The sequence below is a fragment of the Mesorhizobium sp. M0808 genome (genome assembly GCF_040320025.1).
Lineage (GTDB): Bacteria > Pseudomonadota > Alphaproteobacteria > Rhizobiales > Rhizobiaceae > Mesorhizobium.
On the sequence record NZ_JAMYOX010000002.1, the window covers coordinates 1 to 455,179 of the forward strand.

At 63.3% G+C, this 455,179-nt stretch carries 412 protein-coding genes, 2 tRNA genes, 1 other RNA gene and 10 pseudogenes (1 of these 425 cut by a window edge); 237 read left to right on the forward strand and 188 right to left on the reverse strand.

The features are described 5' to 3' along the window. Positions 1–261: 261 nt before the first annotated feature. The 6 genes from NKI25_RS03060 to NKI25_RS03085 form a co-directional block, all read right to left on the reverse strand. Entirely contained in the window at positions 262–1,056 is a 795-nt protein-coding gene (locus NKI25_RS03060) for an SDR family oxidoreductase (protein ID WP_352998154.1), read from the reverse strand. Positions 1,057–1,079: 23 nt separating this feature from the next. Continuing rightward, complete coding sequence (gene iolG, locus NKI25_RS03065; RefSeq protein WP_023677518.1) at positions 1,080–2,081, reverse strand: inositol 2-dehydrogenase; 1,002 nt, start codon at positions 2,079–2,081, stop codon at positions 1,080–1,082. Between the two features lie 68 nt (positions 2,082–2,149). Next, positions 2,150–2,917 carry an ATP-binding cassette domain-containing protein gene (locus tag NKI25_RS03070; protein WP_023677519.1) on the reverse strand — a complete coding sequence of 256 codons (768 nt, stop codon included), beginning with the start codon at positions 2,915–2,917 and terminating at the stop codon, positions 2,150–2,152. A 2-nt stretch (positions 2,918–2,919) separates the two neighbouring features. After that, a complete protein-coding gene (locus NKI25_RS03075; RefSeq protein ID WP_292655972.1) occupies positions 2,920–3,996 on the reverse strand; it encodes an ABC transporter permease in 1,077 nt (358 codons plus the stop codon). Positions 3,997–4,110: 114 nt separating this feature from the next. Beyond that, positions 4,111–5,052, reverse strand: a complete 942-nt coding sequence (locus tag NKI25_RS03080; protein ID WP_352451673.1) for a sugar ABC transporter substrate-binding protein — start codon at positions 5,050–5,052, stop codon at positions 4,111–4,113. A 310-nt stretch (positions 5,053–5,362) separates the two neighbouring features. Next, positions 5,363–6,394, reverse strand: a complete 1,032-nt coding sequence (locus tag NKI25_RS03085; protein ID WP_023677522.1) for a LacI family DNA-binding transcriptional regulator — start codon at positions 6,392–6,394, stop codon at positions 5,363–5,365. Between the two features lie 116 nt (positions 6,395–6,510). On the opposite strand from NKI25_RS03085, the gene NKI25_RS03090 reads away from it, so the two are divergent. The 3 genes from NKI25_RS03090 to NKI25_RS03100 are packed head-to-tail and all read left to right on the forward strand — an operon-like array spanning position 6,511 to position 9,247. Next, positions 6,511–7,659 (forward strand): fatty acid desaturase family protein, encoded by a 1,149-nt coding sequence (locus tag NKI25_RS03090; RefSeq protein ID WP_023677523.1) that lies wholly within the window; start codon positions 6,511–6,513, stop codon positions 7,657–7,659. A gap of 41 nt (positions 7,660–7,700) precedes the next feature. Continuing rightward, positions 7,701–8,015 (forward strand): MocE family 2Fe-2S type ferredoxin, encoded by a 315-nt coding sequence (locus tag NKI25_RS03095; RefSeq protein ID WP_352998156.1) that lies wholly within the window; start codon positions 7,701–7,703, stop codon positions 8,013–8,015. A 2-nt stretch (positions 8,016–8,017) separates the two neighbouring features. Continuing rightward, the gene (locus NKI25_RS03100) at positions 8,018–9,247 is read left to right on the forward strand and encodes an NAD(P)/FAD-dependent oxidoreductase (protein WP_023677525.1); all 1,230 of its coding nucleotides are present in this window, start codon (positions 8,018–8,020) and stop codon (positions 9,245–9,247) included. Positions 9,248–9,281: 34 nt separating this feature from the next. Here the strand turns inward: NKI25_RS03100 and NKI25_RS03105 are convergent, their stop codons facing one another. From NKI25_RS03105 to hslV, 5 genes are all read right to left on the reverse strand, one after another. Further along, positions 9,282–10,241 (reverse strand): DUF1402 family protein, encoded by a 960-nt coding sequence (locus tag NKI25_RS03105; RefSeq protein ID WP_023677526.1) that lies wholly within the window; start codon positions 10,239–10,241, stop codon positions 9,282–9,284. Between the two features lie 182 nt (positions 10,242–10,423). Beyond that, on the reverse strand, positions 10,424–11,737 hold the full coding sequence (gene hslU, locus NKI25_RS03110) for an ATP-dependent protease ATPase subunit HslU (protein WP_352454824.1): 1,314 nt from the start codon (positions 11,735–11,737) through the stop codon (positions 10,424–10,426). Positions 11,738–11,741: 4 nt separating this feature from the next. After that, complete coding sequence (locus NKI25_RS03115; RefSeq protein ID WP_352998158.1) at positions 11,742–12,338, reverse strand: DUF2585 domain-containing protein; 597 nt, start codon at positions 12,336–12,338, stop codon at positions 11,742–11,744. A gap of 4 nt (positions 12,339–12,342) precedes the next feature. Beyond that, the gene (locus NKI25_RS03120; protein ID WP_352736755.1) at positions 12,343–12,885 is read right to left on the reverse strand and encodes a GNAT family N-acetyltransferase; all 543 of its coding nucleotides are present in this window, start codon (positions 12,883–12,885) and stop codon (positions 12,343–12,345) included. Beyond that, a complete protein-coding gene (gene hslV, locus NKI25_RS03125; protein ID WP_023677530.1) occupies positions 12,875–13,426 on the reverse strand; it encodes an ATP-dependent protease subunit HslV in 552 nt (183 codons plus the stop codon). Before hslV ends, NKI25_RS03120 begins: the two co-directional genes overlap by 11 nt. A 226-nt stretch (positions 13,427–13,652) precedes the next feature. Between hslV and hisB the strand changes: the two genes are divergently transcribed. The 14 genes from hisB (at position 13,653) to NKI25_RS03195 (ending at position 24,922) form a co-directional block, all read left to right on the forward strand. Further along, positions 13,653–14,252, forward strand: a complete 600-nt coding sequence (gene hisB, locus NKI25_RS03130; RefSeq protein WP_352590768.1) for an imidazoleglycerol-phosphate dehydratase HisB — start codon at positions 13,653–13,655, stop codon at positions 14,250–14,252. A gap of 4 nt (positions 14,253–14,256) precedes the next feature. Next, positions 14,257–14,730 carry a DUF2628 domain-containing protein gene (locus NKI25_RS03135; protein ID WP_023677532.1) on the forward strand — a complete coding sequence of 158 codons (474 nt, stop codon included), beginning with the start codon at positions 14,257–14,259 and terminating at the stop codon, positions 14,728–14,730. Position 14,731: 1 nt separating this feature from the next. Further along, positions 14,732–15,382: an imidazole glycerol phosphate synthase subunit HisH gene (hisH, locus tag NKI25_RS03140; protein WP_352998160.1), complete on the forward strand. Its 651-nt coding sequence runs from the start codon at positions 14,732–14,734 to the stop codon at positions 15,380–15,382. A 3-nt stretch (positions 15,383–15,385) separates the two neighbouring features. Then, positions 15,386–15,676, forward strand: a complete 291-nt coding sequence (locus NKI25_RS03145) for a DUF1330 domain-containing protein (RefSeq protein WP_023677534.1) — start codon at positions 15,386–15,388, stop codon at positions 15,674–15,676. 2 nt (positions 15,677–15,678) lie between these two features. Beyond that, positions 15,679–16,422, forward strand: coding sequence for a 1-(5-phosphoribosyl)-5-[(5-phosphoribosylamino)methylideneamino]imidazole-4-carboxamide isomerase (hisA, locus tag NKI25_RS03150; protein ID WP_352998162.1), 744 nt, complete (start codon positions 15,679–15,681; stop codon positions 16,420–16,422). A gap of 3 nt (positions 16,423–16,425) precedes the next feature. After that, positions 16,426–17,262 (forward strand): arginase family protein, encoded by an 837-nt coding sequence (locus NKI25_RS03155; RefSeq protein ID WP_352634852.1) that lies wholly within the window; start codon positions 16,426–16,428, stop codon positions 17,260–17,262. Further along, complete coding sequence (gene hisF, locus NKI25_RS03160; RefSeq protein WP_352998228.1) at positions 17,259–18,053, forward strand: imidazole glycerol phosphate synthase subunit HisF; 795 nt, start codon at positions 17,259–17,261, stop codon at positions 18,051–18,053. Before NKI25_RS03155 ends, hisF begins: the two co-directional genes overlap by 4 nt. A gap of 36 nt (positions 18,054–18,089) precedes the next feature. Beyond that, entirely contained in the window at positions 18,090–18,416 is a 327-nt protein-coding gene (locus NKI25_RS03165) for a phosphoribosyl-ATP diphosphatase (protein WP_352645299.1), read from the forward strand. Positions 18,417–18,434: 18 nt separating this feature from the next. Further along, a complete protein-coding gene (gene coaA / locus NKI25_RS03170) occupies positions 18,435–19,394 on the forward strand; it encodes a type I pantothenate kinase (RefSeq protein ID WP_352451662.1) in 960 nt (319 codons plus the stop codon). 77 nt (positions 19,395–19,471) lie between these two features. Next, positions 19,472–20,479 (forward strand): glycosyltransferase family 2 protein, encoded by a 1,008-nt coding sequence (locus tag NKI25_RS03175; protein WP_352998164.1) that lies wholly within the window; start codon positions 19,472–19,474, stop codon positions 20,477–20,479. Continuing rightward, positions 20,479–21,249: a class I SAM-dependent methyltransferase gene (locus tag NKI25_RS03180; RefSeq protein WP_352576335.1), complete on the forward strand. Its 771-nt coding sequence runs from the start codon at positions 20,479–20,481 to the stop codon at positions 21,247–21,249. The genes NKI25_RS03175 and NKI25_RS03180 overlap by 1 nt, the downstream gene beginning before the upstream one ends. Before the next feature lie 7 nt (positions 21,250–21,256). Continuing rightward, positions 21,257–21,652, forward strand: coding sequence for a GtrA family protein (locus NKI25_RS03185; protein ID WP_023677541.1), 396 nt, complete (start codon positions 21,257–21,259; stop codon positions 21,650–21,652). After that, complete coding sequence (locus tag NKI25_RS03190) at positions 21,642–23,216, forward strand: hypothetical protein (protein ID WP_352998166.1); 1,575 nt, start codon at positions 21,642–21,644, stop codon at positions 23,214–23,216. Before NKI25_RS03185 ends, NKI25_RS03190 begins: the two co-directional genes overlap by 11 nt. 119 nt (positions 23,217–23,335) lie before the next feature. Then, entirely contained in the window at positions 23,336–24,922 is a 1,587-nt protein-coding gene (locus tag NKI25_RS03195; protein ID WP_352998170.1) for a hypothetical protein, read from the forward strand. On the opposite strand, the gene NKI25_RS03200 is transcribed toward NKI25_RS03195, so the two are convergent. The 3 genes from NKI25_RS03200 to NKI25_RS03210 all read right to left on the reverse strand — a co-directional run bounded on the left by NKI25_RS03200 (position 24,885) and on the right by NKI25_RS03210 (position 27,761). Next, a complete protein-coding gene (locus NKI25_RS03200; protein WP_352454809.1) occupies positions 24,885–25,502 on the reverse strand; it encodes an alpha-ketoglutarate-dependent dioxygenase AlkB family protein in 618 nt (205 codons plus the stop codon). The two genes, NKI25_RS03195 and NKI25_RS03200, sit on opposite strands and share 38 nt — an antisense overlap. A gap of 131 nt (positions 25,503–25,633) precedes the next feature. Continuing rightward, positions 25,634–26,071 (reverse strand): alternative ribosome rescue aminoacyl-tRNA hydrolase ArfB, encoded by a 438-nt coding sequence (gene arfB, locus NKI25_RS03205; RefSeq protein WP_023677545.1) that lies wholly within the window; start codon positions 26,069–26,071, stop codon positions 25,634–25,636. Between the two features lie 79 nt (positions 26,072–26,150). Further along, positions 26,151–27,761 carry a phosphoenolpyruvate carboxykinase gene (locus NKI25_RS03210; protein ID WP_352998172.1) on the reverse strand — a complete coding sequence of 537 codons (1,611 nt, stop codon included), beginning with the start codon at positions 27,759–27,761 and terminating at the stop codon, positions 26,151–26,153. A gap of 342 nt (positions 27,762–28,103) precedes the next feature. Between NKI25_RS03210 and NKI25_RS03215 the strand changes: the two genes are divergently transcribed. From NKI25_RS03215 to NKI25_RS03275, 13 genes are all read left to right on the forward strand, one after another. Then, on the forward strand, positions 28,104–28,805 hold the full coding sequence (locus tag NKI25_RS03215; protein ID WP_023677547.1) for a response regulator transcription factor: 702 nt from the start codon (positions 28,104–28,106) through the stop codon (positions 28,803–28,805). Positions 28,806–28,827: 22 nt separating this feature from the next. After that, a complete protein-coding gene (locus NKI25_RS03220) occupies positions 28,828–30,612 on the forward strand; it encodes a sensor histidine kinase (protein ID WP_023677548.1) in 1,785 nt (594 codons plus the stop codon). 31 nt (positions 30,613–30,643) lie between these two features. Beyond that, positions 30,644–31,090: an HPr kinase/phosphorylase gene (locus NKI25_RS03225; RefSeq protein WP_352998174.1), complete on the forward strand. Its 447-nt coding sequence runs from the start codon at positions 30,644–30,646 to the stop codon at positions 31,088–31,090. A gap of 164 nt (positions 31,091–31,254) precedes the next feature. Further along, positions 31,255–31,656, forward strand: a complete 402-nt coding sequence (locus NKI25_RS03230; RefSeq protein ID WP_023677550.1) for a PTS sugar transporter subunit IIA — start codon at positions 31,255–31,257, stop codon at positions 31,654–31,656. Continuing rightward, a complete protein-coding gene (locus NKI25_RS03235) occupies positions 31,653–31,949 on the forward strand; it encodes an HPr family phosphocarrier protein (protein ID WP_023677551.1) in 297 nt (98 codons plus the stop codon). The genes NKI25_RS03230 and NKI25_RS03235 overlap by 4 nt, the downstream gene beginning before the upstream one ends. Positions 31,950–32,105: 156 nt before the next feature. After that, a complete protein-coding gene (gene ahcY, locus NKI25_RS03240; protein ID WP_023677552.1) occupies positions 32,106–33,506 on the forward strand; it encodes an adenosylhomocysteinase in 1,401 nt (466 codons plus the stop codon). 188 nt (positions 33,507–33,694) lie between these two features. Beyond that, positions 33,695–36,256: a sensor histidine kinase gene (locus tag NKI25_RS03245; RefSeq protein ID WP_352634861.1), complete on the forward strand. Its 2,562-nt coding sequence runs from the start codon at positions 33,695–33,697 to the stop codon at positions 36,254–36,256. Between the two features lie 8 nt (positions 36,257–36,264). Further along, positions 36,265–37,776, forward strand: a complete 1,512-nt coding sequence (gene tsaE, locus NKI25_RS03250; RefSeq protein ID WP_352576322.1) for a tRNA (adenosine(37)-N6)-threonylcarbamoyltransferase complex ATPase subunit type 1 TsaE — start codon at positions 36,265–36,267, stop codon at positions 37,774–37,776. 56 nt (positions 37,777–37,832) lie between these two features. After that, positions 37,833–38,576 (forward strand): nucleotidyltransferase family protein, encoded by a 744-nt coding sequence (locus tag NKI25_RS03255; RefSeq protein WP_352998229.1) that lies wholly within the window; start codon positions 37,833–37,835, stop codon positions 38,574–38,576. Next, a complete protein-coding gene (gene addB / locus NKI25_RS03260) occupies positions 38,573–41,710 on the forward strand; it encodes a double-strand break repair protein AddB (RefSeq protein ID WP_352998175.1) in 3,138 nt (1,045 codons plus the stop codon). The genes NKI25_RS03255 and addB overlap by 4 nt, the downstream gene beginning before the upstream one ends. Further along, positions 41,707–45,219: a double-strand break repair helicase AddA gene (gene addA / locus NKI25_RS03265; RefSeq protein ID WP_352998176.1), complete on the forward strand. Its 3,513-nt coding sequence runs from the start codon at positions 41,707–41,709 to the stop codon at positions 45,217–45,219. Before addB ends, addA begins: the two co-directional genes overlap by 4 nt. Positions 45,220–45,292: 73 nt before the next feature. Further along, entirely contained in the window at positions 45,293–45,616 is a 324-nt protein-coding gene (trxA, locus tag NKI25_RS03270) for a thioredoxin (protein WP_023677558.1), read from the forward strand. Positions 45,617–45,748: 132 nt separating this feature from the next. Then, complete coding sequence (locus tag NKI25_RS03275) at positions 45,749–46,030, forward strand: cupin domain-containing protein (protein ID WP_023718287.1); 282 nt, start codon at positions 45,749–45,751, stop codon at positions 46,028–46,030. Positions 46,031–46,078: 48 nt separating this feature from the next. Here NKI25_RS03275 and NKI25_RS03280 read toward each other — a convergent pair whose 3' ends face one another. From NKI25_RS03280 to NKI25_RS03305, 6 genes are all read right to left on the reverse strand, one after another. Next, positions 46,079–46,498 carry a VOC family protein gene (locus NKI25_RS03280; RefSeq protein ID WP_352634865.1) on the reverse strand — a complete coding sequence of 140 codons (420 nt, stop codon included), beginning with the start codon at positions 46,496–46,498 and terminating at the stop codon, positions 46,079–46,081. Between the two features lie 61 nt (positions 46,499–46,559). After that, positions 46,560–47,885, reverse strand: coding sequence for a bifunctional folylpolyglutamate synthase/dihydrofolate synthase (locus NKI25_RS03285; RefSeq protein WP_352472565.1), 1,326 nt, complete (start codon positions 47,883–47,885; stop codon positions 46,560–46,562). Positions 47,886–47,947: 62 nt separating this feature from the next. Beyond that, positions 47,948–48,874, reverse strand: coding sequence for an acetyl-CoA carboxylase, carboxyltransferase subunit beta (accD, locus tag NKI25_RS03290; protein ID WP_352998177.1), 927 nt, complete (start codon positions 48,872–48,874; stop codon positions 47,948–47,950). A gap of 37 nt (positions 48,875–48,911) precedes the next feature. After that, positions 48,912–49,751 (reverse strand): tryptophan synthase subunit alpha, encoded by an 840-nt coding sequence (trpA, locus tag NKI25_RS03295; protein WP_023677563.1) that lies wholly within the window; start codon positions 49,749–49,751, stop codon positions 48,912–48,914. A gap of 2 nt (positions 49,752–49,753) precedes the next feature. Further along, positions 49,754–51,004: a tryptophan synthase subunit beta gene (trpB, locus tag NKI25_RS03300; protein WP_352576311.1), complete on the reverse strand. Its 1,251-nt coding sequence runs from the start codon at positions 51,002–51,004 to the stop codon at positions 49,754–49,756. Positions 51,005–51,037: 33 nt separating this feature from the next. After that, entirely contained in the window at positions 51,038–51,697 is a 660-nt protein-coding gene (locus tag NKI25_RS03305; protein WP_023677565.1) for a phosphoribosylanthranilate isomerase, read from the reverse strand. Between the two features lie 167 nt (positions 51,698–51,864). Between NKI25_RS03305 and NKI25_RS03310 the strand changes: the two genes are divergently transcribed. Next, positions 51,865–52,083 carry a hypothetical protein gene (locus NKI25_RS03310; protein ID WP_023677566.1) on the forward strand — a complete coding sequence of 73 codons (219 nt, stop codon included), beginning with the start codon at positions 51,865–51,867 and terminating at the stop codon, positions 52,081–52,083. A 31-nt stretch (positions 52,084–52,114) separates the two neighbouring features. Here NKI25_RS03310 and NKI25_RS03315 read toward each other — a convergent pair whose 3' ends face one another. The 3 genes from NKI25_RS03315 to NKI25_RS03325 form a co-directional block, all read right to left on the reverse strand. Continuing rightward, complete coding sequence (locus NKI25_RS03315; RefSeq protein WP_031211993.1) at positions 52,115–52,582, reverse strand: hypothetical protein; 468 nt, start codon at positions 52,580–52,582, stop codon at positions 52,115–52,117. A 3-nt stretch (positions 52,583–52,585) separates the two neighbouring features. Next, positions 52,586–53,344: a M48 family metallopeptidase gene (locus tag NKI25_RS03320; protein ID WP_023677568.1), complete on the reverse strand. Its 759-nt coding sequence runs from the start codon at positions 53,342–53,344 to the stop codon at positions 52,586–52,588. Positions 53,345–53,444: 100 nt separating this feature from the next. Continuing rightward, positions 53,445–53,933: a DUF2852 domain-containing protein gene (locus NKI25_RS03325; RefSeq protein ID WP_023677569.1), complete on the reverse strand. Its 489-nt coding sequence runs from the start codon at positions 53,931–53,933 to the stop codon at positions 53,445–53,447. On the opposite strand from NKI25_RS03325, the gene NKI25_RS03330 reads away from it, so the two are divergent. After that, entirely contained in the window at positions 53,863–54,063 is a 201-nt protein-coding gene (locus tag NKI25_RS03330; RefSeq protein ID WP_198023569.1) for a hypothetical protein, read from the forward strand. The genes NKI25_RS03325 and NKI25_RS03330 overlap by 71 nt on opposite strands. A gap of 128 nt (positions 54,064–54,191) precedes the next feature. Here the strand turns inward: NKI25_RS03330 and NKI25_RS03335 are convergent, their stop codons facing one another. Continuing rightward, positions 54,192–54,656, reverse strand: coding sequence for an Lrp/AsnC ligand binding domain-containing protein (locus NKI25_RS03335; protein ID WP_023677570.1), 465 nt, complete (start codon positions 54,654–54,656; stop codon positions 54,192–54,194). A gap of 170 nt (positions 54,657–54,826) precedes the next feature. Between NKI25_RS03335 and NKI25_RS03340 the strand changes: the two genes are divergently transcribed. Further along, the gene (locus tag NKI25_RS03340; protein WP_352998178.1) at positions 54,827–55,840 is read left to right on the forward strand and encodes a 1-aminocyclopropane-1-carboxylate deaminase; all 1,014 of its coding nucleotides are present in this window, start codon (positions 54,827–54,829) and stop codon (positions 55,838–55,840) included. Positions 55,841–55,842: 2 nt separating this feature from the next. Here the strand turns inward: NKI25_RS03340 and NKI25_RS03345 are convergent, their stop codons facing one another. Beyond that, positions 55,843–56,610, reverse strand: coding sequence for an alpha/beta hydrolase (locus NKI25_RS03345; RefSeq protein ID WP_352844977.1), 768 nt, complete (start codon positions 56,608–56,610; stop codon positions 55,843–55,845). Positions 56,611–56,825: 215 nt separating this feature from the next. On the opposite strand from NKI25_RS03345, the gene infC reads away from it, so the two are divergent. The 9 genes from infC (at position 56,826) to NKI25_RS03390 (ending at position 64,562) form a co-directional block, all read left to right on the forward strand. Continuing rightward, positions 56,826–57,362: a translation initiation factor IF-3 gene (gene infC, locus NKI25_RS03350; RefSeq protein WP_023677573.1), complete on the forward strand. Its 537-nt coding sequence runs from the start codon at positions 56,826–56,828 to the stop codon at positions 57,360–57,362. Positions 57,363–57,564: 202 nt separating this feature from the next. Continuing rightward, positions 57,565–58,206, forward strand: a complete 642-nt coding sequence (locus NKI25_RS03355) for a methyltransferase family protein (RefSeq protein WP_352697215.1) — start codon at positions 57,565–57,567, stop codon at positions 58,204–58,206. Positions 58,207–58,397: 191 nt separating this feature from the next. Further along, a complete protein-coding gene (gene rpmI / locus NKI25_RS03360; RefSeq protein WP_006201248.1) occupies positions 58,398–58,601 on the forward strand; it encodes a 50S ribosomal protein L35 in 204 nt (67 codons plus the stop codon). A gap of 147 nt (positions 58,602–58,748) precedes the next feature. After that, positions 58,749–59,150, forward strand: coding sequence for a 50S ribosomal protein L20 (gene rplT / locus NKI25_RS03365; protein WP_006201247.1), 402 nt, complete (start codon positions 58,749–58,751; stop codon positions 59,148–59,150). 96 nt (positions 59,151–59,246) lie between these two features. Then, complete coding sequence (gene pheS, locus NKI25_RS03370; RefSeq protein WP_352663440.1) at positions 59,247–60,332, forward strand: phenylalanine--tRNA ligase subunit alpha; 1,086 nt, start codon at positions 59,247–59,249, stop codon at positions 60,330–60,332. A gap of 106 nt (positions 60,333–60,438) precedes the next feature. Beyond that, a complete protein-coding gene (pheT, locus tag NKI25_RS03375) occupies positions 60,439–62,847 on the forward strand; it encodes a phenylalanine--tRNA ligase subunit beta (RefSeq protein ID WP_023677576.1) in 2,409 nt (802 codons plus the stop codon). A gap of 10 nt (positions 62,848–62,857) precedes the next feature. After that, complete coding sequence (locus NKI25_RS03380; RefSeq protein ID WP_352998179.1) at positions 62,858–63,451, forward strand: prolyl hydroxylase family protein; 594 nt, start codon at positions 62,858–62,860, stop codon at positions 63,449–63,451. A gap of 28 nt (positions 63,452–63,479) precedes the next feature. Then, positions 63,480–63,851, forward strand: a complete 372-nt coding sequence (locus NKI25_RS03385) for a hypothetical protein (RefSeq protein WP_352590815.1) — start codon at positions 63,480–63,482, stop codon at positions 63,849–63,851. A 108-nt stretch (positions 63,852–63,959) separates the two neighbouring features. Beyond that, entirely contained in the window at positions 63,960–64,562 is a 603-nt protein-coding gene (locus NKI25_RS03390; protein WP_023677579.1) for a nucleotidyltransferase family protein, read from the forward strand. A 270-nt stretch (positions 64,563–64,832) separates the two neighbouring features. Here NKI25_RS03390 and NKI25_RS03395 read toward each other — a convergent pair whose 3' ends face one another. Next, positions 64,833–65,828, reverse strand: coding sequence for an aldo/keto reductase (locus NKI25_RS03395; protein ID WP_023677580.1), 996 nt, complete (start codon positions 65,826–65,828; stop codon positions 64,833–64,835). Positions 65,829–65,933: 105 nt separating this feature from the next. Between NKI25_RS03395 and NKI25_RS03400 the strand changes: the two genes are divergently transcribed. From NKI25_RS03400 to NKI25_RS03420, 5 genes are all read left to right on the forward strand, one after another. Further along, positions 65,934–66,824 (forward strand): LysR family transcriptional regulator, encoded by an 891-nt coding sequence (locus NKI25_RS03400; protein ID WP_023677581.1) that lies wholly within the window; start codon positions 65,934–65,936, stop codon positions 66,822–66,824. A 60-nt stretch (positions 66,825–66,884) separates the two neighbouring features. Beyond that, positions 66,885–67,463: a cytochrome b gene (locus tag NKI25_RS03405; RefSeq protein WP_352619378.1), complete on the forward strand. Its 579-nt coding sequence runs from the start codon at positions 66,885–66,887 to the stop codon at positions 67,461–67,463. 68 nt (positions 67,464–67,531) lie between these two features. Continuing rightward, positions 67,532–68,107: a YceI family protein gene (locus NKI25_RS03410; RefSeq protein ID WP_023677583.1), complete on the forward strand. Its 576-nt coding sequence runs from the start codon at positions 67,532–67,534 to the stop codon at positions 68,105–68,107. A 139-nt stretch (positions 68,108–68,246) separates the two neighbouring features. Then, positions 68,247–69,233, forward strand: coding sequence for a Gfo/Idh/MocA family protein (locus NKI25_RS03415; protein ID WP_352590821.1), 987 nt, complete (start codon positions 68,247–68,249; stop codon positions 69,231–69,233). Positions 69,234–69,291: 58 nt separating this feature from the next. Then, entirely contained in the window at positions 69,292–70,950 is a 1,659-nt protein-coding gene (locus tag NKI25_RS03420; protein WP_352998180.1) for an FAD-binding dehydrogenase, read from the forward strand. Positions 70,951–71,114: 164 nt separating this feature from the next. Here the strand turns inward: NKI25_RS03420 and NKI25_RS03425 are convergent, their stop codons facing one another. Further along, positions 71,115–71,861, reverse strand: a complete 747-nt coding sequence (locus NKI25_RS03425; protein ID WP_023677587.1) for a GntR family transcriptional regulator — start codon at positions 71,859–71,861, stop codon at positions 71,115–71,117. Positions 71,862–71,960: 99 nt separating this feature from the next. Between NKI25_RS03425 and NKI25_RS03430 the strand changes: the two genes are divergently transcribed. The 3 genes from NKI25_RS03430 (at position 71,961) to NKI25_RS03440 (ending at position 73,821) form a co-directional block, all read left to right on the forward strand. Beyond that, positions 71,961–72,515, forward strand: coding sequence for an autotransporter (locus tag NKI25_RS03430; RefSeq protein WP_352701696.1), 555 nt, complete (start codon positions 71,961–71,963; stop codon positions 72,513–72,515). A 159-nt stretch (positions 72,516–72,674) separates the two neighbouring features. Then, on the forward strand, positions 72,675–73,460 hold the full coding sequence (locus NKI25_RS03435) for a DUF899 domain-containing protein (protein ID WP_023677589.1): 786 nt from the start codon (positions 72,675–72,677) through the stop codon (positions 73,458–73,460). A gap of 94 nt (positions 73,461–73,554) precedes the next feature. Further along, positions 73,555–73,821 carry a hypothetical protein gene (locus tag NKI25_RS03440; RefSeq protein ID WP_023677590.1) on the forward strand — a complete coding sequence of 89 codons (267 nt, stop codon included), beginning with the start codon at positions 73,555–73,557 and terminating at the stop codon, positions 73,819–73,821. Positions 73,822–73,867: 46 nt separating this feature from the next. Here the strand turns inward: NKI25_RS03440 and NKI25_RS03445 are convergent, their stop codons facing one another. The 7 genes from NKI25_RS03445 to bcoG all read right to left on the reverse strand — a co-directional run bounded on the left by NKI25_RS03445 (position 73,868) and on the right by bcoG (position 81,887). Then, positions 73,868–74,806 (reverse strand): alpha/beta hydrolase, encoded by a 939-nt coding sequence (locus NKI25_RS03445; protein WP_352590827.1) that lies wholly within the window; start codon positions 74,804–74,806, stop codon positions 73,868–73,870. Positions 74,807–75,021: 215 nt separating this feature from the next. Next, on the reverse strand, positions 75,022–75,804 hold the full coding sequence (locus NKI25_RS03450; RefSeq protein WP_352451620.1) for a carnitinyl-CoA dehydratase: 783 nt from the start codon (positions 75,802–75,804) through the stop codon (positions 75,022–75,024). Further along, positions 75,797–77,875, reverse strand: a complete 2,079-nt coding sequence (locus NKI25_RS03455) for an acetate--CoA ligase family protein (protein ID WP_352620661.1) — start codon at positions 77,873–77,875, stop codon at positions 75,797–75,799. The genes NKI25_RS03450 and NKI25_RS03455 overlap by 8 nt, the downstream gene beginning before the upstream one ends. A gap of 201 nt (positions 77,876–78,076) precedes the next feature. Further along, positions 78,077–79,240: an acyl-CoA dehydrogenase family protein gene (locus tag NKI25_RS03460; RefSeq protein ID WP_352701691.1), complete on the reverse strand. Its 1,164-nt coding sequence runs from the start codon at positions 79,238–79,240 to the stop codon at positions 78,077–78,079. A 4-nt stretch (positions 79,241–79,244) separates the two neighbouring features. Then, entirely contained in the window at positions 79,245–80,318 is a 1,074-nt protein-coding gene (locus NKI25_RS03465; RefSeq protein ID WP_352620665.1) for a carnitine 3-dehydrogenase, read from the reverse strand. Beyond that, positions 80,315–80,944: an HD domain-containing protein gene (locus tag NKI25_RS03470; protein ID WP_352998181.1), complete on the reverse strand. Its 630-nt coding sequence runs from the start codon at positions 80,942–80,944 to the stop codon at positions 80,315–80,317. The genes NKI25_RS03465 and NKI25_RS03470 overlap by 4 nt, the downstream gene beginning before the upstream one ends. Before the next feature lie 31 nt (positions 80,945–80,975). Next, positions 80,976–81,887, reverse strand: a complete 912-nt coding sequence (gene bcoG, locus NKI25_RS03475) for a 3-dehydrocarnitine:acetyl-CoA trimethylamine transferase BcoG (protein ID WP_352998182.1) — start codon at positions 81,885–81,887, stop codon at positions 80,976–80,978. Between the two features lie 76 nt (positions 81,888–81,963). Between bcoG and NKI25_RS03480 the strand changes: the two genes are divergently transcribed. Beyond that, complete coding sequence (locus NKI25_RS03480; protein ID WP_352451614.1) at positions 81,964–82,944, forward strand: GlxA family transcriptional regulator; 981 nt, start codon at positions 81,964–81,966, stop codon at positions 82,942–82,944. Between the two features lie 61 nt (positions 82,945–83,005). Here NKI25_RS03480 and NKI25_RS03485 read toward each other — a convergent pair whose 3' ends face one another. Both NKI25_RS03485 and NKI25_RS03490 read right to left on the reverse strand, forming a co-directional pair. Continuing rightward, entirely contained in the window at positions 83,006–83,215 is a 210-nt protein-coding gene (locus NKI25_RS03485; protein ID WP_023680243.1) for a hypothetical protein, read from the reverse strand. A 166-nt stretch (positions 83,216–83,381) separates the two neighbouring features. Further along, positions 83,382–84,038, reverse strand: coding sequence for an O-methyltransferase (locus tag NKI25_RS03490; RefSeq protein WP_352998183.1), 657 nt, complete (start codon positions 84,036–84,038; stop codon positions 83,382–83,384). A 93-nt stretch (positions 84,039–84,131) separates the two neighbouring features. On the opposite strand from NKI25_RS03490, the gene NKI25_RS03495 reads away from it, so the two are divergent. Further along, positions 84,132–84,764 (forward strand): TetR/AcrR family transcriptional regulator, encoded by a 633-nt coding sequence (locus NKI25_RS03495; RefSeq protein ID WP_352795601.1) that lies wholly within the window; start codon positions 84,132–84,134, stop codon positions 84,762–84,764. Between the two features lie 131 nt (positions 84,765–84,895). On the opposite strand, the gene xylA is transcribed toward NKI25_RS03495, so the two are convergent. Beyond that, on the reverse strand, positions 84,896–86,221 hold the full coding sequence (xylA, locus tag NKI25_RS03500; protein ID WP_352795602.1) for a xylose isomerase: 1,326 nt from the start codon (positions 86,219–86,221) through the stop codon (positions 84,896–84,898). Positions 86,222–86,331: 110 nt separating this feature from the next. Between xylA and NKI25_RS03505 the strand changes: the two genes are divergently transcribed. Next, positions 86,332–86,694 carry a nuclear transport factor 2 family protein gene (locus NKI25_RS03505; RefSeq protein WP_352998184.1) on the forward strand — a complete coding sequence of 121 codons (363 nt, stop codon included), beginning with the start codon at positions 86,332–86,334 and terminating at the stop codon, positions 86,692–86,694. A 38-nt stretch (positions 86,695–86,732) separates the two neighbouring features. Here the strand turns inward: NKI25_RS03505 and xylB are convergent, their stop codons facing one another. The 3 genes from xylB to NKI25_RS03520 form a co-directional block, all read right to left on the reverse strand. Then, positions 86,733–88,187 carry a xylulokinase gene (xylB, locus tag NKI25_RS03510; protein WP_352998230.1) on the reverse strand — a complete coding sequence of 485 codons (1,455 nt, stop codon included), beginning with the start codon at positions 88,185–88,187 and terminating at the stop codon, positions 86,733–86,735. Between the two features lie 191 nt (positions 88,188–88,378). Continuing rightward, complete coding sequence (locus tag NKI25_RS03515) at positions 88,379–89,704, reverse strand: tetratricopeptide repeat protein (RefSeq protein WP_352998185.1); 1,326 nt, start codon at positions 89,702–89,704, stop codon at positions 88,379–88,381. A gap of 9 nt (positions 89,705–89,713) precedes the next feature. Then, on the reverse strand, positions 89,714–90,337 hold the full coding sequence (locus NKI25_RS03520) for a LysE family translocator (RefSeq protein ID WP_352568431.1): 624 nt from the start codon (positions 90,335–90,337) through the stop codon (positions 89,714–89,716). Between the two features lie 188 nt (positions 90,338–90,525). Between NKI25_RS03520 and NKI25_RS03525 the strand changes: the two genes are divergently transcribed. The 10 genes from NKI25_RS03525 to NKI25_RS03570 all read left to right on the forward strand — a co-directional run bounded on the left by NKI25_RS03525 (position 90,526) and on the right by NKI25_RS03570 (position 98,432). Further along, the gene (locus NKI25_RS03525; RefSeq protein WP_352568429.1) at positions 90,526–91,290 is read left to right on the forward strand and encodes a L,D-transpeptidase; all 765 of its coding nucleotides are present in this window, start codon (positions 90,526–90,528) and stop codon (positions 91,288–91,290) included. A gap of 217 nt (positions 91,291–91,507) precedes the next feature. Further along, entirely contained in the window at positions 91,508–91,828 is a 321-nt protein-coding gene (locus NKI25_RS03530; protein ID WP_023680233.1) for a putative quinol monooxygenase, read from the forward strand. A 79-nt stretch (positions 91,829–91,907) separates the two neighbouring features. Then, positions 91,908–93,074, forward strand: coding sequence for a diphosphate--fructose-6-phosphate 1-phosphotransferase (locus NKI25_RS03535; protein ID WP_023680232.1), 1,167 nt, complete (start codon positions 91,908–91,910; stop codon positions 93,072–93,074). A 16-nt stretch (positions 93,075–93,090) separates the two neighbouring features. After that, the gene (locus NKI25_RS03540; RefSeq protein ID WP_352590860.1) at positions 93,091–93,816 is read left to right on the forward strand and encodes an MBL fold metallo-hydrolase; all 726 of its coding nucleotides are present in this window, start codon (positions 93,091–93,093) and stop codon (positions 93,814–93,816) included. Between the two features lie 357 nt (positions 93,817–94,173). Beyond that, the gene (locus NKI25_RS03545) at positions 94,174–95,712 is read left to right on the forward strand and encodes a DegQ family serine endoprotease (RefSeq protein ID WP_352998186.1); all 1,539 of its coding nucleotides are present in this window, start codon (positions 94,174–94,176) and stop codon (positions 95,710–95,712) included. A gap of 133 nt (positions 95,713–95,845) precedes the next feature. After that, positions 95,846–96,457, forward strand: coding sequence for a molybdopterin-dependent oxidoreductase (locus NKI25_RS03550; protein WP_023680229.1), 612 nt, complete (start codon positions 95,846–95,848; stop codon positions 96,455–96,457). Then, entirely contained in the window at positions 96,454–97,200 is a 747-nt protein-coding gene (locus tag NKI25_RS03555; protein ID WP_023680228.1) for an FAD-binding oxidoreductase, read from the forward strand. The genes NKI25_RS03550 and NKI25_RS03555 overlap by 4 nt, the downstream gene beginning before the upstream one ends. 442 nt (positions 97,201–97,642) lie before the next feature. After that, a complete protein-coding gene (locus tag NKI25_RS03560; RefSeq protein WP_023680227.1) occupies positions 97,643–97,846 on the forward strand; it encodes a DUF680 domain-containing protein in 204 nt (67 codons plus the stop codon). A 71-nt stretch (positions 97,847–97,917) separates the two neighbouring features. After that, a complete protein-coding gene (locus NKI25_RS03565) occupies positions 97,918–98,124 on the forward strand; it encodes a DUF680 domain-containing protein (RefSeq protein WP_352998187.1) in 207 nt (68 codons plus the stop codon). Positions 98,125–98,192: 68 nt separating this feature from the next. Further along, positions 98,193–98,432 carry a DUF680 domain-containing protein gene (locus NKI25_RS03570; RefSeq protein ID WP_023680225.1) on the forward strand — a complete coding sequence of 80 codons (240 nt, stop codon included), beginning with the start codon at positions 98,193–98,195 and terminating at the stop codon, positions 98,430–98,432. A 180-nt stretch (positions 98,433–98,612) separates the two neighbouring features. Here the strand turns inward: NKI25_RS03570 and NKI25_RS03575 are convergent, their stop codons facing one another. The 5 genes from NKI25_RS03575 to NKI25_RS03595 all read right to left on the reverse strand — a co-directional run bounded on the left by NKI25_RS03575 (position 98,613) and on the right by NKI25_RS03595 (position 105,174). Continuing rightward, a complete protein-coding gene (locus tag NKI25_RS03575; RefSeq protein ID WP_352998188.1) occupies positions 98,613–99,725 on the reverse strand; it encodes an ABC transporter ATP-binding protein in 1,113 nt (370 codons plus the stop codon). A gap of 27 nt (positions 99,726–99,752) precedes the next feature. Beyond that, positions 99,753–101,417: a beta-galactosidase BglA gene (gene bglA / locus NKI25_RS03580; protein WP_352697178.1), complete on the reverse strand. Its 1,665-nt coding sequence runs from the start codon at positions 101,415–101,417 to the stop codon at positions 99,753–99,755. A 4-nt stretch (positions 101,418–101,421) separates the two neighbouring features. Beyond that, positions 101,422–102,576, reverse strand: a complete 1,155-nt coding sequence (locus NKI25_RS03585; RefSeq protein WP_352701678.1) for a carbohydrate ABC transporter permease — start codon at positions 102,574–102,576, stop codon at positions 101,422–101,424. 1 nt (position 102,577) lies between these two features. After that, positions 102,578–103,591 carry a carbohydrate ABC transporter permease gene (locus NKI25_RS03590; protein WP_023680221.1) on the reverse strand — a complete coding sequence of 338 codons (1,014 nt, stop codon included), beginning with the start codon at positions 103,589–103,591 and terminating at the stop codon, positions 102,578–102,580. Positions 103,592–103,818: 227 nt separating this feature from the next. After that, entirely contained in the window at positions 103,819–105,174 is a 1,356-nt protein-coding gene (locus tag NKI25_RS03595) for an ABC transporter substrate-binding protein (protein WP_352452249.1), read from the reverse strand. Between the two features lie 362 nt (positions 105,175–105,536). Between NKI25_RS03595 and NKI25_RS03600 the strand changes: the two genes are divergently transcribed. Further along, positions 105,537–106,559: a substrate-binding domain-containing protein gene (locus tag NKI25_RS03600; RefSeq protein WP_352998189.1), complete on the forward strand. Its 1,023-nt coding sequence runs from the start codon at positions 105,537–105,539 to the stop codon at positions 106,557–106,559. 72 nt (positions 106,560–106,631) lie between these two features. On the opposite strand, the gene NKI25_RS03605 is transcribed toward NKI25_RS03600, so the two are convergent. Next, entirely contained in the window at positions 106,632–107,540 is a 909-nt protein-coding gene (locus NKI25_RS03605; RefSeq protein ID WP_352590895.1) for a LysR family transcriptional regulator, read from the reverse strand. Between the two features lie 81 nt (positions 107,541–107,621). Between NKI25_RS03605 and NKI25_RS03610 the strand changes: the two are divergent. Next, positions 107,622–108,109: pseudogene (locus NKI25_RS03610) on the forward strand (DUF8737 domain-containing protein). A 5-nt stretch (positions 108,110–108,114) separates the two neighbouring features. Here NKI25_RS03610 and NKI25_RS03615 read toward each other — a convergent pair. From NKI25_RS03615 to puuE, 13 genes and pseudogenes are all read right to left on the reverse strand, one after another. After that, positions 108,115–109,553, reverse strand: a pseudogene (locus NKI25_RS03615) (S8 family serine peptidase). Further along, positions 109,543–110,211 carry an anti-sigma factor gene (locus NKI25_RS03620; RefSeq protein ID WP_352998190.1) on the reverse strand — a complete coding sequence of 223 codons (669 nt, stop codon included), beginning with the start codon at positions 110,209–110,211 and terminating at the stop codon, positions 109,543–109,545. Before NKI25_RS03620 ends, NKI25_RS03615 begins: the two are co-directional and overlap by 11 nt. Continuing rightward, positions 110,208–110,771 (reverse strand): sigma-70 family RNA polymerase sigma factor, encoded by a 564-nt coding sequence (locus NKI25_RS03625; protein ID WP_352452243.1) that lies wholly within the window; start codon positions 110,769–110,771, stop codon positions 110,208–110,210. The genes NKI25_RS03620 and NKI25_RS03625 overlap by 4 nt, the downstream gene beginning before the upstream one ends. A 131-nt stretch (positions 110,772–110,902) precedes the next feature. Beyond that, a complete protein-coding gene (locus tag NKI25_RS03630; RefSeq protein WP_352634912.1) occupies positions 110,903–111,742 on the reverse strand; it encodes an alkaline phosphatase family protein in 840 nt (279 codons plus the stop codon). Positions 111,743–111,835: 93 nt separating this feature from the next. Beyond that, a complete protein-coding gene (locus NKI25_RS03635) occupies positions 111,836–113,521 on the reverse strand; it encodes an ABC transporter ATP-binding protein (protein WP_352998191.1) in 1,686 nt (561 codons plus the stop codon). Further along, entirely contained in the window at positions 113,521–114,345 is an 825-nt protein-coding gene (locus NKI25_RS03640; protein ID WP_352590907.1) for an ABC transporter permease, read from the reverse strand. The genes NKI25_RS03635 and NKI25_RS03640 overlap by 1 nt, the downstream gene beginning before the upstream one ends. Before the next feature lie 10 nt (positions 114,346–114,355). Then, positions 114,356–115,315, reverse strand: a complete 960-nt coding sequence (locus NKI25_RS03645) for an ABC transporter permease (protein ID WP_352590910.1) — start codon at positions 115,313–115,315, stop codon at positions 114,356–114,358. Between the two features lie 16 nt (positions 115,316–115,331). Beyond that, positions 115,332–116,921: an ABC transporter substrate-binding protein gene (locus NKI25_RS03650; protein ID WP_352590913.1), complete on the reverse strand. Its 1,590-nt coding sequence runs from the start codon at positions 116,919–116,921 to the stop codon at positions 115,332–115,334. Between the two features lie 154 nt (positions 116,922–117,075). Continuing rightward, positions 117,076–119,058 carry a CocE/NonD family hydrolase gene (locus tag NKI25_RS03655; protein WP_352998192.1) on the reverse strand — a complete coding sequence of 661 codons (1,983 nt, stop codon included), beginning with the start codon at positions 119,056–119,058 and terminating at the stop codon, positions 117,076–117,078. 85 nt (positions 119,059–119,143) lie between these two features. Then, positions 119,144–119,737: a nucleoside deaminase gene (locus tag NKI25_RS03660; protein WP_352454754.1), complete on the reverse strand. Its 594-nt coding sequence runs from the start codon at positions 119,735–119,737 to the stop codon at positions 119,144–119,146. Beyond that, complete coding sequence (locus tag NKI25_RS03665) at positions 119,737–120,240, reverse strand: ureidoglycolate lyase (RefSeq protein WP_023676220.1); 504 nt, start codon at positions 120,238–120,240, stop codon at positions 119,737–119,739. The genes NKI25_RS03660 and NKI25_RS03665 overlap by 1 nt, the downstream gene beginning before the upstream one ends. After that, complete coding sequence (locus NKI25_RS03670; RefSeq protein ID WP_502897028.1) at positions 120,237–121,085, reverse strand: bifunctional allantoicase/(S)-ureidoglycine aminohydrolase; 849 nt, start codon at positions 121,083–121,085, stop codon at positions 120,237–120,239. Before NKI25_RS03670 ends, NKI25_RS03665 begins: the two co-directional genes overlap by 4 nt. A gap of 63 nt (positions 121,086–121,148) precedes the next feature. Next, complete coding sequence (gene puuE / locus NKI25_RS03675) at positions 121,149–122,582, reverse strand: allantoinase PuuE (RefSeq protein ID WP_352783854.1); 1,434 nt, start codon at positions 122,580–122,582, stop codon at positions 121,149–121,151. Positions 122,583–122,754: 172 nt separating this feature from the next. Between puuE and uraH the strand changes: the two genes are divergently transcribed. From uraH to NKI25_RS03700, 5 genes are all read left to right on the forward strand, one after another. Further along, positions 122,755–123,129 carry a hydroxyisourate hydrolase gene (gene uraH / locus NKI25_RS03680; protein WP_352620696.1) on the forward strand — a complete coding sequence of 125 codons (375 nt, stop codon included), beginning with the start codon at positions 122,755–122,757 and terminating at the stop codon, positions 123,127–123,129. Between the two features lies 1 nt (position 123,130). Further along, positions 123,131–124,612, forward strand: coding sequence for a xanthine dehydrogenase small subunit (gene xdhA / locus NKI25_RS03685; protein WP_352634922.1), 1,482 nt, complete (start codon positions 123,131–123,133; stop codon positions 124,610–124,612). Further along, complete coding sequence (gene xdhB / locus NKI25_RS03690) at positions 124,612–126,963, forward strand: xanthine dehydrogenase molybdopterin binding subunit (RefSeq protein ID WP_352783860.1); 2,352 nt, start codon at positions 124,612–124,614, stop codon at positions 126,961–126,963. The genes xdhA and xdhB overlap by 1 nt, the downstream gene beginning before the upstream one ends. Positions 126,964–127,025: 62 nt before the next feature. Then, complete coding sequence (gene xdhC / locus NKI25_RS03695; RefSeq protein ID WP_352784155.1) at positions 127,026–128,030, forward strand: xanthine dehydrogenase accessory protein XdhC; 1,005 nt, start codon at positions 127,026–127,028, stop codon at positions 128,028–128,030. Between the two features lie 66 nt (positions 128,031–128,096). Then, the gene (locus NKI25_RS03700; protein ID WP_352634926.1) at positions 128,097–128,594 is read left to right on the forward strand and encodes a hypothetical protein; all 498 of its coding nucleotides are present in this window, start codon (positions 128,097–128,099) and stop codon (positions 128,592–128,594) included. Positions 128,595–128,637: 43 nt separating this feature from the next. Here the strand turns inward: NKI25_RS03700 and dps are convergent, their stop codons facing one another. The 4 genes from dps to NKI25_RS03720 form a co-directional block, all read right to left on the reverse strand. After that, positions 128,638–129,126, reverse strand: coding sequence for a DNA starvation/stationary phase protection protein Dps (gene dps, locus NKI25_RS03705; protein WP_023676226.1), 489 nt, complete (start codon positions 129,124–129,126; stop codon positions 128,638–128,640). Positions 129,127–129,272: 146 nt separating this feature from the next. Further along, on the reverse strand, positions 129,273–130,526 hold the full coding sequence (locus NKI25_RS03710; RefSeq protein ID WP_352998193.1) for an LLM class flavin-dependent oxidoreductase: 1,254 nt from the start codon (positions 130,524–130,526) through the stop codon (positions 129,273–129,275). After that, positions 130,523–131,536: an LLM class flavin-dependent oxidoreductase gene (locus tag NKI25_RS03715; protein WP_352998194.1), complete on the reverse strand. Its 1,014-nt coding sequence runs from the start codon at positions 131,534–131,536 to the stop codon at positions 130,523–130,525. The genes NKI25_RS03710 and NKI25_RS03715 overlap by 4 nt, the downstream gene beginning before the upstream one ends. 75 nt (positions 131,537–131,611) lie before the next feature. Beyond that, positions 131,612–132,532, reverse strand: coding sequence for a LysR family transcriptional regulator (locus NKI25_RS03720; RefSeq protein WP_352590951.1), 921 nt, complete (start codon positions 132,530–132,532; stop codon positions 131,612–131,614). Between the two features lie 141 nt (positions 132,533–132,673). On the opposite strand from NKI25_RS03720, the gene NKI25_RS03725 reads away from it, so the two are divergent. The 4 genes from NKI25_RS03725 (at position 132,674) to NKI25_RS03740 (ending at position 137,223) form a co-directional block, all read left to right on the forward strand. Next, a complete protein-coding gene (locus NKI25_RS03725; RefSeq protein WP_352590954.1) occupies positions 132,674–133,891 on the forward strand; it encodes a urate hydroxylase PuuD in 1,218 nt (405 codons plus the stop codon). Then, the gene (gene guaD / locus NKI25_RS03730) at positions 133,888–135,201 is read left to right on the forward strand and encodes a guanine deaminase (protein ID WP_352590957.1); all 1,314 of its coding nucleotides are present in this window, start codon (positions 133,888–133,890) and stop codon (positions 135,199–135,201) included. The genes NKI25_RS03725 and guaD overlap by 4 nt, the downstream gene beginning before the upstream one ends. 74 nt (positions 135,202–135,275) lie before the next feature. Further along, positions 135,276–135,782 carry a heme-degrading domain-containing protein gene (locus NKI25_RS03735; protein WP_352590960.1) on the forward strand — a complete coding sequence of 169 codons (507 nt, stop codon included), beginning with the start codon at positions 135,276–135,278 and terminating at the stop codon, positions 135,780–135,782. 175 nt (positions 135,783–135,957) lie between these two features. Next, positions 135,958–137,223: a glycerate kinase type-2 family protein gene (locus NKI25_RS03740; protein ID WP_352590963.1), complete on the forward strand. Its 1,266-nt coding sequence runs from the start codon at positions 135,958–135,960 to the stop codon at positions 137,221–137,223. A gap of 1 nt (position 137,224) precedes the next feature. Here the strand turns inward: NKI25_RS03740 and NKI25_RS03745 are convergent, their stop codons facing one another. From NKI25_RS03745 to NKI25_RS03755, 3 genes are all read right to left on the reverse strand, one after another. After that, complete coding sequence (locus tag NKI25_RS03745; protein WP_352470171.1) at positions 137,225–137,947, reverse strand: UdgX family uracil-DNA binding protein; 723 nt, start codon at positions 137,945–137,947, stop codon at positions 137,225–137,227. 86 nt (positions 137,948–138,033) lie between these two features. Continuing rightward, positions 138,034–139,455 (reverse strand): glutamine synthetase family protein, encoded by a 1,422-nt coding sequence (locus NKI25_RS03750; RefSeq protein ID WP_352590966.1) that lies wholly within the window; start codon positions 139,453–139,455, stop codon positions 138,034–138,036. A gap of 14 nt (positions 139,456–139,469) precedes the next feature. Further along, the gene (locus NKI25_RS03755) at positions 139,470–140,852 is read right to left on the reverse strand and encodes an aspartate aminotransferase family protein (RefSeq protein WP_352998195.1); all 1,383 of its coding nucleotides are present in this window, start codon (positions 140,850–140,852) and stop codon (positions 139,470–139,472) included. 157 nt (positions 140,853–141,009) lie between these two features. Here NKI25_RS03755 and NKI25_RS03760 point away from each other — a divergent pair, with 157 nt between their 5' ends. Next, positions 141,010–141,465, forward strand: coding sequence for a hypothetical protein (locus NKI25_RS03760; protein WP_348625924.1), 456 nt, complete (start codon positions 141,010–141,012; stop codon positions 141,463–141,465). 8 nt (positions 141,466–141,473) lie between these two features. On the opposite strand, the gene NKI25_RS03765 is transcribed toward NKI25_RS03760, so the two are convergent. Together NKI25_RS03765 and NKI25_RS03770 are read right to left on the reverse strand one after the other, a co-directional pair. Beyond that, complete coding sequence (locus NKI25_RS03765) at positions 141,474–142,448, reverse strand: WD40 repeat domain-containing protein (RefSeq protein ID WP_352590972.1); 975 nt, start codon at positions 142,446–142,448, stop codon at positions 141,474–141,476. A 248-nt stretch (positions 142,449–142,696) separates the two neighbouring features. Further along, positions 142,697–143,764, reverse strand: a complete 1,068-nt coding sequence (locus NKI25_RS03770) for a CobW family GTP-binding protein (protein ID WP_352998196.1) — start codon at positions 143,762–143,764, stop codon at positions 142,697–142,699. Positions 143,765–143,961: 197 nt separating this feature from the next. On the opposite strand from NKI25_RS03770, the gene NKI25_RS03775 reads away from it, so the two are divergent. Together NKI25_RS03775 and NKI25_RS03780 are read left to right on the forward strand one after the other, a co-directional pair. Then, positions 143,962–144,684, forward strand: a complete 723-nt coding sequence (locus NKI25_RS03775) for an intradiol ring-cleavage dioxygenase (protein WP_352620710.1) — start codon at positions 143,962–143,964, stop codon at positions 144,682–144,684. Between the two features lie 203 nt (positions 144,685–144,887). Further along, entirely contained in the window at positions 144,888–145,370 is a 483-nt protein-coding gene (locus tag NKI25_RS03780) for a MarR family winged helix-turn-helix transcriptional regulator (protein WP_254816029.1), read from the forward strand. Between the two features lies 1 nt (position 145,371). Here the strand turns inward: NKI25_RS03780 and NKI25_RS03785 are convergent, their stop codons facing one another. Further along, a complete protein-coding gene (locus NKI25_RS03785; protein WP_352691501.1) occupies positions 145,372–146,244 on the reverse strand; it encodes an AraC family transcriptional regulator in 873 nt (290 codons plus the stop codon). A gap of 51 nt (positions 146,245–146,295) precedes the next feature. Between NKI25_RS03785 and NKI25_RS03790 the strand changes: the two are divergent. The 5 genes and pseudogenes from NKI25_RS03790 to NKI25_RS03810 all read left to right on the forward strand — a co-directional run bounded on the left by NKI25_RS03790 (position 146,296) and on the right by NKI25_RS03810 (position 150,404). Beyond that, positions 146,296–146,704, forward strand: a pseudogene (locus NKI25_RS03790) (DUF2000 family protein). A 197-nt stretch (positions 146,705–146,901) separates the two neighbouring features. Further along, the gene (locus NKI25_RS03795) at positions 146,902–147,786 is read left to right on the forward strand and encodes a DMT family transporter (RefSeq protein ID WP_352590984.1); all 885 of its coding nucleotides are present in this window, start codon (positions 146,902–146,904) and stop codon (positions 147,784–147,786) included. A gap of 68 nt (positions 147,787–147,854) precedes the next feature. Next, a complete protein-coding gene (locus NKI25_RS03800; RefSeq protein WP_023676245.1) occupies positions 147,855–148,877 on the forward strand; it encodes a LacI family DNA-binding transcriptional regulator in 1,023 nt (340 codons plus the stop codon). After that, positions 148,874–149,854: a 2-hydroxyacid dehydrogenase gene (locus NKI25_RS03805; RefSeq protein WP_023676246.1), complete on the forward strand. Its 981-nt coding sequence runs from the start codon at positions 148,874–148,876 to the stop codon at positions 149,852–149,854. The genes NKI25_RS03800 and NKI25_RS03805 overlap by 4 nt, the downstream gene beginning before the upstream one ends. Positions 149,855–150,008: 154 nt before the next feature. Further along, positions 150,009–150,404 carry a hypothetical protein gene (locus NKI25_RS03810; RefSeq protein ID WP_352454732.1) on the forward strand — a complete coding sequence of 132 codons (396 nt, stop codon included), beginning with the start codon at positions 150,009–150,011 and terminating at the stop codon, positions 150,402–150,404. A gap of 14 nt (positions 150,405–150,418) precedes the next feature. Here the strand turns inward: NKI25_RS03810 and NKI25_RS03815 are convergent, their stop codons facing one another. After that, a complete protein-coding gene (locus NKI25_RS03815; protein ID WP_352469877.1) occupies positions 150,419–151,192 on the reverse strand; it encodes a gamma-glutamyl-gamma-aminobutyrate hydrolase family protein in 774 nt (257 codons plus the stop codon). A 284-nt stretch (positions 151,193–151,476) separates the two neighbouring features. Between NKI25_RS03815 and NKI25_RS03820 the strand changes: the two genes are divergently transcribed. Next, the gene (locus NKI25_RS03820) at positions 151,477–152,586 is read left to right on the forward strand and encodes a TRAP transporter substrate-binding protein (RefSeq protein ID WP_352492671.1); all 1,110 of its coding nucleotides are present in this window, start codon (positions 151,477–151,479) and stop codon (positions 152,584–152,586) included. 387 nt (positions 152,587–152,973) lie between these two features. Here NKI25_RS03820 and NKI25_RS03825 read toward each other — a convergent pair whose 3' ends face one another. From NKI25_RS03825 to NKI25_RS03840, 4 genes are all read right to left on the reverse strand, one after another. Next, entirely contained in the window at positions 152,974–153,999 is a 1,026-nt protein-coding gene (locus NKI25_RS03825) for a zinc-dependent alcohol dehydrogenase family protein (protein ID WP_352590988.1), read from the reverse strand. Positions 154,000–154,015: 16 nt separating this feature from the next. Next, positions 154,016–155,794: a TRAP transporter large permease gene (locus NKI25_RS03830; protein WP_352591048.1), complete on the reverse strand. Its 1,779-nt coding sequence runs from the start codon at positions 155,792–155,794 to the stop codon at positions 154,016–154,018. Beyond that, positions 155,794–156,378 (reverse strand): TRAP transporter small permease subunit, encoded by a 585-nt coding sequence (locus NKI25_RS03835; RefSeq protein WP_352452211.1) that lies wholly within the window; start codon positions 156,376–156,378, stop codon positions 155,794–155,796. Before NKI25_RS03835 ends, NKI25_RS03830 begins: the two co-directional genes overlap by 1 nt. Positions 156,379–156,582: 204 nt before the next feature. After that, positions 156,583–157,488 carry a branched-chain amino acid ABC transporter permease gene (locus tag NKI25_RS03840; protein ID WP_023676253.1) on the reverse strand — a complete coding sequence of 302 codons (906 nt, stop codon included), beginning with the start codon at positions 157,486–157,488 and terminating at the stop codon, positions 156,583–156,585. A 140-nt stretch (positions 157,489–157,628) separates the two neighbouring features. On the opposite strand from NKI25_RS03840, the gene NKI25_RS03845 reads away from it, so the two are divergent. From NKI25_RS03845 to NKI25_RS03895, 11 genes are all read left to right on the forward strand, one after another. Then, positions 157,629–158,237 carry a CGNR zinc finger domain-containing protein gene (locus tag NKI25_RS03845; protein WP_352839925.1) on the forward strand — a complete coding sequence of 203 codons (609 nt, stop codon included), beginning with the start codon at positions 157,629–157,631 and terminating at the stop codon, positions 158,235–158,237. Further along, positions 158,230–158,760 carry a hypothetical protein gene (locus NKI25_RS03850; RefSeq protein ID WP_352452209.1) on the forward strand — a complete coding sequence of 177 codons (531 nt, stop codon included), beginning with the start codon at positions 158,230–158,232 and terminating at the stop codon, positions 158,758–158,760. The genes NKI25_RS03845 and NKI25_RS03850 overlap by 8 nt, the downstream gene beginning before the upstream one ends. A 225-nt stretch (positions 158,761–158,985) precedes the next feature. Then, positions 158,986–162,465 carry an indolepyruvate ferredoxin oxidoreductase family protein gene (locus NKI25_RS03855; RefSeq protein ID WP_352590995.1) on the forward strand — a complete coding sequence of 1,160 codons (3,480 nt, stop codon included), beginning with the start codon at positions 158,986–158,988 and terminating at the stop codon, positions 162,463–162,465. Between the two features lie 152 nt (positions 162,466–162,617). After that, the gene (locus NKI25_RS03860) at positions 162,618–164,939 is read left to right on the forward strand and encodes a putative bifunctional diguanylate cyclase/phosphodiesterase (protein WP_352452207.1); all 2,322 of its coding nucleotides are present in this window, start codon (positions 162,618–162,620) and stop codon (positions 164,937–164,939) included. Positions 164,940–165,089: 150 nt separating this feature from the next. Further along, complete coding sequence (locus NKI25_RS03865) at positions 165,090–165,872, forward strand: N-acyl amino acid synthase FeeM domain-containing protein (protein WP_023676258.1); 783 nt, start codon at positions 165,090–165,092, stop codon at positions 165,870–165,872. Between the two features lie 119 nt (positions 165,873–165,991). Next, positions 165,992–166,141 (forward strand): DUF3096 domain-containing protein, encoded by a 150-nt coding sequence (locus NKI25_RS03870; RefSeq protein WP_013528205.1) that lies wholly within the window; start codon positions 165,992–165,994, stop codon positions 166,139–166,141. 173 nt (positions 166,142–166,314) lie between these two features. After that, entirely contained in the window at positions 166,315–166,539 is a 225-nt protein-coding gene (locus tag NKI25_RS03875; protein WP_023676259.1) for an aa3-type cytochrome c oxidase subunit IV, read from the forward strand. A gap of 81 nt (positions 166,540–166,620) precedes the next feature. Then, positions 166,621–167,892, forward strand: a complete 1,272-nt coding sequence (locus NKI25_RS03880) for a Re/Si-specific NAD(P)(+) transhydrogenase subunit alpha (RefSeq protein WP_352998197.1) — start codon at positions 166,621–166,623, stop codon at positions 167,890–167,892. Then, a complete protein-coding gene (locus NKI25_RS03885; protein ID WP_036238371.1) occupies positions 167,892–168,314 on the forward strand; it encodes an NAD(P) transhydrogenase subunit alpha part 2 in 423 nt (140 codons plus the stop codon). The genes NKI25_RS03880 and NKI25_RS03885 overlap by 1 nt, the downstream gene beginning before the upstream one ends. Positions 168,315–168,320: 6 nt before the next feature. Then, a complete protein-coding gene (locus NKI25_RS03890; protein WP_352828006.1) occupies positions 168,321–169,718 on the forward strand; it encodes an NAD(P)(+) transhydrogenase (Re/Si-specific) subunit beta in 1,398 nt (465 codons plus the stop codon). A gap of 92 nt (positions 169,719–169,810) precedes the next feature. Beyond that, positions 169,811–171,331 (forward strand): hypothetical protein, encoded by a 1,521-nt coding sequence (locus tag NKI25_RS03895; protein WP_352998198.1) that lies wholly within the window; start codon positions 169,811–169,813, stop codon positions 171,329–171,331. Between the two features lie 98 nt (positions 171,332–171,429). On the opposite strand, the gene NKI25_RS03900 is transcribed toward NKI25_RS03895, so the two are convergent. The 5 genes from NKI25_RS03900 to NKI25_RS03920 form a co-directional block, all read right to left on the reverse strand. After that, positions 171,430–172,347: a hypothetical protein gene (locus tag NKI25_RS03900; protein ID WP_352701644.1), complete on the reverse strand. Its 918-nt coding sequence runs from the start codon at positions 172,345–172,347 to the stop codon at positions 171,430–171,432. Between the two features lie 247 nt (positions 172,348–172,594). Then, positions 172,595–175,066, reverse strand: coding sequence for a DNA topoisomerase (ATP-hydrolyzing) subunit B (gyrB, locus tag NKI25_RS03905; protein WP_352578576.1), 2,472 nt, complete (start codon positions 175,064–175,066; stop codon positions 172,595–172,597). Between the two features lie 146 nt (positions 175,067–175,212). After that, positions 175,213–177,174, reverse strand: coding sequence for a tetratricopeptide repeat protein (locus tag NKI25_RS03910; RefSeq protein WP_352998199.1), 1,962 nt, complete (start codon positions 177,172–177,174; stop codon positions 175,213–175,215). Further along, positions 177,168–177,878: a caspase family protein gene (locus NKI25_RS03915; RefSeq protein ID WP_352998200.1), complete on the reverse strand. Its 711-nt coding sequence runs from the start codon at positions 177,876–177,878 to the stop codon at positions 177,168–177,170. The genes NKI25_RS03910 and NKI25_RS03915 overlap by 7 nt, the downstream gene beginning before the upstream one ends. Before the next feature lie 58 nt (positions 177,879–177,936). Next, positions 177,937–178,506, reverse strand: coding sequence for an NADPH-dependent FMN reductase (locus NKI25_RS03920; protein ID WP_352454723.1), 570 nt, complete (start codon positions 178,504–178,506; stop codon positions 177,937–177,939). 183 nt (positions 178,507–178,689) lie between these two features. Between NKI25_RS03920 and NKI25_RS03925 the strand changes: the two genes are divergently transcribed. Further along, positions 178,690–180,063, forward strand: coding sequence for a cytochrome P450 (locus tag NKI25_RS03925; protein ID WP_352454722.1), 1,374 nt, complete (start codon positions 178,690–178,692; stop codon positions 180,061–180,063). A 21-nt stretch (positions 180,064–180,084) separates the two neighbouring features. Here NKI25_RS03925 and NKI25_RS03930 read toward each other — a convergent pair whose 3' ends face one another. Further along, positions 180,085–181,059: a complex I NDUFA9 subunit family protein gene (locus NKI25_RS03930; RefSeq protein WP_352701641.1), complete on the reverse strand. Its 975-nt coding sequence runs from the start codon at positions 181,057–181,059 to the stop codon at positions 180,085–180,087. Between the two features lie 243 nt (positions 181,060–181,302). Here NKI25_RS03930 and NKI25_RS03935 point away from each other — a divergent pair, with 243 nt between their 5' ends. Continuing rightward, entirely contained in the window at positions 181,303–181,575 is a 273-nt protein-coding gene (locus NKI25_RS03935; RefSeq protein WP_352578579.1) for a hypothetical protein, read from the forward strand. Between the two features lie 57 nt (positions 181,576–181,632). On the opposite strand, the gene NKI25_RS03940 is transcribed toward NKI25_RS03935, so the two are convergent. The 5 genes and pseudogenes from NKI25_RS03940 to NKI25_RS03960 form a co-directional block, all read right to left on the reverse strand. Then, positions 181,633–182,634, reverse strand: coding sequence for an Ldh family oxidoreductase (locus tag NKI25_RS03940; RefSeq protein WP_352540382.1), 1,002 nt, complete (start codon positions 182,632–182,634; stop codon positions 181,633–181,635). A gap of 92 nt (positions 182,635–182,726) precedes the next feature. Next, positions 182,727–183,533: an ABC transporter permease gene (locus NKI25_RS03945; protein WP_352702253.1), complete on the reverse strand. Its 807-nt coding sequence runs from the start codon at positions 183,531–183,533 to the stop codon at positions 182,727–182,729. Between the two features lie 14 nt (positions 183,534–183,547). Then, a complete protein-coding gene (locus NKI25_RS03950) occupies positions 183,548–184,213 on the reverse strand; it encodes an ABC transporter permease (RefSeq protein WP_352702250.1) in 666 nt (221 codons plus the stop codon). A 212-nt stretch (positions 184,214–184,425) separates the two neighbouring features. After that, positions 184,426–185,219, reverse strand: a pseudogene (locus NKI25_RS03955) (transporter substrate-binding domain-containing protein). Positions 185,220–185,270: 51 nt separating this feature from the next. Beyond that, positions 185,271–186,080, reverse strand: coding sequence for an ABC transporter ATP-binding protein (locus NKI25_RS03960; protein WP_023676274.1), 810 nt, complete (start codon positions 186,078–186,080; stop codon positions 185,271–185,273). A gap of 217 nt (positions 186,081–186,297) precedes the next feature. Between NKI25_RS03960 and NKI25_RS03965 the strand changes: the two genes are divergently transcribed. The 3 genes from NKI25_RS03965 to NKI25_RS03975 are packed head-to-tail and all read left to right on the forward strand — an operon-like array spanning position 186,298 to position 189,488. After that, positions 186,298–187,146: a dimethylarginine dimethylaminohydrolase family protein gene (locus NKI25_RS03965; RefSeq protein WP_352591054.1), complete on the forward strand. Its 849-nt coding sequence runs from the start codon at positions 186,298–186,300 to the stop codon at positions 187,144–187,146. After that, positions 187,143–188,723 carry a 5-guanidino-2-oxopentanoate decarboxylase gene (locus tag NKI25_RS03970; RefSeq protein WP_352783893.1) on the forward strand — a complete coding sequence of 527 codons (1,581 nt, stop codon included), beginning with the start codon at positions 187,143–187,145 and terminating at the stop codon, positions 188,721–188,723. Before NKI25_RS03965 ends, NKI25_RS03970 begins: the two co-directional genes overlap by 4 nt. A 57-nt stretch (positions 188,724–188,780) precedes the next feature. Further along, complete coding sequence (locus tag NKI25_RS03975; protein WP_023676277.1) at positions 188,781–189,488, forward strand: SDR family NAD(P)-dependent oxidoreductase; 708 nt, start codon at positions 188,781–188,783, stop codon at positions 189,486–189,488. Positions 189,489–189,595: 107 nt separating this feature from the next. Here NKI25_RS03975 and rpsA read toward each other — a convergent pair whose 3' ends face one another. From rpsA to aroA, 4 genes and pseudogenes are all read right to left on the reverse strand, one after another. After that, complete coding sequence (rpsA, locus tag NKI25_RS03980) at positions 189,596–191,293, reverse strand: 30S ribosomal protein S1 (RefSeq protein WP_023676278.1); 1,698 nt, start codon at positions 191,291–191,293, stop codon at positions 189,596–189,598. 205 nt (positions 191,294–191,498) lie between these two features. Continuing rightward, entirely contained in the window at positions 191,499–192,149 is a 651-nt protein-coding gene (cmk, locus tag NKI25_RS03985; protein WP_352635059.1) for a (d)CMP kinase, read from the reverse strand. A 30-nt stretch (positions 192,150–192,179) separates the two neighbouring features. Beyond that, a pseudogene (locus NKI25_RS03990) lies at positions 192,180–192,458 on the reverse strand (DUF6881 domain-containing protein); the annotation flags it as partial. Next, positions 192,455–193,813: a 3-phosphoshikimate 1-carboxyvinyltransferase gene (gene aroA, locus NKI25_RS03995; protein WP_352783896.1), complete on the reverse strand. Its 1,359-nt coding sequence runs from the start codon at positions 193,811–193,813 to the stop codon at positions 192,455–192,457. The gene aroA and the pseudogene NKI25_RS03990, both read right to left, overlap by 4 nt. 194 nt (positions 193,814–194,007) lie before the next feature. Here aroA and NKI25_RS04000 point away from each other — a divergent pair, with 194 nt between their 5' ends. Together NKI25_RS04000 and NKI25_RS04005 are read left to right on the forward strand one after the other, a co-directional pair. After that, on the forward strand, positions 194,008–194,397 hold the full coding sequence (locus NKI25_RS04000; RefSeq protein WP_023676282.1) for a TIGR02300 family protein: 390 nt from the start codon (positions 194,008–194,010) through the stop codon (positions 194,395–194,397). A gap of 163 nt (positions 194,398–194,560) precedes the next feature. Next, positions 194,561–194,636, forward strand: a tRNA-Ala gene (locus tag NKI25_RS04005). 228 nt (positions 194,637–194,864) lie between these two features. Here the strand turns inward: NKI25_RS04005 and NKI25_RS04010 are convergent. Then, entirely contained in the window at positions 194,865–195,167 is a 303-nt protein-coding gene (locus NKI25_RS04010) for a hypothetical protein (RefSeq protein ID WP_352745867.1), read from the reverse strand. Between the two features lie 63 nt (positions 195,168–195,230). On the opposite strand from NKI25_RS04010, the gene NKI25_RS04015 reads away from it, so the two are divergent. The 7 genes and pseudogenes from NKI25_RS04015 to NKI25_RS04045 all read left to right on the forward strand — a co-directional run. Beyond that, entirely contained in the window at positions 195,231–195,449 is a 219-nt protein-coding gene (locus tag NKI25_RS04015; protein WP_352998201.1) for a hypothetical protein, read from the forward strand. A gap of 2 nt (positions 195,450–195,451) precedes the next feature. Continuing rightward, positions 195,452–201,163, forward strand: a complete 5,712-nt coding sequence (locus NKI25_RS04020; protein ID WP_352998231.1) for a HAMP domain-containing protein — start codon at positions 195,452–195,454, stop codon at positions 201,161–201,163. Positions 201,164–201,215: 52 nt separating this feature from the next. Continuing rightward, positions 201,216–203,282: a PAS domain-containing hybrid sensor histidine kinase/response regulator gene (locus NKI25_RS04025; protein WP_245274681.1), complete on the forward strand. Its 2,067-nt coding sequence runs from the start codon at positions 201,216–201,218 to the stop codon at positions 203,280–203,282. A 150-nt stretch (positions 203,283–203,432) separates the two neighbouring features. Continuing rightward, the gene (locus NKI25_RS04030; protein WP_352998202.1) at positions 203,433–204,932 is read left to right on the forward strand and encodes a helicase HerA domain-containing protein; all 1,500 of its coding nucleotides are present in this window, start codon (positions 203,433–203,435) and stop codon (positions 204,930–204,932) included. 145 nt (positions 204,933–205,077) lie between these two features. Further along, on the forward strand, positions 205,078–205,806 hold the full coding sequence (locus NKI25_RS04035; protein ID WP_352998203.1) for a hypothetical protein: 729 nt from the start codon (positions 205,078–205,080) through the stop codon (positions 205,804–205,806). Positions 205,807–205,997: 191 nt separating this feature from the next. Beyond that, positions 205,998–206,417 carry a hypothetical protein gene (locus NKI25_RS04040; RefSeq protein ID WP_352998204.1) on the forward strand — a complete coding sequence of 140 codons (420 nt, stop codon included), beginning with the start codon at positions 205,998–206,000 and terminating at the stop codon, positions 206,415–206,417. A gap of 25 nt (positions 206,418–206,442) precedes the next feature. Beyond that, positions 206,443–207,339, forward strand: a pseudogene (locus NKI25_RS04045) (ATP-binding protein); the annotation flags it as partial. Between the two features lie 232 nt (positions 207,340–207,571). Here the strand turns inward: NKI25_RS04045 and NKI25_RS04050 are convergent. The 3 genes and pseudogenes from NKI25_RS04050 to NKI25_RS04060 all read right to left on the reverse strand — a co-directional run. Continuing rightward, positions 207,572–210,076, reverse strand: a complete 2,505-nt coding sequence (locus tag NKI25_RS04050; RefSeq protein ID WP_352454712.1) for an adenylate/guanylate cyclase domain-containing protein — start codon at positions 210,074–210,076, stop codon at positions 207,572–207,574. Between the two features lie 42 nt (positions 210,077–210,118). Continuing rightward, entirely contained in the window at positions 210,119–211,213 is a 1,095-nt protein-coding gene (locus NKI25_RS04055) for a branched-chain amino acid ABC transporter substrate-binding protein (RefSeq protein WP_352697121.1), read from the reverse strand. A 294-nt stretch (positions 211,214–211,507) separates the two neighbouring features. Then, positions 211,508–211,813, reverse strand: a pseudogene (locus NKI25_RS04060) (ABC transporter permease); the annotation flags it as partial. A gap of 117 nt (positions 211,814–211,930) precedes the next feature. On the opposite strand from NKI25_RS04060, the gene NKI25_RS04065 reads away from it, so the two are divergent. Then, the gene (locus NKI25_RS04065) at positions 211,931–212,530 is read left to right on the forward strand and encodes an ANTAR domain-containing response regulator (protein WP_023676288.1); all 600 of its coding nucleotides are present in this window, start codon (positions 211,931–211,933) and stop codon (positions 212,528–212,530) included. A gap of 2 nt (positions 212,531–212,532) precedes the next feature. Then, positions 212,533–213,771, forward strand: coding sequence for a CmpA/NrtA family ABC transporter substrate-binding protein (locus NKI25_RS04070; RefSeq protein ID WP_352591068.1), 1,239 nt, complete (start codon positions 212,533–212,535; stop codon positions 213,769–213,771). 243 nt (positions 213,772–214,014) lie between these two features. On the opposite strand, the gene NKI25_RS04075 is transcribed toward NKI25_RS04070, so the two are convergent. After that, entirely contained in the window at positions 214,015–214,143 is a 129-nt protein-coding gene (locus NKI25_RS04075; RefSeq protein WP_352448433.1) for a hypothetical protein, read from the reverse strand. Here NKI25_RS04075 and NKI25_RS04080 point away from each other — a divergent pair. The 9 genes from NKI25_RS04080 (at position 214,130) to NKI25_RS04120 (ending at position 225,599) form a co-directional block, all read left to right on the forward strand. Continuing rightward, on the forward strand, positions 214,130–215,446 hold the full coding sequence (locus tag NKI25_RS04080; RefSeq protein WP_352591070.1) for a CmpA/NrtA family ABC transporter substrate-binding protein: 1,317 nt from the start codon (positions 214,130–214,132) through the stop codon (positions 215,444–215,446). The genes NKI25_RS04075 and NKI25_RS04080 overlap by 14 nt on opposite strands. 84 nt (positions 215,447–215,530) lie before the next feature. Then, on the forward strand, positions 215,531–216,427 hold the full coding sequence (gene ntrB / locus NKI25_RS04085) for a nitrate ABC transporter permease (protein WP_352591073.1): 897 nt from the start codon (positions 215,531–215,533) through the stop codon (positions 216,425–216,427). A gap of 11 nt (positions 216,428–216,438) precedes the next feature. Beyond that, positions 216,439–217,236, forward strand: a complete 798-nt coding sequence (locus NKI25_RS04090; RefSeq protein WP_352591076.1) for an ABC transporter ATP-binding protein — start codon at positions 216,439–216,441, stop codon at positions 217,234–217,236. 252 nt (positions 217,237–217,488) lie between these two features. After that, positions 217,489–217,827, forward strand: coding sequence for a hypothetical protein (locus tag NKI25_RS04095; RefSeq protein WP_352568359.1), 339 nt, complete (start codon positions 217,489–217,491; stop codon positions 217,825–217,827). Between the two features lie 58 nt (positions 217,828–217,885). Then, entirely contained in the window at positions 217,886–219,187 is a 1,302-nt protein-coding gene (locus tag NKI25_RS04100) for an MFS transporter (RefSeq protein ID WP_352634970.1), read from the forward strand. Between the two features lie 19 nt (positions 219,188–219,206). After that, a complete protein-coding gene (gene nirB, locus NKI25_RS04105) occupies positions 219,207–221,657 on the forward strand; it encodes a nitrite reductase large subunit NirB (protein ID WP_352998205.1) in 2,451 nt (816 codons plus the stop codon). Between the two features lie 65 nt (positions 221,658–221,722). Then, on the forward strand, positions 221,723–222,052 hold the full coding sequence (gene nirD, locus NKI25_RS04110; protein WP_023676297.1) for a nitrite reductase small subunit NirD: 330 nt from the start codon (positions 221,723–221,725) through the stop codon (positions 222,050–222,052). A 3-nt stretch (positions 222,053–222,055) separates the two neighbouring features. Beyond that, entirely contained in the window at positions 222,056–225,010 is a 2,955-nt protein-coding gene (locus tag NKI25_RS04115; RefSeq protein ID WP_352634972.1) for a nitrate reductase, read from the forward strand. 103 nt (positions 225,011–225,113) lie between these two features. Continuing rightward, positions 225,114–225,599 (forward strand): hypothetical protein, encoded by a 486-nt coding sequence (locus NKI25_RS04120; protein WP_023676299.1) that lies wholly within the window; start codon positions 225,114–225,116, stop codon positions 225,597–225,599. Between the two features lie 25 nt (positions 225,600–225,624). Here NKI25_RS04120 and NKI25_RS04125 read toward each other — a convergent pair whose 3' ends face one another. Then, positions 225,625–226,656, reverse strand: coding sequence for a hydroxyacid dehydrogenase (locus NKI25_RS04125; protein WP_352623309.1), 1,032 nt, complete (start codon positions 226,654–226,656; stop codon positions 225,625–225,627). A 177-nt stretch (positions 226,657–226,833) separates the two neighbouring features. On the opposite strand from NKI25_RS04125, the gene NKI25_RS04130 reads away from it, so the two are divergent. Then, positions 226,834–228,270, forward strand: coding sequence for an aldehyde dehydrogenase family protein (locus NKI25_RS04130; RefSeq protein WP_031211677.1), 1,437 nt, complete (start codon positions 226,834–226,836; stop codon positions 228,268–228,270). A gap of 37 nt (positions 228,271–228,307) precedes the next feature. Further along, positions 228,308–228,889, forward strand: coding sequence for a DUF1349 domain-containing protein (locus tag NKI25_RS04135; protein ID WP_023676303.1), 582 nt, complete (start codon positions 228,308–228,310; stop codon positions 228,887–228,889). 41 nt (positions 228,890–228,930) lie between these two features. On the opposite strand, the gene NKI25_RS04140 is transcribed toward NKI25_RS04135, so the two are convergent. Then, positions 228,931–229,683 carry an SDR family NAD(P)-dependent oxidoreductase gene (locus tag NKI25_RS04140; RefSeq protein WP_023676304.1) on the reverse strand — a complete coding sequence of 251 codons (753 nt, stop codon included), beginning with the start codon at positions 229,681–229,683 and terminating at the stop codon, positions 228,931–228,933. 328 nt (positions 229,684–230,011) lie between these two features. On the opposite strand from NKI25_RS04140, the gene NKI25_RS04145 reads away from it, so the two are divergent. Next, positions 230,012–231,283, forward strand: a complete 1,272-nt coding sequence (locus NKI25_RS04145; protein ID WP_023676305.1) for an O-antigen ligase family protein — start codon at positions 230,012–230,014, stop codon at positions 231,281–231,283. Between the two features lie 127 nt (positions 231,284–231,410). Here the strand turns inward: NKI25_RS04145 and NKI25_RS04150 are convergent, their stop codons facing one another. Beyond that, a complete protein-coding gene (locus NKI25_RS04150) occupies positions 231,411–232,622 on the reverse strand; it encodes a polysaccharide biosynthesis/export family protein (RefSeq protein ID WP_084641075.1) in 1,212 nt (403 codons plus the stop codon). 207 nt (positions 232,623–232,829) lie between these two features. Further along, positions 232,830–233,507, reverse strand: coding sequence for a sugar transferase (locus tag NKI25_RS04155; protein WP_023676307.1), 678 nt, complete (start codon positions 233,505–233,507; stop codon positions 232,830–232,832). Positions 233,508–234,056: 549 nt separating this feature from the next. On the opposite strand from NKI25_RS04155, the gene NKI25_RS04160 reads away from it, so the two are divergent. The 8 genes from NKI25_RS04160 (at position 234,057) to NKI25_RS04195 (ending at position 242,880) form a co-directional block, all read left to right on the forward strand. Then, positions 234,057–234,386: an exopolysaccharide production repressor protein gene (locus NKI25_RS04160; RefSeq protein WP_245274682.1), complete on the forward strand. Its 330-nt coding sequence runs from the start codon at positions 234,057–234,059 to the stop codon at positions 234,384–234,386. Positions 234,387–234,842: 456 nt separating this feature from the next. Continuing rightward, the gene (locus tag NKI25_RS04165) at positions 234,843–235,865 is read left to right on the forward strand and encodes a glycosyltransferase family 2 protein (RefSeq protein ID WP_023676309.1); all 1,023 of its coding nucleotides are present in this window, start codon (positions 234,843–234,845) and stop codon (positions 235,863–235,865) included. Positions 235,866–236,134: 269 nt separating this feature from the next. Continuing rightward, a complete protein-coding gene (locus NKI25_RS04170; protein WP_352591091.1) occupies positions 236,135–236,536 on the forward strand; it encodes a hypothetical protein in 402 nt (133 codons plus the stop codon). A gap of 132 nt (positions 236,537–236,668) precedes the next feature. After that, a complete protein-coding gene (gene exoK, locus NKI25_RS04175) occupies positions 236,669–237,535 on the forward strand; it encodes an endo-1,3-1,4-beta-glycanase ExoK (protein ID WP_023676311.1) in 867 nt (288 codons plus the stop codon). Positions 237,536–237,620: 85 nt separating this feature from the next. Next, the gene (locus NKI25_RS04180; RefSeq protein ID WP_352998206.1) at positions 237,621–238,952 is read left to right on the forward strand and encodes a UDP-glucose dehydrogenase family protein; all 1,332 of its coding nucleotides are present in this window, start codon (positions 237,621–237,623) and stop codon (positions 238,950–238,952) included. A 31-nt stretch (positions 238,953–238,983) separates the two neighbouring features. Continuing rightward, positions 238,984–240,063, forward strand: a complete 1,080-nt coding sequence (locus tag NKI25_RS04185; RefSeq protein ID WP_023676313.1) for a glycosyltransferase — start codon at positions 238,984–238,986, stop codon at positions 240,061–240,063. Between the two features lie 70 nt (positions 240,064–240,133). Continuing rightward, positions 240,134–241,420, forward strand: a complete 1,287-nt coding sequence (locus NKI25_RS04190) for a glycosyltransferase (RefSeq protein WP_352591094.1) — start codon at positions 240,134–240,136, stop codon at positions 241,418–241,420. Further along, positions 241,417–242,880, forward strand: coding sequence for a lipopolysaccharide biosynthesis protein (locus NKI25_RS04195; protein WP_352998207.1), 1,464 nt, complete (start codon positions 241,417–241,419; stop codon positions 242,878–242,880). The genes NKI25_RS04190 and NKI25_RS04195 overlap by 4 nt, the downstream gene beginning before the upstream one ends. A gap of 222 nt (positions 242,881–243,102) precedes the next feature. On the opposite strand, the pseudogene NKI25_RS04200 reads toward NKI25_RS04195, so the two are convergent. Further along, positions 243,103–244,155: pseudogene (locus tag NKI25_RS04200) on the reverse strand (polysaccharide pyruvyl transferase family protein); the annotation flags it as partial. Between the two features lie 302 nt (positions 244,156–244,457). On the opposite strand from NKI25_RS04200, the gene NKI25_RS04205 reads away from it, so the two are divergent. From NKI25_RS04205 to NKI25_RS04230, 6 genes are all read left to right on the forward strand, one after another. Next, complete coding sequence (locus NKI25_RS04205; RefSeq protein ID WP_352591097.1) at positions 244,458–245,630, forward strand: glycosyltransferase family protein; 1,173 nt, start codon at positions 244,458–244,460, stop codon at positions 245,628–245,630. 11 nt (positions 245,631–245,641) lie between these two features. Next, positions 245,642–246,634 (forward strand): glycosyltransferase family 2 protein, encoded by a 993-nt coding sequence (locus NKI25_RS04210; protein WP_352591100.1) that lies wholly within the window; start codon positions 245,642–245,644, stop codon positions 246,632–246,634. Beyond that, on the forward strand, positions 246,634–247,584 hold the full coding sequence (locus NKI25_RS04215; protein WP_352577813.1) for a glycosyltransferase family 2 protein: 951 nt from the start codon (positions 246,634–246,636) through the stop codon (positions 247,582–247,584). The genes NKI25_RS04210 and NKI25_RS04215 overlap by 1 nt, the downstream gene beginning before the upstream one ends. Then, on the forward strand, positions 247,574–248,524 hold the full coding sequence (locus NKI25_RS04220; protein ID WP_352591104.1) for a glycosyltransferase family 2 protein: 951 nt from the start codon (positions 247,574–247,576) through the stop codon (positions 248,522–248,524). Before NKI25_RS04215 ends, NKI25_RS04220 begins: the two co-directional genes overlap by 11 nt. A gap of 75 nt (positions 248,525–248,599) precedes the next feature. Further along, on the forward strand, positions 248,600–249,496 hold the full coding sequence (locus NKI25_RS04225) for a UTP--glucose-1-phosphate uridylyltransferase (RefSeq protein WP_023676320.1): 897 nt from the start codon (positions 248,600–248,602) through the stop codon (positions 249,494–249,496). A 149-nt stretch (positions 249,497–249,645) separates the two neighbouring features. Continuing rightward, the gene (locus NKI25_RS04230) at positions 249,646–252,066 is read left to right on the forward strand and encodes a polysaccharide biosynthesis tyrosine autokinase (RefSeq protein ID WP_352591107.1); all 2,421 of its coding nucleotides are present in this window, start codon (positions 249,646–249,648) and stop codon (positions 252,064–252,066) included. Between the two features lie 15 nt (positions 252,067–252,081). On the opposite strand, the gene NKI25_RS04235 is transcribed toward NKI25_RS04230, so the two are convergent. Together NKI25_RS04235 and NKI25_RS04240 are read right to left on the reverse strand one after the other, a co-directional pair. After that, a complete protein-coding gene (locus NKI25_RS04235) occupies positions 252,082–252,783 on the reverse strand; it encodes a metallophosphoesterase family protein (protein ID WP_352591110.1) in 702 nt (233 codons plus the stop codon). 193 nt (positions 252,784–252,976) lie between these two features. After that, positions 252,977–254,884 carry a propionyl-CoA synthetase gene (locus NKI25_RS04240; protein ID WP_352591113.1) on the reverse strand — a complete coding sequence of 636 codons (1,908 nt, stop codon included), beginning with the start codon at positions 254,882–254,884 and terminating at the stop codon, positions 252,977–252,979. Positions 254,885–255,054: 170 nt separating this feature from the next. On the opposite strand from NKI25_RS04240, the gene NKI25_RS04245 reads away from it, so the two are divergent. Next, complete coding sequence (locus NKI25_RS04245; RefSeq protein WP_023676324.1) at positions 255,055–255,846, forward strand: DUF2259 domain-containing protein; 792 nt, start codon at positions 255,055–255,057, stop codon at positions 255,844–255,846. Positions 255,847–256,130: 284 nt separating this feature from the next. Here NKI25_RS04245 and dhaK read toward each other — a convergent pair whose 3' ends face one another. The 14 genes from dhaK to NKI25_RS04315 all read right to left on the reverse strand — a co-directional run bounded on the left by dhaK (position 256,131) and on the right by NKI25_RS04315 (position 268,838). Next, positions 256,131–257,117, reverse strand: a complete 987-nt coding sequence (gene dhaK, locus NKI25_RS04250) for a dihydroxyacetone kinase subunit DhaK (protein WP_023676326.1) — start codon at positions 257,115–257,117, stop codon at positions 256,131–256,133. Positions 257,118–257,143: 26 nt separating this feature from the next. After that, on the reverse strand, positions 257,144–257,566 hold the full coding sequence (locus NKI25_RS04255) for a hypothetical protein (protein WP_023676327.1): 423 nt from the start codon (positions 257,564–257,566) through the stop codon (positions 257,144–257,146). An 8-nt stretch (positions 257,567–257,574) separates the two neighbouring features. Continuing rightward, positions 257,575–259,191, reverse strand: a complete 1,617-nt coding sequence (gene ptsP / locus NKI25_RS04260) for a phosphoenolpyruvate--protein phosphotransferase (protein WP_352591116.1) — start codon at positions 259,189–259,191, stop codon at positions 257,575–257,577. Next, positions 259,175–259,477: an HPr family phosphocarrier protein gene (locus tag NKI25_RS04265; RefSeq protein WP_023676329.1), complete on the reverse strand. Its 303-nt coding sequence runs from the start codon at positions 259,475–259,477 to the stop codon at positions 259,175–259,177. The genes ptsP and NKI25_RS04265 overlap by 17 nt, the downstream gene beginning before the upstream one ends. 22 nt (positions 259,478–259,499) lie before the next feature. Continuing rightward, entirely contained in the window at positions 259,500–259,889 is a 390-nt protein-coding gene (dhaM, locus tag NKI25_RS04270) for a dihydroxyacetone kinase phosphoryl donor subunit DhaM (RefSeq protein WP_352448466.1), read from the reverse strand. Continuing rightward, a complete protein-coding gene (gene dhaL, locus NKI25_RS04275; protein ID WP_023676330.1) occupies positions 259,886–260,488 on the reverse strand; it encodes a dihydroxyacetone kinase subunit DhaL in 603 nt (200 codons plus the stop codon). Before dhaL ends, dhaM begins: the two co-directional genes overlap by 4 nt. An 81-nt stretch (positions 260,489–260,569) precedes the next feature. After that, a complete protein-coding gene (locus tag NKI25_RS04280; protein ID WP_352591120.1) occupies positions 260,570–262,213 on the reverse strand; it encodes a dihydroxyacetone kinase subunit DhaK in 1,644 nt (547 codons plus the stop codon). A gap of 67 nt (positions 262,214–262,280) precedes the next feature. Beyond that, positions 262,281–263,294, reverse strand: a complete 1,014-nt coding sequence (locus NKI25_RS04285; RefSeq protein ID WP_352591123.1) for an ABC transporter ATP-binding protein — start codon at positions 263,292–263,294, stop codon at positions 262,281–262,283. After that, complete coding sequence (locus NKI25_RS04290) at positions 263,287–264,399, reverse strand: ABC transporter ATP-binding protein (RefSeq protein ID WP_352591126.1); 1,113 nt, start codon at positions 264,397–264,399, stop codon at positions 263,287–263,289. The genes NKI25_RS04285 and NKI25_RS04290 overlap by 8 nt, the downstream gene beginning before the upstream one ends. A 3-nt stretch (positions 264,400–264,402) precedes the next feature. Then, positions 264,403–264,603, reverse strand: coding sequence for a hypothetical protein (locus tag NKI25_RS04295; protein ID WP_023676334.1), 201 nt, complete (start codon positions 264,601–264,603; stop codon positions 264,403–264,405). After that, positions 264,600–265,550: a carbohydrate ABC transporter permease gene (locus tag NKI25_RS04300; protein ID WP_023676335.1), complete on the reverse strand. Its 951-nt coding sequence runs from the start codon at positions 265,548–265,550 to the stop codon at positions 264,600–264,602. Before NKI25_RS04300 ends, NKI25_RS04295 begins: the two co-directional genes overlap by 4 nt. Continuing rightward, the gene (locus tag NKI25_RS04305; RefSeq protein WP_031211681.1) at positions 265,547–266,494 is read right to left on the reverse strand and encodes a carbohydrate ABC transporter permease; all 948 of its coding nucleotides are present in this window, start codon (positions 266,492–266,494) and stop codon (positions 265,547–265,549) included. The genes NKI25_RS04300 and NKI25_RS04305 overlap by 4 nt, the downstream gene beginning before the upstream one ends. Before the next feature lie 110 nt (positions 266,495–266,604). Continuing rightward, positions 266,605–267,936, reverse strand: coding sequence for an ABC transporter substrate-binding protein (locus NKI25_RS04310; protein ID WP_352454682.1), 1,332 nt, complete (start codon positions 267,934–267,936; stop codon positions 266,605–266,607). Positions 267,937–268,148: 212 nt separating this feature from the next. Further along, on the reverse strand, positions 268,149–268,838 hold the full coding sequence (locus NKI25_RS04315; protein ID WP_352591132.1) for a PIG-L deacetylase family protein: 690 nt from the start codon (positions 268,836–268,838) through the stop codon (positions 268,149–268,151). A 27-nt stretch (positions 268,839–268,865) separates the two neighbouring features. Here NKI25_RS04315 and NKI25_RS04320 point away from each other — a divergent pair. From NKI25_RS04320 to nhaA, 5 genes and pseudogenes are all read left to right on the forward strand, one after another. Further along, positions 268,866–269,748: pseudogene (locus NKI25_RS04320) on the forward strand (DMT family transporter). 75 nt (positions 269,749–269,823) lie between these two features. Continuing rightward, the gene (hrpB, locus tag NKI25_RS04325; RefSeq protein ID WP_352998208.1) at positions 269,824–272,442 is read left to right on the forward strand and encodes an ATP-dependent helicase HrpB; all 2,619 of its coding nucleotides are present in this window, start codon (positions 269,824–269,826) and stop codon (positions 272,440–272,442) included. Positions 272,443–272,531: 89 nt separating this feature from the next. Then, positions 272,532–273,857: an ActS/PrrB/RegB family redox-sensitive histidine kinase gene (locus NKI25_RS04330; protein ID WP_352448476.1), complete on the forward strand. Its 1,326-nt coding sequence runs from the start codon at positions 272,532–272,534 to the stop codon at positions 273,855–273,857. A 63-nt stretch (positions 273,858–273,920) separates the two neighbouring features. Continuing rightward, on the forward strand, positions 273,921–274,484 hold the full coding sequence (locus NKI25_RS04335) for an ActR/PrrA/RegA family redox response regulator transcription factor (RefSeq protein ID WP_023676342.1): 564 nt from the start codon (positions 273,921–273,923) through the stop codon (positions 274,482–274,484). A 91-nt stretch (positions 274,485–274,575) separates the two neighbouring features. Then, positions 274,576–275,769, forward strand: coding sequence for a Na+/H+ antiporter NhaA (nhaA, locus tag NKI25_RS04340; RefSeq protein WP_352634996.1), 1,194 nt, complete (start codon positions 274,576–274,578; stop codon positions 275,767–275,769). A 17-nt stretch (positions 275,770–275,786) separates the two neighbouring features. Here nhaA and NKI25_RS04345 read toward each other — a convergent pair whose 3' ends face one another. The 7 genes from NKI25_RS04345 to NKI25_RS04375 all read right to left on the reverse strand — a co-directional run bounded on the left by NKI25_RS04345 (position 275,787) and on the right by NKI25_RS04375 (position 283,330). Next, complete coding sequence (locus NKI25_RS04345) at positions 275,787–277,214, reverse strand: gamma-aminobutyraldehyde dehydrogenase (protein WP_352634998.1); 1,428 nt, start codon at positions 277,212–277,214, stop codon at positions 275,787–275,789. A 25-nt stretch (positions 277,215–277,239) separates the two neighbouring features. Next, on the reverse strand, positions 277,240–278,055 hold the full coding sequence (locus tag NKI25_RS04350) for an ABC transporter permease (protein WP_352464332.1): 816 nt from the start codon (positions 278,053–278,055) through the stop codon (positions 277,240–277,242). Then, on the reverse strand, positions 278,045–278,995 hold the full coding sequence (locus NKI25_RS04355) for an ABC transporter permease (RefSeq protein ID WP_352635000.1): 951 nt from the start codon (positions 278,993–278,995) through the stop codon (positions 278,045–278,047). Before NKI25_RS04355 ends, NKI25_RS04350 begins: the two co-directional genes overlap by 11 nt. Before the next feature lie 14 nt (positions 278,996–279,009). Beyond that, positions 279,010–280,005 (reverse strand): ABC transporter ATP-binding protein, encoded by a 996-nt coding sequence (locus NKI25_RS04360; RefSeq protein WP_352591146.1) that lies wholly within the window; start codon positions 280,003–280,005, stop codon positions 279,010–279,012. A gap of 189 nt (positions 280,006–280,194) precedes the next feature. Next, positions 280,195–281,349: an ABC transporter substrate-binding protein gene (locus NKI25_RS04365; protein ID WP_352998209.1), complete on the reverse strand. Its 1,155-nt coding sequence runs from the start codon at positions 281,347–281,349 to the stop codon at positions 280,195–280,197. Positions 281,350–281,548: 199 nt separating this feature from the next. After that, positions 281,549–282,475, reverse strand: a complete 927-nt coding sequence (locus tag NKI25_RS04370; RefSeq protein WP_352614453.1) for a LysR family transcriptional regulator — start codon at positions 282,473–282,475, stop codon at positions 281,549–281,551. Positions 282,476–282,553: 78 nt separating this feature from the next. Further along, a complete protein-coding gene (locus tag NKI25_RS04375) occupies positions 282,554–283,330 on the reverse strand; it encodes a DeoR/GlpR family DNA-binding transcription regulator (protein WP_352448483.1) in 777 nt (258 codons plus the stop codon). Between the two features lie 435 nt (positions 283,331–283,765). Between NKI25_RS04375 and NKI25_RS04380 the strand changes: the two genes are divergently transcribed. Further along, positions 283,766–284,650, forward strand: a complete 885-nt coding sequence (locus NKI25_RS04380) for a phosphotransferase (protein ID WP_352591294.1) — start codon at positions 283,766–283,768, stop codon at positions 284,648–284,650. Then, a complete protein-coding gene (locus tag NKI25_RS04385; protein ID WP_352998210.1) occupies positions 284,647–287,100 on the forward strand; it encodes a GcvT family protein in 2,454 nt (817 codons plus the stop codon). The genes NKI25_RS04380 and NKI25_RS04385 overlap by 4 nt, the downstream gene beginning before the upstream one ends. 18 nt (positions 287,101–287,118) lie before the next feature. Here the strand turns inward: NKI25_RS04385 and NKI25_RS04390 are convergent, their stop codons facing one another. Continuing rightward, positions 287,119–287,751, reverse strand: coding sequence for a class I SAM-dependent DNA methyltransferase (locus NKI25_RS04390; protein ID WP_352454671.1), 633 nt, complete (start codon positions 287,749–287,751; stop codon positions 287,119–287,121). 103 nt (positions 287,752–287,854) lie between these two features. On the opposite strand from NKI25_RS04390, the gene NKI25_RS04395 reads away from it, so the two are divergent. Next, positions 287,855–288,757, forward strand: a complete 903-nt coding sequence (locus NKI25_RS04395) for a phosphotransferase (protein ID WP_352998211.1) — start codon at positions 287,855–287,857, stop codon at positions 288,755–288,757. Here NKI25_RS04395 and NKI25_RS04400 read toward each other — a convergent pair. The 3 genes from NKI25_RS04400 to ilvD form a co-directional block, all read right to left on the reverse strand. Further along, the gene (locus NKI25_RS04400; RefSeq protein WP_352782155.1) at positions 288,754–289,674 is read right to left on the reverse strand and encodes a DMT family transporter; all 921 of its coding nucleotides are present in this window, start codon (positions 289,672–289,674) and stop codon (positions 288,754–288,756) included. The two genes, NKI25_RS04395 and NKI25_RS04400, sit on opposite strands and share 4 nt — an antisense overlap. A 115-nt stretch (positions 289,675–289,789) precedes the next feature. Further along, positions 289,790–291,064 carry an amidohydrolase family protein gene (locus NKI25_RS04405; RefSeq protein WP_352469954.1) on the reverse strand — a complete coding sequence of 425 codons (1,275 nt, stop codon included), beginning with the start codon at positions 291,062–291,064 and terminating at the stop codon, positions 289,790–289,792. Between the two features lie 231 nt (positions 291,065–291,295). After that, positions 291,296–293,140 carry a dihydroxy-acid dehydratase gene (gene ilvD, locus NKI25_RS04410; protein WP_352703269.1) on the reverse strand — a complete coding sequence of 615 codons (1,845 nt, stop codon included), beginning with the start codon at positions 293,138–293,140 and terminating at the stop codon, positions 291,296–291,298. A gap of 288 nt (positions 293,141–293,428) precedes the next feature. On the opposite strand from ilvD, the gene NKI25_RS04415 reads away from it, so the two are divergent. Then, a complete protein-coding gene (locus tag NKI25_RS04415) occupies positions 293,429–293,902 on the forward strand; it encodes a VOC family protein (protein WP_352826815.1) in 474 nt (157 codons plus the stop codon). Between the two features lie 52 nt (positions 293,903–293,954). On the opposite strand, the gene NKI25_RS04420 is transcribed toward NKI25_RS04415, so the two are convergent. The 4 genes from NKI25_RS04420 to NKI25_RS04435 form a co-directional block, all read right to left on the reverse strand. Beyond that, positions 293,955–295,553 (reverse strand): peptide chain release factor 3, encoded by a 1,599-nt coding sequence (locus NKI25_RS04420; protein WP_502897323.1) that lies wholly within the window; start codon positions 295,551–295,553, stop codon positions 293,955–293,957. Positions 295,554–295,636: 83 nt separating this feature from the next. Further along, positions 295,637–295,999, reverse strand: coding sequence for a hypothetical protein (locus tag NKI25_RS04425; protein WP_352635014.1), 363 nt, complete (start codon positions 295,997–295,999; stop codon positions 295,637–295,639). Positions 296,000–296,265: 266 nt separating this feature from the next. Further along, positions 296,266–297,192 carry a haloalkane dehalogenase gene (locus tag NKI25_RS04430; RefSeq protein WP_352826816.1) on the reverse strand — a complete coding sequence of 309 codons (927 nt, stop codon included), beginning with the start codon at positions 297,190–297,192 and terminating at the stop codon, positions 296,266–296,268. Between the two features lie 4 nt (positions 297,193–297,196). Continuing rightward, positions 297,197–297,787: a TetR family transcriptional regulator C-terminal domain-containing protein gene (locus tag NKI25_RS04435; protein ID WP_352591167.1), complete on the reverse strand. Its 591-nt coding sequence runs from the start codon at positions 297,785–297,787 to the stop codon at positions 297,197–297,199. Between the two features lie 117 nt (positions 297,788–297,904). Between NKI25_RS04435 and NKI25_RS04440 the strand changes: the two genes are divergently transcribed. Continuing rightward, entirely contained in the window at positions 297,905–298,981 is a 1,077-nt protein-coding gene (locus tag NKI25_RS04440; RefSeq protein WP_352826817.1) for an NAD(P)/FAD-dependent oxidoreductase, read from the forward strand. On the opposite strand, the gene NKI25_RS04445 is transcribed toward NKI25_RS04440, so the two are convergent. Together NKI25_RS04445 and NKI25_RS04450 are read right to left on the reverse strand one after the other, a co-directional pair. Continuing rightward, complete coding sequence (locus NKI25_RS04445) at positions 298,975–300,345, reverse strand: amidase (protein WP_352826819.1); 1,371 nt, start codon at positions 300,343–300,345, stop codon at positions 298,975–298,977. The two genes, NKI25_RS04440 and NKI25_RS04445, sit on opposite strands and share 7 nt — an antisense overlap. Positions 300,346–300,516: 171 nt before the next feature. Further along, on the reverse strand, positions 300,517–300,732 hold the full coding sequence (locus NKI25_RS04450; protein WP_352469961.1) for a DUF6356 family protein: 216 nt from the start codon (positions 300,730–300,732) through the stop codon (positions 300,517–300,519). 115 nt (positions 300,733–300,847) lie between these two features. Between NKI25_RS04450 and NKI25_RS04455 the strand changes: the two genes are divergently transcribed. The 3 genes from NKI25_RS04455 to NKI25_RS04465 all read left to right on the forward strand — a co-directional run bounded on the left by NKI25_RS04455 (position 300,848) and on the right by NKI25_RS04465 (position 302,544). Continuing rightward, entirely contained in the window at positions 300,848–301,318 is a 471-nt protein-coding gene (locus NKI25_RS04455; RefSeq protein WP_023676368.1) for an Lrp/AsnC family transcriptional regulator, read from the forward strand. Between the two features lie 84 nt (positions 301,319–301,402). Further along, complete coding sequence (gene dut, locus NKI25_RS04460; RefSeq protein ID WP_023717930.1) at positions 301,403–301,888, forward strand: dUTP diphosphatase; 486 nt, start codon at positions 301,403–301,405, stop codon at positions 301,886–301,888. Continuing rightward, positions 301,888–302,544: an HAD family hydrolase gene (locus NKI25_RS04465; protein ID WP_352570216.1), complete on the forward strand. Its 657-nt coding sequence runs from the start codon at positions 301,888–301,890 to the stop codon at positions 302,542–302,544. Before dut ends, NKI25_RS04465 begins: the two co-directional genes overlap by 1 nt. A gap of 33 nt (positions 302,545–302,577) precedes the next feature. On the opposite strand, the gene NKI25_RS04470 is transcribed toward NKI25_RS04465, so the two are convergent. Next, positions 302,578–303,162 carry a TetR/AcrR family transcriptional regulator gene (locus NKI25_RS04470; RefSeq protein ID WP_352698242.1) on the reverse strand — a complete coding sequence of 195 codons (585 nt, stop codon included), beginning with the start codon at positions 303,160–303,162 and terminating at the stop codon, positions 302,578–302,580. Positions 303,163–303,244: 82 nt separating this feature from the next. On the opposite strand from NKI25_RS04470, the gene NKI25_RS04475 reads away from it, so the two are divergent. The 4 genes from NKI25_RS04475 to NKI25_RS04490 all read left to right on the forward strand — a co-directional run bounded on the left by NKI25_RS04475 (position 303,245) and on the right by NKI25_RS04490 (position 306,484). Next, positions 303,245–303,655, forward strand: coding sequence for an SRPBCC family protein (locus NKI25_RS04475; RefSeq protein WP_352570218.1), 411 nt, complete (start codon positions 303,245–303,247; stop codon positions 303,653–303,655). Between the two features lie 77 nt (positions 303,656–303,732). Further along, on the forward strand, positions 303,733–304,590 hold the full coding sequence (locus tag NKI25_RS04480) for a hypothetical protein (protein WP_352698240.1): 858 nt from the start codon (positions 303,733–303,735) through the stop codon (positions 304,588–304,590). 77 nt (positions 304,591–304,667) lie between these two features. Beyond that, complete coding sequence (locus NKI25_RS04485) at positions 304,668–305,471, forward strand: isocitrate lyase/PEP mutase family protein (RefSeq protein WP_023676373.1); 804 nt, start codon at positions 304,668–304,670, stop codon at positions 305,469–305,471. A gap of 14 nt (positions 305,472–305,485) precedes the next feature. Continuing rightward, the gene (locus NKI25_RS04490; protein ID WP_352698239.1) at positions 305,486–306,484 is read left to right on the forward strand and encodes a proline racemase family protein; all 999 of its coding nucleotides are present in this window, start codon (positions 305,486–305,488) and stop codon (positions 306,482–306,484) included. On the opposite strand, the gene NKI25_RS04495 is transcribed toward NKI25_RS04490, so the two are convergent. Continuing rightward, the gene (locus tag NKI25_RS04495; protein WP_352826823.1) at positions 306,415–307,176 is read right to left on the reverse strand and encodes a sulfate transporter family protein; all 762 of its coding nucleotides are present in this window, start codon (positions 307,174–307,176) and stop codon (positions 306,415–306,417) included. The two genes, NKI25_RS04490 and NKI25_RS04495, sit on opposite strands and share 70 nt — an antisense overlap. Positions 307,177–307,391: 215 nt before the next feature. Here NKI25_RS04495 and NKI25_RS04500 point away from each other — a divergent pair, with 215 nt between their 5' ends. Then, the gene (locus NKI25_RS04500) at positions 307,392–308,384 is read left to right on the forward strand and encodes an adenosine kinase (protein ID WP_352826824.1); all 993 of its coding nucleotides are present in this window, start codon (positions 307,392–307,394) and stop codon (positions 308,382–308,384) included. 183 nt (positions 308,385–308,567) lie between these two features. On the opposite strand, the gene NKI25_RS04505 is transcribed toward NKI25_RS04500, so the two are convergent. Then, positions 308,568–310,847, reverse strand: a complete 2,280-nt coding sequence (locus NKI25_RS04505) for an NADP-dependent malic enzyme (RefSeq protein ID WP_352826825.1) — start codon at positions 310,845–310,847, stop codon at positions 308,568–308,570. 203 nt (positions 310,848–311,050) lie between these two features. Here NKI25_RS04505 and mutS point away from each other — a divergent pair, with 203 nt between their 5' ends. Beyond that, a complete protein-coding gene (mutS, locus tag NKI25_RS04510; protein WP_352826944.1) occupies positions 311,051–313,741 on the forward strand; it encodes a DNA mismatch repair protein MutS in 2,691 nt (896 codons plus the stop codon). Between the two features lie 96 nt (positions 313,742–313,837). Here mutS and NKI25_RS04515 read toward each other — a convergent pair whose 3' ends face one another. From NKI25_RS04515 to NKI25_RS04525, 3 genes are all read right to left on the reverse strand, one after another. Next, the gene (locus NKI25_RS04515; protein ID WP_352698234.1) at positions 313,838–314,683 is read right to left on the reverse strand and encodes an aldo/keto reductase; all 846 of its coding nucleotides are present in this window, start codon (positions 314,681–314,683) and stop codon (positions 313,838–313,840) included. 109 nt (positions 314,684–314,792) lie between these two features. Then, positions 314,793–315,179, reverse strand: coding sequence for a CopM family metallochaperone (gene copM / locus NKI25_RS04520; RefSeq protein WP_352826827.1), 387 nt, complete (start codon positions 315,177–315,179; stop codon positions 314,793–314,795). A gap of 44 nt (positions 315,180–315,223) precedes the next feature. Then, on the reverse strand, positions 315,224–317,728 hold the full coding sequence (locus tag NKI25_RS04525; RefSeq protein ID WP_352998212.1) for a heavy metal translocating P-type ATPase: 2,505 nt from the start codon (positions 317,726–317,728) through the stop codon (positions 315,224–315,226). A 227-nt stretch (positions 317,729–317,955) separates the two neighbouring features. Between NKI25_RS04525 and NKI25_RS04530 the strand changes: the two genes are divergently transcribed. After that, positions 317,956–320,754, forward strand: coding sequence for a [protein-PII] uridylyltransferase (locus NKI25_RS04530; RefSeq protein ID WP_352591208.1), 2,799 nt, complete (start codon positions 317,956–317,958; stop codon positions 320,752–320,754). A 46-nt stretch (positions 320,755–320,800) separates the two neighbouring features. Beyond that, entirely contained in the window at positions 320,801–322,399 is a 1,599-nt protein-coding gene (murJ, locus tag NKI25_RS04535; protein ID WP_352755992.1) for a murein biosynthesis integral membrane protein MurJ, read from the forward strand. On the opposite strand, the gene NKI25_RS04540 is transcribed toward murJ, so the two are convergent. Together NKI25_RS04540 and NKI25_RS04545 are read right to left on the reverse strand one after the other, a co-directional pair. Then, on the reverse strand, positions 322,374–322,778 hold the full coding sequence (locus NKI25_RS04540) for a type II toxin-antitoxin system VapC family toxin (protein WP_352614480.1): 405 nt from the start codon (positions 322,776–322,778) through the stop codon (positions 322,374–322,376). The two genes, murJ and NKI25_RS04540, sit on opposite strands and share 26 nt — an antisense overlap. Then, the gene (locus tag NKI25_RS04545) at positions 322,778–323,023 is read right to left on the reverse strand and encodes a type II toxin-antitoxin system VapB family antitoxin (protein WP_023676383.1); all 246 of its coding nucleotides are present in this window, start codon (positions 323,021–323,023) and stop codon (positions 322,778–322,780) included. Before NKI25_RS04545 ends, NKI25_RS04540 begins: the two co-directional genes overlap by 1 nt. Positions 323,024–323,389: 366 nt before the next feature. Here NKI25_RS04545 and trpS point away from each other — a divergent pair, with 366 nt between their 5' ends. From trpS to NKI25_RS04560, 3 genes are all read left to right on the forward strand, one after another. Next, on the forward strand, positions 323,390–324,472 hold the full coding sequence (gene trpS, locus NKI25_RS04550) for a tryptophan--tRNA ligase (RefSeq protein ID WP_352690993.1): 1,083 nt from the start codon (positions 323,390–323,392) through the stop codon (positions 324,470–324,472). A gap of 96 nt (positions 324,473–324,568) precedes the next feature. After that, positions 324,569–325,060, forward strand: a complete 492-nt coding sequence (locus tag NKI25_RS04555) for a universal stress protein (RefSeq protein WP_023717912.1) — start codon at positions 324,569–324,571, stop codon at positions 325,058–325,060. 138 nt (positions 325,061–325,198) lie between these two features. Continuing rightward, entirely contained in the window at positions 325,199–325,768 is a 570-nt protein-coding gene (locus NKI25_RS04560) for a NifU family protein (RefSeq protein WP_023676386.1), read from the forward strand. Positions 325,769–325,878: 110 nt separating this feature from the next. Here the strand turns inward: NKI25_RS04560 and NKI25_RS04565 are convergent, their stop codons facing one another. From NKI25_RS04565 to NKI25_RS04580, 4 genes are all read right to left on the reverse strand, one after another. Then, complete coding sequence (locus NKI25_RS04565; RefSeq protein WP_352591300.1) at positions 325,879–326,496, reverse strand: L,D-transpeptidase; 618 nt, start codon at positions 326,494–326,496, stop codon at positions 325,879–325,881. A gap of 338 nt (positions 326,497–326,834) precedes the next feature. Beyond that, positions 326,835–326,960, reverse strand: a complete 126-nt coding sequence (locus tag NKI25_RS04570; protein WP_023676388.1) for a hypothetical protein — start codon at positions 326,958–326,960, stop codon at positions 326,835–326,837. Beyond that, complete coding sequence (locus tag NKI25_RS04575; protein WP_023676389.1) at positions 326,961–327,089, reverse strand: hypothetical protein; 129 nt, start codon at positions 327,087–327,089, stop codon at positions 326,961–326,963. It abuts the gene before it with no gap. Positions 327,090–327,248: 159 nt separating this feature from the next. After that, positions 327,249–327,575, reverse strand: coding sequence for a GYD domain-containing protein (locus NKI25_RS04580; RefSeq protein ID WP_352476054.1), 327 nt, complete (start codon positions 327,573–327,575; stop codon positions 327,249–327,251). 149 nt (positions 327,576–327,724) lie between these two features. Here NKI25_RS04580 and NKI25_RS04585 point away from each other — a divergent pair, with 149 nt between their 5' ends. Continuing rightward, positions 327,725–328,024 (forward strand): DUF1330 domain-containing protein, encoded by a 300-nt coding sequence (locus NKI25_RS04585; protein WP_352570234.1) that lies wholly within the window; start codon positions 327,725–327,727, stop codon positions 328,022–328,024. 740 nt (positions 328,025–328,764) lie between these two features. After that, on the forward strand, positions 328,765–329,265 hold the full coding sequence (locus NKI25_RS04590) for an MmcB family DNA repair protein (protein ID WP_023676393.1): 501 nt from the start codon (positions 328,765–328,767) through the stop codon (positions 329,263–329,265). Positions 329,266–329,366: 101 nt separating this feature from the next. Here the strand turns inward: NKI25_RS04590 and NKI25_RS04595 are convergent, their stop codons facing one another. From NKI25_RS04595 to NKI25_RS04640, 10 genes are all read right to left on the reverse strand, one after another. After that, entirely contained in the window at positions 329,367–329,555 is a 189-nt protein-coding gene (locus tag NKI25_RS04595) for a hypothetical protein (RefSeq protein ID WP_352570235.1), read from the reverse strand. 135 nt (positions 329,556–329,690) lie between these two features. Next, on the reverse strand, positions 329,691–330,053 hold the full coding sequence (locus NKI25_RS04600; protein ID WP_023676394.1) for a nuclear transport factor 2 family protein: 363 nt from the start codon (positions 330,051–330,053) through the stop codon (positions 329,691–329,693). Positions 330,054–330,138: 85 nt separating this feature from the next. Beyond that, a complete protein-coding gene (locus tag NKI25_RS04605) occupies positions 330,139–330,612 on the reverse strand; it encodes a carboxymuconolactone decarboxylase family protein (RefSeq protein ID WP_352448517.1) in 474 nt (157 codons plus the stop codon). A 111-nt stretch (positions 330,613–330,723) separates the two neighbouring features. After that, positions 330,724–332,277 carry an alpha/beta fold hydrolase gene (locus NKI25_RS04610; protein ID WP_352635844.1) on the reverse strand — a complete coding sequence of 518 codons (1,554 nt, stop codon included), beginning with the start codon at positions 332,275–332,277 and terminating at the stop codon, positions 330,724–330,726. Positions 332,278–332,383: 106 nt separating this feature from the next. Beyond that, a complete protein-coding gene (locus NKI25_RS04615; RefSeq protein WP_352570237.1) occupies positions 332,384–332,692 on the reverse strand; it encodes a formate dehydrogenase subunit delta in 309 nt (102 codons plus the stop codon). Next, positions 332,682–333,509 (reverse strand): formate dehydrogenase accessory sulfurtransferase FdhD, encoded by an 828-nt coding sequence (fdhD, locus tag NKI25_RS04620; RefSeq protein WP_502897325.1) that lies wholly within the window; start codon positions 333,507–333,509, stop codon positions 332,682–332,684. Before fdhD ends, NKI25_RS04615 begins: the two co-directional genes overlap by 11 nt. Positions 333,510–333,711: 202 nt before the next feature. Continuing rightward, complete coding sequence (gene fdhF / locus NKI25_RS04625) at positions 333,712–336,624, reverse strand: formate dehydrogenase subunit alpha (protein WP_352998213.1); 2,913 nt, start codon at positions 336,622–336,624, stop codon at positions 333,712–333,714. A 12-nt stretch (positions 336,625–336,636) separates the two neighbouring features. Next, positions 336,637–338,193: a formate dehydrogenase beta subunit gene (locus tag NKI25_RS04630; protein WP_023676804.1), complete on the reverse strand. Its 1,557-nt coding sequence runs from the start codon at positions 338,191–338,193 to the stop codon at positions 336,637–336,639. Further along, complete coding sequence (locus tag NKI25_RS04635; RefSeq protein WP_023676805.1) at positions 338,190–338,669, reverse strand: formate dehydrogenase subunit gamma; 480 nt, start codon at positions 338,667–338,669, stop codon at positions 338,190–338,192. Before NKI25_RS04635 ends, NKI25_RS04630 begins: the two co-directional genes overlap by 4 nt. 133 nt (positions 338,670–338,802) lie before the next feature. Continuing rightward, positions 338,803–339,702, reverse strand: a complete 900-nt coding sequence (locus NKI25_RS04640) for a LysR family transcriptional regulator (RefSeq protein ID WP_023717897.1) — start codon at positions 339,700–339,702, stop codon at positions 338,803–338,805. Between the two features lie 193 nt (positions 339,703–339,895). On the opposite strand from NKI25_RS04640, the gene NKI25_RS04645 reads away from it, so the two are divergent. Continuing rightward, entirely contained in the window at positions 339,896–340,537 is a 642-nt protein-coding gene (locus NKI25_RS04645; RefSeq protein ID WP_023676807.1) for a DUF47 domain-containing protein, read from the forward strand. Further along, positions 340,537–341,541: an inorganic phosphate transporter gene (locus NKI25_RS04650; protein ID WP_352826829.1), complete on the forward strand. Its 1,005-nt coding sequence runs from the start codon at positions 340,537–340,539 to the stop codon at positions 341,539–341,541. Before NKI25_RS04645 ends, NKI25_RS04650 begins: the two co-directional genes overlap by 1 nt. 38 nt (positions 341,542–341,579) lie before the next feature. Here NKI25_RS04650 and NKI25_RS04655 read toward each other — a convergent pair whose 3' ends face one another. Then, positions 341,580–341,957, reverse strand: a complete 378-nt coding sequence (locus NKI25_RS04655) for a VOC family protein (protein ID WP_352826831.1) — start codon at positions 341,955–341,957, stop codon at positions 341,580–341,582. A gap of 194 nt (positions 341,958–342,151) precedes the next feature. Here NKI25_RS04655 and NKI25_RS04660 point away from each other — a divergent pair, with 194 nt between their 5' ends. From NKI25_RS04660 to chrA, 4 genes are all read left to right on the forward strand, one after another. Next, positions 342,152–343,336 (forward strand): Mrp/NBP35 family ATP-binding protein, encoded by a 1,185-nt coding sequence (locus NKI25_RS04660; RefSeq protein ID WP_352826832.1) that lies wholly within the window; start codon positions 342,152–342,154, stop codon positions 343,334–343,336. A gap of 239 nt (positions 343,337–343,575) precedes the next feature. Next, positions 343,576–345,381 (forward strand): IlvD/Edd family dehydratase, encoded by a 1,806-nt coding sequence (locus tag NKI25_RS04665; RefSeq protein ID WP_352577478.1) that lies wholly within the window; start codon positions 343,576–343,578, stop codon positions 345,379–345,381. A 318-nt stretch (positions 345,382–345,699) separates the two neighbouring features. Continuing rightward, positions 345,700–346,539 carry a chromate resistance protein ChrB domain-containing protein gene (locus tag NKI25_RS04670; RefSeq protein WP_352826833.1) on the forward strand — a complete coding sequence of 280 codons (840 nt, stop codon included), beginning with the start codon at positions 345,700–345,702 and terminating at the stop codon, positions 346,537–346,539. Then, complete coding sequence (gene chrA, locus NKI25_RS04675) at positions 346,536–347,924, forward strand: chromate efflux transporter (RefSeq protein WP_352998214.1); 1,389 nt, start codon at positions 346,536–346,538, stop codon at positions 347,922–347,924. The genes NKI25_RS04670 and chrA overlap by 4 nt, the downstream gene beginning before the upstream one ends. Positions 347,925–347,927: 3 nt before the next feature. On the opposite strand, the gene NKI25_RS04680 is transcribed toward chrA, so the two are convergent. Beyond that, a complete protein-coding gene (locus tag NKI25_RS04680) occupies positions 347,928–349,517 on the reverse strand; it encodes a trimethylamine methyltransferase family protein (protein WP_352826836.1) in 1,590 nt (529 codons plus the stop codon). Between the two features lie 194 nt (positions 349,518–349,711). After that, positions 349,712–351,205 carry a MocR-like pyridoxine biosynthesis transcription factor PdxR gene (pdxR, locus tag NKI25_RS04685; RefSeq protein WP_023676815.1) on the reverse strand — a complete coding sequence of 498 codons (1,494 nt, stop codon included), beginning with the start codon at positions 351,203–351,205 and terminating at the stop codon, positions 349,712–349,714. 255 nt (positions 351,206–351,460) lie between these two features. On the opposite strand from pdxR, the gene pgi reads away from it, so the two are divergent. After that, positions 351,461–353,104: a glucose-6-phosphate isomerase gene (gene pgi / locus NKI25_RS04690; RefSeq protein ID WP_352826837.1), complete on the forward strand. Its 1,644-nt coding sequence runs from the start codon at positions 351,461–351,463 to the stop codon at positions 353,102–353,104. 5 nt (positions 353,105–353,109) lie between these two features. Further along, positions 353,110–353,832, forward strand: coding sequence for an HAD family hydrolase (locus tag NKI25_RS04695; protein WP_352591240.1), 723 nt, complete (start codon positions 353,110–353,112; stop codon positions 353,830–353,832). On the opposite strand, the gene NKI25_RS04700 is transcribed toward NKI25_RS04695, so the two are convergent. After that, positions 353,816–354,472: a class I SAM-dependent methyltransferase gene (locus NKI25_RS04700; protein ID WP_352826839.1), complete on the reverse strand. Its 657-nt coding sequence runs from the start codon at positions 354,470–354,472 to the stop codon at positions 353,816–353,818. The two genes, NKI25_RS04695 and NKI25_RS04700, sit on opposite strands and share 17 nt — an antisense overlap. An 85-nt stretch (positions 354,473–354,557) precedes the next feature. Next, entirely contained in the window at positions 354,558–356,303 is a 1,746-nt protein-coding gene (locus NKI25_RS04705) for a long-chain fatty acid--CoA ligase (RefSeq protein WP_352826840.1), read from the reverse strand. A 46-nt stretch (positions 356,304–356,349) separates the two neighbouring features. Between NKI25_RS04705 and NKI25_RS04710 the strand changes: the two genes are divergently transcribed. The 6 genes from NKI25_RS04710 to NKI25_RS04735 all read left to right on the forward strand — a co-directional run bounded on the left by NKI25_RS04710 (position 356,350) and on the right by NKI25_RS04735 (position 362,281). Beyond that, positions 356,350–356,757, forward strand: a complete 408-nt coding sequence (locus NKI25_RS04710) for a hypothetical protein (protein WP_352826841.1) — start codon at positions 356,350–356,352, stop codon at positions 356,755–356,757. Between the two features lie 239 nt (positions 356,758–356,996). Then, a complete protein-coding gene (locus NKI25_RS04715) occupies positions 356,997–358,589 on the forward strand; it encodes an ABC transporter substrate-binding protein (RefSeq protein WP_352826843.1) in 1,593 nt (530 codons plus the stop codon). A gap of 58 nt (positions 358,590–358,647) precedes the next feature. After that, positions 358,648–359,655 carry an ABC transporter permease subunit gene (locus tag NKI25_RS04720; RefSeq protein WP_023676822.1) on the forward strand — a complete coding sequence of 336 codons (1,008 nt, stop codon included), beginning with the start codon at positions 358,648–358,650 and terminating at the stop codon, positions 359,653–359,655. Between the two features lies 1 nt (position 359,656). Beyond that, entirely contained in the window at positions 359,657–360,574 is a 918-nt protein-coding gene (locus NKI25_RS04725) for an ABC transporter permease subunit (RefSeq protein ID WP_023676823.1), read from the forward strand. A gap of 4 nt (positions 360,575–360,578) precedes the next feature. Beyond that, a complete protein-coding gene (locus NKI25_RS04730) occupies positions 360,579–361,454 on the forward strand; it encodes an ABC transporter ATP-binding protein (RefSeq protein WP_023676824.1) in 876 nt (291 codons plus the stop codon). Next, positions 361,451–362,281: a dipeptide ABC transporter ATP-binding protein gene (locus NKI25_RS04735; protein ID WP_023676825.1), complete on the forward strand. Its 831-nt coding sequence runs from the start codon at positions 361,451–361,453 to the stop codon at positions 362,279–362,281. Before NKI25_RS04730 ends, NKI25_RS04735 begins: the two co-directional genes overlap by 4 nt. Before the next feature lie 22 nt (positions 362,282–362,303). On the opposite strand, the gene NKI25_RS04740 is transcribed toward NKI25_RS04735, so the two are convergent. Continuing rightward, positions 362,304–363,224, reverse strand: a complete 921-nt coding sequence (locus NKI25_RS04740) for a LysR family transcriptional regulator (protein ID WP_352570260.1) — start codon at positions 363,222–363,224, stop codon at positions 362,304–362,306. A 93-nt stretch (positions 363,225–363,317) separates the two neighbouring features. Here NKI25_RS04740 and NKI25_RS04745 point away from each other — a divergent pair, with 93 nt between their 5' ends. Then, positions 363,318–364,190 (forward strand): NAD(P)H-dependent oxidoreductase, encoded by an 873-nt coding sequence (locus tag NKI25_RS04745; protein WP_352570262.1) that lies wholly within the window; start codon positions 363,318–363,320, stop codon positions 364,188–364,190. Here NKI25_RS04745 and NKI25_RS04750 read toward each other — a convergent pair. From NKI25_RS04750 to NKI25_RS04825, 16 genes are all read right to left on the reverse strand, one after another. Further along, positions 364,121–365,413 carry a cysteine desulfurase-like protein gene (locus NKI25_RS04750; protein WP_352998215.1) on the reverse strand — a complete coding sequence of 431 codons (1,293 nt, stop codon included), beginning with the start codon at positions 365,411–365,413 and terminating at the stop codon, positions 364,121–364,123. The genes NKI25_RS04745 and NKI25_RS04750 overlap by 70 nt on opposite strands. A 30-nt stretch (positions 365,414–365,443) precedes the next feature. Next, positions 365,444–366,118 (reverse strand): amino acid ABC transporter permease, encoded by a 675-nt coding sequence (locus NKI25_RS04755; protein WP_292656040.1) that lies wholly within the window; start codon positions 366,116–366,118, stop codon positions 365,444–365,446. Positions 366,119–366,227: 109 nt separating this feature from the next. Further along, positions 366,228–367,019: an ABC transporter substrate-binding protein gene (locus NKI25_RS04760; protein ID WP_352998216.1), complete on the reverse strand. Its 792-nt coding sequence runs from the start codon at positions 367,017–367,019 to the stop codon at positions 366,228–366,230. Between the two features lie 178 nt (positions 367,020–367,197). Continuing rightward, positions 367,198–367,593: a RidA family protein gene (locus NKI25_RS04765; protein ID WP_023676831.1), complete on the reverse strand. Its 396-nt coding sequence runs from the start codon at positions 367,591–367,593 to the stop codon at positions 367,198–367,200. A gap of 72 nt (positions 367,594–367,665) precedes the next feature. Continuing rightward, a complete protein-coding gene (locus NKI25_RS04770; protein WP_352570266.1) occupies positions 367,666–368,814 on the reverse strand; it encodes an acyl-CoA dehydrogenase family protein in 1,149 nt (382 codons plus the stop codon). Between the two features lie 224 nt (positions 368,815–369,038). Further along, positions 369,039–369,851 (reverse strand): enoyl-CoA hydratase family protein, encoded by an 813-nt coding sequence (locus NKI25_RS04775; RefSeq protein WP_023676833.1) that lies wholly within the window; start codon positions 369,849–369,851, stop codon positions 369,039–369,041. Next, positions 369,848–370,318 carry a MarR family winged helix-turn-helix transcriptional regulator gene (locus tag NKI25_RS04780; protein ID WP_023676834.1) on the reverse strand — a complete coding sequence of 157 codons (471 nt, stop codon included), beginning with the start codon at positions 370,316–370,318 and terminating at the stop codon, positions 369,848–369,850. Before NKI25_RS04780 ends, NKI25_RS04775 begins: the two co-directional genes overlap by 4 nt. After that, a complete protein-coding gene (locus NKI25_RS04785; RefSeq protein WP_023676835.1) occupies positions 370,312–371,085 on the reverse strand; it encodes an SDR family NAD(P)-dependent oxidoreductase in 774 nt (257 codons plus the stop codon). Before NKI25_RS04785 ends, NKI25_RS04780 begins: the two co-directional genes overlap by 7 nt. Then, complete coding sequence (locus NKI25_RS04790; protein WP_352570269.1) at positions 371,082–373,376, reverse strand: bifunctional salicylyl-CoA 5-hydroxylase/oxidoreductase; 2,295 nt, start codon at positions 373,374–373,376, stop codon at positions 371,082–371,084. The genes NKI25_RS04785 and NKI25_RS04790 overlap by 4 nt, the downstream gene beginning before the upstream one ends. A gap of 143 nt (positions 373,377–373,519) precedes the next feature. Then, positions 373,520–374,119, reverse strand: a complete 600-nt coding sequence (locus tag NKI25_RS04795; RefSeq protein WP_352826849.1) for a VOC family protein — start codon at positions 374,117–374,119, stop codon at positions 373,520–373,522. Between the two features lie 80 nt (positions 374,120–374,199). Next, positions 374,200–375,030, reverse strand: coding sequence for an ATP-binding cassette domain-containing protein (locus NKI25_RS04800; RefSeq protein WP_352998217.1), 831 nt, complete (start codon positions 375,028–375,030; stop codon positions 374,200–374,202). Next, complete coding sequence (locus tag NKI25_RS04805; RefSeq protein ID WP_352756006.1) at positions 375,023–375,913, reverse strand: ABC transporter ATP-binding protein; 891 nt, start codon at positions 375,911–375,913, stop codon at positions 375,023–375,025. The genes NKI25_RS04800 and NKI25_RS04805 overlap by 8 nt, the downstream gene beginning before the upstream one ends. Continuing rightward, positions 375,910–376,758: an ABC transporter permease gene (locus NKI25_RS04810; protein WP_352756007.1), complete on the reverse strand. Its 849-nt coding sequence runs from the start codon at positions 376,756–376,758 to the stop codon at positions 375,910–375,912. The genes NKI25_RS04805 and NKI25_RS04810 overlap by 4 nt, the downstream gene beginning before the upstream one ends. Beyond that, complete coding sequence (locus NKI25_RS04815) at positions 376,751–377,758, reverse strand: ABC transporter permease (RefSeq protein WP_352756008.1); 1,008 nt, start codon at positions 377,756–377,758, stop codon at positions 376,751–376,753. Before NKI25_RS04815 ends, NKI25_RS04810 begins: the two co-directional genes overlap by 8 nt. Positions 377,759–377,822: 64 nt before the next feature. Beyond that, complete coding sequence (locus NKI25_RS04820) at positions 377,823–379,349, reverse strand: ABC transporter substrate-binding protein (RefSeq protein ID WP_023676842.1); 1,527 nt, start codon at positions 379,347–379,349, stop codon at positions 377,823–377,825. Between the two features lie 107 nt (positions 379,350–379,456). Then, complete coding sequence (locus NKI25_RS04825; RefSeq protein ID WP_023676843.1) at positions 379,457–381,031, reverse strand: phytoene desaturase family protein; 1,575 nt, start codon at positions 381,029–381,031, stop codon at positions 379,457–379,459. A 117-nt stretch (positions 381,032–381,148) separates the two neighbouring features. On the opposite strand from NKI25_RS04825, the gene NKI25_RS04830 reads away from it, so the two are divergent. The 5 genes from NKI25_RS04830 to NKI25_RS04850 all read left to right on the forward strand — a co-directional run bounded on the left by NKI25_RS04830 (position 381,149) and on the right by NKI25_RS04850 (position 387,924). Beyond that, positions 381,149–381,940: a cyclase family protein gene (locus tag NKI25_RS04830; RefSeq protein WP_023676844.1), complete on the forward strand. Its 792-nt coding sequence runs from the start codon at positions 381,149–381,151 to the stop codon at positions 381,938–381,940. A 149-nt stretch (positions 381,941–382,089) separates the two neighbouring features. Further along, the gene (locus NKI25_RS04835) at positions 382,090–383,661 is read left to right on the forward strand and encodes a phytoene desaturase family protein (RefSeq protein ID WP_352570279.1); all 1,572 of its coding nucleotides are present in this window, start codon (positions 382,090–382,092) and stop codon (positions 383,659–383,661) included. Further along, positions 383,661–384,140 carry a MarR family winged helix-turn-helix transcriptional regulator gene (locus NKI25_RS04840; RefSeq protein ID WP_352455076.1) on the forward strand — a complete coding sequence of 160 codons (480 nt, stop codon included), beginning with the start codon at positions 383,661–383,663 and terminating at the stop codon, positions 384,138–384,140. Before NKI25_RS04835 ends, NKI25_RS04840 begins: the two co-directional genes overlap by 1 nt. Positions 384,141–384,182: 42 nt before the next feature. Continuing rightward, entirely contained in the window at positions 384,183–386,336 is a 2,154-nt protein-coding gene (locus NKI25_RS04845; protein WP_352570280.1) for a thiamine pyrophosphate-dependent enzyme, read from the forward strand. Continuing rightward, positions 386,329–387,924 (forward strand): indolepyruvate oxidoreductase subunit beta family protein, encoded by a 1,596-nt coding sequence (locus tag NKI25_RS04850; protein WP_352845130.1) that lies wholly within the window; start codon positions 386,329–386,331, stop codon positions 387,922–387,924. The genes NKI25_RS04845 and NKI25_RS04850 overlap by 8 nt, the downstream gene beginning before the upstream one ends. A 36-nt stretch (positions 387,925–387,960) precedes the next feature. Here the strand turns inward: NKI25_RS04850 and NKI25_RS04855 are convergent. Further along, positions 387,961–388,036: transfer RNA gene (locus NKI25_RS04855), tRNA-Thr, on the reverse strand. 344 nt (positions 388,037–388,380) lie between these two features. On the opposite strand from NKI25_RS04855, the gene NKI25_RS04860 reads away from it, so the two are divergent. Continuing rightward, on the forward strand, positions 388,381–389,520 hold the full coding sequence (locus NKI25_RS04860; RefSeq protein WP_352826856.1) for a hypothetical protein: 1,140 nt from the start codon (positions 388,381–388,383) through the stop codon (positions 389,518–389,520). Between the two features lie 102 nt (positions 389,521–389,622). Here the strand turns inward: NKI25_RS04860 and NKI25_RS04865 are convergent, their stop codons facing one another. Both NKI25_RS04865 and NKI25_RS04870 read right to left on the reverse strand, forming a co-directional pair. Continuing rightward, positions 389,623–391,224 carry a cisplatin damage response ATP-dependent DNA ligase gene (locus tag NKI25_RS04865; RefSeq protein WP_352591291.1) on the reverse strand — a complete coding sequence of 534 codons (1,602 nt, stop codon included), beginning with the start codon at positions 391,222–391,224 and terminating at the stop codon, positions 389,623–389,625. A gap of 238 nt (positions 391,225–391,462) precedes the next feature. Then, a complete protein-coding gene (locus tag NKI25_RS04870; RefSeq protein WP_352826857.1) occupies positions 391,463–392,473 on the reverse strand; it encodes a ligase-associated DNA damage response exonuclease in 1,011 nt (336 codons plus the stop codon). Positions 392,474–392,580: 107 nt separating this feature from the next. On the opposite strand from NKI25_RS04870, the gene NKI25_RS04875 reads away from it, so the two are divergent. Together NKI25_RS04875 and NKI25_RS04880 are read left to right on the forward strand one after the other, a co-directional pair. Continuing rightward, positions 392,581–393,525: a class I SAM-dependent methyltransferase gene (locus NKI25_RS04875; protein ID WP_352455081.1), complete on the forward strand. Its 945-nt coding sequence runs from the start codon at positions 392,581–392,583 to the stop codon at positions 393,523–393,525. A 55-nt stretch (positions 393,526–393,580) separates the two neighbouring features. After that, positions 393,581–393,937: a hypothetical protein gene (locus NKI25_RS04880; RefSeq protein WP_352455082.1), complete on the forward strand. Its 357-nt coding sequence runs from the start codon at positions 393,581–393,583 to the stop codon at positions 393,935–393,937. A gap of 7 nt (positions 393,938–393,944) precedes the next feature. Here the strand turns inward: NKI25_RS04880 and NKI25_RS04885 are convergent, their stop codons facing one another. Beyond that, the gene (locus NKI25_RS04885; protein WP_352455083.1) at positions 393,945–394,808 is read right to left on the reverse strand and encodes a prephenate dehydratase; all 864 of its coding nucleotides are present in this window, start codon (positions 394,806–394,808) and stop codon (positions 393,945–393,947) included. Positions 394,809–394,841: 33 nt separating this feature from the next. Then, a complete protein-coding gene (locus NKI25_RS04890; RefSeq protein ID WP_352455084.1) occupies positions 394,842–395,570 on the reverse strand; it encodes a 3-deoxy-manno-octulosonate cytidylyltransferase in 729 nt (242 codons plus the stop codon). Positions 395,571–395,762: 192 nt separating this feature from the next. Between NKI25_RS04890 and NKI25_RS04895 the strand changes: the two genes are divergently transcribed. The 9 genes from NKI25_RS04895 (at position 395,763) to NKI25_RS04935 (ending at position 406,230) form a co-directional block, all read left to right on the forward strand. Further along, positions 395,763–396,422 (forward strand): c-type cytochrome, encoded by a 660-nt coding sequence (locus NKI25_RS04895; protein ID WP_352455085.1) that lies wholly within the window; start codon positions 395,763–395,765, stop codon positions 396,420–396,422. A 173-nt stretch (positions 396,423–396,595) separates the two neighbouring features. After that, a complete protein-coding gene (locus NKI25_RS04900) occupies positions 396,596–398,479 on the forward strand; it encodes an extracellular solute-binding protein (protein WP_352826873.1) in 1,884 nt (627 codons plus the stop codon). Next, the gene (locus tag NKI25_RS04905; RefSeq protein WP_352826874.1) at positions 398,479–400,347 is read left to right on the forward strand and encodes an extracellular solute-binding protein; all 1,869 of its coding nucleotides are present in this window, start codon (positions 398,479–398,481) and stop codon (positions 400,345–400,347) included. The genes NKI25_RS04900 and NKI25_RS04905 overlap by 1 nt, the downstream gene beginning before the upstream one ends. A 30-nt stretch (positions 400,348–400,377) precedes the next feature. Next, on the forward strand, positions 400,378–401,472 hold the full coding sequence (locus tag NKI25_RS04910) for a microcin C ABC transporter permease YejB (RefSeq protein WP_352635800.1): 1,095 nt from the start codon (positions 400,378–400,380) through the stop codon (positions 401,470–401,472). Then, a complete protein-coding gene (locus NKI25_RS04915) occupies positions 401,472–402,611 on the forward strand; it encodes an ABC transporter permease (RefSeq protein WP_352826875.1) in 1,140 nt (379 codons plus the stop codon). The genes NKI25_RS04910 and NKI25_RS04915 overlap by 1 nt, the downstream gene beginning before the upstream one ends. A 224-nt stretch (positions 402,612–402,835) precedes the next feature. Further along, positions 402,836–403,069: a hypothetical protein gene (locus tag NKI25_RS04920; protein WP_031211801.1), complete on the forward strand. Its 234-nt coding sequence runs from the start codon at positions 402,836–402,838 to the stop codon at positions 403,067–403,069. After that, positions 403,069–403,569, forward strand: coding sequence for a type II toxin-antitoxin system VapC family toxin (locus tag NKI25_RS04925; RefSeq protein WP_352826876.1), 501 nt, complete (start codon positions 403,069–403,071; stop codon positions 403,567–403,569). The genes NKI25_RS04920 and NKI25_RS04925 overlap by 1 nt, the downstream gene beginning before the upstream one ends. Continuing rightward, entirely contained in the window at positions 403,566–405,194 is a 1,629-nt protein-coding gene (locus tag NKI25_RS04930; RefSeq protein WP_352826877.1) for an ABC transporter ATP-binding protein, read from the forward strand. The genes NKI25_RS04925 and NKI25_RS04930 overlap by 4 nt, the downstream gene beginning before the upstream one ends. A gap of 94 nt (positions 405,195–405,288) precedes the next feature. After that, complete coding sequence (locus NKI25_RS04935; RefSeq protein ID WP_352455091.1) at positions 405,289–406,230, forward strand: 2-hydroxyacid dehydrogenase; 942 nt, start codon at positions 405,289–405,291, stop codon at positions 406,228–406,230. 25 nt (positions 406,231–406,255) lie between these two features. On the opposite strand, the gene NKI25_RS04940 is transcribed toward NKI25_RS04935, so the two are convergent. From NKI25_RS04940 to NKI25_RS04950, 3 genes are read right to left on the reverse strand one after another with little or no spacing between them, the layout of a single operon-like run. Continuing rightward, a complete protein-coding gene (locus tag NKI25_RS04940; protein ID WP_352826878.1) occupies positions 406,256–406,558 on the reverse strand; it encodes a Dabb family protein in 303 nt (100 codons plus the stop codon). 25 nt (positions 406,559–406,583) lie between these two features. After that, positions 406,584–407,525: an NAD(+) diphosphatase gene (nudC, locus tag NKI25_RS04945; RefSeq protein WP_352826880.1), complete on the reverse strand. Its 942-nt coding sequence runs from the start codon at positions 407,523–407,525 to the stop codon at positions 406,584–406,586. A gap of 38 nt (positions 407,526–407,563) precedes the next feature. Further along, the gene (locus tag NKI25_RS04950; protein WP_023676868.1) at positions 407,564–407,983 is read right to left on the reverse strand and encodes an HIT family protein; all 420 of its coding nucleotides are present in this window, start codon (positions 407,981–407,983) and stop codon (positions 407,564–407,566) included. Between the two features lie 359 nt (positions 407,984–408,342). On the opposite strand from NKI25_RS04950, the gene ffs reads away from it, so the two are divergent. The 13 genes and pseudogenes from ffs (at position 408,343) to NKI25_RS05015 (ending at position 421,520) form a co-directional block, all read left to right on the forward strand. Further along, positions 408,343–408,439, forward strand: an RNA gene (gene ffs / locus NKI25_RS04955) — signal recognition particle sRNA small type. A 104-nt stretch (positions 408,440–408,543) separates the two neighbouring features. Then, a complete protein-coding gene (locus NKI25_RS04960; RefSeq protein ID WP_352845137.1) occupies positions 408,544–410,364 on the forward strand; it encodes a DNA polymerase III subunit gamma/tau in 1,821 nt (606 codons plus the stop codon). A 32-nt stretch (positions 410,365–410,396) separates the two neighbouring features. Beyond that, the gene (locus NKI25_RS04965) at positions 410,397–410,720 is read left to right on the forward strand and encodes a YbaB/EbfC family nucleoid-associated protein (RefSeq protein WP_023676870.1); all 324 of its coding nucleotides are present in this window, start codon (positions 410,397–410,399) and stop codon (positions 410,718–410,720) included. Between the two features lie 288 nt (positions 410,721–411,008). Next, a complete protein-coding gene (locus NKI25_RS04970; protein ID WP_352826882.1) occupies positions 411,009–411,947 on the forward strand; it encodes a cell wall hydrolase in 939 nt (312 codons plus the stop codon). Positions 411,948–412,068: 121 nt separating this feature from the next. Then, a complete protein-coding gene (gene recR / locus NKI25_RS04975) occupies positions 412,069–412,674 on the forward strand; it encodes a recombination mediator RecR (protein ID WP_352448580.1) in 606 nt (201 codons plus the stop codon). A 178-nt stretch (positions 412,675–412,852) separates the two neighbouring features. Next, positions 412,853–414,129, forward strand: a pseudogene (locus tag NKI25_RS04980) (lytic murein transglycosylase). A gap of 201 nt (positions 414,130–414,330) precedes the next feature. After that, the gene (locus tag NKI25_RS04985; protein ID WP_352826884.1) at positions 414,331–415,974 is read left to right on the forward strand and encodes an ABC transporter substrate-binding protein; all 1,644 of its coding nucleotides are present in this window, start codon (positions 414,331–414,333) and stop codon (positions 415,972–415,974) included. Between the two features lie 31 nt (positions 415,975–416,005). Next, a complete protein-coding gene (locus NKI25_RS04990; RefSeq protein ID WP_023676874.1) occupies positions 416,006–417,073 on the forward strand; it encodes an ABC transporter permease in 1,068 nt (355 codons plus the stop codon). A gap of 13 nt (positions 417,074–417,086) precedes the next feature. Further along, positions 417,087–418,007 (forward strand): nickel transporter permease, encoded by a 921-nt coding sequence (nikC, locus tag NKI25_RS04995; protein ID WP_352448584.1) that lies wholly within the window; start codon positions 417,087–417,089, stop codon positions 418,005–418,007. 10 nt (positions 418,008–418,017) lie between these two features. Continuing rightward, entirely contained in the window at positions 418,018–418,851 is an 834-nt protein-coding gene (locus NKI25_RS05000; RefSeq protein ID WP_352698168.1) for an ABC transporter ATP-binding protein, read from the forward strand. Further along, a complete protein-coding gene (locus NKI25_RS05005; protein WP_352589019.1) occupies positions 418,848–419,597 on the forward strand; it encodes an ABC transporter ATP-binding protein in 750 nt (249 codons plus the stop codon). Before NKI25_RS05000 ends, NKI25_RS05005 begins: the two co-directional genes overlap by 4 nt. Positions 419,598–419,641: 44 nt before the next feature. Continuing rightward, the gene (locus NKI25_RS05010) at positions 419,642–419,956 is read left to right on the forward strand and encodes a hypothetical protein (RefSeq protein WP_352448586.1); all 315 of its coding nucleotides are present in this window, start codon (positions 419,642–419,644) and stop codon (positions 419,954–419,956) included. Positions 419,957–420,242: 286 nt separating this feature from the next. Further along, complete coding sequence (locus NKI25_RS05015; RefSeq protein WP_352998218.1) at positions 420,243–421,520, forward strand: 4-aminobutyrate--2-oxoglutarate transaminase; 1,278 nt, start codon at positions 420,243–420,245, stop codon at positions 421,518–421,520. 9 nt (positions 421,521–421,529) lie between these two features. On the opposite strand, the gene NKI25_RS05020 is transcribed toward NKI25_RS05015, so the two are convergent. Beyond that, positions 421,530–422,783, reverse strand: a complete 1,254-nt coding sequence (locus tag NKI25_RS05020; RefSeq protein ID WP_352589025.1) for an NAD(P)/FAD-dependent oxidoreductase — start codon at positions 422,781–422,783, stop codon at positions 421,530–421,532. Between the two features lie 424 nt (positions 422,784–423,207). Between NKI25_RS05020 and NKI25_RS05025 the strand changes: the two genes are divergently transcribed. From NKI25_RS05025 to trmB, 18 genes are all read left to right on the forward strand, one after another. Further along, on the forward strand, positions 423,208–424,497 hold the full coding sequence (locus NKI25_RS05025; RefSeq protein WP_352589317.1) for an imelysin family protein: 1,290 nt from the start codon (positions 423,208–423,210) through the stop codon (positions 424,495–424,497). 56 nt (positions 424,498–424,553) lie between these two features. Then, entirely contained in the window at positions 424,554–424,865 is a 312-nt protein-coding gene (locus tag NKI25_RS05030) for a (2Fe-2S)-binding protein (RefSeq protein WP_352570320.1), read from the forward strand. After that, positions 424,831–425,316 (forward strand): bacterioferritin, encoded by a 486-nt coding sequence (gene bfr / locus NKI25_RS05035; RefSeq protein ID WP_023676883.1) that lies wholly within the window; start codon positions 424,831–424,833, stop codon positions 425,314–425,316. Before NKI25_RS05030 ends, bfr begins: the two co-directional genes overlap by 35 nt. Positions 425,317–425,328: 12 nt before the next feature. Further along, entirely contained in the window at positions 425,329–426,936 is a 1,608-nt protein-coding gene (locus tag NKI25_RS05040) for a di-heme oxidoreductase family protein (RefSeq protein ID WP_352998219.1), read from the forward strand. Beyond that, entirely contained in the window at positions 426,936–428,009 is a 1,074-nt protein-coding gene (locus NKI25_RS05045; protein WP_352589031.1) for an imelysin family protein, read from the forward strand. Before NKI25_RS05040 ends, NKI25_RS05045 begins: the two co-directional genes overlap by 1 nt. A 2-nt stretch (positions 428,010–428,011) precedes the next feature. Continuing rightward, entirely contained in the window at positions 428,012–429,118 is a 1,107-nt protein-coding gene (locus NKI25_RS05050; RefSeq protein WP_352570326.1) for a DUF1513 domain-containing protein, read from the forward strand. Between the two features lie 159 nt (positions 429,119–429,277). Further along, on the forward strand, positions 429,278–430,030 hold the full coding sequence (gene tsaB / locus NKI25_RS05055; RefSeq protein WP_352570328.1) for a tRNA (adenosine(37)-N6)-threonylcarbamoyltransferase complex dimerization subunit type 1 TsaB: 753 nt from the start codon (positions 429,278–429,280) through the stop codon (positions 430,028–430,030). Further along, a complete protein-coding gene (rimI, locus tag NKI25_RS05060) occupies positions 430,030–430,524 on the forward strand; it encodes a ribosomal protein S18-alanine N-acetyltransferase (protein WP_023676888.1) in 495 nt (164 codons plus the stop codon). Before tsaB ends, rimI begins: the two co-directional genes overlap by 1 nt. 21 nt (positions 430,525–430,545) lie before the next feature. Further along, entirely contained in the window at positions 430,546–431,346 is an 801-nt protein-coding gene (gene olsA, locus NKI25_RS05065) for a lyso-ornithine lipid O-acyltransferase (RefSeq protein ID WP_352570330.1), read from the forward strand. A gap of 63 nt (positions 431,347–431,409) precedes the next feature. Next, positions 431,410–432,819 (forward strand): tRNA (N6-isopentenyl adenosine(37)-C2)-methylthiotransferase MiaB, encoded by a 1,410-nt coding sequence (gene miaB / locus NKI25_RS05070; protein ID WP_352570332.1) that lies wholly within the window; start codon positions 431,410–431,412, stop codon positions 432,817–432,819. A gap of 26 nt (positions 432,820–432,845) precedes the next feature. After that, positions 432,846–433,895: a PhoH family protein gene (locus tag NKI25_RS05075; protein WP_023676891.1), complete on the forward strand. Its 1,050-nt coding sequence runs from the start codon at positions 432,846–432,848 to the stop codon at positions 433,893–433,895. Between the two features lie 17 nt (positions 433,896–433,912). Continuing rightward, positions 433,913–434,410 (forward strand): rRNA maturation RNase YbeY, encoded by a 498-nt coding sequence (ybeY, locus tag NKI25_RS05080; protein ID WP_352589041.1) that lies wholly within the window; start codon positions 433,913–433,915, stop codon positions 434,408–434,410. Positions 434,411–434,438: 28 nt separating this feature from the next. Beyond that, on the forward strand, positions 434,439–435,512 hold the full coding sequence (locus NKI25_RS05085; protein WP_352448597.1) for a hemolysin family protein: 1,074 nt from the start codon (positions 434,439–434,441) through the stop codon (positions 435,510–435,512). A gap of 88 nt (positions 435,513–435,600) precedes the next feature. Continuing rightward, entirely contained in the window at positions 435,601–435,831 is a 231-nt protein-coding gene (locus tag NKI25_RS05090) for a VOC family protein (protein ID WP_352589044.1), read from the forward strand. A 134-nt stretch (positions 435,832–435,965) separates the two neighbouring features. After that, positions 435,966–437,552 (forward strand): apolipoprotein N-acyltransferase, encoded by a 1,587-nt coding sequence (gene lnt / locus NKI25_RS05095; RefSeq protein WP_352589047.1) that lies wholly within the window; start codon positions 435,966–435,968, stop codon positions 437,550–437,552. Between the two features lie 137 nt (positions 437,553–437,689). Further along, entirely contained in the window at positions 437,690–438,109 is a 420-nt protein-coding gene (locus tag NKI25_RS05100; protein ID WP_352589050.1) for a helix-turn-helix domain-containing protein, read from the forward strand. Positions 438,110–438,438: 329 nt separating this feature from the next. Next, the gene (gene metK, locus NKI25_RS05105) at positions 438,439–439,728 is read left to right on the forward strand and encodes a methionine adenosyltransferase (protein WP_023676896.1); all 1,290 of its coding nucleotides are present in this window, start codon (positions 438,439–438,441) and stop codon (positions 439,726–439,728) included. 11 nt (positions 439,729–439,739) lie between these two features. Continuing rightward, the gene (gene trmB / locus NKI25_RS05110) at positions 439,740–440,441 is read left to right on the forward strand and encodes a tRNA (guanine(46)-N(7))-methyltransferase TrmB (protein WP_352589053.1); all 702 of its coding nucleotides are present in this window, start codon (positions 439,740–439,742) and stop codon (positions 440,439–440,441) included. A gap of 60 nt (positions 440,442–440,501) precedes the next feature. Here trmB and NKI25_RS05115 read toward each other — a convergent pair whose 3' ends face one another. Then, on the reverse strand, positions 440,502–440,666 hold the full coding sequence (locus tag NKI25_RS05115; RefSeq protein ID WP_352448601.1) for a hypothetical protein: 165 nt from the start codon (positions 440,664–440,666) through the stop codon (positions 440,502–440,504). Between the two features lie 281 nt (positions 440,667–440,947). On the opposite strand from NKI25_RS05115, the gene rimP reads away from it, so the two are divergent. The 11 genes from rimP to NKI25_RS05170 all read left to right on the forward strand — a co-directional run bounded on the left by rimP (position 440,948) and on the right by NKI25_RS05170 (position 453,903). Continuing rightward, on the forward strand, positions 440,948–441,580 hold the full coding sequence (gene rimP, locus NKI25_RS05120) for a ribosome maturation factor RimP (RefSeq protein ID WP_352589057.1): 633 nt from the start codon (positions 440,948–440,950) through the stop codon (positions 441,578–441,580). A 47-nt stretch (positions 441,581–441,627) separates the two neighbouring features. Next, positions 441,628–443,223 carry a transcription termination factor NusA gene (gene nusA / locus NKI25_RS05125; protein WP_352589060.1) on the forward strand — a complete coding sequence of 532 codons (1,596 nt, stop codon included), beginning with the start codon at positions 441,628–441,630 and terminating at the stop codon, positions 443,221–443,223. Between the two features lie 38 nt (positions 443,224–443,261). Then, complete coding sequence (locus NKI25_RS05130; RefSeq protein ID WP_352589063.1) at positions 443,262–443,912, forward strand: RNA-binding protein; 651 nt, start codon at positions 443,262–443,264, stop codon at positions 443,910–443,912. After that, positions 443,909–446,476 carry a translation initiation factor IF-2 gene (gene infB, locus NKI25_RS05135; protein ID WP_352998220.1) on the forward strand — a complete coding sequence of 856 codons (2,568 nt, stop codon included), beginning with the start codon at positions 443,909–443,911 and terminating at the stop codon, positions 446,474–446,476. Before NKI25_RS05130 ends, infB begins: the two co-directional genes overlap by 4 nt. A gap of 16 nt (positions 446,477–446,492) precedes the next feature. Next, the gene (locus NKI25_RS05140; RefSeq protein WP_352826891.1) at positions 446,493–447,065 is read left to right on the forward strand and encodes a hypothetical protein; all 573 of its coding nucleotides are present in this window, start codon (positions 446,493–446,495) and stop codon (positions 447,063–447,065) included. A gap of 104 nt (positions 447,066–447,169) precedes the next feature. Next, positions 447,170–447,595, forward strand: a complete 426-nt coding sequence (gene rbfA / locus NKI25_RS05145) for a 30S ribosome-binding factor RbfA (RefSeq protein ID WP_352826893.1) — start codon at positions 447,170–447,172, stop codon at positions 447,593–447,595. After that, a complete protein-coding gene (truB, locus tag NKI25_RS05150) occupies positions 447,595–448,554 on the forward strand; it encodes a tRNA pseudouridine(55) synthase TruB (protein ID WP_352589075.1) in 960 nt (319 codons plus the stop codon). Before rbfA ends, truB begins: the two co-directional genes overlap by 1 nt. 133 nt (positions 448,555–448,687) lie before the next feature. After that, positions 448,688–449,782: a magnesium/cobalt transporter CorA gene (corA, locus tag NKI25_RS05155; RefSeq protein WP_023676906.1), complete on the forward strand. Its 1,095-nt coding sequence runs from the start codon at positions 448,688–448,690 to the stop codon at positions 449,780–449,782. A gap of 140 nt (positions 449,783–449,922) precedes the next feature. Continuing rightward, positions 449,923–450,234, forward strand: coding sequence for a 30S ribosomal protein S15 (rpsO, locus tag NKI25_RS05160; protein ID WP_280940423.1), 312 nt, complete (start codon positions 449,923–449,925; stop codon positions 450,232–450,234). Between the two features lie 418 nt (positions 450,235–450,652). Further along, positions 450,653–452,800, forward strand: a complete 2,148-nt coding sequence (gene pnp / locus NKI25_RS05165) for a polyribonucleotide nucleotidyltransferase (protein ID WP_352826894.1) — start codon at positions 450,653–450,655, stop codon at positions 452,798–452,800. 89 nt (positions 452,801–452,889) lie between these two features. Further along, the gene (locus NKI25_RS05170; protein ID WP_352589081.1) at positions 452,890–453,903 is read left to right on the forward strand and encodes a class I SAM-dependent methyltransferase; all 1,014 of its coding nucleotides are present in this window, start codon (positions 452,890–452,892) and stop codon (positions 453,901–453,903) included. 36 nt (positions 453,904–453,939) lie between these two features. Here the strand turns inward: NKI25_RS05170 and fabI are convergent, their stop codons facing one another. Both fabI and fabB read right to left on the reverse strand, forming a co-directional pair. Then, positions 453,940–454,752 carry an enoyl-ACP reductase FabI gene (fabI, locus tag NKI25_RS05175; protein ID WP_023676910.1) on the reverse strand — a complete coding sequence of 271 codons (813 nt, stop codon included), beginning with the start codon at positions 454,750–454,752 and terminating at the stop codon, positions 453,940–453,942. A gap of 13 nt (positions 454,753–454,765) precedes the next feature. Further along, positions 454,766–455,179 carry the end of a beta-ketoacyl-ACP synthase I gene (gene fabB, locus NKI25_RS05180; protein WP_352826895.1) on the reverse strand. Its footprint extends 807 nt past the window's final position, so the window shows 414 of its 1,221 coding nt (coding positions 808–1,221); the start codon falls outside the window, past its right edge; its stop codon occupies positions 454,766–454,768.

Sequence of the window (455,179 nt, forward strand, 5' to 3'; positions counted from 1 at the left end):
CAATACGGATAAGGTGTTCCACGGACGGCTCCCTTGTTTGAGATCTCAACGAACTCATTCTGGCACATCCGATGCCGTCGGGCGCCGTCCACCCCATCATGCCGTTGCCTTGGCCGAGGAGTGCTGCGGAACTAAATTCTGCATTGTAGCGACGCCTAGATGTCACGGCATGGATCCTCGGGTCTGCGTCGTGTCGCTGCGCTCCTTGCTCCGCCCGTGGATGACGAAGTGATGGGCGGCGTTCCGCTAGACTTGCCGGCGTTATTCCGGTGACGCCCCGGCGATGCTCTGGTCGTAATCGACCAGCGACCCGGTCATGACGCCGGACTGCGGGCTGATCATATAGCTGATCAACCGGGCAAGCTGCGCCGGCTTCACCAATTGGCCCATCGGCTGCGCGGCTTCGGCCTTCTCCAACCAGTCCTCCGGCGCGTCGTGCCATTTCTTCTGCACGATCGCCTCGCCCTCGGTGTCCATCCAGCCGGGCAGCACCGCATTGCAGCGGATGCGATTGCCGCGATAGGCATTGGCGACATTCTTGGTGAGTGTCGCCAGCGCTCCCTTGCTCGACGAATAGGGCGCCAGGAACGACTGGCCGCAATGCGCCGACATCGACAGCACGTTGACGATCGAGCCCGGTACCTGGCGCGCCAGCAAATGCGCCACCACGCCCTGCATCAGGAAAAACGGGCCGCGCACATTGGTCTGGAATATCTGGTCGAACAGATCCTCGGAGGTCTCGACCAGCGAGCCGCGAGCCGAGGTGGCAGCGGCGTTGACCAGCGCGTTGACGGTACTAAAATGGCCAATCGCCGTTTCGACCGCACGCTTGCAGTCGGCCACTTTTGAGACGTCGGCGCTGATGAAGATGGCATCGACGCCTGCCCCCTTGAGGATGGCGACAGCCTTGTCGCCCTTCTCCTGCGAGCGGCCGATCAGCGCCAGCGCCCGGCAGCCCTCATCGGCCAGCGCTTCGGCGACGGCAAAGCCGATGCCTTGTGCGCCGCCGGTGACGATGGCGCGTGTTTCGGAATTGCGACCGGCTGAACCGTTCATCGCCTTGCTCCTGTGCTTGATAGTCAGATTGTTTTGTCGAGGCGGATGGTCTTGCCTTCCTTGGCCGATTTCAGCGCCGCATCCGCCAGCCTGAGCGCCACCAGCCCGTCCTTGCCGCTCGGCGTCGCCTTCTTGCCTGACGTCGCTGCCGCAATGAAGGCAGCGATCTCGTTAGCATAGGCGTCGAGATAACGGGTCATGAAGAAATCGTGCAGCGGCGGCCGCGTATAGCCTTTCTCATTGGCCAGTTCGATCGACACCGGCCGCTGGTTCTCGGCCGCAATCATGCCTTTCGAGCCATGCACCTCGATGCGCTGGTCGTAGCCGTAGGTGGCGCGGCGTGAGTTGGAGATAACGCATTGCTTGCCGGAGGCAGTTTCGAGGATGACGCTGACGCTGTCGAAGTCGCCGGCCTCGCCGATCTTCTTGTCGACCAGCACCGAAGCATGCGCGCTGACCGCCACCGGCTCCTCGCCGAGCAGGAAGCGCGCCATGTCGAAATCATGAATGGTCATGTCGCGGAAGATGCCGCCCGAGCGGCCGATATAGTCGAGCGGCGGCGGGCCGGGATCGCGCGAGGTGATTGTCACCATTTCGACAGTGCCGATGGCGCCGTCGTCGATCGCCTTGCGCACGGCGGCAAAATGCGGATCGAAGCGGCGGTTGAAGCCGACCATCAGGGTGGCGCCGGCCTTGTCGACGACGGCCAGGCAACGTTCCACCCGGGCGGCGTCGAGGTCGATCGGCTTTTCGCAGAAAATCGCTTTACCCGCTTTGGCGAAGCGTTCGATCAGATCGGCATGGGTATCGGTCGGCGTGCAGATGACGACCGCATCGATATCGCCGGCCTTCTCGATGGCATCGATGCTGCGCACTTCGGCGCCATAGGCAGAGGCCAGATCGGTCGCCGCCTTCTCGAAGGCGTCGGCAACTGCGACCAGCCTGGCCTCAGGATTGGAACCGACGGCGCGAGCATGGACCTTGCCGATACGGCCGGCACCGAGAAGAGCAAAGCGAAGAGGCATGAAGAGTTTTCCTTTGAGAATGGTTCGGAAGGGAGGGCGTGTTAGCGCCTGTGGCTCGGCGTTGGCCGTTACGCCGCAAGTTCCGCCTGCCCGGTCTTGGCGCCGGTGATGTAGGAGACGATATCGTTGCCGTCGGTGTCCTGCTTGCGCAAATTGGCGACGATGCGGCCGCGCCGGAAAACGACGATGCGGTCGACCAGGTCGAACACCTGGCGCATGTTGTGAGAGATCAGGATCAGCGGTTCGCCATTCTCCTTCAGCGTGCGGATGATGTTTTCGACCTGCATCGTCTCCTGCACGCCGAGTGCCGCCGTCGGCTCATCCATGATGATGAGCTTGGAAGCAAAGGTCGCGGTTCTGGCAATTGCTACGCACTGGCGCTGGCCGCCCGACATATGACGGATGGTGTTGGAAAGATTGGGGATCTTGACCGCTGTCCGGACCAAGGCTGCCTCGGTCGCCTTGCGCATGAACTTGCGATCGAGGATCGAGAAGGGCCCGAGATTGAAAAGCACCCGCTCGCGGCCGAGGAACAGGTTCGACGGCACGTCGAGGTCGTCGGCGAGCGCCAGGTTCTGGAACACCGTCTCGATGCCCGCCTCGCGGGCTTCGATGGGGCCGGCAAAATTCACTTCCTTGCCGTCGAACCACATCCTGCCGCTGGTGCGCTGCTCGACGCCGGTGATCTGGCGTACGAAGGTCGATTTGCCGGCGCCATTGTCGCCCATGATGGCGACATGCTCGCCCTTGCGCAGCTCGAAGTCGGCACCCTCCAGCGCATGGACGCCGCCATAATACTTGGTCAGGTTTTCGGTTTTCAGGACGATGTCCGACATGATCAAGCCCTCATTGCCCGCAGGCGTTGGCGCCACTGGTCGAGAACGACTGCGCCGACGATGATCACGCCTTTGACCATCTCCTGATAATAGGCGTCGAGGCGCAGAAAGGTGAAGCCGGAGATGATGACGCCGAAGATCAGCGAGCCGATCACTGTCCCGATAATCGAACCGCGGCCGCCCGACAGCGAGACGCCGCCGATAACCGCCATGGCGATCGCGTCGAGCTCGTACATTACACCCATGCCGGCCTGGGCGGTGAGATTCTTGGAGCTCAGCACCACGGCGGCGAGCGCGGCGAGGACGCCGGCAATGACGTAGACGAGGATCTTGTGGTTGGCGATGTTGATGCCGGACATGCGCGCGGCGTCCTCATTGGAGCCGATTGCATAGCAGTGCTTGCCATATTTGGTGTAACTCAGGATCAGCTGGAACAGCACTGCGAGCGATATGAAAATGATGACCGGCATCAGCCCCTTGCCGATGGCGGCGAAACTCTCGGTCGGAAACGAGATCGGCTGCCCCTTTGACCACCATTTGGCGATGCCGCGCGCGGTGACCATCATGCCGAGCGTGGCGATGAACGGCGGGATGCGCGTGTAGGCGATCAAAGCGCCGTTGACCAGGCCGGCAAGCAGGCCGCAGCCGATCGCGACCAGCACGGGCACGATCACCGGCAGGTCGGTCCAGCCCTGGGCGATGAACATCGCCTTCGGGTTCGGGTTGCCATTGACGGTCGCCACCTGGGCGAAGCTCATGGCTATCATCGCCGTGGCGCCGACGATCGAACCTGAGGACAGGTCGATGCCGCCGGTAATGATCACCTGCGTCACGCCGATGGCAATGATGCCGACTATCGACACCTGCAGGATGATGATCTGCAGGCGCGCTTCGTTGAAGATCGCATCGATATTGTCGCGGGTGTTGAACAGGAAGCTGTCGCCCAGGAAAACCCGGCCGATCAGCTCGAAAGCGCCGACCAGGATGACGAGCGCCAGGAAGACGTTGAATTCGGCCGGCCATGCGCGCCGTTTCGCATCATAGCTGAGCCCGCCGACGCCGTGAGATGTCTGTGCCAATCGTGCTTCCTCCGTCAGCCACGGTCTCCACTCGGCGCTGTTCAGGCCGAGAGGGAAAAAGCGGAGCGGCGCTGTCTTACTTTGGCGCGCCGCTCCGTATCGGACAGGTCCGCCTCAGTTCTTCTTCAGGAACTTGTCGATATTTGCCGGCGTGACCAGCTGGAACGGGATGTAGACCTTGTGCTCGACCTTCTCGCCCTTCGCCAGCTTGAGCGCTGCGTCAAGCGCGCCGGCACCCTGGCCGGCCGCGTCCTGGAACACCGTCGCATCGAGGTCGCCCGCCTGCATCGCGGCAAGCGCATCCTGGGTAGCGTCGACCCCGCCGACGACAACCGACTTCATGTCGATGTTGGCGGCCTTCATCGCCTGGATGGCGCCGATGGCGCTTTCGTCATTATTGGCGATGACGCCGTCGAACGGCTTGCCGGTCGACAGCCAGTTGGTCATCAGGTTCTGCGCTTCTTCGCGCTTCCAGTTCGACGTCTGCTTGTCGATGATCTTGATGAAGCTGCACTCCGGCGTGGCGATCACGTCGTCAATGTCCTTGGTGCGCTGCACCGCTGCCTGATTCGACAGCTCGCCCATGATCACATAGACGTTGGCTTCAGTCTTGCCGGCCTCCTTGAACAGGCGGCAGACCTCCTTGGTCTCGAGCGTGCCGGAATCGGCTTCGTTCGAGGCGACGAAGGCCTGGTTTTCGGGCAGCGTGTCGACGTTGACCGGCTCGCGATTGACATAGACCAGTGGAATCTTGGCAGCGGCGGCTGCGTCCGACATCGCCTGAGTCGCCGAGGTGTCGACCGGGTTGACGATGATGGCGTCGACGCCTGAGGCGGCGAAGTTCTTGATCTGGTCGAGTTGCTTGGCGACGTCGTTCTGCGCATCCTCCACCTGCAGCTCGACGCCGTCCATGCCCTTGGCCTGTTCAATCATGCCGTTGCGCAGCACGGTGAGAAAATTGTCGTCGAACAACGCCATCGACACGCCGATCTTGGCAGCAAAGGCGGACGAACTCATCAGCGCCGCGAACGCGACGCCCAAAAGCAGTTTTTTCATTTTATTTCTCCTCCACATTGGTGTCCGGCTGCACCGATCTACCCGGAATTCCCCGATCTCGCAGGGAATTCTCTCCCGATTGCCATTTTTAGTTCCGGAGGCATTTGCCTGAAACAGATCTTCCGGAACGAAAGAACCAAAATTCTCAGTTGGTGAAATATTTATTCCATTTCGCTTGGGCGTCAAGCGAGATTTCGCCATGAGGAATGGATTTTCGGCATTTCGAGCGCTTTTAGACGGACGCTAACGCAAGCCAGGCCTGAAAGCGTTCTGATAGATTACATCATGTCTGCCGCCGATGACCGCGACGTCAGATGTTTTCCGGCAGATAAATGTCGAAGGGCAGAAAGGTCTGGCCCGGCGCATTCGCAGCGCCGGTCTCGATGGCATGCGCCATCAGCCCGACAAGCTCGCGGCAAAGCGCCGCCAGTGGCGTCGAGATCACCATGGTCAGGAAATTATCTGCCAGCGCCGCGCGGGAGTCGGGCGTGATCTCGTTGCAGACGACCGCCGGCATCTCAGCCGGCTTTGCCTCCCTCAGCGCCGAGATCGCGCCTTCCATGCCGCCACCGGCGACATAGCAACCGGCGAGATCAGGGTGGCGGGCCAGAAGCTCGATCATTGCATCATGCGTGATCTGGTTCGCTTCCAGATTGACCAACGTCTCGAGGAGAGTGAATTCCGGCGCCTGCTCGCGAAAGAAGGAGCGAAAACCGATCTCGCGAAGCTCATGGCCATGGAAGCGATGGCTGCCGACGAAGAGGGCAACCTTGCCAGGTCTCTTCGCGGCCTTCGAGATCATCCAGGCAGCGGTGCGGCCGACCTTGCGATTGTCCAGGCCAACATAGCCCTCGCGAATACCGGACGCAAAGTCGGAAAGCAGGGAGAACACCGGTACGCCATTGGCTTTGAGAGCCTCGACGGCGACCGTCAGCGTCGGGTGATCAGGCCCGACCAGGGCGACGGCCCTGGATTTGGCGGCCAGCTTGCGCATCCGCTCGACGATCTCGTCCGGCGCCAGCGAAGCGGCGAAGTCGATGGTGGCCACGCCGCGAAAGCGCGGCGACTGCGATACCGCCAGTTCAAGCTCGCGGGCAAATTCACTGTAGAAGACGTCCTCCCGTCTCAACAGCAGGAACCCGAGCCGGTATTCGGGCAATTCATGGCGCATCCGCTGCTTGATCAATCCGGCTGCGTGATAGCCGATGCTGGTCGCGGCCTCATAGACGCGGCGCGCGGTTTCTTCGCGCACCGGCAAGCGGTTGTTCAGCACCCGGTCGACGGTGGCAACGCTGACCCCCGAAATGCGCGCCAGGTCGGTGATCGTCGGCCGTTTCGCCATCGCTGCCTCATTCCACTGTTTGGCCCTTTTACACCATTCTGATGGAAAATGATAGAAACTATCTTTGTGATATTGAGCCTATCAGGGCTCGGCGTTATTTTGAACGCTGACCGAATATGATCGAGGCCTCCGCCATGGTGGATATTGGACTCCGAACCGGGAATACGAGCTCCGCAGCGGCGTCCCGACGCGACTACAGCCTGATCGGCCGCGACGCGAAGCTTGCCGTCGAGAGCGGGCTGGCGGCGGCCGAGTGGTATCACACCGACGTGCCGCGCAAGGAGATGAAGGAGCTGATGCAGCGCTCCGACGGCCCGGCGATCCGCGATACCATCATCTGGCTCGGCACCATGATCCTCAGCGGCGCCGGCGCCGCCTGGTTCTGGGGCAGCTGGTGGTGCGTGCCGTTCTTCTTCGTCTATGGCGTCCTCTACGGTTCCTCCACCGATTCACGCTGGCACGAATGCGGCCACGGCACCGCCTTCAGGACGCAGTGGATGAACGATGTGGTCTATCAGATCGCCTGCTTCATGATCATGCGCAATCCCGTGACCTGGCGCTGGAGCCATACGCGCCACCATACCGATACCATCATGGTCGGCCGCGATCCGGAGATATCGGTGATGCGTCCGCCCGATCTGCTGCGCGTGGTGCTCAACTTCGTCGGCATTCTCGACGCCTGGCACGCGATGAGCGACATGCTGCGCAATGCAGCCGGTATCGTCAGTCCGGCCGAAAGAACCTTCATTCCCGACCAGGAGCAGCCGAAGGCAATTCGCATTGCCCGCATCTGGACGACAATCTATGCCGCGACCATTGCGCTGGCGCTCTATACCGGCTCGTTCCTGCCGCTGATGCTTGTCGGGCTGCCCAGGCTTTACGGCGCGTGGCACCATGTCATGGTCGGCCTGCTGCAGCATGGCGGCCTGGCTGAAAACGTCACCGATCACCGGCTCAACAGCCGCACCGTTTACATGAACCCGATAAGCCGCTTCATCTACTGGAACATGAACTACCATGTCGAGCATCACATGTTTCCCATGGTGCCCTATCACGCGCTGCCCAGGCTGCACGAACTGATCAAGCACGATCTGCCGGCGCCGACATCGTCCATCCTGGCGGGCTACCGCGAGATGATACCGGCTTTCCTGCGCCAGCTGCGCAATGAGGATTATTTCATCAAGCGCGAACTGCCGCCGACGGCGAGGCCCTATCGCGAGGACTTCCACAACGACAACGCTACCGCTGCGGTGGCTGCCGAATGACAAGCCCATGCCGAGGGTGCCAAGTATTGGGGGAGCCGTAGATGAGCGACTGGGTCGAGGCCTGTGACGCCGAGGACATCGACGAAGAGGACGTGATGCGCTTCGACCATGGCGGCCGCACCTTTGCCATCTATCGCAGCCCCGACGACGAGTATTTCGCCACCGACGGGCTTTGCACGCATGAGAAGGTGCATCTGGCCGACGGGCTGGTCATGGACGACATCATCGAGTGCCCGAAGCACAATGGCCGCTTCAACTACAAGACAGGGACTGCCAGGGGCGCGCCGGTCTGCGTCGATCTAAGAACTTATCCGGTCAAAGTCGACGCCGGCAAAGTCCTTGTCCGGATTGGTTGATGATGACGAAGGGAATGGTCATCATTGGCGCCGGCGAATGCGGCGGGCGCGCCGCCCTTGCGCTGCGCGAGCTCGGCTATGATGGCCCGGTGACGCTGGTCGGCGACGAGCCGCATCTTCCCTATGAGCGGCCGCCGCTGTCGAAAGACGCGATGGTCGCCGACGCGCCCCTGCTCAAGGCGATCGCCAGTGAGGCGGTCCTGGCCGAAAGATCGATCAGGCATATCCATTCGGTCCAGGCGGTGGCGATCGTCCGAGAGGCGCATGTCGTGCGCCTCTCGGACGGTTCCGTCCTGGCCTACGACAAGCTCCTGCTGGCGACCGGTTCGGTGCCGCGCAAGCTGCCGATGCCGGGCCTTGGCGGGCGCTGCGTCTACCTCCGGACCTTCAACGACGCGCTGGCCATTCGCGCCCATCTCAGCGCCGGAAATCGCATCGCCATCATTGGCGGCGGCTTCATCGGGCTTGAGCTTGCCGCGGCGGCACGCAGACTGGGTGCGGCGGTCACAGTTATCGAGGCGCAGCCGCGCATCTTGATGCGCGGCGTGCCGGCCGAGATCGCTGAGGTCATCCATCAGGCGCATGAAGCCGAAGGCGTGAAAATCCTGTGCGGCGAGGGCATCGCCGCCATTGCCGATGATGGCGCCGAAGTGCGCATCGCGCTCGCCGGTGGACACGACATTGTCGCCGATCTTGCCGTGATCGGCATCGGCGCCGTGCCGGTGACCGGACTTGCCGCGGAGGCGGGGCTGACCGTCGACAATGGTATCGCCGTCGACGCCGAGCTTCGCACCAGCGACCGGGATATCTTTGCCGCCGGCGATTGCTGTTCGTTTCCGCTCGCCGTCTATGGCGGCCGGCGCGTGCGGCTGGAAGCCTGGCGCAATGCACAGGAGCAGGGCGCGCTTGCCGCCAGGAATATGCTTGGCGCCGGCGAGTCCCATGCGGCGGTGCCGTGGTTCTGGTCGGATCAGTACGGCCTGACCTTGCAGATCGCCGGCCTGTCGGACGAAGGCCGCAGCATCGTGCGCCGCGACCTCGGCGACGGCGCCTTCATCCTGTTCCACCTCGCCGAGGACGGCAGGCTGGTTGCGGCAAGCGGCATCGGCCCCGGCAACGCGGTCGCCCGCGACATAAGGCTGGCCGAGATGCTGATTGCGAAGCAGGCAAGGCCGGCGCCGGAAGCGCTAGGCTCGCAGACCATCAAGTTAAAGTCGCTGCTGGCGGCTTGATCCGCCGCGTGGATAATTGGCCGAGCGCGTTCGGCTAGAACAGCGCCTTCAGCTCCGGCAGCTTGTCGTTGACCAGCCAGCCATAGTAATTTTCCTCGGGCAGTTTTTCCGGCTCGCCCGCAGCGCGGCGCTTGTCGTTCTCGGCCTTCAGCGCATAGGCGCGCTGTTCGGGGTTGCCGACATTGTAGAGCGTCGACGTGATGCCGGGATTGCCTGAGATGTCGAAGCCGGCAATGCTTCTATAGGCGTCGATCGATTTCCGGATTGTTGCTGCGACATAAGGCAGTGTCAGGTCAGGATCCATGATGGTCTTGTAGACCGCGTTGGGATCGCCGACGTCGAGTTCCGGCAGGCCGGAAACCTTGTGCACGAGGTCGCTCATTTGCAGCGCCGTCAGCGGATTGAGCTGGCCAAGGCCAAAAGTCTGGCCGGCATAATAAGGCTGGAAGAAAGTGGCGCCTAAGCGGTCGTTGGGAAAGCTCTCGCCGTCGACGGTCTTGCCGCGGAACGACCGGTTCCACACCTGTTCGCGGCACTCCCACAGATCGTAGCTGTCGGACTTCCCTGCGCATTTCGCAAATTGCGGCCGCTGCACGAAATCGGAGATGTCCTCGCCATCATAGGCAAAGGAGAGCTTGCTCGACAGATACGAAATCGCCTTGACGTAGTAGGTCTGCAGCCGGTCGTAGGCATCGACATTGTAGGTGTGCTCGCCGACGATGGCGCCGACGATATGCATTGGGTCGATGCCATAGGCCGCGGCTGCCTGCTTGATCTTGCCGCGCAGCTCGGCATCGTTCTGGAGCAGCGCAAAGACTTTGCGGTATTTCGCCTGGAAGGTAGTGTTGGTCGCCTGGGTGCGCCGGCTCGAAGCGCCCGGTATGTCGGGCTGCTCGGTGTTGCGGTTGCCCGGCGGCACCATCGTTGCCGCTTGCGCGGCGAACATGGCTGCCGCCAGCGTCAGCCCCAAAATGACGAGGATCAGTTTTTTCATGCGCCGCCGCCCAAATAGTCGCCGGCAAACTAGGTAATGCTCCACCGGGAGTCGAGAGACGCCTGCACCCGACGGGACGAAAGCTTGCCGGATGCTTCCATTTGGCCACACATCGGGAATGCTGGGCCAAATTGGGGAGGCCGGGAGCAATTCCCCGACCCTCTGCGAGAATGAAGCGTCTCCTACAGGATGAAACGCGACAAGTCCGTGTTTCTGGAGAGGTCGCCGACATGCTTCTCGACATAGGCGGCATCGATGGTCACCGAGGTGCCGTTGCGGTCCGGCGCGTCATAGGAGATATCGTCCAGCACCCGTTCCATCACCGTCTGCAGCCGCCTGGCGCCAATATTCTCGACGCTGGCGTTGAGGTCCACGGCGATGCCGGCCAACGAATCGATGGCGTCGTCGGTGAAGACCAGATCGACGCCTTCGGTCTTCATCAGCGCGATATACTGCTTGATCAGGCTGGCTTCGGTCTCGGTGAGGATGCGGACGAAATCGCCCTTCTCCAGCGCCCGCAGCTCGACGCGGATCGGCAGGCGGCCCTGCAATTCCGGCAGCAGATCGGAGGGCTTAGCGACGTGGAACGCACCCGAGGCGATGAACAGGATGTGGTCGGTCTTCACCGGTCCGTATTTGGTCGCAACCGTGGTGCCTTCGACCAGCGGCAGCAGGTCGCGCTGCACACCTTCACGCGAAACACCGGCACCGATGCCGCCTTCGCGCGAGGCGATCTTGTCGATCTCGTCAAGGAAGACAATGCCGTCATTCTCGGTCGATTCGAGTGCCCTGCGCACCACTTCGTCCTGATCGAGCAGCTTGTCGGACTCGTCGCTGATCAACAGCCCGTAGGACTCCTTGACGGTCGTCTTGCGCAACTTGGTCTTCTTGCCGCCCATCGCTTTCGACAGCATATCGTTGATGTTGAGCACGCCGATATTGGCGCCCGGCATGCCGGGGATCTCGAAGCCGGGCATGCCGCCATTGCCGGTATCGGCCACTTCGATCTCAATCTCCTTGTCGTCGAGCTCGCCGTCGCGCAGCTTCTTGCGGAAACTGTCACGGGTGGCCGGGCTCGCCGTCTTGCCGACGAGCGCTTCGAGCACCCGTTCCTCGGCGTTGATGTGGGCACGCGCCTTGACGTCCTCGCGCATCTTCTCGCGAACCAGCCCGATGGCGATCTCGACCAGGTCGCGGATGATCTGCTCGACATCGCGGCCGACATAACCGACCTCGGTGAACTTGGTGGCTTCGACCTTGACGAAAGGCGCACCGGCAAGGCGTGCCAGGCGGCGCGAAATCTCGGTCTTGCCGACGCCGGTCGGGCCGATCATCAGGATATTCTTCGGCATCACCTCTTCGCGCATCTGGCCCTCGAGCTGCTGGCGGCGCCAGCGGTTGCGCAAGGCAATCGCCACGGCACGCTTGGCGTCTTTCTGGCCGATGATGAAGCGGTCGAGTTCCGAAACGATTTCGCGAGGAGAGAAGGTGCTCATGTCACTAAATTCCACTTTGCCACTGCCGAATGGACTCGAACGGATGCAGCAGCATGATCACGTTGAGTGTCAGATTGTCCCGGATGAGATAGCCGACACCGAATTCGAAGATGAGGGCGAGGGTTACGACCACCCATATAGGAAGCCTTCGCGCCATGACAAACCCCAGCACCATGGCCAGCGTGTCCGACACCGAATTGATGATGCTGTCGCCATAATAGTCGAGCGAGATCGTGCCGGCGCGATAGCGATCGATGATGAAAGGGCTGTTCTCGAGCAGCTCCCAGCCGCCCTCTATAACCACCGCAAAGGCCAGCCTGAGCCCGATCGGCGAGCGCGGGAAAAGGAACCACGCCAGCGCATAGAACAGGAAACCGTGAATGATGTGCGAGAAGCTGTACCAGTCGGAAATATGCTGGGAATTCTCCGAGCTTTGCACCATGCCGTGCCACAGCTTGACATAGCCGCAGGTACAGATCGGCGTCCGCCCCATGCCGTAAAGGACCCCGGCCTGGAAGATGACCAGGCCGAGAACCAGCAGAAGCCCCATTCGCCAACTGTCGTAGTAGGCCGAGACGGTTTTGTCGCTGGATACGCTCATGCTGCTATTGCCCCTCTTCTGCGTCACCCTGTCCGGCATCACCCTCTGGAGCATCAATCGCCATCAGCACGGCATCGCCATATTCCGACTTCCTGCGATCGATAGCCGTGAAACCGGCCTTTTCATAGGCACGGATAGCCCGTGCATTGGCGGGGTCCGGGTCGATGATGACGCGCGGCGTACCTTCCTCGAAAAGCTGCTCGACGAACTGCCGGACGATCGCCGAGCCGTGGCCGACCCCGACAAGCTCCGGCACACCGATCGACAGATCGATGCCGAGCGTGCCGAACGGCTGGTCGCTATAGGGATGGCCGTCCTCCAGATGCGGATCGTAGCTCTGCAAATAGCCGATGGGCTTTCCGTCGAGCTCGATAATCAGCGGCTCGACCGAAATGCTGTCGATATGCTCGCGGATCTCCGCAATCTCGGTCTCTGGGTCGTTCCACCATTCGGCGACATGCGGCTCGGCAAGCCAGCCGGCGATCATCGGCAGGTCCCTCTGGGTCACCGGCCGAAAACCATAGCGGAGGCTCCGCTCAGGCGGCATCGAGGGTTTCGACGACGAAGTTGTTGTTGGTGTAGACGCAAATGTCTGACGCGATCTGCATCGCCTTGCGGGCGATCTCCTCTGCGCCCTTGTCGCTGTCCACCAGCGCGCGTGCCGCTGCCAGCGCGTAATTGCCGCCCGAGCCGATGGCCATGACGCCAAATTCGGGCTCCAGCACGTCGCCGGTGCCGGTCAGTGCCAGCGACACCGACTTGTCGGCCACCAGCATCATCGCTTCCAGCCGCCGCAAATAGCGGTCGGTGCGCCAGTCCTTGGCAAGCTCGACGCAGGCGCGTGTCAGCTGGTCGGGATATTGTTCGAGCTTGGCTTCGAGCCGCTCGAGCAGCGTGAAGGCATCGGCGGTGGCGCCGGCGAAACCGGCGATGACGTTGCCGCCCTTGCCGATGCGGCGCACCTTCTTGGCGTTGCCTTTCATGATCGTCTGGCCGAGGCTGACCTGGCCGTCGCCGGCGATCACCACCTTGCCGCCCTTGCGCACGGTCAGGATGGTCGTGGCATGCATGGTCAGTTCATTCGACATTTTCTGCTCCGATAAGCACCGATCCCATCGAGGCGATCGGCGCGTTACGAGTGACTTGATCGGCCATATGTATGCATAGGCCGGACGATTGCAAACCGGCCATCCGCCGGGCCGGACTGTGCTCCGCAGCGGTAACTGGCAATCGCCGGATCATGCTGCTAGAAGGCTTTCGTTTTCAGGCATGTGAACGCCTGAATCGTGCAAAATCTGAGACAAGGATGAGGTCATGGCGCCCCGTTCCGCCGAGATAAGCCGCAAGACCAGGGAAACCGACATCGCCGTGTCGGTTCAGGTCGACGGCTCGGGCAAATCCGACATTTCGACGGGCGTCGGCTTCTTCGACCATATGCTGGACCAGTTGTCGCGCCATTCGCTGATCGACATGACCGTGAAGGCCAAGGGCGACCTGCACATAGACGACCACCACACGGTCGAGGATACGGGCATTGCGCTCGGCCAGGCGCTGGCCAAGGCATTGGGCGAGCGGCGCGGCATCATGCGCTACGCCTCGATCGATCTCGCCATGGACGAGACACTGACGCGGGCGGCAATCGATGTCTCCGGCCGGCCTTTTCTGGTCTGGAATGTTTCATTCTCGTCGCCGAAGATCGGTACGTTCGACACCGAGCTGGTGCGCGAATTCTTCCACGCGCTGGCGCAGAATGCCGGCATCACGCTGCATGTCACCAATCATTACGGCGCCAACAACCACCACGTCGCCGAGACCTGCTTCAAGGCCGTGGCGCGTGCGCTGCGTTCGGCGCTTGAGCGCGACCCGCGCCAGCCGGACGCGGTTCCCTCCACCAAGGGATCCCTGAAAGGATAGCGTCATGGCCATCTATGTCGTGATGGAGCCGCCAGGCCGCAGCGAAAGCGTGGACACTACCTTTATCCGTGACGGCTTTGCCTGGCTCGGCTTCCTGGTGCCGCCGCTGTGGCTGGCCTGGCACCGGCTGTGGGTCGAGGCGGCATTGGCGTTTGTCGCCATGGGCCTGCTCTCGATGTTGGGCGAAAGGCTGGACCTGGAAACAGCCGGCTCGCTTTTATCCCTGCTTGTCATGCTCTTTGTCGGACTGGAAGGGCAGGGCTTGCGGATCGCAGCCCTGCGCCGTCGCGGCTGGCATGAATGGGGCGTGGTCGAGGCCGACAGGCTCGACGACGCAGACGTCCGCTATGCATTGGAAGCCGATGCTCAGTCGGATGAACAACCGACGGTGCAACGCATCGTCCCAGACGCGGCACATGCCCGGTCGGCGCAGATGGGCCTGGCGCTGGGGCTGAACCATATTCCGGGAAAGCCCTGAGATGAGGGTGGCGATCATCGATTACGGGTCGGGCAATCTGCGCTCGGCCACCAAGGCCTTCGAGCGTGCCGCGCATGAAGCCGGCATTGCCGCCGCGATCGAACTCACCGCCGATGCCGAGCGGGTCAGGACCGCCGACCGCATCGTCCTGCCCGGCGTCGGTGCCTATGCCGATTGCGCCGCTGGACTGCGTGCGGTCGCCGGCATGTGGGAAGCGGTCGAGGAGGTGGCGATCGCCAAGGCTAGGCCGTTCCTCGGCATCTGCGTCGGCATGCAGCTGATGTCGGAGCGAGGCCTGGAAAAGACCGTCACAAAGGGCTTTGGCTGGGTCGCCGGCGACGTCAAGGAGATCACGCCGGCCGATCCGACACTGAAGATCCCTCAGATCGGCTGGAACACGATTGACCTGAAGCGCAAGCATCCGCTGTTTTCCGGCATTGCGACGGGTGACAAGGGACTGCACGCCTATTTCGTCCACTCCTACCATCTCGATGCACGGAAGGAGGATGAGGTGCTGGCGGTTGCCGACTATGGCGGCCCGGTAACGGCCGCTGTCGCCCGCGACAACCTAGCCGGAACGCAGTTCCACCCCGAGAAGAGCCAGGCGCTGGGCCTGGCGCTGATCACCAATTTCCTAGGCTGGAGGCCCTGAACCATGAGCAAGAAGGGCTATTGGATGGCAATGGTCGATGTCCACGATCCCGAGATCTACAAGCAGTACATCGAGGCCAATGCCGCGGCTTTCGCGAAATACGGCGCGAAGTTCCCGGTGCGCGCCGGGCGGTACACCAGCCCGGAAGGACCGGCAGGCAATCGCCACGTGTTGGTGGAATTCGAATCCTATGAAAAGGCGCTGGAATGCTACGGCTCGCCTGAATACCAGGAGGCCTTGAAGTACAGGCTCGCCGGCTCGACCGGCCACTTTGTCATCGTCGAAGGCGCCTGAAGGTGTTTCTGTTTCCGGCGATAGACCTCAAGGACGGCAAATGCGTGCGCCTCAGGCATGGCGACATGGCGACCGCCACCATCTACAATGACGATCCCGCCGCTCAGGCGCGCGCCTTCGCAGAGCAGGGCTTCGAATGGTTGCACGTCGTCGACCTCAACGGCGCCTTCAAGGGCCAGAGCGTCAACAGCGCCGCGGTCGGCGCCATCCTGAAGGCGACGAGCAATCCGGTGCAGCTCGGCGGCGGCATCCGCACCCTGGCGCAGATCGAGGACTGGCTCGACCGTGGGCTGGCCCGCGTCATTCTTGGCACCGTGGCGGTGCGCGATCCGGATCTGGTCAGGCAGGCCTGCAAGGCATTCCCGGGCAAGATCGCCGTCGGCATCGACGCCAAGGGCGGCAAGGTCGCGATCGAAGGCTGGGCTGAAGCCTCGAGCCTCGGCGTCATTGAACTGGCGAGGAAATTCGAGGGTGCCGGCGTCGCCGCCATCATCTACACCGATATCGACCGCGACGGTGTGCTGACCGGCATCAACTGGGACGCCACCATCGATCTCGCCGACGCGGTGTCGATCCCGGTTATCGCCTCGGGCGGGCTCGCCTCGATCGCCGACATCGTGCGCATGACCCTGCCCGATGCCCGCAAGCTCGAAGGCGCGATCTCCGGACGCGCCCTCTACGACGGCCGCATCGACCCGGCCGAGGCATTGGCGATCCTGCGTGGCAAACCGATGGCAGGGGTGTGAAACGTGAAGGTCTCGATTATCGTTGCTCCCTACGACAGCGGGCACTATCACGAAGGGTGCGGCCAGGGGCCGGACGCCATCATCGGCGGTGGGCTGGTCGAAGCCCTGACCGTGGCTGGCCATGACGTCGCCGTCGAAGATATCGGCAAGGTCGGAGACGAGCAGGGGCGCGAAATTGCAACCGGCTTCGCCGTCTGCAACGCCGTCGCGACCAGGGTTAACCTCGCCCGCGATGGAGGACGCTTCCCCATTATCCTTGCTGGAAATTGCCTGACCGCCGCCGGTGCGGTCGCCGGTGAAGTTGCGGATTCGATCATCTGGATCGACCAGCATGGCGATCTCAACACCCCGGAGACGTCCTCCTACGGCTTTCTCGACGGCATGGCGCTGGCGGCGACGCTCGGGCTCTGCTGGCATCCGATGGCGGCAGCAATTCCGGCGTTCCGGCCGATAGACCCGGCGCGCTGCATGCTGGTCGATGCCCGCGACCTCGATCCCGACGAAAAGCGACTGCTGGAAACTTTGCCGATCGTGCGCACCGAATGTGCCGGTGCACTCGATATGATCGGAAAGCTCACGGCGACAGGGACTGTGCGGGCGCATCTGCATCTCGACCTGGATGTCCTCGATCCGGATGTGTTGCAGGTGAACCGCTACGCGCACCCGGGCGGCCCGAGTCCGGAACAGCTACGGCAGCTTGCCTGCGGACTGGCCAGGTCAATCCCAATCGTCGGCGTGACGCTCTCGGCCTACGACCCGGCCTTTGATTCCCAGTCCGAAGTTCCGCCCGTCGTCGGCCAGCTGCTTGTCGACTTTCTTGCGGCGATCGAGAGGATCTGATGCTGAAAGCCCGCGTCATCCCCTGTCTCGACGTCAAGAACGGCCGTGTCGTCAAGGGCGTCAATTTCGTCGACCTGGTCGATGCCGGCGATCCCGTCGAAGCGGCAAAAGCCTATGACGCGGCCGGCGCCGACGAGCTCTGCTTTCTCGACATCACCGCCACGTCGGAAAACCGCGAGACCATTTTCGATGTCATCGCCCGCACCGCCGAACAATGTTTCATGCCGCTGACCGTTGGCGGTGGCGTCCGTCAGGTCGCCGACATCAGGAAGCTGCTACTGGCCGGCGCCGACAAGGTGTCGATCAACACGGCGGCGGTGAAGACCCCAAATTTTGTCGCCGAGGCTGCCGACAAATTCGGCAACCAGTGCATCGTCGTCGCCATCGATGCCAAGAAAGTGTCCGCTGCGAGCGAGGCTGATCGCTGGGAGATATTCACCCATGGCGGCCGCGAGAAGACCGGCATCGACGCCGTCGAGTTCGCTCGGCGAGTGGTCGATCTCGGCGCCGGCGAGATCCTGCTAACATCGATGGACCGCGACGGCACCAAGGCCGGCTACGACATAGCCCTTACCCGCGCGGTCGCCGATGCCGTACGCGTGCCGGTCATCGCTTCCGGTGGCGTCGGCACGCTCGACCACCTTGTCGAAGGCATTCGCGACGGCCATGCCGGCGCGGTGCTGGCGGCGTCGATCTTCCATTTCGGCACCTACAGCATCGCCGAAGCCAAGCTGCACATGGCTCAGGCCGGACTGCCGATGCGGCTGGACTCGCCGGGTAATCGGTCCTAGAGCCTTTCCGGCTAAGAAGAGGCTGTAAACGCCGTCATGACCGAGTTCTCGCTCTCCGAACTGGAGAAGATTATTGGCGAACGCGCACGTTCCGGCGATCCGGATTCGTGGACGGCCAAGCTCTTTCAGCGCGGCATGAGCAAGGCAGCGCAGAAACTCGGCGAAGAGGCGGTGGAAACGGTGATCGCAGCCGTCAGCGCCGACCGGGACGCGCTTGTTTCGGAAAGCGCCGATCTCATCTATCATTGGCTTGTCGTTCTCGGCATAGCGGACATTCCGCTGAGCGATGTGCTCAACGAGCTTGAACGCCGCACCGGTCGTTCGGGCATCGCCGAAAAGGCGTCTCGGCTGGACCGGGGCTGATCGCTGCGGAGGAACTCGATGGACCAGCTCGCTCCTACCGAGAAGTATTCACCCTATCGTTTCTTCTCGGCCGAGCAATGGTCGCGGTTCCGCGCCGATACGCCGATGACGCTCACCGAGGACGAGGTCCGTCGTCTGCGGTCGCTGAACGATCCGGTCGATCTCCACGAGGTCGAGCGCATCTATCTTTCGATGTCGCGGCTGTTGTCGGCTCATGTCGAAGCCAGTCAACTCCTGTTCAGGCAGCGCCAGGCCTTCTTCAACGCGCTGGACGCGGCCAAGACACCGTTCATCATCGGCATTGCCGGTTCCGTCGCGGTCGGCAAATCGACCACGGCGCGCGTGCTAAAGGAGCTGCTGGCGCGCTGGCCGTCGAGTCCCAAGGTCGACCTGGTCACCACCGACGGCTTCCTGCTGCCGAACGAAGTCCTGCGCCGCAACAACCTGATGGAGCGCAAGGGCTTTCCCGACAGCTACGACGTCGGCGCCCTTCTGCGCTTCCTGTCCGGCATCAAATCGGCGCAGCGCAACGTCCGCGCGCCGGTCTATTCGCACCTGACCTATGACGTTATCCCGGGCGAGTTCCAGACCATCGACCGGCCCGACATCCTGATCTTCGAAGGCATCAATGTCCTGCAGCCAGGCAAGCTGCCCAAGGACGGCAAGATCGTGCCTTTCCTGTCGGATTTCTTTGACTTCGCCATCTATATCGATGCCGAGGAGGCGCTGATCCATCACTGGTATATCGCCCGCTTCATGCGGCTGCGCGAAACCGCCTTCCGCGACCCGGCCTCCTTCTTTCACCGCTATTCGCAACTTTCCGAGGATGCGGCCCGCGCCATCGCCGAGGGCCTGTGGACCAACATCAACCTGAAGAATCTGCGCGAGAATATATTGCCGACCCGCGCCCGAGCCGATCTCATCCTGCGCAAGGGCGCCAACCATCTGGTCGAGGAAGTGGCGCTCAGGAAACTGTGAAATCCCGGGACATTCCTTAAAGTCATCTTAACCCAGTCTTTCTATTGTCGGGCCTGATCTGCGGGCTCGGCAAACAAATGAATGCGCCATTCCTAAACATCGATCAGCCGGCAGCTGACCGCATCGCACGTCCGGGCAGCGGCGGCGCAACGATTGCCCTGATCGTGCCTGTCCACAATGAGGAAGGCGCAATTGCTCCATTCCTGAAGGCGGTATGCGAAAGCACCGCGCCGCTGAAGGACAAAGGCGTTGCCCTCGAGTTCATCTTCGTCAACGACGGCAGCAGCGATACGACGCTCGAAAAGCTGATCGAAGCCCAACAAACCGATCCACGCATCCACGTAATCGACCTTTCACGCAATTTCGGCAAGGAAGCCGCGATGACCGCGGGGCTCGACAGCTGCGATGCCGATGCAGCGATTCCGATGGATGTCGATATGCAGGATCCGCCGCATGTCATTCCGCTGCTTGTGGAAAAGTGGCGCGAGGGTTTTGAGGTTGTTCTGGCCAAGCGAGCCAATCGGTCGAGCGACAGCTTTCTCAAGCAGCGCTCCGCCTCGATGTTCTACCGCGTTCACAACTGGATCGCGCAGCAGAAGATCCCGCACGATGTCGGCGACTTCCGTTTGATCGACCGCCAGGTCATCCAGGCGCTGCGGTCTTTGCCCGAACGCCGTCGTTTCATGAAGGGCCTGTTCGCCTGGGTCGGGTTCCGCACCGCAAGCGTCGAATATGTCCGCGATCAGCGCATCGCCGGCCAGTCGAAATTCTCCGGCTGGAAGCTGTGGAACTTCGCGCTCGAAGGCATCACCAGCTTCTCCACCGCTCCGCTTGAAATCTGGACCTATATCGGCGCGACGATTTCCGCGCTGTCGTTCCTCTACGGCCTGCTGATCGTCGCCAAGACAATGATCTTTGGCGTTGATGTGCCCGGCTACGCCTCCCTGCTGGTCAGTGTTCTTTTCCTTGGCGGCATCCAGTTACTCGGCATCGGCATCATCGGACAATACCTCGGCAGGGTCTACGCCGAGATCAAGCAGCGTCCGATCTACATCGTGCGCCGCAAATATGAGGGAATGAGCTGATGGAGATCGACGCCTACCGACAGATGGCCGCCACCGAAGACGAGCATTGGTGGTTCTGCGGGCGTCGCGCCATCGCCGAGGCGGTCATTCGCAGCATCGGCCTGCCTGAAAACGCGCGCATCGTCGAGATCGGCGCCGGCACCGGCGGCAACATCCGGATGCTGGAGCAGTTCGGCGCAGTGACGGCAGTCGAGATGAGCGATCTCGCGCGCAGGATTGCCTGGGAAAAGACCGGCCGCGACTTCCTCGCCGGACATCTGCCGGACAACATTCCTGTCGCGCCGCAAAGCTGCGACCTCGTCTGCCTGTTCGACGTCCTGGAGCATGTCGCCGAAGACGAGGCGTCGCTTGCCGCGATCCGCCAAGTGCTGAAACCGGGCGGCAGCGTCGTCCTCACTGTGCCCGCACACCAATGGTTGTGGAGCACGCATGATGTGGGGCTGCATCATATGCGGCGCTATTCACGCAATCTGCTGCGTGAACGAATCGAAAGGGCTGGTTTCGCGATCGACCGGCTGAGCTACACAAATGCCGCGCTCTTCCCGGTAGCGGCGCTGGCACGACTGGTGGACAGGTTGCGCAAGTCGGCCTTGCCAGCCGGCCATGCCACGCCGCCAAAACCACTGAATGCGGCGATGAAGGCAGTGTTTTCGGCGGAAGGCCGCATCATACCAAATGCAAGCTTGCCCTTCGGGGTTTCGCTGCTGGCGGTATTCCGCAAGGACAGCGCCGTCGAAACCGCTCGCCTCGACGAGAAATTGGCAGCTTGACCGCGTCATGGGCACCGGCTCGTATCGTCGACTATCGCGCTTTGCGCTGATTGGCATCGCGTCGACGCTGATCTACGCCGTTTGCGCTTTTCTGCTGTCGCGTGGACAGGCAACGGCGGCCCTGCCGGCGGCGCTCACATCGTTTGCGGCCTACGCCGTCGCCGCGCTGTTCTCCTACACCGGGCATAAATATTTCACGTTCACCTCGGGCGGCAGCCACGCGATGGAATTGCCCCGCTTCCTCCTGCTCACCGCTTCCGGCCTCGCCGTCGCGATCGCCCTGCCGGGGCTTTTGACCCAGATGCTCGGCGTCCCTGCCGCAATCCCGATCCTGCTCACCTGCATTGCCGTGCCGGTCATCAACTATGTCGTCCTCGGGCGGTGGGTGTTTCGTGGTCTCTAGCGCGCGATCCCTCAGTGAACTGCTGCCCGGCGCCAACCTCTTCTCGCCCTTTGTGGGCGTAGCGGGTGCACCGTTGCTGCTGGCCAGTCTGGTCGTCACATACGCCGTCTGGCTATCGACCGTTGCAATTCCGACCAATGTTGACGTGTCGTGGCTTCTGGTCGTCTGCGACCGCCTGCTTGGCGGAGAGCGGCTCAACACCGACATCGTGGAGACCAACCCCCCTTTCTCGATCTGGCTCTACATGCCGTTCATGCTCCTGGAAAAGCTCACTGGCATGCGTGCGGAATTCTGGCTGACGCTTGGCGTCGTTTGCCTGAGCCTGGCCAGTCTTTCCGTTTCCGTCCACATTCTCTCGCGCGATGAACCGGTCTACCGGCAGCCCCATGCGCTGTGGGCGGCAGCGGCGGCCCTGTTTTTGATCCTGTGTTTCATGCCGGATCAATTCGGCCAACGCGAGCACTTCGCATTGATTACCATTCTGCCTTGGGTGGCGTTGCAATGCACACGTCAGCGGAACCTGGATTTCAGCGCGGGCTCGCGCCTGGAGCACATGGTCGCGGGCTTCGGCGCGGCGGTCGTGGTCATGGTCAAGCCGCCCTATTTTGTGCTGGCCTTCATGTTGCCGTCGCTCTGTCTTGCGCTTGAAAGGCGGTCGCTGAAACCGCTCTTCGTCGCAGAGAACCTGGTGGGCGCTGCGATCGTGGCCGCCTATATCGCGTCCATCGCGCTCTTCGACCGCGCTTACGTCAGCGACGTCCTGCCCTTGGTCAGGGAGGTCTATCTTCCGTTGAGGGCCTCTGCCGCCGATATGCTGGCAAACTGGCCGAAAGTGGTGCTGCTTCTGGCCGCCGCCACCGTGCTTGCGGCCGGCGGCCTGAGAAAGACGAACTGGGACGTCAGGATTCCGCTCCTGACCGCCCTGGGGTTCATTCCGGCCTTCATCGTCATGGGCAAGGGTTGGCCCAATCACGCGCTGCCGATGGTCGTTGTTGCGACACTTGCATTTGGCATCCAGCTTGTGCGGTTCGGCACATTCGGCAGTGCAGGCTTCGTTCGCAAGGCCGCCCTGATCTTCGGCTGCGTGCTGGTGCTGCAAATAGCGGTCCGGGCACAGTACGCGGCGCTGACGACGGATAACGGCCCGATCGCCCGGTCTGTCGCCGCGATCCGCGCAACGGTCGAAACCCCGACCATCATGTCGATTGCCGACCAGATGCAGGTTGCCCATCCCCTCGCCAGGCTGGTCGGCGGCAGGTTCATATCACGCCATCCGAGCGCCTGGGCGGTCTCCAACGCGGACACGCTCGCCCGCGTCACCGGCGATCTCGAACGGAGACCGGAACTTGAAAGCATCCGCGATCGGGTGATCGGCGAAAACGCCGCCGAGATATCAGCGAAGAAGCCCGATATCGTGCTGTCAGGCTCGCCCGCGTGGACTGCCCTGATGCTGCAGGACAAGCGGATCCAGGTCGCCTTGGCCGACTATCGTCTGCTGCACGCCGAGCCGGAAATCACTGTCTATCTGCGTTACACGGCGCCTGCGCCGCTCCACACCGATTGAGCAGGAGCCCCCCGGAAACCCATGACACGGCTGGATCCAATCGCTCCGCTGGACGACATATGGCTCGATCTCGAGAGCCTCGGTGCAACAGCATGAGCGTCTCGAACGACATTGGCGGCTTGAGCCGCTGGCGCGACCGGGATATTGCGGCGTCGCTGCTTCCTAGCCGCAATGTCCTGGCCATTGCCGCAGTCACCGTCTTCTCGATCTTCTGGCAGCGACGTTGGGGGACTGTTCCCGACACTAGCTGGCTGATCACGGTCTGCGAGCGTATGCTGTCCGGTGAGCGGCTTTACTCGCAAATCTACGAGACCAATCCCCCATTCAGCGTCTGGCTCTATCTGCCGCCAGTGGCTGCGGCCAGATTGCTGGGTACCGCCCCGGAAATCCTGGTTGAGGCCTGGACATACCTTGCCGTGTTTATCGGACTTTCGCTCTCGGGCGTGATCGTCAAGCGTGCGGGTTTCACCGAAACTGCATCATTGTTTGCACTGGGGCCAGCGTTTTGCGCAATGTTGGTGGTCTTCCCCGGAAATGCTTTCAGTGAGCGGGAGCATATCGGCATGGCACTTTTCATGCCGCTGCTTGCGCTTCATGCCTGGCGCGCGCGCAGAGATGCAGCTGCCCAACCAGACCCCGGGCTCGCCGTACTCGCCGGCCTGTCGGGCAGCATTCTGCTGCTGGTCAAGCCCTACTATGCGATCATGGTGTTGGCGCCGGCGCTGGTCGTTGCAGTGCGCCGGCGCAGTCTGAAATCGATCTTCGCCCTGGAACACTGGGTCATTGGCGGCATCTGCGTTGTCTATCTCAGCACGGTCACGCTGATCCATCCGGAATTCGTGCGCGACATCTATCCCCTCTTGGCGGACGTTTATGCAAAGATCGGCATCTTTTGGCCGATTGTGATCGGCTACGGTTTCTCGTGGTGTTTCCTTGTCTTCCTGATCTGGTGGCTGTGGCCTGCCAGGCGGTTTCCAGAGCTGGCGGCGGTTGCGTTGGCGGCATCGATCGCTGGCATGTTTCCCCTGTTCTACCAAGCCAAAGGCTGGTCTTATCATGCCTATCCCGCGATCTTTTGCGCTGTGGCAGCCATTTTCTGCCTGCTAGCACTGCCCAGGATCGTGCAGCAGCCGTCGAAGCTGTTGACGTTCGTGACGGCTCCTTCGCGAGCTTGGGCATTGGCGGCGGTGGCAATCGCTTTCTTGCCGTACTGGAGCACCCAGAAACCAGGGCCGGCGCTGGTTGCCGCAATTCGCGCCGCCACCGATCGGCCGACCGTAGCGTTGGTCAGTTCGGATATTTCCTCGGGACATCCGTTGAACCGTATGATCGATGGGCAGTTCGTTTCGACCCACGTCAGCGATTGGCTTGGAGCGTTCGCACTTTCCCTGTCCCGGCAGGCAGCTCTCTCGGGTGACACCGCCGAAGCCATGCGTTACCAAGCCATCATGGCGCGCTACGTCGAAAGCAAACGCGAAGAGTTCGTGCGTCTGCGCCCGGATATCGTCGTCTTCAAGAAAAACAACACGATGTGGACAAGCCAACTGATGGGGCATTTTGGCTTTGACGCCATCCTGGCGCACTACCGCATTCTTATCGAGGACGAGACCGAGCGCATCTATCTGCGCGACGATTATGTCCGCCCGGGCCCCCGGCCACCCGAACAGCCTATTTCGGCATCGTCACCCGTCGCAGCGTCAGATTGATGCGGCCGCCACTCCTGAGCAATGCCGAGGTCGACGGGTAGATACGGTCGACGCCGTGAAAGCAGAGCCGCCCTTCGCCGCCAAGCACGACGACGTCGCCGCTCCTCAGCCTGAACGATTTGGTGGCGCCGTCGCGCGTCGTCTGGCCGACCCGGAACAGGCAATCGTCGCCGAGCGACACCGAGACGACAGGCGCGGAGAAATCGCTCTCGTCGCGGTCCTGGTGAAGACCCATCTTGGCATCCTGCGAATAGAAATTGACCAGGCAGGCTTCCGGCGGGTGCGCATAGGCAGATACATCCCGCCACAGTTCGAGCAGCATCTCCGGGATCGGCGGCCAAGGCCTTCCGGTCACCGGGTGGGTCGGCTGGTAGCGATAGCCGTGCTCCTTGTCGGTGACCCAGCCCAGCGGACCGCAATTGGTCATGCGCACGCTCATCTCCTTGCCGGTACGCGGCATCGCCGGCACGAACAGCGGCGCGTTCTGCACGACCTGCCTGATATCTTCCACCAGCACTTCCTGCATGGCGCGCGACAGGTAGCCGGGCATATGGCGGACGCCTTTGGGCAGTACGAGCATCGCGTCGCTTAATCCGTTGGTCTGGAGAAATCAGAATGCCACCGTCAAATGAAAACGGCGACCCGAAAGCCGCCTCCGACGGTGGCTGCGCGCTTTAACCGGCGATCTGAGATCCGAAGCCGCTTCGGCTGTCACTCATCCCCGACCCGGCCGCGCAGTTTCTTGATCGAGCCGCGCCCGGCCTTGCTCTTGAGCCGTCTTTCGACCGCGCCTTTAGACGGCCTGGTCTTCTTGCGCGGCGGTGGTGGTGGTTCGGCGGCCTTGGCGACCAGTGCCGTCAGCCGCGCCCGGGCGTCCGCCCGGTTCTGCTCCTGGGTGCGGAAGCGTCCGGCTTCGATGACGATGACGCCGTCCTTGGTGGCGCGCTGGCCGGCAAGCTTGATGGTCCGTTCGCGCACCCGCTCCGACAGGCCAGCCGCATTGGCGGCATCGAAGCGCAATTGCACTGCCGTCGCCACCTTGTTGACGTTCTGGCCGCCCGGGCCGGACGAACGGATGAAGTCCTCGTGCAAGTCGCCCGGATTAATCACCGCATCGTCGGTAATGATGATCTTGTCGTCGGCGTTCATGCCGCACTCATGGCGCGGCAGGCGAAAAAAGAAAAGGCCCGATCGAAGCCGGGCCTTGAAGCATCACCAGGGGCGACGGCTATTCAGCCGCTACCTGCATGCGTGGTGCGGCGCCGAGCACGGTGGCGTCGACATGGGCTTCGAACTTTTCGAAATTGTCGACGAACATGCCGACCAGCCTTGCCGCCTGCCGGTCGTAGGCGGGCTTGTCGATCCAGGTCGATCTAGGGTCGAGAATGGCGCGGTCGACGCCGGCAACCGTCACCGGTACGTCGAAACCGAAATTGGCGTCGGTGCGGAAGTCGGCCGCTTTCAGCGAGCCGTCGAGCGCCGCCGCAAGCAGCGCCCGCGTTGCTTTGATCGGCATTCGCTTGCCGGTGCCGTAGGCGCCGCCGGTCCAGCCGGTGTTGACCAGCCAGCAATCGACGCCGTGGCGGGCGATGAGCTCGCGCAGCAGATTGCCGTATTCCGACGGATGCCGCGGCATGAACGGTGCGCCGAAGCATGTCGAAAATGTCGCTTCGGGTTCCGTAACGCCCTTCTCGGTCCCCGCCACCTTGGCGGTGTAGCCGGAGAGGAAATGGTACATGGCCTGCGCCGGGGTCAGCCGCGCGATCGGCGGCATCACACCGAATGCGTCGGCGGTCAGCATGATGATGTTCTTCGGGTGGCTGGCGCGCCCCGTCTTGCTGGCGTTAGGGATGAAGTGGAGCGGGTAGGCGCAGCGTGTGTTTTCGGTCAGCCCGCCGTCGTCGAAATCCGGCACGCGGCCTGCGTCGAGCGCCACATTCTCCAGCACCGTGCCGAAGCGCTGGGTGGTGGCGAAGATCTCCGGCTCGGCTTCGGCCGAAAGCTTGATCGTCTTGGCATAGCAGCCGCCCTCGAAATTGAAGATGCCGTGCGGTCCCCAGCCATGCTCGTCGTCGCCGACCAGCGTGCGCGACGGGTCGGCCGACAACGTCGTCTTGCCGGTCCCGGAAAGGCCGAAGAAAACGGCCGCGTCGCCGACGGGCCCTTCATTGGCCGAGCAGTGCATCGGCATCACACCTTTTGCCGGCAGCAGGTAGTTGAGCACGGTGAACACCGACTTCTTCATCTCGCCGGCATACGAGGTACCGCCGATCAACACGATCATGTGCGAAAGATCGACGGCAATCACCGTTTCGCCGCGCGTGCCGTGGCGGGCGGGATCGGCGCGGAACGACGGCAGGTCGATGATCGTCAAATCGGGCATGAAATGCTCGAGTTCGGCGGCGGCCGGTCGGATGAGCAGATTGCGGATGAACAAGGAGTGCCAGGCAAGCTCCGTGATCACCCTGGTCGGCAGCTTCAGCTCCTCGTCGGCGCCGCCGACCAGGTCCTGCACATAAAGGTCCTTTCCAGCCGCGTGGGCGCGAAAATCGGCAAGCAGCGTATCGAACTGGATCGGCGAAATCGCTTTGTTGTTGTCCCACCATACATGCGGCGCGGTGCTTTCGTCGCGCAGCACGAATTTGTCCCCGGGCGAGCGGCCGGTGTGCTGCCCGGTCTCGGCGGCAAGCGCGCCATGCGCGGTGAGTCGGGCCTCGCCACGGCGGATTGCCTCCTCGTAGAGCGCGGCCGCGCCGAAATTATAGCGCACCACGCCCGTGGTTCTTAGGCCGATCCGATCGATTGCACATGCAAGATTGCGTTTGCCGGCTTCCGACATGGGTGTCCCTTCTTCGATTTACCGCGTCTTTACCGGCGAATTCCGGAACCCCCATTGCAGGAGCTAAAAACGTCAAAACCAGAAAAGGCGAATGATATCAAATCATTAATCGATTTAAATATTTTGAAAGTTGTTTAAATCGTTTATATGTGCAAAAACACTGATGGTTGCCCAAAGGATTGGCGATGTTCATTCGTCCAATCCATATCGAGGTACAATTGTGGCCGTCGACATGCCGCGCGTGACAGCGGATACAGCCTATGCCACATTTTGTACCTAATTTGTCCTGCAAAAGCCCCTTCTCGACGAAAGAAGGGACAGCTCATGAGGGAGCCGCTTGAAATGGCAACAATCGCGCTTGTCGACGACGATCGCAACATTCTGACTTCGGTTTCGATCGCCCTCGAATCCGAGGGTTATCGGGTCGAAACCTACACGGATGGGGCATCGGCGCTGGAGGGACTGGCGGCGCGCCCGCCGAACCTCGCCATCCTCGACATCAAGATGCCGCGCATGGACGGCATGGAGTTGCTGCGCCGGATGCGTCAGAAATCCGACCTGCCGGTGATCTTCCTGACCTCCAAGGACGACGAGATCGATGAACTGTTCGGCCTCAAGATGGGCGCCGACGACTTCATCCGCAAACCCTTCTCGCAGCGTCTTCTGGTGGAGCGCGTCCGCGCCGTGCTGCGCCGCGCCAGCACCCGCGAGGCGGCGGCCAAGGCGCCCAACCAGCAGGCCCGGTCGCTTGAGCGCGGCCAGCTTGTCATGGACCAGGAGCGCCACACCTGCACCTGGAAGGGCGAGCCGGTGACGCTGACCGTCACCGAGTTCCTCATCCTGCATTCGCTGGCCCAGCGTCCGGGCGTTGTAAAAAGCCGTGATGCGCTGATGGATTCGGCTTATGATGAGCAGGTTTATGTCGATGACCGCACCATCGACAGTCACATCAAGCGGCTACGCAAAAAGTTCAAGGCCGTCGATGATGACTTCGAAATGATCGAAACCCTTTACGGAGTCGGATATCGGTTCCGCGAAGCTTGAGTCGAGCGGGAGCTGCTATTCGATGGCAGTGCAAGTAGAGCGAGTGAGACGGTCGGGCGCCGCCAGGCGCCCGCCGCGGATTCTGCCCGCCTTCGTGTCGAAAATTACGGTGCCGATGCGCCGGTTTCTCGGCCATCACATCTTTTCCAGCCTGACGCGGCGTATCCTCTTTCTCAACCTTGCCGGCCTTGCCGTCCTGGTCACCGGCATTCTCTATCTCAATACCTTTCGCGACGGGCTGATCGACGCCCGTGTCGAGAGCCTGATGACTCAAGGCGAGATCATCGCCGGCGCGATCGCCGCCTCGGCGACGGTCGAGACCGATTCGATCAGCATCGATCCGGAGAAGCTGCTCGAGTTGCAGGCCGGCGAAAGCCTCGGCCCGGGCTCCGATCAGCTCGATAACCTCGATTTCCCGATCAATCCGGAGCGCGTGGCGCCGGTGCTCAGGCGGTTGATCTCGCCGACGCGGACCCGCGCCCGCATTTACGACCGCGACGCCAACCTGCTGCTCGATTCCCGCCATCTCTATTCGCGCGGCCAGATCCTTCGCTACGACCTGCCGCCGGTCGAAGAGGAACAGCCGGACCTTCTGGAGCGCATCCAGAAATTCGTCTTCGATTTCTTCCGCAACAAGCAGCTGCCCGTCTATCGCGAGCAGCCGGGTGGCAACGGCGCCGCGTTTCCGGAAGTGGTCAAGGCGCTTACCGGCAGCCCGTCGACGATCGTGCGGATCTCGGAGCAAGGCGAGCAGATCGTTTCTGTGGCGGTGCCGATCCAGCGCTTCCGTGCCGTTCTCGGCGTGCTGATGCTGTCGACCGAAGGCGGCGACATCGACAAGATCGTCGCGGCCGAGCGGAAGGCCATCCTGCGCGTGTTCGGCATTGCCGCCCTGGTTACCGCCATCCTGTCGATGCTGCTGGCCTCCACCATCGCCAATCCGCTGCGCCGGCTTTCCGCGGCAGCCGTCAGGGTTCGCCGCGGTGTCAAGAACCGCGAGGAAATCCCCGACTTCTCCGATCGGCAGGACGAGATCGGCAATCTGTCGATCGCCGTGCGCGACATGACCAATGCGCTGTACGCCCGCATCGAGGCGATCGAAAGTTTTGCCGCGGATGTCTCGCACGAGTTGAAGAACCCGCTTACCTCGCTGCGCAGCGCGGTGGAGACATTGCCGCTGGCCAGGAACGACAATTCGCGCAGCCGGCTGATGGATATCATTCAGCACGATGTGAGGCGGCTTGACCGTCTCATCACCGATATTTCCGATGCCTCCCGTCTCGATGCCGAGCTGGCGCGGGAAGATGCGGGAACCGTCGACCTCAAGAAGTTCATCACCGATCTGGTCGCCGTCTCGCGCGAGGCCACGCGCAACAAGAAGGCGGTCGAGATCGAATTCAAGGTCGCCAAACTGCCACAGGGCGTGAAAGGCTACTTCGTCGTCGGTCATGATCTGAGGATCGGCCAGGTGATCACCAACCTGATCGAGAATGCCCGCTCGTTCGTTCCCGAGGAACGTGGCCACATCACCATATCGCTGGCGCGCGCCGGCAAGTTCAACATCGTCACCATCGACGACAATGGACCCGGTATCCGGGCCGATAACATCGATCGCATTTTCGAGCGGTTCTATACCGATCGGCCGGCCGGCGAGGCGTTCGGTCAGAACTCGGGCCTTGGCCTGTCGATATCCAGGCAGATCGTTGAAGCCCATGGCGGCACGCTGAGCGCCGAGAACATCCCGGGCACCAAGCCTGGCGAGATCAAGGGCGCGCGCTTCGTGGTGACGCTGCCGGCGGAAGGCTGACGGATGAATTCCAATCACGCCTGGTCCTATTGTGCAGCCTGAAAATATTCACGGCACCGCGATCCTGATAGGTGATCGCGGCATTCTCATCACCGGACCGTCCGGCTTGGGCAAGACGACGCTGGCGCTCGCCTTGATCGATCATTGCAGCCAGCGTGGGCTGTTTTCCCGGCTGATCGGCGATGACCAGCTCTATGCTGCAGATTGCGACGGGCGGCTGGTCTGCCGCGCACCAGCCAGCATAGCCGGCCTCGTCGAGGTGCCGGGATTCGGCCCCAAACCGATACAGTTCGAGCCAAGCTGTGTGATCGACCTCATTATCCGGCTGGTGCCAGCCGGCAAAATGGCCCGCTTCCAGGAAGACTGCAGCGAACTCGTTGTCGGCGTACCAGTGCCGCGCATCGATCTTGCCGAGCGCAATGTAGCGGCGGCCTTGCCGGCATTGATGTGGCGCCTGTCGATTGCGCCTTTCCTGTGATCCGATTTCGATTTTTTGCTGCAATGCGTCAAATTGGCTTGGGCCGGCGCAATTTTGGGCTTGTCAACGGGCCTTGCGTCGACAAGATAGCGCTCCCGCCACCTGGAACGGTCGGCGAGCATAAAATGCGCCTGTGAAGCGGCGATGACGGGAGCCACCAAAGAATGATCGGACTCGTGCTTGTAACGCACGGTCAACTGGCCGCCGAGTTCCGCAATGCCGTGGAACATGTCGTTGGGCCACAAGACAATTTCGAGACCGTGGCGATCGGTGCCGACGACGATATGGAACAGCGCCGCCGCGACATTATCGAGGCAGTCGGCCGCGTCGATACGGGATCAGGCGTCATCGTTTTGACCGACATGTTCGGCGGCACGCCCTCTAACCTCGCCATTTCCGTGATGGAATCCGGGCGTATCGAGGTCATTGCCGGCATGAACCTGCCGATGCTGATCAAGCTGTCCAGCGTTCGCAAGGGCGACAACATGACGGCCGCGCTGGATGAGGCGCAGGCTGCCGGCCGTAAATACATCAATGTCGCCAGTCAACTCCTGAGCAGCAAATGAGCGCGCTGTTGCCGGAAAAGGACAAGATCGTTCGCGACTTTCCGATCGTCAACCAGCGCGGCCTGCACGCACGCGCCTCGGCCAAGTTCGTTCAAATCGCCAGCGGCTTCAACGCCACGGTCCAGGTCGAGAAGGACGGCGTCAAGGTCGGCGGCACCTCGATCATGGGCCTGATGATGCTGGCGGCGAGCCCCGGTTATTCGATCCGCGTCACCGCCACCGGCCCGGAGGCCGAAGAGGTCATCGATGCGCTGGAGCAACTGGTTGCTTCCCGTTTTGGCGAGGAATGCTGACGTGCTGATCGCTTCTGAAGACATGCACGGATAAAGATTTCTTTATATCCCATTGTCGTCCGACTCCCGATCTGCTAGTCAGGCCGGCACCTCGCGCCCTCCGACACGCTTTCGGGGCGGGCGCGTCCCGCAATCAATTCGCATCGGAGCACTGCCATGACGGGTAGCAAGGACTATGTGGTCGCAGACATCGCGCTTGCCGGCTGGGGCCGCAAGGAGATCGAGATCGCCGAAACCGAAATGCCGGGCCTGATGGCCTGCCGCGAAGAATTCGGCGACAAGAAGCCGCTCAAGGGCGCGCGCATCACCGGCTCGCTGCACATGACCATCCAGACGGCGGTGCTGATCGAAACGCTTAAGGCGCTCGGCGCCGATATCCGCTGGGCTTCCTGCAATATCTTCTCGACCCAGGACCACGCTGCCGCGGCCATTGCCGAGGCCGGAATTCCGGTGTTTGCCGTCAAGGGCGAGACGCTTGAGGATTATTGGGTCTACACCGACAAGATATTCCAGTGGGCCGATGGCGGCACCTCCAACATGATCCTCGACGACGGTGGCGATGCCACCATGTACATCCTGATCGGCGCCCGCGCCGAGGCCGGCGAGGATGTGCTGTCCAATCCGGGCAGCGAAGAGGAAGAGATCCTGTTTGCCCAGATCAAGAAGCGCATGCAGGCATCGCCCGGCTTCTTCACCAAGCAGAAGGAAGCGATCCGCGGCGTCACCGAAGAGACGACGACCGGCGTCAACCGGCTCTATCAATTGCAGAAAAAAGGCCTGCTGCCGTTCCCGGCGATCAACGTCAATGATTCCGTCACCAAGTCGAAATTCGACAACAAATATGGCTGCAAGGAATCGCTTGTCGACGGCATTCGCCGCGGCACCGACACGATGATGGCCGGCAAGGTCGCGGTTGTCTGCGGCTATGGCGACGTCGGCAAGGGCTCGTCGGCTTCGCTCAAGGGCGCCGGCGCCCGCGTCAAGGTCACCGAGGTCGATCCGATCTGCGCGCTGCAGGCGGCGATGGACGGTTTCGAGGTGGTCACGCTCGAAGACGCAGCGCCGACGGCCGACATCGTTATCACCACCACCGGCAACAAGGACGTTGTTACCCTCGACCACATGCGCCTGATGAAGGACATGGTGATCGTCGGCAACATCGGTCACTTCGACAACGAGATCCAGGTGGCCTCGCTGCGCAACCTGAAATGGACCAACATCAAGCCTCAGGTGGATATGATCACCTTTCCGGACGGCAAGCGGATGATCCTTTTGTCGGAAGGCCGCCTGCTCAACCTCGGCAACGCTACCGGCCACCCGAGCTTCGTCATGTCGGCGTCCTTCACCAACCAAGTGTTGGCCCAGATCGAGCTGTACACCAAGCCCGGCCAGTACGAGAACCAGGTCTATGTCCTGCCGAAGCATCTCGACGAAAAGGTCGCGCGCCTGCATCTCGACAAGCTCGGTGCCCGCCTGACCGAATTGTCAGGCGAACAGGCCGCCTATATCGGCGTCACTCCGCAGGGACCGTTCAAGCCGGAACACTACCGCTATTAACCACGGCGAAACTTGCCACTAGATATTGAAGCCGGGCGATTGACTTTTCGCCCGGCTTTATTTTTGCGCTGATTGATTCTTCACGCCGATTCGCGCAAGCGCTATGGTGCTGATTCGCGGTCCGGGGACGAGGCCCGGGCGCACGCATCAGGGCGGTCTTGCATTCAGGCGGCGAAGAGGACCAAGACATGCCGGGGGATAACCCGCCTTGCGCGGGACAGGCCGTTTCCGGCGGCCATAACGATTCGATCACGGGCTCCGCTGCCAGAGGCGGCAGCCTTCTATGGCGCGCCGGCAGCCGTGTCGGGGTGCTGCTTGCTTCTTCCGCGCTGGTTAGTCCGCTGCTTGGCTTTACTGCACATGCCCAAACCCGCGTGGCGCAAAAGGCCGGGCTGTCGGTCAGCACGGTCGAGGTCATGCAACTCGCCATGTTCGTCGGCGTCATGGGGGCGGCATTGCTGTCGGCCATCTTTCTGATCCGCGAACGGGCGCGCACCGCGGCGGAAAATGCCGAGCTCAGGACCCGTATCGCCGACGTCAATGCCGCGCTGCAGCGCTCGGAGGCGCTGCTCCATTCCCGCGATCAGCGCGTGGTGGTATGGGCGGCCGAGAACAAGAAGCCCGAGCTTGTCGGGACATTGCCGATCGAGAGCGGCGCGCCGGAGGACCGGGCGGCCTTCCTGGCTTTCGGCCGCTGGCTGATGCCGCGTTCGGCGGCCGCACTCGAACATGCCGTCGCGGCACTGCGGGACAAGGCAAAGCCGTTCGATCTGGTCATCGAATCGCAGGCCGGCCAGCCGCTCGAGGTTCACGGCCGCAAGAGTGCGGCGCATGGGCTGGTTCGCTTCGTCTCGCTTTCGGAGACACAGCGAAGCCAGGCCAGGCTGAAGATCGAGAACCAGCGCTTAGCCGCCGACCATGAGACGCTGATCGGTCTTCTGGATGCGCTCAAGATGCCGTCATGGCTGCGTACTGTCGACGGGCGGCTGAAATGGGTCAACCGCGCCTACGCCGAAGCGGTCGAGGCCGAGAATGCCGAAGCGGCGGTCCGCGATGGCAAGGAATTCCTCGGCGGCCAGGCGCGCGACACGATCGCTGCGCAGCACAAGTCGCGCGCGGTCTTTGAACAGACGCTCTCCACGGTCATCGAAGGCGACCGCCGTATGTTTGCCGTGACCGATTTTGCCGGGGCGGATGGTTCGGCTGGTCTTGCCTGCGACATCAGCGCTATCGAGGCCATTCGCGCCGAATATGAGCGGACCATGCAGAGCCACGCCGACACGCTCGATCAGCTCAACACCGCCGTGGCGATTTTCGACACCGACGAGAAATTGCGGTTTTTCAATCAGGCGTTCCAGAAACTATGGGGCCTCGACAGCGGCTTCCTGCACAGCGCGCCGGACAACGCCTTGCTGCTCGACCGCCTGCGCAGCGAAGGCAAGATCGCCGAGCAGCCCGAATGGCGGCGCTGGAAAGAGAGCCTGCTCGGCGCTTACCGCGCGGTTGAATCGCAGGAGCATTGGTGGCATCTGCCGGACGGCAAGACCATTCGCGTCGTCGCCAATCCGCAGCCCAAGGGCGGCGTCACCTGGGTGTTCGAGAACCTGACCGAGAAGATGGACCTTGAAAGCCGCTACCAGACCGCCGTCCGGGTCCAGGGCGAGACGCTCGACAACCTCGCCGAAGGCGTCGCTGTGTTCGGCCCCGACGGCAGGCTGAGACTGTCGAACCCGGCGTTCGCGGCATTGTGGGGGCTGGATGCCGATGCCTCAAAACCCAACGTCCATGTCTCGACGATCCGCGACCTTTGCGACCGCCGTGCCGTCGACAGTCCGTGGGGCGGGTTCGTTGCCGCCATCACCGGCTTCGACGACGAGCGCCGCGACCGCCACGGCCAAACCGAATTGAACAACGGCACCGTTTTGCGCTACGCCGTCATCCCTTTGCCCAACGGCCAGGTGATGATGACCTTCGTCGACGTTACCGACAGCGTCAATGTCGAGCGGGCGCTGAAGGACAAGAATGAGGCGCTGCAAAAGTCCGACCAGATCAAGAACGAATTCGTGCAGCACGTCTCCTATGAGCTGCGCTCGCCACTCACCAACATCATCGGCTTTACCGAGCTTCTTTCACTGCCGTCGACTGGTCCGCTGAACCAGAAGCAACGCGAATATATCGGGCATGTCGGCTCGTCCTCCTCGGTCCTGCTCACCATCGTCAACGACATCCTCGACCTGGCGACGGTGGATGCCGGCATCATGGAACTCGACATTTCCGAAGTTCACATCGATCGAACCATTACGGCTGCCGCCGAACTGGTCGCCGACCGGCTGGAGGAACATGCGATCAAGCTTAGGATCGACGCGGCGGCCGCGCCGAAAACCTTCCACGGCGACGAGATCCGCGTCCGCCAGATCCTCTACAATCTGCTCAGCAATGCCGCCAATTACGCGCCGGAGGCGAGCACCATAACGCTCGCCTGCCGCCAACTTGCCGACGGCGTGGAATTTTCCGTTCACGATGACGGCCCCGGCATGCCGCCGGACCTGCTTGACTCAGTGTTCCGGCGCTTCGAGCCGCGCACCAATGGCGGCCGCCGCCGTGGCGCCGGGCTCGGCCTGTCGATCGTCAAGAGCTTTGTCGAACTGCATGGCGGCAGCGTCCGCATCGAGACCGGCAGGGATAAGGGCACCACGGTTGTTTGCACCTTTCCCGACACGCCGTCCGGCATCCGCGCGGCGGCCGAGTAGCGCGTTCGATGGCGGTATTGGTGCTGGAGCATTTTCTCGCCGACGAGGCTGCGACGGCAAGGTTCGGCGAGGATCTCGCCATGTCGCTGCGCATTGGCGACGTGCTCGCCCTCAAGGGCGATCTCGGCGCCGGCAAATCGACCTTGGCACGGGCGCTGATCAGGGCACTGGCCGACGATGCCGGACTCGACGTGCCGAGCCCGACCTTCACGCTGGTCCAGAGCTACGACACGCGTGTGCCGGTTCATCATTTCGATCTCTACCGCTTGGGCACGGCATCCGAGCTGGATGAGCTGGGCTTCGACGAGGCGCTGACGCAAGGCGCCGCGCTGGTCGAATGGCCGGAGCGGGCAGAGGCATATCTGCCGAAAACCTCGGTGCTGGTCGAACTTCTCCAGCAGGGCGACGGCCGATTGGCGAGACTATCGGGAGAGGGCGCCGCCTTCGAGCGCGCGGCGCGATCGCTGGCAATGCGCGATTTTCTCGGGCAGGCCGGTTGGGGCGAAGCGCAGCGACGATATTTCATCGGTGATGCCTCGGCTCGCTCCTACGAGATCGTCACGCTCGCCAGATTTCCGCCGCGGGTGCTGATGAACTCGCCAAGGCTGGTGCTCGGACCGCCAGTCCGCGACGGCAAACCCTATGCCGAGATCGCTCACACCGCGCAATCCGTTTCGGCGTTCGTCGCCATCGACCGGGCCTTGCGGGCCGGCGGCGTCAGCGTCCCGGAAATCTATGCCCAGGATCTCGACCAGGGTTTTCTCCTGCTGGAGCATCTCGGTTCCCAAGGGTTTCTCGACAAGCGCGGCCAGCCGGTGGCCGAGCGCTACGCTGCGGCGGCCGGACTGCTTGCCATGATGCACGGCAAAACATGGCCGACCCGCATGCAGGCCGGCCCCGGCGTCTTCCATGAGGTGCCGCCTTTCGACCGCGACGCCATGATGATCGAGGCCGAATTGTTGGTCGACTGGTATGTCCCGGCGATATCAGGCGCTCCGCCTAGAGAGGCGCTGCGCGCCGGTTACCGCAGCGAATGGAGTGCGGTGCTCGATCGGCTGGAGGGACGCGAATACACGCTGATGCTGCGCGATTTCCATTCACCCAACCTGATCTGGCGCGCTGACCGTTCCGGTCACGATCGCCTCGGCGTCGTCGATGTCCAGGACGCGCTGATCGGGCCGTCCGCCTACGACGTCGCCTCGCTAGCCATGGACGCGCGCGTCACTATCTCACCCGAAATCGAAAAGCACACGCTCGCCGCCTACATCGCCGCGCGACGCGCTGCCGGTGCCTTCGATGAGAACGAATTCCGCGAAACCTATGCAATCATGGCCGCACAGCGCAATTCCAAGATCCTCGGCATCTTCGTGCGGCTCGAAAAACGCGACGGCAAGCCTTATTATCTGAAGCATCTGCCGCGCATCCGCGACTATCTTCGCCGGGCACTGGCGCATCCGGCGCTGGCCGGGCTGCAGGATTTCTACATCGCCCACGACTTGCTGGAGGAACGCTCGATTTGACGGCTAAGGATTTGGGCCTGAAGGCGTCGGATGAGCAGTCGATGCCGACGACCGCCATGGTGCTCGCCGCCGGGCTCGGCAAGCGCATGCGGCCGATCACCGACACCATGCCGAAGCCGCTGGTCAAGGTCGCCGGCAAGACATTGCTCGACTGGGGGCTGGACTGCCTAGCCGAAGCCGGCGTCGCCACGGCCGTCGTCAACGTCCATTACCTCCCGCAACAGATCGTGGACCATGTAGCCCGCCGCAGTGCGCCGAGAATCGTCATCTCGGATGAGAGCAGGGGCTTGCTTGACTCCGCCGGTGGTATCGTCAAGGCATTGCCCAGGTTAGGGGCGCCCTTCTATGTGCTCAACGCCGACACCTTCTGGATCGACAGCGGCGTCTCCAATCTCAGGCGACTTGCCCTTGCATGGGAGGGCGTGACAATGGACATTCTGCTGATGCTTGCGGATCTCCAGTCGGCAACCGGACATAGCGGCGGCACCGACTTCCTGATGGCGCCGGGCGGCGCCTTGCGGCGTGCGAACAACGATCCCGCCGGTCTGATCTATGCCGGCGCCGCAATCGCCCATCCGCGCCTTTTCAAGGACGCTCCGACCGGGCCGCACTCGCTCAATGCCTATTTCGATGCGGCCATCGCTACTGGGCGCCTGTTCGGCATGAAAATGCAGGGTCACTGGATTACTGTCGGCACGCCCGATGCCATTCCGCTTGCGGAAGCGGCCGTCGCCGCCGCGCTTGCCGGCACGCCCAATGCTGTTGCTGAGGCACCCGGCGCTTTTACCGAGGCGAAATGAGCGGCTCCCGCCGCGTTTTCTCGATCCCGCCCGGAGCGCCGTTCCTGCCGACGCTGGCCGAGGCGCTGCTTGCGGGGCGCTTGGTTCCCGGCTTCGCCTATGACGGCGATCCGCTGGCGCTGGCCGATCTCACCATCTATGTGCCGACGCGCCGTGCGGCGCGGGCGCTTCGCGGCGTCTTCGTCGATGCTCTCTCGCGCTCGGGAAGCCGCTCGGCGATCCTGCCGGTCATCCGCCCGCTTGGTGAGTTCGATGAAGATGAAGCCGCCTTCGAGGCAGGAGCTTCGGTCGCCATCGACCTTGCGCCGCCGATCGCCGCGGTCGAGCGTCTTCTGCTGCTTGCGCCGCTGGTGCGGGCGTGGAAACGCCGCCTGCCGGCACATGTCGCGGCATTGTTCGACGAGGAGATCGTCATACCGGCCTCCGCCGCCGACGCCATCTGGCTGGCGCGCGACCTTGCACGCCTGATGGATGAGATCGACACCGAAGGCACGGATTGGGCAAGGCTCGCCGACCTTGTAACCGGCAATCTTGCAGGCTGGTGGCAGGTGACACTCGACTTCCTGACCATCGTGACGGAGAACTGGCCGAACCTGCTCGAGGAACGCCATCGTTCCAATCCGGCCGCGCATCGTAATGCCCTGATAAGGCTGGAGGCGGCGCGGCTGAAGCGTAATCCGCCAGCCGGACCGGTGATCGCCGCCGGTTCCACCGGCTCCATTCCCGCCACGGCCGAGCTGCTTGCCGTGATCGCCGGTCTGCCCAATGGCGCCGTCGTGCTGCCCGGGCTCGACCGGGCGTTGGACGAGCCGTCCTTTGCCGCGATCACCACACCGGGCGCGCGCCCAGCCGTGCTTGGCCACCCGCAATACGGCCTGGCAAAGTTGATCGGCAAGATCGGCGTGCCGCGCGCCGATGTCGAGGAGATTGCTGTTGCGCCGCGACCGCTTGCGCTGCGCGCCGCACTTGTCGGCGAAGCGCTGCGCCCGGCGGAGACCACCGAGCTCTGGGCCGAGACGCGCGCCCGCTTTAGGGCCGGCGATATTGCCGAGGCCTTCGCCGATGTGACGCTTCTCGAAGCCGCCAGCGAACGCGACGAAGCCGTGGCGATCGCTGTCGCGCTCAAACAGGCCGTCGAACGGCCCGGCCAGCGCGCCGCACTCGTCACCGGCGACCGCGCTCTGGCGCGGCGCGTCTCAGTCGAGCTGCTGCGCTTCGGCGTTGCCGCCGACGATTCCGGCGGCACGCCGCTGATCAACACACCAGCCGCCAGCCTGCTCAGGCTGGCGCTTCAGGCAGCCTTCCGCCCGGGCGACCCCGTCGCCCTGCTGTCGCTGCTCAAGCATCCCCTGCTTGGCCTCGGCCTGGAGAGGGCAAGCGTGCGCTATGCGGCCGAAATCGTCGAACTCGTGGGGCTGCGCGGCGGCACAGGGCGTCCGGACGTGGCGTCGCTGCCGCAGCTCTTCGACACCCGGCTCCTCGAATTCGACGGCGGCGGCAATCGCCGCCCACCCTTCTGGTGGCCGCGGCTTTCGGTCAGGCGCATCGAACAGGCGCGCGACCTGCTGATCCGGCTAACGGCCGCGCTGGCGCCGCTGGTTGCTTTTCGCGGCGACGAGAATGCCGATCTTGCCACCCTTGTGCGCGCCAGCGTCGTTGCGCTCGAAAGTCTCGGCCGCGCCGCTGACGGCAGCCTGAGCGAACTCTATGCGGGCGATGCCGGCGAAAAGCTCGCCGAGCTCTTGCGCGGGCTGGTCGCGGCCTCGGTGTCGTTCTCCTTCGCCGCTGACGAATGGCCTGACGTGATGGAGGCGCTGATCGCGCCCGAGACGGTCAAGCCGGCGCAGGGCACCGACAGGAACATCGCCATCTGGGGTGCGCTGGAAGCGCGGCTTCAGGATGTCGACACGCTGGTCGTCGGCGGGCTCAACGAAGGCGTGTGGCCGCGCAAGCCGGAGAGCGACCGCTTCATGTCGCGGCTGATGAAGACCGGCATCGATCTTGAACCGCCCGAGCGGCGCATCGGCCTTGCCGCCCATGATTTCCAGATGGCCATGGGCGCCAAAAAAGTGGTGCTGGCTCGCTCCGGCCGCTCCGGCGACGCACCGTCGGTACCTTCGCGCTGGCTGCAGCGCATCCTTACATTCGTCGGCGAGGACCACGCTGCTGCACTTCGCCGGCGCGGCGACGAACTGCTTGCCTGGGCGCGTGCGCTCGATGCCGGCGAAAAGCAGGACTTTGCGCCGAGGCCGCAGCCGAAGCCGCCGCTCGCCGCGCGGCCGCACCACTTCTCGGTCACCGAGATCGAAACGCTACGCCGCGATCCCTATGCGGTCTATGCCAGAAGGATACTCGGCCTGATGCCGCTCGATCCGGTCATTCGCGATCCGGGCGCCGCCGAGCGTGGCACGCTGTTTCACGCCATTCTGCACCTCTTCTCGGCGAGGGTGGCCGACCCGCGCGCGCCGGAGGCGCTGGACGGGCTCATCGCCGCAGGCCGCTCCTGCTTTGCCGAGGCGGCCCTGCCGGCCGATGTCGAGGCGGTGTGGTGGCCGCGTTTTGAAAAGCTTGCCGCCGGCATCATCGAATGGGAGCGCGGCCGGGCCGCCGCCGTGGCACGGCGGCACGCCGAGGAACGCGCCGAAAAGACCGGTGTCGGCCGATCCGGCGTGACCCTGTCCGGCTACGCTGATCGAATCGATCTGCTGGCTGGCGGCATGGCCGACATCCTCGACTACAAGACCGGCTCCTCGCCATCCAAAGCGCAGGCGCACACGCTGCTCGCGCCGCAACTGGCGCTGGAGGGCGCGCTGCTGCGTCGCGGCGCCTTCAAGGAGCTTGGCGCCTGTGAGCCGTCGCAACTGGCTTTCGTGCGGCTGAGGCCGAATGGCGAGGTGTTCGAAGAATCGATCCTCGAATACAACCGCAAGCCGCGAACCGCCGCCGATCTCACCGAAGAGGCGTGGGCGCGGCTGGAAAAACTGCTGATCCACTACGCCGACCCGGCGACCGGCTATCTGTCGCGGGCGCTGCCGTTCCGCGAGGGTGAGACCGACGGCGACTACGACCATCTCGCCCGCGTGCTCGAATGGTCGGCCGGCGGCGATGCCGACGACGAGGGAGGGGAGGCATGAAAAAGGCCTATCCCATTCCAAGCGACACTGTCGCCAGTCAGGCAAGCGCCTCCGATCCGCGCAATTCCGCATGGGTGTCGGCCAATGCCGGATCCGGCAAGACCCATGTACTCGCCCAGCGCGTTATCCGGCTGTTGCTGCGCGGCACCGATCCGTCCAAGATCCTGTGCCTGACCTATACGCGTGCCGCCGCCGCCAACATGTCGAACCGGGTGTTTTCGACCCTGTCGCAATGGACGGCCCTGGGCGATGCCGAGCTCTCGACACGGATAGAGGCGCTGGACGGCCGCCAGCCCGACCGCGAAACCATGCGCCGGGCGCGGCGGTTGTTTGCCGAGGCTCTGGAAACACCGGGCGGGCTGAAGATCCAGACCATCCACGCCTTCTGCGAATCGGTGCTGCATCAGTTCCCGCTGGAAGCCAATATCCCTGCGCATTTCGAAATGCTCGATCCGCAAATGGAGGCATCGCTGTTTGCCGCCGCCCGCCGCGACATGATTTCGGGCGGCGTTGCAGGCGATGCGGCATTGTCCGACGCCTTCGCCACCGTGCTGGAGCGCGGCGGCGAGCATGGGCTCGACGCACTGCTGGCCGAGATCGTGCGCAAGCGCGATGGTTTGCGTGCGTTCATCACCGCGGCCGGCGGCGATGGTTTTCAGGCGCTGTTCGACGAGTTCCATTTCCGCGCCGGCCAGACGGCCGAAGGTATAGCCGCCTCGGTCTGGCCGCTGCCCGGCTTCCTGCCGGATTATCTCGTGACCTTTTCACGGGCGGCCGAGGCCGCCGATGCGCGCATCGTGCTGAACAATCTGCTGCCATACGCCCGCCTTGCCTTTGCCGAGGAGGATCCGGTACGTCGCCTGAATTTGCTCTCCAAGGCTTTCCTGAGGGCCGACGGCGAGCCTTACGATCCGGCAAAGACATTTAAAAGGGCATTGCTTGACCGGCTGCCCGATCTTGCCGAACGTTATCTGGCGGCGGTCGACGCCATTCTCGAAATCTCCGACCGGCTGGCCTTGTTCAGGATGCTGGAAGGCACGCGTGCGGCGCTGACCATCGCCGACTGGCTGATCGCCCGTTACGAGCAATTGAAGCGCGCCCGCGGCTTCCTCGACTTCAACGACCTGATCACCCGTACGGTCAACCTTTTGGCACGGCCCGATGCCGGCCCTTGGGTGCAGTACAAGCTCGACCAGGGCATCGACCACATCCTGCTCGACGAGGCGCAGGACACCAGTCCCGACCAGTGGGAGGTGGTCAAGCGGCTGGCAGAGGAGTTCTTTGCCGGGCTCGGCGCACGCGACGCGGTCCACCGCACCATCTTTGCTGTCGGCGACGAAAAGCAGTCGATCTATTCCTTCCAGGGAGCCGCCCCGGATTCCTTTGCCGACAGCCGGCTTTTGTTTGCCGGCAAAGTTAGATCCACCGCCGCCGCCTTCGCCGATCTCAAGCTGACCTGGTCGTTCCGCTCGACCGAAGATGTTCTTGCCGCCGTCGACCGGGTCTTTGCCGACCCGAACGTGCGGCGCGGCATCAGCCACGATCCTGATCCGCTCGACCACAAGGCGATCCGCACCGATGCGCCGGGTCATGTCGAGGTCTGGCCGTCGATCGGCGCCAACGTCGTCGACGAACCAGACGATTGGACGCAAGCGGTCGACCATGCCCACGCGCCGGCAGTCCGCGTCGCTGAAAACGTCGCCGCAACGATTGCCGGCTGGATCGGCAACGGTGAGGTCATCGAAGGCCGCGGCAAGAAACTCCGCCCCGGCGACGTGCTGGTGCTGGTGCGCAAGCGCGATCGCTTCGTCCATGCGCTGACGCGGGCGCTGAAGCGCCGCGACATTCCGGTGGCCGGCGCCGACCGGCTCAGCCTGCCCGGCCACGTCGCGGTGAAAGACCTGATCGCACTTGGCCATTTTCTCATCCAGCCCGAGGACGATCTGTCGCTGGCCGCCGTGCTGCGCAGCCCGATCTTCGATGTTTCGGAAGAGCAGCTTTTCGCGCTTGCTGCCCAGAGGCCGTCGGGCGTCTCGCTGATCGCCTCGCTGCGCCGGCATGTCGGCGAAAGCGAGGCGTTGGCCGCCGTCGTCAGCCGGCTCGACACATGGTCGAACGAGGCCGCATTCAAGCCGGTGTTCGAATTCTATGCCGCAGCTCTCGCCCGCGACGGCCTGCGCAAGAAGATGATCGCGCGGCTCGGTCCGGAGGCCGGCGATATCCTCGACGAATTCCTGAATTTCTGCCTGGCCGAGGAGCGAACCGGCCTGCCAGGGCTGGAATCCTTCCTGTCGACGCTGGAAAACGCCGGCCCCGAGATCAAGCGCGAAATGGACCAGACCCGCGACGAGGTTCGCGTCATGACCGTGCACGCCGCCAAAGGCCTGGAAGCGCCGGTGGTATTCCTTGTCGATGGCGGCTCCGCGCCGTTCAGCGACCAGCATCTGCCGAGATTGATGCCGTTCGAAGGCTCGGGCGACTGCTGGGAGGGCAAGGGCTATCTCTGGCGTTCGGCCAGCGATGTCGCCAATGGGTTTTCACGCGCCGCATCGGCCCGCGCCCGCGAGCTCGCCGACGACGAATACCGCCGGCTGCTCTATGTCGGCATGACCCGCGCCGAGGATCGGCTGATCGTCTGCGGCTACCATGGCAAGCGGGCGCCGAATACCGGCACCTGGCATTCGATCGTCAGCCGCGCACTGGTCGGTGCCGCGGAGAGCGAAGAACGCCGGCATCCCGCCACTGGCGAGACCGTGCATCGTTTCCAGGTGACGAAACTGCCGCCCATGCCACTGGCGGCAGTGAATGAGGCACGACAGGCGGAACGCTTTGCACCACTGCTTGAAACCCTGTTCCGGCCTCTGCCGCCCTTCGAGGAATTGCCGCGGCCGCTCTCGCCGTCCGGCGCCTCGGTGCTGATCGAGGAGGCGCGGCAAGCGGTGGCCGACACGCGTTCGCCGGTACTGGATGCCGACGCCGAGCCCGGCTTTGCCGTCATGCGCGGGCTGGCGCTGCACAAATTGCTGCAGATGCTGCCCGGCATCGCCGAGGGAAAACGCCGGGATGCCGCCGAACGCTATCTGGCAAGAGCCGGCGCGGAATGGCTCGACGACGAGCACGACAAGGCCTTGGCTGGCGTTTTCAGAATTCTTGCCGACAGCCGCTTCGCGCCGCTGTTTGCGCCAAACTCGCGCGCCGAAGTCGCCATCATGGGCAGCCTGGAGGTAAGGGGCAAACTGCGCTCGATTTCCGGCAAGATCGACCGGCTGGCAGCAACGCCGGACAAGGTTTCGATCGTCGACTACAAGACCAATCGGCCAGCGCCAGCTACGCTCGCCGAAGTGCCGCAAGCCTATGTTCTGCAGCTCGCACTTTATCGCGCGCTGCTTCAGCCGCTCTATCCGGGACGCGAGGTCTCGGCGGCGCTGCTGTTCACCGAGGCACCGCGGCTGATCGAGCTGCCGGCGGCGGCCTTGGACGATGCGCTTGCTAGACTCACGGGAGCGTGACACAACACTTGCTTGAAGACGGACGCGACCACCACCACATTTGGTGCGACGAACAAATCGAAAGGATCTCAGCATGGCCACCGTCAAGGTCGACAAGAGCAATTTCCAGGCCGACGTGCTCAACGCCAAGGAGCCGGTCGTGGTCGATTTCTGGGCGGAATGGTGCGGCCCGTGCAAGATGATCGCCCCGGCGCTCGAGGACATCGCCATCGAACTCGGCAGTAAGATAAAGATCGCCAAGCTCAACATCGACGAGAATCCTGAGCTGGCCGCGCAGTTCGGCGTACGCTCGATCCCGACGCTGATGATCTTCAAGGGCGGCGAAGTCGCCGACATGAAGGTCGGTGCTGCGCCGAAAACGGCATTGTCGCACTGGATCAACGGCAGCCTCGCCTGATCCGATCAAAATTTTGCAGAAAAGCCCGGCCTCGCGCCGGGCCTTCTTTTGCTGGCGTCATTGGTGGGCCGCTCTGGCACTCGCGGCTTGCCGCCCGGTATTCTTCTCTTCTGAATTCAAAGGAGAAGCGATATGACCGGATCCGCCAAGGCCACCGTCTTCATCGACAATGAGCGCGTCATCGTCACCGAATACCGCTTCGCCCCGGGAGACAACACCGGCTGGCATCGCCATGGCCACGACTATGTGATCGTGCCGTTGACCGACGGCAAGGTGAAGCTCCTGACCAAGGACGGCGAATCCTTTGCCGAGATGAAGAAGGGCGCGCCGTATTTCCGCAACGAGGGCGTCGAACATGATGTCATCAGCGCAAACGATGGCGAATTCGCCTTCATCGAGGTCGAGCTGAAGTAGTCCACCAACCATCGGCTGCGCCGCTACAATTGTCCCGGCGAGGCGCGATCACCAATCCGCGATACGATCGCCACCGACGAATTGTGCGCTTTTCTCAGTATATTCGAACAGTTCGATCTTCACGCCGTTGGGCTCGCGGATCCAAGCCTGGTAGGTGTCATCGCACGCGCGTTTCTTTGAAGTGACATCAACCCCCTTTGACCTCAGATGGGCGATCGCGGCGTCGATGTTTTCCACTTCGAGGCAGAAGTGGTTGATCTGGTTCAAGTCGCCATAGCTGGCGCCGTCTTTCTGGAACACCTCGACATGGCTACGGCTGCCGCAATTGAGGTAGAAGCCGAAAATCTTCCCGTCGCGCAGGAAATTGAACTGGGTGTCCATGCCGAGGACGTCCCGATAGAAGCTTCGCGTCATCTCCAGGTCATTCGCGAAAATGCAAACGTGAGCGAGCTGCTTTACCTTGATCATGATTGGCTCCTCGCGGTGGTCTGATAAGTGTGGCGTCACCGTGGCCCGGCTGAAGCACGCCTCAAACCGGCGGCGTGCCGTTTTCGGCCAATACCGCGCCGGCCAGGTAAAGTGACCCGCCAATCAGGATGCGCGGCGGCGGTCCGTCCCATGTGTCGCGCAGCAGCATCAGTGCGTTTGCAACGGAACTAACCGGTTCGGCCGACAAGCCTGCCTCAATGGCGCGGGTCGCCAGCTCGTCGTTCGGCACGCCGGCGTCGCTCAGGCTCACCGGCACGGTGTAGACGTGCCGCACCAGCCCTTTGAAGGCGCGGAAATAGCCGCTTTGGTCCTTGGTGTTGATCATGCCCGAGATCAGGAACAGCGGCCGCGGGTTCTTTTCCTCCTGCTCGGCCAGGGCCTCAGCGACGACCACGCCGGCGCCGGGATTATGGCCGCCGTCGAGCCAGATGTCGGCGCCCTTCGGCGCCAGTTCGCTCAGCCGGCCTTGTGGCAGCTTTTGCATGCGGCCCGGCCAGGCGACATTCGCCATCGCCTTCTCGGCAGCGCGGTGGCTGATCTCGAAGCCCGCTGCCTTGACCGCCGCGATCGCCGCCGCCGCATTGGCGAATTGATGGCGCCCCGGCAGGCGCGGCGGCGGCAGGTCCATCAATCCGTCTTCGTCCTGATAGACCATGCGGCCGTTTTCCTCATAGGCAAGGAAATCCTGGCCATAGACGAAGGCGGGGCAGTCGAGCCGCTCGGCGGTTTCGATGAGCACCTGCTGGGCCGTCTCGCTTTCCTGCGCGCCGATGACGACCGGGCATCCGCGCTTGATGATGCCGGCCTTTTCGGCGGCGATCAGCTCGACGCGGTCGCCGAGATAGGCTTCATGGTCGAGCGACACCGGCATGATCACCGACACGGCCGGCTCGGCGATGACATTGGTGGCGTCGAAGCGGCCGCCAAGGCCAACCTCGAGGATGACGGCATCGGCCGGATGTTCGGAAAACAGCAGGAAGGTGACGGCGGTGAGGATTTCGAAGACGGTGATCTTCTGGCCTTGATTGGCTTTGGCGACGCGGGCGATGGCTTCGGCGAAGACCTTGTCGTCCACCAGCCTGCCGCCGCCATCCGCGGCCAGCCGGTAGCGCTCGTGCCAGTTCACCAGATGTGGCGAGGTGTGGACGTGGACGCGGTAGCCGGCGGCTTCGAGCAGCGCCCGTGAAAAAGCAGCGCAGGAGCCCTTGCCGTTGGTGCCGGCGATGTGGATGACCGGCGGCAGCTGGTCTTGCGGATTGCCGAGGCGCTCGAGCAGCCGCGAAATGCGGTCGAGCGAAAGGTCGAAGCCCTTCGGGTGAAGCGCCATCAGGCTTTCGATTTCGCGGTCGGCGGCAAGCGTGGTCATGAAGGAATCCTACGCGCGCGCACAACGGCACACAACAGCCGCTCGCGCCGCGTGATGTCGCGTCAGGCTTGCGGCCGGGCTTCGGCCGGTATCGCCACCGGCGGCAGGATTTCCGGCTCCTGCGGTTTTTGCTCTTCCGGCAGCTTGAGCAGCATTCTCAGCAGCCGCGCAACCGTCTGGCGCATCTCCAGCCGCGACACCACCATGTCGACCATGCCGTGTTCCATCAGATATTCGGCGCGCTGGAAGCCGTCGGGCAGCTTTTCCCGGATGGTCTGCTCGATGACGCGCGGGCCGGCAAAGCCGATCAGGGCGCCGGGCTCGGCAATATGCACGTCGCCCAGCATGGCATAGGAGGCGGTGACGCCGCCGGTCGTCGGGTTGGTCAGGACGACGATATAGGGAAGGCCAGCCTCCTTCAGCCTGTCGACGCCAATCGTGGTCCGCGGCAGCTGCATGAGCGACAGGATGCCTTCCTGCATGCGGGCGCCGCCGGAGGCCGCAAACAGGATCAGCGGCCGCTTGCGCTGCAAGGCGACCTCGAAACCATGCACGATGGCGTCGCCGGCCGCCATGCCGAGCGAGCCGCCCATGAAGGCAAAATCCTGCACCGTCACCACCACCGGCAGGCCCTCGACCGTGCCCAGCGCATTGATGATGGCATCTTCCATGCCGGTCTTGGCCTTGGCATCCTTCAGCCGGTCAATGTAGCGCTTTTCGTCGCGGAACTTGAGTGGATCCTGAACGACCTTGGGGTTTTCCAGCGTCTCGTATTTGCCGTCGTCGAGGAAGAATTTCAGCCGTTCCTTTGCCGATATCTTCATATGATGGCCGGAGGACGGAATGACGAACTGGTTCTGCTCCAGATCCTTATGGAACACCATTTCACCGGTCTCGGGATCCTTGATCCACAGGTTTTCCGGCATGTCGGTGCGGCGGCCGAGCATCGAATTGATCTTCGGACGGACGTAATTGGTGATCCAGTTCATCGCTTCGGCTCCTGTCCCTTAAGAAGACGTAGGAAGATTATTCGGCGGCAGCAAGGCGAGCCGCGCGAACCCCTTGCGAAAGCCCGCTGACCAGCGTGGCGACGGCCTCGGCCGGATCGGCGGTCTTTTCGCCCTTCGGCCCGAGCACGTTGGCGACGGCATTGACAATCGCGGTGCCGACAACGACGCCGTCGGCCGACGCGCCGATGGTGCGCGCCTGCTCGGCGGTCTTGACGCCGAAGCCGACGCAAACCGGCAGGTCGGTATGGCTCTTGATGCGCTTGACCGCTGCCGCCACCTTGCCGGTGTCGGCCAACGCCGAACCGGTAATGCCGGTCATCGAGACGTAGTAGACGAAACCCGACGTGTTCTGCAGCACCTTGGGCAGGCGCTTGTCGTCGGTGGTCGGCGTCGCCAGCCGGATGAAATTGATGCCGGCCTTGAGTGCCGGGATGCAAAGCTCCTCGTCCATCTCAGGCGGCAGGTCGACGACGATCAGCCCGTCTATACCGCTGGCCAGCGCATCGCTCAGGAAGCGCTCGACGCCGTAGATGTAGATCGGATTGTAATAGCCCATCAAGACGATCGGGGTTTCACTGTCGCCGGCGCGGAATTCCGAGGCCATCTTCAGCGTTTTGACCAGTGTCTGGCCGCCCTTCAGCGCCCGCAGGCCGGCCGCCTGGATCGCCGGGCCGTCGGCCATTGGATCGGAAAACGGCATGCCGAGCTCGATGATGTCGCTGCCGGCGCCGGGCAGCGCCTTCATGATCGACAGGGAGGTGTCGTAGTCCGGGTCGCCGCCCATGAAATAGGTGACGAGTGCCGGTCGACCTTCGGCCTTCAGCTTTGCCATGCGGCGGTCGATGCGAGTGGCCATGATCAGATCTCCATGCCCAGCATATTGGCCACTGTGTGCACGTCCTTGTCGCCACGGCCGGACAGGTTGACGATGACGATCTGGTCCTTGTCCATATCAGGCACGATCTTCACCGCCTGCGCGATGGCATGGGCCGATTCCAGCGCCGGAATGATGCCCTCGACGCGTGTCGTCAGCTGGAACGCCTCCAGCGCCTCGTCGTCGAGGATCGGCACATAGTCGACGCGGCCGGAATCGCGCAGCCATGAGTGCTCCGGCCCGACGCCGGGATAGTCGAGGCCGGCCGAGATCGAGTGGCCGTCCATGATCTGGCCGTCGGCGTTCTGCAGGAGGTAGGTGCGGTTGCCATGCAGCACGCCGGGCGCGCCGGCACTCATCGAGGCGCAATGCTCGATGCCGTCGAGCCCGCGGCCGCCGGCTTCGACGCCGATGATGCGCACCTGCCTGTCATCCAGGAAGGGATGGAACAGGCCGATGGCGTTCGAGCCGCCGCCGACACAAGCGATGATGGTGTCCGGCAGCCGGCCTTCCTGCTCGAGGATCTGGGCACGCGCCTCGGTGCCGATCACCGACTGGAAGTCGCGCACCAGCTCCGGATAGGGGTGCGGGCCGGCGGCGGTGCCGATCAGGTAATAGGTATCCTCGACATTGGTCACCCAATCGCGCAGCGCCTCGTTCATGGCGTCCTTCAGCGTGCCGTGGCCGGCGGTCACCGGCCGCACCTCGGCGCCCAGAAGCTTCATGCGAAAGACGTTGGGGCTTTGCCGGGCGACATCGGTTGCACCCATATAGACGATACAAGGAAGCCCGAAGCGCGCCGCCACTGTAGCGGACGCGACGCCATGCTGGCCGGCGCCGGTCTCGGCGATGATCCGCGTCTTGCCCATGCGCTTGGCGAGCAGGATCTGGCCGAGGCAGTTGTTGATCTTGTGCGAGCCAGTGTGGTTCAGGTCCTCGCGCTTGAAATAGACTTTTGCGCCGCCCCCGAGGCCCTTAGCCGCGGAAACCCCGCGAAGATGCCGGGTAAGGCCTTCGGCGAAATAGAGCTTCGAAGGCCGCCCGGCGTAATGCGTCGAGAGATCGGTCAGCTCGGCCTTGAAATCCGGGTCGTTCTTGACCTCGTTCCAGTGCCGCTCCAGCTCGAGGATCAGCGGCATCAGCGTTTCGGCAACGAAACGACCGCCAAAAATGCCGAACATGCCCTGCTCGTCGGGGCCGGTGCGGAAGGAATTCGGTATCGCCGGCTTATCCATCGCCGATCTCCTGGTCTGCGGTTTGAAGCGTGGTCAGGCGGCGCGGTTGTCGCGTGCTGCCCCGACGGCCCGGAAAAATTGTTCGATCAGCGCCGGTTCCTTGACGCCCGGCGCGCTTTCCACGCCCGAAGAAATATCTATTCCGGGCGGGTTCACGAGCCGAACGGCGTCGCCGATATTTCCAGCATTGAGCCCACCGGAAAGCATGTAATCGACGCCGGCGTCAAGGCCGGCAAGAATGCGCCAGTCGAAGGCAAGACCGTTGCCGCCCGGCAATTCCGAATTCCTAGGCGGCTTGGCATCGAACAGAAAGCGGTCGGCAATGCCGACGAAGGGTTTTACCTGCTCGAGATCGGCAGCCTCGCTGACCGGCAGCGCCTTCATCACCGGCAAGCCGTAGCGCGCCTTCACCTCGGCCACCCGCTCAGGGGTTTCGGCGCCGTGAAGCTGCAGCATGTCGGGCTGCATTTTTTCGACGATCTCATCCAGAAACGCGTCGCCGGCGTCGACCGTCACCGCAACCGCCTTGGCCCTGCCGCGCGCCGCTTCGCGCAGGCGGCCAGCTTCCGCCGGCTCGACATAGCGCGGGCTTTTGGCAAAGAAAATGAAGCCGACATGGCTGGCGCCGCCGGCCAATGCCGCGGCCAGTGCCTTGTCGGTCTTCAACCCGCATATCTTGATGTCGAGCGCCATGGCGCGGGATTGGCACGAAACGGCCAAAGAGTCGAGAAAAAGCATCCTGTTTGCCGCCAGCGCGGAACGCGCTACCTTGCTAATGTAAGAGCGCAACGCGCTACCTTGCTAATCTAAGAACGCAACGCGCTGCCTTGCTCAGGCACAAAGGCGGGAGAACAAAGATCATGCCGGAAAAGACCGTCGCGGAACTCAGGCAAAAGCTGGCGCAGGCCCATGAGGTCATCGCTCATTTGATGGACAAGGCCGCCTTCAACGGCGCCGAGGCGCACCGGGCGCTGGCTTATTTCAGCAACGATGGCTTCGAGAAGGATTTCCTGCCCTGGCCGCGCCACGCCGACGAGGGGCTGCGGCCGGAGGAGTTGAACGCGGCCAATGACGATTGAGCAATTAAGCCCTGATCAAAAGCGCACTCTGTCAATGGAGTGTTCCTCCTCTCAACGCGCAACTTAGGTTGTTCATGGCCTCCAACGGAAAGTCATGTTTGCGCCAGTTTTCCTTGTAACCTTTGAGGCCATGTGTGTTCAAAACCTCACGCGCGGCACTGAGAACTGCTTCTGCGAACTCTCGCAACCCGCATGTGGCTTCAAGTTTCACCTCGCCGAAGTCGTCTGGCTCGTCAGACCAGATTTCTGAAAATTCCAGTATCTGCACTCTGACAAAAGCGCCTTCTGGCACCAGGACGAAGCGATACTCACCGGGCTCATCACAGAAGCGTGCGACCGAATACCTGGTGCCTTTCAGCGCGTTCAGCGTGGCGCCAAGCAACTCGTTGAGGGCATCGCCCAGATAAGACGCCGCCACGGTCGCCTGAAGGTCCCCAACCGTGACATCGCACATCGCCCAGCCCGCTCCAATCAGCCGGTATTCCATCCGCGCAGGCATCAATCACTCGAACGCGATCGCCTGCAGCGCGCCGCCATTGCGCTTGAGCCAGTCCTTGCAACGCTCGGTGTCCGGGCAAAGCTGCTCGCATAATTTCCAGAATTTCGGGCCGTGGTTCATCTCCTTGAGGTGCGCCACCTCATGCGCGACGAGGTAGTTTATCACCGGCCGCGGCGCCATCATGATGCGCCAGGAAAACGACAGATTGCCGTCCGACGTGCAGGACCCCCAGCGGCTCGACGTATCCTTGAAGCGGATCGCCTTGGCCCGCTTGCCAATCGCCGCGCTGTGCTTCGTCACCAGCGCCTCGATCTCGCGCTTGGCTTCGCGCTTCAGGAAATCGGCGATGCGGCGCGGCAGATGCACGCGTTCGCCATGCACGATCATCAGCGGTCCGCGCTCGTCGCGCGACAGCGTGACGGTTCCGCGTTTCGACGGTTCATGGACGATGCGATGCGGCACACCGCGCACCGGTACCTTGATGCCGGGCCGCACCTGTGGCCGGTTGGGTACCTTGGCCAGCCTTTGCTCCAGCCAGTCCTGATGGCGGTCGAGGAATTTTTCCACCTCGCCGCGGCGCAGCCCCGGCGGCACGGTGATGCGCAGGCCGCGGCCGCCGGAGTCGATGCGCAGCGTCAGGCGGCGGGCGCGGTCGTTCTCGACGATCTTGAGCGGCAGCGTGCGGCCGGCAACGCAATGCTCGCGCTCCACGACGGGCGTGGGCTTGGGTTTCGCCGGGGTGCGGAAGAAGCCGAATGACATGCCGGGACGATACGCGATTCGAGGGAAACGAATAGAACAAAAAAGAAACGGCGCCGCTGACGCGGCGCCGTTTTTGAATTATTTATCGGGGCAAGGACCTTTACTCGTCGAGCAGGCCTGGCGTGGAATTACCGCCGCGTTTGTTGTTCGTCGTCGAGCCGGTTGACCCACCGGTCGTGGGCGACGTCGACTTGTTGCGGTTGGCCATGAAGCGGTCGAACTCTTCCTGGTCCTTGGCGCGGCGCAATTCGCGGGCATATTCGTCGAACTCGCTCAGCATCTCGTCGAGCTTGCGGCGTTCCTCGGCAAGCCGCTCGAGTTCCTTTTCGCGCCAGTCGTCGAAAGCGACGTTGCCGGTGCGGGCGGAGCCATGGCCCCAGCGCGCGGCCTTGTCGGACCCGCGGCGGCAGCCGGCGAAGATGCCGTCTGTGGCGCGATTGACGTCACGCTTGAAGCCCTCGAGCCGGTCGCCCCAGATGATGTAGGCGAGCATGGCGAAGCCGAGCGGCCAGAACACCATGAACCCGATCACCATCAACGCGATGGTCGCCGGCGTCCAGGCCGGACGGATCAATGCAGATGTGTTCATTTCTCCCAATCCTTCAGTTGGAGACAGCCAAATCCGGCTGCGTGAAATCGAAATGGGATGGAGAAAACGGCGATTCAAGACAGCGACCGCCAAAACCGGACAAGCGGCTGAAATGATTATCGCTTTTTGAGCATTTCGAGGAAAAGAGCAGTCAGGCCCCATAAGGGGGCAATGCCGCCGACGGTTCTGTAGTGAAAATCCAGCGCCGATCGCGTCTGCTGGCTGAGTGCAATGGTTTGACGCTTCGAAGCCGTCCGTTCAAAAATCCAGAGGCGCATTGTCGACGACCTCTTTCATCACGAAGAAGGTTCTGGTCTGGCGAACGCCAGGCAGTGCGATCAATTGGTCCCCGTGGATTCGGTTGAAATCCGCCATGTCACCAACCCTGATCTTCAGAAAATAATCGAAGTCGCCTGCCACCAGATGGCAGTCGAGGATGAATTTCAGCTTGGCGACGGCCTTTTCGAATTCCGCGAAACTCTCCGGGGTCGAACGGTCGAGTACGACGCCAACCATCACCAACGCGCCTCTGTCGACCTTCTGCGGGGTCACCATCGACCTGACATGGCTGATGTAGCCTTCATCGAACAGGCGTTGCGTCCGGCGGTGGCACGTCGCCGGGCTAACAGCGACCGACTGCGCCAGCTCCGCATTGGTCAGTCGCCCATTGCCCTGGAGCAGGCGCAACATTTTCAGGTCGATCCGGTCGAGCGCTGCGCGCATGAAAGATTCTTCCGTTATTCGGATTAAGAATCGAATATATATGACATTTCAATGCCATGAAGCGATATTTTGGATATTCTGGGCTCGATCTTTGAGAGCACATTTCAAGGCAGAGCTGATAGTGTTCATCGCACCACACCGCAATGAATGGAACAAGCGAGGGCACTCTCATGCTCGAGAAATTCGAACGTTATCCGCTCACATTCGGGCCGACCCATATCGAGAAACTGGAGCGGCTTGGTGGTCATCTCGGCGGGAAGGTCGATCTCTATGCCAAGCGGGAGGATTGCAATTCCGGCCTTGCCTTCGGCGGCAATAAACTGCGCAAGCTCGAATATATCGTCCCGGACGCGATCGCCTCAAACGCCGACACACTGGTGTCGATCGGCGGCGTCCAATCCAACCATACGCGCATGGTGGCGGCCGTCGCGGCGAAGATCGGCATGAAGTGCCGCCTCGTGCAGGAAAGCTGGGTGCCCCACGAGGACGCCGTCTACGATCGCGTCGGCAATATCCTTTTGAGCCGGATCATGGGCGCTGATGTCCAGATGGTCGATGAGGGTTTCGACATCGGGATTAGGGAAAGCTGGGAACAGGCAATCGCGGATGTGAAGGCCAAGGGTGGCAAACCCTATCCAATTCCGGCCGGGGCTTCGGTACACAAATATGGCGGCCTGGGCTATGTCGGCTTTGCCGAGGAGGTCCGCGCGCAGGAGAAGGATCTCGGCTTTGCCTTCGACTACATCGTCGTTTGTACCGTCACCGGTTCGACTCACGCCGGCATGCTGGTCGGCTTCGCCAAGGACGGCCGCGAGCGCAAGGTGATCGGCATCGACGCATCCTGCACCCCGGCGCAGACCAAGGCGCAAGTGCTCAAGATCGCGCAGAGCACCGCGACGCTGGTCGAACTCGGCAAGGAGCTCGATGAGAACGATGTCGTCCTGATCGAAGATTATGCCTATCCGGTCTACGGCGTCCCCTCGCAGGAGACGAAGGAAGCAATCCGTCTCTGCGCGCGTCTTGAAGGCATGATCACGGATCCGGTCTATGAGGGAAAATCCATGCAGGGCATGATCGATCTCGTGAGCAAGGGTTATTTTCCCAAGGGATCGAAAGTGCTCTACGCCCACCTTGGCGGCGCTCCGGCCATCAACGGATATGCTTATGCGTTCCGCAACGGCTGAATCTATCCCGCCTGCCGCACCATGGCGTCCACCGCCCGCACCAGCATGTCGAGATCCTGCGGCCGCGACAGGCGGTGGTCGCCGTCGGGAATGAGCGACAGCGTGACGTCGTCGGCCGGCAGCAGGCTGACCAGCTTCAACGCATGGCTCGACGGCACGTCGGGATCGGCAAGGCCTTGCAGGATGTGGACCGGACAGTGCGTGTCGATCGGCCCGGCCATCACCCGGTTGTTGCGGCCGTCCTCGATCAGCGCGCGCGTGTAGATGTAAGGCTCGGCTGAATAGTCCGACGGCTCCTCGAAAAAGCCCTTTTTCCTGAGGTCGCGCTTTTGCGCTCCGGTCAGCACCGGCTCGATCAGTTCAGCGGTGAAATCGGGCGCCGGGGCCAGCAGCACAAGACCTGCGATGCTGTTTTCGCCCGCCTTGCGCAATTCCTGCACCATGCGCAGCGCGATCCAGGCGCCCATCGAGGAGCCGACCAGGATCTGCCTGCCCTGGGTGAAGCGGCGGAAAACCGCCAGGCTCTCGCCCAGCCATTTCGAGATGGTGCCGTCGGCAAAGGCGCCACCCGATTCGCCGTGGCCGGAATAATCGTGGCGCAGAAAGGCGCGACCTTCTTTGCGCGCCCATTCCGACAGCGTTTCGGCCTTGGTGCCCAGCATGTCGGATTTGTAGCCGCCGAGCCAGACGATGCCGGGCTCGGCACCTGCCGCATGCCTGACGGCGATGCTCGTCCCGTCGACGTCCAGGAAGATCGGGGTGGTGGTCATGGTGTATTCCCTCACGCCGGTCTTTTGGCACAAGCGGGGGTTCAACGAAAAGTGCTCCGCCACTTTCTTCGCTTGGTGCAGAGGAGCATTCCATCGAGCAGGTGATTTCCTGAGAATGCTGTGCTATTGACTCCGACCGCGCGCTCACCACATTGCGCGTTCGCAATTCTGAACTGAAGAACCCCTTAACGAAACGGCTCAAGGAGACCACGACCATTCGCAGACCTTTCAAAGCAGCGGCGCCCACCAAGGAAGGCCCGCGCTCCAACCGTGACATCCGGGTTCCCCGGGTCCAGCTAATCGACGCCGAAGGCCAGAACCGCGGCGATGTCTCCATCAACGATGCATTGCTGCTCGCCGAAGAGGCGGGGCTCGATCTGGTCGAGATATCGCCCAATGCAGTGCCGCCCGTCGTAAAGATCCTCGATCTCGGCAAGCTGAAATACGCCAACCAGAAGAAGGCGGCCGAGGCGCGCAAGAACCAGAAGGTCATCGAGATCAAGGAGATCAAGATGCGCCCGAACATCGACAGCCACGACTATGAGACCAAGATGAAGGCCGTCCGGCGCTTTTTCGAGGAAGGCGACAAGGTCAAGCTGACATTGCGCTTCCGCGGTCGCGAGATGGCGCATATGGAACTCGGCATGCAGCTTCTGAACAAGGTTCGCGAGGAAGTGGCGCCCATCGCCAAGGTCGAAGCCGAACCGAAGCTCGAAGGCCGCCAGATGATGATGGTGCTGGCGCCCCGCTAAAGCGCGTTGCGCTTTAGTTCTGTTTTGTGCATGTCGTTGTCGCAAAACCGCTGCGCACTTTTGGGCGACGTGCATAAAATCCGCCTGAATCATGTTGCAAGGCGTCCCGGCGATCGGCGGGGCGCCTGTTTTCTTGGCCAGACGCTGCGATCGCCGGCGAGAGCAAAGACGCTCTGGTTCCCTCGACGATCGGATTCCCGACATGGTCAATGAAGTCAAGCATTCGGAAGCCAGATATGGACTGGGCAGCTATCAGCACACGCGCAGGATGGTACTTGCCGTTCTGATCGTGGTGATGTTTGCGGCGCTGCTGTTCGGCCAGTCGGTTTTCCCGCCCGATACGCCAGTGCATGAAACGATCGAAATGGTCGGCGTCGTGCTGATCTTTCTCGGCGTCGTCGGACGCTTGTGGTCGACGCTCTACATCGGTGGACGCAAATCCTCAGAAGTGGTGACCGGCGGACCGTATTCGATTACGCGCAACCCACTCTACCTTTTCTCCACTTTAGCTGCCGCCGGTGTCGGCGCACAGATCGGCTCCATCTCCGCCACGATCGGCTTTGGAGCGCTCTGCGCGGGTGCCTTTTACATCGTTATCCTGCGCGAGGAGAAATTCCTCAAGCAGGTTCTCGGCGCGCCATACCAGGCCTACCTGGCGAAAGTGCCGCGCTTCTTCCCGAAACTATCGCTGTATCAGGAAGGCGACACCGGCAGCTTCAAGCCGCGCCTGCTGCGAACCACGCTGCTGGACGGTCTGGTCTTCCTGGTTGCCTTGCCGGCTTTCGAACTGATCGACGGCGCCCAGCAGTCCGGCATATTGCCGGTGCTGTTCCGTTTCCCCTGAGTGCAGTGTTGCTGAGTACAGTGTTGCTGGGCACGGGGTGTTGCGCGCCAGCCCGCTTTGACGTATAGGACCGCCGTTCCCAAAAAACCGCCCGGCAGGGCATGCCGTGGCGGTTTCATTTGCTTTTCGGGCTTTGGTCGGCCTGAAGCGAACAAAAAGCGCATTGGTGCGCATATAAACGGAGTAGCAAAATGCCCAAGATGAAGACCAAATCGGCCGCCAAGAAGCGGTTCAAGATCACAGGTACGGGTAAAGTTCTGTCGGCTGCGGCCGGCAAGCGTCACGGCATGATCAAGCGTTCCAACAAGTTCATTCGAAATGCCCGCGGCACGATGGTTCTGGCTGAACCGGATGGCAAGAAGGTCATCAAGAATTTTCTGCCGAACGGCCTCTAGGGCATGATGCCAAAAAGTTGCAGACTTTTTGGAAACATCATGCGCCAAAATAAGAGCATTCGGTCTGGGCACGCATTTGTTTTACGCAATTCCGAACGGAAAACCGCCAGGCACTTTTCCTGGAATTGCTTTTAAGGAGATCATGACATGGCACGCGTAAAGAGAGGCGTCACCTCGCACGCCAAGCACAAGAAGGTCCTGAAAGCCGCCAAGGGTTTTTACGGCCGTCGCAAGAACACCATCCGCATCGCCAAGCAGGCGGTGGAAAAGTCGCTGCAGTACGCCTATCGCGACCGCAAGAACCGCAAGCGCTCGTTCCGCGCGCTGTGGATCCAGCGCATCAATGCGGCGACGCATGAGCATGGCCTGACCTACGGCCGTTTCATCGACGGTCTCAACAAGGCCGGCATCGAGATCGATCGCAAGATCCTGTCGGACATGGCCATCCACGAGCCGCAGGCCTTCGCCGCACTCGTGGCCAAGGCCAAGGTCGCGCTCGAATACCTGAAGAATACCACGCCGAATGCTTTTGAAAGCGCTGTCGCTTAAGACCAGCGCTTCCCAAGCTATTCGACACTTGATTTGGGAAACCCGCGCTGGCAGGGCTGGCGCGGGTTTTTCTTTGCTTCCAATCGGATCTGGAACATGAGTGACATGGAAACTCTCGAAAATTCCCTGATGGCCGAGATCGCCTCGGCCGCCGACGAGCAGGCGATCGAGGCGGTGCGTGTCTCTGCCCTTGGCAAGAAGGGCTCGGTTTCCGAGATGCTGAAGACACTCGGCTCGATGAGCGCCGAGGAGCGACAGGTCAAAGGCCCGGCAATCAACGGCCTCAAGAACCGCGTCACCGAGGCACTTTCGGCGCGCCGCGCCGAGCTGAAAGATGTGGCGATCACGGCACGGCTTGCCGCCGAGAAGGTCGACGTCAGCTTGCCGGTCAGGCAATCGCCGGCCGAGCGCGGCCGCATCCATCCGATCAGCCAGGTTATCGACGAGATCGCGGCGATTTTCGGCGATCTCGGCTTTGCCATCGCCGAAGGTCCGGACATCGAGACCGACTATTACAATTTCACCTCGCTGAACTTCCCGGAAGGCCACCCGGCGCGCGAGATGCACGACACCTTCTTCTTCCAGCCGGACGCGCAGGGCGAGCGCAAGCTTTTGCGCACCCACACCTCGCCGGTGCAGATCCGCACCATGGAGATGCAGAAGCCGCCGATCCGCATCGTCATTCCCGGCAAGACCTACCGGCAGGATTCCGATGCCACCCACTCGCCGATGTTCCATCAGGTCGAGGGGCTGGTGATCGACAAATCGGCCAACGTCGCCAACATGAAATGGGTGCTGGAGGAGTTCTGCAAGGCCTTCTTCGAAGTGCCGAGCGTCAAGATGCGCTTCCGGCCGTCCTTCTTCCCGTTCACCGAGCCCAGCCTCGAGGTCGACATCCAGTGCGACCGTTCGCGGCCCGGCGAGGTGCGCTTCGGCGAGGGCTCGGACTGGATGGAGATCCTCGGCTGCGGCATGGTCCACCCCAATGTGCTCCGTTACGGCGGGCTCGATCCCGACGAATACCAGGGCTTCGCCTGGGGCATGGGCATCGACCGCATCGCCATGTTGAAATACGGCATGCCGGATCTGCGCGCCTTCTTCGACGCCGATGTGCGCTGGCTGTCGCATTACGGTTTTAGGCCGCTTGACATGCCGACGCTGTTCGGGGGCTTGAGCGCGTGACGACCGGGCCGCAGCAAATCCGCGGGCAGCTCGCCTTCCTGCACATGTCCGACGCGCGGCCGCATAGCTTCAAGTGCAGCGTGCCCAGACCAGACGGAACACAGTCATGAAACTCACCCTCTCCTGGCTCAAGGATCATCTCGAGACCGACGCCTCGCTGGCGGAAATCGTCGAGCGTCTCACCTCGATCGGCCTCGAGGTCGAGCATGTCGACGACCGGGCGAGCCTGGCCCCCTTCGTCATTGCCAAGGTGCTGACGGCGGTCCAGCATCCCGACGCCGACCGGCTTCGCGTGCTGACCGTCGACACCGGCGACGGCAAGCCGCCGGTGCAGGTCGTGTGTGGAGCGCCGAACGCCCGCGCGGGCCTGATCGGCGCCTTTGCAGCACCGGGCACTTATATTCCCGGCATCGACGTGACGCTGACCGTCGGCAAGATCCGCGGCGTTGAAAGCCACGGCATGATGTGCTCCGAGCGCGAGCTCGAATTGTCCGAGGAGCATGACGGCATCATCGACCTTCCGGCCGATGCGCCGGTCGGCACCAGCTTCGCCGCCTATGCCCATCTCGATGATCCGCTGATCGAGATCAATCTGACGCCGAACCGGCCGGATGCGACCAGTGTCCATGGCATCGCCCGCGATCTGGCGGCGAGCGGGCTCGGCACGCTGAAGAGCGCGCCGATAGAGCCGATCCCCGGCAAGGGCGAGACGCCGGTCAAGGTGACGATCGAAGCGCCGGAGCTCTGTCCCGGCTTTGCGCTGCGCCTGGTGCGCGGCGTCAAGAACGGACCGTCGCCGAAATGGCTGCAGCAAAGGCTTCTCGCCATCGGCTTGAGGCCGATCAGCGCGCTCGTCGATATCACCAATTACGTCACCTTCGACCGCGGCCGGCCGCTGCATGTCTTCGACGCTGCGAAGGTCACCGGCAATCTCGCCGTGCGCCGGGCGCGTGATGGCGAAAAGGTGCTGTCGCTCGACGGCCGCGAATACACGCTGACGCCGGAGATGTGCGTCATCGCCGACCAGGACGGCATCGAATCGATTGCCGGCATCATGGGCGGCGAGCATTCCGGCTGCGACGAGAACACCACCGACGTGCTGATCGAGTCGGCGCTTTGGGACCCGATCACCACCGCCCGCACCGGCCGCACGCTCGGCATCATCACCGACGCGCGCTATCGGTTTGAGCGCGGCGTCGACCCGGAAATGATGGTTCCCGGCTTGGAGCTGGCGACGAAGCTGGTGCTCGATTTCTGCGGCGGTACGCCGGCGCAAACCGAAGTCGTCGGCTATGCCGGCCATCAGCCGAAGATCGTCTCGTTCCCATTGTCGGAAGTGAAGCGGCTGACCGGCATCGAAGTGCCGCGCGCGACGAGCCTCGACATTCTAGCCCGCCTCGGCTTCAAGCCGGAGGGCACGGGCGATGTCGTCAATGTGGCGGTCCCGTCCTGGCGGCCGGATGTCGACGGCAAGGCCGACCTGGTCGAGGAGGTCATGCGCATCCACGGCGTCGACAATATCGCGCCGCAGCCGCTTGGTTCGCACGATGCGGTCAACGCCAGGATCCTGACTGTGCTGCAGATCCGCACCCGCGCCGCCAAGCGGGCGCTTGCCGTGCGCGGCATGATGGAGGCCGTCACCTGGTCGTTCGTTCCGGCAAAACACGCCGAATTGTTCGGCGGCGGCCAGCAGGCGCTGAAGCTTGCCAACCCGATCGCCGCCGATATGTCGGACATGCGGCCGTCGCTGCTGCCGGGGCTGATTGCGGCAGCACAGCGCAATGCCGACAGGGGCATCGGCGATGTCGCGCTGTTCGAAGTGTCGGGCACTTACGAGGGCGACGGCGCCGACCAGCAGCGGCGTGTTGCCGCCGGCGTGCGGCGCGGCACCGCCAGGCTCGAGGGCTCCGGCCGCCATTGGGCCGGCAATGCCGGCGCCGTCGGCGTCTTCGATGCCAAGGCCGATGCGATCGCAGCACTCGAAGCCTGCGGCGCGCCGGTCGAGCGGCTGCAGATCGAGGCTGGCGGCCCGGCCTGGTATCATCCCGGCCGCTCCGGCACGATCAAGCTTGGGCCGAAGGTAATCCTTGGCACGTTTGGCGAGTTCCACCCGAAGACGCTGGAGGGGCTGGACGTCTCCGGCCCGCTCTGCGGCTTCGAAGTGTTCATCGATACCGTGCCTGAGCCGAAGGCCAAGCCGACGCGAACAAAGCCGAGGCTGGATCTGTCCGCCTTCCAGGCGGTCAAGCGCGATTTCGCCTTCGTCGTCGACAAGGCGGTCGAAGCCGGCACACTCGTTCGCGCCGCCCTTGCCGCCGACCGAAAGCTGATTTCCGGCGTCTCGGTGTTCGATGTTTTCGAGGGTGCAGCGCTCGGCGCGGCGAAGAAATCGATCGCTATCGAAGTGTCGATCCAGCCGGTCGAAAAGACGCTGACCGACGACGATTTCGAGGCGCTGGCCAAGCGCATCGTCGAGAATGTCGGCAAGCAGACCGGCGGCGTGCTCAGAACCTAGAACGGATGCGATGATGGTTCACACCAGCAAACTCTCCATCACCTGGCTGGCAACTCACATCGGGACGATCGACGGCTTCTTGGATGACCAGGAATGCGCCGATCTGATCGCTGACAGTGAACGGCACGGTTTCGAGGCGGCCAAGGTGAACAGCTCCGGCGGCGCCACCGTCCTGAAGGAGCTTCGCAATAACGACCGGGTTGTCTTCGATGACGAGGACCTTGCGGATTTGCTCTTCGCACGGGCGCGGCCTCTGCTCTATCGTGGTCTCGGCGACTGGCGCTTGACCGGGCTGAATGAGCGTTTCCGTTTCTATCGCTATGGGCCGGGCCAGAAGTTCGATTGGCACCATGACGGCTATTTCGAGCGCCACGCCTTGGAGCGCAGTCAGTTCACGTTCATGATTTATCTACCAGATGGATTTGAAGGGGGAGGAACCTCGTTTCGCGGCGAGGTGCCGGGCTATGCCGGTAGCAGTCTTCTGGTGAAGCCGAAGAAAGGAATGGCACTGGCGTTCTACCATCCGATCGAGCATCGCGGCGACGAGGTGCTGTCGGGGCGCAAGTACGTCATCCGAACGGACGTGATGTACAAGCGCCAATGAAACGCTGTCCGTTCTGCCGCTGAGCTAAATGCACCTGACCCCGCTGGAAGTGTTTTTCGTCAAGGAGTTCTGCCGTTCCGCCGGCGTTTCTCCTGACATGATGCGTGCGCTGAAAGTCAAAGACCGCAGCCGCGATCCTGTAGGGTTCATGACCACAATCGTTGCCTCATCGGTTCCCCCGGAATTGCGCTTTGAGAGTCGAGTGTTCAGTTCGCTTCGGGTAGCGTGCGTTGGACCTGACCAGCTTCTTTGCGGCATGGTGCTGTTCTTCGATGAGATTGAAGGAAAGCTAGATGCGATCGAAGGCTTTGTGTACGGCGAAGAATGGCCGTCAATCGAGGAGCCAGTCTTCTGGTCCGAGACCGACCGAACAATGAGCCTTGGGCGAGAGGGAAACTAGCCTGCAGAAATGGGCGTCACGACGCCCTTTCCGATAATTGCACAACGGATGGCGCGCTGAGGATCTAGAGGGGTTGCCGGCAGGTGACGAATCGCCCTCCAAAGGGCGATGGACCATCTGCGCTATTCAGGGCTGCCCTTCGAGGAACAGCGTGCAGTCTTTCTCGATATCGTCTCAGCCGATCCGCTGGTCGGTGAGACGCTGTCGCGGGTACGGGTGCTAGGCCTGCCGGACTGGCTGGTCGTCTCAGGCGCGCTTTACAACAGCGTCTGGAATCATCTGACCGGAAAGCCCTCGGGGTACGGCATCCGGGATGTCGACCTGTTCTATTTCGATGAGAGCGATCTGTCCTATGAAGCCGAGGACACGGTCATCCGCCGGGCGGCGAAGCAGTTCGAAGGACTGACGCTGCCGGTCGAAGTGCGCAACCAGGCGCGGGTGCATCTGTGGTTTGAGGCGCGCTTTGGCGGTTCCTATCCCAGACTGTCGTCGTCCGCCGAGGCGCTGTCCTATTTCGCTTCGAAAACCCATGCGGTCGGCGTTAGATTCGGCATCGATGGGCAACTCGCGCTCGTGGCGCCGTTCGGGCTCGACGACATCTTCTCGTTTCGCGTTACCCCGAACCGTGCACTGGATAATCGGCAGACGCACGAGATGAAGGGCGCGCGTGCCAGGGAGAACTGGCCGGAGATCAGTGTCGTGCCTTGGTAGGAAATGTCGGCGCGAGGCACCCCCCCTCTGCCCTGCCGGGCATCTCCCCCTCAAGGGGGGAGATCGGATGTCGCCTCGGCTTTCGCCAATCACCGGCGCCGGAAGGGCGGGGAGGGCGCGGGAACTGCCAATCTCCCCCCTTGAGGGGGAGATGTCCGGCAGGACAGAGGGGGTGCCTCGCGCCGAGGTCTCACAACGCTTTGCATCGCACCGTATTAGTCAAAAAGGGGTGCCGAAACGCCCCGTTTCGATTGCGCCGTCGATTGCCGTTCACCCGTTGACCAGCGCCAGCAGCTCCTCGGTATAGCGCTTGCCGACCACCTTTTCCGGCGACAGGGCGTCGCCGATGGATGCCACCTCGGCCTGGCTCAGTACGATATCGGCTGCCGCCGTATTCTGTTCGAGATGTCGGATCTTGCGGGCACCAGGGATCGGGACAATGAAGTCGCCCTGATGCAGCACCCAGGCGAGCGCCAGCTGCGCCGGCGTCACGCCCTTCCCGGCGGCCATCTTTTCCAGCACGGCGACGACCGCCGCATTGGCCGCCATGGCGTCGGCCTGGAAGCGCGGCAACCCGCGGCGCCAGTCGTCGGCGCCGAGAACATCGGGCTTGGCGATCGTGCCGGTGAGCAGGCCGCGGCCGAGCGGGCTATACGGGACAAAGCCGATGCCGAGCTCGCGGCAGACGGCAAACACTTCCCCCTCCGGATCGCGGCTCCACAGTGAATACTCGCTCTGCACGGCGGCGATCGGGTGCACGGCATGCGCCCGGCGGATGGTCGCCGCACTCGCCTCCGACAGGCCGAGCGCCCGCACCTTGCCCTCGCGCACCAGCTCGGCCATGGCGCCGACCGTATCCTCGATCGGCACGTTGGGGTCGACGCGGTGCTGGTAATAGAGATCGATCACCTCCGTATCCAACCGCTTCAATGACGCTTCGGCCACCGCCTTGACATGCTCCGGGCGGCTATCGACACCGGCCATGCGCTCCATGCCGCTGCCTTCTTCGAGGATCTTGAAGCCGAATTTGGTTGCGATCGTCACCTTGTCACGCACCGGCTTCAGCGCCTTGCCGACCAGGATTTCGTTCTCGTAAGGGCCATAGACCTCGGCCGTGTCGAAGAAATTGACCCCGATCTCGACGGCATGGCGCAGCGTGGCAATCGCCTCCGCCTCCGGCTGGCCACCATAGGCAAAGCTCATCCCCATGCAGCCGAGGCCGACCGGGTAGACGTCAAGTTCATTGCCAAGCTTGCGGGTTTGCATCACGTGTCTCCTTGTTGTGATGGTTGTGATGCCGCAGAGATAGCGTCTTGCCCTGCGTTCGATAATCGGCTCTCATTTGCACGGGCTGTTCCAAGAAATAGATCAATGAAGCGAACCCATCTTTCACAGCTCGCGGTACTGGCAACGGTCGCCCAATGCGGCAGTTTTCGCGGCGCCGCCAAGGAGCTGGCGATCGCGCCATCGGCGGTCAGCTATGCGGTGTCCAGCCTGGAAGCGTGTCTTGGCGTTCGCCTGCTGGCGCGCAGCACGCGCAGCGTCGCTCCGACCGAGGAGGGCGCGCAACTGCTCGAGCGCCTCAGGCCGGCGCTGTCGGAAATCGACCTGGCGCTGGAATCGGCGATCGAGGCGCGCGACCGGCCGGCCGGCAATCTCCGGCTGACCGTGCCGCGCACCGCGGCCCACCTGGCGCTGACGCCGAGGCTCAGCGCCTTTGCGGCTGCCTATCCCGACATCGTGCTGGAGATCGTCATCGAGGACCGCTTCACCGACGTCGTCGAGGGCGGCTTCGATGCCGGTGTGCGACTGGGCGAGAGCCTGCAGCGCGACATGATCGCGGTGCGCATCGGACCAGACCTTCGCGGCGCCGTGGTCGGCGCGCCAGCCTACTTCGAGACCGTGCCCAAGCCGCAGCATCCGCGCGATCTCGCCGCTTACCGCTGCATCCGCTTCCGCTTCTCCAGCGGCATTCTCTACCGCTGGGAATTCGAGCAAAACGGCGAGGAGATCGAGATAGCGGTGCAAGGGCCGCTGATCCTCGACGAGGACCATCTGATTGCCAATGCCGCGGTTGACGGCGCCGGGCTCGCCTTCGTGTTCGAGGACTATGTCCGCGCCGCGCTCGCCGCCGGCAAGCTCGTTCGCGTGCTGGAGGACTGGTGCCCGCGCTTCGACGGCTTCTTCGTCTATTACCCCAGCCGCCGCCAGATGCGGCCGGCGCTCAGGGCCTTTGTCGATTTTTTCAAGGTCGGCGAGTAAGCCAACCCTCCCCACAAGGGAGAGGTGGAAGAAAGCCGACCTGGCATTCGTTCACCGACCATGTCAGCACTGCCCAAAAACCAGACGGCCGGCTACGGCTGGACGGCGATCATCCTTCACTGGCTGATCGCGGCGCTCTTTATCGGCCAGTTCGTGCTCGGCTTCGTCATGGTGCGGCTGTCCAGCCAGCGCACCGCCTTCGAGCTGATCCAGCTGCATAAATCCTTCGGCTTCCTGCTGCTTGGACTGGTCATCCTGCGCATCGCCTGGCGCCTAGGCAGACCGGCCCCATCGCTGCCGCGCTCGGTCGGGCCTTTCGAGCGCCGTGCGGCGCCGCTGGTCCATCTCGCGCTTTATGCGTTTCAGCTCGCTCTGCCGTTGTCCGGCTGGGCGCTGGTCTCGGTCTCGGTGCTGGAGATCCCGAGCGTGCCGTTCAATCTGTTCGTCATGCCCAATCTGCCGCTCGGTGAATCGGACACGGCAGAAAGCTTCTGGGCAGCGACGCACTGGTATCTCGCCTATGCCGGCATCGGACTTGTCGCTTTGCATCTCGCCGCAGCGCTGCGCCATCATTTCTGGCTGAGGGATACCGTGCTGACGCGCATGATCACGGCTTCGTCACATCACGACAGGGAATAGAGCGGACGGCTCATTCGTTGATGGGGCGAGGACGCAAGAAAGCGTTGCCTGCCAAGAGGACCATTTCCATGTACGCGCGCATCTTCGGATTTGCGGCCGCCGCCGCTTGTATTGCCATGCCTGTTTTCGCCGCCGTTGCCCTCGGCGACGCGGCCGGCAGCTACATCATCCGCCCGGGGAGTTCCAGCATCCACTTCTCCATCGGCAAGCTCGGCGGCGGCGGGCTCGACGGTGCCTTCGCCCGCTTCAAGGGCAGTATCCTCATCGACAACAGCGATGTCGGCCGGTCCCAGGTCAATTTCACCATCTTCCCCGAAAGCGTCGGCACCGGCCAAAGCCGCATCGATGCCTTTCTTCGCTCGGACGCGGTCTTCGACGCCGCCGACAATCCGGAGATCCAGTTCCGTTCGACCAGCGTCAAACGCACCGGCGACACGTCAGCCCTGGTTACCGGCAGGCTGACGGCGCGCGGCAAGACCTTTCAGGAAAAGTTCACAGCCGATCTCGGTGGCCTCAAGGCGGGCACGATAAAATTCCACGTCACCGGCAAGGTGCTGCGGTCGCGCTACGGCATGGATGTCGGCACGCCGATTTATTCCAACGTCGTCGACTTCGACATGACGCTGACGGGTAGAAGGGGATAGCCTTTGCAGGTTCCGCCAGGGCAGCGCGGGCATCCGGACAAGCCGCAGATGATCGCCCTGTTCGCCGCCATGCTCCCGCATTGGCTTTTCTCCTGAATTAGGGCAAACCTCCAGGCCTGCAATCGAGAGGAGAAATTTGATGTTCCGATGGGGTGTTTTGTCGACGGCCAAGATCGGCCGCGAGCAGCTTTTGCCGGCAATCGTCGAGGCGGAGAACGGCGTGCTGTCCGCGATTGCCAGCCGCGATCTGTCGAAAGCGCGGGCGCTGGGCGAACGCTTCGGTGCGCGCCACGCGTTCGGCTCCTATGAGGAGCTGCTCGCCTCCAGCGACATCGACGGCGTCTACATTCCGCTGCCGACCTCGCAGCATGTCGAATGGACGGCCAAGGCGATCGAGGCCGGCAAGCATGTCCTGGTCGAAAAACCGCTGGCGCTCGATGCCAAGGACATTCCGCCGCTGATCAAGCTGCGCGATGCCAGGAAGGTGCTGGTCTGCGAAGCCTTCATGGTCGTCTACCATCCGCAGTGGATCAAGGTGCGCGAGCTGATCGCCAACGGCGCCATCGGCCGGCTGCGCCATGTCCAGGGCGCGTTCTCCTATTACAATGTCGACCCCAACAACATGCGCAACAAGCTCGATCTCGGCGGCGGCGCGCTGCCCGACATCGGCGTCTATCCGACGGTATCGACGCGCTTTTCGACCGGCAAGGAGCCTCTGCGCGTCCAGGCGACGATCGAGCGCGACAAGACATTCGGCACCGACATCTATTCCTCGATCCGCGCCGATTTCGGCGACTTCGAGCTGTCGTTTTACCTGTCGACGCAGATGGCGGCACGCCAGGTGATGGTCTTGCACGGCGAGAAGGGCTTCATCGAGGTGTTCTCACCGTTCAACGCCGGGCTCTACGACCATCACCGCGTCGAGCTGCACAACCAGAACCACAGCGAGGCGCAGGTGTTCCGCTTTCCCGGCACGCAGCAATACCGGCTGGAAGTCGAGGCCTTTGCGCGGGCGGCCCAGGGCGGCAAGGACCGCGTCTTCACTCTGGAAGAATCGGTGCTCAACCAGAAGGTCATCGATGCCATCTTCCGCGCCGGCGAGAAGGAAGGCTGGGAAACAGTCTAGGCCGGCCATGATCCCAAAAAGTGGGGACCGGTTTTTGGACAAGATCATGGCCAAATAGATGTCCGACGATGCGGATGTGATCATTGTCGGCGCCGGCCTTACCGGCCTTGTCGCTGCGGCCGAACTGACTGCGGCCGGCAAGAAGACCATCATCGTCGAGCAGGAGCCGGAACAGTCGCTTGGCGGCCAGGCATTCTGGTCGCTCGGCGGCATCTTCCTTGTCGATTCGCCCGAACAACGGCGCATGCGCATCCGCGATTCGTATGAGCTGGCGCTCGAGGACTGGCTGGGCACCGCAGCCTTCGACCGCACGGAAGATCTCTGGCCGCGCCGCTGGGCCGAGGCCTATCTCGGCTTCGCCGCCGGCGAGAAGCGCTCCTGGCTCATGCAGCGCGGCCTGAAATTCTTTCCGGTGGTCGGCTGGGCCGAGCGCGGCGGCGGCAATGCCGTCGGCCACGGCAATTCGGTGCCGCGCTTCCACATCACCTGGGGCACCGGCCCTGGCGTGCTCGAACCGTTCGCGCAGCGCGTACGCGAGGCCGAGAAGCGCGGGCTGATCCGCTTCAAATTCCGTCACCGGGTCAACGAATTGACGCGGACGGGCGGCGTCGTCGACGGCGTGCGCGGCGACCTATTGGCGGCGAGCGATGCCGAGCGCGGCCGCAAGAGCTCGCGCGAGATCACCGGCGATTTCGAGCTGAAGGCGCAGGCCGTCATCGTCGCCTCCGGCGGCATCGGCGCCAATCACCAGCTGGTCCGGGAGAATTGGCCGAAGCGGATGGGCGCGCCGCCGAAACGCATGATCACTGGCGTTCCCGATCATGTCGACGGCCGCATGCTGGCGATCGCCGAAGCCGCCGGCGGCCGGCTGATCAACCGCGACCGCATGTGGCACTATGTCGAGGGCGTCAGGAACTGGGCACCGATCTGGACCGATCATGCGATCCGCATCCTGCCCGGCCCGTCATCGCTGTGGCTCGATGCGCGCGGCAAGCGCCTGCCGGTCCCGCTCTATCCCGGCTTCGACACGTTGGCCACGCTCAGCCACATCATGAGCACCGGCTTCGATCATTCCTGGTTCATCCTGACCAAAAAGATCATCCAGAAGGAGTTCGCGCTGTCGGGCTCCGAGCAGAACCCCGATCTGACGGGGAAGAGCTGGCGCCAGGTGCTCGGCCGCGCCACCAGCGGCGTGCCCGCGCCGGTCAAGGCGTTCATGGAGAAGGGCGAGGATTTCATCGTCGAGCCTGATTTGCCGGCGCTGGTCGCCCGCATGAACGCAGTGGCCGGCGGCGAGCCGCTGCTCGAACTGGCGCAGGTTGAGCGCGAAATCCGCGCCCGCGACCGGCAGCTCGACAATCCGTTCTCCAAGGACATGCAGATTACTGCGTTGCGCGGCGCGCGAGCCTATTTCGGCGACCGGCTGATCCGCACGGCTAGGCCGCACAAGCTGCTCGATCCCGCCAATGGCCCGCTGATTGCCGTCAGGCTCAGCATCTTGACCCGCAAGACGCTCGGTGGGCTGGAGACTGACCTCGACAGCCGCGTGCTGGGCGCCGGCGGCCAACCAGTCGAGGGGCTGTACGCGGCGGGCGAGGCCGCCGGTTTCGGCGGCGGCGGCATGCACGGCTATGCGGCGCTCGAAGGCACGTTTCTCGGCGGCTGCATCTTTTCCGGCCGCAGTGCCGGACGGGCGGCGGCACGCGCGGTGGGGTGAAACAAGGCCCGCCGGCGGCCGTTGCGCCAAGGTGGCGATTGCACCGAATGGCCAACTTCCCTTAGAGCATTTTGCAGCCAAAATGGAATCATTTGGCGTCCGCATAAATGCGGCAAAACAGATGGTTAGAGCGGGTTACCGGTTCCAGGAGAACCGGAACCGCTCTAGGCGAAGGGCTGCAAATTGACGTCTTGAAGCTTGGAACCGGCAAGCAAAGCCTCGAGCACCTGCTTCTTGAGAGACAGGCACTGCGAACGGGCAAGTTTGACGATGGCGGAAACCTCGCCTGCCTCGCAGGCAAGGACCAGCTCCTTTTGCTGGGCGATGATCAACTGGGTGAAGTCGCGGGACTTGAAGCCGAGGTGGAGAACCCGCGCCGACTGGTCGAGTATCTGGTCCAGGAGATGCGCCAGTCGTAAATTTCCCGAGAGCTCCGCAAGGGCCAGACGAAAGGCACGGTCGGCCGCAAGAAAGGCAACGTGGCTGCGTAGCGTCTCCGGCTTCAGCACTTTTTGCGCTGCCAGCCTGACATCCTCGAGCCCGCGCTCGGTCATGTTCGATGCCGCCACCCTGAACACTTCCGGCTCGATCAAGCTGCGGACATCGAAGATCTCGTTGACATCCCGCAGGCTGAGCGTAGCAACGACGTAGCCGCGGCGCGGCTCGCTCCTGACCAGTCCTTCCTGCATCAGTCGGGCCAGCGCCGCGCGGATGGTCGCCTTTTTGATCTGGTATCGATCACCGATCTGTTTCTCCGTCAGCGCTTCGCCGGGGCGCAACACGCAGGCAATGATGTCGTTCCTCAGCTGCTCATATGCCTGTTCCCTGCGAAGGACGTCGGCGGCTGACAGTGCTGTCGCCTCGACCGTGGCCGGCCTTGCCGGTTCGGCGGTCAACTTCGTCGTTTTCATATTCTGTCCGTCTGGCTGTCCGGTTGACGCTGGCATCAGCATTCGCTAGCGTGAGCATCTCAGATTGATAATCTGAGCATCTCAGGGAGGATAACTGATATGCCTTTACCCGCCAACTCGCCTCTCTACGCCGCTGCCGATGATATCGTCAATGCCGCGAAGGGGCCAGGTCCCCTCGAAGCGGTAAGGACGGTCCTGGGCGACTACACCAACCGCTTTCACGCATCGGGAACACTCGCTCACGAAGAAGACGACGACGAGGTGCTTCTGCATGCGAGTCCGAACCTGACGATCTATCACATCACTCTGTCGCCCGGCCTGCAGTACCCGCCTCACAACCACCTGATGGATGCCTTGATCGGCATCTACAAGGGCAGCGAGACGAACTTCATCTATCCCGTTGCCGGCAGCGAACTCGATGTTCCCGAAAGGCAGGACATCGCAGCGCCTGCCGTGGTGCACATGGCGTCAAATACCGTGCATGCGGTTGCGAATACGGGCGGTGCGCGATCGGGTGCGCTGCATGTCTACCTCGGCGATCTCACACGAACCCACCGGCAGCTGTGGAGTCCGGACAGCAACCACGCCGAGCCGTTTGACAATGACCGCTATCTGGCCGGCGCTCGGCCCATTCAGCAGTCCGGGCACGAATGAGCGCAGGGGCGTCGCGGGCGGCGAAATTGGCCGTGATCAGCGGACCCGTCGGAATCGCGTCACACTTGTCACTCTCGCCAATCCGCTATCGCCCCTATCCTGGCTCACGACCCAACACGTCGCGCCGGTGCGGCGACAAACCAGCAAGGGAGATGCACAATGACGGCACATCAGAATGGCACAGGCGAGCAGACGACGCGGCTCGCGATGAAGACACCACCGGTCGTTTCGCCTGACGCGTGGGAGGCCGCGCGCCAGCAGTTGCTCGTGAAGGAGAAGACTGTGACCCGGGCTCGCGACGCACTGGCCGCCGAGCGCCGGCGGATGCCGTGGATGGCGGTGGAGAAGACCTATACGTTCGAGGGCCCCGACGGAAAGGTGAGCCTGCTCGACCTGTTCGAGGGCCGCCGTCAGCTGATCGTCTACCGCGCCTTCTTCGAGCCCGGCGTATTCGGCTGGCCCGACCACGCTTGCCGCGGCTGCTCGCTGGGGGCGGACCAGGTCGGCAATCTTGCCCATCTGAACGCCCGCGACACCACGCTTGCCTACGCCTCGCGCGCACCGCAGGCCGACATTGCGCGGCTGAAGGCGCGGATGGACTGGAAGATGCCCTGGTACACCATCACCGACAGCTTCGATGCCGATTTCGGCGTTGACGAATGGCACGGCCACAACGTGTTCATCCGCGACGGTGATCGCGTGTTCCGTACCTACTTCATTAACAACCGCGGCGACGAGGCGATGGGGACCGTATGGAGCTATCTCGACCTGTCGCCGCTCGGCCGCCAGGAGGTTTGGGAGGATTCGCCCGAGGGCTATCCGCAGACGCCGACGTACAAGTGGTGGAACTGGCACGACAATTACGGCGCCGAAGCCGTTCCCGACAAAAAGTGGGTCGAGGTGTCGGACGCCGGAGAGGCCGCGTTCCGGAACCGCACTGAATAGAACGTCTTTGGCGTCGCGCAAATGCGGCCAGGACAATTGGAGGAGCGGGATGCACGGTTCGACCGCATCCCGCTCGCTATGCAGGACAACGGACATGAGCGAGATTCATGCAGGCGGATCCACCGGCGATGCGAGCCCGGCCGGCCATAGTGCAGCCGATTGGCTGTCCTTTGCGGCCGCGCCGACCTTCGCAACCATGGCGCTGCTGACGCTTCTCGGCGGCGCGCCGGACATGATGTGCTCGACCGGGCAAGAGGCGTCACCGCTGGGCGGCATGGTCCCGATGTACCTGCTGATGAGCGGCTTTCATTTAGGACCTTGGCTGAAGCAGGTTTCCGGCCGGCGACGCCGCCGCAAATAGAGCTGTACCGGCCGACAAAGGCCCGTTCTGGTCGGGAAGACATCCCTCACCAGATCCACTCGCCCCTTCCCAAAACCGCTACCGCATCGACAATCCGGGTAAAGCTCGAGCGGGCGCGGCCGGCCGTGTGCCTGGCGCGCAAATAGCCATGCACCAGCCCCGGCTCCTCGAGCCACCAGGCCCGCCCGCCCGCGGCAACGATGCGGTCGCGATAGGCTTCGCCGTCCGACGACAGCGGGTCGCATTCAGCGGTGATCACGACGGTGGGCGGAAGATTGGCGAACTCGGCGTCGGCGAGCGGCCACAGAGTGAGATCGCCGGTGCGATCGTCGCCACCGGTCCTGATGTCCCTGTAGAAAACGAGGTCGCGCGCGGTAAGCATCGGCGCCTCCGCGTGGGTGACGTAGGAACCGGCGGAGCTGTCGCCGCCAAGGCCGGGATAGACCAGAATCTGGCCGATCGGCTTGCGCGCATGGCCGCGCGTTGCGTGACTGACAGCGGCGGCGAGATTGCCGCCGGCACTGTCGCCGCAGAGCAGGACAGGACGCTCGTAAGTCGCCGCCGCCCATTCGAAGGCGCTGATGGCGTCGTCGAAGGCGGCCGGATGAAGGTGCTCAGGCGCCAGCCGGTAGTCGACCGAAACCACTTCATAGCCGGTGCGGCCGCAAAGCTCGGCGCAGAGGTCGTCGTGGCTGTCGAGCCCGCCGAGGATAAAACCGCCGCCATGGAAATAAAGCACCATCGCCGAAGCTTCCGGCGCCGGGGCGCGGTAGACGCGGATCGGAATGTGCCAGGGTGTGGCAATGGCGGTGGTTTCCGCCGTGACGCCTTGGGGATAGCCGGCAAAGAACTCGCGGCACATCCGGTTGTAGATCTCGCGCTGCTCGGCGATGGTGTAGTCGATCGTATCGGGCGGATAATAAGAATTGGTCCGCTCGATGAAGGCCCAGGTCTCGGCGTCGATGAGGGTTTTGTAGTCGGTCATGGGCGCTGAATGGATCGCAATGAATCCGCCTGAACACCCTCCTCTGGCCTGCCGGCCATCTTCCCCTCAAGTGGGGAGATCGGCAGCTTCGGCGAAACCGCCTTTTCTCCGGCGTCGACAATTGGCGAAAGCGATGATGACATCCAATCTCCCCCCTTGAGGGGGAGATGTCCGGCAGGACAGAGGGGGTGAGCGCCATCATTCCTGCAATACCACTACTTCCCCTTCCACACCGGATCGCGCTTCTCGGCAAAGGCGCGAAAGCCCTCGAGATTGTCCTCCGAGCCGTAGAGTGCGTCAACCGTCGACAGTTGCCGGCGCGTCACCCGGTTCATCGCGTCCTGGAAAGTCAGCGATTCTGCGACCCGGGCCGTCTCCTTGATCGCGGCGAAGACCAGCGGCGGGCCGCTGGCGAGCAGCCGCGCGATCTCCCAGACGCGGTCCTCCAGTCTTTCCTTGGGCAGCACCTCGTTGACCAGGCCCCATCGATGCGCCTCGGCGACATCCATCCAGCGGCCGGTGAGCAGAAGGTCCATGGCGACATGGTAGGGGATGCGCTTCGGCAGCTTGATCGTCGCCGCATCGGCAAGCGTGCCGGCGCGGATTTCGGGCAGCGCGAAGGAGGAGTGATCCGATGCATAGATGAGGTCGCAGGATAGCGCCAGTTCGAAGCCGCCGCCGACCGCCATGCCGTTGACGCAGGCGATCACCGGCTTGTTGAGATCGCGCAGTTCCTGCAGCCCGCCGAAGCCGCCGACGCCGTAGTCGCCGTCGACCGCGTCGCCGCCGGCCGCGGCCTTCAGGTCCCAGCCGGCGCAGAAGAACTTGTCACCGGCGGTCTTGACGATGGCGACGCGCAAGTCGGGATCGTCGCGAAACGCCTTGAAAGTCTCGCCCATCAGCCGCGACGTCTTCAGGTCGATGGCATTGGCCTTGGGCCGGTCGAGCGTGACTTCGAGGACAGCGCCTTCGCGGCGGGTCGAAATGATTTCAGACATTCTTCTTGTCTCCAAGCACCAGCAGCGCATCGGCGATCCAGGCGCCCTTGCCTTCGGTGCAGACGATCAGCGGATTGATGTCGAGTTCCTCGATCTCGCCGGCGTTTTGCTGCACGAAAGCGGCAATGCCCGATATCGCATCGATTGCCGCTGCGACATCGGCCTTCGGCCGACCGCGATAGCCGTCGAGCAGCGGGAACAGTTTCAGCCCGCGCAAAGCGGCCTCGATATCGTCGCGGGTCGCCGGCAGCATCAGCGTGACGCTGTCGCGCAACAGCTCGACCAGCACGCCGCCGGTGCCGAGCGTCATCACCGCGCCGAACATCGGGTCGCGGGTGAAGCCGACGAGCAGCTCGGCGACGCCGTCGCGCACCATGCGCTCGACATAAAGGCCCGTGCCGAGCGGGCCGAGATCGTGGGCGGCGGTGCTGACGGATTCGGCATCCCTCAAATTGAGCCGGACCGCGTCGAGCTCGGACTTGTGGATGACACCAAGGGCCTTCAGCGCCACCGGGAAGCCGAGCGCCATCGAGGAGATGACAGCTTCGACCGCGTTGCCGGCGCGCTCGCCCTTCGGCACGGGGAGCCCGGCCTCGATGAGCCGCGCCTTCGCCTCGGCCTCGTCCGGCGTGACATGGTCGCCGACCGGCGCGCCGGACGCCGAAGTGTCGATCGGCTGCGCCTGCGGCTCGCGCCAGGCCCAGCCGATGAAGGCCGCCGCCTGGGCGGCGTCCATGGCTTCGGAGATGCCGAACAGCGGCACCATGCCCCGCGCCATCAGGCCGGCAGTGTATTCCTCGGGCAGGTTCTCCGGCAGCGAGGAGACGATCGCGCCTTGCGCGCTGTTGGTCTTCAGCGCCACTTCGAAGGCGCGCAGCGTCGCCCACCAGTCGGTGTCCGAGCAGCGGTCGGGGCGCGGGAAATCGAGCACCAGCATGTTGAGGTCGAAGCCGCCCGACACCATCGCGGTGAAGGTGGCGGTCATCGCCGGCTCGTTGTTCCAGATGAAGGTGTGGTAGTCGAGCGGGTTGGCCACCGCGACCAGCGGCCCGAGCGTCGATTTGACATGCGCGCGGTGCTCGGGGGTGAGTGGCGGAAACGTCACCCAGCGGCCTTCGGCGCTGTCGGCCATCACCGACGCCTCGCCGCCCGAACAGCTCATCGACGACAGCCGGTAGCCGGGCAGGGGGCCGGTGACGTGCAGCAGCTTGAGCGCCTCGATGAAGGCCGGGATCGAATCGATGCGGGCGATGCCGAGCCGCTTCAGGAAGGCGCCGGACGCTGCGTCCGAGCCGGCCAGCGACGCGGTATGGGAAACGGTCGCCTGCCGCGCCTGCTCGGAGCGGCCGACCTTCATGGCGATGACAGGCTTTTTCAGCTCGCGCGCCCGTGCCGCCAGCCTTTCGAAGCCGGCTACCGAATCGAAAGCCTCGATATGCAAGCCGAGCGCGGTGACACGGTCGTCCTCGATCAGGCCGAGCGCCATTTCGGAAAGCCCGGTCTGCGCCTGGTTGCCGGCGGTCATCAGAAAGGCGATCGGCAGGCCGCGCTTCTGCATCGTCATATTGATGGCGATGTTCGACGACTGGGTGATGATGGCAACGCCGCGACCGCCTTCTGGCAGCCTGATGCCGCCATGCTGGTCGGGCCACAAAAGCGCGCCGTCGGCATAGTTGATGAGCCCGTAGCAGTTCGGCCCGATGATTGGCATTTGGCCCGCCGCCGCGACCAGCTCGGCCTGCAGCCGCTCGCCGTCCTCGTCATAGGCCTCGGTTTCGAGGAAGCCGGCGGCGAAGCAGACCGCACCGCCGGCGCCGCGCTCGGCCAGTGCCTTGACCACTTCGATGGTCAAGTGCCGGTTGACGCCGACGAAAGCGGCATCCGGCGCACCGGGCAATTCGGCCACCGAGCGATAGGCCTTGCGGCCGGCGACCTCGGCCTTGCTCGGATGCACCGGCCAGATCTCGCCGGCAAAGCCCATCTTGATCGATTGCGCGACGACGGCGGCAGCCTGCGCGCCACCGAAGACCGCGATTGTCCGCGGGCGCAAAAGGCGCTCAAGTTTGTGCATGAACACCCTCCTCTGCCCTGCCCTCTTTGCCAAAACTTGGCATCTCCCCCTCAAGGGGGGAGATTGGCAGTTGGGCCGCCGGCCCCAGGCATGCAACGGCAATAACTGGCGAAATCAGGAATGGCGGCCGATCTCCCCCCTTGAGGGGGAGATGTCCGATAGGACAGAGGGGGGCGCGAAGGAATGCAAACATTGCGCTGTTCAGCCCCCGAACGGGCGCAGCAGCGCCCGCGAGATGATGTGGCGCTGGATTTCCGAGGTGCCTTCCCAGATGCGCTCGACGCGGGCGTCGCGCCAGATGCGCTCGAGCGGCAAATCGTCCATCAGCCCCATGCCGCCATGGATCTGGATCGCCTCGTCGGCGACAAAGGCGAGCATCTCGGTGGCCTTCAGTTTGGCCATGGCCATGTCCTGGTCGGTGACGGTACCCTGATCGTACTTCCAGCCGGCTTCGAACACCATCAGGTCGGCGGCCTTCAGCTCGGTCGCCATGTCGGCGAGCTTGAACGACACGCCCTGGAACTTGCCGATCGGCTGGCCGAACTGCTGGCGCTGCGCGGCGTATTCGACGGCGTGGCCAAGCGCCCGCTCGGCGCGGCCGAGGCAGGTGGCGCCGACCTGCAGGCGCGTTGCGCCAAGCCACGAATTGGCGACGTCGAAGCCTTTGTGGACCTCGCCCAGAACCTGACTGGCCGGCAACCGGCAATCGTCGAATTCGAGGATGGCATTGGTGTAGCCGCGATGCGAGACGTTGCGGTAGCCGTCGCGCACCGTAAAACCCTTGGTGCCCTTATCGACAAAGAAGGCGGTGATCTTCTTGCGTTTTCCACGCGAAGACCCTTCCTCACCCGAGGCCATGAAGACGATGGCGAAATCGGCGAGGTCCGCATGGCTGATGAAATGCTTGGTGCCGTTCAGCACCCAGTCGTCGCCGTCTTGCACGGCGGTTGCCTTCATGCCGCGCAGATCGGAGCCGGCGCCCGGCTCGGTCATTGCCAGGCAATCCCATTTCTCGCCGCGAATGCAGGGAAACAGATATTTTTCGCGCTGCTCCGGCGTGCCGGCGAGAAGGATGTTCGAAGGCCGCGCCACGCAGGTCCAATGCAGCGCGTAATTGGCGCGGCCGAGTTCCTTTTCATAGAGCAGCCAGGTCACCGTATCGAGCCCGGCGCCGCCGACATCGGCCGGCATGTTGGCGGCATAGAGGCCGGCTTCGATCGCCTTGGCCTTGATCTCCTCGATCAGCTCGCGGCGCAGCACGCCGGTACGCTCCACTTCGCGCTCATGTGGGTAAAGCTCGTTCTCGACGAAGGCCCGCGTCGTCTCGACGATGAGCTTCTGCTCCTCCGAAAGACCAAAATCCATGGTCTCAGCCTTTCTTCCTTTTCTTCGGCTTTTCAGCCTTTGCCTTTTCGGCCGCCTTGGAGGCGGTGGGCTTCTTGGCCGCGAGCTTGGCCAGCTGCCTGGTGTAGTCCTTATGCAGGGCGCCGGCACCCCAGCCTTTGCCTTTGTTCTGCTTCGACAGTGCCTCCATGATGGCGACCAGATTGTCGTCGCGGATCTTTTCGAGCTCGCGGATCGACAGACCGTGCGCCTGGTCGTCCGACTGCGTGGCGATCAGCTCGACCAGCTCATCGTTGAACTCCGGCACGTCCATCAGCTTGGTCCACGGCCATTTCAGGCACGGGCCGAACTGCGCCATGAAGTGGCGCATGCCGGCCTCGCCGCCGGCGACGCGATAGACCTGGAACATGCCCATCTGCGCCCAGCGCAGGCCGAAGCCGTAGCGCATGATGTCGTCGAGCTCCTCGACCGTGCAGATGCCGTCCTTGACCAGCCACAGCGCCTCGCGCCAGGCCGCTTCGAGCAGCCGGTCGCCGACGAACGCTTCGATCTCCTTGCGGATCACCACCGGCTTCATGCCGATCGAGGCATACATCTCCTTGGCGACTTCGATCGCCTCGGGAAAGGTCTGTTCGCCGCCGACGATTTCGACCAGCGGCAGCAGATAGACGGGGTTGAACGGATGGCCGACGACCAGCCGCTCCGGGTGCTTCTTCATCGCCACCTGCATGTCGGTCGGTTTGATGCCGGAGGTGGAGGATCCGACAATGGCGTTGGCCGGCGCATAAAGGTCGATCTCGGCCAGCACGCGGTGCTTCAGGTCGAGCCGCTCCGGCACGCTTTCCTGGATGAAGTCGGCGTCGGCCACCGCCTCGGCGATCGTCTTGGCGAAGGTAAGCTTGCCCTCCTTCGGCAGGCCGCCGGGCAGCATCTGCTTGTAGGCGCGTCGCGCTCCCTTCATCACCTCGCCGACCTTGCGTGACGCCTCGGGATCGGGATCGAAGATCGACACGTCGATGCCGTTGAGCAGCAGCCGCGCGACCCAGCCGGCGCCGATGACGCCGCCGCCGATGGCGGCCGCCTTGTTGATGATGCTCATGCGGAAGCTCCGGTTCTTGTGCGGGCTGTTGCGGGGTCGGTGAGGGCGACGCGCTCGCCGGCACGGATCACGGACGCGTCATAGGCCTTGCGCGCGAACACTTCGAGCACGAAGGGCCGGAAGAAATCGATCGGCAATGTCTCGTAGTCGGGATCGAAGCTCGACTGATCCCAGCGTTCGCAAAACTCATCGCAATCGTCGAAGTAGATGTGCCCGGCGAAACGGTCGCGGGCGTGCGGATTGCCGCCGAGGTGGTGGGCGTAATAGAGGCGCTGGAAATCGCCGTCCTTCTCCACCACCCAGGTGCATTGCTCGCGAACGAAGGGTTTCAGGATCGACGCCGCATACTCGTCGTGGTTATAGGGCGCGTAGATGTCGCCGATATCGTGCAGCAAGGCGCAGGCAATCCAGTCGGTGTCGGCGCCGTCGCGCCAGGCCCGTGTTGCCGCTTGCAGCGAATGGCCGAGCCGGGTGATCTTGTAGCCCGAGGGGCCCGCATCAAGCTGGACGAGCGCGTCGAGCAGCCGCTCGCCGGTCTTTGCCGCATAGTCGATCTCGTGCTCGGTGAGGAAGGCATAGTCCTCGCGGTCGCCGTCCTTCATGGCGGTGAATTTCACGGTCTTCATCGGCGGCTCCTCCCAACCGGCTACCGGCTTTTCAAAGCGGTGCGCGCTTCGTCAGGTTCAGCTTCTTGCGGACTTCGTCCGGGCCGATGACCCTGGCGCCCATATTCGACACGATGCTGACCGCCCGCTCGACCAGCTGCGCATTGGTCGCCAGCACGCCCTTGTCGAGCCAGAGATTATCCTCCAGTCCGACGCGGACATTGCCGCCGGCCAGCACCGCGGCCGCGACATAGGCCATCTGGTTGCGGCCAATGGCAAAGGCCGACCAGTTCCAGGTCGACGGTACATTGTTGACCATGGCCATGAAGGTGTTGAGGTCGTCCGGCGCGCCCCACGGCACGCCCATGCACAATTGCACCAGCGCGTCCGGCTTCAGCACTTCTTCCTCGACCAATTGCTTGGCGAACCACAGATGCCCGGTGTCGAAGGCCTCGATCTCCGGCTTGACACCGAGCGCCGTCATCATGCCGCCTATGGCACGCAGCATGCCGGGCGTATTGGTCATGACATAATCGGCCTCGGCGAAATTCATGGTGCCGCAATCGAGCGTGCAGATTTCCGGCAGGCACTGGCGCACATGTTCCATGCGGTTGCTCGCGCCGCCCATGTCCGTGCCTTTTTCGTTCAGCGGCAGCGGCTTCTCCGGCGGGCCGAATACCATGTCACCCCCCATGCCGGCGGTCAGGTTCAGCACCACGTCGACGTCTGCCGCGCGGATGCGCTCGGTTACTTCGCGATAGAGATGCACGTCGCGCCTAGGCTTGCCGGTCTCGGGATCGCGCACATGGCAGTGCACGATTGCAGCACCTGCCTTTGCCGCCTCGATGGCCGAATCGGCGATCTCTCTGGGCGAGCGCGGCACATGCGGGCTGCGGTCCTGCGAACCGCCGGACCCGGTCACGGCACAGGTAATGAAAACCTCACGGTTCATCGCTAACGGCATCGGACTCTCTCCCAATAGAACGTAGGGCAAGAATGCCTGACTTGCCGGAAACTGTTTTGCGTTTTACGAAGATCGTGTGACCAAAAACGAAAAACCGACGATCTTTCGGGCCGAGCGTTTGCCGCTCAAGGTGACGCTGCTGGTATTCTCCGGCTCGTCGATCATGTGCGTCGCGTCGGCCGTCGATCCGTTGCGCGCCGCCAACCGCATTGCCGGTGAGACGCTGTTCGATTTCAGGCTGGTCTCGGTGACAGGCGAGGCGCCGGTCACCACATGCGGCCTGCCGGTGGCGGTCAGCGGCCGCTTCGATGCGGCTGACACAACCGATATGCTGGTCGTCGTCGCCGGCTTCGGCACGCAGAACTACGCCACATCGGCCCTGCTGTCCGGACTGCGCCGGGCGGCGCGCGCGGCACGCGCCTGCGGCGGCGTCGAGGCCGGCACCTGGCTGGTTGCCCGAGCGGGTCTGCTGGAGGGGCGCAGCGCCACCACCCACTGGGAGGACATGGAGGATTTCTCGTCGGCCTTTCCCGGCGTCGACGTGCGCCCCGACCGCTACGTCATCGATGGCCCGGTGTTCACCACCGGCGGCGCCTCGCCGACCTTCGACCTGATGCTGCATCTGATCCGCACGCGGCTCGGCATGGCCGTGGCGCTAGATGTCGCGAGCGTCTTCATCTACGACCAGGCGCGCGCCGCGACGGACGCGCAACCGCTGGTCTCGCTCGGCCGTCTCGACGGCTACGATCCCAGGCTGGCGCAAGCCATTCGGCTGATGGAAGCGCATGTCGACCAGCCGCTGACTATCGCCGCCGTGGCAAAGCGCGCCGGGGTGACGGCACGGACGCTGGAAAGCATCTTTCGCAAGTCGATCGGCGAAACGCCCGGCGCTTATTACCTCAGGCTGCGCCTCGGCGCCGCGCGCCGGCTGGTGGTCGACACGCGCATCGCCATGGCGGACATTGCCGGGCGAACGGGGTTTTCGTCCGCCGCGGCATTTTCCAGAGCGTTTTCAAGAGCGTTCGGCGAAGCGCCGGTCAGGCTGCGTCGGGGATAATGCATGTCGCCCAAAAGTGCGGAGCGGTTTTGGGATAACGACATGCATAGACAAAGGTAGATCAGGCAGCGTCCTGGCGGTCGCTGCTGCCGTCGATCTGCGAGCGCATCTGTCTCGCAAGATGGGTCTCGAAGCGGCTGGCGACCGCGCGATCCCATTCGTTTGCACTCAGCGCACCTTGTTTCGGGTGCGGCAGCGCCATCAGCCGGTCGATGATCGATCCAGCCTCGCCAGATGAGAGCAGGGCGTCGATTTCGCGTTCGTGCTGCATATCGTTTCGCCTCCTTCTTTCTGAATCCCGCCACGAACCACACTATAGGAGGTTCGTGACGGCTGTTTGAAGGCAAGAGCGAGGCGATTGATGGGCGATGCCGGGCAAAGTTTTGTCCGCCGCCGCCCATCTTGGGCACGATCGTCCCGGCAGGTCAGGCGCTGCTTCAGCCAAGCCGCATCGACAGTTCAACATCCTCGCCGAACGGCGTGGACATGTAGCCACTCCCGGTCGAGCGCACCCGCTCGAGGTATTCGGGGCAAAGATCGGCGTTGTCGGCAATGACGAAGGCGCCCGGCCTGAGGCGGCTTTCAACCAGACTCAAGATCTCGGGATAGAGCGCTTTGGCGCCGTCGAGCAGAAGCAGGTCGACGCTTTCGGGAAGATCGACGCTTAATGTTTGCAGCGCGTCTCCCTGTCGGATTTCCACCATGTTGATGAGACCGCCTGCTGTCAGATTACGCCTCGCGCGCGCGACCTTGGATGGCTCGAACTCGCTGGTGATCAGGCGGCCGCCGCCATTGTCCCGCAAGGCTGCGGCAAGGTGCAGGGTCGAGATGCCGAACGAGGTTCCAAATTCAACGATCGTCTGTGCGCCGCTGCCTCGTGCCAGCATGTAGAGCAGCGTGCCGGTCTCTCGCGAAACGGGAAGCCAGAGATCCCTTAGCCGCCCATAGAAATCGAGGTATTCGGTCTTGCTTCGAACGAGGCGCATCCGCTCCTCGGCGGAGAGTTCCGCCACTGCAGGGCTCGTTGCGGCAGCGGCTTCCTCGAACAGGCGGTCCAGCAGGGGCGCGAGCGGCGTTGTCGTCAGTGTGGTCATATCGGTCTCCAGTCGGAATGGAATGCGTTCTTGTGCGGCATTCAAAATACGACCAATCATTCGCGTTCACTAATCGCATTGGCGCGCCCCTCAATGAGCGATCACCGAAGCTCCCGGATTTCCTCGCGAAAACAGCCCAAGCAAGCCCGCTCGGCGGAGCTCGTCGCTGCGATTTTGCAGGCTGCTGTTCAGGTTTTGGCGAGGGAAGGCGCGCAGCGCTTCACCACGGCACGGGTGGCCGAGAAGGCCGGCGTCAGCGTCGGATCGCTGTATCAGTATTTTCCGAACAAGGCGGCGATCCTGTTCCGGCTCCAGAGCGACGAATGGCGGCAGACGACCGATTTGCTGCGCGACATCCTCGAGGACGTCAGGAAACCGCCACTTGAACGGCTGCGCGACCTGGTCCACGCCTTCCTCCGCTCGGAGTGTGACGAGGCCGCGGTGCGTGTGGCGCTCGACGACGCCGCACCGCTTTACCGCGACGCGCCCGAGGCGCACACGGCAAGGGCGTCCGGAGACCGCACCATCCAGCTCTTCATGCAGGAGGCGTTGCCAAACGCCGCGCAAGTGACTCGCGAATTGGCCGGCGACCTGGTCATGACGACGCTTAGCACGGTGGGGAAGCAGTTCTCGGAGACGCCTCGAACGCCCAAGGAGATTGAAGTCTACGCCAACGCCATGGCCGACATGTTTTGCGCCTACCTGAGAGGCCTCGATCACGGCTAAGACGCGCCAGACCCAGTCAGCGAACAGGCCACGCGAGTTTCACACGGGGCAAACCTTGTTGGTTTCAGCCCCGCGGAAAGCCGCCTTTATCGGCGGCCGTTCGAACAATGCGGCCGCGAACCGGGTACGCCTCAGACGTACCGGTTGACGATGTTCTCGAGTAGCTCCTGGCGGCCGGATCTGGGCTGCGGCTCGATCTTCTCCTTGACGACGCGCTCAGCGACCTCCTCCAGCGTACGCTTGCCGGCAAGCATCGCCTTGGCCTCGGCCGAATCCCAGCCGGCATAGCGCTCGGCGAGCGGGGCGGACAGCGCCTTGTCCTCGACCATGCGCGCTGCCGCCTTGAGGCCGCGGGCGCAACAATCCATGCCGCCGATATGGCCGATCAGCAGATCCTGCGGATCGAGCGACTGGCGCCTGAGCTTGGCGTCGAAATTGGTGCCGCCGGTCTTGAAGCCGCCGGCCTGCAGCACCTGGTAGTAGGCCAGAGCCATCTCCGGCACATTATTGGGGAACTGGTCGGTGTCCCAGCCCGACTGGTAGTCGTTGCGGTTCATGTCGATCGAACCGAAAATGCCGAGCGCGTTGGCCAGCGCCAGTTCATGCTCGAACGAATGGCCGGCCAGGATGGCGTGGCCCTGCTCGATGTTGAGCTTGACCTCGTTCTCCAGTCCGAAACGCTTGAGGAAGCCATAGACGGTGGCGACGTCGTAATCATACTGGTGCTTGGTCGGCTCCTGCGGCTTCGGCTCGATCAGGATGGTGCCTTCGAAGCCGATCCTGTGCTTGTAATCGACGACCAGGTTGAGGAAACGGCCGGCCTGTTCCTGTTCGCGGGCAAGGTCGGTGTTGAGCAGCGTCTCATAGCCCTCGCGGCCGCCCCACAGCACGTAGTTCTCGCCGTTCAGCCGCTTGGTGACGTCGATGCAGTGTTTCACCGTCGCCGCCGAATAGGCAAAGACGTCCGGATCGGGATTGGTGGCGGCGCCTGACATGAAGCGGCGGTTGGAGAACAGGTTGGCCGTGCCCCACAACAGCTTGACGCCGGTCTGCTTCATCTTTCCCGAGAAGTAATCGGCGATCTCGTCGAGCCGCGCCGCACTTTCGGAAAAGTCCCGGCCCTCCGGCCGCACGTCGGCATCGTGGAAGCAGAAATAAGGCGCACCCAGCAGCGAAAACATCTCGAAGGCGACGTCGGCCTTGAGTTTGGCCAGCTCCATCGTGTCGGTACCGCCGGCCTTGGGGAACCATGGCCGGTCGAACGTCTGACCGCCGAACGGATCGCCGCCCGGCCAGGCGAAGGAATGCCAATAAGCGACGGCAAAGCGCAGATGGTCTTCGAGCCGCTTGCCGGCGACGATCTCGTCGGGATTGTAGAACCGGTAGGCCAGCGGATTGGTCGAATCCGGTCCCTCGTATTTGATCTGTTGGATGTCGCCGAAAAAACCGCTGCTCATGTTCTTTTCCTCTCGCATGGTTCGGCCTGATTACCTCAGGCGTAATTGGTTTCGCGCTGACGCTGGTCGAAAAGGCTCATGTCAAAGCCACCCAACGAAGGAGACAGACCATGACCGACCTCAACACCATTGCCGAAAACTACATCGCCGCCTGGAACGAGAGCGACGCCGCGCGCAGGAAAGCCTTGCTCGAGGCAACCTTCACCGAGGACGTCGGCTATTGCGATCCGATCATGCAGGGCGACGGCCATGACGGCATCGCGGCGCTGATCGACGGCGTGCAGCAGCGCTTTGCCGGCTTCAGGTTCTCGCTGAAAGGCAAGCCGGACGGCTTCGCCGATACCATCCGATTCTCCTGGAACCTCGGGCCGGACGGCACCGAATCCGTCATCGAAGGCACCGATATCGGCGTCATCGAAAATGGCCGGCTGAAAAGCGTCACCGGCTTTCTCGACAAAGTGCCGGCACAGTGAGGCCTTCTCGGCAGGCCACGGCGAGGGCGGGAAACCGCTCACGCCGTGGCGCTCCTGATCGCCGGGTAAAGCTGGCGGTAGCGCTGATAGGCATCTGCATAGGCACCGCTTAGTGCGGCGACCGGTTCCACCGTGGCGTCCGTCGCCGGCGCCGTGCACACGGCGCGCGGATCGGCGCCGGTCGCCGCGACCAGGCCAAGCCGGGCGGCTCCGAAGGCGGCGCCGAAATCGCCGTCGGCTGGGATATCGACTGGCAGGCCAAGCGCTGTGGCGATGGCCTTCAGCCAGTAGCGCGAACGCGAGCCGCCGCCGATCGCCGTCACCCGGGTCAGCGTCGTGCCGGCTTTGGCCAGGGCTTCGAGGCTTTCGCGGAAAGCGAAAGCGACGCCTTCGAGCACGGCCTGGGTCAGTGCCGCGCGGCCGGATTCGTGGGCAAGCCCGGTAAACGCGCCACGAATGGCGGAATCGTTGTGAGGCGTCCGCTCGCCCGAGAGATAGGGCAGGAAGGAGACGCCGGTCGGCGCCTGCAGCGCATCGCCGAGTTCGGCGGTCAACTCGCCGGCGCTTTTTCCAGCGATCCCCGACAGCCAGTTGAGCGAATCGGTTGCCGATAGGATGACGCCCATCTGGTGCCAGGTGCCGGGCAGTGCGTGGCAGAAGGTATGCACGGCGCTTTCCGGATTGGGCAGATAGGACGCGTTGGCGGCGAAAAGCACGCCGGACGTGCCGAGCGAGACGAAAGCCTCGCCGGCACCGACCGTGCCCATGCCGCAGGCCGAAGCCGCATTGTCGCCGGCACCGCCGGCGATCGGGATGCCCGCCTGCATGCCCCATTTCGCGGCCAGTTCGGCGCGCAAGGCACCGGCCTTGGCCGTGCCTTCGACCAACGACGGCATCTGCCTTTCGTCGAGCGATGTGGCGGCGAGCAGCTCGGCGGACCAGGCTCGTCTGCCGACATCGAGCCACGACGTGCCAGCCGAATCCGACATTTCCGAAATATGCTCGCCGGCGAGCCAGAGCCGCAAAAAGTCCTTCGGCAGCAGGACCCTTGCCACCTTGGCGAAAACAGCCGGTTCGTTGTTCTTGACCCAGGCTAGCTTTGGCGCGGTGAAACCGGGAAAGACGATGTTGCCGGTCAGCTTGCGAAAGCGCGGGTCGGCGTCGAGTGCAGCCGCCTCGGCGTGGCTTCGCGTGTCGTTCCACAGGATGCAGGGGCGCAGCACCTGGTCGGCGGCATCGAGCAGAGTGGCGCCATGCATATGGCCGGAAAGGCCGATGCCTTTGACCGCCGCGAGTTCCTTCGCATGCATTGACCGCAGCTCGCCGACCGCCGCTTCGCAGGCGCGGATCCAGTCGGCCGGGTTCTGCTCGGACCAGCCGGGATGCGGGCGCGACACGTCGAGCGGCGCATGGCCGGAACCGACGATGCTCTGCCTTGCATCGATCAGCAGCGCCTTGACGCCCGACGTGCCGAGATCGAGGCCGAGATACATGTTTCCTCCCATGTCCGTCATGCCTGGCGGCGACGGTCTTTCTTGCTTCCCCGCCCAGTCCTGTGACACGGGCGGCGAAGATATCCCGGCAATCGTGCCGCCGGAAACGCACCCCGGTCAACACGCGAAGATTTTTTCGACGCTCGAAAAAATCTGGTCGGGGCAGTTTTTAAGGCAAGATGTGGCCTTGGTCAATTCGCCGCGAGAGCGGTTGCACGCCGTGAAAACAGTGCCGACAACGGGCTGTCCGGCCGTGCCAGCGCGCGTTCCGCCGCAAGCGCCCTCGCCAGCGCGCCATCACCGGAACGCAATGCCGCTTCGATCAGCGTCAGGTCGATGACGTCGCGTTGGGCGTGGCTGCCGCCGAAGCGATGGGCGATTGCCCGGATCGGCCGGATCAGGCGTATCGTCCCGGCATAATTGCCCTCGCCGAATGCCTTGATGGCGAGCGTCAGGGGATGGCCGACATCCCTGGTGAAAGCAGCGTTGTCGTCCTTGCCGCGCATCGCCTCGCGCTGCGCCTCGAGCAAGCCGCGGGCCGGCGCTTCGAGGCCGGCGCCGACAAACGCCATCATCGCGTGGGCGTCATTGAAGGCATAATGGCCGGCGCTCGCCTTGGGCAACCAGTTGGCGGCGAGTGCCGTCCAGCGCTCGCCGACATCGACGCCGCCGAGATGCAGCCGCCACAGGATCGCCGAGGCATCGACCATGTTGAGCGCCAGCGTCGAGCGCTCGCCATAGATCGGCCCGTCGTAGAGCGCCAGCACCTCGTCGGTCTCGCCGAGATCATAATGGAACAGCGCCAGATGCCACCAATTATGCACCTGCAGGAAGCTTTCCCGCGTCCACGCTTCGGGATTGGCGCGCATCCACAGAATGCCGTCCTTCTGCCGGCTCTGCATCTCCATGACATGGGCCACCGCATGCTGGGCCCAGCCGTCGCGCGGCTCGAGATCCACCGCCGTGCGGCCAAGTTTTTCGGCGCGCGCGTAGTCGCCCATTTCTTCCAGCCCGAAGGCTTGCATGCCGAGTATGGCATGGTAGCCCGGCATGCCGCTCTGCCAGGACGGCAGCGCGCGGCCGATGCGGTCGCGCAGCATGCGCGCATTGCCGGTGAAGAAGTCGATCTGGTGGCCGGTCTGCAGCGCCAGCGCATCGAGCGGAAACTCGATGGCGATATCCTCCAGCACGCGGGCGGCCTCGTGCCAGCGTCCTTCCGCAAGATGGCCAAGGGCGGCGACATGCGCCTGCTCGCGCGTTGTCGCGGCAAGTGGCAGCGCCGCCTCGTGACATGCCTTGGCCACCGCCGTCGCTTCGCGCTCTGTGGCAAGGCCAAAGAGATAACCCTTGAACACATGCGCCATGACGAAGCCGGGATCTTCGGCGATTGCCCGGTCAACGGAACCGACAGGATCGCCGATGAAGCACTGCAATTCGCGAACAGCCCGGCTGTAGGACGAGAGCCCGGCCTCCGTCGCGCCAGACAGCGTCAGGCCAAATGCGTCGCTCACCGCCATGGTCTGTTCTCAGTTGCCCGAGCGCATCGCCACTGTCGCGATGCCGGCGCCGACCAGCAGCGTGCCGCCGGTGCGGTTGAAGATGCGGATCGCCTTTGGGTTGCGCACCACGTTGCGCGCCCTTGCGGCGATCAGCGCATAACCGAAGGCATTGGCGAAGGCGAGCGCCAGGAAGGTCGTCTCGAAGATCAGCATCTGTGTCCAGAAATCCGCATGCCGGTCGAGGAACTGCGGCAGGAAGGCGACAAAAAAGGTGATGCTTTTCGGATTGAGCGCGGTAACCAGCCAGGCATGCGCCATCATTTTCGCCGACGACACCGCATCGGTGCGCGGTTCGGCCCGGAGCGCGCCGCCGGCGCGAAACAGCTTGATGCCGAGATAGATCAGATAGCCGGCGCCGATCACCTTCAGCACGGTGAATACGGTGGCGGACGCCGCCAGCAGCGCGCCGATGCCCAGCATCGACAATGTCATCGCGGTGAAGTCGCCGAGCGCCACGCCGACTGCCATCGGCAGCGCGGTGCGCCAGCCCTGGCCGAGCGCATAGGACACCACCAGCAGGATGGTCGGACCTGGAATGACCAGAAGGACTGCCGAGGCGGCGGCAAAGGCGGCCCAGTTTTCGAAGGACATTTTCTTCTCCTTGAGCTCAAAGAAGAGGATAAATCCTTGGTCCCGCGCAGATGTAAAGAGGCAAAAATCGAAAAAGCCCCTCGTTAACGCCAGGCGGCCGGCCTTCACGCTTTTTCAACCATGATTGGTGAAAATGCCTGCTATCCGGCCGGATCGTGTTTCCCGCCGACAGCGTAGGGTTTGGGTAAATGCGTGAGTTGCCGCAAGGTCTGTCGCTGCCGCACAACGGCGACGCAATCGAAACCGAAATACAGCTTTCCCGCCGCACGGTGCTGTCCGGCGCCGGTGCGCTGGCGCTGCTCGGCGTCGCCGGCTGCAGCCAGACGCTGGATCTGCCGTCGCTGCAGCTCGACGACGTCACCACCGGCTCGATCCGGCCCATCCGTCCGAGTATCAGCGTCGACAAGAACATCACCAGCCCCGACGTGATGTACGCTTCGCTCACCGACGGTGGCTTCAATGTGCCGGAAGTGCCCTATCTCAAGGTCAAGCCGGAGTTCCGCCGCCAGATCGTCGTCGATCCGACCGGCGAGCAACCCGGCACCATCGTCGTTCACTCGCAGGAACGGCTGCTCTATCTGGTGCAGTCCGGCGGCGATGCGATCCGTTACGGCGTCGGCATCGGCAAGGACGGGTTCCGCTGGTCCGGCCGCGCCAACATCCAGTACGGCAAGGAATGGCCGGTCTGGACCCCACCGCCCGAGATGATCGCCCGCAGGCCGGAACTGGTGAAATGGCAAAGCGGACAGCCGGGCGGCCTCGACAATCCGCTCGGCGCGCGTGCCCTCTACATCTATCAGAACGGCAGCGACACCGGCTATCGCATCCACGGCTCGCCCGAATGGTGGAGCATCGGCCAGGCGATGTCGTCGGGCTGCGTGCGCCTGATCAACCAGGACATCATCGACCTCTACAGCCGCGTCTCCAAGAAGAATCCGGTCGTCGTCGTCTGACCGGCGGCCAAGGCTCGAGCGATTACTCTGCCGGCTAGCGCTGCACACCCATGTACTACATTTTGTGCGAATTCATGCGACGCTTCGCCTTGCCCAGCCATGTCCACTCGTGTGACTGACAAGTTTTGGGAGATCGCGACATCGTTGCACTGATCGAGGCGAGCGAAGCGGAGAAGCCGACCATGCGTGGTCCCTGCAAGAAGCAAGAAAGCAATTGATGCCGATTGTCAGGATAGCCGAACTGGAAATCGATCCTAAGCAGATCGGCAGCTACAGGGCCCTGCTTGCCGAAGAGATTGAGGCTTCTGTACGCGTCGAGCCGGGCGTGCTTTTCCTTCATGCGGTGGCAGTAAAAGGCACGCCTGAAAAGGTGCGCGTGATCGAATGCTACGCCGATCAGGCGGCCTATGAGGCCCACCTGACCACGTCGCACTTTCTCAAATACAAGGCGCAGACGGCGAGTATGGTCAGGTCACTTCGGCTCATCGAAACGGATCCTATCGCGCTGCAGGCGAAGAGTGGCCCGATTTCAAACTGACCCACTGCCTCTGCCGTTGCGCGATGCCGCAAGACAGGCGAATGTGCCTGCGATTTTCACCGCCCGGGAGACGTGAACAATGGCCGGAACTTTTGTCATCGCGCAAGGCGGCGGCCCGACCGCCGTCATCAACCAGACCGTGGTGGGCGCCACGCTCGAAATCCGCAAGCGGCATCCCGGCGCCAAGGTGCTTGGTTCCATCCACGGCGTGCGCGGAATTCGTGACGGCAATTACGTCGATCTTTCCGCCATCCCCGAGGACCGCCTGCGGCTGATCGCGGCGACACCGAGCGCCGCGCTTGGTTCGACGCGCGACAAGCCGGATGCCGCCTATTGCGACCTCATCCTCAACGGCTTGAAGAACGCCGGCGCCGATGCCTTCATCTATATCGGCGGCAACGACACCTCGGGCACGCAGCAGATCCTCACCGACGCCGCCGGCGGCAAGATCGCCTTCGTCCACGCGCCGAAAACCATCGACAACGATCTCGAGGAGAACGATCACACGCCCGGCTTCATGTCGGCGGCCGAGTTCGTCGCTGGAGCATTCCTTTCGGTCGATCTCGATTTCCGCGCTCTGCCGGGCATCTATGTCGGCATCGTCATGGGGCGGCATGCCGGTTTCCTGACGGCCGCGTCCGCGGCCTGGCAGCTCGATCAGGACAGCGGCCCGCATCTCGTCTACGTGCCGGAGCGGCCGTTCTCCGCGGCGGGCTTCATCGACGACGTTCGTGCAACGCTCGACCGCCACAAGCGCTGCATCGTTGCCGTCTCCGAAGGCGTCAGCACCGCCGACGGCAAAGCGCTGGTCGAAAGCCTGGTGCCGCCGGAAAGGCTGGAGCGCGACCAGCACGGCAACGTCAAGCTGTCGGGCAGCGACCTGCCGGCAGCCTTGGAGCGCGCGCTCGCCGAAGGATTGCCGGGCAAGCGGGCGCGCGTCGATGCGCTCGGCTATATGCCGCGCGGCTATGTCGGCGCCATCAGCGCGGTGGACGCGCAGGAGGCCTTCGATGCCGGTGCCTTCGCGGTCACGGTGGCCGACGAGGGGGGCGGTTCGGTGGCGCTGCAATATGACGGCAAGAAAACCGTGCTGAAGAAGGTGCCGCTGAAGAACGTCGCCGGCAAGACGCGCCATATGCCGGATGATTTCATGCTGCCGGATGTCAACCGGCTGTCCGATGCGGGGATGGCCTATCTGAAGCGGCTGGTCCCGCAAAAGTACAAGGTCGGCAAGCCGTTCGTCTGATGCCGGCCTTGATCTGATGGACAGCTGGTTCAGCAAAACCATCGTCGACGCCAAGACGACGATGCTGACCGAGCCCTTCGTGCACGAATTCGTGCGCGCCAACATCTGGCATCTGCGCGGCCGCGATGTCGACCTGCTGGTCGACACCGGCATGGGGATCTGCCCGCTGGCGCCGCAGATCGACACGCCGTCCGGCAAGCCGCTGCTCGTCGTCGCCACGCATATCCATCTCGATCATGTCGGCTCGCTGCACGAGTTTCCGTTGCGGGCAGGGCCGCGCCACAGCGCCGCACAGTTCGACAGCATGGATGAAGCGGTGACCTACGCCTACATGTTCCATGATCTGGAAGGCGCCGTCTCCAGGCTGCCGGCAAAGGGCTGGAAGGCGGCCGATTACAGGATTCAGCCGGCGCCTCTGGCCCGGACCCTGGACGAGGGCGATAGGATCGACCTCGGCGACCGCCAATTCCGCGTCCTGCATCTGCCCGGCCACTCTCCGGATTCGATCGCGCTGTTCGACGAGGCTGACGGCCTGTTCTTCGCCGGCGACGCCATCTACGACGCCATGCTGATCGACGACCTGCCGGATTCGGATCGTGCCGCCTATCGCCGCACGATGCAGCGCCTGCTCGAGCTGCCGATCCGCATCGGCCATGGCGGTCATGGACCGAGCTTCGACGGCAGGCGGATGCGCGAGATCGCCACCACCTATCTCAGCCGGACCGACCGGAAAGGCGAATAGGAGGCCTCGGCTGAGGCGGCGCAAATCTGAAGCGATTTGTCTTGCGCAGCTATTTTGTTCTTGCTTTGTGCCGGCAGCTATGCTAGTAATCTGGGTATGGTGCTGATTCGCCCCAATGACCCGCCGCAAGGCGGGTTTTTGTTTTCGGGTTTCGGCGCCAGCCCGGCAAGGCGGCTGCCAGCCGGAAATTAAATCTTCGTAATATTATCTGGAAACCACGATCGGCGCCCTAGATGCGGGGCTGTCGATCCGGTCGGCCGCCGTGCCAGGCGAGACAGGCAAGGCCGACACGCCGATAGAGCATTCCGGTGACGGAACGCTGCGGCGCCCGATCAATCTCTCGCCCGGACAACGGCCATGTCACCAATCCAGACCCTTCGCAGACATCGCGTCGCCGCTCTGCTGGGCGCCGCGCTGATCGTCAGCCCCTTCGCCCTGCCCCTCGCTCCCAGGCTGAATGATGTCCTGGCGGCAACAGTGACCCCACCTGTCACCGGAATGACGGCGCCCAGCGGTTCGTTCGCTCCGGTCGTGGCGGCCGACAAACCGGCAGTGGTGACCATCGCGACGGTCATGAAAGTACAACAGCCGGACACCATGAGCGACGCCTCTCCCTTTGGCGGAACCTCGCCTTTCGACGACTATTTCCGCCATTTCTTCGATGACCAGGGACAGCCCGCCCCCAAGACACCGCCGGAACAGGCGCCGCGCACCGAGGCCCTCGGCTCAGGCTTCATCGTCGGCGCCGACGGCACCATCGTCACCAACAATCACGTCGTCGACGGCGCCCAGTCGATCAAGGTGACGCTCGACGACGGCACCGAGCTTCCCGCCAAATTGATCGGTCATGACGCCAAGAACGATCTTGCCGTGCTCATGGTCAAAGCCGGCAAGCCCTTGCCGATCATCAAATGGGGCGATTCCGACAAGCTCATGCCGGGCGACCAGGTGCTCGCGTTCGGCAATCCTTTCGGCCTTGGCACCACGGTCACGGCCGGCATCGTCTCGGCGCGCGGCCGCGACCTGCATAGCGGGCCGTTTGACGACTTCATCCAGATCGACGCACCGATCAACCGGGGCAATTCCGGCGGCCCGCTAACGGATGTGAACGGCAATGTCGTCGGCATCAACACGGCGATCTTTTCGCCGAATGGCGGCAGCGTCGGCGTCGGCTTCGCCATCCCCTCGGACCAGGCGCAAAAGGTCGTCGCCAAGCTGATGAAGGGCGGCTCCATCCAGTACGGTTATCTCGGCGTCCAGATCCAGCCGGTGACGCCTGACATGGCGAGCGCCATCGGCCTCGATCACGCAGCCGGCGTGCTGGTCGCGCAGGTCAGCGACGGATCGCCGGCCGCCAAGGCCGGCATCGAGACCGGCGACGTCATTACCAGTTTCGCCGGCCGCGACATAAAGGATCCAAGGGATCTGTCGCGCACCGTCGCCGACGTTGCGCCCGGCACGAGGGAAACCCTCAATGTCTGGCGCCAGGGGCAAAGCCTGCAGATCTCCGTCGAGGTCGGGCGCAACGAAGACGACATGGCAACGGGATTGGTGACCAGCGATCGGCGTCAGCCGTCGACGGAGCAGGGCCTTCGCGCACCGGCGCTCGATCTCGGCCTGATGGACGTCACCCCGGATGTGCGCCAGGCAATGAACCTGGCAGGCAACCAGCACGGCGCGCTGGTCGAGCGCGTCGACCCGAACAAGGCGGCATCGGCTTCCGGCATCCAGCCCGGCGACATCATCGTCGCCGTCGACCAGCATCCGGTGAGGAACGCCAGGCAGGCTAACCAGGCGATTGTGCAGGCTGCCAAATCTGGCAAGAAATCGGTGCTGCTGCTTGTCGAGCGTGGCGACGCCCAGATGTTCGTCGCCGTCCCCTTCGCCAGTGGCTGAAGCGGGCGCCGCGCTGCCAAGATCGATGTAGAGCATTGCCGCCAGGCCGGAGCCAAGATTTCGGTTGCCCGCGCACGCGTCTTCGAGAAAACTGACAAAGGTCGATTGGACCTTGCGCAAACGGATATTCTCGATGGTTACCCGAGGCTTCTCTTCCGGACGAAAGCCGCCGACGGATACGGATGCACGTATCCCGCCGGGGCAATATCTCGAGCAAGGTTTCCCGGTCCTGTCGGCCGGCCCGACGCCGCATGTCCGCACCGAGGATTGGTCGTTTACGCTTAAGCACGGGCCGCGGCCGATCAAGAAGTGGAACTGGGCCGAGTTCAACGCGCTGCCCTTGACCAAGATGACGCGCGACATCCATTGCGTCACCGCATGGACCAAGTTCGACACCGCGTGGCAGGGCGTGCTGGTCGACGACATCCTTGCCGACGCCGGCATCGAGCCGCCCACCGCCTTCACGCTGGCGCTGGGTTTCGACGGCTATTCCACCAATGTGCCAACGAAGGATCTCACCGGCGGCAAGGCGATGGTGGCACTGCTTTACGAGGGCAAGCCGATCACCCCCGATCATGGCGGCCCGGCCCGGCTGCTCGTTCCGCACCTCTATTTCTGGAAATCGGCCAAATGGCTGAACGGGTTGCAGTTCACCGAGCGTGACGAGCCGGGTTTCTGGGAATTGCGAGGTTATCATATCTACGGCGATCCGTGGCGCGAGCAGCGCTACACGAACGATCCATGAGCGACGCACCGGCGGCGCAGTCGCCCTGGCAGACGGTCACCATCACCCGCATCCAAAAGCGCACGCCGCGCGTCACCAGCTTTTTCCTGCAGCCGTCGCGGCCCTTCGTCTACCATGCCGGACAGCATGTCGATGTCAGGTTGACAGCGCCGGACGGCTATCAGGCGCGCCGCTCCTACTCCATCGCCTCGGCGCCGGAGACCGGCGAGACCATCGAACTGGCGATTGAAAAACTCGAGGACGGCGAGGTCTCGCCGTTCTTTCACGAGATCGCGGCGGTGGGCGACGAGGTCGAATTGCGCGGGCCGCTCGGCGGCCATTTCGTCTGGTCCGACGGCGATGGCGGACCGCTCCTGCTCGTCGGCGGCGGGTCGGGCGTGGTGCCGCTGATGTCGATGGTCCGTCACCGGGCGATGCGGGGATCGCTGGTCGCCGCCACCTTGGTGTTTTCGGCGCGGGTCTGGGACGAGGTGATCTTTCGCGACGAGTTGATCGACCTCGCCGAGCGCCGGGATGGCTTCGACCTGGTGCTGACGCTGACGCGCGAGCCGGCCCGCCGTCCGGCAGATCATGCGCGGCGGGTCGACGCCGCGATGATGGTGCAAGCCATGACGAGGCTGCCCGCGCCGCCGAAGCTCGCCTTTGTCTGCGGCTCGAACGCATTCGTGACGGCCGCCGCCGAGGCACTGATCGATGCCGGGGTGCCTGCGGCACTCATCCGCACCGAACGCTACGGGGTCTGACCGGTTCTGCTTGCCCGGTTGCTGCCTTTGTTGGGCGGCATAAAGCAGGCCAAAAGCAGCCGCAACGCCGACGCCGCGTTTGGCCGAAATGGTTAACGATTCGACAAAGAGCCTCGGCTGCGACTTTTGTCGGTTTAAAAAATCGAACCGAACGGTTCGTTTCTGTTGACAATGCGTGCAGGACGCTGTGAACGCTGCCTCCCCAAGTCACCTTGCAGCCAGACCGATACTATGGGCTATCTACTTGATATTTAGCAATAAAATTGTGGCGAAGGGAATCTCTGGCACAATTTCAAGGTGTAGATTCTTGGTCCACACCAAACAACTTCGTGATTGGAAACTGGCCATCGCCTTTCCCACATCGGGGCTGTCCGAACGACGCGAATTCCTCCCAAGACACGCCGCTGGACGGACGGAAAAACTGAGATACTGGAGTACTAAAATGAAAAAGATCGCTCTTGCCGCCGTCGCCGTTTTGGCCATCACCGGCAGCGCCTTCTCTGGCAGCGACAACTTTGGTTCCAAGGGTGCGAACCAGCCTGCCGCTTCGGTCGACAGCTCGTATACGGCTTCCATTCAGAAGCCGGCTCATGCTGACCAGCAGCCTGTCCAGGGCGCCGACCGTAACCTCTTCGGCAACAACTAACAGTCGATCCCAGCATCAGGGCGGCGGGCATATCCGCCGTCCGGGGATCTGAAAAATTCAGGAGTATTAAGATGAAAAAGATCGTTCTTGCTGCCGCCGCCGTTTTGGCCATCACCGGCAGCGCCTTCGCGGGCAGCGACAACTTTGGTTCCAACGGAGCCAACCAGCCTGCTGTCTCGGTCGACAGCTCCTACACGGCTTCCGTCAAGACGTCGGACCAGGCTGAAAAGCAGCCGGTTGTCCAGGGCGCCGACCGTAACCTCTTGGGCAACAACTAACAGCCGATCCCACCATCAAGGCGGCGGCATGCCCGCCGCTTGATTTCGAAAATCCAGGAGTACCCAAAATGAAAAAGATTGTTCTTACTGCCGCCGCTCTCTTGATTGCCGCCGGCAGCGCTTATGCCCGCAACGACAATGTTGGCGGGACCGACATCAACAAGCAGTCGACCGTCAACGTCGACAACACGCAGACGTATTCGGTACGTGACAGCAACTCGCCGATCTACAAGCTGCTGAACTCGTCTGGCGATGTGCCCAAGTCCGCGCCTCAGGGCGCCGACCGCAACCTCTTCGGCAACAACTAGAGCAATTCCAGGAAAAGTGTGAAACGGTTTTCCGTCCGGAATTGCTCCAAACAAAGAGATAGAGCGGTTCGGCGTTCCGTGAAACGATGAATCGCTCTAACGGCCGAACTGGAATTCCAGACAAGAGCGGCGGGCCATGCCCGCCGCTCTTGTTTTTTGCATGGCGGAAGAACGCCTGCTTCAAGCCGCCTTTGCTTCTGCTTCATGGAGCGCGAAAGAGCGCCCGTCCGCGTCGAAAATATGCAGGTCGCCGGCGTCCGCCGTCAGCTGCAGCGTCGCTCCGCGCTTGACCTCGACATTGCCCGGCAGCTTGGTCACCAGCGGCAGGTCGGCGCGGCCGATGTCGACATAGACGAGCTGGACCTCGCCGAGCTGCTCGACGTAATCGACCGTCCCTTCGAACAAATAGTCGGCGCCGGTGGCAATCATCAGATCCTCCGGCCGCACCCCGAAGCTCACCGCAGCGCCTTTCGCCGAGGCAGGCGTTGCGATCGGCACCGTCGCCTTGCGGCCGCCGACATGGCTGACGACCGTCGGGTTGCCGGTCTTGTCGATCGTCGCCGGCAGGATGTTCATCGCCGGCGAGCCGATGAACTGGGCGACGAACAGATTGCCGGGCCGCTTGTAGAGCTCCATCGGCGTGCCGACCTGTTCGATATGGCCTTCCTTCAGCACTACGATGCGGTCGGCCAGCGTCATCGCCTCGACCTGGTCGTGGGTGACGTAGATCATCGTTGTGGCCGGCATCGACTCCTTGAGCTTGGCGATCTCGATGCGGGTGGCGACACGCAGCGCCGCGTCGAGGTTGGATAGCGGCTCGTCGAACAGGAAGACCTTGGGATTGCGCACGATGGCGCGACCGATGGCGACGCGCTGGCGCTGGCCGCCCGACATCGCCTTGGGCAGACGGTCGAGATATTTGGTCAGCTGCAGGATCTCGGCCGCCTGGCGCACCCGCTTGTCGATCTCGGCCTTGCTTTCCTTGCCGATCTTCATCGAGAAGGCCATGTTGTCGTAGACGGTCATGTGCGGATAAAGCGCATAGGACTGGAACACCATGGCGATGCCGCGCTTTGACGGCGGCACGTCGTTGACGATCTCGCCGTCGATCTTGAGCTCGCCCGAGGTGATCTCCTCCAGCCCGGCGATGCAGCGCAGCAAGGTCGACTTGCCGCAACCCGAGGGGCCGACGAAGACGATGAATTCGCCCGACTTTATGTCGAGGTCGACGCCGTGCAGAATGTTGAGATTGCCATATGATTTCCTCACTTGCCTTAGCGTGACATCGGCCATGGTGTACCCTCCAGTTCTTCCTTGAATTCAGTCGATACGCCCGAACCAGGCGCCGTAGCCGCCGAGGCGGATAGTGCCGGCGCCAGTCTGTCCCGAAAACCCGTGTCCCGGCAAGGGCTGCAATGAGCGGCCGCCAAGATCGACTTCGGCCGGCTTTGCTCCGAGATTGAAGGCGCAGACGATCTGCTCGTTGCTTTCACGGCGGGTGAAGGCGACGGTGTCGCCCTCGCTTTCGATGAACTCGATATCACCCTTGGCCAGTGCCGGATGGGCGCGGCGGAAAGCCAGGAAGCGCCGGTAGTGCTCGAGCAGCGAGCCGTCGTCGCCTTGCTGCACATTGACGGCTTGCGCAAGGTGCTTGCTGGGCACCGGTAGCCAGGGCTTTGCCGTCGAGAAGCCGCCATTGCGGGCAGCGCCGTCCCAAACCATCGGCGTACGGCAGCCGTCGCGTCCCTTGAATTCGGGCCAGAAGCGGATGCCGTATGGGTCCTGCAGATCCTCGAAGCTGAGCTCGGCCTCGCTGAGCCCGAGCTCCTCGCCCTGATAGATACAGACCGAGCCGCGCAACGACATCAGCAGCGCCGAGATGACCTTGAGGTAGGCGGTCGGGTCGGGCTCGCCGGCTGCCCAGCGCGAGGCGGGACGCATCACGTCATGGTTGGAGAAGGCCCAGCACGACCAGCCGTCGCTGGCCACCTTGCCGAAGGTTTCCAGCACCGAGCGTACCTTTGCCGCGCTGATCTTCTCCGGCGCCAGGAAGTCGAAGGAGTAACACATATGCACGCGCTTGCCGCCGGCCGTATAGGCCGCCACCACTTCCAGCCCACGCTGCGAATCGCCGACCTCGCCAACCGCGGCCGTCGCCGGGTATTCGTCGAGCAAGGCGCGGAAGCGTTCGAGGAAGCCGAGGTTTTCAGGCCGGCTCTTGTCGTAGAGATGGTCCTGGTAGTTGTAGGGGTTGACGGCCGGCGCCGTCTGGTCGTTGCGCTGCTCGGGCGGCAGCGGCGGATTGTCTTCCAAGCCTTGGCTGTGGAAATAGAAATTGATGGTATCGAGGCGGAAGCCGTCGACGCCGCGCTCCAGCCAGAAGCGGGTGACGTCGAGCAGCGCGTCCTGGACCGCGCGGCTGTGGAAATTGAGGTCGGGCTGCTCGGCCAGGAAATTATGCAGGTAATATTGCTGGCGGCTGGTGTCCCACTGCCAGGCCGAGCCGCCGAAGATCGACAGCCAGTTATTGGGCGGCGTGCCGTCCGGCTTGGCATCCGCCCAGACATACCAGTCGGCTTTTGGATTGCTCCGGCTCGACCGGCTTTCCTTGAACCAGGGATGGATGTCGGCGGTGTGCGACAGCACCTCGTCGATCATCACCTTGAGGCCAAGCCGGTGCGCCTCTGCGGTCAGCGCGTCGAAGTCGGCCAGCGTGCCGAACATCGGATCGACGTCGCAATAATCCGACACGTCGTAGCCAAAATCCTTCATCGGCGATTTGAAGAATGGCGAGATCCAGATGGCGTCGACACCGAGCGAGGCGATGTAGGCCAGCCGGCCGATCATGCCCCTGAGGTCGCCGATGCCGTCGCCGTTCGAATCCTGATAGCTGCGCGGGTAGATCTGGTAGATCACGGCACCTCGCCACCAGTCGCGATCTATAGCGAGATCTGGCTTCGGGGTGGCCTTCAAAGCGGATTGCATGATCTCAACCTCCTTTCACCGAGCCGGCAAGCAGCCCGCGGACGAAATAGCGCTGCAGCGAGAAGAACACGATCAGCGGCACGATGATGGTGACGAAGGCCGATGTCGTCAGGATCTCCCAGTCGCCGCCGCGCGAGCCGAGCAACGCATTGAGCTTGGCGGTAAGCACGATCTGGTCGCCCTCGGTACCAAGGAAAACCATCGCCACCAGCAGATCGTTCCACACCCAGAGAAACTGGAAGATGGCGAACGAGGCCAGCACCGGGAACGACAATGGCAGCACGATCTTGACGAAGATCTCGAAATCGCTGGCGCCGTCGATACGCGCCGACTCCATGATCTCGCGTGGCAGGCCGGCGATATAGCTCCTCAGAAGATAGATGGCGAAAGGCAGGCCGAAGCCGGTATGCGCCAGCCAGATGCCGAGATAGGTCTTCGACGGCACGCCGAAGAAGCTGCCGACGCCGTTATAGAGCTTCAACAGCGGAATCAGCGACATCTGCAGCGGCACGACCAGGAGGCCAATGATGACGGCGATGAGCAGGGCCCGGCCGGGAAAGCGCATCCAGGCCAGCGCGTAGGCGGCGAACGCGGCGATCAGGATTGGAATGACGGTCGCCGGAATGGTGACGGTCAGCGAGTTCATGAAGGAGCGGCCGATGCCTTCCGAAAACAGCACCGAGTCGTAATTGTCGGTGGTGAATTTCGGCGGCGCCGACGAGGCGTAATAGACGCGCTGGCCGCGTTCGCCTTCGAAAGCCTTCGGCGAGGTCATGACGAAACTGCCGTCGGCATTGAGTTGCAGGATCACGCCGTCGCCGAGATCGGCTGTCGTGCCGGCGGGATATTGCGTCGGCGCTGCCGACTTGACGCCGAAGGCGCTGATGTTGCGGGCCGGACCGTCGCCGAAGACATTGCCTTGCAGAACGAACTTGCCGTCCTTCTCGACTTGCGCCGAGGCGGGCGGCAGCCGTCCGGCTTCCGTCTGGCTGGAACTGGTGAACGAGTTCCACCAGCCCGAAGCGATGATCTGATCCTTGTCGCGCAGCGACGAGACCAGAATGCCGAGCGTCGGAATCGTCCAGATCGCAACGAAGATGAAGACGGCGATATGGACGCCGAAACGGCTGACAAAGGACTTTCCGGTCGACGCGGCCATCTCAATGTCCTTCCGTCTCTTTGTTCGCCTGGCGGATGTTCCAGACCATGATCGGAATGACCGCGATCATGATGATGATGGCGATGGTGGCGCCGCGGCCGAAATCGCCGCCGCCGCGGAACATCCAGTCGAACATCAGATTGGCCAACACCTGGCTGTTCCACTGGCCGTTGGTCATGGTCAGCACGATGTCGAAAACCTTCAGCACCAGGATGGTGATGGTGGTCCAGACCACGGCGATGGTGCCCCAGATCTGCGGCACCATGATCTTCCAGAAGATCTGGAAAGGGTTGGCGCCGTCGATGACGGCGGCTTCCAGCGTCTCTTCCGGAATGCCGCGCAAGGCCGACGACAGGATGACCATGGCAAAGCCGGTCTGGATCCAGATCAGGATGACCATCAGGAAGAAGTTGTTCCAGAACGGCAGCGAGATCCAGACCTGCGGCTGGCCGCCGAAATACTGGATGATGGCGTTGAGCAGACCGATCTGCGTCTGCCCGTCGCCGCGATATTCGTAGATGAATTTCCAGATGACGCTGGCGCCGACGAACGAGATCGCCAGCGGCAGGAAGATCAGGCTCTTGGCGATGGTGCCCCACCAGATCTTGTCGGTGAGCACGGCGATGATCAGCCCGAGGAAGGTGCAGGCGGCCGGCACCACCGCCAGCCAGATGATGTTGTTGAGGATCGAGTTGCGGAACTCGCGGTCGCCGAACGCCCATTGATAGTTGGCCAAGCCGACGAAATGGGCGCCGCCGCGATCGAGGAACGACAGCCTCAGTGTCTCCACCACCGGGTAGATCAGGTAGATGGTGAGGATGATCATCGCCGGGCCGACGAACAGCCAGGGTCGGATCACCCCCTGCCGGCGCAGATTGTTAATCGCCGCCTTGCCGGAAACGCCGCGCGCCGGAAAGATCGTGTCGAGTGCCTTGTTGGCGCCCCAGAAATAGGCGACGCAGCCGCCCACGCCGATGATGATGACGAATATCGCCGAAAAAATCTGAGCCGCCATGGGTCCCTCCCCCTGCGCACGGATCCGCCAGTCGAGAATGGCTTTTGGCGACGGGATCATGCGCCGATTCAGTTGTCTGGAGCGCGACCAGCCGGAAAGCAGGTCACTGGGCGCGCGTCATGCCGGAATGCGTTGTGCTCACGACAATCGACGCGACGCCAACACCGGATAAGGTCCGGGCCGTTTGAGGCCCGGACCACATCACATTGGGAACTCAAGCCGGCCGCTTACTTGATCGCGTCCCAGCTTTTCTGGATGTCAGTGGCGACGTCCTGGGCGGACTTGCCGCCGACCAGGTCGATCATGCCGGTCCAGAACGCACCGGCGCCGATCTTGCCCGGCATCAGGTCGGACCCGTCGAAGCGGAAGGTCGAGGCGTTGGCCAGGATCTCGCCCTGCTTCTTCAGCGCGTCGCTAGCATAGGCGTCCTTGTTGACCGACTTGAACGGCGTCACGAAGCCGCCCTGTGCCATCCAGATCTCATGAGCGAGCGGCAGCTTCAGGAATTCGATGAACGCGCGGGCACTCTTGCTATCTTTAGTGATCATGGCCAGCGTGCCGGCGCCGAGCACCGGAGTGCCGAGCTCGGGCTTGGAGGCGTAGGGCGGGTAATAGAAGAAGTCGGCATCCTCGCCGATCTTGGTGCCTTGCGGGAAGAAGGTCGGGATGAACGATGCCTGGTGGTGGAGATAGCATTTCGGCGGCACCGAGAAGAGGCCCTTCGGGCTGTCACGGAAATCGGTCGCCGCAACCGCCTTGGCGCCGCCCTCGACCATCTTGTCGTCGGTCGCGATCTTGCCGAAAATGTCGATGGCGTTGACCACTGCCGGATCGTTGAACGGAATTTCGTTCTTAACCCATTTGTCGTAGGTCTCGGGCGTCTGGGTGCGCAGCATGATGTCTTCGACCCAGTCGGTCGCCGGCCAGCCGGTGGCGCCGCCCGAACCAAGCCCGATGCACCATGGCGTGCCGCCGTCGGCGATGATCTTCTTTTCGAGCTCGGCAAGCTCTTCCTGCGTCTTCGGCACCTTGTAGCCCGCTTCCTCGAAATTGTCCGGCGAGTACCAGACCAGCGACTTCACGTCGGCCTTATACGGAAAGGCGAAGAAGCCGGGCTTGCCGTCCTTGTCCTTGAACGTGCCGAGGTCGACCCAGGATTGGCCGGCGCCGTAATTGTCCTTGACCCAGTTGGCCGTGTCGTCGCCGAGCGGCGTCAAAAGGCCCTTCGATGCCAGATCCTGGATCAGGCCCGGCTGCGGCAGCACGGCAATGTTGGGCGGGCTGCCGGCCTGCGTGTCGATGACGATCTGCTGCTCGTAATTCTCCGACGAGGAGTACTTGATCTCGGCGCCGGTGGCTTCGGAGAAGTAATCGAGGACGGTGCGGATAAGCCCTTCGTCCTCGCCGCGCCACGGTCCGAAGATCGTCAGCGTCTCGCCCTTGAGGTCGACTTTCTTGAGCTCTTCGTAGTTCGCCCAGTTGAAACGGGGATCTTCGCCCGGCTTGAACTTCAATTCGGCTTGCGCCGGCATGGCGAGCGCAAGCGTGGCAAACGCAGCGCCCAGCAGAAGCATTTTCTTCATCGGTATTCCCTCCCAGTGGTGACAAACACCGAACGAAACCTCCATTCCGTCCGCCGGCGCTGCAGGACTGTGACTCAGTCGGAAAGGAACTGCAACCTTTCGTAGAGTCTTCCAAAGCGCTTTGGTGATTTTGATCTCGCCACTGAATTGATCGCGAGTCAAGAGGAAGCCAAGCTAATCGATTTAATTTCTGCGGTCGAGTGCCAGCGAAAGTGCGCTGCAGCACAGTTTTCTGGCGGTGCAGCAGCAAATTCGGCTTCAAACCGGTCCGAACCGTGCGTATGGTCAGTGCGCTCGGCAACGCGGTTCGTAGCAGCCAGCTCGATTCAGATTAAAAGCGCTTTGAGGTTTGGAGGCCTCCGGTGAACCTCAAGCAGCTCTCCCATGTGCTGGCGCTTTCGCAGACCACGGTCAGCCGCGCATTGAACGGCTACCCGGAAGTCAACGAGGAAACGCGCCGGCGGGTGGTCGATGCCGCCAAGCGTCACGGCTATCGCCCCAATCCGAGCGCCCGCCGGCTGGCGACCGGCAAGACCGGCATGATCGGCTATGTGCTGCCGACGGGGACGACCGTCGACATCGACCCGCATTTCGTCGAGTTCCTGTCCGGCCTCGGCGACTATGCGCGTTCGCACGAGCTCGACCTGGTGCTGTCACCGGCCGATGCCGACGACCAGGAGACGACGTACCGCCGCATTGTCGCCAACCGGCAGGTCGACGCGGTCTATATCTCGTCGCCGAGGCCGGCCGACCGGCGGGTGGCGCTGGTCAATACGCTCGGCATTCCTTTCATCGTCCATGGCCGCAGCGAAGGCTTCGATTTCGACTATCCGTTCACCGACATCGACAATGAGGGCGCCTTCCACGAGGCGGCGCGGCTACTCGTTCAGCTCGGTCATAGGCGTCTGGCGCTGATCAATGGCGACGATCGCGAGACCTTCGCCATCCATCGCGAGCGCGGCGTGCGCCGCGCGCTTGCGGCGAGCGGCCTGGTGCTTCGTGATCAGTATGTCTGTTCGCTCACCATGACCGAGGAGAACGGCTACCGCGCCGCCCGGCGCTTGCTGGAACAAAGCGACGCGCCGACGGCGATCGCCTGCTCCAGCCTGATCATGGCGCTCGGCGTGGTGCGCGCGGTGCGCGATCTCGGCCTGACCATTCCGGGCGACCTGTCGCTGATCGCCCATGACGACGTCTTTCCCTGGCTGAAGCCGGAAAATTTTTCGGTGCCATTGTCGACGACGCGTTCGTCGATCCGCCTCGCCGGCGCGCGCATCGCCGAACGGCTGGCGGCGCGGATTTCCGGCCTGGAGGAGGGCGCTCGCGGCGAAGTCTGGCCGGTCGACCTGGTGGTCAGGGGATCGGTCGCCGGCGCGCCGGCCTAGAGGCAATCACTCTGAACGGCCGAGGTCGACTCTTGGCGGCTGTTGGCCAGCACCAGCGAGTGCGTCCTGGTCTCAGGCCGCGGATTTGAGGTGATCGATGAAGGCGCGCAGCTTCGGCAGGACTTGGCGCTTGCCGGGATGATAAAGGAAGACACCCGGCGTCGTCGTGGCGACGCTGTCCAGCACCGACTGGAGTTTTCCTTCGGCTATCAGACCTTCGGCGAGTGGTCGCGGTGTCTGCGCCAGCCCGACGCCCCGCATCGCAGCCCCGACCAATGTCGAATAGTCGTGCGCAATCAGCGGGCCTGAGACGACCGCTTCGATTGCGCCGTTGCCGTCGATGAAGGACCAGGGCGCGATAGCGCCATTCGAGCGGCGCAAGCGTAAGCAGGCATGGTGGCGCAAGTCGTCGACACGCTCGGGACGGCCGTAGCGCTCGAGATAGTCAGGGCTGCCGACGACCACGAACGAGAACGGCGGGGTCAGCCGCACCGCGACCATGTCGGCGGCGATGAGCTGGCCGAGGCGGATACCGGCATCGAACCCGCCGGTCGCCAGATCGACCATCTGGTCGCTCACGGCGATCTCCAGTTCGATCTCAGGATAGGCTTGGCAGAACGACGCGAGCAGCGGCTCCAGCATCAGCGGCACGATGGCGCGGGGCACAGACAGGCGCAGCAGACCGGTCGGCCGCTGGCCGATATCGCGGGCAGCCTCGCCGGCCGCGACGATCTCCTCGAATGCAGGGCCGGCCCGGTCGAGGAATCGCTGGCCAGGCTCGGTTAAACCAACGCTCCGCGTCGTGCGGACGAACAGCGGCGTGCCCAGGCGGGCTTCCAGCGCGCGCACCGCTTGGCTCACGGCGGATGGCGTCACGCCGAGATCGGCGGCGGCACGGCGGAAGTTACGGCGCCTGGCGACGGCCAGGAACGCCTCGATGCCCTCCAGCGCACCATGTCGGACTGTGTAGTTCTGCTTCATAGGTTGTTGTGATTACACCGGATAGTCGAATTGCGGTAGCGGGCTTAAAGCCGCGTGAATCAACTGTTGAGAGAAGGCCAAATGTCCACGGAAATGGTGTTCCAAACCCATCTTGCTCTCGGCTATGTCGCGTGGCTGCTTTGCTTCGGCGCGTACGGTTTGCCGTGGCTCAGGTCGATGGACCGGGTCGCGGCGCAACGCGCCATCGCCACGCTGCACAGCTTCCGCTTCTTCGGGCTCGTCTTCATGGTTACGTAAGCCCCAATCTGCCCACCGACTTCGCCGTATTCGCCGCCTACGGCGATTTCGCGACTGGCGTGCTGGCCATGCTGGCGCTGCTCACGGTGAGGATACGCCCGCTCTTCTGGCCGTTGGTCGTCGCCTTCAATGTCGCAGGGACGGTCGACCTCATCGTCGACTATTACCACGCCATTCAGATCGGCCTTCCTGCACGCGCAGGCGAACTGGGCGCCACCTACGCGATCCCGATCATCTACGTACCGCTGCTGATGATAACGCACATCGCCGCATTCTATTTTCTGCTACGTCCTCAGCAAAACGCGACTTGAGCGGGCTATTCCTTCGCCGCCTCGGCCGCCTTGGTATTCAGCAGGCCAAAGCCGAAATCATTGTCCCGCCCCTTCGCGCCGAGATCCCTTGCGGTGACGGCAAGTGCTTTCTCGACCCAGTCGGCCGAACGGTCGGGTGCGGCATGGAACAGGTTGGCGACGGCGCCGGTCACGATCGCTGCGGCGAAGGACGTCCCGGTCACCACGTCCGAGCCGGCGCCGCTCGGCGCCACCATCTCGACGCCGGGAGCGGAGATGAAGACATAGGCGCCGCGATTGGCCTGCGGCATCAGCCCGTCCTTGGCATCGGTGGCCGTCACCGCCATCACGCCGTCGAAGGCGGCCGGATAACCATAGGGCGCCTTCGGTCCGTTATTGCCGGCGGCCGCAACCAGCACGATGCCAAACGCGCGCGCATTGCGGCAGGCGATGCCGAGCAGGTCGTTCTTCGGACCGACGAAGCTCATATTGATGATGCGGACATCCTGCTCCGCCGCCCAGTCGAGCGCCGAAAGGATGACGTCCATGGTCGACTTGCCGCCCTCGAAGGCGCGGGCGTGATAGATCCTGGCACCCGGCGCCATGCCTTTGAACGCGCCGGTGCCGGCAATCAGTCCATCGACCGAAGTGCCGTGGTCGCGCGCCTTGATCGGCACGTCGGGCATGGCATCGAACTGCCCGGCGATGACGCCGGAGAGCGCCGGATTGCCGTCATCGATGCCGGTGTCGATGACGCCGACGCGCACATTCTCGCCGCTGGCTTTGTCGGCATCGAGCGCAATGCGCTCGAACGCATAATTGACGATGCTGGCCGCCTGCTGCAGCGAGTAGACGTGGTTGGCCTCACGCCGCAAAGTACGGCCGTCGGCGGCAAGTTGCGCCAGCACGACGCCGACCGGGCGGCCATCGGGAATGCCGAAGCGCACCAGCGTGTTGCCGAGCAGCCGCGACTGCCGCTGCGAGCGTATCTCGAGGCCGAACGAGGCCGCGATCTGCTGGACCGCGCCGGCATCGCCATTGACCGTGACCAGCACCTCGTCGGGCACGAAATCGCCGATCACGGCGCGCGGCGGCTCGGTTGCGACAAGATCGGTGGGTGCTACGACCGGACCGCCCGGCGCGGCAGCCTGTATTGCCGGCGCGACGGCGGGTGGGGTTGCAGTATTGCCAGGAGGTATAGCGCCTCGGTGACTACGGCAGGATTGGGGAACAGGTCGAAAATCAAGTCCGGAAGAAACACCGCGCCCGTTATTCCAGGAGCCAGCGCTTTGCCGCCATCCTTCACGGCGCCGCCATCCTTGGCGCAGTCGGCGTTGGCAGCATTTCCCCGGTTCAGGCAGTCGATCTCAGCCTGGGTGAGGTTCGGGTCATTGGTCTGCGCCATTGCGGACGCGGCGAAGATTGTCATCGCTGCCGTCAATCGAATGACCGCCTCAGCCGCCATCAGCCGGTTTCCTTCCCTCCAGCGCAGCTTCGGTGAAAGGCTGGGCGGCAATAAGGCCAAGCAGCTTCTGATAGTCGGCGGCGGTCTTGGCCGGAACGCCGAGGCGGAAGACGCCGTCGGCGGTCGGCCCGCCGGCGATCTTCAACTGGTTCTGGTCGAGAAAAACGATGATGTCGGACAGCTTCGCATCCGGTTTGAACTTCACAAGGGCAAACGGCATTTTGGCCAGATCGTCCTCCGATCTGGCAATCTCGAAATCGCCACCTCTGTTGCCGGTCTGCACAAAAGACTGCACGACGACCAGAGCCAGCAGCACCGCGGCCGCGGCCCAGGCGACGCCGGCGGGCACCGCCATGAAGCGGCTCCAGGCTTGCGCCAGCCAGGACGATGCCGCAGGCGCGCGGGACGGGCCGGCCTCGGCGTCGAGCGCCTTGGCAAAGCGGCTGAGCGCATCGGCCGGCGGGCGGATTGCCTCGTTTGCGGCAGCGGTGCCGGAGAATTCGGCCTCGGCCTCGCCTAGTGCGGCCATCGCCGCCGGATCGCTCGCCAGCCATTCCTCGATGGCTTCGAGCTCGGTGCCCTCCAGCGAGCCGTTCAGATAAAACGGCAGCAGCATTTCCATTTCGTCGCGGCGTGACATTTTTTCAGCGGCGCTCATGGCCACCCCCTGTCGTAACCGGCGGCCTTGAGGGCTTCGCCGAGTTTCTTGCGGGCGTAGAACATCCTGGTCTTGACCGTTGCGACCGGGATGCCGAGTACCTCGCCGATCTCGCTCACCGATTGCCCGTGATAATAGGCAAGGTCGATCACCGTGCGGTGCTCTTCCGGCATGGCATCGATAAAGCGTCGCAAGGCGGCGGCCTTGTCTTCCTTCATCGTCACGACTTCCGGCGTGTCGGCGCCGTCGGCGACCTGGGCCGCGTCATCGTCGTCGATCCAGTCTTCCTTCTTCTTGCGCAGCAGGGACAGCGCCTTGAAGCGGGCAATGCCGAGCAGCCATGTCGAGACCTCCGAGCGCCCCTCGAAGGCCGGTGCCTGCCGCCAGAGTTCGAGGAACACCTCGTTCGCGATATCGTCGGCCATCAGTTCCGATCCCGTCTGGCGTGCCACGAAGCGGTAGACCCGCGCGTGGTGGCGCATGAACAGGAGCCGCACGGCGGCACGGTCACCTTTCGCGACCCGCTCGACAAGCGCGCGATCGGTCTCCGCGGCCGTCATCGCCGGTCGAGCCGCCTGGCTCCTGCCTGCTCTGTCGCTGATCGGCCCAAAAAGGTTCACCGCATCCGCCCGTATATTTGCGGAGGCTAACTGAAGAGCGGGAGCGTTGCCAGAGGGAGAAGAGGGCGCGCTCAGCTCAGGAATGGCTCGGCCTTCATCGTCGCCGGCACCGGCACGCCGAGGCGCGCAAGCGCCGTCGGCGCGAGCTGCAGCTGATCGAGCAGCGTATTGGCTTCCGGACCCTCGCCGGATCCGAAGTAGTAAAGTGCGAAATCCTGCATCTCCTCGTCGTGGCCGCCATGATGGCCGCGATCGGTCTGGCCATGATCGGCGGTGACGATCACCTCGTAGCCGGCTTCCCGCCAGCGCGGCAGAAAGCCGGCGAGCATGGCGTCCATTGCATAGACGGCATGATCCATCTCGTGGCAGTCATGGCCGAAGCGGTGGCCCATCGAGTCCAGCGTGCAGCTGTGCAGGATGCCGTAGTCGATGCCGTAGCGCCTGGTCAGCATGGTCAACGTCGCGAACAGGTCGACGTCGCTCGGCGTCATCTGGTTCCTGGCATTGTAGCCGGTCATGGTGTGGAACCGGCCATGGCTGATCGGCCTGCCCGGCTGGTCGAACTCCATGTCCTCGACCAGGTCGAACGGATAGGCCCGAAAGAATTCGGACCAGTAGGAGTGGGTGACCGCACCGGTCTTGCCGCCGGCCCTGCTGACTTCGGAAAAGATGTCCGGCTGTTCGACGCGAAACCGGTTCTCGTTGGACAGGATGCCGTGCACTTGAGGCGGCACGCCGGTGTGGATCGAGGCATAGCAGGATGCCGAGGTCGACGGCAGCACGGAGCGCATCTTCCACACGCGGGCTTCGCCTGATTGCACCCAGCCTTCGAGATTGCCCATCAGCCGTCGCCAGTTCCGGTAAGGCACGCCGTCGAGGATGATGAGCAATAGTTTTGTGTTGAGCGCCAAGGGCGCCTCCATGCGGCTTAATCGGAAAAGTCAGGGCGGGCCTGCCGTTCAATCCACGCCCGGACAGGATCGTCGAGCGCAAAGGGCGGCCCGCTAGTTCCCCGCGCTGGCCATGCGCCGTCCCTTGATCGCTTTCTCTAGCCAGCCGATCTCCATTTCTGGCACCGACGATAGCAAAAGATCGGTGTAGGCATCGAAGGGTGGCGTCAGCACGGTGCTCTTGGCGCCGTAGCGCACCACTTCGCCGCGATACATCACGACGATTGAATCGGCGATCGACTTGACCGTGGCCAGGTCGTGGGTGATGAACAGATAGGCGACGTTTTCCTCTTTCTGCAGCCCGAGGAGCAGCTCCAGTATGCCGTGGGCGACCAGCGGATCGAGCGCCGAGGTCACCTCGTCGCAGATGATCAGCTTCGGCTTTGCGGCGAGCGAGCGGGCGATGCAGACGCGCTGCTTCTGGCCGCCCGAAAGCTCGGCCGGATAGCGGTCGACATAGCCTTTGCCCATTTCGATCTTGTCGAGCAGTTCCGCGACACGGGCGTCACGTTGCCTTCCGCGCAGACCGAAATAGAATTCCAGCGGCCGGCCGATGATGGTGCCGACCGTCTGGCGCGGGTTCATCGCCACGTCGGCCATCTGGTAGATCATCTGCAGTTGGCGAAGATCCTCTTTCGGCCGGTCGGCAAGCCGGTTGGCGAGCGGCCGTCCGTCGAAGGTGACGGTGCCTTGTTCGGGCGGCAAGAGGCCGGTGATGGCGCGCGCCAGTGTCGATTTGCCGGAGCCGGACTCGCCGACCACCGCCAGCGTCTGGCCGGGGAAAATATCGATCGAGACGTTCTTCAGCACCTTGATGTGACTGCGGCCATAGGCGGCGGTGATGTTCTTGACCGACAGGAACGGGCTCGTGCCAGGCTTCTGCTCCTGGTGTTCGATCTCATGCACCGAAACCAGCGCGTTGGTGTATTCCTGGCGCGGCTCCTTGATGATCTGGCGGGTGCCGCCCCATTCGACCAGCCGGCCGTGGCGCAGCACCATGATCTCGTCCGAGACCTGGGCGACGACGGCAAGGTCGTGAGTGATGTAGAGCGCCGCGACATGCGTGTCGCGGATGGCATCCTTGATCGCCGCCAAGACGTCGATCTGCGTCGTCACGTCGAGCGCCGTGGTCGGCTCGTCGAAGACGATCAGGTCGGGTTCCGAGCACAGCGCCATTGCCGTCATCACGCGCTGCAGCTGACCGCCCGAGACCTGGTGGGGGAAGCGCTCGCCGATGCTTTCGGGGTTCGGCAGGCTGAGCTTCTTGAACAGCGCCACGGCGCGCTTTTCGGCTTCGGCCCGCGTCGCCGTGCCGTGCAGGAGTGCTGCCTCGACCACCTGGTCCATCAGCCTGTGCGCCGGATTGAAAGCGGCTGCCGCCGATTGCGCGACATAGCAGACCTCGCGGCCGCGCAATTTGCGAAACCCTTCGTTGCCGCCCTTCAGGATGTCGCGGCCATTGAGGATGACCTCGCCGCCGGTGATGCGCACGCCGCCGCGGCCGTAGCCCATCGACGACAGGCCGATGGTCGATTTGCCGGCGCCGGACTCGCCGATCAGGCCAAGCACCTTGCCCTTCTCCAGCGTCAGCGAGACATCGTGCACCAGCACGATGTTCTTCGGCGCCTCACCCGGCGGATATACCGTGGCCTCGATGCGCAGATTGCGAATGTCGAGCAGCACGCCGGACTTCGGTTGCCCGGGCTTCGGTTGCCCGGGCTTCGGTTGCTTGTCAGCCATTACCCGCGTCCTCCCTTCAGGCTTGTCGTGCGGTTGAGCACCCAGTCGGCGACCAGATTGACGGAAATCGCCAGTGCGGCGATCGCCGCCGCCGGAATGAGGGCGGCGGCTATGCCGAAGACGATGCCGTCCTTGTTTTCCTTGACCATGCCGCCCCAATCGGCGCTAGGCGGCTGCACGCCAAGGCCGAGGAAGGAGAGCGTCGACAGGAACAGTACGGCATAGATGAAACGCAGGCCGAGTTCAGAAACCAGCGGCGACAGCGCATTGGGCAGGATCTCGCGGAAGATGATCCAACCGCTGCCTTCGCCGCGCAGCTTGGCCGCCTCGACATAATCCATGACGTTGATGTCGACGGCGACCGCCCTCGACAGGCGGTAGACGCGGGTCGAATCCAGAACGCCCATGACCAAGATCAGCGTCACCAAATTGGATGGCAGCACCGACAGCACGACAAGCGCCATAATCAATGTCGGGATCGACATCAGGAGATCGACGAGACGCGACAGAAGCGTGTCGAACCAGCCGCCGAACACCGCGGCCGAGAAGCCGAGGATGGCACCGAGCGAGAACGACAGCGCCGTCGCCAGCACCGCGATGAACAGGGTGATGCGGGCGCCGTAAATCATGCGCGACAACAGATCACGGCCGAGATTGTCGGTGCCCAGCCAATGCGTCGCCGACATTGGTTCCCAGACATCGCCGATGATCTCGCCATTTCCATGCGGCGCGATCCATGGCGCGAAGATCGCCGCCAGCACGAACAATGCCGTCAGCACTAGCCCGATCAGCGCCGGGATGGGGATGCGTTTTATGACGAGCATACCCGCCCCCTCATTTCGGATGTCTGAGGCGCGGGTTGGCGACGATCGCCGCTATGTCCGCGATGATGTTCAGGCTGATGTAAACGGCGGCAAAGATCAGCCCCACCGCCTGCACCACCGGCACGTCGCGCTTGGTGACGTGGTCGACGAGATACTGCCCCATGCCTGGATAGACGAAGATCACTTCGACGACGACAACGCCGACGATCAGGTAGGCGAGGTTGAGCATGACGACGTTGATGATAGGTGCAATCGCATTGGGAAAGGCATGCCTGCGAATGACGGCGAAGGCCGACAGCCCCTTGAGCTCCGCCGTCTCGACATAGGCAGACTGCATGACGTTGAGGATCGCGGCGCGCGTCATGCGCATCATATGGGCGAGCACCACCAGGGTCAGCGCCGCCGCCGGCAGCGTGATCGCCAGAATGCGTTCGCCGAAAGGCATTCCGTCATAGACGGTCGAGATGCCCGGGAAGATCTGGTACTTCACGGCGAAGAAATAGACGAGCACATAACCGATGAAGAATTCGGGAAAGGACGTCGAGGCGAGCGCCAATCCGGAAATCAGTTTGTCGACCCAGCCATTGCGGTAGCGCACTGCGATCAGGCCGAGGATGATCGCCAGTGGCACCGCCACGATCGCCGCCCAGAAGGCGAGGAACAACGTATTCCACAGCCGCCCCTTGATCGAGGTCGCAATATCTTGCCCGCTCGACATCGCCGTGCCGAGATTGCCGGTGAGCACGCCGCCGAGCCAGCGGAAATAGCGGATATAGGCCGGATCGTTGAGACCGAGCTGCTCGCGCAGATTGGCGAGCGACTGCGGGGTCGCCGACTGTCCGAGGATAGCTTGCGCGACGTCGCCGGGCAGGATTTGGGTGCCGGCGAAGATCAGGACCGAAACGGCCAACAGCAGCAGAATGCCCAGCGCGATGCGCTGGGCCACAAGTTTCACGATGGGTGAGGACATATCCGCAAGGCCGGGCTCAGGCTTCGAGCCAGCACTTTGCCAGAGCGTATCCGTTCATCAGCTCCTGATGCGGATCGTCGACCCAGCCGGCAACCTTGGCGCCCGTCGCGTCGATGAACTGGTTGAACATCGGCAGGATGAGGCCGCCCTCGTCGCGAACGAGCATCGCCATGTCGCGATACATCGCCTTGCGCTTGGTGTTGTCGAGCTCGGCGCGTGCCGCCAGCACCATCTTGTCGAAATCCGGACGCAGGAAACGCGTATCGTTCCAGTCGGCCGTCGACAGGTAGGCAGTCGAATACATCTGGTCCTGCGTCGAGCGTCCGCCCCAGTAGGACGCGCAGAAGGGCTGCTTGTTCCAGACTTCGTTCCAGTAGCCGTCGCCCGGCTCGCGCTTGATCTCCAGCGTGATGCCGGCCTTGGCCGCGCTCTGCTGATAGAGCTGCGCGGCGTCGACAGCGCCCGGGAAGGCGACGTCCGATGTTCTGAGCAAGATTGAGCCGTCATGGCCCGACTTCTTGAAGTGGAACTTTGCCTTGTCGGGATCGTATTTGCGCTGCTCGATATCATCGGAAAACAGCGGGTATGCCGCATTGATCGGGAAGTCGTTGCCGAGCGAGCCGTAGCCTCTGAGGATCTTGTCGAGCATCTCCTCGCGGTCGATCGCCAGCTTCAGCGCCATACGCAGATCGTTATTGTCGAATGGCGCGGTGTTGCAGTGCATGATGAAGACGTAGTGGCCAGGGCCGGCATGGTTGCGGATGGTGACGCCGGGTAGACGCTTGATCAGGTCGACGATCTTCGGCTCGACGCGGTTGATCATGTTGACCTGTCCGCCCTGCAGGGCGGCCGTCCGCGCCGTGGCATCGTTAATGACGATGACCTCGACCTGGTCGGCATGGCCCATCTTGTCGCTCTGCCAGTAGTTGGCGAAACGCTCGCCGCCATGACGCACGCCAGGCTCGTTGGTAGTGACCTTGTAAGGCCCGGCCGAGATGCCGGCGTCGGCCTTGTCCTTGCCGCCGTTCGGCTGGATGATCAGGTGGTAGTCGCTGAGCAGATAAGGAAGGTCGGCATTGGCCTCCTTCAGCGTCAGAACGACTTCCTTGCCGCTGACCTTGATGCTCTCGATGCCCTTCATGTAACCGAGTGCGCCGGACTTCGACTTTTCGTCCGAATGACGTTCGAGCGTGGCGGCCACGTCCTCGGCGGTCACCGTCTTGCCATTGTGGAATTCGACGCCGTCACGGATTTTCAGCGTCCAGGTCTTGGCGTCGTCCGACGAGCCGATCTCCTCGGCGATGCGGTTCTCGAGAGTGCCTTCCGGGGAAAGCTCGACGATCAGTTCGCCCCACATCTTGCCGAAGGCGAACGGCACCTGGGTCAGGAACAGGGCCGGATCGAGGCTGTCGGCCGAAGAGCCGCCGACCAGGCCGGCCTTCAGCGTGCCGCCCTTGACCGGGCCTGCGGCACGCGCCGCGTTTGAAAGCAGCGAGTTGGCGAAGGTTGCGGTGACACCGAGCGCTGCCGCCCGGCCGAGAAAATCGCGACGGCTCAGCTTGCCGGACGCAACGCGCCGGCTCAGATATTCCAGTTCGTTCGACATGTTGAGTTCCTCACTCTGTTGGTCCGACCTTATGGTCGTTTTTCTCATTTCTATCGGGAGAATAATGACCGTAAGGGAAAGCCGTAAGCAAGACCGAATGCGACATGCCGTGGCGTAAATCGTGCGTCGCAATTGGACCAATCGCTATAAGCGCTCAAAGCAATGCGCGCGGGATTTTCTCCTCGAAGTTGCGCTCGAAGACCAGTTTTTCGCCTTCGTAGGCTTCGATTCTGGCGCTAACCATGAAGCTTTGCGCGTCGGAGCGCATTTCGGCGAAGGTTTCGGTGCGCACCGACCATTCATTTCGCGACAGCGTCTGGGTCCAATGCGTCTTGCCCGACGCTGACAGCGGATTGTCGGGATGGATCGCCCATGTCTCTCTGGCGACGCTGCCATTGGCGAGGCCATGCCCCAGGTCGCGCACCTCGCCAAAATCGTCGACGATGGAAAGCGTGGTCATTCCGGTCTTTTCGTCGCGATCGACATGACGCTCGGAATTGGCGGCGCGGACCGTTTCGGTTGCCCAGGGCGTGGCGCTTTCGGGGGCGGGGAAGGTGACCTCATCGCCTGTCGCCGGCGGGCGCAGCGGCAGCATCAATGTCGCGGCCGACAATTCCAGCCGGACCGGCTCCGGCGACGGCCAGATCATCGGCCAATAGCTGTTGGAGATGGCAACGCGCAAGCGGTGGCCGGCCGGCGCGCGATAGGCGCATTGGTCGAGCACCACCCGGGCGCTGACGGTTTCGCCGGGCACCAGCGCTTCGGGAAATTCGTGCGAGTTGCGATGCGTCAGGTTGAGCACGCCGTACGAGATCAGCTCCGATGCCCCGTCCGGATGGACGTCGCACAGCCGAACCGCGATGTTCGCCTGGCGCCGGTCCGACGAGACCCTGACCACAACTTCGGGAGCACCGACAATGTCGACCGTTTCGGTCAGCACCGGCTGGTCGAAACACACCGACAGCGCATCGTCGGGGCGCTGGTCACCCGGCAGTTCCGGTCCAAAGGTGAAGGGGAAATATTCGCCGCCGGCGAGGCCGCAGCTTTGCGGCGAAACGACCATAGCGTGGTTGCCTTCAGCGATAAGCTCAACCTCTTGCGTCTTGATGTTGGGTGACGGCCATTCCGATTCAGCGACCCAGCGGCCCGGCCGCTCGGGATGCCAGCGCGCCGGACGCACGCTGTCCATGACATAGGCGCGGTAGGCGGGGTCGGCCTCGACGCCGGTGTCGATGTCCTTCAGCCAGCGGTCCCACCAGCGCAAGGCCTCCTGCAGGAAGCCGATGCGCGGTTCGGGCGCGGCGTAATGCGGGTATTTGTGGATCCACGGGCCGACGATGCCCTTGACCGGCGCCTGGATGTTGGCGGCGAGATGGGAAATCGTATTGCGATAGCCGTCATGCCAGCCGCCGATCGACAGCACCGCGGCATGGATGGCGGAATAGTCCTCGCAGATCGAGCCGCGCTTCCAATAGGCATCGCGATGCTGGTGCTTCAGCCACAGCGGTGCCAGGAAGGGCTGGTTCTCCAGCCTGGTCAGCCACAGGTCGCGCCATCTGTTGTCGCCGGCCAGCAACGGATCCGGCGGCCTTGACGAATAGGACAGCATGGTCGAGGCCCAGCCGAAATTCTCGATCAGCAGGCAGCCGCCCTTGTAGTGGATGTCGTCGGCATAGCGGTCGACCGTCGAACAGAGACTGATGACCGCCTTCAGCGCCGGCGGCTGCTTAGACGCCACCTGCAGGCAGTTGAAGCCGCCCCACGAAATGCCCATCATGCCGACATTGCCGTTGCACCAGGGCTGGTCCGCCGCCCAGGCGATGACGTCGCAAGCGTCCTGCAATTCCTGCTCGGAATATTCGTCGTCCATCAGCCCTTCGGAATCGCCATTGCCGCGCATGTCGACGCGGATCGAGGCGTAGCCGTGGCCGGCAAAATAGGGATGCGTCAGCTGATCACGATAGATCGTGCCGTCGCGCTTGCGATAGGGCAGGTGTTCGAGGATTGCCGGCACTGGGTCGTCGGCAGCATCGGCCGGCATCCACACCCGCGCCGACAGCCGGCAGCCGTCCGGCATGATGATCCTCATATCCGGAAATTCGACGATCTTTCGGGGGAATTCAGTGACGATTTTCATGCGGGCGAACTCCAGGAGCGCCAGATGATGGAGCCCGTGAGAGCGCGTCATGGGCCAGTCAACGAATTCGGCTGGTCAATCCGCGTCAATTCAGCGGAATGTCGTTTTCGTCCTTGCCGGCCTGATAGGCGCCGGACAATTCGTCATAGCGCGCTGATATTGTGTGGATGCGCGCTTCCAGCCGACCGCGCTCGGGGTCGGGCAGCGAGCGCACCAATTTGCGGATCGAAAAGCTCTTCCAATAGGCATTCTCGGCATTGTAGCCGCCGGGATCGAGGGTGAAGACCTCTTTCAGGATCTTCAAATCGTGCGGGATGTCGAAGCTGTCGCGCGAGTCCTCGTGGCTGAACAGATAGAAGAAATTGTCGAAGCCGGTCCAGGTGATCGCCGACAGGCAGAGCGAGCAAGGTTCGTGCGTGGCAAGAAAGATCGCGTCCTTGGTATCGACGCGCTCGGCCTTCGGCATTTCGTAGAAGCGCTTCAGGCAGTGCACCTCGCCATGCCAGAGCGGGTTTTCCGTCTCGTTGTTGGTTTCGGCAAGCACCAGCGAACGGTCGTCCTTGCGCAGGATCGCCGCGCCGAACAACTTGTTGCCATGCGCGACGCCCTCGGCCGTCTTCGGCACGATGTCGTGCTCTATGACATCGAGCAGGCGGTCGATCAGCGAAATGTCGGTCATCACCGGCTCCCATCGGGAAGATGTATCTCGTAGGCGTGCGAGAAATGGCACTCTTCGAGATTGGAGTCGTCGCCGCCACGGTCGACGACCAGGAAGTCCTGCGGCTCGCCGATCGGCGTCAGCACGCCGTGCCACAAATTGCGCGGATAGTTGATGCCTTGCCCGGGCGCGGTGATGAAGGCATGCGGCTCGCCCGGGCCCTCCTCGCCGTCATGGCAGACGACGACCAGGAACGGCCGTGGTGACAGCGGGATGAAGGCCTGGCTGCCAAACGGATGGCGCTCCACCATGGTAAGCTTCAACGGCAGCTCATAGTGCGTGCCACGCACCATCGAGATCAGCACGCGCGCATTCGGCCCTCGTGCTTCCGCGGTGGCGAGGTCATGGTAGCGCTCGGCCTTGCCGCCATTGATCGGATAATGGTTGTCGCCGCCCATATCGATGACGTCGCCGAATTCGGCGAAATTCTCGCGGGTCAGCGGCCGCGCGACGATGCGGGTCATGGTGTAGGTCTCGCGACGCCGGCGCTGCCAAGCTTGGCGTGGCGGTTGACGTCCTTGTAGAGGAGATAGCGGAATTTGCCTGGCCCGCCGGCATAACAAGCCTGCGGGCAGAAGGCGCGCAGCCACATATAATCGCCAGCCTCGACCTCGACCCAGTCCTGGTTGAGACGATAGACCGCCTTGCCCTCCAGCACATAAAGCCCGTGCTCCATGACATGCGTCTCGGCGAAAGGAATGACCGCGCCCGGCTCGAGCGTGACGATGGTGACATGCATGTCGTGGCGCATGTCGGCCGGATCGACGAAGCGCGTGGTCGCCCATCGGCCTTCGGTACCCGGCATCGGCGTCGGCGCGATGTCCTGTTCGTTGACGAAGAACGCTTGCGGCGGCTCGATGCCGTCGACTGAATCATAAGTCTTGCGGATCCAGTGGAAGCGGACGGCGGCGCCGCTTTCATTGTGCACCGTCCACCCACTCGCCGGCGGCAGGAAGGCAAAGCCGCCCGGCCTTAAGCTATGTTTCTTGCCGGCAAGCGAAACGCTTAGCTCGCCTTCGACCACGAACAGCGCACCTTCGGCGGCGGCGTCAAGCTCAGGGTGGTCGCTGCCGCCGCCAGGCGCGAGCTCGACGATATATTGCGAAAACGTCTCGGCAAAACCCGACAGCGGCCGCGACAGCACCCAGACGCGTGTCCCATCCCAGAACGGCAAGGCGCTGGTGACGATGTCCTGCATCACGCCCTTGGGGATGACGGCATAGGCCTGTGTGAACACAGCGCGGCCGGTCAGCAATTCGCTCTGGCCGGGATGTCCGCCCTGCGGCGCATAATAGGTTCGCTCGGCCATTTTCATCATATCCATAAATTCAAGCCTGTTGCGGACGCCAAGGCCTATCGCGGCAGCCAAAGCCTATTGCGGAAGCATGTCCTTGAGACGAAGCAGCGCGATGCGCTCGACCTGTCTGCAGGCGGTTTCGAATTCGACATCGTGGCTGTTGCCAATACGCGCCTCGAACTCGGCCAGGATCTCCCCCTTGGTCTTGCCTTTCACCGCAATAATGAAGGGGAAACCGAAACTGGTGACGTAGGCGGCATTGAGTTTTGCGAACAGCTCGCGCTCCTTGTCGGTCAGCGCGTCGAGGCCGGCCGAAGCCTGTTCCCTCGACGATTCCGCCGTCAGCCGCTTGGCCTGCGCCAGTTTTCCGGCAAGGTCGGGATGCGCATTGAGCACGGAAAGCCGATCGGCCTCGCTTGCCGCGCGAAAGACGCGGCAGAGCGCATTGTGCAGGCCGCCGGCACTTTCATGCGCCGGGCCGAGCTCCAGCTCATAAGCGCGCTCGGCAATCCACGGCGAATGCTCGAACACGCCGCCAAATGTATGGACGAAGGCCTCGAATTCCATTTTCGACGGGCGCAGCGCCGGCAACCGGAACGGATGCGTCTCCTGCCAATGTTTTGCGATGTCGATGCGCCGTGCCAGCCAGACCTTGTCGTGTGATTTGACGTAGTCGATGAAGCGCTTCAGTGCCGCGACCCGGCCCGGCCGGCCGACGAGGCGGCAGTGCAGGCCGATGTTCATCATGCGCGGCCGTCCTGCCTTGCCCTCGGCATAGAGCGTATCGAAACTATCCCTGAGATAGGCAAAGAACTGGTCGCCCGAGTTGAAGCCTTGCGGCGTGGCAAAGCGCATGTCGTTGGCGTCGAGCGTGTAGGGGATGATCAGCTGCGGTTTCGCCGTGCCATCCGGCGCCACGTGCTCGAACCAGTAGGGCAGTTCGTCGTCATAGGTGTCCGACACATAGTCGAAGCCGCCCTCTTCCGCCGCCAGCCGCACCGTGTTGATCGAGGTGCGCCCGGTGTACCAGCCGGTCGGCCGCGCGCCTGTGACCTCATAATGCAGCCGGATCGCCGCTTCCATGTCGCGGCGCTCGTCTTCTGGCGCATGGTCGCGGTAGTCGATCCATTTCAGCCCGTGCGAGGCGATCTCCCAGCCGGCCTCCTGCATCGCCGCAACCTGATCGGGCGATCGCGCCAGGGCCGTGGCGACGCCGTAGCAGGTGACCGGCACTTGCGCCGCGCTGAACAGGCGCAGCAATCGCCAGAAGCCGGAACGGGCGCCGTATTCGTAGATCGATTCCATGTTCCAGTGGCGCTGGCCGGGCCAGGGCGCGGCGCCGACGATCTCCGACAGGAAAGCCTCCGAAGCCTTGTCGCCGTGGAGGACGCAATTCTCGCCGCCCTCTTCGTAATTGACGACGAACTGCACGGCGACATGCGCCCCGCCGGGCCATTTCGGATCCGGCGGATTGGCTCCATAGCCCCGCATGTCTCGTTCGTAACGCATTCTCGCTCCTGCCGGAATTGTGATCAGGATAGTCGAAAGGAGTGCCTGCGCATTCCCCCGAAATTTTTGAAAGTGTTTTTGTCGCGCTCCGCTCGACCGGGACTTATGCATCGCCTTTAATTGGCGCACAATTCATGAATAGTGTTCGACTGTGCAGGGAATGGAGCAGCCAGTGGCGGAAACGTCGAAAGCCGAAGGCGGGCGCCTGACGACCCACGTCCTCGACACTGCAGCCGGCAAACCGGCGGCCGGTCTGTCGATCGAGCTCTATCATCTTGACGGTCAGGCCCGGACGCATCTGAAAACGGTCGTCACCAATGATGACGGCCGTTGCGATGCTCCGCTGCTTGCCGGCGCGGAATTCCGTACCGGCGAATACGAGCTGGTCTTTGCGGCTGGCGATTATCTGCGCCGGCAAGGGACAAAACTGCCGGAACCGGCCTTCCTCGACCATGTGCCGATCCGCTTCGGTATGGCCGAGCCGGTGCACTATCATGTGCCGCTGCTCATGTCGCCTTACGGCTATTCGACTTACCGGGGAAGCTGAGATGGCCGGGATCAAGACACGCAACGAAATCCGGTTCATCCTCAATGGCGAGGACGTCGCGCTCGGCACGGTCGCGCCCGACCAGACACTGCTCGACTGGCTGCGGCTCGACCGCTCGCTGCGCGGCACCAAGGAAGGTTGCGCCGAGGGCGACTGTGGCGCCTGCACGGTGCTGGTCGGCAGGCTCTCCGGTGGAACACTGGTCTATGAAAGCGTCAATGCCTGCATCCGCTTCCTTGGCTCGCTAGACGGCACGCATGTCGTGACCGTCGAGCATCTGCGCGGCGACGCAGGAAAACTGCATCCCGTGCAGCAGGCGATGGTCGATTTCCACGGCTCGCAATGCGGCTTCTGCACACCGGGTTTCGTCATGTCGCTTTATGCTCTGTGGATGCGGGCGCCGGAGCCGTCGGACGCCGCCATCGAAAAGGCGCTGCAAGGCAATCTCTGCCGCTGCACCGGCTACGAGGCGATCATGCGCGCCGCACGTGCCATCTCCAGCTACGGCTCGGCGGCAAAGGATCCCTTGGCGGCGGAGCGCAAGGCAGTCACGACCAAGCTCGAAGCGATGAAGGACGGTTCGCGCATCGAGATCGGCTCCGGCAACAAGCGGCTGATCGTGCCGGCCAATGCCGACGATCTGGCCAGCGTGCTGGTCAAGGAGCCGGGCGCCACTATCGTCGCGGGTTCGACCGATGTCGGCCTTTGGGTGACCAAGCACATGCGCGATATCGCGCCGGCGATTTTCATCGGCAATCTCGATGGTCTGTGCGGGATTTCCGAGAACAAGGGCGTCATCTCGATCGGCGCCGGTGTCACCTATAGCGAAGCCTTCTCGACGCTGGCGAAACGCATCCCGGCGCTCGGCCCGCTGTTCGATCGCATCGGCGGCGATCAGGTGCGCAACATGGGCACCATCGGCGGCAATATCGCCAACGGTTCGCCGATCGGCGACACGCCGCCGCCGCTGATCGCACTCGGTGCCCGCCTGACGCTTCGCCGCGGCGACAAGCGGCGGACGATCCCGCTCGAGGAGTTTTTCATCGCCTATGGCCGACAGGACCGGCAGCCCGGCGAATTCGTCGAGGCCGTGCATGTCCCGGTGCCAGGTAGCGAGACGAAATTTGCCGTCTACAAGATCACCAAGCGCCGCGACGAAGACATCACAGCAGCGCTAGGGGCGTTTACCCTGAAGCTCGCCGCGGATGACACGGTGGCGGATGTGCGCATCGCCTACGGCGGCATGGCGGCAACGCCGAAGCGAGCCTTTGGCGTGGAAAAGGCATTGCTTGGCAAGCCGTGGACGGAAGCGACGGTCGAGGCGGCGATGGCCGCGTACGCCGGCGATTTCACGCCGCTGACCGACATGCGGGCAAGCGCCGAATACCGGGCGCTGGCGGCGCGCAACCTGCTGCTGCGCTTCTTTGCCGAAACCACCGGCACCCGGGCGCCGATCCAGGTATCACGGCACGAGGCGGCATGATGAACAAGCACGCCACCCCAAACCTGAAGGCGCAAAAAATCGCCGGCGGCGTCGCCACCGACCAGCGCCATGATTCCGCGCACAAGCATGTCAGTGGCACGGCCGTCTATATCGACGACATGCCGGAACCGGCCGGCACGCTGCACGGCTGCCTTGGGCTTTCGACGGCGACGCATGCCACCATCACCAGCATGGACCTGTCGGCGGTGCGCGCCGCACCCGGCGTCATCGACGTGCTGACGGCGAGCGACGTGCCAGGCGAGAACGACATTTCGCCGACCGGCCGTCACGACGAGCCGGTGCTGGCCGACGGCAAGGTACAATTCTTTGGCCAGCCGATCTTCTGCGTCATTGCCGAAACCCGCGAGCAGGCGCGCCGTGCAACGAGGCTGGCCAAGGTCGAATACAAGGAATTGCCGTTCGTCGCCGATGTCGGTGAGCTCGATCCACGGATGGATAAGCTGGTCACGCCGCCGCTGATGCTGAAGCGCGGTGATGCAGCGGCTGCGATCAAGGCGGCGCCGCGCCGGCTGAAGGGAAAGATGCGCATCGGCGGCCAGGAGCATTTCTATCTCGAAGGCCATATCGCCTTGGCCATTCCTGGCGAGGACCACGACGTCACCATCTATTCCTCGACCCAGCACCCGAGCGAAATCCAGCACATGGTCAGCCACGCGCTCGGTGTTCCGAGCCACGCGGTGACGGTGGAAATCCGCCGGATGGGCGGCGCTTTCGGCGGCAAGGAAACGCAAGGCAATCAGTTTGCGGCATTGGCCGCTATCGCCGCGAAGAAACATCATCGGGCCGTGAAAATCCGGCCCGACCGCGACGACGACATGATCGCCACCGGCAAACGCCACGATTTCCTCGTCGACTACGAGGTCGGCTTCGACGACGAGGGCAATATTCTGGGCGTAGATTTCATGTTCGCGGCGCGCTGCGGCTTCTCGGCCGACCTCTCCGGCCCGGTCACCGACCGCGCACTGTTCCATTGCGACAACACCTATTTCTGGCCGGCGGTGCACGCGCAATCGGCGCCGCTCTACACCAACACGGTATCGAACACCGCCTTTCGCGGCTTCGGCGGCCCGCAAGGCATGGTCGGCGCCGAGCGCGTCATCGACGAAGTCGCGTTTGCCGTCGGCAAGGACCCGCTCGAAATCCGCAAGAAGAATTTCTACGGCACCAGCGACCGCAACATCACGCCCTATCACCAGACGGTCGAGGACAACGTCATCCACCGCATCGTCGCCGAGCTGGAGGCGAGTTCCGACTATGCGAGGCGCCGCCGCACCATCGATGCTTTCAATGCCAACAGCCGCTTCATCAAGCGCGGACTGGCGCTGACGCCGGTCAAGTTCGGCATCTCGTTCACCGCCACCCATTACAACCAGGCCGGCGCGCTGGTGCATGTCTATACCGATGGTTCGGTGCATCTGAACCACGGCGGCACCGAGATGGGGCAGGGCCTCTATGTCAAGGTGGCGCAGGTTGTGGCGGAAGAGTTCCAGATCGACCTCGATCAGGTAAAGATCACCGCGACGACGACCGGCAAGGTGCCGAATACCTCGGCCACCGCCGCGTCTTCCGGCTCCGACCTCAACGGCATGGCGGCGCAGAATGCCGCCCGCCAGATCAAGGACCGGTTGATCAATTTTGCCGTCGAGAGATACCAGGTGCCGCGGGACCAGGTGCTGTTCTTGCCCAACCGCGTGCGCATCGGCAACCAGGAGATCGCCTTCGCCGATCTCGTCAGGCAGGCCTATATGGCGCGCATCCAGCTTTCGGCGGCGGGTTTCTACAAGACGCCGAAAATCCATTGGGACCGCGACAAGGGCGAGGGCCATCCCTTCTACTATTTCGCCTATGGCGCCGCGTGCTCGGAAGTCTCGGTCGATACGCTGACCGGCGAATATGTCGTCGAGCGCACCGACATCCTGCACGAAACCGGCCGCTCGCTGAACCGCGCCATCGACCTCGGCCAGATCGAGGGCGGCTTCATCCAAGGCATGGGGTGGCTGACAACGGAGGAACTGTGGTGGGACGACAAGGGGCGGCTGCGCACCCATGCGCCATCGACCTACAAGATCCCGCTCGCGTCGGACCGGCCGAAGATTTTTAATGTGACTTTGGCCGACTGGGCGCAAGCAGGCGAGCCGACGGTGCACCGCTCCAAGGCGGTCGGCGAGCCGCCCTTTCCGCTCGCAATGTCGGTGCTGCATGCGCTGTCGGACGCAGTGGCGAGCGTTGCCAGCCACAAGATCTGCCCGCGCCTCGACCCGCCGGCCACGCCGGAGCGTGTGCTGATGGCGATCGAACGGCTGAAGCGGGAAGCCAGGACCGGCACTTGAATCCCGGAAAACGTGCAATTCAGGCTGAAAAACTCTATATTTCCCGATAGGGAACGCGAATGATGAACGCGAAAGTGCAGAGCCTGAAAGCCTTTCTTGCCGGTGCCGGCCGGGTCGCCTTGGTTGAGGTGGCCGGGACAAAAGGTTCGACGCCGCGCGAGACGGGTGCCCTCATGCTCGTCTCGGGATCGGCCACTTTCGGCACGATCGGCGGCGGCCAGCTCGAATACATGGCGATCGACAAAGCGCGGCAGATGCTTTTCTCCCCCCTTGAGGGGCAGATGGCCGCGAAGCGGCCAGAGGGAGTCGTCTCAGAAGGCACCGCCAGCGCGTCGAGCACTGCCGCGGCGACCCCACCCGGCGGCTTCGCCGCCACCCTCCCCTCAAGGGGGAGGGATACCCTCGACATCGCGCTCGGCCCGGAGATCGGGCAGTGCTGCGGCGGCAGGGTCGAGCTGCTGATCCGGCTGGTCGACCCCGCGCTTGAAGCCAAGCTGGTTGCGGCGGCGGAAGCCGAGGAAGCGCAGCTACCGCATGTCTACATCTTCGGCGGCGGCCATGTCGGCCAAGCGCTGGCCTCCGCGATGGCCTTGCTGCCGGTGCATGTCGTCGTTGTCGAGACGCGAGCCGGGGCGCTGGAGGGCATGCCGGAAGCGGTAGAAACAAGCCTGACGCCGATGCCTGAGGCAATGGTGCGCGAAGCCCCGGCTGGATCCGCTTTCGTCGTCCTCACCCATGACCATGCGCTGGACTTCCTGATCGTCGCCGAGGCGCTGAAACGCCGGGATGCCGCCTATGTCGGCATGATCGGCTCCAGAACCAAGAAGGCGACCTTCCGGAACTGGTTCCTTAAGTCGGCGGACGGAAGCGAGGCGGAATTTGCCCGCCTCGTCTCGCCGATCGGCGGCGATACGGTGAAAGACAAGCGCCCGCAGGTGATCGCCGCACTCGCCGCAGCCGAAATCATGACGGCATTGGCGAGGTATTATTTACCCGTCGACGGGCCAAAATATTCCCAATCACCGGGCGGTGGTCGGTCGACCGCATCATCGTCGCAGACTTTTTGATGCTATGAACGAAAGACTGGAGCAGTTGGCGCGTAAGGCCGAGAAAAACACGAGCAGCACATATTGATGAAACAGCTTGTCATAGCTCTTCTGGCTGCTTTTGCAGTTTTCTTGGCGTCTACAATAGGATCGCGAACGCCCGCTGCGCGACACGCCGGCGGGCAAACACTCCGCGCCACCTGGTTTGTGCATGTGTTTGCGGTCCTGCTTGCGGGCTTTATCGCGGTCGTTGTGGTTGCCGGACACAGCGAAACACCGAGCGAGCAACTTCCCTGGATTTTTGGTCTACTGGTTGGCTTTGGTCTGAGCCTGATCGGGTGGATTTGGTTCTTTTATGTTCGCGTAGTCTTTTGGAATGTCGAGGGAATAGGAATCCGGCAGCCATTCATGCCGCCTCGATTTATTCGGTGGGAAGACATCGAATGGGCTGGTCGCAAATGGACAGGAGATTTCCAGCTTCGTTCCAAGAAAACCAGCATTGGCTACACCGCGTTCCAGGGCGGACACGATGAGCTAAATCGCCGGGTGAAGCTTGAGGTGCCGAAGTTCGAGAGGAATTTCTAATCGAACCCCGGCGCGCCGAGCAAATAGCGCCGTCCAAAAAGAGCTATTCCTTCTCCTGCGTGTGCGCCTCAAGGAACCACAGCAATTTGTCGAGCGAGCGCGAATAGGCGGTGAAGATGTCGGCGGTATCGGCGTCGCCCGCGCCAGCCGCTTCGTCGATCGCGGCGCGTGCCCGCTTGGCGGTCGCGGCATAGCGGTCGATCAGCGCCGCCAGATGGTCTCGGGTCTTGTGGATGTCGGTCGGATAGGCCTCCAGCATAGTCGCCTTCGACACCTCCTGCGAGGTGCCGAGCGCCGTGCCGCCGAGCTGTACGGCGCGCTCGGCAATGGTGTCGACATGGCCGTCGATCTCCTCGCGGAACGTGTCGAGCATCTCGTGGATGGCGATGAATTGCGGTCCCTTGACGTTCCAGTGCGCCTGCTTGGTGATCAAGGCCAGATCGATGGCGTCGGCGAGGCGGGCATTGAGAAGATCGATACACTCTTTCTTGGCATTGGATTGCAGGTCATTGCGGGTGGCGATGGCATCCATGATCGGCTCCTGTGGCGGTTGCGTCCGCGTGGTTTGAAAAGAGGGCGAAGTTTGGGATGGACAATCGAATATGCGCGCAGACGCCCTCATCGCCGCGGCACAGCATCCCAAAACGGCGATCTCCGACTTTCGTTCCGCTCGTCGTTTTACGCCGGCGTTTTCAAGCCCAGATGGTCGCGCAGCGTGCTACCTTCATAATCCTTCCGGAAAAGCCCGCGCCGCTGCAGCTCCGGCACGACAAGCGTGGCAAAGGCTTCGAGTTCGCCGGGAAAATAGGATGGCATGACGTTGAAACCGTCTGCCGCGCCGCCCTCGAAGCGTGCCTCGAGCTGGTCGGCGATCTGGGCCGGAGTTCCGACGACGCGCCAATGACCGCGCGCGCCGGCGAAATGACGGGCAAGCTGGCGAATGGACAGCTTGTCGCGGCGGGATTGCTCGATGACGAGCGCCTGCCGGCTCTGCATGCCTTCGCTGGCCGGCAGCTCGGGCAGCGGTCCGTCGATGGGATAGCGCGCGAGATCGGATATGCTGAGATAGCTGGAAAGCAGCGCGACGCCGACATCGTCCGGTATCAGCTCCTGCAGTTCATCATGTTTTGCCCGGGCTTCCGCTTCGCTTGCCGCGACGACCGGCGCGACGCCGGGCATGATCTTGACGTCCTCCGGCTCGCGCCCATGGGGCGCCAGCCGTCCCTTGAGGTCGTCGTAGAAGGCCTTTGCCTCCTCGAATGTTTGCGCCGCAGTGAACACCACATCGGCGGTCCGGGCGGCGAGATCGCGGCCCTCGTCCGACGCTCCTGCCTGAACCATGACCGGCGCACGTTGTGGCGAGCGCGGCAGATCGAGCGGGTCGCGCACCGAAAAACTTCTGCCTTCGTGTCCACCCTGGCCTCGCCAAAGGCCGGTAACCACGGCAGCGAATTCGCGCGCGCGTTCGTAGCGGTCCGCATGTGGGCGCAGTCCGGTCGAGCCGAAATTGGCGGCCTCGATCTGGCTCGCCGAAGTGACGAGGTTCCAGCCGGCTCGGCCACCGCTCAGATGGTCGAGCGACAGGAAGGTCCGCGCCAGTCCGTAAGGCTCGTTATAGCTCGTCGACGCCGTGGAGACGAGGCCGATGCGCTCCGTCTGGACGGCGAGCGCGGCAAGCAGGCTTATCGGCTCGAAGCCGATCGAGCGCGACGTTTGGCTGGCGATGTTGACATTGGCCTCGCGCACGCCGGCGGCGTCCTCGCAGAAGATCATGTCGAACTTGGCTGCTTCCGCCGTCCGCGCCAACTGGACGTAATGGTCGATGTCGATGCCGGCCGTGACATGCGCCTGCGGATGGCGCCAGGCGGCGATGTGGTGGCCTGTCGCCCACAGGAAGGCGCCGAGCTTCATCTGGCCTCGACCGGCGCTCATTGCCGATCCTCCCCTGCAAGCCCGAGATGGGCGCGCAGTGTCGCCGCGCTGTAGCCGGACCGGACAAGGCCGCGGCGGCGAAGCTCCGGCAGCACGAGACCGACGAAATCGTCGAGCGCCGATGTGAAGGGCATGGCGATGTTGAAACCGTCGCAGGCTTTCGAGCGAAAGCACTCTTCGAGCCTGTCCGCAAACAGGTCCGGCGCGGCGGTTATTTCGGCGCTAACGGTAACGTTCATCAGCACTTTCAGCGCCTCCGGACTGCGCCCGAAGGCAAGCGCACGGCGCTTCAGATCGCCAGCCTTCGCCGGCTCGATCGATGGCTCATCCAGCAGGACGACATCGGCGGTGCGGGCGGCGATATCCGTGTCGGGCTCGGACAGGCCGGACATGACCAGCATCGGCGTGTCCTGCGGCGACCGCGCCACGTTGAGCGGCCCGCGCACGGAAAAATATTCGCCCTTGTGGTCGAGAAGGTGCATCTTCTCGGGATCGAAGAAGCGGCCGCCAACTTTGTCGAACAGCAGCGCGTCTGCGTCCCAGCCTTTCCACAAGCCTTGCACGATGCCGATGAATTCCTCGGCGCGCAGGCGGAAATCGTCGCCGGAAAACCCTTCCGGCCGGCTGAAATTGGCCGCCTCGCGCGGTTCGGGCATCATGCTCGCGTTCCAGCCGGCGCGGCCATGGCTGATGATATCGAGCGAGGCGAAACGGCGCGCGAGATTATAGGGCTGGTGGGCGACCGTCGACGCCGCGGCGGCAAAGCCGATCCTGCTTGTCACCGTCGCCAGCGCCGCCACCAAGGTCGTTGCTTCGAAGCGCATTTGCCGGTTCGGCCCGCCTGCAACCGGTGCGGAATCGCCGAGCAACACCATGTCCAGGCCGGCCGCTTCGGCTTCTTGCACGAACCGCGTCAGCAGACTGAAGTCCGGGCCGGCGTCGGGCGGATGGGAAGGAGCGGCTTCCGGAGACAGTGAAACGGCGAGACACATTGTGGCGCCGTTGGCCATCGCTTTTCCCTGTTGAGCGAGATTCCTTGAGAATTATCTCGCCGGCTGGACGGAAAGCAACCGGCCAGCCGGCGATCATTTGCCGGCCAGAATATCCCTGATCAGCCGCTGGCAGCGCTCGGCCATGAAATCGAGCAGCAGCCGCACCTTCGGATCCTGCAGCTTCTTATGAGGGTAGACGGCGGCGAACTGCACCGGCGTCGGCGGCGTGTTGCTCAGGATCACCTTCAGCCGCTGGTCGCGGATAAACGGCTCGACCTCGAAGCGCGGCTTGTTGATGATGCCGCGGCCGGACAGCGCCCAGCCGGTCAGCACGTCGCCATCATCGGTATCGTAGGGGCCGTGCACCTCGAATTTTTGCGGTCCGTTCGGCGTCTGCAGCGTCCAGACATATTCGCGCGCGCCGGAATAGCGCAGCATCAGGCAATCGTGCTTCTTGCCGATCAACTCCTGCGGCTCGGTAGGCTCGCCGCGCGCTTCCAGATATTGCGGAGCCGCCACCAGAACGCGTTCGCATTCCATGATGCCGCGCATCCTGAGGCTGGAATCCTCGATGATGCCCAGCCGGAAGGCAACGTCGATGCCTTCCTTCATGATATCGACATTGTGATCGGAAAGCCGGAGCCGCACTTCGATATCGGGGTACCTGTCGTGGAAATCCGGGATTCCGGATGCTACCAGCCGCCGCCCGAGGCCGAGCGGCGCTGTCACCTTTATGGTGCCGCGCGGCTGCCCGGATAACGCGCTGACCGCAGCTTCGGCCTCGGTGACCGCCTCCAGCACCTGCTTGGCGCCGGAGTAGAACACCGTGCCGTGCTCGGTCGGCATCAACTGCCGCGTCGTGCGGTTGAACAGCCTGACGCCCAGGTGCTTCTCGAGCTCCTTGATCCGATTGGAAGCGACCGCCGGCGAAATGCGCATGTCGCGCCCAGCCGCCGATAAATTGCCGAGCTCGACGACGCGAACGAAAACGGCGATGTTGTCGAGATAGGCCATGCGGCTTCCGTGGCTCTCATGTGGCTGCGTATGATCAGCCTAGTATTTTCCAATTTTTTTTGAAAGTCATCGTGCAGCTCGGCCCTTTCCGTTTGCGCTCCAGTCCGTAAAGTCAGTGGATCGGCAGGGACGATTTCTTTCATGATGGATTTCGCGATATTCTGGGATTGGCTGAGTTTCGCCGTGCGCTGGCTGCACGTCGTCACCGGTATCGCTTGGATTGGATCGTCGTTTTATTTCGTCGCGCTCGATCTCGGGCTGCGCCAGCGTCCGGGCATGCCTGCCGGAGCCTTCGGCGAGGAATGGCAGGTGCATGGCGGCGGCTTCTACCATGTGCAGAAATATCTGGTGGCGCCGGCTGAGATGCCCGAGCATCTGACCTGGTTCAAGTGGGAATCCTACGCCACCTGGCTGTCGGGCTTCGCCATGCTGTGCGTCGTCTACTATGCCGGTGCGGACCTGTTCCTGATCGATCCGAATGTGCTTGCCATGTCGGTGCCTACAGGCATCTTGCTGTCGCTGGCGACGATCGGCGTCGGCTGGGTGGTCTACGATCTCTTGTGCCGTTCGCCGCTCGGCAACAGCGACACCGGCCTGATGCTGGTGCTGTATGGGGTGCTGGTATTCATGGCCTGGGGACTGACCCACCTGTTCACCGGCCGCGCCGCCTTCCTGCATCTCGGCGCCATCACCGCGACGATCATGTCGGCCAACGTTTTCATGGTCATCATCCCCAACCAGAAGATCGTCGTCGCCGACCTGATCGCCGGCCGTAAGCCCGATCCGAAATACGGCAAGATCGCCAAGCAGCGCTCGCTGCACAACAATTACCTGACGCTGCCGGTTTTGTTCCTGATGCTGTCGAACCATTATCCGCTGGCGTTCGGGACAGAGTTCAACTGGGTCATCGCCTCGCTGGTGTTCATCATCGGCGTGCTGATCCGGCACTATTTCAACACCAGGCATGCGCGCAAAGGCAATCCGACCTGGACCTGGCTGGCGGCCGCCGTCCTGTTCGTCGTCATCATCTGGCTGTCGACGGCACCGAAGCTGCTGACCGGCGAGGTGAAGGCCTCGTCGGCTGCACAGGTCTACGTCGCCTCGGCGCATTTTCCCGCCGTGCGCGATACGGTGCTTGGCCGCTGTTCGATGTGCCACGCGGCGGAGCCGTCCTACGCGGGCATTTACCACGCGCCTAAGGGCGTGATGCTCGATACCGATGCCGGCATCGCCGAGCACGCCGGCGAGATTTACCTGCAGGCTGGCCGCAGCCACGCCATGCCGCCCGCCAACGTCACCCAGATCACCGACGAGGAACGGGCACTGCTGGTGGCATGGTTCGAAGGCGCAAGGAAATGACCGGCACGCTCCTGCGCGGCCGCACGCTGTCGTTTTTGCGCTGGCCCGAAACCATCGACGACCATTCCGCCTGGCGTTACGAGCAAGATGGCGGCCTGCTGATGCGCGACGGCAGGATCGTTGCCGCGGGCGCCTATGCCGAGGTCGAGAAAAAGGCGGGCGAGGGAACAAAAAAAATCGACCACAGGCCGCATCTGCTGCTGCCCGGGTTCATCGATGCGCACGCGCATTTTCCGCAGATGCAGGTCATCGCTTCCTTCGGCGCCGAGCTGCTCGACTGGCTGAACACCTACACTTTTCCGGAAGAGACAAAATTCCAGAACGCCCAGCATGGCCGCCGTATCGCCAGGCTGTTCCTGGATGAAGTATTGCGGCATGGCACCACGACAGTCGCGGCATATTGCTCGGTACACAAGGAATCTGCCGAAGCGTTCTTCGCCGAGTCGCACGACCGCAACATGCTCAACATCGCCGGCAAGGTGATGATGGACCGCAACGCGCCGGACGGCGTGCTCGACACGCCGCAATCGGGCTATGACGACAGCAAGGCGTTGATCGATGAGTGGCACGGCAAGGGACGCCAGCACTATGCCATCACGCCGCGCTTCGCCATCACCTCGTCGCCCGAGCAATTGGAGATGGCGGGCGCGCTCTGCCGCGAATATCCTGATCTGCACATGCAGACGCATCTGTCGGAAAACCACGCCGAGATCGCCTTCACGCAGCAATTGTACCCGCAGACGCGGGACTACACCGATATCTACGAACACTATGGGCTGCTCGGGCGCAGAAGCCTGTTCGGCCATTGCATCCACCTGTCGGAACGCGAGGCGGATGCGCTTTCGGATAGCGGCTCGGTGGCGGTGTTCTGCCCGACCTCCAACCTGTTTCTCGGCTCGGGCCTGTTCGATTATCAGCGCTATAGCCGCCGCGAGAAGCCGCTTCGCATCGCCGCCGCCACCGATGTCGGCGGTGGCACCAACTATTCGATGCTGCGCACCATGGACGAGGGCTACAAGGTGATCGCGCTGAACGGCGAGAAGCTCAATCCGTTCCAGTCGTTCTGGCAATTGACCCGCGGCAATGCCGAGGCGCTGTCGCTTGCGGAAAAGATCGGCACCCTGGAGGAAGGCAGCGACGCCGATATCATCGTGCTCGACGCCCGCGCCACGCCGGCGATGCGGCTGCGGGTGGAGACGGCGGACACGCTCGCCGAGGAATTGTTTCTGCTGCAGACGCTCGGCGACGACCGCGCCGTGCGCGAGGTCTATGTCGCCGGCCGGGCGGCCAAGGCGGATATAGCGGTTTAGCCGTCGTATGCGGCCGGCTTGACCGGGCGGCAGCCATCCGCCAAAGCAACAGGCGAGATCGACAGGGGAACGACATGGCCGTTGCGGACGACATCGCTCTGATCAAGAAACAGGAAGCCACGCTTGTCTTTTCGGCCTTCGATGAAGCCGTCGCTTTCGAGATCGGCTCGGCGATCCGCGACCGGGCTCTCGAGGAAAACCTGCCGATCATCGTCGATATCAGAACTTTCGACCGGCCGTTGTTCTATGCGGCAATGCCCGGCTCGAACGCCTCCAATCCGGACTGGGCGCGGCGCAAGATCAACGTCGTGCGGCGGTTCCTGAAAAGCACCTACCGCATTGTGCTGGAGCAGCAGCGCCCCGACCGCAGCTTCAAGCCCGGCGAGGGGCTGGACGTTGCCGACTATGTGCTGGCCGGTGGCGGCTTTCCCATCACTGTCAAGGGCGCTGGCGTCATCGGCGTGATCGCCGTCTCCGGTCTACCGGAGCGCGAGGACCACGGAGTGGTCGTCGATACGCTGTGTAGCTACTTGGGCGTCGATAGCCAGGAGTTGGTCCTGCCGCCGGAAGCAACATCGTGACGTTGGCGCTGCCCCTCATCCGCCTGCCGGCACCTTCTCCCCGCGTAGTGATGGGGAGAAGGGAAACGCTCCAACGCTGGCGATCCCCTCTCCCCGTCTCTATACGGGGAGAGGGTAAGGGTGAGGGGCAGCGCAAACGCCGCAGAAGCTCGCACAGCGTCCGTGGTAGCTCAGTATGACCGCGCTCGATCCCAAGTCCTTTCTCATTTCGATCTTCAACGCCGCCGTTGCCGCCGCCGATCCCCAGAGGACGATCAAGGATCATTTGCCCGCAAGGCCGAAGGGACGGACGATCATCATCGGCGCGGGAAAAGGCTCGGCGCAGATGGCGGCGGCTTTCGAGAAAGTGTGGGACGGGCCGATCGAAGGGCTGGTCGTCACCCGCTACGGCTATGGAGCGGCCTGCCGGCGCATCGAGATCATCGAGGCGGCGCATCCGGTGCCGGATGCCGCAGGGCTCGAAGCTTCCCGGCGGCTGCTCGAAAAAGTCCAGGGACTGACTGCGGACGACCTCGTCGTGGCGCTCATTTCGGGCGGCGGCTCGGCGCTGCTGCCGTCACCTGCCGAAGGTCTGACGCTGGCCGACGAGATCGCCGTCAACGAGGCGCTGCTCGCCTCCGGCGCGCCGATCGCCGCGATGAACACCATCCGCAAACATGTTTCCACGATCAAGGGCGGCAGGCTGGCGGCCGCTGCCTATCCAGCCAAGGTGGTGTCGCTGGTGGTCTCCGACATTCCGGGCGATAACCCGGCGCTGGTCGCTTCCGGCCCGACCGTTCCCGATTCCGGCAGCCGCGAAGATGCATTAGCGTCGATCGCCGCCTATGACATGAAACTACCGGCTTCAGTGATGGCGCACATCAATTCGCCGGCCGCCGATGCACCGCGCGTCGATGATCCGCGTTTTTCGCGCAACGAGGTACATCTGATCGCCTCGGCCGGCGTATCGCTGGAAGCGGCTGCGGCCGAAGCCAGGTACCAAGGTATCGAAGCGGTCATTCTCTCCGATTCCATCGAGGGCGAGGCGCGTGAGGTCGGCGGCGTCCACGCTGCAATCGCGCGCGAAGTGGCGACGCGCAACCGGCCATTCGCAAAACCGGTGCTGATCCTGTCGGGCGGCGAGACGACCGTGACCTTGCGCGCGAAAGGCAAAGGCGGCCGCAACTCGGAATTCCTGCTCGCCTTCGCCATTGGGATCAGCGGCATGGCGGGCGTCCACGCACTGGCCGCCGACACCGACGGCATTGACGGTTCGGAAGACAATGCCGGCGCCTTCGCCGACGGCTCGACAGTGTCGCGGATGCATAAGGCGGGCGTCGATGCCAAGGCCATGCTTGCCGGCAACAACGCCTGGACGGCATTCAATGCCGTAGATGACCTTTTCGTACCCGGTCCGACCGGCACAAACGTCAACGATCTCCGGGCGATATTGATCAAATAGCTCAGGCGGCCATTAGCTTTTTCACCGCTCTCATATCCTGCAGGAACCGGTCGCGTTCTGCCTGCCTGTCCGCCGGCTCGCGAATGCGCAGGATGAAGGACGGGTGGATGGTGACGAAGACACGCAAGCCATCGTCACGCTCCACGACGGCCCCGCGCATCTTCATGATCGGCACCACCTTACCAAGCAGCGCCTGCGCCGCCGTTGCGCCGAGCGCCACCGCCAGATTGGGCTTGATCAGATCGATTTCCTTGTCGAGCCACCAGCGGCAAGCCTGCACCTCGCCGGCGTTCGGCTTGGAGTGGATGCGCCGCTTGCCGCGCGGCTCGAACTTGAAATGCTTGACCGCGTTGGTGACGTAGACTTTCAGCCGATCGACGCCGGCATCGTCCAGGATCGCGTCGAACACCTTGCCCGCCGGACCGACGAAGGGCTTGCCCGCCAGGTCCTCCTGGTCGCCCGGCTGTTCGCCGACGAAGATCACCTTAGCTTTATCAGGGCCCTCACCGAACACGGTCTGCGTGGCGTCGTGCCATAGCGGACAGCGGCGGCAGATCTTGGCCGTTTCGCGCAGTTCAGGAATCGTCCTGGCGTCGATTTCTGTCGTTTCCGGAGACTTACTTGCAGGCAAGCGTCTTGCCTGCACTTTGGCATGGTGCGGCGTCGGGGTTGTCTGCATCCTGGCGATCATGACTAAGGCGGCCTTGCTCGCTCCTGCAATCAGACACGCAATGAGCAAAGCCCGCCGAAGGTTCCGTTGAAATTATTCCGCATGGGCCTTCACCGGCGGATGGCCGACGATGTGATGCCCTACACCTCGTGCAGATAGAGGTGATAATCCAGTTCGCTGACCGTGCGCGCCACGCGCAGATATTCCGACTGCTTGATCGCCACGAACGTCCGGTGCAGGTCTTCGCCCAATGCGCCCTTGAGGAAGGTCGACGCCCTTGCCGCCTCGATCGCGGCACGCCAGTCGACCGGCATCGTCGTGCGCGTGACGGCCGATTCGTAGCCATTGCCGGTGGTTTCGGGACCGGGATCGAGGCCTTCGTCGAGGCCTTTGACGACACCGGCCAGCACCGTTGCTGCCACTAGGTAAGGATTCGCGTCGACGCCCGATGGCCGGTGCTCGATGCGGCGGTTCTTGGCATCGCCGGCCGGCACACGCAGTGCCACCGAACGGTTGTTGACGCCCCAGGTCGGCGCCACCGGCGCATAGGATTGCGAGACGAAGCGCCGCCATGAATTGGCATGCGGCGCGAAGACCAGCATCGATTCCGCCATCGTCTGGATCAGTCCGCCGAGGCCGCGCAGCAGCGGCAGCGACCAGCTTTCGCCGCCGGTTTCGGCAAAGACATTCTTGCCGGCATCGTCCAACAGCGAGACATGAAAATGCATGCCCGAGCCGGCATATTTCTCGATCGGCTTGGCCATGAAGCAAGCGGTGACACCATGACGGCGCGCCTGCGCCCGCACCAGTCGCTTGAGCATCACGAGATCGTCGGCCGCCCGCATCACATCCTTGCGGTAGTTGAGCGTCAGCTCGTACTGGCCGGGCGCATATTCCGAGATGACCGTCTCGGCCGGGATGCCTTGCACCTTGGCTGCGGCGTAGATGTCGGAAAACAGCGGCTCCATGCCGTGCAGATGGTCGACGGAATAGACCTCCGTCTTGGCCGAGCGGCGTCCGTCAAGCACCGCGTGCGCCGGCTGCACCTTGCCTTCGGCGTCGCGCTCGTTGGCGAGCAGGAAGAATTCGAGCTCGAAGGCGCCGGCCGGATGCAGGCCCTTGGCCGCGAGGATGTCTACCTGGCGGGCGAGTGCCAGCCGCGGGTCGGACGACATCGGCTGGCCATCGAGATGGTACATCGCCATCAGCACCTGGCCGCGCGGCGGCTGGGTGCCGAACAGCGGCACCAGTGTGCCGGGGATCGGCCACGCCCGCAGGTCGCCGTCGCCCGTCGTCCAGATCAGCCCGGTCTCGTGAACATCCTCGCCGGTGATGTCGAGGCCGAGGATCGAGATCGGCATGTGCCGGCCCCCCTCGAAGATGCTCATCAACTCATGCCGGCGCACGATCTTGCCGCGCCCGACGCCGTTGGCGTCGGTCAGCACGATGTCGAACGCTTCGATCTCGGGATGAGCGTCAAGAAAGGCCTGCGCCTCGGCGGGCGTCGAGCCCGAAGGGGATGCCGTGACCAGGTTCAAACTTTGCTTGGGCGCTTGTTTCATGCCGCAAGCTTGTCTCACGCCGTAAGCTTTGCCGCAACCGCGCCGAAGGCAGTGATCAGCCGGTTCACCTGGGCGGCGCTGGTCGCAGGAGAGATCAGCATCATGTTGTGGAAGGGTGCGATCAGCACGCCGCGATTGACCAGCGCGACATGGATTGCCGCCTCGAGCTCCGGCACGTGCGCAGCTTCCGCTTCGCCGCCGTTCCTCAGCGGGCCCGGCGCGCAGATGAACTCGACACGGGCACCGACGCGAGCAACATGCCAGGGCAGACGATAGCGATCGATGACGGCGGTCAGCCCGGCGTCGAGCCGCCGCGCCAGATGGTCCATATGGCTGTAGTTCTCGTCGGTCATGACGTATTCGAGCGTGGCGCGCATCGCTGCGAATTGCAGCGGATTGGCCGACAGCGTTGTCCCCATGCCGGAGTAGCCGGGCTCTTTCCGACTGATATAAGCGGCATAGCGGGCCGCAACGTCTTCGCTCATGCCCCAGACGCTCGCCGGTACGCCGCCGGCAATCGGCTTGCCCAGCACGAACAGGTCCGGCTCCAGCCCGTATTTGCTTGTATAGCCGCCGGGACCGGTCGAAATTGTATGCGTCTCGTCGATTAGAAGCAGCGTGCCGGTCGCACGGGTGAGACGCCGCAAGCCATCATGAAAGCTGGCTTCGGGCAGCACCATGCAGGAATTGGTCAGCACCGGCTCGGCGATGACGCAGGCGACATCGTTGCCCCGGAGTGCCGCCTCGAGCGCCGGCAAATCGTTGAACTCGACGACATCTGTCGCCCGGGTCAGGTCGCGGAATTCGCCGGCCAGTCCCGGTCGATTCACCGCTTTCCCGGCGACCAGCCGCACCATCGTCTCGTCGACCGAGCCATGATAGCAGCCGTTGAAGACCAGTATCTTCTCCCGGCCGGTAACGGCGCGGGCAACCCGCAGCGCGAAGCGGTTGGCATCGGTCGCCGTCGTCGCGATCTGCCACGACAGCAAACCGAAGCGCTGCTGCAGCAACGGTCCGATGGCCAGCGCGTCTTCGGAAGGTAGCATATAGGTCAGTCCTCGTCCGGCCTGCCGGCGGATGGCGCGGGCGACCGGCGGCGGCGAATGGCCGAACATCGAGCCGGTGTCACCAAGGCAGAAATCGTCCAGCCGATTGCCGTCGATGTCGGTGATCGCAGCGCCCTTGGCACTGTCGACCAGGATCGGGAATGGCGTCGGCCAGTCGTTCATCCAATGCATCGGCACGCCGCCGAAGAAGCCGGGCAGGCCATTGCCGATTTTCGCCATCGATTTTGGCCGCGCCCGGCGGAAGACTTCTGCCTCGGTCGCGCGCAACTCGACGATCCGGGCCGGGCCGATGCCGCCGATGCAAGTCTTTGAATGGTTCATGACGTTCATGCCGGCCCTCTCAGTCGCACTTTAGACAATCGGCATCCGCCACCGCAATTGGCCGGGCGGCTGCCCTGTGTTGGGTCAGCGGTCATTTGAATGAAAACAGGCGCTTGACCGCGAGCCGCCTTCGGGCGCCAATGGTACTTCGGCTGGAGGGCATAAGATGGTGCGGGCGATCGTCTGCGCAGCAACGCTGCTGTCGTCGGTTGGTGCGGCTCTGGCGTCCGGCGGCATCTGGTGTTCCGCCGAGGATGCAGCCGTCAAATTTCAGGTCGGTGCCGGGATCACCAGAGGCATGGGCGGGCCGACCTTCAATTTTAGCGGCGAGCTCGAGATTCTGGGCAGGCCGGCTGCCGACAGTCTGCGCGAGACATTGTTCGAGGATCAGAACCTCACGCAATATTGGCTCGACAACAAGGAATTGCGGCTGCTCGTCTACCACGAACGGCAGGTCGAAAACGCCTACGGCTATGTCGAACTGGCGATCCTGACCAAGGCCAGCGACGAAGGCGTCTATGACGGTCGCTATTTGCTCTCAATCCATGATGTAACGGCCGATGCCGAAAAGGACGGCAAGCAGGCTGAATTGACCGGCAAAGTATCTTGCGGAGCCGAGTAAGTAACAGGCTACGCCGAAATATCGATGACGCCGCAGTCGCCCGCAGCGCTGCCAAAGGCGACGCGGCGCTCTTCCTTGTCCCACATCATCGAAGTGACGGCGCCCTTGCCCGGCCGGCGCAACAGCACTTCCTTGGCGTCGGCGAAGCGCACCGCCATCACCATCCCGTCATCATAGCCGATAGCAACGACGTCCTGGCTCGGGTGACAGGCGACGGAGGTGACCATCGCATTGCCGCGCGTGCCGAGTTCCAGCGGCGCCTTGCCCATCGGCCCGTCTTTGCTGGAAAACGGCCAGACGATTGCCGCCGGCGCGCCGGAACTCGCCAGCCATTTGCCCTTGGCGCTCCACGACAGGCTTTTCACCTTGCCGGGGTAGCCGGACATGCGCATGTGCTTGCCGTCGGCGAGCTTCCAGCCATGCAGCGCGTTTTCCTGCATGGTGGTGACGACGAAGCCGCCGTCCGGCGAGAAGGTGATGCCGGTGTGGGCGCCGGCCCATTCGAGCTCGACCGGCTTGCCGTCGGCAGCCGGGAAGTGCAGCGTCGCGCCATTGTAGCGGGCAACGCCGAAGCGCATGCCCTTGGGCGAGAAGGCAAGCCCCTCGACTGAGCGCGGATGCGAGAATTCCCTGGTTTTGCCGTCGGCAAAGCGCACATAGGCAACCTTGCCCGAAGCATAGGCAACAGCGCCTTGCGGCCCGGCGGCGACGCTGGTTATCCATTTTTTGCCTGCGGTCGCCAATTCCGTTGTATTGCCGCCTGGGGTCACGGCAAAGATCCTGCCGTCCTCACCACCGGTGATCAGCCGGTCGTTTGCCGCATCATGGAAGGCGGCGAGCATTCCGTCATTGGTCTGCACCATCTTGTGGCCGTGGTCGAGCCGATGGATTTTGCCGTCGGCCAGCGCAAAATGCGGCACGTCGCCGAGAAACACGGCGGCGAGGCAGTGGCCTTCGAGATCGAGCGGGGCGACTGTCGGCATGAGAGATCATTCCGTTCGAGATTTCTGCTTGTCATCTAACCCCGCCGGGCTGTCGGCGAGGCTCCGCCTTCTCCCCTTGTGGGAGAAGGTGGATTGGCGCGCAGCGCCAAGACGGTTGAGGGGTGCTGGACGGAGTGCCGTCCTTGCCAAGCTGGAACACCCCTCATCCGACCGAGCTTCGCTCGGCCACCTTCTCCCACAAGGGGAGAAGGAGAGAAGGGCAGCGCTAGCGCTATAAAGTCCGGAAATCAAGCCGCCTGGCAGGCCTCGAAGCTTGTCTTCAGTCGCTCGGCGTCGAGTTCGCGGCCGATGAACACCAGCCGGCTCTCGTGCTTCTCGTCGTCCTTCCAGGCGCGCTGGTGGTCGCCCTCGATGATCATGTGCACACCCTGGATGACATAGCGCTCGTCATCGCCTTTCAGCGCAATGATCCCTTTCAGCCGCAGGATGTTCGGGCCTTCCATCTGGGTGACCTTCTCGATCCACGGGAAGAACTTTTTCGGGTCCATCTCGCCGCCGCGCAGCGACACCGACTGCACAGTCACGTCATGGATGTCGGAAGGGTGCGCATGATGATGCCCGTCATGATCGTGGTGATCATGGCCGTCGTGATCATGGTGATGGTGGTCATGATCATGACCATGATGGTCGTGATCGTCATGCGCCTCGAGGAAGTGCGGATCGTTCTCCAGCGCCCGGGACAGGTCGAACGCACCGCGATCGAGCACCTCGGACAGCGCCACGCTGGCGCGTGTGGTGCGATGGATTCGTGCCGCCGGGTTGATGGCGCGGATCGTCGCCTCCACCTTGCTCAGCTCTTCGGGGGTGACCAGATCGGTCTTGTTGAGTACGACGACATCGGCAAAGGCGATCTGGTCCTCGGCCTCTCGGGAATCCTTCAGACGCAGCGGCAGGTGCTTGGCGTCGACCAGCGCCACCACCGCATCGAGCTTGGTCTTGGAACGCACGTCGTCGTCCATGAAGAAGGTCTGCGCCACCGGCACGGGATCGGCGAGGCCAGTGGTCTCGACGAGGATGGCGTCGAAGCGGCCAGGCCTGCGCATCAGGCCTTCGACGACGCGGATCAGGTCGCCGCGCACGGTGCAGCAGACGCAGCCATTGTTCATCTCGTAGATTTCCTCGTCGGATTCCACGATCAGCTCGTTGTCGATGCCGATCTCGCCGAATTCATTGACGATGACGGCGTAGCGCTTGCCATGGTTTTCCGAAAGGATGCGGTTGAGCAGTGTCGTCTTGCCGGCGCCGAGATAGCCGGTGAGGACGGTTACGGGGATCTGCGTCTGTGCGTCGCTCATATTGTGCCTCGAATAGGGATTGTCGGCTCCATATAGGATGTGTGCTCGGCTTTTGCACGAGGCAAACCGGTGGGCCAAAGAGGGGCTGGTATTGCCGAACTTTCCTCACATTACCGAACTTTCATTGGCGCCGCCTGACAGCGGGCCCTAGATAGGCGGGGTCATTTACGGAGCTGTTCGCGTTGAAGAGGCGCCAGATGTCCGACAAGTCGTTGCCACTAAGCCGTCGGCAGGCGCTCGGTCTCGTTGCGGTTACCGCTGGCGGCATATTCCTGCCCGCCGGTGCAAGGGCCGGGCAGGTTTCGCCCTATGCCGGGCTTGCTTTGTTCGAAGCCGGTGCCGGCGTCTGCGCCATCACGCCCGAGGTCACCGAAGGGCCGTTCTATTTCGACCCGAAGCTCGAACGCGCCGATATCACCGAGGGCAAGAAGGGCATCGGCCTCAATGTGCGGCTGCAAATCGTCGACGCCGCCTGCCAGCCGCTTCCCGGCGCACGCGTCGATATCTGGCATTGCGACGCCCAAGGCAGCTATTCCGGCTATCCCGGACAGGGCGACGGGCAGGATATCGACACGTCCGGCCAGAGCTTTCTCCGCGGCTGGCAGAGAACCGATGAAAGCGGCATCGCTTCTTTCGCCACCATCTATCCCGGCTGGTATCGCGGCCGCACCACCCACATCCATTTCAAGATCTTCCCCGACGACCGCTCGGTGATGACCGGCCAGATGTTCTTCCCCGACAGCCTCAGCGAGCAGATATTCGCCACCGTCGCGCCTTATAAAGATCGCCCCGGCAAACGCGATACATCGAACGCGCGGGACGGCATTGCGCGGCAGGCCGGGCCGCTGTCGCAGGCAGCGCTGCGGGAAATGGCGGACGCCTATCAGGCGTTGATGGTGGTCGCGGTGAAAGCCGGTTGAGAACACCTCGTCACGTCCTCATCCAGCCATTGCGGAAAGTCGTTTGTCATCTAACTGAAATAAACATCTGGCATTAGCCACGGCGAACACCGCGAAGCTTGCCGGCAAAGCTATTTTCCGAGCCGGAATGTTTTCGATCGTCATTGCCAATCGGCGGCCTGCTTCTATGCTGCCCGCTCCGGTTCGGCCGAGGAGGGATGAGCATGGCCAAGGCGGACAAGACTGCAACAATGAGCCGGCTGCATTCGGCGGCGCGGCTGGCGCGCACGGCGCTCGCCGCCCGGCTTCTGGCGCATGGTTTCTATGCCGGCCAGGACCAGATCATGCTGGCGCTCGACCGCGAGGACGGGCAGACGCCCGGCAACCTTGCCGGCCGCCTCGGCGTGCGTCCGCCGACCATCACCAAGACCATCAACCGGCTGCAGGCGCAGGGCTTTCTGGAGAAGCGGGCCTCGTCCGCCGATGCCCGCCAGGCGCATATTTTCCTCACCGACACCGGCCGCGAAATCATCCACGCCATCGAGAAGTCGGTGAAGAAGACCGAAAAGCAGGCATTGAAGGGTCTCGACAAGAAGGATCAGAAAGCGCTGTTCAAGCTGCTTGCCCGCGTCGAGGCGAACCTGTCGAACGGCGAAATGGTGCTCCCGGATGACGAACTCGATATCGAGGACAAGATGCTTGAATAGCTCACGCGTTCGCCGCTGACGGCTGCCGCGTCAGTGCCGACCAGCGTCCCGGTGTGACGCCGAACGCCTTCTTGAAATGCCGATTGAAATGGCTTTGATCACTGAAGCCGGCTGCGATGGCGATTTGCGCCAGCGGCTCGTCGGCTTCGATCATCCGACGGGCTCGTTGAAGCCGGCGCATCAACAGGAACCGGTGCGGGCTGGTGGAGAAGGTGGCGCGGAAATGCCGCGACAGGGCATAGCGGTCCAATCCGGTTATCGCCTCCAATTCATCCGAACGTACAATCCGCGCGACATTTTCCTCCAGATAGTCGCGCGCCAGGCTGGCGGCGCGCCACGCAGTTTTCGCTACCGGTTTCGTCGGCTGACCGGCGTGCCGGGCCAAGCTTTGCATAAGCTGCGTCATGAAATCGACGACAAACAGCTCGTCCAGTTCCTGATTCAACGGCCCGAGCGCGGAAAGCAGCGTCGCCCGGAGATCGCGGTCTGTCACCACGGCATTCCCGACGAATGGTAGTGATCCGCCGCCGAGACAATCGAGCATCAGGGACGGCTCCAAATAGAGCATTCTGTATCGCAAGCCGTCTTCGGTGCCGGCACCGCCATCGTGCAGTTCGTCGGGATGAAGGATAATGATCTGGCCAGGCAGGCTCTGATGCGTTTGGCCGCGATAGCGGAAGCGCTGCACGCCATAAAACGTCACCCCGATCGCATAGGTGTCGTGGCGATGGAGATCGAAGGCATTGCCGTGGAACCGGGCCTCGATGCGTTCCATCCCGGCAGCACCGGGTGCCGGTACGATGCAGTTCTCGGCTGCATCCACGCACAAACGTCCAAGACCCTGAAAGGCTTCCCGGTCTAGATCGTGCGCCATCGCTTCACTCGCAGCCTCGATTGGCCCCCTTTTCGGATTGGAAACTGTCGCATGTTCGATACGAAATTTGCAATCGTGCTCAAGGATGATCTTCCCGTCTGGCAAAAGCTCAATGTCACCGCCTTTCTGACCAGCGGCATCGTCGCGCAATTTCCCGACATTATCGGCGACCCCTACCGTGATCGCGCCGGCAATATCTACAACCCGCTGTCGATCCAGCCCGGTCATCGTGCTTTCGGCGGACGGCCAGACGCTCGGCGCGATCCAGCGGCGGGCGCTGGAGCGTGGTGTGACGGTTTCGCTCTATGTCGAGGATATGTTTTCGACCGGGTATGATCTGGCCAACCGCGCCGTCTTTGCCGAATTTGCGCCGGAGGATGCCAAGGTGGTCGGCATCGCGCTTCGCGCCGAAAAGAAGCTCGTCGACAAGATCACCAAGGGCGCCCGCATGCACGCCTGAGTCGTCGGCCACTAGGTCGGCCACTGGGAAACAAACTGAGCCTGTCGGCGGCTGTCGTTGTGCCAGACTGTTTTGGCTTGCCCGCAGGCGACAATTGCCGCATTGGTGAGGGACCGCCTTGCTTCCCGTCCGGCCTGAAATTGAATGCTCCCCCAAGACAAGACGAAAGCGCGACATCGCCGGCGGCGATCCTGTGCATGCTTTCCGTCTATGTGTTTTTCACCTTCCTCGACACCAGCAGCAAGTACCTTGTGCTGGCCGGCGTCTCGGCGCTGATCGTCGCCTGGACCCGCTTCGCGGTCCATGTGCTGATCGTCGGCGTCTTTCTGCACGGATGGCGTGAGCCGCTGCGCTTTCGTCCCGCCAACCTGCCGGCGCATCTCACGCGCGGTCTGCTCCTGCTCGGATCGACGATATGCAACATTCTCGCGCTGCGGACGCTGCAGCTGGCGGAAACCACCTCGATCTACTTCTTCGGCCCGATGGTGATCACCGCGCTTGCCGGTCCGTTGCTAGGGGAATGGGCCGGCTGGCGGCGTTGGCTGGCGATCATGAGCGGCTTTGTCGGCGTCCTCATCATCACCCGGCCGGGCATCGGGGTTTTTGGCGTCGGCCATCTCTTTGCGCTCGGCTCGATGCTATCGAACAGTTTCTACGTCATCATGACGCGCCGCATGTCGGCGACGGAAACCTCGGAAAGCCTCATCCTGTTTTCGGCGCTGGCGCCGGCCGTGCTGCTGCTGCCGACACTGCCGTTTTCGCTTTCGTTGCCGCAGGATGGCTGGCACTGGTTCATATTGCTGATGCTGGGCGTCTTCGGCGCCATCGGCCATTGGCTTCTTGTGCAGGCCTATCGCCTTGCCACCACCACGGCCCTGGCCCCCTATCCCTATTCGCAGATGATCTGGATGATCATCTCCGGCCTGATCGTCTTCAACCAGTTTCCCGACCGCTGGACGCTGGCCGGTGCGACAGTCATCGTCGCCAGCGGCCTCTACATCGTCCACCGCGAGCACCGGCTTCGTGTGCGCAACCGCGCGACGCTGGACGCGGAGGCGGAAGCGCTGGCAAAAAAACTTTGATTTGCGCGGGATCGATGGCATAAGAGCCGGCCTTTAAACAGTTTAAATTGCTTCGGGAGCGCAGGGCGCTGGCACAGAAGATCAAGCTTTCCACCATCGCGGATGCGCTCGGCGTGTCCACGGCCACGGTCTCGCTGGCCTTGCGCGACAGCCCGCTGGTCGCCGGCGGCACCCGCGACCGCATCAAGGAACATGCCCGCGCCATCGGCTATATCTACAACCGCCGCGCCGCCAGCCTGCGCACCTCGCGCTCAGGCATAGTCGGCGTCGTCGTCCACGACATCATGAACCCGTTCTTTGCCGAGATATTGCGTTCGATCGAGAGCGAACTCGACCGCAGCCGGCAAACCTTCATCCTGTCGAACCACTACGACCAACTCGAGAAACAACGCACCTTCATCGACACGCTTCTGCAGCTCGGCGCTGACGGCGTCATCATGTCGCCGGCCATCGGCACACCGCCCGAAGACATAATCATGGCCGAGGAGAACGGTCTCCCGGCAGTGCTGATTGCACGCACCGTCGAAGGTGCCGACGTGCCGGTGTTTCGCGGCGACGATGCCTATGGCACCGGGCTTGCTACCAATCATCTGATCTCGCTTGGCCACAAGCGCATCGCAATGATTGGCGGTACCGACCAGACCTCGACCGGCCGCGACCGCTATCAGGGATATGTCAACGCCATGGAGGCGGCAGGGCTTGAGGTCAGGCCGTCCTGGCGCATCGCCGGCCCACGCACCAAGCAGGCCGGCTTCGAGGCCGCCGGGCAGTTCCTGGCGCTGAAGGACAGGCCGACCGCGGCCTGCTGCTGGAACGACCTCGTCGCCATCGGCCTGATGAACGGCATTGCGCGCGCCGGGCTGGTGCCGGGCATCGACATCTCTGTTACCGGCTATGACGACCTCGAGGAGGCGGCGATCGCGACGCCTGCGCTAACCACCGTCTGGAACGGCCAGCGCGAGGTTGGCCGCCGCGCCGCCAGCGCGCTGCTCGACAAACTCAACGGACAGACGGTGCGGCCGTCGCAGGAACTGATCAAGCCGGAACTGCATGTGCGCCAGTCGACCGGCAAACCGGTGGAACGTGCATGACAAAAACCAAACAGCAAGCTGTCGCCATTCTGGTGCCGGGCCAGTTCAACGATCATGCGGTCGGCCGCATCGACGGGGTGTTCAGCCGCGTCCGGATCGAACGCGCCGATCCGTCGCTGGTCACCGACGAGATGCGCCTTACGGTGCGCGGCATAGCCGCCTTTGGCGGCATAAGCGCCGCGTTGATGGACGCGCTGCCAAAGCTCGAGATTATCGCCAATTTCGGCGTCGGCTATGATTCGGTCGATGTCCGCCACGCCGCACGGCGCGGCATCATGGTCACCAACACACCGGATGTGCTGACCGAAGAGGTCGCCGATACGGCGCTCGGCCTGTTGATCAATACCATCCGCGAACTGCCGCGCGCCGAGGCCTGGCTACGCGACGGAAGCTGGCTGCGCAACGGCAACTATCCGCTGAGCCGGCTGACCTTGCGCGGGCGCCAAGTCGGTATCTTTGGCATGGGCCGCATCGGCCTCGCCATTGCCCGCCGGCTCGACGCTTTTGGGCTGCCCATTGCCTATCACAACCGGCGCCGCGTCGAAGGCCTGTCCTATGACTATCACCCGACGCTGAAAGGTCTCGCCGAGGCGGTCGACACACTGATCTCGGTGGCGCCCGGCGGGGCTTCGACGGAAAAGGCCGTCAATGCCGAAATTCTCTCGGCTCTTGGGCGGAACGGCGTCTTTGTCAACATCGGCCGGGGCAGCACGGTCGACGAACCAGCCCTTGCCGCCGCACTTGCCAGCGGCAGCATCGCCGCTGCCGGGCTAGACGTCTTTGCCGACGAGCCGAATGTGCCAGCGGCGTTGCTTGCCGCGCCCAACACCTCGCTTTTGCCACATGTCGGCTCGGCCTCGCAGCACACCCGCCGCGCCATGGCGGACCTGTGCGTCGAAAATCTGGTCTCGTGGTTTTCGCAGCGCAAGGCGCTGACGCCGGTGCCGGAGACGGCAAATGTCAAGGCAAGGCCGTAAGCGGGCTGCCATATCTATTAACTTCAGCTTAACCCTTCGGAATCATTCTGGTCCCTTCGCAGTGTCTGTCCGCCTGACAGGACATGACAGCAAGAGGAAGCGCGCCTCCCTGATCTCTTCGAACCGGCGCGCTTGAAATGCGCGGAGAACCAGGATGAAGACGCTTCCTGCATTGATGGCTGTCGCTGTACTGTTCGGCAGCGCCCAACTGTTTTACGCCGGTAGCGGTGAAAGCCGTGCGGCCAGTGAGTCACCGCCTTCATCCGGCAACTACAGGCTGGTAGCCCATGGCGACGAGGGGTCTTGTGCGGTCAGCCGCGGCGCCGAGATTTCGCAAGGCCTGTCGCTGTTGACGGTCGCAGCAAATTGCCGCCGGGTGTTGCCCGGCGTCGAGCAGGCGAAGTTCTGGCGAGAGCAGGATGACGGCACGGTCACCTTCAGCGCCAACGGCACCGATCCGATTGTCATGTTCTCAGTCGCCGACGGCGATGGTTACGAATCCTACGCGCCGGCGCTGCCGCTGCTGACGCTCGCGTCGGCCGGCAACTAGCGAGCGCGGCAGGACTATTCCGCGGCTGCGCGCGCACCCGATTTCGCCGCCTGGTGCAGGCGCACCGCATCGCCGAATGCGCGAAATATCTTTACCGAGATACTGTCCGATTTGACCCAGTATTCGGGATGCCACTGGACGCCGACGGCGAAAGCCCGTGCATCGCGCACCGAAACCGCCTCGACAGTGCCGTCGGCGGCGACCGCTTCGACCTGCAGCTTTGGGCCAAGCCGGTCGATGGCCTGGCGATGCACCGAATTGACCATGATGTCGCCGGCGCCGAAGACCCCGGCCAGGCAGCTGCCGGGTTTTATCGCCACGCTCTGGCGGATGGCGAAGCGTTCGTCCTGATTGTCGCTTGCCGGCGCACGATGATCGAGCGAACCGGCGCGTTCCTGGATTTCGGTGGCCAGCGTGCCACCCAGCGCCACATTCATCTCCTGGATGCCGCGGCAGATGGCGAGCAATGGCACCCCGCGCTCCACCGCCCGGCGGATCAGCGGCAACGTCGTCGCGTCGCGGGCGGAGTCGTAAGGACCATTGGCTTCGCTGGCGTCACCGCCATAGAGCGAGGGATGAACGTTCGATTTGGAACCGGTGACCATGACGCCGTCGACGGCAGAAAGCAGTTCGTCGAAGTCGAGCCGGTCGCCGAAGGACGGTACCAGCAGCGGGAACACGCCTGCACCCGAAAGCGCCGCTTCGAGATATTGCTGTGGCGCGGCATGCCAGGTGTAATTGTCGAACTGGCGGACATCGGTCGATACGGCGACGAGCGGCTGGTGCATTTGGTCCGGATCCCATCGGGTGCAACGAATTATCTGCCTGCAAAATAGGCGATCCGAAGGCGCATTTCCATGGCAAGTTTCGGCGTGTCGCGTAGGCCAGTTAATCGACCTTAGACTATAGTTGCAAGATCTGCCCCAACGCCGCGAATTTCCCCGAAATGCGCCGCTCAAACCGGGCTGCCGTGCTGGACTCGACTCCTTGCCTGTGTATTGTCGGCTCGAAGCCGATCCGGGCGCCGAAGTGTCCCGAATGTCGGTCAGTGGATCCAAAAGGGAGGAACTTCATGGATCGTCGTTCGTTCATCCGCAAGGCCGGCACCGCCGGCGTTGGCGCCGCGGCCGCTGCCGCGACACTTGCCGCGCCGGCCATCGCCCAGTCCAATCCGAAAGTGACCTGGCGGCTGGCGTCGTCCTTCCCGAAGTCGCTCGATACGATCTATGGTGGCGCCGAAGTGTTTTCCAAGATGCTGTCGGAGGCGACCGACGGCAACTTCCAGGTCCAGGTCTTCGCCGCCGGCGAACTCGTTCCCGGCCTGCAGGCCGCCGATGCCACCACTGCCGGCACCGTCGAGGCCTGCCACACCGTGGCATACTATTACTGGGGCAAGGACCCGACCTGGGCGCTGGGAGCGGCGGTTCCGTTTTCGCTCAACGCGCGCGGCATAAACGCCTGGCACTATCATGGCGGCGGCATCGATCTGTTCAACGAGTTCCTGGCGACGCAGGGTCTGTTTGGGCTGCCGGGCGGCAATACCGGCGTGCAGATGGGCGGCTGGTTCCGCAAGGAGATCAAAACGGTCGCCGACCTTTCCGGCCTCAAGATGCGTATCGGTGGTTTTGCCGGCAAAGTGGTGCAAAGGCTCGGCGTGGTTCCTCAGCAGATCGCCGGTGGCGACATTTATCCGGCGCTGGAAAAAGGCACGATCGATGCCGCCGAATGGGTCGGCCCCTATGACGACGAGAAGCTCGGCTTCTACAAGGTTGCGCCCTATTACTACTATCCCGGCTGGTGGGAAGGTGGACCGACAGTCCATCTGATGTTCAACAAGGCGAAATACGACGAACTTTCGCCGGCTTACAAGTCGCTGGTGCATACTGCCGCTCAAGCGGCCGACGCCAACATGCTGCAGAAATACGACTATCTCAATCCGGCGGCGGTTAAGCGGCTGGTTGCCGGCGGTGCCAAGTTGAGCCCGTTCAGCCAGGAGATCATGGCCGCCTGTTTCGAAAAGGCCAACGAAGTCTATGCCGAGATGGAAGCCTCGAACGCGCCGTTCAAGAAGATCTGGGATTCGATCAAGGCGTTCCGCAAGGAGCATTATCTCTGGGCGCAGGTGGCCGAGTACAACTATGACACCTTCATGATGGTCCAGCAGCGCAACAGCAAGCTCTAGAACATTCTGCGACGCCGAGTGGCTCCACTCGGCGTCGCAGAAATGGGCTAAAACAAAGCGGATGCCCGGTTTTATTTGAATGCATTCCGCTCCAGGAAGACGTGGTTCTTGTCAAAGGACCCTGAGCACGCCCCGTGTTCCTTTCTGTCAGCCTCGGACGCACTGACTTCCACCAGTATTCCCGCCCGGAGCATGGCAATAGAACACTGTCGACTTGATGCGGCCACGCCTCAGTTGCTGGACCTCACCCGTTTGTAGGCTGGCGTCGGCATAGGTGGCGGGGTCGCCTTTCCCCGGCTTCATCAGCCCGGCTTCATCAGATTGAGGATGAAGCCATCGATGCGACGCAGAACCGCGAAGCCTGCCGGTGGCAAGTGGCCCGATGGATCAGCTCTGAGGCACTACCAGGACTTTGACCTCACCTGGCGCCGGCGGGTTGGCAATGATCGCCACCGCCTCGTCGAGGCTGACTTGTCGCGATATCAGCCGATCTACTTCGATCGCCCCCGAGGCGATAAGATCGGCGGCCCGGCGATGGGTAAAGGGGTTGAGGAAGGAACCCAGGACCTTCAACTCACGGAACAGCAGATCGAATGGTTCGAACGCCACTTTCATGCCTTGCGGCATCACGCCGACGACGACGACGGTGCCGCCCGCTTTGGCCAGCCGCAACGCCTGCTCAACAGTGTCTTTCACGCCGGCGCATTCGAACACCACGTCGACGCCGCCCGGCATCAAACCCGACCGGCCGACGATCGCATCGGTGACATCGAAGGCGCTGGGATCGAGCGTCGCCGTTGCGCCAAATTGCTCGGCAAGAGCCCGCCGCGAGGCCTGACGGGTCGACAAGATAATGGTCGTCGCACCGGCGAGCTTTGCCAGCTGAACGGTGAGCAGGCCGATCACGCCGCCGCCGAGCACCGCGACCGACGAGCCTGGTTTGATCGCGGCAAGGTCCACGCCATGCAGGCAGCAGCCGAGCGGCTCGCAGAAAGCACCATGCGTAGGCTTCAGATCGCCTGGCAAGACGAAGGCCTGTTTCTGTGGCAGGACAAGATATTCGGCAAAGCCGCCATCGCGATGGATACCGATGGCGCGTAGATTGCCGCAGAGATTGACCCGGCCGGCCTGACAATGCTCGCATCGGCCACAGGCAATGTTGGGATCGCCGGTGACGCGGTCGCCGACGGAAAAGCCGGATACGGCAGGTCCGACCGCCTCGACGATGCCGGAGAATTCATGCCCGAGCGTCACCGGCGGCGTGCACGGGAATTCACCATGGAAAAGATGCCTGTCGGTGCCGCAGACGCCGCACGCCTCGATGCGCACCAGCAGATCGTTCGGCCCGGCGGTCGGTTTCTCGGCCTCGCACACGGCGAGGCTGCCCACTCGCTCCAACCGAACCGCCTTCATGGCTGCCGGGCCTTCCTCAGTTGAAACTCGGTGGTTGCGACAGATCGATTGCCGGCGCCGCCGGTTTCGCGGGCGGCTTTTCGTCGAAGCTCGGCGGCTGCGACAAATCCGGTGTGGAAGGTGAGGCCGGGGCAGTGCCGCCGTTGGCCGGCGGCGTGCCAAGCGGCGACAAGCCGATGCCAGGCGTTTCCGGCACCTGGTAGTTGATGGTGCCAGGATCGACGACAGTGCCTTTGTAGTGCATCACCATCTGCGGGAAGGCGATGGTCAGGCCGATCATGATCACCTGGATGCAGACGAAGGGCACTGCGCCCCAATAGATCTGCCCTGTGGTGACCGGCGCGATCTGCTTGCCGGTGAGTCGGTCGAGATAGGGCACGCGCGCGGCGACCGAGCGCAGATAAAACAGCGCGAAGCCGAAGGGCGGATGCATGAAGGAGGTCTGCATGTTGACGCCCAAAAGCACGCCAAACCAGATCAGGTCGATGCCGAGTTTGTCAGCCGCTGGCGCCAAAAGCGGCACGATGATGAAGGCAAGCTCGAAAAAGTCGAGGAAGAAGGCGAGCACGAAGACGAGGATGTTGACGCCAATCAGGAAACCGACTTCACCGCCCGGCAGCGACGTCAACAGGTGCTCGACCCAGATGTGGCCATTGACGCCGTAGAAGGTCAGCGAGAACACCCGCGCGCCGATCAGGATGAACAGAACGAAGGACGACAGCCTGGTCGTCGAGGCCAGCGCCTGCTTGACCACGTCGAGCGACAGCCGCCCCTTCACCGCCGCCATTGCCAGCGCGCCGACGGCGCCCATGGCGCCGCCTTCCGTCGGCGTGGCGATGCCAAGGAAGATGGTGCCCAACACCAGGAAGATCAGCGCCAGCGGCGGGATCAGCACGATGATCACCTGCTGTGCCAGTCTGGACATCAGGTTGATCTTCAGGCGCTGGTCGACGATCGCCACGACATAGATGAAGATGACGCCGATGGTGGCGCCGAGGATATCGGCGTTGCCGCCATGGTTCGGCGCAAGGTAGCGATACGCCGCATAGGAAACCACCACCGCCGCCAGCAGCGCCGCCAGCAGCGACAGCACGCCGTGGCCAAGCGTGCGGGCCTCAAGCGGCAGTGCCGGCATCGACTTCGGCCGAAAGATCGACATGAGCAGGATGTAGAGCATGTAGATGCCGGTCAAAATGAGCCCGGGGATCAGCGCTCCCTTATACATATCGCCGACCGAGCGGCCGAGCTGGTCGGCCAGGACGATCAGCACCAGTGACGGCGGGATGATCTGGGCGAGCGTCCCGGACGCGGCAATGACGCCGGATGCCAGCCGCCGGTCGTAGCCGTAGCGCAGCATGATCGGCAGCGAAATCAGACCCATGGCAATGACGGAGGCCGCCACCACGCCGGTCGTCGCGGCGAGCAGCGCGCCGACGAAAATCACGGCATAGGCGAGGCCACCACGGACCGGTCCGAACAACTGGCCGATCGTGTCGAGCAGGTCTTCGGCCATGCCGGATCGTTCGAGCACGATGCCCATGAAGGTGAAGAACGGGATCGCCAGCAGCGTATCGTTCGACATCACCCGGCTGCCATAGAAATTATCTGGCAACGCGTGCAGCAACGGCCAGGCGAGATTGATCGAGCCGCCCGAATAGGGCGACAGAAGCACGCCGATGAAGAAGAACATCAGGCCGTTGGCGGCGAGCGAGAAGGCGACGGGGTAGCCGATCAGCAGGAAGACGACCAGCGAGGCGAACATGATCGGCGCCATGTTCTGGGCGATGAACTCGATCACGAGCGCACCTCTTCGGCGAGCGCCTTGGCTTCGAGTTCGGCCTGCTCATGCGCCGATATGAACGGAGTGGGATCGTCCATCTGACCGCGCATGATGGCGATTTTCTTGATGATTTCGGAAATGCCCTGCAGCGCGAGCAGAAAAAAGCCGACCAGCAGGATCGCCTTCGCCGGCCAGATGATCAGCCCGCCGGAATTGTTCGACATCTCCCCGCTGCGATACGACAGCGACACATAGGGAACGAAATAGACCACCATCAACGTCACGAACGGCATCAGGAAGAAGACGTGACCGAAAAGGTCGATCCAGTGCTGCACGCGGCGCGAGAACATGCCGTAGACGATATCGATGCGGATATGGTCGTTCTGCTTCAGCGTGTAGGCGGCGGCCAGCATGAAGGCGGCGCCGAACAGATACCATTGCAATTCCAGCCAGGCGTTCGAGGACATGTCGAACACCTTGCGGATGACGGCGTTGGCGGCGCTTACCAGGATCGCCAGCAGGATCAGCCACGAAACCCATTTGCCGATGAATTCGTTCAAACGGTCAATGGTTCTGGAAAGAGCGAGAAGCCCTGCCATGCATTCCTCCCTTGTGTCAGAGCGCGGCGGTTCCCTGTCCGTCGCGTCGCTGTGGACCAACGGTATGCAGTGCGTGGTCCGGCGGGTCAACACGGGACAGCCCGCATAAACACAGTTGTGAGATGACGGGCGGCAAAATGCTGCCGCGTCCTTTGCATGTCCAAGGACATGCGGCGCTTTCACTCAAGCAAAGTCGGGTGCGGCTCAGGCGATCTTCTGTTGGTCGCGGCCGGCGCCGATCAGCACAAGCATGGCGACGAGGAACAGGTACATCCAGCCGTCCCGCCATTCGAGCGGAAAATAGCCGGCCCATAGCGATTCGGCCATGCCGAAAGCGGCGGCGCCCAGTGCCGCCCGCAAAGGCGAAAGATAGCCGCCCACTGCGGTCACGAACAGGATTTTCAACCCGTAGACCAACCCTGTGCCGAAGCTGATGTTACCGTAGTAGAAGGCGGCGAGCACGCCGGCCAGTGCCGCGCAAAGGCCGCCGAAAAGCACCGCACGCCGAAATACCGCACGGACATCGACGCCGCACATCGCAGCCGCCTTGGGATCGTCGGATACGGCGCGCCAGCTCCGGCCGAAGCTCGAATATGCGAAGCCCCAAGCAGCCAGCGCTATGGCCGCCAGTACGGCGGCGCAATCGAGCAATTGGATCAGCGTCAACGTCGCCTTGAAGCTGGCATTCTGCGCGAAGACGATGGTCTGGGCCAGCATTGGCGGCAACCATAGGTCATGGGTATCGGCGGCGATGCGGCTGGCTTCCGACAAGACCAGCAATATGCCGAGCGTCGTCACCACGATGGCGTTGGGCGAGCGGTCGGCCAGCGGTTCGAAGATACTTCGCGACAGGACATGGCTGAGCAGCGCCGCATAAAGGAATGCCGCAGCTACGCCGAGCGCGACCGATGCAAACAGCGTCAGCCACAGCGCCTGATAGCCGAACGCCGCGGTGAGGATCATCGTATGCCCGCAAAAGGCGAACAGCGCGCCATAGGCAAGATTGGTACGGTGCAGGATGCCATTGGTCAGCACGTAGCCGAAGGCAAGCAATGCGTAGAGCGCGCCCGAATGCAGCCCGTTCAGAACCTGCTGGAAGAAATAGAGCATGCAAGACCCTCTATGCATGCCCCGCAATCGGGGCAGAGGTTTGGGACGAACGATATTCTCAGTACGGCGATCGCCTCAGTGACGAGCGTTGCACCCGGAATCTAACTTGTCAAACGCGAGTTATCAGTTAGATTCGCCATATGACAGTATCCTGGACTCCGCACCGCTTTACCGGTGGCATGCTGGCGCTCGATACGGCGAACACCGTCGTTTTGCGGAACGGTCCGAAGAAAACTTTCGACCGTTTCGACGATCCGGCCGAGATCGCCCGCTTTGCCGAAGCCGCGAGTGCCTTTCGCGCCGCCGAGCTCGGCGGCAGGCGGCTCGTAGCGCCGGCGCCTGAAAAGATCGCACCGGTGGTGCTGTCGATCCGGGAGACGACCGATCGGCTGTTTCGCGGCGCGGTATCGAAAGGTGCGATCGCGACCGGCGATATGCCGAAATTCTTGGAAGCCTGCGCCGATGGCCTTGCTCATAGCCGCACCGAAATCGGCACGCCTGGAAAACCGTTCGGTGATCCGGCGACGCCGATTGCCTTCGAGGCCGCGCTTGCGGTCTCGGCGCTGTCGCTGCTGCGTAGCGACACCATCGCCAGGCTGCGGATATGTCCGAACTGCAGCTGGCTGTTTGTCGACAAAAGCCGCAATTCCAGCCGCCTCTGGTGCGACATGGCGGTGTGCGGCAACCGCCAGAAGGCAAACCGACACTATCGCCGCCGGACCGCGGCCAGGGAGGTCACCAATGTCTAGAAGATTCTCACGCGCGATGATTGTCGTCGCGGCGTTGTTCGCGGCGGCCGCGCTCGGCGCCTGCCGTGATTCCGGCAAGGACCAGCTGTTCGCCATTTCCGGGAAGCTGTTCGAGTTCAACTACCGGCTGGGTATCGCCACCTATGTCATCACCCTCAATCCGCTGCGGCCGGTGGGTGAGGGGCAGGTCGCTGTGGTCTCCTTCCAGAACCCGGCCGGTGGTGATCCGATCATCGTCACCCAGAAAATATGGCCGAAGCTGCCGCATGTGACGCTCACCAGCCCGCCGCTTACCTGCGTTGTCAAGGACAAGCCCTATGCGGTGTCGATCCGCATCGAGGATTCCAGCGGCAAGTTGCTGCAGAGTTTCGCGACCACTCTGACGTCCTCGCTCGACCAGTCGGTCCTGCCCGACCGGCCTCTGGTGGTCGGGCCAGTCTACGAGCTCAACAAGGACTTGGCCGGCCATGTCGACGGCAAGCTGCCCGGTGAACCGAAGCCCAGTTGCCCAAAGGCTGCATGATGCATCACCAGCGGCACTGACCGCCGCCGGAATTTTTCATGCTCGGCCATCCTCCCCGACAGGCGTTTCGTGGCGCCACACGGCCGCGCACGGATCGTTTGTTGCGGACCGCCTGGCACCTTCGATTTTGTTTGACCTCCCCGGCAAGGGAAGAAAGACTGTGGGCACTCGACTCCGACGTTGGCCGCGCACCACCAGGCGCGGCCTCCGCACAGGAAATGCCTGATGACGCTGCACAATGTCGCGCTCGACGACAAGTTCGACCTGGCAAAGGAGCGCATCTTCCTGTCGGGTGCCCAGGCAGTCATCCGCATGCTTCTGATGCAGCGCGAGCGCGACCGCCGGGCTGGCCTGAACACCGCCGGTTTCGTCTCCGGCTATCGCGGCTCGCCGCTCGGCGGCCTCGACATGCAGCTGTGGAAGGCCAGGAACCAGCTCGCGCAGTCGGACATCGTCTTCCAGCCCGGTCTCAACGAGGAGCTCGCCGCCACCGCCTGCTGGGGCTCGCAGCAGGCCGAATTGCTGGGCGAGGGTACCCATGACGGCGTTTTTTCGGTCTGGTACGGCAAGGGTCCGGGCGTCGACCGCTCCGGCGACGTGTTCCGCCACGCCAATCTCGCCGGGTCGTCGAAACATGGCGGCGTGCTGGCCCTGATGGGTGACGACCACATGGCCGAATCCTCGACCAACGCGCATGCCACCGAGTTCCTGTTCGTCGACACCATGGTGCCGATCCTTAATCCGGCCGGCGTCCAGGAGATCATCGACTACGGCCTCTACGGCTTTGCCATGTCGCGTTTTGCCGGCACCTGGGCGGCGATCAAATGCGTCAAGGACAACATCGAATCGACGGCCTCGGTCGATGCCGCGCTCGAACGGCTGAACATCATCGTGCCGGACTTCGACATGCCGCCCGGCGGCCTCAATATCCGTAACGAGATCGACATGCTCGGCCAGGAGGAGCGGCTGCATGAACACAAGCGCGCCGCCGCTTCGGCCTTCATCCACGCCAATGGGCTGAACCGGATCGTCTATTCGGGCGGCAGCAGCGCCAAGCTTGGCATCGTCACCATCGGCAAGAGTTATCTCGATGTTCGCCAGGCGCTGGAGGATATCGGCATCGACGAAGCGGCCGCCAGTCGCATCGGTATCAGGCTGTTCAAGGTCGGCTGCCCGTGGCCGCTCGACCTGCAGCACATCGCCGACTTTGCTCGCGGCCTCGATACCATCGTCGTCGTCGAGGAGAAACGCTCGCTGATCGAGGTGCAACTGCGCGAGAACCTTTACGGCACCGCGACGCAGCCGATCATCGTCGGCAAGAAGGACGAGCGCGGCGACTGGCTGTTCCCGGCCAAGGGCGCGCTCGACCCCAACGATATTGCCATCGCGCTCGGCGAGAGGATTTTGCGAACGATCGGCCCGTCGGAAGAAATCGCCGCGCGGGTGGCGAAGTTGCGCCAGTTCCAGGCGATGCTGGCCGACACGTCAGACATCGCCTCGCGCACGCCCTTCTTCTGCTCCGGCTGCCCACACAATTCCTCGACCAAGGTGCCGGACGGCTCGCTCGCCGCCGCCGGAATCGGCTGTCATTTCATGGCGCTGTGGATGGACCGCAACACCGTCGGCTTCACCGCCATGGGCGGCGAGGGCGCGCAGTGGGTCGGCCAGGCGCCGTTCTCGAAGCGCGAGCACATCTTCCAGAATCTGGGCGATGGCACTTACAACCACTCGGGTGTGCTGGCGATCCGCTTCGCGCTGTCGACCGACGCCAACATCACCTACAAGATCCTCTACAATGACGCCGTCGCGATGACCGGCGGGCAACCGCACGAGGGCGGCCTGACGGTGGACATGATCGCAAGGCAGGTGCGCGCCGAGGGCGTGGAGCGCATCGCCATCGTCACCGACGAGCCGGACAAATATACCGGCAAGGTGGAATTTCCCGCCGGCGCCACCATCCATCACCGCGACGACCTCGATCTCGTCCAGCGCGAGTTGCGTTCGGTCAAAGGCGTCTCGGTGCTGCTCTACGACCAGACCTGCGCCGCCGAGAAGCGTCGCCGCCGCAAGCGCGGCACCTTCCCCGATCCCGACAAGCGTATCTTCATCAACGAGCTGGTCTGCGAAGGCTGCGGCGATTGCGGCGTGCAGTCGAATTGCGTCTCGATCCAGCCGGTCGAGACCGAATTCGGCCGCAAGCGCAAGATCGACCAGTCGAGTTGCAACAAGGACTTCTCGTGCGTCAACGGTTTCTGCCCCTCCTTCGTCACCGTCCACGGCGCCAAAATCAGGAAAGCCGAAGGCATAGCCGGCGCGGCCGACCCGCTCGCGGGGGTGCCGGCGCCGGCGCAATTTACGCTCGGTGAACAAGGCTGGGCGGCGATCATCGACGGTGTCGGCGGCACCGGCGTCGTCACAATAGGCGCGGTGCTCGGCATGGCCGCGCACTTGGAAGGCAAGGGCTGCGGCATGATCGACATGGCCGGCCTCGCCCAGAAGGGCGGCTCGGTGTTCACCCATGTCCGCATCGCCCGCACGCCGGACGACATCCACGCCATTCGGGTATCGGCCGGCAAGGCCGATCTCGTGCTCGGCTGCGATCTCGTCGTTTCGGGTGCCAAGAAGGTGTTGGCCGCGGTGCGCGAAGGCCATACCATCTTCCTCGCCAACACTGCCGAGATCATGCCGGGCGAGTTCGCCCGTTCGGCCGATTTCTCGCTGCCCGTCGAGCGGCTGAAGAAAGCGATAAGAACGGCCGCGGGCGACGACAGGACGCATGTCTTCGACGCCACCCGCACCGCCACCGCGCTGTTCGGCAGCTCGCTTGGTGCCAACATGTTCATGCTCGGATTCGCCTTCCAGCATGGCGGCTTGCCGCTGTCGGCGGAGGCGGTCGAAAAGGCGATCGAGCTCAACGGCGAGGCGGTAGCGATGAATATCGCGGCATTTCGCTGGGGCCGCCGCGCCGCCCACCAGCCGGATTTCGTGCGCAGCCTTCTCGCCCAGCCGGGCAAGGCCACGCAGCATGCCGCCATTGCCGAGACGCTGGACGATATAATTGCTCGCCGCGTCGCCTTCCTGACCGCCTATCAGAACGCCGCCTATGGCAAGCGCTATGCCGACAGACTGGCGGCGCTGCGCAAGGCCGAAACCAATGCTGTGCGCGGTTCGACCGTGGTGACCGAGGCTGCCGCAAAGAACCTGTTCAAGCTGATGGCGATCAAGGACGAATACGAGGTGGCGCGGCTTTATACGGACGGCTCCTTTGCCGCAGAGCTCGCAAAGCAGTTCCAGAGCTACGGCAAGCTTGAATTCCATCTCGCACCGCCGATCATGGGCAGGCGCGGCAGTGACGGCAAGCCGAAGAAATCGAGCTTTGGCCCGTGGATGATGAACGGGTTCCGCCTGCTGGCGGCGATGAAGGGGCTGCGCGGTACCGCTTTCGACCTGTTCGGCTACAGCGCCGAGAGGCGTATGGAGCGGCAGCTTCTTGCCCTCTATGAAGCCGACCTGGAGCTTGTCGCCGGCGCGCTGGCGCCGGGCAAGATCGAGGTTGCTGCCGCGCTTGTTTCGGTACCGGCGCTCATCCGCGGCTTTGGCCACGTCAAGCAGGCCAGTGCCGAAAAAGCCGCCGGCGAACGCCAGCGTCTGCTCGACCGCCTCTCGACGGCGCCGCTGCGGCCGCAACTTCAAGCCGCCGAATAATTCAGCGCTGTGATACTCCTTGTTTACCTGAACTGTAGTTTCCCTGCTTCCGCTGCGTCACCAATGGACGCCAATAGAGCCCGAACCGCTGCTCTAAACCTTTCTTAAGGCCAATGTGACACTGCTGGGTTCCCCAGGGTTGGGATCCAGGCGTGAATCTGAGACGAAAAAACGAGATTCCGGTCGACGTTTACATTCCGTTCGTGGAAACGCTGTTTCGCGACGGGTTCACGCTGTCGATCGGCCTTGTTGCGCAGACACTCCTCGTCATTCTGGTCTATTGGAAGACCATGGACTTGGCGTATCTTCTAGTTGCCGCTGGGCTCATCATTGTCGGTACTCTGCGCCTTCGCAACATCCGAAAATACGGGCGACTTCCTTCCCCGACGACGTGGGAAGAAGCCCATGATCGCGAAAACGATTACATAATTTTCGGTTCGATGCATGGTTTCATGCTTGGCGCGTTCTGTTTCGTCAGTATCTATCTGGCAAATGACAGCCACGACAACTATGCCGAAATAGCCTCTGTCTGCGTCACTCTGGCATCGGTCACGTCGATTGCCGGCCGCAATTATGGGTCGCCGCGCATGGTTATGATTTTTATCATAACCACCACATGGCCCATATCGCTTGGCTTTATCCTGCGCGGCGATATCTACCACATCATCCTCGGTCTGATGTCGGCCCCTTTTCTGTTTGCGATCAAGCGGTTCGCCGACATCGTCCGCGAAGTCCTGTTTACCGCCCTGTCGGAGGAAAAGAAGGCGAACCGCATCGCGCAGCGTTTCAACCGCGCGCTCAACACCATGTCGCATGGCCTTGTCATGCTTGGTCCCGACGGCCGGGTGGCGGTGGCCAATGCCGAAGCCGCGCACCTGATGTCGCTCAAATCGGCCGATGCGCTGCTAGGCCGCTCGATCCACGGTCTGCTGATGCGCGGCGCTGCAGGCGGCATGCTGGCGCCGAAAGATTGCCGTTACATCGAAGCCCAGCTGACGCGTGCGTTGCGCGAGGGCCGCGACCGCAAGGTCCTGGTCTCGCTCACCAACGGCCAGCACTATGAATTTTCGGCGCGCGAAGGCAGCCAGGAACTGGGCGTCGTCACTTTCGAGGATGTGACCGCCCGGGTCGAGGCGGAAGACAAGATCCGCTTCATGGCGCGCTACGACAGTCTCACCGGCCTGCCCAACCGCGCCTACTTCCACGAGTTGGTGGTGGAAGCCATGGCCTCAGGGGATCCCGAGCGTCTCTGCGGGCTGGTGGTGCTCGATCTCGATGATTTCAAGAGCGTCAACGACACGCTCGGCCATCCGGTCGGCGACGGATTGATCTACGCCGTTGCCGAGCGGCTGGCGGCAGTCGCTGGGCCAGGGATCACCGTCAGCCGCTTCGGCGGCGACGAGTTCATGATCTTCTTCGAGCGCATCGAGGATGAAAGCCACCTGACCGGCCAGGTTGATGAGATCTTTGTCAATCTACAGGGCGAGGTCGATGTCGCCGGCCACGGATTACGCATCCAGGCCTCCGGCGGCGCGGTGCTGTCGCGGGTCAAGGATACCGACGTTGACGCCATGATCGTCAAAGCCGACCTTGCACTCTACAAGGCCAAGGAGCTTGGCAAGAACGGTTGGCGGCTGTTCGAGGCCTCCATGGATGCTGCCTTCCGCAGCCGTCAGCTGATGAAGGCGGACCTGCGCAGCGCCGTGGAAAACAACGAATTGCGGGTGGTCTATCAGCCGATCGTGGCGATGAGCACGATGCGTATCGCCAGTTGCGAAGCGCTGTGCCGCTGGGATCATCCCGATCTCGGGCCGATTTCCCCCGGTATCTTTATTCCGCTGGCGGAGGAAATGGGGATTATTTCCGACATCAGCACCTTCGTCCTGCATGCGGCCTGCACGGAATGCGCCAAATGGCCGGCCCAGACCAGCGTGTCGGTCAATCTCTCGGCCAAGGATTTCCGCAACCGTGATGTCATCCAGAAGGTTCGCGACGCACTGGCTGAATCCGGTCTCTCCGCCGGACGTCTGGAGATCGAGGTCACCGAGACGGCGCTGCTCGACGACAAGTCGCTGACACGCCAATATATCGAGGAGTTGAAGCGGCTCGGCGTGCGCATTGCGCTCGACGATTTCGGTACCGGGTATTCGAGCCTCAGCTATCTCCACAAACTGCCGCTCGACAAAATCAAGATCGACCGCTCGTTCCTGATGGATGTCACTCAGAACAGCCGGTCGCTCGAATTGCTCAAGGGCATCGTCAACCTGTCACGGCCGCTGGGACTTTCGGTTACCGTCGAAGGTGTCGAGACCTTCGAACAGCTCAAGATCCTGGCATTGCAGGTCAAGCCGGACCTGGTCCAGGGCTTTCTGTTCGGGTCGGCACTCAGCGCGTCCGGCATCGAGACGATGTCGAGCACCGTCTGGCCCTTCGCCAAGGACATCCAGACGGCAAGGAAGGCGCCGCGGCGCTGACTTCGCGCTGAAAAACCGCGTATTTTAGTATAATTTTATTAATTATTAACCTTAACGAGCGGTAAACGAGCTCCTACTTATTTTCATCTTTACATCTCATGACCCGTCCGTAGTGTCGGCTGGTGGCGGTAATCGCGGGGAATAGAGTTCATGTGTGCCCAGTTGAGTTCGCTCGGCCATGCGGCGGGCGCTGGTGGGAAAGATGCGTCCGAGACCATGTCCAGCTTCGCGCAACATGTTTATGCGCTGCTTGACCGGACGGAGTACCGACGATGTGAAAGCGGCGAGGACTTCGAAAGCATTTACAGGCTGCGCTACAATTCCTATCGGATGAACGATCTGGTGCCCGAGAATGCGTCCCGTCAGGTCCATGACGAGTTTGACGAACTGCCCAATTGCCATACGTTCGGAATCTACATCGAGGGGCGGCTGGTCAGCACAATGCGCCTGCATAACGTGTCTGCTGATAACGCCACATCACCAGCGCTCAGCGTCTACAAGGACTTGTTGATGCCGCGTCTGGCGGCCGGCGAAGTCTTTATCGACCCGAGCCGTTTTGCCGTGGACGCCGAATGGTCACGGCTTTACCCGCAGATCCCGTATGTGACGCTGCGCCTTGCGGGCATGGCTTGCTTCCATTTCGGCGCGCCTTATTGCATATCCATGATCCGCGAGGACCATGCGGCTTTCTACAAGCGCATCTATCGGGCGCGACCGATTGGCGATGCGCGGCCCTATGCCGGCGTGATCAACTGTTTCGCGCTGCTTTATCAAGCCGATGTCCTGGCGATCAAGAATGAAACCTACGCTCGCTTTCCGTTCTTCCGTTCGACGCCAATGGAGCAGCGCATGTTGTTCGATACGCCCGGTGCCGGCGAACTCGCCCCGCTGACCATCCTGCCCACCGCCAAGTATTTTCGCGAAGCCGCCTGAACGAGCCCATGGAGCCTTCCGGTCGCTTCGGCGTTCTGGGCAAGGGTGCTGGTGGTAGGTCGGCATGGCCGGCATCCGCCAAGCATCGCTTCGATAGCGATCCGATCAAAGGAACCGATATGACCATTTCCACGCTCGCCCTTACCCCGCTTATCTCGCTGATTGCAGGCGTGCTGATCCTGGTGATGCCGCGGCTGCTCAATTATATCGTCGCCCTTTATCTGATCGTTGTCGGCCTGCTCGGTCTGTTCCCGCATCTCGCCGGCTAACGACATCGGCAATAGCGGACCTGCCATCCATTGTGATTGGTATCGCCGCGCTTCGCGCAGCGATTTCAAGTTTTGCTTGAGATTGTTGGCTGCGGCGATGCGGCAATAGCGCCATTGCCCTTAACGCGGCTTTTCGCTATGTGCCTGAAAGATGTCTTCGAAGGGGTATTCCAATGGCTGAACACACGCCGACCGGTCCTGTCGAACTAGGCGCGAAGATGGACTATGCCGAGCACGACCGCACCTATGCCGGCTTTGTGATGCTGGCCAAATATGGGTCGCTATTTTGCGCCGCCGTGCTTCTTGCCATGGCGTTCGGCTTCTTTGTGGGCGGCTTCTTCTCGGGGACTATCCTGTTCGTGCTGATCCTGGCCATCGGCGCCTTTATTCTCCGATAACTCCTCCAACCTTTGTCGAAGGCGCCGCCGGGGTCGGTCGGTGTCTTGCGGTAACAGGGTTCCGGCCGAAAGGATCATGCGGTGGGACAGACGGTTTTCATCCCTCGTGAGCTCGACGCAAACGAGCCGCGCGTCGGGGCCTCCCCCGACACGGTGAAGCGGCTGGCGGCACTGGGTTTCGACGTGATTGTCGAAACCGGCGCCGGCACAGCGTCGCGCATTCCCGACGAGGAGTTCGCCCGGGTGGGCGCCGCGATCGGCAAGGTCGGCGATGCTGCCAAGGCCGATGTCGTGCTGAAGGTGCGCCGGCCCATGGACGCCGAGCTGAAGGGCTACAAGTCCGGCGCCGCTATCATCGCGATCATGGATCCTTACGGCAACGACGCTGCCGTCGCTGCCCTTGCCAAGGCCGGTGTTACTGCCTTCTCCATGGAGTTCATGCCGCGCATCACCCGCGCCCAGTCGATGGACGTTCTATCCAGCCAGGCCAACCTCGCCGGCTATCAGGCGGTGATCGACGCGGCTGCCGAATATGACCGGGCGTTACCGATGATGATGACGGCGGCCGGCACCGTACCGGCAGCGAAGGCGTTCGTCATGGGCGTCGGCGTCGCCGGTCTGCAGGCCATCGCCACCGCGCGCCGCCTCGGCGCCGTGGTCACCGCCACCGACGTGCGCCCGGCCGCCAAGGAGCAGGTCGCCTCGCTCGGCGCAAAATTCCTGGCCGTCGAGGACGAGGAGTTCAAGGCGGCCGAGACGGCCGGCGGTTACGCCAAGGAAATGTCGAAGGGGTACCAGGCCAAGCAGGCGGCGTTGACCGCCGAGCACATCGCCAAGCAGGACATCGTCATCACCACGGCGCTGATCCCCGGCCGTCCGGCGCCGAAGCTGGTCTCGGCGGCAATGGTCGCCTCGATGAAGCCGGGCTCGGTGATCGTCGACCTTGCGGTCGAGCGCGGCGGCAATGTCGAGGGCGCCGAAGCCGGCAAGGTGGTGACCACGGCCAACGGAGTAAAGATCGTCGGCCATCTCAACGTTCCCGGTCGCGTCGCCGCCTCCGCTTCGCTTCTCTATGCCAGGAACCTCTATGCCTTCCTCGAGACGCTGGTCGACAAGGCGGCGAAGACGCTTGCCATCAACCACGACGACGAACTGGTCAAGGCGACGATGCTGACCGATGCTGGCAAGATCGTGCATCCGGCTTTCGCAAAGGCTGAGCAGGAGCCGCCAAAGGGCCAATATGTCGAACCACCGGCCATTCCGGCCAGGACGATGGTTGCCGAGGCTTCGGCGAAGCCGGCTGCGAAGAAAACGGCGGCGAGGAAGCCCAAGACCACCGGAGGGATCGCGTGATGGATCAGACTCTGCAGAAAGCCCTCGACCAGCTCGACCAAGCGACAGCTGCCGTGCGGCTTGCGGTGCAGAACCTGGCGGCCGCGCCCGGGACCGAGGCGGCGGGTGACGCCGCTCACGCGCTGTCCGGCGGTGCCATCGATCCGTTCGTCTTTCGCTTCGCCATCTTTGTCCTGGCGATCTTCGTCGGCTACTACGTCGTGTGGTCCGTCACGCCGGCACTGCACACGCCGCTGATGGCGGTCACCAACGCCATTTCCTCCGTCATCGTCGTCGGCGCGCTGCTGGCCGTCGGCATCTCGGCCTCAGGGCTTGCCACCGGCTTCGGCTTCGTTGCGCTGATGCTGGTATCGGTCAACATCTTCGGCGGCTTTCTCGTCACCCAGCGCATGCTGGCCATGTACAAGAAGAAGGAAAAGTAGGCCGCTATGAACGCCAACTTCGCCTCCTTTCTCTATCTGGTCTCCGGCATCCTGTTCATCCTGGCATTGCGCGGCCTGTCGCATCCGACCACCAGCCGCCAGGGCAACATGTACGGCATGATCGGCATGGGCATCGCCATCGCCACGACGCTGGCGCTGGCGACCCCTTCGGCCGGGCGCTTCGGCCTCATAGTGCTCGGGCTGCTGGTAGGCGGCTCGGCCGGTGCGGTCACGGCACGGCGTATTGCCATGACCTCGATGCCGCAGCTGGTCGCCGCCTTCCACTCGCTGGTCGGTCTTGCCGCGGTCATGGTGGCGGCGGCCGCCATCTATGCACCGGAAAGCTTCGGCATCGGCACCGTCGCCGATATTCATGCCCAGGCACTGATCGAGATGAGCCTCGGCGTTGCCATAGGTGCCATCACCTTCACCGGCTCGGTCATCGCCTTTTTGAAGCTCGACGGCCGCATGTCGGGCAAGCCGATCATGATCGGTGGCCGCCACTTCATCAACGCGGCCCTGGGCATTGCGCTGATCGTGCTGATCGTGCTGCTCGTCACCGCCGAGTCCAAGGTGGTGTTCTGGCTGATCGTTGCCGCCTCGCTGGTGCTGGGTGTGCTTCTCATCATCCCGATCGGTGGCGCCGATATGCCGGTGGTCGTGTCGATGCTGAATTCCTATTCCGGCTGGGCCGCCGCCGCACTCGGTTTCACGCTCGGCAATCTGGCGCTGATCATCACCGGCGCGCTGGTCGGCTCGTCGGGCGCCATCCTGTCTTACATCATGTGCAAAGGCATGAACCGGAGCTTCATCTCGGTCATCCTCGGCGGCTTCGGCGGCGAGACATCAGCCATTGCCAACGACGGCATCGAGCGCACGGTCAAGCAGGGCTCGGCCGAGGATGCCGCCTATCTGATGATGAATGCGCAAAAGGTCATCATCGTGCCGGGCTACGGCATGGCCGTCGCCCAGGCGCAGCACGCGCTGCGCGAGATGGCCGACAAGCTCAAGGCCAACGGCGTCGACGTCAAATACGCCATCCACCCGGTTGCCGGCCGCATGCCCGGCCACATGAACGTGCTCTTGGCCGAAGCCAACGTGCCTTATGACGAAGTGTTCGAGCTGGAGGACGTCAACTCTGAGTTCGCGCAGGCCGACGTCGCCTATGTCATCGGGGCCAATGACGTCACCAATCCCTCGGCTCGTGACGACAAGTCCTCACCTATATACGGCATGCCAATCCTCGACGTCGACAAGGCGCGCACCTGCCTGTTCGTCAAGCGCTCGCTCGGCTCCGGCTATGCCGGCATCGACAACACGCTGTTCTACAAGGACGGCACCATGATGCTGCTCGGCGACGCCAAGAAGATGACCGAGGAGATCGTCAAAGCGATGGATCACTGAAACGGCGTCGCTGCCAACTCACTGCCGATCGTCGAATACAGCCCGGCTCCGCGCCGGGCTCTTTCTTGGCTGTTACCGGTTCTGAAGCTACGATGCCGACCCGTCGTCTTGCTAACGGCGTCATCGTGGAGGTGCTGGTGCCCGACCCTGGTTCTACTGCATCGCCGGCTGCCGATCTGACCGCAGCAGAGAAGGCGCCACGCAAGCGCAGCCAGGCGGTAGTGGTCGTGCACGGCATGGGCGAGCAGCGGCCCATGGACACGTTGAGGGAGTTTGTCCAGGCCGTATGGAGCCACGATCCGGCCCGTGCACCGTTCTATGCCCATGTCCCCGATCCGGCCGACCCGATGGGTACGAAGATCAACCAGAGCTGGATCACGCCCGACAGCCGGACCAATTCGCACGAACTCCGCCGGATCACCACGCCCTATGATGTCGATGGCCGCCGCACCGATTTCTACGAGCTTTACTGGGCCGACATCACCCAGGGCACGACCCGAAGCCGCCTTGCTGCCTGGGTGACGACCCTGCTCTGGCGCAAGCCGGCCGATATTCCGCGCGATGTGCTCAAACTCTATGTCGTCACGCTTTTGGCCACCATCGTCGTCCTCGGCGCGGCGCTGGCGCTCGCAACGTCGACCTGGCAAGGCTACATCTCCTGGACGACCGGTGTGCTTGTCACGGTTCTGGCGTCGTTCGTCATCTGGTCGGTGGACCAGTTTGGCTTGCCTTATTTCGGCGACGTCGCCGCCTATGTGCGGGCCGAAGCGGCAACGGTCGAGAAGCGGGCGCTGGTCCGCGAGCGTGGCCTCAAGCTGCTGAAGCGTCTCATGATGGACGATGCCTATGACCGCATCGTGCTGGTCTCGCACAGCCTCGGGTCGATCATCGCCTATGATCTGTTGCAGATATTGTGGGCCGATTTCAGGCCTAGAAAGTTGGAAGCCATTCGCGACAAAGCGAGGCTGAAGGCGATCCACGCCGTCGACAAGGCGACGCTGGACGCCGATGCTTCCGCTTGGCCCGACAGCCTCGATGACCTCCCCGCATTCCGGCACAGCCAATGGGAGCTCTACCGGCAGCTTCGCGTCGGCGACGCCGATCATCCGCTGCCGTGGAAGATCAGCGATTTCGTCACGCTCGGCAGTCCGCTGACCCACAGCGAGTTTCTGGTGACCTACAACCTCGCCGAATTCAGGCGCGGCATCGCCGAGCGCCTGTTTTCGGCATGCCCGCCGATCGCCGACAGGGCGGCGGGCGGGACCATGCTCTACCAGGAAGGGCGCAGCCATTCCGGCAAGCCGCAGCGGGCGGTGCATCATGGCGCGGTGTTTGCCGCGACGCGCTGGACCAATATTTTCGACAGGGGCAATGGCTGGCTGACCGGCGACCCGATTTCAGGGCGGATGACGGAAAATTTTGGTCCCGGCGTGGAAAACATCCAGGTCGAGCTGCGCGGCTCGGGCGGCCGCGTCTTCACGCACAGCCTCTACTGGTCGCTGACGGCGAGCGGCGTCGAGGTCAACGCGCCGGCCGGCGTACAGCCGCGCTCGCACCTTGCCGTGCTGCGCGATGCGGTCGATCTCGGCCGCAAACTGGAAGCTGAGCTGTAGGCGGCGAGCAGCGCACGACATGCCGCGGCGGCAGTTCAAAGCAAGGTCCCCTTCGGGCGTAATCTTCCCGAAGCGGACCGAGTTCGCTTAGTCACCGATCAACGATTGGTCAGGAAAATCGCTTCCTCGTCGTCGCGCTGCCTGCCGCCAAGTGCTGCAGCCGCGCTGGCAATGAAGGCCCCGACGACCAGCGACAGCGCGCCAATCAGCGAGAAGGTGGCGCCTGCCTTTCTGGCGGTGTCGGCCGCCTGCTGGGCCTTGACCTTGGCGTCCTGCGCTCTGGCGATTACCGCATCGACGCGAGCGGTGGCATCCGCTTCGGACAGGCCTGTGCGGGCGGCCACCAGCCGCGACAGATAGGTCTTGTCGTCGGCCGATATTTCGCCTGCTGCGGCACTCGCGATCAGAATGCGGGATGCCTGCGCGGTTGCCGCAGCGTCGCTCTCCGGATTGGCGGCAGCGAGCCTTGCCGGATCGGCCGGGCGGAACAGCGTATCGACGAAATAAGACGTGGCGTTGTCAGGCGAGGCGCCACTCGCGTTCGCAGCAGCACCCGCCGAAGCGCCCATTGCCACGCCCGATGCCACAGTCGAAGCAGCCTGGACACCGGTACCTATCGCGGCCGAAAGCGCCGTGCCGAGCACGCCGGCGACGAGCAGCGTCGCCAGCGCCCAGGCCAGGAAGCCGTGAGCGGTATCGCGGAAGAAGACTTCATCGGTGTGGATGCCGACCCATTTGGTGCGCAGGCGTCCGGCGAGGTAGCCGCCCAGGGCCGACGACAGCCACTGCACGACGATCAGCCAGACGGCGGTGGAAACGGCGAAAGTGGTGACTGACGCACCCGAGCCGGACCATGGCGACACCATGCTCAGCCCAAGCCCGGAGCCGAGCAGCATCAAGATGAAGGTAAGCGTCGACGCAGCAAAGGCGCCGGCGACGATTGGCCCCCAGCTGACAGCGGGGGAAGCGGATTCCGTCGGTGCGGAAACGTCGACAGTCGTTAGGGTGGACGGCATGGAAGCCTCCTACCGTGCAAACAGCATGATCAGAATAATAATCGGAATCGGGACTCCGAGAAGCCAGAGCAAAATGCCACGTCCCATGGATGCCTCCTGCGGCGATTGTGATCAACTACAATGCCTTAAAAGACTTTCCGTTCCGGGCGATCCTCAGTGATCTTGTTTGCGATGCAGCAGGCGTATTGGTGCGTCAATGCGCACCAATGCAACTTCATGCCTAGCGGCTGGGCATCTCGGCCTTGGCTCAGATGTCCAGATTGGCGACCGACAGCGCGTTTTCCTGGATGAATTCGCGCCTTGGCTCGACCTCGTCGCCCATCAGCCGCGAAAACAAGCTGTCCGCATCCGTTGCGTCATTGACCTTGACCTGTAAGAGCGAGCGCACATTCGGGTCAAGCGTCGTTTCCCAGAGCTGCTCGGCGTTCATTTCGCCAAGGCCCTTGTAGCGCTGCATGGTCAGGCCCTTGCGGCCGGTGGCAAACACGGCATTGAGCAGTGCCAGTGGCCCCGAAATGGTTTCCGAGACATCCTTGCGGCGCAGCACCGGCGGCTCGCCATAGATTTCCGCCAGGCGCGGCGCATAGCGGTCGAGCTGGCGTGCGTCGGCGGAATTGATCAGCGCCAGGTCGAGATGCGCGAACTCCTTGACGCTGCGCACCGTTCGCTCGAAGACATAGCCGCCGATGCCCTCGTTCGAGGTCGACATGCGGCCGATCCAGCCGCGCTCGGTATCCTCGGCGATAATGTCGAGACGGCGGGCAACACGCTCGGCCGTCTCATTGGCGCGGCGGAGGTCGGTGAAGATCTCCGGGTTGAGCGCGCCGGCAATCGCTGCCTGCTCGACCACGCCTCTGTTATAGCGCGTGTGCAATCCGTTGATGAGCTGGCGGACAGCCAAGGCGTCGTCGATGGCACTGCGCAGGTCCTGCCCGGCCCGCACCTCGCCTGTGCTGAGCGCAAGCGACGCTTCTTCCAGCCCGGAGCCGATCAGGAATTCCTCGAAGGCGGCTTCGTCCTTGATGTATTGCGAGCTCTTCCCGCGCGTCACCTTGTAGAGCGGCGGCTGCGCGATGTAGAGATGACCGCGTTCGATCAGTTCCGGCATCTGGCGGAAGAAGAAGGTCAGCAGCAAGGTGCGGATGTGGGCGCCGTCGACATCGGCGTCGGTCATCAGGATGATCTTGTGGTAGCGCAGCTTGTCGGCGTTGAACTCGTCCTTGCCGATCGAGGTGCCGAGCGCGGTGATCAGCGTGCCGATCATGTCGGAGCCGAGCATGCGGTCGAAGCGGGCGCGCTCGACATTGAGGATCTTGCCGCGCAGCGGAAGAATGGCCTGGTTCTGGCGCGAGCGGCCGCCCTTGGCCGAGCCGCCGGCGCTGTCGCCCTCGACGATAAAGATCTCGGATTTCGCCGGATCGCGCTCCTGGCAATCGGCCAGCTTGCCGGGCAGCGAGGTAACGCCGAGCGAACTCTTGCGGGTGATGTCGCGTGCCTTGCGCGCGGCTTCGCGCGCGGCAGCGGCCTGGATGACCTTCTCGATGACCGCCTTGCCCTCGGTCGGGTGCTCCTCGAGCCAGGTGCCGAGCGCTTCGTTGACAAGCCCTTCGACCACCGGGCGGACCTCGGACGACACCAGCTTGTCCTTGGTCTGCGAGGAGAATTTCGGGTCGGGAACCTTGACCGACAGCACCGCCGTCAGCCCTTCACGGCAATCGTCGCCGATCAGCGCCACCTTTTCCTTCTTGGTCAGGCCCGAAGAGTCGCCATAGCCGGTTATCTGGCGTGTCAGCGCACCGCGAAAGCCTGCCAGATGCGTGCCGCCGTCGCGTTGCGGGATATTATTGGTGAAGGCCAGCACGTTCTCGTGGTAGCTGTCGTTCCACCACATGGCGACTTCGACCGTGATGCCGTCGCGCTCGGCGCGGATCGAGATCGGCTTGTCGAGCAACGGCTTCTTCGTCCGGTCGAGATATCGGACGAACTCTTCCAGCCCGCCATCGTAATGCAGTTCATGGCGCATGATGTCGGCATGGCGGGCATCGGTCAAAACGATGCGCACGCCGGAATTCAGGAAGGCGAGTTCGCGCAGCCGATGCTCCAGCGTACCGTAGTCGAATTCGACCATGGTGAAGGTCTCGGACGACGGCAAAAACGTGATTTCGCTGCCGCTGCGGCCTTCATAGGTGCCGGGGACCTTGTCTTGTTCATAACTGCCGGTGATGCGCAGCGGCGCGTCGGCATTGCCATGCGTGAAGCTCATCTCGTAGATCTGGCCGTTGCGGCGGATCTTCAGTTTCAGCCAGGCCGACAGGGCGTTGACGACTGACACGCCGACGCCGTGCAGGCCGCCTGAGACCTTGTAGGAGTTCTGGTCGAACTTGCCGCCGGCATGCAGCTGCGTCATGATCACTTCGGCCGCTGAAATGCCTTCGCCGGTGTGGATATCGGTCGGAATGCCGCGGCCATTGTCGATGACCGTCACCGATCCGTCCGGATTGAGCGTCACCGTCACCAGGTCGGCATGGCCGGCCAGTGCTTCGTCGATGGCGTTGTCGACGACTTCATAGACCATGTGGTGCAGGCCCGAGCCGTCGTCGGTATCGCCGATATACATGCCGGGCCGCTTGCGAACGGCATCCAAGCCCTTCAAAACCTTGATGGAATCGGCGCCGTATTCGGCTTCAACGCCGTTGGCGATGTCGGTCTGGTCGCTCATGAAAACCTGTCTGATTGATGCCGTGTGCAGAGCGCGAAAAATCGGCTTCGAATCGCGCATTTCTAATGTCGTAGATATAGGCGCAAAAGGCGGTTTTTCCAAGGTTTGCAGGCATTTCGGAACGGAATGACCATCGCGTGAGCCGGCTACCGGCGCCTGGCTTCGATCCTGGCCAGCCGCTCACGTAAAAACTTGATCATGACCTTGTGGCGCGGTGCCAACCGCCCGCTCCGGTCGAGCTCGAGCGTCATGTCGAGCGCCTTGGAAAGCACAGCCTTCGGGTCCTTTGCGACTTGGGCGTAGTCGATATAGGCGACCACCAGGTCGCGCTGCCAGGTGGCGTTGTCCGGATCGGACCGGGCAAGTTTCTCGCGAATGGCCAGGCTGTCCTGAAGGGCTTGCCGGGCGCCCCTGACGTCGCGCTGCCTGAGGCGCAGCGTGGCGACTTCGGACAGCGTTATCGACAAGTCCCGCTGCCAGTCGGAATTGGCGGGATCGAGCTTGGCCAGCCTCTGCGCAATCGCGTAGCTGTCCAGATAGGCTTTCAGCGCGCCTTTGTGGTCGCCCTGTATCGCCAGGACGCCGGCGACTTTCTCGATGCACACGGACAGGTCGCGCTGCCATTCGGTGTTGTTCGGGTCGCCGGCGGCGAGCGCGCTGGCCTGCGAAAGTGCCTCACGATAAGCCGAAAGTGCCGCCGGCCAATTCTGCTGGTCGCTCAGCGCATTGCCGATCTTGGCGTTGCCGACCGACAGGTCGCGCTTCAACTCGGTGTCGTCCGGATCGCGTTTCGCCAGTTGCTTGACGATCGCCAGACCTTCCTTGTAGGCCGCCAGCGCCCCGGCGGCGTCGCCGCGTTCGCGCAGCAGGTCGCCTATCGTATCGTGGCTGACCGAGACGTCACGCTGCCGGTCGGCGTCTCCCGGGTTGGCCGCCGCCAACGCCAGCCGCACCTTCAGGCTCTCTTCATAGGCGGCCTGTGCGTTGTCCAGTTGGCCTGCGATATGGGCAAGGTGACCGATCTCATCGTAGGTGATGGTCAGGTCGCGCTGCAGTTCGGCACGGTCGGGCTCTCCGGCGGCGAGCTGCTTCTTGATCGACAGGCTTTCCTGGTAGACCTCTGCGGCGCCGGCCAGATCGCCTTGCGTCGCCAATACGTTGCCGATCTTGTCGTCGGCCATGGCGAGGTCGCCGAACCACTCCAGATTGTCCGGTTCTGCCTCGGTCAGGCCCTGCAGAATGGTCTTGGCGGTCTCATAATTCTGCAGCGCTGACGGCAGATTGCCTTGCGCCATCCGCACGTTGCCCAGCTTGACGTGGCTGACGGCGAAGTCGCGCTTCACGTTGGGATCGGTTTCATGATGCGACCGCCGCTCGAGATCGGCTTGCAGCGCCTCGAAGGCACGGCCAGCCGCATCGATATTGCCGACCGTGGTATAGAGCTTGCCGAGCTCGTCCAGCGTGCGGATCAAGCGGTCGGCGTCGTCGAGCGACAGCACCACCTGTCCGGCTTCGCCATAAAGCGCCAGCACGGACTCATAGTCCCTGATGGCTGTGGCGTAGTCGAGGTCGGCGCGCGCGGCCCCGCCGGACAAATAGCGCGTTGCGGCCTCGGAGAGCGTGCGGCTGACGAAATTGGCCTTCAAAGCGTTGCGAGAGACACTGTCGATCTCGGCTGCCTCGGCGAGCTTTTTCCGCGCCGCATCGAACGCTCCCAGCGAAAGCTGCTCTTCGGCCTGCCGGCGCAACGCCGACACTCTGAGATCGTCGGATCCAAGCGTCTGCATTTCGCTCCGCACCTTGACGAAGGCGTCGGCTGCCTCACGCAGCCTGGCGTTCAGACTGTCCGCGGAGAGGTGGCCGGCATCGGAACTGATCAACGCGCCATAGAGCGGTGCCAGCGGCATGTCGGCGTCGCTGGCGATCTTCTCCACTTCGCCGCGCATCGCGGGCGTCACCTCGGCCATGGCCAGCAACAGGCGTTCGCGTTCCGGCAATTTCTCCTTGGCCGAGGCGGCAAAGAACAGCTGCGGCAGGCCGCTCTCGACATAGGGCAATTGCTTGCCGCGCGAGAGGTCGTAAACCTCCTGCTGCACGAGCGTCAGCACGGAGCGGATCTCGAGACCTTCGGTGCCGAGGTATTCGTCAGCGCCGCGGTAAACGGCGAATTCTGGTCCGTCCCATCCGCGGCGGTCTCGCCGGGCGCCGCCGAGAAGGCAAACAGGATGTTTTCTGCCCGCCCGATGCGGCCAAGACCCGGCCGGACCTTGTCGCTGACCTCTTTTACCAGCGCCGTTGCGCCGCGGCCTTCGCCGCCCGTAGCCGCAAACGGATCGCTGCGGCAGGCATCGAGCACGATCAGTCCGACCTTGCTGGTGGCGGCGACGGTCGCGCGGATCTCCTCCAGCGGCAGGCTGGTCCTTTCCAGCGTAGCGAGCGACGACGCGTCTGCATCGACCGGCAGGAGCCGATTCTCGCCGGCTATCTCGACGCCGTGGCCGGAGAAGAACACCAGCGCCACGTCGGCGCCTTTGGCATCCTCGCGGAAATCGTCAAGCGCCCGGCGCATGCGCCGCAGGTCACGGTTGGTTTCGAGGAAGACCTCGAAACCGAGCTTCCTCAGCACCGTTTCCATGATCTCGCCGTCATTGACGGGATTGGCGAGCGGCCGGATCAGCCGGTAGTCGTTCTCGGCGATGACCAGCGCAGCGCGCCGCTCCGCCATTGCAGCGGAGGCCGTCGAGAGGATCAGCAGCAAGGCAAACAGAAAACGCAAATCGAACCGCCCCGGCCCGGTCATTTGCCGGAGCATTCCATCTCTTTATGGCATGAGCAAGTTACGGCATCGGCAAGCCGGGCCGTTCGCGTTGTCAGCCAACCCGCATCGGCTTCAGCGCTTCGCTCCAGCGGAACAGCTCGTCCAGCATGGTCCTGGCCCCGCCGAGCACCTGCTCGCTGGGCAGGAAGGCGCCGGTCTCGTCGAGCAGCTTCTGGTACATCGGCAGCGCCACGCCTTCCGGAATCGGCATGACACCGACGGCGGTCAGCAACGGTTTGACCGCCTGCGCCGCTCGTAAGCCGCCGGAGACACCGCCGTAGCTGAGGATGGCGGCCGGCTTGTATCGCCATTCCCTGAGCAGGTAGTCGACCGCGTTGACGATCGCGGGAGCGGTGAAATAATTGTACTCCGGCGCCACGAAGACGAATGCGTCGGCGGCGTCGATTGCTTTCGACCAGGCTTTCGTGTGGCTGTTTTCGTATTTGCCGAGTCTCGGATGATGCGGCTCGTCCAGCACCGGCAGGTTGAATGCGGCGATGTCAGTGAGCACCGGCTCGAATTTGCCATGCTCGCGCGCAAAGCTCTCCAGCCACTTTGCGAAAGCGGGTCCGGCGCGGCCCGGCCGCGTGCTGCCGATGATGACGTTCAACTGGTGCTTCAAGGCAGGCTCCCGCCGGTTCTGACATCTGTGGTGCTGCCACCTAAGACACGCAGCCGGACACAGCAAGCAGGCACTTTCCGGTGCCCGGGTCACATTCCAGAGAGCGGATGCATCACCTTGTCGTCCGCTCACATGGACGCCTGCCTTGCCCGCCACTACATTGAGGTGTCAGCGGAGCAAGTCATGGACAGTCAGCCCGTCCCCTTCGTCCCGCCGGCGCCGAAGCCGCGCACCGCGCCGCCCTCGACGCTGGAGATGATCCGCATCGTCTACCGCAATCCGCTCGAACTGTGGGGCGAGCCGACCTACAACGAGCCCTGGATTTCGGTGACCGGCATCGGCGGGCCGCTGGTCATCGCCAACGACCCCGGTCTCATTCGCCACGTGCTGGTCGATAACGCCAAGAACTACAAGATGGCGACGGTTCGCCAGCTGATCCTGCGGCCGATCCTGCGCGACGGCTTGCTGACCGCCGAGGGCGAGGTGTGGAGGCGTTCACGCAAGGCCATGGCGCCGGTGTTCACGCCGCGCCATATCTTCGGTTTTGCCGAGCCGATGCTGAGGCGCACGCGGGAGTTCGTCACGCGCTACGAGGGCGGCGGCACGTTCGACATCGCTCACGACATGACGCTGCTTACCTTTGACATCCTGGCCGAGACGCTGTTTTCCGGTGAGATTTCAGGCGAGCCGGGCAGCTTTGCCAAGGAGATCGACCGCCTGTTCGAGACCATGGGTCGGGTCGATCCGCTCGATCTGTTGCGGGCACCCGATTGGCTGCCGCGTCTGACCCGCATCCGCGGCCGCAAGACCATGGCCTACTTCCGCAAGATCGTCACCGACACGGTGCAGATGCGCGAGGCGCGGTTGAAGCGTGATCCGGACACGGTGCCGCAGGATTTTCTCACGCTGCTGTTGAAAGCGGAGGGACCGGGCGGGCTGACCCGGGCCGAGGTCGAGGACAACATCATCACCTTTATCGGCGCCGGCCACGAGACTACGGCCAGGGCGCTCGGCTGGACGCTCTACTGCCTTGCCGAAGCGCCGTGGGAGCGCGAAAAGATCGAGCACGAGATCGATGCCGTGCTGGCGCGTGAGCCCGACCCGACGAAATGGCTCGACGCTATGCCGCTCACCCGTGCCGCCTTCGAAGAGGCGCTCAGGCTCTATCCGCCGGCGCCATCGATCAACCGCGAACCGATCGAGCCCGAAACCTGGAACGGCCTCTACATACCGCGACGTGCCGCGGTGCTGGTGATGCCGTGGGTCGTCCACCGCCATCGCAAGCTGTGGGACAGGCCCGACGCCTTCATGCCGGAACGCTTCCATCCGGGAAACCGCGAGAAGATCGACCGTTTCCAGTATTTGCCGTTCGGCGCCGGGCCTCGCGTCTGCATCGGCGCCAGCTTTGCCATGCAGGAGGCAATCATCGCGTTGGCGATCATGCTGTCGCGCTATCGTTTCGATACCACCGCGCAAACCCGCCCCTGGCCGGTGCAGAAGCTGACGACGCAGCCGCAAGGCGGGCTGCCTATGCAGGTTACCAGGCGCGCGGCGTAGGCAACCCGACGTCCGTTCGTGTTATGCGGCGGACTTGCGTTGGAACTGGCCGGCGGCGCGGTAGCGCCAGAGATAGCTGGGCAGGATGGTTCCGATCGACCGCGGCTGGATACCGAGGCCGGCGAGCGTCCTGTTGTCCTTGACGGCGGCATCCGACACCACATTGTGCTGGCGCAACAGCAGGACCTGGTCCTTGGTCAACAACGGATTGGGCAGCAGTCCGAGAATTGATGCCTGGAGGTTCGCCAGCCACCATGGAACGGGCAGCAAAAACCGCTTGCGTTCGATGATGACAAGCAGCTCTTGCATGCATTCCTTGAAGGTAAGCACCTGCGGCCCGCCGAGTTCATAGATCCGGCCGCCCTGGACCTTGCCGTCGACCGAGTGCGCCACCGCTTCGGCGACGTCGCCGACATAGACCGGCTGGAATTTCGTCTGCCCGCCGCCGATCAGCGGCAGCACTGGGGAAAAGCGAGCCATGTTGGCAAAGCGGTTGAAGAAACCGTCCTCCGGCCCGAAATTGATCGATGGCCGCAAGATCACGGCGTCTTGGACCGTCTCAAGAACGGCCTTTTCGCCGAGCGCCTTGGTACGCGCATAGTCCGATTGCGCGTGGAGGTCCGCTCCCAGAGCCGAGATGTGGGTGAGGCCGGCGCCGACGGCGCGCGCCGCTTCGGCAATAGCGCGCGCGCCGAACTCGTGGACGGCAGTAAATTTCTGCCGGCCGGCCTCATGCGCGATCGCAACCAGATTGACGACATGGTCGGCGCCTTGCACGGCGCGGTCGATCGACCAGCGCACCCGGACATTGGCCTGCACCGGCTGGATCTGCCCGACATTGCCAAGCGGTTGCAAATGACCGGCGAGATCGGGCCGGCGGCAGGCAACCCGGATGCGGTAGCCGCGCTTGGCCAGCGCCCGCACGACATGACGACCGACAAAGCCGGAGCCGCCGAAAACGACGACGAGCTTTGGGGTCTGAAGGATTTCGGTCATGGCTGGCTCCGGCGGGCTATCCAGATGGCTTGATTGAAGCCGTTTCATAGTCGGTTTCGCGCCAAAGGCAAAGGGCGACCATCGGTCGCCCGGCAGTGTTGAAGCATGATTTTCCGGATCCGTTCGAAATGGCAGAAAACGCCGCCGAGGCCCGGCTTTACGGCAACTCCATTAGGAACAGGAACCTTTGTTCGGTCGGCGATTTTAGATGTATGATTTGATTCCGAATGGAGGATATTGCCGATGACGACAAAACGCGTTGCGATCTTCGCTCTGGCTTTCGCAACAGGCTGCAGCATTGGTGCCTCGGCATTCGCGGCAAACCGGCATCACCACCAAGCTCAACCCGAACGCTACGTTCCCGCCAACGGCGACATCATCGACATTCTGTTCGGTGGCCCGCGCTACTATGACAACCACCTGTTCACGACGGCCGCCGAACCCTGCTCCTACAACAGGGTAGGACCGGACGCGAATGCGGTGAACGCCATCAACGATCATCATTGCGGGAAGTAGGCTCGCGCTGCCGGATCGGCCGGCCTCGTCAGCCGCTCATCGGACAAACGAATTTCTTCAGGACGAATAGCGGGCGGCGAATTCGGAAATGCGCTGCACCACGGCTTTCGGCGCGCTTATGCCGCGCGCCGCCGCCTTCTCCGCGGCCTCGGCCCGGGCACGCCCCGGCACATGCACGCCATAGCGCCGCCGCAGCCGGTCGAGTTGATCCTTCATCCGCTTTTCGAAGTCCGGATCGAGCAGCTTGGGCTCGACGGCAAGCACGAACAGGCCGGTCCCCGGACTGTCCGGCCCGCCGCTGAACCATGGCGCATCGAGCGACCAGTTGGCGCCCGACAGGCCCGCAGCCAGCACCTCGACCATCAGCGCGATGTTGGCGCCGCGCTGGCCGCCGAAGGCAAGCATGGCGCCCTTCATTGCAGCTGCCGGGTCCGTGGTCGGATTGCCGCTCGCATCCAGTGCCCAGCCTTCGGGTATCTTCTTGCCGTCCTCGGCCGCCTTGCGGATGTTGACGAAGGCGGTGGCGCTCGACGATTGGTCGATGACCAGCGCCGCCCCGTCCGCGGCGGGTGCCGCAAAGGACATCGGGTTGGTGCAGTAGACCGGCTTGACCGAGCCCGAGCCGGCAAGCACGGCCGGGCCGTTGGTGGCGGCGAACGACACCAATCCCTGCGCGGCCAGCCTTCCGGTGAAATAGCCGAGCGCGCCGCACGTATAGGCATTCTTCTGCGAAAAAATCGCGACGCCGAACAGCCGCGCCGCCTTGGCGAGTTCATCGATCGTGCGGTCGAAACCGGTATGCGCCAGTCCGCCGCGCGCATCGGAGAGATAGACCGCGAGCGCCGGCCTGGTGATCACCGGATCGGCGTTGCCGTCGATGCGGCCGGCTTCCAGCGCTTCGAGATAATCGATGAAGTGCGACAGCCCAACGGTCGACAGTCCTTCCGCCTCGGCCGCGACGATCGAGGCAGCCAGCGACTGCGCCGCCTCTTCGTTGGCGCCAGCGCCAAGTGCGGCCATCCGGCACAGCCCTGTCGCCTGGTCGAGACTGAGTTGCATCGTAGCTGCCCTGAAATTTCAGCGAGTAGCGAATAGGGAGTAGCGAGTAGGGAAATCAGCAAAACTATTCGCTATTCACTACTCCCTATTCGCTAACCGATCTTGTTCGGAATCCGCGCCTCGATCTTGCCCAGGGTGAAGACGAGAATGCCGGTGATCGCCATATAGATCAACGCCAGGAGCAGCAAGGGTTCATAGGTGAGGTAGGTATCCTGACGCGCCTTTGAAGAGACGGCGAATATGTCGATCACGCTGATGGTCGCCACCAGCGGCGTCGATTTCAGCTGCAGCACGATTTCGCCCGTCAGTGTCGGAAGCGCGCGGTAGAAGGCCTGCGGCAGCCAGATTCGCCGGAAAATCCTCCAGCGGCTCATGCCGAAGGCGCGGGCGGCTTCCAATTGGCCTTTGGGTACGCCGGCAAAAGCGCCTCGCATCACCTCGCCCTCATAGCCGGCGAAGGACAGCGTCAGCCCGAGCACGCCATAGGGCCATGCCTGCCTCAGATAGGGCCACATCCAGGACTCGCGAATCCATGGATATTGTGGAAACAGCGAGCCCAGCCCGTAATAGAGCAACCAGAGCTGCAGCAGCAGCGGCGTTCCCCTGATGACCGTGCAGAAGGCCTTGGCGGGCGCCGCGAACCAGAAAGAGCCTGCGGCTTGTGCCAGTCCGAGCGGCATGGCGAGCAGGAAGCCCAGCGTGCAGGTGACGGCAAGAATCCACAGCGCGCGCCAGATGCCGAGCAATCCCATCCCGTAATATTTCGGCAGCCAGTCCCAGCGCATGAAGACGGCCGCCGCCAAAACCAGCCCCAGCGCGATCAGGATCAGCGCGATACGATGCGGCTTCAGCCACAGCGAAGCGCGTGCGGCTATCTCGACGGCCGCTTCGCCAGTCATCACCGGGCCAGCCATCAACGGGCCTCCTTGAGCGACGGCATGCCGCGGCGGGCCCAGCTCTCGATGCGGCCGATGATCAGGTTGGAGACCAGTGTCAACAGAAGGTAGATCGCGCCGGCGGCGACAAAGAATGTCAGATAGGCTTTGGTGACGCCGGCCGCCTGCCGTGTCGCCAATGTCAGCTCGAAAAAGCCGACGACCGCCAGCAGGGCGGTGTCCTTGGTGGCGATCAGCCAAAGATTGGCAAGACCGGGTATGGCGAACGGCAGCATCGCCGGCAGCGTGATGCGCCGCAGCAGCAGGCCGGGAGACATGCCATAGGCGCGCGCGGCTTCGATCTGGCCCTGCGGAATGGCGAGGATCGCCCCGCGGATCACCTCGGTCGAATAGGCGCCCTGGACGAAGCCGAGCACGGCAATGCCGGCCGCCAGCCCGCTAATGTCCATGCGCTGATAGCCCATTGCCGTCAGCATCTGATTGATCAGGTCGGTGCCGGCGTAATAGAGCAGAAGGATCAGCACCAGCTCCGGCACGGCGCGCACGACTGTCGTATAGACTGCCAGGAGATCTCGCACCACCGGACCACCATACAGCTTGCCGGAGGCGCCGCCGATGCCGATCAAAAGGCCGAGACAGGTGGCGCCGACCGCGATCTCGATCGTATGGAACAGCCCGACCATGAGCGTTCCACCCCAGCCCGGTGGCGTGGGCGAGAGAAGCGCGATGGCAGAGGCGGCCCAAGCCGGAACAAATGCGTCGATCAGCGTCGCCCTCGAATTGCTGGCGCTAAAACCGCCGGCGATCTCCGCCCGCGGAAGCACGCGTCGATGGATTTCGAATAACCACGCGGCTCTATCGGGGCCGCGTGGTTAGTCGCTCATGGATGAGGTCGTCAGTTCGACTGCGTGTCGGCGCCGTAAATGTCGAAGTCGAAGTACTTCTTCGAAATCTCGTCATATTTGCCATTGGCGCGGATGGCCTTGATACCGGCGTTGATCTTTTCCTTCAACTCGGTGTCTTCCTTGCGGACGCCGGCGCCGACGCCGGGCCCGAGAATGGCCAGATCCGGCGCGACCATGCCCTTCAGATCGCAGCATTGCTTGCCCTGGTCCGATTTTAGGAAGGCGTCGAGGGCAATGGAATCGGCCTGCACCGCGTCGACCCGGCCGGCGGCAAGATCCTGGTTGGCCTCGTCCTGGGTCTGGTATTCCTTGATTTCCGCCGCGTCGGCGAAGTGCTTCTTGGCGTAGTCGGCGTGTACGGTCGAGACTTGGACGCCGATGATCTTGCCCTTGAGGTCCTCCGGTGTTGAGCCGAACTTCTGGTCCTTCGGCCCGATGACGCAGTCGGGGTGTTGTAATATTTGTCCGAGAAGGCGATCGTCTTCTCGCGCTCGGCGGTGATCGACATCGAGGCGGCGATAAGATCGATCTTCTTGGTCGTCAGCGCCGGAATGATGCCGTCCCAGGCGACGGGGGTGATGACGCAGTCGAGCTTCTCCTCGGCGCAGACGGCATCGATGAATTCGATCTCCCAGCCGACCCATTTGCCGGAAGCGTCCGGCGAGGCGAAGGGCGGATAGGGTTCGGCGGCGACGCCGATCTTGACCGGATCGGCCTTGGCCACGCCCATCGCGGCAACGCCGAGCAGCAGCGCTGCGGCAAAGGTCTTGAGAATAATCTTCATCGTCATGACTCCCAGTTTTGTTGTTGTTCCCGGTTTTCGTCCGCCCACAGTTTAACTGATGTTGCGGATGAACTGCTTCAGCCTTTCGGATTTTGGTGCGCCGAAGATCTGTTCCGGCGGCCCTTCTTCCTCGACCAGCCCGTTGTGGAGGTAGACGACATGCGTCGCGACCTCGCGGGCAAACTTCATCTCATGGGTAACCAGCACCATAGTGCGGCCTTCGCGCGCCAGGTCGCCGATCACCTTCAGCACCTCGCCGACCAGCTCCGGGTCGAGCGCCGAAGTCGGCTCATCGAACAGCATGACGCGCGGGTTGATGGCCAGCGCCCTGGCGATCGCGGCACGCTGCTGTTGGCCGCCCGACAGATAAGCGGGATAGACGTCGCGTTTTTCGGCCAGGCCGACGCGGGCGAGCAATTTTTCCGCCTCGCCGATCGCCACATCGCGCTTGACGCCGAGCACATGCACGGGAACCTCGATGACGTTCTCGATCAACGTCATGTGGCTCCACAGATTGAAGTTCTGGAAGACCATGCCGAGCTTGGAGCGGATGCGTTCGATCTGCTTGCGGTCGGCGGGCACGGTGTGGCCGTAGCTGTCGGCCTTCAGCTTTATCTCTTCGCCATTGACCCGGATGATGCCGCTGGTCGGGTTCTCCAGGCAGTTGATGCAGCGCAGCAGCGTCGATTTGCCCGAGCCGCTGCCGCCGATGATGGCGATCACCTCGCCATCGCGCGCCGACAGCGAAACGCCCTTCAATACATGCAGCTTGCCGAAATTCTTGTGCAGGTTCTCGACGTGGATGGCTTCGGCAGCGCCGTTCTGCGCCGTATGCTTCAGGGCGGTGGCCGGCGCTGTCATCGTCGCGGCGCCCCGCGGAGCAGCCGAGGCAGTCCTTGCTGGAATTTTTTACCCATTACCCGTCACTGGACAGCGTTCCGATTCTCAAGATGGACCGTTCCGCTTGCCTCCGTCAACCGCAGTTTTTGGACCATTGATCACGGCCTGCCGAGTGGCTATTGGCAGGAGGGGCGCGTTTCAGGAGAACTTAGTGGGCAAAGCATACGGGTCGCAGTCGATGGCCGGGCCGCTGCAGCGCGTGCTGATGCGCTCCGCCGCCAGCGCCATGCGTCGGGCCGAAGCGCTGGAGTGGCACTATGGCCCCGGCTTCGATCCACAAAAAGCGGCAGCCCAGCATGATGCACTGGCCAGGCTGATTTCTGTCTCAGGCGCCGAAATCGAATGGCTGAGCGACGCCGATGACGGGCTTGCCGATTCGGTCTTTACCCACGATCCGTCGCTGATGACCGACCATGGCGCGGTCATCCTTGCCATGGGCAAGGCGCTGCGCCGGCGAGAGCCCGGCCTGCACGAGGCAGCCTACGGGCGCATGGGCATCCCCATCCTCGGCCGTATCGAGGCTCCCGGCCAGGTCGAGGGCGGCGACTGCGTGTGGGTGGATGCAAACACGCTGGCCGTCGGCCGCGGCGTGCGCACCAATCAGCACGGCATCCAGCAGCTCTCCAACCTGCTTTCACCCAAGGGCATCCAGGTCTATGGCTTCGACCTCCCGCTCTGGCAGGGCGAGGAGGCCTGCCTGCATCTGATGTCGGTGATCAGCCCGCTCGCAGACGATCTGGCGCTGGTCTATGCGCCCCTCCTGCCGGTCGCCTTCCACCAGATGCTGCGCGAACGCGGCATTCGGCTGGTCGAGGGCGACGCCGACGAATTCTTCGTCTCGAATGGGCTCAGCCTGAACGTGCTGCCGACCGCGCCGCGCCAGGTTATCGCCGTTGCCGGTTTTCCGAAGACGGCGGCTGCCATGCAAGCCGCCGGCTGTACGGTCTCGACATTCGAGGCCGATGCGCTGTGCATTGCCTGCGAGGGCGGCCCTACCTGCCTCACGCGCCCGGTGCTAAGACAATGACGACCATCGGCGAAGCGCTCATCACCTTGCTCGAAGCGCACGGCGTCGACACCGTCTTCGGCATTCCCGGCGTACACACGGTCGAGCTCTATCGCGGGCTTGCGCGATCGAAGATCCGTCACGTCACGCCGCGCCACGAGCAGGGCGCCGGCTTCATGGCTGACGGCTATGCGCGCGCCAGCGGCAGGCCGGGTATCGCCTTCGTCATCACCGGGCCGGGGCTGACCAACACCATCACCGCCATGGGTCAGGCGCGCGCCGATTCGGTGCCGATGCTGGTAATCTCGGGCGTCAACGCCACACCGACGCTGGGCAAAGGCCTTGGCCATCTGCATGAACTGCCGGACCAGCGCGGCATGATGGAGAAGGTGGCGCTGTTTTCGCACCGTGTCACCGAGGCCGGCGAACTGCCCGGCGTGCTCGCCCGCGCCTTTGCGCTGTTCTCATCCTCGCGTCCGGGTCCGGTGCATATTGAGATCCCGACCGATGTCATGACCATGCCGGCCAACGGCATCGTGCCGCTGCTGCGGAATTCAGCGCCGCCCGGGCCGGATGTGGCGGCGATTGCAGAGGCGGCAAGGCTGTGCGCGTCTGCCAGCCGGCCGCTTATCCTCGCCGGTGGCGGCGCCAAGGCCGCCGAAGCGCCGTTGCAGCACCTGGCCGAGAGGCTGGGAGCGCCGGTCGTCCAGACCGCTAATGCGCGCGGCCTGCTCTATCGTCATCCACTTGGCGTGCCGGCCAGCCCCAGCCTGAAGGCGGTGCGTGCGCTGATCGCCGATGCCGACCTGGTCATTGCCGCTGGCACCGAATTCGGTCCGACCGACTATGATGGCTATGGCGACGGCGGTTTTGTCCTGCCCGCCAACCTGATCCGCATCGACATCGGCGCCGACCAGCTTGCCCGCCGGCCTGCGCGGATTTCGATCCAGGCCGATTGCGGAGCGGCGCTCAAGGCGCTGCTTGCCGAAATCGGCACGCACGAGACGCCATTGGATGATGGTTCAGCCCGCGCCGCCGCGACGCGGCAGGCGGCCTTTGCCGAGATTGGCCCGGCCATGCAGGCGCAACTGCGCGCCGTCGAGACGATCCGCGATGCGCTGCCTGGCGCGATCATCGTCGGCGATTCGACCCAGCCGGTCTACGCCGCCAACCTCTATTACGATCATGACCGGCCGGGCGGCTGGTTCAACGCCGCCACCGGCTTCGGCGCGCTCGGCTATGGCCCGCCGGCGGCGATCGGTGCCGTCCTTGCCAGGCCTGAGGCGCCGGTCGTTTGCCTCACCGGCGACGGCGGCTTCCAGTTCACCCTGCCGGAACTGGGCGCCGCGCTCGACGCGGCGGCGCCGGTGATCTTCACAGTCTGGAACAATCGTGGCTACCGCGAGATCGAAACCTCGATGCTCGACGTCGGCGTCGAGCCGGTCGGCGTCTCCCCGGCACCGCCGGATTTCTGCAAATTGGCCGAAGCCTACGGCATTGCCGCCGAGCGGATTTCCGGCACCGGCGGCTTGGCGGACGCGCTTGGGCGCGCGCGGGCGACTGGACGACCTTACGTCATCGAGATTTCGGTTGAGTGATCGCGCGAAAGGCGCGACCTTCCGCATCGGCGGCGCGCAATGACGGAGCGGTCGAATATGACGGAAACACTGGACGGCAGACATATCGTGGTGACCGGCGGCACCGGTGCCCTTGGCGGCGCGGTCGTAGGAAAACTGCTGGAGCAGGGCGCGATCTGCCATGTGCCCAATGCCCACGCTGCCGCGCCTGCGCATTTTCCCTTTCCGGCGCATGACCGCGTCAGGCTGGCGCACAATGTCGACCTTGCCGACCCTGCCAAGGTCGACGCCTTCTATGCCAGCGTTCCAGATTTATGGGCATCGGTGCATCTTGCCGGCGGCTTCACCGCGGCGCCGGTCGAGAAGATCGAACCCGCCTCCTTCGCCGAGATGATGGACACCAATGCCCGCACCACCTTTCTGTGCTGCCGCGCGGCGATACGCTCGATGCTGGGATCTTCCGTGCCGGGTCGCATCGTCAATGTCACCGCGCGAGCCGGGCTCGATCCGCGGCGCGGCTCCGGCAAGGTGGCCTACGCCGCCGCCAAGGCGGCAGTCGCCGCGATGACCGTGGCGATAGCCGAAGAGCTGAAGGGCAACGGCATCCTGGTCAACGCCGTGGCGCCTTCGACGCTCGACACGCCGGCCAACCGGGCTGACATGCCGAACGCAGATTTCAGCAGATGGGTCAGCCTTGAAGCGGCCGCCGAGGCCATTGCCTATCTCGCCTCGCCGGCCAACATGGCCATCAGCGGCACGCTGGTGCCGCTTTACGGCAGGGCCTAAGCCTGCGGCTCGTCACAAGCAAAAGGTCACAAGCAAAAGCCCCGCCGGATCGTTCCGGCGGGGCTTTTTTTGTTTCGTTTATAACCCGCGCGAGGCGCGGTGTTGGCTTAGCTGCCCTGCTTCTTCAGCGCGGCGCCAAGGATGTCGCCCAGCGAAGCGCCGGAATCGGTTGAGCCGTACTGAGCGACCGCTTCCTTCTCTTCGGCGATTTCCAGCGCCTTGATCGAGACCTGCAGCTTGCGGGTCTTCTTGTCGAAGGCGATGACGCGGGCGTCGACTTTCTGGCCGACGGTGAAGCGCTCGGGGCGCTGCTCGTCGCGGTCACGGCTGAGGTCGGAGCGCTTGATGAAGGTCTCGATGCCGCTGTCGACCAGCCGCACTTCCAGACCGCCATCCTTCACGCCGATAACCTCGCAGGTGACGACTGCGTTCTTGCGCAGTTCGCCTGACGTCGCTGCTTCGCCGACCGTATCCTTGGCCAGCTGCTTGATGCCGAGCGAGATGCGTTCCTTGTCGATGTCGACGTCGAGCACCTGCGCCTTGACCATGTCGCCGCGATTGTACTCCTCGATCACCTGCTCGCCAGGACGGGTCCAGTCGAGGTCGGAAAGGTGGACCATGCCGTCGACGTCGCCTTCGAGGCCGATGAACAGGCCGAACTCGGTCTTGTTCTTGACCTCGCCCTCGACCTGGCTGCCGACCGGGTGGCTGCGCGCGAAGGCCTCCCACGGGTTCTCCAGCGTCTGCTTGAGGCCGAGCGAGATACGGCGCTTGGCCGGATCGACTTCGAGCACCACCACGTCGACTTCCTGCGTCGTCGACAGGATCTTGCCGGGATGCACGTTCTTCTTGGTCCACGACATTTCCGAAACGTGGATGAGGCCTTCGATGCCCGGCTCCAGCTCGACGAATGCGCCGTAGTCGGTGATGTTGGTGACGGTACCCTTGATCTTCTTGCCGATCGGGAACTTGGTGCCGATCTCGGACCACGGATCGCTCTCGAGCTGCTTCATGCCGAGCGAGATGCGGTGGGTTTCCTGGTTGATGCGGATGATCTGCACCTTGACCGTCTGGCCGATGTTGAGGATTTCGGTCGGATGATTGACGCGGCGCCAGGCCATGTCGGTGACGTGCAGCAGGCCATCGATGCCGCCGAGGTCGACGAACGCACCATAGTCGGTGATGTTCTTGACGACGCCTTCGACTACTTGGCCTTCTTCGAGGTTCTGCACGATTTCCGAACGCTGTTCGGCGCGGCTTTCCTCGAGCACGGTGCGGCGCGACACCACGATGTTGCCGCGGCGGCGATCCATCTTGAGGATCTCGAAGGGCTGCGGGTTGTGCATCAGCGGCGAGACGTCGCGGATCGGGCGGATGTCAACCTGGCTGCGCGGCAGGAAGGCCACAGCGCCGTCGAGGTCGACGGTGAAGCCGCCCTTGACCTGGTTGAAGATGACGCCTTCGACGCGTTCGCCCTTGGTGAACTTCTCTTCGAGACGGACCCAGCTCTCTTCGCGGCGGGCCTTCTCACGCGACAGCATGGCTTCGCCAAGCGCATTTTCGATACGCTCGACATAGACCTCGACCGTGTCGCCGACCTTGAGCGTCGTGTCCTTGCCCTTGACGCCGAATTCCTTCAGCGGCACGCGGCCTTCGACCTTGAGGCCGACGTCGATGATGGCCATGTCCTTCTCAATGGCGGTGATGATGCCCTTGACGACCTGGCCTTCGCCGGAATGGCCGGCGGAAAATGATTCTTCGAGCAGGCTCGCGAAATCATCGCGAGTGGGATTTGCAACTGACATAGTTTCTCCTGGAATGCCCCGCAATCTGTCGCGGGGCCGGCGCCGTGGGTTAGCGTTGCGTTGGCCTGCCGGCGTTCCGGGCAAAAAGCCCTTGGCCGCCCTTGAGCGGCAATTCCGGCGCATGAAGAATGCTGGCAGGCTGGTTCCTACCCGATATGGGAATTCTTGTTGTCGCCGGCAATCGGCGGCGGCAGGAAAACCCGGCTCAGGCTTCGTTTCTCTTGGCCAGGACGTCGTCGATGATCACCTGAGCTGCCAGAAACGCGGCCTCTATAGCCATTTCCGACGTGTCGAGCAAGTGCGCATCGGCGGCCGGCTTCAAGGGCGAGTCCATGCGGCCCATGTCGCGCTCGTCGCGGCGCACGATATCGGCAAGGATTTCATCGAAATTAGCGGTGCCGCCGATGCTCTCGATTTCATCCAGCCGCCGCTTTGCCCGCACCTCGGCGCTGGCCGTGACATAGAGTTTTACGTCGGCATCGGGACAGACGACGGTGCCGATGTCGCGGCCGTCCAGCACTGCGCCTGGCGGCGTCTTGGCGAAGTCGCGCTGTTTGTCGACCAGTATACGCCGCACTGACGGGATGACCGCCACTTTCGACGCCGCCTCGCCGACCGCATGCGCCGACAGCACCGCCCGGTCGAGCTTGGCCAGATCAACCTGGCGGGCGGCGGTTTCGGCGGCCGAGACATTGTCGAGCGGCAGGCCAAGCCGAAGCAGCGCATGGGCTACCGCGCGATAGGTAAGGCCTGTGTCGAGCAGGTTCAGCCGGTAGTGATCGGCGAGCCGCCGGGCAAGGGTGCCTTTGCCGGCACCGGCAGGTCCGTCGATGGCGATGGTGAAGGACGCCGTCATATGCCGTCGCGAGGCAAGCGCCTGCTGCCAACGCTTTTCAAACTCTGCCGCCGTGACTTCCACCGCCTCAAATACAGGATCAGCGTTGATCTCGTCGAGGGCCGGAAAAGGTTGGTCTGAGTTCGTTGTCCCGCCAACTTCGAGGTCCTCTGATCCATCTGGCGCGACGCCACGTGACGCAAAACCGACTGAACCGTCCCGATAGAACTCTATTGTTCTCGACTGACAGTTGTCGTCGGCAATCTCATACCAGAGATGAGATGGTTGCTCCGGCCGCTCGTGCTTCCAATGTACGCAGACATATTTCATTCAATCTCCGCGCCCAGCCCCTTCATCAGTCCCATGAATTCCGGAAAGCTCGTTGCGATCATCGCCTGATCGTCGATGGTCACCGGTTTTTCCGTCGCCAGCCCCATCACCAGAAAGCTCATGGCGATGCGGTGATCGAGATGGGTCTGGACGATGGTGCCCTGTCCGTTGGGATGCTGGCCGAGGCCCTTGCCGCCGGGCTTTCCGCGCACGACAAGCGAGGCCTCGCCTTCGCTGCAGTCGACGCCGTTGAGCTTCAGCCCTTCGGCCACTGCCGACAGCCGGTCGGATTCCTTCACGCGCAGCTCTTCCAGGCCAAGCATCAGCGTTTCGCCCTCGGCGAAGCTGGCCGCCACGGCAAGCACCGGATACTCGTCGATCATCGTCGGCGCCCGTTCCGGCGGTACGGTGACGCCTTTCAGCTCGGAGTAACGCACGCGCAGATCGGCAACATCCTCGCCGCCTTCGGTGCGCGGATCGATTATGTCGATGCGCGCGCCCATTTCCTGCAGCGTCAACAGAAGTCCGGTGCGGGTCGGGTTCATCAGCACGTTTTCGATGGTAATGTCCGAGCCCGGCACGATCAGCGCCGCCACCAGCGGAAAGCCGGCCGAGGAGGGGTCGCCAGGCACCGCGATCGTCTGCCCCATGAGCTTGCCCTGGCCTTCGATGAAAATGTGGCGCACGCCGCGCTCGTCGGTCTCGACCGACAGATTGGCGCCGAACCCCTTGAGCATCTTTTCGGTGTGGTCGCGCGTCATAACCGGCTCGATGACTGTGGTGATGCCCGGCGTGTTCAGCCCAGCCAGCAGCACCGCCGACTTGACCTGCGCCGATGCCATCGGCACGCGGTAGGTGATCGGCGCGGCGTGCTTGGGCCCGTGCAGCGTGATCGGCATGCGGTCGCCGGGCGTCGCCTTCAGCACCTGCACGCCCATCTGGCGGAGCGGTTCGAGCACCCGGCCCATCGGCCGGCCCGACAGCGAGGCGTCGCCGATGAAGGTGGTTTCCATGTCATAGGTGCCGACCAGGCCCATGGTGAGGCGTGAGCCCGTGCCGGCATTGCCGAAATCGAGCGGGCCTACCGGCTGCAGCAGCGCGCCGTTGCCGGTACCGCGGATCACCCACTCAGCGCCATGCTTCTCGATATGGGCGCCCATGGCCTTCATGGCAGCGCCCGTACGCATCACGTCCTCGCCTTCCAGCAGCCCGGTGATGCGGGTTTCGCCGGAGGCCAGGCCACCGAACATGAACGAGCGGTGCGAGATCGACTTGTCGCCCGGCACCCGTGCCGCGCCTGAAAGGCCAGATGATTTGCGGGCGGTGGCCTGCTTCGGGGCGGCAGTGTGCGACATGGTTCTTTCCTGAAAACGCCGGCGGCCGGCCATTTTCTGCTGGTTTGCGGGGTCTCCTATCATGGCGTACCGAAATGGTCATCCCCTTGGTATGAAGGCCTTCGAATTCAAGCTTTTTGGGACGCCGGCTTTTCGCTTTGACAGCGCCGTAAACTCTGGTTAAGGGGACCAAACTTTCATCGACGAGGCTTGCTGTGGCAAAACCCGAACTTGGCACCAAACGCATCGACCCGGAGACGGGTCGAAAATTCTATGACTTGAACAAGGACCCGATCGTCTCGCCTTACACGGGCAAGAGCTATCCGCGCTCCTATTTCGAAGAAGGCAAGATCGCCGCTCTCGAGGAGGAAGAGGAAGTTGCCGAGAAGGAAGTGGACGCCGAGGAGGAAGAGGGCGTCGAGGTCGTCTCGCTCGAAGAGGCGGACGAGGACGCGAAGGCCGACGAGCTTCCCGATCTCGGCGATGACGAAGACGATGTTGACCTTGGCGATGACGAGGATGACACGTTCCTCGCCGACGAGGAGGAAGAAGACGACGACGTTGCCGACATGATCGGCGTCGGCGAAGACGACGACGAGGTCTGAGCGAACCGCATTCGCCGGCTTTCGCGGCGCTGCCTAGAAAAAGCGGTTCTTGAAGGCTTGATATTGACTGAAGGCGGGGTTAGAAGCCGCCTTCACTAACGGCGCGGTCTAGAACCCGCGCCGGATCTCTTCGCCGGAAACGGCGCCGGTGAACTGCCGGAGTGGGGCCATAGCTCAGTTGGGAGAGCGCTTGAATGGCATTCAAGAGGTCGTCGGTTCGATTCCGATTGGCTCCACCAGTTCTCTCCGCGAAATCAGCAGAACGCCCGCCCGCCCGTCCGGGCTGGCCGCCGCCTATCGCAGAACCTAGCTGAGACTAGTTAATCGGCCGCCCGGCTTGGGCTCGCCGATCCATTCAGAAGTAATGAGCCCGTGCCCGGTCAGTGCATGTTTCTGGCTGTGGTTTGAACCGCGAGCACCGGTCTGGACCAGGCAGCGGGCTGAAATGACGGCTGAGCAAAACTCCGTTACTTGTTGCAGTTCTGCATATCCGACGTCATGGCGCCGCTGGGGGTATTGTTGTCGGTATCGCTGCTCGCCGTATCCTTACAGCGGTCCTCCATACCGTTTGTCTGCGGCGTGGTGGCGTTCGTTGCGTTCGGATCGATCGTGTTCGGGGTAGTTGCGCTGCCGGTCCCGGTGTTGCCGCCGGAAGTGCCTGTGTTGACGCCGGTATTGGGGTCGTTACCGGTCCCGGAGCCCATGGATTGTGCCATGGCAGATGTGGCCAGGCCGATAGCAAGTAGGGATGCAGAGAGAATTTTCATCATCTTAGTGTCTCCATCGAGTTGCATCGCTCTATCGCGATCTATACCAACGAGAGTTTTTTCGAGATGTTCCGTTGGGCAGAAATATTGATCGATACATCATTATGGATCTTTGTTGCTCGTCGTTTCGTGAATGCGGCTGCGAAATTCCTGCCGCATAGCGGCAATTTCGTCTGGAACCAAATCGAGCATGCCGCGTTCTTGCGCTTGCGGGGTTGTGTCGGCCGCAGGGGACAGTTTCACCAGGACATTCAAGAAATCCGTGTGCTGGGAGGGGCGCTGTGAGCGTGCTTGCATCCACAAGGCAATTGGACCACCGTCAAATACTGAACGCGCTGAAGGCTTTTCGGAGCGGTGATTTCTCCGTTCGTATCGACAATGTCTACGCCGGCCTTGATTCCGAGATCGCCGACACCTTCAACGAAATCGTAGAACTCAACGATCAGGTCACGCGCGAGTTCGAACGCCTCAGCAAGGTCGTCGGCAAGGATGGCCGGATCGGCGAACGCGGCCGTGTCCGCAACGCCACCGGCAGCTGGGAATCGAGCGTCCGTTCCGTCAACGATCTGATCGAGGACATGGTTCAGCCGACGGCCGAAGTGGCGCGCGTCATCGGCGCGGTCGCCAAAGGCGACCTGTCGCAGACGATGATGGTCGAAATCGACGGCCGGCAGCTGCGCGGCGAGTTTCTGCGCATCGGCAAGATCGTCAACACCATGGTCGGGCAACTGGCCTCCTTCGCCTCGGAAGTGACGCGCGTGGCGCGCGAGGTCGGCACCGAAGGCAAGCTCGGCGGCCAGGCCCGCGTGAAAGGTGTGGCCGGGACCTGGAAGGACCTGACCGACAACGTCAACGCGATGGCGACGAACCTGACCGGGCAGGTGCGCAACATCGCCGAGGTGACGACCGCCGTCGCTTCCGGCGACCTGTCGAAGAAGATTACCGTCGACGTGAAAGGCGAAATCCTCGAACTCAAGAACACCATCAACACGATGGTCGACCAGCTCAATTCCTTCGCCTCGGAAGTGACGCGCGTCGCGCGCGAAGTCGGTACAGAAGGCAAGCTCGGCGGCCAGGCGCGCGTCGAAGGTGTCGGCGGCACATGGAAGGACCTGACCGACAACGTCAACCTGATGGCCGAGAACCTGACCGGCCAGGTGCGCAATATAGCCGAGGTGACGACGGCTGTGGCGCTGGGCGACCTGTCGAAGAAGATCACCGTCGACGTCAAGGGAGAGATCCTCGAGCTGAAATCGACTATCAACACCATGGTCGACCAGCTGAATTCATTTGCCGGCGAGGTGACGCGCGTCGCCCGCGAGGTCGGCACCGAGGGCAAGCTCGGCGGCCAGGCGCAGGTGCGCGGCGTCGCCGGCACCTGGAAGGACCTGACCGACAACGTCAATTCGATGGCCGAGAACCTGACCGGCCAGGTGCGCAACATCGCCGAGGTGACGACTGCGGTCGCTTCGGGCGACCTGTCGAAGAAGATCACTGTCGCCGTGCAGGGCGAAATCCTCGAGCTCAAGGACACCATCAACACGATGGTCGACCAGCTCAATTCCTTCGCTTCGGAAGTGACGCGTGTGGCGCGCGAGGTCGGAACCGAAGGCAAGCTCGGCGGCCAGGCCGAGGTGAAAGGGGTCGGCGGCACCTGGAAAGACCTGACCGATAACGTCAACCTGATGGCCGCCAACCTGACCGGCCAGGTCCGCAACATCGCCGAGGTGACGACCGCCGTTGCCCGCGGCGACCTGTCGAAGAAGATCACCGTCGACGTCAAGGGCGAAATCCTGGAGCTCAAGGATACCGTCAACACGATGGTCGACCAGCTCAATTCCTTCGCCTCGGAAGTGACGCGTGTGGCGCGCGAAGTGGGGTCGGAAGGCAAGCTCGGCGGCCAGGCGCATGTCGAGGGTGTCGGCGGCACCTGGAAGGACCTGACCGACAACGTCAACGCCATGGCCGGCAATCTGACCGTGCAGTTGCGCGACGTCTCCAAGGTGGCGACGGCAATTGCGACCGGCGATTTGACCCAGAAGATCACCGTCGATGCACTGGGCGAGATCCTGCAGATCAAGGACGTCATCAATACGATGGTCGACCAACTGAATTCCTTCGCTTCCGAGGTGACGCGCGTGGCGCGCGAAGTCGGTTCGGACGGCAAGCTCGGTGGCCAGGCGCAGGTGCGCGGCGTTGCCGGCACCTGGAAAGACCTGACCGACAACGTCAATGCGATGGCCGCCAACCTGACCGGCCAGGTGCGCAACATCGCCGAGGTGACCACGGCGGTGGCGCTTGGCGACCTGTCGAAGAAAATCACCGTCGATGTGCGCGGCGAAATCCTCGAGCTGAAGGACACCATCAATACGATGGTCGACCAGCTCAATTCCTTCGCCTCGGAGGTGACGCGCGTGGCGCGCGAGGTCGGCACAGAGGGCAAGCTCGGCGGCCAGGCGCAGGTGCGCGGCGTTGCCGGCACCTGGAAGGACCTGACCGACAATGTGAATTCCATGGCCGAGAACCTGACCGGCCAGGTGCGCAACATCGCCGAGGTGACGACCGCCGTGGCGCGCGGCGACCTGTCGAAGAAGATCACCGTCGACGTCAAGGGCGAGATCCTCGAGCTGAAATCGACCATCAACACCATGGTCGACCAGCTGAATTCCTTTGCCGGCGAGGTGACACGCGTTGCCCGCGAGGTCGGCACCGAAGGCAAGCTCGGCGGCCAGGCGCGCGTCGAGGGCGTTGCCGGCACCTGGAAGGACCTGACCGACAACGTCAATCTGATGGCGACGAACCTGACCAACCAGGTGCGCGGCATCGCCGATGTCGTGACCGCGGTTGCCCAAGGCAATCTCAGGCGCAAGCTGACGGTCGACGCCAAGGGCGAAATCGCTTCGCTCGCCGACACCATCAACGGCATGATCGAGACGCTCGCAACCTTTGCCGACCAGGTGACGAACGTCGCCCGCGAGGTGGGCATCGAGGGCAAACTCGGCGGCCAGGCCCGGGTGCCCGGCGCTGCCGGCCTTTGGCGCGACCTGACCGACAACGTCAATCAGCTCGCGGCCAACCTGACCACTCAGGTGCGCGCCATCGCCGAGGTGTCGACGGCGGTGACCAAGGGCGATCTGACCCGCTCCATCAGCGTCCAGGCCTCCGGCGAGGTGGCGGCGCTGAAAGACAACATCAACGAGATGATCCGCAATTTGAAGGACCAGACGCTGAAGAATGCCGAGCAGGACTGGCTGAAGACCAATCTCGCCCGCTTCTCGCGCATGCTGCAGGGCGAGCGCGACCTGGCCACGATCTCGCGCCTCATCATGTCCGAACTCGCCCCGCTGGTGAATGCGCAATATGGCGTGTTCTATGTGACCAACCGCGACGAGGATGAATTCTATCTGGAGCTCGCCGCCTCCTATGGCGCCGAAAGCAAGGCGGAAATCAAGCAACGCCTCGATCTGCGTGAAGGGCTTGTCGGGCAGAGTGCCGCCGACAAGCGCGCCATCATGCTGGACAATGTGCCGCCGAATTTCCTGCGCGTTACCTCCGGCCTTGGCAATGCCGCGCCGGCGAACGTGATCATTCTTCCGGCTCTGTTCGAGGACGAGGTGAAGGCCGTCATCGAACTCGCCTCGTTCAGCGAATTCCGCGACACGCACCAGTCGTTCCTCAACCAGCTGATGGAATCCGTCGGCATCGTTCTCAACACCATCGCCGCCACCATGCGCACCGAAGGCCTGCTCAAGCAGTCGCAGCTGCTGACCTCGGAATTGCAGGCGCGTCAGACCGAACTGACCAAGAAGCAGGAGGAGCTGCACGCCACCAATGAGGAGCTGCAGGAAAAGGCGCAGCTGCTCGAGAACGAAAAGAAGCAGGTGGAGAACAAGAACCTGGAAATCGAGATGGCGCGGCGGGCGCTGGAGGAGAAGGCCGAGCAGCTGGCGCTTACCTCGAAATACAAGTCGGAATTCCTCGCCAATATGAGCCACGAACTGCGCACGCCGCTGAACTCGCTGCTCATCCTTTCAAACCTGCTCGCAACCAACCAGCAGGGCAATCTCAACGACAAGCAGGTCGAGTTCGCGCGCACCATCAATTCGGCCGGCACCGACCTTTTGAGCCTCATCAACGACATCCTCGATCTGTCGAAGATCGAATCGGGCACCGTCTCGATCGATATCAACGATATGCCCGTGGTGCATCTTCGCCAGCATATGGAGCGAACCTTCCGGCAGCTGGCGACCGACAAGGGGCTTGGCTTCACCATCAATGTCGACCCCGAGCTTCCGGAGACCGTCCGCACCGACGAGAAGCGCTTGCAGCAAATCGTGCTCAACCTTTTGTCGAACGCCTTCAAATTCACCTCGCAAGGCGAGGTCCGCTTGAATTTCCGGGCCGAAAAGACGGGCCGTCACAACGTTTCGGCGCAACCGATGGAGGCGCTCGCGATCGTGGTCACCGATACCGGCATCGGTATTCCGCAAGACAAGCAGAAGCTGATTTTCGAGGCCTTCCAGCAGGCCGACGGCACCACAAGCCGCAAATATGGCGGCACCGGGCTTGGGCTCTCGATCAGCCGGGAGATTGCCCGGCTGCTCGGCGGCGAATTGCGGGTCGAGAGCACGCCGGGCAAGGGTTCGACGTTCACTCTGGTCATCCCATTCGACGGACCCCGGATGGCCTTGGCCCCGCAATCGGCGTTGCTGCCGGCGATGGAGGTGGCCGCGACGACAGCGCAGCCGAGCCCGCCGTCCTCCGAATTGCTCGATGACCGCGACACGATCTCGTCGGAAGATCGGGTCGTGCTGATCGTCGAGGATGACCCGACCTTCGGCGGATTGCTGCTCGGCCTTGCACGTTCGGCCTGGCTGAAAGGCGTCCTGTCGACTGCGGGCTCCGGCACGCTGGCTTTGGCACGCAAGCTGGTTCCCGACGCGATTACGCTCGATCTCGGACTATCGGATATCGACGGCTGGGTGTTGTTCGATCTGCTTCGCCATGACCCGAAAACCAAGGACATTCCCGTTCATGTCATCTCGGGCGCCGAAGACATCGAGGTGCTTGCCCGCAAGGGTGCATCCAGCATTTCAACCAAGCCCGTATCGTCGGACGAACTGATGAAGGTCTTCCAGGATATTCATTCCAGAAAGCTCCGCGTCCAGAGCCGCGTCCTGATTGCCGATCCCGATCCCGAGCGCCGCCTTTCGCTGATCGAGGCGATCCGCGACGGCGTCACCTCGGTTACGGCGATCGGCCGCGTCGCGGCGAATGCGGACGAAATCGGCATGGCCAACTATGATGCCGTTGTGCTCGGCTTTGGCCGCTCGGCCAAGGACAACGCCCAGATGCTGGATGAGATTGCCGTCCTGTTCGGGCAGTTGGTGTCGCGACTGCTGTTCTTTGCGCCTCATCCGGAAGCGCTGCAACAGTCGCTCGCCTTGCATCCGGCATTGGCGGATGTTCCGCGGGCGGAGAATTTCGCGCAGCTGGCTCTCCTGATGTCGGCAACACTCCCCGGGCGAGGCCACGAAAACGATGGTGCGGCAGCCGAACAGCCGGACAAATTCGACCTCGCCGGCGCAAAGGTCCTCATCGTCGACGACGACATCCGCAACATCTATTCGCTTACCAGCGTTCTCGAGACCTATGACATCCAGGTACTGCATGCGGAGCGCGGCCGGGAAGGTATCGCGCTTCTGGAGCAGAGCCCGGACATCGATGCGGCACTGATCGATATTATGATGCCGGAAATGGATGGCTACGAGACGATGCGGCAGATCCGCAGCATGCCGGCGATCGCCCATATCCCGTTGATCTCGGTCACAGCCAAGGCAATGAAGGGCGACCGGCAGAAGTGCCTCGACGCCGGCGCCTCCGACTACATCGCCAAGCCTGTCGACCTCGATCTGCTGTTGGCATTGCTGCGTGTCTGGATCGGCCGTTCGCGATCCCGTGTCCATGGTCCGGAAAAGACGCTCATGGCAGTGAACTGACGGCCGCTCGATGCAGAAGCTGTCGAGAAACGGAGCAAGGAAGCTGGAGGTCATGGCGCCGGCAGCGGGGCCGGCAAAGGCGCGCATCCTGGCCGTGGATGACGACGAGCGCAATCTGCTGGCGATCGGCGAGGTTCTGGCCCCTATCGGTGAAGTCGTCTGCGTGCAGTCGGGCGAAGAGGCGTTGCGCGCACTGCTGAAGGAGGATTTCGCAGTCATCCTGCTGGACGTGCTGATGCCCCGGCTGGATGGCTACGAGACCGCGGGATTGATCCGCCAGCGCGAGCAATCCAGGCGAACGCCGATAATTTTTCTCACCGCCATCAACAAGGAAGACGCGCACATGCTGCGCGGCTACGACGCCGGCGCGGTGGATTACGTGTTCAAGCCTTTCGACCCGGCCATGCTGCGTTCCAAGGTTGCCGTGTTCGTCGAACTTCATGAGAAGACGCTCGAAATCCAGCAAAAGGCGGCTGCCGAGCAACGGCTGCTGGCCCAGGCACTGCAAGCGCAGAAGGAAAAGCTCGAGGCCGAGCGGGCGCTGCGCAGCGCACAGGAGCGGCAGCATGCCATTTTGAGCTCTCTTCCGGTCTGCTTCCACGCAAGGGCGGCGGAGCCGCCGTTCGGCGCCAGCTTTGTCACCGAAGGGGTCGAACGCCTGACCGGCTTTCCTGCGGAACGGCTGACCGCCGATCCAGGCTTCGGCCTGAGCCGCGTTCATCCCGACGATCTGCCGAGAGTGAGGGAGGTCCTGCTCGCAGCCAAGGCCACCGGCTCCTACACCTGCGAATTCCGCTGGCAATGCGCCGACGGCAATTACCGGATTTTTCTCGATCAGGGCGTCCTGTCGAATGGCTCCGACGGCCGGAAGCCCGAGATCCTCGGCACATTGCTGGACGTTACCGAACGGCGCGAGCTTGAGGACCAGCTGCTGCAGTCGCAGCGCCTCGACGCGATCGGCAAGCTTACCGGCGGCCTGGCGCATGATTTCAACAATCTGCTTGCCGCAATTCTCAGCGGATTGGGATTGCTCGAGCGCCATGCCGAGTTCGACGGACAGACCAGGCAGGTTCTGGAACTGACACGCCGGTCGGCAAAACAAGGCGCCGAGCTCGTCAACCGCATGCTTGCCTTCTCGCGCCGCCAGACGCTGCGGCCGCAGGCCGTGCGCCTCGCCGCGCTCGGCGATACAATGAACGGGTTGGTGGCCCCGGTCCTGGGCGGCCTGATCCGTTTCGATTGGCTTGTCGACGACACTGTGTGGCCGGCGCATGTCGATGCCGGCCAGCTGGAGCTCGCGCTGATGAACCTGGTCTTCAACGCGCGCGATGCCATGCCGTCCGGCGGCACGATAATCGTGGAGGCGCAAAATCGAACGCTAGGCAGTGCAGCCGAGGATATTTCGGCGGGCGACTATGTCGTGGTCACGGTCAAGGACACGGGGTCGGGCATACCGGCTGACATTCTCGCCAAGGTCGTCGAACCGTTCTTCACCACAAAACCGGTCGGCAAAGGCACTGGCCTCGGTCTGAGCACGGTGCATGGTTTCGTCAAGCAATCGGGCGGCACGCTTCGCATTGAAAGCACCGTCGGCAGTGGAACATCCGTCCAGCTCTGGCTGCCGCGTTCAATCGAGCGCCCGGTGGAAATCGCCGAGAAGTCCGATCCCGACGACAGCGTCGGGAATGCCGGCGAGGACTATCCATCGGTCCTGCTGATCGACGACAGCAATGTACTACGGGAACTGACGGCCCAATCGCTTCGCCAACACGGCTTTGCGGTTACCTGTGCCGGGGGCGGTGCCGAAGCGCTGGCGATGATCGAGCGGGCGCCGTACGATTTCGATGTCATCGTCACCGATTTTGCCATGCCGCTGGTCTCGGGCCTGGAGGTCATTCGGTTCGCCCGCAATCTGCGGTCCGATTGGCCGGCGGTGATGATAACGGGATATGCCGATGCCGACGCGATCGCCGACCGGCCTCCCGACGTGCCGCTGCTCGGCAAACCGCTGCGCGAAAAGGACCTGATGGAGAGCATTCTTGCGGCGGCCGCGCGCGCCGGCTCGCAGAAAGCCAGGCAGGCCCAGCCGGTGAAAGGCGGGTACCGGTTTTCGACCTGAAGAGGCAAGCCTCATCGAATCGAAACGGTACGTTCCGTATCCTCGATCGTCCGCGACATCCAGCCTGTGTGCAACACGGAGCGCCGGCCATGGCGCGCTCGACGGGCTGTGATGCGGTTGATAAGCCCTCTCCGCAAGGAGAGTCGAGACATGACCGTTGCGATCGAGATGGGCCAGACGAGCGCAGGCGCCCCGGCGGCGCTGGATCTTGAGGAACTGCTGGCGACGCGGCTTCTGGTGCAGGGCAATTCGGGCTCCGGCAAGTCCCACCTGCTGCGCCGGCTCTTGGAGCAGAGCGCGCCCTGGGTGCAGCAGACCATCATCGACCCCGAAGGCGACTTCGTGACGCTGGGCGACCGTTTTGGCCATCTGGTGATCGACGCCGAGGAGCATACCGAGCGCGGCCTGCAGAGCGCCGGCGAGCGGGCGCGCATCCACCGCGTCTCCACGGTGCTCAATCTCGAGGGGCTCGACGCCGAGAACCAGATGCGGCGCGCCGCCGCCTTCCTCGGCGGGCTTTTCGAGGTCGCCCGCGACCACTGGTACCCGATGCTGGTGGTGGTGGACGAGGCGCAGCTGTTCGCGCCGGCCGTCGCCGGCGAGGTTTCGGACGAGGCACGCAAGCTCTCGCTCGGCGCCATGACCAATCTGATGTGCCGCGGCCGCAAACGCGGGCTGGCCGGCATAATCGCCACCCAGCGGCTGGCCAAGCTCGCCAAGAACGTCGCCGCCGAGGCTTCCAATTTCCTCATGGGCCGGACTTTTCTCGATATCGACATGGCGCGCGCCGCCGACCTTCTCGGCATGGAGCGGCGCCAGGCGGAGGCTTTTCGCGACCTGGAGCGCGGGCAATTCATGGCGCTCGGCCCGGCGCTGTCGCGCCGTCCGCTCGGCTTGCGCATCGGCCCGACCGATACGAGTCCGCGCAATGCGACCCCGCGCCTGATGCCGCTGCCGGAAGCGGGACTGGAGGACGCGCGCGCGATCATCCTGGCGGCCCCGCCGCCCGAAACCGTGCGGCCGCAGCGCCGCTCGTCGCCGGACCTGCTCGATCAGCTGATGGCGGCAAAATCGGCGACGCTGGAAATCCGCCCCGAAGCGGTGGAGCCGCCGATCAGCGCCGAGGATTTGGCGGAGCGGCGTGAGCGGGTGGACCGGGTTCTGCGCGCCGTGCTGGCGCAACCCGACGCCGGGTTCCGCGTCATCGGCGTGCTCTATCAGGAGTTCGTGGTCCGCTGCCGCATAGAGGGCCTCGCCGCGGTCGTGCCGGATCTCCCCGCGTTCCGCCGCATGCTGACGCGCGCCCGCGCCGGGCTGGGCTCCGACATGGCAGGCGACGACGCCTGGCAGGACGTCTCGACGCGCGCCTCGCTGCTGCCCGAGGATATGCAGGGTGTCTTCATGATGATCGCTCGCGCCGCTAAGGAGGGCTGGCCCTGCCCGAGCGACGCGGCAATCGCCCGCGCCTACGGCTCGCACTCGCTACGCCGCGCCCGGCGCCTGCTGAGCTATATCGAGGAGCAAGGCCTCATCGTCTGCCAGCTTGATGGCACTGGAAGGCGGACGGTGACGCTGGTGGAGCTCGCCTGGGCGACGGCACCGGGCGATCCGAACGCGGAGGAGGCGGAGCAGGGGAGTTTGGCTGTGTGAGACTGGCGCCACGCTGCTCGGCGCATTGGCTGCGCTGTACGCTATGCTGATCTTCGCGATCGGGATCGAGGTCCCGCGGCGGCTGATCGGCAGAAAGCCGCTACGGCTCTAGATTGCCGGCGCGGTCGCAGTGATGATCGGGTACATGCGCCCTGATGGCATCCATGCCGTCTCCCGGGCAGAGAAAATCCTGATGGTGGCTATTCTGCGGCTTGCCGCCGCCGTCGATGGGACTGTCTACTGGCTGGTGGCGGTCAAATTGCGCGCTATCCTGATACTCTTGCTCAAGTGTCTGCTCTGCGGCGCCAAGTCGCGAGCGGTTTCATGCGCATTTTTCGAAGGAGGTTTTGCGATGAAAATGTCCCGTTTTTCGAACACCGGCGCTGCGGCATGGCTGGTTGGAGCCCTGCTCAGCCTTGCCGCGCTCGGCGTCACGAAAGCGGAGGCTGCCGACATGCACCAATTGTGCCGCCAGGTGCGCAACGACGACACGATCCAGGACTATTCGCCCGCGCTTCATGACGAGACGGTCCAGGCGTTCAAGGCGCTGGCTCCGGACGCTCAAATTGCGCCGGACGATTCCGAACTGGGGGCACAGGCCCAATATCGCTGCATGGACGGCAGGGTCATGGTCTGCTTCGTCGGCGCCAACCTGCCGTGCACCAAGATGAACGTGGCACGCGACAATCCTGGTGCGGATGAGTTCTGCCGGCAGAATCCAAACGCGGAAGACGTTCCAGCCGTCGCGACGGGTCACGATACCGTTTATTCCTATCGATGCCGCAACGGCCAAGCTGAGATAGCAGACGACTTGTGGGAACTCGACGAACGGGGCTTCGCGAAGAAGCTTTGGGCTGAGCTACCCGATCGCTAAGTCCGCTCACGCCAAGTGTTTTCTTGGTAGGCGCTAAACTAGATGTGTTTCGCCTGATGGCGCGAGGCCATTTATGATCGATTCGTGGCGGCAGCACCCGCAAGGAATCGTGACCGACGCCATGCGGGTGGCGGGGCTGCCGGAGTAGTGCTGCGCGCCTGCTTTGGCTTGGGGCTAGCCGGAGGATCGGAATGGGTCTCGACGTGGCAGTTTTCAAAAGCGCTTCGACCATGGAGCGGGAATTCCCCGGCTATCGCTTTCAGCGGGAACCGACAACGGGCGAATGCGAGGTGGTCCATCCCGAGGGCGTAAATCTCACCTGGGACGTGGTCACGGTGTGCGACTGGCGTGTCGGAAACATCGCCCACGTCGCCGCGCTTAGGGAGGCGATTGCCGGCCTTCTCGGCGAAGGCTCGGCCTTGGAACGGATTGTCCTTTTTTCAGCCTGCAGTGTCGGAGACGTCATCGAGGAGCCGAGCTTTGTCGAGCTTGAGCGCGAATTGCGGCTGATCGAATCCAGCACCGACGCATGGGTTCGGGAATTTGCCGATGGACTATCGGAATTGATCCGCATGGCACGGCGCGAGAAAAACCCTATCGTATTTGTGTGACCGGCAAGCCAAGCAGAGCCCCCATGGCCGGACCTTTCTCGATATCGACATGGCGCGCGCTGCCGACCTTCTCGGCATGGAGCGGCGCCAGGCGGAGGCTTTTCGCGACCTGGAGCGCGGGCAATTCATGGCGCTCGGCCCAGCGCTGTCGCGCCGTCCGCTCGGCTTGCGCATCGGCCCGACCGATACGAGTCCGCGCAATGCGACCCCGCGCCTGATGCCGCTGCCGGAAGCGGGACTGGAGGACGCGCGCGCGATCATCCTGGCGGCCCCGCCGCCCGAAACCGTGCGGCCGCAGCGCCGCTCGTCGCCGGACCTGCTCGATCAGCTGATGGCGGCAAAATCGGCGACGCTGGAAATCCGCCCCGAAGCGGTGGAGCCGCCGATCAGCGCCGAGGATTTGGCGGAGCGGCGTGAGCGGGTGGACCGGGTTCTGCGCGCCGTGCTGGCGCAACCCGACGCCGGGTTCCGCGTCATCGGCGTGCTCTATCAGGAGTTCGTGGTCCGCTGCCGCATAGAGGGCCTCGCCGCGGTCGTGCCGGATCTCCCCGCGTTCCGCCGCATGCTGACGCGCGCCCGCGCCGGGCTGGGCTCCGACATGGCAGGCGACGACGCCTGGCAGGACGTCTCGACGCGCGCCTCGCTGCTGCCCGAGGATATGCAGGGTGTCTTCATGATGATCGCTCGCGCCGCTAAGGAGGGCTGGCCCTGCCCGAGCGACGCGGCAATCGCCCGCGCCTACGGCTCGCACTCGCTACGCCGCGCCCGGCGCCTGCTGAGCTATATCGAGGAACAGGGCCTGATCGTCTGCCAGCTGGATGGGGTTGGCCGGCGGACGGTGACACTCGTCGAACTGGCCTGGGCGACGGCACCGGGCGACCCCAATGCGGAGGAGGTGGTGCAGGGGAGGGTGGCTGTTTGATTGGGGTGGTTTAGGCCAAAACTGACGTTACTCAACATCAGCAAAGCGCCATATCCGGACCTTGCCAGTGATGCCGTGAATGTTAAGTCTCGGCTCCGATGCGGACGTTCCGCCCGAGTTCGAAGACTGACCGCGACCGTTCTGCGGCCTTCGCATCGATAGCGCCAATGAGCGGCGTCCCACATCCCACTCCTTGTGTCCATTGGGAGGGGTCGTTGTGGACCAAGCCCTACTACCCAGGCTTGTGACGAAGCCGATCCAGCGCGTCTCGAAGTGCATTGGCGGCATCGCCACGCTCGTCAGGGGACATCAGCTCCGGTTCAAGTTCCAACCTGAAGTGCGGCAGCTCCGTTCGAACAGCACGACGAGCGGCCGCCAAATTGGCCTTCAGATCGATGACGCGGTAGGTGGCGACGGGATAGGCGATCCCCTTGACCTGGACTTGCCCCAGTTCCTCACAGTCGATTGCGTCCTTCACTTGCGCAAACGTCTCGTAGGAAATGAGGATGGCCCCCGGCGGCGCCTCCTGCTCCAGGCGCGAGGCGAGATTCACGGCGCCGCCGATTATCGTGTAGTCCATCCGGTCCTCGCTGCCGAAGTTACCGACGGTGCAGTAGTCGGTATGGATGCCGATGCGACAGCGCAGCGGTGTTTCGATCCCCATGTCCCGCCAGACTTCGGCAAGCTCGCTAATCCGCTTTTGCATTGCAAGTGCCATCTGCGCGCAAGCCAGCGCGTCCTCCTTGACGCCGCGAGTCTCGGGATCGCCGAAAAACATCAGGATCGCGTCGCCGACATATTTGTCGATCGTCGCGCCGTGATCCGAAGCAATTTTCGACATTTCCGTCAGATAGTGATTGAGGAGTTGGGTGAGATCCTCGGATTCCATTTTGTCAGTGGTCTCGGTAAAGCCGGCGATATCGGAGAAGCATATTGTCAGTTTCTTCCGCTGGCTGGCGATCCTGACCTCCTGGCGGCCGGTGAATATCGAGCGATACACCTGGGGCGCCAGATACTTCGCCAGCTTGCTGGAAAGCGCCTCCAGAACCACGGATTTCTCGGCGAGGTTCTCCTCCCTTTGCTTCAGCTCAGTGATGTCCGAATAGACGGCGACCGTGCCGCCGGCGCTGATCCGCCGCTCGCTGACCATGACCCATCGCCCGTCGCCTCGCCTCTGCACCCAAGGTTCGCCAGGGTTGCGGTGCCGCGAGAGGCGCTCGGCGACCCACTCCTCGACCCGCCCCTCGGCGTCCCTGATGTAGCCGCGCTCAGCGGATCGGCGAATGATTTGCTCGAATGTCGTGCCGGGCGTCAGTTCGGTCTCCAGACCGGTGTAGAGCAATTCGCGGTAGCGGCTGTTGCTGAGGACGAGCCGGTCCTCCCAGTCGTACAGAGCGAATCCTTCGGAGATGCTTTCGATGGCATCGATGAGCCGCTGACGAGCTTCCGCAACGTCGCGCAGGTTCTTTTCCTCGACCTCGACAGCAGTATCCCGGAAGAGTCTCAGCGCTTCGGCCATGCGCCCGATTTCGTCGCTGCCCGCGGCTGGCAGCGGCGCACGAAGATTGCCCCCCGCAATCGCGAGCATGCCTTGGCTCACGGCCCCCAGTCGGGCGAGGAGGCTGCGGTCGACATAGAGCCAGACAACCAGAACCGAACTCAGGAGGCTGAGAAAGGCGGAGCCGAGTACAACCGCGGTGCCGTAGCGCTGGACGAGCGCGGCTTCGCGACCGGACGCAGCGATCTCCTGATCTGCCGTGGCGACCAGGCGATCGACGCCAGCGGTGAGATTGCGCGACAGTCGATTGTTCTCGGCCAGAAGCCTTTCGCCCTGTGCCAGGACAGCAAACTCGTCCTCCCGCACCTTGGGGATGCTGTCCTCGCCGTCGGTCAAACCCCTGAACTCGTCAACACGCTGCCGGAAGCGGGTCCGCAGCTTTTCGTCGATCTCCGTGGAAACCTTTTCAAGAGCAGTGAGCGAACGGCGTAGCGGAAAAAGGATCAACGCCAGGTCGCCCGGCGTCGGCGCGTTCGCGACCTTCACCAGCGCGTCGTTGACCGCCGAGATCTCCAGCTGCGCCTTCTGCTGGGGAATGTAAGCCGCAATCGCCTGGACCAGGTCGGCCATCGCCGCTGCGCGTCGATCGGGCGACAGCGACGTGTCGGCCGCGACCGCCCGCCATTGCGGGAGCCTGGAATCCATTACTAGGATGCCGGTGGCCACAAGGCGCTGGCTTCCGGTCGTCGTCGCGGCGAGGCGGTTCAGGAGCTCCTCCTTGCGGGCGACCACGTCGAGCCGGGCGACAACAAGAGAGTCGAGCTCCTTCAGGTTGCGCCTCAGAACAATCGCGGCTTCCTCGATCTCGGCCAAAGGCACTGTGCCCAACGTGGCATCCCGGAGGTCCGTGCGCAGGGCCTCGAGGCGGGACATCTCGAGCGCGACGGCAGCCGAGACCTCGCTGTGCTGAGCCCTGCTTGTCGCTGCCAGCACCGATGGCGCGGCAGCAGCGACCCGTTCGGCCTGGCGCGACAGCTGGAGGGAGGCGAGCGCCGACGGCACTCGATCCGTGGTAATTCGGTCCACGACGTCGCCAACCTGGAGGAAGGCATAAAGCGCCGCAGCGGTTGCCAGCACCGCAAGGGCGCTGATCCCGAAAAAGGCGAGCAACAGCCGGCCGCGTATGCCGAGGCGTTCAAGCTCGGCGAGTCGGAACAGTCCGGCCACACTGGTCTGCATCAGACTAGACATCTCAGCCGGCACGCCGGCGATCAGCGAACCCTATTCAACCGGCACGTACTCTCCGCCGCGCCAGACGTACCAAACCCAACTCTGCTTCGTGAGGTCGCCCTTGTCGTCGAAATCGACCCGGCCGATGACGGTGTCGAATTCCTGTTCGTGCAGTGCCGCAATGATGGCCTTCTGCTCCAGCGAACCTGCCTTCGAGACTGCCTGGGCCCAAACCTGGACCGCGCAGTAGCTCAACAGCGTGTAGCCCGCGGGTTCGAAATTCTCCGCACGGAACTGCTCAACGACCGCGGCCGCTTCGGCGCTTCGCCTCGGGTCCGCCGGGAACGTGAAGAGGGTCCCCTCCGCCGCGGGGCCGGCGATCAGGGCAAATTCCTCGGTCGCCAAAGCATCTCCGGATATGAGCTGAACCGTGTAGCCACTGTCGTGTGCAGCGCGAGCAATCAGCGCAACCTCGGCATGATACCCACCCACATATAAGGCGGAGACGCCGGCGGTCTGCAACGTAGCGACCTCGGCCGAATAGTCGTCCTTCCCGGGAATGTATGCGTCGTAAACGGCCTCAGTCACGCCCCGCTTGTTCAGCTGCTTCCTGGTCTCGTCAGCGAGACCCTTCCCATAGGTCGAATTGTCGTGGAGGATCGCAATCTTCTTGTTGCCCCAGCGATCGGCAAGGTAGTTGCCGGCGATGAAACCTTGCGCGTCGTCGCGGCCAATGGTGCGAAAGACATTGGCACGGCCCTGTTCGGTCAGCTGCGGATTGGTCGAGCCTGGGGATATCTCAACGACGCCCGCCTCCTCGTACACTTTTGATGCGGGGATCGAGGCCCCGGAGCAATAATGCCCGACGACGAGCACGACCCCGTCAGCCACCAGCTTCTTGGCGGCCGCCACAGCTTGCTCGGGATCGCAGAAGTCGTCGACCGAGATGAGCCTCACCTTCTGGCCGAGCACGCCGCCCGCCGTGTTGACGTCGGCCACTGCCATCTCCGCGCCGCGCTGTCCCTGCTCGCCGATCCAGGCGAGCCGTCCCGTCATCGCAGCCGAGACACCGATCAGCACCTCCGCCCGCGCTGAGCTGAACGCGGCCGCGAGAACTAAGATCGCTATGGCGATGATGCGGTGCATGTGTGCACCCCCTTAACTGCAGCTTACGCCAATCCCGTCAGAGCCGACAGCCCCTTCCGCAAGCGCGGCTGTCTCGGGCTGCTATTGCAGCGCACACCCCAATTTGGCGAAGCAATCATACACTGGAATGGCGTGTCATAACTCGTTCGCTGAGGTCGGAATCGCGCGCCAAATCCGGACGTTACCACTGACCGGAGTGAGCGTCGTGATTGGGTCAAAGCAGCCCCCCGCCTCAGCTTCCCCCTATCTCTCCTCCACAATCCGCAAATAAGCCGCCGTCACAAACAGCACGATTTACCCAAACAATATCCACCACGCCCCTTCCGGCATCTGCAAAATCGTCAGCAGCGTCGTCAGCGCGGTGGGGATCAGCGCCGTTGATTGTGCCGGTGCAGCCGCCGCGGCCGCCGAAGATCGAGGTGCCGCCGACGACGGCGGCGGCAACCCAAGGCAGCACCAGCGGGTCGGCGAGCGACGGCCTTGATCAGGCCGATGTAGTGCAGTGCCGACGAGCACGCTCGAGATAACGTAGAGCGCCGTGATCACCTGCCAGCAGCGGACGCCGGACAGGCGCGTTGCCCGTTCGTTGTCGCCGACCGCCGCCCGCGACGCTGGCCGTCGCGTCCAATTCCTCAGGCGGCGCCTGGACGCCGGCTTTGTTTCCGTGAATCTCGCGATGCCGCATTGCACAATCGTCTCGCCTGCGCAAAATGCGGCATGATCCGCAAATCCCTCACTGTCCTGGTGATCGATGAGAACCACATCCGCGCTTCGATAATCGAAGCGGGATTGCGGGAGGCCGGGCATCAGCAGGTCACGGTCATCCATGACGTCGCCGGCATAGCGCGGCGGATCGCCGAGATCGAACCCGACGTGATCGTCATCGATCTCGAAAATCCCAACCGCGACATGCTCGAAAACATGTTCCAGCTTTCGCGCGTGGTGAAGCGGCCGATCGCCATGTTCGTCGACCGCTCCGATCAGGCTTCGATCGAAGCAGCGGTGGAAGCCGGAGTGTCGGCCTATGTCGTCGACGGCCTGCGTCAGGAGCGGGTCAAGCCGATCCTCGACATGGCAATCAGCCGCTTCAATGCGTTTTCGCGCATGGCGCGCGAACTGGAAGAAGCCCGCAGCGAATTGGAAAGCCGCAAGGTGATCGATCGAGCCAAGGGCATCCTGATGAAGTCGCGCGGCCTGTCGGAGGACGCGGCGTATACGCTGCTGCGCAAGACCGCCATGAACCAGAACCGCAAGATCGCCGAGATCGCCCAGAGCCTGGTAACGGCGGCAGGCCTGCTGGATCCCGAGGAGAGTTGAGAATGGCGGCCGAGCACCGGATCAATGCTGGCTTCATGCCGCTCTTCGACAGCGCTGTCCTAGTCGCGGCGAAGGAAATCGGCTTCGCCCTGCGTGAAGGCATCGACCTGACGCTCAACCGGGAAACATCCTGGGCCAACATCCGCGACCGCATCGCCATCGGCCATTTCGACCTGGCGCATATGCTGGGGCCGATGCCGATCGCCTGCAATCTGGGGCTGACGCCGCTCGCCTCCGATACGGTCGTGCCGTTCTCGCTCGGCCTCGGCGGCAATTGCGTGACGGTTTCGAACGAGGTCTGGGCCGGCATGGCCGCGCACGGCGCCCAACCCGATCTCGATCCGGCGCGGGCCGGCAAGGCATTGCGAGCGCTGATTCGCGAACGGGCGAATGGCGGCGGCGATCCGCTGCGCTTCGCCGTCGTCCATCCGCATTCCGGGCACAATTACGAATTGCGCTACTGGCTCGCCGCCTGCGGCATCGACCCGTCGCGTGAAATCGAGATCGTCATCGTGCCGCCGCCATTCATGGCCGACGCGCTCGCCGCCGGCAGGATCGACGGCTACTGCGTCGGCGAACCCTGGAACAGCGCCTCGGTCGTCGCGGGCACCGGCCATATCGCCACGGTCAAGGCGGCCATCTGGAAGACCAGCCCCGAGAAAGTCGTCGGCGTGCGCAAGGCATGGGCGGAAAGAGAGCCGGACGCGCTTTCAGCCCTGCTGCGTGCGCTTCATCACGCGGCGCGCTGGTGCCAGGATCCGGCAAACCGTGACGAACTCGCGGCCCTTATGGCGCAGCCGGCCTTCCTCGGGCTTGCGCCGGCGCTGCAGATGCCGATCCTCAGCGGGCATCTGGCGCTCGGCGGCGGCGCCGAACTGAGTGTCGGCGACTTCTTTCTGCCCTTCAACAAGGCGGCGAACTTCCCGTGGAAGAGCCATGCGCTGTGGTTCTACACGCAGATGGTGCGCTGGGGGCATGTCGCGCACACGCCGGAAAACCTCGCTATTGCCCGCGACTGCTACCGCCCCGATCTCTACCGCTCGGCGTTGAAGCCGCTTGGCGTGGCGCTTCCCGGTGCCAATGCCAAGGTCGAGGGCGCGCTGAAGGCCGCGACTCCGGTCGGTTCGGCGGGGGCAAGCCTGGTGCTCGGTCCCGATGGTTTCTTCGACGGCCAGATCTTCGATCCCGACGAGATCGACGCCTACATTGCCGGCCAGAAATTGGCGCGCGCCGAAGTCTGATCATTTCGGCGGCATTCTTGTGCGCTGCACAAAAAATGTGCGTGCAACTGCGCTAATGAACAATCTTTGGCTTGCTCGCCCAGCGGGCCGGCGCGCCGACGATTTTGGCATGTCGTTGATCTCGTTGATGTTTGTCATCCATTCCGAAACTGGCACGGTTCCTGCGTTGCAATAGGCAGACTCTTCTCGGGTCACGGAATAGGCGTCCAATGGCGGGCGCTACAGGCAACGCTGCCGCTCAGGTCAACACGCGATCCCGGATGGACGGACGCGCGCGGCCTGGCCGGCGGCTTTTTTGTTTTGGTCGAACACGCAATCGACGGCGCCGATCCCAAGCCGCGCCCAACCGGAGATGACGATGACGAAAAGCACCAATAGCCATTCCGCCCAAACGGCGATCGGCCGCCGCGATTTCCTGAGGATCAGCGCGGCCACCGCGGCAACGCTGGCCGCGGCGCGTGCGCTGCTGCCCTCCGGCGCCTATGCGGCGCCCGCCGCGCCGGAAGTCACCGGCGCCAAGCTCGGCTTCATAGCGCTGACCGATGCGGCGCCGCTGATGATTGCCAAGGAGAAAGGCCTGTTCGAGAAATTCGGCATGCCCGATGTCGAGGTGCTCAAGCAGGCCTCCTGGGGGGCGACGCGCGATAATCTGGTGCTCGGCGGCGAAGCCAACGGCATTGACGGCGCCCATATCCTGACGCCGATGCCTTATCTGATGCACACCGGCAAGGTGACGCAAAACAAGCAGCCGCTGCCGATGGCGATCGTGGCCCGGCTCAACTACGACTGCCAGGGCATTTCTGTCGCCCAGGAATATGCCGGCACCGGTGTCGGCCTCGACGCCTCCAAGCTGAAGGACGCCTTCGCTGCGAAAAAGGCCGCAGGCAAGGAGGTGAAGGCCGCCATGACCTTCCCGGGCGGCACGCACGATCTTTGGCTGCGCTACTGGCTGGCTGCCGGCGGCATCGATCCCGACAAGGACGTCTCGACCATCGTCGTGCCGCCGCCGCAGATGGTCGCCAACATGAAGGTCGGCAACATGGACGTGTTCTGTGTCGGCGAGCCGTGGAACGAGCAGCTCGTCCACCAGGGCGTCGGCTTCACCGCCGCCACCACTGGCGAACTGTGGAAGGGCCATCCGGAAAAGGCGCTCGGCCTGCGCGCCGCCTTCATCGACAAGTATCCGAACGCCACCAAGGCGATCCTGATGGCCGTCATGGAAGCCCAGCAATGGTGCGAAGCCAAGGAAAACAAGGACGAGATGGCCGCCATCATCGGCAAGCGGCAATGGATGAACGTGCCGACCGCCGACATCATCGGCCGCCTCAAGGGCGACATCAATTACGGCAATGGCCGCGTCGCCAACGGCACCGATCTCTACATGAAGTTCTGGCAGGGCGGCGTGTCCTATCCCTTCAAGAGCCACGACTCCTGGTTTCTCGCCGAAAACATCCGCTGGGGCAAGTTCGCGCCGACCACCGACATCAAGGCGCTGGTCGCTCAGGTCAATCGCGAGGATCTGTGGCGAGAAGCGGCCAAGGATCTTGGTGTCGCCGCGGCCGATATCCCGGCGTCTTCATCGCGCGGCGTCGAGACCTTCTTCGACGGCAAGGTCTTCGATCCGGAGAACCCGTCCGCCTATCTCGACAGCCTGAAGATCAAGGCATCGGCCTGAACGGTGCAAACGGCGCTCGCGCCGTTTGTCGCCACAAGCGCAACGGCGCCGCTTGTCGCCAAATGCCAAAGGAACGTTCGAGAAATGTCTATCCAAGCCATCGAGGACCGCAAGGTGAAGCCGTTCCCCGCGCCTGCCAAGCCCGCCGAAATCATCGTCTTCACCGCCAGGGCGCGGCGCCGCTTCGACCCGGCCGCGATCGCAGGCAAGCTGGCCAGCACGCTGGTGCCGCCGGTCATCGTCATCACCATCATGCTCGTCGTCTGGCAGGTCGCCTGTTCGTCGCCCACAGCCAGCCTGCCACCGCCGAGCCAGGTGTGGAACGAGGCCTATGACCTGATCGCCCATCCGTTCTTCAACAATGGCCCGCAGGATATCGGACTCGCCTGGCGGGTGCTGATCTCGCTGCAGCGCGTCGCCATCGGCTTTGGCCTTGCGGCTGTCGTCGGCGTCGCGCTCGGCGCGCTGGTTGGCCAGTCGATCTGGGCGATGCGCGGCCTTGATCCGGTGTTCCAGATCCTGCGCACGGTACCGCCGCTCGCCTGGCTGCCGCTGTCGCTGGCGGCGTTCCGCGATTCCAGCCCGTCGGCGATCTTCGTCATCTTCATCACCTCGATCTGGCCGGTGATCATCAACACCGCCGTCGGCGTCCGTAACATTCCAGAGGACTATCGCAACGTCTCCCGCATCCTCAGGCTCAACCAGCTCGAATTCTTCGTGAAGATCATGGTGCCGGCCGCGGCACCTTACATCTTCACCGGCCTGCGCATCGGCATCGGTCTGTCCTGGCTCGCCATCGTCGCCGCCGAAATGCTGACCGGCGGCGTCGGTATCGGCTTCTTCATCTGGGATGCCTGGAATTCGTCGCGGCTGCCCGACATCATCGTCGCACTCGCCTATATCGGCGTCACCGGTTTCTGCCTCGACCGCCTGGTCGCGGCGGTCGGCGCCTTCGTCACCCGCGGCACAACGGCAAAGTGAGGAGAGGGACGATGACGGCCTATCTGAAACTCGACCACATCGACAAATCCTTCGCCCGCGGCAGCCAGGTCAGCGACGTGCTGAAGGACATCCGGCTGACCATCGACAAAGGCGAATTCGTCTCGATCATCGGCCATTCCGGCTGCGGCAAGTCGACCTTGCTCAACCTGATCGCCGGCCTGACCAAGGTCTCGGCCGGCGCGGTTCTGCTCGAAGACAAGGAGGTCGATAGTCCCGGCCCGGAACGCGCCGTGGTGTTCCAGAACCACAGCCTGCTGCCATGGCTCACCGTCTACGAAAACATCAATTTGGCAGTCACGAAGGTCTTTGGCCGGAGCAAGAGCCGGGCCGAGCGGCATGAATGGATCATGCGCAATCTCGATCTCGTGCAGATGGCGCATGCCAAGGACAAACGTCCGGCCGAGATTTCGGGCGGCATGAAGCAGCGCGTCGGCATCGCCCGGGCGCTGGCCATGGAGCCGAAGATCCTGCTGCTCGACGAGCCGTTCGGGGCGCTCGACGCGCTGACGCGCGCGCATCTGCAGGACGCGGTGATGGATATCCATTCGAGGCTCGGCTCGACGACGATCATGATCACCCATGATGTCGACGAGGCGGTGCTGTTGTCCGACCGCATCGTCATGATGACCAACGGCCCGGCGGCCACCATCGGCGAGGTTCTTGCCGTGCCGCTGGCCCGGCCGCGCCGGCGCATCGAGCTTTCCTCCGACCGCACCTTCCTGCGCTGCCGCGAGGCGGTGCTGAAATTCCTCTACGAACGCCACCGCTTCGTCGAAGCCGCGGAGTAAGGCCATAACGGGAAAACTCGTCATCATCATTGGCAATCTGCATCGGCAATGGGCAATCTACCGCATTGCACAAATATTATGCTGCTGTGCAAGGCATTTTGACTAATCTTTGATCCGCTGCCGAGCTTGGTCAAAAGCCGCGCGGCTGCGGTTCATATTGATTTCATTCGATAATTAAGAGCGCTGTCGAATTGGCACGCTTCCTGCTTTCCAAAATGTAGGGTCCGCAAGGGCCAAGTGAAACGGCGTCCAATGGCGGGCGCCACAGGCAAAGCTGCCGCTCAGGTCCACACGCGCTCCCGGAACCCCGGACGCGAAGACCTGGCCGGCGGCTTTTTTGTTTTGACGCAATCGACGGCGCTGGTCCCAAGCGGCGCCCAACCGGAGACGACGATGACGAAACGGATCGGAACTGGCGCGTCCCTAGCGGACTTCACGCGCCGCGATTTTCTGGCCGTCAGCGCGCTGACGGCGGCGCTGTTCACCGCCGCGCTCCTCCTCTTTCCCGCCGGCGCCAAGACTGACGGCAAGGGTCTCGAAGTGACCGCGCAAAGGTCGGTTTCAACCAGTTCGCCGATGCTGCGCCGCTGACAGTCGCGAACGAACAGACAAGGGCGGTGCCTCCCACGCCGCAAACCGGAGCCAGAAAATGACCGCAAATCTCCCAGCCGCGCCCAGCCAGGACAGCGCTCCCCGGCAGGCGCTTGCCATGTCCACCATCGCCTTCACCGTCTGCTTCGCGGTGTGGACGATCTTTTCAATCATCGGCGTGCGCATAAAGCAGGAGCTGGGGCTGAACGAGACGGAGTTCGGCCTGCTCGTCGGCACGCCGATCCTCACCGGCTCGCTCGTGCGTATGGTGCTCGGTGTCTGGACCGACCGTTTTGGCGGACGGCTGGTATACACCGCGACCATGCTTGCGGCGGCGGTCGCGACCTTTCTGCTCGCTTTTGCGCACACCTACGGGCAGATGCTGGTCGCCGCACTAGGCGTTGGGCTCGCCGGCGGTTCCTTCGCCGTCGGTGTCGCCTATGTCTCGCGCTTCTTCCCGGCCGGCAAGCAGGGTACGGCGCTTGGCATTTTTGGTGTCGGCAATGTCGGCGCCGCGGTCACCAAGTTCCTGGCACCGTTCGTGCTTCTCTCCTGGGGCTGGCAGTCGGTCGCGCTGATCTGGGCGGCAGCACTCGTCGTCATGGCCGCCGTCTTCTGGTTCACGACCGGCGACGATCCGGTCATCCGCGAGCGCCGCGCCGGCAAGGCAGCGCCCGCGAGAAGCTTCTTGCAGGAATTCGCACCGCTCAAGAACCTGCAGGTCTGGCGCTTCGCCTTCTATTATTTCTTCGCCTTCGGTGCATTCGTGGCGCTCTCGTTGTGGCTGCCCCGCTACCTGATCGGCGTCTACGGCTTCGGGCTTGCGACCGCCGGCATGATCGGGGCGGCCTATTCAATTCCGGCAAGTATTTTCCGCGCCTATGGCGGCGTGCTTTCCGACCGGATCGGCGCCCGCACCGTGCTCTACTGGACCTTCGCTGTCAGTGCCGCCGCGACTCTCGTTCTGTCTCTCCCCTCGGCAGATTACGTCGTGCGCGGTGTCAGCGGGCCGATCGCCTTCCATTTCGAGGTCGGCCCGCTCGCCTTCATAGCCGTTGCCTGTGTGCTCGGCTTCTTCATGAGCCTCGGCAAGGCTGCCGTCTACAAGCACATCCCGGCTTACTATCCGCAGAGTGTCGGCGCGGTCGGCGGCGTTGTCGGCATGATTGGCGGGCTCGGCGGCTTTATCCTGCCAATCGTCTTCGGAGCGCTCAACGACCTCACCGGCGTCTGGTCGAGCTGCTTCATGCTGCTCTTCGTCATCGTCGCCACCTGCTTTGCCTGGATGCATTTTTCCATCCGGCGGATGGAGCGCACGGCGTCTGACGAAGCTTCAGGCCTTTCCTACGCGGCTGAGTGAGACCGGAGTGGATCAGGACATGACCGAGAAACTCGTCATCATCGGCAACGGCATGGCCCCCGGGCGCATGCTGGAGCACCTCCTGGAAAAGGCGCCTGGGCGCTACCAGGTCACCATCTTCAACGCCGAGCCGCGCGTGAACTACGACCGCATCATGCTCTCGCCGGTTTTGTCGGGCGAAAAGGCCTATGAGGAGATCATCATCCATGGCGACGGCTGGTACATCAAGCACGGCATCACCCTCTACAAGGGCCACAAGATCGTCGCCATCGACCGGCAGGCAAAGACCGTCACCTCCGATCATGGCGTGACCGAGCCCTACGACAAGCTCGTCATCGCCACCGGCTCGGTGCCGTTTATCATTCCGGTGCCAGGCCATGATCTGCCCGGCGTGCTCACGTATCGCGATCTCGACGACGTCCGGGCGATGATGCTTGCCGCCCAGTCGCGGGCCAAGGCGGTGGTCATCGGCGGCGGCCTGCTCGGCCTGGAAGCGGCTGCGGGTCTGAACGCGCAAGGGATGGACGTCACCGTGCTGCACGTCATGCCGACGCTGATGGAGCGTCAGCTCGATCCGGCCGCCGGATATCTCCTGCAGCGCGCCGTCGAGCAGCGCGGCATCAAGGTCATCACCAAGGCCAACACCCAGGCGATCACCGGCAACGGCAAGGTCGAGCGGGTGGAGCTTGCCGACGGCACAGTCATTCCCGCAACGCTCGTCGTCATGGCGGTGGGCATCAGGCCGAATGCGCCGCTGGCGAAGGAAGCCGGCATTGCGGTCAATCGCGGCATCGTCGTCGACGCCGGCATGCGCAGCAACGATCCCGATATCTACGCAATCGGCGAATGCGCCGAGGTCAACGGCCAGGTCTACGGGCTGGTCGCGCCGCTCTACGAGATGGCGCGCGTCGCCGCCAGCCATCTGGCCGGCAATGAGGCGGCGGCTTTCGTCCACATGGACACGCCGACCAAGCTCAAGGTCACCGGCATCGAGCTGTTCTCTCTCGGCGACTTCGCCGAGGGCGATGACCGCCAGGAGATCGTGCTGCGCGATGCCGCGGCCGGCGTCTACAAGCGCCTGGTACTCAAGGACGACCGCATCATCGGCACCGTGCTCTATGGCGAGACGGCGGACGGCGCCTGGTTCAACGACCTCAAGAAGAAGCAGACCGACATATCCGAGATGCGCGATACGCTCATCTTCGGCCAGTCCTACCAGGGAGGCGCCCCCCTGGACCCTATGGCGGCCGTTGCAGCCTTGCCGGATGATGCGGAAATCTGCGGTTGCAACGGCGTATGCAAGGGAAAGATCACCGGCGCGATCACGGCCAGGGGCTTGACCTCGCTCGACGATGTGCGCGCCCACACCAAGGCGTCGGCCTCCTGCGGCTCCTGCACCGGGCTGGTCGAAAAGCTGATGGTGCTGACCATCGGCGACAAATACAACCCCGCGGCGGTCCAGCCGATGTGCAGCTGCACCGCGCTTGGCCATGACGAGGTCCGCCGGCTGATCAAGGCCAAGGGCTTGAAGACCATTCCCGCCGTCATGCAGGAACTGGAGTGGAAGACCTCCTGCGGCTGCGCCAAATGTCGGCCGGCGCTCAACTATTATCTCGTCTGCGACTGGCCCGACGAATACGCCGACGATTACCAGTCGCGCTTCATCAACGAGCGCGTCCACGCCAACATCCAAAAGGACGGCACCTATTCGGTAGTGCCGCGCATGTGGGGCGGCGTCACCAACGCCGCCGAATTGCGCGCCATCGCAGACGTCGTCGACAAGTTCGAGATCCCGATGGTCAAGGTCACCGGCGGCCAGCGCATCGACATGCTCGGCATCCGCAAGGAAGACCTGCCGGCGGTATGGGCCGATCTCGGCCAGGCCGGCTTCGTCTCCGGCCACGCCTATGCCAAAGGACTGCGCACGGTGAAGACCTGTGTCGGCTCGGACTGGTGCCGCTTCGGCACGCAGGATTCGACCGGCTTGGGCATCCGTATCGAAAAATTCATGTGGGGCTCGTGGACCCCGGCCAAGGTCAAGATGGCGGTGTCGGGCTGTCCGCGAAACTGTGCCGAGGCGACCTGCAAGGATGTCGGCGTGATCTGCGTCGATAGCGGCTACGAGATCCATTTCGCCGGCGCCGCCGGTCTCGACATCAAGGGCACCGAAGTGCTCGGCCTGGTCAAGACCGAGGACGAGGCGCTGGAGCATATCGTGGCGTTGACGCAGATGTATCGCGAGCAGGGCCGCTATCTCGAGCGTATCTACAAATGGGCCAAGCGCGTCGGCATAGCTGAGATCAAGCGTCAGATCATGGACGATGGCGAGAAGCGCAAAGCCTATTTCGACCGCTTCGTCTTTTCGCAGAAATTCGCCCAGGTCGACCCATGGTCGGAACGTGCTTCCGGCAAGGACAAGCATGAATTCCGGCCGATGGCTTCGGTCGGCTTTGCCCAGGCGGCGGAGTAGGCGCGTGTTCCCGAAAAGTGGAATGCGTTTTCGGACAAGAACACGCGCAAAAGAGGAATAGCCACATGAACTGGGTATCGATAGGCACGCTCTCGGACATTCCGCGTCGCGGCGCGCGCTGCGTCGCCACGCCCGAAGGCAAGATCGCCGTCTTCCGCACGGCCGACGATCAAGTCTTCGCCATCGACGACCATTGCCCGCACAAAGGTGGGCCGCTCAGCCAGGGCATCGTCCATGGCACGGCGGTGACCTGTCCCTTGCACAATTGGGTGATCTCGCTGGAGACAGGCAAGGCGCTCGGCGCGGACGAGGGCGCGGTGCGCACCATTGCGGTGCGGATCGACGGCGAGCGGCTGTTCATTGCGCTTGAAGCGCTGGCCAGCCGCGCGGCGTGAACCATGCAGATTGATGAAGCGCGCGAGGTGAGGACCACCTGCCCCTATTGCGGGGTGGGTTGCGGCGTGCTGGCGAAGGTCGCCGCGGACGGTGAAATAACCGTTCGTGGCGACCCGGACCACCCGGCGAATTTCGGCCGGCTCTGCTCCAAAGGCTCGGCGCTGGCTGAGACCATCGACCTCGACGGCAGGTTGCTATACCCGGAGATCCACGGTCGCCGCACCGACTGGGACGAAGCGCTCGACCTTGTCGCTTCGACCTTCTCGCAAACCATTGCCGAACACGGCCCCGGTTCGGTCGCCTTTTATGTTTCCGGCCAGTTGCTGACCGAGGACTATTACGTCGCCAACAAGCTGATGAAAGGCTTTATCGGCTCGGCCAATATCGACACCAATTCGCGCCTGTGCATGGCCTCGTCGGTCGCCGGCCACCGCCGCGCCTTTGGCTCGGACACCGTTCCGGGAAATTACGAGGATCTGGAACTTGCCGACCTGATCGTGCTGGTCGGCTCCAATCTCGCCTGGTGCCATCCGGTACTCTACCAGCGCATTGCCGCCGCCCGGGAAAAGCGGCCCGAGATGAAGGTGGTGCTGATCGACCCTCGCCGCACAATGACCTCAGACATCGCCGACATGCATCTGGCGATCGCGCCCGATGGCGACGTCGCTTTGTTCACCGGGCTGCTCGCCTATCTCGGCCAGCACAACGCGCTGGACCGCACCTATATCACGGCGCACACGACCGGCTTCGGGCAAGCGCTTTTCGCCGCCTCGGCGCTCGATCTTGCCGGCATCGCGGCTGCCACGGGTCTCAGTGAGGACGAACTGGCCCGCTTCTACAGCCTGTTTGCCGCGACGGCGAAGACGGTGACCGTCTACAGCCAAGGCGTGAACCAGTCGTCTTCGGGCACCGACAAGGTCAACGCCATCATCAACTGCCATCTAGCCACCGGCCGCATAGGCAAGCCCGGCGCCGGGCCGTTCTCGGTGACCGGCCAGCCCAACGCCATGGGCGGCCGTGAGGTCGGCGGCATGGCCAACATGCTGGCCGCCCACATGGAGATCGAAAACCCCGAGCACCGCGAACGCGTGCGGCGCTTCTGGAATGCCCCAACCGTCGCCGAAAAACCCGGCCTGAAAGCGGTCGAGATGTTCCAAGCGGTGGCCGACGGACGCATCAAGGCGCTGTGGATCATGGCCACCAACCCGGTCGATTCGATGCCGGATGCCGATGCCGTCGAAGCGGCGATCAAGGCCTGCCCGTTTGTTGTGGTCTCGGACGTGCTGGGCGAGACCGACACGGTCCGCCACGCCCATGTCCGGCTGCCGGCCACCGCATGGGGCGAAAAGGATGGCACCGTCACCAATTCGGAGCGCCGCATCTCGCGCCAGCGGGCTTTTTTGGCCAGGCCCGGCGGGGCAAGGCCAGATTGGTGGATCATCGCTGAAGTTGCCAAGCTGATGGGCTTCGGCGAGGCGTTTTCGCATGTGTCGCCGACCGACATCTTCGCCGAGCACGCGGCGCTGTCGGGCTTCGAGAATGACGGCGCGCGCGATTTTGATATAGGCGCGTATGGCGATATCGGTGCAGAGGCCTATGAGGATCTTCTGCCGTTCCAATGGCCAGCGCCGGCCTCACCCTCCCCCTTGAGGGGAGGGTCGGCACGCGCGTTGAGCAAAGCGAAACAAGCGGGACGGGGTGGGGTCGGTGGTGAAGTCTCGACCTCTCCGGGTCGCCCCACCGAGGTGGAGGCCGTCGCAGATGACCCCCTCTGGCCTGCCGGCCATCTCCCCCTCAAGGGGGGAGATCAGCCTGCTGCTCGGCTGTCGCCAGTCTCCCAGGTTGATGAGTGGGCGCAGCCGGCAAAACCGCCAATCTCCCCCCTTGAGGGGGAGATGGCCGGCAGGCCAGAGGGGGGTGTTCAGGCTGGACATAGCTCAGCCAGCATCCGCTTCTTCGCCAATGGCGGCTTCTACACGCCCGACGGCAAGGCGCGCTTCATTGCCATCCGCCCAGCCGCACAAACCCGCACCAACCCGGACTACCCGCTCGTCCTCAACACCGGGCGCGTCCGCGACCATTGGCACACCATGACGCGGACCGGCAAGAGCCCGCGCCTGTCGCAGCACATGGCCGAACCGTTCGTCGAAATCCACCCGGCGGATGCGCAGCACTATGGTATCGGCGATGCCGACATCGTGCGCGTCTCGACTGGCCATGGCGAGGTGCTGGTCCGCGCGCTGGTGACGGTGCGCCAACGCCAAGGCTCTGTATTCGTTCCGATGCACTGGACCGATCAGATCTCCGCCCGCGCGCGTGTCGATGCACTGGTCCCGCCGACGACCGATGCGATTTCAGGTCAGCCGGCCTCGAAGAACGTTGCCGCCCGCATCCAGCGGTTCGCCGCCACTGCCTTCGGCTTCGCCGTGCTTGCCGAACGACCCGCATCGATCGACGCCGATTACTGGAGCCTCGCCCGCTGCCCCGCCGGCTGGCGCCTTGAAATTGCGCTGCAGTCCGGCCGTGACTGGACCGGGTTTGCCGCCTCGCTGTTCGGCCTCGAAGGCGAGACGCTCGCCTATCACGACATCGCCGGCGGGCACCATCGCTTCGCCCGTTTCGCAGGCAATCGGCTGGTCGGCGCGTTCTATCTTGCGCCTACCCCGGTAGCGGTGTCGCGCGGCTGGGCGGTCGAACAACTTGGTGCTGACCATGCCGATCGGCAGGCGCGGCTGGCGATTGTCGCCGGGCGGCCGGGCGGCAACAGCGTCGACCGCGGTGCCATCGTCTGCGCCTGTTTCGGGGTCGGTGCCAACCAGATCGCGGAAGCGGTACGCGGCGGCTGTACCAGCGTCGCGGCAATCGGCGCCGCCCTTCACGCCGGCACCAATTGCGGCTCTTGCCGCGCCGAGATCAAGACCATTATCGACGGGCGGCGTCTGCAAGCTGCGGAGTGATGCGCCGAGGAACTCTGCCGCGCCGCTGCATGATGCTTACTAGCAATTTACAAACCATGGGCTACCAACGTTCTGACTTCGATTCGCTCGGAACGGGAGCCTCATGAGCAAAGCCCTGACCTCATTCGCGCTTGCCGCCGTGCTGACGGCCTTGCTGATGGCGCTCAGCCTGGCGGTGGCCAGGCATGGCTATCCCTATGGCGCGATCGGCGCCAAGCGCTTGAGCGACGTCGCCGATGCGGGGACGTTCATTCCGCTCGCGGCGATCTATTTTTTCAGCGCACTGCTGATGATGGTTCTGCCGATCAGGCTCGCTGGCATCGTCCTGACACATGCCGCCGATGCGATCTTCTGGACGGTCATCGTGTTGTTTGCGCTCATCGTTGGATGTCTCGCCGCGAGATTTGCTTTCGGTCAGCGCGATGTGCTCTCCGCACTCCTGAACTGGCGCTTCCTGTTTGTCGCAGGCGTCGTCGGATGCCATCTGTTCATCAACGAGCTGCGCCGCAACATCTTGTTGAGAAGCCTGTTCTTCGTCATCTTCGCCGCAGCGACACTGGCCTGCCTGTTTTGGTCCTTCACCGTCTGAGCATGTGCGACCGTCGGCAGGCGGCTTAATTCTTGTCGACCGGCTTCGAACGCATTCGCGAAACGGTCTCACGCTCGGCCCGCTTCGAACGCATCGGCGGCAGGCCGCGGTCGATCAGGTCCATGTCTTCCAGCACCATGTCGCCCATCCGCTTGAAGGCGATGTCAAGCGCGCCGGCCCGGTGGGCGGAGCGCAGGAACCCCGGCAACGTACGGACCGGGTGATCCTGGGCCAGAGGCTCCTCAGGAAAAACATCGCTGGCGGCGACGATATGGCCGCTGCGGACGACGTCCATCAGTGCCGGGAAATCGACCACGCCGGCTCGGCTGAGCAGGATGAAAGCGGCTCCCTTGCGCATCCTGGCAAACGCCTCGGCGCCGAGGAAGCCCTGGTTTTCGCTGGTCACCGAAGCGACGACGAAGACGAAATCGCTGTTCGACAGAACGTCGTCAAGAGAGGCCGGCTCGACGCCGTTTTCGATCAGGATCGACGGCGGCAGCCACGGGTCGAAGACTTTTGTCCGCGTGCGAAAGCCTGACAGCAGCCGGTTGAGCGCACGGCCAAGATCGCCGAAGCCGATAATGCCGACATCCGCGCCGGAAAGAAGCCGGGCCGTCCGGTTGCCGTCGCCGCCCCACAGCTCCTTGCCCTGACGAAATGCGAGATCGGCGTCGACGATTCCGCGGGCGAGGTTGAGCGCCATGGCAAGGCCGAGCTCGGCCACCGGCTCTGCAAACACCAGCCCGGTGGTGACGACATGGATGCCGCGCGAAAACAGCGCCTCGTACGGCATGTTGTCGATAAGGTTGCTCTCGACATTGAAGACGCAGCGCAGCGCCTTCATTTTCTCCAGCGTCTCCGGCGTGATCGGCGGCTGGCCGACAATGTAGCGCGCCTCGCCAAGGATATCGGCCGGCAGCGCCGCGACACCTTCAGGCGATGTTTCGACGATGCGGTATTTCGATCGAAATTTCGCCAGCGCAGCCGGCGTGAAGATCAGGTCGAGCGTGCGCGGTTCGGGTGCGCTGATCACCAGCGGCAAGGCGCTGTCGGACATGATACTTTACCTCCCGTGCGATCCGCGTCGCACCACACAAGAATCGTCTTTTCCCGCCCCCGACACCTATCACATGCCTGTCGAGAAGGAGAAGTTTGCCTTCTTCGGCCTTGCGGTGCGGCGGTCGGTGGTCCAGATAGACGGCGATCGAAGGACGACAAGGAAGACAGCAACATGATCCCGTTTCGAAAGAACCTCATCGATGGCGAGTGGGTAGGCGATGCCGGCTCCCGCAACATCAACCCGTCCAATCTCGACGACGTGGTCGGCGAATATGCATCGGGGGGCGCGGAGCATGCTCGGCAGGCCATCGCCGCGGCGAAAGCGGCATTTCCGGCATGGTCCCGATCGGGCCTGCTGGCACGCCATGCGGTGCTGAGGAAGACGTCGGACGAGATCACCGCGCGGAAAGATGAAATAGGCCGGGCGTTGGCGCGCGAAGAAGGCAAGACACTGGTCGAGGGCATCGGCGAGACTGTGCGGGCCGCCCAGATATTCGATTTTTTCGCCGGCGAGGCGTTGCGCCTGTCGGGCGAGCTGGTGCCAAGCGTGCGGCCCGGCGTCGGCGTCGAGATCACCCGCGAAGCGGTCGGCGTCGTCGGCATCATCACGCCGTGGAATTTCCCGATCGCCATTCCGGCTTGGAAAATCGCTCCGGCGCTGGCCTACGGCAACACCATCGTCTTCAAGCCGGCGGAACTCGTTCCGGAGAGCGCCTGGACCATTGTCGACATCCTGCACCGCGCCGGGCTGCCCAAGGGTGTGCTCAACCTGGTGATGGGCAAAGGTTCGGTGGTCGGCCAGGCCATGCTCGACAGTCCTGACCTCAACGCCATCACCTTCACCGGCTCGGTCGGCACCGGCAAGCGCGTCGCCGCCGCCAGCGTCGAGCACATGCGCAAGTTCCAGCTCGAAATGGGCGGCAAGAACCCGCTTGTGGTGCTCGACGATGCCGACCTTGCCGTCGCCGTCGACTGCGCCATCAACGGTGCCTACTTCTCGACCGGCCAGCGCTGCACGGCGTCGTCCCGGCTGGTGGTGACGGACGGCATCCACGACCGCTTCGTCGAGGTGCTCAAGGACCGCATGGCCAAGCTGATCGTCGGCGACGCTCTCGATGCCAAGACGCAGATCGGGCCGGTTGTCGACCAGAGCCAGCTCAAACAGGACGAGGACTATATCGCCATCGGACGTCAGGAAGGTGCCGATCTCGCCTTCGGCGGCGAGCGGCTCGATCGCGAAACCCGCGGCTTCTATTTGCAGCCTGCGCTGTTCACCGAAACCACCAACGCCATGCGCATCTCGCGCGAGGAGATTTTCGGCCCGGTCGCCAACGTCATCCGCGTCAAGGATTATGACGAGGCGCTGGCGGTGGCCAACGACACGCCGTTCGGGCTGACGTCCGGCATCTGCACCTCGAGCCTCAAGCATGCCACGCACTTCAAGCGCAATTCGGAAGCCGGCATGGTCATGGTCAATCTGCCGACGGCCGGCGTCGACTTCCACGTGCCTTTCGGCGGGCGCAAGGGATCGAGCTACGGCCCGCGCGAGCAGGGCCGCTATGCCGCAGAGTTCTACACCACGGTGAAGACCGCTTACACGTTTGCCGGCTAAGAAAAGGCGGCAGACCAGCCAGGCAGCGAGCAAGTCGATGGCATCTGAGAATACGGACCTGACCTGGCTCAATCCGCCGCCGCACCACGCCTTCGGCAACAATACGGTGCATGTACGGACCGGTGAGGAGACCGACTTCTGGCGCGAGACGTTCTACGGCTTCTGGCGCGACAATGGCCATTTCCTCTATCGTGAGGTCGAGGGCGATTTCAGCGCCGAAGTCACGGTCAAGGGGCACTATGAGGTGCTTTACGATCAGGCCGGGCTTATGGTCCGCCTGAGCGAGACGCACTGGATCAAGGCCGGCATCGAATACACCGACGGGCTGATGTATTTTTCCGTCGTCGTCACCAACGATGCCTCCGACTGGTCGCTGGCCAGCATTCCGGCCGATCCGGACGGGGTCAGGATCCGCATGACCCGCCATGCCGAGACGATCCGCGTCCAGTATCGCGACGCATCTGACAAGCACTGGAAACCGGTGCGGCTTGCCTATTTCCCGCCGTCGAAAACGGTCGATGTCGGCATGATGTGCTGTTCGCCGCAGCGCGAGGGCTTCGAAGTGACATTCAGCGATTTTTCGATCGGCCCGCCGATCTCGCGGGAGCTTCACGACTGAGGCGCCGCGATCCGGTCGGGCGGTTTGCGTCCGGCCCCGCCTCAGTAGGTCGCCCGGCCGCCGGAGACGTCGAAGACGGCCGCCGTCGTGAACGAGCATTCCTCGGACGCGATCCAGCAAATCAGCGCCGCCACCTCCTCGACCTCGCCGAACCGCGCCATCGGTATTTTGGACAGCATGAAGTCGATGTGTTGCTGGCTCATCTGCTGGAAGATCGCGGTGCGCACGGCCGCCGGCGTGACGCAGTTCACCGTTACTTTGGTCTTGGCCAGTTCCTTGCCGAGCGATTTGGTCATGCCGATCACCGCCGCCTTGGAGGTGCTGTAGGCCGAGGCGTTCGGGTTACCTTCCTTGCCGGCAATCGAGGCGATGTTGATGATCCTGCCGTAATTGCGTTCGAGCATATGCGGGACCAGCGCCTTGTTGCAGAAGAAGACGCCGTTGATGTTGATGTCGGTGACCCGGCGCCAATCCTCCACCGAATACTCCCAGGTCGTCATGTTCGGCCCGGTGATGGCAGCACTGGTGACAAGGACATCGACCGCGCCAAGCGCTTCGATCGTCTCTCCGGCGGCGGCTTCGACCGCTATGGGGTCGGCGACGTCTAAGGTGACGCTGTGCAGGCCTGGAACAATGGCCTTGGCCTGCTCGATCTGGGCGGCATCGCGATCCCAGACCGAAACACGCCCGCCTTCGTCAGTGATCCTTTGCGCGACGGCCAGGCCGATGCCTGAGGCGCCGCCGGTGATAACAGCAGATCGTCCGGCAAATCGTCCCGCGAAACTCATCGGCATGTGGTCTTCCTCCCAATGGGCGGCGAATGTGAAGTCAACGGCGGACAAGTTCAAGCGCGGACTTGCAACCTCAGAACAGCTTATGATGGGCCAGCACCGGTCAATTGTACGGCACTGCCTTCTGGCCAAATCGTCTCGCCCGGTATGGAGAGAACGGCTGGAACGACGCGCCCGGTTGGCATCCGGGTGACAGGCGGCGCCGGATGGGTTATATTGCACTGCACAATGCGAGCGCCTGCAGGCGAGGCTCCCATCGATCCGACGAATCGGCCCACGAGCGGCCCATGAAATCGGCATTGAGCTGCAAGGACGGAAAACCGCTATCGAGATGAAGATTCCAAAATCTCTGTTGATCGATCCGGACAAGAACACGGTCTATGGCAGCTTTGCCGTTGCCGTCTCGATCTGGGCGTTCTCCTACTCGACCATTTTCGGCCAGGCCATGATCCTGGCTTATTATGCGGTCTGGCTACCGCTCATCCTGGTCGACTACCGCAAGATATTAAGGCACGCTTCCAGCGCCTGGCTTCCGCTGGCCTTTGCAACCTATGTCTGCTTCTCGGTGTTCTGGTCGGCGGCTCCCGGCACCACGGCAAGAACGGCCGTCCAATATTGCTCCCATATCGCCTGCGCCTACATTGCCGCGCGCACCGTCAGCGTCCGGACCTTGACCATAGGCGCCCTGATCGGGATTTTCGTCGTTCTGCTCTACTCGCTCAAGGTCGCAAGTTATTCCTACGACGTTCTCGACGGGACATACAATTTCGTCGGCGCTTTCAGCTCCAAGAACCAGATCGGCTTTGTCGCATCGCTCGGCATTTATTTCTGCGTTGTCTACCTCGCCTTTCTCAGGCGCGGACGCATAAGCTTTTTGTTGATTGTACCGATCGTCCTTCTGTCGGGCTATCTGCTGGTCGTGTCGCATTCGGCCACTTCGATGGCGTCGACCCCGGCGGTTCTCGCTCTGGTCGCCCTGCTTTCCATCGGCAAGCTGCTTTCGCTCCGCCATCGCCGGGTGATTTTCATAATCGGTGCGGGCGGGCTGGTCGCCTGCACCGTGATTGCGCTGAATCTCGGGCTGATGGACTTTGTCCTTGGCCTTTTCGGCAAGGATTCGACGCTCACCGGACGAACCTACCTCTGGCAACAGGGCTGGAATGCCGCGCAGCAATCGCCCATCCTCGGCGTCGGCTACGCGGCTTATTGGGTGCAGGGCTTCTCCGAGGCCGAGCGGCTGTGGAACGAATTCTATATCGCCGCGCGAAGCGGCTTCCACTTCCACAACACCTACATCGAGACCTTGGTGGAACTCGGCTTCGTCGGCGCGACACTGCTTTCGCTGATCATCCTGCGCACGCTCTGGGGTCACGTCTCGGCGCTGATATTCAGGACATGGCAAGCCGACTCCGTGATTCTTGCCGGCGTCATGGTGCTTCTGTTCATCCGATCCTTCGTCGAGGTCGAGACCCTCAATCCCTACATCATGGGATCGTTCCTGCTGTACTACAGCTACTTCAAGCTGGTGAGGGTGCCGGCCGTCGCTCCTTCCCGGTGGAGCGCCGTGAACCATCTCGAGGAACCGGACGCCGTGCGAGGCTAGAGCGGGCGGATCCAGGCGGTTCGTTGCCCGAAGGCCGCCTTGTTTTCTGACCCATAAGATCCCAAACGCAAAAACCCCCCGCAGACCGCTGCCTGCGGGGTTGGTGCTTTGCTCCGGTGGAAAGAAGCTACTGGATGGCCATGGGCGCCGGTTTGACCTTGATCACGTCCCCTGGCAGCACCGGCGTGTCTTCATCGGCGGTGATTTCGCTGGTCTTGCCGTCGACCACCCGCACCAGGGAAAATGACAAGGCCGCTGGTTCGTTGTTGCCGTAGAATTGCGGCATGGGGCTGCCCGACAAGGCTTCGGACATCAAGGCCTTTTCCATATTCAGCTTCAGCGTCACCTCGTTGAGATCGGCTTCCGTCTGTTGCCGGTCGGTCGCGAGGCTGGAGTTCTGGGTGTTCTCGAGATCGATGGCGTCCTGGGTGGCCTTGCTGATCGACTGCTTGGCCGTGAGAATCGCCGTTTCGTAATCCAGGATCTGGCCCTCGAGGTCGGCGATGGTTTGCTGCGAGTTCAAAACCCGCGTGTTGACGACCAGCCCCTTTTGCGCCAGCGAGCCGATGCCGTTGAGCTGCTCCTTCGCCAGATCAACCTGCTTCTGCTGGTTGACGATCTTTTTCTGCAGCGAATCGATCTCGCTTTGCAGCAGTGCCTTCAAATCGTCGAGCGCCTGCAAGCGCAGCTTGAGTTTCTTCTGGTCGGCCGCCAGGATCGCCGTCTCATCGGCAACGATGCTGGGCAGCTTCGGATCGTCGGCCACCTCTTTCGGCACCGCGAATGTCGGCTTGTCCGCTAGTTCCGCTTCGATGCGGGCGCGCTTGACGGTCAGCCTGACCAATTGGTCTTGTAGTACGTCGAAATTGCCCTTGGCATTGATCAGGTCGCGGTCGTAGCGCTGTCCGCTCTCCGGGTTCCGCCGGGCTCCGCCGGCAATGCTCATCGCTTTCAGCACGGACAACCCAGGCACACAAGGATACTGGCCGGGCGATTGCACCTCGCCAGAGATGTAGAATGGCCGGTACTGCGCCATTTCGACGGAAGCCTCCGGCTTGTCGGCCAGAGCGAGCTTGCGCTGCAGCGCCTCACCGAGCGATGCCGCGATCTCCGAAGTCGTCTTGCCGGATGCGGGCATCTCGCCGACGAAGGGAACCGACAAGGTTCCAGCGGGGCCGACCGTGTATTCTCCATTGATGGCCGACCAGTCACGGAACGTGCCTTCGACGGTCTGCCATTCCGCCACGCGGATGGTCAGCTTGTCCTGTGCTCCTAGGCGATAGTCGTCGGCGAAGGCAAACTGTGGCAGGGCTAGCGACAGCGTCAGGCCGGTCGCCATTGTAAGGCAAGTCGTCAAAAGCCGTACTCGCCGCATGCGTCTGGAGAGAATGCCGGTGCAAAAGATATCGATTATATCTGCTTTCAACTGAGCGTTTCCGATCTGGTTTGCCCCGCCCGATGAGCTGCCGATGCCTGAGTTAGGGGCCTGAGTTCTGGGCCCGAATTCTGGACAGTCGCTCCTCGATGCACGGCCAGCAAGCGGCCGTCAGTAGCAGCCTCGCGACATCCAGACCGCAGGTACGGTCTTGATGATGATGCGAATGTCTTCGAACATCGACCAGTTCTCGACATAGTGCCTGTCGAATGCGACGCGGCTGTCATACGAAACATCGTTGCGTCCGCTGACCTGCCAAAGCCCGGTGAGGCCGGGGCGCGATTTCAGGTAATAGACGGCCGAATTGCCATATATCTCCAGCTCATCGCGCACCACGGGACGAGGCCCGACCAGGCTCATATCCCCCTGCAGGATGTTGATGATCTGCGGCAACTCATCGAGGCTGAGCTTCCTCAGCACCGCTCCGACGCGCGTGATCCGCGGGTCGTTCTTCAACTTGCGGGTCGCTATCCATTCGGCGTTGGCCTCCGGATTCGCGGCGAGATAGGCAGCAAGCACCCGCTCGCCGTCTGGAACCATGGTGCGGAACTTGAGGCACGGAAAAATCCGTCCTCCGCGGCCGATTCGGCTGTGACCATAGAAAATCGGCCCGCCATCGGAAAACCTGACAAGCAGCGCTATCATTACGAACAGCGGGCTGAGAGCGACCAGGCCGATCAGCGAACCGACAATATCGAAGCTGCGTTTGAGCAGGCCGCCAATCGGTGGCGGAAAATCGACGCCGGCCTGCGAAAAATCCGCATCGGCCGGCTTGGCTACGTCCCTCATGCGTAAACTCCATACGTTGAACGGATGGTTTACCGCACGATACCAAAAAAATGTTGCAGCGCAACACACAATTTCTCAGACGGCTGTAATAGTCGCGTCATGAACTGACTAAATAATAAACTCGTCCTGCACAAAATTTCCCATTTATGTCGCAAAAGAGACAGATTATGGGCAATTTTGGAAAAGCTAGTCCAATTTTTGGGCTGATTTTAGGCGAATCGCTCTTTATACCCTCCTGTGGAGCTTTGCCGTCATTTAGAATTTCAAGATAATGACTGATGTTGTGATAAAATACTATTCAATATTATGAATCATACTGGAGCGAGTCGATATCCGGCAATCAGTGGTGATGCCGACGTGTGCGTTGCACCATGGCAGAGTCGATCCCGAGGATTCGTTTAAAATTTATTCCGCAGCTGCCCTTGCCGCCTATTGCGCGGCTCAATAGAGTTGTAAATTGTTTCTGTCGGACTATGGACAGATTGGGCTAGGCCGGAAGCAACCGGCCAGACGCGGGCAACCTAAATAAGCTCGCAGAGTTTAAGGGAGGTGCTCGGGGTGGGCTTGTCGACATTTTTTCCCGAGCCGGTTGATGGGCTATCGGGTATGTCACTGCCAAAGTTCATTATCGGAATGTGTTTTGCGCTGGCGATCGTGATCGTCTGGTCCTATTTGGGCGGCGCCTCGCTCGGTACGACGCTGTTTCGCGTCATCGGCTGTGCCATAGTCATCCAACTGGGTTATTTTCTGCTGGTCTTTGCCATGGTCGCCAGAAATGCCCCGACCCCGGCCGACAAAATTCGCGACGCTGAACGAAAGCTGAGTTCGAACGAAGCGGCCGAAGGCGAGAAACTCAGCGCCAGGAGAGGCCTTCACTGATTTCGGGCCTGGCCGCGGTCTGCGATGTCCATATGACCTGTGGTTAAGCTCGCCGGTCCTCTGACGAATTGCTCGCCTCAACAACACCGGCAGTCGGCATTCCTGTTCTTTCAATTCCTTGACACTGCGGGCCTCGACGCGCTCGCTCCGCCCCGCCGCCGTCCGGTCGGCGAGGATCCAGCAACTGGTTTCTGCCAGTCGAGCGCTCTATAGAGCGTGTAGGAACGGCTCTGCCAAAGCGGCGCATTTCTGGAGCCATCCCGATTGAGGCTCGCCGCCTGCCCAACCGGGCCATGACACCCAGCAAAATGAAAAACTGGACGGCGCCGATGATTTTGGCGATGCTTGCTTCGCACTTGCAGCATAGGCGTTTGGGCCGATGCATTTCAGAATGGGCGGTGGGGCATTGAGCGGACGGGGCGAGGAAATCCGCAACGACTTCTGCAATCGAGAGGCATGTCCATGACATCATTCCAGGTCTGCGTGATCATCGCCGCCCGCAATGCGGCGCGGACAATCCCGGCTGCCATTGCATCGGCATTACGCGAGCCTGAGGTTGCGGAAGTTGTCGTCGTCGACGACGCGTCCACCGACGATACCGCGAAAGTCGCCCACGCGGCCGGCGACGGCACGGGCCGCCTTTCCGTCATCCGCTTCGACGTCAATCGCGGCCCATCCTTTGCACGCAACGCCGCGATAGCCGGTTCCAGGTCGCCGTTCATCAGCATTCTGGACGCTGATGATTTCTTTTTCGAAGGCAGGTTTCACAGACTGTTCGCCAGCACCGATTGGGATTTCGCCGCAGACAATATCATGCTTGTCAGGGATGACGCGGCAACCGACGTTTCGAAAATCGTTGCTCCACCGTTCTCGCCCGAGCCGGAATTCCTCGATTTCGAGGGTTTCATCGACGCCAACATCTCCAGGCGCCGTGTGCAACGCGGGGAACTGGGCTTCCTCAAGCCAGTGATCAGCCGCGCCTTTCTCGATCGGCATGGGCTGCGCTACGACGAGAAGCTGCGCCTGGGTGAAGACTATGAACTCTATGCGCGCGCGGTTGCCCATGGCGCGCGCTTCAAGGTCATCAAATCCTGTGGCTACGGCGCGATCGTGCGCGCCGATTCGCTGAGCGGACGGCACAAGACCCAGGACCTGAAGCATCTGGCCGATGCCGACCTGGCACTGCTTGCGATCGACAGTTTGCCGGAGGCATCGAAGGCTGCGCTGAGAAGGCACGAGCGGCACATCCGCGACAAATACCGGTTGCGGAAGTTTTTAGACGTGAAGGCTGAGCGCGGGCTGGCGCCGGCCGCGGCCTACGCCTTGGCCGGCTCGTCCAACCTCACAGCCGTCGTCCGCGGCGTCGCCTCCGATAAGCTGGATGCGCTGTTTCGCCGCGCCGGCCTCGCCGCGAAGCGTCAGCATGTGCCGCCGCTGCGCTTCCTCATGGCCGGAACCAGCACGGCCAGCGAAAGCTAGGCCCGTCAACGTGCGACGGCGGTAGCTACTCCCTTACCCTTCGGTCGGCTCGGACGGTTTCAACGAGATTCATGAGTTTACGATCTAGGTGGTTGCCTATCCGCGCAGGGAATGGCAATCTATGTTGCGGTGCAGCAATTTTGGACGGCCAACCGAACTGGCCCAAGATATCCCCCTGTCAGAGGAGCTGGACGATGAAGAAATGTCTTTTGAACGCGGACGGGCGCCAAGGCCGGTCACCAGCTCGACGATGATGGGGCGCTGACTGCATGGCCTCGATCTTTCGCTTCCGATCGAGAGATCCGGCGCGCGACACGCAGACCGACACCTCGCGCCTCGATCGCTTGGCAAAGCTGCTGGACCAGATCTCGGCCGAGGTCGAGGCAGAGAAGAACGGGCTTGAGAACCGCTACAGGACAACGGCTACCAATGCCGCCTTCCTGGTCGAGGCCATGGAGAACGGAGCGGTCTCCTCCCGCAAGTCCTCCGAAGTCGGCGAACTGACCAGGTCGATCCTGAATTGCGAGCGACGCATCGCGGCGCTCTCGCGCCAGAAGCAGATGATGAAGGATCTCCGTCATTCGCTGGATGAAATCTTCGATGAGAATCGGCAGAACGGCCCCGACATAAGGACCGATTTTGTGAAGCCCGCCGATTTCGGCACAGGCTGAGCGAACACCCCGAGTCGGCGCAATGGTTTTAGGCACAACACGGAGCTTGGGAGCGACAGAGGTCAAGATCAGGTTGTTTCGTCACGGTTCGAACGATCGCTTTGGGGGCGCACAGCACAAGGTGAGTTTGATATGAACGCAGATCCTAAAAGCACGCCCGCCCCGGCAACCCGAGGCACCCCGTTCACGCGCCCGATCCCAGGCAAGCTGCGGCGGCTCCGTTCAGACGGCGCGTTTCTGCTGGTCGTTCTCGGCAGCATGGTTGCGGGCCTGGTCCCCGTGCGCGCCCAGGATCTCCCAACCGCGCCGTCCTTTGTCGATGATTTCACCAGCCTCAGTCGCGCGCGCTGGTACATTTCCGACGGCTGGACGAACGGCAAGCATCAGAACTGCACCTGGTCCAAAAGCCTGATCGGGCTTTCCGACGGCATGCTGACGCTCGGTTTCGAGAAGCGCAAGCTGAAGGATCGCGAATTCGCCTGCGCCGAGATCCAGACCAAGCAGCGCTTCGGCTACGGCACTTACGAGGCGCGGATGAAGACCGACACGGGCTCCGGCGTCAACGCGGCATTCTTCAGCTTCGTCGGCGATGCCGACAAGCAGCCGCATGATGAAATCGACTTCGAGGTGCTGACCAAGGACACGTCCAAGGTTCAGGTCAACGCCTACATAGCCGGCAAAGGCAAGAACGAGAAACTGGTCGACGTCGCTGGCGGCACCGACAAGGCCTTCAACGACTACGCCTTCGTCTGGGAAAAGGACCGGCTGCGCTGGTACGTCAACGGCAAGCTTGTCCACGAGATCACCGATCCGGCGAAGCTGCCCACCCATTCGCAAAGGATCTATTTCAGCCTTTGGGGCAGCGATACAATGAAGGGCTGGATGGGGCCGTTCTCCGATCCCGGCCGCAAGCTCACCATGCAGGTGGATCGCGTTGCATTCACCGCACTTGGCCAGCCCTGCCAATTCCCCGAATCGCTGGCATGCAACACAAACTAGAAGCGCATCTGAACCGGCCGGGCCGAAGGTGGTCGGAAAACCGAAGCTCGAACAGGCCCGAAACCTTGAACAGGAATGAAACCGAATGAATTTGACTGTCTTTGGAATCGGCTATGTCGGTCTTGTACAGGCGGCGGTGCTTGCCGAAGTCGGCCATCAGGTGGTCTGCGTCGACATCGATGCAAAAAAGGTCGAGCGGCTCAACCAGGGTCATGTCCCGATCTTCGAGCCTGGGCTCGAAAGCATGGTCAAGGAGAACCATGCCGCCGGCCGCATCAAGTTCACCACCGACGCCGCCGCGGCGATCAAGCATGGCCAGATCCAGATGATCGCCGTCGGCACGCCGCCGGGCGAGGATGGTTCGGCCGACCTCAAATATGTGCTGGCCGTCGCCGAGGCCATCGGTCGTGAGATGGACGAGCCCAAGATCGTCGTCGGCAAGTCGACCGTGCCCGTCGGCACCTGCGAAAGGATAAAGGCCAGGATCGCCGCAACGCTGAAGGCGCGCGGGCGCGAGGATCTGGCTTTCGACGTCGCCTCCAATCCGGAATTCCTCAAGGAAGGGTCCGCTGTGAGCGACTGCATGAAGCCCGACCGGATCATCGTCGGCACCAGCAACGAGGACACCGAGGCGGTGATGCGCGAGCTCTACGCGCCGTTCAACCGCAACCACGAAAAGATGATCGTGATGGATGTGCGCAGTGCCGAGTTCACCAAATACACGGCCAATTGCATGCTGGCGACCAAGATCAGCTTCATGAATGAAATGGCCAACCTGGCCGAGCAACTGGGCGCCGACATCGAGGAGGTCCGCAAGGGCATCGGCAGCGACCCGCGGATCGGCTACCACTTCATCTATCCGGGCCTCGGCTATGGCGGCTCGTGCTTCCCGAAGGATGTGCGTGCCCTGATCAAGACTGCCGAGGCCGTCAAGTTCGACGCCAAGCTGCTGCGTGCCGTCGAGGAGCGCAACAACCAGCAGAAGTCGGTCCTGTTCGAGAAGGTGGACCGCTATTTCAAGGGCAATCTCAAAGGCAAGACATTTGCGCTGTGGGGCTTGGCCTTCAAACCCAATACCGACGACATGCGCGAGGCCCCGGCCCGCACGCTGATGGAAGCGCTCTGGGCCGCTGGTGCCAATGTGCAGGCCTATGATCCGGAGGCGATGCAGGAATGCCAGGCGATCTACGGGCTGCGCGACGACCTGCAACTGTGCGGCACCAAGGAGGCCGCGCTGCGAGGCGCCGATGCGCTCTTGATCGTGACCGAGTGGAAAAGCTTCAGCGCGCCGTCTTTCGATGCGCTGAAGAACGCGCTGACCACGCCCGTCATCTTCGACGGACGCAATCTCTACGACCCCAAGGTCATCGCCCGCCACGGCATCGAATACCACAGCATCGGCAGAATGGCGGCGTGACGCTAGGGCGGTCCAGCAAGGAGCCAGGTCCATGAAAGTTCTGTTTGCGGGCGGCAACGGCTACACGCCGCAGTTCAGCGGTGGCGTTCAGTCGAGCACGCATCATCTGGTCGAGCAGCTGCGCGAGCACGGTCATGACGCCTCGGTTCTGGCGGCGCTGTTCGGTGACGGCATGTTCGGCTTCAAGGCGCGCGCCAAGATGAAGCTGCTTCGCCAGCGAGCGGTCATCGACAGCTATCCCGGCTATCCGGTCGTGCGGGCATGGTTTCCCTGGGAGGCGGCGCGCTTCGCGGTCGAACGGCTCGATCCCGATGTCGCCGTCGTGCAGTGCCACAAATCGGTGCCGATCGGAAAGGCGCTGCAGGCGCTCGGCGTGCCGCTGGTGGTCTATCTGCGGAACGTCGAATTCCACGAACTGGCCGGCGACCTGCGCGAATTGCATTCGGCGCTTTATATCGCCAACTCCGAATTCACTGCGCGCACCTATAAGGAAAGGTTCGGCATCGATTCGACCGTGATCCCGCCGACCATCAATCCCGGGCTCTACAGCACGCCGACCACCGGTGAATTCGTCACGCTGATCAATCCTTACAATGAAAAAGGGTTCGAACTCGCCGTGCGCATCGCCGGCCAATGCCCCGAAATTCCGTTCCTGTTCGTCGAAAGCTGGAAGCTCGACGACGACCACCGGGCGCAGATCGAACGGATCATCGCGCCGCTGCGCAACGTCAGGCTGGAAAGCCGCACCAGCGACATGAAGACCGTCTATGGCCGCACCAAGATCCTGCTGGCGCCCAGCAAATGGGAAGAAGCTTGGGGGCGGGTGGCATCCGAGGCCCATTGCAGCGGCATTCCAGTCGTCGGGTCCCGTCGCGGCGGCCTGCCGGAAGCGATTGGCGCCGGCGGCGTGGTGCTCGACTATGACGCACCGCTCGACGACTGGGTCGCCGCGGTCAGGCGACTATGGAGCGACAAGGCCGAGTACGATCGGCTGTCGGCGGCGGCGCAGCTGTTTTCGGAGCGGCCGCAAATGAACCCCGACAGCCAGTTCGCGACCTTCCTCCGCGTTCTCGACAACGCCAGGCAAGGCGCGCTGGAGCGTGCCGCCTGATGCATTTCGTCCAAAACCATGCACGTTGCCCAAAAGCCGGCTCTCGCGCCTGACCGGGGTGGGAGCTGCCTTGGGACAACGACACGCACAACACCAGACGCTTGAGGCGCCTCGCACGGTAGCGACGGGCGTCAGCCCTCATCCGCGCGAGCAGATCGCCGACCGGCCTCGAAAGATCGTCCATCCGATGAAGATTTGCTTCGTAGTTGATAAGTTCCCCTCTTTGTCGGAGACCTTCGTCCTCGACCAGATAGAAGGGTGCCTCGAGCGCGGCATGCAAGTCGGCGTCGTCTGCAACGAGACGTCCTTCGGCAAGGACAGCAACATCGACGATCGCCGCTGGCAGGCTCTCCCTGGCAAGGTCGTCTGCTGGTGGGGCGGGCTGGGGCGCTTTCGCCCGACGCTCAGGAGATGGTCGGGCAGGTTCTGGGATAAGCTCTCGACCGCTATCGACATCGCTTTTGCGCGCAAATTGCAGGACGCCGATGTGATCGTCGCGCATTTCGGCAATAACGGCATGCGCGTCGCCCGCGCCATGAAACGAGGCCGGATTTCCGCTCCGCTGGTGACCATATTCCACGGCCGCGATGTTGGCGAACCGCTGCATGACAACACGCTCACGCGCTACAAGGTTGTCTTCGACAAGGGCGTTCTCCAGCTCCCGGTGAACGCGTTTTTCCGCGACGCCCTGATCGGCGTCGGCGCACCCCCCGCGCAAGTCATGGTTCACCATATGGGCGTGCGGCCCGGTGAGATCGGCTACCATTGGCGTTCCTGGGACCGGGACACGCTGTCCTTCATCTCGGTCTGCCGGCTGACCGAAAAGAAGGGCATCGAATTCGCCCTTCGGGCGCTCGCCAGCCTGCCGCGGCGCGACTGGGTCTATTCGGTGATTGGCGGCGGCGAATTGCTGGAAGAGTTGAAGAAGCTCGCCGCAAATCTCGGCATTGCCGACCGGGTGACTTTCCTCGGGCCGCGTCCGCACGCCGAGGTCAAGCAGCGCCTGCGCAATGCCCACGTATTCCTGCTGCCTAGCGTTGCCGCGCGAGACGGCGATCTCGAGGGTATTCCGGTGGCGCTGATGGAGGCTATGGCCGCCGGGCTGATCGTCGTCAGCACCTATCACTCGGGCATCCCCGAACTGATCGAGGATCAGGAGACAGGCTTCCTCGCACCGGAGCGAGACGTTGCGGCGTTGGCCCGCAAGCTTGTCTGGGTGGCCGAGAACCCGGACAAATGCGAGCGCATCGCACGTGCGGCGCGCCGCAAGATCGAGCAGGATTTCAACGCGGACGTACTCAACGAACGTTTTGCGCAGATCGTTGCTCAACTGGCCGAAGCCAGGCAGCCGGCATGAACGCCAACCCGCCCCCCCAGTTCGGTCGCGTCGCCCTGCGCGGCGGCGTGGTGACGATCGGCGCGCAAGGCTTTAAGATGGCGATCCAGTTTCTCTCCGTCATCGTGCTTGCGCGTCTGCTCGTGCCCGAGGATTTCGGCCTGGTGGCTTCCGTCGGGCCGATCGTGGCCTTTGTCGGGCTGCTTCAAAATCTTGGCCTGCAACAGGCCGTGGTCCAGCGCAAGGATATCAGCACCGAGCAGCTCAACCAGGTATTCTGGATCAGTGCGCTGGTGGGGATAGGCAGTGCCGTGGTGGTTGCATGCCTGGCGCCCGCCATCGCTGCCTTCTATGGCGATCAACGCATGGTGGGGATCACCATCGGCTCTGCCTTGCCGCTGCTGCTTGGCAGCCTCGCCGCGGTGCCGCTGGCGCTGATGAACCGTCACTTGCGCTTTGGCCAGCTCGCGCTGAACGACGTGATAACCGCTGCTGCCGGACTTGCGACTACCGCAATCGCCGCCTATGCGGGGCTGGGCTACTGGTCGCTGGTCATCGGCCCTGCGGTATCGGCCGTTGTCGCGCTGGCCGCGGCATGGCAGGTGGCGCGCTGGACGCCGTCGCGGCCGGACCTGAAGGTCGATACCGACATATTGTCTTTCGGCGCCAATCTGACCGGCTTCAATCTGGCCAACTTCTTCTCGCGCAATCTCGACAACATCCTGATCGGAAAGTATTCGGGCGCGATCGAGCTCGGCTATTATGACCGCGCCTACAAGCTCCTGCTGTTTCCGCTGCAGAACATCAACCAGCCGCTGACACGCGTGATGGTGCCGCTGCTGAGCCGCATCCATGAGGACAAGGCGCGGTTTCGCGACATCTATGTGCGAACCAATTGGATGCTGGCGGCCATCACTATGCCCGGCATCGCGGCGCTGACGCTGACGTCGGACCAGGTCGTCGGGCTTCTCTTCGGCGAGCGCTGGACGGCGGTGGCGCCGATCTTCGCCTGGCTGGGCATCGCCAGCCTGATCCAGTCCATCTCGAGCACCACCGGCTGGATCTTCATCTGCCAGGGCAAGACCAAGACCATGTTCCACTGGGGCATCTACTCGTCGCTGACGACGGTCGCCGCCTTCATCATCGGCCTGCACTGGGGCGCCGTCGGTGTCGCGGCGGCCTATGCGATCAGCGGCTATGTGCTGCGCGTCCCGGTGCTTGCCGTTCTTGTCCACCGGGTCGGCCCGGTGACCGCAGCCGACTTCCTGGTCATGCAGGGGCTTTTCATCGCGTCATCGCTGCTTGCCTGGTCCGTGTACCGGGAGTTGCCGGCATCGCTGACCAGCCAGTCAGACCTGCTCGCGGTGGTCCTGGCGGTTGCCGTCAATTATTCGATCGGCCTGGTCCTCATGCTTGCCCTTCGCCAGTCGCGCAGCGCCCTGTTCACCACGCTTTCCAGCGCCATGCGCAACGCCCGCTAGGCCGGCAATCACCGGCCTCAAAAGCTCACCTGCCGACATCGCCGACGCATGCTCCTCAAGCACTGCCTGAAGGCTCGTCCTGCGATAGAGGTCGAGATTGGCGGTAAGTCTGCCGAGCTTCTCGCTCGCTTCCTCGGGCGTCACCGTGTCGATGTCGAGCAGCAGGTCGGCGACGCCGATCCGCTTGGCAAGTTCCTTGGTCTTGAATTCATAGGCGATCGGCAGCACCGGCGTGCCGACGCAGAGCGACATGATCATCATGTGCATGCGCGTTGCGACAACGAAGTCGAAGCCTTTCACCAGTGCCATCAGTTGCTCCGGCGTGTGGAACGAAGCGTCCACGCTGACATGCTTGGCGATCTCCGGATCGAGTTCGGCAACGATAGCCCGCGCCGTCTTGGAATCGTCATGGGCGTATTCCGGCACGCCCTGGCAGGTGGAGACGAAGGTGACCTCCTTGGCGTGGTCCCTGACCAGGATGGTCGCGATCGCACGGATCGAGTCGATGTAGCGGCGCATGCCGCCCTCGCCGTCGCTGACATAGTTCCAGTGACGGACGGAAATGGCGACGCGGCCGGTGACGGTCGCCGACTGGCCGGAGGCCAGAATTTTTCCGATCCTGTCGGTGTCGGCCAGGGCAAAGACGGCGTCGGCCACGACGTGGCATTTGCCGGGGTCTTTCACCATGTCCACAATGTGGCCTCGCGAACGTTCGTCGCGCAGCAGGATGAGCGGGCTCCGATCGAAGATTGGGCTCAACTCCTGGCGATTGTAACTTTTGTTGAACGGGCCGAGCGATTGCGTGAAGAAGACGGGGTCCTTGCCCAGAATCGCGTCGATCCGGAATTGATTGAGTCGCCGTTCCAGATTGTAAGTCTCGACAAGATAGGTTCCGCCTGTCGTGACCACGAGGTCGGCGCCTTTGTAGATCTCGAGACCACGGCGATTGCTTGAGCTGAACAAACGCCCGAGAACGCCGCGGATGCCGAACCGCCGCAGGGCATTGAGGACGAGCCGATTGTAGATCGGCTTGAACAGGTTCTTCAGCCCGCTGCCGTATTTGTAGCGGAACAGCGATTCCGACAGCAGCTTGTGGAATTCGAGATCAGGATACTCTTTCTTCGTGTAGAGCCTCGCCGCCACCTCCGGCTGGCTGTCGAAGACGCAGAACTGGATATCGTCTTGCACGATCGTCTTGAAAACATGGCGGATCGCCAGGAGAATCGCTGCATCCCCGGTATTCAGGCAGACGGTGTTTTCAACCGCGATCTTCATGGAATGACCTCATTTCGTGAGTAGTCCCGTGCTTCCATCGACGGGTGCGAAGGGGCGGATTGCAGGCGGGTTGGCCGAAAATGCTGCACGCCAAGGATGGTCCTCGCGTCGTGATTATTGGCGCGCAGCCCGATGGCAGGCCAACGCGCGGTCCATGTGGCCCAAGCAGAGCGAGATTAACCCATCGATTTTGCAGTGCAACAAAAAACGGGGATCTTTGCTACGCTGCAACCAAAAATGTTGCGATGCAGCAAGAGCTGTACTAGCATTGTCGCGGGCGGGCCAACAGCGGTCGAGTTTTCATGCTGCATGTCTTGTACTTGGTACACGACGTCTCCGACCCGGCAGTGCGCCGGCGGATCATAATGCTCAAGGCAGGCGGCGCCCAGGTTACGCTGGCGGGCTTTCGTCGTACGGCAAGCGCAGTTGCTGATGTCGAGGGCTTGCAGCCGATCGATCTCGGCCCGACTCGTGATGGCCGATTCGCCCAACGTCTGGCCGCGATCATGAAGGCAGTCGTCTCGACCGGCTCGAAGCTGGGCTCAATGCCACGGCCCGACCTCATTATCGCGCGCAATCTGGAAATGCTGGCGCTTGCCCGCCGCGCCAGGTCGGCTTTCCAGGCAACGGTGCCGATCGTCTACGAGTGCCTGGATATCCATCGCCTGCTGCTTCGCGACGATCCGCTGGGCTGGGCGATGCGCGGCGCAGAACGCTTCCTGGCCAGGGATGTGAAGCTTCTGGTGACCAGCTCTCCGGCCTTCATCGCCAACTATTTCAAGCCGTTCGGACAGATTGCCGCCCCGGTCGAACTGCTCGAAAACAAGTATTTCGAGCCAGCCGCGGCCTCGCTGGATGACCGCGCGGCGCCGGAGAACCCCGTAGCGCCGCCTTGGCGGATCGGCTGGTTCGGGGCGCTTCGCTGCCGTCGCTCCCTGGAGCTTCTGGCCGAATTTTCGCGCCGCCTCGACGGCCGCTTTGAAATCGTCCTCAGGGGGCGCCCGGCGCTGTCCGAATTTCCCGATTTCCACGGTTTCGTCGAATCGGAACCCTGGCTCTCGTTTGGCGGGCCCTACCGCAATCCCGAGGATATGGCGGCGATCTACCGCGAGGTCCACTTTTCCTGGGCCATCGACTTTTTTGAGCAGGGCCTGAACTCCGAATGGCTGCTGCCCAACCGGCTCTATGAGGGCTGCCGCTTCGGAGCCGTGCCGATTTCGATGGGAGCCACCGAAACCGGCCGGTTCCTCGACCGGCAAGGCATAGGGGTTCTTTTGCCAGAAGCCGCGCCCGAGGCGCTCGAAGCCGCCGTCGGCACGATGGAGCAGCATCGGTTCGGGACATTGAGGGCGCGTGTTCTCGCCCGCAATCCGCGCACCTGGAGCTACGACCGCGCCGATTGCCGGGCGCTCGTCGAAAAGCTCCGCGGGCTGACTGCGGCTCCCGGTCCATATGCTGCCGAAGCATTGGCATAGAAGGACTGCCGATGACGCAAACCGAAATTCCATCCTGCATGATCGTGGTTCCGTGCCTGAACGAAGCGGCCCATATCGGCGCGTTGCTTCGAGAGCTCCGCCCTGCGGCCGAGAGGCTGGGCGCCGTGATCATCGTTGCCGATGGCGGCAGCACGGACGGCACCAGGACGATCGTCGCGGACATCGCCGCAAAAGATCAGCGGGTGATCCTGCTGCACAATGAAAAGCGCTTGCAGAGCGCGGCAATCAATCTCGCCGTCGCCAGGTTCGGGGAAGGCGTCGACTATCTCATTCGCATCGACGCGCATGGCGGCTATCCTGCGGATTATTGCGACCGGCTGGTCGAAGAAGCGCAGGCCACCGGTGCGGATTCGGTCGTCGTCTCGATGCTGACCAGTGGCAGCGGCATGGTTCAGAAAGCAGCGGCAGCGGCGCAGAACTCCAGGCTCGGCACCGGCGGCTCCAAGCACCGGCATCTTTCGGCGGGGGAATGGGTCGATCATGGCCACCACGCACTGATACGGATATCGGCCTTCACCGCGGTCGGCGGCTATGACGAAACCTTCAGCCACAATGAGGATGCCGAACTCGACTATCGGCTCCGCCAGGCCGGCTACCGCATCTGGATGACCGGCAAGACGCAAATGGTCTACTACCCGCGCTCCTCGCTGAAGGGCCTCTATTTTCAATATCTCGGCTATGGCCGTGGCCGGGCGAAGAACGTCCTCAAGCACCGCATGATCCCGAAGATCCGGCAGATGGTGCCGCTTCTGGTGTTCCCCGTGGTTCTTCTCGCCGCCTTTTCCTTCGTCCACTGGCTGGCGGCCGTGCCGCTTTTGCTATGGGCGTCGGTCTGCCTCGGCTACGGCTTTTGGACCGCCGTCAGCCAGCGCAAAGCCGACATTGCGCTTGCCGGGATCTCGGCAATGGTCATGCATTTCGGCTGGTCGGTCGGTTTCTGGCTGCAACTGCTCGCACCGCGACCGCAGCGCGGGGTAGCGTGATGGACCCGGTCAGGAAAAATCGAAGCATCGATATCTGCGTCTGCACATTCCGCCGGCCGGAGCTTGCCGACACGCTTCGCTCCATAGCGGCCATGGACATGCCTGCGGGGTTCGACGTCGGTATCGTCATCGCCGACAACGACGATACGCCGACGGCCGAAACGCTGGTCGCCAAGCTGGCGGGGGAGTTGAAGCTGCCGGTGACCTACCGGCACGCCCCGGCCCGCAACATCTCGATCGCGCGCAACGCTTGCCTCGATACCAGTGCGGCGGATTTCGTCGCCTTTATCGACGACGACGAGACGGCCACCGCTGGCTGGCTTGCCGAACTGGTGGCGACGGCAGAAGCAACAGGTGCTGCGACGGTGCTTGGGCCGGTGCAAGCCCGTTACCTGCCGGATGCGCCCGCCTGGATGCGCAAAGGCGATTTCCACTCGACCTTGCCGGTCTGGGTGAGCGGCGAAATCCGCACCGGCTACACCTGCAACGTCCTGCTCAGGATTGGCGCTGAGAGCCTGCGCGGCCGGCGCTTCAGCCTGGCACGTGGCCAGACCGGCGGCGAAGATACGGAATTCTTCGACCAGATGGTCAAGGCCGGCGGCCGCATCGCCTTTTCGCCGGAGGCTTGGGTCGACGAAGCGGTGCCACCTGCCAGGGCGGCATTCGACTGGCTCGGCCGCCGCCGGTTCCGGGTTGGGCAGACGCACGGTCATCTTCTGGGGCGCAACGCACACGGCCTTGCCCGGCTCAAGCAGGTCGGCATTGCCGCGGCAAAGGCCGCCTACAGTTTCCTGTCGGCAATTCCGGTCGCCATCGACCCCGTACGCCGGAACCGCAGCCTGCTTCGCGGCATTATGCATGTCGGCGTCGTCAGCGGCCTCGTCGGGGTTCGTGAAATCCGCCAATACGGCCTGTCTTCGCCGCAGCAAGGGGGCAAGCGTGCAGCCTGACGTGAGCTTCGTGATTGCCGCCTACAATGCCGAGGCGACCATCGATCGGGCGATTGCCAGCGCCGTCGCCCAGCGCAATATCAGCGTCGAGGTCATCGTCGTCGACGACAAGTCGCGCGACCGGACGCTCGACCTGGCGAGATCCTACCCCGAAGACATCGTACGCGTTGTCGCGCTCGAGCAAAACCGTGGCCCCGGCGGCGCCAGGAATGCGGGCCTTGAGCTTGCCCGCGGCAGGTGGGTCGCGGTCCTAGATTCGGACGACGCGGTCTATCCCGGGCGAATCTGCACCATGATCGAACGCGCGGAGAAAGCGGGCGCCGAGATCGCGGTCGATAATCTGCAGGTCGTTCGCGAGGATGGCGTTGCCGAAGAGACGATGTTCCCGGCCGACTATCTGGAAGGGCTCGGTTCAATCTCGCTGGCGGATTTCATCGGCGGCAATGTCCTCTTCGAATCGAGGTTCAATCTCGGCTACCTCAAGCCGATCTTCCAGCGCCGGTTCCTGAACGAGAACGGGCTTCGTTACGATGAAAGCCTGATCATTGGCGAAGACTATATCCTCCTGGCCAGTGCTCTGGCCAAGGGGGGCAAATGCGTGGTCGAGCCGACGACGGGCTATATCTACCACATTCGCACCGGCTCCATCTCCCGGGTGCTCGAACTTCATCACGTCGAGGCGATGCGCAGGGCCGATGCCACCTTCGCCGCGGCCCATTCCATGGATGCTGCGGCCGAGGCGGCGTTCGCCAGGCGCGCTCGCAGCCTGCGGCGGGCGGCATCATTCCTGTCGCTGGTCCAGCACATCAAGGCGCGGTCGCCGCTCAAGGCGATATGGACGGCGCTCAGCGATCCGGCGGCGGTTCGGCATATGAGCATGCCGATCGCCGTCCGGTTGCGAAGGGTAGCGGCACAGTTTGCCGTAGTGGCGGGGAGGTGAAGGGCTGCAGGTGAATGAAGACAGTTTCGCCGCCTGCGACAGGGTTGAAATCGATCTCCTCAGAAGGAACATGCAATGAAAAAAGTCAGGAAGGCAGTCATACCGGTGGCGGGGCTCGGAACGCGGTTCCTGCCGGCGACCAAGTCCATGCCGAAGGAAATGCTGCCGGTGGTCGACAGGCCTGTCGTGCAATATGCGGTTGACGAGGCGTTCGAGGCCGGCATCGAGCACATCGTCTTCGTCACCGGCCGCAACAAGGCGGTGATCGAAGACTATTTCGACCTGCATCCTGAACTGATCGGAACCCTGGAGCAGAGCGGCAAGAAGGCGCAACTCGAATCGCTTGAAAGCCTGCTTCCCGTCGCCGGCGCGACGAGCTTCATCCGCCAGCAGTCGCCGCAAGGCCTCGGCCATGCCGTCTGGTGCGCGCGCGAAGTCATCGGTGACGAGCCCTTCGCATTGCTTTTGCCGGACATGGTGTCCTTCGGCGGGCGCGGGTGTCTCGCCGAGGTCGCCGATCTTTATGCGCAGACTGGCGCAAACGTTATCGCCGTCGAGCGTTGCGATCCGACCGAGACCAGCAAATACGGCATTGTCGGGCGCGGCGCTGATGTCGGCACGGGCTTCGAGGTGACGGCCATGGTCGAAAAGCCGGCTCCTGCCAACGCGCCATCGAACTTCTACATCAACGGCCGCTACATCCTGCAGCCCGAGATATTCTCGTTGCTGGCCAGCCAGCAGCGCGGCGCCGGCAACGAGATACAACTGACCGACGCAATGGTGCGTCTCGCACAGACCCAGGCCTTCTTCGCCCAGCCTTTCGACGGCCGCATGTTCGACTGCGGTTCGAAGGAGGGTTTCATTCAGGCCAATGTCGCTTTCGCGCTGGCGCGGGAGGACATGAAGGGCCCGATCTTCGAGATGCTGCAGGAATTCGTCCGGTCGCATCAGCGTCGGGAAGAAGCCGCATAATGTCCATTTTTTCGAGGCATTGTGGGTGCGGCTGATGACGCAGGACAGGCCGTTGCGCCGCGCGTAACGCGCACTGTCCGGCGCAAGGTTTGCACCCTATGTCCCGACCTTCGAGGCGGTAGCGCCTGCAAACTAGAATTGGACCGAAGATGAACTATGCCAATTTTCCTGTCGACAAGAGGACGCCATTGCCGGCTTCAAATGTGGCAAACGCCGAAGACTTCATCGACATCGAGCGCCTGCTTGGCATGGCCGCGCGGCAGGCGAAAGTGGTTGCCGCCTGCGCCGTCATCGGTCTCTTTCTTGGCGTGCTCTACTTGCAGACAACGCCTCCTACCTATGTGGCGACGAGCAGCGTGCTGATCGACGAAGGATTGAACAAGGTCGTCGACGACATTTCGGCGGCGTCGGTCAGCATGCAGACCGACTCCGCCGTTCTGAGCCAGATCGAAATACTACAGTCGGCCAGGCTGGCTGGGGTGGTCGTCGACAAGCTGAAGCTCGATCAGAACGACGCTTTCATGAACCCTCCGACATCGGCCCTGTCGAAGGTTGCTGGCTTTGTTCGCGGTATCATCCAGTCTGTCCGCCCCAAGCGCGCCGCTAGCACAACCGATGTCACTCAGCTTGATGCTGCGACGCGTGACGCGATCACCGCATCGTCGTCGCCCCGCGACTATGCAATCTTCAAACTGCAGAACCAACTCGACGCCGAGCGGATCGGCCGAAGCTTTGTCATCAGCATCTCCTTCCAGGCGACGGATCCGGCGCTTGCGACCGCCATCACCAAGGCCTATGCCGACGCCTATCTCGCCGATCAGCTCGATGCCAGCTTCGACGCGACCGAGCGGGCGGCGGTCTGGCTGCAAGGCCGGCTGACCGAGCTTCGTGAGAGCTCCCAGGCGGCCGCACTAGCGGTCGAAAAGTTCAGGGCCGAACACGGATTGGCCGTCAATGACGGCCAGCTGATCAGCGACAAGCAATTGTCCGATCTCAACACCCAGCTGATCGTCGCGCAGGCCGATACCGCACGTGCCGGCGCCCGCTATCAGCAGTACAAGTCGATCGTCGAAAGCGGCTCGGACAATGCATTCAAGGACGCCGCGATATCGAACGACCAGCCGAGCAGCTCCGTCATCACGACGCTGAAGAACCGCTATCTCACCGTCGCCAAGCGGCAGCAGGACGTCGAAGCCAATTTCGGCCCGCAACATCCGCAGGCCGTCGCGCTCGCCAAGGAGAAGGCCGACATATCGGCGCAGATTTTCGGCGAGCTGAAGCAACTGACCGAAAGCTACCGCAACGAATACGAGGTCGCTCTGGCGCGCGAAACCGCGCTCCGCGCAAATGTCGCCTTGGCGGCTGGCAAGAGCTCCATCGACAACCAGTCGCAGGTCAAGCTGCGTGAGCTGGACCAAAAGGCGACGGCGCTGTCGACGCTCTACCAGACGTTCCTGAACCGCTATGAGGAGGCCGCCCAGCAGCAATCCTTCCCGGTCGGCAAGATCCGGGTCATCTCGGACGCGACGATGCCGCAGTCGGCCGCAACCCCGCGCACGGCCATCGTGCTGGGGCTTTCGCTGGCGCTTGGCATAATGATGGGCGCAGGGGTTGGTGGCCTGAATGAATTCAGGGAACGCTTCTTCAGGACCGGCGAGGATGTCCGCGACCGTGTGGGCCTCAAATTCCTCGGCTACCTGCCGGTCATCGGCAAGGCTGGCAAGGATGACCAGCGCAATGGCGGTCAGCCTGACGTCAAAGTCGTTGAATCCAAGACCGCCAAGTCCTCCAAATCCCAGCCCTCCAAAACATTGTCGGCAGCCGAAAAACGTGCGCGGATGCGGGTAACCGTCGATGCCCCGGCATCGATGTTCTCCGAGACGCTGCGCAACGCCAAGATCGCCTTCGACGTCGTGATGGAGGGCCAGGGCAGCCGGGTCATCGGCGTGGTCTCGGTGCTTCCCGGCGAGGGCAAGTCGACGGTGGCGGCCAATCTTGCCGGGCTGCTTGCCGTCAACGGATCGAAAACGCTGCTGATCGATGGCGACCTGCGCAATCCCGGCCTCAGCCGCAGCCTCGGTATGGAGGCCGAGCAGGGCCTGATGGAAGCTGTGGTGAGCGGGCAGACATGGCAGTCGGTCGGCAAGATCGACCGGCAGACCAAGCTGGCTATCATCCCGGCCGTCCTGCGTGGCCAGTTTTCGCATACCAGCGAGCTTCTGTCTTCAGCCGGCATGCGGCGTTTCATCGATAACGCCAAGGAAACCTTCGAATACATCATCGTCGATCTGCCGCCGCTCGGGCCTGTCGTCGACGCCAAGGCCTTCGCTCCGCTTGTCGACGGCTTCGTGCTGGTCACCGAGTGGGGACGCACGCCGCGTGCGATGGTGCAATCCATGCTCAGCTCGGAGCCCTACATCGCCAAGAAGATCATTGGCGCGGTGCTGAACAAGGTCGAACTGAAGAAGCTGGCCAAATATGGCGCGATCGGCGGCTCGGAAAAATTCTTCGACAAATATTCGAGCTACTATCTGGAAAAATCGGAAGCGCGCACCAGGGCAGCCGCCTGAGCGACGACATCGCGCTCAGGAAAATATCAACCTGGCGCGGTTGTCGACGATCCTGAGGGCGGTCAGCTGGCCGGTTTGGAAGGCGCCGGTGTCTATGCCAAGCCGGCGTCCCTCGAGCTTCGGAGTGTCGACCGGCGTATGTCCGTGCACGACATAGCGGTCGAGAAGATGCGCAGCGTCGAAGAAGTCCGAACGGATATTCAGCAGGTCGTCCTCGTCCTGCGCGGCCAGCTCGATGCCGGGCCTGATGCCGGCATGCACGAACACGAATTTCGCCGAACAGACCATGACCGGCAGCGCGCGCATGAAGCTAATGTGGTCGGCTGGAATGACTTCCCGAATGCGCTTGTCGACCTCCTCGCTTGACCCATAGAGATCGGCCATGCGCGACGGGTCGACGCCGTAGGAAAACAGCGTTTGCAGGCCGCCTATCGCCAGCCACGACTCTCTCGAAATGATCCCGTCGACGTAGTTCAGCATCACGACTTCGTGGTTGCCGGCAAGGCAGATGCGCTGGAAATCACGGAGCGGTGGCGCCAGCAGATGATCGAGCACACGCGCCGACTGGGGTCCACGATCGACGTAGTCGCCAAGCATGATTATGAGCTTGCGCCCTTCGAAGGGCGCCGAATCGAGCACGATCTTCTGCTCCAGGGCGCGGAGTTCCTTGTAGCAGCCATGCACGTCGCCGATCGCATAGACGACTGCGCCCCGCATATCGATCTCCAGCCGCTGGCGTGCCGCGGCCTGGGGCTTTCTCGATCGCTGGAACAGGGTCACGTATGGCGTCTCGCATGGCTGTGGGTGCGTCTCGATTCCGAAACAACATGACGACACCGCGCGTGGATACCACGTCCGGCGCCGGTCGTTCCATACCGGAGCTTCGGACGCAACTCGGCTTCGGCGCCCATTACAGGCCGATGCCGCGGCGGTTCAGCGCGGCGGTGATCTCGTCGAGGATGGCCGGGTCGTCGATCGTTGCCGGCATGGTCCATTCCTCCTTGTCGGCGATCTTCTGCATGGTGCCGCGCAGGATCTTGCCGGAGCGCGTCTTCGGCAGGCGCTTGATCGTCACCACCGTCTTGAAGGCAGCGACCGGGCCGATCCGTTCGCGCACCAGGGTGACAACCTCGTTTTCGATGATGCCGGCGTCGCGGTCGACGCCGGCATTCAGCACGACGAAGCCGAGTGGAACCTGGCCTTTCATAGCATCGGCAATACCGACGACGGCGCATTCGGCGACGTCGGGATGCGCGGCCAGAACCTCCTCCATGGCGCCGGTCGATAGCCGGTGGCCGGCGACATTGATGATGTCGTCGGTGCGAGCCATGACATAGAGATAGCCGTCCTCGTCCATCATGCCGGCATCCGCGGTTTTGTAGAAGCCGGGGAACTCGTCGAGATAGGCTTGGCGAAACCGCTCGTCGGCATTCCACAGCGTCGGCAGGCAGCCGGGGGGCAACGGCAATCTCACCACGACATTTCCAAGCGTACCACGCTTGACCTCATGCCCGGCATCGTCGAGCACGCGGATGTCATAACCGGGCATCGGCACGCCGGGCGAGCCGTATTTGACCGGCAGCAGGCCCAGTCCGGCGGGGTTGATGGTCATCGGCGAGCCGGTCTCGGTCTGCCACCAATGGTCGATCACCGGCACGGTCAATTTCTGCTCCGCCCATTTGATGGTTTCCGGATCGGCGCGCTCGCCGGCGAGGAACAGCGTCCGGAATTTGGACAGGTCGTATTTCGGGACGAATTCGCCCTTCGGGTCCTGTCCTTTGATGGCGCGAAAGGCGGTTGGCGCGGTGAACAGCGCGACGACGCCATGCTCGGCGATCACACGCCAATAGGTGCCGGCATCGGGCGTGCCGACCGGCTTGCCCTCGAACAGGATCGTTGTGCAGCCATGCAGCAGCGGGCCGTAGACGATATAGGAATGGCCGACCACCCAGCCGACATCGGAAGCCGCCCAGAACACTTCGCCCGGCTTGACGCCGAACTCGTTTTCCATCGACCATTTCAGCGCGACCATATGGCCGCCATTGTCGCGCACGATTCCCTTCGGCTGGCCGGTCGTGCCCGACGTGTAGATGATGTAGAGCGGATCGGTGGCAAGCACCGGAACACAGTCGACATTGGCACCCGCGGCCCGCTCCCGCGCCACGGCGTCGGCATAGTCGATATCGTGGTTTTCCCTGAGTTCGCAGCGCAGTTGGTCGCGCTGCAGGATAAGGCAGCTTTCCGGCTTGTGCCGCGACATCTCGATCGCCTTGTCGAGCAGCGGCTTATAGGCAACGACGCGCCCTGGCTCCAGGCCGCAGGAAGCGGAGATGATCAGCTTCGGCTTGGCGTCGTCGATGCGGGTGGCGAGCTCATGCGAGGCAAAGCCGCCGAAGACCACCGAATGCACGGCGCCGATCCGCGCACAGGCAAGCATTGCGAAGGCTGCTTCCGGTACCATCGGCATGTAGATGATGACGCGATCGCCTTTTTGGATGCCACGATTCTTGAGCACCGAGGTCAGCGCGACCACCTCGCGCTTCAACTCGGCATACGTGAATTTCCTGATTGTGCCCGAAATCGCGCTGTCATGGATCAACGCGATCTGGTCGGCACGGCCGCCCGCCACATGACGATCGACGGCATTGAAGCAGGTGTTGCACGAGGCGCCAACGAACCACCTGCCATAGACGCCGGCATTGGCGTCGAACACCGTCTCGAAGGGCGAGAACCAGTCGATTGCGCCGGCGGCATCGGCCCAGAATTTTTCCGGGTCGCGTTTCCAGCCGTCATAGACCTCGTGGTAGCGTGACGCCATCCAGCTTCCTCCCCAGGAATGTTTGCTGTCCTTGAAATAGCGTATGCTGGTTTGTGCAACCATGTATTTGTGCGTTTCGTTTGCTGTCGTTCTAACTTGGCCGCAAGTGCGGGTCATGGTGGTCTGGGGGCCGGTATCGTTCGAATTTTCGGCATTAGGGGCAGGGCGCGATGAAATTGCGATATGAGCTTGGGTTTGCCGCGGTTGCGACGCTGGCGGTGGTGCTCGCTTCAGCTGCTCAGGCAGGCGACGCGGCGGCCCGGCGCGTCATCGGCTTTTCGCCAGACGGCAACTACTTCGCCTTCGAACAGTACGGCACGCTCGATGCCGGTGCTTCGGATTCGGGCTGGTCGGAGATCGAGATCATCGACACGCGGACCGATGAGTTCGTCGGCGGCAAGCCGATCGTCATCGCCGACGAGACGGAGGATTCGACATTGACGCTTGCGCAGGCGAGGGCACAGGCCGCCGAACTGGCGGCGCCCTTGCTGGCCAAATATGCCATCGCGCCGCGCGGCGAGCGGACTGCCTTGGACAGGTTCACCTTTCCCGACGACATGGTCGCCTACAATGACATTGCGCGCCTCGAGCAGGTTTCGCAAAAATGGCTTTCGCCGGCCTATGACGAGCTTGGCACCATCCAGCTCGAGCAGATCCGTGCCGACAGCACGGCGGATTGTTCAGCGAGTTTCGACGCGACGCAGCAAGGCGAAACGACCGGCAAGGCGCTCGGCTTTCGCCTGACGCTGCAGGGTCAGGACGGCAAGCCGATCAAGCTGCTGCATGAGGACAAGGCGGTGCCCGGTTCGAGGAATTGCCCGACTTCCTACAGCCTGTCGGAATCTTACGCATTCACCCCGGATGGAAAACCGGGCGTGCTTGCGGTGCTCGTGCAGCGCTTCAGCCAGGGATTTGAAGGGCGCGACCGCCGTTTCATCGCCGTGACTGGCCAGGCGCACTGAGGCAACGCGCTGAGACGTAGTCCGCTACCCGAGTTTGTTGTCCCTAAAGCGGGAGGGCAGCGAGCATAAGTCCGACCCCGCCGACGATCAGCAAGGCGGCTGCCAGCACCTTTCCATGGCGCTCGAAACCCGTCGGCGCCCGATCCCAATTGTAACGCATGCTCGAACTCCCCAAACCCGCAGATTCTTTATCTTACGCAGGGTGAGGAGGGCAACTGTCTGGCGATGCGCGGCGTTGCCGATACCGGTCTTGTCACCGACTATTTCTGGGGCATTCTCCGCCGCTACATGCCCCAGCGCAGCGCGGCCGTATGTACCGGTGCATCCCACCAAACAGCCGCCTCGTCGTCGAGCATGCTCAGCGTGATCGAACAGCCGGCCATGTCGAGCGAGGTCACATAGGACCCGACCAGCGACCGGGTCACCGTCACGCCGTGCTTCTCGAAGATTTTGCGGGCGCTGTTGTACATCAGATAAAGCTCCATCAACGGTGTGCCGCCAAAGCCGTTGACGAAGAGTAGCGCCTGGCCTCTGGCACCGTCGCCCAGGTCACCCAGGATTGCGGTACAGATCTCCTCGGCGATAGCATCGGCGCTTTTCAATGTGTCGCGCCGCCTCCCAGGCTCGCCGTGGATGCCGACCCCGAACTCCATCTCGCCATCGCCGATATTGAAGGTCGGCTTGCCCGCCGCCGGCACGGTGCAACTGGTCAGCGCCACGCCCATCGAGCGCGTCGCGCCGTTGACGCGCTCGCCGAGCGCCTTCAACGGCTCCAGTGCCATGCCTTGTTCGGCCGCCGCGCCGACGATTTTCTCGACCACCAGCGTGCCGGCGACGCCGCGCCGGCCGGTGGTGTAGGACGAGTTTTCGACCGCAACGTCGTCATTGGTCACGATTTGCATCACGCCTTCCGACATTTCAGCGGCCATGTCGAAATTCATCACGTCGCCCTCGTAGTTCTTGACGATGAACAGGCAGCCGGCGCCCGTATTGACGACTTCGGCCGCCGCCATCATCTGGTCAGGCGTTGGCGAGGTGAATACCTGGCCGGGGCAGGCCGCATCCAGCATGCCGTGCCCGACGAACCCGCCATGTAGCGGCTCGTGACCCGAGCCGCCGCCGGAGATCAGCGCCACCTTGCCCGGTGTGAGCAGCTTGCGGCGGACAAATTTGTGTTCCTCGCCAAGCGCCAGGATATCGGCATGCGCGGCAACGAAGCCGTCGAGGCTCTCGGTCAGCACCGTATCGACCGAATTCAAAAATTTCTTCATGGCCGTCCTCCCGAAATAGCCCAGCGTCAGCTGCCCTTGCCGGCGATGCTGGTGATCTTCTGGATGAAATCGTTGACCGCCCGGTCGAGCGCCGCGTTCTGCTTGTCGTCGCCGAAATCGGGAACGATCAGCGAGACATGGCGTGTCTTGCGCAAGCCTGCGGCCAGCGACATCTTTCCCGGATGCGCCCGATGGTAGGCCTCAAGGAAATGATCGCGTTCGGCCGGGCTGAAATGGCAGACGGAGAAGATAGCCGGCAAATGCTTCGACGGGATCGGCGTCGAATAGGCCGGGCTGGAAATCTGCGTGACGAAGCTGCGATGCTTGCCCAGCGCATCAGCGAGGCGCTGGCGCATGCCGGACGGGCGCTGGTCGATCACCTGCGACAGGATCGTCTTGTAGGCGCGGATCGCCTCTTCGGGGCCGGATTGCGACGCCTTGTCTGCCATACCGGGGCCTAGATCGAAACGTCCGCGATGGCCGCCTTGGCCATCGCGAGTTGGGCGGGAGCGACGGAGAGGTCACGCAGGCCGGTTTCGAGCAGCGCCGGGATCGAGGCGGGGTCGCCGCCGGCATCGCCACACAGGCTGACCGGGATATTATGCTCGCGGCCGAAGGCGGCAACCGAGGCGATCAGCCGGAGCACGGCTGGGTGCCTGACGGAATTCAGATGTGCGACCGACGCATTGTCGCGCGCGGCGGCCATCACGTATTGGGTCAAATCATTCGAGCCGATCGAGAAGAAGGCGGCCTTGGCGAATGCCTCCGGTGCGATGGCCACCGACGGCACCTCGACCATGATGCCAAGCGGCGGCATTTTGTGCGCGATGCCGCGCGCCAAAAGGTCAGCCTGCTCCTCAGCGAACAGCGCGGTGGCGTGTTCATACTCTTCCGGAACGGCGATCATCGGGAACATCACCTTCAGATTGCCGTGCATGGCAGCACGTAGCAAAGCGCGGATCTGCACACGAAAGACCGCCGGACGCATCAGTGACAGCCTGATCCCGCGCAGGCCAAGGAATGGATTACCTTCCTCGACGGTCAGGCCCGGCACAGGTTTATCGCCGCCCGCATCGACAGTACGGATCGTCACCGGCCTGTCGCCTGCCCATTCCAGCACTCTACGGTAGGCGCGATATTGCGTCTCCTCGTCCGGCAGCGTCTTGCCGAACAGGAATTCGGTCCGCATCAGCCCGACACCGTCGCACGCCGCAGCATCGATGCGGTCGACATCGGACGGATCGGCAATATTCACCTGCACGTGGACCGCTATGCCGGTCTTCGTTGCTGCCGGCCTTGTCAAATAGGCTGCCGCATTGTCGCGATGCGCCGCGAAAGACGACGACGATCGCCGGAATGCCTCGATCTCCGCTTTCGAAGGCGCCAACACGATGCCGCCATGTTCGGCATCGAGCAGTGCGATTCCGACAAGCTGAGCCGGCGAAGCACCGGGCCCGGCTACCCCACGCGCTACGAGCCCCAACCCCACCACCATTGGCACGCCGCGTGAGCGTGCCAGCATTGCGACATGACTTGCGGCACTTCCGGCCGTAAGTGCTATGCCGCCGCCGGCACTCCAGTCGGTTTCGAGGAAGCGCGTCGGTGCGATATCCTCGCCGTAGAAGATCGCACCTGCCGGCGCGGCAATGTCGCCGCCCCCGGCAAGCGCGCGTAGCACCTGGTCGCGTATGTCGCGCATGTCGGCCGCGCGCGCCCGGAAATAGTCCTGCTCGGATGTTTCATAGCCGGCTATCTCGGCGTCGAGCGCTTTTCGCCAAGCCACATCAGCAGCCATGCCCTCGGCAATTCGCGCAAAGGCCGGGCCGGTCAGCGCGTCGTCCTCCAGCATGGCGAGCTGGAATTCGAGGATCCCGGCCGCCTCGCTGTCGCTGGTTTCGATCAATGTCGCGAGCCGGCCTGCGGCAATGGAGATGGCGGCCTCAAGCGCCGCCTTCTCGTCCGCGGCAGTCGCCTTGCGGACATAACGCACAGCAGCCTGGCCCAGATCGAACAGCGGCCCCTCGGCATAGCCGGCCGATGCCGAAATGCCCTGCAGCCTAAGCGGTTCGGGCATGGTCCTTGCCTTCGTCGAAATCGCGCCGCACCAGCTCGACCAGTGCGCCGACCGCCTCGCCGGCGCCGTCCCCTTTGGCTCTGATATGCAGGACAGTGCCTTTCGGCGCTTTCGCCGCCATCACCTTGACGATGCTCTTGGCGTCGAACCATGGCCCGTTGGCGGCGAGCGCAATCTCGACGTCGGCCGAAAACGTCTTGGCAAGCTTGGTGAACTTCACCGAAGGACGCGCATGCAGTCCCACCTCATGGGTGATCAGGACGCTGGCTTCGGCTGCTGCGGACATGCTTGTCAAAATTCCCGTTCGTTCACGACGGCGACAATTCGTGCGCCGTCGCCACCACTTCCCTGAGCGAGGCGCCGCCGGAAGCCTCGGTCGCCGCCATCACCGCGCCTTCGACGATCGGCGCATTGCAGACGATGATCTTCTGGGCGCGTGGTTCGCCGATCATCTCGACCGCCATCTCGCTATTGGTCTCGGCACCGCCGAGATCGACGAGGATCGCGACCCCCGCCTCCGACCAGGCCTTGTCGATGGCGCCCATGATCGCCTCGACATTGGTTCCCAGCCCGCCATGGCCGTTTCCGCCGCACCATGCAAGCGGCACTTCGTTGCCGACCATCTGCCGCACCATGTCGGCGGTGCCTTCGGCGACCAGCGGCGAATGCGATACGATGACGATGCCGACATTGCTCATGCGCGCCTCTCGATTGCCTCGGCTACGGCTCGCACCAGAAGCGCAGTCGAGCGTGCGCCGGCATCCATATGACCGATCGAACGGTCGCCAAGGAATGAGGCGCGCCCACGCAGCGCCTTCATCGGCACGGTCGCGTCGGCCGCGTTGTCGGCGATCTCGACGATGTCCGCTGCCGTCTTTCCCTGCAGCAGGGCCTCATGCACCGGCTGCAGCACGTCGAGCATGGTTTTTTGCCCGGCCTGCGACTTGCCTCTGGCGGCAACCGCTTCGATCGCCTTGCCGAAGGCCGCCGCCAGGTCGGCGCGACCCGGCGCGGCGGAAATCTCCTTGCCGAGCGCCATGAACAGCGTGCCGAACAAGGGACCGGAAGCTCCGCCGACGGTCATCACCAGTTTGGTGCCGATCGCCTTCAGCGCCTCGGGCAACGGCTTTGCCGCAAACGCGCCGGCCTCGGCCCGCACTGCCTCGAAGCCGCGTTTCATGTTGAGCCCATGGTCGCCGTCGCCGATGGCCTGGTCGAGACTGGTCAGCTCTTCGGCATGTGCGGCGATCGTGTTTGCCGCCGCCTCGATCAGCCTGGAAATATCCGCTGCCGCCATATCACCCATGCTCCTGGCCCCTGCGCTGCCGGCAGTACGAGAAAATTGCATATCCGGCAATTGAAGCATTCTTTTCCCCAGTCAAGCGGGTTCGAGCAACGCAGCGAGGGCAGTGAAGACCTCGGCGACGGCAAAGGCGCCGGGGTCGACCACGCCGTCGAGCTGGCTGCCAATATAGGCGGACCGCCCGGCCTTGGCCCTGCGCATGGCAGCGGTGGCCTCGGCTCCGCGTTGCGCCGCGACCGCCGCATCTTCCAGACTCCCCCTATCCAGCGCCCTCAAGGCGGGTTCCAGGGCATCGATCATCGTGCGATCGCCGACCCTCGCTCCACCATAGAAGGACATCCGATCGAGGCCGGCGAGAAGCGCCTTGGGAAGCGTTTCGCCAGACTCCAGCGCCTGCGCGGCGGCGGTGAAGAAGATCGACAACAGCACGCCGCTAGAGCCGCCCATGCTGGCGCTCAGGATGTCGCCGACGGCGGCGAGCGTTGCGGCAGGGTCAGCGAGCGGCAGTGTCGCAATGCGGCCAAGCACGCTGCGCGCACCGGCCGCCACAGTCGATCCGGTGTCACCGTCTCCCGCCTTGGCATCCAGTCCGTTCAACGCGCCTTCAAGCGAGATCAGCCGTTCGCAGACCGCGACAACCAACCGGTCGGTGCGTGCGTCCTTGCTGGCTTTCGACGCGTTGTTCGGGCCGGCGGCTTTGGCCATCGGCACGACGCTGGCTTGGCGAACGGCTCTTGCCGGCAGCCAGGCGTGAGGGCCTACCGGCGCCCGCAACGCCGCTTCGCGCGACGCATCGAGCCGGATCAGCGACAGGGAAAAGCCGTTCATGTTGAGCGCGGTCATAAGCTGCCCGGGCCCGATTGTCAGCGTCACCTTTTGTGCCAGCGGTGAAGCCAATACCGCATTGGCGACAAGCAACATTTCCAGCGGTGGCACCGAACCGAGATTATTGATCAGCAAGGCGTAGTCGCTGACCGGATCGAGCCGCGCGGCAAGGCGCTCCGACATGATCGCAACCAGCCTTTCGGCACTTTGCACCGCAATCCGCTCAACGCCCGGTTCGCCATGGATGCCGAGGCCGAGTTCAGCGTCGTTGGCGCCAAATCTTTCGTCATGGCTCTGGCCGGGGATCGAGCACGATGACAGCGATATGCCGAGTGAAACGATATCCGCCACCGCGGCCCGCGCCGCAGCGGCAACCGTCGCCAGATCGTTGCCGGCTTCCGACAGGTGGCCGGCGATCTTGTGCACGAACAAGGTGCCGGCAACGCCACGCGGCTGGGCAATATCAGGCAGGGCAATGTCGTCCGCGACGATCACCATCTCGACGGGGAAGCCTTCGACGCGCGCCTTCTCGGCGGCCAAGCCGAAGTTGAGGCGATCGCCGGTATAGTTCTTGACGATCAGCAGGCACCCGGCGGGACCGGTCACTGCGCGGATGGCGGCCAATACCGCTTCCACGCTCGGCGAAGCAAAGATCTCGCCCGAAACCGCCGCCGTCAGCATGCCAATGCCGACAAAGCCGGCATGGGCAGGTTCGTGCCCGGCCCCGCCGCCGGAAATGACCGCGACCTTGGTCTTATCCCAGTCCGCGCGGAGAATGACCTTGATCTCGGGATAGCCGTCGAGGCGAGCGAGATCGCCGGCGCCGGTCGTACCGAGGAAGCCGTCCAGGGCCTCAGTTACGATCGTATCCCTGCGATTGAAAAAATGCTTCATCGAATTGGTCCAGTCCGGTGCCCGAAATTGCCGGTTGAAAGGTGCCAGGAAAACACTCGCGCAGCACTCACATCAGCCGTCGCCCATCGGCGCCGAAATACAGCGGCGAGCGATAGCGGATCATGATCTTGTCGCCCTGCGCCAGGTCGGTGTCGGGGTCGGTTAGCGTCACCAGCTTCCTGGTCCCCACCGTCACATGCAGATGGTTCTGGTCGCCGAGATGCTCGACCCAATCGACGACGCCGTCGGCATGGCCGTTCGCCGCCTTCTCGATCGAAAGATGTTCGGTACGAGCACCGATCGTCTTTGTTCCCGCCGGCGCGCCACCATCCGGCAGCAGTCCGACCGGCAACAAATTGATTGCCGGTTGGCCGAGCCTTGCGGCGACGTGAAGGTTTGCCGGCTCAGAATAGATCGTGCGCGGGGAACCGACCTGCACCAGCACGCCGTCGGCGAGAATGCCGATGCGGTCGGCCATGGTCATCGCTTCGATCTGGTCGTGCGTGACGTAGAGCATTGTGGCGCCGAGTTCCGCCTGGATGCGCTTCAGCTCGAGCCTGAGATCGGCGCGCAGCTTGGCGTCGAGCGACGACAGCGGCTCGTCCATCAGGTAGATCGACGGCTTGCGCACCAAAGCGCGGCCGATGGCGACGCGCTGCATCTCGCCGCCAGAGAGTTTGGTCGAGCGATTATTCAGCTTGTGGTGGATGCGCACCATCTTGGCCACGTCCTCGACGCGGCGGCGGATCTGATCCTCCGGCATTTTCCGTGCTGGCGAGCGCAGCGGAAAGGCGAGGTTGTCGTAAACCGACAGATGCGGATAGAGCGAATATTGCTGGAACACGAAAGCGGTGTCGCGCTCGGCCGGCGACAGCGTCGTCGTGTCGTGGCCGGCAATATGGATCGAGCCCGCTTCCGGACGCTCCAGCCCGGCGATCAGCCTGAGCGTCGTCGTCTTGCCGGCGCCGGTCGGCCCGAGCAGTACGACGAATTCCCCGTCGGCGATATGCAGGTCGAGATTGTCGACGGCGACATGCTCGCCAAAAGCCTTGGTCACGCTTTTGATGTGAACGTCAGCCATGATGTGCTCTCCCCTGGGAGGCCGAGTCATGGATTTCGGTGCGCACCGCACGGCCGGATCCTTTTGCGAACAGCGACAGCCGCGCGCTGCTCAGCGCCAGGCCCACATGATCGCCCGGATTGAGCCGGATTTCGGCCGGCACCCTGGCCTTGATGATGCCGTCTGCTGTCTCCACCGCCACGATCTGAGTGGTGCCGAGATATTCCGTGCCGTAAATGGCACCGCGCAGCTTCGAAGCGTCGTCGAAGCGGATGTGCTCCGGTCGGATGCCAAGCGCCATCTCGGCCGGCGCGACGTCCTCGCGGATCTCCGGCACGGCCACCTTCGCGCCTTGCACAACAATTTCCCTGGCGCCCTTTGAAAGCCCGCCGCCGAAGCCGAGGAAATTCATCGGCGGCGAGCCGATGAAGTCGGCGACGAACATCGTCGCCGGCCGGTCGTAGATCTCGCGCGGCGTGCCGAACTGCTCGATGACGCCGTGGTTCATCACCGCGATCTTGTCGGCCATCGACATCGCTTCCATCTGGTCATGCGTGACATAGACGGTGGTGGCGTGGATGCGGTTGTGCAGTTCTCGCAATTCATGGACCATCAGGTCGCGGAATTCGGTGTCGAGCGTGCCGAGCGGCTCATCCATCAGGAAACATTTTGGCCGCCGTACGATGGCGCGGCCGAGCGCCACGCGCTGGCGATCGCCGCCGGCAAGCCCGGAGACCGATTTGTTGAGCAGATGGTCGATCCGCAAAAGCTTCGCCGTCTCCTCCACTCGGCTCCGGATTTCAGCGCCTGGCATGCCTTGCGCCAGCAGTGGAAAGCCGATGTTCTTCTGCACATTCATGTGCGGATAGAGCGCGAACAGCTGGAAGACGAAGGCGATGTCGCGCTCGCGGGCACGCCGCATGGTGACGTCCTCGCCGCCAAGCAGGATCTTGCCGCCGGTCGGCAGTTCGAGCCCGGCGATCATGCGCAACGTCGTCGTCTTGCCGCAGCCGGACGGCCCCAGCATGACGAAGAATTCGCCGTCCTCGACGACGAAGTTGGAATCCTGCACGGCGACGAAATCGCCGAATGCCTTCCTCAGATGTTCGACCCTGATCTCGGCCATCGTCTACTCCGGAAATTTCGAGACGATGATGAACATCGCCGTGCCCGCAAGCATGGTGATGAAGGAATAGGTGTAGAGCACCAGTGCGAAGGGCTGGAACAGCATCAGGAAGCCGATGGCGATGATCGCGGTGGCGACGTTTTCCATCAGCCCGCGCCTGGCCCAGACGGGCCAGCGCGATTTGCGTTTTGCGGTCATGCTCATTTACGCACCGCGCCAAAGGTGATGCCGCGCAGCAATTGCTTGCGAAGCAGGATGGTGAAGACCAGGATCGGCACCAGGAAGATCGTCGTGCCGGCCGCGACCGCCGGCCAGTCCTGACCGCCTTCGCCGATGATGGTCGGGATGAAGGGCGGCGCGGTCTGCGCCGTGCCCGAGGTCAGTAGCGCAGCGAACGCATATTCGTTCCAGGCAAAGATCAGGCAGAAGATGGCGGTTGCGGCAATACCGGTGGTCGCCTGCGGCAGTACCGTGCGCCAGAACGCCTGCAGCCTGGTGTAGCCGTCGATCATCGCCGCTTCTTCATATTCGCGCGGGATCTCGTCGATGAAGCCTTTCAGCAGCCACACCGCCAAGGACACGTTGACCGCCGTATAAAGCAGGATCATGCCGAGAGCCGTGTCCGACAGGCCAAGCTCCCGGTACATCAGGTAGATCGGGATGGCGACGGCGATCGGCGGCATCATCCGCGTCGACAGGATGAAGAACAGAAGGTCGTCGGCGAGCGGCACCTTGAAGCGCGAAAAACCATAGGCCGACAGCGTGCCGAGGAACACCGCGCAAAACGTCGAGCCGAACGCGATGATCAGCGAATTGACGAAGCGCGGCATGAAGTTGGACGGGCCGGCGATCACCATGTTGCGCTTGCGCACCGTCTCGTCGCACAGGCCCGTCGCCGGTCCCAGCGAGTTGATGTATTCCGGTGTTTGCCGAGTCCGGGTCGAGAACAGGTTGCAGTAGCCCTCGAGGCTGGGCTGGAACAGGATCTTCGGCGGATAGGCGATCGAATCCGGCGGCGTCTTGAAGCTGGTGGCGAAGATCCACAGCAGCGGCACGATCGAGATCAGCGCGTAGGCGACGATGATCGTGCCGGCGACGCGCTTCGACGTGGCCGACGGCGCGACAACGGAATGGGCTGACGTCAGGCTCATCTCTGCTTCACCTTGTTGAGCGCCTTGACGTAGATGTTTGCGAGGCCAAACACTGCGACGAACAGGATGATGGCGAAGGCCGAGGAATAGCCCGTCCGCCAGCTTTCGAAGGCCTGCCGCTTCAGCGTGATCGAGGCCACTTCGGTGGTTGATCCCGGCCCGCCGCCGGTGAGCAAATTGACCATGTCGAACATCTTGAAGTTCTCGATGCCGCGAAACAGCACCGCCAGCATGATGAAGGGCAGCGCCATCGGCAGCGTGATCGACCAGAACTGCCGCCAGTTGGAGGCGCGGTCGACCTCGGCCGCTTCGTAGATGTATTCGGGGATCGAGCGCAGGCCAGCGAGGCAGATCAGCATCACGTAAGGCGTCCACATCCAGGTGTCGACGATGATGATCGACCATGGCGCCAGTGACACGTTGGAGAGCATGCTGATTTCGGTTGCCGGAATGCCGGTGACGAACGAAACGGCGTAGGCGAACAGCCCGATCTGCGGCTCGTAGAGGAAGCGCCAGAAATTACCGACCACCGCCGGCGACAGCATCATCGGCACCAGGATGATTGTCGTCCAGAAGGCGTGGCCGCGAAACTTGCGGTCGATCAGCCAAGCCAGCGTGAAGCCGATCAGCGTCTGCAGCAGGATGGTCCAGAACACGAAATGCGCCGTCGTCTGCATGGCGATCCAGATGTCCTGGTCGGCGAGGATGCGCTTGTAGTTTGCCAGCCCAAGGTTCTTCACAACCTCGTTGGGCCGATTGGCGCGAAAATTGGTGAAGGACAGATAGATTGCCCAGAACAGCGGAAAGATGTTGATAGCTAAAAGCAACAGGATCGTCGGCGAGATGAACAGCCAGGCGAGGCCCTTGTCGCTGATGCCCCGGACCTTGCGGGCCAACGGCTCGGGCGTAGCCCGGGCAACGCTGTCCGCCGTCCGATTGAGCATGGTCAGTCCTGCTTCGGTCACTTGGCTCGTCTCGACAATGGAATTTATCTGAACTGTGTCCCGTGCCAAGTGGCACGGGACGGTTCGGTCATGGGCTCGGGAGGAGCCGTTTACATCTTGCCATCGTCCTGGAAGACCTCGGTCCAGTCCTTGACGAGGCCGTCGAGCGCATCCTTGGCCGAGCCTTGCCCGGCAACGACATAGTCGTGGAAGCGCTTCTGCGATGCCTGCAACAGCGGGGCATAGCTCGGCTCGGCCCAGAAGTCCTTCACGATGGCCATCGAGTCGAGGAAGGTCTGCGCGTAGGGCTGGCTGGCCGGGAAGGCCGGGTCCTTGACGACCGCGTTGAGGCAGGAATAGCCGCCGAGCGACCACCATTTGGACTGCACGTCCTTGTTGGCGAACCATTTGATGTATTTGAGCGCGGCTTCCTGCTTGTCGGAATAGGAGACCACCGAGATGCCCTGGCCGCCGAGCTGGGCGAACTGGTCCCCGTCCGGACCTTTGGGATTGACGAAATAGCCGATCTTGTCGCCGCCGACATTCTCGTCCTTCTGCAGGCCTGGCCAGGTGAAGGCGAAGTTCATGTGCATCGCCACCTGGCCGGATTTGAACGCATCGACGCCTTCGCCCATGTAGCTGTTCGAGGCGCCGGGAGGGGTGCAGCAATCGTAGAGGGCTTTGTAGAACTCCAGGCCCTTCACCGATTTATCGGAGTTGACGAAGCCTTCCATCTCGTAGGGCTTTTTCGGGTTTTCGTACTGGAAGCCGAAGCTGTAGAGGACGTCCATGGCGCCCATGGTGATGCCTTCCGAGCCGCGCTCGGTGTAGATCGACGCGCCATAGACGGTCTTGCCGTCGATGTCGCGCTTCTGGAAGAATTCGGCGATCTGCTTCAATTGGTCGAAGGTCGTCGGCGGGCCGAGATCCCAGCCGTACTTTTCCTTGAATTCCTTCTGCAGCTCCGGCTTGGAGAACCAGTCCTTGCGGTAAGTCCAACCGACGACGTCACCCATGGCCGGCAGCGCCCAGTAATTCGGCGAGTTCTTCGGCCATTCCGAATAGCCGACGACGGTCGCCGGCACGAAATCGTCCATGCTGATCTTCTCCTTGTCGAAGAAGTCGTTCAGCTTGACGTAATGGCCGTTCTCGGCGGCACCGCCGATCCACTGGCTGTCGCCGATGATGAGGTCGCACAGCTTGCCGTGCGAATTCAGCTCGTTGAGAAAGCGATCGGCATAGTTGGTCCACGGCACGAATTCGAATTTCATGCCGATGCCGGTTTCCTTGGTGAAGTCCTTGGACAATTCCACAAGCGCGTTGGCCGGGTCCCAGGCTGCCCAGCAAAGCGTCAGATCTTCTGCCTGCGCGACATTCGAAACGGCTGTCGACGCAAAGAGTGTCGATGCCAGTCCCAACGCCAATTTCAAGGTCGATTTCATGCCTTCCTCCCATTTGCGAAACGCGTCCGGATGACGGTTTCAAGAGCCCGCTAAACCCCTCCTCGGGGGCCCAAACACAACGACGCGGCGGCGCACCGGATGTTTAGTAATTTGTTTAGTGATGCAATTTTTACTAAACAAGGCAAGCGAATTCGTTGCTGCATCGCAGCATGCTGGATAGGAAAGCAACGTGAGAAGTTGCGGCGACCTGCCTAGGTCACCGTCTTGTTGCTGACGGCCACCGGACGGATCACTGGGGCCGGCGGCAGCAGCGCGCGGATATCGGCGAAGGGGAAGACTGGCTCGAAGCGGAAGGCCTCGGCGAACGATCCGGCTGGGCCGTTGCACTGGCCGGCGCGAAAGGCGTTCTGCGTGCGCGCCGCGTCGACGAAACGCTCGGGATCCTGCGACTGGTGCGCCCGGATCGCCTCCGCCTTGAGATCGAAATGCCTGGAGGTATCGACGTAGTGCGTTGGCGAAAACCCGGTGCCGCCGAACGTGTCGGCATGTAGCACCGGCACCGAGAATGACGCTGCGATGCGCACGCCATCCGACAGCGCGCGGTGGTCGCCATGATAGTCGTTCGGCGCATGCGTTATCACCAGATCCGGCCCTATCTCGCCGATCAGTGCTTTGAGCGCCCCGATCAGCGCGGCATCCGCGACCAGCCCGCCATCGGGAAAGTCGAGGAAGCGCGGCGTCACGCCAAGCAGGCCGGCCGCCGCCGTCGCCTCCTTGCGGCGCGTGCGGGCAAGTGCGGCCGGATCGCCATAGCCGCCCCTGGTGCCATCCGTGGCTATGGCAAAAAAGAGTTCTGCGCCTTGCGCGGCATAGGCCGCCATCGTACCGAACATGAAGATCTCGATGTCGTCCGAATGCGCGCCAAGCGCCAATATCTTCACTCTCATCTCTCCCGGAAATGGAAAAACGTGCCCAACGGAATTCTGCTCGCGCTCATCGCCTATGCAAGCTATTCGTGCAGCGACGCTGTTCCTGGGCGGGCAGTTCAACGTCTTCGAGATCGGCTTCTTCTCGACATTGTTTGCCGGCTGCTTTCTGCTCTTTACCAGGCCGGCAGGCGAGCGCTGGCTCGATTTCTGGCGCACCAACCGGCCCTGGGCGGTACAGGCCCGGGCCTGGGCCGGCATCGCCTCGGGCGTGCTCAGCGTCTATGCCTTCACCACCATCCCGCTGGCGGAAGTCTATGCGCTCATCTTTCTGGCGCCGCTGTTCGTCACTATCCTGGCCACGCTGGTCCTCAAGGAAAAGGTCGGCCCATGGCGGTGGCTGGCGGTCGTCGCCGGCTTTGCCGGAGTCATGCTGGTCGTCAGGCCTGGTTTTCGCGAGTTGCAGCTTGGCCATCTGGCGGCGTTCATCATCGCCTTCCTGGCCGCCACCAATGTCATCCTGATGCGTTCGCTCGCCGCGCAGGAAAAGCGCACAACGATGCTCGGCGTGCTGATCGGCTACGGCCTGCTCTTCAACGGCGTCGGTGCGGCGGCTACCTCGTTCTCGCTGCCGGATGGCAGGCAATGGGCCTGGCTGGTGCTGGCCGGCGCCTTTACCGCCGGCGGCCAGCTGCTGCATCTGCTGGCGGTCAAATACGCGCCGGCCAACCGCATCGCGCCGACGCATTACTCGCAGATCGTCTGGGCGGTGGTTCTAGGTGCGCTGTTCTTCAGGGAATATCCGGATTTTCTGTCGCTGGTCGGCTTGGCCGTGGTCGGCGGTTCCGGCCTGCTGACGATGGTGCGCGAGGAGGTGCGGCTCGGCACGGTGCGCTGGAACCCGTTTTTGCGGACCAGGCTTTGAGTCGGCGCCGAGGTTGCGCCGCGACCGCCACCGCTGATATGCGGTCGCTGCCAACTGGCTGCACAGCATAGCACAATGACGACAAAACCCTTGCCGGACCTGCCGGTCTCCGTTGTCTTGCCGGCGCTCAATGAAACGCTGAGCCATGGTAACAGCGCCGTGCTGGTGGCGCCGCCCGGTGCCGGCAAGACGACGCTGGTTCCACTGGCGCTGCTCGACGCTGAATGGCTCGGCGGCGGAAAGATCATCCTGCTCGAGCCTCGCCGCCTCGCCGCCCGCGCTGCCGCCCGCCGCATGGCCGAATTGCTCGGCCAAGAGCCCGGCGAAACCGTCGGCTATGCCATGCGCATGGAAAACCGCAGTTCCGCAAAGACCAGGATTCTCGTCGTCACCGAAGGCGTGCTGTCCCGCATGATCCTCGACGACCCGGAACTGCCTGGTGTCGCGGCGGTGCTATTCGACGAGTTCCACGAACGCTCGCTCGACGGCGATTTCGGGTTGGCGCTGGCGCTCGACGTGCAGGGTGCGCTGAGGCTCGAACTCAGATTGCTGGTGATGTCGGCAACGCTCGACGGCGCGCGTGTCGCAAAATTGCTGTCCGGCGCGCCGGTGATCGAGAGCGCAGGCCGCGCCTTCCCGGTCGACATCCGCTATGACGAGCGGCCGGCCGGCGTCACCATCGAGGACGCCATGGCCAAGGCGATCCGCTCGGCGCTTGCCGGGGAGGAGGGCAGCGTGCTCGCTTTCCTGCCCGGCCAGCGCGAGATCGAGCGCACCGCCGAGCGGCTGGCGGGCAAGGTCGGCGCCGATACCGACATCGTGCCGCTCTATGGTATGCTCGACAACAAGGCGCAGGACGCGGCGATCAAGCCGGCGCCGCTCGGCCGCCGCAAGGTCGTGCTGGTGACGTCGATCGCCGAGACCTCCATCACCATCGACGGCGTGCGCGTCGTCATCGATTCCGGCCTGTCGCGGCTGCCGCGCTATGAGCCGGCGAGCGGCCTGACGCGGCTGGAGACGGTACGTGCTTCCCGCGCTTCCGCCGACCAGCGCGCCGGCCGTGCCGGGCGCACGCAGCCGGGCGTCGCCATCCGGTTGTGGCGGGCCGAGCAGACGGCGGCCCTGCCGGCCTTCACGCCGCCGGAAATCCTCGAGGCCGATCTTTCCGGCCTGTTGCTCGATAGCGCGGCGTTCGGCGTCGCCGATCCGACCAGCCTGTCCTTCCTCGACCCCCCGCCGGCTCCGGCGCTCACCGAGGCGAGGGTACTGCTACGTGCGCTCGATGCTGTCGATGCGGCAGGACGCCTGACGGATGCCGGTGCCGCGATGCGCAGGCTGGCGCTACCGGTGCGGCTCGCCCACATGGTCGCCGAGGCGGCAAGGACCGGAGAGGCGCTCGAGGCGGCGATGCTCGCCGTATTGTTGACCGAGCGTGGCCTTGGCGGCGATGGTGCCGATCTCGAACGGCGGCTGCTGCGCTTTCGCGCCGAAAGATCGCCGCGCGCCACCGCCGCCCGGCAGCTGGCTGAGAGGCTGGCAAAGCAGGCTTCACCCTCCCCCTCGAGGGGAGGGTCGGCGAGCGAGCCGAGCGCAGCGAGACGAGGGAGACGGGGCGGGGTCGTCGATGGCGTGCCCGAACCGACCCCACCCCGATCCGCTACGCGGATCGACGCGCCGGGGCGAGCCACGGGTCTCGCCCGTCCTTCCGACCCCCTCAAGGGGGAGGGCAGCACAGCCGGCGCTCTCCTCATCCATGCCTGGCCGGATCGGGTCGCCAAAGCGCGCGGCGAGCGTGGCCGCTTCGTGCTTGCCAACGGCTCGGGCGCCATGCTCGACGCCTCCGATCCGCTGGCCGGCGAGACCTGGCTCGTCGTCGCCGACCTGCAGGGCAAGGCGCAGAACGCCCGCATCACCGCAGCGGCAGCCATCGATGAGGCCGACATCCGCACTGCGCTGGCGGAAAAGATCGAGACCCGCCGCGAGGTGAGCTTCGACCGCGACAGGCGCGCGGTGCGGGTGCGCGAAACGGTTCGCCTCGGCGCCATCACGCTGTCCGAACGCATGCTGCCGGCGCCGACCGGTGCCGACGCGGATCGCGCCATCCTCGACGCCTTGCGCGAACACGGCCTGTCCCTGTTGCCGTGGAACAGGGAGGCGGAGACGTTGCGGCAGCGGCTCGGCTGGCTGCATCGCGGCCTCGGCGCGCCATGGCCCGATGTCTCCGATGCCGCGCTCGTCGAGCGCCTCGACGACTGGCTGCTGCCATTCCTTTCCGGCGCGGCATCCTTTGCGGCAATCGATCCCAGCATGCTCTCGCAAGGCCTGATGACGCTGGTGCCGCACGAATTGCAGCGCAAGATCGACACATTGGCGCCGACCCATTTCGACGCGCCGTCGGGCAGCCGGCTGCCGATCCGCTATGACGGCGAATGGCCGGTGCTGGCGATCCGCGTGCAGGAACTGTTCGGCTTCGACCGGCATCCGGCGATCGCCAACGGCACTGTGCCGCTGACGCTCGAATTGCTGTCGCCGGCTCACCGGCCGATCCAGACGACGCGCGACCTGCCCGGCTTCTGGCGCGGCTCCTGGGCCGATGTGCGGGCAGAGATGCGCGGCCGCTATCCCAGGCATGTCTGGCCGGAGAACCCGCTTCTCGCCGCCGCCACCAGCCGCGCCAAGCCGCGCGGTACCTGATGCTTCCAGACTGTCATCCCGAACCGAGGGCCGGCTTCGGCTGTTTTCGGAAAAGACCTCCGGCTGTTTCCCCTCTATAATCACTGGCCATGATAAACATCCTGCACGCACCCGACTTCCAGCAAAGCCAGCGGCTGCGCCTCAACACGCTGATCAGGTTGCGCTGGCTTGCCATCGTCGGCCAGAGCCTGACCGTGCTTGTCGTCGCTTACGGGCTGAAATTTCCGCTGCCGGTCAGCATGTGTTTTGCGCTGATCGCCTGTTCGGCCTGGATGAACCTTTTGCTGACCTTCCGCTATCCGGCGGCGCATCGGCTTACCCCGTTCTCGGCCTTCGCCATCCTGACCTTCGACAGCCTGCAGCTTGCCGGCCTGCTCTACATGACCGGCGGACTCACCAATCCGTTTTCGCTGCTGATGACCGTGCCCGTCGTCGTCTCGGCGACGTCGCTGCCGCTGCGGCTGACCGCCATGCTCGGCGCGCTGGTGATCGTGGCGGCGACGCTGCTGGTCTTTTACCACCTGCCGCTGCCATGGCATGAGGGCGCGCCATTGGCGATGCCGTTCATCTATGTCGCAGGCATGTGGATGGCGGTGTTCTGCTCCATCGCCTTTACCGCGATCTATGCCTTCCGGGTGGCCGAGGAGGCGCGGCTGCTTGCCAACGCGCTTGCCGCCACGGAATTGGTGTTGCAGCGAGAGCAGCATCTCTCTGCCCTCGACGGCCTCGCCGCGGCCGCCGCGCACGAGCTCGGCACACCGCTCGCCACCATCACACTTGTCGCCAAGGAAATGGAGAAGGCGCTTGGCGAAGATCCGAAATACGGCGAGGACGTGAAGCTGCTGCGTTCGCAGAGCGAGCGCTGCCGCGAAATCCTGAAGCGCCTGACCAGCTTGTCCTCCGAGAGCGAGGTGCACCTCTCGCGCCTGCCGCTGACCTCGCTGGTCGAGGAGGTGACGGCGCCGCACCGCGATTTCGGCATTTCGATCAAGCTTCGGCCGGGCGAGCGCATCGGCCCGGAACCGGTGGGCCGGCGCAATCCCGGCGTCATTTACGGCCTCGGCAATCTGGTCGAGAACGCGGTCGACTTCGCCCGCAACAGCGTGACAGTGCGCTGGAACTGGAATGAAGCCGCCGTCAGCTTCTCGATCATCGACGACGGGCCGGGCTTTCCACCGGAGATCATCGACCGTATCGGCGAACCCTATATGTCGACACGACAAGGCACCGAAGCCGGCGGCGGCCTCGGCCTCGGCCTATTCATCGCCAAGACCTTGCTCGAACGCTCCGGCGCGACGCTCGATTTCCGCAATTCAAGCGAGCCCGGCGAGGGCGCTATCGTGCAGATATCGTGGCCGCGCAGCGTCTTCCTCAATCCCGAGCAGGCTTCGGCCACCATGTTCGACACGGCCTAAATTGGACAATAGCGTTGCGAAACTATATTTGCGTAAAAATCAGGCAGCAGGATTTTCAGCACGATGAGTACTGACGAAACGATTGGCGCAATGGTCGAAGGCGAGGATACCTCGCTGCTGATCGTAGACGACGACAAGCCGTTCCTGACGCGGCTTGCCCGCGCCATGGAAACCAGGGGTTTCGTGGTCGAGACGGCGGAGAGCGTCGAGGAGGCGGTTGCCAAAGCGCGCGCCAATCCGCCGGCCTATGCGGTGGTCGACATGCGGCTGGCCGACGGCAACGGCCTCGACGTCGTCGCCGCGATTCGCGAGAAGCGCGACGATGCCCGCGCCATCATCCTCACCGGCTACGGCAACATCGCCACTGCGGTGACGGCGGTAAAGCTCGGCGCCATCGACTATCTGTCGAAGCCGGCCGATGCCGACGATATTTTTGCCGCCCTGACCCGCACCGCGGGCGAACGCGCAGCGCCGCCAGAAAATCCGATGTCGGCCGATCGCGTGCGCTGGGAACACATCCAGCGCGTCTACGAAATGTGCGACCGCAACGTCTCGGAAACCGCACGCCGCCTGAACATGCATCGCCGCACGCTGCAACGCATCCTCGCCAAGCGCGCGCCGCGCTAAAGGGCTCTCATTACAGGCTTGCCCGGCCAGCGCTGTTTGCGCATCATCGCTTGGCGGTGTCGGACCTTGCTACTGATACGACGGAGGCGACATGCAGGACGAAAAGCGGCTGGTCTCCATGCTGCGCGAATTCCTCGACAGCGAGGCGGCCGGCGGCCTCGTCCTGATGGCTGCGGCGGCCTTGGCCCTGATCGTCGCCAATTCGCCGCTGGGCGAGGCTTATCTCTCCGCCCTCCATGCCTATCTCGGACCGCTCAGCGTCTCGCACTGGATCAATGACGGCCTGATGGCGGTGTTCTTCCTGCTGGTCGGCCTCGAGATCAAGCGCGAAATGCTTGACGGCCAGCTGTCGACCTGGCCGCGCCGCGTGCTGCCCGGCATCGCCGCCGCCGGCGGCATGGCAGCGCCGGCACTGGTCTACGTCGCCATCAACCACAACAATCCAGCCGCTCTGTCCGGCTGGGCGATCCCAACCGCCACCGATATCGCCTTTGCGCTCGGCGTGCTGTCGCTGCTCGGCAGGCGCGTCCCGGGCTCGCTGAAGATATTCCTCACCGCGCTCGCCATCATCGACGATCTCGGCGCGGTGCTCATCATCGCGGTGTTCTATACCAGCGGCCTCTCGCTCGCCTATCTCGGCGCCGCCTTCGCCGTGATCGCGCTGCTGGTGGTGCTCAACCGCATGCGGGTGCTGACGCTGCTGCCGTACATCTTGCTCGGCATCGTTCTGTGGGTTTTGGTGCTCAAATCGGGCGTCCATGCGACGCTCGCCGGCGTCGCGCTGGCCCTCACCATACCGCTGAAGATATCGCCGGGCAGCGGCCATGATCTCGACCATTCGCCGCTGCACCGGCTCGAACACGGCCTGCACAAAGTCGTCGCCTTTTTCGTCATCCCGATTTTCGGCTTTGCCAACGCCGGCGTCTCGCTCGCCGGTCTCAGCGCTGCCGCCCTGGTCGAGCCGCTGACGCTCGGCGTCGCCGCCGGCCTCGTCTTGGGCAAGCTGGTCGGCGTGTTCGGGTCTTCCGCGCTTGCCATCCGGCTTGGCTTCGCCGATCTGCCGGTCAATGCCGGCTGGCTGCACATGGTCGGCATTTCGCTGCTCTGTGGCATCGGTTTCACCATGAGCCTGTTCATCGGCCTGCTCGCCTTCGCCAGCGACGCCGCCCTGCAGGACGCGGTCAAGGTCGGCATCCTCGCCGGCTCCTTCATCGCCGCGCTCCTAGGCGCCGCTGTGCTGCTGGTGGCGCCGGCCGCAGGCGAGGCGGAGGAGGCGGAAGAATAGGCGTCTCCTCGCGGGCGCTACCCGTGAGCGACCATGACGTGGCGGACGGCGGTATAGTCCTCCAGCGCGTAGAGCGACATGTCCTTGCCGTAGCCGGATTGTTTCAACCCGCCATGCGGCATCTCGTTGGTCAGCATGAAATGGGTATTGATCCAGGTGCAGCCATATTGCAGCCGGGCCGCCGTCGCCATGGCGCGCGAAACATCCTTGGTCCACACCGACGACGCCAGGCCGTAGTCAGAGTCATTGGCCCAGTTCACCGCTTCGTCGACTTCGGAAAAGCGGGTGACCGAGACCACCGGACCGAACACTTCGCGGCGCACGATCTCGTCCTCCTGCAGCGCGCCGGCGACGACGGTCGGCTGGTAGAAGAAGCCGGAGCCCTCGCCCGGCTTGCCGCCCGTGGTGATCTCGATGTGCTTGAGCTCAGAGGCGCGCTCGACGAAGCTCGAGACGCGGTCGCGCTGGCGACGCGAGATCAGCGGGCCGATCTCGTTTTCGGTATCGTCAGGACGATCATACTTGATGGTCGAGACGGCAGCGGAGAGGTCGGCGACGAGCTTGTCGTAGATCTTCTTGCCGGCGTAGATGCGGCAGGCGGCGGTGCAGTCCTGGCCGGCATTGTAATAGCCGAAGGCGCGCAGGCCGTTGACCACCGCGCCGAGATCGGCGTCGTCGAAGACGATGACCGGCGCCTTGCCGCCGAGCTCGAGATGCGTGCGCTTGACCGACTTGGCGGCCGCCTGCAGCACTTTCTTGCCGGTGGCGACGTCGCCAGTGATCGAGATCATGTTGACCTTCGGGTGGTTGATCAGCGTGTTGCCGACGCTGTCGCCGCGGCCGAGCACGACATTGACGACGCCCTCGGGCAGGATTTCCGCCAGGATTTTGGCCAGCTTCAGTGCCGTCAGCGGTGTCTGTTCGGACGGCTTGAAGACGACGGTGTTGCCGCCGGCGATTGCCGGCGCCAGCTTCCAGGCCATCATCATCAGCGGATAGTTCCACGGCGCGATCGAGGCGACGACGCCGATGGCGTCGCGGCGGACCATCGAGGTGTGGCCGGGAATGTACTCGCCGGCGACCTGACCCGGCATCGAGCGGACTGCGCCGGCGAAGAACCGGTAGCAGTCGACGATCGCCGGAATCTCGTCATTGAGCACGGCATTGATTGGCTTGCCGCAGTTCAGCGCCTCAAGTGCCGCGAATTCCTGGGCTTCCCCCTCGATGCGATCGGCGATCTTGAGGAGATAGCCTGAGCGCTGCGCCGGCGTGGTGCGCGACCAGGTGGCGAAGGCCTTTTCCGCAGCCGCTACCGCTGCCTCGATCTGTACCTGGCTGGCCTCCGGCAAATTGAGAATGGTCGCCCCGGTCTTCGGATTGAGGATCAGCTCCTCGGTTTCGGTGCCCTTCTCGAATTTCGAGCCGATCAGCATCTTTGTGTCCATGGAAGCTTCTCCCTTATAAATTGGGTTATTTGCCCGAACCGGCGATCTGGTCGCCGTCGCGGGTCAGGTAATAGGCAGCGAGGATGGGAAGCAGCGTCACCAGCACCACGACCATGGCCACGACATTGGTGACCGGACGCTGGCGCGGACGGATCAATTCTTCGAGCATCCAGATCGGCACCGTCTGCTGCTGGCCGGCGGTGAAGGTGGTGACGATGACCTCGTCGAAGGACAGCGCAAAGGCAAGCATGCCGCCGGCCAGCAGCGCGGTTGCGATGTTGGGCAGCACGACATGCCGAAAGGTCTGGAAACCATCGGCGCCGAGGTCCATCGACGCCTCGATCATCGAGCCGGACGTGCGGCGGAAACGGGCGACCGCATTGTTGTAGACGACGACCACGCAGAAAGTGGCGTGGCCGAGCACGATCGTCCAGAACGAGAACGGGATTTCGGCCAGCGCGAAGGCCGAGCGCAGCGCAATGCCGGTGATGATGCCGGGCAGCGCGATCGGCAGGATCACCAGCAGCGAGATGGTTTCGCGGCCGAAGAATTTTGTCCGCGACACGGCTGCGGCGCACAGTGTGCCGAGTACGAGTGCAATGGCGGTCGAGATCGCCGCGACCCGCACCGACAGCGACAGCGCCTGCCAGACGTCGGGCCGGTTCCAGGTGACGGCGAACCATTGCGTGGTCAGGCCCGGCGGCGGCCAGACGAAGCTTTTCTCCTCGGTGGTGAAGGCATAGACGAAGATCAGCAGGATCGGCAAATGCAGGAAGAGCAGGCCGCCGGTGGCGGCGAGCTTCAGGCCGAGAGGCGCGGATGGGCCACGGTCAGAGCGCATCGAAAGCCCCCATGCGCTTGGCGCCCCAGAGGTAGAAGCCCATGATGACGATGGGCACCACGGTAAAGGCGGCGGCGAGCGGGATGTTGCCGGCGGTGCCTTGCTGCGAATAGACGGCCTGGCCGATGAACAGCCGCGAGGTGCCGATGATCTGCGGGATGATGTAGTCGCCGAGCGTCAGCGAGAAGGTGAAGATCGAGCCGGCGACGATGCCGGGCAGCGCCAGCGGAAACAGCACGTTGCCGAAGGTCTGGCCGGGCGAGGCGCCGAGATCGGACGAAGCCTCGACCAAATTGCCCGGCACGCGCTCGAGTGCGGCCTGCACCGGCAGGATCATGAACGGCAGCCAGACATAGACGAAGACGATGAACGTGCCGGTTGAGGACACCGACAATGAGTTGCCGCCGACGACCGGCAGCGACAGCCAGGCATCGAGCAGCCACAGAAGATGCAACTTGGCCAGCAGCCAGGTCAGGATGCCTTCCTTGGCCAGGATCAGCTTCCAGGCATAGATCTTGACCAGGTAGCTCGACCACAGCGGCAGCATGACGCCGAGATAAAACAACGCCTTCCAACGGCCGCGCGCATAGCGCGCCGCGTAATAGGCGATGGGAAAGGCGATGACCGCCGACGCCAGCGTCACCAGCGCCGCCATCGTTACCGTGCGTAGGATTATGTCGAGATTGGCGGCCTGCAGCAGGTCGCCATAAGTCTTCAGCGTGAACTCGCGGTTGATCAGGCCGGAGAACTCATCGATCGAAAAGAAGCTCTGCAAAAGCAGCGCAAACAGCGAGCCGATATAGACGATGCCGAGCCAAAGAACCGGGGGTAGCAGCATCAGGAGCAGCAAGAATTGCGGCCGGCGCCAGAAGAGATCGGAGAGCCCGCCGCGTACGCCGCCACTACCCGGCAGGATGGCGGGGGCCGTGGCCCGCGGCATGGCAGCGTCCAGGCTCATCCTAGCTCGTCCATCAGATGCAAATGCTCGCGGTTGAAGGTGAGCACCACCGCCTCGCCTTCCCGGGGCAAGGCAGCACCCGCCGGCACGATGGCATGCAGCCGCAAGCCCTCGGCATCGAGCGCCAGTCTTGTCGTGGCGCCGAGATAGTTGGTCGAGACCAGGCGGGCGGCAACCCCTTCGCCGTTGGCCCGGCCAATACGGATGGATTCGGGCCTGAGACTCCCCCAGCGATGCTGGCCGGCATAGCGCTGGACGAAATCCGGCGGCAGCACGTTGGACGAGCCGACGAAATCGGCGACGAAGCGGGTCTTGGGGCGCTGGTAGATGTCTTCCGGCGTGCCGATCTGCATGATCTTGCCGTCATTGAAGACGGCCACGCGGTCGGCCATCGACAGCGCTTCGCCCTGGTCGTGGGTGACGAACACGAAGGTGATGCCGAGCGCCTTCTGCAGCGATTTCAACTCCTCCTGCATGTTTTCGCGAAGCTTGAGGTCGAGCGCGCCGAGCGGCTCGTCGAGCAACAGCACCTTGGGCTGGTTGACCAGCGCACGGGCGAGCGCGACGCGCTGGCGCTGGCCGCCGGAAAGCTGGCCAGGGCGACGGGCGCCGTAGCCGGGAAGCCGCACCAGCGCCAGCGCTTCTTCCGCCGCCTTTTGCCGCTCCGGTCTGCCGACGCCCTTGACCATCAGCCCATAGGCGACGTTGTCGAGCACGTTGAGATGCGGGAACAGCGCATAATCCTGGAACACGGTGTTGACGTTGCGGCGATAGGGCGGCACGCCCTCGGCGCGTTCGCCGAAGATCGAGATCGAGCCCGCCGTCGGCTGCTCGAAACCGGCGATGAGGCGCAGGCACGTCGTCTTGCCCGAGCCGGAAGGCCCGAGCATGGCGAAGAACTCGCCCGGCACGATGTCGAGATCGACCGCGTCGACGGCACGCACGCTGCCGAAATGGCGAGAGACGTTTTGGAAGGAAACGGCGGAGGTCATGGGGCTGTCCTGATCTGTCAGGCTCATCAAATTTCAGGCGGTAGCGCTGCCTCTCATCCGCCTGCCGGCACCTTCTCCTCGTATAGTGGACGGGGAGAAGGGAGGCGCTCCGACGCTGGCGACCCCCCGTTCTTCACGGGGAGAGGGTAAGGGTGAGGGGCAGCGCCGAGCTTCGTAGGTGAGGCGAACTCACCGCCCGCCGATGACGCCGATATAGTCCGACACCCAGCGGTAATAGGGCACGCACTGGTCGTTCTGGGTGGCGCATTTCGAGACCGGCGTCTTCCAGAACTTGATCTTGTCGAAATTGTCGTACCCGTTGGTCTTGCAGCCTTCTTCGCCGAGCAGTTCGTTGCCCTTGCAGGCGGCGGGCACCACCGGCAGCGAGCCGAACCAGGCGGAGACGTCGCCCTGCACTTTTGGCGACAGCGAATGCTCCATCCACATGTAGGCGCAGTTCGGGTGGGCAGCATCGGCCTCCATCATCGTGGTATCGGCCCAGCCGGTGACGCCCTCCTCGGGGATGGTCGAGGCGACCGGCTTCTTGGCCGCGATCAGCGTGTTGACCTGGTAGGGCCAAGAACCGGAGGCGACGACGCCTTCGTTCTGGAAATCGTCGACCTGGATGGCGGCGTCGTGCCAATAGCGTCCGACCAGCGTACGCTGGACCCGCAGCAGGTCGAGCGCCGCCTTGTACTGATCCTCGGTCAGTTCGTACGGATCCTTGATGCCGAGCTCCGGCTTGTGAGCCATCAGGTAATTGGCGGCGTCGGCGATGTGGATCGGCCCGTCATAGGCCTGGACGCGGCCCTTGTTCGACTTGCCGTCGGGAAGCTTCATTTCCTCGAAGACCACGTTCCAGCTCTTCGGCGCCTTCTTGAACACTTCGGTGTTGTACATCAGCACGTTCGGCCCCCACTGATAGGGAACGCCGTAATGGACTCCGCCGACGCTGAACCAGGGCGCATCCTTCAGCCGGTCGTCGACCGTCTTCCAGCTCGGGATGAGGTCGGTGTTGATCGGCTGGACGCGCTTGCCGGCGACAAGGCGCAGCGAAGCGTCGCCCGAGGCGGTGACGAGATCGAAGCCGCCCTCGTTCATCAGCGAGACCATCTCGTCGGAGGTATTGGCGGTCTTGACGTTGACCTTGCAGCCGGTTTCCTTCTCGAACGAAGTGACCCAATCATAGGCCTTGTCGGTTTCGCCGCGCTCGATATAGCCCGGCCAGGCGACGATATTGACCTCGCCTTCGCCTTTGCCGAGCTCCTTGACCTGGGCGATGGCCTGGCCGGAGAAGCTCAGCGCGACCGTCAAGGCAGTGCATGATTTCAGCAATGAATTCATCGTCGATCTCCCATTTTTGCATGACCTCGAAACCGGTTTCGGGTTTCGGAAGAAGATCATGCGCCCGTTCAAAAACGTTCAATGCGCGGCTCTGAAGGGCCGTGCTCCGGCAGCTTTGTTCCCTGACCGAAAAGTGCTGCGAAATTTCCGGTTTCGCAAATTCATTTATCAGAAAGCCGATATCGGTTTTTCCGATACATCAGCGGCCGATCTTCTCGGGCCGTTGGCGCACCATGCGCTGCGACTGGGCAAGTCCGATGAAGTCGCGAGCCGCCTGCGGCAGGCCGGAGCCGCGCCGCCAGACCATGCCGACCTGGACGACTGGTAACGACCCCGAAATATCGCGCGATTCGATGCGGTCGCCTTCCAGCGACCATGGCCGGTAGACGAGGTCCGGCAGCAGCGCCACGCCGGCGCCGGTAGCGACGAGGCTGCGCACCGCTTCGACCGAGCGGGTGCGGAAGGCGACATGCGGCTTGGCGCCGATTGCGGTCAGCAGCTTTCCGGTATTCTCCTCGATCTCGTCGACGGTCAGCATGATCAGCGATTCCGAGGCGATGTCGCCGATGCCGATGATGTCGGCACCGGCCAAGGGATGGCCGAGCGGCAGCCACAGCCGGTAGGCCGAGACTTCGAGGATTTCGGACTGCAGTGCCGTGCGGTCGCGCAGGTTCGAGGTGACCATGACGGCAATGTCGAGCTTGCCGCCAATTAACAGGTGCTCGAGATAGTCGCCATTGTCCTCGATCGCCGAGACCTCGACACCCGGATAGGCGCGGCGGTAGCGGGCAAGAAGATCGGAAAGCACATAGCCGGCGACCAGCGAGGTGACGCCAAGTTGCAGCCGCCCGCTTGCCGCGGCCTGTTCGCCGAAGAAGGCGCGGCGCGCATCGGAAACGTCGGCCAGGATCTTTCTCGCATGGCGCAGGAACTGGTGGCCTTTGTGGGTGATGTTCAAGCCGCGCGGGTGGCGCTCGAACAGCTCGACGCCGAGATCGTGCTCCAGCTCCTTGATCGCCTCGGTGACCGAGGATTGCGAGATCGACAGGTTCTGGGCGGCGCCCGACACTGTGCCCTGCTCGGCGACGGCGATGAAGAACTGCAATTGGCGGATGGTGAAAGCCATGGCCGGACTAAACACGGCAGAGGCGGCGCTGGGAAGTGGGTGCTGGCGCAGATCTCCCGATAGAGCTCCCGATAGAGCTCAGCCCTCGCTTCCGCCATCGGCAATGCTGAGCCGTGCGCCGGCCTGGGCAAGGGCGGCGGCGATGTCGTGCGGCGGCGGACGGTCGGTCGCGAGTTCGGAAAAGCCGCCGAAGCCGCAGACCTGAACAAGGCCCTGGCGGCCGAATTTGCTATGGTCGGTGACGACAAGCGAACGCTGGCCGCGCGACAGCACCATGCGGGCGAATTCGGCCTCTTCCAGATCATAGTCCATGACGCCGGTGACGGCATCGACCGCACCGGTCGATATCACTGCATGGCTGACGGAAAAGCGGCTGACGAATTCGATGGCCGAGACGCCGAAGGCAGCACCGGAATCGCTGCGCAGCTCGCCGCCGGCCATGTAGACCTTATTGCCGTTGACGGTGGCCAATGTGCGGGCGATGTCGGAGGAGTTGGTGACGACCGTCAGCCGCCGGTGGCCGAGCAGTTCCCGGGCCAGGAAAGAGGTGGTGGTGCCGGTGTCGAGCATGATCGATTCGCCGTCGCGGATGGTGGCGGCGACCATGCGCGCTATTGCCCGCTTGGCATCGGCGTTCTCGCGCATGCGCCGCTCGAACGGCGCTTCGCCGGCAATCGACGGCAGGCCGACGGCGCCGTGCATCTTGAGGATGGAACCGTCGCTGGTCAGTGGCTTGACGTCGCGGCGTACTGTCTCCAGCGAGACGCCCAGCCGGTCGGCCAGGCTCGCAATGGTCACGGTGCCTTCCTCCTTGAGGAGGCGCAGGATTTCGCCATGCCGCTTCGAGTGGACCATCGGTTCCATCCGGTCGGATTGTTGCACCGCTGACCGTTTCTACGGCATAAATGCCACTAACTCCAAGGAATTTAGCAAAATTCGGGCAAAAAACCAGAAAATACCACAATTTCGCGTTGACAACGCCTCCAGCGTGGCGCGACATTATCGCTGTGACAGGCTCGGAACGGAGGACGACGGCTGAGCCGCACGAAAAATCGCTTGCCCGAACGCCCGGGAGATCGTCGGGTGCAAGGGTACCGAAATTCAGGATCCGCGGGGGCGGATGCCGGCGTCGAAGAACCCGGCACAAAGGGGCTCGTCGGTGCGGTGCGGGATACCGATCCCGAGATCTGCACCGACGAGATCTTCGCGTTGCCTCCATTCCTCCGTCCGATTGTCATCGCTGGCCAGCCATGACATGCGTGGAAAATTGACCCAATGTTGGACGAGATCGTGACTGTCGAAGACCGCATCCGTGCGCTGCCTTGCTGGACCGGCAGCATCGACATCGCGCCGCTGCCGGGCGGGCTGAGCAATGCCAATTATCTGGTCAAGGACGCGGCCGGGCGGCACGTCGTGCGGCTCGGCCAGGACTATCCGTTCCACCATGTCTTTCGCGAGCGCGAGATGATGACGGCGCGGGCAGCGCACGCGGCAGGCTTCGCTCCGGCCGTCCACTACACTGGACCCGGCGTCATGGTGACGGAGTATCTCGGCGCCAAGGCCTATGTGGCGCAGGACGTGCGCGCCGATCTCGGCCGCGTTGCCGCGTTGCTGCGCGGTTTCCACCGGGAGATGCCCGGTCATGTCTCCGGCGCCGGCTTCATGTTCTGGGTATTCCATGTCATTCGCGACTATGCGCGCACGCTGGAGGAAGGCCGCAGCCGCAAGCTGGGCGAACTGCCGCGCCTGCTGACGCTGGCGAACGAGCTCGAGCGCGCGCAAAAGCTGCTGCCGATCGTCTTCGGCCATAATGACCTCTTGCCGGCTAACATAATCGACGACGGTCACAGGCTGTGGCTCATCGATTTCGAATATGCAGGCTTCAACACCGCGATGTTCGACCTTGCCGGCGCGGCGTCGAATGCAGGCATGAGCGACGAGGAGTCCTTCGCCTTCCTGACCGCCTATTTCATGAAGGAGCCGGACCCGGCGATACGGCGCTCGCACGCCGCCATGCAATGCGCGTCGCTGCTGCGTGAGGCGATGTGGGGCATGGTTTCCGAGCTTTACCTCGACGCGCCCGGTGTCGACTACGCCGCCTACGCCGACGAAAACCTGGCGCGGCTCGAAGCCGCCCTGGAAAACTACAGGACAAAATACGGGACGCGGACATGACCTTGCCCGCCCAGGCCGCGATCGTCGTCATCGGCGGTGGCATCATCGGCTGTTCGACGGCCTATCATCTGGCGCGCGACCACAAGGCCGAAATCGTGCTGCTCGAACAGGGCAAACTGACCTCGGGTTCGACCTGGCATGCTGCCGGGCTGGTCGGCCAGCTGCGCTCGTCGGCGTCGATCACGCGCGTGCTCAAATATTCGGTCGATCTCTACAAGGGACTGGAAGCCGAAACCGGCCTCGCCACCGGCTGGAAGATGACTGGCTGCCTGCGCCTCGCCACCAATGCCGACCGCTGGACCGAGTATAAGCGGCTGGCAACGACGGCTAAGAGCTTCGGCATGGACATGCATCTGCTGTCGCCGGCCGAGGTCAAGGAAATGTGGCCGCTGCTGGAAGCCGGCGACCTCGTCGGCGCGTCCTGGCTGCCGACCGACGGTCAGGCAAGCCCTTCCGACATCACCCAGTCGCTGGCCAAGGGTGCGCGCATGCATGGCGCAAAATTGTTCGAGGAGGTGCGGGTCACCGGCTTCGAAATGAGAGACGGCCGCATCACCGCGGTAAAGACCAGCAAGGGCGATATCGCCTGCGACAAGGTGGTGAACTGCGCCGGGCAATGGGCGCGGCAGGTGGGTGCGCTCGCCGGCATAAACGTGCCGCTGCAGCCGGTGAAGCACCAGTACATCATCACCGAAAAGATCGATGGCCTGCCGACCGACGCGCCGACAATTCGCGACCCCGATCGCCGCACCTATTTCAAGGAGGAGGTCGGCGGGTTGGTGATGGGCGGCTACGAGCCGAACCCGCAGGCGTGGACGACCGGTCTGCCGGGCGGCGATGTGCCGGACGATTGGGAGTTCCGGCTGTTCGACGATGATTACGATCATTTCGAGCAGCATATGAGCCAGGCGATCGAGCGTGTCCCGGCGCTCGCCAATGCCGGCGTCAAGCAGATGATCAACGGGCCGGAGAGCTTTACGCCGGATGGCAATTTCATCCTCGGTGTGGCGCCGGAATGCGCCAATATGTTCGTCGGCGCCGGCTTCAATGCCTTCGGCATCGCGTCGGGCGGCGGCGCCGGCTGGGTGCTGGCGCAATGGGTCGTCGACGGCGAGGCGCCGCTCGATCTGTGGGTGGTCGACATCCGCCGCTTCTCCGATCTCCACCGCGACCGGCAATGGGTCCGCGACCGCACGCTGGAAGCCTATGGCAAGCACTACACGATCGGCTTTCCGCATGAGGAATATGTCAGCGGCCGGCCGCGCATCGTCTCGCCTTTGTACGAGCGGCTGCAAAAACATCGCGCCGTGTTCGGCTCGAAACTTGGCTGGGAGCGGCCGAACTGGTTCGCGCCGGAAGGCATCGAGCCGAAGGACGTCTATTCGATGGGCCGGCAGAACTGGTTCCCGGCCGTTGGCGACGAACACCGCCACGTGCGCGAAAAGATCGGCATTTTCGACCAGTCGTCTTTTGCCAAATACGAAATGACCGGAGCGGACGCGCTGAAGGCGCTGGACTGGATCTGCGCCAACGACGTCGCCAAGCCGGTCGGCCGGCTGACCTACACGCAGCTCCTCAACACGCGCGGCGGCATCGAGGCCGATTTGACCGTGGCGAGGCTCGGTGAGGAGAAATTCTACATCGTCACCGGCACCGGTTTCCGCACGCATGATTTCTCCTGGATTGCCGATCATATCGGCAGGGAGTTCGACGTGACGCTGACCGACGTCACCGAGGATTTTGGCACGCTGTCGCTGATGGGGCCGCGCGCCCGTGACGTGCTGTCAGCGGTGACCGATGCTGACGTCTCGAACGCCGCGTTTCCGTTCGGCCATGTTCGCGAGATCGCCATTTCCGGCCACGCCGTCCGGGCACTGCGCGTCACCTATGTCGGCGAACTCGGCTGGGAACTGCATGCGCCGATCGCGGCGACGGGCGAGGTTTTCGACGCGCTGATGACGGCGGGCGCTGTCCACGACATTCGCCCGGTCGGCTATCGGGCGCTGGAATCGCTGCGGCTGGAAAAGGGCTACCGCGCCTGGGGCGCCGACATTACACCCAACGACACGCCGCAGGAGGCCGGCCTCGGCTGGGCGGTGAAGCTCAGGAAGAACACCGATTTCCTCGGCCGGCGGGCGCTTGAAAAGCTCGATGGCTCGACGCTCGGGAAACGCTTTGCCGGCTTCACTGTCGATGATCCGGACGTCGTGCTGCTCGGGCGCGAGACCATCCTGCGCAACGGCGAGGCGGTCGGTTATCTCACCAGCGGCGGCTATGGCTACACCATCGGCAAGAACATCGGCTACGGCTATGTGCGCAATGCCGATGGCGTCAACGATGATTTCCTCACTTCCGGCAACTACGAGCTGGTGGTGGCAATGGAACGGACGCCGGCTAAGATACACCTCGAGCCGCTTTACGATCCGGCAGGAGCAAAGGTGAAGGCATAGAGCCTTCCGGTTTCAGCCTCAGTTCACGATGAGCACCAGCCCCCGGCTCGGCACGGTATCGGCCTCGCCTGGCATCGAAACATAGGGCGGCGTCTCTTCGGCGCGCGTGACGGTGCCTTGCGCCTCGAGCTCGGCGATCCGCGCGGCAAACCCGGCATCCCACAGCGTGTTCTTCACTGTCAGCACGATCACCCCGCCCGGCCGGCAGATGCGGATCAGCTCGTCCAGACCCTCGGCCCCGACATGGCCGGACGTGAAGACGCCGGCTGAGATGATCCCGGCATAGGCGTCGTCCACGAAGGGCAGCGGTCCGCCAAGCGCCAGGCAGTGCAGCGCTGAATAGACGCCCTTGCGCGCGGCTTGCGCCAGCATGCCTTCCGAGATGTCGAGCGCCTCGACCTGCGGATAACCGGTAATGGCAAGCCATTCGCCGATGAGCCCGGTGCCGGCGCCGGCATCGAGCAGAGGAGCGGCGCCGCGCGCCAGATGGCGGGCCAGCAAGGCAAGGCAGATGGTGGGATGGCGATAGCCAGCCGCCGACATGTCGGCGTCATAGGTGCCTGCCCAACTGTCGTAGAGCGCCGCGACGTCTTCCGGCCGCTTCGCCGCATAGGCTGCGGCGAGTGCGCTCTGCTGATTGCTGTCCGTCATCGCTTTCCGTCGCCTGGTATCGATCCGCAACGCGATCATAGCCAAACGGCGAAAACTGTGGAACCGTCGTCGTCCCAATAACACGGGGAAAGGAGCGAAATCCATGGCGGACGACCGGGCGCGCGCCGCACTTGCGGCTATTCCGGTGCTGGCCGGCTACGAGGGGCCGCTGGAACGGCTTGGCGGCCTCACCAATCTCGTCTTCAGAGCGGGAGATTTCTGCCTGCGTATCCCCGGCAAGGGTACCGAGGAATGCATCAACCGCGCCAACGAGGCAGTGGCGGCGCGGGAAGCGGCGAAGGCCGGCGTCAGTCCCGATGTGCTGCATGTCGATGCCGAGACCGGCGTGTTGGTGACCCGCTTCGTTGCCGGTGCCGAGACGATGTCACCGGAAAAGTTCAAGACTCGGCCGGGCAGTCCGGCACGCGCCGGCAAGGCCTTTCGCAAACTGCACACATCCGGCGCGGTGTTCCCCTTCCGCTTCGAGCTGTTTGCGATGATCGACGATTATCTGAAAGTGCTGTCGACCAAGGACGTCGCCCTGCCTGCCGGCTACCACGATGTGGTCCGCGAGGCGGAGGCAGTGCGCTCAGCACTTGCGGCTCAACCTCTGCCGATCGTCGCCTGCCACTGCGACCCGCTATGCGAAAACTTTCTCGATACTGGGGACAGGATGTGGATCGTCGACTGGGAATATTCCGGCATGAACGATCCGCTCTGGGATATCGGCGACCTCAGCGTCGAAGGGCAATTCGACGCCGCGCAGGACGAGGAGATGACGCTGGCCTATTTCGGCGGCGAGCCGAGACCGGCGGAGCGCGCCCGCATCGTCATTTATAAGGCGATGTGCGACCTGCTGTGGACGCTGTGGGGACTGATCCAGCTTGCCAACAAAAATCCGGCCGACGACTTTCGCGCCTATGCCGACGGCCGGTTTGCGCGCTGCAAGGCGCTGATGGAGACGCCGGAATTTTCGCGGCATCTTGCGGCTATGCGCCGGGGTTAGTTCACGCCCTTTGGCACGTTTTCGGGCGGTACCGTGTCGACCACCTTCTGGCGGTGGAAGATGAACAGGCCGGCCAGCACGACGATGGCCGAGCCGACCAGGATACGCGGCCCAGGCACATCGCCGAAGAAGGCCAGGCCGAAGACCACTGCCCACAAAAGCAGGCTGTAATGCAGCGGCGCCAAGGTCGAGGCAGGGGCAAGCTTCAACGCCCGGGTGATCATCAGGTGCGCGCCGCAGGAGACGACGCCAAGAAGCAGCATGGCGCCGAAATCGAGCGATGACGGCGTCTTCCAACTGCCTATGGTCAACGCAGCGCCGACCAGCAGCGTGCCGATGCTCTGCCAGGTGACCAGCGAAGTGTCGCTGGTGCCGCGCAGCCGCCGGTTGAGGATGATGGCGAAGGCAAATGAAATGCTGCCGGCGAGCGCGAACATCGAGGACAGCGAGAACGCGGCCGAGGATGGCTTCAGCATGATCAGCACGCCGCAGAAGCCGACCAGGATCGCCGCCCAGCGGCGCCAGCCGACCCTTTCGCCGAGCAGGAAATGCGACAGCGCCGCCACGTAGATCGGCCCGGCCATGTAAAAGCTCATCACATCGGCGAGCGGCAGATAGACGACCGCCGCGTAGAACAGCGCCGTGTCGAGCGTCGTCATCACCACGCGCAGCAGCTGCAGCTCCGGCCGCTCCATGCGAAACAGCTTGGCCGGGCCCTGATGTGCAATCATCGGCCCGAGTATGAAAAACGCGCCGATCGAGCGGATCAGCACGACCTGGCCGACGGAAAAACTGGCGACCAGCCACTTGCCCATCGCGTCGTTCAGCGCAAACAGGAAGTCGCCGGCGAGCATCAGCAGGATGCCGGCCAGCAGCACGTTCATGATCGTTGAGTACTGGGCTGCGGGCCGCGCCATTCCGTTACCGGTTCCTCGCCGTGGGGTACGGTGACCCGCGTCGTAGTCGCAAGCTGCAGCCATGACGAGGCGAAAATCGAGAATTCGGTAAGACCAGCGCCGGAAATCGGCTGGACTAAGCGTGGCGCCGGTTCACCGTGCCCGGCCTTCCGGCGATCGAAAGCCGCGTGTCCTGCCGGCTGCGCTCGGCCACCACCTTGCCCCTGGCGATGACGCAGAGACGCTCTGGGCGCAGGCGCAGCGCCTCGACTGGGTTGCCGGCATCGAGAACGACCAGGCTGGCGCGCTTGCCGACCGCCAGGCCAAGGTGGTCGAGGCCCATGATGGCGGCATTGACGTTGGTGACCATGTCGAAGCAGCGCGCCATCTCGGCCGGGCTCGACATCTGCGCGACATGCAGGCCCATGAAGGCGACGTCGAGCATGTCTGCGGTGCCCAGCGAATACCAGGGGTCGAGCACGCAATCCTGGCCCCAGCCGACGCGGATGCCTTGCGCCAGCATCTCCTTGACCCGCGTCAGTCCGCGGCGCTTGGGAAAGGTGTCGTGGCGGCCCTGCAGCATGATGTTGATCAGCGGATTGGGGATCGCCGAAACGCCGGCCTCGGCAATCAGCGGCAATAGCTTCGAAACGTAGTAATTATCCATCGAATGCATCGATGTCAGGTGCGAGCCGGCCACTCTGCCCTGCAACCCGAGCCGCTGCGTCTCATAAGCAAGCTGCTCGATGTGGCGCGACAGCGGATCGTCGGTCTCGTCGCAATGCAAGTCGACCATCAGGCCGCGCTTCGCCGCGATTTCGCAGAGCTCGGTGACGGAGCGCGTGCCGTCGGCCATTGTGCGCTCGAAATGCGGAATGCCGCCGACGACATCGACGCCTATGTCGAGCGCCCGGATGGTGTTGTCGCGCGCCGTCGGCGAGCGGTAAAACCCGTCCTGCGGGAAGGCGACCAGCTGCAGGTCGATATAGGGGCCAACCGTCTTCTTCACGTCGAGCAGCGCCTCGACCGCCAGCAGGCGGTCGTCGCAAACATCGACATGGGTGCGGATGGCGAGCAGGCCCATCGACACCGCCCAGTCGCAATAGGCGAGCGCACGGTCGCGCACCGCTTCGTGGGTCAGAAGCGGCTTCAACTCGCCCCAAAGCGAGATGCCTTCGAGCAGCGTGCCCGAGACATTGATGCGCGGAATGCCGAGCGAAAGCGTGGCGTCCATATGGAAATGCGGATCGACGAAGGGCGGCGAGACCAGATTGCCATGGGCATCGATCGCCGTGCCGGCGCTGACGTTCAGCTCGGGCTCTATCGCTGCGATCGTTTCGCCGACGATGCCGATATCGGCGATCCTGCCGTCGGGCAGCGTCCCGCCGCGCACCACAAGGTCAAAATCCATCTAGCGCCACCTCGTTCAAAAAAGCCGTTTCTTCCCATGCAGCGTGCTGCCGCAAGGCGGAACCTTCAGGCGCGGCCCTTCCCTTCTCCCCTTGTGGGAGAAGGTAGCCGCGAAGCGGCCGAATGAGGGGTGTTCCAGCTTGGCGCCGACGACACTCCGTCCAGCACCCCTCAACCGTCTTGGCGCTGCGCGCCAATCCACCTTCTCCCACAAGGGGAGAAGGAAAAGCCACTATTCCGGCACGTACCGCACCGCCCCCTTGGCGGCACTTGTCGCCATCGCCGCATAGGCGCGCAAGGCCGTCGTCACCTTGCGCTTGCGCTTTTCTTCGGGCTTCCAGGCAGCCGTTCCCCTGGCCTCCATCGCGGCGCGACGGGCGATGAGTTCGGCGTCGTCGACAGCAAGCCTGATGGTGCGGTTGGGGATATCGATCTCGATCGTGTCGCCTTCCCTGACCAGCCCGATCAGACCGCCTTCCGCGGCTTCCGGCGAGACATGGCCGATCGACAGGCCGGAGGTGCCGCCGGAAAAACGACCGTCGGTGATCAGTGCGCAGGCTTTGCCGAGGCTTTTCGACTTCAAATAGCTGGTCGGGTAGAGCATTTCCTGCATGCCGGGTCCGCCGCGTGGCCCTTCATAGCGGATGACGACGACATCGCCGGCCTTGATCTCGTTCGACAGGATCGCCTTGACGCTGGCGTCCTGGCTTTCGAACACTCTTGCCGGACCGGTGAATTTCAGGATCGATTCATCGACGCCCGCCGTCTTCACGATGCAGCCATCGAGTGCCAGATTGCCTTTCAGCACGGCAAGGCCGCCATCCCTGGAGAAAGGATGTTCGGCCGAGCGGATGACGCCCTTCTCGCGGTCGAGATCGAGATCGTCCCAGCGGCGGTCCTGGCTGAACGCGACTTGCGTCGGCACGCCGCCGGGTGCCGCCAGGAAGAAATCGCGGACATTCTGGCTGGTGGTGCGCGAAATATCCCAATGATCGAGCGCTTCGCCGAGGCTTGCGGTGTGCACCGTCGGCAGGTCGCGGTTGATCAGCCCGGCGCTATCCAACTGGCCGAGGATGGCCATGATGCCGCCGGCGCGGTGGACATCCTCCATATGGACGTCTGCCTTGGCCGGGGCCACCTTGCACAGCACTGGCACCCGCCGCGACAGCCGGTCGATGTCCTCCATGGTGAAGTCGACCTCGCCCTCATGTGCCGCGGCAAGGATGTGCAGCACGGTGTTGGTCGAGCCGCCCATGGCGATGTCGAGTGTCATGGCGTTCTCGAAGGCGCCCTTCGAGGCGATGCTGCGCGGCAGCGCGGTGTCGTCGTCCTGCTCGTAATAGCGCTGGGCAAGATCGACGATCAGGTGGCCGGCCTCGACGAACAGGCGCTTGCGGTCGGCATGCGTCGCCAGCGTCGAACCATTGCCGGGCAAGGACAGGCCGAGCGCCTCGGTCAGGCAGTTCATCGAATTGGCGGTGAACATGCCGGAGCAGGAACCGCAGGTCGGGCAGGCCGAGCGTTCGATGGTCCTGACGTCCTCGTCGGACACCTTGTCGTCGGCGGCCGCGACCATAGCGTCGACCAGATCAAGCGCCTGGCTCTTGCCGGCGAGCACCACCTTGCCGGCCTCCATCGGCCCGCCGGAGACGAAGACGGTCGGGATGTTGAGGCGCAGCGACGCCATCAGCATGCCGGGCGTGATCTTGTCGCAATTCGAGATGCAGACCATCGCGTCGGCGCAGTGCGCGTTGACCATGTATTCGACCGAGTCGGCGATCAATTCGCGCGACGGCAGCGAATAGAGCATGCCGTCATGGCCCATGGCGATGCCGTCATCGACGGCAATGGTGTTGAACTCCTTGGCAACGCCGCCGGCTTTTTCGATCTCGCGGGCAACCAGCTGGCCGAGATCCTTCAAATGGACATGGCCCGGCACGAATTGGGTGAAGGAATTGACCACGGCAATGATCGGCTTGCCGAAATCCGAATCCTTCATGCCGGTAGCGCGCCACAGGCCGCGGGCGCCGGCCATGTTGCGGCCATGGGTGGTGGTGCGGGAACGGTAGGCGGGCATTGAACTGTCCTTGCTGTCTGCGTCGCGCCCAAAGGTGCGGAAAACCGGAATTGAGCCGCAGGCCTTATAGACGGCACACTCTGGTCTGGCCACAATTTTGCGCTGCGCCAGGGTGCGGAACGAGCGGCCAGCCAAAGACGCAGCCGGTCCAGGCCGTAAAAAAGTCAGAAGTGCTGTCGGATCGTGTTTTGCTCGAGCGTCCTTGAGCAGACGGCGGGACCGGGCATCAATTGCCAGCCGGCCGTTTTGCGAGTGAAACAAGCCAAAACCAGCCCGAGGAGCAAGAGAATGCAAAAGATCACCCCTTGCCTGTGGTTCGACGACCAGGCCGAGGAGGCCATGAACCATTACATCTCCATCTTCAAGAATTCGAAGGTGCTGAGCGTGATGCGCTGGCCCAAGGGCAGCGGCGATAATGAGGGCAAGGTGCTGATGGTCTCATTCGAGCTCGACGGCGTTCAGTTCCACGCGCTCAACGGCGGCCCGCAATTCAAGTTCACCCAGGCAGTCTCGCTCTCCATCGACTGCAAGACGCAGGAAGAGGTCGACTATTTCTGGGACAGGCTCATCGCGGGCGGTGGCCAGCCCAGCCAGTGCAGCTGGCTGAAGGACAAATTCGGCCTCTCCTGGCAGGTCGTTCCCGAACAGCTGCCCAGGCTGCTGCTGGACCCCGACACGGAAAAGGCCGGCCGCGTGATGCAGGCGATGATGCAGATGAGCAAGATCGACATCGCCAAGATCGAAGAGGCAGCGAAAGGGTGAACGAACGCGATCTTCCCTTCTCCCACAACAAAGGGAGAAGGGAAGGGGCGCGTCAAGCCGCTCTGTCGCGGACCTGATAATCCTTGACCGCGGTAAAGCGGATCGCCTTCCAGCGCTCGGCCTCGTAGTTGAGCGAGAAGGCGTGCTGGGCGAGGAACACCGGATCGTTGTCGAGATCGCGGGCGATGTCGCCGCGATGCGCCTCGATGAAGCGCTGGAGTTCGGCCTTGTCGTCGGCCGATATCCAGCGGCAGACGGAAAAGCGCGACATCTCGAAATCGACCGGCAGCGTGTATTCGAAGTTTAGCCGCTCCTTCAAGACGTCGAGCTGCAGGGCGCCGACGACGCCGACGATGGCTGGCGAGCCGTCCTCCGGCGAGAACAATTGCACGACGCCTTCCTCGGCCATCTGGTGCAGTGCTTCCTTGAGCTTCTTGGCTTTCATGGCATCGCCGAGGCGAACGCGGCGCAGGATTTCAGGCGCGAAATTCGGCACGCCGCGAAACAGGATCTCCTCGCCTTCGGTCAGCGTGTCGCCGATGCGCAGCGTGCCGTGGTTGGGGATGCCGACGACATCGCCGGCGAACGCCTCGTCGGCGGTGACGCGGGTGCGGGCGAAGAAGAATTGCGGCGCCGACAGGCTCATCGGCTTTCCCGTGCGCACCAGCTTGGCCTTCATGCCGCGCTCGAGCTTGCCGGAGCAGACGCGGACGAAGGCGATGCGGTCGCGATGGTTGGGGTCCATATTGGCCTGGATCTTGAAGACGAAGGAGGTCATCTTGTCCTCGGTCGCCTCGACCTTGCGGCTGTCGGCCTCCTGCGCGCGCGGCGGCGGCCCATAGGCGCCGAGCGCCTCGATCAGGTCGCGCACGCCGTAATTGCGCAGCGCCGAGCCGAAATAGACCGGCGTCAGATGGCCCTCGCGGAAGGCGTCGAGGTCGAGCGGGCGACAGGCCTCGCGCGCCAGCTCCAGCTCCTCGATGAAGGCCTCCCGCTCGTTCTCCGGCAACAGGCCGGCGACGCGGTTGGAATCGGGTCCATTGACCGGCGTGCGCTCCTTTTCGGCGTCGCCCTTGCGCACCGCGTTCAGCGCCAGATGGTAGGTCCCGGAAAAGGTCTTGCCGCGGCCGATCGGCCAGGTGATCGGCGCTGTATCCAGTGCCAGCTTCTGCTCGATCTCGTCGAGGATGTCGAATGGGTCTCGGCTTTCGCGGTCCATTTTGTTGACGAAGGTGATGATCGGGATGTCGCGCAGCCGGCAGACCTCGAACAGTTTCAGCGTGCGCGGCTCGATGCCCTTGGCGGCGTCGATCACCATGACCGCGCTGTCGACCGCCGACAGCGTGCGATAGGTGTCGTCGGCGAAATCCTCGTGGCCGGGCGTGTCGAGCAGGTTGAAGACGGTGTCCTCGTATTCGAAGGTCATCACCGAGGTGACCACCGAAATGCCGCGCTCGCGTTCGATCTTCATCCAGTCCGAGCGGGTCTGGATGCGGTCCTTCTTGGCCTTGACCTCGCCGGCAAGCTGGATAGCGCCGCCGAACAAAAGCAGTTTTTCGGTCAGCGTCGTCTTGCCGGCGTCGGGGTGGGCAATGATCGCGAAAGTGCGGCGGCGCGATACCGCTTGTTCGATGTCTTCAGCCAATTTCATGGAATCCTGTCTGTGGCGCGGGCTTCTAGCAGCGCTTTTCCGGCCTGTCGAACGGAAACACCGCTGATACCCCGGCAGCAGGTTCAGTCTCTGACGATAGCCGCCTGCGTGACCGAGCCAGCGTCATCCAGGCGCATAACCAGCCATTCAGAGTCGATCGAAAAAAATCCTCTTTCCGAACCAAGAATATAAACCAGACTCCAGTCCTCAAAATGGTCCGTCTTCGGCGGCTCGCCGAGCATGGCAACAACTTCTGCCCGCGATTTCCCAACCAACGCCCCGGTCAGCACCAAACCGTCAGCAATGCGATGGCGCTTATGCAAAGGATCCAGCCAGTTGTCGTCCTGCCACCAAGATCGAACGATCGGCAGCGGGCCGAAGAAGACGGCATAGACAATGGCGGCTCCGGCTGCAGCAAAAACCAGCCCTTTTATCCAGCGGCGCAAATGACCCTCATGTGATTGAGCTGAACGTTTCCAGTGAGGCGATCGTCATCGACCCGCTTCGAGAGCGGTCCCGGCAACGCTCTTGGCAAGTCTGTACCATGGTGGCAATGAGGGCAAGAAGTCCTGGGCGTTTGAAGGTACACGGCCGCGAGCAAGAACATCATCGTCATTGGATCCGGCATCATTGGCGCCTCCATCGCTTGGCACCGGCAGAGCTAAGCTGTCGACCTCTCCGGCTGCCGCAGCCGCCGGTTCACGTCCCGACGTCAGGCCGATTCGGTCGCTCGGCTCTCGAAGGCCACCTCCGGAATCCACTCGGCAATTGCGGCGCCGATCCTGTCGGCATGGTCCTCCTGCAGATAATGCGCGCCGGGTCCGAGATCGATCAACCGGCAGTTCTTTAGGCCGGCCGCGAATTCCCGTGCCGCCTGCGGCGAGACGAGGGCCCCCGGATCGCCTGAGAAAAGCAGCTTCGGGTAGGAAGAGAGCCGGAGCGCCCGATGGTCGTGCTCGCTGATGGCAGCGACATCGGCGGGCTGGCCTTCAATCGGCAGGTCGCGCGGCAGCCGCAGGATCGGCTTGCGCGATTGCGGCGTCGGGAACGGTGCCCGGTAGGAGGCCATTTCCTCATCGCTCATCGTGCGCAGCACCGCAGCCGGCAACACCTTTTCGACGAAGACGTTATCTTCCAGGACAAGCTTCTCACCGACGCCAGGCGTGCGCATTGCCTTGAACAATTCGCGCGCCTGCGGACGCTGGTGAAAATCGTCCCAACTCTCGAAGGGGCGGATGAATTCCATGAAGGCGAGGCCGAGGATCCGCTGCGGCCGCCGGGCCGCGAGATGGAAGGCGAGCGCGGTGCCCCAGTCCTGCGCGACGACAACCATGTCGGTGATGCCAAGCGTCTCGATGAAGGCGTCGAGATAGCGGACGTGGTCGAAGAAGCGATAGTCGATGTCCGGCTTGCCGGATTGGCCATAGCCGATCAGGTCGGGCGCAATGCAGCGGCCGAACGGCGCCACATGCGGGATGATGTCGCGCCAGATGTAGGACGACGTCGGGTTGCCGTGCAGGAAGAGTACCGTCGGGCCAGCCGTGCCTGCCTCGACATAGGAGATGGTGGAATCGAGCACCGCGACTTGCGAGCGTGGCAACATTGTGCGGGATTGCTGCTTTTCGAGTTTCGGGTTCATCGGATCAGCTCCTTTTTGCGAAGACTGTTTTGAAGACGATATTCTTGAAACGCTCGAGCGGTTCGGGACTGCGCTCCACCTTCATGCGCAGCATCGCGCCTTGCCAGGAACTCAACAGGAAATCGGCGAGGTCCTCGGCATCGAACGCGTCGGTGATGTCGCCAGCCGCCTGGCCCTCGGCGATGCATTCGGCAAAGGGCTTACGCCAGCGTTCGAAAATGGCGACGAGTTGCAGCCTCAGCGCCTCGCTGTGAGCCGCCGTCTCGAGGCTGAGATTGCCGATCATGCAGCCCCGTGCCCAATCATGCGCCTCCAGCTTCGACGTGATGATTTCGAGATAGCGGCGCAAGCGCCCGACCGGGGGCGTGCCGTCCCGAGCAAGGGCCTGCTCCACCAAACCGCTCACATAGGCGAAATAGCGGTCCAGCACCTCGCCGGTGAACGCCTCCTTGGAGACAAAATGATTGGTGAAGGACCCCGGGCGGGCATCGGCCGCGGCGACGATGTCGCGTACGCCGGCGGACGAATAGCCGGAATTCCAGATGGTTTTGAAACCGGCGTCGAGAAGTTTTTCGCGAAGTGAATGTCTAGCCATGCCGGTATAATACGTACGTACGTATTAAAGTCAAGAAGCATATTTTATACCGCGCGCTCTTGGCAGAACCCACGGGCAATGGCATCGCAGTGGTGGCGTTGGAACGAGGAGTGAAGCATGACAGCGGCGAAACAAGTCATCGTCATCGGCGCCGGCATCATCGGCGCCTCCATCGCCTGGCACCTGACCAGGGCCGGAGCAAAGGTGACGGTCATTGCCGACAGCGGCGCCGGCGGCGTCGCGACACCGAATTCCTTTGCCTGGATCAATGCCAGCTGGGGCAATCCGGAGGTCTATTTCCGCCTACGCATTCGGTCGATGGCCGAATGGACGCGGCTGGCGAACGAGGTGCCCGGCATCCCGTTGCAGTGGTGCGGTGGCTTGTGCTGGGACCTGCCACGTCCCGAACTTGAGGCCTATGCGGCCGAGCACTCCGCATGGGGCTACGGCATCGAGCGTGTCGACCGTGCCGGAGCGGCGCGTATCGAGCCCAATCTGGCCGAACTTCCCGATTTCGCCCTTTATGTCGCCGAGGAAGGTGTCGCCGAGCCGGTCGCCGCCACGCAAGCACTGCTGGCCGACGCCGAACGGCGCGGCGCGCGAATTGTAGCCGGGACGACCGTCACCGCTCTGGTGCAAGCCAACGGCAGGATTGCCGGCGTCGATACATCCGGCGGGCGGATTGCTGCCGACGAGGTGGTGATCGCGGCCGGAGCCGGCTCTCCGGCACTAGCGGCAATAGCCGGGATAGAACTGCCGATCGAGACGCCACCCGGCCTGATCGTGCATTCGCGCCCCTACGAAAAGCTGCTCAACGGCCTGGTGATCGGCGACCGCCTGCATATGCGCCAGACGGCGGAAGGCCGCATCATCGCGGGCTCGGATTTCGGCGGCGCCGATCCCGGCATGGATGCCGCGGCCACCGCCGGCGACCTGTTTGCGGCGATGAAGGCGATGCTACGCGGCGCGGATGAGCTGGAACTCGATTTCCACACCATTGGCTACCGGCCGACGCCGGTCGATGGCTTTCCGATCATTGGCCGCGCCGAAGGCACGAGCGGCGTCTACGTCGCGGTCATGCATTCCGGCATCACGCTGGCACCGGCCGTCGGCCTGTTCGCCGCCCGCGAAATCCTCGACGGCGAGCGCGATCCGCTGCTTGATCCCTACGGGCTGGCGCGGTTTACTCAATAACCGGGCGGGCGGCGAAAGCCGCCGGCCAGCGGGTCGATTGCCCTGGCGATCCCGAGCAGGCGCGACTCCGACCAGCGTTTGCCAACAATCTGTAGTCCGATGGGCAGGCCATTGCTGTCCTGTCCGCAGGGCAGCGACAGTGCGGGGTGGCCGCTGTAATTGAACACCGCGCCATAGGCCGGCAGCATCCAGTAGCTTTGCTTCTCGCCGTCGACCTCGATCGACGTTCCCGGCTCGCAATGCGGGAAGGCGGTGGCCATGGCGACCGGGCACAGCAAGGCGTCGCAGCCGTCGAAGAACCGTTCCCACGCCAGGATGGAGCGGTCGCGGCGGGCGAGCGCCTCGAACCAGCGCGAGACCGGCGTCGGCTTCTCCGGTGGTTCGGGCTGCGCCGCCTCCAGCATCATGCCGATCAGCGCACCGCCTTGCTCCAGGTCGTCGTGCAGGTCGAGCTTCGGCAATTCGGCCTCGACGATGGCGCCCGCAGCCTGAAGCTCTTTTGCCAGGCTTTCGACCGCCGCGCTGATCTCGCCGGCCACCGGAAAGCCCGGAAAGGACGGCGCGACGGCAATCCGCAAATTTCTGAGATCCAGCTCCGGCATGGTTTCGACCGGTACCGGCGCAAGGTCGGTATCGCTTCCATCCGGCCCGGCAATGAGGCCGTAGATCAGTGCCAGGTCCTCGACGCTGCGCGCCATCGGTCCGAGGCAGGAGATCAGCCTCACGCTGCGCGGCGCCCCGCCTGGATCGGGGAAGGCGCCGGCGAGCGAGACGCGGTGCTCGGTCGGCTTGAGGCCGTAGACGCCGCAAAAGGCGGCGGGCAGCCGGATCGAATCCTGCATGTCGGTGCCGACCTCGAACGGCGTCATTCCGGTGCCGAGCGCCGCCGCCGCACCGCCACTGGAGCCGCCGGCGGTGCGCTGGAGATTCCAGGGATTGCCGGTGCGGCCAAACAGCGGATTGCTCGACTGCCAGTCACCGAGCATTGTCGCCACGTTCGTCTTGCCCACCAGTATGCCCCCTGCCGCCTTCAGCCGGGCAACGACCGGACTGTCTGCCCTCGGGGCATAGTCGGCGAAAGCCGGGAAGCCGACGGTGGTTCTCATGCCCGCTGTTTCGTGCGTGTCCTTCAGTGTGAACGGCACGCCATGCAGCGGCCCAAGGGCCTCGCCGCGCGCCTGGGCTTCGTCGGCCTTGCCAGCGCGTTGCCGCGCACCGTCCCGATCGAGGGTTACGACTGCGTTGACCGCCTCATTGTGCCTGTCAATCTGCGCCAGATGCTCGTCCAGCACCTCTATTGCGGAAACCGTACGGTCGCGGATGGCCGCGGCCAGATTGGTGGTCGAGGAAAAGACGATATCCATGGTGAATGCTCCGGGCTATCGCGCCGCGCTCCTCAAAATGGCGGATTGGCGCGTGGATGCAAGCCTGGCTCGACATTTCGACGATGGCGGCGCTTGATCGGGATTGCGCTGCGGGGCCCGTTGAGGGGCGGCCCTGTCCAGCGGCCTCGCCGCGCTCGGCGCCTCTACGGCCTACCGTCCCCTGTTGTGCGTCCGCTCATAGAGCTCACGGATGATGCCGCTTGCCGTGGTCTCGAACAGAAACGGCAAGAAAGCATGAACGAGCGCGGCAAACGCCGCCATGAACAATCGCGACGAGAACCATGCGGCGAAAGCCATATGGCCGAAATAGCTCTCGCCGACCGCGGCCGGGTGAGAGGTGAAAAGTCTTGCGAGCCGTGCCGTCATGTCGATCCCTCCTGCCGGCATGAAGAGCCGGCGATGAGTATACTGGCATGGGTGTTCGGTTCATCGGTCTCAAATTGTCCTTGTGAAAGGCTGAATTTTGGGACAAACATCCCACATGGCGCCGGAAATCGACGAAATAGACCGGAGATTGCTGGCCGAGCTGCAACGCGACGGCACGCTGTCCGTCGACCAGCTCTCGGCAAGAATATCGCTGTCGCGCAATGCCTGCTGGCGCCGGGTGAAGCGGCTGGAGGAAGACGGCGTCATCACCGGCCGGGTGGCGCTGGTCGACGCCGACAAGCTTGGGCTCGGCCTTTCGGTGTTCATCCTGATCCGCACCTCGAACCACGATCCCGACTGGCTGCAAAGATTCCGAGCGGCGGTGACCGGCTTTGCCGAGATCACCGGCGCCTACCGCATGTCCGGCGATCTCGACTATGTCCTGCGCGCCCGCGTTGCCGATGTGAAGGCCTATGACCGGCTCTACCAGCGGCTGATCGCCAAGGTGGCGCTGTCGGACGTTTCGGCCTCCTTCGTCATGGAGGAGATCAAGGAGACCACGGTCGTTCCGATGGAACTGCGCTGAAGCGGAACTGTGCTGAAAGAAAGCCGTTGATAGCATTGCCGCCGAGTTGACTGAACCGGCGTTCGCGACGATAGGATCAGCCTCATGCGCGCAGCACTTTATCCCACCTCCGTCATCGGTCCGGCTGTCGGCTTCGTCAGGCTGCCGCATGGCGAGGGCTTGCCGCTTCCGGCCTATGAAAGCTCGGGCGCCGCCGGCATGGACCTGCGCGCCGCCGTCCCGGACGACAGGCCGCTTTTGATCCTGCCGGGAAAGCGTGCGCTGGTGCCGACCGGGCTGGTCCTGGAAATTCCGGAGGGCGTCGAAGGCCAGGTCCGGCCGCGTTCGGGCCTCGCCTTCAAGCACGGGCTCACCTGCCTCAACACGCCGGGCACCATCGACAGCGACTATCGCGGCGAGGTCAAGGTGCTGCTGATCAATCTCGGCGACGAGGATTTCGCGGTGACGCGCGGCATGCGGATCGCCCAGATCGTCTTCGCCCCGGTGACGCAGGCGACCGTCGAGGAGCGCACATTGGCTGGCGGCACAACGCGCGGCTCGGGCGGCTTCGGATCGACCGGCACGGCCTGATGAAAATACCCAAGCTCGTCATCTTCGATTGCGACGGGGTTCTGGTCGACACCGAGAACCTGGCCAATCGGCGCCTCGCCGAATGGCTGACCGCGGCCGGCTTTCCGGCCAGCTTCGAATATTGCCGCAAGAATTTCTCCGGCCGCAGCATGGTCTCGGTGCAGAAGGAAGTCGAGGCGACCGGCGTCAGCCTCGGCGCCGATTTCGTCGAGCGCTGGAACGCCGGCCTGCCGGACCTGTTCGCGCATGGCGTCGAGGCCATCCCCAACGTTCGCGAGTTCATCGAAACCGTGCACGCCGCCGGCATCGCCACCTGTGTCGCCTCGTCGGCACGGGTGTCCAAAATGCACATCACGCTCGGCCAGACCGGGCTGCTGCCGCTTTTCGAGCATGCGCTGTTCAGCTCGACCATGGTCTCGCGTGGCAAGCCGTTCCCCGACCTCTTCCTGCATGCGGCAGCGACGATGGGCTTCGCGCCCGCCGACTGCATCGTCATCGAGGACAGCGTCGCCGGCACGGCAGCCGGCATCGCCGCCGGCATGCGCGTCTATTCCTACCACGGCGACCCGCTTTCCGACCGCGATGGACTGATCGAAGCCGGAGGCATCCTGTTCGACGACATGCGTAAACTGGCCGGGCTGGTGCCGATCCACTGATCGCCTTTGCGCAGGCTGCATGCGCGCCAGATCTCAGACCGGGCGCGGCGCCCCAAGTACTCGGTCGACCGTGTCGCGTATGAGAGTGCGCAGATTGGCCGGCCTGTCGAGATGACTGACGACAAGCAGGCCGTCGGCCGCCACTGTTAGCGCGTCCGCGGTGCGGTCCGGATCGGGATTTGCGTCAGCGATCAGCAGATCCCTGAGGATGCCCCACTTCCAGTGACGATGCTTATCGATTGCCTCGCGAACCGGGCTCCTCGGGTCGGGGTATTCGGCCGCGGCATTTTGGAACGGGCAGCCGCGGTAGCCCGGCTGATCCGCCGCATCGGCAATGAGATCGAATACGGCAAGGATCATCAGGCGAGGTGGCCGCCGGCCAAGGCTCGCGATTGCCGCCCGTCCTCCCTTGCTGATCTCCTCGATATAGGCGCGGACGAGGTCGTCCTTGGCCGCGAAGTGATGATAGAACGTCGCCTTCGCAACGCCGGCCTCGGCGATGATGCGGTCGATGCCGACTGCACGGACCCCCTCCAGAGAAAACAGCGCGGTCGCCGTTTCGAGGATGCGGCGGCGCGCAAGACTTTCGGGACGATCGTTGATTCGGGCTGCGGACATGCCTTGACCGTATAGCAGACAGGTCTGTATACATCCATATGTAGACAGACAGGTCTACCTGTTAACGAAGGGAAGGCGAAACATGGCTTCGATAGTCAGGGAAATCATCGTAGATGCTTCACCGGAAAGCGTATGGGCGACGGTGGGCGACTTCGCCGGCGGCGCCCAACGGATAGCCCCAGGCGTTTTCGTCGATTGCCGGGTGGATGAGGGCGACGTACGGGTCCTTACTTTCGCCGACGGCAAGATCGTGCGAGAGCGGCTCATCGCCCGCGACGAGCAGGGCCGGCGGATCGTGTGGGGATGGCTCGGCGACGAGGTCACTCACGATAACACCTCCATGCAGGTCTTTGCCGAGGGCGAGGGCCGGAGCCGCCTGGTCTGGATTCACGATACTCTGCCCGACGAACTCGGCACGTGGCTCGCAGCCGCCATGGATCAGCTGGTGCCGGTTTTCCAGCAGACCCTGGCGAGCCAAGCCAAACCAACATAGTGAGGCAACGCCAAGTGTTTCCTCTTGGCCGCAAAATGCTATAGCTTGCGCGCGCCCGACATAACGAGCGCGCGCGCATGACCTTCTCCCTGCTTCGTTTCATCGTTGCTTGCCTGCTGCTGCCCTGTCTTTGGACGACGGCCAGCGCGGAGGCCGTCAGCTTCCCGGAGCTCGGCAGCGCTGTCCCCGGCCACGGCGATGTCACCTATCTCGATCTCGCCAGGATGGTCATTCCCGATCTGGCCGCGGACAAGGCCGGCTTTTTCCGGGGTTCGATGCCGATCGAGATGCGCCACATCGCTGGACCGGACTACGACGGCTCGCCGCCGGCGACGTCGGGTCTTTCCAGCGCCGACGTGCTCGACATCAAGGCCGGCGGCAAGGACCGGCTGGCGATGCTGCTCGACCTCGGCGACTCGCCTGACAGCGCCGAGGGTTATGCAGTGCTGGCACTCTACGACATCACCGGCAAGCCGGCCTTGCTCGACGCGGTCAATGTTGCCGTCGACCGCAGCACCTACTTTCGCGATCCGGGCAAGCTGTCGATCGGGCCCGGCGATGACGTCATCATCACCACGAGCACGCATTTCAATTCGAGCCAGGGCTATGTGATCGCGCCGCTGGTCATGGTCCGCAACGACAGGTTCGAGCTGATCGACATGATCTATACGTTCGACGAAAACCTCTGCACCAACCGAAGGACGCAGAATGCGGCCTTCCAGGCGATTGCCGACGGCCAGCCCTATGCAGCCATCAAGGTTACGGTGACCGACGCGACAGTGCCGGGCGATGAAAGCTGCGACGGCCAGCCGCCGCCAGAGGCGTCTTCGCGCGACATTTCCGTCACCTATCATTGGGACAAAAACGCTTCGCGTTACGTCAAGGATTCCGATGCGCTGGACCGATTGGCAGGAGAGAACGCCAAACGCTTCTGAGCCAACCGCATTTGTTTGCCCGGCGCGTTCCGCCGGGCTAGAATTTGCCTCACATTCTGCACTGGAGGGGAGCATCCATGGACAAGGGCAAGATTTTTCGCGACCTGCATACATCGATCTTCGTTATGGCCAATTCATGGGACGTCGGCACGACCAAGCTCTTGGCCTCGTTCGGCTTCAAGGCGCTGGCCACGACCAGCGCCGGCTTTGCCTTTTCGCGCGGCCTGCCGGACGGCGCGGTGACGTTCGAGGCGATGATCCATCATTGCCGTGAAGTGTCAGCGGCGACCGGGCTGCCGGTTTCGGCGGACCTCGAAAAGGGCAAGGGCGACAGCGCGACAAGTGCCGGCGAGACCATCTTCGCCGCCGAGGCGGCTGGCCTCGCCGGCTGCTCGATCGAGGACCATACCGGCGAGCCCGCCAAGCCGATCTATGATTTTTCGCATGCCGTCGATCGCGTCGCGGCGGCGGCGGAAGCGGCACGGGCACTGAAACGCGATTTCGTCTTCACCGCGCGGGCCGAGAATTTCCTGTGGGGCAAGCCCGATCTCGACGACACGATCAAGCGGCTGCAGGCCTTCGAGAAAGCCGGTGCCGACGTGCTCTATGCACCGGGCCTGGGCGACATCGAGATGGTGCGAACCGTCTGCTCGGCGCTGACCAAGCCCGTGAACGTCATGGCTAGGCCCGGCTTCACCATCGCCGATCTTGCCATGGCTGGGGTAAAGCGCATCTCGCTCGGCCCATGGCTGACCAATTTTGCTTTCGGCATGCTGGAGACCGCGGCGCGCGAGATCCAGCAGGATGGCACCTTCGGCTTCACCCGCGCCGCCATGCCGTTCGGCAAGCTGCAGGCGCTGTTTGCCAAATCTTCCGCCTAGGCGGGGCCCGGCGAATGACGCTCACCGTCGTCGACATGCACACCGGCGGCGAGCCGCTGCGGATCGTCACCGGCGGCTACCCCGACATTCCCAAGGGCACGATCCTCGAAAAGCGTGCCTATGTGCGCGACCATCTCGATCATCTCAGAAAGATCCTGATGTTCGAGCCGCGCGGCCATTACGACATGTATGGCGCGCTGCTGGTGGAGCCCGACCTGCCGGGCGCCGACCTCGCGGTGCTGTTCATGCACAATGAGGGCTATTCGACGATGTGCGGCCACGCCATCGTCGCGCTCGGCCGCTACGCCGTCGACGAGCGGCTGGTGGCGCCACGCGAGCCGATGACGACCGTCAATATCGAGGCGCCATGCGGGCTGATTTCGGCTGCGGTCGAGGTAAGGGACGGCAAGGCCGGCGCGGTGTCCTTCGAAAGCGTGCCGGCGTTTCTGTTCGCCGGCAACCAGCGGATCGAGCTGCCGGGCTATGGTCCGGTCGGCTTCGACATCGCCTATGGCGGCGCCTTCTATGCACTGGCCGACTGCCGCCAGTTCGGGCTGGAATTCGGCCAGAACCGGGTGCGCGATTTCGTCGATGCAGCGACCGCGCTGACCAATAAGCTCAAGGCCGAATTGCCGCTGTCGCATCCCGACCATGCCGATCTCGCCTTTCTCTACGGCACCATCCTGACCGACGGACAGGATGCGTTCTCCGATACGCCGACCAAAAACATCTGCGTTTTCGCCGAGGCGGAGGTCGACCGTTCGCCGACCGGCTCCGGCGTCACCGCGCGGCTGGCGGCCATGCACGCCAAGGGCCAAATCGAGATTGGCCGGACGCGGCTGTTCGAGAGCATCGCCGGCTCGCGCTTTTCCGGCGCCGTCGTACGCACGGCCACAGCCGGGCCGCATGACGCCATCATCGCCCGCGTCGGCGGCCGCGCCTATTACTCAGGGCGGGCCGAATTCATCGTCGAGGACGACGACGAACTGGGCAGGGGTTTTCTGCTGAGATAGCTCCCCTCCCGTGCCGAGATCGCCTTGTGCAGGTGCACTATCATGACGGCGGCGAACAGCGGCGTCAGAAGATTGAGTAGCGGCACGGCGAGGAAAGCGGCGACCACCAGCCCGGCCAGGAACACGGTGATGGAGTGCTTTCTGCGCAGCGCCTTGGCCTCGGCCTCCGGGCGAAAGCGCATGGCGGCGAATTCGAAGAACTCGCGTCCGAGCAGATACCCATTGACGATGAAGAAAGCGGCGATGTTCACGCCCGGCACCAAGAGCAGCAGCAGGGCGACGATGTTGCCGAGGATAACGACGCCGAAAAATCGGATCGCCAGCACCAGCGAGCGCAACGCCGGCACGGCGCGGCCGGGCGGGTCGTTTGGATAATCCGTGCGCTCGACCACTTCGGCGACGTCGTCGAGGAACAGGCCGGCGATGATCGCCGTCACCGGCGCGATGAGCAGCGCCAAGCCCAGCGCAAGGCCGATGCCGGCGACGACGGCGCCCAGCCATCCGGCCCAGGAGGGTAGGGCGGGGAGCCATGCATCGATCCACGGCCAGGCCAGCCATTCGAACAAGCTCTTGATCCCGAACCAAAGCGCCGCCAGCGCCAGCAAGGTCAGCCCCAGCGTCTTCAGGAACACAGAACGGAATTCGGGCGAGAACAGCCGGCTCAAGGCGGCACGGGCGGCGTCGAGGATCACGGCGTTTCCAATTCCATGTCAAACGAGGCCCATGGGCGATATTTCGGGATAGGCGGAGACAGGTCGCGAGACAAGCGCAAACCGCGCGATACGAAGCATCTGCGTTCTGCCCGGATTTATAACTCGCGGCCTAGGCAAAGCCGCATCAAACCGCTAGACCCGCCCGCGCCCGGCGTGGCAGAAAGCCGGTGGGTTTTTGGCGGAGACATGAATTGATGCCGGACTATGACGTGCTTTGTATCGGGAATGCCATCGTCGACATCATCGCCCAGTGCGACGAGGCGTTCCTGGAGACGAACGGCATCATCAAGGGCGCGATGAATTTGATCGACACGAGGCGCGCCGAACTGCTCTACAGCCGCATGGGCCCGGCCATTGAAGCCTCGGGCGGCAGCGCCGGCAACACGGCGGCGGGCGTTGCCAGCTTCGGCGGCCGCGCCGCCTTCTTCGGCAAGGTCTCGAACGACGCGCTCGGCGAAATCTACGCGCACGACATCCATGCCCAGGGCGTCGCCTTCGACACCAGGCCGCTCAGCGGCGAGCCACCGACGGCGCGCTCGATGATCTTCGTCACGCCGGACGGCGAGCGCTCGATGAACACCTATCTCGGCGCCTGCGTCGAACTCGGCCCGGAGGACGTCGAGGCCGACAAGGCGTCGGGCGCCGCCGTCACTTATTTCGAGGGCTATCTGTGGGACCCGCCGCGCGCCAAGGAGGCGATCCGGCAGACGGCGAAGCTCGCCCATACCGCCGGGCGCGAAGTGTCGATGACATTGTCGGACTCGTTCTGCGTCGACCGCTACCGCGACGAGTTCCTCGATCTCATGCGCTCCGGCACCGTCGACATCGTCTTTGCCAACAGCCACGAGATCAAGTCGCTCTACCAGACCGCGTCATTTGACGAAGCGCTGGCGCGGATCCGCAAGGACTGCAAGATCGCCGCCGTCACCCGCTCGGAAAAGGGCTCGGTGATCGTGCGCGGCGACGAGACCGTGACCATCAATGCGACCAGGATCCGCGAGCTGGTCGACACCACCGGCGCCGGCGACCTCTACGCCGCCGGCTTCCTCTATGGCTACACGCAAGGCCGCAGCCTGAAGCAGTGCGGCGATCTCGGCTCGCTGGCGGCCGGGCTGGTCATCCAGCAGATAGGCCCAAGGCCACGGCAGAATTTGCGCAGAGAGGCCGAGCAGGCCGGGCTGCTGTAGCGGCATCTCTTCCTTCTCCCCCTGTGGGAGAAGGTGGATCGGCGCGCAGCGCCGAGACGGTTGAGGGGTGCTGGACGGAGTGCTGCCGGTGCCAAGCTGGAGCACCCCTCATCCGACCGAGCTTCGCTCGGCCACCTTCTCCCACAGGGGGAGAAGGAAAGAGGTGCTGCCGCTACGCGCTCCTCAAGCCCCCGCGCTATACGCCGCAATCGCACCCATGTTGACGATGTCTGAATCCTTGGCGTTGAGCGAGACAATCTGAACCGGCTTGTTCAGGCCGACCAGCAGCGGGCCGATGACGGTCGAGCCGCCGAGCTCCTGCAGCATCTTGGTCGAGATCGAGGCCGAGTGGAAGGCCGGCATGATCAGCACATTGGCGGGGCCGGTCAGCCTGATGAACGGATACTGCGTCATGGCGCGGGCGTTGAGCGCCACGTCGGCGGCCATTTCGCCGTCATACTCGAAATCGACGCGGCGCTTGTCGAGGATGCGCACCGCTTCCTGGACGCGCTCGGAGCGCTCGCCCTGCGGATGGCCGAAGGTCGAATAGGCGAGCATGGCGAGCCTCGGCTCGTAGCCCATGCGGCGGGCGAAGCCGGCGGCTTCCTCGGCGATGTCGGCGATCTCGACGGCATCCGGCATGTCGTGCACCGCGGTGTCGGCAACGAGGACGGTGCGACCGCGCGCGAGCACGATCGACACGCCGATGACGCAATGGCCGGGCCTTGCGTCGATGACGCGGCGGATGTCATCGAGCGCCGTCGAATAGTTACGGGTAACGCCGGTGACGATGCCGTCGGCATCGCCCAGCGCCACCATGCAGGCGGCGAAATGGTTGCGGTCGTTGTTGATCAGCCGCTGGCAGTCGCGGAACAGAAAGCCTTTGCGCTGCATGCGCTCGTAGAGATAGTCGGTGTAGACCGAGTTGCGCCGCGACAGCCGCGCATTGATGATCTCGATGCCTTGCTTGCCGAGATCGATGCCGGCATTCCTGGCGTTTTCCTTGATGATGTCGTCGCGGCCGAGCAGGATGGCGGTGCCGAGCCGCTGGTTCACATAGGAGACGGCGGCGCGCATCACCTGCTCCTCCTCGCCCTCGGCAAAGACGATGCGCTTGGGCTGGCGGCGGACGCGGTCGTAGATGCGCTGCAGCGTCGAGGCGATCGGGTCGCGGCGGGCGGAAAGCTCCTGCGCGTAGCGGTCGAGATCGAGGATCGGCTTGCGCGCGACGCCGGAGTCCATCGCCGCTTTGGCCACCGCAATCGGAATGGCCGAGATCAGGCGCGGGTCGAACGGCACCGGGATGATGTAGTTGGGGCCGAATTTCGGCCGCATGCCCTGGTAGGCGGCGGCGACGTCGTCGGGCACGTCCTGGCGCGCCAGTTCGGCGAGCGCTTTGGCCGCGGCGATCTTCATGTCGTCGTTGATGGTGGTCGCCCGCACATCGAGCGCGCCGCGGAAGATGTAGGGGAAGCCAAGCACGTTGTTGACCTGGTTGGGATAGTCGGACCGTCCCGTCGCCATGATGGCGTCGGTGCGGATCTCGGCGACCTCCTCAGGCGTGATCTCGGGGTCGGGATTGGCCATGGCGAAGATGATCGGGTTCTTGGCCATGGACTGCACCATCCTGGTGGTCAGCGTGCCCTTGGCCGAGAGGCCGAGGAACACGTCGGCGCCGTCCAGCGCCTCGGCCAGCGAGCGCGCGCCGGTTTTCACGGCATGCGCCGATTTCCACTGGTTCATGCCTTCGGTGCGGCCCTGGAAGACGACGCCCTTGGTGTCGCACAGGATGATATTTTCTGGCGCAAAGCCCATCGCCTTCATCAATTCGATGCAGGCGATGCCGGCAGCACCGGCGCCGTTGCAGACCATTTTCGTGGTCTTCATGTCGCGGCCGGTGATTTCCAGCGCGTTGATCAGGCCGGCGGCCGAGATGATGGCGGTGCCGTGCTGGTCGTCATGGAAGACCGGGATGTCCATCAGCTCGCGCAGCCGCTGCTCGATGATGAAGCACTCCGGCGCCTTGATGTCCTCGAGGTTGATGCCGCCGAAGGAGGGGCCGAGAAAGCGCACGCAGTTGATGAATTCGTCGGCATCCTCGGTATCGACCTCGAGGTCGATGGAATCGACATCGGCGAAGCGCTTGAACAGCACCGCCTTGCCTTCCATCACCGGCTTCGAGGCCAGCGCGCCGAGATTGCCGAGGCCGAGGATAGCGGTGCCGTTGGAGATGACGGCGACCATGTTGCCGCGAACCGTGTAGTCGAAGGCGCGGCTCGGGTCCTCGGCGATGGCCAGAACCGGAACCGCGACGCCCGGCGAATAGGCAAGGCTGAGATCGCGCTGCGTCGCCATCGGTTTTGTGGCGACGATCTCCAGCTTGCCCGGACGGCCCATGGCGTGGAATTCCAACGCCTCCTGGGCGCTGACGGAGGGCCCGTTGCTTTCGGTTTTCTTGGCCATGGTACTTTTGGTTTCCTCGCCCGTACCGCACCGCTTGAGATGGGTGCGCATGCTTTCTTTTGTGGAAGGTTCGGGATTAAGGCTACACTTCGCCGCTGTAAACCGCCAAGCATGGCTTGCAAAATTTTGGAAGCAGCTTCTTGAACGACGAGACGCCCATTCGAAGCGACAACGCCACGCCGGCCTTCGCGCCGGCGACGCCGATGATGGAGCAGTATATCGAGATCAAGGCGGCGAACCCGGATTCGCTGCTGTTCTACCGCATGGGCGATTTCTACGAACTGTTCTTCGACGATGCCGAGAAGGCAAGCCGGGCGCTCGGCATCGTGCTGACCAAGCGCGGCAGGCACCAGGGGCTCGACATCCCGATGTGCGGCGTACCGGTGCATGCCGCCGACGATTATCTGCAGAAGCTGATCGGCCAGGGGTTCCGCGTCGCTGTCTGCGAGCAGATCGAGGATCCGGCGGAGGCGAAGAAGCGCGGCGGCAAATCGGTGGTGCGCCGCGACGTGGTGCGGCTGGTAACGCCCGGCACCATCACCGAAGACAAATTGCTGGCGCCGTCGGAATCGAGTTTTCTGATGGCGCTCGGACGGGTCAAGGGCGGCAGCAGCGATACAAGAGGCGGGGAGCGCGGAAGCGCGACAGGGAACCAAGGAAGTTTCGCCCTAGCCTGGATCGAGATCTCGACCGGTGTCTTCCGCGTCGCCGAGACAACCGCCGACCGGCTGCTCGCCGATGTCTTCCGCGTCGATCCGCGCGAGCTGATCGTCGCCGAACCGGTGTTTTACGACCCGGAGCTGAAACCGGTGTTCGACGTGCTCGGCCGCGTCGCCAGCCCGCAGCCGCCGTCGCTGTTCGATTCGGCTTCGGCCGCCGGCCGCATCGCCCGCTTTTTCGAGGTGGCAACGCCGGATAGTTTCGGCACGTTTTCGCGCGCCGAACTGTCGGCGATCTCAGGCGTCATCGCCTATGTCGAGAAGACGCAGAAGGCCGAGCGGCCGCCGCTGTCGCGGCCGCAGCGCGAGGAGCAGGGTTCGACGCTGTTCATCGACCCGGCGACGCGCGCCAATCTGGAGCTGCTGCGCACGCTGTCCGGCAGCCGCGACGGGTCGCTGTTCAAGGCGATCGACCGCACGGTGACCGGCGGCGGCGCAAGGCTGCTCGCCGACCGCTTGATGGCGCCGCTGACCGACCCGGCGGCCATCGCCGCAAGGCTGGACTCGGTGTCGTTCTTCCGCTCCGAAACGCGCCTCTGCCAGGCGGTGCGGGCAAGCCTGAAGAGCGTCGCCGACATGCCGCGGGCACTGTCCAGGCTGGCGCTCAACCGCGGCGGTCCGCGCGACCTCGGCGCGCTGCGCGCCGGTTTCGAAGCGGCCGGCGCCATCGCCGAACTGTTCGGCCAAACCGCCTTGCCGGGCGAACTGGCCGCGGCGTTGGGAGCTATCAAGGCACTGCCCAGTGAACTGGCGACGCATCTGGCACAGGCGCTCAGCGACGAGCTGCCGTTGCTCAGGCGCGACGGCGGCTTCGTCCGCGGCGGCTACCACGCCGAACTCGACGAGATGCGGGCACTGCGCGACGAGTCGCGAAAGGTGATCGCCGGGCTGGAGCGTTCGCTGATCGACGAGACCGGCATCCGCTCGCTGAAGATCAGGCACAACAATGTGCTGGGCTATTATATCGAAGTCACCGCTAACCACCATGCGCTGATGACCGGCAGCGACGGCGCCAAGGCGCGCTTCATCCATCGCCAGACCATGGCCAACGCCATGCGCTTCACCACCACGGAACTCGCCGAACTGGAAACCAAGATCGCCAACGCCGCCGACCGGGCGCTGGCGATCGAGCTTGCCGCTTTCGAGGCGCTGACGGCGGAAGTGGTCGGCCAGGCCGACACGATCCGTGCCGGCGCCGAAGCGCTCGCTGTGCTCGACGTTTCGGCCGCACTTGCCTTGCTTTCCGAGAGCGAGGCCTGGTGCCGGCCGCTGGTCGATGCGAGCCTTGCCTTCGAGATTTCGGGTGGACGTCATCCGGTGGTCGAACAGGCGCTGCGGCGTTCCGGCGAAGGCCCGTTCGTCGCCAATGATTGCGATCTGTCGCCGCAAGGCGATGCCAAGGCCGGCGCGATCTGGCTGCTGACCGGCCCCAATATGGGCGGCAAATCGACCTTCCTCAGGCAAAACGCGCTGATCGCCATCCTCGCCCAGACCGGCTCCTTCGTGCCGGCGGCATCAGCCCATATCGGCGTCGTCGACCGGCTGTTTTCGCGGGTCGGCGCCTCCGACGATCTGGCGCGCGGCCGCTCCACCTTCATGGTCGAGATGGTCGAGACGGCGGCGATCCTCAACCAGGCAGGCGAACGCGCACTGGTCATCCTCGACGAGATCGGCCGCGGCACCGCCACTTTCGACGGCCTGTCGATTGCCTGGGCGGCGGTCGAATATTTGCACGAGAAAAACCGCTGCCGGGCGATCTTCGCCACGCATTTCCACGAGATGACGGCGCTGGCCGGAAAATTGCCGCGGCTCTCCAACGTCACCATGCGGGTCAAGGAATGGGAGGGCGACGTGGTCTTCCTGCACGAGGTCGGCAAGGGTGCGGCCGACCGTTCCTACGGCGTCCAAGTAGCGCGGCTGGCCGGCCTGCCAGAGGCCGTCGTCTGCCGGGCCAAGGAAGTGCTGCACCAGCTTGAAGCAGGCGAGGTCTCGGGCAAGGCCAACCGTCTGGTCGACGACCTGCCGCTGTTTTCCGTGGCAGCGAAGCGGGAGGCGTCGAAGCCGGTGAAGAGTGATGGGCTGGGTTTGGCGCTAGCGGAGATCAATCCCGACGAGATGACGCCAAGGGAAGCGCTGGAGGCGCTGTACCGGCTGAAGGGGATGGCTGGGAAGTAGTGCTCGTCCGATAGCGCTCTACGGCACCCCCCTCTGTCCTGCCGGACAGAGGGGGTGTGACGGAACGCTGCTTTGGCTTGCCTTCCGCCCCACCCCTCAAATCATCGCCAGGCCCGACTTCCGCCTCGGCGGTGGGAAGGCGCGGTCAATTTCGGCGAAATCTTCGCTCGTGAGCTCAATCTCCAACGCCGCGACATTCTGCCGGATATGCTCCGGGCGGCTGGCCTTCGGAATGGCGATGACGCCCTCCTGCGCCATCACCCATGCAAGTGCGATCTGCGCCGGCGTCGCACCGTGGCGGGCGGCGATGGCATCTAACCTGGCGTTGCGCGCCAATACCCCCTGATCGACCGGCGAATAGGCCATCAGCGGCATGCCGCGTTGCCGGCTCCACGGGGCGAGGTCGAACTCGACGCCGCGCTGCGACAGATTGTAGAGCACCTGGTTGGTCTGGACGTTGCCGCCGGCCGGCAACCGGACCAGCTCCTCCATCTCGCCGGTATCGAAATTGCTGACGCCCCAATGGCGGATCTTGCCGGCCGCCTTCAACGCTTCGAACGCCTCTACCGTTTCCATCAAAGGCACGCTGCCCGGCCAATGCAAGAGATAGAGATCAATGCGGTCGGTGGCGAGATGCCTCAGGCTGTTCTCGCAGGCCCGTTTCACGCCGGCGCGTGAGGCATTGGACGGCAGCACCTTGGAGACCAGGAAAACCTCGTCGCGGCGCCCGGCGATGGCCTCCGCCACCACCTCCTCGGCGCCGCCGCTGGCATACATTTCGGCGGTGTCGATCAGCGTCATGCCGAGATCCAGCCCGAGCTTCAGGGCATTGGCCTCGTCGCCACGGCGGCGAGCGTCTTCGCCCATCTTCCAGGTGCCCTGGCCGAGCACCGGCACAGCTTCGCCGCAGGGCAGGGAGGTCGTTCTTATCGTCGATGGCATGGCATGCTCCAGTCCGAGGCCCGGATAGCACCATAGCCGCCAAGGGAAATCCAGGCGAAGCAGAAATCCAGGTGAAGCCTCTCGCCCGGATTCCTCGACAGCGTGACGCCTACTTCGCCGGATGGGAGGCAAGCCAGTCCTGCATCTGCTTGATCTCGGCTTGCTGCGCGGCGATCACCGCTTCCGCCAGCTTGCGGATTTCCGGATCCTTGCCATTGGCGAGCTCGATCTTGGCCATGTCGATGGCCGCCTGGTGATGCGGGATCATGCCGCGGGCGAAATCGACATCGGCATTGCCGGAATATTCGATTGCCATCATGTCGGTATGCATCTTGTCCATCGCCGCCTTGTAGCCCTCGCTCGAGGGGCTCTGCGCGCCCATTGCGCCCATGTCGTGCTTCATCTCCTCGGCTTGTGCCGGAACACTTTCGAGGAAAACGGCAAGCAGCATTCCCGCCGCCATCATCAGCAGCACGATCTTCTTGGCCAAGGTCATTCATCGTCTCCTTTTTTTGAACAGGGTCTATCTGGAAGTTTTACTCAGAGTTTCAACGTCCTGAGCCGCAATGCGTTGGCGATCACCGAAACCGAAGACAGGCTCATCGCCGCCGCCGCGAGCATCGGCGACAGCAGCGTGCCGGTGAGCGGATAAAGCACGCCGGCAGCAACCGGCACGCCGAGCACATTGTAGAGGAAAGCGAAAAACAGGTTCTGGCGGATGTTGCGGATCGTCGCGCGGGCGAGCGTCCTCGCCCTGACGATGCCGTTGAGATCGCCCTTGACCAGCGTAATTCCCGCACTTTCGACCGCAACATCGGCGCCGGTGCCCATCGCGATGCCGACATCGGCGGCGGCAAGTGCGGGCGCATCGTTGACGCCGTCGCCGGCCATGGCAACGCCGGCACCGCCGGCGCGCAATTCCTCGACCAGCGCGTTCTTCTGTTCGGGCAAGAGCCCGGGACGCACCGCGTCGATGCCAAGCTTGGCTGCGATGGCCTTGGCAGTACGCTCGTTGTCGCCGGTCGCCATGACGATCTTCAGCCCGCTGTCATGCAGTGCCTTGATCGCCTCGGCGGTGGTCGCCTTGATCGGGTCGGCGACGGCGACGAGGCCGGCGAGCCGGTTGCCGACAGCAACGAACATCGCGGTCTTGCCGTCGGCCTGCAGCGCCTCGGCGCTGGCCAGGACCGAAGCCGTGTCGATGCCGAGATCGGCCATCATCGCGGCATTGCCGAGCGCCACCTTCTGCCCCGAGACCGTGCCGGAAACGCCCTTGCCGGTGACGGCCTCGAAACCGCTCGCGTCGGGGACCTTCACGCCCCGTTCGCGGGCGCCGTCGACGATCGCCTCGGCCAGCGAATGCTCCGAGCCTTTTTCCAGCCCGGCGGCGAGCGCCAGCAGATCGTCTTGCGCCATGCCTTCGACGGCGATGACGTCGGTCAGCCGCGGCCGGCCTTCGGTCAGCGTTCCCGTCTTGTCGACGATCAGCGTGTCGACCGAGGCAAAGCGTTCGAGCGCCGCCGCTTCCTTGATCAGCACGCCGGCATGCGCGCCGCGCCCGGTGGCGGTCATGATCGACATTGGCGTGGCAAGGCCGAGCGCACACGGACAGGCGATGATCAGCACCGAGACCGCCGAGACGATGGCAAACACCAGGCTGGGTTCCGGTCCGACGATCGCCCAGGCGACGAACGCTATGATTGCGACCAGCACGACGGCCGGGACGAAGTAGAACGAGACGCGGTCGGCCAACCCCTGGATCGGCGCGCGCGAACGCTGCGCCTTGGCGACCAGCTCGACGATGCGCGCCAGCGTCGTCTCGGCACCGATCCTTTCGGCGCGCATGATCAGCGAACCGTTCCTGTTCAGCGTGCCGCCGGTGAGGTTGTCGCCTTCGGTCTTCTCGACCGGCAGCGGCTCGCCTGTGATCATCGATTCATCGATGGAAGAGCGTCCTTCGAGCACAATGCCGTCGACCGGCACGGCGTCACCGGGGCGGATGCGCAGGCGGTCGCCGGCCTTGACCGTATCGAGCGGCACGTCGTTTTCGGAACCGTCCGCGCCGATCAGCCGCGCCGTCTTCGGCGCCAGGTCGAGCAGCGCACGGATCGCCGACCCGGTTTTCTCGCGGGCGCGCAATTCCAGCACCTGGCCGAGGAACACCAGCGCAACGATCACCGCCGCCGCCTCGAAATAGACCGGCACGGTGCCGTCATGGCCGCGGAACTGGTGCGGAAAGAGGCCTGGAAACAGCGTGGCGACGACGCTGTAGAGATAGGCGGCACCGACGCCGAGCGAAATCAGCGTCCACATATTGGGGCTGCGGTTGAGGACCGAGTTCCAGCCGCGATGGAAGAACGGGAATGCCGCCCACAGCACCACCGGGCTGGCCAGCGCCAGCTCCAGCCAGACCTTCGCGCGGTCGTCGATGAAGGCCTGAAACGTCAGGCCGAGCATCGGCGCCATGGCGATGAGCAGCAACGGCACGGACAGCACCGCGCTCACCCAAAAGCGCCTGGTGAAGTCGACCAGTTCGGGGTTAGGTCCCTCGTCGCCGGTCGGCACGCCCATCGGTTCGAGCGCCATGCCGCAGATCGGGCAGGAGCCGGGCTTGTCGCGGATGATTTCCGGATGCATCGGGCAGGTGTATTGCGTGCCCTTGGGCATCGGCTGCGGCGCCGGCCTGTCGCCGAGATATTTTGCCGGCCCGGCTTCGAACTTCGCCTTGCAGCCGGCCGAGCAGAAATAGAAGCCCCGGCCCTCGTGCCGCAAAAAGTGCTTGGCCGTGGCGCGATCGACGCTCATGCCGCAGACGGGATCGGTTGCGGTCAGGTATTTTTCCGGCTCGGCGACGAATTTCGCGCGGCAGCTCTCGCTGCAGAAATGATAGCGATGGCCGTCATGCTCGGCCGTTGGCTTGCCGGCAGCCGGATCGACGGTCATGCCGCAGACCGGATCGCGGACGACGGCGTCCGCAGCAGAGGAGACGCCTTTTGCCGAGCAGCAGCTGCCATGGGCGTGATGATGGTGATCGGAATGCGTCATGCCGAAAGCCCCCGTAGTTCGGTGTTGCGGCGGAGGTAGTGCTTCCAGTAACTGGAAGGTCAAGGGCTGATTTCGATTTTTCGTGGCCAGGCCCAAACTGCACCGGCCGCGGGCATGAGACGATCGTCCCGTTCCACGGCTGCGGAGAACGCGTCCGTCCGCCCCATACCCAGCGCCGCGAAAACGCGCTATAGACGCCGCCGAAACGGCGAGGCCGAACGGCATTTATGGCAAGAATATCCCTGAAGCTCGAGGAACTGATCGACGGCGAAGCCTTGCGCCGCGAGATGACCGAACTGACCGAGGCGACGGCAGGCGACGGCTCCGGCAAGGCCGCGCGCAGCGGCGTTCTCAAGCTTCTCAAAAGCCGGCTCGCCGACGGCCGCACGGTCGCCGAACGCATGCTGATGGACGATGGCAGCGGTACCGCCTGCGCCGCCCGGCTGTCGCATCTGATGGATGAGATCATCCGCGCGCTCTACGACTTCGCCGCCACCCATGTCTATCGCGTCAAAAACCCGTCATCGGCCGAGCGCATGGCGGTCGTGGCCGTCGGCGGCTATGGCCGTGGCACGCTGGCGCCCGGGTCTGACATCGACCTGCTGTTCCTGCTGCCCTACAAGCAGACGCCATGGGGCGAGCAGATCGTCGAATACATGCTCTACATGCTGTGGGACCTGGGGCTGAAGGTCGGCCACGCCACCCGCAACATCGACGAGTGCCTCAGGCTGTCGCGCACCGACATCACCATCCGCACCTCGATCCTGGAGGCGCGCTTCCTGTGGGGCGAGCAAAAACTCTACGACGAGCTTTTGCAGCGCTTCGACCACGAGGTGGTGCGCACCACCGGCCCCGAATATGTCCAGGCCAAGCTCGCCGAACGCGACGAGCGCCACGCCAAGGCCGGCGAGAGCCGTTACCTGGTCGAACCCAACGTCAAGGACGGCAAGGGCGGCCTGCGCGACCTGCAGACGCTGTTCTGGATCGCCAAATATTTCTACCGCGTGCGCACCGGCGAGGAACTGGTCGACAAGGGCGTCTTCACCGACGCCGAATACAGGGAATTCCAGAAGGCCGAGGATTTCCTATGGGCGGTGCGCTGCCACATGCATTTCCTCACCGGCAAGGCCGAGGAGCGGCTGCATTTCGACATCCAGCGCGACATTGCCGAGCGGCTGGGCTACACCACCCATCCCGGCCTGTCGGCGGTCGAACGCTTCATGAAGCACTACTTCCTCGTCGCCAAGGATGTCGGCGACCTAACCCGCATTTTCTGCGCCGCGCTCGAGGAGGAGCAAGCCAAGCATGTGCCGGGCTTCAACCGCATCTTCCTCACCTTCTCGCGGCGCAAGCGCAAGCTCGCCGGCACGGCCGATTTCATCGTCGACAACCACCGCATCAACATTGCCGACGACGAGGTGTTCGAGCGCGATCCGGTTAACCTGCTCAGGCTGTTCTGGTTTGCCGACAAGCATGGCCTGGAATTCCACCCCGATGCGCTGAAGCTTTTGACCCGTTCGCTCGGCCTCGTCGGCAAGGCGCTCAGGCGCGACGAGGAGGCCAACCGGCTGTTCCTCGATATCTTGACCTCGGACCGCAATGCCGAGCTCAATCTGCGGCGCATGAACGAGGCCGGACTGCTGGCAAAGCTGATCCCGGATTTCGGCAAGATCGTCGCCATGATGCAGTTCTCGATGTACCACCACTACACGGTGGACGAGCACCTCATCCGCTGCATCGGGGTGCTGGCCGAGATCGAGCGCGGCGACGGGGAAAAGATCCATCCACTCGCCCACTCGCTGATGCCGGGGCTGAAGAAGAGCCGCGAGGCGCTCTATGTCGCCGTGCTGCTGCACGACATCGCCAAGGGCAGGCCGGAGGACCATTCGCAAGCCGGCGCCAGGATCGCCCGGCGCATCTGCCCGCATATGGGGCTCTCGCCGGCCGACACCGAAACGGTCGCCTGGCTGGTCGAGAACCACCTCGTCATGTCGATGACGGCGCAGACCCGCGATCTCAACGACCGCAAGACGATCGAGGATTTTGCCGCCATCGTGCAGTCGGTCGAACGGCTGAAGATGCTGCTTGTGCTTACCGTCTGCGATATCCGCGGCGTCGGGCCTGGGGTCTGGAACGGCTGGAAGGGCCAGCTGCTGCGTACGCTCTATTACGAGACCGAGCTTTTGTTGACCGGCGGGTTTTCGGAGGTGTCGCGCGCCAAACGGACGGCGGCGGCGCGCGAACAACTGGCCGAGGCGCTTGCCGACTGGCCGGAAAAGGCCCGCAAGCGTTATGTCGGCCAGCACTACGAGAACTATCTGCTGGCGGTCGATCTTCCCGACCAGCTCCGCCATGCCGAATTCATCCGCGAGGCCGATCACGCCGGCAAGAAGCTCGCCACCATGGTGAAAACCCACCAGTTCGAGGCGGTGACCGAGATCACGGTGCTGGCGCAGGACCATCCGCGCCTGCTCTCGGTGATTGCCGGCGCCTGTGCCGCGGCCGGCGGCAACATCGTAGACGCGCAGATCTTCACCACCTCGGATGGTCGGGCGCTCGACACCATCCTGATCTCGAGGGAGTTCGACCTCGACGAGGACGAGCGCCGCCGTGCCGAGCGCGTCGGCCGGCTGATCGAGGACGTGCTGTCGGGCAAGAGCTGGCTGCCCGAAATGATCGAGAAGCGGACCAAGCCGCGGCGCGGCGCCAAGGTTTTCCGTATTCCGCCACGCGCCGAGATCCGCAACACGCTGTCGAACCGTTTCTCGGTGATCGAGGTCGAGGGGCTGGACAGGCCGGGCCTTCTGTCGGAGATCACCGGCATGTTGTCGGACCTGTCGCTCGACATCGCCTCGGCCCACATCACCACCTTCGGCGAAAAAGTCATCGACACGTTCTACGTCACCGATCTCACCGGCCAGAAGATCGACAGCCCGTCGCGTACGGCGACCATCCGCAACAGGCTGATCGCGGTGCTCGAGGGCACGGCGTCCGAGCGCGGCAAGACCAAAACGGCCGCCGAGTGACTGTTACCTTCCATTTGCCCCAATCGCACAGGCAGTCTTCAAGCGCATGAGCCTTGTCAAGAAATTCGCCACGGTCGCTTCCGGCACGCTGATGAGCCGCGCCCTCGGTTTCGGCCGCGAGATGCTGATGGCTGCCGCACTCGGCACCGGGCCGATCGCCGACGCCTTCAACGCCGCCTTCCAGTTTCCCAACACCTTTCGCCGGCTGTTCGCCGAAGGCGCCTTCAATGCCGCCTTCGTGCCGCTGTTCGCCAAGGAGATCGAGACACACGGCACCGACGGCGCCAAGCGCTTTTCCGAAGAGGTGTTCGGCGTCTTGTTCACGGCGCTTCTGGCGCTGACCATCGCCATGGAACTGGCGATGCCGCTGATCGTGCGCTACCTGGTGGCGCCGGGCTTTGCCGACACGCCGGGAAAATTCGAGACGACGGTGGCGCTGGCGACCGTCATGTTCCCCTACCTGATCTGCATGTCGCTCGGCGCCATGATGGCCGGGATGCTGAATTCGCTGCGCCGCTATTTCGCCGCTGCGGTGGCGCCGGTGTTCCTCAACGTCATCCTTATCGCCGTGCTTGCCTATGCCTGGTACAAGGGTTCGGACGCCGGCACCGTTGGTTTCGGCCTGGCCTGGGGCGTGCTGGCGGCCGGCCTGGTGCAGCTGGCGATCGTCTGGGCGGCGGTGCGCCATGCCGGCATTTCGATCGGCTTCCGGCGGCCGAAGATGACGCCGAACGTCAAGCGGCTGCTGATCCTGGCGCTGCCGGCGGCGATCACCGGCGGCATCACCCAGATCAACCAGCTGATCGGCACGGCGATCGCATCGGCGCAGGACAGCGCGGTGTCGTCGCTGGCCTATGCCGACCGCGTCTACCAGCTGCCGCTGGGCGTCGTCGGCGTCGCCGTCGCCATCGTGCTTTTGCCGGAACTGTCGCGGGCACTGAAATCAGGCAATCTGGTCGAGGCCGCCAATCTGCAGAACCGCTCGGTCGAGTTTACCCTTTTCATGACCTTGCCGGCGGCGGCCGCGCTGCTGGTTATGTCCGAGCCGATCGTGCGGCTGGTCTATGAGCGCGGCGCCTTTGCCGCCAACAATTCGACGCCGACGGTCGCGGCAATCCTGGCGATCTTCGGCCTCGGCCTGCCGGCCTTCGTGCTGATCAAGGCGTTCACCCCAGGCTATTTCGCCCGCGAGGACACGCGCACGCCAATGATTTTCGCCGCCATCTCGGTGGCGGTTAACATTACGACGGCGCTGACGCTGTTTCCGACCATGGGCGCGCCCGGCATTGCCGTTGCCTCCGCTGTCGCAGGCTGGGTCAATGCGGCGATGCTGCTCGCCGTGCTGATCCGGCGCGGCCATTGGGGCCGCGACGTGCCGCTCATGAAACGCATCCCGCGGCTGGTGCTGTCGGCGGCGGTGATGGCCGCGGCGCTCTATTTTGCCGAGCACTGGTTCGCCGCAAGTCTCGGCTCCGGCTCGCCGCTGGTGATCAAGGCGGTAACCCTGCTTGCGCTCGTCGCCGGCGGGGCGCTGCTTTACTTCGTCACCGCCTTCGCCACCGGCGGCGCCGATTTCGGCATGATCCGCCGCAATATCGGGCGCAAGGGCTCCCAGCCGGTCAAGCAACAGTCTCCAGATCCGTGAAGCGGAATTCGTCCGCCGTCGAAAGCATCGGAACGGCGTAGTAGCGCGCACAGGCGTAGTGGAAACAGTCGGCCATGTTGAGGCGGCCAGCGTTGTTGCGAAACCGCGACGCAGCCTCGACTGACAGAGATGCTGCGTCAGAGGAAGGCGGAAGCTCCCGCAAGGTGATTCCACGCTCTTCGAGAAAACGGCTGACTATCTTGAAGCTTGTGGCGACCGGTACGGCCAGCTTTTCCGATCGCGAAAGCGCCATCGCGGCTTCCCAAACCGCGATCGCCGACGTGAACGGAGCCGACGCTTTCATGACCGCCTGCGCGCAGCGCGGGGCTTCGGTCTCGTTGCTCAGTATGGCAACGATAGCGGCAGCATCGATGAACATCAGTCTTCGCCGGACAATTCGTCGTAGACCGAGCGCGGCAGCGGCTTGCGCGCCTGCTCGCTCAGCTCAATACCGAACTCGGCCCGGAGCCGTGCCGCCGTCTCCAGCGGCGTCTCGCGATTGCGTCGGCGCTCCAGAGCTTCGCGCATGGCGATCACGATTGCCTCGGTGATCCCGACACCTTCAAGCCTGGCAAAAGCCCGCGTCAGGCTGTCCGCTTCCTTGTTGTTGATGTTGATCGTCATTGTTTTGCTTCCGCTGTGTAGCAAATATTATGTAGCTATCTACATCAGTCCGTCAATGTGGCCCTAAGCCAAATCGAAGCGATTGCCGAGGCGAGCTATTTTGTTCTTGCTTTGTGCCGGCAGCTATGCTAGTAACTTCGGTATGGGTGCTCATTGGCGCCGAAGACCCGCCGCAAGGCGGGTTTTTGTTTCTGGTCGGCGTCATCCCCTTCAAACAGCCTCCTGCGGCGTCTTGCTCGGCCGACGCCAAAGCCTGCGCGCCCAGTCAATACCCCTCTTGATCGCCTCCTCGCTCTCGTCCATAAGCGCGCCGTCGCAAGACTTTCGCCGCGCGCGAAACGGCCCTCCACAAGCCAGGGAAACACTATGACCGACCTCAACCAGCCCGCCTTCAAGCCGCTCGTGTTTTCCGGCGTCCAGCCAACCGGCAATCTGCATCTCGGCAATTATCTCGGCGCCATCAAGAAATTCGTCGCCCTGCAGGACACTTCCGACTGCATCTATTGCGTCGTCGACCTGCATTCGCTGACCGCGCAGCTCGTCTATGAGGACCTTCAGGACCAGACGCGTTCGATCACCGCGGCGTTTCTCGCCTCCGGCATCGACCCGACCAAGCACATCGTCTTCAACCAGTCGCGGGTGATGCAGCACGCCGAGCTTGCCTGGATCTTCAACTGCGTGGCGCGCATCGGTTGGATGAACCGCATGACGCAGTTCAAGGACAAGGCCGGCAAGGACCGCGAGAACGCCTCGCTCGGCCTGCTTGCCTATCCCTCCCTGATGGCCGCCGACATCCTTGTCTACCGCGCCACCCACGTGCCGGTCGGCGACGACCAGAAGCAGCATCTGGAGCTGACCCGCGACATTGCGCAGAAATTCAACAACGACTTTTCAGACCGCATCGCGGCGCTTGGTGTCGGCGTCGAGATGCAGGTCGGCGAAGAGACGGTGAACGGCTATTTCCCACTGACCGAGCCGGTCATCGGCGGCCCGGCGGCGCGCATCATGTCGCTGCGCGATGGTTCGAAGAAGATGTCGAAGTCCGACCCGTCGGACCTGTCGCGCATCAATCTGACCGATGATGCCGATGCCATCTCGAAGAAGATCCGCAAGGCCAAGACCGACCCGGAGGCTTTGCCCGGCGAACTGGACGGGCTTGCCGGTCGGCCGGAAGCGGAAAACCTCGTCGGCATCTATGCCGGCCTCGCCGAAATCTCGAAAGAGGCCGTGCTGAAAGAGTTCGGCGGCCACCAGTTTTCGGTGTTCAAGCCGGCGCTGGCCGATCTTGCCGTGGAAAAGCTGGCGCCGATCGCCGGCGAGATGCGCCGCATCTCCGCTGACCGCGCCTATGTCGACGCGGTGCTGCGGGATGGCGGCGAGCGTGCCGGCACATTGGCCGAAGCGACGATGAAGACCGTGCGCGACATTATCGGCCTGCTGCAAGGCTGACCTTAGAGCGGCGCCCTGTCGCCACAGCCGCCGGTCGCTTGCGGGCGGGCTGTGGCGGTGGCAGATTGCGAACCGAAACCATCGAACAGGGTGAATATGGTCTCCAAACGCCTCAGCCGCGAAGCCGGTCATCGTCGCAAGTTCCTGGCGATCATCGACGATACGCCAGAATGCGAGCGCGCCGTCGCCTACGCCTCGAAGCGGGCGCAAAGCACGGGCGGCGTACTGGTGCTGCTCTATGTCATCGAGCCGGATGATTTCCAGCACTGGCTGGGCGTCGAGAAGATCATGCGCGAGGAGGCGACCGCCACGGCGCGTGCGGCACTCGACAGCTACGCCAACAAGGTGCGCCAGAAGCTCGGCATCGAGCCGGAACTGGTGGTGCGCGAAGGCAAGCCGACCGAAGAGATCCACAAGCTGATCGAGGAAGACCAGGACATCGCCATCCTGGTGCTGGCGGCAGGCGCCGGCAAGGAAGGGCCTGGGCCGCTGGTCGGCGCGGTCGCCGGCAAGGGCGCCGCCTTTCCGATTCCGGTCACGGTGGTGCCGCAGAACCTGTCGGACGAAGAGATCGACAGCCTCGCCTGAGCGCGCCTCGCTCAAGGCAGGGGTAAAACATTCCGCCTGCCGCTTCCGCCGACGATGCCTTTCGCTTGAATGTCGGGCGGATAAAGCCTAATTAGAATTATTCCAAACTAGCTGCCCGAAACGGGCACGGAGACGGCCATGTTCATCCAGACCGAGTCGACGCCAAACCCGGCGACGCTGAAATTCCTGCCCGGCAAGGAAGTGCTGCAAGAAGGCACCGCCGATTTCCGCGATGCCGATAGCGCCGCGACGGCTTCGCCGCTCGCCGGCCGGCTGTTCGAAATCCCCGGCGTCACCGGCGTCTTCTTCGGCTATGATTTCATCACCGTGACCAAGGACGGCCCCGACTGGCAGCATCTGAAGCCGGCTATCCTCGGCGCCATCATGGAGCATTTCATGTCCGGCGCCCCGGTGATGGCCAAGGCCGGCCCCGCCGCCGAGACCAGCCAGACCGGCGAATTCTACGACAAGGCCGACGAGGAGTTGGTCGTCACCATCAAGGAGCTGCTCGACACGCGGGTGCGCCCGGCGGTGGCCCAGGACGGCGGCGACATCACCTTCCGCGGCTTCGAGAACGGCACCGTGTTCCTGCACATGAAGGGCGCCTGCGCCGGCTGCCCGTCGTCGACCGCGACGCTGAAGCACGGCATCCAGAACCTGCTCCGGCACTTTGTGCCGGAAGTGCAGCACGTCGAACAGGTCTCCTGACGCACCGTTCCATCGTCAACATCGATAGACAACAAAAAACCGGGCCAAAGTGCCCGGTTTTCTGTTTGCGACGTCTGTGTTGTTGCCTAGACGGTCCGCGTATAAGGGTCTTATATCACGATGACCTTGGCGCCGACCGAGGTGCGGTCGTAGAGGTCGATAATGTCCTGGTTCATCAGCCGGATGCAGCCCGACGACATCGCCTTGCCGATCGAATTCCATTCCGGGCTGCCATGCAGGCGATAACCCATGTCGCCGCCCTTGTTGAACAGGTACATGGCGCGCGCGCCGAGCGGGTTCTTCAACCCCGGGTCCATGCCACCGGCAAACTTGGCCAACTCCGGCTGGCGCTTGATCATCTGCGAAGGCGGTGTCCAGGTCGGCCATTCGCGCTTCAGCGCGATATGGGCGGTGCCGTGCCATTCGAAACCCTCACGGCCGACGCCGATGCCGTAGCGCATCGCTTCGCCGTCGCCCATGACGAAATAGAGGAACTTGTTCTGCGTATCGACGATAATGGTGCCCGGCTTTTCCTTGGTGTCGTAGTCGACGATCTGCCGGCGGTATTTGAACGGCACCTTTTCGATCGGAACGCGCGGCAGGTGATAGCCGGCGTCGGTCACCGCGCCGTAGTTGTTGGTGAAGATCTGCGAGCCGATGGTGCTGCAACCGGCGACAGCCGTCGACAGCGCCAGGGCCGCGACGATTGCAAGTGACTTCATGCGCATGAAAAGGTCCGATGCCTGCCCAAACAACAGCGGCTCGAGTCGGCCGCTTTTTTCATCTTCATTCATGCTGGCATTTGCTTTGCTTGCCAAGCGGGCGATGCCTATATCCTTGGACTTGTGTGCTGGTAAACCTGCGACTATGGCATTTCGGCAACAGCCCCCGCAGGATTATGTTGCAAAATCAATGGGCCAAGAACAAGAACCAGGAGACGAAGAAATCACCCATGAATGTCGGTGACGCTGCCCGGCGCTCTGGCCTGCGGCCAAGACCATCCGTTGCTGCGAGGAGATCGGACTGAGACGCGGCCGCTGCAGGAGAAAGTCCAGACGGGCCGGGTTTAATAAAGGACGCCGCGAAGCACGGTCCAAGCCAGAAGCCCGAACGTGCCGATCACCACCAATGCACCCAGGACCGTGCCGATCGTTTCAGGCAGTCCATCGGGGCGACCAGGACCGTCGGCCATTCAACTATCGATCATGACGTAGGCCGCACCAAACACGGCAACGATAATTGCCCCAAGCACCGCCCATCCTCTGATGGCCGGGCGGATTTCCTCCGGCGTCGCTGATTTCCGGTCGTCATCTTCCGTCATCTAATGCTCCTCGTAAAACACCGTAGCCGACATTGAAAGCGCAAGCTGCCGGCGCTGCCAAGAGCCGCAGTGGACTCTTTTGCGCAAAAGTTTAGGAACGTGCGCAGTTCGCGAGCAAGCGTTACCAGCCTTCGACACTCCGCAAAGCGCGGGCGGCGGTCACGATCCCGGTGGGCGATACCGGATCGACTTGGCTTTCCCAAGGGCTTCCATCGTCTCTTCGACACTTAGCAGCACGGTGGTCTCGTAAGAGCTGAGCGCGCCTCCCGCACCGATGGCGAGCATGACGGATGCCATCGACACGTTGTCCGGCGCCTCCCATAGGTTCCAGCCATCGTACTCTCCGAAGGCATACCAGAACCCGTGCAGCTTTCCGCCGACCGACTCGATGTAGGAACGGGCAGCCTCGCGTCTATCCTCGGGATTATCCATCAAGCGCGCCCAGGTTTCGGGCCTGTAGCTGAATCGCGTGAGATACATCGGCATGGTTCGTCTCTCCCAGAGCTGCCCCCACCAAGACAGTTAAGCGCCCCAATCCGGGAGAACGCGAGTCGTTTCCGAGGCGTAGTACCGCTGGCTTAGTTGCGGGGCCGCTAATAGACCTGTTTCAATGTTTTTTTCAGGGAGTAAGGTCAATGGCCGCATATCTCATTGCTGATGTAGACATAACCGACGCCGCCGTTTTCGAGGAATACCGCCGGGATGTGCCGGCAACCGAAGCCCGCTATGGGGGGAGGTACATCGCTCGCGGCGGAGCCACCAAAGTTCTGGAGGGCGATTGGGAACCTCATCGCCTCGTCATTGTCGAATTCCCGGACATGGCGTCCCTCCTGGCATGGTACGACTCTCCAGAATACAGCCGCCTCAAAGCCATCCGCGAACGCTGCGCAAAGACGAGAATTATTGCCCTGGAAGGGATGATGCCGATTAGCTGAGGGCCGGGTCGATGACAATGGCAAATCTGAGTTGCCATATCTGGTGCGGCCCGGCGACGGGACAGGAGCATTCTGATATGAATCAGCAAGCTTTAAACTTGCGGGCGGGAAATGACGGCCAATGATGGGAGGATGACGCCGGAAGCACTCATTGACGGGACCTACAAATCAATATGACCCAACACCAGATCGGCAGGCGGTGTTGCAGCGTGACCTAGGGTTGTGTCATGGCATTGAAAATGCCGGCGCCAACTATCGCACATAAGGCTGCGGCCCCAAGCCCTCCCACAATGATGCACCACCAGGCGCGGCCATTTCCCCGAAGCACGGGATTCATTTTTATCATCCGTCGCGCCAGAAGCCCCTGGTAGAGTGCATAAGAAGACCCGAAACCGGCGAGCCAAATGACGGAAAATACGACGCCCCGCGTGAGCATCCTATTGAGCCTAGTCTGCTCGACCGTCAAACTTGCATTCTCAGTAACCATGCTTCGCCACCTTTTTGATTATGCTGCGACCACTATCGGGCCTGCAGCGGTGAATATTAGATCAACCGCGACGCCTCGCGAAAACATAGCTCCCCTCACCAGTAGGAAACGCATTCATAACGCGAGCGGCCCGCCTTGTGGAAGGGCGGGCCTTGTAGCGCCCGCTCCACAGTATTTTGCAGATTAGGTTTGTCAGCCAGATAATCGCCGCGACCGGGTTCAAACCGTGAACAAAATCTGGCATGGTGCGGTAATGCCGATCATCTCACCTCTACCCCTCAATCCGCTCATCGACGGCCGCCAGTCGGAGCGCGCCATGCTGGTCAGGCGCGGCGTGCAGCGGCTGCTCAGGCAGATGGGCGCGCATGTCTTGCCCGAACTGTCGCTGGCCACCGGCCGGCGGGCCGACCTGGTTGCGCTGACCCGCCAGGGCGACATCTGGATCATCGAGATCAAATCCTCGATCGAGGATTTCAGGGTCGACCGCAAATGGCCGGACTACCGGCTGCATTCCGACCGGTTCTTCTTCGCCACCCATCCCGGCGTACCCCAGGAAATTTTTCCGCAGGAGTGCGGCTTCATTCTCTCCGACGGTTACGGCGCCGAGATTTTGCGCGATGCGCCCGAGCACCGCATGGCGGCGGCAACGCGCAAGGCGCTGATGCTGAGGATCGCACGCGCCGGTGCGTCGCGGCTGCTGGCGGCGGAGCTTGCCGGCGTGTCGGTGCCCGCGCTGGACGGCGAGAGCGAATAGAGGTTTGCGCTCTCCGTAATTATAGACGTCGCGCTGCCCCTCATCCGGCTGCCGCCACCTTCTCCCCGTAAGTGACGGGGAGAAGGGAGTAAGCCGGACTGCTATTCCACGATGCGGTAGATGTTCCACAGGCTGGTGCCCGACACGACATAGGGCTCCATCTCCTTGCCCCATTTGGCGTGCGCGTCGATCTTGGCGATCCTGGCGAAGAACGCCTCCAATTGGGCGAGGCTTTCGACCTGGTGATGTGACCCGACCGTCGCTTCCCGCGCGCCGTTCGATTCGGTCATGATCTGGAACTTGAGGTCGTCGAGGCCGACCTGCGAGCCGATCTCGCGTTCTCATTCTTTAATAGTTCGAGCACGGTCTGCTTGTGGCCGAACTTGGCGTCGATCTGCCACCTGGCACTGAACATCGCCGCCGCCTCACTCGTCCCATGCCTGCACGACGGTCTGCCGCACGATCAGGCCGTTCTTCAGCTCCAGCATCGCCGCGCAGAACACCTTGGTCCCGTCCGGATAGGCGCAGGCCTGGGTGAAGGCGAGATTGTTGCCGTCGGCGATGGTGGTGTCGACCTTGTGGGTCATCGCCCGGCTGCAGATGTCGTCCCAGAACGTGGTGATCGCAGCGCGCCCGCGGATTTCGCGCGGCTTGCTCGGCGGGTTGTTGCGGTCGATCACCCGCACCAATGCGTCGTCGGCATAGAAGCTCGCCAGCAATTTTCCATCACGGCCCTCAATCGCCTTCTTGATCGCAGCGCCGTCTATCGTCTGTGTCTTGGTCGGCAATTTTTCCTCCATAGGCCCGTCTTCTCGGATCGGGTGGTTGCTTGATCAGGCACTGCCCGGCGCTCGCCGCCGGGCAGTGGCTTCTTCACTGCGACTTCGCCTTGACGGCCGCGAACACCTCGTCGGACTGCTTCTTGAAAGTGGCGAGATCGACCTGGCTGCCGTTGAGCATCGTCGACCAGTGGCGCACGATCGCCGCCATCGCCACCGCCTCCTTGATCTCCTCGTCGCTGGCGCCATTGAGCTTGGCCGCCTGCGTGTGGAAATAGATGCAGTACTGGCAGGGGATCTGCGAGGCGACGGCGAGGCCCATCAATTCCTTGGTCTTGCCGTCGAGCGCGGTGTTTGGGTTGAGCTGCACGCCCTTGATCTCGGCCCAGGCGCCGGCAACGGCGACGTCCGGCAGCGTCTTGAACATGTCCGGTACCGAGCCGAGCGTTGCCTGGATGTCCTTGTAGGCAGCCGTCGCCGAGGCGTCTTCGGCCTTGGCAGGAACGATCGCCAACAGCGCGCCAACGCCTGCCGCCAGCACCAGTGATTTGAGTGTCGACTTCAGCATTTTATTCCTCCCTTCGCAGCGCCTTTCCCGGCGACATCCGCCTGGCCTGCATGGGACGAAGTGATAGCGCTTACGCATGCCCGGCCGCTTCGCCCGAAAGCGCCATGGCTCCTATGGCCCGTGCGGGCCAGCGTGCCGGGCCGAGAACGCCGCCGCCGCCGCCCGCGACGGCAGGTCCAGCTTGAGCAGAATATTGGCTACGTGGCGCTTGACGGTGTGTTCGCTCAGCCCGAGTTCGGCGGCGATCGCGGCATTGCTCTTGCCATCGGCGATGAGGTTCACCACCTCGCTTTCGCGTGCCGTCAGTGCGGCCGGCTCGGCAGCCTTGGCCTTCGGCCGGCAGGCCGGCTCCAGATGCTGTTCCGAGGTCGCCTGCACCAGCGCCAGCGGCTCATCCAGCTCGTCAAGCGCGATGCGCCCGGCGTCATTGAAATGAAGGCCTGAACCGGCGGCGAGGTCGGCGACCAGCCGCGAAGCGAGGATGTCGCCGCGCCCGGCATGCGCGGCAAGCTGCATCGTCACGCGCGCCGTCAACCCCGTCGGCGGCCCACGCAACTCGACCTCGCCGACATGCACGCCCTGCGCGCTGGCGACGCCGATCTCCTGCGCCGCATCGCGCAGCGCCGCCGCACAGCGTACGGCCCGCGCCGGGCCGTCGAAGCGCGCCATCATCAGCTCGCCATTCGTGCCGGCCGGGCGGCCGCCATGGCGCCCGACCAGCAGCCGCCATGTTTCCTGAAAACGCTGGCTGCGCTCGCTCCACATGCGGTCGCCAAGCCGCGCCGTGTCGTAGATCCGGGTGACCAGCAGTGCAGCCAGCACGCGCTCGGCCTCGGCAACGGCGCGCGCTCCGGTCAGGAACTCCTCGATCAGATCGGCCACCCGGTCGACATCGCCGGTCCAGATCGGGTGATCGCGCCCGGGCACCTCGACCAGCCGCGAATTCGGGATCTTCCTTGCCAGGAAGCGGCTGGCCTCCGGGTCGACGCGCGCATCGTTGCGGCGATGGACCAGCAGCGTCGGTGCGCTGATCGCCGCCAGCACGCCGCGCACGTCGATAGCTGCATTCATGCGGGCCAGGGCGATTGCCGCGGTCGGGCTCGCCGACAGCCGCTCGAAGCGCGCCCACCATGTGGCGAAACGCGGATCGTCGACGCGGCCGGGTGCGAAATGCGGCAGGGTGGCGCCGGTGCCCCATGCGGTCTCCGCCGTCGCGATGAACGCCTCCAGGCGTTCCGGCGGCATCACCCATTTGTGGAAATGCGAATAGCCGCCATAAAGCGCCAGCGCCCGCGTCCGCTCCGGGTAGGTGGCGGCGAACAGCATTGCCATCGGCGCGCCTTCCGAAGCGCCGAGCAAGGCGGCGCGGCCGCTGCCGGTCGCATCCATCACCGCGCGCACATCGTCCATGCGGGTTTCGAGGCTGGGCAGATGGTGGGCATCGACGCGATCGGACAGACCGGTGCCGCGCTTGTCGAACAGGATCAGCCGTGAGAACGCGGAAAGCCGCTTCAACAGCCGGGTGTAGCCCTCGTCTTCCCAGTGCAGGTCGAGATTGGAAATGAAACCCGGCACGAAGACGAGATCGAGCGATCCCTGGCCGACCACCTGATAGGCGATCCGCACGTCGCCACTGAGCGCGTATCGAGTTTCGATCGGCCTCACGAGGTTTGTCCGCCCGACCCGACGAATTCTTGTCGCCGATCATAGCAGAGGCGCGCAGCTTGCGGCAGATGAAACTTTAGAGAGCGTGAATGTGGGCCCGCGGCGCCTACTTCTGTGACGCGGCGGTCGTCTCGGTGTTCGCTCCGCCAGCGCTGAAACCTGCGCCCTCCGGCGCGCCAGGCCGCTTGATGTGTGGCGCGGCCGCGACGACAAGCTCGTTGAACCCTTCGCCGCCGCTGTCCAGCATCTCGAACAATTGCCGGCGCATCCTCGGCTCCCAGAACTTGTTGATGTGCTCGGCGACGCCGGCAATGCCTTGCTCGCGCGGCTTTGAGTGGAAAAAGGCGGCGATCTGGTTGGCCATGCGAACCAGCTTTTCGCTGGTGCTCATGAGGTGGCCCTCGTCATGCGACATGCTTGGCAACTCCGGAAACCACTCGGTCAGGATGGGTAAAAATATCGAAATCGTCGCCGCGCACCAGCGCCACCAGCGTCATGCCGGCATCGTCCGCGGTGCGGATGGCAAGTGCGGTCGGCGCCGAGACGGCAATGATGACGGCCGAGCCGATCGCCGCGGTCTTCTGCACCATCTCGACCGAAACGCGCGACGTGACGACGACGGCCCCCGACCTGCCGTCGATACCGGCTTTGGCCAGCGCGCCAGCCAGCTTGTCCAGCGCGTTGTGGCGGCCGACATCCTCACGCGCCATGACGATGCCCTTGCCGGGGAGGTAAAAACCGGCGGCGTGGACGGCACCGGTCTCGGCGTGCAGCGGCTGCAGCTTCGACAAAAGCTTGACCGAGCGGACGATGTCATTGGCCTGAAGTGTAAGTTGCGACGCACCGACCGGGTTTACCGAGCGCATCGCCTCCTCGATCGATTCGATGCCGCACAGCCCGCAGCCGACCGGCCCAGCCAGCCTGCGCCGCCGCGCTTCGAAGCGGGTGTTGGCCTGGTCCTTCAGCCGGATCTGGATATCGATGCCGGCGCCGTGATCCTCGACCTCGATCGCTTCGATTTCGTCCGGCGAGGCAATGATGCCTTCGGTCAGCGAGAAGCCGAGCGCGAAATCCTCGAAATCAGCCGGGCTTGCCATCATCACCGCATGCGTGGTGCCGGCAAAGGAGAACGCCACCGGCGTCTCTTCCGGCACCATGCGGTTGGCGGCCGCAGTGCCGCCGGCGCGGCGCGCGAGGCGGCTGATCTGTGTGACAGCACGACGTTTGGGCATCACGCGGCACCCCCCTCTGGCCTGCCCTCTTTGTCATCATTTGGCATCTCCCCCTCAAGGGGGGAGATCGGCAGTTCAGGCGTCGCGGCGCACCTTTCGACTTTGGTGATTGGCGAAAGTCGAGATGACATCCAATCTCCCCCCCTGAGGGGGAGATGGCCGGCAGGCCAGAGGGGGGTACTCCGGCACGAAACCAAAACCGCTACTCCGCTGCTTGCAGCGGGGCGATGCGGCGGCTTTGCTTTGCCTGCTCGTCATAGTCGCGCTGCCATTCCGACGGGCCGTTGGATGCACCCACCTGCACCGCGGTCACCTTGTATTCCGGGCAGTTGGTCGCCCAGTCGGAGAAGTCGGTGGTGATGACGTTAGCCTGGGTGTCGGGATGGTGGAAGGTCGTATAGACGACGCCCGGCGACACCCGCTCGGTGATCAGCGCGCGCAGCGTCGTCTCGCCGGAGCGGCTGGTCAGCCGCACCCAGTCGCCGTCGCGCAGGCCGCGATTTTCGGCATCGTGCGGATGGATCTCCAGCCGGTCCTCGCTATGCCAGACCACATTGTCGGTGCGCCGGGTCTGCGCGCCGACATTGTATTGCGACAGGATGCGGCCGGTGGTCAGCAGCAGCGGGAAGCGCGGTCCGGTCCTTTCGTCGGTCGCGACGTATTCGGTGCGGATGAACTTGCCCTTGCCGCGCACGAAGCCGCCGATATGCATGATCGGCGTGCCTTCCGGCGACTTCTCGTTGCAGGGCCACTGCACCGAGCCCACCCGGTCGAGAAGGTCGAAGGAAACGCCGGCGAAACTTGGTGTTGTCTTGGCGATCTCGTCCATGATCTGGGACGGATGCGTGTAGTTCCAGCCGAGGCCGAGCGCCTTGGCGAGCTCCTGCGTCGTTTCCCAGTCGGCATAGCCGCATTTCGGCTCCATCACCTTGCGCACCATGTTGATGCGGCGCTCGGCATTGGTGAAGGTGCCGTCCTTCTCGAGGAACGTCGAGCCGGGCAGGAACACATGCGCGTAGTTGGCCGTCTCGTTGAGGAAGAGGTCGTGCACGACGACGCATTCCATCGCGGCGAGACCGGCGGCGACATGCTTGGTGTCGGGGTCCGACTGCAGGATGTCCTCGCCCTGCACATAGAGCCCCTTGAACGAGCCGTCGACGGCCGCATCCAGCATATTGGGGATGCGCAGGCCGGGCTCGTCGTCGAGCTTGACGCCCCACAGGCTCTCATAGATGGCGCGCACCGCGTCGCCTGAAATGTGGCGATAGCCGGGAAGCTCGTGCGGGAACGAGCCCATGTCGCAGGAGCCCTGCACATTGTTCTGGCCGCGCAGCGGGTTCACGCCGACGCCCGGCCGGCCGATATTGCCGGTCGCCATGGCGAGGTTGGCAATGGCGATGACAGTGGTCGAGCCCTGGCTGTGCTCGGTCACGCCGAGGCCGTAATAGATCGCGCCGTTACCGCCGCGGGCGTAGAGCCGCGCCGCGCCGCGTATGTCGTCGGGATCGACATTTGCAAGCTGGCCGACCACTTCCGGGCTATTTTCCGGCAGCGCCACGAACGATGCCCAGTCCTGGAACTCGTCCCAGTCGCAGCGCTCGCGGATGAAGGCCTCGTCGAACAGGCCCTCGGTGACGATGACATGGGCAAGTGCGGTCAGCATGGCGACGTTGGTGCCCGGCTTCAGCGGCAGATGGAACTGCGCCTCGACGTGGGCCGAGCGCACGATGTCGGTGCGGCGCGGATCGAGCACGATCAGCTTGGCGCCCTCGCGCATGCGCTTCTTCATGCGCGAGGCGAACACCGGATGCGCATCGGTCGGATTGGCGCCGATCAGCAGGATCACGTCCGTCTGCTCGATCGAATCGAAGTCCTGCGTGCCGGCGGAGGTGCCGAAGGTCTGGCCGAGACCATAGCCGGTCGGCGAATGGCAGACACGGGCGCAGGTATCGACATTGTTGTTGCGGAAGCCCTGCCGGACAAGCTTCTGGACGAGGTAGGTCTCCTCGTTGGTGCAGCGCGAGGAGGTGATGCCGCCGATCGAGGTGCGGCCGTACTGGTACTGGATGCGGCGGAATTCATTCGCCGTATGGGTGAGCGCCTCTTCCCACGACACTTCGCGCCACGGATCGCTGACCTTCTCGCGGATCATTGGTTTCAGGATACGGTCCTTGTGCGTCGCGTAGCCATAGGCGAAGCGGCCCTTGACGCAGGAGTGGCCGTGGTTGGCCTTGCCTGCCTTGTAGGGCATCATGCGGATGACCTCGTCGCCCTTGACCTCGGCCTTGAACGAACAGCCGACGCCGCAATAGGCGCAGGTGGTGACGGTCGAGCGCTCGGGCAGGCCCTTCGCCAGCACGGTCTTTTCCCTCAGCGCATCGGTCGGGCAGGCCTGCACGCAGGCCCCGCACGACACGCATTCGGAATCGACGAACGCCTCGTGCATGCCGGCCGAGACCCTGGATTCGAAGCCGCGGCCCTCGATGGTCAGCGCGAACGTGCCCTGCACCTCCTCACAGGCGCGCACGCAGCGCGAGCAGACGATGCACTGCGTCGGATCGTAGGTGAAATACGGGTTCGATTCATCGCGGGCGATGTAATCGATGGTCAGCGAGCCATGGCCGGGCGCCACGCCGTTTTCCTGCTTGACGTGGTTGCGGCCGTCCACGCCATAGCGGTTCTCGGTCAGGCCGACCGTCCTGACGACCTTGTCGAACTCGCTGGCGCCAGTGCCGGCCTTCTCGCCCCACGCCGCAGGATGGTCGGAGAGGTAGAGTTCCATCACGCCGCGGCGAATGGCGTCTAGCCGGTCGCTCTGCGTATGCACGACCATGCCTTCGCCGACCGGCGTCGTACACGAGGCCGGCGTGCCGCCGCGCCCGTCGATCTCGACGAGGCAGACCCGGCAGGAGCCGAACGAGTCCAGCATGTCGGTGGCGCAGAGTTTCGGGATTTCGACGCCCGCTTCCATCGAAGCGCGCATGATCGAGGTCCCCGCCGGCACCGTCACCGACTTGCCGTCGACCGTCAGCGTTACCTTTTGTTCTGCTTCAGAGGCGGGTGTGCCGTAGTCGATTTCCTGGACCAGCGATTTGATGTCGAATGCCGCGTTCATACCTGTCCGCTCCTATTCCGCTGCTTCGGCGACCGGCGTCGGCCGAAAGTCGTCCGGGAAATGGTTGAGTGCACTCATCACTGGATATGGGGTGAAGCCGCCGAGAGCGCAAAGCGAGCCGAACTTCATCGTGTTGCAAAGGTCGGTGACCAGCGCGATCTGCTTTTCCGGTTCGACGTTCTGGGAGAGCCGGTCCAGCACCTCGACACCGCGCGTCGAGCCGATGCGGCACGGCGTGCACTTGCCGCAGCTCTCGATGGCGCAGAATTCCATGGCGAAGCGTGCCTGCTTCAGCATGTCGGCGCTGTCGTCGAAAACGACGATGCCGGCATGGCCGATCAGCCCGTCCTTGGCCGCAAACGCTTCGTAGTCGAACGGCGTGTCGAACAGGGCGCGCGGGAAATAGGCGCCGAGCGGACCGCCGACCTGTACCGCCTTGACCGGACGCCCGGTCGCCGTGCCGCCGCCGATATCGTCGACGATCTCACCCAGCGTCATGCCGAACGCGGCCTCGTAGAGACCGGGATACTTGACGTTGCCGGCAATCTGGATCGGGATGGTGCCGCGCGAACGGCCCATGCCGAAATCCTTGTAGAAGGCAGCGCCCTTGTCCATGATCACCGGCACCGAGGCCAGCGAGATGACGTTGTTGATCACTGTCGGCTTGCCGAACAGGCCCTTGTGCGCCGGCAGCGGCGGCTTGGCCCGCACCTGTCCGCGCTTGCCTTCGAGGCTGTCGAGCAGGGCGGTTTCCTCGCCGCAAACATAGGCGCCGGCGCCGACGCGCACTTCCATGTCGAATGAATTGGCCGAGCCGAGCACATTGACGCCGAGCACGCCGGCCTTGCGGGCGATCTCGACGGCCTTCTGCATCACCGCCACCGCGTGCGGATATTCGGAGCGGATATAGATAAAGCCCTTGGTCGCGCCGGTGGCGATGCCGGCGATCGCCATGCCTTCGATCAGCACGAAGGGGTCGCCTTCCATGATCATGCGGTCGGCGAACGTGCCGGAATCGCCTTCATCGGCATTGCAGACGATGTATTTGCGGTCGGCCGACGTATCGAGCACAGTTTTCCATTTGATGCCGGTCGGGAAGCCGGCGCCGCCGCGACCGCGCAGCCCGGACTCGGTCACCTGCTTGACGACCTCGGCCGGCGTCATCGCCACTGCATTCTGCAGGCCCTTCAGCCCGCCATGCGCCTTGTAGTGATCGAGCGACAGCGGATCGGTGACGCCGCAGCGCGCAAAGGTCAGCCGCGTCTGCCTGGCAAGGAACGGGATCTTGTCCGGTGCGCCCAGCCAGCGCTTGTGGTGGCCGCCGGTGAGGAAGCCGCAGTCGAACAGGCTTTTGACGTCGGAGGGCTTCACCGGCCCATAGGCGACGCGGCCATTAGCTGTTGCCACTTCGACCATCGGCTCGAGGAAATAGGCGCCGCGCGAGCCGTTGCGCACGATCTTGGCCTCGATGCCGCGCTCGGCCAATTCCGCACGAACCGCCTTGGCGACCTTTTCCGCACCGAGCGCCAGCGCGCCGGAATCGCCGGGAATATAGATACGCGGGATCATGAGCGCACCTCGGCAACGATCTCGTTGAGCTTTTCGTCGTCGAGCCGCCCGATCACCTCGTCATCCAGCATTGCCGACGGCGAGCAGGCGCAAAGGCCGAGGCAATAGACCGGCTCCAGTGTCACCGAACCGTCGCGGGTTGTCTCGTGGAAACCGATGCCCAGCAATGATTTGAGCTTGGCGGCAATCGCATCCGAGCCCATCGACTGGCAGGCTTCCGCCTGGCAGAGCTTCAGCACATGGCGGCCAGCCGGCTGGCTGCGATAATCGTGATAGAAGGTCACGACGCCGTGCACCTCGGCCCTGGAAATGTTCAGCGCCTCGGCGATGACCGGCAGCGCGTCCTGCGGCACATAACCGAACTCTTCCTGGATGCCGTGCAGGATCGGCAGCAGCGGGCCTTCGAGGCCTTTCAGCTCGTGGATGATCGCCGCGGTGCGCGATGCGATCTCGGTACTTGCAGGCTGCATCGTCATGCAGCGCCCTCCCTGGCCGTGGCGGTCTTCCGCTAAGTGCTTAGGAAATCAGAGGAAACCCGCTAAATCAATAAAGCCGATCCGTTGCTCGATAGAAATTTTCTATCGTTCGCGGTCACCAGCCTTGTCTAGCCTAGCGGCGGGCGCGGAAATCGTCCGCCAGCGCCATTGCCTCGTCCAACAGCGCCGAGACCAGTGGCGTGTGCGGTTCGCGCGGTGCCGCCACCAGCCCGACGGTGTGGCTGGCATCCGGCTCGACGATCGGGATAGCCCGGATCGGCTCGGAAAAGCCGAACGTTTCCGCAAGGTTAAGCGGCATGATGGACGACCATTTGCCGGTGCGGATATGCGAAAACAGCACGATCATCGAGTTGGATTCCAATGTCGGCCGCACCTGCACGCCGGCTTCGGCCAGATGCTGGTCGATGATGCGGCGGTTCTGCATGTCGGGCGTCAGCAGGCAGAGCGGCAGCTGACTGAGTTCCGCCCATGTCACTTTGTCGCGGTCGAAATAGGGGTTCCCGACGGCGGTGATCAGTTGGTAGCGCTCGTCGTAGAGCGGCACGCTGGTGACGCGTCCGAGCGGTTCGTTGTCGAGATAGGTGATACCGGCGTCGATGTCGAAATTGCCGAGCAGCGACAGCACCTCGATCGAGGTGCGCGACAGCACCGAGAAGGTGACGCCGGGATGCTTTGCCCGAAACGGCGTCGTCAATCGCGCCACCATGGCCAGCGCCGTCGGGATCGCGGCGATGCGGATGCGCCCCGACAGGCCGTGGCGTGCCGCCCGCATCTCCTCGCGCATGGTCCTGCTGTCGCCGACGATGCGGCGCGCCCACACCAACACCTGCTTGCCTTCCGGCGTCAATCCCTGGAAGCGCGAGCCGCGCAGCACCAGCATCACGCCGAGCTGGCCTTCCAGCTGCTTGATGCCGGCCGAAAGCGTCGGTTGGGTGACGCCGCACACCTCCGCCGCCCGGCCGAAATGTTCTTCCCTGGCAAGTGCTATGAAGAATTCCAGCTTATCGATCATGCCGTCGGGAGCCTGTCACGGACGCTGTGTCCGATTGTAGCGCGCAACGTCGTGGAAATCGCCTTCGGCCGCAAGCCGCGTGTGTAAATCGTCCGCATCCACATCTTTCAGCCGGCTTACTGTTTCCCGCGATGGAATGCGGCGCTATGTGAATGAGACGGGGTCGTGGACTGGACACGACGGGAGACCGAACATGCTGGGCTGGTTCCGCAAGCTGCTGCCGCGCGAAGATCGCTTCTTCGACCTGTTCGAGCGGCATTCCCGCACCGTGGTCGGTGGCGCCGAGGCACTGCAGCAGCTTTTGCAGGGCAACGACATCGACCGCTGGTGTCAGACGATCATCGATCTCGAGGACGAAGCCGATCAGATCACCGCGGAAGTGCTGCTGGCCGTGCGCCGCTCCTTCATCACGCCCTTCGACCGCGGCGACATCAAGGACCTGATCCAGTCGATGGATGATGCCATCGACATGATGCACAAGACCGTCAAGACGGTAAAGCTGTTCGAAAAGAAGGAATTCGACCCGCTGATGCAGGAAATGGGGGGCGTCATCGTCGAGGCCGCCAAGTTGGTGGCCGAGGCGATCCCGCTTCTCGGCAAGGTCGGGGCGCATACGGTGCGCCTCAACGCCATCGCCGAGGAAGTCATGCGCGCCGAAGGCCGGGCCGACGACCTGCACGAACAGGGCCTGAAGGACCTGTTCAAGCGGCACGGCCGCAGCGATCCTATGGCCTATCTGATCGGCAGCGAGATCTACGGCCAGCTGGAAAAGGTGGTCGACCGCTTCGAGGACGTCGCCAACGAAATCAGCGGCATCGTCATCGAGAACGTATAGTGGAAGCCGCGATAGCCTTTCCGGTGCTGGTCGGCCTTGTCGTCGTCGCGCTGTTCTTCGATTTCCTCAACGGCCTGCACGATGCCGCCAACTCTATCGCCACCATCGTCTCCACCCGGGTGCTGCGGCCGCATTATGCGGTGTTCTGGGCGGCCTTCTTCAATTTCATCGCCTTCATGTTCTTCGGTCTCCACGTAGCGGAGACGCTCGGAACCGGCATCATCGACGCCAGCATCGTCACGCCGGCAGTGGTCTTCGCAGCACTTGTCGGCGCCATCGTCTGGAATATCGTCACCTGGCTCGTCGGAATTCCGTCCAGCAGCTCGCACGCTCTGATCGGCGGTTTGGTCGGCGCCGGCGTTGCCAAGGCAGGCACCGGTGCCATCGTCTGGACCGGGTTGGGCAAAACGACGGCGGCCATCGTGCTATCGCCGGCGGCAGGCTTTCTGCTGGCGCTTGTCTTGATCCTCGCGGTCTCCTGGCTGTTGGTGCGGCAGACGCCGTTCGCCGTCGACAGCACCTTCCGCGTCATGCAGTTCTTTTCCGCCTCGCTCTATTCGCTCGGCCATGGCGGCAACGACGCGCAGAAGACTATGGGCATCATCGCCGTGCTGCTCTATTCGCAAGGCATGCTCGGCGCGAATTTTTACGTGCCGCTTTGGGTCGTCATCACCTGTCAGTCGGCGCTGGCGCTGGGCACGTTGCTCGGCGGCTGGCGCATCGTCCACACGATGGGCTCGAAGATCACGCGGCTGAACCCGATGCAGGGTTTCTGCGCCGAGACCGGCGGAGCGATCACCCTGTTCGCCGCCACCTGGCTCGGTATTCCTGTATCGACCACGCACACGATCACCGGCGCCATCATCGGCGTCGGCGCCGCCCGCCGCGTCTCCGCCGTTCGCTGGGGCATTGCCGGTAACATCGTGGTGGCATGGATCGTCACCCTGCCGGCAACCGCGGTGATCGCGGCTCTCACCTACCTCGCGGTCGGCCTGGCATGGTGACAGCACCGTAGCACTGCGCGGCAGGCGATGCGCCGTATCTACCTATCCACAAGGTTCAGGATGTTGCCGTCCGGATCCTTGAACCATGCGACCTTCATGCCCTGACCGACATGAACATCACCCTCCAGCGTCAGGCCGGGCATGTCGTAATGCTCGAAGGTCACGCCCTTCGATGTCAATGCCTCAACGATCTTGCCGAGTTCGTCGCCGACCGTCCATGTCACAGCCGTCGCCTTGTTGGTCCCAGCGAAGTTCGAACGGTAGACGTTGATGCTGGTCTCGCCGCTTTTATAGACGATCAGTTCGCCACCTTCATTGTGCACCTCTTTCAGGCCAAGGACCCCTTCGTAGAATGCCCTGGCCTTGGCCAGGTCCTTCACGGCGAGATTGGCCGTCGCGTTGCTGTTTGCGAGCATGATTCGTCTCCTTCCCTGGCTGTCATTCCATGCTCATGAAATAGGCTGCGTTGACGATTTGGCGACGGCTGCTCCCACTGGAAATGCCGTCATATGCTCGCTGCCTCCCCGATACGCCGCTGCAATTGGTGGTCCATCGCTTGGTTCTGTTCCTGAACTGCATTATCTGGAGCGGAAAAGTAGAGGAAAAACTCATGCCCGCCGCCAATGAAAACGTGACCAAGGAAATCGTTGTCGAGCGCCTGAAGACGGTCAATGGGCCGGATTTCACCGGCAATATCGTCGACCTCGGCCTGGTTTCCGAGATTTTCATTGCCGATGCCAAGGTGTTCTTTTCGATCACCGTTCCCGCTGCCCGTGCCCAGGAGATGGAACCGCTGCGTGCGGCGGCCGAACGTGTCGTCAAGGCGATCCCCGGTGTTGCCGGCGCCGTGGTCGCGCTGACGGCGGAAAAGAAGGGCGGCGGCATGGAGGCGCCGGTTCCGCAAAGACCGGCTCAGAGGCCCGCTCCGCCGGCCGCACCTGCGCGTCCCGCGCCGCAGGCGCCCGCCTCGCACAGCCAGGGCAAGCGCGGCGTACCCGGCATCGAAGCGATCATCGCCGTCGCTTCCGGCAAGGGCGGCGTCGGCAAGTCGACCACCGCCGTCAATATCGCCCTTGGGCTTGCCGCCAACGGGCTGCGGGTCGGGGTGCTCGATGCCGACATTTATGGCCCTTCCATGCCGCGTCTGCTCAACATTCGTGGCAGGCCTCAGACCGTCGACGGCAAGATCCTGAAGCCGATGCAGAATTATGGCCTCAAGGTCATGTCGATGGGCTTCCTCGTCGATGAGGAGACGCCGATGATCTGGCGCGGGCCGATGGTGATGTCGGCATTGACGCAGATGCTGCGCGAGGTCGAATGGGGACCGCTTGATGTGCTCGTCGTCGACATGCCGCCCGGCACCGGCGATGCCCAGCTGACCATGGCCCAACAGGTGCCGCTGGCCGGCGCCGTCATCGTCTCGACGCCACAGGACCTGGCCCTGATCGATGCGCGCAAAGGCCTCAACATGTTCAGAAAGGTCGACGTGCCGCTATTGGGTATCGTCGAAAACATGAGCTATTTTCTCGCCCCCGATACGGGAAAACGCTACGACATCTTCGGCCATGGCGGCGCCCGCCGCGAGGCCGAGCGTCTCGGCGTCACCTTCCTTGGCGAAGTGCCGCTCGAGATGGGCATCCGCGAAAGCTCCGATGCCGGCACGCCAGTGGTGGTCTCCAAGCCGGATGGCGCTGAGGCGAAAATCTATCGCGACATCGCCGCCAAGGTCTGGGACCGCGTCAATGAAGAGCGCGGCGCGGCCGAGGCTGCAGTGCCGAGCATCGTGTTCGAGTGATGCGGATGTCCCTCCCCCAAGTGGGCCCCTTGAGGGGGAGGGTGGCCGGAAGGGTCAGGTAGGGTCCGCGGCGACGCGCTCCAACTTTTCCGGGATAGCGGGCTGACAAACCACGATCCCGTCTAGCGCGGAGGCAGGTGTATGTCTTTCGTACCAAAGAGCGGATTCGGATGGCGCGTGCCCCTTGCCTGCTCCCGCGCGTTGTCATATCGATTTGTCATACAAATACGGAGACCACGATGGCAGGCGCCCCCACCCACAAGAAAAAATTTCGCTCGCAGGAGTGGTTCGACAATCCCGACAATCCGGGCATGACGGCACTCTATCTGGAGCGCTACCTGAATTACGGGCTGACGCGGGCCGAACTGATGTCCGGCAAGCCGCTGATCGGCATCGCCCAGACCGGCTCGGACCTGTCGCCCTGCAACCGCCATCACATCGAACTGGCCAAGCGCGTGCGCGAAGGCATCGTCTCGATGGGTGGCATCCCTTTCGAGTTCCCTTGCCACCCGATCCAGGAGACCGGCAAGCGGCCGACTGCTGCACTTGACCGCAACCTTGCCTATCTCAGCCTGGTAGAGGTGCTCTACGGCTATCCGCTCGACGGCGTGGTGCTCACCATCGGCTGCGACAAGACGACGCCGGCCATGCTGATGGCCGCGGCCACCGTCAACATTCCGGCTATCGCGCTTTCGGTCGGCCCGATGCTCAACGGCTGGCACAAGGGCAAGCGCACCGGCTCCGGCACCATCGTCTGGGAATCGCGCCAGCGCCTGTCGGCCGGCGAGATTGGCTATGACGAGTTCATGGATATCGTTGCCTCCTCGGCGCCGTCGACCGGCTATTGCAACACGATGGGTACCGCCACCACGATGAATTCGCTGGCCGAGGCGCTCGGCATGCAATTGCCGGGCTCGGCCGCTATCCCCGCCCCCTATCGCGAGCGCGGCCAGATCGCCTACGAGACCGGAAAGCGCATCGTCGACATGGTGCATGAGGATCTGAAGCCCTCCGACATCATGACCCGTAAGGCCTTCGAGAACGCCATCGTCGTCAACTCGGCGATCGGCGGCTCGACCAATGCGCCGATCCACCTCAACGCCATCGCCCGCCATCTCGGCGTGCCGCTCGACAATGACGATTGGCAGAAGGTCGGCCTCAACATACCGCTCATCGTCAATCTGCAGCCGACGGGCGAATATCTCGGCGAGGACTATCACCATGCCGGCGGCGTGCCGGCCGTGGTCGCCGAACTGATGAAGGGCGGCCTGCTGCCCTATCCGGAAGCCATGACAGCTAACGGCAAGACCATCGGCGACAATTGCAGCGGCGCCGTCAACGAGAACCTCGACGTCATCCGCACGGTTGCCGAGCCGCTGAAAGCCAATGCCGGCTTCATCAATCTCAAGGGCAATCTGTTCGATTCGGCGATCATGAAGACCAGCGGCATCTCGCCCGAATTCCGCGAGCGCTATCTGTCGAACCCGAAGGACCCCGAAGCCTTCGAGGGCAACGCCATGGTCTTCGACGGCCCCGAGGACTATCACGCCCGCATCGACGACCCGGCACAGGGAATTGACGAGCACACCATCCTGTTCATGCGCGGCGCCGGCCCGATCGGCTATCCCGGCGGCGCCGAAGTCGTCAACATGCAGCCGCCTGCCTATCTGATCAAAAAGGGCATCCACGCGCTGGCCTGTATCGGCGACGGTCGCCAGTCGGGCACGTCGGGCTCGCCGTCGATCCTCAACGCCTCGCCGGAAGCCGCCATCGGCGGCGGCCTGGCGCTGCTGAAGACCGGCGACCGCGTCCGCATCGACCTGCGCAAGGGCACCGCCGACATCCTCGTCAGCGACGACGAGATCACGCGGCGCCGCGCCGAGCTGCAAAACAATGGCGGCTATCAGTATCCGAAGCACCAGACGCCCTGGCAGGAAATCCAGCGCGGCATGGTCGACCAGTTTTCCGAAGGCATGGTGCTGAAGCCGGCGGTGAAATACCAGGATGTGGCTCATACAAGCGGCGTGCCGAGGGACAATCACTGACCAGGGTCCGTCGCACGAGCCAGCCGCCGGTGCAGGCAATTTGCCGAGGTCAGCGCCAGGAGGGGTAGGGGTGGGGGTACATCGTAGAGCGAAAGCCTCGGCTTTCCACCTGCGATAGCCTGCCGTTAATGGGCAGAAATGCCCGGCACAGGGTTGGACGCGGTCATTTGTCAACAGCGATTGCTCCCGCGAGAACGGCAATGCTTGACAAGCGGGCGTGACAAATCCACGATCATCACAAGGGGTGCATCGCGACGACCCCGTGAGGCGTCAGCCCAACGTTCGCGTCCAAGCTTCTCTTTCAAGGAGGTGGACGCCATGCCGTCAACAACCGCTATCACTGTATCGCAACTGTCCCGTCTGATTGGGCTGCCGGGTGCACCCGCAATCATCGACGTCCGCATCGACGATGACTACAACGCCGATCCGCGCCTGCTGCCGGGGTCGGATCGTTGTGATTTCAGGAGTGTCTCGAACTGGGCTGCCGACTTCGTCGGCAGGCAAGTGACAGTCGTCTGCCAACAGGGAAAAAAGCTCTCGCAAGGCGTGGCCGCATGGCTACGGCAGGAGGGCGTTGCCGCCGAATCGCTCGATGGCGGGTTTGAAGCATGGCGCGATGCCAAGGGCCTTCTCGTTCACGCCGATAAGATACCGCCCGCCGATGCCAAGGGCCGCACCGTTTGGGTAACGCGTACGCGCCCGAAGGTCGATCGCATCGCCTGCCCCTGGCTGATCCGGCGCTTCATCGATCCTCACGCGGTCTTTCTCTTCGTCGAGCCGGCCGAAGTGGCGGCCGTCGCCGATCGCTTTCAGGCCATCCCTTTCGACATCGAGAACGTGTTCTGGAGCCACCGCGGCGAACGCTGCACCTTCGACACCATGATCGAGGAGTTCGGGCTCAAATCCGAAGCGCTCGATCGCCTGGCCACGATCATACGCGCTGCCGATACTGCGAGCCTCGATCTTGTTCCACAGGCGGCCGGGTTCCTGGCCGCCTCGCTTGGCCTGTCACGGATGTTTCGCGACGATCTGGAGCAGCTCGAGGCCGGCATGCTGCTTTACGATGCGTTCTTCCGCTGGTGCCGCGATGCCACCGAGGAGACGCATAACTGGCCGGTCGCCGGCGCAGTCAGTCTCGGCGCAGGCAAACCATCGTGAGCGCCGTCTTTTCGAAAAAGCCGGCGGAGATCCAGGAGCCCGCTGTGCCGAGCTTCCGGCAGGCCGTGAAGGTCTGGGCGAAAATCGGCGTGCTCAGCTTTGGCGGCCCGGCCGGGCAGATCGCGCTCATGCACAAGGAACTGGTCGAGGAACGGCGCTGGATCGGGGAACAGCGCTTTCTGCATGCGTTGAACTACTGCATGCTGCTCCCTGGCCCCGAGGCCCAGCAACTCGCCATCTATATCGGCTGGTTGCTGCACAAAACGGTCGGCGGCCTTGTTGCCGGCCTCCTCTTCGTCGTGCCGGGCGCGCTTGTCATGCTCGTCCTGAGCAGCCTCTATGCGCTCTATGGCGATGTACCACTCGTCGCGGCGCTGTTTTTCGGGGTCAAGGCGACCGTGCTCGCCATTGTCATCGAGGCGGTGATCCGGATCGGCAGACGCGCGCTGAAAAACCCGGTCATGGTGTCGATCGCACTCGCCGCCTTCATCGCCATCTACGCGTTGAACGTGCCGTTTCCGCTGATCGTGCTGCTTGCCGGGCTGGCAGGCTGGATCGGCAACCGTAGTGCGCCGGCAGTTTTTTCCAGCGCCTCGCATGGCAAGGGCGATGTTCCCGACATAAAGGGCGTGGTCGATCTGATGTTCGAGCGCGGTGAACTGACCCACGTCAGGCCGACACGATGGCACGCGCCGCGCACTTTGGCGATCTGGCTGCCGATCTGGCTGGGGCCTGTTCTGCTGGTCTGGGCTTTCACCGGCCCTGCCAGCGTTTGGACTCAAATCGGTGGCTTCTTCAGTGTCATGGCGGTCGTCACCTTCGGCGGCGCCTACGCAGCCCTTGCCTATGTCGCGCAGGCAGCGGTCGAGTACTTCGGCTGGCTGGCACCCGGTGAAATGGTCGACGGCCTCGGACTTGCCGAAACCACGCCGGGTCCGCTCATCCTGGTCTTGCAGTTCGTCGGCTTCGTTGCCGCGTTCCGCCAGCCGGGCTTGCTGGCGCCGCTGCTTGCCGGACTGTTTGGCGGGCTGTTCACGCTGTGGGCGACGTTTACCCCATGTTTCCTATGGATATTCCTTGGGGCGCCTTACATCGAAGCGCTGCGCGGCAACAAGGCGCTGTCGGCGGCGCTCGGTGCGATCACCGCCGCCGTCGTCGGCGTCATCATGAATCTCGCTCTATGGTTCGGCTTGCACGTCATCTTCGGCGAAGTGCGCAATGTCGGGCTTGGAATGGACGTGCCGGTGCTTTCATCGATAGACTGGCGCGCGGCGCTGCTTTCCTGTGCCTCGATGATCGCCATTCTGAAGCTGAAGATCGGTATGCTGCCGACGCTTGCCGGATCGGCGCTGGCCGGTGTCTTGTTGCTGGCGGCGAGCGGGTAACGCTCAGCCGCCCATTCTGCCGCGCGGCAGCTTGATCATATCGCCGAAGCGGGCGCGCAATTTGTCGTCGACCGGCTTTGGCACATGGCGCGGGAAGCGTTCGGCAAGCACGCGTTTCTTCTCGACGATCGCCCGCTGCAGGATATCGGGCCTGCCTTTCTCATTCCATTCCTTCGGCGAAAAGCGGTCGCCGACGGCCGGATAGAAATATTCGGTCTGCATCAGCCGCAGCGTCTGCTCGTTGCCGAGATAATGGCCCGGGCCCTTCAGGCAGACATCGGCAATCGTGTCGATCGACAGCGACTCGTCCGTCACTTCGATGCCGCGCACGCAGCGCAGGCAGTGGCCGAGCATGTCGTTGTCGATGATCAGGCTCTCAAGGCAAAAGCCGAGCAGCGAGGCGTGCATGCCGGCCGATTCGTAAACCAGGTTGAGGCCGGCAAGACCGGCCATCACGTCGGTTATGCCCTTTTCGTAGCCGGACTGAATATCAGGCAGTTTCGAATCTGTCATGCCGGCGGCCGAACCGCCCGGCAGGTCGTAAAATTGCGCCATCTGCGCGCAGGCCGCGGTCAGCACCGCCTGCTCGGCCGAACCGCCCGACATGGCGCCGGTCCGGAGATCCGAGACAAACGGCCAGGTACCGAAAATCGCCGGATGGCCTGGCTTGATGGCGTTGACGTAGATGAGGCCGACGAGCACTTCGGCGACCGCCTGCACCACGGCGCCGGCAATCGCCGCCGGTGCCGTCGCACCCGCCTGTCCTGCCGACAGCAGCAGGATCGGAATGCCGCCCTCGACGCAGGCTTCGAGAACGCCACAGGCGTCCTCGGCAAACTTCATCGGCGGCACGACGAAGCAGTTCGAATTGGAGACGAAAGGCCGCGCGCGAAAATTCTCTTCGCCGCCCGCGATCGCATAGAGCATGTCGAGCGCCGGCTTGACGTTCTCACGCACGGTAAACGAGGTGCCGACATGCTTCGACGTGCCCATGACGCAGGCGTAGAGCGTGTTGAAATCCATATCGAGCGGGTCGGGAATGTCGCGCGGCACCATCGGCCGCTGGAAGAAATGGATGTTGTCGAGCCCTTCGACTAGGCGCGCGGCATCATAAATGTCCTGCAGCAGCGACTCGCGATACTCACGCTTTTCGACATCGACAAGATGCACCGCAGCACCGGCCGTGCCGTAGTGCACACGCTTGCCCTGGATCACCATGTCGTGCTTCGGATCCTGGCCGTGGAGGGTGAAATGCCGCGCCGCGTTCTTGATGGTGTCGAGCACAAGGCCGCGAGGAAAGCGCAGGCGGCCGTCCTCACTGAAGGTCGCGCCGGCTTTGGTCAGCGCCTCGATGCAGGAGGGGATGGCGTTGGCGAAGCCGACCGTCTCAAGAAGGGTAAGCACGGCCTCGTGGATACGTTCGCAATCGCTGCCGCTGAGCGGGCTGTAGCTTCCGCCTTCGAGGCCGGCACGCACCGGCTTGACGTCGTCGGCAAGCGGTGCCGCCCGCATGGCGCGGCGCGCCTCGCGCCCGCCGGACCGCCGCGAACGCTGGTCTGCGGACACGTCCTGCTTCTCATGGGCCATTGGCATGAAGGCACTCCAACTTTAGCTGCGGAGCGGGCGCGGCGGTTGGTCCACCATCGGCCTGCTTCGTCCCCTCTATACAGCGACTATGCCGCCGGCATTGGCACAGCCTATGTGCCAGCCGGTCCCGTCGCATATGCCAAGGAGCTAAAGAACCGGCGCCGCACTACATGCGCCAGGCTCCGGTCGGGGAAGGGAGATCAGGCCGCTGCCGGCCTGCGTCCAGCTGCCGTCGCCAGTTCGCGGATGCCGGGTTCGATGTGCTGCAACGCGATCGAGGAAATGCCCAAGCGCATGAAACGCGATGGCTTTTCGGTGCGGTCGAAGAAGCGGTCGCCAGGCTCGATGATGACGCTGCGCGAGGCCGCGGCCTCCGCCAGCCCGCGCGAATCGGTGCCGCGCGGCCCCTCGAGCCAGAGCGACGTGCCGCCGGCCGAATCGGTCGAGCGCCACTCCGGCAGGAAGGCGGAAATCGCATGGACCAGACGCTTGCGCCTCTCGTCGAAGGCGCTCGACAGCCGCCGCACCAGCGCCTCGTGATGGCCGAGCGACAGGAACAATGCGACGGCGCGCTGGTTGTTCGCCGGCGGATGGCGCAGCATGAAGCGGCGTAGCGCCCGAAGCTCGGAGATCAGCCCGGCCGAGGCGACGATGTAGCCGAGCCTGAGGCCGGGAGCCAGCGTCTTCGACATCGAGCCGACATAGACGACGCGGCCGGAGCGATCGAGGCTCTTCAGCGCCTGCTGCGGCGCCTCGTCCAGGAGCTGGCTGTCATATCCGTCCTCGATGATGATCTGGTTGTGCCGGTTGGCGCGCGCCAAAAGCTCCTGCCGCCGCTCTGCCGACAGCGGCACCATGGTCGGGCAATGGTGGCTGGGCGTGACGAAGACGAAGCCGGAATCATTGGGAATGGCCGAGGTTACGATGCCGGAGTGGTCGACCGGAACCGGCTGGATCTCGGCGCCGGCCAGCCGGAAGATCGAACGTGCATCGGGATAGCCCGGGTCCTCCATCGCCACCTTGGAGCCCTTGGTCATCAACAGCGTCGCCAGCATGTAAAGCGCGTTCTGCGCGCCCAACGTCACGATGATCTCGTCCGGATTGGCGAAGATGCCGCGTCGCGGCAGCAGCCGTGCCTGGATCTGCTCGATCAGGAGCGGATCGTCGCGGTCGACCATGTCGGATGCCCAGTTGCGGATTTCGAGCACCGCCAACGCCATGCGGTTGCACTCGCGCCATTCGGCGGTCGGGAACAGCGCCGGGTCGAATTGGCCATAGACGAAGGGGTATGACGACTTGATCCAGTTGTCGTGCTTGGCCGGCGGCGGCATGTCGCTCGCCGCGATCTGCCGACGCGCCTTCCAGTCGATCTCGTTGGCCTGGTCGGGCGCCTTCTGATGCGGCTTGGCCGGCGTCGCCAGCACTTCGGGATTGACGAAATGGCCGCGGCGCTCGCGCGCCACCAGGAAGCCCTGATCGACCAGCTGCTGGAAGGCCAGCACCACGGTGCCGCGCGCCACGCCGAGTTTTTCGGCAAGAATCCGGCAGGACGGAAGCGGCATGGAAGCCGCGATCTGCCGGTCGAGGATGGCGGCGACGATCGCCTGGCGGATCTGCGCCTGCAGGGTCTGACCGGATTCCGCCGAAATCCGGAACAGGCCGGACCATATGGCCGTGTCGTTTCGCTGTGGCATGGGAGATGTTCCTCGATGGCCAGCTTTTTTCACTTGGCTGGACCAGTCGAATGTACCGGTGGCACAAGGTGTTGCGCCAATCAATTTTTCTGATCGCTGGGATTTATGCCAGTGATCCTTTGAGCCGGCCCACGCTGCGCTGCGGCATCGCTGCGCATTGAAACAGATGGAATTCGACCCGATAGTTTGCCGCGACGACACGCGCCGGAAACATCCGGCCTGATAAGATGCATCTCAAGAGACCGGAGCGAAGCAGTGGATCAATCGTCCTTTCAAAAGCAGCTCGACGCATTGCGCGATCATCGTGCGGCCAAATCGGGCTCGATGCGCGAGGCTTTCGCTGCCGATCCGCAGCGCTTCGAGAAATTCTCCGCCAGTGACGGCGACCTGCTGCTCGACTGGTCGAAATGCGCGGTCGATGCGCGGACTATGGAGTTGCTGGAGAAGCTGGCTGAGGCCGCTGACCTCGAAGGCCGGCGCGACGCGATGTTTGCCGGCAAGAAGATCAACGTCACTGAAGGCCGTGCCGTGCTGCACACGGCGCTGCGCAACCTGACCGGCAAGGGCATTGTGCTCGACGGCCAGGACGTGAAGGCGGAAGTCCTTGCCGTACTCGACGCGATGGGCGCCTTCGCCGACGCGGTGCGTTCCGGCAAGGCGGCCGGCGCGACCGGCAAGAAAATCACCGACATCGTCAACATCGGCATCGGCGGCTCCGATCTCGGCCCGGCCATGGCGACGCTGGCGCTGGCGCCCTATCATGACGGGCCGCGCGCGCATTACGTATCCAATATCGACGGTGCCCATATCCACGACACGCTGAAGGGTCTTTCCGCCGAAACCACCCTGTTCATCATCGCCTCCAAGACCTTCACCACGGTCGAGACGATGACCAATGCCGAAACCGCGCGCAGATGGGTCGAGAAGGCGCTCGGCAAGGAAGCGGTCGGCAAGCATTTCGCCGCCGTCTCGACGGCGCTCGACCTGGTCGCCAAATTCGGCATCGCGCCCGATCGCGTCTTCGGCTTCTGGGACTGGGTCGGCGGCCGCTATTCCGTCTGGGGTGCGATCGGTCTGCCGGTGATGATCGCCATCGGCCCGAAGGATTTTCACGCCTTTCTCGACGGCGCCCATGAGATGGACGAGCAGTTCCGCACCGCGCCGCTGGCGAAGAACCTGCCGGCGCTGATGGGGCTGATTGGCTGGTGGCACCGCGTGATCTGCAAATACCCCGCTCGCGCCGTCATCCCCTACGATCAGCGTCTGTCCAGGCTACCGGCCTATCTGCAGCAGCTCGACATGGAATCGAACGGCAAGAGCGTCACCCTGGACGGCGGCGCTGTAACGACGCCGACCGGCCCGCTGGTCTGGGGCGAGCCCGGCACCAATGGCCAGCATGCCTTCTTCCAGTTGCTGCATCAGGGCACCGATTTCATTCCGGTCGAATTCCTCGCCGCTGCCGTCGGCCACGAACCGGAGCTGAAGCATCACCACGACCTTCTGCTTGCCAATTGCCTGGCGCAGTCGGAAGCCTTCATGAAGGGCCGCACGCTTGAGGAAGCCCGCGCGCAGATGCTGGCGAAAGGCATGAAGCCCGCCGATGTCGACAGGATTGCTCCGCACCGCGTCTTCTCCGGCGACCGCCCCTCGGTGACGATTCTCTACAGAAAGCTCGACCCGCATACATTCGGACGGCTGATTGCGCTTTACGAACACCGCGTCTTTGTCGAAGGTACGCTGTTCAACATCAACTCCTTCGACCAATGGGGCGTCGAACTCGGCAAGGAACTGGCGACCGGGCTGCTGCCCGTCGTTGAAGGCAAGGAGAACGCCGCAAAGCGGGATGCCTCGACTGCCGGACTGGTGGAATACATCCACCGCTTGCGCGGCCCGGAGTGAAAAGCTTGGCGGACATTAAGGGAATATTGTTCGACAAGGACGGCACGCTCGTGGATTTCAACGCGACATGGCTGGGCATCGCCGACTTCATGGCGATGGATGCGGCCGAAGGCGATCGGTGGAAAGCAGACAGGCTGCTTGCGGCGGCGGGCTTCGACTTCGCCACCAAGCGCTTCAAGCCGGATTCGATTTTTGCCTCCGGTACCAACATGGACGTCGTCGAGCTGTGGTTTCCACGGCTGTCCGACGAGGACCAGATGCTTGCCGTCGCCCGCTTCAACGCCATCACTTCGGCGCAAGGATCGGCAATGGCGGTGGCGCTGCCGGGTGTGGTCGAGACGCTTGGGCTGCTTCACAGAAAATCCTACCGGCTTGGCGTCGCCACCAACGACTCGACCAGCGGCGCGGAAAAAACCTTGGTCACGCTGGGCGTCGCGCAGCTTTTCGACGCCGCCTATGGTTACGATGCGGTGGCCAATCCAAAACCGGCGCCGGATACGATCCTTGCCTTCTCGGACCTGACAGGGCTCAGGCCGGCGGCGATCGCAATGGTCGGCGACAATCGCCACGATCTGGAAATGGCGCGCGCCGGCGGCTGTGGCCTGGCGATTGGCGTGCTGTCCGGCACCGGCACACGTGAATCGCTGTCGCAGATCGCAGACGTCATCCTCGATTCAGTTGCCGATCTGCCCGATTTTCTAGCGGCGCGGGTCAGCGAGACAGTCTAGACTCGCAGCTAGCTGGTTCGAACGAGAACACGCCGCTCGGTTTCATCGCCGCATTCCTGCCTTCGCCGACATCCGGCACCTCGTATTCGGCCAGCAGGCGAAGCCGCGAGCGGGGCAGATAGGCGCGGCCCGGATCGCCGATCAGCACGGCGATGCCGGCTGCAAGGCAGCGGTCGAGGAAAGAAAGGGCCCGGCCGGCAAGATCATGGGCGTAAAACAGGTCGCCGACCACCACGACATCCACCGGTGGCGGCGGACCGCTGGTGATGTCTTCGCCAATGATCATGATAGCGACGCCGTTCGCAGTCGCGTTGAGACCGAGCGCAACCACACCATTGCGATCGATCTCGGCCGCGACGACCGCGCTTGCCCCGGCTTTTGCCGCTGCAATGCCGACGAGACCCGAACCGGCGCCGAGGTCGAGCACGCGACGGCCGGCCACGGTCTCCGGCCGGTCGAATATGTAGCGGGCGAGCACCGCGCCGCCGGCCCAGACATAGGCCCAGTACGGTGGCTCCGGTTCAGGTCCGTCTTTTTCGGTCGCATGTTGGTTCCATTCGAGAAGCCGCCTGAGCCCGCTTCCCGGATGGGCGGTGTAAAGCCGAATTTCGGGAAGCGCGGGCACGGGGGCGATCCGCATGTTCGCCCGGATGAACTCTGCCGGGTCCGGGCGCGAACCTATACTCACGGCGTTGGCGCCGGCGATGCAATCGCTCAAGCTGCGCCTAGCCCCGCAACGCCCGTCGCAGGATCTTGCCGACCGGTGTCTTCGGCAGCTCGGTGCGGAACTCAATATACCTGGGACGCTTATAGCCGGTCAGGTTCTCGCGGCAATAAGCCGTCAGCATGTCGGCGGTCAGTGCCGGGTCCTTCTTGACGACGAACAGCTTCGGCACTTCACCCGAATGCTCGTCCGGCACGCCGATCGCCGCCACTTCGAGTACGCCTGGATGCTGCGCCACCACTTCCTCGAGTTCGTTCGGATAGACGTTGAAGCCGGAAACCAGGATCATGTCCTTCTTGCGGTCTACGATCTTGGTGTAGCCAAGCTCGTCCATGAAGCCCATGTCGCCCGATTTGAAGAAGCCGTCCTCAGTCATCACCTTGGCGGTCTCGTCCGGCCGGTTCCAGTAGCCGGCCATCACCTGCGGTCCGCGGATGCAGATTTCGCCGACTTCGCCGAGCGGCAAATTGTTGCCGTCGTCGTCGCGGATGGCGATCTCGGTCGAGGGCAGCGGCAGGCCGATCGTACCGGTGTAAACGCCGTCGCTGAATTTGTTGATGGTTGTCCCCGGCGAGGTCTCGGTGAGCCCGTAGGCCTCGCTGATCGGGCAGCCGGTCAGCGCCTTCCAGCGTTCGGCGATGGCCCTCTGCACCGGCATGCCGCCACCCAGCGTCAGGATCAGCGGCTTGAAATCGAGCTTGCGAAAATCCTCATTATTGAGCAGCGCATTGAACAGCGTGTTGAGGCCCGGAAAGATGTGGATCGGGTATTTCTGCAGCTCCTTGACGAAGCCGGGAATGTCGCGCGGATTGGGGATGAGGACATTCTGCGCGCCTTGCTGCATGCCTACCAGCACGTTCGCCGTCAGCGCAAAAATGTGATAGAGCGGCAGCGCGCAGAGGAAGTTCAGATGCGCCGGCTTCGGCTTGACGGTAAAAGCGTCTTCGGCCCACAGCGCGTTCTGCGCGACGTTCGCCAAAATGTTGCTGTGCAAAAGCATCGCGCCCTTGGAGATGCCGGTCGTGCCGCCCGTGTATTGCAGGAAGGCGATGTCGTCGGCCGCGACCTTTGCGGGCCTGAAGGCCATGCCGGTGCCGGCCTTCAGCGCGGCGTTGAACTTGACATGGCCGGGCAGCGACCATGCCGGCACCATCTTCTTGACGCGGCGTACAACGAAGTTGACGATCGTTCCCTTGAGCCCGCCGAGCATGTCGCCCATCGAGGCGACCACGACATGCTTGACTGCGGTCCTGGCGATCACCGCCTGCAGGGTGCAGGCAAAATTTTCGAGGATGACAATGGCTTGAGCGCCGGAATCCTTGAGCTGGTGCTCCAGCTCGCGCGGCGTGTAGAGCGGATTGATGTTGACCACGACATAGCCGGCGCGAAGCACTGCCATAATCGCCACCGGATATTGCAGCACATTCGGCATCATCAGGGCGACGCGCGCGCCCTTCTGCAGCCCCGTTGATTGCAGATAGGCGCCGAAGGCGGCCGACTGTCGCTCGAGGTCGGCATAGGTGATCGATTTGCCCATGCAGACGAAGGCCGGCCGATTCGCAAACTGCTTGCACACGGCGACGAGAAAGTCGCCGATCGAACTGGAGGGCAGGTCGCCAATCTCGGCCGGCACGATCTTTGGGTAACTCTGGAGCCACGGTTTTTCAGGCAGGCCAGCGGCCAGTGCGGTGATCGCCCTCGGTAATCTCTTGGCCGGACCTGCCGGCGGTCGTGGCGCTGTCGGCACTGCCTTCGCCGCCGGCTTGGCGGCAGATTTTGCAGCAGGCGCAGTCTTGCCTGTTGCCGGTTTAGCAGCCGTTCCAGCCGTGGTCTTCGCCGCCGGCTTCGCGCTTGCCTTCGCGGTAGCCGTCGGCTTGGCGGCGGCCGCTTTTGGCTTGACCGCTTTCGATGTTGCCTCGGCCTTTGCTTTCGCCGCGTTGGTTGTCTTTGCCGGTTTTGCCACCTGTCGCTCCCTCAATCGTTCTTATTGTTTCGGCATGCTTGCGCGCCACCACCGCCTGATCAACAAAGATATCCCACCGCTTGCCGCAATATCCGGAACCTGGGAAAATCCGGCACGCTGCCCATCTATCTATGTATTGCCACAAGCGGCGGCCGTGCAAGCCTCGCCACCTGGAGTGCGGCAAGACTTGCCGTCAAACCTCTTGGCCGCGACCGGTTTTCGGACGCGCATCTCTTGAACCGAACGGCTCGATTCCCCCAATCGGCGGCATTACCGATCAACAAAAAATTGAAGTCGCTAATAATGTCGTGATCTGCGGATTCGGCTCGTTTTTTCCACAATTTGCCGCGTGCCGGAATTTTTTTCTGCTTCCCGTGGGTTAGGCAAACAAGCAGTTCCAAAGCTAGAAAAACGGTGCTTATATGCGGCCTTCGCGAGCCTGACAGAGGGGCTTGGAAGAACATCAGGGAGTGCTCAATGAAAAAGAAACTGACTTTTGCAGCCGCGTTGCTGGCTGCAAGCGTCCTCGGCGGCGTGGCCAATGCAAAACAACTGGTCTATTGCTCGGAGGCTTCGCCGGCCGGCTTCGACCCGTCGCCATGGAGCGGCGGCAACGACTTCGATGCCTCGTCGCGCACCATCTATTCGCGCCTGGTCGAGTTCGAGCATGGCAAGACCACCATCTCGCCCGGCCTGGCCGAGAGCTGGACGGTTTCCGACGACGGTCTCGAATACATCTTCAAGCTTCGCCCGGGTGTGAAATTCCAGACGACCGATTATTTCACGCCGACGCGCGACCTCAACGCCGACGACGTGATCTTTTCCTTCGAACGCCAGTGGAAGAAAGAAAGCCCGTGGTACAGCTATCTGGAAGGCACCGGCTGGGAATATTTCACCGGCATGGGCTTCCCCGATCTCCTGAAGGAAATCGTCAAGGTCGACGACCTGACGGTGAAATTCGTGCTGAACAAGCCTGAAGTCGCGTTCCTGCCGGACCTCGGCATGGATTTCGCCTCGATCGTTTCCAAGGAATATGCCGACCAGCTCGACAAGGCCGGCACCAGGCAGCAGTTCACCCAGAAGCCGGTCGGCACTGGTCCGTTCCAGTTCGTCGACTATCAGGTCGATGCGGTCGTGCGCTATGCAGCATGGGACGGCTACTATGGCGGCCGCCAGAAGATCGATGATCTGATCTTCGCCATCACGCCCGACCCCGCCGTGCGCGCGCAGAAGCTGAAGGCGGGCGAATGCGATATCATGTCATACCCGGCGCCGGCCGACATTGCCGGACTGCAGGCCGACGCGAACCTCAAGGTCGACGAGCAGGAAGGCCTGAACATCGGCTACATGGCTTACAACACGACGCAGCCGCCCTTCGACAAGGTCGAGGTCCGCAAGGCCCTCAACATGGCGGTAAACAAGAAGGCGATCATCGACGCGGTCTATCAGGGCGCCGGTGCGCCGGCCATCAACCCGATCCCGCCGACCATGTGGTCCTATAACAAGGACATCAAGGACGATCCCTATGATCCGGAGGCGGCCAAGAAGATGCTGGCCGATGCAGGCGTCAAGGATCTGTCGATGAAGATCTGGGCTATGCCGGTCAGCCGCCCCTACAACCCGAACGCCCAGCGCGTCGCCGAGTTGATCCAGGCCGACTATGCCGCCGTCGGGGTCAAGGCGGAGATCGTCAGTTACGAATGGACCGAGTATCGCCAGCGCGGCAAGGCTAAGGATCGCGATGGCGCCTTCCAACTGGGGTGGACCGGTGACAATGGCGATCCGGACAACTTCTTTTTCCTGCTCGGTTGCGATGCCATCGGCCAGTCCAATTATGCGATCTGGTGCAACCAGGAATTCGAAGCCCTGCTGAAAAAAGGCAAGGCGACGACGGACGTCGCTGAGCGCACCAAGATCTACGAGGAAGCTCAGGTGGTGTTCAAGCGTGAGGCTCCGTGGCTGACCATCGCCCACTCCAAGGTCTTCATGCCGATGAACAAGAAGGTGTCGGGCTTCGTTATGGACCCGCTCGGCATTCATCGGTTTGACGGCGTCGACGTCACCGAATAAGTCCTGAGAAATTGAACGGCGGCGCTGGACTTCCCGCGCCGCCGTTCTATGAAGCAAGATGCTCCGTTATCTCCTCCACAAGCTCGCTTTGATCATCCCGACCGTGTTCGGCATATCGCTGGCGGCGTTTGCTTTCGTCCGGCTTCTGCCCGGCGATCCTATCCTGGCCCTGGCGGGCGAGCGCGGCGTCAGCCCCGAGCGCTACGCCCAGCTCATCGAGCAGTTTGGCTACAACCGGCCCTATGTCATCCAATACCTGGAATATATCGGCAGGGTCCTGACCGGCGATTTCGGCATATCTATTGCCACCAAGCGGCCAGTGCTCGGCGAATTCCAGGCGCTGTTTCCAGCCACGCTGGAACTGGCGACAGTGGCGTTGATCATCGCCGTCCTGCTCGGCATTCCTGCCGGTATCTTCGCCGCGGTCAAGCGCGGCTCGTGGTTCGACCAGGCGACGATGGGTGTCGCGCTGACCGGCTATTCGATGCCGATCTTCTGGTGGGGGTTGCTGCTCATTATCTTCTTCTCCGGCTATCTCGGCTGGACGCCGGTTTCCGGCCGCATCGGCCTGCAGTATTTCTTCAGGCCGACGACCGGGTTCATGCTCATCGACAGCCTGATCTCCGGCAGGAGCGGCGCTTTCAAATCTGCCGTCAGCCATTTGATCCTGCCGTCGATCGTGCTGGCGACGATCCCGCTTGCCGTCATAGCGCGCCAGACGCGCTCGGCGATGCTCGAGGTGCTGGGCGAGGACTATGTCCGCACCGCGCGCGCCAAGGGCCTGGCGCCGCGCCGCGTCATCGGTCTGCACGCTTTTCGCAACGCGCTGATCCCGGTAGTCACCACCATTGGACTGCAGGTCGGCACCTTGATGGCGGGCGCCATTCTGACCGAGACCATTTTTTCCTGGCCGGGCATCGGCAAATGGATGATCGATGCCATCGGCAAGCGCGACTATGTCGTCGTCCAGAGCGGATTGCTGATCATCGCGCTGATCGTCATGGCGGTGAACCTGATCGTCGACGTGCTCTACGCCGTCATCAATCCGCGCATCCGGGTGCAGTGAGATGACCGACGAATCCGCCGCCGAAGCTACCGCCGCCTCCATCCCGACAGGCGGCAGGCAACGGGCTTTCGCCGAGTTCTGGCACTACTTCTCGATGAACACCGGCGCGGTCATCGGCCTTGTCGTGTTTTCGGCGCTGGTGCTGGTGGCGATCTTTGCGCCGTTCGTCGCCCCACATTCGCCCGACGAGCAGTTTCGCGATGCGCTGCTGGCACCCCCTGCCTGGCAGGAAGGCGGCAAATCGATGTTCCTGCTCGGCACCGACGCGGTCGGCCGCGACATGCTTTCACGGTTGATCTTCGGGGCGCGTTTCTCGCTGTTCATCGGTCTGGTGGTCGTTGTCTTCTCGCTCACCAGCGGCATCGTGCTTGGCGTGCTCGCCGGCTATTTCCGCGGCTGGGTCGACACGCTGATCATGCGCATCATGGATATCATCCTGGCCTTCCCGTCGCTGCTTCTGGCGCTGGTGCTGGTGGCGATCCTTGGCCCCGGCCTTTTCAATGCCATGCTGGCGATCGCGCTGGTGCTGCAGCCGCATTTTGCGCGCCTCACCCGCGCCGCCGTGATGGCCGAAAAGAACCGCGAATATGTCATCTCCGCCAAGGTGGCTGGTGCCGGTCATCTTCGCTTGATGGTGAGGACGATCCTGCCGAACTGCCTGGCACCGCTGATCGTGCAGGCGACGTTGTCCTTCTCCAACGCTATTCTCGAGGCTGCGGCGCTCGGCTTCCTCGGTGTCGGTGCGCAGCCGCCGACGCCGGAATGGGGCACGATGCTCGCCTCGGCGCGCGAGTTCATCCTGCGCGCGCCTTGGGTGGTGACCTTCCCCGGCCTTGCTATCCTGATCACTGTGCTTGCCATCAATCTGATCGGCGATGGCTTGCGCGATGCCTTCGATCCCAAGCTGAAGAGGTCATAATCCAATGCCTCTTCTCGAGATCAAGAACCTGACCGTTTCCTTCGACACCGCCGCTGGACCATTCATGGCGGTACAAGGCATCGACCTGTCGGTCGAACCGCGCGAGGTGCTGGCGATCGTCGGCGAATCCGGTTCGGGCAAGTCGGTGGCGATGCTGGCGGTGATGGGGCTTTTGCCCAATACCGCGACAGTGAGGGCCGACCGCATGGCCTTCGACGGCATCGACCTGCTCAAGCTCGGCCCATCCGAGCGGCGCAAGATCGTCGGCAAGGACATTTCGATGATCTTCCAGGAGCCGGTCGCCAGCCTCAACCCGTGCTTCACCGTCGGCTTCCAGATCGAGGAGGTGCTGCGCTTCCATATGGGCATGGACCGCGCCCAGCGCCGGGCGCGTGCCATCGAATTGATGAAGTTGGTCGGCATCGCCGACCCCGAGGAACGGCTGGGCTCCTTCCCGCACCAGATGTCGGGTGGTCAGTGTCAGCGCGTCATGATCGCCATCGCCATCGCCTGTAATCCCAAGCTTTTGATCGCCGACGAGCCAACCACGGCGCTCGACGTCACCATCCAGAAGCAGATCCTCGATCTGCTGGTCGGCCTGCAGGCCAAATATGGCATGGGCCTGATCATGATCACCCACAATATGGGGGTGGTTGCCGAGACCGCCGACCGTGTCATCGTCCAGTACAAGGGCCGCAAGATGGAAGAGGCCGACGTGCTGTCGCTGTTCGAGTCCCCCAAGAGCAACTACACGCGCGCGCTCCTGTCGGCACTGCCCGAAAACGCCGTCGGCGACCGGTTGCCTACTGTTTCCGACATGCTGTTTGAGCCGGCCCCATCTGTAGTCGCAGCCCGGTCCGCAGGAGGAACCGCCTCATGAGCGTGACCGTAGTCGAAGGCAAGAACATCGTGCGCGACTATCATGTCGGTGGCGGGCTTTTCCGCCCCTCCCGTACGGTTCATGCGGTCAAGGGTGTTTCGTTCAGCGTCGACAAGGGCAAGACGCTGGCCATCGTCGGCGAGAGCGGCTGCGGCAAGTCAACACTCGCCCGCATCATCACCCTGATCGACCCGGCGACCTCCGGCGAGCTTTTCATCGACGGCAAGAAGGTAGACATCGGCAGGAACGGCCTGTCGAAGGAAATGCGCCGCAAGGTCCAGATCGTCTTCCAGAACCCTTATGGTTCGCTCAATCCACGCCAGAAGATCGGCGACGTGCTTGGCGAGCCGCTGCTCATCAATACCGACAGCACGGCCGACGAGCGGCGCGATCTTGCCATGAAGATGCTAAAGAAGGTCGGTCTCGGCCCCGAGCACTTTAATCGCTACCCGCATATGTTTTCGGGCGGCCAGCGCCAGCGGATCGCCATCGCCCGCGCGCTGATGCTCAACCCCAGCCTTCTGGTGCTGGACGAGCCGGTCTCGGCACTTGATCTTTCGGTGCAGGCGCAGGTGCTGAACCTGCTCGCCGACCTGCAGGACGAGTTTCAGCTAACCTATGTTTTCATCAGCCACGACCTGTCGGTGGTGCGCTACATCGCCGACGACGTGATGGTAATGTACTTCGGCGAAGCGGTCGAATACGGCTCGCGCGACGAGGTCTTCGCCGACCCCAAGCACAGCTACACCAGGACGCTGTTCGCGGCGACGCCGCGTGCCGACGTTGCCAGCATCAAGGCACGGTTGGCCAAGAAGAAGGCCGCCTGATCCGGCGAGGTTTGCCGGCCGGCTACCGCTTCTCGATCCCCGGAATGCCGGAGATCTGCTCGGCGAGAAAGTCGACCAGCAGCCGCACCCGGGCAATGCCCGCACGCTCCGGAACGATTAGCATGCTCAGCGGGACGGGAGGCGGAAAATAGCCCGGCAGGACCACTTCCAGCCGGTCGGCCGCCAGAAGATCATCGACAAGCCAGTGGTGGGCGGGTGCGATGCCGCGTCCGGCGACAAGGGCTTCGCGCGCAGCAAGCCCATGGTCGACCAGAAATCTGCCGCCAAAGGGCACCGCAAAGGTCTCGTCGCCCGGCCCCTGCAAGGTGAGCGTGTCGCTTCCCGCGATGTTCGACATCCGGATGCCTTCATGGCCAGGCAGATCCTGCGGGACAGCCGGTCTGCCCCGCGCCGCCAGATAGGCCGGCGCCGCCACCAGCAGACGCCGGGATTGCCCGAGCGCCCGCAGTTTCATTGAGCTGTCGGTGAGCGGGCCGAGGCGAAGCGCGATGTCGACGCCCTCCCGCACAAGGTTGATGCGCTCGTCGGTAAGGCTGAGATCGATGCCGATGTAGGGATAGCGGTCCTGAAAGGCGAAGATCAGCCGGCTGACATGTAAGACCCCGAGCGCCGCCGTGCAGGATATCCGGATCGTGCCGGCTGACGCGCCGCGCGTGCCCCGCGCCTCATCGCCGGCCTGCTCGACGAGGCGCAGGATCTGGACGCTGTCGGCATAGTAACGGCTGCCTTCATCGGTCATCGTGACGCGCCGGGTGGTCCTGCTGAGCAAGGGCACTCCGACGGCCTCCTCGAGTTCTCGCAAATGCCGTGTGACCGTCGACTGCCCAACTCCGAGCTCGCGCGCCACCGCCGAGAGGCTGCCGCGCTCGGCGACGCGAACGAAGGTGCGCATGCGCTCAAGGGTGACGTCCGATCTATCCATTATTCGGCATTATCTTATACATTTCCTACATATAGTGGATCAGCCCACAGCTGGCTACCTTTGGTGTCTATCGTCCTTCTTCGGAGTAGACCCATGAAAGTCCTGCTTGTTTTTGCTCATCCTGAACCGCGTTCGCTCAACGGCGCACTGCGTGACGTCGCCATCGGGGAACTTGAGGCCCAAGGCCATGAGGTGCGGGTGTCTGACCTCTACGCCGATGGCTGGAAAGCCGAGGTAGACCGTGCCGACTTTCCGTCGTGGCCGCCTGAAGCACGCTTCCTGCCGGCCGGCGCCTCCAAAAAAGCTTTTGCGAGCGGCACTCTGACCGAAGACGTCAAAGTGGAGATCGACAAGCTGCTATGGGCCGATACCCTGATCCTCCAGTTCCCGCTGTGGTGGTACGCCATGCCGGCGATCCTCAAGGGCTGGGTCGATCGCGTGTACGCCTACGGCTTCGCCTATGGCGTTGGCGAGCACAGCGACAAGCGGTGGGGTGACCGCTTTGGTGAGGGAACGCTCGCCGGCAAGCGCGCAATGCTGATCGTGACCACCGGCGGCTGGGAGGAGCATTATTCCGCCCGCGGCGTCAACGGCCCGATCGACGACCTGCTGTTCCCGATCAATCACGGGATTCTATACTATCCGGGCTACGACGTGCTTCCGCCGTTCGTGGTTTACAGGGTGGACCGTTTCGGGGAGGCGGATTTCGAGCCTGTCGCGGAGCGACTGCGCGAAAGGATGCGAACGCTCGAGACAATCCGGCCCATTCGTTATCGGCAGCAGAATGGCGGCGATTACTTGATCCCAAGCATGCAATTGCGCCCCGGCTTGGAGAACCCGGGTGCGACCGCCTTTGCGCTTCACGAGGATCGCGCCGGCGCCGCCGCCCAGTCCGATCAGGACAGCCGGGCGATGATGGTGCGCAGCGCCTCGCCGAAGCGCCGGACTTCCTCGATCGTATTGTAATGCACCAGCGAGGCGCGCACGGCGCCGCTGTCCATGCTGAGGTTGAGCCGCTTCATCAGACGCGGCGCATACATGTGGCCGTCGCGAATGCCGATCTGCATCTCGGCCATTTCCTCGACGATCCTCTGCGGCGACAGCGTGCCGACATTGAAGCAGAAGGTCGGCACGCGCTCGCTGAGGCGTGCCTCTTCGGCCACGCCGTAGATCGTCGCGCCGCAATCTTTGAGCACCGCCAGCATTTCGCGCGCCAGCACCTGTTCGTAGTCGCGGATGGCATTCATGCCGGCGACGATGTTGTCGCGGCGCGACCGGTTATTCTCTGACAAGAAATTGCGGCCGATCGATTCGAGGTAGCGCACCGCGGCATCCATGCCGGAGACGTTCTCGTAAATGAAGGTACCGGCCTCGATCTTGTAGGGCGGCTCGTCGGGGATGAAATCTTCGCGGAAGGTCGGCAGGCGCTTCAGAGTTTCGAAGCGGCCCCACAGGAAGCCCATATGCGGCGAGAAATTCTTGTAGCCGGAGCAGACCAGATAGTCGCAATCCCAGGCCTGCACATCGATCAACCCGTGCGGCCCAAAATGCACGCAGTCGAGGAACACTTCGGCGCCTGCCGCATGCGCAATCCCAGCCACGGAGGCAACGTCGACAATCGAGCCGATCGAATGCGCCGTTACCGTGCAGGCGACGAGCCGGGTGTGCTCTGAGACCAGCGGGCGCAAATCGTCGACATGCAGATTGCCGTCCTCGCGCATCCGCCACCATTTGAACTCGGCGCCGGCGGGCGCCAGCGCCAGCCACGTCGCGATATTGGCATCGTGATCCATGTCGGTGATGACGATCTCGTCACGCTCCCCGTTTGGGCGCTCGGAAAGCATCTGGCCGATGCCGAGGCTGACCAGGCGGATGAACGAAGTGGCGTTCATGCCGAAACAGATCTCCGCCGGGTCGGTGGCGTTGATCAGCAAGGCCACGCTTTCGCGAGCGCCGGCGACGGCTTGGTCGACGGTGACGCTGCGGCCATAGCGGCCGCCGCGCTGCACATTATGCGCGACCAAATGGTTGGTGACCGCATCGAGCACGCTTTGCGGGATCTGCGCGCCGGCGGCATTGTCCATGAAGACGAAGTCCCCGGCTTGCTGCAAGGCGGGAAACATGGCGCGGATCGTCTCGACCGGGAAAGCTGCGGCATCGCCGGTTTTCGAAATCTGATGCTGGTTCAAGGTCGTCTCCTGCGAGGTGCGCTGACAGATTCAGCGGGTCTTTTCGGTTTGAAAGCGGCGTTCAAGGAGGCTGACGAGACGGACCATCGGCCAGAGAAAGATGAGATAGACCAGCGCCGCGCCGATCAGCGGTGAAGGATTGGCATAGAGCGATTGCGCGTTGGTCGCTTCCTTCAGCAGTTCGGGCAGCGCCACGGTGGAAGCGAGCGAAGTATCCTTGAACATCGAAACGCAATTGCTGGTCATTGGCGGAATGACGACGCGGATCGCCTGCGGCAGCACTACCTTGCGCAAGGTCAGCAAGAACGGCAGGCCGAGCGCCTGCGCCGCCTCGAACTGGCCGCGCGGAATGCTCTCTATACCGGAGCGGAACACCTCGGCCGAATAGGCCGCCATGATGATGGCGAAGGCCATCACCGCGGACGTCCACGATGACAGGCGAATACCGAGGAACGGCAGCGCATAGTAGATCAGGATCAGCACGACCAGCACCGGCATCGCCCGGAAAATGTCAATGTAGCCGACAGCCAGCAGCCGAAGCGGCTTTGGCGCATAGAGCCGCACCAGGCTGATCGCGAGGCCGACGGGAATACCGATGCCGATGCTCATGATTCCGAGCAGCAGGGTGTTCAGGAAACCGCGCAGCAGCGCCGGCAGGCTGGAGACCATGACGTCGGCGTTGAAGAAGGTGTCCAGCAGCGACATCGCAGCATTTCCGAAACGTTTGGCGTCCCGCGACGCTCGAGCCCGAGCCCGAAATCCGACATCGTGCCGGCATCGAAAGCCGGCACGACATTTAAGCGCGAACTGCCGCTCAGGCCTTCGGCATAGGCATTTCCTCGACGGTCGAGGAATCGGCAGGTGCGTCGCTGCCGAACCACTTCTTGTGGATCGCGGCCAGCGTGCCGTCCTTCTTCATCGCGGTCAGCGCGTCGTTCAGCTTGCCGAGCAGCGGGTGGTCTTTGGTCATCATCAGACCGTACTGCTCGCCGGTCTTGATGCGCTCTTTTACGGCGAGATCCTTCATCCTGGTGAAAGAATATTCCAAGCCCGGAATATCGCTGACCGCCGCATCGACGCGGCCGGAGCTGAGATCGAGCAGCAAATTCTGCTGCGTGTCGTAGCCCTTGACGTCACTGAACCCGTCCGCTTCCTGGTGGGCCGTGACCCAGGCTTCGCCGGTCGAGCCGGACAGCACGCCGACGATCTTGCCCTTGAGGTCGGCCTCGGCCTTGATCGGGCTGTCGGCCTTCGCGGCGATGCCCATGTCGGAATCATAGTAGGGCTGCGTGAACGACTGAGACTTCAGCCGCTCCGGCGTGATGGTGATCGACGAGATGGCGACGTCGATGCGCTTCGAGGTGGTGGCGGCGAACAGCGCCTGGAAACCGAGATCGGCGATATCAGTGGTCATGCCGATACGCTTTGCCGCCTCATTGATGATGTCGACTTCGAAACCCTCGAACGTGCCGCTCTCGTTCTTGTATTCAAAAGGCGGATTGGTCGGATAGGCGCCGACATTCAGCGTGCCTTCGGCGTAGGCCGGGCCGCCAGCGATGCCGATGGCAGCAGCAAGAAGCAGCAGGTTGCGACGGGTGAAGTTCATTTTCGTTCCCTCTGGTTGTGATCGGACGGGTTTGGCCCCGCACGGTTTTGATGCGCCAAGTGACGGGACTGCCGGAAAGCCCTCCCGGCACGGCAGTCGCAAGACATTGGATGCTATCCAAAGTACCGCGCTTTTCAAGGCGAAAGTTTTAAGCTTAAAAAATTGCCACGTGTTGCCGTCACTCCGGAATAACCGCCGTGGCCTGGATCTCAACCTTGGCGCGATCCTCGACCAGCGCCATCACCTGCATGGCGGCCATCGCCGGGAAATGCCGGCCGATCACCTCGCGATAGACCTCTCCGATCCCCTTGAGATTGGCCAAATATTCCGCCTTGTCGGTAAAGTACCAGGTCATCGAGGTGATATGTTCCGGCTTGGCGTCGGCCTCGGCGAGCACAGCAACAATATTGGCCAGCGTCTGCCGCACCTGGCCGACAAGATCATCGGTCTCGAAGCGGCCCTGTCCGTTCCAGCCGACCTGCCCGCCGACGAAGACAAGCTGCCCACGCGCGGCGACGCCATTGGCGTAGCCGACGGGTTTCGCCCAGCCTTCCGGCTGCAGGATGGTGTGCATGTCAAAACCTCCCAATGCTCAAATCCGGTCGCTCAAAACTCGAAGACAATAATTTTCACGCAAACTCCTGTCTCAGGCCGCTCCCATCACTTGCCGTGCAATCACCACCTTCTGCACGTCGGACGCTCCCTCGTAGATGCGCAGCGCCCGGATCTCGCGATACAGGCTTTCGACGATATGGCCCTTGCGGACGCCGTCGCCGCCATGCAGCTGCACAGCCTTGTCGATCACCTCCTGCGCTTTGTCGGTAGCGAACAGCTTGGCCATGGCGGCTTCGCGGGTAACCCGAGCCGCGCCCATGTCCTTGGTCCAGGCGGCACGATAGACCAGCAACGCGGCGGCATCGACATCCAGCGCCATGTCGGCGATGTGGCCCTGCACCATCTGCAGCTCGGCCATCGGCGCACCGAACAGCCTGCGCTCGGCCACTCTTGTGATGCTTTCGTCCAGCGCGCGCCGGGCAAAGCCGAGCGCCGCTGCGCCGACGGTCGAACGGAACACGTCGAGCACGGACATGGCGATGCGAAAACCGTCACCGGGTTTGCCGATCAGCGCCGAGGCTGGAATGCGTGCATTGTCGAAGGACAGCCGGGCGAGCGGGTGCGGCGCGATCACCTCCAGCCGCTCGGCAACGATCAGCCCCTCGGTTTCGGAAGGCACGACAAAGGCGGATAGCCCCTTGGCGCCGGGCGCTTCGCCGGTGCGGGCAAAGACAGCATAAAAGTCAGCGATACCGCCGTTGGAGATCCAGGTCTTTTCGCCGGACAAGAGATAGCTGTCGCGGTCACGCGTGGCCGTCATTTCCATATTGGCGACGTCCGAGCCCGAGCGCGGCTCCGACAGCGCGAAAGCCGAAATCGCCTTACCGGCCCGTGTCTTAGCCAGCCAATGCTGCTGGTCGGGCGAGCCGAACAGGCTGAGTGCGCCGGTGCCGAGCCCTTGCATGGCGAAGGCGAAATCGGCCAGCCCGTCATGCCGGGCCAGCGTCTCGCGCGTGAGGCAGAGCGTGCGCACGTCGAGTGCTGCAGGGTTGTCGGTATCGAGCGCCGTCGGCTTTAGCCAGCCGTCCTTACCGAGCTTGGCCACCAGCTCGCGACAGGCGGCGTCGACATCGTCATGCGCAACCGGCAGGTTCTTGGCGCACCATGCCTCCAGCCGCTCCGCCAGATCGCGGTGGCGATCCTCGAAGAACGGCCAGGAGAGGAAGGAACGGTCAGGCATTGCTGCCTCCACAATTCTCCGGCCCTGGCGCTCCACGGCGCCCCCCTCTGTCCTGCTGGACATCTCCCCCTCTAGGGGGGAGATTGGCGGCTTCGCTGCCACGGCTCTCCCTGCGATGTTGGAGATTGGCGAAAGCGGGCCTGATATCCAATCTCCCCCCTTGAGGGGGAGATGGCCGGCAGGCCAGAGGGGGGTGCTGTCCCGCCAGCGTGGAAGCGATCATCTCAATTTCCCTCGAACACCGGCTTCTCCTTGGCCACGAAAGCCGTGTACGCCCGCTCGAAATCGCGGGTCTGCATGCAGATCGCCTGCGCCTGCGCTTCCGCTTCGATCGCCTGGTCGAGACCCATCGACCATTCCTGGTTCAGCTGCGTCTTGGTCATGCCATGGGCGAAGGTCGGGCCGGAAACGATGCGCGCGGCCATGTCGAGCGCGTCGGCCTCAAGCGTTGCGGTATCGACCAGCCGGTTGTAGAAGCCCCAGCGCTCGCCTTCCTCGGCACTCATCGTGCGGCCGGTATAGAGCAGCTCGGCGGCCCGGCCCTGGCCAATGATGCGCGGCAGGATCGCGCAGGCCCCCATGTCGCAGCCGGCAAGGCCGACGCGGGTGAACAGGAATGCTGTCTTGGCCTGGGGCGTGGCGATGCGGATATCGGAGGCCATGGCGATAATCGCGCCGGCGCCGACCGCCACGCCATCGACCGCCGCAATAATCGGCTTGCCGCAATTCAGCATCGCCTTGACGAAATCGCCCGTCATGCGGGTGAAGGCGAGCAGCGCCTTCATGTCCATCTTGACCAGTGGGCCGATGATTTCGTGGACATCGCCGCCCGAGCAGAAATTGCCGCCATTGGGCAGGACCACCACAGCATCGACATCATCGGCGTAGACAAGGTCGCGAAATATGTCGCGCAATTCGGCATAGCTGTCGAAGGTCAGCGGGTTCTTGCGCTCCGGTCGATCGAGCCGGATCTTTGCGATCTTGCCTTCGACCTGCCAGAGGAAATGCTTCGGCTTGCGGCCGGCCAGCTTCGTCATTCCCGTCCCTCCCAATTGCTGCGGAAGGAGGTCAGCATGCCGGTCAGCCGGCGCGCCTCATCCTCGCTCACATTGCCCAGCAACTCGCCGACCCATTTCTCATGCGCGGCGGCGATCACGGCGAAAATCTTCGATCCCTCTTCTGTCAGCCGCACCATCGAGGTGCGGCGGTCGCCATTGCGTCGGGCCCGCATCACCAACCCTTCCGAGACCAGCCGGTCGATGATGCCGGTGACATTGCCGTTGGACACCAGCAGGAAGCGCGAAAGATCGCTCATCAGCATGCCCTCCGGCGCGCGGTAGAGCGCGGCCATCACGTCGAAGCGTGGCAGCGTTGTGTTGAACTCTTGCCGCAGTCGTTCGCGCAGCTCGGCCTCGATGGTGCGCGAGGCGCGCAGCAGGCGTATCCACAGCCGCAGGCGGTCCTTGCCGGGTCCGGAAGGGGCGGGCAGGGGACCGGCTACCATGTCTCACCTCCGGAGATCGAAATCGTCTGCCCGGTAATCGACCGGGCGGCGTCGCCACACAGATAAAGTACCGCGGCCGCAATTTCTTCCGGCTGGATGAAGCGGCCTTGCGGGTTGGTCGCGGCTAGGCTTGTCCGTGCCTGCTCGGACGAGCGGCCGGTCGTTTGGACGATGCGCTGGACGGTGCTCTCCAGCATCTCGGTTTCGACAAACCCTGGGCACACGGCATTCACTGTTATGCCGGACTTGGCGGTCTCGACGGCGAGTGCCCGCATCAGGCCGACGACGCCATGCTTGGCGGCAACGTAAGCTGCGACATAGGGATAGCCTTTCAGTCCGGCGGTGGAAGCGACGAAGATGATACGGCCAGTCTTGCGCACTGCCATGCCGGCCAACGCCGGCTTCACCGTCAGGAACGTACCGGTCAAGTTGACGTCGAGCGTGCGCTGCCAGTCTGCCAGCGAGGTCCGCTGCGCCGGGGCACTGCCGGACATGCCGGCATTGGCAACGACGATGTCGAACGCTCCGCGTGCCGCTTCCGCGGCCTCGTAGAGCGACGCCATCGACGTCTCGTCGGTGACGTCGGCGGCAATGGCGAAGATGGACTTGTTCTCCGCGGCGACCTCGGCAAGCGGCTCCACGCGCCGGCCGCAGATGGTCACGTCAACGCCCGCGCCGGCCAGCGCCAGCGCGATCGCGCGGCCGACGCCGGAGCCGCCGCCGGTGACCAGCGCATGACGCCCCGAAATCGTCGCCGCGGCACTCATACTTTCAACCCCGCTGCCGCTTCGCGTTCGGCCAGCCGGTAGAGCTGGTCGCGGCCGGGCAGATAGGGATCCGGCCATTTGACGCCGCGATCGCCAAGCATGACGGCCGCGTGCAGCGTCCAATACGGATCGGCAAGATGCGGCCTAGCCAGTGCGACGAGATCGGCGCGGCCCGCCATCAGGATCGAGTTGACGTGGTCCGGCTCATAGATATTGCCGACCGCCATCGTCGCCATGCCGACCTCGTTGCGGATGCGATCGGAAAACGGCGTCTGGAACATGCGGCCATAGACCGGTCTTGCCACGGCCGAAGTCTGGCCGGCCGATACGTCGCAGATGTCTACGCCGGCCTCATGCAGCAGCCGCGCGATCTCTACGGCATCGGCCGGCGTCACGCCTTCGATGCCCAGCCAGTCATTGGCGGAGATGCGCATCGAGATCGGCTTCTCGGCCGGCCACGCGGCGCGCACCGCATGAAAGATTTCCAAGGGGTAGCGCATGCGGTTTTCCAGCGAGCCGCCATAGGAGTCGGTGCGCCGGTTGGTCAAGGGCGTGATGAAGGAGGACAGGAGATAGCCGTGCGCGGCGTGGATTTCGAGCATGTCGAAGCCGCAGCGCGCCGCCATCTCGGCCGAAGCGACAAACTGGTCGCGCACCATATCCATGTCGGCGCGGTCCATCGCCTTAGGCACCTGGTTTTCCCGCGACCACGGCACGGAAGACGCTGCCATGACGGGCCAATTGCCTAAGGGCAGCGGCACGTCGGTTCCCTGCCAGCCGAGCCTGGTCGACCCCTTGGCACCGGAATGGCCGATCTGGGCGCAGATCTTGGCCTCGGTTTCGGCATGGACGAACTCGACCAGCCGCTTCCAGGCGACCTCATGCTCGGGCGCATAGAAACCGGGGCAGCCAGGCGTGATGCGGCCCTCCGCGCTGACGCAGGTCATCTCGATGTAGAGGAGACCGGCGCCGCCCTTGGCCCGTTCGGCGTAATGGGCGAAATGCCAATCGGTCGGACAGCCGTCGACCGCTTTGTACTGCGCCATCGGCGAGACGACGACGCGGTTCTGCAGCGCCATGCCGCGCAGCCGGAACGGCGCGAACATCGGCGCGCGACGCAGATTGTTGCCCCCGGCGCCGGCCTGGCGCTGGAACCACTCCTCGGCGCCGGCCAGCCATTCGGCATCGCGCAGCCGCAAATTCTCGTGACTGATGCGTTGCGAACGCGTCAGCAGCGAATAGTTGAACTGCACCGGATCGAGGCCAAGATAGCGCTCGACCTCCTCGAACCATTCGAGCGAATTGCGCGCCGCCGACTGCAGCTTCAGCACTTCGGTGCGGCGGGCGTCCTCATATTTGCTAAAGGCGGCCTCGAGGTCTGGCTCGGACTCGAGATAGTCGGCCAGCGCCACCGCGCTTTCCAGCGCCAGCTTGGTGCCGGAACCGATCGAGAAATGCGCGCTCGCCGCCGCGTCGCCCATCAGCGCCAGGTTCTTGTAGGACCAGCGTTCGCACAAGACGCGCGGGAAATTGATCCACGCCGAGCCGCGGATATGATTGGCGTTGGTCATCAGCGCGTGGCCGCCGAGATGACGGGCAAAGATGCGCTCGCAGACGGCAATCGATTCCTGCTGCGACATCGCGCCGAAGCCGAAGCGCTGCCAGGTCTGCTCGCTGCATTCGACGATGAAGGTCGCGGTATCGCTGTCGAACTGGTAGGCATGCGCCCACACCCAGCCATGCTCGGTCTTTTCGAAGATGAAGGTGAAGGCGTCGTCGAATTTCTGGTGGGTGCCGAGCCAGACGAACTTGCATCTACGAATGTCGATATCGGGCTTGAACACGTCGACGAAGGCGCTCCGCGCTTTCGAGTTCAACCCGTCGGCGGCGACAACCAGGTCGTGCGTCTCCATATATGGCTTGGGATCGGCGATGTCGGTTTCGAAGACCAGCTTGACGCCGAGTTCGCGCGCGCGCCGCTGCAGCAACGTGAGCAGCCGCTTGCGGCCAATGCCGCAAAAGCCGTGACCGGTCGAGACCGTGCGCACGCCGTCATGGATGACGGCGATATCGTCCCAATAGGCGAAATGCTTGCGGATCCAGACGGCGCTGACCGGGTCGTTTTTGGTCAGATTCTCCAGCGTTTCGGCCGACAGCACGACGCCCCAGCCAAACGTATCATCGGCACGGTTGCGCTCGAACACCGTGACCTCATGCGCGGCATCCCTGAGCTTCAGCGAGATTGCAAAGTAGAGCCCGGCTGGTCCGCCGCCGAGAACCGCAACTTTCATCGTGCGATCTCCTCTTCGCTTCTGTTTGTCGAGTTTACGCCTGAGACGGATTAATTCAAGCTTGAAGTTTCAGGATTGAAACAATCCGCCCCAGAAACCCAGCTTGCCGGCAGTCGGCTTGCGCAGGCCAGGGACGCCCCGGGCTATTTTTCCGGGTTCTTCGGGCTCCACAGCACCGTCTCCGCATCTTTTTCATAGGCCATGCCATTGGGATAGCTGATCGCTTCCAACTGCAAGCCCCAGGGCGCCTGGAAGTAGAGGATGGTCTGGCCGGCGGCCGGGCCTTCGGTAACCGGCAGCGGTCCCATCCGCGTCTTGACGCCCTTGCCGTCAAGATAGGCTTTTGCGGTGGCGATGTCGTCGACATAGAAAGCGATATGGAAGCCGCCTATGTCGCTGTTGCGAGGCGTCAGGTCCTTCTGGTCCGGCGCGGTGTATTTGAACAGCTCGATGTTCGACCCGTGTCCGCAGCGGACCAGGGTGATCTCCTCAATCACCGCCTTGGGATCGACGCCCAGCAGATCCTGCATGAATGTGCCCTTGTCGTCGGCGAACGGGCCGAACGACATCGCCTTCTTGCAGCCAACCACCTCGGTGAAGAAATCGACCGCCTGCTCCATGTCGGGGACGGTGACGCCGGTGTGGTCGTGGCCACGCATGCCGGGAATGGAACTGGCGTAAGCCGTGCCGATGCCTCCCAGCACGGTGGCGGTGAGCACTGCGTAGCGGATTGCATTCTTCATGTCAGTCATCCTCCATCGCGGGACATTTTGCCGGGTGCACGCCTGAGGCCCGCTCTTTAGCGTGCGAATAGGATTGTGTTTCATGCCGGCGCCTTTGCGGCGGGAAGTAGCCAGGCATCATCGATCTCGGGCAGCGGAATGGCGGCGAGGAGGTCGCGCGTGTAGCCCTGCTGCGGCTGCTCGAACAAAGTATCGGTCGCGCTGGCTTCGACGATCGCCCCTTCGCGCATGACGATCACGTGCCGGCAGAGCCGCCGAATGACAGAAAGATCATGGCTGATGAAGGCAACGGTCAGGCCCATTTCGGCGGCGAGTTTTTCCAGCAGCGTCAGGATCTGCGCCTGCGTCGACACGTCGAGGCCTGAGACGATTTCGTCGGCCAGCACGAATTTCGGCGACAGCGCCACCGCGCGGGCAAGGCGGACGCGCGGGGGCTGGCCGCCCGACAGTTCGTGGCGATAGCGGCTGGCGAAGCCTTGCGGCAGGCCGACGCGCTGAAGCGCTTCAGCAACTCGGGCTTTCAGATTGTTGCCGAGGCCATTCTGCTTGAGTGGTGCGGCGATGATGCTGGCGATGGTGCGGCGCGGGTTGAGCGACGACATCGGATCCTGGAAGATCATCTGCAGATTACGGCGCAGCGGCCGGAGCTCGGCCTCAGGCAGATGTGTGATGTCGCGGCCGTCGAAGATGACGTTGCCGGCGCTGGGCTCCAGAAGCCGCACCAACGCGCGGCCAAGCGTCGATTTGCCGGAGCCGGATTCGCCGACGATGCCGGTCACCGATCCCTTTGGCAGGTCGAAATCCAGCCCTTTCAGGATCTCGGCCAAGGGCGCGCGGCCGATCAGCGGCTTGCGCGTCATGTCGGGCAGCGCGACCTTCAGCCCACGCACGGAAAACAGCGGCTCAGCCATGCGGGCGCCTCCAGGCCTGATCGGCGGCGGCGATCTCCGCGGCTAGCCCGGCCAGCACCGCCTCGTCCACGGGTTTCAGCGAAGTGAAGGGATCGGTGTAGCGCGGCGTCGCGGCCATCAGCGCTCGCGTGTAGGGGTGCTGCGGGGCAGCGAAGAGAGCAGCCGTCTCGGCCTCCTCCACCACCTTGCCGGCATAGAGCACCGAGACCTTCTGGCTGATCTTGGCGACGACGCCGAGATCATGGGTAACGAACAGGATCGCCGTGCCGTGCTCGCGCTGCAGCTGCGCGATCAGCCGCAGGATCTGCTTCTGCACGGTCACGTCGAGCGCCGTGGTCGGCTCGTCGGCGACGATCAGCCTTGGTTCGGCCGCAAACGCCGCGGCGATCAGCACGCGCTGGCGCATGCCGCCGGACAGCTCGTGCGGATAGCATTTGAGGACACGCTCGGGGTCGCGGATCTGCACCTCGTCCAGCAATTGGCGGATGCGTGCATCGGCCTTCTCGCCGCTCCAGCCGAGGATGCGCACCAGCCGGTCGGTCATCTGCGGGCCGATGCGGCGTGACGGGTTGAGCGCGGTCAGCGGGTCTTGCGGGATCAGCGCCGTGCGCGCGCCGATTAGCGTGCGCCTTGCCTTTGGCTGAAGCTTGCCGAGGTCCTCGCCCTCGAGCAACATATCGCCTTCGACGATACGCACGCTCGAAGGCAGCACGCCGAGCACCGCCTTGCCGATCATCGTCTTGCCGGCGCCGCTCTCGCCGACCAGCGCGCGCACCTCGCCGGGCTCGACGGCGAGCGACACCGAGCGCAGCACGCGCAAGCCATTAGGCAGCACCGCGCTAAGGCTGCGTATGTCGAGGCAGGGTTTCGCCAGCGCGTTCATCGCAGCACCGGATCGAAACGTGCCCTGAGGCCCTCGCCAAACTGGCTGAATGACAGCACCGTCAGGATCAGCGTGACCAGCGGGAACACCAGCACCCACCAGGCCTGATGGATCGACAGGCGGCCCTCGGCGATGATGCCGCCCCAGGTCGGGTCGTCGGTCGAGATCGACAGATTGACGAAGGACAGGATCGCCTCGACGATGACGGCAATGCCCATCTCCAGCGACAGCAGCGCCACGATCGACGGCACCACATTGGGCAGCACCTCGCGCAGCATGATGCCGATGCGGCCGTAGCCGGCGATGCGGGCGTTCTCGACATAGTCCATGCGCGACTGGCCCATCGTCTCGGCGCGGATCACCCGGCAGAAGCGCGTCCAGTCGATGACGGCAATGGCAATGATAACCGAGCTCAAGCCGGTGCCGAGCACTGCGACCAGAAGGATGGCAAACAGCACCGGCGGAAACGCCATCCAGACATCGACGATACGCGAGATGATGCGGTCGGCCCAGCCGCCGAAATAGCCAGCGATCAGCCCCAGCGTCGAGCCGACCAGGCAGGCGGCAAGGGCTGCCGCGAAGGCGACGATGAAGGCGATGCGGGCACCGAAGATCAGCCGTGACAGAAGATCGCGGCCGAGGCTGTCGGTGCCGAGCCAGTAGCCGGGCTCAGCACCGCTCAGCCAGAACGGCGGCAGCCGCTCCAGCATCAAATCCTGCGCCAGTGGGTCCTGCGGCGCGACCAACGGCGCAAAAATCGCGGCCAGCAGCGCAATCAGCAGCCAGCCGCCGGCCAGCCACAGGCGTGCCCGCGAGCCATGTCTCGAAATGCGGGCCTCATCCATGGCGCAGCCTCGGATTGAGCAGGGCGTACATCATGTCGACGGCAAGGTTGATCAGCACGAACAGCAGCGCGAAGACCAGCACGATGCCCTGGATCAGCGGCAGGTCGCGGTTGATGACGGCATCGATCGCCATGTTGCCAAGACCTTCATAGGAAAACAGTCGTTCGACAATGACCGTGCCGCCGATCAGGAAGGTGAACTGCACGCCGACCAGCGTCAGCGTCGGCAGGGCCGCGTTCTTCAGCGCCTCGCGCAGGATGACCTGCGTTTCCGAAAAGCCCTTTACCCGCGCCAGCACGACGTAGTCGAGGTCGAGCACTTCCTTCAGCGACTGTTTCAGCAGCTGCGAGATGATCGCGGCCAGCGGCAGCGCCAGCGCAATCGCCGGCATCAGCATGTGTGCCAGCAGGTCCCTGGTCAGGTCGAAGCGCAGCCGTACGAAGCTTTCGAACAGATAGAATTGCGTGGCGAAGGGCAGGTCGAGCTGCGGCGACACCCGGCCAGAAATATCGAAGATGGGCACCAGCACGCCGAACAGAAGGATCAGCACCAGGCCCCACAGGAAATCGGGAATCGAGAGCGCCGCACCGCTGGCAATGTCGATGCCGGCTTCGACCGCGGTGCCGCGTTCGCGCGCGCCGAGGATCGCCGTCGTGCCACCGATCGCCAGCGCCATCACAAGCGCGACGATGGCGAGTTCCAGCGTCGCCGGGAGGCGATTGAAGACCAGCCCAAGCACGTCCTGCCGCAGTGAGATCGACGTGCCGAAATCGCCCCTGACGACACCGGCCAGCCAGATGAAGAACTGCTGGACGATGGTCTTGTCGAGCCCGTAAAGCGCGCGCAGCCGCGCGATGTCGGCATCGGTCGCGCCGGGCGGCAGCATCATCGCGATCGGGTCGCCCGGCGCGACACGGATGACGATAAAGACGACGACGGCCACACCGAACAGCGTGATCGCCATCGTCAGAAGACGGATCAGGAATCTTTGCAGCAGCATGGTCGCCCGTGGCGGAAAATGCGCGCCGTCATTCCGGACGGCGCGCGACAAACCGAAGACTGTCTCAGGCCGGGCTCATCAGCGCCGGCAGAAGTGCGCCCGACACATGCTGCACGACATTGACGCCCTTGGCATGCACAATCGGCTGCGCATACTGGATCAGCGGCAGCACATAGGCCTGTTCGGCGATGTATTTGTCGACGGCCTTCCAGCCGGCAATGCGCTTGGCCTCGTCCTTCTCGCCCCATAGTGGATTGATCATGTCGATCAGGTCCTGGCTGTCCCATACCGAATGCGGGCTTGGGCCATACATGGCAAAGCCGGTCGACGTGGTGGGATCGCCGATGGCATTGCCCCAATTGTAGAAGGCCGCCGGCGCCAGCTTGTCGGCGGCGCGCAGCTCGTAGTGCTTGGCGATCTCGTAGACCTCGATCGTTGCCTCGATGCCGACCTTGCGCCACATGCCGACGATCGCCTGGATCATCTCGTAGTCCTTGGGCTTGAAGCCCTTGGTCGTCTGTATCGTGAACTTGACCGGCTTTTCCGGCGAATAGCCGGAGGCGGCCAGCAGTTCCTTGGCCTTGTCCGGATTGTGCTCCACCTTGATCGACGCATCGTAGGCCTCGTATTCCGGCGTCTCCAGCGTATCGATGGGCTGGCCGTAACCGCGCAGCAGCCGGTCGACCAAAAGCTTTTTGTCGACCGCCATCACCGCCGCCTGGCGCACGTTCTTGTCCAGCATCACGTCGATGTCGTTGAAGAAGATCATGCCGATGTCGGAGACGTTCTTGCATGAGCCGGCAAGTCCATCCTTGGCGATCAGGCGGTCATATTCCTCATAGGGGATTTCCAGCGTCACCTGCGAGGAACCGGACTCGATCTCGGCGACGCGGCTCGCCGCATCGGTGACGAACTTGATGGTTACGTTTTCGAAGGCCGGCTTGCCGCCCCAGTAGTTCGGGTTGGCCTTGAGCCGCAGGAAGGCGTTGCGCTCGAATTTGTCGACCATATAGGGCCCGGTGCCGATCGGGGCTTTCTCAAAACCCTCGGCGCCGACCTTTTCGTAATAGGCCTTCGGCATGATGTAGCCGGTCAGGAACGACATCCACTTGAAATACACCGGGTCGAATTGCACGACGTCGCCGGTGATCTTGTTGCCGTCGATCTTGAAGTTGTTGACGTTCTTCCAGACGAACTGGATCGGGTTGCCGGTCTTTTCATCGCCCGCCCGCTGCAGCGACCAGACCACGTCTTCGGCCGTGAATGGCGAGCCGTCATGCCAGGTGACGCCCTCGCGCACCGTCATCATGATCTTGCTGCGATCCTCGTTCCAGCCCCATTCGGTGAGCAGGCCGGGCGCGAAAGAAAGATCCGGCTTCTGCGGGATGAACTGGTCGAACACCGACTGGTAGAGACCCTGGATGGTCGGGTTGACCGCCGAAGGCCCGGTGGTCGGGTCCCAGGACGGCAAATTGACATTGTAGGCGATGGTCAGTTCGCCGGCAGCCTTGGCGATTTGCGGCAGGCCGAGCGCCGTGGCGCCAAGTGCGGCCGCGCCATATCCGAGCAATTCTCGTCTGTTGATTGTCATGGTCGTTCCCCTGTTGCTTTTATGCGCGGTGTCGTTGTCAATCGGTGGGTTCAGGCTCCTTGGGCAACCGCGCCTTGTCCTCCTTCACCCTAGATGAAAAATGGAGCCTACCTCCCGCCAAGTTGTTGCGCGAGCATGTAGCCCGACGCCGCCCCGGTGCCGGCGCCGGGCCATGTTGCCGCCCCGGTCAGGTGCAGATTGCCGACCGGCGTGTTCCAGCCGGCGTAACCGCGCGCCGGCCGGAACAGGAAATTCTGCGCCAGATGATGGCTGCCGCAGATCTGGTCGCCGCCGACAAGGTTCGGGTTCTCGCGTTCGAGGTCGATGGGCGAGAACACGGCGCGGCCGAGGATCTTCCGACGAAGGCCGGGCGCATAGCGCTCGATAATGTCGAGGACGCGCTCGGCGTAGTGCTCCCTAGCCTCGTCCCAGTGAGCCGCCGCGATCGTGCCCGCTGCATCGCCTGCAATCTCGGCTGGCAGCATGCGCACCTGCACCCAAAGTACGTGCTTGCCGTCCGGCGCGCGCGAGGGATCGACGGCCGTCGGCTGGCCGACGACCAGCACCGGTTCATCCGGCAGCATGCCTGCCATCACCTGCTGGTAGGTCAGCGACATGGCGTCGAGCGACGGCGAAAGGTGCACATAGGCGAACTGCCGAAGCTCGGCGCCGGCGCGCCAGTCCGGCAGATCGTCGAGCGCCAGATGGATCATCAACGTCCCCGGCGCGTGGCGGAATTTTTTCACGGCCGTGTCGAAGCCGGTGTCGCCCGATCCGTTAGGCAACAGTTTCCCGGTCAGCGCCTTGGGCGCGACACCGGCGATGACGGCCTTGGTGGCTGTGTGGGTCTCGCCGGAAGCGAGCCGCACGCCGGTCGCTTTGCCGGCCGAAACCGTGATCTCGGCGACATCAGCCCCGGTGACGATCTTGCCGTCGGCGGCCGTGAGCATGCCCGACAGAGCGCGGATAATGGTGTCGGCGCCGCCTCTGCCGAGCACCATGCCGAAGCGCTGGTTGGCCATGGATTCGAGGTAAGGGAACACCGCGCCGCCGGCGATATCGGGGGCGAAGTCGAGATGCATGCCCCAGGTGGCGAGCGTCGCCCTGACATGCGGTGACTGGAAAGTCTCCTCGAGCCAGGCGCGGGGTGACGAAAGCAGCAACCGACCAGTATCGAGCGCGCCCGCAAAACCCTTCTTGCGCCAGAGGTTCCAGGCGGTGCCGGCGAGCGCACGGCCGCTCATCGGCGAGCCCAGCAGCCGGAACAGATGCTCGGCCTCCGCCGGGAATGCCGCAACCAGACGGCGCCATGTCTGTGCGTCCGCGTCGGAAAAAGCGGCCATGCGCGAGGCGGTCTTTTCCAGGTCGCTGCTGACGCCGAACCAGCGACCGTCGGGGAAGGCGCTGGCAAAACAGTCGGCCACCGGCACGAATTCCAGCCCGTGGGTTTTCAATTCATTTGCATATTTCTTGTGAAAGGCCGAGCCGGCGAACAGGCTGAGATTCATCGCGCCGAAATCGTGCCGGAAGCCCGGAAGCGTCAATTCGCGCGTCTGGACGGCGCCGCCGATCGTTGCATTACGCTCGAAAACTGCCGTTTTCCAGCCTTTGAGCGCCAGATGCGCGGCGCATGCCAGACTGTTGTGGCCTGCCCCGACAAATATGGCGTCGAACTCGCTCACGCCCCGTCCCATTTGCTTTATGCTTAAAGATAATTGCAGATGCATATGTTTTCGTCTAGTAGGATATTAAGGGCCGCGAGAGCCTTCAGCACCATCGAGAAAGAGGGAACAGAGACCATGGACACACAACAACTTCTAGGCGAAGTCGCCGGCCAGCTGCTTTCAGGCGCCATCCAGGTGGTCGACCTGACGGCGCCGCTCGGGCCCAACACGCCACTGATCAAGCTGCCGCCGGAACTGGCGGTCGACACGCCGAAGATCGAGATCCACGCCATCTCCGCCTATGACAAGAATGGCCCGTGGTGGGCGTGGAACTGGCTCAAGCTCGGCGAGCATTCGGGCACCCATTTCGACGCACCCAACCACTGGATCACCGGCAAGGATTATCCGGACGGCGCCACCGACACCATTCCGGCGCAGAACTTCGTCGGCCCGGTCAACGTCATCGACTGTTCGAAGCAAGCGGCAGCCGATCACGATTTCCTGCTCACCGTCGATCACATCAAGGCATGGGAAGCCGAACATGGCGCTATCAATCCCGGCGAGTGGGTGGTGATGCGCACCGACTGGTATAAGCGCAACGGCTCGGAAGCCGAGTTCCTCAACGCCAATGAGACCGGACCGCACACGCCTGGCCCGACCGCCGAAGCCATCCAGTATCTGATTAGCAAGGACATCAAGGGCTGGGGCAGCGAGACGATCGGCACGGATGCTGGAAAAGCAGGGGGAATGGAGCCGCCGTTTCCGGCGCACAGCCTGATGCACAAGGCCAACCGCTACGGCCTCGCCAGCCTCTGCAACCTCGACCGGCTGCCGCCGAAAGGCGCGATACTGATCGCTGCACCGCTCAAGATCGAGCACGGCACCGGCAGTCCGATCCGCGCGTTGGCGTTGGTGCCAAGGCAATAGGGTAGCTGCGGTCTTCGGGAGAAGATCATGTGCGGAAATGGGACTGTGGTGACGGAGTGGGAGCGGCAGCCTTGCAAAGCTGCGGCTCTACGGCGCCGTAGAGCGCCAATCTCTGCAATTGAACTCCTGCCGGCTAGGAGCACGCATCGATGAGCGCTCCCGATCACATCGTCGTCGGCAGCGGCATCAACGCGCTGGTCTGCTCGGCGATGCTTGGCGGCAAGGGGGCGAAGGTGCTGGTGCTCGAGCGCAACGACCGCATCGGCGGCTGCATGCGAACCGAAGAAATCACCGCGCCCGGCTTCATCCACGACGTGATGGCGACGACCTTTGTCCTGTTCATCACCTCGCCGGCGTATGCGGCGCTGGGCAAGGATCTGGCGCGGCACGGCCTGGAGTTTTGCAACACCTCCACGCCGACCGGTGTGCTGCGCCCGGACGGCAGCCATGCCGTCCTGCGCACCGATCGTATCGCCAATGTAGCGGCGATCAATGCGCTTGCCGCGGGCGACGGCGACCGGCACGCAAACGATGTCGGCGAGATCGAGCGCAACGCCGGTCTGCTGTTCGGACTGCTCGGTGGCAGCCTGTGGTCCTACCCGACGGCCAGGCTGCTGGCGGGTGAAGCCTGGCGGTGCGGCCCGCGTGGCCTTGCCGCCTTTCTCGGCAGCGCGCTGGTGCCAGCGCGCGGTTGGCTGGAAAGCACCTACCAGTCGGAAACCATGCGCGCGCTGTGGGCACCCTGGGTGCTGCATGCCGGCCTCGGGCCTGAGGACGCGTTCTCCGGCCAGATCGCCAAGGTCATCGCCTTCGCGCTTGAGGCGGCCGGCGCGCCGATCGTCAAGGGCGGTGCCAGGAATCTGCTGGCCGCCTTCGAAGCCTTGATCAGGGAACGCGGCGGCGAAATCCGCACCGGCGCCGACGTCGCGGCTATTGTCCAAAGCGGAGGCCGCGCCGCCGGCGTGCGGCTGGCTTCGGGCGAAACGATCAACGTGAACAAGAGCGTCATCTGCTCGGTCACGCCGACCCAGCTCTACCAGCGGCTGCTCGGCGACGCGGCGCCGAAAGCCGACGTCGAGGCAGCGCAAAAATACCGCTACGGCAAGGGCAATTTCCAGATCCACTATGCCTTGGACAAGCCGCCGGCATGGCGCGGCGAGGGCCTGGACAAGGTCGCGCTGCTGCATCTGACGCCGGGGCTCGACGGCGTCTCGAAGGCCTGCAACGAAGCCGTGCGCGGCATGCTGCCGGAGGTGCCGACCATGTGCGTCGGCCAGCCGCACGCGCTCGACCCATCGCGCTGCCCGGCCGGCAAGGCGGTCCTGTGGCTGCAACTGCCCGAGGCGCCACGGCATATCAAGGGCGATGCCGCCGGCAAACTGCAAACACCGGCAGACGGTCGCTGGACCGAGGCGCTGCGCGAAGCCTATGCCGACCGTGCCGAAGCGATCCTCGCCAGCCATATCGATGGGTTCAAGGACAGCGTCATCGCACGCCGCGCCTGTTCGCCGACCGACCTGGAAGCTATGAACATCAATCTGGTCGGCGGCGACCCCTATGGCGGTTCCTCGGCTATCGACCAGTCGTTTCTGTGGCGGCCGTTCAAGACGAGCCGCAATCACGCCACCGAGGTCAGGGGTCTCTACCACATCGGTGCCTCGACCCATCCGGGTGCTGGCTTGGGCGGCGGCTCCGGCTTTCTCCTGGCGGGGAGGCTGTGATGGAACAGAAGGTTGAAAAGCGCCAGCGCATCTCGACTTTGGGCCAGATCGGCCTGCAGCAATTCGCGCCCTATCTGATGAACCGCATCATGGGCCGCTACAACGCCACCTTGCGCGACAATTTCCGCAAGCAGGGCCTGACCATTCCGCAGGTGCGCACGCTGGCGGTGTTGTCGGTCACCGATGGCGTCACCGTCAACGATCTCTCGGTCTATACCGTCATCGAGCAGTCGACCTTGAGCCGGACGCTCGACACGCTGGAGGGGCAAGGGTTTGTGCGGCGCGAGCAGGGGGTCACCGACAGCCGTATCCGCCATGTATTCCTGACCGACGATGGCCGCGCCGAGTTCGCGCGCGCCTGGCCGGCCATGCACGACGCTTTCGAGGCAATGTTCGACGATGTCGACGATGCCGAATACGCGGCGCTGATCGCGACATTGCAGAAGATGCTGAAGAACATTCGCAAGCACGACATCTGATCTTACGCGCCGCCATCGGGGCGGTAACGGAAGGAGCCCAAAATGGCCGAACGGTCTTTTGCCAAGGAAGTCGAAAAGCTCAGGCTCGGCGCCGGCGAGGAGTTTTCCGGCGAAGGCATTCTCGCCATCACCAAGGCGCTGCTGCAATGCGGCGTCGGCTATGTCGGCGGCTATCAGGGCGCGCCGATCAGCCATTTGATGGACGTGCTGGCCGACGCGCAGGATATCCTGGGCGAGCTCGGCGTGCATTTCGAGGCGAGCGCCTCGGAAGCCACGGCCACCGCCATGCTTGCCGCATCGGTGCATTATCCTATCCGCGGCGCGGCGACCTTCAAGTCGACGGTCGGCACCAATGTCGCCTCCGACGCGCTCGCCAATCTCGCTTCCGGCGGCGTCACCGGCGGTGCATTGATCATCGTCGGCGAGGATTACGGCGAAGGCTCCTCGATCATGCAGGAGCGCAGCCACGCCTTTGCCATGAAGAGCCAGGTCTGGCTGCTCGACCCGCGACCGAACCTGCCGTCGATCGTCAAGGCGGTGCAGGACGGCTTCGAGCTGTCCGAGGTTTCCAACACGCCGGTCATGCTGCAGGTCCGTATTCGCTGCTGCCATGTCCACGGCCATTTCATCGCCAAGGACAACAAGCGCCCGGCAATGACTGTGGCCGATGCGCTCGAGGCGCCGCGCCGCGACACCGGCCGCATCGTGCTGCCGCCCGCGTCCTTCCTGCACGAGAAGGAAAAGGTGCAGAAACGCTGGCCGGCGGCGGTGGATTTCATCCGCACCAACAAGATCAACGAGTTTTTCGGCCCGGAGCACGGCTCGGTCGGCATCGTCATGCAGGGCGGCATGTACAATTCGGTCATCCGGGCGCTGCAGCGGCTTGGCCTCGCCGACACTTATGGCGACACCGACGTGCCGCTCTATGTGCTCAACGCCGTCTATCCCTTAGTCGACGACGAGTTCCTGTCTTTCTGCGAAGGCAAGGACGCCGTCCTCGTCGTCGAGGAAGGCCAGCCCAACTACATCGAACAGGCCTTTGCCGCGATGCTGCACAAGGCCGGCCGCGGCACCAGGCTCGTCGGCAAGGAACATCTGCCTATGGCCGGCGAATATACCGGCCAGGTGATGCTCGACGGCATCGGATCGTTCCTGCGCGCCACCATCCCGCATCTGCTGCCAAGCGAGGTCCGCGCGCCGAACAAGATCGGCGACGGGCTCGACACCGCCGACCTGATCAACGTCGTCCCGGGCCGGCCGCCCGGCTTCTGCGTCGGCTGCCCGGAGCGGCCGATCTTCGCCGCCACCAAGCTGGTCGAGCAGGAGCTGGGCAAGCACCACATCGCCTCCGACATTGGCTGCCATCTGTTCTCGATCATGCCGCCTTTCGAGCTAGGTGCCACTACCATGGGCTACGGGCTGGGGCCGGCCTCGGCTTCGGCGTTCAATTCGCCCGATGCCAAGCGCCGCTCGATCTCCTTCGTCGGCGACGGCGGCTTCTGGCACAACGGTCTGACCTCGTCGATCGGCAACGCGGTGTTCAACAAGAACGACGGCGTCATCGTCATCGTCGACAATTTCTATTCGGCCGCCACCGGCGGCCAGGACATCCTGTCGTCCCGCGCCGGCAACAAGACCAAGTCGACCAAGCACCCGATCACCGAGGCGGTGAAGGGCATGGGCGTCAAATGGCTGCGCCACATCGACCGCACCTACGACGTAACCAAGATGCAAGACACGCTGCGCGAGGCGCTGACGACGGACGAAAAGGGCCCGAAAGTCATTGTCGCCTCGTCCGAATGCATGCTCAACCGGCAGCGCCGCGAAAAGCCGCTGGTCGACAAGGCGATCAAGGGCGGGGCGCGCATAGTCAAGCCGAAATTCGGCGTCGACGAAGATATCTGCACCGGCGACCATGCCTGCATGCGGCTTTCCGGCTGCCCGTCGCTGTCGGTGAAGTCGCTGGACGACCCCCTGCGCGACGATCCGGTGGCGCATATCGACCAAAGCTGCGTCGGTTGCGGCAATTGCGGCGAGGTCGCCGATGCGGCGGTGCTCTGCCCATCCTTCTACCGCGCCGATGTCGTGCACAATCCGAGCCGCTGGGACCGTTTCCTTGAAGCCGCTCGCCGCGCCATGATCGGTCTCTTGCAGCGGCGCCGTGAAAGCCGGCGCCTGATATTCGCCGATGCTTGACGCCGTGCCCTCATCGCGCTCGAAAGCCGGCGCCCCCGAAGACGAGCGCGTCATCAAGCTTGCCGTGCTGGCGGTCGGTGGCCAGGGCGGTGGCGTGCTGGCCGACTGGATCACCGACGTCGCCGAGCGCAACGGCTACGTCGCGCAATCGACCTCGGTCGCCGGCGTCGCCCAGCGCACCGGCGCCACCATCTATTATGTCGAAATGTGCCCCGACACCGGCCGCCTGCCGGTCTTCGCGCTGTCGCCGTCGCAGGGCGACGTCGACATCCTGATTGCCGCCGAACTGATGGAGGCCGGCCGCGCCATCATCCGCGGCTTCGTCACGCCCGAGCGCACGACGCTGATCGCCTCGTCGCACCGCATCGCCGCGGTCTCGGAGAAGATCGAGCCCGGCGACGGTCGCGCCTCGTCCGCCAAGGTGCATGCCACGGCGGAAGCCGCGGCCAAGCGCTTCATTGCCTTCGACATGGAGAAGATCGCCGCCGACAATGGCTCGATGATCTCGGCCAGCCTGCTCGGCGCGCTGGCCGGCTCCGACGCCTTGCCGTTCAGTCGCGAAAGCTATGAGCAGGCGGTCAGTGCCGGCGGCCGCGGTGTGAAGGCCAGCCTCGCCGCCTTCGGCGCCGCCTACGATCGGGCGCGCGGCATCGCGAGTGCGCCTTCGGGCGACAAGACTGCAGGGCCGGCGGCCGCTGAAACCGGCTCGGGCGCCGCGACAGAAGTCAGCGGCCCGGAAAGCCTGTTGAAGGGCTGGCAACAATTGGCGGCGCGCGTCGCCACGCTGCCTGTACCCGTGCGCGAAATGGCGCTTCGCGGCCTGAAAAAAGTGGTCGACTATCAGGACGTTGCTTATGGCGGCGAGTATCTCGATAGGCTCGACCGGGCCGTCGCTCTGGACGATGCCGAACACGCCTACGCGCTGTCGATCGCCGCCGCCAAGCATCTGGCCAACGCGATGTGCTACGACGACATGATCCGCGTCGCCGACCTGAAGACGCGTTCTAGCCGCGACCGACGCGTACGCCGTGAGGTTGGCGTCAAGGACGGCTCGGTCCTGCAGGTGACCGAATATTTCCATCCGCGCATCGAGGAATTCTGCGGCACGCTGCCGGCCGGGCTCGGCAGCTACATCGAGGCGCGGCCGAAGCTCGCCGCCTTCCTCGACCGCCGCATCAACCGCGGCCGCCATATCCGCACCGACAGTTTTGCCGGCTTTGCCGCATTGTGGTTCATCGGCGGCCTGCGCCGCTGGCGCCGCCGGCTGCTGCGCCACAAGATCGAGACCGCGCATCTCGAGCGCTGGTATGCGCTGGCGCTGGGCCAAGTCGGCGAGGACTACGCGCTTGGCACGGAGATCCTCAACTGCCGCCGGCTGATCAAGGGCTACAGCGACACCCACGCCCGCGCGCAGTCGAAATTCGACCGGGTGCTGTCGGCGCTCGACCTGGTCAAGGGCCGCCCGGACGCCGCAGACTGGACCCGGCGCCTGCGCGAAGCCGCGCTGAAGGACGAAAAGGGCGACATGCTCGACGGCGCGCTGAAGACGGTGGCGTCGCTGGGCGACGGCGACGTTCCATCAAGTTGATCTGTGAAATGGTCCCGTTTAATTCATCGAGAATTTTGGTGCCGCTTAGGTGACTCGAACACCTGACCCCATCATTACGAATGATGTGCTCTACCAACTGAGCTAAAGCGGCCCGGGAAGCCGAGCTTCCAGGATGGGCTGCGTGATAGACGCAACCGGCCGCGAATTCAAGATGGCAGTCGCGATTTCAGGACGAGGCAATTCGTGCCGCCTCCGGCCGGGCGCAAGGGCAGCCGCCGCGCGGATCTACCATTGGCCGCGTGATGCCGCATCGGCACGCCGCCCGCCGCCGTGACCGGGAAAATCAGCGAAAAATGTTGATTCCTTTACCGAAAATCACCGAAATGAGCTTTGTGCCCCTCGGCAAGGCAGAATGCGGCCGCTCGCTTGTTGATTGATTGGTCGCCTGCGGCTAACGATCATGGCAAAGTGAGTGAAATTGCAGAGGGAATTCGCTTGGACGCGATCGAAAAAGCGATCCGCAATGCCTTCGAGAAAGGCAATGCCGACGACCGGGCGTTTCGCGAGCGGGTCTATCGATCGGCTTTCGCGGCACTCGACCGTGCCCTGCAGGCCAATCCAAACGTGACCGTGGAAGTCGCCATCAAGCGCCGCAAGGCGGTCCAGGCGAAGATCACCGAAATCGAATCGGAATTCCTGCCGGCGGTTGCCGACGTCGCCGCGCCGACCGACAGTTTGCAGGCAGCACCGGAGGTGGAGCCCCCGGCCGAAGCCGAAGCCGCGCCGTCGCCCGATGTCGTCGTTGACGGTCCGGCGCAGCCGCCCGAAGCCGATGCGCCGCGGTCGCGCGTCCTGCCGGTCGTTCCCGACATCATGCCCGATGCGCCTGTTGCCGAGGCGCCGGTGATCGACATGGGGGCTTCGGCTCCGACCGAAACCGACGATGCGGAAGTGACGCCCGACCGCGACGACCGGCGGGCGAGGCGGCGGCGCCTGCCCTTGACCGCGATCTTCTTCGGTGTGACGCTGCTCGCAGCCGCCGGCATCGGCCTTTATTTCGCCAACCAGACCGGCGTCTTCAAATCGGCGACCGAGCTCGACACAGCGCCACCGGAAGCGCCGCCAACGGTCGATGGCGAAGATTTCACGCCGGACGACACCGCTTCGCCGCCAAAGCAGGGCGAGGAGGACCAGGCGCGCGACTGGATCAACGTCTTTTCGCCGGGTGACCCGACGCAGGTCAATGCACCGTCGGACGCCAAGGCCGACGTTGTCCAGGACGAAAGCGGTTCCTTCCTGCGCATCCGCTCGGGCGCATCCGGCTCGGCCATCAGCTTCGACGTCGGACAAGGCGTGTTGGAAAGACTAGCCGGCAAGCATGCCACATTCGACATCATCGCGCGCTCCGAGGAGGGGCAGGAGACGCAGATTTCCGTCGATTGCAATTTCGGCGAACTCGGCGACTGCGGCCGCAAGCGCTATGCGGTCGGTCGCGAGCGCAATGAATATCTGTTCGACGTGCGCTTTCCCGACAAGCGTCCGGGTGCTGCCGGCACCATCGCCATCAATTCCGACTTCGACAAGCAGGGCAAGTCGGTCGACATCTACGAGATCCGCGTTTCAGTCGTTCCCTAAAGCACGTGGCGTTCGGACCGGCCTCATGCGACGCACTTTAGGTTCTTGTTTTGATGCATGTCGTTACCGCAAAACCGCTGCACACTTTTTGCGCGACATGCGTTAACTATCGAGCAGCGCCTGCAGCGTCTCGATGCGGTCGGCTTCCGCCGCCGGCTTGTCCCAGCGCAGCCGCGAAATGCGCGGAAAGCGCATGGCGACGCCGGATTTGTGCCGCGTCGAGCGGTTGAGCCCTTCGAAGGCTACCTCAAGCACCAGCCCGTTCCTGCGGTCGGCACGCACCGAGCGGACCGGGCCAAAGCGCTCGATCGTGTTGTCGCGGACATATTTGTCGATCTGCCTCAGTTCCTCGTCGGTGAAGCCGAAATAGGCCTTTCCCACCGGCACCAGCTCCTCCGATCCTTCCGGCCCGGACCAGACGCCGAATGTGTAGTCGGAATAGAAGCTCGAACGCTTGCCGTGGCCGCGCTGGGCATACATCAGCACCGCGTCGACCGTGTGCGGATCGCGCTTCCATTTGAACCACGGGCCCTTCGGCCGCCCGGCCACATAGGGCGAATCCCAGCGCTTCAGCATGACGCCTTCGATAACCGGATGCAGCGGCTTGCGGCGCAATTCCTCGAGTGCCTGCCAGTTGCTGAATTCGACCAGCGGCGACAGATCGAAGCGGCTCGGATCGAGTGTCCTGACGAAGGCCTCGAGCCGGCCGCGCCGTTCGCGGAAGGGAAGTCCGCGCAAATCCTCGTTACCAATCTGCAGCGCATCGTAGCAGCGCATGAAGGCGGGGTATTGCTGCTGGATCTTGGGTGACACGCTCTTCCGGTTCAGCCGCTGCTGCAGGTCCGAGAACGTGCCCGTCGCCTGCCTGGGGTCACCGACCAGAAGCTCGCCGTCGAGGGCTCCTGAAAAATCCATAGCCTCGGCAAGATCCGGAAAGGCGCCGGAGACGTCGTCACCGGTGCGGGAATAGAGCCGACGAATGCCGCCTTCGCAAACCGCCTGGACGCGGATGCCGTCCCATTTCCATTCGGCCGCGTAGTCGGCCGGGTCGAGCTTTTCGAGGTCGCCGTCGCCGACGGCATTCGACAGCATCACCGGCCTGAACAGCGCCAGCGCCGTCTTCCTGGGTTTTTCCGCTTTACCCTCCAGCCAGGCGAACAGCCCGATATAGGGCGGCGTCAGCCCGTGCCAGAGTTCCTCGATCTCGGCGATTTCGACCTTGCCGAAATCGGCCAGCGCCTGCTTGGCCAGCCGCGCCGAGACGCCGATGCGCAGGCCGCCGGTGACCAGCTTTATGATGGCGAAGCGCGCCGAAGTGCTGGCGCTGTCGAGCAGCCGGGCCAGCACCTGCGGCCCGTCGGAACGGCTCGCCGCCTGCAGCTTCGCCACCACCTCGGCCAGCGTCGGCTCGTGGTTCGCAATGTCGACCGGCGCCTGCGGCCAGACCAGCGACACGGTCTCGGCCAGGTCGCCGACATAGTCGTAGGAATAGCCGAACAGCACCGGATCCATGCGCTCGATCACCAGTGTGCGCAGCATCGCCGGCTTGACCGCGGCGATGGACAGATCGCCGGTGATGGCAGCCAGCGCCAGCCCGCGGTCCGGATCCTCGACGCTGCGGAAATAATCGGTCAAGAGCGTCAGCTTGCCGTTGCGCGACGGCGTCAGCACCAGCCGGTCGAGAAGCTCGGCGAAGCGGTTCATGAGCGGCGCGCCAATGGGAAAGGCTTGCGTTCTGTCGCGCCCCCCTCTGTCCTGCCGGACATCTCCCCCTCAAGGGGAGAGATTTGCTGTCGCGACTGCTTTCGCCAATTTCCAACGTTGCAGGATGAGCGGCAAAACCAAAGCTGCCGATCTCCCCCGTTGAGGGGGAGATGGCCGGCAGGCCAGAGGGGGGCGCCGTAGAGCGCCGTACCGGCGATTGCTGGATCCAAAAACACCATCAATCGCCCTCGTCCTCATAGCCGACGAGATGCAGCGGCCGGGCGGCAATGCCTTCGAGCTCGCACCAGCGCACCAGCGCCTCCTCGCGGCCATGCGTTACCCAGATTTCTTCGGCGCCGGTCTCCTTGATCGTCGCCGTCAGTTCGTCCCAGTCGGAGTGATCGGAAATGATCAGCGGCAGCTCGACGCCGCCCTGCTTGGCGCGCTGGCGGATGCGCATCCAGCCTGAGGCGAAGCACGACATCGGATCGGGAAAACGCCGCGCCCAGCGATCGGCGAAGGCGGATGGCGGGCCGACGACGAGGGCGCCGGCAAAGTCGCTTTTTTGGCCGGTCTCGACGGTCGCCGGTTCCAATGTGCCGAGATCGATATTCTGGCTCTGGTAATACTCGCTGAGCTTGGCCAGCGCGCCGTGGATGTAGATCGGCTTTTCGTAGCCGGCATCGCGCAGCAGCCGCATGACGCGCTGCGCCTTGCCCAGCGCATAGGCGCCGACCAGATGCGTTCGCTCGGGAAACTGCTCGGTCGATTTCAGCAGCCGGGCGATCTCTTCGGTATCGGGCGGATGCCGAAACACCGGCAGACCGAACGTCGCCTCGGTGATGAAGACGTCGCATTTGAGCGGCTCGAACGGCTCGCAGGTCGCGTCCTTCTGGCGCTTATAGTCGCCGGACGCGACGATGCATGTGCCCTGATGCGCGACCTTGATCTGGGCCGAGCCAAGCACATGACCAGCCGGGTGAAAGCTGACGGCCACACCGCCAAGCGCAATCGTCTCGCCGAGCACGGCGACTTGCGTCGTTCCGGCAAAACTGTCGCCGTAGCGCAGCCCCATGATATCGAGCGTCTGCTGCGTCGCCATCACCAAGCGGTGGCCGGAGCGGGCATGGTCGGAATGGCCATGTGTGATCAGCGCCCGGTTGACCGGCCGCACCGGGTCGATGAAGAAATCGCCGGGCGGGCAATACAGCCCTTCCGGCCGGGGATGAAGCAGGTCGCTGGCGCGCATGGCCCCAAGATAGGCGCTAATTCCGGCGCGGGAAGCCTGTTGTAAGTCACTGCTGACTCCAGCATAGAGCGCAAGCCGGCTGCAAACACCCGGCGGAACCCGATCGCATGAAACCGCTCCAGACCTCGTCCGGCGATTTGACCGCCGACCGCCGCGCCGACTATGCCGAAATGCTCTATGCATCCGGCGATCATGCGGCAGCGGCGGAATTGCTGCTCGGCGCGCTCGAACTGGCGCCGCAATGGCCAGCCGGCTGGTTCCGCCTCGGCGAGATGCAGGAGGCGGCGGGCGCGCCCGATCGTGCCGCGCAGGCCTGGACGACGGCACTGCGGCTCGACCCGGCGGACAGGCTCGGCGCGGTGCTCAAGCTGCAATTGATCGGCAGGGCGGCGGCGGCACAGGCGCCGCCCAGCGCCTTCGTCGAGACGCTGTACGACCACTATGCCGGGAGTTTCGAGGCTGAGCTGGTCGACAGGCTCGGCTATCGCCTGCCCGAATGTCTCGACCGCGCCATCCGGGCGGCACGGCCGGGCCGGTTTTCGCTGGTGCTCGATCTCGGCTGCGGCACCGGCCTCATGGGCCAGAAGCTGCGGCCGATCGCCGACCGGCTGGAGGGTTACGACATCTCGACCGGCATGCTGAGGCAGGCGCGCGCCAAAGGCGTCTACGATCTGCTCGTCAAGACGGACCTGCAGGATTTTTGCTATTCTGGCCCGAAAGCCGATCTGGTGACGGCGGCCGATGTGTTCATCTATCTCGGCGCACTCGACAAGGTGGTGAACAAGATTGCCGGAATGCTTGCCGGCGGCGGTCTGTTTGCGTTCTCCGTCGAGACGCTCCCGGGCGGAGAATCGTCTGACAGCGCCGGCTTCGCCCTGCAGCCGTCGCGCCGCTACGCGCATTCGCAAGGCTATGTAGAGCGGGTTCTGGATGCCGACGGCTTTTCGATCCTGTCGCTGCAGGCAACAATCATCCGGCAGGATCGCCGCCAACCGGTCGAAGGGCTGGCCGTAGTGGCAAGCTTGCTTTCCGGCAGCGTAAAATCTGGCTAAGACTTCTGCCGCTGCGCATGAGAAGCCGCAGCTGCGAAAGACAAGGAGCACGTTCATGCGCTGGAACATGACGGTCTTGGCATCTTGCCTGGCGATGGCCGGCTGCGTCGGCAATTCGATGTCCGAACGGCAGGACGAAAACGTCCAGTCCTCGCTGCAATATGACAAGGTGCCTTGCGATCAATTGCTGGCGCAACGAAACGGCCTGGCGCAGCAATATCATTTGCCGGTGGACGCCAAGCCGTCCTTCTCCAACCCGGCGACGGGCTTTGGCCCGTTCACGCCGGACATGCGCTCGAAAGCCAAACGCGACGCCGACCAGGCAAGCGGCAAGATCGACGCCATGAACCGGTCGATCAGCCGGCGCGAATGCGGCAAGCCGGCCAAGCAGAACAAGCTCGGCCTGACCTGACCGGATCCTAATCCGCCACCTTCCATTGCTCGCGCGAGGCGCTGGCGGGATAGACGCCGAGAATGCGCATTTCGCGCGAGAAAAAGCGCAACTCGTCGAGTGCCAGCTTGACCAGCGGATCGTCGGGATGGCCCTCTATGTCGGCGTAGAACAGCGTCGCCGTAAACGCGCCGAGCTGGTAGCTTTCCAGCTTGGTCATGTTGATGCCGTTGGTGGCAAACCCGCCCATCGCCTTGTAGAGCGCCGCCGGCACGTTGCGGACGCGGAAGATGAAGGTCGTCATCATCCTGGCGTCGGCCGAGGGACGTTCGGCCCATTGCTTGTTCTTGGTCAGCACAACGAAGCGGGTGACGTTGCTGTCGGTGTCCTCGACATTCTCCTCGATGATGTCGAGTCCGTAGAGGGTCGAGGCCAGCGCCGGCGCCAGCGCGGCCATGGTGCGGTCCTTCATCGCGGCGACCATCTTGGCGGCGCCCGCGGTGTCGCCGGCAACCGTCGCCTTCCAGCCGTTCTTGCGGATGTATTTGCGGCATTGGCCGAGCGCGTGGATGTGGCTGTGCACGGTCCTGATCTCGTCGCGCCTGACGCCGGGCAGCACCATCAGCTGGAAGTGGATCGGCAGAAAGTATTCGCCGATGATGTGCAGCTTCGATTCCGGCAAGAGGTGATGGATGTCGGCGACGCGGCCGGCAATGGTGTTCTCGATCGGGATCATCGCCAGATCGGCTTTGCCGGTCTCGACCGCATTGAAGGCGTCCTCGAAGGTCGGGCACGGCAACGGCTCCATCGACGGGAACATGTTGCGGCAGGCGGTGTCGGAATTGGCGCCCGGCTCGCCCTGGAAGGATATTTTGTTGGTCTTTTCAGCCATGCGCAGAGTCTCGGGGATTGGGGGAAGAATTTTTTAGTTGGAAAGGAGCGCCCTGGCGCGTTCGAGATCGCCCGGCGTATCGACGCCAAGCGGCACCGACTGCACGATCTCCGCATCGATGCGCATGCCGGCCTCCAGCGCCCGCAACTGCTCCAGCCGCTCGCGGCGCTCCAGCGGCGACGGCCTTAGCGCAACGAAGCGTTCGAGTGCGGCGCGGCGATAGGCATAGAGGCCGATGTGATGGTAGAGCGGACCTTCGCCCCAGGGCGCGGTGGCGCGGGTGAAATAGAGCGCCCTGAGCCGTGTCGCCGAGAGTGGCGAGCCGACCAGCTTGACGACGTTCGGATTGGTCTTTTCCTCGTCGCGGACGATCTCGACGCAGAGCGTGGCGATATCGACCGCTGCGTTCTCGAAAGGCTTCAGCGCGGCGCCGATAACAAGGGGGTCGATGGTCGGCAGATCGCCCTGCACATTGACGATCGTCTCGACGCTGTTGCCAGGGTCGAGAATGGCCAGCGCTTCGAAGATGCGGTCGGAGCCGGTTTCGTGGTCCGCCCGCGTCAGCACCGCCTCGAAACCGTGCGTGCGCACCGCCTCCGCAACGCCTTGCGTATCGGTGGCGACGACCACCCGGCCGAGCCCGGCTTCGGCGGCGCGGCGGGCGACGTGGACGATCATCGGAGTGCCGGCAATGTCGGCCAGCGGCTTGCCCGGCAGGCGCGTCGAGGCCATGCGGGCCGGGATCAGGATGAGCGTGGACATGAGGCGGGCAAAGGGCTCGAAAAAGAGGAGGACAAAGTGGCAAAAGGTCTCACTGGCAGCGCCCTTATAGGTGTTGCAACGCCGGAGCAAAAGACCTAGTTTCCGCGCGATTTGGCCGGTTCCACCGGGTGGATCACGATACCGACGGACGGAGTGGACGGATCGGTCCGCCGGAAAGGGAGCATGGGGCGTATGGATTCCAACGAAGTCAACAAGCTGCTCGCCGGTCTCCTCGGAACCGTGTTCATCGTCTTTTCCGTTGGCATCGTGTCCGACGCGCTGTTTGCCTCGCCGGCGCCGGAAAAGCCCGGCTTCGCCATCGAGGCGACCGAGCCCGCCGAAGGCGGCCCGGCCGCTCCCGCCGCAGCCGTGAAGCCGATTGCCGAGCTGCTGACCACTGCCAACGCCGAAGCGGGCGCCGCCATCTTCAAGAAATGCCAGGCTTGCCACTCCGGCGAAAAGGGTGGCCCCAACAAGGTCGGCCCCGATCTCTGGGACATCATCGACCGTCCGGTCGCCGAGCATGAGGGCTTTGCCTATTCGGCCGGCATGAAGGAGTTCTCCAAGGGCGGCAGCGAGAAGTGGACCTACGACAATCTCAACCACTTCATCACCTCGCCGAAGAAGTTCGTGAAGGGCACCGCGATGGGCTTCGCCGGCCTGCCGAAGGATGAGGACCGCGCCAACGTCATCGCCTATCTGCGCACGCTGTCGGACAATCCGAAGCCGCTGCCGGCGCCCGGCGCCTCGGCCGAAAATGAGCCCGCCAAGCCGGCCGAAGGTGCGGCCCCTGCCAAGCCGGCAGAAGGCGCGGCGCCAGCCGCTCCGGCGCCGGCTGCGCCCGCAAAATAACAAAACTGTAATGGCATAATCCTTGAAAAAGCCGGGTTCAGCCCGGCTTTTTCGTTAGGAAAAACGCATATGCGACGACAAAGCCGCTCGGTTGCGGTTTTCAGCGCCGTCAAATGATCTAGATTGGGCCCAGACGCTATGGTGACGGCGCTATATCGCGAAGAGGAGAACGCATGACGGTTGGCCGAGCGCGGACGCTTCTGAAATCGGTGCTGATGCTGGCTGCCTTTGCCGGCGGCCTGCAGGCGGCCTTTGCGGACGAATGGCGCACGACCTCCTCGCTGATCGGCGAATCCAAATACGGCGACAATTTCCAGCACTACGACTACGTCAATCCGGATGCACCGAAGGGCGGTACGCTGAACTCGGTGGTGCCGGGCACGTTCGACAGCTTCAATCCTTATATCGTCCAGGGTTCTGCCGCCGCTGGTCTCGTCCCGTTTGGCGGCGGTCTGCTCTACGACACGCTGATGGAGCAGGCGACCGACGAAGGCAGCACCAGCCATTCGCTGGTCGCCGAAGCCTATAAATATCCGGCCGACTATTCCTCGGCGACCTACCGGCTCGATCCGCGGGCGAAGTGGCATGACGGCCAGCCGATTACGGTCGACGACGTGATCTGGTCGTTCCAGGTGTTAAAGGCCAGCAGCCCGCAATACAGCCGCTATTTCGAGAACGTCACCGACGCGGTCGCAATCTCCGATCGTGAGGTCGAGTTCCATTTCAGCCAGAAGGGCAACCGGGAATTGCCCAAGATCATCGGCGATCTCGTCGTGCTGCCCAAGCACTGGTGGGAAGGCACCGATGTCAACGGCAAGAAGCGCGACGTCACCCGGCCGACGCTGGAGCCGCCGCTGGGGTCGGCTGCCTACAAGATCGCCAGCTTCAAGCCAGGTTCGGAAATTGTCTGGCAGCGCGTGCCCGACTATTGGGCCGCCAAGCTGCCAGTGAAGATCGGCCGAGAGAATTTCGACACGAAGCGGTATACCTATATTCTCGATGAGAATGCGGCTTGGCAGGCATTTACCAAGGGTGGGCTTGAGGACATCAACGCGGAAAACAGCTCGAGACGCTGGTCGACGGCATATAACTTTCCCGCGATCAAGCAAGGCGACGTTGTCAAGAGGGAGTTCAAGACCGAGTCGCCTGAGCCGATGCAGGGTTTCGCGCTTAATCTGCGACGCCCGCAGTTTCAGGATCGACGCATACGCGAGGCGTTGACCGACGTGCTCGATTTCGAAAGCATGAATCGTACGCTGTTCTTCGGTCTTAACACCCGTACGAGCAGCTATTTCCAGGGCACCGACCTGACGTCCAGCGGCCTGCCGAAAGGCAAGGAGCTGGAGATTCTCGAGCAATATCGCGACAAGCTGCCGCCTGAAATCTTCACCGAGGAATTCAAGCTGCCGATCTACGAGACGCCGCAGGCGGAGCGTAAATACCTGAAGTCCGCGGTCGATCTGTTCGCCAAGGCTGGTTGGGTCATCAAGGGCGGCAAAATGGTCAATGCCCAGACGGGCCAGCAATTCAAGCTGGAGATCCTGGGACGGGATCCGACCGACGAAGTCATCGCAAATCCCTACGTCGATAATTTGCGCAAGATCGGTATCGATGCCGCACTTCGCATTGTTGACCCCAGCCAATATGTGAACCGCACCCGCAGCTTCGACTTCGACGTGGTGACGGGGATCTTCCCACAGTCGGATTCGCCCGGCAACGAGCAACGCGACTTCTGGAGTTCAAAAGCCGCCGACGCACCCGGCTCACGCAATCTGATGGGCATCAAGGATCCGATCATCGACGCGCTGGTCGACCGCGTTATCTACGCCACCGACCGCGACGATCTGGTTGCTGCCACCCATGCGCTCGACCGGGTTCTGTTGTGGAACTATTATGTCGTGCCGCAATGGCACAGGCCGGTGGTCTGGCTGGCCTACTGGAACAAGTTCGGCATGCCCGAAAAGCAGCCTGCCTATTTAGGCGTGGACACGGATTCCTGGTGGATCGATCCGGACAAGGAAAAGGCGCTGGCGGCCAAATACAAGAGTGGCAATTGATGGCGGCGCTGCCTCGTCGCGACTTCCTCGCCCTGGGCGGTGCTGCCGCCGCTGCGGCACTGCTGCCAGGCCGAGCTTTCGCGGCCATTCCGACCGGCGTGAAACTGCACGGGTTGTCGGCCTTCGGCGATCTCAAATATCCTCCGGATTTCACGCATTTCGACTATGTCAATCCAGACGCTCCCAAGGGCGGCCGGATGAATTTCGGCCCGCCGAACTCCACCCTCAATCAGAGCTTTCTGACTTTCAACACGTTGAACTCGCTGGTGTTGAAGGGGGATTCGCCGCCGCGCACCGAGCTCTGTTTCGATTCGCTGATGGCAAGGGCGCTCGATGAGCCGGATGCGGTCTACGGCGTGCTTGCCGAATCCGTTACCTTGTCGCAGGACCGCAACGGCTTCCGCTTCAGCCTGCGGCCACAAGCGCGCTTCCATGACGGCTCGCCGCTGACGGCTGAGGACGTTGCCTTCGCCTTGAACCTCTACAAAGACCGGGGACACCCGAACCTTTCCCAAGCGCTGCGGCATATGACGGATGCGGTCGCAATCGATCCGCTTACTGTCAGCCTTACCTTCAACGGCAAACAGTCGGCGCAGAATATCCTCGCGATCGCCGTAATGCCGATCGTGTCCAAAGCCTTCTATACGGCCAATGATTTCGACGCCTCGACGATGACCCCGCCGCTCAGCTCCGGGCCGTACAAGATGGGACGGGTCGTGGCCGGGCAGACTATCGAATATGAACGTGTCGCCGATTATTGGGGGCGCGATCTCGCCGTGAACCGCGGGCTTAATAATTTCGACCGTATCCGTATCGATTTCTATCTTGATCGCCAGGCAGCGTTTGAAGCGTTCAAGAAAGGCGATACGCATTTTCGCGAGGAGTTCACCGCGCGCGTATGGGCGACCGGCTACGACTTTCCAGCGCTGAAGGATGGCAGGGTCGTCAAACGCGAATTTCCCGGCGAGAAATCGCCCGACATGCAGGCTGTCGCGCTGAACCAGCGCCGGCCGCAATTCCGCGATGTGCGCGTGAGACAGGCGATCGCCTATTGCTTCGATTTCGAATGGACCAAGCGGGTACTGTTTTTCGGCTCCTACGAGCGCTCGCAATCGAACTTCGAACGATCGGACTACAAGGCCGAGGGCCCGCCCTCGCCCCAGGAATTGAAACTGCTGGAGCCGTTTCGACCCGAGTTGCCGCCGGAAACCTTCGGCGAACCGGTGGTGCAACCCGTCTCGGACGGTTCCGGTCACGACCGTAAGGTGCTGCGCGAAGCTTCGAGACTGCTTGCCGAAGCCGGCTGGAAGCGAGCGGGCAATTTCGTCGTCAATGAGAAGGGCGAGCGACTGCGGGTGGAAATGCTGGCCGAGGACGAGGGTCTCGTTCGCATTTTCGCGCCGTGGTCCGAGAATATGAAGGCGATTGGCATCGACGCTTCGATCCGGCAGGTCGATTCGACGCAATTTGAAGCGCGGCAAAGCAACTACGATTTCGATTTCAACATGCTACATTGGTTGATCGGGGCGACGCCTACTGCCGACGGCCTGGAAATCCTCTACAATTCCCGGATGGCGAAAACGCCGGGGATGCGCAACTATCCGGGTACGGAAAGCAAAGCCATCGACGCGCTGATCGAAGCAGCCGGCAAGGCGCAGAGCCGGATCGAACTCGTCACAGCGCTCAACGCGCTCGATCGGGTCTTGCGCGCGCGGCTAGACTGGATTCCAACATATCATCTGGCGAATCACCGGGCTGCCTTCTGGGATATGTTCGGCTTTCCCGCTCAAAAGCCGGATTACGACTTTCCGGTCGAGACGCTGTGGTGGTTCGACAAAGACAAGGCGGCAAAAATTGGCAAAGCCTGAGATTTTCGCACAAGCGAGGCAGAGAGCCTGATGGGCGCCTATATACTGCGCCGTATCCTGCTGATGATCCCGACCCTGTTCGGCATCATGGCGGTGTCATTTGCCGTCATCCAGTTCGCGCCGGGCGGGCCGGTCGAGCAGGTCATCGCCAGGCTGACCAACCAGGGCGGCAGCGATCGCCTCGGCGGCGGCGGCGGTGATGCCGGCGGCGCCAATTTCGATGTCGCCGGCGACGTCGGCTCGAAATACCGCGGCGCGCAAGGGCTCGATCCGGAATTCATCAAGAAGCTGGAGAAGCAGTTCGGCTTCGACAAGCCGCCGCTCGAGCGCTTCGGCATGATGCTGTGGAACTATCTCCGCTTCGATTTCGGCGACAGCTATTTCCGCGACATCTCGGTGCTCGACCTGATCCTGGAAAAGATGCCGGTGTCGATCTCGATCGGGCTGTGGATCACGCTTTTATCCTACCTGATCTCGATCCCGCTCGGCATCCGCAAGGCGGTCAAGGACGGCTCCACTTTCGACGTCTGGACCAGCGGCGTCGTCATCGTCGGCTACGCCATTCCGGGCTTCCTGTTCGGCATCTTGCTGATGGTGCTGTTTGCCGGCGGCTCGTTCTGGGACTGGTTTCCGCTGCGCGGCATCACCTCCGACAATTGGGACCAGCTGTCCTGGCCGCAGCGCATCGTCGACTATTTCTGGCATATGACCTTGCCGCTGACCGCGCTGGTGCTGTCGGCCTTCGCCACGACGACGCTGCTCACCAAGAATTCCTTCCTCGAGGAAATCCGCAAGCAATATGTGGTCACCGCCCGCGCCAAGGGCCTGTCGGAGCGGCAGGTGCTTTATGGCCACGTCTTCCGCAACGCCATGCTGATCGTCATCGCCGGTTTCCCCGGCGCCTTCATCTCGGCCTTCTTCACCGGCTCGCTGCTGATCGAGAACATATTTTCGCTCGACGGCCTCGGCCTGCTCGGCTTCAACTCGGTGGTGCAGCGCGACTATCCGGTAGTCTTCGCCAATCTCTTCATCTTCTCGCTGCTTGGCCTGTTCGTCGGGCTTTTGTCCGACCTGATCTACACCTGGGTCGATCCGCGCATCGATTTCGAGCGGAGAGACGTCTGATGGCGCGGACCATGGCCGAAACGGCGCCGGCTCGGATCGCGCGGCCCTTTCTGTCGCCGCTCAACCAGCGGCGCCTGCAGAACTTCAAGTCCAACCGGCGCGGCTACTGGTCGTTGTGGATATTCCTGTTCCTGTTCGTGCTGTCGCTGGTTTCGGAATTGGTCGCCAACGACAGGCCGATCATCGCCTCCTACAAGGGCGAGATCCTGTTTCCGGTCCTGGTCGCTTATCCCGAGGAGAAGTTCGGCGGCTTCTATGCCGTCACCGACTACCGCGACCCGGTCATCCAGGACGAGATCAACGCCAATGGCTGGATGATCTGGCCGCCGGTGCGCTACTCCTACCAGACCGTCAACAACGCCATTCCCGAAGCAGCACCGACCAAGCCGTCCTGGCTCTACGACAAGAAGACGCGCTGCAATCAGTATCCGAAAGGCGAGGCGGACCCCAATTGCATCGTCGGCAACTGGAACTGGCTGGGCACCGACGACCAGGCCCGCGACGTGCTGGCGCGCGTCATCTACGGCTTCAGGGTCTCGGTGCTGTTTGGTCTGATCCTGACCGCCGGCTCGGCGCTGATCGGCGTGGCGGCCGGCGCTCTCCAGGGCTATTTCGGCGGCTGGACCGACCTTCTGTTCCAGCGCTTCATCGAGATCTGGTCGGCCATCCCGGTGCTGTATCTGCTCTTGATCGTCGCCGCCATCCTGCCGCCCGGCTTCTTCATCCTGCTCGGGCTGATGCTGCTGTTCTCCTGGGTGGCACTGGTCGGCGTGGTGCGGGCCGAGTTCCTGCGCGCCCGCAACTTCGAATATGTCAATGCGGCGCGCGCGCTCGGCGTGTCCAACGTCACTATCATGTTCCGGCATCTGCTGCCCAATGCCATGGTGGCGACGCTGACCTTCCTGCCCTTCCTGCTCAGCGGCTCGATCTCGACGCTGACCTCGCTCGACTATCTCGGCTTCGGTCTGCCGCCCGGCGCCGCCTCGCTGGGTGAGTTGCTGAAGCAGGCACAGCGCAATCTCAACGCGCCATGGCTCGGCATTTCCGGCTTCGTCGTCATCTCGCTGATGCTGTCGCTGCTGGTCTTCGTCGGCGAGGCCACGCGCGACGCCTTCGATCCGCGCAAGACGTTCAGATGAGGGCGATGCAGGCTGGCATTCGGCATGTTATATTCTGGAAATGGCAATCCGGACAAAAGCGGACGTACCCTCAAGTGACCGGCGGCTTTGATCGGTGAAACACCAGTGGCAGCCATCGCTCGATCGCTGGAGAGCAAATTGGCCGATATGAGCGAACCCGGAGCCATGACCGTGTGTTGGCGTCCGTGCAGTCCGTCAATCCGCACGTTGGGGAAGGAAGGGTTATGAATAGGATCATCCTTGAACACTACCCGGCATCGAAGCTCCCTGATGAACTGCGAAAAGGCATAGCTCCGAGCGCCTCGGTCAAAGTGACAGTGGAGGAGGAGGCCAACAGGCCCCTTGGCCGCGAACAATTGCTTGAACTCATGCGGGATGCTCAGGCCAACGCGCCGGGAACAAGCCTCGACGAGGCTGTCGCGCGTGTTCGTGCCCTCCGCGATGAGTGGGAGGATTGATGGCTGCAGTCCGGCTTTATGTCGACACCAACATTTTCATCTATGCCTTTGAAAACAATGATGCGCTTGCAAAAAAACTGCTTCAGCTCATTTCACTGAACGAGGGCAGAAAGCAGCCTTTCCTGGCGACCAGTGAGATCGTGCTCGCGGAGTTGATGGTCGATCCCTTGAGAAAGAACAATGAGCGACTGATCGAGCTCTACGACAATATTTCAATCGGCAATGCCTTCATCTCAATTGGGACGATAACTCGCGACGTTCTCTGGCACGCAGCACAGTTACGTTCGGAATTCCTTTCCTTGAGATTACCAGACGCGATCCATCTTTCCACAGCGACGCACTTCGGCTGCACGCAATTTCTGACCGCGGATACGAGATTGAAAGAGACCTATTCTATCGCACCAAATCGTCTCGTCCCACCTCAAATGGCAGCCAAAATTTCGATCATACGACCGGAAATTTCCGCCTTGGACAGGGTTGTCGCGGAAGTTGAGCTATGACCGCCCCTCTCCTTTCGATCCAGGACCTCAGCGTCGCCTTCACGCAAGGCGGCAGCCAGTCGATCGCCGTCGACCGTATTTCATTTGACCTCGCCAAGGGCGAGACGGTGGCGCTGGTCGGCGAATCCGGCTCCGGCAAGTCGGTCACCGCGCTGTCGGTGCTGAAGCTGCTGCCCTATCCGACCGCCAGCCACCCGTCGGGAAAGATCCTGTTCCTCGGCGCCGACCTGCTTGCCGCGGACGAGAGAGACTTGCGCCGCGTGCGCGGCAACAAGATCACCATGATCTTCCAGGAGCCGATGACCTCGCTCAACCCGCTGCACACGATCGAGCAGCAGATCGTCGAGGTGCTGAAGCTGCACCAGGGCCTGGGCGATCGCAACGCCAAGGCGCGCACGCTGGAACTTCTGCACGAGGTCGGCATCCGCGAACCGGAAAAACGGCTCGACGCCTATCCGCACCAGCTATCCGGCGGCCAGCGCCAGCGCGTCATGATCGCCATGGCGCTCGCCAACGAGCCTGAACTTTTGATCGCCGACGAGCCGACGACGGCGCTCGACGTCACCGTCCAGGCGCAGATCCTCGAGCTGCTCGCCGGCCTGAAAAGCCGCAAGAACATGTCGATGCTGTTCATCACCCACGATCTCGGCATCGTCAGGAAGATCGCCGACCGGGTCTGCGTGATGACCAAGGGCAAGATCGTCGAGACAGGGCCGACCAAGGAGATATTCGCCAATCCGCAGCACGCCTACACGCGGCATCTGCTTGCCGCCGAGCCGAAAGGCAAGCCGCCGGCGGCCAACCAGGCCGCCAGGCCGGTGATGGTCGGCAAGGACGTCAAGGTCTGGTTCCCGATCAAGAAGGGCTTCTTCCGGCGCACCGTCGACAATGTGAAGGCGGTCGACGGCATCGACGTCACCGTGCGGGCCGGTCAGACGCTCGGCGTCGTCGGCGAATCCGGCTCCGGCAAGACGACGCTCGGCCTGGCGCTGGCCAGGATGATCTCGTCGACCGGGAACATCCAGTTCAACGGACGCGGCATCGATCAGCTGTCCTTCAACGAAATGCGGCCGCTGCGGCGCGAGTTGCAGATCGTCTTCCAGGATCCGTTCGGTTCGCTCAGTCCGCGCATGTCGGTCGCCGAGATCATCGAGGAAGGGTTGAAGATCCATGAGCCGAAGCTGTCTCCTGATGCGCGCGACGAGCGTGTCGTCGACGTGCTCGGGGAAGTCGGCCTCGATCCGGCGACGCGCAACCGCTATCCGCACGAATTCTCCGGCGGCCAGCGCCAGCGCGTCGCCATCGCGCGCGCCATGGTGCTCAACCCGCGTTTCGTCATGCTGGATGAGCCGACCTCGGCGCTCGACATGAGCGTGCAGGCACAGGTCGTCGACCTCTTGCGCAGCCTGCAGGCCAAGCACAACCTCGCCTACCTCTTCATCAGCCACGATCTGAGGGTCATCCGCGCGCTCGCCAACGAAGTCATCGTCATGCGCAACGGCAGGATCGTCGAGGCCGGTCCTTCCGAACATATTTTCGGCAGCCCGCGGACCGACTATACAAAGGCGTTGATCTCGGCCGCCTTCAAGATCGAAACGGCGCCGGTCGGCATCGTCAGCGAGTAGATTTTCGCCAGAGATCATGCACAAAATCAAAACGCTGCCGCGCCTTGCGCGTCGGAACGCGAACGCTGTTGGTAAAAGGGAAAAACAATCCACAATGGAAAAAGGCCGCATCCTGCTTGCCCTCACCGGTATTCATCCGCTGCGCTGGCGCGAACTGCTGTCGGCGGAGCGCGAGGTGGTGCTCGAGCCGAATGGCGCCGGCGATCCCTCGATTACCTATGCTGTGGTGTGGAAACAGCGGCCGAACCTGTTGTCGTCGCTGCCCAATCTGCGCGCCATCTTCTCGATCGGCGCCGGCGTCGACCACATCTTCGCCGATCCCACCTTGCCCGACGTACCGGTCGTCAAGGTGGTGGCCGACAACCTGACCCAGTACATGACCGAATACGTCGTCTGGCGGGTGCTCGACCACCATCGCCAAGGCATGCTCTACCGCGCCCAGCAGCAGAAGAAGATCTGGCATGAACCGCAGCAGCGGCCGGCCAGCGACATCTCGGTCGGCATTATGGGGCTCGGCACGCTTGGCCGCGCGGCGGCATCGGTGCTGTTGTCGCTCGGCTTTCCCGTCAATGGCTGGTCGCGCAGCGATCGGCCGATGCAAGGTGTCTCGACTTACGCGGGCGAGGCCGGCCTGATCCCGTTCCTAAACGCCACCGACATCCTGGTGGTGCTGCTGCCGCTGACGCCACAGACGCACGGTATCATCAACCACGGCGTGCTGAAGGAGCTGCGGAAGCGCAACGGCCTCGGCGGCTCAGTGCTGATCAATGCCGGGCGCGGCAGGCTGCAGAAGGACGCCGACATTCTGCGCGCGCTGGACGACGGCACGCTGAAGGAAGCCAGCCTCGACGTGTTCGAGGTCGAGCCGTTGCCGAAGACCAGCCCGCTATGGAGCCACCCCAAAGTGTTCGTGACGCCGCACGCGGCGGCAACCTCCGATCCGGTCCACCTGGCGCCGATCATGCTGCGTCAGATGGATGCTTTCGAGCGCGGCGAAGCGCTGGAAAATGTGGTGGATCGCGACGCCGGGTATTAATTTGTTGGAGCGCCGCTTTCCAGTCTCAGCCCCAGCCGAGCGGCACGTAGTCGATCTCCATAAACGCCTCGACTTCCGGGATCCAGCGGTCGCGGACGAAGGCGACGTGGTCGGGATGGTCGTTATAGCCGGAATAGGCCCGCTGATCGGCGAACTCCATCGAGAAGCCGAAGCGGTAGTCGTTCTTGGGACTGACCTGCCGCAACTGCTCGAAATGCGTGACGCCCTTTATCGCCGTGAGGATCGTCTTAGCGTCGGCGAGGAACCGTTTTTCCTCGAGCGAATGCGGCTGGTGTTTCAGCGTGAACACGACGGTGTGACGGATCATTTTTTGCTCCTGCGATGTCTTCGTGTCACACGCTGTCGGCCCAGGCGCGGATGAGGTTATAGGCGATCGCGCCTTTCGGCGGCGTCACCAGGCCGCTCGGATGTTCCCTGGCCAGCATCGACAGCACCTCCTCGCGAAAGAACCAGCGGCAATCTTCCAGCTCGTTGAGGTCGGGCTGGATATCGTCGTTGAGCGGTTCGCCGAAGCAGCCGATCATCAGCGAGTAGGGAAACGGCCAGGGCTGGCTGGCGTGGTAGACGACGCGGCCGAGCCTGATGCCGGCTTCCTCCAGCGTTTCGCGCCGCACCGCCGCCTCGATCGTCTCGCCCGGCTCGATGAAACCGGCGAGCGCCGAATACATGCCGGGCCCGAAATGCCGGCCGCGGCCGAGCAGGCATTTTTCGCGTGTTGCCGTCAGCATGATCGCCACCGGGTCGGTGCGCGGAAAGTGCTCCGTACCGCAGGCCGGGCAATGCCGCTTGTAACCGCCCGCCCGCATCTCGGCTTCGGTGCCGCATTTGCTGCAGAAGCGATGGCTGGCATGCCAGGCGAGCAGCGCTGCCCCTTGCGCCAGCGCGCCGGCCGCCGCTTCGTCGATCAGCCCCTGCATATAGACCGAGCGATAGTCGATCGCCTTGATCGTCTCGGGAAGCTGCTCGGGCTCGACCCCGGCCGGCACCGCCAGCACCGGGCCGCTTTCGGAAAAACCGAGCAGGACGCCGTTTTCGAGCGATGCTTCGAGCGGCCGGCATTCGGCCACGCCGAACCAGGGGTCGAATGCGCCTTGCGCAAGCTTCAGATAGAGCCGACCGCCACGCATCAGCAAAAGCCGCGCCGAGGGATCGGCGAGTGCCTTTTCGACGGAATCGTCGGCGCGGTTTTCGGACTGCCGGTCGATAATGTTGCCGGCGAAGCCGACGAACTGGCTCGGCTCGCGCAAGGGCGCGTCAAACAGGCGAAAGCTCATGCAGACTCGGGAAGGTTCAAGGTGGACACGGGAGAGGCTTATAGCGCTGCCTTGATCTTTTCCGCAAACTTGCGAAGGTCGGAGCGCTGATAGGGCTCGCGCAGGCCGTGCCCCCACACCGGGCCGGGCCAGCCGGGATCGCCTTCCGAGCGCGCAATGACGTGTACATGCAATTGGCGCACGATGTTGCCGAGTGCGCCGGTGTTGATCTTGGTGCAGCCGGTCACCCGCTTCAGCGCCAGCGCCACCATGTTGGTCTCGAAGGTCAGCATCGCCTGGTCCAGCGGCGTCATGTCGTGGATTTCCTCGATGCCCGGCCGCTGCGGCACCAGCAGCAGCCATGGCCAGCGGCGGTCGTTCATGACGCGCAATTCGCACAGGCCGAGCCACATCAGCTGTTCGCTGTCGGCTTCCAGCTGGGCGTCAAGCGTGAATCCGGCCTTGAGGCCCGGCAGCATTGGCGTTTCCCACACTTTTTGACGTTTTTTGAACTCCATCGACGCTAGAGCGGCTTCCGAAGGGCCGCAAGGGGCAGCAAGCAACATTGGCCGTCGCGGCGCTGATTGTGCGCGAAGAAGTGAGGGCCCGGGCAAATTGCATCAGGTTGGCGCTGCCCCGCCGAGGTCGACGATTTTGATCGCGGCCACATTTTGTTCTTGCTTTGTGCCGGCAGCTATGCTATTAACCTCGCTATGGTGATTATTCGCACCAACGACCCGCCCGCCGAGGCGGGTTTTTGGTTTCCGCTTTCGCCGTCGCTCAAGGCCCCTATCATCCGCACTTGCATTTCATCGCCGGATTGCCGATATGGAGGCTGGGAGGTTGGTGGTGGACGGTCCACTCGCCAACCGGGTCAGGTCCGGAAGGAAGCAGCCCTAACGAGCCCGGAACGGGTCATTGTTCCAGCCTCCCGCCTCTTCGCCTTTTGCCCCGACATTGACGGCGCCAAGCCGTGCGGGCGAAACTATGCGCAGGAATCGGCCGCCTCCAGTGGCAGCCCTTGGAGCTTAACGGGCGAATGAGCGAAGCCGGAAACGAGGCCGGGAAATTGGACAAGCCTGCCGCCTACCGCGTGCTGGCGCGCAAATACCGACCGTCGAATTTCTCCGAACTGATCGGCCAGGAGCCGATGGTCCGCACGTTGACCAATGCTTTTGCCACCGGCCGCATCGCCCAGGCCTGGATGCTGACCGGCGTGCGTGGCGTCGGCAAGACGACGACCGCGCGCATACTCGCGCGGGCCCTGAACTACAAAACATCGACCGTCGACCAGCCGTCCGTCGACCTTGCCGTGCTCGGCGAGCATTGCCAGGCGATCATGGAAGGCCGGCATGTCGACGTCATCGAGATGGACGCCGCCTCGCATACCGGCATCGACGACATCAGGGACATCATCGAGCGTGTGCGCTACGCCCCGGTGTCGGCGCGCTACAAGGTCTACATCATCGACGAAGTGCACATGCTTTCCAACCAGGCCTTCAACGGCCTGCTGAAGACGCTGGAAGAGCCGCCGCCGCACGTCAAGTTCATCTTCGCCACCACCGAAATCCGCAAGGTGCCGATCACCGTCCTGTCGCGCTGCCAGCGTTTCGACCTCAGGCGCATCGATGCGGCAATGATCAAGGCCGACCTTGCCAGGATAGCCCGTCTGGAGGGCATCGAAGTCGAAGACGATGCGCTGGCGATGATCGCGCGCGCGGCCGAAGGCTCGATGCGCGATGCGCAGTCCATCCTCGACCAGGCGATCGCCCATGGCGGCGGCGCGGTCAGCGCCGAAGCGGTGCGTGCTATGCTCGGCCTTGCCGACCGTGCCCGCATCGTCGACCTGTTCGAACATGTCATGAAGGGCGACGTCGCCGCCGCACTTGCCGAATTCCGTGCCCAGTACGATACCGGCGCCGATCCTGCCGCGGTGCTGACCGACCTTGCCGAGTTCAACCATCTGGTCACCCGTCTGCGTTTCGTGCCGGCTGCCATCGACGACGCCTCGCTGTCCGAGGACGAGCGTCGGCGCGGCGCCGATTTCGCCAGCACGCTGTCGGTCAAGGTGCTGTCGCGGACGTGGCAGATGCTCTTGAAAGGTATTCCCGAGGTGCAGACCTCCAACCGCCCGGTCAGCGCCGCCGAGATGGTGCTGATCCGGCTGGCCCATGCCGCAGACCTGCCGACGCTGGACGAGGCGCTGAAATCGCTGGAGAACGGCGGTACCCTGCCGGGCGCCGCGCCGCGCGCGAATGGCACGCCGGCAAGCCCCGGCCCCGCAAACCATGCGCCTGCAAGCGGTGGTGCCGGCGCCGTGGCGCAGGCGCGGATGCCGACGGCCAATGGCGGCGCCCAGACAATGCGCCTGGTCGAGGCCGAGCCGGTGCCGACCAACTTCGTTGCTCCGCCGGAGCCGGCGGTCGAGGCGCCGCCGGTGCCGGTGAAATCGCTGGCCGACATTGTCGCCCTTGCCGACGCCCAGCGCGACATGGCCTTCAAGGTGCTGGTGAAGCGTTGCGTGCGCCTGGTGCGCATCGAGCCCGGTCGTATCGACGTCAGCCTGACCGACGATGCGCCGAAGATGTTGCTCAATGATTTGACCGCCAAGCTGCGCGCCTGGACCGGCCGCAACTGGCTGGTGTCGCTGTCGAAGGACGAGGGCGGCCAGACCTTGGCCGAGATGGAATCGACAAAGCGCGAAAACGCCTTCCTCGATGCCAAGAGCGACCCGACGGTCGCCGCCATCCTGGCGCGCTTTCCCGGCGCCAAGATCATCGACGTGCGCATTCCCGACGCGCCGGAAGCCGACGAGGCCGAAGTGCCGGTCGAGCCGCCGGCCGACGACGACGAAACCTGAAACAACCAGCACCAACTGCAAAGGACCGTGCGATGAAAGACCTTCTCGGCATGATGGGCAAGGCAAAGGAAATGCAGGCCAAGTTCCAGGCCATGCAGGATGAGATCGCCACGCTGGAAGCCACCGGGCAGGCCGGCGGCGGCCTGGTCAGCGTCACGCTGACCGGCAAATTCGAGATGAAGTCGCTGAAGATCGACCCGTCGCTGTTCAAGGAAGACGAGGTCGAGATTCTCGAGGACCTGCTTCTCGCTGCCCACAACGACGCCAGGACCAAGGTCGAGCAGATCATGCAGGAGAAGACCAGGGCGCTGACCGCGGGCCTACCGATCCCGCCGGGAATGAAACTGCCGTTCTAAGGCTAGTGCATGTCGCGCAAAAGTGTGCAGCGGTTTTGCGATAACGACATGCATCAAAACAAGAACCTAAAGCGCGTCGCATGAGGCCGGTCGAACGCGACGCGCTAGTCAATCGTATGCCGTTACAGTGGCCGAAGAGTGCAGCGGCCCAGTGCTCGCTCTACCGCCAGCTGTGTCTATTAGGCAACTCCCCACACTTAATAACGCTTTAGCCATCTTTTTGCCTGAAAGTGTCTCATTCTTGCCGCAACCAAGGGCGGGCTGGCAGCAGAATTGAGGGGACACCTGTTGATCTCTACCCGATGGAAGACGCCGTTGCGGCTCGGCGTCGTTATCTCGCCGCTGTTTTTGGCCGCTTGCAGTCAGACCGCCTCGCACGGCATGTCCAGCCTGACCGATGCTATTACGCCGAGTTTCCTGAGCTCGCGCTCCTACAATTCCACGCCGAAGGAAAAGGAGTGCCTGGAGCGGGCAATGTTCTTCGAGTCCAACCGGTCGAGCCGTGACGGCATGATTGCGGTCGGCACGGTGGTGATGAACCGGCTGCGGTCCGGCAATCACGGCAACACCATCTGCCAGGTCGTCGGCGAGCGCGGGCAGTTCGCGCCGGGCGTCATGACACGGCCGATGAATTCGAAGGCGATGCCCGACGTCGAGGAAGCCGCCGAGGCGGTGCTCAAGGGCGAGCGCAAAGCCAAGCTGAAGAATACCATGTTCTTCCACACCGCCGGCCTGCGCTTCCCCTACAAGAACATGCACTACACCATGGTCGCCGGCGGCAATGCCTTCTATGAAAAGCGCGGCCGCAACTGGCAGCCGTTGCCGGACGAACCGGTGGTCGCCATGGCCCAGGCCAAGCCGCAAGCGCCTGCCGCTCAGGCCATACTTGTCGCCTCGGCGGAGCCGGCACGCAGCGCCAAGCCGACATTCGCCAAAGCGACCTATGTGACCGCCGCGGCATCGCAGCCGGCAAAGCAGACAAGGGTGACTGCCGGGATGGCAACCGCGGCGAGGGCGACACCGGAGAAGCCGATGCTTGTGGCGCTGCAAGAGCCAATGCAGGAGCCGGATGCGGCCCGCTTCGGTGGAACCGCGAGCGCGCCGCCTGTCGCCTCCTTCGAGGCAGCGCCGGCAGAGCCGACAATGTCGTTCGAGGCGACGCCCGAGAACACTGACGCCATCGGCGCGATGATCGCCGGCCAGACCCGGCCACTGGAAGAAAACTGAGGACGGCAGCACTGGCCGCGACGTCGGCCTTCCCTTCTCCCACAACAAGGGAGAAGGGAAGAGCGGAGCCCCTGGCCGCTCAACTGTTCCAAAGCGTGCGGAAAAATCCTAAACCGGTGCGATGTCTAAGCGAATCGCCGGTCCCGAGATCGAACGCCTGATCCAGCTGCTGGCCAAGGTGCCGGGGCTCGGTCCGCGTTCGGCACGCCGCGCCGCGCTCCACCTCATCAAGAAGAAGGAACAGCTGCTGGCGCCGCTCGCCGCCGCCATGGGCGAGGCGGTCGACAAGGTGCGCATCTGCTCGACCTGCGGCAATGTCGATACCTCGGATCCATGCATGATCTGCACCGACCCCCGCCGCGACCCCACTACGCTCATCGTCGTCGAGGACGTGGCCGACCTTTGGGCGCTGGAGCGGGCGACAGCCATGAACGTGCGCTACCATGTGCTCGGCGGTACGCTGTCGCCGCTCGACGGCATTGGTCCTGATGAGCTAAACATCCGTTCGCTGGTCGATCGCGTCGCCGGCGGCGAAGTCAAGGAAGTGATCCTCGCCGTCAACGCCACGGTCGAGGGCCAGACCACCGCGCACTACCTCACCGACCAGCTTTCCGGCTTCGACATCAAGGTGACGCGCCTGGCGCACGGTGTTCCGGTCGGCGGCGAACTCGATTATCTCGACGAAGGCACGCTGGCCGCCGCACTGCGCTCGCGGACGGTGTTTTGAGGCGAGTTGCGGGGAGAGTGCTTCCGAGATGATTGCGTTCCGTCGCGCCCCCCTCTGTCCTGCCGGACATCTCCCCCACGAGGGGGGAGATTGGATGTCGCGCTGGCTTTCGCCAATCTTCAACGGTGCAAGGCTGGAGCAGAAATCGAAGCTGCCAATCTCCCCCCAAGTGGGGGAGATGTCCGGCAGGACAGAGGGGGGCGCGACAGAACGCCGAGCTCGCACACTAGCCTGCCTCTCGTTTCTAGCAGCCCTACTTGGGTTGATCCTCGCCACCCCCGCCTCGGCGGCAAAGATCGACGACCAGTTCCGCGCCTGGCTTGGCAACGACCTCTGGCCCGAAGCCAATGCCAAAGGCATCTCCAGGAAAACCTTCGATGCCGCCTTCGAAGGCGTCAAGCGAACCTGAAGCTGCCCGACCTGGTGAAGCCGGGCGAGAAGGCGACGACGCCGCAGAAGCAGCATCAGGCCGAGTTCGGTTCGCCGGGCGCCTATTTCGCTGAAAAGATAGTCCGAGCGGTGACCGCCGGCGGCCGCACCCGCGAGGCGACCAACGCTAGGACTCTTGCCGCGATCGAGAAACGCTACGGCGTGCCTGGCGAAGTGCTGCTGGCGATCTGGGGCCGCGAGAGCGGCTTCGGCGCGGCGAAAATGCCTTATGACGCCTTCGAGGTGCTGGGCACCAAGGCGTTCATGTCGACCAAGAAGGAATTCTTCCGCACCGAGCTCTTGGCTGCGCTCGAGATCGTCGAGCGCGGGCTTGCCCCGGTCGGCGCGATGAAATCGTCTTGGGCAGGCGCGCTTGGCCAGCCGCAGTTCATGCCGACATCGTTCCTCAAGCATGCCGTCGATTTCGACGGCGACGGCCGCACCGACATCTGGAATTCGACGCCCGATATACTGGCATCGATCGCCAATTATCTCGTCCATTATGGCTGGGTCAGGGGCCGCGGCTGGGGCTTCGAGGTGACTGTGCCGGACAGCGTCTCGTGCTCGCTCGAAGGTCCGGACCAGGGCAAGAAGATTTCCCAGTGGGCTGATATGGGCATCAGGCGTGTGTCGGGTAAACCGTTCCCGGCGAGCGAACTGAAAGCCGAGGGCTTTCTTTTGATGCCGGCCGGGCGTAGCGGCCCGGCCTTCATCGTCACCCCCAATTTCTATGTGCTGAAGCAGTATAACACCAGCGATCTCTATGCCCTGTTCATCGGCCATGGCGCCGATCGCATCGCCCATGGCGACAGCAATTTCTCGGGCAATTGGGGCGCGGTCGGCGGGCTCTACCGCTCCGACATCGCCGCCCTGCAGCGGGCGCTGGAAGCTAAGGGCTACGATGTCGGCAGCGCCGACGGCCTGCCTGGCTTCAAGACGCGCCGCTCGATCGGCAAATGGCAGGCCAGCAACGGCCGTTCCGCTACCTGCTTTCCCGACGCCGACCTGGTTACCGCGCTGAAATAGCCGGATTTTCGCACCGCCGGTCTGGCCCAATCGACCGTTCTGCAAATGCTCGTTGCCGCGCTCGAAACCGCCGGATATGGTGAACCGGAACCGCACAAAAAATTGCCAAGACAACGGTCCGGGGATCACCGTTCGACGCGGCAAGAAATGCCACAACCCTGAGCCGGGAACTCAGGTCAACAAAAACAGGGAACAGTTAAAATGATGATGGAAAAGTTTGCTCTACGCTCCCGCTTCTTGCTCGCGGGCGCGGCCATGTCCGCGCTGCTTCTGGCCGGTGCGCCTGCCTTCGCGGTCACGCCCGCCGACACGCTGGTCGAGGGTTTCGCCATCGACGACATCATCACCATGGATCCGGGCGAAGCATTCGAATTGTCGACCGCAGAGGTCACCGGCAACACCTATGATCTTCTGGTACGCCTCGACCTCAGCGACACATCCAAGGTCAAGGGCGATCTCGCCGAAAGCTGGAGCGTCTCCGACGACGGCCTGACCTACACATTCAAGCTCAAGCCCGGCCTCAAATTCGCCTCCGGCAATCCGATCACGGCGGCCGACGTCGCCTATTCGTTCGAGCGCGCCATCAAGCTCGACAAGAGCCCGGCCTTCATCATCGGCCAGTTCGGTATCGATGGCGGCAATGTCATCGACAAGGCCAAGGCCGTCGACGACACGACGTTCCAGTTCACCGTCGACAAGGCCTATGCGCCGAGCTTCGTGCTGAACTGCCTGTCGGCGACGGTCGCCTCGGTCGTCGATGCCAAGCTGGTCAAGGAGCATGTCGCGGCGGTCACGCCGAGCGCCGACTACAAATGGGACAATGATTTCGGCAATGCCTGGCTGAAGACCGGCTATGCCGGCTCAGGTGCCTTCAAGCTGCGCGAATGGCGGGCCAACGAGGCCGTCGTGCTGGAGCGCAACGACAATTACTACGGCGAAAAAGCCAAGCTTGCCCGCGTCATCTATCGCAATATGAAGGAAAGCTCGGGCCAGCGCCTGGCGCTCGAAGCCGGCGATATCGACGTCGCCCGCAATCTCGAGCCGAACGACCTCGATGCCATCGCCAAGAATGCCGATCTCACCACCACCTCGGCGCCGAAGGGCACGGTCTTTTATATCAGCCTCAACCAGAAGAACCCGAACCTCGCCAAGCCCGAGGTTCGCCAGGCGTTCAAATATCTCGTCGACTACGACGCCTTGAGCACGACCATCCTCAAGGGCATCGGCGAGATCCACCAGACCTTCCTGCCCAAGGGCGTGCTCGGCGAACTGGACGAGAACCCGTTCAAGTTCGACGTCGCCAAGGCCAAGGAACTGCTCGCCAAGGCCGGCCTCGCCGACGGCTTCAGCGTCACCATGGACGTGCGTACCGGGCAGCCGACGACGGGCATGGCGGAATCGATCCAGCAGACGCTGGGACAGGCCGGCATCAAGCTGGAGATCATCCCCGGCGACGGCAAGCAGACGCTGACCAAATACCGCGCCCGCAACCACGACATCTATATCGGCCAGTGGGGCCAGGATTATTTCGATCCGAACTCCAACGCCCAGACCTTCGCCAGCAACCCCGACAATTCGGATGAAGGCAAGACCAAGACGCTGGCCTGGCGCAACGCCTGGGACATCCCGGACTTGACCAAGCAGACCGAAGCCGCCCTGCTCGAGAAGGACGCGGCCAAGCGCGCCGCAATGTACCAGGATCTCGAGAAGAAGATCCTCGATACCAGCCCCTTCGTCATCATCCACCAGCAGCTGGAAGTGGCCGGCCTGCGCAAGAACCTCAAGGGTTTTGCGCTCGGCCCGAGCTTCGACACCAACTTCGTCGGCCCCGTCTCGAAAGAGTGATGCCGGGGAGTGACGCCGGCGGACGCGCCGTATGAGTGTGGCTGAAAGCGAGGTGACGGCAGGGCGCGGCGGCGCCCGCGCCGTTGCCGTGGCCTCATCTATCGCCCGGTTCCTGGTCATCGCGATAACGACCTATCTCGGTCTGCTCGCGGTGACCTTCTTCATCGGCCGCGTGATCCCGATCGACCCGGTGTTGGCGGTGCTCGGCGACCGGGCGCCGGCCAACGTCGTCGAACGAACGCGCCGCGAGATGGGCCTCGACCTGCCGCTGGTCGAGCAGTTCTACATCTATGTCAAACATGCCCTGAACGGTGATTTCGGCACCTCGGTGCTGACCACCAATCCGGTGATGACCGATATCCGCCGCGCCTTTCCGGCGACGCTCGAACTGGCGACGTTGGGAACATTGATCGGTTCGGTGATCGGCGTGCCGCTTGGCGTGCTGGCCGCCGTGCGGCGCGGCAGCGTCATCGACCAGATCGTGCGCATCATCGGCCTTGTCGGCTATTCCGTGCCGATCTTCTGGCTGGGGCTGCTGGCGCTGGTGCTGTTCTACGCCAAGCTGCAATGGGTCGCCTTTCCCGGCCGGCTCGACGTCGTCTACGAATACACCTTCACGCCGATTACCGGCTTTTACCTGCTGGATGCGCTCTGGCAGCGGCAGTGGGATGTATTTGCCGATGCCTTCCGCCACATCATCCTGCCGGCTTCGCTACTCGGCTATTTCTCGCTCGCCTACATCAGCCGCATGACGCGCTCGTTCATGCTGAACGAACTCACCCAGGAATACATCGTCGCAGCGCGCGCCAAGGGCCTGTCGGAAACGCGCATCATCTGGGGTCACGCGCTGCGCAACGCCGCGGTGCCGATGGTCACGGTGATCGCTCTGTCCTATGCCGGGCTGCTCGAAGGCTCGGTGCTGACCGAGACAGTGTTTTCGTGGCCGGGCATCGGCCTCTACATCACCAACTCGCTGCAGAACGCCGACATGAATGCCGTGCTTGGCGGCACGATCATCATCGGCTCGGTCTTCATCGCCATCAATCTATTCTCCGACCTGCTCTACCGGCTGCTCGATCCAAGGACCAAGGCAGGATGAGGACCAAGGCAGGATGAGCACGGAAGCGATTCAAACCCGCCGCGACTGGCTGCTCAGCGAGCGGCCGGCGTCGCGCGTGCAGGCGAGGCTCGGCCGCGCCTATGTGGCGTGGCGGCGCTTTTCCGCCAACCGGCTGGCGTTTGCCGGCCTGCTCATCATCGTCGCCCTGCTGGTGGTCGCGGCATTCGCCGATGTGCTGGCGCCCTATTCGCCGACATTCGGCGACCTCAAGGGCTCGCGGCTGCTGGCGCCGAGTGCGGCGCACTGGTTCGGCACCGACGATCTCGGCCGCGATATCTATTCGCGCATCATCTTCGGCTCGCGCTGGACACTCTACGTCGTCATTCTGGTTGCCATTATCGCCGCGCCGATCGGCTTGCTGGTCGGCACCGTCGCCGGTTACGCCGGCGGCTGGACCGATGCGATCCTGATGCGCATCACCGACATCTTCCTCGCCTTTCCGAAGCTGATCCTGGCGCTGGCCTTTGTCGCGGCGCTCGGCCCCGGCATCGAAAATGCCGTGCTTGCCATCGCCATCACCTCGTGGCCGCCCTATGCGCGCATTGCCCGCGCCGAAACGCTGACGGTGCGCAATTCCGATTATATCAAGGCGGTGCAATTGATGGGCGCCTCGCCGTTTCGCATCGTGCTTCGCCACATCATGCCGCTGTGCATCTCCTCGCTGATCATCAGGGTGACGCTCGACATGGCCGGCATCATCCTGACCGCGGCCGGCCTCGGCTTCCTCGGCCTCGGCGCGCAGCCGCCGCTGCCCGAATGGGGCGCGATGATCGCGTCGGGCCGCCGCTTCGTGCTCGACCAGTGGTGGGTGGCGGGTGCTCCGGGCTTTGCCATCCTCATCGTCAGCCTCGGCTTCAACCTGCTCGGCGACGGACTGCGCGACGCGCTCGATCCCCGAAGTGGCGACCAATGAGTGGCGACCAATGAGCACGCTTCTCGAAGTCAACGACCTGCGCGTTACCTTCCCGACGCGCACCGGCCTGATCGAGGCGGTGCGCGGCGTCTCCTTCTCGCTCGGCCGCGAGCGGCTCGGCATTGTTGGCGAGAGCGGTTCGGGCAAGTCGCAGACCGGCCGCGCCATCATGGGCGTCACCCCGCCGCAGGCCGAGGTGACCGCGAAGACGCTCGCTTTTGACGGCATCGACCTGCTGGCCGCCCCGCCGCGCGAGCGCCGCGCGCTGCGCGGCAAGCGTATCGCCATGATCCTGCAGGATCCGAAATATTCGCTCGACCCGGTGATGAGCATCGGCCGCCAGATCGTCGAGACGCTGCGCACGCATGAGAAGGTCTCCAAGGCCGAAGCCCGCGACCGCGCGCTGGCCATGCTGGAGGCTGTGCAGATCCGCGATCCGGCCCGTGTCTTCGACCTGCATCCGCACGAGGTTTCCGGCGGCATGGGCCAGCGCGCCATGATCGCCATGATGCTGATCGCCGGGCCGGAAATGATGATCGCCGACGAGCCGACCTCGGCACTCGACGTCACTGTCCAGCTCGACGTGCTCGGCATCCTCGACCGGCTGGTCAGCGAGCGCGGCATGGGGCTGATCTTCATCTCGCACGATCTGCGCCTGGTCTCGTCCTTCTGTGATCGTGTGATCGTCATGTATGCCGGCAAGGTGGTCGAACAGCTCAAAGCCTCGGAGCTCGGCCGCGCCCAGCATCCCTATACGCGCGGCCTGCTCAACTGCATGCCCAAGATCGGCGCCGACCGTCACCCGCTGCCGGTGCTCGACCGCAAGCCGGAGTGGGCAGCATGACGGCAGCCCTTTCCGTCGACAGGCTGGAGGTGGTCTTCGACCGCTTCCGCGCGTTGAAAGGCGTCAGCCTCGAGGTCGAATCCGGTGAATCCTTCGGCCTGGTCGGCGAGTCCGGCTCCGGCAAGTCGACGTTGCTCAGGGCAATCGCCGGCCTGGCGCCGGCCGCATCAGGCACCATCGCGGTCAACGGCAAAATGCTCGGCGCGCGTCGCGACAAGGCGTTCTACCGCGAGGTGCAGATGGTCTTCCAGGACCCGTACGGTTCGCTGCACCCGCGCCAGACCGTCGACCGCCTGCTTCAGGAGCCGCTCGCCATTCACGGCTTCGCCGACGGCGAAAAGCGCATCCAGCGGGCACTCGACGAGGTCGGCCTCGGCACCGGGTTCCGTTTTCGCTATTCGCATCAATTGTCCGGCGGTCAGCGCCAGCGCGTGGCGATCGCCCGCGCCCTGATTCTGGAACCGTCGATCCTGCTGCTCGACGAGCCGACCTCGGCGCTCGACGCTTCGGTGCAGGCGGAGGTGCTGAACCTGCTGGAAGAGATCAGGCGCCGCCGCAAGCTGACCTTCCTGATGGTCAGCCACGACCTAGCCATCATCACCCACATGTGCGAACGGCTGATGGTGATGCAGAACGGCGAGGCGATGGAGAATCTGACCGCGGACGATCTTGTCGAACGCCGTGTCACCAAGGACTACACGCGCAATCTGCTGAGGGCCAGCGAAGGGTTTGTGAGAACCGCTTGAACCTTCTCACGGTGCGCAGGACCAACTGTCTTCGGGAGATTCCCATGCAGCAATGGACGTTCCCAGACCCGCCCAATGTCGCGGTGTTTTTGGATCGGGTCATAATTACCCGCGGCGACTGGATTGCACACGTCTCGCATGACGATGACGACGGCAGTTGGCAATTCCACAACAGCGAAATTGGACCTGTTGACGAAGGCGACATAATGATTGTCAGCTTGCAAAACGTTGTGCAGCGGGATGAAAGTATCCTTGCGTTGGCCGACTTGCCGGAAGGCTGGCATGCTTGGCGCGAGTCAAAATCGTCGCCGTGGCAGCGCGCCAGGTCGCGCCCTGTACCCTCCAACGATAACGAATGATCCGGCAAAGCCTTAAGTCGGACCTTGCACCGGTTCGCCGGTCTCCAAAACGGGTAGCTCTTTCCAGCCTTTCGGCTCCATGACCTGAACCACGCCGAATAGCGCGCCGGCAGGAACAGCAGCATGATCGCTGCGCCGGCGATAGTGCCGGCCATCATCGCGTAGCTGCCGGACCGCAGGCCCAATCGCCCGCCGCCAGTGCCAACTTGAGGAAAACCTGAAATAAGCCCAGAAGAGTCTCAACAGCCATCAAACGAGAGCGGGCGCCGGCCCGGTGAGGGATACGATGACAAATTCAGCCATTTCCGAACGCAAGAGCCAGTCGATTTCGCGCGGCGTCGGCATGACCACGCAGATCTATGCCGATCGCGCCGAAAACTCGGAGATCTGGGATGTGGAAGGCCGCCGCTACATCGGTTTCTCGTCCGGCATCGCCGTCGTCAACACCGGCCACCGTCACCCCAGGGTGATCGAAGCGGTCAAGGCGCAGCTCGACCGCTTCACCCATACCTGCTACCAGGTCGTGCCCTACGAGAGCTATATCCGGCTGGCCGAACGGCTGAACGGCATGCTGCCCGGCAAGTTCGACAAAAAGACGATTTTTGTCACCACCGGCGCCGAGGCGGTTGAGAATGCAATCAAGATTGCCCGCAACGCCACCGGCCGGCCGGCGGTCATCGCTTTTTCCGGCGGCTTCCACGGACGCACCTTCATGGGCATGGCGCTGACCGGCAAGGTCGTGCCTTACAAGGTCGGCTTCGGCGCCATGCCGGCGGATGTCTTCCATGCGCCGTTCCCGGTTGCGCTGCACGGCGTGTCGGTCGCCGATTCGCTGGCTGCGCTCGACCGGCTGTTCAAGGCCGATGTCGATCCGGCCCGCGTCGCCGCGATCATCGTCGAGCCGGTGCAGGGCGAGGGCGGCTTCTACGAGGCGCCGCGCGATTTCATGACCGCATTGCGCAAGATCTGCGATCAGCACGGCATGCTGCTGATCGCCGACGAGGTGCAGACCGGCTTTGCCCGCACCGGCAAGATGTTTGCCATGGACCACCACGAGGTGGCGGCCGACATCACCACCATGGCCAAGAGCCTGGCTGGCGGCTTCCCGTTGGCGGCGGTCACCGGGCGTGCCGAGATCATGGATGCGCCGAACCCCGGCGGACTCGGCGGCACCTATGGCGGCAGCCCGATCGGCGTCGCCGCGGCGCATGCCGTGCTCGACGTCATCGACGAGGAGAAGCTCTGCGACCGGGCCAACACGCTGGGCAACCGTCTGAAGCAGCGCCTGCAAGCGATCCGCGACGAAGCCCCGGAAATCGTCGATATCAGAGGCCCCGGCTTCATGAACGCGGTCGAGTTCAACGATGTGACGAAGGGGCTGCCGTCGCCGGAACTCGCCAATGCGGTCCGGCTGAAGGCGCTCGACAAGGGCCTGATCCTGCTCACCTGCGGCGTCTACGGCAACGTCATCCGCTTCCTCGCGCCGATCACCATCCAGGACGGCGTCATGAACGAGGCGCTCGACATCCTGGAAAGTTCGATCCGCGAGGCCCGCGCCGCCTGAGCGATACGATTATCCTGCCGCCGGGGCCGGCTCTGCCTGCTGGAAGGCGGCGAGCGCCGCCTTCAGCCCGTCGGGCCCGGTCGCGACAATCTGCGGCGACGGCGAAAAGCCGGCGCCGAGCATCTTGCGGCCAAGCATGTGGTCGCCGGGCCGGTTGACCGATTCGATGCCGAGCAGCCGGCTTCCGGCATAGTGGTAGATGGAGAATTTGTTCTCGGCCACGTCGCCCAGCACGACATGGCTGTCGCCACCCGCAATCAGGCCGACCATCTGCAGCTTCATGTCACCGATATCGGACCAGAACCACGGCACCGCCGAGTAATTGTCGGTGTGGCCGGCGATAGTGCGTGCGGCGAGCCGCGCCTGGTCAGTGGCGTTCTGCACCGATTCCAGCCGCACGTCGCCGCCGGTGAACCAGTGCCGGTAAGACGCCGCGTCGCCGATGGCGAGGATTTCCGGCACCGACGTGCGCATCTGCTGGTCGACGCGGATGCCGTTGGCGATGGCAATGCCGGCGGCTTCGGCCAATTCGACATTCGGCACGACGCCGATGCCGATGACGACCATCTGCGCCGGCAATCTCTCGCCGGACGAGGTGATTGCAGCCGAAACACGGCCGTTCTCGCCCTCCAGCCGTTCGATGGTGGTGCCGGTAAGGATGCGCACACCGGTGGCCTCCAGCCGCTGGCGCACATGGCCGGCGATGGCCGGTGCCACGGCGCGGCCGAGCAGCCGGTCGACCGCCTCGACCACCGTAACCTTGCGGCCTGCCGCGGTGAGCGTCGCGGCAATCTCCAGGCCGATGAAGCCGCCGCCGAGGATGACGACCTCCTCGCTTTGCGCGCTCAATTCGCGGATCAGGCGGGCATCGCCGAGCGAGCGCAGCGACACAACGCCAGAAAGCTCCGAACCCGGCAGCGGCAGCAGGCGCGGCCGCGCGCCGGTGGCGAGGATCAGCCGGTCAAACGGCAACACGCCGCCGCCCGATATCTCCAGCCGGCGGCCGCCTACGTCGATGCGCTCGACCCGGAGGCCTGGCCGGTAGTCGATGCTGCTGCCGGTATAAAAAGGCTCGCCGCGCAACGGCTGCGGCTTTGCTTGCTGATCCTTGATGAAAGTCTTCGACAGCGGTGGCTTGTGGTAGGGCAGTTCGTTTTCGTCGCCGACCAGGATCACCGGGCCGTCATAGCCTTCTTCGCGCAGGCTGGCGGCCGCTTGCACGCCCGCATGACCCGCACCGACAATGACGACCCCGTTCTTCATAACAGCCCGATTCCTCATCCAAATCTAGGACGTCTCGCCAGGTGGCGATTGTCCGGCGCCGCCGCAAGAGCGCCGATCCGGGTCGCACCCGGAACGGCCGCCTGTCAACCGCGTCATGCGCCGGTATCCCTATACATCGGCGTTAAAGTTGACAGTTATAGTTTAGAATAATTCTAAACTGTTGTTTCAATTGAATTTTTCTACGTCACCAGTTGACATCCGACGTCTTCGCCGTTTTATGGAAGCTCGCGCGTCAGCGCATCCCTTTGATGTCTGGGCCTTGAACCCTTTCGATTGGAGGCATTTCGGTGTCTTTCTTCCGCGAACCGCGCGATGGCGCGACCCTTCTTTGCCCGCTGGCAACTGCCCGCCGCGGCGCCGGCATTTCATTGATTCCCGAGGAGAGACAATCATGAGAACGATGATGACCGCGCGGTATGGCGGCAGGCTTGCGACGATCGGCGCCACGGCGATGCTGACGGCGGCCGTGTTCGTGCTGCCGGCCAAGGCGCAAACCGATGCCAAGGCGGTCATCAAGACCTATTCCGACATTGCGCTCGCCAAATACGAGGATTCGCTGATCACGGCCGAGGCGCTCGACAAGGCTGTCGATGCGCTGCTCGCCAAGCCATCTGCCGAAACGCTGAACGCCGCCCGCGAGGCCTGGAAGGCATCGCGCGTTCCCTATCAGCAGACCGAGGTCTATCGCTTCGGCAATGCCATCGTCGACGACTGGGAAGGCAAGGTGAACTCCTGGCCGCTCGACGAAGGCTTGATCGACTATGTCGCCAAGAGCTACGGCACCGAGTCGGACGCCAACGCGCTCTACACCGCCAATGTGATCGCCAACAAGTCGATCGAGATCAACGGCAAGAAGGTCGACGCCACCGAGCTGACGCCGGAGTTCCTCTCCGGCACCCTGCAGGAGGCCGGCGGTATCGAGGCCAATGTGGCGACCGGCTATCACGCTATCGAATTCCTGCTTTGGGGTCAGGACCTGCACGGCACCGGTCCGGGCGCCGGCGAACGGCCCTACACCGATTACGACCTCGCCAATTGCACCGGCGGCAATTGCGACCGTCGCGGACAGTATCTGAAATCGGCGAGCGACCTTCTGGTTTCCGATCTAAAGGATATGGTCGACGACTGGAAGGAAGGCGGCGCCGCCCGCAAGAACCTTGTCGATGGCGAGCCGAACGCCGCCATTTCGACCATCTTCACCGGCATGGGCTCGCTGTCCTATGGCGAGCTCGCCGGAGAGCGGATGAAGCTCGGCCTCTTGTTGCACGACCCGGAAGAGGAGCACGATTGCTTCTCCGACAATACCTACAACTCCCATCTTTACGATGCGATCGGCATCCGTGCCGCCTATCACGGCAGCTACAAGCGGCTCGACGGCACTGTCGTCGAGGGGCCGTCGGTGGCCGACATGGTCAAGGCGGCCGACCCGGCGGTCGACAAGGAATTGTCGGACAAACTGGACGTCACTATCGCCAAGATGGAGGCCATCAAGGCGCGGGCGCTTGCCGGCGAGGCCTATGACCAGCAGATCGGAGAAGGCAACACGGAAGGCAATGCCACTGTGCAGGCGGCGATCGACGCGCTGGTCGATCAGACCAAGTCGATCGAACGCGCCGTCGGTACCCTGAAGCTCAATGCGATAGCCTTCGAGGGCTCGGACAGCCTCGATTCACCGGACAAGGTGTTCCAATAGACTATCGAAACCACCAGCCACGCGACGCAACGAAGCGCCGTTAGCCAGAGCGACAAATGCTGATCTGCCATTGCAACATCATCACCGAAAAGGAGATAGAGCAGACGATCGTCGGACTGCTGGATGAGGACCCCTGGCAGCTGATCGTGCCGGCGAAGGTCTATCACGCCATGCACAAGCGCGGTCGCTGTTGCGGCTGCTTCCCAAATGTGGTCGAAACGATCATTCGGGTCACCGAAAATTACCATGCCCGCTCGGCGGTGAGTGGCGTGGACATCGTTTCACACCTGGATCGCGTCAGAGGCCTGCGCGTCCAATACGGGAGCAGAACCCATGAAAGGCGAACAGCAGATCATAGAGCGGCTTAACGAGGCTCTGTTTCTGGAACTTGGGGCGGTCAATCAATACTGGGTGCATTTCCGGCTGCTGGAAGACTGGGGATACGCCAAGCTGGCGAAGAAGGAACGCGCTGAATCGATCGAGGAAATGCACCATGCCGACCGGCTCGTGGCGCGCATCATCTTCCTCGAGGGCCATCCGAACCTGCAGTCCGTGGCGCCGCTGCGCATCGGGCAGAATGTCAAGGAAGTGCTCGAATCCGATCTTGCCGGCGAATATGACGCGCGCACCGCCTACAAGCGTTCGCGCGAGGTTTGTAACGAAGCAGGCGACTACGTGACGATGAAGCTGTTCGAGGAATTGCTGGCTGACGAGGAAGGTCACATCGACTTCCTCGAGACGCAACTCGACCTGCTCGCCTCGATCGGCGAAGAAAAGTACGGCCAACTCAACGCAGCGTCGGCCGACGAGGCGGAATAAGGACATGCCGGAATGCGGCGCCCCCTAGATTTCATGCGCCGCTTGCGGCCGGCCGAGCATTGTGGCCTGCCGCCTCAGAAGAAGCCGCGATACGGTATCCTTCGCGGCGCCTTTCTTGCCGTGGTGGCGACGCTCACAGCCTCGGCGCTGGCCGGGGCGCCGCAACCGGCGGGGCTTGCCACCAGCCGCACGGATCTGACGCCGAAGGATCTGGCGCGCGTCATCGCCATCACCAGGCCGACCAGCGATTTCTCCAAGCCCGAGCAATTCGAGCTGATGCAGGGCGGCGCCGGCACCTCGAAGAAGGACGTCAACAAGGACGCCTTCTCGCAATCCTCTGCCAACATCAGCTTCGAGGAAGAGGGTACCTTCAAGCTCGGCAACGCCATTTTCCGCAAGAACTGGGTGTCCTCGCCATCCTCGACACAAGCCTCGGATGGGCTCGGTCCGTTGTTCAACGAGCGCGCCTGCCAGAACTGTCATCTGAAGGACGGCCGCGGCCATCCGCCCGAAGGCGACAGCGGCACCACCTCGATGTTCCTGCGCCTGGCAAGGGAAGCCAGTACCGAGGAGGAGAAAGCCGCGCTCGCCGATCACAAGGTGCTCAACTTTCCCGACCCGGTCTATGGCACGCAGCTGCAGGAATTGGCCGTTCCCGGTCTGCAGGGCGAAGGCAGGATGCATGTCGACTACCAGGACGAGAAGGTGAAATTGGCGGACGGCAGCACGGTGTCGCTGCGCAAGCCGAGCTATTCGGTCGACGGTCTCGCCTACGGGGCGCTCGATCCACACACCACGCTGTCGCCGCGCATGACGCCGCCGATGATCGGCCTTGGCCTGGTCGAGCAGATCGCTCCTGCCAACATCCTTACGCGTGCCGATGCGGCCGACCGCGATGGTGACGGGATTTCCGGCAGGCCAAACATAATACGCGACGCCAGCAGCGGTGAACTGACGCTCGGCCGTTTCGGCTGGAAGGCGCAGGCGGCATCGATCCGCCAGCAATCGGCGGACGCTTTTGCCGGCGATATCGGCATTTCGACGCCTGAGGTGCCGAAGCACTGGGGCGATTGCAGCGCCGCGGAAAAGACCTGCCTTGCCCTACCTAACGGTGTACAGGAGCGCCTCGGTCCGGTCGAAGCGCCGCCGCCGGTCATGGACCTCGTGACCTTCTATTCGCAAAACCTTGCCGTGCCGGCCCGGCGCGATCTCGACAGACCGGACGTGCTCGCCGGCAAAAAACTGTTCTACGATATGGGCTGCATCTCCTGCCATACGCCGAAATTCGTCACCCGTCGCGGCACCCCGAACAAGGCGCAGGCCTTCCAGCTGATCTGGCCTTATTCCGATTTCCTGCTGCATGACATGGGACCCGGTCTTGCCGACGGACAGGCGGTGGGCGAGGCCACGGGAAGCGAATGGCGCACGCCGCCACTGTGGGGCATCGGGCTCACCCAGACCGTCAGCGGCAACACCTTCTTCCTGCATGACGGGCGCGCACGAAACCTGGCCGACGCGATTCTGTGGCATGGCGGCGAGGGCCAGAAGGCGCGTGACCGCTTTGCCGCTGCCGATGCGGCCGACCGCGCCGCGCTGATCAAGTTTCTGGGGTCGCTCTGATGCGGAAGCGTCTTGCATTCGCTCTGATGCTGGTCCTCGCCGGTGCGCTGCCGGCATCCGCGGCGGTGAAGGCTTCGGATGTGATCCAGCGGGCGATCGACGGCTTCGTCCGCCCGGCCTATGCCAGACTGCATGACCATGCGGACAGCTTGGCCAAGACCATGCACGCGCTTTGCCAAGCGCCCTCGCGGGACAATCTCGATGCGGCACGCGCCGAATTCTCGGGTGTCGTGGATGCCTGGTCGGTGGTGGAAATCATCCGTTTCGGGCCGATCGCGGAAAACAACCGGCTTGAGCGCATGCTGTTTTGGCCGGACCGCAAGAGCATCGGCCTGAAGCAGGTGCAGGCAGCACTTGCCGGCAAGGATCCGACAGCCGCCGATCCCGCCCAGCTGGCTACAAAGAGCGTCGCCACGCAAGGGCTCGGCGCACTGGAATTCGTCCTCTACGGCGACGGAGCCGGTCAATTGGTCGGCAGGGACGACACCTATCGCTGCGCCTACGGTGCGGCCATTGCCGGCAATGTCGAGACGATTGCCGGCGAGGTTGGCGATGCCTGGAACGAGCCCAACGGCTTTGCCGCGCTCTGGGCCAATCCGGGTCCGCAGAACGCGCTCTACCACGACGGAACTGAAGCGGTGACCGAACTGGTCGGCGTCTTCATCAACGAGCTGGAAATGGTCCGCGACGTACGCCTGAAAGGCTTCCTGGGCGCCAAGCCGGAGGCCGACAAACCGAAACAGGCGATCTATTGGCGCTCGCAAAACACCGCCCGCTCGCTGACCGGGAATCTGGCGGGCATGGACACGCTGTTCCAGGCCTCGCAGCTTGGCGACGCGCTGCCGCCCGATGCGCGCTGGATGGCAGAATCGGTCCACATCCAGCTCACCAACGGGATCGAGGCGGCCAAGGCGATCAGGGGACCGATCGACAAGGCACTTGCCGATCCGGCGCTGCGCCAGAAGCTCGACTATTTCTCGCTGGTGACATCCAGCCTGACGACCCTGATCGGCACCAGGCTGACCGCCGAATTCGGCCTGACCGCCGGGTTCTCGTCATTGGATGGCGACTGATCATGAGGACGCCGCTGATCGATCGGCGCGATTTCCTGAGGGCCGCAGGCGCTGGTTTCGTAGCGGCGATGGCGCCGTCGGCCTGGGCAAAGACACTCGACGCCGACGCGGTCTTCGCCACCGCTTTCGTCAAGCGCGACGGCAGCTATGGCGCGGCCGTCCTGTCCAAGGCCGGCAAGTTGTTGCACACGATCGATCTGCCCGATCGGGGCCACGATGTTACCTTCGACCCGGTGTCCAAGCGTTCGGTGGTGTTTGCCAGGCAGCCGGGCACCTTTGCTGTCGTCTTCGACCATACCGGCCGCGGTGAACCGCGCACCATTGCCAGCGTTGCCGGCCGGCATTTCTTCGGCCATGGCGTGTTCTCGGCCGATGGCACGCTGCTCTACGCAACCGAGAACGATTTCGACAATGCCGCCGGCGTCGTCGGCGTCTATGACGCGCATGCGAAATTCAAGCGCATCGGCGAGTTTCCGACCTACGGCACAGGCCCGCACGAGCTTTTGCTGCTTTCCGACGGCAGGACGATCGCTGTGGCCAATGGCGGCATCGAGACGCATCCGGATTATGGCCGCGCCGAGCTCAACATCGCAACGATGAAGCCTTCCTATGTTCTGGTCGACCGCCTTACCGGCGATCTCACCGAAAAGCACGAATTGCCGCCGGCGCTGCACCAATTGTCGATCCGCCATATGGATGCCGACCGGTCCGGCACCGTCTGGTTCGGCTGCCAGTACAGGGGGCCGGGTACCGACCGTGCCCCGCTGGTTGGCCGCGCGCCGCGCGGCAAGGACTTGCAATTGCTCGATATGTCGCAGGATGTGCTCTCCGGCTTCAGGAACTATATCGGCTCGGTCGCCGCCAATCCTGCCGCCGGCACCATCGCCGTGTCTTCGCCTGAGGGCAATTCGCTTGCCGTGATCGACACGGCCAGCGGCCGCGTCGTCGCTACCAAGGCTCTGGTCGAGGTCTGTGGCGTTGCGCCCGATGGGAAAGGCTTCATCGCGACGACGGGTGCCGGCGAAATCATCGAAGCCGGTGGCGCGACCCGTTCCGAGCCGGACTATGTCTGGGATAATCACGTGCTGCGTATCGAGCAGGTCGGCTAGTCCCGATACCTATTGTGGCGATTGCGTGCGGTGGAACTTACATTCTTGGACCCGCGCCGAAGCCAAGTCGCCTGATGATTTATCCATTATTCCCTTGCGGGGATGAGCCCTGGCGGGCAGAGGGAAGCTGTTTTCGAAACTGTCTCAACCGGCCGCTTCATGAAATTGCTTGCCGTCGACTGTGCCGCCAATCTCTGCGCCGCCTGCGTCTACGACGCGGCGGCCGGGAAAGAACTCGGCCGTTCGGTGCTCGATCTCGGTAAGGGTCATGCCGAGCATCTGATGGGTGTCATCGAAAAGGCGTTGGGGACCAGCAGAACCGACTATTCCGGCCTCGGCGCCATTGCCGTTTCGACGGGTCCGGGCTCCTTCACCGGTCTGCGCGTCGGCGTCTCGGCGGCGCGCGGCCTTGCGCTGGCGCTGAAAATCCCGGCGATCGGCGTGACGACTCTGGAGGCCCTGGCGGCGCAAGCGAGAGCGGCATTTCCCGGTCGCGCCGTGCTCGCCGCGCTCGATGCAGGTCGCGAGGAGATCCATGCGGCACTTTACGATGAGAGGTCGGTGCTGATCTATGGTCCGGCTGTGACCACACTCTCGCAAGCCGCAGCCATGGCGGTCGACAGATCTGCGGTTCTCGCCGGCACGGCGGCAACCCAGATTGCCGCGGCGGCCGGGCGCAGCTTCGATCTCGGCGGGACGGCGGCCACCGCCGACATCGCCGTCTATGCCCGGCTGGCCGCGGCCCAAGGTGCCGGTAAACACGGCGAGAGCGAAAAACCGAAACCGCTCTATCTGCGCGGCGCCGACGCAAAGCCGCAGGCCGGCTTTATTCTATCGAGGCAAGACCATGATCCCAAAAAGTGGAAACCGGTTTTGGGAAAAGATCATGGTCCAAACGGAAACAAGTCCTGATGCGCATTCCCTTCCTCCAGTCGCGCCGCAGGGACTATGCGCTCGAGCCGTTGACGGTTGCCGATAGCGCGGCCATGTCGGTGCTGCATCGCGAGGATTTCGCGCGGCCGTGGACCGACGACGAATTCGCCGCCCTGCTCGAGCAGGACACGGTGTTCGGCTATGCCGCGCGCGAGACCGGACAGGGTGCCAAGCCGCCGGTCGGCTTCGTGCTGGCGCGGCTGGCGGCCGGCGAGGGGGAGATCCTGACGGTCGCGGTGGCACGCTCGCATCGGCGCCGGGGGCTCGGCTGGCAATTGATGGATGCGGTGCTGCGTGAACTGCACGCACAGCGCGCCGAGGCGCTTTTCCTCGAGGTCGACGAGACCAATGTCGCCGCGATCGCGCTCTACCGGCGGTTCGGCTTCCGCGAGGTCGGCAAGCGTGCCAACTATTACAAGTCGCCGGAGCACGGCCCGACCGGCGCGCTTGTCATGCGCCGCGATCTTCGTTAGCCAAACGCCGGGGTGGTGCGGATGATCGGAAAAATCAGGATTTTCCTGGCGCTGGGGCTGGTTGTCGTCGGCTCGCTGGTGCTTGTGCCGCTGCAGATCTTGTCGATGCGGACCGGGCTCTGGCGCGAGACCTTCATCCTGAAAATCTGGCACAGGATGATTGTCAGGACGCTGGGGCTGCGCATCCATGTCAAGGGAGCGCTGTCCGGCCAGCGCCCATTGCTGATTGCTGCCAACCACATCTCCTGGACCGACATCATGGTGCTGGGGTCGATGGTCGACGTGACGTTCATCGCCAGGGCCGATATGGCCGGCTGGCCGTTGATCGGCATGCTGTCGAAGCTGCAGCGCACGGTATTCATCGAACGTGAGCGTAAGCGTTCGTCGGGCGACCAGGCGAGCGAGATCGCCGGCCGCATGGCCAAGGGCGACGCCATGGTGCTGTTTGCCGAAGGCTCGACCGGCGACGGCAACATGATCCTGCCGTTCAAGAGCACGCTGTTCGGCGCCGCTACAATGGCGATTGCGGAAGGGGCGGCCGAACAGGTCTTCGTCCAGCCGGTGGCGATCGTCTATACGCGCCTGCATGGCGTGCCGCTCGGCCGCCGGCATCGGCCGGTTGCCGCCTGGATCGGCGATGAAGAGCTGATGCCGCACCTCAAGGTGCTGATGGCCGAGGGCGCCCTCGACGTCGAGGTGCATTTTGGCGAGGCGATTGCTTTCTCCAAGGGCTCCAGCCGCAAGGAGACGGCAAAGCAGATGGAACGCCAGGTGCGCGAGATGGTACAAGCGGCGCTCGCCGAACCGCGTCCGAGCCGGTAGGCTGCGCAGGTTCCGGCCAGATTCGTCTGTTTTTTGTCAGGGAAAGGCGTTAGAAGCCGCGAAATGGAATTGAACACGATAGAACGCGACGACATCGGCGCTGCCGCCGAAAACCTGGTCGTTCCGCCTGCCGCGACCAGAAAGGTCTTCGTCAAGACCTATGGCTGCCAGATGAACGTTTACGATTCGCAGCGCATGACCGATGCGCTGGCGGCCGACGGCTATGCCGCGACAGACGCTATCGGCGAGGCCGATCTGGTGCTGCTCAACACCTGCCACATCCGCGAGAAAGCGGCGGAAAAAGTCTATTCCGAACTTGGGCGCATCCGTGAGTTGAAGGCCGAGCGTGCAAAGGCCGGGCGCGAAATGCTGGTCGGCGTCGCCGGCTGCGTGGCGCAGGCCGAGGGTGCCGAGATCATCCGCCGCTCGCCGGCCGTCGACCTGGTCATCGGCCCGCAGACCTACCACCGGCTGCCCGGTGTGCTGGCGAGGGCGCGTGGCGGCGAAAAGATCGTCGAGACCGACTATGCCGTCGAGGACAAGTTCGAGTATCTGCCGCAGCCGAAGCGCGCCGAACTGATCAGGCGCGGCGTGACGGCGTTCTTGACCGTTCAGGAAGGCTGCGACAAGTTCTGCACCTTCTGTGTCGTGCCCTATACGCGCGGCTCGGAAGTCTCGCGGCCGGTGGCACAGATCGTCGCCGAGGCCGAGCGCCTGGCAGATGCCGGCGTGCGCGAGGTGACGCTGCTCGGCCAGAACGTCAACGCCTGGCACGGAAGAGGTGAAGACGGCGAGGAATGGGGCCTTGGCCGGCTGCTGTTCAGGCTGGCAGAGATTCCAGGCCTGGCGCGGCTGCGCTACACGACCAGTCATCCGCGCGACATGGAGGATGAATTGATCGCCGCCCATCGTGATTTGCCGACGCTGATGCCCTATCTACATTTACCGGTGCAGTCCGGCTCCGACCGCATACTCAAGGCGATGAACCGCAGGCATATGGCCAAGGACTATTTGACGTTGATCGACCGCATCCGTGCCGCGCGGAACGACATCGCACTGTCGGGCGACTTTATCGTCGGCTTTCCCGGCGAGACGGAAGCCGATTTCGAGGCGACGATGCAGTTGGTCGAAGACGTCAACTATGCCTCGGCCTTCTCGTTCAAATATTCTCCGCGCCCCGGCACGCCGGGCGCCGAGATGGGCGATCACGTGCCGGAGGCCGTCAAGGACGAGCGCCTGCAGCGGCTGCAGGCGCTGCTTCTGAAACAGCAGCAGCATTTCGGCGCAAGCCTGGTCGGCAGGACCATCGACACGCTGATCGAAAAGCCGGGCCGCCAGGCCGGCCAGAAGGTTGGCCGCTCGCCCTGGCTGCAGCCGGTTATTGTTGATGAAAAGGCCGGCGAAATCGGTGACATTATCCAGGTACGAATCACGAAGACGGGCTACAACAGCCTGTTCGCCGAATTGGCCTGAAGGTCTCGGCAGATGAGGAGAGACGGTTGAGCGCTGCTGAAGTGAAGAACCTGCCCCAGAACCTACCCTCGGGGGCCTCGGATATCGCGCACATCGTACTGACTTTCGACAACAACAAGCTTGCCAGCGCCCTTTACGGCCAGTTCGACGAGAATCTGGCCCGACTCGAGCAGAAGCTCGGCGTCGATATCCGCTCGCGCGGCAATCAATTGACCATCAAGGGCTCTTCCTCGGCCGCCGAGCAGGCACGCCGCGCCTTGGACAATCTTTACGGCATTCTGCAGAAAGGCACCGACATCGGCCAGTCCGATGTCGACGGCGCCGTGCGCATGGCGATCGCCAGCGACGACCAGCTGACGCTGCCGACACTGGAGCGCAAGGGCAAGGTGTCCGCCGCCCAGATATCGACGCGCAAGAAGACCATCTATGCCCGCTCGCTCAACCAGGACGCCTATATGCGCGCGCTGGAGCGGTCGGAACTCGTCTTCGGCATCGGCCCGGCCGGCACCGGAAAGACCTATCTGGCGGTGGCGCATGCGGCAATGCTGCTCGAACGCGGCATGGTCGAACGCATCGTGCTGTCGCGCCCCGCGGTCGAGGCCGGTGAACGGCTTGGCTTTCTGCCGGGTGACATGAAGGAGAAGGTCGATCCCTATCTGCGGCCGCTCTATGACGCGCTCTACGACATGATGCCGGCCGACAAGGTCGAGCGGGCGATTGCTGCTGAGGTCATCGAGATCGCGCCGCTGGCATTCATGCGCGGCCGTACGCTGGCGCACGCTGCCGTCATCCTCGACGAGGCGCAGAACACCACGCCGATGCAGATGAAGATGTTCCTGACCCGGCTCGGCGAGAACTCGCGCATGATCGTCACCGGTGATCCGACCCAGATCGATCTGCCGCCAAACACCAAGTCCGGCCTAGTCGAGGCGCTGAGAATCCTCGACGGCGTCACCGGCATGGTGACGGTCCGCTTCAACGAAGGCGACGTCGTCAGGCATCCGCTGGTCGCCGAGATCGTCAAGGCCTATGACCGCGACGGCAAGCTGGCCAGGGGCCTGGGTGTCGAAAGCTGATATGACTATGCGGCCGCATGGCTGAGGAGCAAAAGGCGGGGGGGCCGCTTCCCGTCGAGATCGATATCGCGATCGAGGCGGGCGACTGGCCCGACGAGACGACGCTGACGCGGCTGGTCGACCACGCCGTCTCGGCCGCCTTTGCCGAAACCGGTGCCGACGGCCGTTCCGAGCTCAGCATCGTCTTTTCCGACGATGCCCATATCCGCACGCTCAATGCCGGCTGGCGCGGCAAGGACAAGCCGACCAACGTCCTGTCTTTTCCGGCTTTTCCGTTTGCCAGGGGCGGGCCTCTGCCGCCGATGCTCGGTGACATCGTGCTGGCCGCCGAGACTGTCGCGCGCGAGGCGGCACTGGAAGACAAGCCCATCGAGGACCATATCTCCCATCTCGTCATCCATGGCCTGCTGCATTTGCTGGGCTATGATCACGAAACGGATGCCGAAGCGGAACTGATGGAAGCGACAGAGCGCGCAGCACTTGCGAGGCTTGCCATTCCCGATCCCTACACGTAATTACAAAAGACCAATTGACCGGACGATGATGAACGACAAACCAGAGACTGCCGCCCGCTCCGACGCCGGCAGTGTGATCAAGCCTTCCGAAACGACGGAAGAGGGCTCGAGTCCGAGTACCACGACCGGCAGCTTCGCCAGCGAGGCATCGCCTGCCGGTCCCTCCCTGTTCGATCGCGTGCTCGGGCTTTTCAGGCACCGCAACGGCACCAGCCTGCGCGAGGAGATTGCCGGTGCGCTTGCCGAAACGGCGAGCGATGCAGAATCCTTCTCGCCCGGCGAACGCGCCATGCTCAACAACATCCTGCGCCTGCGCGAAGTGCGCGTCGAGGACGTCATGGTGCCGCGCGCCGACATCGAGGCGGTCGAGATCACCACGAAGCTGGGTGATCTTCTGGGGCTGTTCGAGCAGTCCGGCCATTCCCGCATGCCGGTCTATTCGGAGACGCTCGACGATCCGCGCGGCATGGTTCATATCCGCGACGTGCTGGCGCACATCACCAAGGTCGCCCGCGTCAGAAAGGGCAGGACGACCAGGAAAACTCCGGTCGCGACGGTTCTCGATCTCGCCCAGGTCGATCTGGCGCGCACCATCGGCGATCTCAACCTGATCCGACCGGTGCTGTTCGTGCCGCCGTCGATGCTCGCCTCCGACCTGATGGGGCGGATGCAGACGACGCGGACCCAGATGGCGCTGGTCATCGACGAATATGGCGGCACTGACGGTCTCGTCTCGCTCGAGGATATCGTCGAGATGGTGGTCGGCGACATCGAGGACGAGCATGACGAGGACGAGCCGATGATTACCCAGGCCGGCGAAGGCGTCTTCATCGTCGACGGCAAGGCCGAGATCGACGACGTCGCCAAAATGATCGGCGAGGATTTCGCCGCCGGCGAGCACGGCGAATATGTCGACACGATCGGCGGCATGATCTTCAACACGCTTGGCCGGGTGCCAGCGCGCGGCGAAGTGGTGCAGGCCATACCCGGCTTCGAGTTTCATGTGCTCGACGCCGACCCACGCCGCGTCAAGCGCGTGCGCATCGTCGAGACACTGAAGGGCGAGCGCCGCCGCCGCGCCGTCCGCACCGAGCAGGCTTGAAAGACGCGACTTGCCCGATGCCGGTTGAGGACCCGTTCAAGCACTCGACTTAGGCTCCGGCGTCTTCTACCAGGATCCGCAGGCCGCATTGACCTGGCTTGAAAAGGCGTTCGGCTTCGAGCCGAGCATGGTTGTCAGCGATGCCGATGGCAGGCTCGTCCATTCCGAGATGCGGTTCGGCGATGGTTATATCATCGTCGATTCCGAATGGGCCGACCATATAGCCAGCCCGGCTTCAGTTGCAGGCAAGAACACGCGCGCGATCCTGAAGGCCATGTCTGGACCTTTTCCCAGACTGTCGGCTCTGTCCCACGCGTAGAGGCTGAGCGGCTGGGCGGGCTGAAGATACAAGGCTGGCATCGATAGCTATGAGCGGACTAGGTCGCCCGGTTTGGAGCCAAGCCCGCAGCCTGATAAATCTTGCTTCCTGATTCGCACGACTCGGAAGCATAGATGGAGCGCCAGGCCGGCCGGATAATTCTGCTTTGGGGCTGGCGGCGCGCGCTAGTGGCGTTTCTTGCCGGGGCGCTGACGGTTCTTGCCCAGGCGCCTTACGATTTCTTCGCCGTCTGTTTCGTTTCGTTCCCGCTGCTGGTGTGGCTCCTCGACGGCGCGACCGGCGAAGCCTCGGACGGTTTTCTGCGGCGCTTGCGGCCGGCTTTCGCCACCGGCTGGTGGTTCGGTTTCGGCTACTTTCTTGCCGGTCTCTGGTGGGTCGGCTCGGCGCTGCTGGTCGAGGCCGACAGCTTTGCCTGGGCCTTGCCGTTCGCGGTGGTCGGCATCCCCCTCGCGCTGGCCCTCTTTTACGGTTTCGCTGCCGTGGTTGCCCGGCTGTTGTGGAGCAACGACATCGGGCGCATCGCCGCGCTCGCCTTCGGCTTTGCGCTGGCGGAATGGCTGCGCGGCTTCCTGTTCACCGGCTTTCCGTGGAATGCCGTCGGCTATGCGGCGATGCCGGTGCCTTTGCTGATGCAGAGCGTCTCGGTGACCGGCATGGTCGGCATGAACGCGCTTGCGGTCTTCGTCTTCGCGCTGCCGGCGCTGCTTGCGGCGCGCCAGCATCTTCGCCTCGGCGCGGCGTTGCTTGTCGTTCTCGTCGCCGCCCATGCCGGCTTCGGCTATATCCGGCTCGCCGCCCCCGAAAAGCCGGCCGCCCGCAGCCTTGACGTCCGTATCGTGCAGCCTGCCGTCGACCTTACGGAAAAATGGGATACCTCGGTGCGTGACCGTATCTTCGCCACCATGATGGGGCTTTCGGCTAAGGCGCCGGAACCCGGCCATGACAGGCCGCAATTGATCCTGTGGCCGGAGACGTCCGTGCCGTTTCTGTTCACCGAACGTCCGGATGCCCTGCCTGCGATCGGAGAGATGCTTGGCGATGGCCAGATGCTGGTCGCCGGCGTCGTTCGCGAGGAAGGCGGCTCGGTGGCCGGCAGCCGTTACTACAACTCTGTGGTGGCGATCGACGAAAGGGGCGAAATCGTCGATGCCGTCGACAAGGTCCACCTGGTACCCTTCGGCGAATACCTGCCTTTCGCCGATCTGCTCGGCCGCTTCGGGCTTGAGCAGCTTGTTGCCGGTCCAATGACCTTCGCGGCGGGCAATGAGCGGCATCCGATCGCGCTGCCCGGCGGTATCCGGGCGCTGCCGTTTATTTGCTATGAGGTCATCTTTCCCGATCTGGTCGCAGTTGACGCAACGTCAGCCGAGCTTATTGTGAACGTCACCAATGACGCCTGGTTCGGCGACACGCCGGGGCCGTACCAGCACTTCAGGCAGGCGCAGATCCGGGCGGTGGAGAATGGGGTGCCCCTGTTGCGCGCGGCTAATAACGGCATTTCGGCCGTTGTCGACCCGCGCGGTCGCATCGTCGACGCGCTGGCAATCGATGCACGCGGCGCGATCGATGTGCGTGTGCCGATCTCCGACCAAGCCATCGTTTCCTCCGGCCAACGACGCATTAACGGAATGCTGATCATGTTTTTGCTTGCCGTTGCGGCATGCATTTTGAACGTAAGGCAAAGGCTACGGGCGAATTGACAGCCGACACATTAGAAACTCATACTGTAAGCGCCTGAAAATTTTCGAAGTCGATAAGGTCGTTCTGTTGGGGCACGGGCCGCGGCGTCGTTTGGGCAGCAAAATAGAAAAAGCCGGAAAAATTCGGCGAGGAAAAAATGACAGAAGAAAACAAGAAAAAGCCGAATCCGATCGACATCCACGTCGGAAGCCGCATCCGGCTTCGCCGCAATATGCTGGGAATGAGCCAGGAAAAACTGGGTGAAAACCTCGGCATAACGTTCCAGCAGATCCAAAAGTACGAAAAGGGCACCAATCGCGTCGGCGCCAGCCGTTTGCAGGCAATCGCCTCCATACTCGGCGTCCCCGTCGCCTTCTTTTTCGAGGATGCGCCCGGTCAGGAGCCCGTGGGCAGCCGTGGATTTGCCGAGGATGCTTCGATGACCTCCGCCGTCGAATTCTGCGGCAGCCCGGAAGGCCTCCAGCTGAATCGCGCCTTCGTCAAGATCGCCGACGTGAAAGTGCGCCGCAAGATCATCGAGCTGGTGAAGTCGCTTTCCACCGACGAAGTCGATTGATGGCCCGTGAAGAGTTCAACAAGGAAGGGGTCGTCGTAGCTGGGCATGCAATTTCTCGCGGCTGCGCGCATTGAGGGATGTTCATTCCGCAGATGCGCTAAAGCGCAGATCGATTTCGCTCGACACGCTTCCTCGAAGTCGTTTTCCTCAGTCTGTTGGTGCAAGGGCTGATCGCAGTGCGCCCTGCCGCCGTCTCGGGATACAAAGATAATAACGTCAAAATTCATGCCAGAACGGCTGCATGGCTTGACGAGCGACGCCCGGCACCGTTAACAACTGGCGCGCCAAAATCGGCGGCCTGCCGATATTTTTTTCAAGAGGGGACACCCGTGACGCGGCACAATTACTTCTTCACCTCGGAATCCGTTGCCGAGGGCCATCCCGACAAGGTCTGCGACCGCATCTCCGACGAGATTGTCGATCTCGTCTATCGCGAAGCCAGAAAGACCGGCATGGACCCGTGGAAGGTCCGCGTTGCCTGCGAGACGCTTGCGACGACCAATCGCGTTGTCATCGCCGGCGAGGTGCGCGTCCCCGAGACGCTGCTCAAGAAGGACAAGGAGGGCAACGTCCTGAAGGATGCGGCCGGCCATCCGATTGTCAACCCGGCCAAGTTCAAGTCGGTCGCTCGCAAGGCGATCCGCGAAATCGGCTACGAGCAGGCCGGCTTCCACTGGAAGACAGCCAAGATCGAGGTCCTGCTGCACGGCCAGTCGCCGGATATCGGCCAAGGCGTCGACAACGCCTCCGACCGGCAAGGCGAGGAGGGAGCCGGCGACCAGGGCATCATGTTTGGCTATGCCTGCCGCGAAACCCCGGACCTGATGCCGGCGCCGATCTATTACAGCCACAAGATCCTCGAATTGCTGGCGGCTGCGCGCCATGAAGGCAGCGGTGATGCCGGCAGGCTCGGGCCGGATGCCAAGAGCCAGGTCACCGTCCGCTATGTCGACGGCAAAGCGGCGGAAGTGACGCAGATCGTGCTGTCGACCCAGCATCTCGATGAGACGTGGGATTCGAAGAAGGTGCGCAACGTCGTCGAGCCCTATATTCGCGAAGCACTGGGCGACCTGAAGATTGCCGACAATTGCAACTGGTACATCAATCCGACCGGCAAGTTCGTCATCGGCGGGCCTGATGGCGACGCCGGCCTGACCGGCCGCAAGATCATCGTCGACACTTATGGTGGGGCTGCGCCTCATGGCGGCGGCGCTTTTTCTGGCAAGGACACCACCAAGGTCGACCGCTCGGCGGCCTATGCGGCGCGTTATCTCGCCAAGAACGTGGTTGCCGCAAAGCTCGCCGATCGCTGCACCATCCAGCTTTCCTATGCGATCGGTGTCGCCCAGCCGCTGTCGATCTACGTCGACCTGCACGGCACCGGCAAGGTTGACGAGGCAAAACTCGAGCGTGCACTGCGCGCCGTGATGGACCTGTCGCCTTCCGGCATCCGCCGCCACCTCGATCTCAACAAGCCGATCTATGCCAAGACGTCGTCCTACGGCCATTTTGGCCGCAAGGCCGGCCGCGACGGATCCTTCTCCTGGGAGAAGACCGATCTCGCCAAGGCGCTCAAGGACGCTCTCGCCGAACCGGTCGCCGAAGCAGTCGCCGCCTAACCGCGGCGCCTGTGGATCCGAAGGACCGGCCAAGCCGTGCGACCGAGGCCTTTTTCGGTCGCCGGCGCGGCAAGACCATTCGACCACAACAGGCAGCGGCGCTGGAGAGCGGCTTCGCCGCCTACAGGCTCGATCTGACGGTTGAACCGCCGGCCGACTTGCGCAGCCTTTTCGAAGCCGAAGTTTCGGCTGTCCAGCTCGAAATCGGTTTTGGCGGCGGCGAACATCTTCTGCACCGTGCTACGGCCAGCCAGGCGACCGGCTTTATCGGCGTCGAGCCTTTCGTCAACGGCATGGCCAAGATGATGATGGCGGTCCGGGAGCGGCCGCTTGCCAATCTGCGCGTCTATGACGACGACGCCACACGTCTGCTGGACTGGCTGCCGCAGGCTTCGCTTGACGGCATTGACCTTCTCTATCCGGATCCGTGGCCGAAGAAGAAGCACTGGAAGCGGCGCTTGGTCAGCCCGGTCAATCTCGACCGCTTCGCGCGCGTCCTGAGGCACGGCGGAAAGTTCCACTTTGCGTCCGATATCGACAGCTATGTGAACTGGACGCTCCTGCATTGCCGGGCGCACGACGCCTTCACGTGGCAGGCAAGCGAAGCAGCCGACTGGCACCGGCCCTATGATGGCTGGCCGGGGACGCGCTATGAGGCCAAGGCCATTCGCGAAGGCCGACGGCCCGCCTATCTCACCTTCGTGCGCAAATAAGCGGGAAATTAGAGCTGAGCACAAGGCGAGCGGGCCGAAGGCTCTCGGCGCTCACTTGGCTCAGAAGCGACGGATCTTGTCGAAGGCTGCCGGCTCCATGCCGAGATTGCGCAGATCATGCGCACGCGGCTTGCGACCGCTTTCCACAGCCCGCGACGCGGCTACGGCACTGCCGAACACGCTAAAGACATCGCCTATGGCTGAAAAAAATCCACGATTGTTCATGATGGTACCCTTTCGAGCGCAGTGAGCGCTCCAATTGTGCAATGCAACATAGATAGTCGTGCGTGGCCGGTGCTCAAAGGGGGATCACGGCATGGGCGCCATGCATTTGGCGCAGCGCTGCGGACTCGGAGCCCTGCCGTCATGCAGGACGGGCTTGAAATGAGGACCACGATCGTCTATATCGGCTTCAAATTCTTGGTCGGTATGACGAAGAGTGGGTCCACCCGGTCCCGCTCTTTTTTATTACCTGCCGACCAACAGAAATCGAGTGACAGGACCGAATGACAGTGACGGCAAGCGAAGGCGACGACCGCATCATCCGCGAAAGCGGCATCGATGCGCGCATCGCGCTGATCGTTCAGCCGGTACTGCGCGCCATTGGCTTCCGCTTGGTACGTGTGCACCTGTCGGGCCAGAACGGGCTGACGCTGCAGATCATGGCCGAGCGCGAGGACGGCACCATGACGGTCGAGGATTGTGAAGAGGTCAGCCGGGCGGTGTCGCCGGCGCTCGATGTCGATGATCCGATCGAGAAGGCTTATCATCTCGAAGTGTCGTCGCCGGGCATCGACCGGCCGCTGGTCCGCAAATCGGACTTTGCAGCCTGGACCGGCCATCTGGTGAAGATGGAAACGTCGGTTCTCGTCGCCGACCGTAAGCGCTTCAAGGGCAAGATCGCCGAAAGCGACGCGGACGGTGTGCTGATCGAGCGTGACAAGGCCGCTTACGGCGAGGAGCCGACGGTACATGTTCCCTACGATGCGATTGCCGAAGCGCGGCTGATTCTGACCGACGACCTTATCCGCGATGCGCTGTCGAAGGACAATCGGGCGCGCAAGGAAGCCAGGAAACGCCGCGGCGAACCCGAAGACGCACCAGAGGGTGCGGAAGACGAAACCGAACAGGAAATGTGATTGGGCTGCCGGCCGTAAAGGTCGGCAATAAGCTCGGGAGAAAGAAGATGGTTGTAAGCGCCAACAGGCTTGAACTGCTGCAGATCGCCGATGCGGTCGCGCGTGAAAAGTCGATCGACAAGTCGATCGTCATCGCCGCCATGGCCGATGCGATCCAGAAGGCCGCGCGCTCGCGCTACGGCCAGGAAACCAATATCCGCGCCGACATCAATGCCAACACCGGCGAGATGAAGCTGCAGCGGCTGATGGAAGTGGTCGAGAAGGTCGATGACTACGCGACGCAGATTGCCATTTCCTCGGCGCGCGAGCGCAATCCGGACGCCCAGCTCGGCGATTTCATTGCCGAACAGCTACCGCCGATGGATTTTGGCCGCATCGCCGCCCAGTCCGCCAAGCAGGTCATCGTGCAGAAGGTGCGCGAGGCCGAGCGCGACCGGCAATATGACGAATACAAGGACCGTATCGGCGAGATCGTCAACGGTACCGTCAAGCGCGTCGAATACGGCAACGTCATCGTCGATCTCGGCCGCGGCGAAGCGATCATCCGCCGCGACGAGCTGATTCCGCGCGAAAACTACAAGTATGGCGATCGCGTCCGTGCCTATGTCTATGACGTGCGCCGCGAACAGCGCGGCCCGCAGATCTTCCTGTCGCGCACCCATCCGCAGTTCATGGCGAAGCTGTTCACCATGGAAGTGCCGGAAATCTACGACGGCATCATCGAGATCAAGTCGGTCGCCCGCGATCCGGGTTCGCGCGCCAAGATCGCTGTCATCTCGCGCGACAGCTCCATCGATCCGGTCGGTGCCTGCGTCGGTATGCGCGGCAGCCGCGTCCAGGCGGTCGTCGGTGAATTGCAGGGCGAGAAGATCGACATCATTCCTTGGTCGCCTTCGGCGGCGTCCTTCATTGTCAATGCATTGCAGCCGGCGGAAGTCGCCAAGGTCGTGCTCGACGAGGATGCCGAGCGCATCGAGGTCGTCGTTCCCGACGATCAGCTGTCGCTGGCCATCGGCCGCCGCGGCCAGAACGTCCGTCTTGCCTCGCAGCTCACCGGCTGGGATATCGACATCCTGACCGAGCAGGAAGAGAGCGAACGCCGCCAGAAGGAATTCGTCGAACGGTCGTCGCTGTTCATGGAAGCCCTCGACGTCGACGAGATGGTCGGCCAGGTGCTCGCTTCCGAAGGCTTCACCAGCGTCGAGGAGGTCGCGTATGTCGATTCCGGCGAAATCGCGTCGATCGACGGCTTCGACGAGGACACGGCTTCGGAAATCCAGACCCGCGCCCGCGAATATCTGGAGAAGATCGAAGCCGAGCATGACGAGAAGCGCAAGGCGCTCGGCGTCAAGGACGAGCTGCGCGAGATTCCCGGCATCACCACCGCCATGATGGTGACGCTCGGCGAGGACGGCGTGAAGACGATCGAGGATTTCGCCGGCTACGCCGCCGACGACCTGACCGGTTGGAAGGAACGCAAGGACGGCGAGACGAAGGTATTCCCGGGTGTGCTCGCCAACCACGGCGTATCACGCGCCGATGCCGAGCAGATGGTCCTGGCCGCTCGCCTGAAGGCTGGCTGGATCACCGAAGACGAGCTTGCCGCCGAGGGCGTGCCGGTTGACGAAACCGTCGGTGCGTGAGGTGAAACCGCATCGCACCGAACCCGCCCTTGGACGAGATGAACGATCGCACCTGCATCGTCACCCGCAGGCAAGCCGAAACGGATGAACTGATCCGTTTCGTCGTCGGCCCGGATTCGGCCGTCGTTCCGGACATCAAGAGAAACCTGCCCGGCCGCGGTTGCTGGGTGACGGCCGACCGCCTACATATAGAAAAGGCAGCGGCCAAAAACCTGTTTGCCCGTGCTTTTAAGGCGCAGGTGAGCGTGCCGGCCGATCTTGGCGGCATGGTCGACGCGCTGCTTTCCAGGTCCGCTCTGGGCATGCTTGGCCTGGCCCGCAAGGCGGGCGCCATAGCACTCGGAGCGACCAAGGTCGAGAGCGCCGTGCGCGGCGGACTTGCACTTTTCGTGCTCCACGCGACCGAGGCTTCCGACGATGGCGTCCGCAAGATAAGCCAGGCGCGACGGGCAACCGTCCACCTCGGCGGGCCTGCGATCCGCGCTTACAAACTTTTCTCCGAGGCCGAGTTGAGCTTGGCATTGGGGGGTACAAATGTGATACATGCTGCCGTTCTCGCGGGAGACGCGGGCAGGGCGGTCCAGAAGCGCATGGTTGCGCTCGACCGATATCGGGGCGGTTCCCCGGACGATCTGGCAATGCTTGCGGCCGTTGCTGACGAAGATGATGCCGCAGAGGATATGGAATGAGCGATACGAAATCGGGCGACGACAAGACGCTGAGTGTTACGCCGAAGAAGACCTTGACGCTGAAGCGCCCCGGTATGGAACAGGGCACGGTGCGCCAGAACTTCTCGCACGGCCGCACCAAGTCGGTGGTCGTCGAGACCAAGAAGCGCAAGTTCTCGCTGCCCGGCGACAAGCCGGAGCCGGCGGCAGCGCCTGTGTCCGTCTTCACGCCGAAGCCGGTCGCGGCAGCGCCCGCCGTGCAGGAAGCTCCCAAGGCGCCTCCCCCTCCGCCGCCGGTCGAACGCGGCGGCATGGTGCTGAACGAGTTGTCGCGCCAGGAAATGGAAGCACGCCGCCGGGCTCTCGAGGGCTCGAAGGTCCGCGATGTCGAGGATCGCCAGCGCGCCATCGAGGAAGCCAAGCGCCGCAGCGAGGACGAAGAGCGCCGCCGCCGCGAGCGCGAGGAATCGGCTCGCCGTCAGGCCGAGGAAGAGGCACGGCTGCAAGCCGAGGCCGAATCCCGCCGCCGTGCCGAGGAAGAGGCGCGCCGCCGTGCGCCGCTCGCCGCCGAACTGGCAACAGTCGATGACGAGGAAGAGGTCAAACCGAAGCGGACCGGTGCCGGCGCACCAGTGCGCCGTCTGGTCACACCGGAAGTGGCGCGTCCGGCCAAACCGACCAAGGGCGAGGAAGACCGCCGCCGCGGCAAGCTGACGCTGAATTCGGCGCTTTCCGAAGAGGATGCGCGCGCCCGCTCGCTCTCGTCGATGCGCCGCCGTCAGGAGAAATTCAAGCGCGCGTTGCATAACGAGCCACGCGAGAAAGTCATGCGTGAAGTGATCCTGCCCGAAACCATCACCATCCAGGAGCTGGCGCAGCGCATGTCCGAGCGCGCTGTCGACGTGGTCAAGTTCTTCATGAAGCAGGGCCAGATCCTGAAGCCTGGTGACGTCATCGACGCCGACACGGCCGAACTCGTCGCCACCGAATTTGGCCACACGGTCCGCCGCGTCGCCGAGTCCGACATCGAAGAGGGCTTGTTCAACATCGCCGATCGTCCCGAGGACCTGCAGCCGCGTCCGCCGGTGGTAACGATCATGGGCCATGTCGATCACGGCAAGACCTCGTTGCTCGATGCCATCCGCAATGCCAACGTCGTCTCCGGCGAGGCCGGCGGCATTACCCAGCATATCGGCGCCTATCAGGTCGAGAAGAACGGTCACAAGGTTACCTTCATCGACACGCCCGGCCACGCCGCCTTCACGGCGATGCGTGCCCGCGGTGCCCAGGCGACCGATATCGCCATCCTCGTGGTGGCAGCTGACGACAGCGTCATGCCGCAGACGATCGAATCGATCAATCACGCCAAGGCGGCCGGCGTTCCGATCATTGTGGCGATCAACAAGATCGACAAGCATGACGCCGACCCGCAGAAGGTGCGTTCGGAACTGCTGCGCCACGAGGTGTTCGTCGAATCCATGGGCGGTGAGGTGCTGGATGTCGAGGTGTCGGCGACCAAGGGCATCAATCTCGACAAGTTGCTCGAAGCGATCCTGCTGCAGGCCGAAATCCTCGACCTGAAGGCCAATCCGGACCGCACCGCCGAAGGCGTGGTCATCGAAGCCCAGCTCGACAAGGGCCGCGGCCCAGTCGCTACCGTGCTGGTGCAGACCGGCACGTTGATGCCGGGCGACATTCTCGTCGCCGGCAACGAATGGGGCCGGGTACGCGCGCTCGTCAATGATCGCGGCGAGCAGGTCAAGGAAGCGCCGCCGGCAATGCCGGTGGAGGTGCTCGGCCTGCAAGGCACGCCGCAGGCCGGCGACCGCTTCGCCGTGGTCAACAACGAGGCCCGCGCCCGCGAGATCACCGAATATCGCCAGCGTCTGGCGCGTGAGAAGGCGGTGGCCAGGCATGCCGGCCAGCGCGGCTCGCTTGAACAGATGATGTCGCAGTTGCAGACCAGCGGATTGAAGGAATTCCCGCTGGTCATCAAGGGCGACGTGCAGGGCTCGATCGAGGCGATCAACGCCGCGCTCGACAATCTCGGCACCGACGAGGTGCGTGCGCGCATCGTCCATGCGGGGGCTGGCGGCATTACCGAAAGCGACGTGTCGCTGGCGGAAACTTCGGGGGCTGCGATCATCGGCTTCAACGTTCGCGCCAATGCGCAGGCCCGCGCAGCCGCGGCTGCGGCCGGCATCGAGATCCGCTACTATTCGATCATCTACAATCTGGTCGATGATGTGAAAGCGGCGCTCTCCGGCCTGCTCTCGCCGGAGCGTCGCGAGACCTTCATCGGCAATGCCGAGATCCTCGAGATCTTCGACATCACCAAGGTCGGCAAGATCGCCGGCTGCCGTGTCACCGAAGGCAAGGTCGAGCGTGGTGCGGGCGTGCGCCTGATCCGCGACAACGTCGTCATCCACGAAGGCACGCTGAAGACCCTGAAGCGCTTCAAGGACGAGGTTTCGGAAGTTCCGGGCGGCCAGGAATGCGGCATGGCCTTCCAGAACTACGAGGACATGCGCGTCGGTGACGTCATCGAGTGCTTCCGCGTCGAGATGGTGACCAGGACGCTATAAAGCGCTTGGCACCGATATGGGCCAGGACGTTCCAAATTTGGAAGGTATGTTCCCTCTATGGGAGTATACCTTCCAGACAAATGATACGCAGCTTAAACGTGCTGCGCGTTCGTTTTCCGATCTGAGGTATGGTCGATCCAGGCGTTGGATTCTTACAGGGCTTGCTTGGCTGATTTTGATAGCCGCAATTCTTTTGATTATCTGGACATCTGCGTTGGCCGTCGCTCTGCTGGAGTACCTTGCAAAGGGCGTGGTTTCCAGTCAGACAATTTACGTTCTGGCCCCAATTGCTATGGGGACAATATATATAATAATAGCTCGTAGTTTTTTGGTTCCTTTAAAAAGGAAGGCAAATAATAAGAAGCTTGGCAATATCGCTGAATCGGTTAAGATTTTCGACGGGTATATTATCCAGTTTTTGGACGAGAGCTCGATAAAGAATCGAAAGATAGAACGGATGCATCTCAGCAACGATTATTTATTCTTCGTTATTGACGACGGCACCCGTTTCGTTTTTGTCCCGAGAGATGTCGTTACCGCCGATGCGCTTGCGAAAATAATAATCTGGGTAGCTGACGCTCGGTCATAGAATGAGGACCAATTAACGCAGGTTCCCAAGGGTAGCCAAGCCAGTTCAACAGCGCTAAGTGGGCGGCTTGAGGCGGTTCGAACCCGCGCGAAGGAAGAATTTTTATGCCTAGACCATCAACGGCTGGCCCATCCCAGCGCATGCTGCGTGTCGGCGAGCAGGTGCGCCATGCGCTGTCCGAGACCTTGCAGCGCGGCGAGATCCTCGATCCGCTGATCGAGAACACGGTGGTTTCGGTCTCGGAAGTGCGCATGGCGCCCGATCTCAAGATCGCCACCGCCTTCGTTTCGCCGCTCGGCGCCAAGGATGCCGGGGCGGTGATCGAGGCGCTCAACAAGCATGCGAAGTTCGTGCGCGGCCGCGTCTCCGGCGCGCTGCGCCAGATGAAGTACATGCCGGAATTCCGCTTCCGGCTCGACACCAGCTACGACAATTTCCAGAAGATAAACGAGTTGCTGCACTCGCCCGAAGTGGCGCGCGATCTCGACCCCGACGACAAAGACAAAGACGACAGGAAGGACAGCGAATAGTGGCGCGTCGCGGCAAGAAGAAGGGCCGGCCGATCTCGGGCTGGCTGGTGCTGGACAAGCCGGTCGGCATGGGCTCGACTGAAGCCGTCTCCAAGATCAAATGGCTGTTCCAGGCGGAAAAGGCCGGCCATGCCGGCACGCTCGACCCGCTGGCGTCCGGCATGCTGCCGATCGCGCTCGGCGAAGCGACCAAGACCGTGCCATACGTCCAGGACGGCGCCAAGGTCTACCGCTTCACGGTTGCCTGGGGCGAGGAGCGCTCGACCGACGACCTGGAAGGCCCGGCGACCAAAAGCTCGGACCGCCGTCCGGCGGAAGCCGACGTACGGGCGCTGCTTTCGAAATATACCGGCGTCATCATGCAGACGCCGCCGCAATTTTCGGCGATCAAGATCGCCGGCGAGCGCGCCTACGACCTTGCCCGCGATGGCGAGACGATCGACATTCCGCCACGCGAGGTTGAGATCGGCCGGCTCGACCTGGTCGAGCACATGGCAGATCGCACCATCTTCGAGGTCGAATGCGGCAAGGGCACCTATGTCCGCTCGCTGGCGCGCGACGTGGGGCGCGACCTTGGCTGCTTCGGTCACATCGCCGAGCTGCGGCGGGTCGAGGTCGAGCCGTTCACGCAGGAAGATTTCGTCACCTTGGCCGAGCTGGAAGCCGCCCGCTTCGGCGAACAGAGCGAGGAAGGTTCGCAAACAGCGGACGCGCCGATCGACTTCGGTGCCATCGATGCACTTCTGGTCGACACCGCCGCGGCGCTCGAATGCTTGCCGCAGGTTGCGATCAGCGACGATGCGGCAACCAAAATCCGCCTCGGCAATCCGGTCATCATTCGCGGCCGTGACGCGCCGGTAGAAGCTGAGGAGGCCTGCGCCACCGCGCGCGGCAAGCTGGTCGCCATCGGCGCCATCGAGCAAGGCATGTTCAAGCCAAAGCGGGTCTTTGTCGGGTAACAGCTGTCTCTCGGCGCATGATCTCCAACCGGATTCTATTTTGCGAAAGGATCATGCGCTAAATCAACAGGGCGACGGCGTCGTTTGCCGTCCGAAGGGATGCGCGGCACCGACGCTGCATTCGAGGGGGCACATGGCAAAGGCTGAGACGGGCAGGAAGCGGGCGGTGCTCAACACACGGCGGCCGCCCGTCGGGGCTTCGCCCGGCACGCTGATCGCCGACCCGGCGGCACGCCGTTCCGAGCTCAGGCTGACATTGATCTCGCCCGAAAAGTTCAAGACCATCGACAATGCCAGCATCGACGACGTCAACACCCATTGCCACAATTGGCCGGTTATCTGGCTCGATTGCACAGGCCTCGCCAACATCCAGCTGATCGAGGAGATCGGCCGGATCTTCAACCTGCATCCGTTGGCGCTGGAAGATGTCGTCAACACCGGCCAGCGGCCGAAGGTGGATTTCTTCGAGGACCATGCCTTTGTCGTCGTCAGGATGATCGACGATGTCACCGCGCATCGCTACGAACAGATCGCCGTCTTCTTCGGCAGGAACTTCGTCGTCACCTTCCAGGAGCGCGAAGGCGACCCGTTCGATCCCGTGCGCAAGCGGATCGCAAGCTCGGTGCCCAACCGCTTGCGCTCGCGCGGCGCCGACTATCTCGCCTATGCTTTGATCGACGCCATCGTCGACAGCTATTTCCCGCCGATCGAGGCTGCCGGCGAATTGGTCGACAGCATTGAGGACCAGATGCTGAACCAGGCGCACAAGCATCAGATGCGGCAGCTTCACGAATTGCGGCGCGATGCCAATGTGCTGAAGGGCGTGCTTTGGCCGATGCGCGACGCGCTGGCGACCATGATCCGCAACGACGTCTCTTATGTGAAGGCCGAAACCAAGATATTTCTGAACGACACGCTCGATCATTCGCTGCGATTGATCGAACTGGTCGAAACCCAGCGCGACATGCTGACCGGCCTGATCGAGATGCACTTGTCGCTCAGCCAGGCGCGCACCAACGACGTCATCAGCTATCTGACGATCGTCTCGGTGATCTTCATGCCGCTTACCTTTCTCGTCGGCGTATGGGGCATGAATTTCGACCCCGACACCTCGCCCTGGAACATGCCGGAGCTGAAAGCCTATTACGGCTATCCCCTGTCGCTCGTCTTCATGGCGCTTGTTGCGGTCGGGCTCTTTGCGTACTTCAAATGGAAGAAATGGCTCTGACTAGGCGGAAGTGCCCGTTTATGCAGCAAAAAGCCGGCTTGTGAATTAGGCTGGCCTTTTTGTCGGAATTGCACTATATGCGCCGCAGCCTCGCGCTTTGACGCGTTGCTTGCACCGGCCCCTGCTGGACGACATCCCGGCTGAGGGCGTCCCGTTTCCTCAAACAGACAAGGAAAAACACGATGTCGATTACTGCCGAACGCAAGAAGGAATTGATGGGCGAATTCGCAACCGCCAAGGGCGATACCGGGTCTCCGGAAGTCCAGGTGGCCATCCTTTCGGAGCGCATCAAGAACCTGACCGACCATTTCAAGGATCACAAGAAGGATAACCATTCCCGCCGTGGTCTGCTCGCTCTCGTTTCCCAGCGCCGCAGCCTGCTTGATTATCTCAAGCGCAAGGACGACGCGCGCTATCAGACGCTGATCGAGAAGCTCGGTCTGCGCCGTTGACGAATTGACCGGCGGGTTCTTTCGAGAGCCCGCCGGTCGCGCATTGGAGCATCGGGTCATCCAAGGCTCCATGAAGGAAGTAGGAAGGAAGTAGAGCGCCGCGCATCGGTTTGGATGCGCAAAGGACGCTCTGAAGTTTAGATTTGCGCAGGATATTTTCCGAAAACCTGGTTTTCGGGTTCACGCGCAAGGCCACTCGGATCGATTGGCCAACCCGGTTTCGAAACAGCAGAGGGCCGCTCGAAACCGCCCATGGACGGTCATGGGGCAGGATTGCAGGACGCTCGTGCGGCACCGCGCCGAATAAGCCGAGCCTCCCGTTGTCTTGCCCGTGGCTGCCCGAGAAAGGAAGCCAAGGGAAAGGGGCATCCGCGCACGCTGAAACGGCGCGGCCCTTTCCGCATACGAAGGACAAGACATGTTCAATTACCACAAAGTGGAAATCGAATGGGGCGGCCGCCCGCTCATTCTCGAAACCGGCAAGATCGCGCGTCAGGCTGATGGCGCGGTGCTGGCCACCTACGGCGAAACCAAGGTTCTCGCCACCGTCGTCTCGATGAAAGAGCCGAAACCCGGCCTCGATTTCTTCCCGCTGACGGTCAACTACCAGGAAAAGACTTACGCCGCCGGCAAGATCCCGGGTGGTTATTTCAAGCGTGAAGGCCGTCCGAGCGAGAAGGAAACGCTGGTTTCCCGCCTGATCGACCGCCCGATCCGCCCGCTCTTCGCCGAAGGCTACAAGAACGACACCCAGATCGTCGTCACCGTCGTCCAGCACGATCTCGAAAATGACCCGGACATCCTGTCGATCGTCGCCACCTCCGCGGCCCTGACCTTGTCCGGCGTGCCGTTCATGGGCCCGGTTGGCGGCGCCCGCGTCGGCTACATCAACGGCGAATATGTGCTCAACCCGCATGTCGACGAGATGCAGGAATCGAAGCTCGACCTGGTCGTCGCCGGCACCGCCGACGCCGTGCTGATGGTCGAGTCCGAAGCCAAGGAACTCGGCGAGGACCTTATGCTTGGCGCCGTCATGTTCGGCCACAGGGGCTTCCAGCCGGTGATCGACGCGATCATCAAGCTGGCTGAAGTCGCGGCCAAGGACCCGCGCGACTTCACCGCGCCGGACTATTCCGCACTTGAAGCCGAGATGCTCAAGATCGTCGAAGGCGAGCTTCGCGACGCCTACAAGATCACCGACAAGCAGAAGCGCTATGCCGCCGTCGACGCCGTCAAGGCGAAGGTCAAGGCCGCGTTCGCGCCGGCAGAAGGCGAAGAGGCCAAATACACGTCCGAACAGATCGGCACCGTGTTCAAGGAGCTCCAGGCCAAGGTCGTGCGCTGGAACATTCTCGACACCGGCTCGCGCATCGACGGCCGCGACCTGAAGACGGTCCGCAAGATCGTCTCGGAAGTCGGCGTCCTGCCGCGCACGCACGGCTCGGCGCTGTTCACTCGCGGCGAGACCCAGGCACTGGTTGTCGCCACGCTCGGCACCGGCGAGGACGAGCAGTATGTCGATTCGTTGACCGGCATGTACAAGGAGAAGTTCCTCCTGCACTACAACTTCCCTCCCTATTCGGTCGGTGAAACCGGCCGCATGGGTTCGCCGGGCCGCCGCGAAATCGGCCATGGCAAGCTCGCCTGGCGCGCCATCCGGCCGATGCTTCCGACCGCCGACCAGTTCCCCTATACGTTGCGCGTCGTTTCGGAGATCACCGAGTCCAACGGCTCGTCGTCAATGGCTACCGTCTGCGGCACCTCGCTGGCTCTGATGGATGCCGGCGTGCCGCTTGCCAAGCCGGTCGCCGGCATTGCGATGGGCCTGATCAAGGAAGGCGAGCGCTTCGCCGTGCTCTCCGACATCCTTGGCGACGAGGACCACCTCGGCGACATGGACTTCAAGGTTGCCGGCACCGCCTACGGCATCACCTCGCTGCAGATGGACATCAAGATCGGGGGCATCACCGAGGAGATCATGAAGATCGCCCTCGACCAGGCCAAGGATGGCCGTCAGCACATTCTCGGCGAAATGGCCCACGCGCTGTCCGGCGCACGTGCCGAGCTCGGCGAGTTCGCGCCGCGCATCGAGGTCATGCACATCCCGACGGACAAGATCCGCGACGTGATCGGCTCGGGCGGCAAGGTCATCCGCGAGATCGTCGAAAAGACCGGCGCCAAGATCAACATCGAGGACGACGGCACCGTCAAGATCGCCTCGGCCAATGCCAAGGAGATCGAGGCGGCGAAGAAGTGGATACACACCATCGTCGCCGAGCCGGAAGTCGGTGAAATCTACGAGGGCACGGTCGTCAAGACCGCCGACTTCGGCGCTTTCGTCAATTTCTTCGGTCCGCGTGACGGCCTCGTCCACATCTCGCAACTCGCCAATGACCGCGTCGCCAAGACCTCCGATGTGGTCAAGGAAGGCGACAAGGTCTGGGTCAAGCTGATGGGCTTCGACGAGCGCGGCAAGGTCCGCCTGTCGATGAAGGTCGTCGACCAGGCCACCGGCAAGGAAATCGTGCGCGACAAGAAGAGCGAAGGCGAAGAAAACGCCGCCTAAGCTGATCTAACTATGCAATCGAAGCGGGCGCGCCGGAAGGTCGCGCCCGTTTGCGTTTCAACAACAGCCTTGCAGTTCAAGAGTGGTGAATGTCCGCCGAGCCGCTGAAAACGCTTTTCCATCCGTTCGAGGCCGGTGCTGTTTCCCTGCCACGAAAGGATGAACGCATACTCTTTCTCGGTGCCGAGCCCGGCTTTCGCTTGCCGGAAGGGTTTGATGCCAAGCTTCATCTTGTCCAAGGCTTCAGGCCGCACTTTCGCGCCTTGCAGGCGTCCGGCTTCGCGGTCACGCCGCAGGTCGAAGGCGAGGCTTTCGACGCGGCATTTGTGCTCGCTGGCCGCCATCGCGGCCAAAACGAGTTGCGCGTTGCCGAAGCGGTCGAGCGCGCAGCACCAGACGGGTTGATCGTCGTCGCCGGCAGCAAGGACGATGGAATCGCCAGCCTGCGCAAGCATGTCGGCGCCCTTGTGCCGCTCGAAGGCCACCTGCCGAAGCATCACGGCATTGCCTTCTGGTTTCGCCGGCTGGCCGATACCGTTGCCGCGGCAACGCTTCGCACCGCCAATCCGGACTTGGTGGTCGAGGACCGCTTCCGCACGGCCCCAGGCATGTTTTCCTTCGACAAGATCGATGCCGGATCGAAGCTGCTGGTCGAAAATCTGCCCAACGATCTGCGTGGCAGCGTTGCGGATTTCTGTGCCGGTTGGGGCTATGTCGCCGCCGAAGTCGCCGCCCGCTCACCCGGCATATCGGCGCTTGACCTTTACGAAGCGGATTTCGAGGCGCTGGAGGCGGCCAAGGCCAATGTCGGCAACACAGGCGTGGAGCCACGTTTCTTCTGGATAGATCTTTTGAGCGAACCGGTCGAGCGCCGCTACGACGTGGTCGTCATGAACCCGCCCTTTCACCGCAGCCGGGCGACTGAGCCGGAAATCGGTGCCGGCATGATCCGCGCGGCAGGCAAGGCGCTGAAGCCCGGCGGCCGGCTGTTCATGGTGGCAAACCGTCAGCTTCCCTACGAACCGGTGCTGGCGGCCGCCTTCTCCAGCCATGCGGAGCTCGCCCGCGACGGCATGTTCAAGGTCTTATCGGCGCGACGCTGAAATCCTGCGGGGCAAGCCGGCGATACGTCGCTCGCGCTATTCCCGCCCGCCGTCGGTCTGCTTCAATTCGTCAAGCGTCGGCATGGAAACGATGTGATAGCCGGAATCGACATAGTGGATTTCGCCGGTGACGCCGGAGGACAGGTCGGACAGCAAATAGAGCGCGGAGCCGCCGACTTCGTCGATCGTCACTGTACGGCGTAGCGGCGAGTTGCGCTGCTGGTAGGAGAACATGTGGCGTGCGTCGGAAATCCCGGCGCCCGCAAGCGTCCGTACCGGTCCCGCCGATATGCCGTTCACCCTGATGCCGCGCGGGCCGTAGTCGTTGGCGAGATAGCGGACGCTGGCCTCCAGCCCCGCCTTGGCGACACCCATAACGTTGTAGTTCGGCATGACACGGACCGAACCGGCATAGGTCAGCGTGATCATCGAACCGCTATCCTTCATCAATGTGGCGGCGTGACGGGCGATCTCGGTGAAGGAGTAGCAGGAGATCACCATTGTGCGGATGAAGTTGTCGCGGCTCGTGTCGGCGTAGAGGCCTTTCAGCTCGTTCTTGTCGGAAAAGCCGATGGCATGGACGACGAAATCCAGCCCGCCCCACGCCTTCCCCAAAGTCTCGAAAGTCGCGGCGACCGACACGCTGTCCTCGACGTCGCAAGGCACCACCAGGGATGCGCCCAATTTCTCGGCGAGCGGCTTGACCCGGCGCCCGAAGGCCTCGCCCTGATAGGTGAAGGCGAGGTCCGCGCCATGTTCGGACAGTTTGCGGGCGATACCCCAGGCGATCGAATGATCGTTGGCAACACCCATGACAAGCCCGCGCTTGCCCTTCATCAATCCGTCCATGGTCGGCAAATCCTTATGCGGAATAGCGCTGGAAAATCAGCGTTGCGTTGGTGCCACCGAAACCGAACGAATTGGACAAAACGGTGTCGATCCTTGCATCGTCGATGCGCTTGCGCACGATCGGCATGCCCTCGAATTCCGGATCGAGGTTCTCAATGTGGGCGCTCTCGCCGATGAAGCCGCCTTGCATCATCAGGATCGAGTAGATCGATTCCTGCACGCCGGCGGCGCCCAGAGAATGGCCGGTTAGCGATTTGGTCGACGCGATGAAAGGCATCTTCTCGCCGAACACCTCGCGGATGGCGCCCATTTCCTTGGAGTCGCCGACCGGCGTCGAGGTGCCGTGCGTATTGATGTAGTCGACCGGCGAGGACACCGTTGCGAGCGCCTGCTTCATGCAGCGCGCCGCGCCTTCGCCCGACGGCGC

What these genes read in the sequence shown, in the direction of transcription:
- NKI25_RS03060 (WP_352998154.1), bottom strand. Translation starts at nt 1,056, where the DNA reads ATGAACGGTTCAGCCGGTCGCAATTCCGAAACACGCGCCATCGTCACC.
- iolG (WP_023677518.1), bottom strand. Translation starts at nt 2,081, where the DNA reads ATGCCTCTTCGCTTTGCTCTTCTCGGTGCCGGCCGTATCGGCAAGGTC.
- NKI25_RS03070 (WP_023677519.1), bottom strand. Translation starts at nt 2,917, where the DNA reads ATGTCGGACATCGTCCTGAAAACCGAAAACCTGACCAAGTATTATGGC.
- NKI25_RS03080 (WP_352451673.1), bottom strand. Translation starts at nt 5,052, where the DNA reads ATGAAAAAACTGCTTTTGGGCGTCGCGTTCGCGGCGCTGATGAGTTCG.
- NKI25_RS03085 (WP_023677522.1), bottom strand. Translation starts at nt 6,394, where the DNA reads ATGGCGAAACGGCCGACGATCACCGACCTGGCGCGCATTTCGGGGGTC.
- NKI25_RS03090 (WP_023677523.1), top strand. Translation starts at nt 6,511, where the DNA reads ATGATCGAGGCCTCCGCCATGGTGGATATTGGACTCCGAACCGGGAAT.
- NKI25_RS03095 (WP_352998156.1), top strand. Translation starts at nt 7,701, where the DNA reads ATGAGCGACTGGGTCGAGGCCTGTGACGCCGAGGACATCGACGAAGAG.
- NKI25_RS03100 (WP_023677525.1), top strand. Translation starts at nt 8,018, where the DNA reads ATGACGAAGGGAATGGTCATCATTGGCGCCGGCGAATGCGGCGGGCGC.
- NKI25_RS03105 (WP_023677526.1), bottom strand. Translation starts at nt 10,241, where the DNA reads ATGAAAAAACTGATCCTCGTCATTTTGGGGCTGACGCTGGCGGCAGCC.
- hslU (WP_352454824.1), bottom strand. Translation starts at nt 11,737, where the DNA reads ATGAGCACCTTCTCTCCTCGCGAAATCGTTTCGGAACTCGACCGCTTC.
- NKI25_RS03115 (WP_352998158.1), bottom strand. Translation starts at nt 12,338, where the DNA reads ATGAGCGTATCCAGCGACAAAACCGTCTCGGCCTACTACGACAGTTGG.
- NKI25_RS03120 (WP_352736755.1), bottom strand. Translation starts at nt 12,885, where the DNA reads ATGCCGCCTGAGCGGAGCCTCCGCTATGGTTTTCGGCCGGTGACCCAG.
- hslV (WP_023677530.1), bottom strand. Translation starts at nt 13,426, where the DNA reads ATGTCGAATGAACTGACCATGCATGCCACGACCATCCTGACCGTGCGC.
- hisB (WP_352590768.1), top strand. Translation starts at nt 13,653, where the DNA reads ATGGCGCCCCGTTCCGCCGAGATAAGCCGCAAGACCAGGGAAACCGAC.
- NKI25_RS03135 (WP_023677532.1), top strand. Translation starts at nt 14,257, where the DNA reads ATGGCCATCTATGTCGTGATGGAGCCGCCAGGCCGCAGCGAAAGCGTG.
- hisH (WP_352998160.1), top strand. Translation starts at nt 14,732, where the DNA reads ATGAGGGTGGCGATCATCGATTACGGGTCGGGCAATCTGCGCTCGGCC.
- NKI25_RS03145 (WP_023677534.1), top strand. Translation starts at nt 15,386, where the DNA reads ATGAGCAAGAAGGGCTATTGGATGGCAATGGTCGATGTCCACGATCCC.
- NKI25_RS03165 (WP_352645299.1), top strand. Translation starts at nt 18,090, where the DNA reads ATGACCGAGTTCTCGCTCTCCGAACTGGAGAAGATTATTGGCGAACGC.
- coaA (WP_352451662.1), top strand. Translation starts at nt 18,435, where the DNA reads ATGGACCAGCTCGCTCCTACCGAGAAGTATTCACCCTATCGTTTCTTC.
- NKI25_RS03175 (WP_352998164.1), top strand. Translation starts at nt 19,472, where the DNA reads ATGAATGCGCCATTCCTAAACATCGATCAGCCGGCAGCTGACCGCATC.
- NKI25_RS03180 (WP_352576335.1), top strand. Translation starts at nt 20,479, where the DNA reads ATGGAGATCGACGCCTACCGACAGATGGCCGCCACCGAAGACGAGCAT.
- NKI25_RS03185 (WP_023677541.1), top strand. Translation starts at nt 21,257, where the DNA reads ATGGGCACCGGCTCGTATCGTCGACTATCGCGCTTTGCGCTGATTGGC.
- NKI25_RS03200 (WP_352454809.1), bottom strand. Translation starts at nt 25,502, where the DNA reads ATGCTCGTACTGCCCAAAGGCGTCCGCCATATGCCCGGCTACCTGTCG.
- arfB (WP_023677545.1), bottom strand. Translation starts at nt 26,071, where the DNA reads ATGAACGCCGACGACAAGATCATCATTACCGACGATGCGGTGATTAAT.
- NKI25_RS03210 (WP_352998172.1), bottom strand. Translation starts at nt 27,761, where the DNA reads ATGTCGGAAGCCGGCAAACGCAATCTTGCATGTGCAATCGATCGGATC.
- NKI25_RS03215 (WP_023677547.1), top strand. Translation starts at nt 28,104, where the DNA reads ATGGCAACAATCGCGCTTGTCGACGACGATCGCAACATTCTGACTTCG.
- NKI25_RS03220 (WP_023677548.1), top strand. Translation starts at nt 28,828, where the DNA reads ATGGCAGTGCAAGTAGAGCGAGTGAGACGGTCGGGCGCCGCCAGGCGC.
- NKI25_RS03230 (WP_023677550.1), top strand. Translation starts at nt 31,255, where the DNA reads ATGATCGGACTCGTGCTTGTAACGCACGGTCAACTGGCCGCCGAGTTC.
- NKI25_RS03235 (WP_023677551.1), top strand. Translation starts at nt 31,653, where the DNA reads ATGAGCGCGCTGTTGCCGGAAAAGGACAAGATCGTTCGCGACTTTCCG.
- ahcY (WP_023677552.1), top strand. Translation starts at nt 32,106, where the DNA reads ATGACGGGTAGCAAGGACTATGTGGTCGCAGACATCGCGCTTGCCGGC.
- NKI25_RS03245 (WP_352634861.1), top strand. Translation starts at nt 33,695, where the DNA reads ATGCCGGGGGATAACCCGCCTTGCGCGGGACAGGCCGTTTCCGGCGGC.
- tsaE (WP_352576322.1), top strand. Translation starts at nt 36,265, where the DNA reads ATGGCGGTATTGGTGCTGGAGCATTTTCTCGCCGACGAGGCTGCGACG.
- NKI25_RS03255 (WP_352998229.1), top strand. Translation starts at nt 37,833, where the DNA reads ATGGTGCTCGCCGCCGGGCTCGGCAAGCGCATGCGGCCGATCACCGAC.
- addB (WP_352998175.1), top strand. Translation starts at nt 38,573, where the DNA reads ATGAGCGGCTCCCGCCGCGTTTTCTCGATCCCGCCCGGAGCGCCGTTC.
- addA (WP_352998176.1), top strand. Translation starts at nt 41,707, where the DNA reads ATGAAAAAGGCCTATCCCATTCCAAGCGACACTGTCGCCAGTCAGGCA.
- trxA (WP_023677558.1), top strand. Translation starts at nt 45,293, where the DNA reads ATGGCCACCGTCAAGGTCGACAAGAGCAATTTCCAGGCCGACGTGCTC.
- NKI25_RS03275 (WP_023718287.1), top strand. Translation starts at nt 45,749, where the DNA reads ATGACCGGATCCGCCAAGGCCACCGTCTTCATCGACAATGAGCGCGTC.
- NKI25_RS03280 (WP_352634865.1), bottom strand. Translation starts at nt 46,498, where the DNA reads ATGATCAAGGTAAAGCAGCTCGCTCACGTTTGCATTTTCGCGAATGAC.
- NKI25_RS03285 (WP_352472565.1), bottom strand. Translation starts at nt 47,885, where the DNA reads ATGACCACGCTTGCCGCCGACCGCGAAATCGAAAGCCTGATGGCGCTT.
- accD (WP_352998177.1), bottom strand. Translation starts at nt 48,874, where the DNA reads ATGAACTGGATCACCAATTACGTCCGTCCGAAGATCAATTCGATGCTC.
- trpA (WP_023677563.1), bottom strand. Translation starts at nt 49,751, where the DNA reads ATGGCCACTCGCATCGACCGCCGCATGGCAAAGCTGAAGGCCGAAGGT.
- trpB (WP_352576311.1), bottom strand. Translation starts at nt 51,004, where the DNA reads ATGGATAAGCCGGCGATACCGAATTCCTTCCGCACCGGCCCCGACGAG.
- NKI25_RS03305 (WP_023677565.1), bottom strand. Translation starts at nt 51,697, where the DNA reads ATGGCGCTCGACATCAAGATATGCGGGTTGAAGACCGACAAGGCACTG.
- NKI25_RS03310 (WP_023677566.1), top strand. Translation starts at nt 51,865, where the DNA reads ATGCCGGAAAAGACCGTCGCGGAACTCAGGCAAAAGCTGGCGCAGGCC.
- NKI25_RS03315 (WP_031211993.1), bottom strand. Translation starts at nt 52,582, where the DNA reads ATGCCTGCGCGGATGGAATACCGGCTGATTGGAGCGGGCTGGGCGATG.
- NKI25_RS03320 (WP_023677568.1), bottom strand. Translation starts at nt 53,344, where the DNA reads ATGTCATTCGGCTTCTTCCGCACCCCGGCGAAACCCAAGCCCACGCCC.
- NKI25_RS03330 (WP_198023569.1), top strand. Translation starts at nt 53,863, where the DNA reads ATGAACCCGATCACCATCAACGCGATGGTCGCCGGCGTCCAGGCCGGA.
- NKI25_RS03325 (WP_023677569.1), bottom strand. Translation starts at nt 53,933, where the DNA reads ATGAACACATCTGCATTGATCCGTCCGGCCTGGACGCCGGCGACCATC.
- NKI25_RS03335 (WP_023677570.1), bottom strand. Translation starts at nt 54,656, where the DNA reads ATGCGCGCAGCGCTCGACCGGATCGACCTGAAAATGTTGCGCCTGCTC.
- NKI25_RS03340 (WP_352998178.1), top strand. Translation starts at nt 54,827, where the DNA reads ATGCTCGAGAAATTCGAACGTTATCCGCTCACATTCGGGCCGACCCAT.
- NKI25_RS03345 (WP_352844977.1), bottom strand. Translation starts at nt 56,610, where the DNA reads ATGACCACCACCCCGATCTTCCTGGACGTCGACGGGACGAGCATCGCC.
- NKI25_RS03355 (WP_352697215.1), top strand. Translation starts at nt 57,565, where the DNA reads ATGGTCAATGAAGTCAAGCATTCGGAAGCCAGATATGGACTGGGCAGC.
- rpmI (WP_006201248.1), top strand. Translation starts at nt 58,398, where the DNA reads ATGCCCAAGATGAAGACCAAATCGGCCGCCAAGAAGCGGTTCAAGATC.
- rplT (WP_006201247.1), top strand. Translation starts at nt 58,749, where the DNA reads ATGGCACGCGTAAAGAGAGGCGTCACCTCGCACGCCAAGCACAAGAAG.
- pheS (WP_352663440.1), top strand. Translation starts at nt 59,247, where the DNA reads ATGAGTGACATGGAAACTCTCGAAAATTCCCTGATGGCCGAGATCGCC.
- pheT (WP_023677576.1), top strand. Translation starts at nt 60,439, where the DNA reads ATGAAACTCACCCTCTCCTGGCTCAAGGATCATCTCGAGACCGACGCC.
- NKI25_RS03380 (WP_352998179.1), top strand. Translation starts at nt 62,858, where the DNA reads ATGATGGTTCACACCAGCAAACTCTCCATCACCTGGCTGGCAACTCAC.
- NKI25_RS03385 (WP_352590815.1), top strand. Translation starts at nt 63,480, where the DNA reads ATGCACCTGACCCCGCTGGAAGTGTTTTTCGTCAAGGAGTTCTGCCGT.
- NKI25_RS03390 (WP_023677579.1), top strand. Translation starts at nt 63,960, where the DNA reads ATGGACCATCTGCGCTATTCAGGGCTGCCCTTCGAGGAACAGCGTGCA.
- NKI25_RS03395 (WP_023677580.1), bottom strand. Translation starts at nt 65,828, where the DNA reads ATGCAAACCCGCAAGCTTGGCAATGAACTTGACGTCTACCCGGTCGGC.
- NKI25_RS03400 (WP_023677581.1), top strand. Translation starts at nt 65,934, where the DNA reads ATGAAGCGAACCCATCTTTCACAGCTCGCGGTACTGGCAACGGTCGCC.
- NKI25_RS03405 (WP_352619378.1), top strand. Translation starts at nt 66,885, where the DNA reads ATGTCAGCACTGCCCAAAAACCAGACGGCCGGCTACGGCTGGACGGCG.
- NKI25_RS03410 (WP_023677583.1), top strand. Translation starts at nt 67,532, where the DNA reads ATGTACGCGCGCATCTTCGGATTTGCGGCCGCCGCCGCTTGTATTGCC.
- NKI25_RS03415 (WP_352590821.1), top strand. Translation starts at nt 68,247, where the DNA reads ATGTTCCGATGGGGTGTTTTGTCGACGGCCAAGATCGGCCGCGAGCAG.
- NKI25_RS03420 (WP_352998180.1), top strand. Translation starts at nt 69,292, where the DNA reads ATGTCCGACGATGCGGATGTGATCATTGTCGGCGCCGGCCTTACCGGC.
- NKI25_RS03425 (WP_023677587.1), bottom strand. Translation starts at nt 71,861, where the DNA reads ATGAAAACGACGAAGTTGACCGCCGAACCGGCAAGGCCGGCCACGGTC.
- NKI25_RS03430 (WP_352701696.1), top strand. Translation starts at nt 71,961, where the DNA reads ATGCCTTTACCCGCCAACTCGCCTCTCTACGCCGCTGCCGATGATATC.
- NKI25_RS03435 (WP_023677589.1), top strand. Translation starts at nt 72,675, where the DNA reads ATGACGGCACATCAGAATGGCACAGGCGAGCAGACGACGCGGCTCGCG.
- NKI25_RS03440 (WP_023677590.1), top strand. Translation starts at nt 73,555, where the DNA reads ATGAGCGAGATTCATGCAGGCGGATCCACCGGCGATGCGAGCCCGGCC.
- NKI25_RS03445 (WP_352590827.1), bottom strand. Translation starts at nt 74,806, where the DNA reads ATGACCGACTACAAAACCCTCATCGACGCCGAGACCTGGGCCTTCATC.
- NKI25_RS03450 (WP_352451620.1), bottom strand. Translation starts at nt 75,804, where the DNA reads ATGTCTGAAATCATTTCGACCCGCCGCGAAGGCGCTGTCCTCGAAGTC.
- NKI25_RS03455 (WP_352620661.1), bottom strand. Translation starts at nt 77,875, where the DNA reads ATGCACAAACTTGAGCGCCTTTTGCGCCCGCGGACAATCGCGGTCTTC.
- NKI25_RS03460 (WP_352701691.1), bottom strand. Translation starts at nt 79,240, where the DNA reads ATGGATTTTGGTCTTTCGGAGGAGCAGAAGCTCATCGTCGAGACGACG.
- NKI25_RS03465 (WP_352620665.1), bottom strand. Translation starts at nt 80,318, where the DNA reads ATGAGCATCATCAACAAGGCGGCCGCCATCGGCGGCGGCGTCATCGGC.
- NKI25_RS03470 (WP_352998181.1), bottom strand. Translation starts at nt 80,944, where the DNA reads ATGAAGACCGTGAAATTCACCGCCATGAAGGACGGCGACCGCGAGGAC.
- bcoG (WP_352998182.1), bottom strand. Translation starts at nt 81,887, where the DNA reads ATGCCGTTAGCGATGAACCGTGAGGTTTTCATTACCTGTGCCGTGACC.
- NKI25_RS03485 (WP_023680243.1), bottom strand. Translation starts at nt 83,215, where the DNA reads ATGCAGCACGAACGCGAAATCGACGCCCTGCTCTCATCTGGCGAGGCT.
- NKI25_RS03490 (WP_352998183.1), bottom strand. Translation starts at nt 84,038, where the DNA reads ATGACCACACTGACGACAACGCCGCTCGCGCCCCTGCTGGACCGCCTG.
- NKI25_RS03495 (WP_352795601.1), top strand. Translation starts at nt 84,132, where the DNA reads ATGAGCGATCACCGAAGCTCCCGGATTTCCTCGCGAAAACAGCCCAAG.
- xylA (WP_352795602.1), bottom strand. Translation starts at nt 86,221, where the DNA reads ATGAGCAGCGGTTTTTTCGGCGACATCCAACAGATCAAATACGAGGGA.
- NKI25_RS03505 (WP_352998184.1), top strand. Translation starts at nt 86,332, where the DNA reads ATGACCGACCTCAACACCATTGCCGAAAACTACATCGCCGCCTGGAAC.
- xylB (WP_352998230.1), bottom strand. Translation starts at nt 88,187, where the DNA reads ATGTATCTCGGCCTCGATCTCGGCACGTCGGGCGTCAAGGCGCTGCTG.
- NKI25_RS03515 (WP_352998185.1), bottom strand. Translation starts at nt 89,704, where the DNA reads ATGGCGGTGAGCGACGCATTTGGCCTGACGCTGTCTGGCGCGACGGAG.
- NKI25_RS03520 (WP_352568431.1), bottom strand. Translation starts at nt 90,337, where the DNA reads ATGTCCTTCGAAAACTGGGCCGCCTTTGCCGCCGCCTCGGCAGTCCTT.
- NKI25_RS03525 (WP_352568429.1), top strand. Translation starts at nt 90,526, where the DNA reads ATGCGTGAGTTGCCGCAAGGTCTGTCGCTGCCGCACAACGGCGACGCA.
- NKI25_RS03530 (WP_023680233.1), top strand. Translation starts at nt 91,508, where the DNA reads ATGCCGATTGTCAGGATAGCCGAACTGGAAATCGATCCTAAGCAGATC.
- NKI25_RS03535 (WP_023680232.1), top strand. Translation starts at nt 91,908, where the DNA reads ATGGCCGGAACTTTTGTCATCGCGCAAGGCGGCGGCCCGACCGCCGTC.
- NKI25_RS03540 (WP_352590860.1), top strand. Translation starts at nt 93,091, where the DNA reads ATGGACAGCTGGTTCAGCAAAACCATCGTCGACGCCAAGACGACGATG.
- NKI25_RS03545 (WP_352998186.1), top strand. Translation starts at nt 94,174, where the DNA reads ATGTCACCAATCCAGACCCTTCGCAGACATCGCGTCGCCGCTCTGCTG.
- NKI25_RS03550 (WP_023680229.1), top strand. Translation starts at nt 95,846, where the DNA reads ATGGTTACCCGAGGCTTCTCTTCCGGACGAAAGCCGCCGACGGATACG.
- NKI25_RS03555 (WP_023680228.1), top strand. Translation starts at nt 96,454, where the DNA reads ATGAGCGACGCACCGGCGGCGCAGTCGCCCTGGCAGACGGTCACCATC.
- NKI25_RS03560 (WP_023680227.1), top strand. Translation starts at nt 97,643, where the DNA reads ATGAAAAAGATCGCTCTTGCCGCCGTCGCCGTTTTGGCCATCACCGGC.
- NKI25_RS03565 (WP_352998187.1), top strand. Translation starts at nt 97,918, where the DNA reads ATGAAAAAGATCGTTCTTGCTGCCGCCGCCGTTTTGGCCATCACCGGC.
- NKI25_RS03570 (WP_023680225.1), top strand. Translation starts at nt 98,193, where the DNA reads ATGAAAAAGATTGTTCTTACTGCCGCCGCTCTCTTGATTGCCGCCGGC.
- NKI25_RS03575 (WP_352998188.1), bottom strand. Translation starts at nt 99,725, where the DNA reads ATGGCCGATGTCACGCTAAGGCAAGTGAGGAAATCATATGGCAATCTC.
- bglA (WP_352697178.1), bottom strand. Translation starts at nt 101,417, where the DNA reads ATGCAATCCGCTTTGAAGGCCACCCCGAAGCCAGATCTCGCTATAGAT.
- NKI25_RS03585 (WP_352701678.1), bottom strand. Translation starts at nt 102,576, where the DNA reads ATGGCCGCGTCGACCGGAAAGTCCTTTGTCAGCCGTTTCGGCGTCCAT.
- NKI25_RS03590 (WP_023680221.1), bottom strand. Translation starts at nt 103,591, where the DNA reads ATGGCGGCTCAGATTTTTTCGGCGATATTCGTCATCATCATCGGCGTG.
- NKI25_RS03595 (WP_352452249.1), bottom strand. Translation starts at nt 105,174, where the DNA reads ATGAAGAAAATGCTTCTGCTGGGCGCTGCGTTTGCCACGCTTGCGCTC.
- NKI25_RS03605 (WP_352590895.1), bottom strand. Translation starts at nt 107,540, where the DNA reads ATGAAGCAGAACTACACAGTCCGACATGGTGCGCTGGAGGGCATCGAG.
- NKI25_RS03620 (WP_352998190.1), bottom strand. Translation starts at nt 110,211, where the DNA reads ATGAGCGCCGCTGAAAAAATGTCACGCCGCGACGAAATGGAAATGCTG.
- NKI25_RS03625 (WP_352452243.1), bottom strand. Translation starts at nt 110,771, where the DNA reads ATGACGGCCGCGGAGACCGATCGCGCGCTTGTCGAGCGGGTCGCGAAA.
- NKI25_RS03635 (WP_352998191.1), bottom strand. Translation starts at nt 113,521, where the DNA reads ATGGCTGACAAGCAACCGAAGCCCGGGCAACCGAAGCCCGGGCAACCG.
- NKI25_RS03640 (WP_352590907.1), bottom strand. Translation starts at nt 114,345, where the DNA reads ATGCTCGTCATAAAACGCATCCCCATCCCGGCGCTGATCGGGCTAGTG.
- NKI25_RS03645 (WP_352590910.1), bottom strand. Translation starts at nt 115,315, where the DNA reads ATGTCCTCACCCATCGTGAAACTTGTGGCCCAGCGCATCGCGCTGGGC.
- NKI25_RS03650 (WP_352590913.1), bottom strand. Translation starts at nt 116,921, where the DNA reads ATGTCGAACGAACTGGAATATCTGAGCCGGCGCGTTGCGTCCGGCAAG.
- NKI25_RS03655 (WP_352998192.1), bottom strand. Translation starts at nt 119,058, where the DNA reads ATGAAAATCGTCACTGAATTCCCCCGAAAGATCGTCGAATTTCCGGAT.
- NKI25_RS03660 (WP_352454754.1), bottom strand. Translation starts at nt 119,737, where the DNA reads ATGACCGACATTTCGCTGATCGACCGCCTGCTCGATGTCATAGAGCAC.
- NKI25_RS03665 (WP_023676220.1), bottom strand. Translation starts at nt 120,240, where the DNA reads ATGACCCGCATCGTCGCGCGGCCGCTGACCCGCGAGAATTTCGCCGAA.
- NKI25_RS03670 (WP_502897028.1), bottom strand. Translation starts at nt 121,085, where the DNA reads ATGGCCGAGCGAACCTATTATGCGCCGCAGGGCGGACATCCCGGCCAG.
- puuE (WP_352783854.1), bottom strand. Translation starts at nt 122,582, where the DNA reads ATGCGTTACGAACGAGACATGCGGGGCTATGGAGCCAATCCGCCGGAT.
- xdhA (WP_352634922.1), top strand. Translation starts at nt 123,131, where the DNA reads ATGGCCGGGATCAAGACACGCAACGAAATCCGGTTCATCCTCAATGGC.
- xdhB (WP_352783860.1), top strand. Translation starts at nt 124,612, where the DNA reads ATGAACAAGCACGCCACCCCAAACCTGAAGGCGCAAAAAATCGCCGGC.
- xdhC (WP_352784155.1), top strand. Translation starts at nt 127,026, where the DNA reads ATGAACGCGAAAGTGCAGAGCCTGAAAGCCTTTCTTGCCGGTGCCGGC.
- NKI25_RS03700 (WP_352634926.1), top strand. Translation starts at nt 128,097, where the DNA reads ATGAAACAGCTTGTCATAGCTCTTCTGGCTGCTTTTGCAGTTTTCTTG.
- dps (WP_023676226.1), bottom strand. Translation starts at nt 129,126, where the DNA reads ATGGATGCCATCGCCACCCGCAATGACCTGCAATCCAATGCCAAGAAA.
- NKI25_RS03710 (WP_352998193.1), bottom strand. Translation starts at nt 130,526, where the DNA reads ATGAGCGCCGGTCGAGGCCAGATGAAGCTCGGCGCCTTCCTGTGGGCG.
- NKI25_RS03715 (WP_352998194.1), bottom strand. Translation starts at nt 131,536, where the DNA reads ATGGCCAACGGCGCCACAATGTGTCTCGCCGTTTCACTGTCTCCGGAA.
- NKI25_RS03720 (WP_352590951.1), bottom strand. Translation starts at nt 132,532, where the DNA reads ATGGCCTATCTCGACAACATCGCCGTTTTCGTTCGCGTCGTCGAGCTC.
- NKI25_RS03725 (WP_352590954.1), top strand. Translation starts at nt 132,674, where the DNA reads ATGATGGATTTCGCGATATTCTGGGATTGGCTGAGTTTCGCCGTGCGC.
- guaD (WP_352590957.1), top strand. Translation starts at nt 133,888, where the DNA reads ATGACCGGCACGCTCCTGCGCGGCCGCACGCTGTCGTTTTTGCGCTGG.
- NKI25_RS03735 (WP_352590960.1), top strand. Translation starts at nt 135,276, where the DNA reads ATGGCCGTTGCGGACGACATCGCTCTGATCAAGAAACAGGAAGCCACG.
- NKI25_RS03740 (WP_352590963.1), top strand. Translation starts at nt 135,958, where the DNA reads ATGACCGCGCTCGATCCCAAGTCCTTTCTCATTTCGATCTTCAACGCC.
- NKI25_RS03750 (WP_352590966.1), bottom strand. Translation starts at nt 139,455, where the DNA reads ATGAAACAAGCGCCCAAGCAAAGTTTGAACCTGGTCACGGCATCCCCT.
- NKI25_RS03755 (WP_352998195.1), bottom strand. Translation starts at nt 140,852, where the DNA reads ATGAACGTCATGAACCATTCAAAGACTTGCATCGGCGGCATCGGCCCG.
- NKI25_RS03760 (WP_348625924.1), top strand. Translation starts at nt 141,010, where the DNA reads ATGGTGCGGGCGATCGTCTGCGCAGCAACGCTGCTGTCGTCGGTTGGT.
- NKI25_RS03765 (WP_352590972.1), bottom strand. Translation starts at nt 142,448, where the DNA reads ATGCCGACAGTCGCCCCGCTCGATCTCGAAGGCCACTGCCTCGCCGCC.
- NKI25_RS03770 (WP_352998196.1), bottom strand. Translation starts at nt 143,764, where the DNA reads ATGAGCGACGCACAGACGCAGATCCCCGTAACCGTCCTCACCGGCTAT.
- NKI25_RS03775 (WP_352620710.1), top strand. Translation starts at nt 143,962, where the DNA reads ATGTCCGACAAGTCGTTGCCACTAAGCCGTCGGCAGGCGCTCGGTCTC.
- NKI25_RS03780 (WP_254816029.1), top strand. Translation starts at nt 144,888, where the DNA reads ATGGCCAAGGCGGACAAGACTGCAACAATGAGCCGGCTGCATTCGGCG.
- NKI25_RS03785 (WP_352691501.1), bottom strand. Translation starts at nt 146,244, where the DNA reads ATGGCGCACGATCTAGACCGGGAAGCCTTTCAGGGTCTTGGACGTTTG.
- NKI25_RS03795 (WP_352590984.1), top strand. Translation starts at nt 146,902, where the DNA reads ATGCTTTCCGTCTATGTGTTTTTCACCTTCCTCGACACCAGCAGCAAG.
- NKI25_RS03805 (WP_023676246.1), top strand. Translation starts at nt 148,874, where the DNA reads ATGACAAAAACCAAACAGCAAGCTGTCGCCATTCTGGTGCCGGGCCAG.
- NKI25_RS03810 (WP_352454732.1), top strand. Translation starts at nt 150,009, where the DNA reads ATGAAGACGCTTCCTGCATTGATGGCTGTCGCTGTACTGTTCGGCAGC.
- NKI25_RS03815 (WP_352469877.1), bottom strand. Translation starts at nt 151,192, where the DNA reads ATGCACCAGCCGCTCGTCGCCGTATCGACCGATGTCCGCCAGTTCGAC.
- NKI25_RS03820 (WP_352492671.1), top strand. Translation starts at nt 151,477, where the DNA reads ATGGATCGTCGTTCGTTCATCCGCAAGGCCGGCACCGCCGGCGTTGGC.
- NKI25_RS03825 (WP_352590988.1), bottom strand. Translation starts at nt 153,999, where the DNA reads ATGAAGGCGGTTCGGTTGGAGCGAGTGGGCAGCCTCGCCGTGTGCGAG.
- NKI25_RS03835 (WP_352452211.1), bottom strand. Translation starts at nt 156,378, where the DNA reads ATGGCAGGGCTTCTCGCTCTTTCCAGAACCATTGACCGTTTGAACGAA.
- NKI25_RS03840 (WP_023676253.1), bottom strand. Translation starts at nt 157,488, where the DNA reads ATGCTCTATTTCTTCCAGCAGGTTCTGAACGGGCTGCATTCGGGCGCG.
- NKI25_RS03845 (WP_352839925.1), top strand. Translation starts at nt 157,629, where the DNA reads ATGACAGTATCCTGGACTCCGCACCGCTTTACCGGTGGCATGCTGGCG.
- NKI25_RS03850 (WP_352452209.1), top strand. Translation starts at nt 158,230, where the DNA reads ATGTCTAGAAGATTCTCACGCGCGATGATTGTCGTCGCGGCGTTGTTC.
- NKI25_RS03855 (WP_352590995.1), top strand. Translation starts at nt 158,986, where the DNA reads ATGACGCTGCACAATGTCGCGCTCGACGACAAGTTCGACCTGGCAAAG.
- NKI25_RS03865 (WP_023676258.1), top strand. Translation starts at nt 165,090, where the DNA reads ATGTGTGCCCAGTTGAGTTCGCTCGGCCATGCGGCGGGCGCTGGTGGG.
- NKI25_RS03870 (WP_013528205.1), top strand. Translation starts at nt 165,992, where the DNA reads ATGACCATTTCCACGCTCGCCCTTACCCCGCTTATCTCGCTGATTGCA.
- NKI25_RS03875 (WP_023676259.1), top strand. Translation starts at nt 166,315, where the DNA reads ATGGCTGAACACACGCCGACCGGTCCTGTCGAACTAGGCGCGAAGATG.
- NKI25_RS03885 (WP_036238371.1), top strand. Translation starts at nt 167,892, where the DNA reads ATGGATCAGACTCTGCAGAAAGCCCTCGACCAGCTCGACCAAGCGACA.
- NKI25_RS03890 (WP_352828006.1), top strand. Translation starts at nt 168,321, where the DNA reads ATGAACGCCAACTTCGCCTCCTTTCTCTATCTGGTCTCCGGCATCCTG.
- NKI25_RS03895 (WP_352998198.1), top strand. Translation starts at nt 169,811, where the DNA reads ATGCCGACCCGTCGTCTTGCTAACGGCGTCATCGTGGAGGTGCTGGTG.
- NKI25_RS03900 (WP_352701644.1), bottom strand. Translation starts at nt 172,347, where the DNA reads ATGCCGTCCACCCTAACGACTGTCGACGTTTCCGCACCGACGGAATCC.
- gyrB (WP_352578576.1), bottom strand. Translation starts at nt 175,066, where the DNA reads ATGAGCGACCAGACCGACATCGCCAACGGCGTTGAAGCCGAATACGGC.
- NKI25_RS03915 (WP_352998200.1), bottom strand. Translation starts at nt 177,878, where the DNA reads ATGCTCCGGCAAATGACCGGGCCGGGGCGGTTCGATTTGCGTTTTCTG.
- NKI25_RS03925 (WP_352454722.1), top strand. Translation starts at nt 178,690, where the DNA reads ATGGACAGTCAGCCCGTCCCCTTCGTCCCGCCGGCGCCGAAGCCGCGC.
- NKI25_RS03930 (WP_352701641.1), bottom strand. Translation starts at nt 181,059, where the DNA reads ATGACCGAAATCCTTCAGACCCCAAAGCTCGTCGTCGTTTTCGGCGGC.
- NKI25_RS03935 (WP_352578579.1), top strand. Translation starts at nt 181,303, where the DNA reads ATGACGACAAAACGCGTTGCGATCTTCGCTCTGGCTTTCGCAACAGGC.
- NKI25_RS03940 (WP_352540382.1), bottom strand. Translation starts at nt 182,634, where the DNA reads ATGCAACTCAGTCTCGACCAGGCGACAGGGCTGTGCCGGATGGCCGCA.
- NKI25_RS03945 (WP_352702253.1), bottom strand. Translation starts at nt 183,533, where the DNA reads ATGACTGGCGAAGCGGCCGTCGAGATAGCCGCACGCGCTTCGCTGTGG.
- NKI25_RS03950 (WP_352702250.1), bottom strand. Translation starts at nt 184,213, where the DNA reads ATGGTCGGGCTGTTCCATACGATCGAGATCGCGGTCGGCGCCACCTGT.
- NKI25_RS03960 (WP_023676274.1), bottom strand. Translation starts at nt 186,080, where the DNA reads ATGACAGCGCCGGCCACCGCCCTGAAGCATACGGCGCAGAACGGCGCT.
- NKI25_RS03965 (WP_352591054.1), top strand. Translation starts at nt 186,298, where the DNA reads ATGGCCGGGCCGCTGCAGCGCGTGCTGATGCGCTCCGCCGCCAGCGCC.
- NKI25_RS03970 (WP_352783893.1), top strand. Translation starts at nt 187,143, where the DNA reads ATGACGACCATCGGCGAAGCGCTCATCACCTTGCTCGAAGCGCACGGC.
- NKI25_RS03975 (WP_023676277.1), top strand. Translation starts at nt 188,781, where the DNA reads ATGACGGAAACACTGGACGGCAGACATATCGTGGTGACCGGCGGCACC.
- rpsA (WP_023676278.1), bottom strand. Translation starts at nt 191,293, where the DNA reads ATGTCAGTTGCAAATCCCACTCGCGATGATTTCGCGAGCCTGCTCGAA.
- cmk (WP_352635059.1), bottom strand. Translation starts at nt 192,149, where the DNA reads ATGACGGCGTCCTTCACCATCGCCATCGACGGACCTGCCGGTGCCGGC.
- aroA (WP_352783896.1), bottom strand. Translation starts at nt 193,813, where the DNA reads ATGTCGCACACTGCCGCCCCGAAGCAGGCCACCGCCCGCAAATCATCT.
- NKI25_RS04010 (WP_352745867.1), bottom strand. Translation starts at nt 195,167, where the DNA reads ATGATGAAAATTCTCTCTGCATCCCTACTTGCTATCGGCCTGGCCACA.
- NKI25_RS04015 (WP_352998201.1), top strand. Translation starts at nt 195,231, where the DNA reads ATGTTCCGTTGGGCAGAAATATTGATCGATACATCATTATGGATCTTT.
- NKI25_RS04025 (WP_245274681.1), top strand. Translation starts at nt 201,216, where the DNA reads ATGGCGCCGGCAGCGGGGCCGGCAAAGGCGCGCATCCTGGCCGTGGAT.
- NKI25_RS04030 (WP_352998202.1), top strand. Translation starts at nt 203,433, where the DNA reads ATGACCGTTGCGATCGAGATGGGCCAGACGAGCGCAGGCGCCCCGGCG.
- NKI25_RS04035 (WP_352998203.1), top strand. Translation starts at nt 205,078, where the DNA reads ATGCGCCCTGATGGCATCCATGCCGTCTCCCGGGCAGAGAAAATCCTG.
- NKI25_RS04040 (WP_352998204.1), top strand. Translation starts at nt 205,998, where the DNA reads ATGGGTCTCGACGTGGCAGTTTTCAAAAGCGCTTCGACCATGGAGCGG.
- NKI25_RS04050 (WP_352454712.1), bottom strand. Translation starts at nt 210,076, where the DNA reads ATGCAGACCAGTGTGGCCGGACTGTTCCGACTCGCCGAGCTTGAACGC.
- NKI25_RS04055 (WP_352697121.1), bottom strand. Translation starts at nt 211,213, where the DNA reads ATGCACCGCATCATCGCCATAGCGATCTTAGTTCTCGCGGCCGCGTTC.
- NKI25_RS04065 (WP_023676288.1), top strand. Translation starts at nt 211,931, where the DNA reads ATGATCCGCAAATCCCTCACTGTCCTGGTGATCGATGAGAACCACATC.
- NKI25_RS04070 (WP_352591068.1), top strand. Translation starts at nt 212,533, where the DNA reads ATGGCGGCCGAGCACCGGATCAATGCTGGCTTCATGCCGCTCTTCGAC.
- NKI25_RS04080 (WP_352591070.1), top strand. Translation starts at nt 214,130, where the DNA reads ATGACGAAAAGCACCAATAGCCATTCCGCCCAAACGGCGATCGGCCGC.
- ntrB (WP_352591073.1), top strand. Translation starts at nt 215,531, where the DNA reads ATGTCTATCCAAGCCATCGAGGACCGCAAGGTGAAGCCGTTCCCCGCG.
- NKI25_RS04090 (WP_352591076.1), top strand. Translation starts at nt 216,439, where the DNA reads ATGACGGCCTATCTGAAACTCGACCACATCGACAAATCCTTCGCCCGC.
- NKI25_RS04095 (WP_352568359.1), top strand. Translation starts at nt 217,489, where the DNA reads ATGGCGGGCGCCACAGGCAAAGCTGCCGCTCAGGTCCACACGCGCTCC.
- NKI25_RS04100 (WP_352634970.1), top strand. Translation starts at nt 217,886, where the DNA reads ATGACCGCAAATCTCCCAGCCGCGCCCAGCCAGGACAGCGCTCCCCGG.
- nirB (WP_352998205.1), top strand. Translation starts at nt 219,207, where the DNA reads ATGACCGAGAAACTCGTCATCATCGGCAACGGCATGGCCCCCGGGCGC.
- nirD (WP_023676297.1), top strand. Translation starts at nt 221,723, where the DNA reads ATGAACTGGGTATCGATAGGCACGCTCTCGGACATTCCGCGTCGCGGC.
- NKI25_RS04115 (WP_352634972.1), top strand. Translation starts at nt 222,056, where the DNA reads ATGCAGATTGATGAAGCGCGCGAGGTGAGGACCACCTGCCCCTATTGC.
- NKI25_RS04120 (WP_023676299.1), top strand. Translation starts at nt 225,114, where the DNA reads ATGAGCAAAGCCCTGACCTCATTCGCGCTTGCCGCCGTGCTGACGGCC.
- NKI25_RS04125 (WP_352623309.1), bottom strand. Translation starts at nt 226,656, where the DNA reads ATGTCCGACAGCGCCTTGCCGCTGGTGATCAGCGCACCCGAACCGCGC.
- NKI25_RS04135 (WP_023676303.1), top strand. Translation starts at nt 228,308, where the DNA reads ATGGCATCTGAGAATACGGACCTGACCTGGCTCAATCCGCCGCCGCAC.
- NKI25_RS04140 (WP_023676304.1), bottom strand. Translation starts at nt 229,683, where the DNA reads ATGCCGATGAGTTTCGCGGGACGATTTGCCGGACGATCTGCTGTTATC.
- NKI25_RS04145 (WP_023676305.1), top strand. Translation starts at nt 230,012, where the DNA reads ATGAAGATTCCAAAATCTCTGTTGATCGATCCGGACAAGAACACGGTC.
- NKI25_RS04150 (WP_084641075.1), bottom strand. Translation starts at nt 232,622, where the DNA reads ATGGCGACCGGCCTGACGCTGTCGCTAGCCCTGCCACAGTTTGCCTTC.
- NKI25_RS04155 (WP_023676307.1), bottom strand. Translation starts at nt 233,507, where the DNA reads ATGAGGGACGTAGCCAAGCCGGCCGATGCGGATTTTTCGCAGGCCGGC.
- NKI25_RS04165 (WP_023676309.1), top strand. Translation starts at nt 234,843, where the DNA reads ATGTCCATGACATCATTCCAGGTCTGCGTGATCATCGCCGCCCGCAAT.
- NKI25_RS04170 (WP_352591091.1), top strand. Translation starts at nt 236,135, where the DNA reads ATGGCCTCGATCTTTCGCTTCCGATCGAGAGATCCGGCGCGCGACACG.
- exoK (WP_023676311.1), top strand. Translation starts at nt 236,669, where the DNA reads ATGAACGCAGATCCTAAAAGCACGCCCGCCCCGGCAACCCGAGGCACC.
- NKI25_RS04180 (WP_352998206.1), top strand. Translation starts at nt 237,621, where the DNA reads ATGAATTTGACTGTCTTTGGAATCGGCTATGTCGGTCTTGTACAGGCG.
- NKI25_RS04185 (WP_023676313.1), top strand. Translation starts at nt 238,984, where the DNA reads ATGAAAGTTCTGTTTGCGGGCGGCAACGGCTACACGCCGCAGTTCAGC.
- NKI25_RS04195 (WP_352998207.1), top strand. Translation starts at nt 241,417, where the DNA reads ATGAACGCCAACCCGCCCCCCCAGTTCGGTCGCGTCGCCCTGCGCGGC.
- NKI25_RS04205 (WP_352591097.1), top strand. Translation starts at nt 244,458, where the DNA reads ATGCTGCATGTCTTGTACTTGGTACACGACGTCTCCGACCCGGCAGTG.
- NKI25_RS04210 (WP_352591100.1), top strand. Translation starts at nt 245,642, where the DNA reads ATGACGCAAACCGAAATTCCATCCTGCATGATCGTGGTTCCGTGCCTG.
- NKI25_RS04215 (WP_352577813.1), top strand. Translation starts at nt 246,634, where the DNA reads ATGGACCCGGTCAGGAAAAATCGAAGCATCGATATCTGCGTCTGCACA.
- NKI25_RS04225 (WP_023676320.1), top strand. Translation starts at nt 248,600, where the DNA reads ATGAAAAAAGTCAGGAAGGCAGTCATACCGGTGGCGGGGCTCGGAACG.
- NKI25_RS04230 (WP_352591107.1), top strand. Translation starts at nt 249,646, where the DNA reads ATGAACTATGCCAATTTTCCTGTCGACAAGAGGACGCCATTGCCGGCT.
- NKI25_RS04235 (WP_352591110.1), bottom strand. Translation starts at nt 252,783, where the DNA reads ATGCGGGGCGCAGTCGTCTATGCGATCGGCGACGTGCATGGCTGCTAC.
- NKI25_RS04240 (WP_352591113.1), bottom strand. Translation starts at nt 254,884, where the DNA reads ATGGCGTCACGCTACCACGAGGTCTATGACGGCTGGAAACGCGACCCG.
- NKI25_RS04245 (WP_023676324.1), top strand. Translation starts at nt 255,055, where the DNA reads ATGAAATTGCGATATGAGCTTGGGTTTGCCGCGGTTGCGACGCTGGCG.
- dhaK (WP_023676326.1), bottom strand. Translation starts at nt 257,117, where the DNA reads ATGAAGAAATTTTTGAATTCGGTCGATACGGTGCTGACCGAGAGCCTC.
- NKI25_RS04255 (WP_023676327.1), bottom strand. Translation starts at nt 257,566, where the DNA reads ATGGCAGACAAGGCGTCGCAATCCGGCCCCGAAGAGGCGATCCGCGCC.
- ptsP (WP_352591116.1), bottom strand. Translation starts at nt 259,191, where the DNA reads ATGCCCGAACCGCTTAGGCTGCAGGGCATTTCGGCATCGGCCGGCTAT.
- NKI25_RS04265 (WP_023676329.1), bottom strand. Translation starts at nt 259,477, where the DNA reads ATGTCCGCAGCAGCCGAAGCCAGCGTCCTGATCACCCATGAGGTGGGA.
- dhaM (WP_352448466.1), bottom strand. Translation starts at nt 259,889, where the DNA reads ATGAGCAATGTCGGCATCGTCATCGTATCGCATTCGCCGCTGGTCGCC.
- dhaL (WP_023676330.1), bottom strand. Translation starts at nt 260,488, where the DNA reads ATGGCGGCAGCGGATATTTCCAGGCTGATCGAGGCGGCGGCAAACACG.
- NKI25_RS04280 (WP_352591120.1), bottom strand. Translation starts at nt 262,213, where the DNA reads ATGAAGCATTTTTTCAATCGCAGGGATACGATCGTAACTGAGGCCCTG.
- NKI25_RS04285 (WP_352591123.1), bottom strand. Translation starts at nt 263,294, where the DNA reads ATGGCTGACGTTCACATCAAAAGCGTGACCAAGGCTTTTGGCGAGCAT.
- NKI25_RS04290 (WP_352591126.1), bottom strand. Translation starts at nt 264,399, where the DNA reads ATGGCCGAGATCAGGGTCGAACATCTGAGGAAGGCATTCGGCGATTTC.
- NKI25_RS04295 (WP_023676334.1), bottom strand. Translation starts at nt 264,603, where the DNA reads ATGAGCATGACCGCAAAACGCAAATCGCGCTGGCCCGTCTGGGCCAGG.
- NKI25_RS04300 (WP_023676335.1), bottom strand. Translation starts at nt 265,550, where the DNA reads ATGAGCCTGACGTCAGCCCATTCCGTTGTCGCGCCGTCGGCCACGTCG.
- NKI25_RS04305 (WP_031211681.1), bottom strand. Translation starts at nt 266,494, where the DNA reads ATGCTCAATCGGACGGCGGACAGCGTTGCCCGGGCTACGCCCGAGCCG.
- NKI25_RS04310 (WP_352454682.1), bottom strand. Translation starts at nt 267,936, where the DNA reads ATGAAATCGACCTTGAAATTGGCGTTGGGACTGGCATCGACACTCTTT.
- hrpB (WP_352998208.1), top strand. Translation starts at nt 269,824, where the DNA reads ATGACGACAAAACCCTTGCCGGACCTGCCGGTCTCCGTTGTCTTGCCG.
- NKI25_RS04330 (WP_352448476.1), top strand. Translation starts at nt 272,532, where the DNA reads ATGATAAACATCCTGCACGCACCCGACTTCCAGCAAAGCCAGCGGCTG.
- NKI25_RS04335 (WP_023676342.1), top strand. Translation starts at nt 273,921, where the DNA reads ATGAGTACTGACGAAACGATTGGCGCAATGGTCGAAGGCGAGGATACC.
- nhaA (WP_352634996.1), top strand. Translation starts at nt 274,576, where the DNA reads ATGCAGGACGAAAAGCGGCTGGTCTCCATGCTGCGCGAATTCCTCGAC.
- NKI25_RS04345 (WP_352634998.1), bottom strand. Translation starts at nt 277,214, where the DNA reads ATGGACACAAAGATGCTGATCGGCTCGAAATTCGAGAAGGGCACCGAA.
- NKI25_RS04350 (WP_352464332.1), bottom strand. Translation starts at nt 278,055, where the DNA reads ATGCGCTCTGACCGTGGCCCATCCGCGCCTCTCGGCCTGAAGCTCGCC.
- NKI25_RS04355 (WP_352635000.1), bottom strand. Translation starts at nt 278,995, where the DNA reads ATGCCGCGGGCCACGGCCCCCGCCATCCTGCCGGGTAGTGGCGGCGTA.
- NKI25_RS04360 (WP_352591146.1), bottom strand. Translation starts at nt 280,005, where the DNA reads ATGACCTCCGCCGTTTCCTTCCAAAACGTCTCTCGCCATTTCGGCAGC.
- NKI25_RS04365 (WP_352998209.1), bottom strand. Translation starts at nt 281,349, where the DNA reads ATGAATTCATTGCTGAAATCATGCACTGCCTTGACGGTCGCGCTGAGC.
- NKI25_RS04370 (WP_352614453.1), bottom strand. Translation starts at nt 282,475, where the DNA reads ATGGCTTTCACCATCCGCCAATTGCAGTTCTTCATCGCCGTCGCCGAG.
- NKI25_RS04375 (WP_352448483.1), bottom strand. Translation starts at nt 283,330, where the DNA reads ATGGTCCACTCGAAGCGGCATGGCGAAATCCTGCGCCTCCTCAAGGAG.
- NKI25_RS04385 (WP_352998210.1), top strand. Translation starts at nt 284,647, where the DNA reads ATGACCTTGCCCGCCCAGGCCGCGATCGTCGTCATCGGCGGTGGCATC.
- NKI25_RS04390 (WP_352454671.1), bottom strand. Translation starts at nt 287,751, where the DNA reads ATGACGGACAGCAATCAGCAGAGCGCACTCGCCGCAGCCTATGCGGCG.
- NKI25_RS04395 (WP_352998211.1), top strand. Translation starts at nt 287,855, where the DNA reads ATGGCGGACGACCGGGCGCGCGCCGCACTTGCGGCTATTCCGGTGCTG.
- NKI25_RS04400 (WP_352782155.1), bottom strand. Translation starts at nt 289,674, where the DNA reads ATGGCGCGGCCCGCAGCCCAGTACTCAACGATCATGAACGTGCTGCTG.
- NKI25_RS04405 (WP_352469954.1), bottom strand. Translation starts at nt 291,064, where the DNA reads ATGGATTTTGACCTTGTGGTGCGCGGCGGGACGCTGCCCGACGGCAGG.
- ilvD (WP_352703269.1), bottom strand. Translation starts at nt 293,140, where the DNA reads ATGCCCGCCTACCGTTCCCGCACCACCACCCATGGCCGCAACATGGCC.
- NKI25_RS04415 (WP_352826815.1), top strand. Translation starts at nt 293,429, where the DNA reads ATGCAAAAGATCACCCCTTGCCTGTGGTTCGACGACCAGGCCGAGGAG.
- NKI25_RS04420 (WP_502897323.1), bottom strand. Translation starts at nt 295,553, where the DNA reads ATGAAATTGGCTGAAGACATCGAACAAGCGGTATCGCGCCGCCGCACT.
- NKI25_RS04430 (WP_352826816.1), bottom strand. Translation starts at nt 297,192, where the DNA reads ATGAACCCGAAACTCGAAAAGCAGCAATCCCGCACAATGTTGCCACGC.
- NKI25_RS04435 (WP_352591167.1), bottom strand. Translation starts at nt 297,787, where the DNA reads ATGGCTAGACATTCACTTCGCGAAAAACTTCTCGACGCCGGTTTCAAA.
- NKI25_RS04440 (WP_352826817.1), top strand. Translation starts at nt 297,905, where the DNA reads ATGACAGCGGCGAAACAAGTCATCGTCATCGGCGCCGGCATCATCGGC.
- NKI25_RS04445 (WP_352826819.1), bottom strand. Translation starts at nt 300,345, where the DNA reads ATGGATATCGTCTTTTCCTCGACCACCAATCTGGCCGCGGCCATCCGC.
- NKI25_RS04450 (WP_352469961.1), bottom strand. Translation starts at nt 300,732, where the DNA reads ATGACGGCACGGCTCGCAAGACTTTTCACCTCTCACCCGGCCGCGGTC.
- NKI25_RS04455 (WP_023676368.1), top strand. Translation starts at nt 300,848, where the DNA reads ATGGCGCCGGAAATCGACGAAATAGACCGGAGATTGCTGGCCGAGCTG.
- dut (WP_023717930.1), top strand. Translation starts at nt 301,403, where the DNA reads ATGCGCGCAGCACTTTATCCCACCTCCGTCATCGGTCCGGCTGTCGGC.
- NKI25_RS04465 (WP_352570216.1), top strand. Translation starts at nt 301,888, where the DNA reads ATGAAAATACCCAAGCTCGTCATCTTCGATTGCGACGGGGTTCTGGTC.
- NKI25_RS04470 (WP_352698242.1), bottom strand. Translation starts at nt 303,162, where the DNA reads ATGTCCGCAGCCCGAATCAACGATCGTCCCGAAAGTCTTGCGCGCCGC.
- NKI25_RS04475 (WP_352570218.1), top strand. Translation starts at nt 303,245, where the DNA reads ATGGCTTCGATAGTCAGGGAAATCATCGTAGATGCTTCACCGGAAAGC.
- NKI25_RS04480 (WP_352698240.1), top strand. Translation starts at nt 303,733, where the DNA reads ATGACCTTCTCCCTGCTTCGTTTCATCGTTGCTTGCCTGCTGCTGCCC.
- NKI25_RS04485 (WP_023676373.1), top strand. Translation starts at nt 304,668, where the DNA reads ATGGACAAGGGCAAGATTTTTCGCGACCTGCATACATCGATCTTCGTT.
- NKI25_RS04490 (WP_352698239.1), top strand. Translation starts at nt 305,486, where the DNA reads ATGACGCTCACCGTCGTCGACATGCACACCGGCGGCGAGCCGCTGCGG.
- NKI25_RS04500 (WP_352826824.1), top strand. Translation starts at nt 307,392, where the DNA reads ATGCCGGACTATGACGTGCTTTGTATCGGGAATGCCATCGTCGACATC.
- NKI25_RS04505 (WP_352826825.1), bottom strand. Translation starts at nt 310,847, where the DNA reads ATGGCCAAGAAAACCGAAAGCAACGGGCCCTCCGTCAGCGCCCAGGAG.
- mutS (WP_352826944.1), top strand. Translation starts at nt 311,051, where the DNA reads ATGATGGAGCAGTATATCGAGATCAAGGCGGCGAACCCGGATTCGCTG.
- NKI25_RS04515 (WP_352698234.1), bottom strand. Translation starts at nt 314,683, where the DNA reads ATGCCATCGACGATAAGAACGACCTCCCTGCCCTGCGGCGAAGCTGTG.
- copM (WP_352826827.1), bottom strand. Translation starts at nt 315,179, where the DNA reads ATGACCTTGGCCAAGAAGATCGTGCTGCTGATGATGGCGGCGGGAATG.
- NKI25_RS04525 (WP_352998212.1), bottom strand. Translation starts at nt 317,728, where the DNA reads ATGACGCATTCCGATCACCATCATCACGCCCATGGCAGCTGCTGCTCG.
- NKI25_RS04530 (WP_352591208.1), top strand. Translation starts at nt 317,956, where the DNA reads ATGGCAAGAATATCCCTGAAGCTCGAGGAACTGATCGACGGCGAAGCC.
- murJ (WP_352755992.1), top strand. Translation starts at nt 320,801, where the DNA reads ATGAGCCTTGTCAAGAAATTCGCCACGGTCGCTTCCGGCACGCTGATG.
- NKI25_RS04540 (WP_352614480.1), bottom strand. Translation starts at nt 322,778, where the DNA reads ATGTTCATCGATGCTGCCGCTATCGTTGCCATACTGAGCAACGAGACC.
- NKI25_RS04545 (WP_023676383.1), bottom strand. Translation starts at nt 323,023, where the DNA reads ATGACGATCAACATCAACAACAAGGAAGCGGACAGCCTGACGCGGGCT.
- trpS (WP_352690993.1), top strand. Translation starts at nt 323,390, where the DNA reads ATGACCGACCTCAACCAGCCCGCCTTCAAGCCGCTCGTGTTTTCCGGC.
- NKI25_RS04555 (WP_023717912.1), top strand. Translation starts at nt 324,569, where the DNA reads ATGGTCTCCAAACGCCTCAGCCGCGAAGCCGGTCATCGTCGCAAGTTC.
- NKI25_RS04560 (WP_023676386.1), top strand. Translation starts at nt 325,199, where the DNA reads ATGTTCATCCAGACCGAGTCGACGCCAAACCCGGCGACGCTGAAATTC.
- NKI25_RS04565 (WP_352591300.1), bottom strand. Translation starts at nt 326,496, where the DNA reads ATGCGCATGAAGTCACTTGCAATCGTCGCGGCCCTGGCGCTGTCGACG.
- NKI25_RS04570 (WP_023676388.1), bottom strand. Translation starts at nt 326,960, where the DNA reads ATGGCCGACGGTCCTGGTCGCCCCGATGGACTGCCTGAAACGATCGGC.
- NKI25_RS04575 (WP_023676389.1), bottom strand. Translation starts at nt 327,089, where the DNA reads ATGACGGAAGATGACGACCGGAAATCAGCGACGCCGGAGGAAATCCGC.
- NKI25_RS04580 (WP_352476054.1), bottom strand. Translation starts at nt 327,575, where the DNA reads ATGCCGATGTATCTCACGCGATTCAGCTACAGGCCCGAAACCTGGGCG.
- NKI25_RS04585 (WP_352570234.1), top strand. Translation starts at nt 327,725, where the DNA reads ATGGCCGCATATCTCATTGCTGATGTAGACATAACCGACGCCGCCGTT.
- NKI25_RS04590 (WP_023676393.1), top strand. Translation starts at nt 328,765, where the DNA reads ATGCCGATCATCTCACCTCTACCCCTCAATCCGCTCATCGACGGCCGC.
- NKI25_RS04595 (WP_352570235.1), bottom strand. Translation starts at nt 329,555, where the DNA reads ATGACCGAATCGAACGGCGCGCGGGAAGCGACGGTCGGGTCACATCAC.
- NKI25_RS04605 (WP_352448517.1), bottom strand. Translation starts at nt 330,612, where the DNA reads ATGCTGAAGTCGACACTCAAATCACTGGTGCTGGCGGCAGGCGTTGGC.
- NKI25_RS04615 (WP_352570237.1), bottom strand. Translation starts at nt 332,692, where the DNA reads ATGTCGCATGACGAGGGCCACCTCATGAGCACCAGCGAAAAGCTGGTT.
- fdhD (WP_502897325.1), bottom strand. Translation starts at nt 333,509, where the DNA reads ATGCCCAAACGTCGTGCTGTCACACAGATCAGCCGCCTCGCGCGCCGC.
- fdhF (WP_352998213.1), bottom strand. Translation starts at nt 336,624, where the DNA reads ATGAACGCGGCATTCGACATCAAATCGCTGGTCCAGGAAATCGACTAC.
- NKI25_RS04630 (WP_023676804.1), bottom strand. Translation starts at nt 338,193, where the DNA reads ATGATCCCGCGTATCTATATTCCCGGCGATTCCGGCGCGCTGGCGCTC.
- NKI25_RS04635 (WP_023676805.1), bottom strand. Translation starts at nt 338,669, where the DNA reads ATGACGATGCAGCCTGCAAGTACCGAGATCGCATCGCGCACCGCGGCG.
- NKI25_RS04640 (WP_023717897.1), bottom strand. Translation starts at nt 339,702, where the DNA reads ATGATCGATAAGCTGGAATTCTTCATAGCACTTGCCAGGGAAGAACAT.
- NKI25_RS04645 (WP_023676807.1), top strand. Translation starts at nt 339,896, where the DNA reads ATGCTGGGCTGGTTCCGCAAGCTGCTGCCGCGCGAAGATCGCTTCTTC.
- NKI25_RS04655 (WP_352826831.1), bottom strand. Translation starts at nt 341,957, where the DNA reads ATGCTCGCAAACAGCAACGCGACGGCCAATCTCGCCGTGAAGGACCTG.
- NKI25_RS04660 (WP_352826832.1), top strand. Translation starts at nt 342,152, where the DNA reads ATGCCCGCCGCCAATGAAAACGTGACCAAGGAAATCGTTGTCGAGCGC.
- NKI25_RS04665 (WP_352577478.1), top strand. Translation starts at nt 343,576, where the DNA reads ATGGCAGGCGCCCCCACCCACAAGAAAAAATTTCGCTCGCAGGAGTGG.
- NKI25_RS04670 (WP_352826833.1), top strand. Translation starts at nt 345,700, where the DNA reads ATGCCGTCAACAACCGCTATCACTGTATCGCAACTGTCCCGTCTGATT.
- NKI25_RS04680 (WP_352826836.1), bottom strand. Translation starts at nt 349,517, where the DNA reads ATGCCAATGGCCCATGAGAAGCAGGACGTGTCCGCAGACCAGCGTTCG.
- pdxR (WP_023676815.1), bottom strand. Translation starts at nt 351,205, where the DNA reads ATGCCACAGCGAAACGACACGGCCATATGGTCCGGCCTGTTCCGGATT.
- NKI25_RS04700 (WP_352826839.1), bottom strand. Translation starts at nt 354,472, where the DNA reads ATGCGGATCGCCCCCGTGCCCGCGCTTCCCGAAATTCGGCTTTACACC.
- NKI25_RS04715 (WP_352826843.1), top strand. Translation starts at nt 356,997, where the DNA reads ATGAAAAAGAAACTGACTTTTGCAGCCGCGTTGCTGGCTGCAAGCGTC.
- NKI25_RS04720 (WP_023676822.1), top strand. Translation starts at nt 358,648, where the DNA reads ATGCTCCGTTATCTCCTCCACAAGCTCGCTTTGATCATCCCGACCGTG.
- NKI25_RS04725 (WP_023676823.1), top strand. Translation starts at nt 359,657, where the DNA reads ATGACCGACGAATCCGCCGCCGAAGCTACCGCCGCCTCCATCCCGACA.
- NKI25_RS04730 (WP_023676824.1), top strand. Translation starts at nt 360,579, where the DNA reads ATGCCTCTTCTCGAGATCAAGAACCTGACCGTTTCCTTCGACACCGCC.
- NKI25_RS04735 (WP_023676825.1), top strand. Translation starts at nt 361,451, where the DNA reads ATGAGCGTGACCGTAGTCGAAGGCAAGAACATCGTGCGCGACTATCAT.
- NKI25_RS04740 (WP_352570260.1), bottom strand. Translation starts at nt 363,224, where the DNA reads ATGGATAGATCGGACGTCACCCTTGAGCGCATGCGCACCTTCGTTCGC.
- NKI25_RS04745 (WP_352570262.1), top strand. Translation starts at nt 363,318, where the DNA reads ATGAAAGTCCTGCTTGTTTTTGCTCATCCTGAACCGCGTTCGCTCAAC.
- NKI25_RS04755 (WP_292656040.1), bottom strand. Translation starts at nt 366,118, where the DNA reads ATGTCGCTGCTGGACACCTTCTTCAACGCCGACGTCATGGTCTCCAGC.
- NKI25_RS04760 (WP_352998216.1), bottom strand. Translation starts at nt 367,019, where the DNA reads ATGAACTTCACCCGTCGCAACCTGCTGCTTCTTGCTGCTGCCATCGGC.
- NKI25_RS04765 (WP_023676831.1), bottom strand. Translation starts at nt 367,593, where the DNA reads ATGCACACCATCCTGCAGCCGGAAGGCTGGGCGAAACCCGTCGGCTAC.
- NKI25_RS04770 (WP_352570266.1), bottom strand. Translation starts at nt 368,814, where the DNA reads ATGCCTGACCGTTCCTTCCTCTCCTGGCCGTTCTTCGAGGATCGCCAC.
- NKI25_RS04775 (WP_023676833.1), bottom strand. Translation starts at nt 369,851, where the DNA reads ATGACGAAGCTGGCCGGCCGCAAGCCGAAGCATTTCCTCTGGCAGGTC.
- NKI25_RS04780 (WP_023676834.1), bottom strand. Translation starts at nt 370,318, where the DNA reads ATGGTAGCCGGTCCCCTGCCCGCCCCTTCCGGACCCGGCAAGGACCGC.
- NKI25_RS04785 (WP_023676835.1), bottom strand. Translation starts at nt 371,085, where the DNA reads ATGAGTGCCGCGGCGACGATTTCGGGGCGTCATGCGCTGGTCACCGGC.
- NKI25_RS04790 (WP_352570269.1), bottom strand. Translation starts at nt 373,376, where the DNA reads ATGAAAGTTGCGGTTCTCGGCGGCGGACCAGCCGGGCTCTACTTTGCA.
- NKI25_RS04795 (WP_352826849.1), bottom strand. Translation starts at nt 374,119, where the DNA reads ATGAAGAATGCAATCCGCTACGCAGTGCTCACCGCCACCGTGCTGGGA.
- NKI25_RS04800 (WP_352998217.1), bottom strand. Translation starts at nt 375,030, where the DNA reads ATGGCTGAGCCGCTGTTTTCCGTGCGTGGGCTGAAGGTCGCGCTGCCC.
- NKI25_RS04805 (WP_352756006.1), bottom strand. Translation starts at nt 375,913, where the DNA reads ATGAACGCGCTGGCGAAACCCTGCCTCGACATACGCAGCCTTAGCGCG.
- NKI25_RS04810 (WP_352756007.1), bottom strand. Translation starts at nt 376,758, where the DNA reads ATGGATGAGGCCCGCATTTCGAGACATGGCTCGCGGGCACGCCTGTGG.
- NKI25_RS04815 (WP_352756008.1), bottom strand. Translation starts at nt 377,758, where the DNA reads ATGCTGCTGCAAAGATTCCTGATCCGTCTTCTGACGATGGCGATCACG.
- NKI25_RS04820 (WP_023676842.1), bottom strand. Translation starts at nt 379,349, where the DNA reads ATGACAATCAACAGACGAGAATTGCTCGGATATGGCGCGGCCGCACTT.
- NKI25_RS04830 (WP_023676844.1), top strand. Translation starts at nt 381,149, where the DNA reads ATGGACACACAACAACTTCTAGGCGAAGTCGCCGGCCAGCTGCTTTCA.
- NKI25_RS04835 (WP_352570279.1), top strand. Translation starts at nt 382,090, where the DNA reads ATGAGCGCTCCCGATCACATCGTCGTCGGCAGCGGCATCAACGCGCTG.
- NKI25_RS04840 (WP_352455076.1), top strand. Translation starts at nt 383,661, where the DNA reads ATGGAACAGAAGGTTGAAAAGCGCCAGCGCATCTCGACTTTGGGCCAG.
- NKI25_RS04845 (WP_352570280.1), top strand. Translation starts at nt 384,183, where the DNA reads ATGGCCGAACGGTCTTTTGCCAAGGAAGTCGAAAAGCTCAGGCTCGGC.
- NKI25_RS04850 (WP_352845130.1), top strand. Translation starts at nt 386,329, where the DNA reads ATGCTTGACGCCGTGCCCTCATCGCGCTCGAAAGCCGGCGCCCCCGAA.
- NKI25_RS04865 (WP_352591291.1), bottom strand. Translation starts at nt 391,224, where the DNA reads ATGAACCGCTTCGCCGAGCTTCTCGACCGGCTGGTGCTGACGCCGTCG.
- NKI25_RS04870 (WP_352826857.1), bottom strand. Translation starts at nt 392,473, where the DNA reads ATGCGCGCCAGCGACCTGCTTCATCCCCGGCCGGAAGGGCTGTATTGC.
- NKI25_RS04875 (WP_352455081.1), top strand. Translation starts at nt 392,581, where the DNA reads ATGAAACCGCTCCAGACCTCGTCCGGCGATTTGACCGCCGACCGCCGC.
- NKI25_RS04880 (WP_352455082.1), top strand. Translation starts at nt 393,581, where the DNA reads ATGCGCTGGAACATGACGGTCTTGGCATCTTGCCTGGCGATGGCCGGC.
- NKI25_RS04885 (WP_352455083.1), bottom strand. Translation starts at nt 394,808, where the DNA reads ATGGCTGAAAAGACCAACAAAATATCCTTCCAGGGCGAGCCGGGCGCC.
- NKI25_RS04890 (WP_352455084.1), bottom strand. Translation starts at nt 395,570, where the DNA reads ATGTCCACGCTCATCCTGATCCCGGCCCGCATGGCCTCGACGCGCCTG.
- NKI25_RS04895 (WP_352455085.1), top strand. Translation starts at nt 395,763, where the DNA reads ATGGATTCCAACGAAGTCAACAAGCTGCTCGCCGGTCTCCTCGGAACC.
- NKI25_RS04900 (WP_352826873.1), top strand. Translation starts at nt 396,596, where the DNA reads ATGACGGTTGGCCGAGCGCGGACGCTTCTGAAATCGGTGCTGATGCTG.
- NKI25_RS04905 (WP_352826874.1), top strand. Translation starts at nt 398,479, where the DNA reads ATGGCGGCGCTGCCTCGTCGCGACTTCCTCGCCCTGGGCGGTGCTGCC.
- NKI25_RS04910 (WP_352635800.1), top strand. Translation starts at nt 400,378, where the DNA reads ATGGGCGCCTATATACTGCGCCGTATCCTGCTGATGATCCCGACCCTG.
- NKI25_RS04915 (WP_352826875.1), top strand. Translation starts at nt 401,472, where the DNA reads ATGGCGCGGACCATGGCCGAAACGGCGCCGGCTCGGATCGCGCGGCCC.
- NKI25_RS04920 (WP_031211801.1), top strand. Translation starts at nt 402,836, where the DNA reads ATGAATAGGATCATCCTTGAACACTACCCGGCATCGAAGCTCCCTGAT.
- NKI25_RS04925 (WP_352826876.1), top strand. Translation starts at nt 403,069, where the DNA reads ATGGCTGCAGTCCGGCTTTATGTCGACACCAACATTTTCATCTATGCC.
- NKI25_RS04930 (WP_352826877.1), top strand. Translation starts at nt 403,566, where the DNA reads ATGACCGCCCCTCTCCTTTCGATCCAGGACCTCAGCGTCGCCTTCACG.
- NKI25_RS04935 (WP_352455091.1), top strand. Translation starts at nt 405,289, where the DNA reads ATGGAAAAAGGCCGCATCCTGCTTGCCCTCACCGGTATTCATCCGCTG.
- NKI25_RS04940 (WP_352826878.1), bottom strand. Translation starts at nt 406,558, where the DNA reads ATGATCCGTCACACCGTCGTGTTCACGCTGAAACACCAGCCGCATTCG.
- nudC (WP_352826880.1), bottom strand. Translation starts at nt 407,525, where the DNA reads ATGAGCTTTCGCCTGTTTGACGCGCCCTTGCGCGAGCCGAGCCAGTTC.
- NKI25_RS04950 (WP_023676868.1), bottom strand. Translation starts at nt 407,983, where the DNA reads ATGCTGCCGGGCCTCAAGGCCGGATTCACGCTTGACGCCCAGCTGGAA.
- NKI25_RS04960 (WP_352845137.1), top strand. Translation starts at nt 408,544, where the DNA reads ATGAGCGAAGCCGGAAACGAGGCCGGGAAATTGGACAAGCCTGCCGCC.
- NKI25_RS04965 (WP_023676870.1), top strand. Translation starts at nt 410,397, where the DNA reads ATGAAAGACCTTCTCGGCATGATGGGCAAGGCAAAGGAAATGCAGGCC.
- recR (WP_352448580.1), top strand. Translation starts at nt 412,069, where the DNA reads ATGTCTAAGCGAATCGCCGGTCCCGAGATCGAACGCCTGATCCAGCTG.
- NKI25_RS04985 (WP_352826884.1), top strand. Translation starts at nt 414,331, where the DNA reads ATGATGATGGAAAAGTTTGCTCTACGCTCCCGCTTCTTGCTCGCGGGC.
- NKI25_RS04990 (WP_023676874.1), top strand. Translation starts at nt 416,006, where the DNA reads ATGAGTGTGGCTGAAAGCGAGGTGACGGCAGGGCGCGGCGGCGCCCGC.
- nikC (WP_352448584.1), top strand. Translation starts at nt 417,087, where the DNA reads ATGAGCACGGAAGCGATTCAAACCCGCCGCGACTGGCTGCTCAGCGAG.
- NKI25_RS05000 (WP_352698168.1), top strand. Translation starts at nt 418,018, where the DNA reads ATGAGCACGCTTCTCGAAGTCAACGACCTGCGCGTTACCTTCCCGACG.
- NKI25_RS05005 (WP_352589019.1), top strand. Translation starts at nt 418,848, where the DNA reads ATGACGGCAGCCCTTTCCGTCGACAGGCTGGAGGTGGTCTTCGACCGC.
- NKI25_RS05010 (WP_352448586.1), top strand. Translation starts at nt 419,642, where the DNA reads ATGCAGCAATGGACGTTCCCAGACCCGCCCAATGTCGCGGTGTTTTTG.
- NKI25_RS05015 (WP_352998218.1), top strand. Translation starts at nt 420,243, where the DNA reads ATGACAAATTCAGCCATTTCCGAACGCAAGAGCCAGTCGATTTCGCGC.
- NKI25_RS05020 (WP_352589025.1), bottom strand. Translation starts at nt 422,783, where the DNA reads ATGAAGAACGGGGTCGTCATTGTCGGTGCGGGTCATGCGGGCGTGCAA.
- NKI25_RS05025 (WP_352589317.1), top strand. Translation starts at nt 423,208, where the DNA reads ATGACCGCGCGGTATGGCGGCAGGCTTGCGACGATCGGCGCCACGGCG.
- NKI25_RS05030 (WP_352570320.1), top strand. Translation starts at nt 424,554, where the DNA reads ATGCTGATCTGCCATTGCAACATCATCACCGAAAAGGAGATAGAGCAG.
- bfr (WP_023676883.1), top strand. Translation starts at nt 424,831, where the DNA reads ATGAAAGGCGAACAGCAGATCATAGAGCGGCTTAACGAGGCTCTGTTT.
- NKI25_RS05040 (WP_352998219.1), top strand. Translation starts at nt 425,329, where the DNA reads ATGCGGCGCCCCCTAGATTTCATGCGCCGCTTGCGGCCGGCCGAGCAT.
- NKI25_RS05045 (WP_352589031.1), top strand. Translation starts at nt 426,936, where the DNA reads ATGCGGAAGCGTCTTGCATTCGCTCTGATGCTGGTCCTCGCCGGTGCG.
- NKI25_RS05050 (WP_352570326.1), top strand. Translation starts at nt 428,012, where the DNA reads ATGAGGACGCCGCTGATCGATCGGCGCGATTTCCTGAGGGCCGCAGGC.
- tsaB (WP_352570328.1), top strand. Translation starts at nt 429,278, where the DNA reads ATGAAATTGCTTGCCGTCGACTGTGCCGCCAATCTCTGCGCCGCCTGC.
- rimI (WP_023676888.1), top strand. Translation starts at nt 430,030, where the DNA reads ATGCGCATTCCCTTCCTCCAGTCGCGCCGCAGGGACTATGCGCTCGAG.
- olsA (WP_352570330.1), top strand. Translation starts at nt 430,546, where the DNA reads ATGATCGGAAAAATCAGGATTTTCCTGGCGCTGGGGCTGGTTGTCGTC.
- miaB (WP_352570332.1), top strand. Translation starts at nt 431,410, where the DNA reads ATGGAATTGAACACGATAGAACGCGACGACATCGGCGCTGCCGCCGAA.
- ybeY (WP_352589041.1), top strand. Translation starts at nt 433,913, where the DNA reads ATGGCTGAGGAGCAAAAGGCGGGGGGGCCGCTTCCCGTCGAGATCGAT.
- NKI25_RS05085 (WP_352448597.1), top strand. Translation starts at nt 434,439, where the DNA reads ATGAACGACAAACCAGAGACTGCCGCCCGCTCCGACGCCGGCAGTGTG.
- lnt (WP_352589047.1), top strand. Translation starts at nt 435,966, where the DNA reads ATGGAGCGCCAGGCCGGCCGGATAATTCTGCTTTGGGGCTGGCGGCGC.
- NKI25_RS05100 (WP_352589050.1), top strand. Translation starts at nt 437,690, where the DNA reads ATGACAGAAGAAAACAAGAAAAAGCCGAATCCGATCGACATCCACGTC.
- NKI25_RS05115 (WP_352448601.1), bottom strand. Translation starts at nt 440,666, where the DNA reads ATGAACAATCGTGGATTTTTTTCAGCCATAGGCGATGTCTTTAGCGTG.
- rimP (WP_352589057.1), top strand. Translation starts at nt 440,948, where the DNA reads ATGACAGTGACGGCAAGCGAAGGCGACGACCGCATCATCCGCGAAAGC.
- nusA (WP_352589060.1), top strand. Translation starts at nt 441,628, where the DNA reads ATGGTTGTAAGCGCCAACAGGCTTGAACTGCTGCAGATCGCCGATGCG.
- NKI25_RS05130 (WP_352589063.1), top strand. Translation starts at nt 443,262, where the DNA reads ATGAACGATCGCACCTGCATCGTCACCCGCAGGCAAGCCGAAACGGAT.
- infB (WP_352998220.1), top strand. Translation starts at nt 443,909, where the DNA reads ATGAGCGATACGAAATCGGGCGACGACAAGACGCTGAGTGTTACGCCG.
- NKI25_RS05140 (WP_352826891.1), top strand. Translation starts at nt 446,493, where the DNA reads ATGGGCCAGGACGTTCCAAATTTGGAAGGTATGTTCCCTCTATGGGAG.
- rbfA (WP_352826893.1), top strand. Translation starts at nt 447,170, where the DNA reads ATGCCTAGACCATCAACGGCTGGCCCATCCCAGCGCATGCTGCGTGTC.
- corA (WP_023676906.1), top strand. Translation starts at nt 448,688, where the DNA reads ATGGCAAAGGCTGAGACGGGCAGGAAGCGGGCGGTGCTCAACACACGG.
- pnp (WP_352826894.1), top strand. Translation starts at nt 450,653, where the DNA reads ATGTTCAATTACCACAAAGTGGAAATCGAATGGGGCGGCCGCCCGCTC.
- NKI25_RS05170 (WP_352589081.1), top strand. Translation starts at nt 452,890, where the DNA reads ATGTCCGCCGAGCCGCTGAAAACGCTTTTCCATCCGTTCGAGGCCGGT.
- fabI (WP_023676910.1), bottom strand. Translation starts at nt 454,752, where the DNA reads ATGGACGGATTGATGAAGGGCAAGCGCGGGCTTGTCATGGGTGTTGCC.